General features: G+C 72.7%; 368 protein-coding genes, 2 tRNA genes, 2 pseudogenes and 4 riboswitches (1 of these 376 only partly in view). Of the genes and pseudogenes, 203 read left to right on the top strand and 169 right to left on the bottom strand.

Annotation, left to right across the window (positions count from 1 at the left end; genetic code table 11):
* Window positions 1-98: 98 nt before the first annotated feature.
* The gene (locus tag TAE01_RS02365; RefSeq protein ID WP_147062942.1) at window positions 99-1,292 is read right to left on the bottom strand and encodes an ROK family transcriptional regulator; all 1,194 of its coding nucleotides are present in this window, start codon (window positions 1,290-1,292) and stop codon (window positions 99-101) included.
* A 65-nt stretch (window positions 1,293-1,357) separates the two neighbouring features.
* Here TAE01_RS02365 and xylA point away from each other — a divergent pair, with 65 nt between their 5' ends.
* The 5 genes from xylA (at window position 1,358) to TAE01_RS02340 (ending at window position 5,205) form a co-directional block, all read left to right on the top strand.
* On the top strand, window positions 1,358-2,536 hold the full coding sequence (gene xylA / locus TAE01_RS02360; RefSeq protein WP_147062940.1) for a xylose isomerase: 1,179 nt from the start codon (window positions 1,358-1,360) through the stop codon (window positions 2,534-2,536).
* Window positions 2,537-2,696: 160 nt separating this feature from the next.
* Window positions 2,697-3,041 carry a DUF2200 domain-containing protein gene (locus TAE01_RS02355; protein WP_147062938.1) on the top strand — a complete coding sequence of 115 codons (345 nt, stop codon included), beginning with the start codon at window positions 2,697-2,699 and terminating at the stop codon, window positions 3,039-3,041.
* 127 nt (window positions 3,042-3,168) lie between these two features.
* Entirely contained in the window at window positions 3,169-3,414 is a 246-nt protein-coding gene (locus TAE01_RS02350) for a hypothetical protein (RefSeq protein ID WP_147062936.1), read from the top strand.
* Window positions 3,415-3,428: 14 nt separating this feature from the next.
* Window positions 3,429-4,682, top strand: a complete 1,254-nt coding sequence (locus TAE01_RS02345) for an MbnB/TglH/ChrH family RiPP precursor modification enzyme (protein ID WP_147062934.1) — start codon at window positions 3,429-3,431, stop codon at window positions 4,680-4,682.
* An 88-nt stretch (window positions 4,683-4,770) separates the two neighbouring features.
* Window positions 4,771-5,205: a VOC family protein gene (locus tag TAE01_RS02340; RefSeq protein ID WP_147062932.1), complete on the top strand. Its 435-nt coding sequence runs from the start codon at window positions 4,771-4,773 to the stop codon at window positions 5,203-5,205.
* A 41-nt stretch (window positions 5,206-5,246) separates the two neighbouring features.
* Here TAE01_RS02340 and TAE01_RS02335 read toward each other — a convergent pair whose 3' ends face one another.
* A complete protein-coding gene (locus TAE01_RS02335; protein ID WP_371860819.1) occupies window positions 5,247-5,624 on the bottom strand; it encodes an MmyB family transcriptional regulator in 378 nt (125 codons plus the stop codon).
* On the opposite strand from TAE01_RS02335, the gene TAE01_RS02330 reads away from it, so the two are divergent.
* From TAE01_RS02330 to TAE01_RS02320, 3 genes are all read left to right on the top strand, one after another.
* Complete coding sequence (locus tag TAE01_RS02330) at window positions 5,532-6,431, top strand: aldo/keto reductase (protein ID WP_344114013.1); 900 nt, start codon at window positions 5,532-5,534, stop codon at window positions 6,429-6,431. The genes TAE01_RS02335 and TAE01_RS02330 overlap by 93 nt on opposite strands.
* 93 nt (window positions 6,432-6,524) lie before the next feature.
* On the top strand, window positions 6,525-6,983 hold the full coding sequence (locus TAE01_RS02325) for an SRPBCC family protein (RefSeq protein WP_186815004.1): 459 nt from the start codon (window positions 6,525-6,527) through the stop codon (window positions 6,981-6,983).
* Between the two features lie 245 nt (window positions 6,984-7,228).
* Window positions 7,229-7,432, top strand: coding sequence for a cold-shock protein (locus tag TAE01_RS02320; RefSeq protein ID WP_147062924.1), 204 nt, complete (start codon window positions 7,229-7,231; stop codon window positions 7,430-7,432).
* Between the two features lie 172 nt (window positions 7,433-7,604).
* Here the strand turns inward: TAE01_RS02320 and TAE01_RS02315 are convergent, their stop codons facing one another.
* From TAE01_RS02315 to TAE01_RS02305, 3 genes are all read right to left on the bottom strand, one after another.
* On the bottom strand, window positions 7,605-8,168 hold the full coding sequence (locus TAE01_RS02315) for a GNAT family N-acetyltransferase (RefSeq protein ID WP_147062922.1): 564 nt from the start codon (window positions 8,166-8,168) through the stop codon (window positions 7,605-7,607).
* A 146-nt stretch (window positions 8,169-8,314) separates the two neighbouring features.
* Window positions 8,315-9,121, bottom strand: coding sequence for a P-loop NTPase family protein (locus TAE01_RS02310; protein ID WP_186815003.1), 807 nt, complete (start codon window positions 9,119-9,121; stop codon window positions 8,315-8,317).
* Between the two features lie 206 nt (window positions 9,122-9,327).
* Window positions 9,328-10,614, bottom strand: coding sequence for a threonine/serine exporter family protein (locus TAE01_RS02305; protein WP_147062919.1), 1,287 nt, complete (start codon window positions 10,612-10,614; stop codon window positions 9,328-9,330).
* A 96-nt stretch (window positions 10,615-10,710) separates the two neighbouring features.
* Between TAE01_RS02305 and TAE01_RS02300 the strand changes: the two genes are divergently transcribed.
* The 4 genes from TAE01_RS02300 to TAE01_RS02285 all read left to right on the top strand — a co-directional run bounded on the left by TAE01_RS02300 (window position 10,711) and on the right by TAE01_RS02285 (window position 14,041).
* The gene (locus TAE01_RS02300; protein WP_147062917.1) at window positions 10,711-11,610 is read left to right on the top strand and encodes an NAD-dependent epimerase/dehydratase family protein; all 900 of its coding nucleotides are present in this window, start codon (window positions 10,711-10,713) and stop codon (window positions 11,608-11,610) included.
* On the top strand, window positions 11,607-12,671 hold the full coding sequence (locus TAE01_RS02295; protein WP_147062915.1) for a zinc-dependent alcohol dehydrogenase family protein: 1,065 nt from the start codon (window positions 11,607-11,609) through the stop codon (window positions 12,669-12,671). The genes TAE01_RS02300 and TAE01_RS02295 overlap by 4 nt, the downstream gene beginning before the upstream one ends.
* A 4-nt stretch (window positions 12,672-12,675) precedes the next feature.
* Window positions 12,676-13,410 (top strand): DUF72 domain-containing protein, encoded by a 735-nt coding sequence (locus TAE01_RS02290; protein WP_246111081.1) that lies wholly within the window; start codon window positions 12,676-12,678, stop codon window positions 13,408-13,410.
* 70 nt (window positions 13,411-13,480) lie between these two features.
* Complete coding sequence (locus TAE01_RS02285) at window positions 13,481-14,041, top strand: NYN domain-containing protein (RefSeq protein ID WP_147062913.1); 561 nt, start codon at window positions 13,481-13,483, stop codon at window positions 14,039-14,041.
* Between the two features lie 12 nt (window positions 14,042-14,053).
* On the opposite strand, the gene TAE01_RS02280 is transcribed toward TAE01_RS02285, so the two are convergent.
* On the bottom strand, window positions 14,054-14,527 hold the full coding sequence (locus TAE01_RS02280) for a nucleoside deaminase (protein WP_147062911.1): 474 nt from the start codon (window positions 14,525-14,527) through the stop codon (window positions 14,054-14,056).
* Window positions 14,524-15,954 carry a purine-cytosine permease family protein gene (locus TAE01_RS02275; RefSeq protein WP_147062909.1) on the bottom strand — a complete coding sequence of 477 codons (1,431 nt, stop codon included), beginning with the start codon at window positions 15,952-15,954 and terminating at the stop codon, window positions 14,524-14,526. The genes TAE01_RS02280 and TAE01_RS02275 overlap by 4 nt, the downstream gene beginning before the upstream one ends.
* A gap of 400 nt (window positions 15,955-16,354) precedes the next feature.
* Between TAE01_RS02275 and TAE01_RS02270 the strand changes: the two genes are divergently transcribed.
* Genes TAE01_RS02270 through TAE01_RS02255 form a run of 4 tightly spaced genes read left to right on the top strand, consistent with a single transcriptional unit; the run spans window position 16,355 to window position 20,287 of the window.
* A complete protein-coding gene (locus tag TAE01_RS02270) occupies window positions 16,355-17,071 on the top strand; it encodes a nucleotidyltransferase family protein (protein WP_443098118.1) in 717 nt (238 codons plus the stop codon).
* A 30-nt stretch (window positions 17,072-17,101) separates the two neighbouring features.
* The gene (locus TAE01_RS02265; protein ID WP_425581110.1) at window positions 17,102-18,007 is read left to right on the top strand and encodes an AAA family ATPase; all 906 of its coding nucleotides are present in this window, start codon (window positions 17,102-17,104) and stop codon (window positions 18,005-18,007) included.
* Entirely contained in the window at window positions 18,004-19,113 is a 1,110-nt protein-coding gene (locus TAE01_RS02260; RefSeq protein WP_147062904.1) for a vWA domain-containing protein, read from the top strand. Before TAE01_RS02265 ends, TAE01_RS02260 begins: the two co-directional genes overlap by 4 nt.
* On the top strand, window positions 19,106-20,287 hold the full coding sequence (locus TAE01_RS02255; RefSeq protein ID WP_147062902.1) for an XdhC family protein: 1,182 nt from the start codon (window positions 19,106-19,108) through the stop codon (window positions 20,285-20,287). Before TAE01_RS02260 ends, TAE01_RS02255 begins: the two co-directional genes overlap by 8 nt.
* A gap of 114 nt (window positions 20,288-20,401) precedes the next feature.
* On the opposite strand, the gene TAE01_RS02250 is transcribed toward TAE01_RS02255, so the two are convergent.
* A complete protein-coding gene (locus tag TAE01_RS02250) occupies window positions 20,402-20,896 on the bottom strand; it encodes a PaaI family thioesterase (protein WP_147062900.1) in 495 nt (164 codons plus the stop codon).
* Window positions 20,897-20,979: 83 nt separating this feature from the next.
* Here TAE01_RS02250 and TAE01_RS02245 point away from each other — a divergent pair, with 83 nt between their 5' ends.
* The 3 genes from TAE01_RS02245 to TAE01_RS02235 all read left to right on the top strand — a co-directional run bounded on the left by TAE01_RS02245 (window position 20,980) and on the right by TAE01_RS02235 (window position 23,210).
* Window positions 20,980-21,729 carry a FadR/GntR family transcriptional regulator gene (locus tag TAE01_RS02245; protein WP_147062898.1) on the top strand — a complete coding sequence of 250 codons (750 nt, stop codon included), beginning with the start codon at window positions 20,980-20,982 and terminating at the stop codon, window positions 21,727-21,729.
* Window positions 21,729-22,556, top strand: a complete 828-nt coding sequence (locus TAE01_RS02240) for a sterol desaturase family protein (protein WP_147062897.1) — start codon at window positions 21,729-21,731, stop codon at window positions 22,554-22,556. The genes TAE01_RS02245 and TAE01_RS02240 overlap by 1 nt, the downstream gene beginning before the upstream one ends.
* 84 nt (window positions 22,557-22,640) lie before the next feature.
* The gene (locus TAE01_RS02235; protein ID WP_147062894.1) at window positions 22,641-23,210 is read left to right on the top strand and encodes an NADPH-dependent FMN reductase; all 570 of its coding nucleotides are present in this window, start codon (window positions 22,641-22,643) and stop codon (window positions 23,208-23,210) included.
* 171 nt (window positions 23,211-23,381) lie between these two features.
* Here TAE01_RS02235 and mgrA read toward each other — a convergent pair whose 3' ends face one another.
* The gene (gene mgrA, locus TAE01_RS02230; RefSeq protein ID WP_147062892.1) at window positions 23,382-24,425 is read right to left on the bottom strand and encodes an L-glyceraldehyde 3-phosphate reductase; all 1,044 of its coding nucleotides are present in this window, start codon (window positions 24,423-24,425) and stop codon (window positions 23,382-23,384) included.
* A 184-nt stretch (window positions 24,426-24,609) separates the two neighbouring features.
* On the opposite strand from mgrA, the gene TAE01_RS02225 reads away from it, so the two are divergent.
* The 5 genes from TAE01_RS02225 (at window position 24,610) to TAE01_RS02205 (ending at window position 30,028) form a co-directional block, all read left to right on the top strand.
* Window positions 24,610-25,110 carry a (2Fe-2S)-binding protein gene (locus TAE01_RS02225; RefSeq protein WP_147062890.1) on the top strand — a complete coding sequence of 167 codons (501 nt, stop codon included), beginning with the start codon at window positions 24,610-24,612 and terminating at the stop codon, window positions 25,108-25,110.
* Entirely contained in the window at window positions 25,107-27,593 is a 2,487-nt protein-coding gene (locus TAE01_RS02220) for a xanthine dehydrogenase family protein molybdopterin-binding subunit (protein WP_147062888.1), read from the top strand. Before TAE01_RS02225 ends, TAE01_RS02220 begins: the two co-directional genes overlap by 4 nt.
* Window positions 27,590-28,447, top strand: a complete 858-nt coding sequence (locus TAE01_RS02215) for an FAD binding domain-containing protein (RefSeq protein ID WP_147062886.1) — start codon at window positions 27,590-27,592, stop codon at window positions 28,445-28,447. The genes TAE01_RS02220 and TAE01_RS02215 overlap by 4 nt, the downstream gene beginning before the upstream one ends.
* Window positions 28,448-28,454: 7 nt before the next feature.
* Window positions 28,455-29,228, top strand: a complete 774-nt coding sequence (locus tag TAE01_RS02210; protein ID WP_147062884.1) for an SRPBCC family protein — start codon at window positions 28,455-28,457, stop codon at window positions 29,226-29,228.
* Window positions 29,229-29,368: 140 nt separating this feature from the next.
* A complete protein-coding gene (locus TAE01_RS02205; RefSeq protein ID WP_147062882.1) occupies window positions 29,369-30,028 on the top strand; it encodes an NAD(P)-dependent oxidoreductase in 660 nt (219 codons plus the stop codon).
* A gap of 11 nt (window positions 30,029-30,039) precedes the next feature.
* Here the strand turns inward: TAE01_RS02205 and TAE01_RS02200 are convergent, their stop codons facing one another.
* The gene (locus TAE01_RS02200) at window positions 30,040-30,987 is read right to left on the bottom strand and encodes an ornithine cyclodeaminase family protein (protein ID WP_147062880.1); all 948 of its coding nucleotides are present in this window, start codon (window positions 30,985-30,987) and stop codon (window positions 30,040-30,042) included.
* Between the two features lies 1 nt (window position 30,988).
* Entirely contained in the window at window positions 30,989-31,342 is a 354-nt protein-coding gene (locus TAE01_RS02195; protein ID WP_147062878.1) for a hypothetical protein, read from the bottom strand.
* Window positions 31,343-31,477: 135 nt separating this feature from the next.
* On the opposite strand from TAE01_RS02195, the gene TAE01_RS02190 reads away from it, so the two are divergent.
* Together TAE01_RS02190 and TAE01_RS02185 are read left to right on the top strand one after the other, a co-directional pair.
* Window positions 31,478-32,851 (top strand): L-serine ammonia-lyase, encoded by a 1,374-nt coding sequence (locus TAE01_RS02190; protein WP_147062876.1) that lies wholly within the window; start codon window positions 31,478-31,480, stop codon window positions 32,849-32,851.
* Between the two features lie 242 nt (window positions 32,852-33,093).
* The gene (locus TAE01_RS02185; protein WP_147062873.1) at window positions 33,094-33,591 is read left to right on the top strand and encodes a hypothetical protein; all 498 of its coding nucleotides are present in this window, start codon (window positions 33,094-33,096) and stop codon (window positions 33,589-33,591) included.
* Between the two features lie 65 nt (window positions 33,592-33,656).
* Here the strand turns inward: TAE01_RS02185 and TAE01_RS02180 are convergent, their stop codons facing one another.
* The gene (locus TAE01_RS02180; RefSeq protein ID WP_147062872.1) at window positions 33,657-34,976 is read right to left on the bottom strand and encodes a glycoside hydrolase family 1 protein; all 1,320 of its coding nucleotides are present in this window, start codon (window positions 34,974-34,976) and stop codon (window positions 33,657-33,659) included.
* A gap of 42 nt (window positions 34,977-35,018) precedes the next feature.
* Between TAE01_RS02180 and TAE01_RS02175 the strand changes: the two genes are divergently transcribed.
* Window positions 35,019-36,212 (top strand): molybdopterin molybdotransferase MoeA, encoded by a 1,194-nt coding sequence (locus TAE01_RS02175; RefSeq protein WP_147062870.1) that lies wholly within the window; start codon window positions 35,019-35,021, stop codon window positions 36,210-36,212.
* Between the two features lie 36 nt (window positions 36,213-36,248).
* The gene (locus TAE01_RS02170) at window positions 36,249-37,886 is read left to right on the top strand and encodes an ABC-F family ATP-binding cassette domain-containing protein (protein WP_147062868.1); all 1,638 of its coding nucleotides are present in this window, start codon (window positions 36,249-36,251) and stop codon (window positions 37,884-37,886) included.
* A gap of 141 nt (window positions 37,887-38,027) precedes the next feature.
* Here the strand turns inward: TAE01_RS02170 and TAE01_RS02165 are convergent, their stop codons facing one another.
* Window positions 38,028-38,366 (bottom strand): YciI family protein, encoded by a 339-nt coding sequence (locus TAE01_RS02165; RefSeq protein ID WP_147062866.1) that lies wholly within the window; start codon window positions 38,364-38,366, stop codon window positions 38,028-38,030.
* A gap of 27 nt (window positions 38,367-38,393) precedes the next feature.
* Entirely contained in the window at window positions 38,394-39,242 is an 849-nt protein-coding gene (fdhD, locus tag TAE01_RS02160) for a formate dehydrogenase accessory sulfurtransferase FdhD (RefSeq protein WP_147062864.1), read from the bottom strand.
* Window positions 39,243-39,345: 103 nt separating this feature from the next.
* On the opposite strand from fdhD, the gene mobA reads away from it, so the two are divergent.
* Entirely contained in the window at window positions 39,346-39,894 is a 549-nt protein-coding gene (gene mobA / locus TAE01_RS02155; RefSeq protein ID WP_186815002.1) for a molybdenum cofactor guanylyltransferase, read from the top strand.
* Between the two features lie 232 nt (window positions 39,895-40,126).
* Window positions 40,127-42,190: a M4 family metallopeptidase gene (locus TAE01_RS02150; protein WP_147062860.1), complete on the top strand. Its 2,064-nt coding sequence runs from the start codon at window positions 40,127-40,129 to the stop codon at window positions 42,188-42,190.
* Between the two features lie 203 nt (window positions 42,191-42,393).
* On the opposite strand, the gene TAE01_RS02145 is transcribed toward TAE01_RS02150, so the two are convergent.
* Window positions 42,394-42,975: a hypothetical protein gene (locus tag TAE01_RS02145; RefSeq protein ID WP_147062858.1), complete on the bottom strand. Its 582-nt coding sequence runs from the start codon at window positions 42,973-42,975 to the stop codon at window positions 42,394-42,396.
* Window positions 42,976-43,336: 361 nt separating this feature from the next.
* On the opposite strand from TAE01_RS02145, the gene TAE01_RS02140 reads away from it, so the two are divergent.
* Complete coding sequence (locus TAE01_RS02140) at window positions 43,337-45,307, top strand: N-acetylmuramoyl-L-alanine amidase (RefSeq protein ID WP_246111079.1); 1,971 nt, start codon at window positions 43,337-43,339, stop codon at window positions 45,305-45,307.
* A gap of 153 nt (window positions 45,308-45,460) precedes the next feature.
* On the opposite strand, the gene TAE01_RS02135 is transcribed toward TAE01_RS02140, so the two are convergent.
* The 3 genes from TAE01_RS02135 to TAE01_RS02125 all read right to left on the bottom strand — a co-directional run bounded on the left by TAE01_RS02135 (window position 45,461) and on the right by TAE01_RS02125 (window position 49,183).
* Entirely contained in the window at window positions 45,461-47,386 is a 1,926-nt protein-coding gene (locus TAE01_RS02135) for a penicillin-binding transpeptidase domain-containing protein (protein WP_246111078.1), read from the bottom strand.
* 35 nt (window positions 47,387-47,421) lie between these two features.
* Window positions 47,422-48,405 (bottom strand): hypothetical protein, encoded by a 984-nt coding sequence (locus TAE01_RS02130; protein WP_147062854.1) that lies wholly within the window; start codon window positions 48,403-48,405, stop codon window positions 47,422-47,424.
* 145 nt (window positions 48,406-48,550) lie between these two features.
* Window positions 48,551-49,183: an N-acetyltransferase gene (locus TAE01_RS02125; protein WP_222594035.1), complete on the bottom strand. Its 633-nt coding sequence runs from the start codon at window positions 49,181-49,183 to the stop codon at window positions 48,551-48,553.
* A gap of 103 nt (window positions 49,184-49,286) precedes the next feature.
* Here TAE01_RS02125 and TAE01_RS02120 point away from each other — a divergent pair, with 103 nt between their 5' ends.
* The gene (locus TAE01_RS02120; protein ID WP_147062850.1) at window positions 49,287-50,384 is read left to right on the top strand and encodes an App1 family protein phosphatidate phosphatase; all 1,098 of its coding nucleotides are present in this window, start codon (window positions 49,287-49,289) and stop codon (window positions 50,382-50,384) included.
* Between the two features lie 26 nt (window positions 50,385-50,410).
* A complete protein-coding gene (locus TAE01_RS02115; RefSeq protein WP_147062849.1) occupies window positions 50,411-51,271 on the top strand; it encodes an Fpg/Nei family DNA glycosylase in 861 nt (286 codons plus the stop codon).
* A gap of 80 nt (window positions 51,272-51,351) precedes the next feature.
* Here TAE01_RS02115 and TAE01_RS02110 read toward each other — a convergent pair whose 3' ends face one another.
* Window positions 51,352-53,031 (bottom strand): phospholipase C, encoded by a 1,680-nt coding sequence (locus TAE01_RS02110; RefSeq protein WP_147062847.1) that lies wholly within the window; start codon window positions 53,029-53,031, stop codon window positions 51,352-51,354.
* A gap of 260 nt (window positions 53,032-53,291) precedes the next feature.
* Between TAE01_RS02110 and TAE01_RS02105 the strand changes: the two genes are divergently transcribed.
* A complete protein-coding gene (locus TAE01_RS02105) occupies window positions 53,292-54,005 on the top strand; it encodes a hypothetical protein (protein ID WP_147062845.1) in 714 nt (237 codons plus the stop codon).
* Window positions 54,006-54,021: 16 nt separating this feature from the next.
* Here the strand turns inward: TAE01_RS02105 and TAE01_RS02100 are convergent, their stop codons facing one another.
* From TAE01_RS02100 to TAE01_RS02085, 4 genes are all read right to left on the bottom strand, one after another.
* On the bottom strand, window positions 54,022-54,543 hold the full coding sequence (locus tag TAE01_RS02100) for a CD225/dispanin family protein (protein ID WP_147062843.1): 522 nt from the start codon (window positions 54,541-54,543) through the stop codon (window positions 54,022-54,024).
* A gap of 26 nt (window positions 54,544-54,569) precedes the next feature.
* Window positions 54,570-54,893: a rhodanese-like domain-containing protein gene (locus TAE01_RS02095; RefSeq protein ID WP_222594034.1), complete on the bottom strand. Its 324-nt coding sequence runs from the start codon at window positions 54,891-54,893 to the stop codon at window positions 54,570-54,572.
* A 92-nt stretch (window positions 54,894-54,985) separates the two neighbouring features.
* A complete protein-coding gene (locus TAE01_RS02090) occupies window positions 54,986-55,942 on the bottom strand; it encodes a DUF1648 domain-containing protein (protein WP_147062839.1) in 957 nt (318 codons plus the stop codon).
* A complete protein-coding gene (locus tag TAE01_RS02085) occupies window positions 55,939-56,295 on the bottom strand; it encodes a GntR family transcriptional regulator (RefSeq protein WP_147062837.1) in 357 nt (118 codons plus the stop codon). Before TAE01_RS02085 ends, TAE01_RS02090 begins: the two co-directional genes overlap by 4 nt.
* Before the next feature lie 53 nt (window positions 56,296-56,348).
* Here TAE01_RS02085 and pdxY point away from each other — a divergent pair, with 53 nt between their 5' ends.
* The 3 genes from pdxY (at window position 56,349) to TAE01_RS02070 (ending at window position 59,190) form a co-directional block, all read left to right on the top strand.
* Window positions 56,349-57,197, top strand: coding sequence for a pyridoxal kinase PdxY (gene pdxY, locus TAE01_RS02080; RefSeq protein WP_147062835.1), 849 nt, complete (start codon window positions 56,349-56,351; stop codon window positions 57,195-57,197).
* 222 nt (window positions 57,198-57,419) lie between these two features.
* Window positions 57,420-58,688: an ATP-binding protein gene (locus TAE01_RS02075; RefSeq protein ID WP_147062833.1), complete on the top strand. Its 1,269-nt coding sequence runs from the start codon at window positions 57,420-57,422 to the stop codon at window positions 58,686-58,688.
* Window positions 58,689-58,710: 22 nt separating this feature from the next.
* Window positions 58,711-59,190 carry a GNAT family N-acetyltransferase gene (locus tag TAE01_RS02070; RefSeq protein WP_186815001.1) on the top strand — a complete coding sequence of 160 codons (480 nt, stop codon included), beginning with the start codon at window positions 58,711-58,713 and terminating at the stop codon, window positions 59,188-59,190.
* Window positions 59,191-59,226: 36 nt separating this feature from the next.
* On the opposite strand, the gene TAE01_RS21045 is transcribed toward TAE01_RS02070, so the two are convergent.
* Together TAE01_RS21045 and TAE01_RS02065 are read right to left on the bottom strand one after the other, a co-directional pair.
* On the bottom strand, window positions 59,227-59,355 hold the full coding sequence (locus TAE01_RS21045) for a hypothetical protein (RefSeq protein ID WP_281289249.1): 129 nt from the start codon (window positions 59,353-59,355) through the stop codon (window positions 59,227-59,229).
* A gap of 93 nt (window positions 59,356-59,448) precedes the next feature.
* Window positions 59,449-60,072, bottom strand: coding sequence for a TetR/AcrR family transcriptional regulator (locus TAE01_RS02065; RefSeq protein WP_147062829.1), 624 nt, complete (start codon window positions 60,070-60,072; stop codon window positions 59,449-59,451).
* Between the two features lie 83 nt (window positions 60,073-60,155).
* Between TAE01_RS02065 and TAE01_RS02060 the strand changes: the two genes are divergently transcribed.
* The 4 genes from TAE01_RS02060 to TAE01_RS02045 all read left to right on the top strand — a co-directional run bounded on the left by TAE01_RS02060 (window position 60,156) and on the right by TAE01_RS02045 (window position 61,764).
* Window positions 60,156-60,686: an SRPBCC family protein gene (locus TAE01_RS02060; protein ID WP_147062826.1), complete on the top strand. Its 531-nt coding sequence runs from the start codon at window positions 60,156-60,158 to the stop codon at window positions 60,684-60,686.
* A 15-nt stretch (window positions 60,687-60,701) separates the two neighbouring features.
* On the top strand, window positions 60,702-61,127 hold the full coding sequence (locus TAE01_RS02055; protein ID WP_147062824.1) for an ester cyclase: 426 nt from the start codon (window positions 60,702-60,704) through the stop codon (window positions 61,125-61,127).
* Window positions 61,128-61,212: 85 nt separating this feature from the next.
* A complete protein-coding gene (locus TAE01_RS02050; RefSeq protein ID WP_147062822.1) occupies window positions 61,213-61,530 on the top strand; it encodes an antibiotic biosynthesis monooxygenase in 318 nt (105 codons plus the stop codon).
* Window positions 61,531-61,599: 69 nt separating this feature from the next.
* The gene (locus tag TAE01_RS02045) at window positions 61,600-61,764 is read left to right on the top strand and encodes a hypothetical protein (protein ID WP_222594033.1); all 165 of its coding nucleotides are present in this window, start codon (window positions 61,600-61,602) and stop codon (window positions 61,762-61,764) included.
* A gap of 27 nt (window positions 61,765-61,791) precedes the next feature.
* Here TAE01_RS02045 and TAE01_RS02040 read toward each other — a convergent pair whose 3' ends face one another.
* Complete coding sequence (locus TAE01_RS02040; RefSeq protein WP_147062820.1) at window positions 61,792-62,529, bottom strand: metal-dependent hydrolase; 738 nt, start codon at window positions 62,527-62,529, stop codon at window positions 61,792-61,794.
* A gap of 121 nt (window positions 62,530-62,650) precedes the next feature.
* Between TAE01_RS02040 and TAE01_RS02035 the strand changes: the two genes are divergently transcribed.
* Both TAE01_RS02035 and TAE01_RS02030 read left to right on the top strand, forming a co-directional pair.
* Complete coding sequence (locus TAE01_RS02035) at window positions 62,651-63,484, top strand: HNH endonuclease family protein (protein WP_147062818.1); 834 nt, start codon at window positions 62,651-62,653, stop codon at window positions 63,482-63,484.
* A gap of 311 nt (window positions 63,485-63,795) precedes the next feature.
* A complete protein-coding gene (locus TAE01_RS02030) occupies window positions 63,796-64,794 on the top strand; it encodes a YdcF family protein (RefSeq protein WP_186815000.1) in 999 nt (332 codons plus the stop codon).
* A 15-nt stretch (window positions 64,795-64,809) separates the two neighbouring features.
* Here TAE01_RS02030 and TAE01_RS02025 read toward each other — a convergent pair whose 3' ends face one another.
* Window positions 64,810-66,396, bottom strand: a complete 1,587-nt coding sequence (locus TAE01_RS02025) for a fatty acyl-CoA synthetase (protein ID WP_246111077.1) — start codon at window positions 66,394-66,396, stop codon at window positions 64,810-64,812.
* Window positions 66,393-67,196, bottom strand: coding sequence for an enoyl-CoA hydratase/isomerase family protein (locus TAE01_RS02020; RefSeq protein WP_222594032.1), 804 nt, complete (start codon window positions 67,194-67,196; stop codon window positions 66,393-66,395). The genes TAE01_RS02025 and TAE01_RS02020 overlap by 4 nt, the downstream gene beginning before the upstream one ends.
* 104 nt (window positions 67,197-67,300) lie before the next feature.
* On the opposite strand from TAE01_RS02020, the gene TAE01_RS02015 reads away from it, so the two are divergent.
* The 3 genes from TAE01_RS02015 (at window position 67,301) to TAE01_RS02005 (ending at window position 68,942) form a co-directional block, all read left to right on the top strand.
* Window positions 67,301-67,900 (top strand): sulfite oxidase-like oxidoreductase, encoded by a 600-nt coding sequence (locus tag TAE01_RS02015; protein ID WP_147062814.1) that lies wholly within the window; start codon window positions 67,301-67,303, stop codon window positions 67,898-67,900.
* A gap of 62 nt (window positions 67,901-67,962) precedes the next feature.
* Window positions 67,963-68,646, top strand: a complete 684-nt coding sequence (locus TAE01_RS02010; protein ID WP_307723811.1) for a ferredoxin reductase — start codon at window positions 67,963-67,965, stop codon at window positions 68,644-68,646.
* Window positions 68,647-68,660: 14 nt separating this feature from the next.
* On the top strand, window positions 68,661-68,942 hold the full coding sequence (locus TAE01_RS02005; RefSeq protein WP_147062810.1) for a DUF6510 family protein: 282 nt from the start codon (window positions 68,661-68,663) through the stop codon (window positions 68,940-68,942).
* 4 nt (window positions 68,943-68,946) lie between these two features.
* On the opposite strand, the gene TAE01_RS02000 is transcribed toward TAE01_RS02005, so the two are convergent.
* The 3 genes from TAE01_RS02000 to TAE01_RS01990 all read right to left on the bottom strand — a co-directional run bounded on the left by TAE01_RS02000 (window position 68,947) and on the right by TAE01_RS01990 (window position 76,114).
* Complete coding sequence (locus TAE01_RS02000) at window positions 68,947-69,471, bottom strand: hypothetical protein (RefSeq protein WP_147062808.1); 525 nt, start codon at window positions 69,469-69,471, stop codon at window positions 68,947-68,949.
* A gap of 100 nt (window positions 69,472-69,571) precedes the next feature.
* Window positions 69,572-75,109 carry an ATP-binding protein gene (locus TAE01_RS01995; RefSeq protein ID WP_147062806.1) on the bottom strand — a complete coding sequence of 1,846 codons (5,538 nt, stop codon included), beginning with the start codon at window positions 75,107-75,109 and terminating at the stop codon, window positions 69,572-69,574.
* A gap of 102 nt (window positions 75,110-75,211) precedes the next feature.
* Window positions 75,212-76,114, bottom strand: a complete 903-nt coding sequence (locus TAE01_RS01990; protein WP_147062804.1) for an aminoglycoside phosphotransferase family protein — start codon at window positions 76,112-76,114, stop codon at window positions 75,212-75,214.
* Window positions 76,115-76,193: 79 nt separating this feature from the next.
* Between TAE01_RS01990 and TAE01_RS01985 the strand changes: the two genes are divergently transcribed.
* Window positions 76,194-76,802, top strand: coding sequence for a thymidine kinase (locus TAE01_RS01985; RefSeq protein WP_147062802.1), 609 nt, complete (start codon window positions 76,194-76,196; stop codon window positions 76,800-76,802).
* Window positions 76,803-76,855: 53 nt separating this feature from the next.
* Here TAE01_RS01985 and TAE01_RS01980 read toward each other — a convergent pair whose 3' ends face one another.
* From TAE01_RS01980 to TAE01_RS01950, 7 genes are all read right to left on the bottom strand, one after another.
* A complete protein-coding gene (locus TAE01_RS01980; protein ID WP_147062800.1) occupies window positions 76,856-77,533 on the bottom strand; it encodes a uridine kinase family protein in 678 nt (225 codons plus the stop codon).
* Between the two features lie 25 nt (window positions 77,534-77,558).
* Window positions 77,559-78,761, bottom strand: a complete 1,203-nt coding sequence (locus tag TAE01_RS01975; protein WP_147062798.1) for a VWA domain-containing protein — start codon at window positions 78,759-78,761, stop codon at window positions 77,559-77,561.
* On the bottom strand, window positions 78,758-80,983 hold the full coding sequence (locus TAE01_RS01970) for a DUF5682 family protein (RefSeq protein WP_147062797.1): 2,226 nt from the start codon (window positions 80,981-80,983) through the stop codon (window positions 78,758-78,760). The genes TAE01_RS01975 and TAE01_RS01970 overlap by 4 nt, the downstream gene beginning before the upstream one ends.
* Window position 80,984: 1 nt before the next feature.
* Entirely contained in the window at window positions 80,985-82,082 is a 1,098-nt protein-coding gene (locus TAE01_RS01965) for an ATP-binding protein (protein ID WP_147062795.1), read from the bottom strand.
* Window positions 82,079-83,599, bottom strand: a complete 1,521-nt coding sequence (locus TAE01_RS01960; RefSeq protein WP_147062793.1) for a DUF5691 domain-containing protein — start codon at window positions 83,597-83,599, stop codon at window positions 82,079-82,081. The genes TAE01_RS01965 and TAE01_RS01960 overlap by 4 nt, the downstream gene beginning before the upstream one ends.
* Entirely contained in the window at window positions 83,596-84,903 is a 1,308-nt protein-coding gene (locus tag TAE01_RS01955) for an SWIM zinc finger family protein (RefSeq protein WP_246111076.1), read from the bottom strand. Before TAE01_RS01955 ends, TAE01_RS01960 begins: the two co-directional genes overlap by 4 nt.
* Window positions 84,904-84,965: 62 nt before the next feature.
* The gene (locus tag TAE01_RS01950; RefSeq protein ID WP_246111075.1) at window positions 84,966-85,400 is read right to left on the bottom strand and encodes a MarR family winged helix-turn-helix transcriptional regulator; all 435 of its coding nucleotides are present in this window, start codon (window positions 85,398-85,400) and stop codon (window positions 84,966-84,968) included.
* 76 nt (window positions 85,401-85,476) lie between these two features.
* Between TAE01_RS01950 and TAE01_RS01945 the strand changes: the two genes are divergently transcribed.
* Both TAE01_RS01945 and TAE01_RS01940 read left to right on the top strand, forming a co-directional pair.
* The gene (locus TAE01_RS01945; protein WP_147062791.1) at window positions 85,477-86,103 is read left to right on the top strand and encodes a maleylpyruvate isomerase family mycothiol-dependent enzyme; all 627 of its coding nucleotides are present in this window, start codon (window positions 85,477-85,479) and stop codon (window positions 86,101-86,103) included.
* Entirely contained in the window at window positions 86,100-86,510 is a 411-nt protein-coding gene (locus tag TAE01_RS01940; protein WP_147062789.1) for a PPOX class F420-dependent oxidoreductase, read from the top strand. The genes TAE01_RS01945 and TAE01_RS01940 overlap by 4 nt, the downstream gene beginning before the upstream one ends.
* Before the next feature lie 7 nt (window positions 86,511-86,517).
* On the opposite strand, the gene TAE01_RS01935 is transcribed toward TAE01_RS01940, so the two are convergent.
* Window positions 86,518-86,760 (bottom strand): helix-turn-helix domain-containing protein, encoded by a 243-nt coding sequence (locus TAE01_RS01935; RefSeq protein WP_147062787.1) that lies wholly within the window; start codon window positions 86,758-86,760, stop codon window positions 86,518-86,520.
* A 138-nt stretch (window positions 86,761-86,898) separates the two neighbouring features.
* Here TAE01_RS01935 and TAE01_RS01930 point away from each other — a divergent pair, with 138 nt between their 5' ends.
* Window positions 86,899-87,591 (top strand): SDR family NAD(P)-dependent oxidoreductase, encoded by a 693-nt coding sequence (locus TAE01_RS01930; protein WP_147062784.1) that lies wholly within the window; start codon window positions 86,899-86,901, stop codon window positions 87,589-87,591.
* A gap of 163 nt (window positions 87,592-87,754) precedes the next feature.
* On the opposite strand, the gene TAE01_RS01925 is transcribed toward TAE01_RS01930, so the two are convergent.
* The gene (locus TAE01_RS01925; RefSeq protein ID WP_147062781.1) at window positions 87,755-89,029 is read right to left on the bottom strand and encodes an MFS transporter; all 1,275 of its coding nucleotides are present in this window, start codon (window positions 89,027-89,029) and stop codon (window positions 87,755-87,757) included.
* A gap of 71 nt (window positions 89,030-89,100) precedes the next feature.
* On the opposite strand from TAE01_RS01925, the gene TAE01_RS01920 reads away from it, so the two are divergent.
* Window positions 89,101-90,033, top strand: coding sequence for a LysR family transcriptional regulator (locus tag TAE01_RS01920; protein ID WP_147062779.1), 933 nt, complete (start codon window positions 89,101-89,103; stop codon window positions 90,031-90,033).
* On the opposite strand, the gene TAE01_RS01915 is transcribed toward TAE01_RS01920, so the two are convergent.
* Together TAE01_RS01915 and TAE01_RS01910 are read right to left on the bottom strand one after the other, a co-directional pair.
* On the bottom strand, window positions 90,014-90,262 hold the full coding sequence (locus TAE01_RS01915; RefSeq protein ID WP_147062777.1) for a hypothetical protein: 249 nt from the start codon (window positions 90,260-90,262) through the stop codon (window positions 90,014-90,016). The two genes, TAE01_RS01920 and TAE01_RS01915, sit on opposite strands and share 20 nt — an antisense overlap.
* 90 nt (window positions 90,263-90,352) lie before the next feature.
* Window positions 90,353-91,021 (bottom strand): cobalamin B12-binding domain-containing protein, encoded by a 669-nt coding sequence (locus TAE01_RS01910; protein WP_186814999.1) that lies wholly within the window; start codon window positions 91,019-91,021, stop codon window positions 90,353-90,355.
* Between the two features lie 158 nt (window positions 91,022-91,179).
* Here TAE01_RS01910 and TAE01_RS01905 point away from each other — a divergent pair, with 158 nt between their 5' ends.
* Complete coding sequence (locus TAE01_RS01905; RefSeq protein ID WP_147062773.1) at window positions 91,180-92,139, top strand: DUF3800 domain-containing protein; 960 nt, start codon at window positions 91,180-91,182, stop codon at window positions 92,137-92,139.
* A 40-nt stretch (window positions 92,140-92,179) separates the two neighbouring features.
* Here the strand turns inward: TAE01_RS01905 and TAE01_RS01900 are convergent, their stop codons facing one another.
* Together TAE01_RS01900 and TAE01_RS01895 are read right to left on the bottom strand one after the other, a co-directional pair.
* Window positions 92,180-92,731 (bottom strand): hypothetical protein, encoded by a 552-nt coding sequence (locus tag TAE01_RS01900; RefSeq protein ID WP_147062771.1) that lies wholly within the window; start codon window positions 92,729-92,731, stop codon window positions 92,180-92,182.
* Window positions 92,722-93,273, bottom strand: a complete 552-nt coding sequence (locus TAE01_RS01895) for an RNA polymerase sigma factor (RefSeq protein ID WP_147062769.1) — start codon at window positions 93,271-93,273, stop codon at window positions 92,722-92,724. The genes TAE01_RS01900 and TAE01_RS01895 overlap by 10 nt, the downstream gene beginning before the upstream one ends.
* A gap of 210 nt (window positions 93,274-93,483) precedes the next feature.
* Between TAE01_RS01895 and TAE01_RS01890 the strand changes: the two genes are divergently transcribed.
* The 7 genes from TAE01_RS01890 to TAE01_RS01860 all read left to right on the top strand — a co-directional run bounded on the left by TAE01_RS01890 (window position 93,484) and on the right by TAE01_RS01860 (window position 96,340).
* Window positions 93,484-93,930, top strand: coding sequence for an Asp23/Gls24 family envelope stress response protein (locus tag TAE01_RS01890; protein ID WP_147062767.1), 447 nt, complete (start codon window positions 93,484-93,486; stop codon window positions 93,928-93,930).
* 5 nt (window positions 93,931-93,935) lie between these two features.
* On the top strand, window positions 93,936-94,295 hold the full coding sequence (locus tag TAE01_RS01885) for a cation diffusion facilitator family transporter (protein ID WP_246111074.1): 360 nt from the start codon (window positions 93,936-93,938) through the stop codon (window positions 94,293-94,295).
* 73 nt (window positions 94,296-94,368) lie between these two features.
* Entirely contained in the window at window positions 94,369-94,548 is a 180-nt protein-coding gene (locus TAE01_RS01880; protein ID WP_147062765.1) for a hypothetical protein, read from the top strand.
* Window positions 94,541-94,921, top strand: coding sequence for an Asp23/Gls24 family envelope stress response protein (locus tag TAE01_RS01875; RefSeq protein WP_222594031.1), 381 nt, complete (start codon window positions 94,541-94,543; stop codon window positions 94,919-94,921). The genes TAE01_RS01880 and TAE01_RS01875 overlap by 8 nt, the downstream gene beginning before the upstream one ends.
* Window positions 94,918-95,547, top strand: a complete 630-nt coding sequence (locus TAE01_RS01870; protein WP_147062762.1) for a DUF6286 domain-containing protein — start codon at window positions 94,918-94,920, stop codon at window positions 95,545-95,547. Before TAE01_RS01875 ends, TAE01_RS01870 begins: the two co-directional genes overlap by 4 nt.
* Complete coding sequence (locus TAE01_RS01865) at window positions 95,544-96,113, top strand: hypothetical protein (protein WP_147062760.1); 570 nt, start codon at window positions 95,544-95,546, stop codon at window positions 96,111-96,113. The genes TAE01_RS01870 and TAE01_RS01865 overlap by 4 nt, the downstream gene beginning before the upstream one ends.
* A gap of 53 nt (window positions 96,114-96,166) precedes the next feature.
* Entirely contained in the window at window positions 96,167-96,340 is a 174-nt protein-coding gene (locus TAE01_RS01860) for a CsbD family protein (RefSeq protein ID WP_147062758.1), read from the top strand.
* An 84-nt stretch (window positions 96,341-96,424) separates the two neighbouring features.
* On the opposite strand, the gene TAE01_RS01855 is transcribed toward TAE01_RS01860, so the two are convergent.
* The 6 genes from TAE01_RS01855 to TAE01_RS01835 all read right to left on the bottom strand — a co-directional run bounded on the left by TAE01_RS01855 (window position 96,425) and on the right by TAE01_RS01835 (window position 103,794).
* Window positions 96,425-96,745 (bottom strand): DUF2853 family protein, encoded by a 321-nt coding sequence (locus TAE01_RS01855; RefSeq protein ID WP_147062756.1) that lies wholly within the window; start codon window positions 96,743-96,745, stop codon window positions 96,425-96,427.
* A 74-nt stretch (window positions 96,746-96,819) separates the two neighbouring features.
* A complete protein-coding gene (mgtA, locus tag TAE01_RS01850) occupies window positions 96,820-99,510 on the bottom strand; it encodes a magnesium-translocating P-type ATPase (RefSeq protein ID WP_222594030.1) in 2,691 nt (896 codons plus the stop codon).
* Between the two features lie 90 nt (window positions 99,511-99,600).
* Window positions 99,601-102,651, bottom strand: coding sequence for a helix-turn-helix transcriptional regulator (locus tag TAE01_RS21040; protein ID WP_281289248.1), 3,051 nt, complete (start codon window positions 102,649-102,651; stop codon window positions 99,601-99,603).
* Window positions 102,652-102,668: 17 nt separating this feature from the next.
* Window positions 102,669-102,827, bottom strand: coding sequence for a hypothetical protein (locus TAE01_RS20445; protein ID WP_186814998.1), 159 nt, complete (start codon window positions 102,825-102,827; stop codon window positions 102,669-102,671).
* 157 nt (window positions 102,828-102,984) lie between these two features.
* On the bottom strand, window positions 102,985-103,146 hold the full coding sequence (locus TAE01_RS01840) for a hypothetical protein (protein WP_186814997.1): 162 nt from the start codon (window positions 103,144-103,146) through the stop codon (window positions 102,985-102,987).
* Window positions 103,147-103,197: 51 nt separating this feature from the next.
* Window positions 103,198-103,794: a LysE/ArgO family amino acid transporter gene (locus tag TAE01_RS01835; protein WP_147062754.1), complete on the bottom strand. Its 597-nt coding sequence runs from the start codon at window positions 103,792-103,794 to the stop codon at window positions 103,198-103,200.
* A gap of 69 nt (window positions 103,795-103,863) precedes the next feature.
* Here TAE01_RS01835 and TAE01_RS01830 point away from each other — a divergent pair, with 69 nt between their 5' ends.
* Window positions 103,864-104,790 carry a LysR family transcriptional regulator ArgP gene (locus TAE01_RS01830; protein WP_147062752.1) on the top strand — a complete coding sequence of 309 codons (927 nt, stop codon included), beginning with the start codon at window positions 103,864-103,866 and terminating at the stop codon, window positions 104,788-104,790.
* Here the strand turns inward: TAE01_RS01830 and TAE01_RS01825 are convergent.
* Together TAE01_RS01825 and TAE01_RS01820 are read right to left on the bottom strand one after the other, a co-directional pair.
* Window positions 104,708-105,163, bottom strand: coding sequence for a rhodanese-like domain-containing protein (locus tag TAE01_RS01825; protein ID WP_222594029.1), 456 nt, complete (start codon window positions 105,161-105,163; stop codon window positions 104,708-104,710). The two genes, TAE01_RS01830 and TAE01_RS01825, sit on opposite strands and share 83 nt — an antisense overlap.
* Entirely contained in the window at window positions 105,160-105,657 is a 498-nt protein-coding gene (locus tag TAE01_RS01820; protein ID WP_147062750.1) for a cysteine dioxygenase, read from the bottom strand. The genes TAE01_RS01825 and TAE01_RS01820 overlap by 4 nt, the downstream gene beginning before the upstream one ends.
* 249 nt (window positions 105,658-105,906) lie before the next feature.
* Between TAE01_RS01820 and TAE01_RS01815 the strand changes: the two genes are divergently transcribed.
* Both TAE01_RS01815 and TAE01_RS01810 read left to right on the top strand, forming a co-directional pair.
* Window positions 105,907-106,839 (top strand): DMT family transporter, encoded by a 933-nt coding sequence (locus tag TAE01_RS01815; RefSeq protein WP_246111073.1) that lies wholly within the window; start codon window positions 105,907-105,909, stop codon window positions 106,837-106,839.
* A gap of 123 nt (window positions 106,840-106,962) precedes the next feature.
* Complete coding sequence (locus TAE01_RS01810) at window positions 106,963-108,507, top strand: HNH endonuclease signature motif containing protein (protein ID WP_186814996.1); 1,545 nt, start codon at window positions 106,963-106,965, stop codon at window positions 108,505-108,507.
* 104 nt (window positions 108,508-108,611) lie between these two features.
* On the opposite strand, the gene TAE01_RS01805 is transcribed toward TAE01_RS01810, so the two are convergent.
* Window positions 108,612-109,004, bottom strand: a complete 393-nt coding sequence (locus tag TAE01_RS01805) for a VOC family protein (RefSeq protein ID WP_147062747.1) — start codon at window positions 109,002-109,004, stop codon at window positions 108,612-108,614.
* A 52-nt stretch (window positions 109,005-109,056) separates the two neighbouring features.
* Window positions 109,057-109,236, bottom strand: coding sequence for a hypothetical protein (locus TAE01_RS01800; protein ID WP_147062746.1), 180 nt, complete (start codon window positions 109,234-109,236; stop codon window positions 109,057-109,059).
* A 91-nt stretch (window positions 109,237-109,327) separates the two neighbouring features.
* On the opposite strand from TAE01_RS01800, the gene TAE01_RS01795 reads away from it, so the two are divergent.
* The gene (locus tag TAE01_RS01795; RefSeq protein WP_147062744.1) at window positions 109,328-110,290 is read left to right on the top strand and encodes a GlxA family transcriptional regulator; all 963 of its coding nucleotides are present in this window, start codon (window positions 109,328-109,330) and stop codon (window positions 110,288-110,290) included.
* Between the two features lie 178 nt (window positions 110,291-110,468).
* On the opposite strand, the gene TAE01_RS01790 is transcribed toward TAE01_RS01795, so the two are convergent.
* Genes TAE01_RS01790 through TAE01_RS01765 form a run of 6 tightly spaced genes read right to left on the bottom strand, consistent with a single transcriptional unit; the run spans window position 110,469 to window position 117,309 of the window.
* The gene (locus TAE01_RS01790; protein WP_147062742.1) at window positions 110,469-111,866 is read right to left on the bottom strand and encodes a tryptophan-rich sensory protein; all 1,398 of its coding nucleotides are present in this window, start codon (window positions 111,864-111,866) and stop codon (window positions 110,469-110,471) included.
* A gap of 4 nt (window positions 111,867-111,870) precedes the next feature.
* On the bottom strand, window positions 111,871-112,590 hold the full coding sequence (locus TAE01_RS01785; protein WP_147062740.1) for a CPBP family intramembrane glutamic endopeptidase: 720 nt from the start codon (window positions 112,588-112,590) through the stop codon (window positions 111,871-111,873).
* A gap of 27 nt (window positions 112,591-112,617) precedes the next feature.
* Entirely contained in the window at window positions 112,618-113,979 is a 1,362-nt protein-coding gene (locus tag TAE01_RS01780) for a cryptochrome/photolyase family protein (RefSeq protein ID WP_147062738.1), read from the bottom strand.
* Window positions 113,979-115,280 carry an SAM-dependent methyltransferase gene (locus TAE01_RS01775; RefSeq protein ID WP_147062736.1) on the bottom strand — a complete coding sequence of 434 codons (1,302 nt, stop codon included), beginning with the start codon at window positions 115,278-115,280 and terminating at the stop codon, window positions 113,979-113,981. Before TAE01_RS01775 ends, TAE01_RS01780 begins: the two co-directional genes overlap by 1 nt.
* Entirely contained in the window at window positions 115,277-116,032 is a 756-nt protein-coding gene (locus TAE01_RS01770) for a DUF1365 domain-containing protein (protein ID WP_246111072.1), read from the bottom strand. Before TAE01_RS01770 ends, TAE01_RS01775 begins: the two co-directional genes overlap by 4 nt.
* Window positions 116,029-117,309 (bottom strand): NAD(P)/FAD-dependent oxidoreductase, encoded by a 1,281-nt coding sequence (locus tag TAE01_RS01765; RefSeq protein WP_147062734.1) that lies wholly within the window; start codon window positions 117,307-117,309, stop codon window positions 116,029-116,031. Before TAE01_RS01765 ends, TAE01_RS01770 begins: the two co-directional genes overlap by 4 nt.
* A gap of 147 nt (window positions 117,310-117,456) precedes the next feature.
* Here TAE01_RS01765 and TAE01_RS01760 point away from each other — a divergent pair, with 147 nt between their 5' ends.
* The 5 genes from TAE01_RS01760 to TAE01_RS01740 are packed head-to-tail and all read left to right on the top strand — an operon-like array spanning window position 117,457 to window position 121,895.
* Entirely contained in the window at window positions 117,457-117,912 is a 456-nt protein-coding gene (locus tag TAE01_RS01760; RefSeq protein WP_147062732.1) for an SRPBCC family protein, read from the top strand.
* Window positions 117,913-117,915: 3 nt separating this feature from the next.
* Window positions 117,916-118,851: a MerR family transcriptional regulator gene (locus tag TAE01_RS01755; RefSeq protein WP_147062730.1), complete on the top strand. Its 936-nt coding sequence runs from the start codon at window positions 117,916-117,918 to the stop codon at window positions 118,849-118,851.
* Window positions 118,852-118,853: 2 nt separating this feature from the next.
* On the top strand, window positions 118,854-119,594 hold the full coding sequence (locus TAE01_RS01750) for a cobalt-precorrin-6A reductase (RefSeq protein WP_147062728.1): 741 nt from the start codon (window positions 118,854-118,856) through the stop codon (window positions 119,592-119,594).
* Between the two features lie 29 nt (window positions 119,595-119,623).
* A complete protein-coding gene (locus tag TAE01_RS01745; RefSeq protein WP_246111071.1) occupies window positions 119,624-121,432 on the top strand; it encodes a SulP family inorganic anion transporter in 1,809 nt (602 codons plus the stop codon).
* Window positions 121,433-121,442: 10 nt separating this feature from the next.
* Window positions 121,443-121,895: an MOSC domain-containing protein gene (locus tag TAE01_RS01740; protein ID WP_147062726.1), complete on the top strand. Its 453-nt coding sequence runs from the start codon at window positions 121,443-121,445 to the stop codon at window positions 121,893-121,895.
* On the opposite strand, the gene TAE01_RS01735 is transcribed toward TAE01_RS01740, so the two are convergent.
* The 11 genes from TAE01_RS01735 to TAE01_RS01690 all read right to left on the bottom strand — a co-directional run bounded on the left by TAE01_RS01735 (window position 121,861) and on the right by TAE01_RS01690 (window position 132,967).
* Complete coding sequence (locus tag TAE01_RS01735) at window positions 121,861-122,817, bottom strand: cobalamin biosynthesis protein (RefSeq protein ID WP_246111070.1); 957 nt, start codon at window positions 122,815-122,817, stop codon at window positions 121,861-121,863. The two genes, TAE01_RS01740 and TAE01_RS01735, sit on opposite strands and share 35 nt — an antisense overlap.
* A complete protein-coding gene (gene cobA, locus TAE01_RS01730; RefSeq protein WP_147062724.1) occupies window positions 122,814-123,824 on the bottom strand; it encodes a uroporphyrinogen-III C-methyltransferase in 1,011 nt (336 codons plus the stop codon). Before cobA ends, TAE01_RS01735 begins: the two co-directional genes overlap by 4 nt.
* Entirely contained in the window at window positions 123,814-124,866 is a 1,053-nt protein-coding gene (gene cobC / locus TAE01_RS20790; RefSeq protein WP_246111069.1) for an Rv2231c family histidinol phosphate aminotransferase CobC, read from the bottom strand. The genes cobA and cobC overlap by 11 nt, the downstream gene beginning before the upstream one ends.
* Entirely contained in the window at window positions 124,863-126,320 is a 1,458-nt protein-coding gene (locus TAE01_RS20785) for a cobyrinic acid a,c-diamide synthase CobB (RefSeq protein ID WP_246111068.1), read from the bottom strand. The genes cobC and TAE01_RS20785 overlap by 4 nt, the downstream gene beginning before the upstream one ends.
* Window positions 126,317-126,928 carry a cob(I)yrinic acid a,c-diamide adenosyltransferase gene (gene cobO / locus TAE01_RS01720; RefSeq protein ID WP_222594028.1) on the bottom strand — a complete coding sequence of 204 codons (612 nt, stop codon included), beginning with the start codon at window positions 126,926-126,928 and terminating at the stop codon, window positions 126,317-126,319. Before cobO ends, TAE01_RS20785 begins: the two co-directional genes overlap by 4 nt.
* Window positions 126,928-129,060 (bottom strand): magnesium chelatase subunit D family protein, encoded by a 2,133-nt coding sequence (locus TAE01_RS01715; protein ID WP_147062720.1) that lies wholly within the window; start codon window positions 129,058-129,060, stop codon window positions 126,928-126,930. The genes cobO and TAE01_RS01715 overlap by 1 nt, the downstream gene beginning before the upstream one ends.
* Before the next feature lie 81 nt (window positions 129,061-129,141).
* A riboswitch (cobalamin riboswitch) is annotated at window positions 129,142-129,214 on the bottom strand.
* A gap of 56 nt (window positions 129,215-129,270) precedes the next feature.
* Window positions 129,271-130,113, bottom strand: coding sequence for a hypothetical protein (locus tag TAE01_RS01710; RefSeq protein WP_147062719.1), 843 nt, complete (start codon window positions 130,111-130,113; stop codon window positions 129,271-129,273).
* Window positions 130,110-130,601, bottom strand: a complete 492-nt coding sequence (locus tag TAE01_RS01705) for a hypothetical protein (RefSeq protein WP_147062717.1) — start codon at window positions 130,599-130,601, stop codon at window positions 130,110-130,112. Before TAE01_RS01705 ends, TAE01_RS01710 begins: the two co-directional genes overlap by 4 nt.
* Window positions 130,598-130,975: a hypothetical protein gene (locus TAE01_RS01700; protein WP_147062715.1), complete on the bottom strand. Its 378-nt coding sequence runs from the start codon at window positions 130,973-130,975 to the stop codon at window positions 130,598-130,600. Before TAE01_RS01700 ends, TAE01_RS01705 begins: the two co-directional genes overlap by 4 nt.
* A gap of 81 nt (window positions 130,976-131,056) precedes the next feature.
* Entirely contained in the window at window positions 131,057-132,103 is a 1,047-nt protein-coding gene (locus TAE01_RS01695; RefSeq protein WP_147062713.1) for a WXG100 family type VII secretion target, read from the bottom strand.
* Window positions 132,104-132,184: 81 nt separating this feature from the next.
* Window positions 132,185-132,967 carry a hypothetical protein gene (locus TAE01_RS01690; protein WP_147062712.1) on the bottom strand — a complete coding sequence of 261 codons (783 nt, stop codon included), beginning with the start codon at window positions 132,965-132,967 and terminating at the stop codon, window positions 132,185-132,187.
* Window positions 132,968-133,139: 172 nt separating this feature from the next.
* On the opposite strand from TAE01_RS01690, the gene cbiE reads away from it, so the two are divergent.
* From cbiE to TAE01_RS01665, 5 genes are all read left to right on the top strand, one after another.
* Window positions 133,140-134,429 (top strand): precorrin-6y C5,15-methyltransferase (decarboxylating) subunit CbiE, encoded by a 1,290-nt coding sequence (gene cbiE, locus TAE01_RS01685; RefSeq protein WP_147063015.1) that lies wholly within the window; start codon window positions 133,140-133,142, stop codon window positions 134,427-134,429.
* Entirely contained in the window at window positions 134,426-135,199 is a 774-nt protein-coding gene (cobM, locus tag TAE01_RS01680) for a precorrin-4 C(11)-methyltransferase (protein ID WP_147062710.1), read from the top strand. The genes cbiE and cobM overlap by 4 nt, the downstream gene beginning before the upstream one ends.
* Window positions 135,200-135,229: 30 nt before the next feature.
* Window positions 135,230-135,427: riboswitch (cobalamin riboswitch) on the top strand.
* Between the two features lie 31 nt (window positions 135,428-135,458).
* On the top strand, window positions 135,459-135,665 hold the full coding sequence (locus tag TAE01_RS01675) for a CbtB domain-containing protein (protein WP_147062708.1): 207 nt from the start codon (window positions 135,459-135,461) through the stop codon (window positions 135,663-135,665).
* A 1-nt stretch (window position 135,666) separates the two neighbouring features.
* Window positions 135,667-136,440 carry a CbtA family protein gene (locus TAE01_RS01670; RefSeq protein WP_147062706.1) on the top strand — a complete coding sequence of 258 codons (774 nt, stop codon included), beginning with the start codon at window positions 135,667-135,669 and terminating at the stop codon, window positions 136,438-136,440.
* Window positions 136,437-136,844 (top strand): hypothetical protein, encoded by a 408-nt coding sequence (locus tag TAE01_RS01665; RefSeq protein ID WP_246111067.1) that lies wholly within the window; start codon window positions 136,437-136,439, stop codon window positions 136,842-136,844. Before TAE01_RS01670 ends, TAE01_RS01665 begins: the two co-directional genes overlap by 4 nt.
* A 21-nt stretch (window positions 136,845-136,865) precedes the next feature.
* Here TAE01_RS01665 and TAE01_RS01660 read toward each other — a convergent pair whose 3' ends face one another.
* Genes TAE01_RS01660 through TAE01_RS01635 form a run of 6 tightly spaced genes read right to left on the bottom strand, consistent with a single transcriptional unit; the run spans window position 136,866 to window position 141,552 of the window.
* Window positions 136,866-137,312 carry a hypothetical protein gene (locus tag TAE01_RS01660; protein ID WP_147062704.1) on the bottom strand — a complete coding sequence of 149 codons (447 nt, stop codon included), beginning with the start codon at window positions 137,310-137,312 and terminating at the stop codon, window positions 136,866-136,868.
* A gap of 18 nt (window positions 137,313-137,330) precedes the next feature.
* A complete protein-coding gene (locus tag TAE01_RS01655; RefSeq protein WP_147062702.1) occupies window positions 137,331-137,621 on the bottom strand; it encodes a DUF1905 domain-containing protein in 291 nt (96 codons plus the stop codon).
* 12 nt (window positions 137,622-137,633) lie between these two features.
* Window positions 137,634-138,197, bottom strand: coding sequence for a DUF1990 domain-containing protein (locus tag TAE01_RS01650; protein WP_147062700.1), 564 nt, complete (start codon window positions 138,195-138,197; stop codon window positions 137,634-137,636).
* 36 nt (window positions 138,198-138,233) lie between these two features.
* Entirely contained in the window at window positions 138,234-139,763 is a 1,530-nt protein-coding gene (locus TAE01_RS01645) for a precorrin-2 C(20)-methyltransferase (RefSeq protein ID WP_147062698.1), read from the bottom strand.
* Window positions 139,760-140,428: a precorrin-8X methylmutase gene (locus TAE01_RS01640; protein ID WP_147062696.1), complete on the bottom strand. Its 669-nt coding sequence runs from the start codon at window positions 140,426-140,428 to the stop codon at window positions 139,760-139,762. Before TAE01_RS01640 ends, TAE01_RS01645 begins: the two co-directional genes overlap by 4 nt.
* Window positions 140,419-141,552, bottom strand: a complete 1,134-nt coding sequence (locus tag TAE01_RS01635; RefSeq protein ID WP_147062694.1) for a 4Fe-4S domain-containing protein — start codon at window positions 141,550-141,552, stop codon at window positions 140,419-140,421. The genes TAE01_RS01640 and TAE01_RS01635 overlap by 10 nt, the downstream gene beginning before the upstream one ends.
* 28 nt (window positions 141,553-141,580) lie before the next feature.
* A riboswitch (cobalamin riboswitch) is annotated at window positions 141,581-141,726 on the top strand.
* 39 nt (window positions 141,727-141,765) lie between these two features.
* Between TAE01_RS01635 and cobN the strand changes: the two genes are divergently transcribed.
* Window positions 141,766-145,416, top strand: a complete 3,651-nt coding sequence (gene cobN, locus TAE01_RS01630; protein ID WP_147062692.1) for a cobaltochelatase subunit CobN — start codon at window positions 141,766-141,768, stop codon at window positions 145,414-145,416.
* A gap of 40 nt (window positions 145,417-145,456) precedes the next feature.
* Here cobN and TAE01_RS20440 read toward each other — a convergent pair whose 3' ends face one another.
* Window positions 145,457-145,597 carry a hypothetical protein gene (locus tag TAE01_RS20440; RefSeq protein WP_186814995.1) on the bottom strand — a complete coding sequence of 47 codons (141 nt, stop codon included), beginning with the start codon at window positions 145,595-145,597 and terminating at the stop codon, window positions 145,457-145,459.
* A 239-nt stretch (window positions 145,598-145,836) separates the two neighbouring features.
* Between TAE01_RS20440 and TAE01_RS01625 the strand changes: the two genes are divergently transcribed.
* A complete protein-coding gene (locus TAE01_RS01625) occupies window positions 145,837-146,412 on the top strand; it encodes a dienelactone hydrolase family protein (RefSeq protein ID WP_147062690.1) in 576 nt (191 codons plus the stop codon).
* Here TAE01_RS01625 and TAE01_RS01620 read toward each other — a convergent pair.
* The 3 genes from TAE01_RS01620 to TAE01_RS01610 form a co-directional block, all read right to left on the bottom strand.
* Window positions 146,409-147,395, bottom strand: a complete 987-nt coding sequence (locus TAE01_RS01620; RefSeq protein WP_147062688.1) for an IS481 family transposase — start codon at window positions 147,393-147,395, stop codon at window positions 146,409-146,411. The two genes, TAE01_RS01625 and TAE01_RS01620, sit on opposite strands and share 4 nt — an antisense overlap.
* Window positions 147,396-147,962: 567 nt before the next feature.
* Window positions 147,963-149,339: a precorrin-6A synthase (deacetylating) gene (gene cobF, locus TAE01_RS20780; protein ID WP_186814994.1), complete on the bottom strand. Its 1,377-nt coding sequence runs from the start codon at window positions 149,337-149,339 to the stop codon at window positions 147,963-147,965.
* Window positions 149,336-150,868 (bottom strand): cobyric acid synthase, encoded by a 1,533-nt coding sequence (locus TAE01_RS01610; RefSeq protein WP_147062685.1) that lies wholly within the window; start codon window positions 150,866-150,868, stop codon window positions 149,336-149,338. Before TAE01_RS01610 ends, cobF begins: the two co-directional genes overlap by 4 nt.
* A 56-nt stretch (window positions 150,869-150,924) precedes the next feature.
* Here TAE01_RS01610 and TAE01_RS01605 point away from each other — a divergent pair, with 56 nt between their 5' ends.
* Window positions 150,925-151,431, top strand: a complete 507-nt coding sequence (locus tag TAE01_RS01605) for a nitroreductase family deazaflavin-dependent oxidoreductase (protein ID WP_147062683.1) — start codon at window positions 150,925-150,927, stop codon at window positions 151,429-151,431.
* A gap of 40 nt (window positions 151,432-151,471) precedes the next feature.
* On the opposite strand, the gene TAE01_RS01600 is transcribed toward TAE01_RS01605, so the two are convergent.
* Entirely contained in the window at window positions 151,472-152,194 is a 723-nt protein-coding gene (locus TAE01_RS01600; protein WP_147062681.1) for a PadR family transcriptional regulator, read from the bottom strand.
* 390 nt (window positions 152,195-152,584) lie between these two features.
* Here TAE01_RS01600 and TAE01_RS01595 point away from each other — a divergent pair, with 390 nt between their 5' ends.
* Genes TAE01_RS01595 through TAE01_RS01580 form a run of 4 tightly spaced genes read left to right on the top strand, consistent with a single transcriptional unit; the run spans window position 152,585 to window position 156,215 of the window.
* Window positions 152,585-153,019 (top strand): ATP-binding protein, encoded by a 435-nt coding sequence (locus TAE01_RS01595; protein ID WP_147062679.1) that lies wholly within the window; start codon window positions 152,585-152,587, stop codon window positions 153,017-153,019.
* A 21-nt stretch (window positions 153,020-153,040) separates the two neighbouring features.
* Window positions 153,041-154,552, top strand: coding sequence for an LLM class flavin-dependent oxidoreductase (locus TAE01_RS01590; protein ID WP_147062676.1), 1,512 nt, complete (start codon window positions 153,041-153,043; stop codon window positions 154,550-154,552).
* Window positions 154,553-154,581: 29 nt separating this feature from the next.
* Window positions 154,582-155,469, top strand: coding sequence for a DUF5926 family protein (locus TAE01_RS01585; RefSeq protein ID WP_186814993.1), 888 nt, complete (start codon window positions 154,582-154,584; stop codon window positions 155,467-155,469).
* 14 nt (window positions 155,470-155,483) lie between these two features.
* On the top strand, window positions 155,484-156,215 hold the full coding sequence (locus tag TAE01_RS01580; RefSeq protein WP_147062674.1) for a glycosyltransferase family 2 protein: 732 nt from the start codon (window positions 155,484-155,486) through the stop codon (window positions 156,213-156,215).
* A gap of 23 nt (window positions 156,216-156,238) precedes the next feature.
* Here TAE01_RS01580 and pyrE read toward each other — a convergent pair whose 3' ends face one another.
* The gene (gene pyrE, locus TAE01_RS01575) at window positions 156,239-156,823 is read right to left on the bottom strand and encodes an orotate phosphoribosyltransferase (protein WP_246111066.1); all 585 of its coding nucleotides are present in this window, start codon (window positions 156,821-156,823) and stop codon (window positions 156,239-156,241) included.
* A 10-nt stretch (window positions 156,824-156,833) separates the two neighbouring features.
* Complete coding sequence (locus TAE01_RS01570; protein ID WP_147062673.1) at window positions 156,834-159,026, bottom strand: hypothetical protein; 2,193 nt, start codon at window positions 159,024-159,026, stop codon at window positions 156,834-156,836.
* A gap of 97 nt (window positions 159,027-159,123) precedes the next feature.
* On the opposite strand from TAE01_RS01570, the gene TAE01_RS01565 reads away from it, so the two are divergent.
* Both TAE01_RS01565 and pheA read left to right on the top strand, forming a co-directional pair.
* On the top strand, window positions 159,124-159,624 hold the full coding sequence (locus TAE01_RS01565) for a DUF4446 family protein (RefSeq protein ID WP_147062671.1): 501 nt from the start codon (window positions 159,124-159,126) through the stop codon (window positions 159,622-159,624).
* Window positions 159,621-160,568: a prephenate dehydratase gene (gene pheA / locus TAE01_RS01560; RefSeq protein WP_281289245.1), complete on the top strand. Its 948-nt coding sequence runs from the start codon at window positions 159,621-159,623 to the stop codon at window positions 160,566-160,568. The genes TAE01_RS01565 and pheA overlap by 4 nt, the downstream gene beginning before the upstream one ends.
* A gap of 24 nt (window positions 160,569-160,592) precedes the next feature.
* On the opposite strand, the gene TAE01_RS01555 is transcribed toward pheA, so the two are convergent.
* Window positions 160,593-161,408, bottom strand: a complete 816-nt coding sequence (locus tag TAE01_RS01555) for a peptidoglycan-binding domain-containing protein (protein ID WP_147062669.1) — start codon at window positions 161,406-161,408, stop codon at window positions 160,593-160,595.
* A 460-nt stretch (window positions 161,409-161,868) separates the two neighbouring features.
* Here TAE01_RS01555 and TAE01_RS01550 point away from each other — a divergent pair, with 460 nt between their 5' ends.
* The 4 genes from TAE01_RS01550 (at window position 161,869) to TAE01_RS01535 (ending at window position 167,172) form a co-directional block, all read left to right on the top strand.
* Complete coding sequence (locus tag TAE01_RS01550; protein WP_147062667.1) at window positions 161,869-163,443, top strand: S8/S53 family peptidase; 1,575 nt, start codon at window positions 161,869-161,871, stop codon at window positions 163,441-163,443.
* Entirely contained in the window at window positions 163,440-164,021 is a 582-nt protein-coding gene (locus TAE01_RS01545) for an RNA polymerase sigma factor (protein ID WP_147062665.1), read from the top strand. The genes TAE01_RS01550 and TAE01_RS01545 overlap by 4 nt, the downstream gene beginning before the upstream one ends.
* A gap of 1 nt (window position 164,022) precedes the next feature.
* Window positions 164,023-164,520, top strand: a complete 498-nt coding sequence (locus TAE01_RS01540; protein WP_147062663.1) for a peptidase associated/transthyretin-like domain-containing protein — start codon at window positions 164,023-164,025, stop codon at window positions 164,518-164,520.
* A 246-nt stretch (window positions 164,521-164,766) separates the two neighbouring features.
* Window positions 164,767-167,172 (top strand): CHAT domain-containing protein, encoded by a 2,406-nt coding sequence (locus tag TAE01_RS01535; protein ID WP_147062662.1) that lies wholly within the window; start codon window positions 164,767-164,769, stop codon window positions 167,170-167,172.
* A 292-nt stretch (window positions 167,173-167,464) separates the two neighbouring features.
* Here TAE01_RS01535 and TAE01_RS01530 read toward each other — a convergent pair whose 3' ends face one another.
* Entirely contained in the window at window positions 167,465-168,652 is a 1,188-nt protein-coding gene (locus tag TAE01_RS01530; protein WP_147062659.1) for a flavin-containing monooxygenase, read from the bottom strand.
* Between the two features lie 79 nt (window positions 168,653-168,731).
* Between TAE01_RS01530 and TAE01_RS01525 the strand changes: the two genes are divergently transcribed.
* Complete coding sequence (locus TAE01_RS01525; protein WP_147062658.1) at window positions 168,732-169,595, top strand: methyltransferase domain-containing protein; 864 nt, start codon at window positions 168,732-168,734, stop codon at window positions 169,593-169,595.
* 15 nt (window positions 169,596-169,610) lie between these two features.
* On the opposite strand, the gene TAE01_RS01520 is transcribed toward TAE01_RS01525, so the two are convergent.
* Window positions 169,611-170,276, bottom strand: a complete 666-nt coding sequence (locus tag TAE01_RS01520; RefSeq protein WP_147062656.1) for a DUF2461 domain-containing protein — start codon at window positions 170,274-170,276, stop codon at window positions 169,611-169,613.
* Window positions 170,277-170,389: 113 nt separating this feature from the next.
* Here TAE01_RS01520 and efeU point away from each other — a divergent pair, with 113 nt between their 5' ends.
* From efeU to efeB, 3 genes are read left to right on the top strand one after another with little or no spacing between them, the layout of a single operon-like run.
* A complete protein-coding gene (efeU, locus tag TAE01_RS01515) occupies window positions 170,390-171,253 on the top strand; it encodes an iron uptake transporter permease EfeU (protein ID WP_147062654.1) in 864 nt (287 codons plus the stop codon).
* Between the two features lie 51 nt (window positions 171,254-171,304).
* Window positions 171,305-172,462 (top strand): iron uptake system protein EfeO, encoded by a 1,158-nt coding sequence (efeO, locus tag TAE01_RS01510; protein ID WP_147062652.1) that lies wholly within the window; start codon window positions 171,305-171,307, stop codon window positions 172,460-172,462.
* Complete coding sequence (gene efeB / locus TAE01_RS01505) at window positions 172,459-173,754, top strand: iron uptake transporter deferrochelatase/peroxidase subunit (protein ID WP_147062650.1); 1,296 nt, start codon at window positions 172,459-172,461, stop codon at window positions 173,752-173,754. Before efeO ends, efeB begins: the two co-directional genes overlap by 4 nt.
* A 15-nt stretch (window positions 173,755-173,769) precedes the next feature.
* On the opposite strand, the gene TAE01_RS01500 is transcribed toward efeB, so the two are convergent.
* On the bottom strand, window positions 173,770-174,870 hold the full coding sequence (locus TAE01_RS01500; RefSeq protein ID WP_147062648.1) for a diacylglycerol/lipid kinase family protein: 1,101 nt from the start codon (window positions 174,868-174,870) through the stop codon (window positions 173,770-173,772).
* An 80-nt stretch (window positions 174,871-174,950) separates the two neighbouring features.
* On the opposite strand from TAE01_RS01500, the gene TAE01_RS01495 reads away from it, so the two are divergent.
* From TAE01_RS01495 to TAE01_RS01485, 3 genes are all read left to right on the top strand, one after another.
* On the top strand, window positions 174,951-175,520 hold the full coding sequence (locus tag TAE01_RS01495) for a DinB family protein (protein WP_147062646.1): 570 nt from the start codon (window positions 174,951-174,953) through the stop codon (window positions 175,518-175,520).
* A gap of 39 nt (window positions 175,521-175,559) precedes the next feature.
* A complete protein-coding gene (locus TAE01_RS01490; RefSeq protein ID WP_147062644.1) occupies window positions 175,560-176,615 on the top strand; it encodes a Gfo/Idh/MocA family protein in 1,056 nt (351 codons plus the stop codon).
* A 97-nt stretch (window positions 176,616-176,712) separates the two neighbouring features.
* Window positions 176,713-177,216 (top strand): hypothetical protein, encoded by a 504-nt coding sequence (locus TAE01_RS01485; RefSeq protein WP_147062643.1) that lies wholly within the window; start codon window positions 176,713-176,715, stop codon window positions 177,214-177,216.
* A gap of 36 nt (window positions 177,217-177,252) precedes the next feature.
* Here the strand turns inward: TAE01_RS01485 and TAE01_RS01480 are convergent, their stop codons facing one another.
* Window positions 177,253-178,218 (bottom strand): ATP-grasp domain-containing protein, encoded by a 966-nt coding sequence (locus TAE01_RS01480; RefSeq protein WP_147062641.1) that lies wholly within the window; start codon window positions 178,216-178,218, stop codon window positions 177,253-177,255.
* A gap of 40 nt (window positions 178,219-178,258) precedes the next feature.
* Window positions 178,259-178,435, bottom strand: coding sequence for a hypothetical protein (locus TAE01_RS20430; RefSeq protein ID WP_186814992.1), 177 nt, complete (start codon window positions 178,433-178,435; stop codon window positions 178,259-178,261).
* A 218-nt stretch (window positions 178,436-178,653) separates the two neighbouring features.
* Here TAE01_RS20430 and TAE01_RS21035 point away from each other — a divergent pair, with 218 nt between their 5' ends.
* The 3 genes from TAE01_RS21035 to TAE01_RS01470 all read left to right on the top strand — a co-directional run bounded on the left by TAE01_RS21035 (window position 178,654) and on the right by TAE01_RS01470 (window position 179,483).
* A complete protein-coding gene (locus TAE01_RS21035; protein ID WP_281289244.1) occupies window positions 178,654-178,776 on the top strand; it encodes a hypothetical protein in 123 nt (40 codons plus the stop codon).
* Complete coding sequence (locus tag TAE01_RS01475) at window positions 178,773-179,162, top strand: hypothetical protein (protein WP_147062639.1); 390 nt, start codon at window positions 178,773-178,775, stop codon at window positions 179,160-179,162. Before TAE01_RS21035 ends, TAE01_RS01475 begins: the two co-directional genes overlap by 4 nt.
* Window positions 179,163-179,228: 66 nt before the next feature.
* Window positions 179,229-179,483 (top strand): Smr/MutS family protein, encoded by a 255-nt coding sequence (locus TAE01_RS01470; RefSeq protein ID WP_147062637.1) that lies wholly within the window; start codon window positions 179,229-179,231, stop codon window positions 179,481-179,483.
* A 127-nt stretch (window positions 179,484-179,610) separates the two neighbouring features.
* On the opposite strand, the gene zwf is transcribed toward TAE01_RS01470, so the two are convergent.
* Complete coding sequence (gene zwf, locus TAE01_RS01465) at window positions 179,611-181,044, bottom strand: glucose-6-phosphate dehydrogenase (protein WP_147062635.1); 1,434 nt, start codon at window positions 181,042-181,044, stop codon at window positions 179,611-179,613.
* A gap of 297 nt (window positions 181,045-181,341) precedes the next feature.
* Between zwf and TAE01_RS01460 the strand changes: the two genes are divergently transcribed.
* Window positions 181,342-182,151 carry a YhjD/YihY/BrkB family envelope integrity protein gene (locus TAE01_RS01460; RefSeq protein WP_186814991.1) on the top strand — a complete coding sequence of 270 codons (810 nt, stop codon included), beginning with the start codon at window positions 181,342-181,344 and terminating at the stop codon, window positions 182,149-182,151.
* A gap of 27 nt (window positions 182,152-182,178) precedes the next feature.
* Window positions 182,179-182,442 (top strand): GlsB/YeaQ/YmgE family stress response membrane protein, encoded by a 264-nt coding sequence (locus tag TAE01_RS01455; protein ID WP_147062632.1) that lies wholly within the window; start codon window positions 182,179-182,181, stop codon window positions 182,440-182,442.
* Here the strand turns inward: TAE01_RS01455 and TAE01_RS01450 are convergent.
* The 4 genes from TAE01_RS01450 to TAE01_RS01435 all read right to left on the bottom strand — a co-directional run bounded on the left by TAE01_RS01450 (window position 182,432) and on the right by TAE01_RS01435 (window position 186,966).
* The gene (locus TAE01_RS01450) at window positions 182,432-183,031 is read right to left on the bottom strand and encodes a hypothetical protein (protein WP_147062630.1); all 600 of its coding nucleotides are present in this window, start codon (window positions 183,029-183,031) and stop codon (window positions 182,432-182,434) included. The genes TAE01_RS01455 and TAE01_RS01450 overlap by 11 nt on opposite strands.
* Before the next feature lie 35 nt (window positions 183,032-183,066).
* Window positions 183,067-184,725, bottom strand: a complete 1,659-nt coding sequence (locus TAE01_RS01445) for an ABC-F family ATP-binding cassette domain-containing protein (protein ID WP_147062628.1) — start codon at window positions 184,723-184,725, stop codon at window positions 183,067-183,069.
* Between the two features lie 301 nt (window positions 184,726-185,026).
* The gene (locus TAE01_RS01440) at window positions 185,027-185,734 is read right to left on the bottom strand and encodes a response regulator (protein WP_147062626.1); all 708 of its coding nucleotides are present in this window, start codon (window positions 185,732-185,734) and stop codon (window positions 185,027-185,029) included.
* Window positions 185,731-186,966, bottom strand: a complete 1,236-nt coding sequence (locus tag TAE01_RS01435; RefSeq protein WP_147062625.1) for a sensor histidine kinase — start codon at window positions 186,964-186,966, stop codon at window positions 185,731-185,733. The genes TAE01_RS01440 and TAE01_RS01435 overlap by 4 nt, the downstream gene beginning before the upstream one ends.
* Window positions 186,967-187,164: 198 nt before the next feature.
* On the opposite strand from TAE01_RS01435, the gene TAE01_RS01430 reads away from it, so the two are divergent.
* Entirely contained in the window at window positions 187,165-188,064 is a 900-nt protein-coding gene (locus TAE01_RS01430) for an ABC transporter ATP-binding protein (RefSeq protein WP_147062622.1), read from the top strand.
* A complete protein-coding gene (locus TAE01_RS01425) occupies window positions 188,061-188,912 on the top strand; it encodes an ABC transporter permease subunit (RefSeq protein ID WP_147062620.1) in 852 nt (283 codons plus the stop codon). Before TAE01_RS01430 ends, TAE01_RS01425 begins: the two co-directional genes overlap by 4 nt.
* Window positions 188,913-188,995: 83 nt before the next feature.
* Here the strand turns inward: TAE01_RS01425 and TAE01_RS01420 are convergent, their stop codons facing one another.
* A complete protein-coding gene (locus tag TAE01_RS01420; RefSeq protein ID WP_246111065.1) occupies window positions 188,996-190,582 on the bottom strand; it encodes a catalase in 1,587 nt (528 codons plus the stop codon).
* Window positions 190,583-190,660: 78 nt separating this feature from the next.
* Between TAE01_RS01420 and TAE01_RS01415 the strand changes: the two genes are divergently transcribed.
* Together TAE01_RS01415 and serS are read left to right on the top strand one after the other, a co-directional pair.
* Window positions 190,661-191,188, top strand: coding sequence for a hypothetical protein (locus TAE01_RS01415; protein ID WP_147062618.1), 528 nt, complete (start codon window positions 190,661-190,663; stop codon window positions 191,186-191,188).
* An 84-nt stretch (window positions 191,189-191,272) separates the two neighbouring features.
* Window positions 191,273-192,598, top strand: a complete 1,326-nt coding sequence (serS, locus tag TAE01_RS01410; RefSeq protein WP_147062616.1) for a serine--tRNA ligase — start codon at window positions 191,273-191,275, stop codon at window positions 192,596-192,598.
* 87 nt (window positions 192,599-192,685) lie between these two features.
* Here serS and TAE01_RS01405 read toward each other — a convergent pair whose 3' ends face one another.
* The 6 genes from TAE01_RS01405 to TAE01_RS01380 all read right to left on the bottom strand — a co-directional run bounded on the left by TAE01_RS01405 (window position 192,686) and on the right by TAE01_RS01380 (window position 198,005).
* The gene (locus tag TAE01_RS01405) at window positions 192,686-193,777 is read right to left on the bottom strand and encodes a Gfo/Idh/MocA family protein (protein ID WP_246111064.1); all 1,092 of its coding nucleotides are present in this window, start codon (window positions 193,775-193,777) and stop codon (window positions 192,686-192,688) included.
* A gap of 26 nt (window positions 193,778-193,803) precedes the next feature.
* Window positions 193,804-194,544, bottom strand: coding sequence for a GntR family transcriptional regulator (locus tag TAE01_RS01400; protein WP_147062614.1), 741 nt, complete (start codon window positions 194,542-194,544; stop codon window positions 193,804-193,806).
* A 66-nt stretch (window positions 194,545-194,610) separates the two neighbouring features.
* Window positions 194,611-195,024: a universal stress protein gene (locus TAE01_RS01395; RefSeq protein WP_147062613.1), complete on the bottom strand. Its 414-nt coding sequence runs from the start codon at window positions 195,022-195,024 to the stop codon at window positions 194,611-194,613.
* Between the two features lie 13 nt (window positions 195,025-195,037).
* Window positions 195,038-195,853, bottom strand: a complete 816-nt coding sequence (locus TAE01_RS01390) for an ATP-binding cassette domain-containing protein (RefSeq protein ID WP_147062611.1) — start codon at window positions 195,851-195,853, stop codon at window positions 195,038-195,040.
* A 1-nt stretch (window position 195,854) separates the two neighbouring features.
* Complete coding sequence (locus TAE01_RS01385; RefSeq protein ID WP_147062609.1) at window positions 195,855-196,916, bottom strand: ABC transporter permease; 1,062 nt, start codon at window positions 196,914-196,916, stop codon at window positions 195,855-195,857.
* Between the two features lie 84 nt (window positions 196,917-197,000).
* Entirely contained in the window at window positions 197,001-198,005 is a 1,005-nt protein-coding gene (locus TAE01_RS01380) for a substrate-binding domain-containing protein (RefSeq protein WP_147062607.1), read from the bottom strand.
* 481 nt (window positions 198,006-198,486) lie between these two features.
* On the opposite strand from TAE01_RS01380, the gene TAE01_RS01375 reads away from it, so the two are divergent.
* The 10 genes from TAE01_RS01375 to TAE01_RS01330 all read left to right on the top strand — a co-directional run bounded on the left by TAE01_RS01375 (window position 198,487) and on the right by TAE01_RS01330 (window position 210,218).
* Window positions 198,487-199,491: a Gfo/Idh/MocA family protein gene (locus tag TAE01_RS01375; RefSeq protein WP_147062605.1), complete on the top strand. Its 1,005-nt coding sequence runs from the start codon at window positions 198,487-198,489 to the stop codon at window positions 199,489-199,491.
* 14 nt (window positions 199,492-199,505) lie between these two features.
* Window positions 199,506-200,531 (top strand): 5-dehydro-2-deoxygluconokinase, encoded by a 1,026-nt coding sequence (iolC, locus tag TAE01_RS01370; RefSeq protein ID WP_147062603.1) that lies wholly within the window; start codon window positions 199,506-199,508, stop codon window positions 200,529-200,531.
* Complete coding sequence (locus TAE01_RS01365; RefSeq protein WP_147062601.1) at window positions 200,528-201,460, top strand: Cgl0159 family (beta/alpha)8-fold protein; 933 nt, start codon at window positions 200,528-200,530, stop codon at window positions 201,458-201,460. Before iolC ends, TAE01_RS01365 begins: the two co-directional genes overlap by 4 nt.
* On the top strand, window positions 201,457-202,377 hold the full coding sequence (gene iolB, locus TAE01_RS01360) for a 5-deoxy-glucuronate isomerase (protein WP_147062599.1): 921 nt from the start codon (window positions 201,457-201,459) through the stop codon (window positions 202,375-202,377). The genes TAE01_RS01365 and iolB overlap by 4 nt, the downstream gene beginning before the upstream one ends.
* Window positions 202,374-204,344 (top strand): 3D-(3,5/4)-trihydroxycyclohexane-1,2-dione acylhydrolase (decyclizing), encoded by a 1,971-nt coding sequence (gene iolD / locus TAE01_RS01355; protein ID WP_147062597.1) that lies wholly within the window; start codon window positions 202,374-202,376, stop codon window positions 204,342-204,344. The genes iolB and iolD overlap by 4 nt, the downstream gene beginning before the upstream one ends.
* Window positions 204,341-205,231: a sugar phosphate isomerase/epimerase family protein gene (locus tag TAE01_RS01350; RefSeq protein WP_147062595.1), complete on the top strand. Its 891-nt coding sequence runs from the start codon at window positions 204,341-204,343 to the stop codon at window positions 205,229-205,231. The genes iolD and TAE01_RS01350 overlap by 4 nt, the downstream gene beginning before the upstream one ends.
* 65 nt (window positions 205,232-205,296) lie before the next feature.
* Window positions 205,297-206,796: a CoA-acylating methylmalonate-semialdehyde dehydrogenase gene (locus tag TAE01_RS01345; protein ID WP_147062593.1), complete on the top strand. Its 1,500-nt coding sequence runs from the start codon at window positions 205,297-205,299 to the stop codon at window positions 206,794-206,796.
* Between the two features lie 32 nt (window positions 206,797-206,828).
* The gene (locus tag TAE01_RS01340; protein ID WP_147062591.1) at window positions 206,829-207,761 is read left to right on the top strand and encodes a TIM barrel protein; all 933 of its coding nucleotides are present in this window, start codon (window positions 206,829-206,831) and stop codon (window positions 207,759-207,761) included.
* Between the two features lie 33 nt (window positions 207,762-207,794).
* On the top strand, window positions 207,795-208,799 hold the full coding sequence (locus TAE01_RS01335) for a Gfo/Idh/MocA family protein (protein WP_147062590.1): 1,005 nt from the start codon (window positions 207,795-207,797) through the stop codon (window positions 208,797-208,799).
* Between the two features lie 60 nt (window positions 208,800-208,859).
* Window positions 208,860-210,218 carry an MFS transporter gene (locus TAE01_RS01330; protein WP_147062588.1) on the top strand — a complete coding sequence of 453 codons (1,359 nt, stop codon included), beginning with the start codon at window positions 208,860-208,862 and terminating at the stop codon, window positions 210,216-210,218.
* A gap of 70 nt (window positions 210,219-210,288) precedes the next feature.
* On the opposite strand, the gene TAE01_RS01325 is transcribed toward TAE01_RS01330, so the two are convergent.
* From TAE01_RS01325 to TAE01_RS01315, 3 genes are read right to left on the bottom strand one after another with little or no spacing between them, the layout of a single operon-like run.
* Window positions 210,289-211,176, bottom strand: coding sequence for an ABC transporter permease (locus TAE01_RS01325; RefSeq protein ID WP_147062586.1), 888 nt, complete (start codon window positions 211,174-211,176; stop codon window positions 210,289-210,291).
* Window positions 211,163-212,134 (bottom strand): ABC transporter ATP-binding protein, encoded by a 972-nt coding sequence (locus tag TAE01_RS01320; protein WP_147062584.1) that lies wholly within the window; start codon window positions 212,132-212,134, stop codon window positions 211,163-211,165. Before TAE01_RS01320 ends, TAE01_RS01325 begins: the two co-directional genes overlap by 14 nt.
* A complete protein-coding gene (locus TAE01_RS01315; protein ID WP_147062582.1) occupies window positions 212,131-213,318 on the bottom strand; it encodes a LolA family protein in 1,188 nt (395 codons plus the stop codon). The genes TAE01_RS01320 and TAE01_RS01315 overlap by 4 nt, the downstream gene beginning before the upstream one ends.
* 93 nt (window positions 213,319-213,411) lie before the next feature.
* Here TAE01_RS01315 and TAE01_RS01310 point away from each other — a divergent pair.
* Together TAE01_RS01310 and TAE01_RS01305 are read left to right on the top strand one after the other, a co-directional pair.
* Window positions 213,412-214,061: pseudogene (locus tag TAE01_RS01310) on the top strand (response regulator transcription factor).
* Complete coding sequence (locus TAE01_RS01305) at window positions 214,058-215,446, top strand: sensor histidine kinase (RefSeq protein WP_222594027.1); 1,389 nt, start codon at window positions 214,058-214,060, stop codon at window positions 215,444-215,446. The pseudogene TAE01_RS01310 and the gene TAE01_RS01305 overlap by 4 nt, the downstream one beginning before the upstream one ends.
* A 113-nt stretch (window positions 215,447-215,559) precedes the next feature.
* Here the strand turns inward: TAE01_RS01305 and TAE01_RS01300 are convergent, their stop codons facing one another.
* The 3 genes and pseudogenes from TAE01_RS01300 to TAE01_RS21150 form a co-directional block, all read right to left on the bottom strand.
* Window positions 215,560-216,003: a ferritin-like domain-containing protein gene (locus TAE01_RS01300; protein ID WP_147062580.1), complete on the bottom strand. Its 444-nt coding sequence runs from the start codon at window positions 216,001-216,003 to the stop codon at window positions 215,560-215,562.
* A 116-nt stretch (window positions 216,004-216,119) separates the two neighbouring features.
* Window positions 216,120-216,572, bottom strand: coding sequence for an NAD(+)--rifampin ADP-ribosyltransferase (gene arr / locus TAE01_RS21155; RefSeq protein WP_246111089.1), 453 nt, complete (start codon window positions 216,570-216,572; stop codon window positions 216,120-216,122).
* A 114-nt stretch (window positions 216,573-216,686) separates the two neighbouring features.
* Window positions 216,687-217,073: pseudogene (locus tag TAE01_RS21150) on the bottom strand (putative immunity protein); the annotation flags it as partial.
* Between the two features lie 97 nt (window positions 217,074-217,170).
* Between TAE01_RS21150 and TAE01_RS20425 the strand changes: the two are divergent.
* On the top strand, window positions 217,171-218,478 hold the full coding sequence (locus tag TAE01_RS20425) for a hypothetical protein (protein ID WP_186814990.1): 1,308 nt from the start codon (window positions 217,171-217,173) through the stop codon (window positions 218,476-218,478).
* A gap of 224 nt (window positions 218,479-218,702) precedes the next feature.
* Here TAE01_RS20425 and TAE01_RS01285 read toward each other — a convergent pair whose 3' ends face one another.
* On the bottom strand, window positions 218,703-219,653 hold the full coding sequence (locus TAE01_RS01285) for a patatin-like phospholipase family protein (RefSeq protein ID WP_246111063.1): 951 nt from the start codon (window positions 219,651-219,653) through the stop codon (window positions 218,703-218,705).
* 241 nt (window positions 219,654-219,894) lie between these two features.
* Between TAE01_RS01285 and TAE01_RS01280 the strand changes: the two genes are divergently transcribed.
* A complete protein-coding gene (locus TAE01_RS01280; protein WP_147062576.1) occupies window positions 219,895-220,347 on the top strand; it encodes a PNPOx family protein in 453 nt (150 codons plus the stop codon).
* 21 nt (window positions 220,348-220,368) lie between these two features.
* On the opposite strand, the gene TAE01_RS01275 is transcribed toward TAE01_RS01280, so the two are convergent.
* From TAE01_RS01275 to TAE01_RS01255, 5 genes are all read right to left on the bottom strand, one after another.
* Window positions 220,369-221,238 carry an oxidoreductase gene (locus tag TAE01_RS01275; RefSeq protein ID WP_147062574.1) on the bottom strand — a complete coding sequence of 290 codons (870 nt, stop codon included), beginning with the start codon at window positions 221,236-221,238 and terminating at the stop codon, window positions 220,369-220,371.
* A gap of 112 nt (window positions 221,239-221,350) precedes the next feature.
* On the bottom strand, window positions 221,351-221,722 hold the full coding sequence (locus TAE01_RS01270; RefSeq protein WP_147062572.1) for a hypothetical protein: 372 nt from the start codon (window positions 221,720-221,722) through the stop codon (window positions 221,351-221,353).
* A gap of 129 nt (window positions 221,723-221,851) precedes the next feature.
* The gene (locus tag TAE01_RS01265; RefSeq protein WP_147062570.1) at window positions 221,852-223,219 is read right to left on the bottom strand and encodes a ferredoxin reductase family protein; all 1,368 of its coding nucleotides are present in this window, start codon (window positions 223,217-223,219) and stop codon (window positions 221,852-221,854) included.
* Between the two features lie 112 nt (window positions 223,220-223,331).
* Window positions 223,332-224,318, bottom strand: a complete 987-nt coding sequence (locus tag TAE01_RS01260; RefSeq protein ID WP_147062568.1) for a sugar phosphate isomerase/epimerase family protein — start codon at window positions 224,316-224,318, stop codon at window positions 223,332-223,334.
* 45 nt (window positions 224,319-224,363) lie between these two features.
* The gene (locus tag TAE01_RS01255; RefSeq protein WP_147062566.1) at window positions 224,364-225,545 is read right to left on the bottom strand and encodes a Gfo/Idh/MocA family protein; all 1,182 of its coding nucleotides are present in this window, start codon (window positions 225,543-225,545) and stop codon (window positions 224,364-224,366) included.
* A gap of 170 nt (window positions 225,546-225,715) precedes the next feature.
* Between TAE01_RS01255 and TAE01_RS01250 the strand changes: the two genes are divergently transcribed.
* The gene (locus tag TAE01_RS01250; RefSeq protein WP_147062565.1) at window positions 225,716-226,792 is read left to right on the top strand and encodes a LacI family DNA-binding transcriptional regulator; all 1,077 of its coding nucleotides are present in this window, start codon (window positions 225,716-225,718) and stop codon (window positions 226,790-226,792) included.
* A gap of 68 nt (window positions 226,793-226,860) precedes the next feature.
* The gene (locus TAE01_RS01245; protein WP_147062564.1) at window positions 226,861-227,520 is read left to right on the top strand and encodes a 4a-hydroxytetrahydrobiopterin dehydratase family protein; all 660 of its coding nucleotides are present in this window, start codon (window positions 226,861-226,863) and stop codon (window positions 227,518-227,520) included.
* Between the two features lie 12 nt (window positions 227,521-227,532).
* Here the strand turns inward: TAE01_RS01245 and TAE01_RS01240 are convergent, their stop codons facing one another.
* The gene (locus TAE01_RS01240) at window positions 227,533-228,330 is read right to left on the bottom strand and encodes an alpha/beta fold hydrolase (protein WP_246111088.1); all 798 of its coding nucleotides are present in this window, start codon (window positions 228,328-228,330) and stop codon (window positions 227,533-227,535) included.
* Window positions 228,330-229,385, bottom strand: coding sequence for a LacI family DNA-binding transcriptional regulator (locus TAE01_RS01235; RefSeq protein ID WP_147062562.1), 1,056 nt, complete (start codon window positions 229,383-229,385; stop codon window positions 228,330-228,332). The genes TAE01_RS01240 and TAE01_RS01235 overlap by 1 nt, the downstream gene beginning before the upstream one ends.
* Window positions 229,386-229,500: 115 nt before the next feature.
* Between TAE01_RS01235 and TAE01_RS01230 the strand changes: the two genes are divergently transcribed.
* Complete coding sequence (locus TAE01_RS01230) at window positions 229,501-230,541, top strand: Gfo/Idh/MocA family oxidoreductase (RefSeq protein ID WP_147062561.1); 1,041 nt, start codon at window positions 229,501-229,503, stop codon at window positions 230,539-230,541.
* Complete coding sequence (locus TAE01_RS01225) at window positions 230,541-231,332, top strand: TIM barrel protein (RefSeq protein ID WP_147062560.1); 792 nt, start codon at window positions 230,541-230,543, stop codon at window positions 231,330-231,332. The genes TAE01_RS01230 and TAE01_RS01225 overlap by 1 nt, the downstream gene beginning before the upstream one ends.
* Before the next feature lie 80 nt (window positions 231,333-231,412).
* Here TAE01_RS01225 and TAE01_RS01220 read toward each other — a convergent pair whose 3' ends face one another.
* From TAE01_RS01220 to TAE01_RS01210, 3 genes are all read right to left on the bottom strand, one after another.
* Entirely contained in the window at window positions 231,413-232,264 is an 852-nt protein-coding gene (locus TAE01_RS01220; protein WP_147062559.1) for an SCO6745 family protein, read from the bottom strand.
* A gap of 31 nt (window positions 232,265-232,295) precedes the next feature.
* Complete coding sequence (locus TAE01_RS01215) at window positions 232,296-233,030, bottom strand: sulfite exporter TauE/SafE family protein (protein WP_147062558.1); 735 nt, start codon at window positions 233,028-233,030, stop codon at window positions 232,296-232,298.
* 154 nt (window positions 233,031-233,184) lie between these two features.
* Window positions 233,185-234,861, bottom strand: coding sequence for an LCP family protein (locus TAE01_RS01210; RefSeq protein WP_246111062.1), 1,677 nt, complete (start codon window positions 234,859-234,861; stop codon window positions 233,185-233,187).
* A 175-nt stretch (window positions 234,862-235,036) separates the two neighbouring features.
* On the opposite strand from TAE01_RS01210, the gene TAE01_RS01205 reads away from it, so the two are divergent.
* The 8 genes from TAE01_RS01205 to TAE01_RS01170 all read left to right on the top strand — a co-directional run bounded on the left by TAE01_RS01205 (window position 235,037) and on the right by TAE01_RS01170 (window position 243,141).
* Window positions 235,037-236,404, top strand: a complete 1,368-nt coding sequence (locus TAE01_RS01205; RefSeq protein WP_147062556.1) for a dihydrolipoyl dehydrogenase family protein — start codon at window positions 235,037-235,039, stop codon at window positions 236,402-236,404.
* 203 nt (window positions 236,405-236,607) lie between these two features.
* On the top strand, window positions 236,608-237,465 hold the full coding sequence (locus TAE01_RS01200) for an HAD family hydrolase (protein ID WP_147062555.1): 858 nt from the start codon (window positions 236,608-236,610) through the stop codon (window positions 237,463-237,465).
* A gap of 103 nt (window positions 237,466-237,568) precedes the next feature.
* The gene (locus tag TAE01_RS01195) at window positions 237,569-238,009 is read left to right on the top strand and encodes a YciI family protein (RefSeq protein WP_147062553.1); all 441 of its coding nucleotides are present in this window, start codon (window positions 237,569-237,571) and stop codon (window positions 238,007-238,009) included.
* Between the two features lie 42 nt (window positions 238,010-238,051).
* Window positions 238,052-239,341, top strand: coding sequence for an RNA polymerase sigma factor (locus TAE01_RS01190; protein ID WP_147062996.1), 1,290 nt, complete (start codon window positions 238,052-238,054; stop codon window positions 239,339-239,341).
* A gap of 85 nt (window positions 239,342-239,426) precedes the next feature.
* Window positions 239,427-240,260 carry a uracil-DNA glycosylase family protein gene (locus TAE01_RS01185; RefSeq protein ID WP_147062551.1) on the top strand — a complete coding sequence of 278 codons (834 nt, stop codon included), beginning with the start codon at window positions 239,427-239,429 and terminating at the stop codon, window positions 240,258-240,260.
* Window positions 240,245-241,624 carry an amidohydrolase family protein gene (locus TAE01_RS01180; RefSeq protein WP_147062549.1) on the top strand — a complete coding sequence of 460 codons (1,380 nt, stop codon included), beginning with the start codon at window positions 240,245-240,247 and terminating at the stop codon, window positions 241,622-241,624. Before TAE01_RS01185 ends, TAE01_RS01180 begins: the two co-directional genes overlap by 16 nt.
* Before the next feature lie 60 nt (window positions 241,625-241,684).
* On the top strand, window positions 241,685-242,434 hold the full coding sequence (locus tag TAE01_RS01175; RefSeq protein ID WP_147062547.1) for a phosphotransferase family protein: 750 nt from the start codon (window positions 241,685-241,687) through the stop codon (window positions 242,432-242,434).
* Between the two features lie 77 nt (window positions 242,435-242,511).
* Window positions 242,512-243,141, top strand: a complete 630-nt coding sequence (locus TAE01_RS01170; RefSeq protein WP_147062545.1) for a hypothetical protein — start codon at window positions 242,512-242,514, stop codon at window positions 243,139-243,141.
* Window positions 243,142-243,279: 138 nt separating this feature from the next.
* On the opposite strand, the gene TAE01_RS01165 is transcribed toward TAE01_RS01170, so the two are convergent.
* The 4 genes from TAE01_RS01165 to TAE01_RS01150 form a co-directional block, all read right to left on the bottom strand.
* The gene (locus TAE01_RS01165; RefSeq protein ID WP_147062543.1) at window positions 243,280-244,350 is read right to left on the bottom strand and encodes a TerC family protein; all 1,071 of its coding nucleotides are present in this window, start codon (window positions 244,348-244,350) and stop codon (window positions 243,280-243,282) included.
* A 173-nt stretch (window positions 244,351-244,523) separates the two neighbouring features.
* Window positions 244,524-245,285 carry an NADPH-dependent F420 reductase gene (locus TAE01_RS01160; protein WP_147062541.1) on the bottom strand — a complete coding sequence of 254 codons (762 nt, stop codon included), beginning with the start codon at window positions 245,283-245,285 and terminating at the stop codon, window positions 244,524-244,526.
* A 120-nt stretch (window positions 245,286-245,405) separates the two neighbouring features.
* Window positions 245,406-246,782, bottom strand: a complete 1,377-nt coding sequence (locus TAE01_RS01155; protein ID WP_147062540.1) for a sensor histidine kinase — start codon at window positions 246,780-246,782, stop codon at window positions 245,406-245,408.
* On the bottom strand, window positions 246,779-247,555 hold the full coding sequence (locus tag TAE01_RS01150; protein WP_147062538.1) for a response regulator transcription factor: 777 nt from the start codon (window positions 247,553-247,555) through the stop codon (window positions 246,779-246,781). Before TAE01_RS01150 ends, TAE01_RS01155 begins: the two co-directional genes overlap by 4 nt.
* 284 nt (window positions 247,556-247,839) lie before the next feature.
* Here TAE01_RS01150 and TAE01_RS01140 point away from each other — a divergent pair, with 284 nt between their 5' ends.
* Together TAE01_RS01140 and TAE01_RS01135 are read left to right on the top strand one after the other, a co-directional pair.
* Window positions 247,840-248,697: an RNA methyltransferase gene (locus tag TAE01_RS01140; RefSeq protein WP_147062536.1), complete on the top strand. Its 858-nt coding sequence runs from the start codon at window positions 247,840-247,842 to the stop codon at window positions 248,695-248,697.
* A 150-nt stretch (window positions 248,698-248,847) separates the two neighbouring features.
* Window positions 248,848-249,483 carry a VOC family protein gene (locus TAE01_RS01135; protein ID WP_147062534.1) on the top strand — a complete coding sequence of 212 codons (636 nt, stop codon included), beginning with the start codon at window positions 248,848-248,850 and terminating at the stop codon, window positions 249,481-249,483.
* A gap of 153 nt (window positions 249,484-249,636) precedes the next feature.
* Here the strand turns inward: TAE01_RS01135 and TAE01_RS01130 are convergent, their stop codons facing one another.
* The 7 genes from TAE01_RS01130 to TAE01_RS01100 all read right to left on the bottom strand — a co-directional run bounded on the left by TAE01_RS01130 (window position 249,637) and on the right by TAE01_RS01100 (window position 256,222).
* Window positions 249,637-252,141 carry a heavy metal translocating P-type ATPase gene (locus tag TAE01_RS01130; protein ID WP_147062532.1) on the bottom strand — a complete coding sequence of 835 codons (2,505 nt, stop codon included), beginning with the start codon at window positions 252,139-252,141 and terminating at the stop codon, window positions 249,637-249,639.
* Window positions 252,138-252,359 (bottom strand): heavy-metal-associated domain-containing protein, encoded by a 222-nt coding sequence (locus tag TAE01_RS01125; RefSeq protein WP_147062531.1) that lies wholly within the window; start codon window positions 252,357-252,359, stop codon window positions 252,138-252,140. The genes TAE01_RS01130 and TAE01_RS01125 overlap by 4 nt, the downstream gene beginning before the upstream one ends.
* 43 nt (window positions 252,360-252,402) lie before the next feature.
* A complete protein-coding gene (locus TAE01_RS01120) occupies window positions 252,403-252,684 on the bottom strand; it encodes a metal-sensitive transcriptional regulator (protein WP_147062529.1) in 282 nt (93 codons plus the stop codon).
* A gap of 48 nt (window positions 252,685-252,732) precedes the next feature.
* Window positions 252,733-253,146: an MmcQ/YjbR family DNA-binding protein gene (locus TAE01_RS01115; RefSeq protein WP_147062526.1), complete on the bottom strand. Its 414-nt coding sequence runs from the start codon at window positions 253,144-253,146 to the stop codon at window positions 252,733-252,735.
* Window positions 253,147-253,316: 170 nt separating this feature from the next.
* Window positions 253,317-254,729 (bottom strand): adenylosuccinate lyase, encoded by a 1,413-nt coding sequence (purB, locus tag TAE01_RS01110; RefSeq protein WP_147062524.1) that lies wholly within the window; start codon window positions 254,727-254,729, stop codon window positions 253,317-253,319.
* A gap of 118 nt (window positions 254,730-254,847) precedes the next feature.
* Window positions 254,848-255,639: a VOC family protein gene (locus TAE01_RS01105; protein ID WP_186814989.1), complete on the bottom strand. Its 792-nt coding sequence runs from the start codon at window positions 255,637-255,639 to the stop codon at window positions 254,848-254,850.
* 4 nt (window positions 255,640-255,643) lie between these two features.
* Complete coding sequence (locus TAE01_RS01100) at window positions 255,644-256,222, bottom strand: low molecular weight protein-tyrosine-phosphatase (protein WP_147062523.1); 579 nt, start codon at window positions 256,220-256,222, stop codon at window positions 255,644-255,646.
* Window positions 256,223-256,434: 212 nt separating this feature from the next.
* Here TAE01_RS01100 and TAE01_RS01095 point away from each other — a divergent pair, with 212 nt between their 5' ends.
* Both TAE01_RS01095 and TAE01_RS01090 read left to right on the top strand, forming a co-directional pair.
* Entirely contained in the window at window positions 256,435-256,854 is a 420-nt protein-coding gene (locus TAE01_RS01095) for a YybH family protein (RefSeq protein ID WP_147062520.1), read from the top strand.
* 9 nt (window positions 256,855-256,863) lie between these two features.
* Window positions 256,864-258,213: an MFS transporter gene (locus tag TAE01_RS01090; RefSeq protein WP_186814988.1), complete on the top strand. Its 1,350-nt coding sequence runs from the start codon at window positions 256,864-256,866 to the stop codon at window positions 258,211-258,213.
* 78 nt (window positions 258,214-258,291) lie between these two features.
* Here TAE01_RS01090 and galE read toward each other — a convergent pair whose 3' ends face one another.
* From galE to TAE01_RS01055, 7 genes are all read right to left on the bottom strand, one after another.
* Window positions 258,292-259,308: a UDP-glucose 4-epimerase GalE gene (gene galE / locus TAE01_RS01085; protein ID WP_147062519.1), complete on the bottom strand. Its 1,017-nt coding sequence runs from the start codon at window positions 259,306-259,308 to the stop codon at window positions 258,292-258,294.
* 63 nt (window positions 259,309-259,371) lie between these two features.
* Window positions 259,372-260,268, bottom strand: coding sequence for a M56 family metallopeptidase (locus TAE01_RS01080; protein WP_147062517.1), 897 nt, complete (start codon window positions 260,266-260,268; stop codon window positions 259,372-259,374).
* Between the two features lie 29 nt (window positions 260,269-260,297).
* On the bottom strand, window positions 260,298-260,708 hold the full coding sequence (locus TAE01_RS01075) for a BlaI/MecI/CopY family transcriptional regulator (protein ID WP_147062515.1): 411 nt from the start codon (window positions 260,706-260,708) through the stop codon (window positions 260,298-260,300).
* A gap of 12 nt (window positions 260,709-260,720) precedes the next feature.
* Window positions 260,721-262,640, bottom strand: a complete 1,920-nt coding sequence (gene cydC / locus TAE01_RS01070) for a thiol reductant ABC exporter subunit CydC (RefSeq protein WP_147062513.1) — start codon at window positions 262,638-262,640, stop codon at window positions 260,721-260,723.
* A complete protein-coding gene (gene cydD, locus TAE01_RS01065) occupies window positions 262,637-264,334 on the bottom strand; it encodes a thiol reductant ABC exporter subunit CydD (protein ID WP_147062511.1) in 1,698 nt (565 codons plus the stop codon). Before cydD ends, cydC begins: the two co-directional genes overlap by 4 nt.
* A gap of 52 nt (window positions 264,335-264,386) precedes the next feature.
* A complete protein-coding gene (cydB, locus tag TAE01_RS01060) occupies window positions 264,387-265,436 on the bottom strand; it encodes a cytochrome d ubiquinol oxidase subunit II (protein WP_147062509.1) in 1,050 nt (349 codons plus the stop codon).
* 16 nt (window positions 265,437-265,452) lie between these two features.
* Entirely contained in the window at window positions 265,453-266,931 is a 1,479-nt protein-coding gene (locus TAE01_RS01055) for a cytochrome ubiquinol oxidase subunit I (RefSeq protein WP_147062507.1), read from the bottom strand.
* Window positions 266,932-267,086: 155 nt separating this feature from the next.
* Between TAE01_RS01055 and TAE01_RS01050 the strand changes: the two genes are divergently transcribed.
* Complete coding sequence (locus TAE01_RS01050; protein ID WP_147062505.1) at window positions 267,087-267,455, top strand: GntR family transcriptional regulator; 369 nt, start codon at window positions 267,087-267,089, stop codon at window positions 267,453-267,455.
* A gap of 25 nt (window positions 267,456-267,480) precedes the next feature.
* Here the strand turns inward: TAE01_RS01050 and TAE01_RS01045 are convergent, their stop codons facing one another.
* A complete protein-coding gene (locus TAE01_RS01045) occupies window positions 267,481-267,774 on the bottom strand; it encodes a hypothetical protein (RefSeq protein ID WP_147062503.1) in 294 nt (97 codons plus the stop codon).
* 181 nt (window positions 267,775-267,955) lie between these two features.
* On the opposite strand from TAE01_RS01045, the gene TAE01_RS01040 reads away from it, so the two are divergent.
* Entirely contained in the window at window positions 267,956-268,513 is a 558-nt protein-coding gene (locus TAE01_RS01040; RefSeq protein WP_147062501.1) for a hypothetical protein, read from the top strand.
* A 92-nt stretch (window positions 268,514-268,605) separates the two neighbouring features.
* Here the strand turns inward: TAE01_RS01040 and TAE01_RS01035 are convergent, their stop codons facing one another.
* The 6 genes from TAE01_RS01035 to TAE01_RS01010 form a co-directional block, all read right to left on the bottom strand.
* On the bottom strand, window positions 268,606-269,031 hold the full coding sequence (locus TAE01_RS01035; protein WP_186814987.1) for a nitroreductase/quinone reductase family protein: 426 nt from the start codon (window positions 269,029-269,031) through the stop codon (window positions 268,606-268,608).
* Window positions 269,032-269,159: 128 nt separating this feature from the next.
* A complete protein-coding gene (paaK, locus tag TAE01_RS01030) occupies window positions 269,160-270,527 on the bottom strand; it encodes a phenylacetate--CoA ligase PaaK (RefSeq protein ID WP_222594025.1) in 1,368 nt (455 codons plus the stop codon).
* Window positions 270,528-270,649: 122 nt separating this feature from the next.
* Complete coding sequence (locus tag TAE01_RS01025; protein WP_147062497.1) at window positions 270,650-271,498, bottom strand: amino acid ABC transporter ATP-binding protein; 849 nt, start codon at window positions 271,496-271,498, stop codon at window positions 270,650-270,652.
* Window positions 271,498-272,448 carry an amino acid ABC transporter permease gene (locus TAE01_RS01020; RefSeq protein WP_147062495.1) on the bottom strand — a complete coding sequence of 317 codons (951 nt, stop codon included), beginning with the start codon at window positions 272,446-272,448 and terminating at the stop codon, window positions 271,498-271,500. The genes TAE01_RS01025 and TAE01_RS01020 overlap by 1 nt, the downstream gene beginning before the upstream one ends.
* A gap of 11 nt (window positions 272,449-272,459) precedes the next feature.
* Window positions 272,460-273,362 carry an ABC transporter substrate-binding protein gene (locus tag TAE01_RS01015; RefSeq protein ID WP_147062493.1) on the bottom strand — a complete coding sequence of 301 codons (903 nt, stop codon included), beginning with the start codon at window positions 273,360-273,362 and terminating at the stop codon, window positions 272,460-272,462.
* A 170-nt stretch (window positions 273,363-273,532) separates the two neighbouring features.
* A complete protein-coding gene (locus TAE01_RS01010; RefSeq protein ID WP_147062491.1) occupies window positions 273,533-274,666 on the bottom strand; it encodes a ScyD/ScyE family protein in 1,134 nt (377 codons plus the stop codon).
* Window positions 274,667-275,036: 370 nt separating this feature from the next.
* Between TAE01_RS01010 and TAE01_RS01005 the strand changes: the two genes are divergently transcribed.
* Window positions 275,037-276,653 carry a DEAD/DEAH box helicase gene (locus TAE01_RS01005; RefSeq protein ID WP_147062489.1) on the top strand — a complete coding sequence of 539 codons (1,617 nt, stop codon included), beginning with the start codon at window positions 275,037-275,039 and terminating at the stop codon, window positions 276,651-276,653.
* A 75-nt stretch (window positions 276,654-276,728) separates the two neighbouring features.
* Here TAE01_RS01005 and paaI read toward each other — a convergent pair whose 3' ends face one another.
* Both paaI and TAE01_RS00995 read right to left on the bottom strand, forming a co-directional pair.
* The gene (paaI, locus tag TAE01_RS01000) at window positions 276,729-277,190 is read right to left on the bottom strand and encodes a hydroxyphenylacetyl-CoA thioesterase PaaI (protein WP_222594024.1); all 462 of its coding nucleotides are present in this window, start codon (window positions 277,188-277,190) and stop codon (window positions 276,729-276,731) included.
* The gene (locus TAE01_RS00995) at window positions 277,187-278,431 is read right to left on the bottom strand and encodes an FAD-dependent oxidoreductase (RefSeq protein WP_147062487.1); all 1,245 of its coding nucleotides are present in this window, start codon (window positions 278,429-278,431) and stop codon (window positions 277,187-277,189) included. Before TAE01_RS00995 ends, paaI begins: the two co-directional genes overlap by 4 nt.
* 105 nt (window positions 278,432-278,536) lie before the next feature.
* Between TAE01_RS00995 and paaN the strand changes: the two genes are divergently transcribed.
* Both paaN and TAE01_RS00985 read left to right on the top strand, forming a co-directional pair.
* The gene (gene paaN / locus TAE01_RS00990) at window positions 278,537-280,261 is read left to right on the top strand and encodes a phenylacetic acid degradation protein PaaN (protein ID WP_147062485.1); all 1,725 of its coding nucleotides are present in this window, start codon (window positions 278,537-278,539) and stop codon (window positions 280,259-280,261) included.
* Window positions 280,262-280,268: 7 nt separating this feature from the next.
* Window positions 280,269-281,621: an MFS transporter gene (locus TAE01_RS00985; RefSeq protein ID WP_147062483.1), complete on the top strand. Its 1,353-nt coding sequence runs from the start codon at window positions 280,269-280,271 to the stop codon at window positions 281,619-281,621.
* Here the strand turns inward: TAE01_RS00985 and TAE01_RS00980 are convergent.
* The 5 genes from TAE01_RS00980 to TAE01_RS00960 form a co-directional block, all read right to left on the bottom strand.
* On the bottom strand, window positions 281,614-281,994 hold the full coding sequence (locus tag TAE01_RS00980) for a DUF1304 domain-containing protein (RefSeq protein ID WP_147062481.1): 381 nt from the start codon (window positions 281,992-281,994) through the stop codon (window positions 281,614-281,616). The two genes, TAE01_RS00985 and TAE01_RS00980, sit on opposite strands and share 8 nt — an antisense overlap.
* A 26-nt stretch (window positions 281,995-282,020) precedes the next feature.
* Window positions 282,021-285,014 carry an AAA family ATPase gene (locus tag TAE01_RS00975; RefSeq protein WP_147062479.1) on the bottom strand — a complete coding sequence of 998 codons (2,994 nt, stop codon included), beginning with the start codon at window positions 285,012-285,014 and terminating at the stop codon, window positions 282,021-282,023.
* Between the two features lies 1 nt (window position 285,015).
* The gene (locus TAE01_RS00970) at window positions 285,016-286,212 is read right to left on the bottom strand and encodes an exonuclease SbcCD subunit D (RefSeq protein WP_147062477.1); all 1,197 of its coding nucleotides are present in this window, start codon (window positions 286,210-286,212) and stop codon (window positions 285,016-285,018) included.
* A 172-nt stretch (window positions 286,213-286,384) separates the two neighbouring features.
* Entirely contained in the window at window positions 286,385-286,762 is a 378-nt protein-coding gene (locus tag TAE01_RS00965; RefSeq protein ID WP_147062475.1) for a phage holin family protein, read from the bottom strand.
* Between the two features lie 4 nt (window positions 286,763-286,766).
* A complete protein-coding gene (locus tag TAE01_RS00960) occupies window positions 286,767-287,855 on the bottom strand; it encodes a 6-phosphofructokinase (RefSeq protein WP_147062473.1) in 1,089 nt (362 codons plus the stop codon).
* A gap of 145 nt (window positions 287,856-288,000) precedes the next feature.
* Here TAE01_RS00960 and hisC point away from each other — a divergent pair, with 145 nt between their 5' ends.
* The 8 genes from hisC (at window position 288,001) to TAE01_RS00920 (ending at window position 296,736) form a co-directional block, all read left to right on the top strand.
* Complete coding sequence (gene hisC / locus TAE01_RS00955) at window positions 288,001-289,170, top strand: histidinol-phosphate transaminase (RefSeq protein ID WP_147062471.1); 1,170 nt, start codon at window positions 288,001-288,003, stop codon at window positions 289,168-289,170.
* A gap of 42 nt (window positions 289,171-289,212) precedes the next feature.
* Window positions 289,213-289,947 (top strand): hypothetical protein, encoded by a 735-nt coding sequence (locus TAE01_RS00950; RefSeq protein ID WP_147062470.1) that lies wholly within the window; start codon window positions 289,213-289,215, stop codon window positions 289,945-289,947.
* Window positions 289,944-290,786: a hypothetical protein gene (locus tag TAE01_RS00945; RefSeq protein ID WP_147062467.1), complete on the top strand. Its 843-nt coding sequence runs from the start codon at window positions 289,944-289,946 to the stop codon at window positions 290,784-290,786. Before TAE01_RS00950 ends, TAE01_RS00945 begins: the two co-directional genes overlap by 4 nt.
* On the top strand, window positions 290,755-291,330 hold the full coding sequence (locus tag TAE01_RS00940) for a hypothetical protein (protein ID WP_147062465.1): 576 nt from the start codon (window positions 290,755-290,757) through the stop codon (window positions 291,328-291,330). Before TAE01_RS00945 ends, TAE01_RS00940 begins: the two co-directional genes overlap by 32 nt.
* A gap of 110 nt (window positions 291,331-291,440) precedes the next feature.
* The gene (locus TAE01_RS00935) at window positions 291,441-292,826 is read left to right on the top strand and encodes an AAA family ATPase (protein ID WP_246111060.1); all 1,386 of its coding nucleotides are present in this window, start codon (window positions 291,441-291,443) and stop codon (window positions 292,824-292,826) included.
* 299 nt (window positions 292,827-293,125) lie between these two features.
* On the top strand, window positions 293,126-294,280 hold the full coding sequence (gene pdhA / locus TAE01_RS00930) for a pyruvate dehydrogenase (acetyl-transferring) E1 component subunit alpha (protein WP_147062463.1): 1,155 nt from the start codon (window positions 293,126-293,128) through the stop codon (window positions 294,278-294,280).
* On the top strand, window positions 294,280-295,275 hold the full coding sequence (locus TAE01_RS00925) for an alpha-ketoacid dehydrogenase subunit beta (protein ID WP_147062461.1): 996 nt from the start codon (window positions 294,280-294,282) through the stop codon (window positions 295,273-295,275). Before pdhA ends, TAE01_RS00925 begins: the two co-directional genes overlap by 1 nt.
* 15 nt (window positions 295,276-295,290) lie before the next feature.
* Complete coding sequence (locus tag TAE01_RS00920) at window positions 295,291-296,736, top strand: dihydrolipoamide acetyltransferase family protein (RefSeq protein ID WP_147062459.1); 1,446 nt, start codon at window positions 295,291-295,293, stop codon at window positions 296,734-296,736.
* Window positions 296,737-296,873: 137 nt separating this feature from the next.
* On the opposite strand, the gene TAE01_RS00915 is transcribed toward TAE01_RS00920, so the two are convergent.
* Window positions 296,874-297,956: a YeiH family protein gene (locus tag TAE01_RS00915; protein ID WP_147062457.1), complete on the bottom strand. Its 1,083-nt coding sequence runs from the start codon at window positions 297,954-297,956 to the stop codon at window positions 296,874-296,876.
* Between the two features lie 102 nt (window positions 297,957-298,058).
* On the opposite strand from TAE01_RS00915, the gene TAE01_RS00910 reads away from it, so the two are divergent.
* The gene (locus TAE01_RS00910) at window positions 298,059-298,970 is read left to right on the top strand and encodes a LysR family transcriptional regulator (protein WP_147062456.1); all 912 of its coding nucleotides are present in this window, start codon (window positions 298,059-298,061) and stop codon (window positions 298,968-298,970) included.
* On the opposite strand, the gene TAE01_RS00905 is transcribed toward TAE01_RS00910, so the two are convergent.
* Together TAE01_RS00905 and TAE01_RS00900 are read right to left on the bottom strand one after the other, a co-directional pair.
* Window positions 298,960-299,781: an oxidoreductase gene (locus tag TAE01_RS00905; protein ID WP_147062453.1), complete on the bottom strand. Its 822-nt coding sequence runs from the start codon at window positions 299,779-299,781 to the stop codon at window positions 298,960-298,962. The two genes, TAE01_RS00910 and TAE01_RS00905, sit on opposite strands and share 11 nt — an antisense overlap.
* A 114-nt stretch (window positions 299,782-299,895) precedes the next feature.
* Window positions 299,896-302,031 carry an MDR family MFS transporter gene (locus TAE01_RS00900; RefSeq protein WP_246111059.1) on the bottom strand — a complete coding sequence of 712 codons (2,136 nt, stop codon included), beginning with the start codon at window positions 302,029-302,031 and terminating at the stop codon, window positions 299,896-299,898.
* 74 nt (window positions 302,032-302,105) lie between these two features.
* On the opposite strand from TAE01_RS00900, the gene TAE01_RS00895 reads away from it, so the two are divergent.
* A complete protein-coding gene (locus TAE01_RS00895; RefSeq protein WP_147062449.1) occupies window positions 302,106-302,714 on the top strand; it encodes a TetR family transcriptional regulator in 609 nt (202 codons plus the stop codon).
* Window positions 302,715-302,756: 42 nt separating this feature from the next.
* Here TAE01_RS00895 and TAE01_RS00890 read toward each other — a convergent pair whose 3' ends face one another.
* Window positions 302,757-303,119: a TraR/DksA family transcriptional regulator gene (locus TAE01_RS00890; RefSeq protein ID WP_147062447.1), complete on the bottom strand. Its 363-nt coding sequence runs from the start codon at window positions 303,117-303,119 to the stop codon at window positions 302,757-302,759.
* A 133-nt stretch (window positions 303,120-303,252) separates the two neighbouring features.
* Here TAE01_RS00890 and TAE01_RS00885 point away from each other — a divergent pair, with 133 nt between their 5' ends.
* The 6 genes from TAE01_RS00885 (at window position 303,253) to TAE01_RS00860 (ending at window position 310,561) form a co-directional block, all read left to right on the top strand.
* On the top strand, window positions 303,253-304,716 hold the full coding sequence (locus tag TAE01_RS00885) for a hypothetical protein (protein ID WP_147062445.1): 1,464 nt from the start codon (window positions 303,253-303,255) through the stop codon (window positions 304,714-304,716).
* Between the two features lie 101 nt (window positions 304,717-304,817).
* Window positions 304,818-306,077: an Nramp family divalent metal transporter gene (locus TAE01_RS00880; RefSeq protein WP_246111058.1), complete on the top strand. Its 1,260-nt coding sequence runs from the start codon at window positions 304,818-304,820 to the stop codon at window positions 306,075-306,077.
* A 144-nt stretch (window positions 306,078-306,221) separates the two neighbouring features.
* Window positions 306,222-307,370: an acyl-CoA dehydrogenase family protein gene (locus tag TAE01_RS00875; RefSeq protein WP_147062444.1), complete on the top strand. Its 1,149-nt coding sequence runs from the start codon at window positions 306,222-306,224 to the stop codon at window positions 307,368-307,370.
* Window positions 307,370-308,467, top strand: a complete 1,098-nt coding sequence (locus tag TAE01_RS00870; RefSeq protein ID WP_147062441.1) for an acyl-CoA dehydrogenase family protein — start codon at window positions 307,370-307,372, stop codon at window positions 308,465-308,467. The genes TAE01_RS00875 and TAE01_RS00870 overlap by 1 nt, the downstream gene beginning before the upstream one ends.
* 61 nt (window positions 308,468-308,528) lie before the next feature.
* Window positions 308,529-309,266 carry an enoyl-CoA hydratase-related protein gene (locus TAE01_RS00865; RefSeq protein ID WP_147062439.1) on the top strand — a complete coding sequence of 246 codons (738 nt, stop codon included), beginning with the start codon at window positions 308,529-308,531 and terminating at the stop codon, window positions 309,264-309,266.
* Between the two features lie 95 nt (window positions 309,267-309,361).
* Window positions 309,362-310,561 carry an MFS transporter gene (locus TAE01_RS00860; protein ID WP_147062437.1) on the top strand — a complete coding sequence of 400 codons (1,200 nt, stop codon included), beginning with the start codon at window positions 309,362-309,364 and terminating at the stop codon, window positions 310,559-310,561.
* Between the two features lie 320 nt (window positions 310,562-310,881).
* Here TAE01_RS00860 and TAE01_RS00855 read toward each other — a convergent pair whose 3' ends face one another.
* A complete protein-coding gene (locus TAE01_RS00855) occupies window positions 310,882-312,645 on the bottom strand; it encodes an MDR family MFS transporter (RefSeq protein ID WP_147062435.1) in 1,764 nt (587 codons plus the stop codon).
* Between the two features lies 1 nt (window position 312,646).
* A complete protein-coding gene (locus TAE01_RS00850) occupies window positions 312,647-313,156 on the bottom strand; it encodes a MarR family winged helix-turn-helix transcriptional regulator (RefSeq protein WP_147062433.1) in 510 nt (169 codons plus the stop codon).
* A 239-nt stretch (window positions 313,157-313,395) separates the two neighbouring features.
* On the opposite strand from TAE01_RS00850, the gene TAE01_RS00845 reads away from it, so the two are divergent.
* Complete coding sequence (locus tag TAE01_RS00845; RefSeq protein WP_246111057.1) at window positions 313,396-314,175, top strand: GAF and ANTAR domain-containing protein; 780 nt, start codon at window positions 313,396-313,398, stop codon at window positions 314,173-314,175.
* Between the two features lie 157 nt (window positions 314,176-314,332).
* On the opposite strand, the gene TAE01_RS00840 is transcribed toward TAE01_RS00845, so the two are convergent.
* Together TAE01_RS00840 and TAE01_RS00835 are read right to left on the bottom strand one after the other, a co-directional pair.
* On the bottom strand, window positions 314,333-315,121 hold the full coding sequence (locus tag TAE01_RS00840) for a sigma-70 family RNA polymerase sigma factor (RefSeq protein ID WP_186814986.1): 789 nt from the start codon (window positions 315,119-315,121) through the stop codon (window positions 314,333-314,335).
* 200 nt (window positions 315,122-315,321) lie between these two features.
* On the bottom strand, window positions 315,322-316,185 hold the full coding sequence (locus tag TAE01_RS00835) for a maleylpyruvate isomerase family mycothiol-dependent enzyme (protein ID WP_246111056.1): 864 nt from the start codon (window positions 316,183-316,185) through the stop codon (window positions 315,322-315,324).
* 26 nt (window positions 316,186-316,211) lie between these two features.
* Here TAE01_RS00835 and TAE01_RS00830 point away from each other — a divergent pair, with 26 nt between their 5' ends.
* From TAE01_RS00830 to TAE01_RS00795, 8 genes are all read left to right on the top strand, one after another.
* A complete protein-coding gene (locus TAE01_RS00830) occupies window positions 316,212-318,308 on the top strand; it encodes a bifunctional copper resistance protein CopD/cytochrome c oxidase assembly protein (protein WP_147062431.1) in 2,097 nt (698 codons plus the stop codon).
* A 47-nt stretch (window positions 318,309-318,355) separates the two neighbouring features.
* On the top strand, window positions 318,356-318,538 hold the full coding sequence (locus TAE01_RS00825; RefSeq protein ID WP_147062429.1) for a DUF6767 domain-containing protein: 183 nt from the start codon (window positions 318,356-318,358) through the stop codon (window positions 318,536-318,538).
* A 95-nt stretch (window positions 318,539-318,633) separates the two neighbouring features.
* Window positions 318,634-319,440, top strand: coding sequence for a carbon-nitrogen family hydrolase (locus TAE01_RS00820; protein WP_147062427.1), 807 nt, complete (start codon window positions 318,634-318,636; stop codon window positions 319,438-319,440).
* Window positions 319,437-321,335: an NHL domain-containing thioredoxin family protein gene (locus TAE01_RS00815; RefSeq protein ID WP_147062425.1), complete on the top strand. Its 1,899-nt coding sequence runs from the start codon at window positions 319,437-319,439 to the stop codon at window positions 321,333-321,335. The genes TAE01_RS00820 and TAE01_RS00815 overlap by 4 nt, the downstream gene beginning before the upstream one ends.
* A gap of 56 nt (window positions 321,336-321,391) precedes the next feature.
* A complete protein-coding gene (locus tag TAE01_RS00810; RefSeq protein WP_147062423.1) occupies window positions 321,392-322,270 on the top strand; it encodes a hypothetical protein in 879 nt (292 codons plus the stop codon).
* A 143-nt stretch (window positions 322,271-322,413) separates the two neighbouring features.
* A complete protein-coding gene (locus TAE01_RS00805) occupies window positions 322,414-322,707 on the top strand; it encodes a DUF6458 family protein (RefSeq protein WP_147062421.1) in 294 nt (97 codons plus the stop codon).
* 144 nt (window positions 322,708-322,851) lie between these two features.
* Complete coding sequence (locus tag TAE01_RS00800; RefSeq protein WP_147062420.1) at window positions 322,852-324,240, top strand: acyltransferase family protein; 1,389 nt, start codon at window positions 322,852-322,854, stop codon at window positions 324,238-324,240.
* Window positions 324,241-324,411: 171 nt separating this feature from the next.
* Complete coding sequence (locus TAE01_RS00795) at window positions 324,412-325,419, top strand: GNAT family N-acetyltransferase (RefSeq protein ID WP_147062418.1); 1,008 nt, start codon at window positions 324,412-324,414, stop codon at window positions 325,417-325,419.
* A gap of 80 nt (window positions 325,420-325,499) precedes the next feature.
* On the opposite strand, the gene TAE01_RS00790 is transcribed toward TAE01_RS00795, so the two are convergent.
* The 6 genes from TAE01_RS00790 to TAE01_RS00770 all read right to left on the bottom strand — a co-directional run bounded on the left by TAE01_RS00790 (window position 325,500) and on the right by TAE01_RS00770 (window position 330,999).
* Window positions 325,500-327,362, bottom strand: coding sequence for an acyl-CoA dehydrogenase (locus tag TAE01_RS00790; protein ID WP_147062416.1), 1,863 nt, complete (start codon window positions 327,360-327,362; stop codon window positions 325,500-325,502).
* A 272-nt stretch (window positions 327,363-327,634) separates the two neighbouring features.
* A tRNA-Gly gene (locus tag TAE01_RS20420) sits at window positions 327,635-327,708 on the bottom strand.
* 63 nt (window positions 327,709-327,771) lie between these two features.
* A complete protein-coding gene (locus tag TAE01_RS00785) occupies window positions 327,772-328,131 on the bottom strand; it encodes a flagellar assembly protein FliW (RefSeq protein ID WP_147062414.1) in 360 nt (119 codons plus the stop codon).
* A complete protein-coding gene (flgL, locus tag TAE01_RS00780) occupies window positions 328,128-329,009 on the bottom strand; it encodes a flagellar hook-associated protein FlgL (RefSeq protein ID WP_147062412.1) in 882 nt (293 codons plus the stop codon). The genes TAE01_RS00785 and flgL overlap by 4 nt, the downstream gene beginning before the upstream one ends.
* 3 nt (window positions 329,010-329,012) lie before the next feature.
* A complete protein-coding gene (gene flgK, locus TAE01_RS00775; protein WP_147062410.1) occupies window positions 329,013-330,434 on the bottom strand; it encodes a flagellar hook-associated protein FlgK in 1,422 nt (473 codons plus the stop codon).
* Between the two features lie 40 nt (window positions 330,435-330,474).
* Window positions 330,475-330,999 (bottom strand): flagellar protein FlgN, encoded by a 525-nt coding sequence (locus TAE01_RS00770; protein WP_246111055.1) that lies wholly within the window; start codon window positions 330,997-330,999, stop codon window positions 330,475-330,477.
* Between the two features lie 284 nt (window positions 331,000-331,283).
* Between TAE01_RS00770 and TAE01_RS00765 the strand changes: the two genes are divergently transcribed.
* From TAE01_RS00765 to TAE01_RS00620, 30 genes are all read left to right on the top strand, one after another.
* Window positions 331,284-332,129, top strand: coding sequence for a flagellin N-terminal helical domain-containing protein (locus tag TAE01_RS00765; RefSeq protein ID WP_186814985.1), 846 nt, complete (start codon window positions 331,284-331,286; stop codon window positions 332,127-332,129).
* Window positions 332,130-332,252: 123 nt separating this feature from the next.
* A complete protein-coding gene (gene fliD / locus TAE01_RS00760) occupies window positions 332,253-333,659 on the top strand; it encodes a flagellar filament capping protein FliD (protein ID WP_147062408.1) in 1,407 nt (468 codons plus the stop codon).
* Window positions 333,660-333,670: 11 nt separating this feature from the next.
* Window positions 333,671-334,090 carry a flagellar export chaperone FliS gene (gene fliS / locus TAE01_RS00755; RefSeq protein WP_147062405.1) on the top strand — a complete coding sequence of 140 codons (420 nt, stop codon included), beginning with the start codon at window positions 333,671-333,673 and terminating at the stop codon, window positions 334,088-334,090.
* A complete protein-coding gene (locus TAE01_RS00750; RefSeq protein ID WP_147062403.1) occupies window positions 334,083-334,400 on the top strand; it encodes a hypothetical protein in 318 nt (105 codons plus the stop codon). The genes fliS and TAE01_RS00750 overlap by 8 nt, the downstream gene beginning before the upstream one ends.
* Before the next feature lie 102 nt (window positions 334,401-334,502).
* Window positions 334,503-334,844, top strand: a complete 342-nt coding sequence (gene flgB, locus TAE01_RS00745; protein ID WP_147062401.1) for a flagellar basal body rod protein FlgB — start codon at window positions 334,503-334,505, stop codon at window positions 334,842-334,844.
* Window positions 334,844-335,239 carry a flagellar basal body rod protein FlgC gene (locus TAE01_RS00740; protein WP_147062399.1) on the top strand — a complete coding sequence of 132 codons (396 nt, stop codon included), beginning with the start codon at window positions 334,844-334,846 and terminating at the stop codon, window positions 335,237-335,239. The genes flgB and TAE01_RS00740 overlap by 1 nt, the downstream gene beginning before the upstream one ends.
* A complete protein-coding gene (fliE, locus tag TAE01_RS00735; protein ID WP_147062397.1) occupies window positions 335,236-335,610 on the top strand; it encodes a flagellar hook-basal body complex protein FliE in 375 nt (124 codons plus the stop codon). The genes TAE01_RS00740 and fliE overlap by 4 nt, the downstream gene beginning before the upstream one ends.
* A complete protein-coding gene (gene fliF / locus TAE01_RS00730; protein WP_147062395.1) occupies window positions 335,610-337,232 on the top strand; it encodes a flagellar basal-body MS-ring/collar protein FliF in 1,623 nt (540 codons plus the stop codon). Before fliE ends, fliF begins: the two co-directional genes overlap by 1 nt.
* Complete coding sequence (gene fliG, locus TAE01_RS00725; protein ID WP_147062393.1) at window positions 337,229-338,248, top strand: flagellar motor switch protein FliG; 1,020 nt, start codon at window positions 337,229-337,231, stop codon at window positions 338,246-338,248. The genes fliF and fliG overlap by 4 nt, the downstream gene beginning before the upstream one ends.
* Window positions 338,238-338,843 carry a FliH/SctL family protein gene (locus tag TAE01_RS00720; protein WP_186814984.1) on the top strand — a complete coding sequence of 202 codons (606 nt, stop codon included), beginning with the start codon at window positions 338,238-338,240 and terminating at the stop codon, window positions 338,841-338,843. Before fliG ends, TAE01_RS00720 begins: the two co-directional genes overlap by 11 nt.
* Window positions 338,840-340,159: a FliI/YscN family ATPase gene (locus TAE01_RS00715; RefSeq protein ID WP_147062389.1), complete on the top strand. Its 1,320-nt coding sequence runs from the start codon at window positions 338,840-338,842 to the stop codon at window positions 340,157-340,159. Before TAE01_RS00720 ends, TAE01_RS00715 begins: the two co-directional genes overlap by 4 nt.
* Window positions 340,156-340,590, top strand: coding sequence for a hypothetical protein (locus TAE01_RS00710; RefSeq protein WP_147062387.1), 435 nt, complete (start codon window positions 340,156-340,158; stop codon window positions 340,588-340,590). The genes TAE01_RS00715 and TAE01_RS00710 overlap by 4 nt, the downstream gene beginning before the upstream one ends.
* Complete coding sequence (locus TAE01_RS00705; protein ID WP_147062385.1) at window positions 340,587-341,792, top strand: C40 family peptidase; 1,206 nt, start codon at window positions 340,587-340,589, stop codon at window positions 341,790-341,792. The genes TAE01_RS00710 and TAE01_RS00705 overlap by 4 nt, the downstream gene beginning before the upstream one ends.
* Before the next feature lie 1,004 nt (window positions 341,793-342,796).
* Window positions 342,797-343,327: a flagellar hook-length control protein FliK gene (locus TAE01_RS20415; protein WP_186814983.1), complete on the top strand. Its 531-nt coding sequence runs from the start codon at window positions 342,797-342,799 to the stop codon at window positions 343,325-343,327.
* Window positions 343,328-343,340: 13 nt separating this feature from the next.
* A complete protein-coding gene (locus tag TAE01_RS00695; RefSeq protein ID WP_147062381.1) occupies window positions 343,341-343,802 on the top strand; it encodes a flagellar hook assembly protein FlgD in 462 nt (153 codons plus the stop codon).
* Window positions 343,803-343,879: 77 nt separating this feature from the next.
* Entirely contained in the window at window positions 343,880-345,055 is a 1,176-nt protein-coding gene (locus TAE01_RS00690; protein WP_147062379.1) for a flagellar hook protein FlgE, read from the top strand.
* A 74-nt stretch (window positions 345,056-345,129) separates the two neighbouring features.
* The gene (locus tag TAE01_RS00685; protein ID WP_147062376.1) at window positions 345,130-345,456 is read left to right on the top strand and encodes a flagellar FlbD family protein; all 327 of its coding nucleotides are present in this window, start codon (window positions 345,130-345,132) and stop codon (window positions 345,454-345,456) included.
* A gap of 9 nt (window positions 345,457-345,465) precedes the next feature.
* A complete protein-coding gene (locus TAE01_RS00680) occupies window positions 345,466-346,272 on the top strand; it encodes a motility protein A (RefSeq protein WP_147062374.1) in 807 nt (268 codons plus the stop codon).
* Window positions 346,269-347,066, top strand: coding sequence for an OmpA/MotB family protein (locus TAE01_RS00675; RefSeq protein ID WP_147062372.1), 798 nt, complete (start codon window positions 346,269-346,271; stop codon window positions 347,064-347,066). The genes TAE01_RS00680 and TAE01_RS00675 overlap by 4 nt, the downstream gene beginning before the upstream one ends.
* A gap of 135 nt (window positions 347,067-347,201) precedes the next feature.
* Complete coding sequence (locus tag TAE01_RS00670; protein ID WP_246111054.1) at window positions 347,202-348,155, top strand: flagellar motor switch protein FliM; 954 nt, start codon at window positions 347,202-347,204, stop codon at window positions 348,153-348,155.
* Window positions 348,152-348,865: a flagellar motor switch protein FliN gene (gene fliN / locus TAE01_RS00665; RefSeq protein WP_147062370.1), complete on the top strand. Its 714-nt coding sequence runs from the start codon at window positions 348,152-348,154 to the stop codon at window positions 348,863-348,865. Before TAE01_RS00670 ends, fliN begins: the two co-directional genes overlap by 4 nt.
* Window positions 348,866-349,426, top strand: coding sequence for a flagellar biosynthetic protein FliO (gene fliO, locus TAE01_RS00660; RefSeq protein ID WP_147062368.1), 561 nt, complete (start codon window positions 348,866-348,868; stop codon window positions 349,424-349,426). It abuts the gene before it with no gap.
* Window positions 349,423-350,397: a flagellar type III secretion system pore protein FliP gene (gene fliP, locus TAE01_RS00655; RefSeq protein ID WP_246111053.1), complete on the top strand. Its 975-nt coding sequence runs from the start codon at window positions 349,423-349,425 to the stop codon at window positions 350,395-350,397. Before fliO ends, fliP begins: the two co-directional genes overlap by 4 nt.
* The gene (fliQ, locus tag TAE01_RS00650; RefSeq protein WP_147062366.1) at window positions 350,394-350,669 is read left to right on the top strand and encodes a flagellar biosynthesis protein FliQ; all 276 of its coding nucleotides are present in this window, start codon (window positions 350,394-350,396) and stop codon (window positions 350,667-350,669) included. The genes fliP and fliQ overlap by 4 nt, the downstream gene beginning before the upstream one ends.
* 5 nt (window positions 350,670-350,674) lie before the next feature.
* A complete protein-coding gene (locus tag TAE01_RS00645; protein WP_147062364.1) occupies window positions 350,675-351,433 on the top strand; it encodes a flagellar biosynthetic protein FliR in 759 nt (252 codons plus the stop codon).
* A complete protein-coding gene (locus TAE01_RS00640; RefSeq protein WP_147062362.1) occupies window positions 351,433-352,593 on the top strand; it encodes an EscU/YscU/HrcU family type III secretion system export apparatus switch protein in 1,161 nt (386 codons plus the stop codon). Before TAE01_RS00645 ends, TAE01_RS00640 begins: the two co-directional genes overlap by 1 nt.
* Window positions 352,590-354,635 (top strand): flagellar biosynthesis protein FlhA, encoded by a 2,046-nt coding sequence (locus tag TAE01_RS00635; protein WP_147062360.1) that lies wholly within the window; start codon window positions 352,590-352,592, stop codon window positions 354,633-354,635. Before TAE01_RS00640 ends, TAE01_RS00635 begins: the two co-directional genes overlap by 4 nt.
* A complete protein-coding gene (locus TAE01_RS00630; RefSeq protein WP_147062358.1) occupies window positions 354,610-355,551 on the top strand; it encodes a hypothetical protein in 942 nt (313 codons plus the stop codon). The genes TAE01_RS00635 and TAE01_RS00630 overlap by 26 nt, the downstream gene beginning before the upstream one ends.
* Window positions 355,552-355,596: 45 nt before the next feature.
* Window positions 355,597-355,887: a carbon storage regulator gene (locus TAE01_RS00625; protein WP_246111052.1), complete on the top strand. Its 291-nt coding sequence runs from the start codon at window positions 355,597-355,599 to the stop codon at window positions 355,885-355,887.
* 178 nt (window positions 355,888-356,065) lie between these two features.
* Window positions 356,066-356,920 carry a sigma-70 family RNA polymerase sigma factor gene (locus tag TAE01_RS00620; protein WP_147062357.1) on the top strand — a complete coding sequence of 285 codons (855 nt, stop codon included), beginning with the start codon at window positions 356,066-356,068 and terminating at the stop codon, window positions 356,918-356,920.
* A 102-nt stretch (window positions 356,921-357,022) separates the two neighbouring features.
* On the opposite strand, the gene TAE01_RS00615 is transcribed toward TAE01_RS00620, so the two are convergent.
* Window positions 357,023-357,517 carry an FBP domain-containing protein gene (locus TAE01_RS00615; RefSeq protein ID WP_186814982.1) on the bottom strand — a complete coding sequence of 165 codons (495 nt, stop codon included), beginning with the start codon at window positions 357,515-357,517 and terminating at the stop codon, window positions 357,023-357,025.
* A 355-nt stretch (window positions 357,518-357,872) separates the two neighbouring features.
* Window positions 357,873-358,030, top strand: a riboswitch (cyclic di-AMP (ydaO/yuaA leader).
* A 183-nt stretch (window positions 358,031-358,213) separates the two neighbouring features.
* Between TAE01_RS00615 and TAE01_RS00610 the strand changes: the two genes are divergently transcribed.
* Window positions 358,214-358,615, top strand: a complete 402-nt coding sequence (locus tag TAE01_RS00610) for a C40 family peptidase (RefSeq protein WP_246111051.1) — start codon at window positions 358,214-358,216, stop codon at window positions 358,613-358,615.
* Between the two features lie 83 nt (window positions 358,616-358,698).
* Here the strand turns inward: TAE01_RS00610 and TAE01_RS00605 are convergent.
* A tRNA-Gly gene (locus TAE01_RS00605) sits at window positions 358,699-358,769 on the bottom strand.
* 107 nt (window positions 358,770-358,876) lie between these two features.
* Between TAE01_RS00605 and TAE01_RS00600 the strand changes: the two genes are divergently transcribed.
* Both TAE01_RS00600 and TAE01_RS00595 read left to right on the top strand, forming a co-directional pair.
* Window positions 358,877-359,308, top strand: coding sequence for a YfbO family protein (locus TAE01_RS00600; RefSeq protein WP_147062353.1), 432 nt, complete (start codon window positions 358,877-358,879; stop codon window positions 359,306-359,308).
* Window positions 359,308-360,183, top strand: coding sequence for an SMP-30/gluconolactonase/LRE family protein (locus TAE01_RS00595; protein WP_246111050.1), 876 nt, complete (start codon window positions 359,308-359,310; stop codon window positions 360,181-360,183). Before TAE01_RS00600 ends, TAE01_RS00595 begins: the two co-directional genes overlap by 1 nt.
* A gap of 53 nt (window positions 360,184-360,236) precedes the next feature.
* Here the strand turns inward: TAE01_RS00595 and TAE01_RS00590 are convergent, their stop codons facing one another.
* Window positions 360,237-361,775 carry an AAA family ATPase gene (locus tag TAE01_RS00590; RefSeq protein ID WP_147062351.1) on the bottom strand — a complete coding sequence of 513 codons (1,539 nt, stop codon included), beginning with the start codon at window positions 361,773-361,775 and terminating at the stop codon, window positions 360,237-360,239.
* A gap of 80 nt (window positions 361,776-361,855) precedes the next feature.
* On the opposite strand from TAE01_RS00590, the gene dcd reads away from it, so the two are divergent.
* From dcd to rpmG, 7 genes are all read left to right on the top strand, one after another.
* Complete coding sequence (gene dcd, locus TAE01_RS00585) at window positions 361,856-362,434, top strand: dCTP deaminase (RefSeq protein ID WP_147062349.1); 579 nt, start codon at window positions 361,856-361,858, stop codon at window positions 362,432-362,434.
* Window positions 362,431-363,183 (top strand): alpha/beta hydrolase, encoded by a 753-nt coding sequence (locus tag TAE01_RS00580; RefSeq protein WP_246111049.1) that lies wholly within the window; start codon window positions 362,431-362,433, stop codon window positions 363,181-363,183. The genes dcd and TAE01_RS00580 overlap by 4 nt, the downstream gene beginning before the upstream one ends.
* 52 nt (window positions 363,184-363,235) lie before the next feature.
* The gene (locus tag TAE01_RS00575) at window positions 363,236-364,372 is read left to right on the top strand and encodes an ABC transporter ATP-binding protein (protein WP_147062347.1); all 1,137 of its coding nucleotides are present in this window, start codon (window positions 363,236-363,238) and stop codon (window positions 364,370-364,372) included.
* Window positions 364,369-365,010, top strand: a complete 642-nt coding sequence (locus TAE01_RS00570) for an ABC transporter permease (protein WP_147062345.1) — start codon at window positions 364,369-364,371, stop codon at window positions 365,008-365,010. Before TAE01_RS00575 ends, TAE01_RS00570 begins: the two co-directional genes overlap by 4 nt.
* Window positions 365,007-365,858: an ABC transporter permease gene (locus TAE01_RS00565; protein WP_186814981.1), complete on the top strand. Its 852-nt coding sequence runs from the start codon at window positions 365,007-365,009 to the stop codon at window positions 365,856-365,858. The genes TAE01_RS00570 and TAE01_RS00565 overlap by 4 nt, the downstream gene beginning before the upstream one ends.
* Window positions 365,855-366,787, top strand: coding sequence for an ABC transporter substrate-binding protein (locus TAE01_RS00560; protein ID WP_147062341.1), 933 nt, complete (start codon window positions 365,855-365,857; stop codon window positions 366,785-366,787). The genes TAE01_RS00565 and TAE01_RS00560 overlap by 4 nt, the downstream gene beginning before the upstream one ends.
* A 200-nt stretch (window positions 366,788-366,987) precedes the next feature.
* Window positions 366,988-367,155 carry a 50S ribosomal protein L33 gene (gene rpmG, locus TAE01_RS00555; protein ID WP_147062339.1) on the top strand — a complete coding sequence of 56 codons (168 nt, stop codon included), beginning with the start codon at window positions 366,988-366,990 and terminating at the stop codon, window positions 367,153-367,155.
* 112 nt (window positions 367,156-367,267) lie between these two features.
* Here the strand turns inward: rpmG and TAE01_RS00550 are convergent, their stop codons facing one another.
* Window positions 367,268-367,993: a hypothetical protein gene (locus tag TAE01_RS00550; RefSeq protein WP_147062337.1), complete on the bottom strand. Its 726-nt coding sequence runs from the start codon at window positions 367,991-367,993 to the stop codon at window positions 367,268-367,270.
* A 233-nt stretch (window positions 367,994-368,226) separates the two neighbouring features.
* On the opposite strand from TAE01_RS00550, the gene TAE01_RS00545 reads away from it, so the two are divergent.
* Window positions 368,227-369,441: the 5' portion of a helix-turn-helix domain-containing protein gene (locus TAE01_RS00545; protein ID WP_147062335.1), read on the top strand. 24 nt of this gene lie beyond the right edge of the window; only the first 1,215 of its 1,239 coding nucleotides appear in the window; the start codon lies at window positions 368,227-368,229; the stop codon falls past the right edge of the window.

The raw sequence follows: 369,441 nt of genomic DNA, 5'->3' as shown, positions 1-369,441 counted from the left end.
TTTCACGACAACCCCGCCGGGCAACCGGCGGGGTTGTCGCATTTCCATGCCCATTTGCCTGTCCCAGAAGAAGGCGATCCTCAGCAGGGACGCCGCTCTCACGACGTTCCCAGCACCCCCGCGGGATCGCGGACGAGGTCGTCGAGGGCGAGGAGTGCGGCGCCTGTGGCGCCCGGGGCGGGATCGTCGGGCGCGACGACGACACGGGGCCTCACCCAGGCTGCCGACAGGACCCGTCGCCCGAGGATCTGCTCGATCTCCGGCGCGAGCAGCTCTCCGACCTGGGCAAGGTGACCACCGAGCACCATGGTCGGGATGTCGAGCACGTTGACGACTCCTGCCAGCGCGACCCCCAGGGCCCGCGCAGCCGCACGGATGGCCGCCTGCGCCTTCTCGTCGCCGTCACGGACCCGCGCCACCATCTCGGCGGGTGTCGTCGCCGCGTCGAGCCCCGCGGCCGCAAGGAGAGCGAGCCGGCCGGCATACTGCTCGAGGCACCCGGTGGAGCCGCAGGCGCAGGCGGGTCCGTCGGGGTCGACGCATACGTGGCCGATCTCGCCGGCCCAGCCGTGGCGCCCGGCCATGACCCCACCGTCGACGACGATCGCACCACCGATGCCGACCTCGCCGCTGAGGTAGACGAAGTCCTGCGGCTCGCTGTCGCGCCCGGGTGCCGGATGGGCGAACGCGTGGGCAGCGAGGTCCGCCTCGTTGCCGACCCGCAGGCCGAGCCCGCCGAGCACTGCGCTCAGCATCGGACCCGGCACCACGTCGGCCCAGCCGAGGTTCGGCGCCCTGAGCAGACGGCCCTCGTCGGCATCGACGATTCCGGGCAACGCGAGGCCGGCTCCCACGACGTGGCAGCCGGCGGGGACGGCGCCGAGGACGCCCGCGGCCAGGGTGCGCAACCGTCGCAGTGCAGGCCCGGGGCGCGACCCGGCGAGGTCTGCGACCACGTGTCGCTCGGCGAGCACCGTCCCGGAGAGGTCGACGAGCCGGGCGGCGAGGTGGCCGACGCCCACCTGGAGGCCGAGTGCGGCGAAGCGTCCCGTCGAGGCGACGAGCGGTGTGGCCGGGCGACCGGGGCGACCCGGACCCCCGACGACCGATCCGACCTCCGCGAGCACGCCGCCGGCGACGAGCTCGTCGACGAGCCGCGAGACGGTCGAGCGGGTCAGCGACGTCGTCGAGGCCACCTCGGCCCGGGACGGTGGCGACCCGGCGCCGAGCACGGTGCGGGCGACGAGGGCGAGGTTCGCGTGGCGCAGGCTCGCCTGGCGCAGGTTGGCCATGCCTTGACCCTAGTCGGTGCACGCCATAAGTTGCATGACAAGACTAATCCGATCGAGGAGTCGCAATGACGCGCCAGCCCACCCCCGACGACAAGTTCTCCTTCGGCCTGTGGACCGTCGGCTGGACCGGCACCGACCCCTTCGGCGGCCCGACGCGGCCCGTCCTCGACCCGTGGGAGTACTCCGACAAGCTCGCCGAGCTCGGTGCCTGGGGCATCACCTTCCACGACAACGACGTCTTTCCCTTCGACGCCGACGACGCCACCCGCGCCCGCATCACCGGCCAGCTCAAGGACGCGACCGACCGCGCCGGACTGACCATCGAGATGGTCACGACGAACACCTTCAGCCACCCCGTCTTCAAGGACGGCGGCCTGACGGCCAACGACCGCGGCGTGCGCCGCTTCGGCCTGCGCAAGGTGCTGCGCGCCGTCGACCTCGCCGCCGAGATGGGTGCGTCGACGTTCGTCATGTGGGGTGGCCGCGAGGGCAGCGAGTACGACGGCTCGAAGGACCTGCACGCCGCCTTCGACCGCTACAAGGAGGGCCTCGACACCGTCGCCGGCTACATCAAGGACAAGGGCTACGACCTGCGGATCGCCTTGGAGCCCAAGCCGAACGAGCCGCGCGGCGACATCCTGCTCCCGACGGTCGGGCACGCGCTCGCCCTCATCGCCGAGCTCGATCACGGCGACATCGTCGGCCTCAACCCCGAGACGGGGCACGAGCAGATGGCCGGCCTCAACTACACGCACGCCCTCGGCCAGGCGCTGTGGAGCGACAAGCTCTTCCACATCGACCTCAACGGCCAGCGCGGCATCAAGTACGACCAAGACCTCGTCTTCGGCCACGGCGACCTCGTCTCAGCCTTCTTCACCGTCGACCTCATCGAGAACGGCTTCCCGGGCGTGCCCGACGGGCCGCGCTACACCGGTCCCCGACACTTCGACTACAAGCCGTCGCGCACCGAGTTCATGGACGGCGTGTGGGAGTCGGCGAGGGCGTGCATGTCGATGTACCTCCTGCTCGCCGACAAGGCGGCCGCCTTCCGGGCCGACCCGCGCACCGCGGAGGCGTGGGCGTATGCCGGGGTGCTCGACCTCGCCGATCCGACCCTGTGTGCCGGCGAGTCGCTCGAGGACTTCCTCGCCTCCGACGACGGCTTCGACCCGGAGAAGGCGGCCGAGCGCGACTACGGCTTCGTGCGCCTCAACCAGCTCGCTCTCGAGCACCTCGTCGGCTGAGGTCGCACCCGTTCGAGGTGGACGCGCCGCAGCTTCTGCCGCGCGTTCACCTCAAACCGGTTGAGGGTGCCTCCCGGACGATCAGCGTCCGTATGCCGTGGGTCTCCTCGCGGGACCTCGTGACGGTCCCGCGGTCGGTGACCCTCGCTACCCTCGGAGCATGGGGCACCGCATCTTCACGACACCGCTCGCGTCGGTCTACCCGGCCTACGTCAACAAGGTCGAGCGCAAGGGCCGCACCAAGGCCGAGCTCGACGAGGTCATCGAGTGGCTGACGGGGTTCGACGAGGGGCAGCTCGACGGGCACCTGTCGGCGCAGACGACCTTCGAGGACTTCTTCGCCCAGGCGCACCTGCACCCGAACGTCTCGGCCATCACCGGCACGGTGTGCGGGGTGCGCGTCGAGGAGGTCGAGGACCCGCTCATGCAGAAGATCCGCTACCTCGACAAGCTCGTCGACGAGCTCGCCAAGGGCAAGGCGATGGACAAGGTCCTCCGGTCCTGACGCCAGCGGTCCGGTCGCGGTCCGGGCCCGGTACCAGTCCCGGTATCAGGGGCGGTGTCGGTCCGCTCTGAGGAACAGGTCGCTGCAGTCCGCCGCGACCGGTTCCAGATCGGAAAGGACCACCCTCATGGCCGACCTCAACCCGCAGCCGCTCCCGCCGCGTGACGTGACCGTCACCGTGCACGTGCCGGGCAACATCCTCGGCAACCTCGAGACCTTCCAGAAGGTCCAGGCCAGCGTCTTCGACCGGTTCGGTTGCGGCAACTGCAACTCCGGCATCCAGATCGACTGGCGCCGGTTCGAGGAGTTCGTCGTCACCCCCGACCTCGAGCTGCAGCCGGTGCTCGTCGGGCCCCAGCTCCGCGTGGGCTGAGGGAGCGACGTGTCATGAGCTGGACGCGGTTCGACCTCGGCGTCGGAGTCATAGCCCTCGGGTCCCTGGACCAGCTGTGGGACGGCATCGAGGACCTCGTCGACGTCGTCGAGGTCGAGCCGCAGACCCTCTGGGAGACCCGCTTCGGCGGCGGCAAGGTCATCTCGCCCGAGCCCCTCGCCTGGCTCCGCTCGTGCGGTCGGCCGCTGCTCGCCCACGGTGTCGGCTATCCCGTCGGGGGCCTGACGGCGCCCGACCCCGAGGGTGTCGCGGCCTCCGCCGCCTCGGCCCGCGACCTCGGTGCCGTCCACTGGAGCGAGCACCTCGCCTTCAACGTCGCGGGTGACGCGCACGCCGGCTTCCTCCTGCCGCCGGTGCAGACGCCGGAGGCGGTGGCAGCCGCCGTCGGCCACATCCGCGCCCACCAGGACGCCAATGACCGGCCCTTCCTCGTCGAGACGCCGACGAACTACCTGCAACCCGTGCCGGGAGATCTCACGGACGGCGACTACGTCGCGGCCATCGCCGAGGGCGCCGACTGCGGCATCCTGCTCGACCTGCACAACATCTGGACCAACGAGCGCAACGGCCGTCAGAGCGTCGACGAGTTCCTCTCGCGCATCCCGCTCGAACGGGTCTGGGAGGTGCACCTCGCCGGCGGTTTCGAGACCGACGGCTACTACCTCGACGCCCACGTGGGCCCCATCGACCCGGAGCTGCTCGCGCTCGCCGCGCGGGTCGTGCCGACGCTGCCCCGGGTCCGCGCGGTCATCTACGAGGCCGTTCCCGCGTCGTTGGCCGAGCAGGGTGTGGCCGGCCTGTGCGACGTCCTCGAGGGCATGCACCGCATCGTCGAGCTGCCGGTCGCCGTCGCGCCCGTCGCGCCCGTCGCGCCGGCCGGACCGGTGGCCGCAGCGGCCGTGCCGTCCCCGGACCGGCCCGGTCCGCGAGGCACCGCCGAACGTGAGGCCGAGCTCGTCGCCTACACGACGCGCGCCTCCGACGTGCTCAGCCCACCGGACCCCGGGGCGGTGCTCATGCGGGCGCTCACCGACGAGGCGCGCCTGTCGCTGCTCGTGCGCACCCACCCCGACGTGCTCGCGAGGCTCCTGACCGTCCTCGGCCGGGAGCGCACCTCGGCGGTGCTCACGGAGTTCCTCACCGCCTCGCCGGCGAGCCTGTGGACCGACGAGCAGGGCGACGCCTTCGCCGCGTGGCTGGCGGGGAGAGCCGACCTCACGACGGCCCTGACGGCATACGACCGCTGAAACAGCTTGTGCATGCGTGGTGCTCGTCGCGTGGCCGTCCGCTCGAATCACGTGGCGACGGGGAGGCCGCGCTCCTAGGGTGGGCGGCATGGGAACGGTGAAGCAGTTCCAGGTGACGTTCGACTGTGCCGAGCCCGAGCGCGTGGCCCGCTTCTGGTGCGAGGTGCTGGGCTACGTCGTGCCGCCGCCCCCGGAGGGCTTCGCGTCGTGGGCCGACTTCGAGCGGACGCTGCCGGAGGAGGAGCACGGCAAGGCGTTCGCGTGCGTCGACCCCACGGGCGTCGGGCCGCGGCTCTTCTTCCAGCGTGTCCCCGAGGGGAAGGTCGCCAAGAACCGCCTGCACCTCGACGTACGCGTGGGCACGGGGCTCGTCGGTGAGGAGCGCCTCGCCGTCCTCGAGTCGGAGTGCGCGAGGCTGCTCGAGCTCGGCGCCACCCGCGTGCGCCTGCTCGTCGCGGACGGCTACAACGAGTCGTGCCTCGTCATGCAGGACGTCGAGGGCAACGAGTTCTGCCTCGACTGAACGCCACCCGGAGCGCGGCCGGGAGTCAGTGCGTCCGTGTGTCAGTGCGCGTCGCCGGGCAGCGGCGCTGACGCCGCCGCGTCGTCCGGTCTGGCGTCCAGCGCCGGCTCGCGGGCCGACCAGCTGGCGAGCAGGTTCAGCGCCTCCTCGGAGGGCGAGCCGGGCTGCGCGGTGTAGACGTTGACGCGCTGGCCCGGGTCTCCGGGCAGCTCGAACGCCTCGTAGTCGAGCTCGACGTCGCCGACGAGCGGGTGGTGGAAACGCTTGCGGCCGGTGCGGTGGTAGCGCACGTCGTGCGCGGCCCAGCGTCCGCGGAAGTCCTCGCTCTGGGTCGACAGCTCGCCGATGAGGTTGGAGAGGGACTTGTCGTAGGGGGCGTGACCTTCTTCGACACCGCGGAGGTCTACGGGCCGTTCCACAACGAGGAGCTCGTCGGTGAGGCGCTCGCGCCGGTGCGCGACGACGTCGTCATCGCGACGAAGTTCGGTTTCGCCTTCGACGAGAACGGAGTTCAGGCCGGCGTCAGCAGCCGGCCGGACGGCATCCGTGCTGCCGTGGACGGTTCGCTGCGGCGGCTGCGCACCGACGCGATCGACCTGCTCTACCAGCACCGCGTCGACCCCGACGTGCCGATCGAGGAGGTCGCCGGCGCCGTCAAGGAGCTCGTCGACGCGGGCAAGGTGCGCCACTTCGGGATGTCCGAGGCCGGTGTCGACACCATCCGCCGGGCCCACGCGGTGCAGCCGGTGACGGCGCTCCAGAGCGAGTACTCGCTGTTCTGGCGTGAGCCGGAGGAGGCGATCCTGCCGACGCTCGCCGAGCTGGGGATCGGCTTCGTGCCGTTCAGCCCGCTGGGGCGCGGCTTCCTCACCGGGCAGGTCACGGCCACGAGCGAGTTCGGCGAGGGCGACATCCGCGCGTCCCTCCCACGCTTCGAGCGGGAGGCACTGGAGGCCAACCTCGCCCTCGTCGACCTCGTCAGGACGGTCGCCGAGCGCAAGGGCGCCACGGTCGGCCAGATCGCGCTGGCCTGGCTGCTCGCCCAGCAGCCGTGGATCGTCCCGATCCCCGGGACCCGGCGGCTCGAGCGCCTCGACGAGAACCTCGGGGCCGCGGACCTCGTCCTCACGCCCGAGGACCTGGCCGAGCTCGACCGCGCGTCGGCCGGCGTGCAGGTGCAGGGCGACCGCTACCCCGAGGCCATGCAGAAGATGATCGACCGCTGACCCGGCGGTCGTCCGTCCGTTCTCGTGCGCGCCGGTGACGGGATGCCTAGCGTTGGAGGAGGCAGCCCGGCGCCGGGCGGCGAGGAGGCGACGATGACGGCGAGCACGATCCGGTTCGAGTCGCAGACGGTGATCCAGCGACCCGCCCGCGAGGTCTTCGACCGCCTGGCCGACCTGACGGCATACGAGGGGTGGATGCACCATGACGGGCTGTTCCGGAGGTGCGCGTCCGTCTCGGAGCTGCCGGTCCGCGAGGGGACGACCTACCTCGACCTGACGTGGATGGGCCGGTTCGAGGGCCGGGTCGACGAGCTGGTGCCGCCGTCGAGGCTCGCCTTCTCCGAGACGCTGAGCTGGTTCGGGGTCGCGCTGACCCGGGCCCGGCCCGCCTACGTCCTCGAGCCGGACGGCGACGCGACGGTGGTCCACCACACCGCGGTCGGCGAGCTCTACGGCGTCATGAAGCCCTTCAGGCCGGTGGCCCGGTGGCTGGCCGACCGCGAGCGCACCCGCACCCTCGCGTCGCTCAAACGGTCGCTGGAGGGCAGGTAGCCGGTGACACGAGGGGCCCGCGCAGGCGTGAGCCAGGTCTCGGCTTTCAGGAAGCATGTGGGAGAGACCGAGGCTGAGGCCCTGCGACTGCTACCGTCGTGCCCAGCTGCCGTCCGAGTCCACGCATCACGGGCTCGGCACGACTGAGTCGCCGCGCGGAAACTGCGCGGTCGCGCTCGCCGTGACCCTCGGCAGGCCGGGGTCTCCACACGGGAGGCCCCGCAAGACAAGAAGAGGCAACACCAGTGGCAACAGGCACCGTGAAGTGGTTCAACAGCGAAAAGGGCTTCGGCTTCATTGAGCAGGACGGCGGCGGCGCCGATGTCTTCGTTCACTACTCGGCCATCGACAGCAGCGGCTACCGCGAGCTCCAGGAAGGCCAGAAGGTCGAGTTCGACGTCACGCAGGGCCCGAAGGGTCCTCAGGCGGAGAAGGTCAAGGGCATCTGACCCAAGGCAATCTTCGGGGACCTCGTCCCTTTGACAGTCCCCCGGCCACCACGTGTGGTCGGGGGACTGTGCTTTGCCCGGTAGCTCCCTTCTCAGCCGTCGGCTGAGTGGCTCGTGGTGTCACGCCGATGCGCGGTGAGCCCGTGGCGCAGGACCCGTGCAGCCGTCGGGCTCAGGGCACAGTGCGGCGCATGACGCAGTTGGTCGTGCCCTTGGGCCGGACGTAGTCGAAGCCGGCGCGCTCGAAGAGGGTGCGGGTGCCGCTGTACAGGACGGCCTCACGCTTGCCGCCCTTGTCGTGCGGGTAGCCCTCGACGGTCCCGCCGCCCGCGGCCGCGACGAGGTCGAGCACGCCCTGGAGGGCGACGTCCGACAGGTGCCGGCGGCGGTGGCGCTTGTCGACGAAGATGCACGTCACCCGGTAGTCGGGGAGGACGTCGGTCTCCTCCTCGTACTGCTTGCGGTGGCGGATGTTGGGCAGCTCGGCCGGCGAGCCGAACTGGGCCCACGCGACGGTCTCGTCACCGTCGAAGACGAGCGCGGCGTGCGCGCGGCCCTCCTCGACGAGGCGCTTCTTGAGGTCGCGGTTGGCGGCGTACTCGCGCTCCTTCTCCCAGCTCATGGTGTGGAACCACGTGCACCAGCAGCCGCCGAAGACACCGCCGTGCCGCTCGATCATCGCGGCGTACGCGTCCCAGGTGTCCGGCGTCAGCGCCCTGACCTCGTAGTCCGTCATCGTGCCCTCCTCCGGTGGCGGTTCGTCGCCGTCACCAGCATGCCGCGCGAGGCGGACGATCCGGGGTCGCAGACGACGCCCGATCGCGAGGGGGTGGCCGCGCGGTCGCGGCCACACGGCATACGCCAGGGGGTGGGGGACCCCCGTCAGGCGTGGCCGCTCAGCTGCCCGAGCCGGTCGGCGAGGGCGTCGACCATGGCTCCGGCGCGCTTGTCGGGGAAGGGTGACCTGCGGTCGCCGCCCTGGCTCGAGACGGGGAGCACGTCGATGGAGAGCTTGGCGCCGCCGGCGAGGGCGCGCAGCGCGTCGACCTTGTCGCCGAAGGGCGTGCCGCTGCCCGGCGAGTAGTAGCGGACGGCCTCGTCGACGGCGTCGGGGTAGAGGTCGGTCTTCGTCACGGCGATGATGAGCCAGATCGGCTTGTTGCGGCGCACGGCCAGCGACGCGATGCGGTGCGAGGTGATGGTCCAGTCCTCGAGCTCGGCAGCGAGCTGCTCCTCGCGGGTCGCGCTGGCGGCCCCGGTGGTGCCACCGGCGCGGCGCGGGGTCGCGTAGCCGTTGGCGACGACGTGGATGAGCCCGTCGACGGGCTCGTCGTGGAACACCTCGTCGAGGGCGCTGAGCCGCGTCGCGGCGTTGTCGCCGGGCACGACGAGGAAGCGGAAGCCGTGCAGCTTGGCGCCCTTGCGGGTGCGGCGCTCCATGACGGCCGAGCCCACCTCGGCCACGGCGTCGTCGGTGGAGCGGCGTGACAGCCGGTCGACGAGCTGGCTCTTGCCGACGCCCGTCATGCCGGTCACGGCGACCATGGGGTAGCGGTCGCGCAGGAGCCGCCCGAGGCGCTCGGGCGCGGAGGCGAGGGCGGTCAGCAGACCGGTGGCGACGGTGGCACCCAGAGCGGTGCGACTCGACGTCGGCAGGATCGTCCGGATCCGGGATGAAGTCTGAGACACGGTGCCTCCTCGGCAGGCTGGTCAGCGGCCCGTGGGCGGCCGGTTGGCCCCTAGAGCCTACGGTCCGTACCCATGCCGCCGCTGCCCGCACCGGCGGGCGACGAACAACACCCCGTCCTGGCGAGAGGACGGGGTGTTGCGTCTCCGACTCTAGCCGTCGGTCGCGGGGGTCGTATGCCGTGCGCTCGTATGCCGTGGGGCGCGGTTCACGCGGAGGGGTCGAGGGGTGCCACCGGGGTCGCGAGCCGGCCGCGGAGGGCGCGGCCGACGGAGGAGCCGACGAGCAGGCCGAGGGAGATGGCGATGGCGACGCCCATGAGGCCGAGGGCGACGTCGGTGGCCGACTCGCGCCCGGCGGCGAGCTCGGTGACGCCGACGAGGCCGAGGCTGCCGGGGACGAGCAGCCAGAAGGCCGGGAGGAAGAGCACGAGGCGCGGCAGGAGGGGGCGGCGCAGCTCGACGACGCTCGCGCCGAGGCTGGCCGCGATGGCGCCGAGGAAGCCCCCGAGGCCGATCGAGCCGATCTGCTGGCCGGCGACCTGGGCGGCGAAGGCGAGGCTGAGCACGAGCAGGACCCAGCCCTGCATGCGCAGCGGGACGCCCTCCATGAGGCAGATGCTCGCCCCGATGAGGACGAGGCCGACGACGGCGCCGGCCCAGCCGATCTCGTCGACGCGGACGTTGGCGAGGGTCGAGGTGGGCACGCGGAGCAGCGCCGTGGCCATGAGCAGGCCGAGGGCGAAGAGGCCGAGCTGCGCGAGACCGTAGGCGAGCCGGGCCGACCCGGCCTGCATGTGCCCGGCGGCGAGCTCGGACATGCCGTTGACGACGAGTGCCCCGGGGAGCAGGACGGCGAGCGGCGGCAGGACGGTGCGCAGCGGCCCCTCGAGCAGTCCGGCGTTGGCGGCGCCGAAGACGACGAGCGACACGGAGAAGGCGGCGAGGGTCGGCAGGAGCGCCTTGACGACCTCGTAGCGCTCGGCGAGCTGGACGAGGGCGAGGACGACGAGGGCGCAGAGCCCAGCGGCGGCGACGTTGGCCCACCCCGGCTGGAGGATGAGCGCGATGCCGACGGCGAGGACGGGCCACGCGAGGGCGACGAGCCACGCGGGCTGCTGGACGGGGCGCCGGGCCGTGGCGGCGAGCTCGTCGCGGGCGGCGGCCGGGCTGAGCTCGCCGTGGACGAGCTGGTGGCGGATGAGCCGGACGCTCGCCGACTGGTGCAGGCGAAGGCCGGCGGGCGCTCCGCGGTAGGTCGACGGGCCGCCCGGGGTGAGGGTGACCATGAGGCCGGTCGGTCCGACGGCGGTCTGGACGTCGGGGTAGCCGAGGCCGGCGCTCACCTCGGCGAGCTCCTCCTCGATCTCCTGCACCGGCTGGCCGGTCGCGATCATCGCCGTGCCGAGCTCGGCCAGCAGGGCGCGGGCCTCGGTCTCGCGGTCGGGTCGGGGCTGCGCCGCGTCGGGCCGGCGCGCGGCCGCAGGTCCCTCCATGCCGGTCATCATGTCAGGGGCGGGCGCGGCTGTCGGGGATCGCCGAGCGGTGGTCGCGCCCCTGGTGAGGCGCGGGATCGGTGGTTGGATCGGGGCATGCGCATCTTCTTCACCGGCGGCAGCGGCAAGGCCGGCAAGCACGTCTCGACGTTCCTCGCCGAGCAGGGCCATCAGGTCACGAACGCCGACCTCGTGCCGCTGCGGCATCCGGCCGTCGACGACCTTCGCGTCGACCTGACCGACGCCGGTGAGGTCTACTCGGCGCTCGCGGGACTCGCCCGCTTCGACGAGCTGGACCTGCCGGCCAAGCCGGTCTACGACGCCGTCGTGCACTTCGCCGCGGTGCCGGCGATCCTGCTGACGTCGGAGGCGAAGACGTACGCGACGAACGTGCTCAGCACGTACAACGTGCTCGAGGCTGCGACCCGGCTCGGCGTGCGCAAGGTGATCTTCGCGTCGTCGGAGACGACGTACGGCGTGTGCTTCGCGCAGGGCGAGCGGCGGCCGCTCTACGTGCCGGTCGACGAGGAGCACCCGACGGTGCCGGAGGACTCCTACGCGATGAGCAAGGTCGCCAACGAGGTGACGGCGCGCTCCTTCCAGGCCCGCACCGGCTTCGACATCTACGGCCTGCGCATCAACAACGTCATCGAGCCGCACGAGTACGCCGAGATGTTCCCGCCGTTCCTGACCGACCCGGCGCTGCGGCGGCGCAACATCTTCGCCTACATCGACACCCGCGACCTCGGCCAGATGGTGGCGCGCTGCCTCGAGGTCGACGGGCTCGGCTACGAGGTCTTCAACGTCGCCAACGCCGACATGTCCGTCGCCGCGACGACCGACGAGGTGCGATCGCGGTTCTACGACGGGGTGGAGCTGCGGCGGCCGATGGGGCGCAACGAGACCTTCTACTCCATCGACAAGGCGCGCGACCTGCTCGGCTACTCGCCGCAGCACTCGTGGCGCGACGTCCTGACGGACCCGCACGCGTCGTGAAGGCGGTCGTCTACGACGAGTACGGGCGTATGCCGTCACTCGCCGACGTGCCCCCGCCTGAGTGTCCGGATGGCGGGGTCGTCGTCGCGGTGCGCGCGACGGGCGTGTGCCGGTCGGACTGGCACGCGTGGATGGGGCACGACCCGGTGTCGTTGCCGCACACCCCCGGTCACGAGCTGGCCGGTGTGGTGGCGTCGGTGGGGTCTGGCGTGCGGGACTGGGCGGTCGGTGACCGGGTGACGGTGCCCTTCGTGTGCGGGTGCGGTGTGTGCTCGTGGTGTCTGGCCGGTGAGGCGCAGGTGTGTCCCGACCAGACGCAGCCGGGCTTCACGGGGCCGGGGTCGTTCGCCGAGCTCGTGGCGATCCACGGCGCCGACACGAACCTCGTGCGGCTGCTGGACTCGGTCGACTTCGTGACCGCGGCGTCGCTCGGGTGCCGGTTCGCGACGGCGTTCCGGGCTCTGACGACTCACGGGCGCCTTGCCGCTGGTGAGCTGTTGGCCGTGCACGGGTGCGGTGGGGTCGGACTGTCCGCGGTGATGATCGGGCTGGCACTCGGAGCGCGGGTCATCGCCGTGGACGTGAACCGGGCTGCGCTGGAACGCGCTGGTTCGCTGGGAGCCGGGACGGTGGCTCTCATCGACGCGTCGGTCGAGGCGGATGTCGCGGGGCTGATCCGGGAGGTCACCGACGGCGGGGTGCACGTCTCGATCGACGCGTTCGGGTCGCCGGAGTCGGCGGTGGCGTCGGTGGGGAGCCTGCGTCGGCGTGGTCGGCACGTCCAGGCCGGACTCCTGCTCGGCCCCAGCTCGACGCCTCCGATCCCGATGGACCGCGTCATCGCGCAGGAGCTCGAGATCTACGGGTCCCACGGCATGCCCGCCCGTGACTACCCCGCGATGCTCGCGATGATCGCGGACGGCACCCTCCGTCCCGCCGACCTCGTCGGCCAGGTCATCGGCCTGGAGGAGGCCGGTGCAGCCCTGGCCGCCATGGGTCAGGGATCGGTCGCGGGGATGACCGTCGTCAGCCTCGAGGCCGGCCACCCGGGAGAGGGGTAGGACCGTGGACGTCCGGGTCGGTCTGTGTGGCTGGACGGTCTCGCAGGCGTCCTACGTGCGGCGCTTCCCCGTCGTCGAGGTGCAGAACACCTTCTACGACCCGCCCGCAGACGCGGTGCTGACCAGGTGGCGCACCCAGGTGCCGGCCGACTTCGAGTTCACGATGAAGGCGTGGCAGGTCGTCACCCACGAGTCCAACAGCCCGACCTACCGCCGCCTGAAACAGCCCCTGCCGGAGAGCACCCACGGCCAGGTCGGAGGGTTCCGGACGACGCCCGAGGTCCTGGCGGGCTGGGAGCGGACGCTCGAGTGCGCCCGCCTCCTGCGGGCCACCGCCGTGCTGCTCCAGTGCCCGGCGAGCTTCCGCCCGACGAAGGACAACGTCGATCGGCTGCGGACCTTCGTGTCTCAGGTGGAGCGGCCGGCGGGCTGGCTGCTGTGGGAGCCCCGCGGCGAGTGGCCCACGGCGCTGCTCGAGGAGCTGTGCGCCGAGCTGGACCTCGTCCACGTCGTCGACCCGATGCAGACCGAGACGGTGACACCGGAGCAGACCTACTACCGGCTGCACGGCACCTCGGGCTTCCGGCACGTCCACACCGATGACGAGCTGCGCCGGCTGCGAGACCTCGTCGACGGCCGGCCGAGGCCCTACGTCATGTTCAACAACATCCCCCGCACCGGTGACGCCGAGCGGTTCCTCGCCCTGCTCGGCGGCGAAGGTCGAGAGGCAGGCGACTGAAGGGCACAGGCGTGGCACCGGGTCGCGGCTTCGCCGGGCGCGGAGCGACGTTCCCCGTAGGCTCCCTTCCATGGCCGACGCTTCTCGCATCACGTACGTCCTCATCGACGGCGAGAACATCGACGCCACCCTTGGCACCTCGATCCTGGGCAGGCGCCCGCGGCCGGAGGAGCGTCCGAGGTGGGAGCGGCTGCTGCAGTTCGCCCAGGAGCTGTGGGGCCAGCCGGTCGTCGGGCTCTTCTTCCTCGCCGCCAACAACGAGCTCCCGATGCCGTTCGTCCAGGCCCTGCTGGCGATCGGCTACCGCCCGGTCCCGCTCTCCGGCGCTGCCGGCGAGAAGGTCGTCGACATCGCCATCCAGCGGACCCTGGTCGAGATCCGTTCACGCCGGGCCGACGTGCTCCTCGTCAGCAACGACGGGGACTTCGTCGACCAGGTCGAAGACCTCCTGGACGGTCGTCGGGTGGGCGTCGTGGGATTCCAGGAGTTCCGCAGCGGCGCGTTCCTCGAGCTGACGGCCCACGGTCTTGCCACCTTCGACCTCGAGTACGACGTGCAGGCCTTCAGGGAGTCCCTGCCGCGCATCCGGATCATCGCCATCGACGACTTCGACCCGGCCGATTTCCTCTAGGCGGGAGCCGGGTCAGTCGACGCCGATGTCCTCGTTCCACAGGTCGGGGCGGGCTGCGATGAAGTCGGTCATCATGCGCACGCAGTCGGGGTCATCGAGCAGGACGACCTCGACGCCGGCGTCGTCCGCGAGCCAGTCGTGGCCGCCGGTGAAGGTCCTGGACTCGCCGATGACCAGTCGGCTGATGCCGAACTGCCGGATCAGCCCCGAGCAGTACCAGCACGGCGACAGCGTGGTCACCATCGTCGTCCCACGGTAGGACCGCTGCCGGCCGGCCTTCCGGAAGGCGTCTGTCTCCCCGTGGATGGACGGGTCGTCCTCCTGGACCCGGCGGTTGCGGCCGCGGCCGAGCAGCGTGCCGTCGGCGGCGAAGAGCGCCCCGCCGATCGGGATGCCGCCCTCGGCCAGCCCCGCGCGCGCCTCGTCCAGGGCGACGGCGAGCATGTCCCGGTCGGAGTCGGACCCGGCGGACGGCTTGACCGTCATGCCGTCACCCCCACGGAGGTGCGGGCGGGCAGCAGGCGGCGCAGGACGGCATACAACCCAGCGGCGAGGACGAACCCGACGAGGAAGGTGATGTCACCGATGCCCGGGCTGGCCTTGACGATGACGCCGGCGTACAACGTCTGGTTGGAGAACAGCCAGATCGAGACCACCATGGCCACGAACATCGCGATGGCCCCGGCCCAGTTGACGTAGCGACGGTCGGTCGCGATCGCGCTCACCTCGGCCCGCGGATCTCCGCGGCGCAGCAGGCGGTCGGTGAGGACGACGCCGAGCCACGGGCCGATCCAGTAGGCGATGACGAGCAGGAAGTTCTCGTAGTTGGTGCCGGCGTTCTGCAGGCCGAAGAGCGCCAGGACGAGACCGAGCAGGCCGAAGACGACCGCGACGATGGCGCGGGCGCGGTGCGGCGGCAGGCTGATGCCGAGCGCCAGGAACGACATGGCGCCGGAGTAGATGTTGAGCGCGTTGGCAGCGACCGCCCCCAAGGCGATGCACAGGAGGGTGAGGTCACCGAGCCACGTCGGCATGAGCCCGGTGTAGACGCCGGGATCGACCGCCGCGGCCTTCCCCGCGGCGGAGACCATCGCCGCGCCGGCCGCCTCGAGGACGATGCACGAGATGCTGATGCCGAGGGCGGCGAAGAGGCCGACGGTCCTGGCCTTCGACGTCTTCGGGAGGTAGCGGGTGTAGTCCGACGCGTACGGGTTCCAGCCGCAGGCGTAGCCGAAGGCCGCAGCGGTCTGGATGAGGAACGCGCCCGGGACCGGCTTGCCCGCCGCGCCCAGGTCCGCCTTGGAGAACACGAAGTACAGGCCGAGGGCGAAGACGACCGCGAGCAGCGGCAGCGCGTAGCGCTCGAAGGCGTGGACGAGGTTGTGCCCCAGGAACGCGATGAGCAGCTGCGCCGCCACCACGACGACCAGGCAGAGCCAGGTCGGCAGGCCCCCGACGAGCGCGTGCAGGGCGAGGGCACCGCTGATGCTGTTGACCGCGAACCACCCGATGCCGGCGACGAGCGCGTTGAGCCCGGCAGGCAGGATGTTGCCGAGGAAGCCGAAGCCGGTGCGGGAGAGCACCATCTGCGCCAGGCCGTGCTGGGGGCCCCAGCTCGACAGGACGCCGTGCGTCACCGAGCCGAGCACCGTGCCGAGGATGATCGCGGCCAGGGTCTGCCCGAAGGACAGACCGAAGAAGAGCGGGCCGATGATGCCCACGGCGACCGTCGCGAACTCGAGGTTCGGGCTCATCCACGTCCACAGGAGGTTGACCGGGCTGCCGTGCCGCTCGCTGTCGGGGATCTGCTCGATGCCACCCGGCTCGACGGCCAAGGTCTTGGAGCCGTAGTGCTCGGCGCCGATGGGATTGGAGTCCTCGACGGAGACGGCTTGCCGCTCAGCTGGTGTCATGGGCGTGATGATCCCGCACCTGCCGCCCCAGTGGGTTTCCGAGGTGTAACGGGAGGCTGGGTTGCCGCTGGGTGCGGTGACGCCGGTCCGCGCTGCGGTCGATGTGAGATCTTCCGGCGGGCATGCCGACGCCGACGATGCGTTGTGACTCTGACTCCCTTGGACAGCGGCGCAACATGGCGGCGGTGTCCTCGTTGACGCAACGGTCCGCACGTCAACCCGAGGCGGCCCGAGCAGAAGATGGGGTCAACCCCGTTGTCGTCCGATCCGCGCTCGCCAAGGCTCACTCGCGGCGGGGTGACGCGGGTTCGTCGGAGAACGCATGAGAGCGGTAGGAACCAGCTCCGCGGGTAGGTTCGCGCATGTGAGTGACCAGGAAGGTGTTTCCTACGCGGCGGCGGTGCATGGGCGAGCCGCACACGTGCGCGGGCTTGTCCTGGCAGCGGGTGCCGGCAGGCGCATGGGTGGGCCGAAGGCTCTGGTTCGACGCCACCCGGGCGAGCCGACGCTCGTCGAGCGCGCCGTCTCGCTGCTCCACGCCGGCGGGTGCTCCGGCATCACCGTCGTCGTCGGTGCCGCCGCCGAAGAGGTCACCGCCATCGTCACGGCGCTCGGGCGTGATGTCGACGTCGTGACCTGCCCCGGCTGGGACGAGGGAATGGGCGCCTCCCTCCGCGCCGGCCTCACGGCGCTGACCCGCTCGACCCACGAGGGCGAGGGCTGTGTCGACGCCGTGCTCGTCACGCTCGTCGACCTGCCGGACCTGACCCCCGAGGTCATCGCGCGGGTGCTCGATGCCCCGGGCCACGTCGACAACGACCACTCGCCGCACCCCGACCCCGACGGGCACGCCGTCGAGACGCCGGCCACCACCGCCACTTCAGCCCCCACGAGCCAGGAGCTCCGAGCGACCCTCCGCCGGGCGGCATACGACGGCGTGCCCGGACACCCGGCGCTCATCGGGCGCGACCACTGGGAGCAGGTCATCGCCTCGGCGACCGGCGACCACGGCGCCCGCCACTACTTCCGCACCACCCCGCACGAGCTCGTCGAGTGCGGCGACCTCGCGACGGGCCGCGACGTCGACACCCCCGAAGAGCTCGACACGTCTCGCTGACAGGGCCCTCCGCTTCCGCAACCTGAGTTCATGAGTGATGCTCAGGGGATGGATCACCTGTTCAACAGTGCCGACGACGTCACGACCGCCCTCGGCGGCACGGGCTACCTCGCCGACGACGCGCTCGCGACGATCACCTTCCTCGCGACCCGGCTGAACCGGCCGATCCTGCTCGAGGGCGAGCCCGGCACCGGCAAGACCGCCCTCGCCGAGGGCCTCGCCCAGGCGCTCGACCTCAAGCTGATCCGCCTCCAGTGCTACGAGGGCATCGACGCGACGCAGGCCCTCTACGACTGGGACTTCCCGCGGCAGATCCTGCACCTGCGCACCGTCGAGGCCCTGTCCCGCGACGAGCGCCATGACCCCAAGGCCCTCGAGGCCGAGCTCTTCGACGAGCGCTTCCTCCTCGCGCGCCCCGTGCTCCAGGCCCTGCGCGAAGCACCCTGCGTGCTGCTCATCGACGAGATCGACCGCGCCGACGACGAGTTCGAGGCCTTCCTCCTCGAGGTCCTCTCCACCTGGCAGGTGACGATCCCCGAGCTCGGCACCATCGCAGCCGCGACCCCGCCGATCGTCGTCCTCACCTCCAACCGCACCCGCGAGCTGCACGACGCGCTCAAGCGCCGCTGCCTGTACCACTGGATCGACCACCCCGGCCTGGCCCGCGAGCTCGAGATCGTGCGCACCCGCCTGCCCGAGGTGAGCGCCGCGCTCGCCGAGCAGGTCGTCACGCTCGTCCAGCGCCTCCGCACGAGCGGCGAGCTCATCAAGCCTCCGGGCGTCGCCGAGACCCTCGACTGGGCGCGCGCCCTCGAGACCGTCGGCGCCACGCGCCTCGACCCCGAGGTCGCCGCCGCCACCCTCGGCGCCGCCCTGAAGTACCGCGAGGACTCCGAGAGGATCCGCGCCTCGCTCGACAAGCTGCTCACCGCATGACCCAGCAGGCCGAGCCGGACGTCGACGAGCTGCTCCTCGGCTTCGCCCGCGCCCTGCGCGCCGCCGGCATCAACGTCACCGCCGACCGTGAGCGCACCTTCCTCGTCGCCGCGGCCACCGTCGGCATGGGCGAGCGCACCGGCGTCTACTGGGCCGGCCGCTCGACCCTGACGTCGACGCCCGCGGACTTCCCGGCCTACGACGAGCTCTTCGAGCGCTGGTTCGGCGGCGAGTCCATCCCCCAGGGCCGCCGCGTCGACATCCAACGCCCGCCCGTGACGCAGGCGCCGCTCGGCGACACCGAGGGGGAGGCCGGCGACGGCGACGCCGACACGATCCAGGCCCGGTCGAGCGCGCAGGAGGTGCTGCGCCACCGCGACGTCGCCAGCCTCAGCGCCGCCGACCGCGCCGCCGCCGCGCGCCTCTTCGCGAGCCTCGACCCTCGCTCGCCGCTGTGCCGCGCCCGCCGCCACGTCCGCGCGAGCAGCGGCACCGTCGACGGCCCCGCCACGCTCCGCGAGCAGCTGCGCCGCATGGGCGAGCCCGGCCGCATCCACCACCGCCGCCGCGGCACCCGCCCGCGCCGCATCGTCCTGCTCATCGACATCTCCGGCTCCATGAGCCCGTATGCCGACAGCCTCCTGCGCCTCGCCCACGTCTTCGTGCGCACGGTGCCCCACGTCGAGGTCTTCACCATGGGCACCCGCCTGACCCACGTGACCCGCGCCCTCACCGAGCGCGACCCCGACCGCGCGCTCGCCGCCGCCGGACGCGTCGTCCCCGACTGGTCGGGCGGCACCCGCCTCGGCGAGGCCATCGGCGCCTTCCTCGACCGCTGGGGCCGGCGCGGTATGGCCCGCGGCTCCGTCGTCGTTGTCTTCTCCGACGGCTGGGAACGCGAGGGACCGGAGGTGCTCGGTGAGCAGATGCGTCGCCTCAGTGCCCTCTCGCACCGGGTCGTGTGGGCCAACCCGCACCGCGGCAAGGACGGCTACCAGCCGGTGCAGCAGGGGATCGTCGCGGCCCTGCCGCACATCGACGACTTCGTCGCAGGGCACTCGCTCGCGGCGTTCGAGGAGCTGATCGAGGTGGTGGCCCGTGCGTGAGGTGATGGACGAGCTGATGCAGTGGTGGTCGGCCGGCGAGACCGTCGGCGTCGGCACCGTCGTCGGCACGTGGCGCTCGGCGCCGCGCCAGGCCGGCGCCTCGATGCTCGTCGGCCCCGGCGGCGAGGCCGTGGGCTCCGTCTCCGGCGGCTGCGTCGAGGGCGCCGTCTACGAGCTGGGCCAGGAGGTCGTCGAGACCGGCAGGCCCGTGCTCCAGCGCTACGGCGTCAGCGACGACGACGCGTATGCCGTGGGGCTGACCTGCGGGGGCATCCTCGACGTCTTCGTCGAGAAGGTGAACCGCGAGACCTTCCCCGAGCTCGGTGACGTCGCCGCCGACATCGCCGCCGGGCGCCCCGTCGCCGTCATCACCGTCATCGAGCACCCCGAGCCCACGTGGGTCGGCCGGCGCGTCGTCGTGCACCCCGAGGCCGACGGGCCGGACAAGGGCGACGACACGGCATCCGTGCTCGGCTCGCTCGGCAGCGGCCGCGCGGACGATGCCGTCCGCGACGACGCGAGAGGGCTTCTGGCACAGGGCCGCTCGGCGATCCTCACCTACGGCCCCGACGGGGAGCGTCGCGGCGAGGGCATGCGGGTCTTCGTCGCCGCGCACGCCCCGAAGCCGCGGATGCTCGTCTTCGGTGCCATCGACTTCGCCGCCGCCGTCGCGCGGGTCGGCGGCTTCCTCGGCTACTACGTCACGGTGTGCGACGCCCGGCCCGTCTTCGCGACGAAGACCCGCTTCCCCGGCGCCGACGAGGTCATCGTCAAGTGGCCGCACGACTACCTCCAGAACGAGGTCGACGAGGGCCGCATCGACAGCCGCACCGTCATCGCCGTGCTCACCCACGACCCGAAGTTCGACGTGCCGCTGCTCGAGGTCGCGCTGCGGCTGCCCGACGTCGCCTACATCGGCGCCATGGGCTCACGGCGCACCCACGAGGACCGGCTCGAGCGGCTGCGCGAGGCCGGCCTCACCGTCGGCGAGCTGGCCCGGATGAGCTCACCCATCGGGCTCGACCTCGGCGCCCGCACGCCCGAGGAGACCGCCGTCTCGATCGCCGCCGAGATCATCGCGCTGCGGTGGGGCGGCGCGGGCGAGCGGCTCGCCGCGACCGACGGACCCATCCACCACCACCATCCCGCGCACGACAACGCCGTCGGGGAGTGAGGGCCTGGTCGGGACGACCGACCGGGCTCGCACCCTGCTCCGCTTTCGGGAGCAGGTTCCGAGCGCGCCGAGCGCTCCGAGCGCACCCGACCCGTCGACGCCCGGCCCGCCTCGTCAGCTGCGCGGGCGCCAGCGCTTCCACACGGCCGTCGCCTCGGCCCGCACCTTGCCGTCGTGGAGCAGCTGCACCGCGACCGTGATCTGCGGCTCGTCGGACTCGGTGACGACGGCGCGCAGCTCGACCGCGTCGTGCAGCGGCGCGGGCCGCAGGTAGCGGACGTCGAGCCCGGCCGTCACGTAGGCGAGGTCCGCCCCCGGCAGCGGCGGCCAGCCCCGACGCTCGGCCTCGAGCATGACGGCGGCCGCGCTGTGGCAGTCGAGGACCGTGCCGATGATCCCGCCGTTGAGGTAGCCCAGGCCGTTGTCGTGCTCGGGCCACGGCGTGAAGGTCGCGACGACGCCACCCGACGCCTCGCTCGACGTCTCAGCCGACGTCTCGCCTGACGCGTCACCCAGCGGATAGCTCTGGAGCCGCAGCCCCTTGCCGTTGCCCGGCCCGCAGCCGAAGCACGGGAGGTCGGGGTAGAGCCTCTCCTGGATGCTCAGCATGGGCTCACGCTACCCGTGGCCCTCGTCTCACCACTGGTCCAACCTCTTGATGAGTTGGTCCGTCCGGTGTCATCCTGCACCCCATGCCCGAGAGTGCCCCCGACGGCGGATTCAGCCCCGTCCAGCGCCGGTCCGTGTCCGACGAGGTCTTCGCCGAGCTGCGCGACGCGATCCTCACCGGGCGCTTCCGGCCCGGCGATCCCCTGCCGTCCGAGCGCGAGCTCGCGGCCTCCTTCGCCGTCAACCGGCACGCCGTCCGCGAAGCCCTCAAGCGCCTCCAGGAGGCCGGCTTCGTCCAGATCGTCCACGGCGGCGCGACCACGGTGCTCGACGTCCGCAGCAGCGCCGGCCTCGACCTGCTCGCCCACCTGGCCCGCTCGGGCGAGGGCCTCGACCCGCTCATCCTGCGCGACGGGCTCGAGATGCGTCGCTGCATCGGCGTCGAGGCGGCACGCGTCGCCGCCACCCGGGCCACCGACGAGGCACGCGAGCGCGTCGTGGCGGCAGCGGCGGCCTACGACATCGACGACGACACGGACGCCGACCGCCACTTCTGGCTCGAGGTCGTCGAGGCCAGCGGCAACCTCACCTTCCGGCTCGCCCTCAACTCGCTCGTCCAGGCCATCGACAGCGGCCCCGACGTCATGGACGCCCTGCTCGCCGCCGACCGGGCCGACCTGCTGCCGCACGCGCCGCTCGCCGCGGCCATCGCCGACGGCGACGCCGTGCTGGCCGCGCGCCTCGCCGACGAGATCCTCAGCCAGGCCGTCGACGTGTGGGCCTCGCTCACCGACTCCGGACGCACCCTGGACCCGGTGACCCGAGGCGCCTGATGGTCGACATCATCCTGACCGCGATCCCGTTCTTCATCGCGTTCATCGTCGTCGAGGTCGTCTCGCTGTGGTTCGCACCCGACGACGACGAGGTCGGCTACGAGGTGCGCGACACCGTCACGAGCCTGACCATGGGCCTCGGGAGCGTCGGGATCGGCGTCGTCTACAGGGCCCTGCAGCTCGTCGTCTACGCCGCGTTGTATGCCGTGACGCCCCTTCGCCTCGACACCTCGCTGTGGTGGGTGTGGGTCGTCATCGTCCTCGCCGAGGACCTCGCGTACTACTGGTACCACCGCGCCCACCACGAGGTGCGGATCCTCTGGGCCAGCCACGTCGTGCACCACTCAAGCCAGCGCTACAACTTCTCGACCGCGCTTCGCCAGACGTGGACACCGTTCGGCGGCATCCCGTTCTGGGCCCCGCTCGCCCTCCTCGGCGTGCCGGTCTGGGCGATCTTCCTCCAGCAGTCGATCTCGCTCGTCTACCAGTTCTTCCTGCACACCGAGCGGGTCGGGAGGCTCTGGCGCCCGGTCGAGCTCGTCATGAACACGCCCTCGCACCACCGCGTGCACCACGGCATGAACAACGCCTACCTCGACCGCAACTACGGCGGCATCCTCATCGTCTGGGACCGGCTCTTCCGCTCCTTCGAGGCCGAGGGCGACCGCGTCGTCTACGGCCTGACCAAGCAGCTGCGCACCCACAACCCGCTCGTCGTCGCGACCCACGAGTACGCCTCGATCTGGGCCGACGTCCGGACCGCGCGCACGTGGCGCGAGCGCTGGGGCTTCATCGTGCGCGGCCCCGGCTGGCAGCCCGGGACCTGAGCCGGCGGGTCTGGCCGAGCCCCGGCCCGAGGGCCACGATGGGGTGATGGGGGCGGCCCCCGCTCCCGGACCAGGAGGACCATCGTGAGCACGTACCAGGTCGGCTACTTCGTGGGCAGCCTGTCATCGACCTCGATCAACCGGACGCTGAGCACGGCGCTCATCGCCGTCTCCCCACCCGACCTCGAGTTCACCGAGATCCCGATCGGCAACCTGCCGCTCTACAGCCCGGACTTCGACGCCGACTACCCGGCCGGGCCGAGGGCGCTCAAGGAGGCCATCGCCGCGTCGAGCGCCGTCCTCTTCGTGACGCCGGAGTACAACCGCTCGATCCCCGGCGCCCTGAAGAACGCCATCGACTGGGCGTCACGCCCCTGGGGCCAGAACTCCTTCAACCACCTGCCGGCCGCCGTCATCGGCGCCTCGCCCGGCCAGATCGGCACGGCGCTCGCCCAGCAGAGCCTGCGTGCCGTCCTCAGCTTCTGCAACGCCCGCCAGATGACCTCGCCCGAGGCCTACGTCCGGCTTGCGCCCGGCGCGATCACCGACGACGGCGACGTCACGGACGAGTCGATGAAGCAGTTCCTCACCGACTTCATGCAGGAGTTCCGCGACCACGTCGAGCGCGTCCTGACGGTGCTGCCCCGCGACTGAGGTCCGCGTCGGGCGCCGGCGCGGCTTCCGACAGGGGCCGATCGCCACGTCAGTGCTCCACGAGGTGGAGCACTGACGTAGTGGCCGGCGCCGGGACCGCGCGGGGGCTCGATCCCGGGCACCCGGCATACGACCGAGGGCCGGTGAGGCTCGGTGGGACTCGGTAGGGCGTCAGTGGGCGCTCGAGGTCTTCCAGAGGTTGATGCCGCCCTCGACCGCGTGCTGGTCGATCGTGTCGAGCTCCTCCTGGCTGAACTCGAGGTTGTCGAGCGAGCCGAGGCTGTTCTCGAGCTGGCCCACCGACGACGCCCCGATGAGCACCGAGGTGACGCGCTGGTCGCGCAGGATCCACGCGAGCGCCATCTGCGCGAGCGACTGGCCGCGCTGCTTCGCCATCTCGTTGAGCGCGCGGATGTGTGTGAGGTTCTGCTCGGTCAGCAGGTCGGTCGACAGGGACTTGTCCTGCGACGCGCGCGAGCCCTCCGGCACGCCATCGAGGTACTTGTCGGTGAGCATGCCCTGCGCGAGCGGGCTGAAGGCGATGCAGCCGACACCCTCGTCGCCGAGCACGTCGAGCAGGTCCTCCTCGACCCAGCGGTTGAGCATCGAGTAGCTCGGCTGGTGGATGAGCAGCGGCGTGCCGAGGTCGCGGAGGATCTGCACGGCCTCGCGGGTGCGCGGACCCGAGTAGCTCGAGATGCCGGCATACAACGCCTTGCCCTGGCGCACCGCGGTGTCGAGCGCGCCCATCGTCTCCTCGAGCGGCGTCGTCTCGTCGAAACGGTGGGAGTAGAAGATGTCGACGTAGTCGACGCCCATGCGGGCCAGCGACTGGTCGAGCGAGGACAGGACGTACTTGCGGCTGCCGCCGCCCTGGCCGTACGGGCCCGGCCACATGTCGTAGCCGGCCTTCGTCGAGAGGATCAGCTCGTCGCGGTAGCGCTTGAAGTCCTGCGCATAGATCGCGCCGAAGTTGCGCTCGGCGCTGCCGTAGGGCGGGCCGTAGTTGTTGGCGAGGTCGAAGTGCGTGACGCCGAGGTCGAAGGCGCGGCGCAGCGTCGCGCGCTGGCGGTCGAGGGGCACGTCGTCGCCGAAGTTGTGCCACAGGCCGAGCGAGACGGCCGGCAGGTCGAGGCCGGAGCGACCCGTCCGGCGGTAGGTCATCGAGTCGTAGCGGTTTCGCGCGGCCTGGTAGTCGTCGGCGTGAAGAGTCATGCGTCCCAGTCTCGTCTGCGGGAGGTGTGTCGCGGAAGGCGGGGTTGCGTCGGGCCGTGACGGGGCCCCGGCTGTGGATGTGGAGGGTTATTCCTGTTGCCCTTGTGAAGTAGTTGAACCCGAGTAAGACTGCGCGTGGGGAAGTCAACGATGTCAACTGCAGCGTGGCAGGAGGACCGACAGCATGACCCGAATCAAAGTGACCGTCGACGGGGTGAGCTACTCCGACGAGGTCGAGCCCAGGACTCTTCTGGTCCAGTACCTCCGTGAAGGGCTGGGCAAGACCGGAACCGTCGTCGGGTGCGACACGAGCAACTGCGGTGCCTGCACCGTGCACCTCGACGGCACGAGTGTGAAGTCGTGCAACGTCCTCGCCGTCCAAGCCGACGGCCACGAAGTGACGACGATCGAGGGGCTCGCCGAGAACGGCGAGCTCCACCCGGTCCAGCAGGCCTTCCACGAGTGCCATGCGCTCCAGTGCGGCTACTGCACGCCCGGCATGATCATGCAGGCGTGTGACGTGCTCAAGAACAACCCCGACCCCAGCGAGCAGGAGATCCGTGAGGGTCTCGAGGGCAACCTCTGCCGCTGCACCGGCTACCACAACATCGTCAAGGCCGTGCAGCAGGCGGCCGGCGCGATGAGCCCGGCAGGCTCGGCGAGCTCGCAGGCGGTGTCGTCATGACGATCACCGAGGACCGGGCCGCGGACGCCGCCACACCGGAGATCGGCAAGGCGCGCCGGCGCAAGGAGGACCAGCGCCTCATCACCGGCCGCACCCGCTGGACCGACAACATCCAGCTGCCCGGCATGCTGCACCTCGCCATGGTGCGCAGCCCGTTCGCGCACGCGACGATCAGCGCGATCGACGCGTCCGAGGCCAAGGGCAGCTCCGGCGTCGTCGCGATCTTCACCGGCGAGGACCTCAAGGACATCCAGGGCGTCAACATCACGGCGTGGCCGGTGTCCGCCGAGCAGAAGAGCCCCGACCACCTGCCCGTCGCGGTCTCGCACGTCGCGCACGCCGGAGAGATCGTCGCCGTCGTCGCGGCCCGGACCGCCGCCGAGGCGCGTGACGCCGCCGAGCTCGTCGACGTCGACTACGACGAGCTGCCCGCGGTGCTCGACCTCAAGAAGGCCGCCACCGACGAGGTGCTCGCCCACCCCGCCCTCGGCACCAACACGAGCGCCACGTGGCAGCTCGACTCCGCCGGCCAGGGCTCCGGCGGCGACGTCGAGGAGGCGATCGCGACCGCCCGCGAGGGCGGCATCCTCATCGAGCGCGAGTACCGCCAGCAGCGCCTCATCCCCGCCTTCATGGAGCCGCGCTCGACGGTCGTCGACCCGACCGGTGAGCAGGTGACGATGTGGTCGGCCACCCAGGTGCCGCACGTCCTGCGCTTCTGCATCGCCGCGACGACGGGCCTGCCCGAGTCGAAGATCCGCGTCGTCGCCCCCGACGTCGGCGGCGGTTTCGGCGGCAAGCTCCAGACGACCCCCGAGGAGTTCGCGACGCTCGCCGTCGCGCGCAAGCTCGGCAAGCCGGTCAAGTACACCGAGACCCGTTCCGAGACGATGGTCTCGGGCCACCACGGGCGCGACCAGTGGCAGAAGCTGACGCTCGCCGCCGAGAAGGACGGCCGCGTCACCGGCCTCAAGGTCGAGCTCATGGCCGACCTCGGGGCGTATGCCGCGCTCGTCGGAGGCGGCGTGCCGGTGCTCGGCGCGTGGATGTTCAACTCGATCTACAAGTTCGCGTCGTACCAGTTCAACGTGACGAACTACTACACGAACAAGACGTGGGTCGACGCCTACCGGGGGGCCGGTCGCCCCGAGGCGACGTATGCCATCGAGCGGCTCATGGACGAGCTCGCGGCCGAGGTCGGGGTCGACCCGCTCGAGATCCGCGAGAAGAACTGGATCACCCACGACGAGTTCCCGTTCACGACGGTCGCCGGCATGACGTACGACTCGGGCAACTACGAGGCGGCGACGGCCAAGGCCAAGGAGCTCTTCGGCTACGACGAGCTGCGGGCCGAGCAGAAGCGCCGGCGTGAGAGCAACGACCCGGTCCAGCTCGGCATCGGCGTCTCGACCTTCACCGAGATGTGCGGCCTCGCGCCCTCCCGCATCCTCGGCGCGCTCAACTACGGCGCCGGCGGCTGGGAGAGCGCGAGCATCCGGATGCTCGCCACCGGCACGGTCGAGGTCATCACCGGCGTCTCGCCCCACGGCCAGGGCCACGAGACGGCGTGGAGCCAGATCGTCGCCGACCGGCTCGGCGTCCCGTTCGAGAACGTCGAGGTGCTGCACGGCGACACCCAGATCTCGCCGAAGGGCATGGACACCTACGGCTCCCGGTCGCTCGTCGTGGGCGCCGAGGCCGTCGTCCGGGCCGCGGACAAGGTCATCGAGAAGGCCAAGGTCGTCGCCGCGCACCTGCTCGAGGCGAGCATCGACGACATCGAGTTCAACGCCGGCACGTTCGGCGTCAAGGGCACCGACAAGGGCATCTCGATGCCGGAGATCGCGCTCGCGGCGTGGACGGGGCACAACCTGCCCGACGGCATGGAGCCCTCGATCGACGCCGACGCGACGTTCGACCCCGACAACTTCTCCTTCCCGCACGGCACCCACCTGTGCGCGATGGAGGTCGACACCGAGACCGGGGCGACGTCGATGCGCAAGTACGTCTGCGTCGACGACATCGGCACCATCATCAACCCGCTCATCGTCGAGGGCCAGGTGCACGGCGGCCTCGTCCAGGGCATCGCGCAGGCCCTCTGGGAGGGTGCGGAGTACGACGAGCAGGGCACGCTCGTGACCGGCTCGTTCGTCGACTACACGCTGCCGACGTCGGCCGACACGATCAGCTTCATCACCGACCACACGACCTCGCCGTCGACCTACAACACCTTGGGCACCAAGGGAGTCGGTGAGGCGGGCGCCATCGCCTCGACCCCGGCGGTCGTCAACGCGATCGTCGACGCGGTGCGCCAGTTCGGCGTCAACGACATCCTCATGCCGTGCACGCCCGAGCGGGTCTGGAAGGCGATCGCGAAGGGCCGGTCGGTCCCCGGCGAGGGCGAGCGAGACGCCGCGCCGCACTTCGACGAGGGGGTCCCCAACCAGGATCCCGGCGCCGCGAACGATGGGAGCCAGGCATGATCCCCGCCCAGTTCGACTACCTCGCGCCCACGTCGGTGGCCGACGCCGTCGCGGCGCTCGCCGAACACGGTGACGAGGCCAAGGTGCTCGCCGGCGGTCAGTCGCTGCTGCCGATCCTGCGCATGCGGCTCAACGCGCCCGGGGTCGTCATCGACCTCGGTCGCATCCCCGAGCTCCAGGGCATCAGCGAGGACGGTGACCACCTCGTCATCGGAGCCATGACGACGTATGCCGCCGTGCTGGCCTCCGAGTCCGTCGGGGCCCATGCGGCCCTGCTGTCCAAGGCGGTCGCGACCGTCGCCGACCCGCAGATCCGCCACCGTGGCACCGTGGGCGGCGCGCTCGTGCACGCCGACCCGGCCGGTGACGTCGGCGCCCCGGCGCTCGCGCTCGGCGCCGAGCTCGTCATCGCCGGCGCCGACGGCTCGACCCGGACCGTCGCGGCCGAGGACTTCTTCGAGGACCTCTTCACCACCGCGGTCGGCGAGGGTGAGCTGCTGACGCAGATCCGCATCCCGAAGCACACCGGCTGGGGAGCGCACTACGAGAAGTTCGTCCGCGTCAGCCACCAGTGGTCGATCGTCGGGGTCGCGGCCACGGTGCGCAGCGAGGGCGGCTCGATCGCCGAGGCGCGGGTCGGCCTGACCAACATGGGCTCGACGCCCCTGCGGGCGCGCTCGGTCGAGGAGGCCCTCGTCGGGCAGCCCGCGACCGACGAGGCCGTGCGGGCTGCGGTCGCGTCCGTCGCCGAGGGCACCAACCCGCCCTCGGACCTCAACGGCGACGCCGACTACCGCAAGCACCTCGCCACGGTGCTGACGCGACGCGCGGTCCTCGCCGCGGCAGGAGCGTGAAGCCCGGATGGACCTGACGCACTCCTTCACCGTGCCGACCTCGGTCGACGACGCCTGGGCCCTGTTCATGGACCTCGAGCGCGTCGGCAGCTGCTTCCCCGGGGCGACCGTGACGGAGGTGACCGACGACGGCTTCTCCGGCACGGTCAAGGTCAAGCTGGGGCCGATCGCCCTCGTCTACTCGGGGTCGGGCTCGTTCGTCGAGCGTGACGACGCGACGCACCACGCCGTCATCGAGGCCAAGGGCAAGGACAAGCGGGGCAACGGCACCGCCGGCGCGACCGTGTCGATCACACTGAGCCCCGACGGTGCCGGCGCCCGCGCCGACGTCGTGACCGACCTCGCCGTCACGGGCAAGCCGGCGCAGTTCGGCCGGGGCGTCATGCAGGACGTGTCGGACAAGCTGCTCCAGGCGTTCGTCGCCTGCATCGAGAAGCAGCTGACCGGTCCGTCGGGCGAGGCGGAGGCGGCACCGGTCGCGGCGGCAGCGGAGGGTGCGGCGGCTGCCGTTCCCGCCCCGGTGGGCTCGAACGGCTACGTCGAGTCCGGATCGGACGCGCTCGCCGCCGACACCCGCTCGGCGGGCAGGCCCACGGCCGCGCCCGCGGCTCCGGCGGCACACCCGCCGCGCAGCGTCCCGGCCACTGTCGAGGAGGACGCCCCCCTCGACCTCGGCTCGGCGGTCATGCCCGTGCTCATCCAGCGGTATGCCGGCTACGCGGCGGCCGCCGCCATCGGGGTCGTCATCGGCTGGCTCCTCGGCCGCGGCAGCGGCAGCTGAACCAGCCCGACTGGTCGAGGGTCAGCCCGACACCCAGCCCCACCCCAGGCCCGGTCGCCGAACGCGACCGGGCCTGCGGCATACCTCGTCGGCCTGTCGCGTTGGAACAGGAGGACCACGTCCCCGACCCCAGGAGAGTCATGTCCCGCGTCACTGTCATCGGCGGCCACGGCAAGGTCGCCCTGCTCGCCGCTCCGCTCCTCGTCGCCGACGGGCACGAGGTCACCTCCGTCGTGCGCAACCCCGACCACGTCGCCGACGTCGAGGCCACCGGCGCGACGGCGGCCGTGCTCGACATCGAGCACTCCGGCGTCGACGAGATCGCCCGGCTGCTCACCGGCAGCGACGTCGTCGTGTGGTCCGCCGGTGCCGGTGGCGGCAGCCCCGAGCGCACCTACGCCGTCGACCGCGACGCCGCGATCCGCTCCATGGACGCCGCCGCGCAGGCCGGCGTCGCGCGCTACGTCATGGTGTCGTACTTCGGCGCCGGACCCGACCACGGCGTGCCCGAGGACAACGGGTTCTACGCCTACGCCGAGGCCAAGGCGGCCGCCGACGAGCACCTCCAGGGCACCGACCTCGCGTGGACGATCCTGCGGCCCAGCGGGCTGACCACCGACGCGGCCACGGGTCACATCGAGACCGGGGAGGGTGTCACGGCCGGCCACGTGTCGCGCGACAACGTCGCCCACGTCATCCGCTCCGTCGTCGAGCACCCCGAGACGACCGCGCGCCGCATCCTCCCGTTCAACGACGGCTTCCGCCCCATCGACGAGGTCGTCGCGACGCCCGCCGGCTGAGCTCCTCCGCGTCAGGCGCGGCCGACGTGCTGGGCGATGACGAGGTCCTGCCACGCCATGCCGACGCTCTTGAAGACGTTGGGCCGGTCGGTCGCCCGCTCGACCCGGCCGAGCACGACGTCCTGGAGCGTGCGCACGTCGGCCCAGTCGAGTGCGCCCTGGGCGGCCGCGAGGATGACGTCGCCCGCCTCGCGGTGGGCCGTGCCGACGTCCTCGACGACGACGAGCGAGCGCCCGAGCAGAGCCGAGCCAAGTTCGCGCCGGTGCGGCTCGTGCGACCCGATCGCGACGACGCAGGCACCGTCGGCGACCCAGTCGTCGTCGAGCACCGGGGTCGCCGCCGACGTCGCCGTCACGACCACCTGGGCCTCGCGCACCGCCGCCTCGACCTGCGGGTCGTCGACCGTGAGCCCGCGCGTCGTCAGCGGGTGGGTCGAGGCGAGACCCGAGATCCGCTGCGCCATGGCACGCGCCGCCTCGCCCCGCCGGCCGACGACCGTCACCGACGACGTGTGCCGGATCGCGAGCAGCGCCTCCGCGTGACCGAGCGCCTGCGGCCCGCTCCCGAAGACCACCGCAGAGGTCACCTCGGCGGGGGCCAGGGCGTCGACGGCGACCGCCGACACGGCTGGCGTGCGCAGCGCGGTCACCGCCGTGCCGTCGACGAGGACCGACGGGCTCAGGGTGTCGGCGTCGAGCAGGACGTAGACCGCCTGGATGCGGTCGAGCCCGCGAGCCGGGTTGCCCGGCGCCACCGAGAGCACCTTGACCCCGGCCGAGCGCCCGTTCGTCGACGGCATGACGAGCAGCTGCCCGTCGCCGACCGGGGCGACCAGGCGGTGCGGGTCCGAGGCCGGGTCGAAGCCGTCGGCCAGCTCGCGCCGGATGAGCCGGCGCGCCCGGTCCGGCGACACGCTCCGGCGGACCGCCGCGGCGTCGACCCAGCGGGGCTGCTCCACCTCAGGCCTGCTCGGCGTCGGACTCGGCGTCAGACTCGGCGTCGGACCGGGCACGCTCGACCCGGTCCGGGGCGGCGGCCGCCGCCCTGATGCCCGCCAGGTGCGCCCGCAGCTGCCTGGCCAGTGACCACTGGGTGACCTCGTGGGTGAACGTGCGCACCCAGCGGGGCGACACGGCATACGCCAGCGTCAGCACGACGAGGGTGCCCTCCTCCTCGGGGTCGAAGCGCCAGGTCAGCGGCTCGGGGCGCACGTGACGCGGCAGGCGCAGGGCCGGCTCACCGACCGTCGCGGCCAGCGCGCGTGCGACCGGCGGCGGGAGTGGCACGTGGACGTCAGCGCTGACCTGGGGCACGCGTCGACTCTAGGTGTCCGCGGGCGTCGGCGCCCGAGAGGGCATGTGCGCGGAGGGTGACCGTGGACGTACGCTCGTGCGGTCGTCCACCACCCCGGGCGGCAGCCGTCAACGACGACACGAAGTCAGGACACCATGGCGCTCAGCGTTTTCGATCTCTTCTCGGTCGGCATCGGGCCGTCGAGCTCGCACACCGTCGGTCCGATGCGGGCCGCGGCGCTCTTCGCGGAGCGGCTGCGCGACGAGGGTGTCATCGACCGGGTCGCGCGCGTGCGCTCGCAGCTCTTCGGATCGCTCGGCGCCACCGGGCACGGCCACGGCAGCGACAAGGCCGTCCTGCTCGGCCTCACGGGGGAGCGGCCCGAGCTGTGCGACCCGCGCGCGGTCGAGAGGCGCCTCGCCGAGATCCGCGCGACGAGGCGACTGGCCCTGCTCGGCACCCACGAGATCGACTTCGTCGAGGACGAGGACCTCACCCTGCACCGGCGCAAGACGCTGCCCCTGCACCCGAACGGGATGACCTTCACGGCGGTCGACGCCACCGGCGCCGTCGTCGCCGAGCACACGTACTACTCCGTCGGCGGCGGCTTCGTCGTCGGCGAGGACGCCGACGGCTCGACGAAGATCGTCGAGGACTCGACCCCCGTCGCGCACCCCTTCCGCACCGGCGACGAGCTCCTCGCCCACTGCAAGGAGACGGGCAAGTCGATCGCCCGGATCATGCTCGAGAACGAGCTGTCCTGGCGCACCGAGCAGGAGGTCCGCGACGGCCTGCTCGAGATCTGGCGCGTCATGAAGGAGTGCGTGCGCAACGGCATCGCCACCGAGGGCGTGCTCCCCGGCGGCCTGCGCGTGCGCCGGCGCGCGCCCGAGCTGGCCCGGCGCCTCTCGCTCGAGGCCAACAGCGACGACCCGCTGCGCGGCATGGACTGGATCACCCTCTACGCCCTCGCCGTCAACGAGGAGAACGCGTCGGGCGGCCGCGTCGTCACCGCCCCGACCAACGGCGCCGCCGGCATCATCCCGGCGGTGCTGCACTACTACGCCAACTTCGTCAACGGCGCCGATCGTGACGGCATCGTCCGCTTCCTGCTGACGGCCGGCGCCATCGGCGTCATCTACAAGGAGACCGCCTCGATCTCCGGCGCCGAGGTCGGCTGCCAGGGCGAGGTCGGCTCGGCCTGCTCGATGGCCGCCGCCGCGATGGCCGCCGTCATGGGCGGCACCCCCGAGCAGGTCGAGAACGCCGCCGAGATCGGCATGGAGCACAACCTCGGCCTCACCTGCGACCCCGTCGGCGGCCTCGTCCAGATCCCCTGCATCGAGCGCAACGCCATCGCCTCGGTCAAGGCCATCACCGCGGCTCGCACCGCCCTGCGCGGTGACGGCTCGCACGTCGTCAGCCTCGACAAGGTCGTCAAGACGATGCGCGAGACCGGCCGCGACATGAAGGTGAAGTACAAGGAGACCGCGCGCGGCGGACTCGCCGTCAACGTCATCGAGTGCTGACCCCGGCCGACGGGTGACCCCTCCTGTCGCTCGGGGGTGGCCGACGTGGCGACGGAATGTCCGGGTTTGCGTGCAGCAACGTCCCAGACGCGGCGCTATCCCTGCGAATTCGCTGTCAGTTGAGCCCTTTTCGTCTCTGACCACGTGAGTCGGAGCACCTTGGATGGTGGCGTCGATCGGCGCCACCCGCCGACCTCGGGGGCCTCGCGCCGGTTGGTCAACAAGGGGAAAAGGGGAGACACATGCGTTCACTGCGCAGCCGTGCCGTCATGGCCGGCATCACCGCACTGGGCACCATCGGACTGGCGACGGCAGCCGCAGGGCCTGCCGGCGCCGCACCCGCGAGCGGAGGGACCGACCACTCGTCGTTCCCCGCCGCCGGGGCCGTCTTCGCGTGCAGTGCGCCGACGGGGGACATCATGGCGGTCAGCGGCACGGTCGACATGGTCGACCACTGGACGGTCGACGGACAGGGCGTGTTCCACGAGACGGGAACGGTGAACACCCACGGCGTCACGCTCCTCGGGAGCAACGGCGACGTCTACACGGTGTCGGGGGCCTCGTGGTTCGGCGGCAAGGTCGACGGCACGGGTACGCCGCTCGTCCTCACCGACACCGAGCACTGGGTGCTGCACGACACCACCACCGGCGGCAACGTCAAGGTGCAGATCGTCAGCCACTGGTCGCCCGGTTCGAGCTTCACCTGGGACAAGGGCAGCTGCTCCGCTCCGGAGGGGTGAGCGGAGGGGCCGACCCGGTCGCCACCCCGTCCTGCTCAGGGCGGGGCGGTTCCGCGCGCTCACCCTCAGCGGTGGTGGACCTCGCCATCGCTCAACGGATAGATCTGTCCCGCAACGAATCTCGCGTGCATGTCCGCCGTCGCCCCACCCCCACGGATCACCTCCGCGAAGAACCGGCCGGACGCGCGCACCGTGCGCTCCTGCGTCTCGTAGTCGAGGGCGACCAGGCCGAAGCGCGGGCCCTCACCCTCGTTCCACTCCCAGTTGTCGACGAAGCACCAGTGGTAGTAGCGATCGACCGGAACCCCCTGCGCCCGAACGGCGCCCAGCACCGCAAGGTGTTCCCACAGGTAGCGCGACCGGAACGCATCCGCCGCGTCGCACGTGCCGTTCTCGGTGACCCAGACGGGGAGGCGGTAGGTCTCCCAGGCCCACTCGGCCATCTCGCCGAGGCCCGCGGCATACACCTCCCACCCGAGGTCGTTGACGGGGACGCCCGGCGGGGTGCCGTCGTCGAACCGCGTCACCGTCGTGCGGGAGTAGTAGTTGAGCCCGAAGAAGTCGGCGTAGCGTCCCGGCCGTATGCCGTCGGGCCGCCGCAGCGGCGCCGTGAACTCCCCGGTGGTCATGGCCCGCACGATCGCGTCCTGGAAGAGGCGACGCATCACGGCCGTCAGCGAGCGGTGCCACGGGTTGCGCGGGTTGCCCGGCCGGAAGGGGCGCAGGTGGTGGGCGACCCCGACCATCGTGTCCGGCCCCGGTCGCAGGGCGTGGATGAGCGCATACGCCCGGATGTGCGCGACGGCGAGCACCTCGAAGACGCGCAGGCCCTCGCGGAGGCTGTGGTGCCCGGGCGGGAAGTCGCCGAAGACGTGGGCGCCCGTGACGTAGACGTTGGGCTCGTTGATCGTGACCCACTCGGCGGCGAGGTCCCCGAGCCGCGTCACCACCTCGGCGACGAACCGCTCCCACACCCAGAGGGCGCCTGGGGACAGCCAGGCTCCGTCGCGCTCGAACCACAGCGGGTGGCTGAAGTGGTGGAGCGTCACGAGAGGGCGGATCCCCCTGTCGCGCAGCAGCTCCAGCTCATCTCGATAGCGAGCGAAGGCGGCGTCGTCCCACACGCCCGGCTGCGGCTCGAGGCGGGCCCAGTCGACGCTCATCCGGTGGACCTGGACGCCGAGCGAGGCCATGAGCTCGGTGTCCTCGCGCCAGCGTCGCCAGTGGTCGGTCGCGCGCCGCGGGGACGAGCCGTCGGCGATGGTGCCGGGACGGTCGGCCCAGTCGCTCCAGCTGCTCTCGACGTCGCCGCCCTCGACCTGCGTCGCGGCCGTCGCGACGCCGAGCAGCATCCCGTCGAGCCTGAAGCCGTCCGCGGTCCCCACGCGCCTCAACGTACCGGCCCGCCATGCGACAGACTGGCGCCCGTGGGTCACGTCTCCGTCGCAGAGCACCGTGCCGCCGTCGGGCGGCTCCTCGGTGACGGGTCGACCGAGCAGGTCACGCTCGACCGGCACGCGGCCGGTCGGCGCCTCGCCGCCGACCTCGTGGCCGCGGACGACCTCCCACGCTTCGACAACTCGGCCATGGACGGGTATGCCGTGTGCCCCGGTCCGCCGGACCCGCGCGGCTACCCCGTGGTCGGCGACGTGCCGGCCGGCTCGGCCCCGGACTTCGCGCTGTCGCCCGGTGAGGCCGCCCGCGTCATGACCGGTGCCCGGCTGCCGGAGGGCACGGTCGCCGTCGTCCCCGTCGAGCGCACGGACGCGAGCCCGACCGGTCCGGCGCCCTTACGCGTCACCCTCCGGGGCGAGCTGACCGCGGGTCAGCACGTGCGCCTGCGTGGCGAGGACATCACCGCCGGTGCGGTCGTCGCGACCGCCGGGTCGGCCATCACGCCGGCGCTCATCGCCCTCGGCCGCTCCGCCGGGTGCACCTCCGTCACGGTCCACGTGCCCACGCGCGTCGCCGTCGTCGCGACCGGAGCCGAGCTCGCCCCTCCGGAGGCGGACCCCGGCGCCGGCGGCATCCACGAGTCCAACTCCGACATGGTCGCCGCGCTCGCCGAGGCGGCCGGCTGCCGGGTGCACCGCGTCGAGGTGTGCTCTGACGAGCCCGACGACCTGCGGCGCCTGCTCGACGACCTCGACGCCGACCCCGAGGTGGGCCTCGTCGTCACGACCGGGGGAGTCAGCGCCGGCGCCTACGAGGTGGTGCGCCAGGTCTGCTCACCGCTGGCGACCTTCGACTTCGTCCACCTCGCCATGCAGCCCGGCGGCCCGCAGGGGCTGGGTCGCTACGGGTCCACCCCCGTCGTCTGCCTGCCCGGCACCCCGGTCGGGGCCTTCGTCGCCTTCCACGTCCTCGTCCGTCCCGCCCTCGACCGACGGCACGGGGCGCCGCCCGCGCGACCGGGCCACGCGGCATACGTCGGCAGAACCCGACGCGCGCGCACGGGACGCGTCCAGTTCGTCACGAGCGTGCTCCACGACGACGGCACGGTCAGCTTGCCCGACGCGCGCCACCTCACGGCGCTCGCCGCCGCGAACTGCCTCGTCGAGGTGCCCGAGGGCGTCGACCAGCTCATCGCCGGCGACGTCGTCGTCGTGCACCCGGTGTGAACGGGGCACCCGCCGGGCGCCCCTAGGCTGAGGGGCGTGAGCGCGACCCTCGTGGCCAAGGACCTCGCCGGGGGCCACGCCCACCGGACCCTCTTCGAGCACCTCGACCTCACGGTCGCGCCCGGTGACGTCGTCGGGGTCGTCGGCGCCAACGGTGCCGGCAAGTCGACGCTGCTCCGGCTGCTCGCCGGCGAGGACCAGCCGCTCGGCGGCACCGTGTCGACGGCGCCCTCCGACGCGTTCGTCGGGTGGCTGCCGCAGGAGCACGAGCGCGTGCCCGGCGAGACCGTCGCCGACCACATCGGCCGCCGCACCGGCGCCACCGCCGCCACCCTCGCCATGGAGGAGGCCGCGGCCGCACTCGGCGGCGACGACCCGTCCGCCGACGAGAGGTATGCCGTCGCGCTCGACCACTGGCTCGTCAGCGGGGCGCCCGACCTCGACGACCGCATCCCCCCGATGCTCGCCGAGCTCGGGCTCGACGTCGGCGCGGACGCCCTCATGACCTCGCTGTCGGGCGGTCAGGCGGCCCGGGCGGCGCTCGCTGCGCTGCTGCTGAGCCGCTTCGACCTCGTGCTCCTCGACGAGCCCACCAACGACCTCGACCTCGCCGGGCTCGACCGGCTCGAGGCCTTCGTCCACGGCCAGCGCGGCGGCGTCGTGCTCGTCTCGCACGACCGCGAGTTCCTCGCCCGCTGCGTCACGCGCATCGTCGAGCTCGACCTCGCCCAGAACGCCGTCGCCGTCCACGACGGCGGCTACGAGTCCTACCTCGAGGAGCGGGAGGTCGCGCGCCGGCACGCCCGCGAGGCCTACGACGCGTATGCCGGCACGAAGGCCGACCTTGAGGCGCGGGCCCGCACGCAGCGCGAGTGGTCGTCCAAGGGCGTGCGCAACGCGATGAAGAAGAGCCCCGACAACGACAAGATCCGGCGCGCGGCCCAGCAGGACTCGGCCGAGAAGCAGGCCCGCAAGGTGCGCCAGATGGAGTCGCGGATCGCCCGCCTCGACGAGGTCGCCGAGCCGCGCAAGGAGTGGGTGCTGCAGTTCTCGATCGCGGCAGCGCCCCGGTCGAGCTCGGTCGTCGCCACCCTCAACGAGGCCGTCGTGCGTCGGGGGGACTGGACGTTCGGGCCGGCGTCGCTCCAGGTCGAGGCGCGCCGTCGCATCGGCATCACCGGACCCAACGGCGCCGGCAAGACGACGCTGCTGTCGCTGCTGCTCGGGCGGGTCGAGCCGACCTCGGGGACGGCATCGCTCGGCGCGAGCGTCGCGGTGGGAGAGATCGACCAGGCCCGCACCGGCCTGCGCGAGGACCTGTCGCTCGGCGACGCGTTCGGCGAGGCCGTGCCCGACCTCGAGCCGGCCGACCGCCGCACCCTGCTCGCGAAGTTCGGGCTCAAGGCCGACCAGGTCGGCAGCGCCGTCGGTCGGCTGTCACCCGGGGAGCGCACCCGCGCCGCCATGGCGCTGCTCCAGGCGCGGGGGGTCAACCTGCTCGTGCTCGACGAGCCGACCAACCACCTCGACCTGCCCGCCATCGAGCAGCTCGAGGAGGCGCTCGACTCCTACGACGGGGCGCTCCTGCTCGTCTCCCACGACCGGCGCCTGCTCGAGAACGTGCGCCTCGACGAGCGCTGGCACGTCGAGGACGGCCAGGTCACCCGCCTCTGACCCACCCACCCCCCGAGCGGCCCCCTCGAAACATCGAGTGGGCACTTCGACGCCGGTTGTCCCCAGGTGGGGCGGCCCCGTCCTGTGGAAAAAGCGTGTCGAAGTGCCCACTCGACGGGGGATGGGGGAAGGGGGGTGGGTTCAGCCCGGGGACTGCGTGGGGTCCGCGACCCACGGTCCCAGCGGCGGGTCCCAGCGCCGGACGACGCGGCGCAGGACGTAGCCGCCGAGCCAGTAGGGGTCCTGGTCGAAGGTCTCCGTGACGGCCTCGACCGAGTCGGCGGAGTAGACGATGAGCGCGGCCTTGGCCGGCTCCTGCTCGGTCGGTTCTCCCTCGCTCACCTCGTCGATGCCGTCCTGGTACATCCCGGCGACGAGCAGTCCGGACAACCCGGCGAGGAAGTCCCGGTGCTCGGGCCGGATCGTCAGCATCTCGGTCACGTCGTCGGGGTAGGTGTAGTGGATCGCGAAGATCGCCACGGGTGGGCCCTCCAGTCGGTCGGGTGGTCAGGTGGTCGTGATCCGGTGAGCCCCGGCATACACGTTGAGACGGCTGCCGCGGACGAAGCCGAGCAGGCTCATCCCGGCATCCTCGGCGCACTCCACGGCAAGCGAAGACGGCGCGGAAACCGCTGCAAGGCAAGGGATCCCGGCCATGATCGCCTTCTGAGTCAGCTCGAACGACGCGCGCCCCGACACGACGAGCGCGCACCCGACACCCGGCACGCGTCCGCTCAGGAGGGCCCACCCGACGACCTTGTCGACGGCGTTGTGCCGGCCGACGTCCTCGCGCACGACGAGCAGCTCGCCGTCGGCGGTGAAGAGGCCGGCCGCGTGCAGGCCCCCGGTCTTGTCGAACGACTTCTGCTCGGTCCGCAGGGCGTCCGGCAGCTCGGCCAGCACCTTGGCGGCGAACTCCGTCGCGTCGGACCGCACGTCGAAGGCCGACTGCGCCCGCAGCTGCTCGATGCTCGCCTTGCCGCAGACGCCGCACGAGGAGTTGGTGAAGAAGGCCCGCGTCGCCGAGGCGGCCGGAGCCGCGACACCGGGCGCCAGGGTCACGTCGATGACGTTGTAGGTGTTCTCGTCGAAGCCGCTCTCGCCCGAGACGACGGCGCCCTCGCAGTAGCGGGCCAGCGCGATGTCGTCCGCCGAGCGGATCAGCCCCTCCGACATGAGGAAGCCGTGGACGAGCTCGATGTCGTGCCCCGGCGTGCGCATCGTCACCGTGAGCGGCGTCCCGTTGACGCGCAGCTCGAGCGGCTCCTCGACCGTGAGCGTGTCGGGGCGGGTCGTCGTCGAGGGCGTCGAGAGGTCGATCGTCGTGACCTTGCGCCGCACCGTGACCCGTCCCATGGACTCAGCCTGCCAGACGTCGTGCCAGACTCCGAGAGTGCCACCGGTCCCAGCCCCGCCGTCCACGGTCGTCGTGGTGCTCACGGGAGGTGCCTCTCGCCGCATGGGTGAGCACAAGCCGGTGATCGAGGTGGGTGGCCGACCGCTCGTGGCCCGGGTCCTGGATGCCGCCGGCAAGCGCCCGGCTCTCGTCGTCGGGCCGGGGCAGGGCGTGCCCGAGGGCGTCCGCGTCGTCATGGAGGCCGTGCCGGGGGGTGGGCCCGTCGCCGGACTCGCTGCCGCCGTCGACGCACTGACCGCAGACGCCGGGACGCCGCTCCCGTATGCCGTCACCGTCCTCGCCGCCGACCTCCCCTTCGTCACCTCCGCCCACCTCGAACGGCTGCTCGAGGCCCTCGACGAGGCGGACCTCGCGGTGACCGTCGACGCCGACGGCCGCCACAACTGGCTGTGCGCGGCCTGGCGCCTGCCCGTGCTGCGCCGGAGGCTCGACGAGCTCGGCGACGCCTACGGCAGCAGCATGCGAGAGCTCGCACGCGGCATACGCACGCAGTCGGTCGACGACCCCTCCGAGGTGGCGCTCGACGTCGACACGCCGGCCGACCTGGCGCGCGCACGGGACCGCGCCGACCGCAGTCCGACAGCCCGCTGAGAGCAACTCCGCACGACTCTGGGAGATCACCCAAGTCGCGCCCTGCAGCGAATCGCCCTGCGCCCAAGCGCTCCTCAGGAGTTGGGACGCAGTTGGCAAAGACTTGGCAACCCACGTTGACCGCGTTCACAGGGAACTGCCAACGTCGCGCTCGTTCCGGCCAGCTCCCACGTCGTGGGACGGCGGAACTCCCTCCAAGCGGCAGGCGCCGCATCTCGACAAGGAGCAACCAGTGAATCGACTGAAGTCTGGGCTGGCGACCGGAGGGCTGCTCGCCCTCGCCCTCGCCATCTCGCCGGCGATCCCGGCGGGCGCAGCGGCCGGAGCAGGGCGCGACAAGGCGCCGGCCCCCGAGTCGCAGAGCCTCAAGGCGACCGAGCAGTCCCGAGCCGCGTCGTCCGCGAGCGCCCTCGGCCTCGCCTCCGGCGAGAAGCTCACCGTCAAGTCCGTCATCGCGGACCCCGACGGTGCCACCCACGTCCGGTACGAGCGCACCCTCGACGGCCTCCGCGTCATCGGCGGTGACTTCGTCAGCCACAAGGACGCCTCCGGCGCCGTCAAGAGCGTCACGTGGAACGTCCGCAAGAACGTCACGCCGTCGACGATGACGCCGACGATCAGCAAGAGCCAGGCGCACCAGGCCGGCCTCGCCGCCTCCAAGGCCGACAGGGAGACCGCCACCCCCGGCGAGCTCGTCGTCTTCCAGTCGGCCACCGGCCCCAAGCTCGCCTACGAGGTCATCACCGAGGGCATCAAGGCCGACCAGACCCCGACCCGCCTGCACACCATCGTCGACGCCAACACCGGCAAGACGCTGACGAGCTGGGACGACATCAAGGAGGGCACCGGCAACGGCATCTTCGTCGGCAGCGTCTCCCTCGCGACCTCGGGCACGTCCGGCGCGTACACGATGAAGGACACGCACGGGAACTACACGACCGACCTCAACCAGGCCACGACGGGCAACGGCACGACGTTCACCGACGCCGACGACGTCTGGGGCACGGGCTCGCAGAGCAACCGCCAGTCGGCCGCCGTAGACGCGCACTACGGCGCCGGCAAGACGTACGACTACTACAACACCCAGCTCGGCCGCGCCGGCATCTGGAACAACGGCACCGGCGCGCGCAGCCGCGTCCACTACGGCCAGAACTACCAGAACGCCTTCTGGGACGGCACGCAGATGACCTACGGCGACGGCGCGGGCAACGCCGCCCCCCTCGTCGAGATCGACGTCGCCGGCCACGAGATGAGCCACGGCGTCACCGAGAACACCGCGGGCCTGGCCTACACCGGAGACGCCGGAGGTCTCAACGAGTCGACGTCCGACATCTTCGGCACCGCCGTCGAGTGGTACGCCAACAACCCCAACGACGTGCCCGACTACCTCATCGGCGAGAAGCTCAACCTCAACGGCAACGGCACCCCGCTGCGCTACATGGACAAGCCGAGCAAGGACGGCGCCTCGAAGGACTGCTGGAGCAGCAGCCTCGGCAGCCTCGACCCGCACTACTCGTCCGGCCCGCTGAACCACTGGTACTACCTCGCCTCCGAGGGCTCCGGCGCCAAGACGATCAACGGCGTCAGCTACAACAGCCCGACGTGCGACGCCTCCACGGTGACCGGCATCGGCCACCTCAAGGCCGAGAAGATCTGGTACCGCACGCTGTCGACCTACCTCACCTCGAGCAGCAACTACGCAGCGGCCCGCACCGGCGTCATCAAGGCGGCCAAGGATCTCTACGGCGTCGGCTCGGCCGAGTGCACCGCGGTCGACAAGGCGATGGGCGCCATCTCCGCCCCGGCCAGCACCGAGACCTGCGGCACCAGCGGCGGTGGCGGCGGCACGGGTGCGGCCCTGACCAACGGCGGCTTCGAGTCGGGCCAGACCGGCTGGACCGGCACCGCCGGTCCGATCACGAACGACGCGGGTCGCCCGGCCCGCACCGGTTCGTACAAGATGTGGCTCGGTGGCAACGGCACGGCCGGCTCCGAGAGCGAGTCGCAGACCTTCGCCGTCCCGTCCACCGCGACCTCCCCGACGCTGACCTACTACGTCCGCATCGACACGGCCGAGACGACGACCACGAGCGCCTACGACACGGCCACGGTCTCGATCAACGGCGTGACCAAGGCGAGCTTCTCCAACCTGTCGACGCCGAAGGCCTCCTACGCCCAGAAGACGATCGACCTCACCGCCTACAAGGGCACGAACGTCACGCTGAAGTTCGCCGACACCGAGGACTCCTCGCTGCAGACGAGCTTCGTCATCGACGACGTCTCGACGAACTTCTGACGGTTCCGACAGACCTGACGGACGGAGACCTTCGGGCTGCGTGAGCAGCCCGGCACGTCACGCACCAGGAGAGGCCGGTATGCCACGGGGTCACGCCCACGGCATACCGGCCTCGTGCGTGTGGTGGCCGTGGCGGGACGGTTTCGGCGGGCGGGTCCGGCGGGCGGGTCCGGCTGGGCGGCCCGGCGACTCAGCCCTCCGGCTCAGCCGGCGGCAGGGACCGCGGGGGCGGCCGGCGGCGCGGACGCGACGGGCGTCGTGCAGCGGGTCGTCGCGGGGGTCGTCAGGGTCACGTCACCGACGAGACCACCGACGAGGGCCGAGATCTCGCCCAGCGAGGGGTCGCTGAGGTCGATGGGGCGCGCCTGCTCGTCCGTGACGGAGATGGTGATGGGGTCGGTGACGGGGTCCGGGCCGACGGTGGCCAGGTCGCCGGACGGCACGTCGCTCGGGGAGGTGCCGTCCGCGGGCGAGTCGAGGCGGACGGTCGCGAGGAGGGCGACGAGCTGGCGCTGCTGCGGAGCGGGGAGCGTGCACACCCGCCCGTGCACCGAGCGGGTCTCGACGTGCATGCGGCCGTCGAGGTCGAGCACGATGCGGTCGTCGAACCCGGCGATGCCGCCGGTCCGCCGCAGGACGAGCGGGAAGGACGGCCCGTAGGACGGTGCCCCCGCATCGCTCCCGCCGCTGCCGACCCGCGTTCGAGGCGCGCTCGACGACGGCGCCGACGAGACCGCCCCGGCGGTGTCGGACGAGCCGGACCCGCTCCCACCGTCGTCGGACACGGCGGAGCCGCAGCCCCCGATCAAGACTGCTGCGATGGCCAACCCCACGCACAGGCCTGCGCGCCCCATGGGAACCATGGTGCGCCTTCTCGGCTCACGATGCACGTGTGACGCGGTGGACACGGGATGACGCTCGGGTGACGGTTTCAAGTGGCGGGCCTCTAGGTGCACGGGAATGCTCGGACTCAGAGGTGTGTCCGGCGTGGTGCCGAGCACACCCGACCGCGACGGGGCGCCGGCGCCGATGGACCCACATCGGCGGCTCGGTGTCCTGCGGTCCTAGGGATACGAAAGGGACGATCGAGTGATACCCAACTCCACACCTCACCGAACTCCAGCGGCTCGAAGGGTGCGACGGGCGGTGGCCGCGCTCGGTGCGCTCGCGGCCGTCACCGCCGGGGTGGCCCTGGCGAGCCCGGCGGCGCAAGCGGCCGACCCGACCTCGACCGGCTCGACCGGCTCGACCGGCTCGACCGGCTCGACCGGCTCGACCGGCTCGACCGGATCAGGCGTGGGCACCGACGCGGGGAGCCGGGAGCGGGCCTTCGCCGCAGCGGCCACCGAGTACGGCGTGCCGCGCCCGGTCCTCGAGGCAGTGTCCTACGCGCAGACGCGGTGGGACTTCAACCCGGGTCACAGCACGTCGGGCGGCTACGGTCCGATGCACCTCGTCGACGCGAACCTCGGCTCGGCGTCCGAGGGCAAGGGCCTCGGTGCGGCCCCGGCGGCTGCGCCGGCGCCCGTGGCCGACACGCTCGCACGGGCCGCCACGCTGACGGGGCTGTCCGAGGACGCCCTGCGCACCGACGAGCTCGCCAACATCCGTGGCGGCGCGGCACTGCTCGCCGCCACCCAGAAGCGCCTCGGGCTGCCGACGGGTGCGTCCAGCGACCCCGGCGCCTGGTTCGCGTCGGTGGCCGACGCGTCCGGCTCGGCCGAGGAGGACGTCGCGAACGCCTTCGCCGACGACGCCTACTCCGTCATCGCGTCGGGAGCCGCCCGCCGCACGGTCGACGGCAAGCAGGTCTCGCTCGCCCCCTCGAGCGTCAAGCCGCAGTCGGGGCAGGTCCAGCGACTCGGCCTGCTCAAGAAGCAGAACAGCGGCCCCGTCGACTGCCCGCCCGGTCTCGACTGCCAGTGGGTCCCCGCGCCGTACGAGAAGCTCGGCTCCGACCCCGGCGACTACGGCAACCACGACGTCGCGAGCCGCCCGACCGCGCCGAAGATCACCAACATCGTCATCCACAACACGGAGGCGACCTACGACACGACGCTCAAGCTCGTCACCGACCCGACGTACCTCGCGTGGAACTACACCCTGCGCAGCTCCGACGGCCAGATCGCCCAGCACCTCCAGCCGCAGGACGTCGGCTGGCACGCCGGCAACTGGTACATCAACGGGCACTCGATCGGCATCGAGCACGAGGGCTTCGCGGCGACCGGCGCCCAGTGGTTCTCCGAGCCGATGTACCGCTCGTCCGCGCGTCTCGTGCGCTACCTCGCCACGAAGTACGACATCCCGCTCGACATGCAGCACATCTTCGGGCACGACCAGATCCCGGGCGTCACACCGGCCAACGTCGCCGGCATGCACTGGGACCCGGGGCCCTACTGGAACTGGGAGCACTACTTCCAGCTGCTCGGCGCGCCGCTCCAGGCCCACACGTCCGGCTCGGCCAAGGACCTCGTGCGGATCCTGCCCGGCTTCGAGGACAACCGGCAGACCGTGACGTACTGCGACGGCACGGCCGCTGACAGCTGTGGCTCGCAGCCGACGAACTTCGTCTACCTGCACACGGCCCCGTCCGCGGACGCCCCGCTCGTCAACGACATCGGTCGCAAGCCCAACGGTGCCCCGTCCACGACCTCGGTCTCCGACATCGGTGCCCGGGCACAGGCCGGTCTGACCTTCGCCGTCGCCGAGCGTCAGGGCGACTGGACCGCCATCTGGTTCAACGGCGTCAAGGGCTGGTTCCTCAACCCGGCCTCCGCGCCGAAGGCGGTGCCGGTCGCCGGCTCCTACGTCGTGCCCAAGGCGGGCCGCGCGTCGGTGCCCGTCTACGGCCGCGCCTACCCGGAGGCCTCGGCCTACCCGGCCGGCATCCCGCCGCAGGCGATCGCCCCGCTGCAGTACTCCTTCACGCAGGGCCAGCGGTATGCCGTGGGCGACCTCACGGTGCCGACGGACTACTACCGTGCGACGACCTTCTCCACCGACACCCCGAACGACCACGTCGACGTCGTCGGGCAGGACCGCTACTACCAGATCTCGCTCGGCCACCGGTTCGCCTACGTCCGCGCCGCGGACGTCGACGTCGTCCCGGCCAGGTAGCCCGCCTCGACCCCGCCCGAAGCAAAGTGCCCACTCGATGGACGTTCACCGTCGAGTGGGCACTTCGCGCACGCTTGTCCCCAGGCACCCAGGTCTCGTCGGGGCCTTGCTGAAGCAACGTGCCCACTCGACGTGGGGGGAGGGGCGGGTGGGTCAGCGGAGGTTGTCGGCCTTGAGGAAGCTGATGATGAAGGGGGCGGCGCCGGTCACGCCGTTGTCGCCGACCTCGTTGTAGGCCGCGATGGCGATGTCGCCGCGGCCCGCGACCATCCAGACGTGGGTGTCGGGCGGGTTCTTCGTCCCGAACTCGGCCGTCCCGGTCTTGGCGTACTCGACCCCGAGCGGCTTGAGCACGGTGCCGGACCCCTCCGAGACCACCGTGCGCATCTCGGTTCGCAGCACGCCCGCCTCGGCCGGGTCGAGCGGGGTCGCCGGCTGGGGCAGCGCCGGCAGCCCGGCGACGAGCTGCGGCCGGACGGTCTGGCCCTTCATGACGGAGGCCACGACGAGGGCCATCGTCAGCGGCGAGGCCTCGACACGGCCCTGGCCGATGAACGACGCGGCGTGCTCGACGGCATCGTCCGTCGGCGGCACCGAGCCGAGGAAGCCGGTGAACGGCAGGTCGAGCTTCTCGCCCATCCCGAGCGACTGCGCGGCGGTGACGAGGTCCTGCTGGCTCACCTTGTCGTGCTGGCTGATGAAGGCCGTGTTGCACGAGTAGGCGAGCGCAATGCGCATGGGGATGTCACCGAGGTGCTTGGCCGGGTAGGTCGTGTAGTTGGCGAACTGGCGCCCGTTGACCGTCAGCGTCGGGGTGCACGGCAGCTTGGTGTCGGCGGTGAAGCCCTTGCGCACGTTGGCGAGCGAGCTGACGATCTTGAAGGTCGAGCCGGGAGCCTCCTTGCCGGCGAGGGCGAGCGTCGAGCCGTTCGCTGCGGGGCCCACGGCCGCCGCCAGCACCTCACCGGTGGACACGCGGACCACGACGAGAGCCGTGGGGTGCTGGGTCTGCTGGGCGAGGGCCGCCTCGGCCGCGGCCTGCGCCTTCTGGTCGAGGGTGATCGTCAGGGGCTTGCCGTCGGTGGACTGCTCGGCGAAGAGCTCGCGCTTGTCGAGGACGCTGCCGTCGGCGCCGCGCCGGACGGCCTGCACGGCGAGCCCGGGGGTGCCGCGCAGCTGCGCGTCGTAGCGGTACTGCAGGCCCGTCATGCCGACGGTGTCACCGGCCTCGAGGGTGCCCTTGGAGGCCTTGATCTGCTCGGCGGTGGCCTCGCCGACGGTGCCGAGGATCGGGGCGGCGAAGGTGCGGCTCGGGCCGAGCACCTGCATGGCCGGCACCGTCAGCGCCCCCTTGACCTTGGCGATGGCAGGGCCGTTGCGCTGCAGGAGCGGGTCGGTCGCGCGGAGGGTGACGCCCTCGACGAAGGCCTTGGGGCCGGCCGCGCCGACCTTGGCGGCGAAGCGCGCCGGGTCGATCTCGACGAGGGTCGCCAGCTTCTTCGCCGCGGCGGTGGCCTCGGCGCCGGACACCTTGGTCTTGTCGATGCCGACGGCGGCGACCTCGCGCTCGGTCATGATCTTGGCGCCGGAGGTGTCGACGATGTCGGCGCGCTGGGGCCACTTGCGCACGATGTCGAGGGTCTCGTCGGACGCCAGCTGCGGGGCCACGATGCCGGGCGTCCACGACACCTGCCACGTCGCGTCGACGAGGGAGAGGTTGACCTGGGTCTTGTAGGTCCAGTCCGTCGGGGACGTCGAGACGTCCCACCGGCTGAGCAGCGTCGCCGTCGCACGGTCGGAACCGTCGCTGTGGCTCAGCTCGCTGACCGACACCTGGGGCCGCAGGGTGCCGAGGTCCTTGTAGGCGGCTGTGACGAACGCCGTCGCCCTGGCCGGGGTCGTGCCCTTGAACGTGACGGCGCCGAGGTCGCCGGAGGCCAGGCCGGCAGCGAGGGCGCGTGCGGCGTCATCGGGGTCGGGCGGGGAGTCGAACATCGAGCACCCGGCTGCGAGCGTGCCGACGAGCACCCCCGAGAGTGAGACGGCGACGAGAGTCCTGGCACGAGATCCCCTGAGCATGGCCCAACGGTACGTGCCGCGTCGTGGGGTCCGTGTCATCGGACCGTGGCGTCGATGTGACGGTCGTCTGCAGGCGAGGGCGTAGGCCGGGTGCCCGGGTCGGGCGTGGACGGCGCCTCGCCGTCTGCTTCCTTCCCGGCCGGACGGGCCCCGGGGCGACGCCGCAGCGCGAGCGATCCGAGCACCCCGACGACGACCGCGACGGCGTGGATGCCCCAGGCCTGGTTCTCGGGCCGGACGGCGGCGACGAAGACGTCCCGGCTGGCGAGGACGTGCTCGCGCAGCCCGTCGGGCAGGCCGGTGCGGGGCCGCAGGTAGGTCGCGAGGTAGGAGAAGGCCGTCTGGCCGGCGGCCGCGACCGTGACGACGACGAGCACGGCGACCCAGGCGAGGAGGCGCCGCACGGGTCGCACGCCGAGTCCGGCGAGGGCCAGCCCGGCCGCGACCCCGACGACGACCGCGGTCCACCGCAGCACGCCCAGGGCCCGGTCGAGGCCGACGAGGGCCACGACGACGGCGTTGACCCAGCTGCCGAGGGCGACGGCGAGGGGAGCAGCGGCGAGGGCGCGCGACACCGGTCCACCGAGCACGACGAGCAGCCCGAGGGCGAGGCCGACGAGGGTGCCGACGACGGCGACGGCGAGCACGCCGAGCAGGACGCGGTCGTCGCGGTCGAAGTCACCACCGAGCTGGCGGGTGGCTCCGGCCGACTGGGCGATGCAGTACGCGGCGGCGAGGAGCGCCCCGAGCGAGGTGAGCGCCGAGGTGGCGAGCCGTCGGGCACCGCGCGGGCGCACCCACAGCACGGCCAGCGCCGCGAGCCCGCCGCCGACGAGGGTGATCGTCAGGAGCAGGCCGAGGCGGGCGGTCGTGAAGGGCAGCAGGGTGATGTAGCCGTCGGTGGCCGATCCGGTGGTGACGTCGTAGGGCCAGTCCCTCGGGGACCTCGACCCGAGTCCGTCGAGGACCCACGGCAGGGCGCCCCCGACCCACCAGGCCGCGGCGGCCAGGGGCAGCACCGGCCAGAGGCGACCGCGGGCACCCGGACGTCGGAGCCCACGACGGGCCCCACGGTGCGTCGCAGCTCGTTCGTCAACACCGGTGTCCACGCGCAGATCCGATCACGTCCGACCGACATCCGCCAGTTTCGCGGCCCGGTGTCGGTCAGCGCTCCGGTCGCCAGAGCTGGACCGACGCGACCGGCTCGAAGCCGGCGGACAGGAAGGCGCGCAGCGCCCGGGCGTTGCCGGGGGCGCAGGCGGCCACGGCGACCTCCCCCTCCGGGATGAGCGTCAGGGCGTCACGGACGACGTCGGCGCCGACGTGGTCCTTGGACGGGTCGGTCTCGAGGCCGACCTCGGGCAGCCCGCCGAGCCCCGTCGAGAGGGTGACGAGCGTGTGGTCGTCCGGCACGGCATACCCGAACGTCGTGACGTCGCTCCGCACGGACGTCGCGTGCTCGGCGCGCGGGTGGTTGCGCAGGTCGCTTCGCGGCACGAGGGTGGGCTCGCCGCCGGTCCCGCGCGCCACGAGGATGATGTCGAGCGCGTCGATCCAGCCGGTGCCGGCGAGGCGCGAGACGAGCCGCGGGTTGCTGGCGCCGCCGTAGCCGTCGGGGCTCAGCGAGACGAGCGTCCCGTCGGAGACGTCGTGGTCGACGGCGAGGTAGGCGTGCCCGGTGAACGCGACGACGCCCTCGACGCCGGGGCGCCACGGCTCGACGCGCTGCCAGCCACCGTCGACGGTGGGGAAGTCGCCACCGGCGGCCTTGCTGAGGACTTCGGCTATGGGGTGCACGCGGACCATCAAACCTGCCGCGTCGCACCAGCGCCCGTCGGGGTCCACCTGTTGGCAACCCGGCGTTCGCGCGGGTGACAGCCCTCACGGGTAGGTTGTGGCCATGTCACGACCGCACGCGGCCGCCATCGTCGAGGACACCGTCCACGAGCAGGTCGAACGCGTGCTGCGCAGCCGCGGGTGGGGCAACCGCGTCATCACCCACGTCGGCTACGGCTCGTCGTCGTTCGTGCGCGTCTACGCGCGGATCCTGCTGGGCCGCAAGGGCCGGGAGCACACCGAGGGGCCCGAGGCCCGTCAGGACGCGACCGGCGCCCTGACCCCGGCCCGCTACGACCGTGGCTGGCGCGCCTTCATCACGTCGCCGGCCACCGGCGTCCCGGTCAAGGTCACGGCGGGCGACCGTGAGGTCTACGGCCGCTCCGACCGCGGCGGCCACGTCGACATCGTCGCGCGCGACCACGGTCTCGCGCCGGGCTGGCAGCAGGTCGTCGTCGAGGTGCAGGGCACCGACCCGGTGGCGGCCGACGTCTTCATCGTCGCGGACGGCGTGACCGAGGGCATCGTCAGCGACATCGACGACACCGTCATCACCACGATGCTGCCGCGCCCGATGATCGCGGCCTTCAACACCTTCGTCCGCCGCGGCAAGGCCCGGCACGCGGTCTCGGGAATGGCCCCGATGTACCGCCGCATCCTCTCGGCGCACCCCGGCGCCCCCATCGTCTACGTCTCGACGGGAGCCTGGAACACCGCCGCCACCCTCAACCGCTTCCTCGTCGAGAACGGTTTCCCCCTCGGGCCGCTCATGCTCACCGACTGGGGGCCGACCAACACGGGCTGGTTCCGCAGCGGGCAGGCGCACAAGCGCAGCTGCCTCGACCGGCTCGCCCGCGACTTCCCCGAGATCCGGTGGCTGCTCGTCGGCGACGACGGCCAGCACGACCCGCAGATCTACGCCGACTTCGCCGAGGCGAGGCCCGACCGCGTCGAGGCCATCTGCATCCGCCACCTGTCGCCGACCGAGCAGGTGCTGTCCAACCCGATGAAGATCGAGGCGCCGATCCGGTCCTGGGCGGCCCGGTCGGTGCCGACCTTCTCGGCGCCGGACGGGCACGCCATGCTGCGGGTCCTCGAGAGCGCGGGCAAGGTGGGAGAGGTGCTCGCCGCCGACGAACAGCCCTCGCGTCCCGGCCGATAGTCCCCTCCGGATGACAGACTGGGGCCATGCCTGAGCTGCCGGAGGTGCAGGCGCTCGTCGACTTCCTCGCCGAGCGAACGGCCGGCCTTGCCATCACGGGGGTCGAGCTCGCGTCGTTCAGCGTGCTCAAGACCTTCAACCCGCCGCCGCAGGCGCTCGAGGGTGCCCCGGTCGACGGCGTGCACCGGCACGGCAAGTTCCTCGACATCGACGCCGACGGCACCCACCTCGTCTTCCACCTCGCCCGCGCCGGCTGGCTGCGCTGGTCCGACCAGCTGCCGGCGACCGTCGTGCGCCCCGGCAAGTCGCCGATCGCGCTGCGGGTGCGCCTGTCCGACGGGTCGGGCTTCGACCTGACCGAGGCGGGCACGAAGAAGTCGCTCGCGGCATACATCGTCAAGGACCCGGCCGAGGTGCCAGGGATCGCCCGGCTGGGACCCGACCCGATGGCCGACGACTTCTCCCTCGAGACGTTCCGGTCGATGCTCGACGGGCGCCGCACCCAGATCAAGGGGCTGCTGCGCGACCAGGAGTTCATCGCCGGGGTCGGCAACGCCTACTCCGACGAGATCCTCCACGTCGCGAAGATCAGTCCCTTCGCCATCGCCGGATCCCTCGCCCCCGAGGTCGTCGACCGGTTGTATGCCGCTCTGCGCGACACGCTCGCGAGCGCCGTCACGACGGCGTCGGGCAAGCCGGCCAAGGAGCTCAAGGACGCCAAGCGGGCCGGCATGCGCGTGCACGCGCGCACGGGCGAGGCGTGCCCCGTGTGCGGTGACGTCGTGCGCGAGGTGTCGTTCGCCGACACCTCGCTCCAGTACTGCGCGACCTGCCAGACCGGCGGCAAGCCGCTCGCGGACCGCCGCCTGTCCCGCCTGCTCAAGTAGCGGCCCGGACGACGAGGAGCGGGCCGGGTCTGGTGACCCGGCCCGCTCCGTCGTGCGTGTGGCGTGTGTCGCCGAGGGGGTCAGCCCTCGTGACGGGTGCGCTGCACCGAGGCGACCGTGCCCCGGTTCTCGTCGAGGATGACCTGCGGGGCCCGCGAGTCCTCGAACGAGAACAGGCCGCGCATCGAGCCGGCCCAGGCGTCGGCGGAGCCGTCACCGATGCGGCCGACGCCCCAGTTGTCCTCGATGAGGCGCAGGATCGAGGCCTGGTCGGTCTGGTGGTGGTCGACGTAGTTCGTCTTCGAGAAGGGCGAGATCACGACGAGCGGCTGGCGCGGGCCGGGGCCGCAGCGGTCCTGGTAGCCCTGCGCGATCGGCACGCCGGAGGCGGCTGCGTTGGTGCAGAAGGCCGCGTCGTCCGTCGTGTTGGAGGCGTTCTTCACCTGCGCGGCGACGTGGTCGTACCAGCCGTCGGAGTCGTCGTAGGCGAGGACGATCGCCGTGTCCTTCCAGTGCTTCGACTTCTGGATGGCGTTGACCTCCTTGACGACGAAGCGCTGCTCGTCGAGGGGGTCGGAGTAGCCCGCGTGCCCGTCCTGGTAGTTCGGGGCCTTGAGGAAGCTGACCGCCGGCAGGTTGTCGGTGCCGACGACCTGGTCGAAGGAGGACATGTCGTACTGGTGGTTCGCCTGGCCGTCGTGGCCGATCTCGGCGACGCTCGCCGGCGGCAGGTGGTGCGGGTTCGCCGTCGACGCGTAGTACTGGAAGGGCTCGTGGTGCGGGTTGTAGTCGGTCGAGGAGATCCCCGCGACGTTGGTGTGCGTGGTGAGGCAGGCCGCGGGTGCGCTGCCGGCGGCGGCCGTGGTCGGCGTGAAGCCGCCCTGGAACCAGCCCCACGAGACCTTCTTGGCGTTGAGCAGGTCGCCGATGTTGCGTCCCGTCATGGCGGCGAGGGTGTAGCTCTTCGCGTGGCTGTTGTTGGAGCAGTCGTCGTAGACGGGGTCCGGGTCGCCGGTCATGGTGCCGACGCCGTTGGCGTCGGGGAAGCGCACGGTGTAGTCGCCACCGGCCGGGGTCGTGGCCGGCGTGCCGTCGGCGTTGAACTCCTTGACGCCGTGGGTCTGCCCGGAGACGAGGTTGATGGCGCCGGGGGAGGACGGGCCGAAGGTCGTGCTGAAGGCGTGGTCGCTCATCGCGTAGTGCTGCGCGTAGTTCCACATCGCCGTGACCGTGTTGCCGTCGTAGTAGTCCATCGTCAGGCCGGTCCGGCCGAAGGTCGGGGCGGCGCACGCGTCCTTGCTCGTGAACTCCACGAACTTGTCCATGGCGCCGGCGTTGTAGGCCTTCTGCTCGTTCGTGTAGGTGTGGTCCTGGTCGCAGGTCACGGCCTGGCCGGGCGTGAGGCGCTGCGGCTGCACCGAGTTGGGGTTGTTCGGGGCGAGCAGGTGGTCGTGCGCGAGCGTCGCGATGCTGCGGGGGGTGCCCGGCGCGGCGGTGAAGCGCGGGGCCGGTGTGCCCGAGCCCTGGCTGAGCTCGCCCGGGGTGTTGGCGGCCTGCGGGTACGTCGCGAAGTAGTGGTCGAACGACACGTTCTCGCCGAAGATGACGACGACGTGCTTGATCGGCGTGGACGTCCTGACCGTCGCGGGGTGCGACGTCGGCCGCTGGTGGGCGCTGACGGCGCCGGCGGTGGCGACGACCGGGACGACGAGGGCGGCGGCGCCGACGCCTGCGAGCGCGAGGCGTGCGGAACGTTTCATGGGGTCTCCTCTGGCGATGGCGGATCGGCCGTTGGCGTGCCTGCGCATCGCTCGGGGCCGGGGCAAAAGTACGCCCGCCGGAGGGCGCCCCATACCCGCTGGAGAGGTCGTTTAAGGACTGTTTGCCCAAACTGCGCCGCGACTTGGCGCTACTGCCAGCGGGCTCGGGGGTGACGTTCAGGTGACGCTCAGGATCGGGTCGAAACGGTTCAGACTGCAACGATCCGACCGGCGTGGTTGTCTCTCCCACCATGAAGCCGTTGACGACGACCCTGAAGACCTCGACCGGTGCCGCGCTCGCTCTCGGCGCGGTGCTCGCCACGAGCGCCTGCGGGCAGGCCGAGCCCTCCCCGGGGGCGCCCACGTCGGCCGTCGGGTCCGTCGCCCCGGTGCAGACCGTGACGTCCGGCGGCGTGCGCCTCGAGGCGACGATGGCTCCGGCAGGAGGCGCGCACCACGGCCCGACCGGGTCGGGCATGGCCGTCCGGCCGGGGCTCGTCGTCGACTACACGGTGACCAACACGGGGTCGACCCCGCTCCTGGCCTACGACCTCGTGCCCCACGACCTCGGGAGCGCCGCGCTGCCCCGGGGCGTGGACCAGCAGCACGCGTGGGTCTACGAGCAGTCCGGGGTGCTGCGTCTGAGCAAGCAGGGTTTCGCGACGGCGCCGAACGTGCGCTTCGCCGCCGCGCCCGTCATGGGTGGCCACGTCATCGCTCCCGGGGCGAGCGTCACCGGGAGGGCGTATGCCGTGTCGCCGCCCGTGCTCGACGTCCCGGGCGACTCGTTCCAGGCGCCGCGGGGCGCGGTGGACCGCGGCCTGAAGCAGTGGCAGCTCTGCGTGCAGGTCGACGGCCGCGTCGCCCAGGCGCGTCCAGCGTCGGCAGGGGGTGGGGTGGTGCAGGCCCCCGTGGCGGCTCCGCAGGGCGACGAGCTCGTCTGCACCCGACCGGCGTCGATCCCCGTCGCCTGACAGGGCGGGAGCGGCGTCAGCGGAAGCCGAGGACGGCGGTGAACGCCGTCAGGAGGCCGAGCCCGGGCCAGACGAGGGCGGCGAGGAGGCACCAGCTCCGGACCGACTCCGAGGCCCGGCGCGCCTCGACGAGCCGGCCCTGCGCCCATCTGGCGTTGACGGAGCTCGCCTTGACGAGCGCGACGATGCCGAAGGGCATGAAGCAGAACACGGTGCAGAAGATCGCGAGCCCGAGCCGGTTCGGCGGGGGTGGGCTGTAGAGCGGCGCGCCCGCGGGAGCCGGCATGGGCGCGGGCCGCGACGACCCGGCATACCAGCTCGTCGGTGTGGCAGGGGGAGGCGGCAGGTGCGGCAGCGACGGCGGAGCGTGAGGGGCATCGGGCGCAGGCGACGGGGCCGGCGGGACTGCGGCGTCGGGCGGCGCGGAGGGCTGCGGGAGCGGGGTCGTCGGCGGGTCGAGGCGGGGCAGCCAGGCCGACCACTCGTCGGCCGTCGGGTCCGGCTGGCGCGCGTCGTCGTGCCTGTCGCGGTCGTTCACCGGGTCACCCTCCGTCGGGTCGCGGGTCAGATGATGTTCGGCTCGCCGTCGGCGGCGAGCTGCTTGCCGGCGCGCTGCCACTCGACCATGCCGCCCTCGACGTTGGTGACGTCGTAGCCCTGCTGGACGAGCCACTGCACGGCGCGCGCCGAGCGGCCGCCCATGCGGCACACGACGGCGACGGTGTCATCGGTCTCGGGCAGCTCGTCGATGCGGGAGGGCAGCTCGCCGAGGGGGATGTGGATGGCGTTCGGGGCGTGGCCCGCAGCCCACTCGTCGGCCTCGCGGACGTCGACGAGGACGGCGTCGTCGGGCAGCTCGGACACGGTCGTCGTGGGGATCGCGTTCATGCGATCCATCCTGACACGGCGATGTCGATCGACGGTCCTCGCCGTCTCAGACCGGTTCAGGACGGTCCTCGCCGTCTCAGGCCGGTCCAGGCCTAGGTGCGGGCGGCGAGCGTGTTGAGGACCGCGGCGGCCTCGTCGGCGTCGTCGACGGTCACGACGACGTCCGGCTCGCCGACCCGGTGCACGACGAGCGCCTCGCCCGCGCGGGTGATGTAGCCGCGACGCCCGTCCATCGCGAGGCGCCAGCCCCAGCCGCCGAACTCGCGCAGGGGCGACACCGTGCACGTCGTCGCCGACGTCACGCGCTCGAGCGGGACCCGGGACCACGTGAACCCGGCGCTCGAGACGCGCAGCCCGGCGCTGTCGACGACCACCCGGGCCGACAGCGTGACGGCGAGCAGGGCGCCGAGGGCGAGCGCCAGCAGCCACACCCACGGCAGGCCGGCGAGGGCCACCCACACGAGCGGCAGCGCGACGACGACGGCGAGCGCGAGTGCGGGCCCGGTCGGCAGGCTGGCCCGCCCGGTCCACGCGAGCCGCGTCGTCGGTGCGACGTCGAGGCGTGCGGCGTCGGCGGGGAGCGGCCCGCGCGGGCCCGTGACCTCCGGGGGCGTGATCCGGCCCCAGCGCCACAGACCGACGCCGACGAGCACGGCCAGCACGAGGGACGGCACCGCCCACTGCGGCGGGAAGGCCTGAGGCGGCTGGCCCGGACGCTGCGCGAGCAGACCGCCGAAGAGCAGCCCGCCCAGAGCGACGGAGAGACCTCCGGCGATGGCGGCGACCGGCCCGCGGGCCGAGCGGTGCATGAGTGCCCCGAGCCCGATGATCGCGAGCGGGACGGCGACCGTGAGGGCGGCTGCCGTCACGACCGCACCGGTGAAGGAGCTGTAGCGGTCGGGCGCCCCGTCCACGCCCCAGTGCACGGCCAGCCGGTCGGGCAGACGGTCGCGGACGGCATACGCCGTCGCCGTGCCGGTGACCGCGACGCCGAGGGGGACGACGGCGCTCGCGACGAGGGCGCGGGTGGGGCGACGGTCGGTGGTCATCGCTGGAACTCGCTCTCGATGAGTCGGGTGAGGTCGGTGGGGGTGGTGCCGGTGAGGCGGGCCTCGGCGACGAGCTCGGCGACGAGCGATCGCAGGCGGGCGTCCCCGGCAGGATCGGTGGCGGTGACGATGGCACCCCGGCCGCGGCGCAGGTCGATGAGGCCCTCGTCGCGCAGCGCCTGGTAGGCGCGCAGCACGGTGTGGAGGTTGACGTCGAGGACGCCGGCGACCTCCTTGGCCGACGGGAGGCGGTCCCCGCGGGCGAGGCGACCCGAGGCCATCTCGCGACGGACGCAGGCCGCGACCTGGGCGTGGAGCGGGGTGCTCGAGGTGGGGTCGACCTGCCACAGCATAGTTCTATTATGACTAGAACTATTTAGGGTATGCAAGCGGCTAGGGTGGGCGCGTGAAGATCCTGTCGATCCAGTCCCACGTCGCCTACGGTCACGCCGGCAACTCGGCCGCGGTCTTCCCGCTCCAGCGGCTCGGGCACGAGGTCTATCCCGTCCTCACGGTGACGTTCTCCAACCACACGGGCTACGGCTCGACCCGCGGCCCTCTCATCGCGCCCGCCGACGTGGCTGCCGTCATCGACGGTGTCGAGGAGCGCGGCGCCTTCCCGACGATCGATGCGGTGCTCTCGGGCTACCAGGGCGCCGAGGCCGTCGGAGAGGTCGTGCTCGACGCGGTCGCGCGCGTCAAGGCGGCCAACCCCGCCGCGGTCTACTGCTGCGACCCGGTGATGGGCGACGTCGGCCGCGGCTTCTTCGTGCGCGAGGGCATCCCGGAGTACCTCCGTGACCACGTCGTGCCGCGGGCCGACATCGTGACGCCGAACCAGTTCGAGCTCGAGTACCTCGTCGGGCGCGAGGTCGCCACGCAGGCCGACCTCGTGGCCGCTGCGCGCGAGCTCGTCGCGCGCGGGCCGAAGGTCGTGCTCGTGACGTCGGCACTGACGTCCGACACCCCGGCCGACTCGATCCAGATGGCCTGCATCACCGCCGACGACGCGTGGGTCGTCACGACCCCCATGCTGCCGATGACCGTCCGCGGGGGCGGCGACGTCACCGCCGCGGTCTTCCTCGCGCACTACCTGACCGACGGGGCCGAGGTGGCCCTGCGACGTACGGCGGCCACGATGTATGCCGTCCTCGAGCGCACGCACGCGAGCGGCTCCGACGAGATGCTCCTCGTGGCGGAGCAGGACGCCATCGCGCACCCGAACGAGATTTTTGAAATCTTGTCGGTCGCTTGACCGTTTCGCCCAAAACCGCGTTATAGTCGCAACGCGCCGTTCCGCATGACCACCCCTGACCGTGCGGAACGGCGCTTTTTCTTGCCCGAATTCAGTGGAATCCGAATCAAGTCACTTCGGATTCCGTCGAGTTGCTCCGTGTGACGGCAACCCCGCGACTCGCCGATGGCGCTGTCTGCGGATGTCTCAGGTTTGCCGTAGAGACGCGTATAGCCTCCGAGCGTGGACCCGATCACGAACCCGTACGCCCCGGGCGCGGGCCAGCGCCCGCCCGAGCTCGCCGGGCGCGACGAGCAGCTGCGCACCTTCGACGTCGTCCTCGAGCGGATCGCCCGCGGACGCGCCGAACGCTCGATCGTGCTGACCGGCCTGCGCGGCGTCGGAAAGACGGTGCTGCTCAACGCTCTTCGCTCGTCAGCCGTCCGGGCCGACTGGGGCACAGGCAAGTTCGAGGCGCGCCCCGACCAGCGCCTGCGCCGGCCGCTCGCCGCCGCCGCCCACCAGGCGGTGCGCGAGCTCGGCCACCCGCGTGGCGACGACGTCGACCAGGTGCTGGGGAGCATCAAGGCGTTCGCGCTGCGCGACGCCCCGACCGGGGCCAAGCTGCGTGAGAGGTGGCACCCCGGCATCGACGTGCCCGCAGTGACGGGCCGCGCCGACTCGGGCGACGTCGAGATCGACCTCGTCGAACTGCTCACCGACATCGGGGGCCTGGCGGCCGACGTCGGCAAGGGCGTCGCCTTCTTCATCGACGAGATGCAGGACCTCGACCCCGAGGACGTCTCCGCCCTGTGCGCGGCCTGCCACGAGATCTCGCAGTCGGGCCTGCCCGTCATCGTCGTCGGGGCCGGGCTGCCGCACCTGCCGGCCGTGCTGTCGGCCTCGAAGTCCTACTCCGAGAGGCTCTTTCGCTATTCCCGCATCGATCGGTTGCCGCGCGAGGCCGCCGACCGGGCGCTCGTCGGCCCGGCCGCCGAGGAGGCGTGCGAGTTCACCCCCGAGGCCCTCGACGAGATGTATGCCGTGACGGCCGGCTATCCCTACTTCATCCAGGCGTACGGCAAGGTCGTCTGGGACGTCGCGCCGAGCTCACCGGTGACGGCGGAGGACATCCGCGTGGCGGTGCCCGAGGCAGAGTCCGAGCTCGCCGTGGGCTTCTTCGGATCGCGGTTCGAGCGTGCGACCCCGGCGGAGCGCGAGTACCTCCGGGCGATGGCAGACGCAGCACTCGTGAACCCGTCTGTGGCACAGGCGGACTCGGGAGGCCTGGACGACGCTGAGGGCGACGTCGCGGCATACGTGCGCGATGGGGTGACCGAGCGGGAGGCCGTGCCGACCTCGGCCGTGGCGGACGTGCTCGGGCGCAAGCCGCAGTCGCTGTCGCCCGCCCGCGACGCCCTCATCAAGAAGGGCCTCATCTACTCCGGTGAGCGCGGCCTCATCGCCTTCACCGTGCCCCACTTCGGGCGCTACCTGCGCACCCAGTCCTGATCGGAGTGCTGCCGTGTCGACCGTGAGCAGCACTGAGCTCCGCGTCATCGGTGCTGACGACTGGGAGGACTTCCGGGCCGTTCGGCTCGAAGCACTGGCCGACGCGCCCGATGCGTTCGGGGCGACCCTGGCGGAGGCCTCCGCGCAGCCTCCCGAGGTGTGGCGCGAACGGGCCGCCGGCCCGGGTCCCGTGGTGCTGGCGTTCGCCGACCACGGACCGGTCGCCATGGGTGGCCTGTTCGTGCCGGACGCCTCGGACGACGCGTTCGTCTGGGGGATGTGGGTCCGTCCGACGTTCCGCGGTGACGGTGTGGCCGCGCGCATCCTCGAGAGACTGCTCGAGCATGCCGACCGGGTCGGCCGACCGGTCGTCCTGCACGTCAGCCAGGGCAACGACTCCGCCCGCCGGTTGTACGAGCGGCACGGGTTCGTGACGACGGGTGAGGTGCAGCCGCTGCGCGAGGGCTCGCCGGTCCTCATCGACACCATGCGGAGGCGGTGACGCTCCGGCAGACGGCTTCGGCCCACCAGCCGGCGTCTATCGAGCGGTGTCCAGCGCCTCGACGATCTGGGCAGCCGTCTGTGCCGGGGTCAGGTCGTCCGTGTCGATGACCGTCCCCGCACGCGACGTCGTGGTGACCGCGGCGTTGCCCAGCTGCTGAGTCAACCGAACCTGGGACGCGAGACGGCGCATATCGACAGGTCCGGGCCGCGCGGGGACGTTCGGTTCCCCGCCGGGCCGTGAGGCGCTGCCCGGCGGTCAGGGCCGGTAGTACGCGGCATACATCTCGAGTGCGGACTCCAGCAGCGGGCTGGGCTCCTCGGTGCCGGGGTCGTTGGCGGCGTGGAGACTGATGACCCCCGCCGTCAACGCCACGAGCAGCTGCACGCCCTCCGGCGTGGCAGCCTCCGCCCTCAGCTCGCCGGCCGCCACGGCATCCGCGACGGAGTCCGAGACCATCTGCCTCACGTCGACACTCGGGGCATAGGCCTCTGCGGAAGGCTCGAACCCCGGCACGGGCCGGGTGAACAGCAGTTGCCCGAGCACCGGGTTCGCAGCGGAGAACCGGGCGGTTGCCTCCGCGACGCCACGGACCGTCGCCCAGCCGCCGGCGCCCTCTGCCAGTGCCGCTGCCACTGCCGCTCGGTGCTCACGCATCCCGTGGGCGAACAGCGCGTCGTACAGGGCAAGCCGGGACGGGAAGTAGCGGAACAGCGAGGGTTGGCGCAGTCCGACCTCCCGTGCGACCTGGCTGAGGTTCAACGCGGCGACCCCCTCGCGGCCCATCTGGGCGAGCGCCGCGGCGAGGATCTCCGCCTCGGTCGCGGCTCGCTGCCGTGCCCGCGGTGTGGCGCGACCGACGTCCTGTTCCGCCTTCGTCACGATTACATATTACACATGCAATACCCTATTGCGGAGGTGGCTGCTGCGGTCGCATAATCAGGGGTAGCACCCCAGGAGAACCCATGAACCCTTTGACCGCGGACAGAGTCACCCGGCTCGTAGACACCGACCCGGCGACCGTGTACGGCATCGTCGCCGACGTCACCCGGACACCCGAGTGGAGCCCCGAGGTCGTGGCCGTCCGGTGGGAGACCCCGCCCGGCAGCGTCGGTGGTGCCGGTGTCGGAGCGCGTTTCGCGGCGACCAACCGCCGTCGGTGGATGAGGTGGACCAACCATCCCGTCGTCACGGCTGCCGAGCCCGGACGAGTCTTCTCGTTCTCGCGCACCGAGCGCGGGGGTGGAACCCTGCGATGGACGTACGAGATGGAGCGGGCCGGCGGGGAGCAGTGCAGGGTGAGCCTCGCCTACGAGGTGGTCGACCGGGTCCCCACCGCCTTGCAGGTGATCCTCAAGCTCCTCTTCGGCGTCGATGACCTGGAGGCTGACCTGCACCAGCACATGGAACTGAGCCTCGAACGCCTTGCCGTCCTCGCGGCCGAGGCGTCCACCGGCCACCTGCCGTCCACTGCGCACGGTGGCCAGAACGACTGAACAGGAGTGACTGCCATGCCCAGACCTGAAGGCGCGGCCGTACCGGTCCGTTTCGTCGAGGAGGTGCTCAACGGGCACAACCTCGACGTCATCCCCGACCTCGTCTCCGACGACTTCGTCGAGGAGAACCCTCCACCGGGTCAGGGCCCTGGTCGCGACGGCCTCCGCGACTTTCTCGGACAGCTCTTCACGGCCTTCCCGGATCTCGAGTGGACCGTCGAGCAGATGGTGGCGGACGGCGAGGCGGTCATGGCCTGGAGCACGTGGAAGGGCACCCACCGAGACGCCTTCCTCGGCATCCCGCCGACGGGAACCCGCGTCACCGTGGAGGCGTGGACGAGGGACGTCGTCCACGACGGGAGGATCGTCTCGAGCCGGATCCTCATGGACAACCTGGCCCTGCTCCAGCAGCTCGGAGCCATACCGGCGGTTGCCTCGTGACAGCCGCGGGCCCCGATGCCGTCCTGCCAGTCACCCGAACGGCGGCCGCTTCGTCGCACGAACGGAGAGTCGAAGGAGATGGGCCATGGCCGATACGTGGACGATGAGCGACTGGTCGATCGGCGACGCCGACCCAGAGGCCTTCCTCGCGGCCTTCCGCCGGTTCGCGGACGCGGCGACGGCCCGCGGCGGGGCTCGCGAGGGGATGATCCTGCAGGACGCGCACGACCCGGCGCACTTCGTGGTCGTGCGGCGCTGGGAGAGCGGCGAGGCCGTCGCAGCCTGGGCCGGGGAGCAGGCGCGGCACTCGGGTGAGCTGATGGAGCTGGTGCCGGCCGGCGGCAGCGCCACCGTCTTCCTCGAGGTGGCCGAGCTCGCACCCGAAGGCGCGGCAACGGTCTAGGCCGGCCGCCGTGGGGCAGCCCGGTCGCGGCGGCGGTAGTCGCGGCGGCTTCTCTGGTATCTCTGGCTCATGCCGAGCACCCTGATCGAGGTCCGCAGGTCCTACACGCCGGACGAGGAGGTCGCGATCATCGACGCCGTGCACGGCGCGCTCGTCGCCGCGTTCCGGATCCCCGTGGAGGACCGCTACGTCCGGCTCGCGGTCTTCGAGCCGGGCTTCGACGTCAACGTCTGATCCCTCGAGCGTGCGGTGGACGAGGAGTCAGCCCGGCACGAGCGACCGCACCGTCCGCCAGGTCGTGTGGAGCGCGGGGCCGATGACGTCGACGCCGCCGGCCAGCGTCACGACGAGCCACGCGGCCGCGAGCGTGAGGGCGGGCCCGACGACCCAGCGCTCGACGGCGTGGTCGGTGCTGAGCGCGAGGTAGTTGTAGCGGTGGCGGTGCACCGGCCAGAACAACGGGCAGCCCTGGACCGTGGCCATGTCGCCGAGCAGGTGCACCGTCACGCCGGTCGCGACGGCCCACGGCACGACCTCGACCGGGAACGAGTCGAGCACCGCACCACGCACGAGCATCGCGCCCATGACGAGGCACAGCAGCGTGTGTCCGACGGTGGCCCGGACCATGTTGACGCGCAGGGCTGCTGCCGCGATGGCGAAGAGGAACGACAGGAAGAGGCCGAGGGGCAGTCCGCCGACCTGCGTCAGCCAGAACGACAGGCCGGTGAAGGCGGCCAGACCGACGAACGAGTGCGTGCCGTTGCGGTGTCCGCCGCTGAGCTTGCCGACGCACCAGGCGAGTCCGGCCGAGACGGGGCCGAGTGAGCGCGCTGGAGTGGCATGGGCGTGGTCGACGTCAGGCAGGATCGCGGCCCCTGCCGCGGTGACCGCCGCCACCGGGACCGCCCAGGCGTCGACCGTGACGCCGTGAGCCCGCAGCACGGGGGTGAGGGCCAGCACGGCCACCGCACCGGACAGGGCATGCGTCCTACCGAGCACTTCCTGCCACCCTTCTCACGACGGCAGACTCTAGCCAGCCCTGCCGACACCGCCGCCGGCACCCCTACGTCCGACCCCGACTCCGGCGCGCCGCGGCAGACGTGAATTCGACTGTGTGGCAATGTCTCTCCTCGTGCCCACGACCCTCGCGCCCCGTCCCCGCCCTGCGCGACCGCTCGTCAGCAGGGGTCTGCCCGGTCTGACCGGACTGCTCGTCGCCGGCCTGCTCACCGCCTGCGGCCTGCCGCTCGCCTCCCCGGGTGCCGGAGCCGACGCGCACCACGCCTCGACGCGGGTCGAGCCGGCGGCCTCCGGCAGCAGCACGACCATCACCACCACGACGACCCCGGCGCGCACCTGGTCGCTCAGCCCTTCGCAGCTGCAGGATGCGGCGGCGGCGCTCGCCACCCTCCCGGTCAAGGGCCGGGCACCGAAGACCGGCTACTCCAGGGCCGCGTTCGGGATCGCCTGGTCCGACGACGTCGACGTCGCACTCGGCCACAACGGCTGCGACACCCGCAACGACATCCTCCGGCGCGACCTCACGGCCGTGCGCCTCAAGCCGGGGACGCACGGCTGTGTCGTGCTGGCCGGCGCGCTCGCCGACCCCTACACGGCCCGGACGATCACGTTCGCGCGCGGACGCGCGACGTCCTCGCGCGTGCAGATCGACCACGTCGTGGCGCTCGGTGACGCCTGGGTCAAGGGCGCCCAGCAGCTGACCGCCACCCAACGGGCCGCCCTCGCCAACGACCCGCTCAACCTGCTCGCCGTCGACGGCCCCACCAACAGCTCCAAGCGTGATGCGGACGCCGCCTCGTGGCTGCCGCCGAACCAGGCCTTCCGGTGCGCCTACGTCGCGCGGCAGGTCGCCGTGAAGCAGCGCTACCACCTCTGGGTCACGGCCGCGGAGCGCGCACAGATCGCGCGAGTGCTCGCCGGCTGCCGCCACTGACGCAGCCTGCCGGGCCGCGACGGCCGGACATGGCGGAAGGGCCGGACCCCACCTGACTGCCAAGCCGTGAGGGAGGGGTGGTGTGGCAGTCAATCCCGGCCCTTCCAGAAGGACAGGTTACGGGACCGGACGCTCGTGGTGGGCTGGAAAGCCCCGACGATTCGCAGCCGCCACACAGCTGTCACGCAGCCGTCATGCGGGGCGGCAGGTCGCCCCCGCGAGCGTGCCCGCCCAGCCGCCACGTGCTCGTCGAACTCGACGCGCCACGTGCCGGTTTCGTGACACCGGGTCGGGGAGGGCATGCTCGTCGCATGCCATCGCTCGTCGCCCTCGTCCTCGCGGCGGCGCTGCTCGTCCTCTTCGTGCTCACGGCGCGCGCCGCGCCCCGGCGATGGCTGACCGGCGTCCTGCTCACCGGCGCCCTGTGGGCCGCGACGACGGCAACCGCCGCACCGTCCGCCGGCGCCAGGTCCCTGCTCCTGCTGCCGCTCGTCGGCGCAGCCGTGCTGGGCCTGCTCTTCGTCGGCAACGGCCTGCGGCTGCTCGGTCCCGCGGGTCGCAGCCGCACCAACGCAGTCGCCCTCGTCCTGGGCCTCGCCATCCTCGCCGCGAGTGCCCTGGCCGTCGGTGTTCTCCCGGCCGGGACGAGCCGGTCGGCGGTGGTCGCCGTCGTCGTTCTCCTGCTGCCCGGCTACCCGGGCCTCGTGCTCGTCTCGTACGCGCTCTTCTGCCTCGCCTACCTGCGCCGGCGGGCCCGCGTGGCGCCGGCCGCGATCGTCGTCCTGGGCTCAGGACTCGTCAACGGCACCGTCCCGACCCTGCTGGCCAACCGTCTCGACGCGGCCGCCGACGCGTGGCGCGACGAGCAGGCGCTCGGTCACGACCCGATCGTCGTCCCGAGCGGCGGCCAGGGCGACGACGAGCCGATGCCCGAGGGAGTGGCCATGACGGCATACCTCGTCGCCCACGGCGTCCCCCCGGACGTGCTTGCGACAGAGGACCGCTCGACCACCACGGAGGAGAACCTCCTGCTCTCGCGCGAGATCCTGCGCGCCCGGGGACTCGACGGGGCCGGGCACCTCCGGGTCGTGACGAGCGGCTACCACGTGGGCCGGGCGGCGCTGCTGACGCGGCGCCTGCAGCTCGACGCCGACGTCACGGGTGCCCCGACGGCCTGGCACTTCCTGCCGAGCGCCTTCCTCCGCGAGTTCCTCGCCGCGCTGACGCTCCACCCCCGGGTCAACCTCGCCGGCCTCGGCGTGTGGGTCGCCGGCACCGCCTTCCTCGCGTATGCCGTGTCGCCGCGGTGACGGCTGCGGCCGCGGTCAGGACGTGGCGGGGCGTTCGGCGAGGTCGTCGCGCAGCACCCGCTTGAGCAGCTTGCCGCTCTGGTTGCGGGGGAGCTCGTCGACGAAGTGGATCGCCTTGGGCAGCTTGAACGGTGCGAGTGTCGACCGCGCGTGGTCGACGAGCTCGGTCTCGGTGACGGACTGCCCGGGACGCAGCACGACGACGGCCGTGACGGCCTCGACCCACCGCTCGTGCGGGGTCGCGATGACGGCGACCTCCGCCACCGCGGGGTGGGTGTAGAGCGCGTCCTCGACCTCGCGGGAGGCGACCATGACGCCGCCGGTGTTGATGACGTCCTTGATGCGGTCGACGACGGTGAGGTAGCCGCCCTCGTCGCGCGTCACGAGGTCGCCGGAGTGGAACCAGCCGTCGCGGAAGGCCTCGTCCGTCGCGTCGGGCTTGTTCCAGTAGCCGGCGCACAGCTGCGGGGAGCGGTAGAGCAGCTCTCCCGGCTCGCCGGCCGGGACGTCCTCACCCTCGGGGTCGACGACACGCGCCTCGACGAAGAGCACCGTCCGGCCGCACGCCTCCGGTCGCTCGGCGTGCTCCTCGGGACAAAGCACCGTGGCGAGCGGCCCGATCTCGGACTGGCCGAAGCAGTTCCAGAAGCCGAGCCCGGGCAGCCGCTGCTGGAGGCGGTCGCGCACCGGCAACGGCATGATCGAGGCGCCGTAGTAGGCCTTGCGCAACGCGCTGAGGTCGGCCGTGTCGAGGTCCGGGTGGTTCGACAGCGGCACCCACACGGTCGGGGCGAGGAAGAGCGAGCCGATGCCGTCGGCCTGCACGTGCTCGAGGATCGCGGCGACGTCGGGCCGGGTCAGCAGGTGGTTCGTCGCACCGACCGCGAGGTAGGGCAGCAGGAAGACGTGCATCTGTGCCGAGTGGTAGAGCGGCATCGAGTGCAACGGCGCGTCGTCCTCGCGCAGGTCGAGCCCGACGATGCTCGAGACGTACTCGTGCACGAGGGCGCGGTGCGTCATCATCGCGCCCTTCGGCTGTGACGTCGTGCCGGACGTGTAGAGCAGCTGCACGAGGTCGGTGTCGGCGGTCCTGACCTCGACCACGGGCACGTCGCCCTCGCTCCAGCCGGGCAGCACCGCGTCGTCGCCGCCGTGCAGGAGCAGCACCCGCTCGAGGGCGGTGTCGGCCCGGACCGACTCGACCGAGTCGCGCAGGGCGACGTCGACGAGCGCCACTCGTGCGCCGGAGTCGCCGAGCAGGTAGGTCAGCTCGGGCCCGGTCAGGGCGTAGTTGACGGGCACGTGGACGAGCCCGGCGCGCGCGCAGCCGAGGAACGCGAGCAGGTAGGCATCGGAGTTGACCCCGACCGTCGCGACCCGGTCGCCGGCGACGAGCCCGAGACCCAGTAGGTGCGCGGCCGCGCGGGACACGGCGTCGTCGAGGGCGGCATACGTCCACGTGCGGTCCTCGAAGACGAGCGCCACCCGGTCCGGGTGGCGCGTCGCGCTGCGACGGACGATGTCGTCGACCCTGCTCGACGTGATGCTCGACGTGATGCTCGACGTGATGCTCGAGGTGACGTTCGACGTGGTGGCGCTCATGGGGAGTCTCCGTTGCTCGGTCGGGCAGGGGCTGGGGTCGCGAAGGCGGTGAGGAGCGCCTCCGCCTCGGCGGTCGCCGACAGGCGCGCGATGGTCGCGGCCTCGTCGGCGAGCTGCGCGGCATACGCCCTCTCACCGGACCGGCGCAGCAGCCGGGCCGCCTCGCCCACGGCTCGTCGCGGCAGGGCGGCCATCGCGGCGACGACCTCACCCGCGCGGGCCTCGAGGGTCTCGGCGGGGCACACCTCGGAGACGAGGCCCCAGTCGAGCGCCGTGGCCGCGTCGACCGGGGCGCCGGTCAGCAGGAAGAGCGCGGCCCGTCTGGCACCGACCACGGCCGGTAGCAGCGCGCTGACCCCGCAGTCGGGCGAGAGACCCACCGACGGGTACGCCGCCACGAAGCTCGCGTGGTCGGCGGCCAGCACGACGTCGGCCGCGAGCACGAGGCCCACGCCCGCCCCCGCCGCCGCGCCCTGGACGACGGCGACGACGGGCACCGGCAGGGCGCGCAGCTCGGTCAGCGCTTCGTGGAGCACGCCCGCGAGCTCGGCGACGAACGCCGGGCGGTCCGCGGCCGCGGCCATGGCCCGCACGTCACCGCCCGCGCAGAAGAGCCGGCCCTCCGCCCGCAGCACGACGACGTGGACCCGGTCGACCGCCTCCGCGACCTCGCGGACGGTGTCGCGGAACGCGAGCGCGCCGGGCAGGTCGAGGGCGTTGCCGGCGTCGGGACGGGCGAGCCGGATCGTGGCCACACCGTCCGACGCCGACAGCGACACGGGCGGCATCGTCGTCGGCACGGGCTCATCCTGCCCCGCGGGCGCCCCGAGCGGGAGGTCCCCGCCGGGACCGCCCACGTCGTGGACGTTCCGCCGGGGCCCGGCCGCCCCTAGAGTCAGGGGGCATGGACTTCGTCACGCGAGGTTTCCAGGGTCGACCGCGCGGCCGCGACGACCGGCTGCCCCCGGGCCAGTACCTCACCGCCGACTTCCCGGTGCTGTCGGCGGGGCCGACCCCCGGCGTCGATCACGACGACTGGGAGCTGTGGGTCGCCACCGAGGACGGCACCAGGCACACGTGGTCGTGGGCGGAGCTCATGGAGCTGCCGAGCGACACGGTGACGGTCGACATCCACTGCGTCACGAGCTGGTCCAAGCTCGACACGGAGTGGCGGGGGGTCTCGCTCGACACGGTGCTCGCCGACGTCGAGACCGCCGCCGACTTCGCGCTCGTGCACAGCTACGGGGGCTACACGACCAACCTGCCGCTCGAGGACCTCCTCGACGGGCAGGCCTGGGTCGCGTTCGAGTTCGACGGCGACGACCTGAGGCCCGAGCACGGCGGCCCCGCCAGGCTGCTCGTGCCCCACCTCTACTTCTGGAAGTCCGCGAAGTGGGTCCGCGGCATCGAGCTGCTGCTCGAGGACTCGCCCGGATTCTGGGAGCAGCTCGGCTACCACGACTACGGCGACCCATGGCGCGAGCAGCGGTACCAGGGGGACTGAGTGCCCCCAGGGCCTGGCGCGAAGCCAGACTCCTCGAGCGCCGGCCCGAGACCGACAGCGCCGTGACCCTCGTGCTCGACGTCCCGGACTGGCCGGGGCACCTGCCGGGTCAGCACGTCGACGTCCGGCTCACCGCCCCCGACGGCTACACCGCGACGCGCAGCTACTCCGTCTCGGCGCCGGCGCGCGGGGACCACGTAGAGCTGACGGTGCAGCGCGTCCCCGACGGCGAGGTCTCGAGCTTCCTCGCCGACGGCCTCGCGGTGGGCGATGCCGTGCGGCTGCGAGGTCCCGTCGGGGGCTGGTTCGTCTGGCGCGCAGCCCAGCCCGAGCCGGTGCTCCTCGTCGCCGGAGGCTCCGGGGTGGTGCCGCTCATGTCGATGCTCAGGGCGCGCACCGAACAGGACCCGGACGCTTCGCCTCCCTTCCGCCTCGTCTACTCGGTGCGCGAGCCCGACGACGTCATCTACCGGGACGAGCTGGTGGCGCTCGCCGCACTCCCGTCCGGCGCCGGGGTGCGGCTCCACCTCGTGCACACCCGTCGGGCGCCCGACGGCGACGTGCGCCCGGCCGGACGGCTGCGCGAGGACGACCTCGTCGCGCCCGGGTGGGAGGCAGCCGACGCGCCCACCTGCTACGTCTGCGGACCGACGGGTTTCGTCGAGAGCGCCGCCGACCTGCTCGTCGGGCTCGGCCACGCCGCCGAGCACATCAGGACAGAGAGATTCGGGCCGAGCGGCCCGTGAGGAGGCGCATCACCATGACCACGCCCGACTGGGACGGCAACCTCATGGCCGGCCCCCTCTCCGAGCTCTTCGCCCTCGACGTCACCGCGGCCGTCGTCCGCTGCCGCGGCTGCGGCTCGGCCACCGAGGTCGCCACGCTTCGGGTCTACGGACCGGACCCCGGCCTCGTCGGGCGCTGCCCGGGGTGCGACGACGTGCTGCTGCGGGTCGTGCGCACCCCCGACGCCGTGTGGCTCGACCTCGGCGGCGTCACCTCGCTGCGGGTCCCGGCGGAGCTGCCGGGGCCGTCGGCCTGACGCGTCAGCGCAGCAGGGCGGCGATGCCGACGGCGGCGAAGACACCGACGGTGAGGACGATCGCGACGATGCCGACGATGAGTCCGCCCTTCTGCTCGCCGTTCATCGCCTCCTTCCAGCCCAGCTCGTCGGCGGCGCGCCGGACGATGCCCCGGCCCTCGCCGGCGCGGAACGTGTAGTCGACGACCTTGCCGACCTCCCCGGTGCGGGCGTCGACCCCGAGCTCGACCCGGCGCTGGTAGCCGTAGACCCGTCCGCGCCTGATCGAGCGGGCGGCCGTGAGCGACGCGCCGCCGGCGCCGTAGCTCACCGTGTGCTCGACGTCGGTGATGCCGTAGCGGCCGGGCCCCTTGACGTGGACCTCGTGCGTGAAGACCTTCGTCAGGCCGTGCGCCGCCGTGAGGTCGACCCACCGTGCGTCGGCGACGTCGATCGTGAGGTCGAAGCCGTACGGCCGCTCGACGACGGCGTAGGGCGTGCCCCGCGCCCCGTCACGGACGCGGTCCATCAGCTCGTGTGCATCCTGCATGAGTTCCCCTGTGGTGTGTCGTGGTCGGTCCCGGCTGGGTGGTCGGGCGTATGCCGTGAGCCGGCCACACGGCATACGCCCTCTTCGTCGTCGGCGGAGGTCAGCCCTGCAGGCCGGCCTCGATGGCGGCGATGATGCGCGGTCGCATGTCGTGCGCCTCGATGACGGCGTCGACCGAACCGACCGACACGGCGCGGTGGATGCTGTGCACCGCGTCGAACTCCGAGGCGACCTGGCCGAGCTTCTCGGCGCGCACCGAGGTGCGCAGCTCCGCGAGCTCGGTCGCGAGGCGGGCGCGCTCGACCCCGGAGGCCGAGGCGAGGCGACCCTCGAGCTCGGCGACGCGGGAGTCGGCCGCCGTGCGGGCGTCGACGTCGCGCGAGAAGACGACGGCGGCCGCCGGGGCGCCACCGAGCACCGACGCGAAGGAACCCTCGACCGCCAGCACCGTCATGCGCGGGTTGAGCGTCTTGGAGAAGACGACGAACGCGCCACCGTGGTAGCGGGAGACGACGGTGAAGACGATCGGGCCGTCGAAGTTGACGATGGCCCGGCCGATCTCGGCGCCGTACTCGAGCTGGAGGCTGCGCATCGACTCGGGCGACCCGTCGAAGCCCGACAGGTTGGCGAGCACGACGACGGGACGGTTGCCGCTGGCCGCGTTGATGGCGCGCGCCACCTTCTTGCTCGACCGCGGGAACAGCGTGCCGGCCGTGTAGGTGTCGGGACCGTCGGTGGGCGGGAAGCCGCGGCGCGGCACCGACTTGCTCTCGATGCCGATGAGGCACACGGGGACGCCCCCGAGGTGGGCGTCCTGCACGACGGCCGTCTCGGCGTCGGCCATGCCGGCCCATCGCTCGAGCGGCTCGTGGTCCTGGTCGCTGACGGCCCGCATGACGGTGCGGATGTCGAACGGCTTCTTGCGGTCGGGGTTGGTGAGCGAGCTGAAGATCTCGCCGACCGTCGCGAAGTCCGAGCCGGGCGCGTCGTGCGGGTAGAGCGTCACGTCGCGGTGCGACGGGTCGCTCGTCGTGACGCGGCGGGGGCCGGACTCGCCCGGGCTGACGTAGGCGTGCTCGTAGTGCGCCATGAGGATGTCGCGCGCGCCGGCGAGGTCCTTGGCCCAGTACTGCGCCTGCCCGTTGGGGCCCATGACGCGGTCGTAGCCGCCGATGCCGAAGTTGTCCTCGGCCGAGACACCGCCGGAGAAGTCGAGGCTCTGCTTGCCGGTGAGGACCATGGCGCTGTCGGGCGTCATGACGAGGATGCCCTTGGTGTGCATGAGCATCGTCGCCTCGGCGTTCCAGTAGGGCTGGGCGCCGACGTTGATGCCGGCGACGACGATGTTGATCTCGCCGCCCGCCTGGGTGAACTCGATGATGCGCTTGAGGGCGCGGGCGACCCAGTCCATGTTCTCGGTGCCGGAGTCCATCGAGATGCGCGCCCCGGCCGAGAGGGAGTACCACTCGAGCGGCACCTTCATCTGCTCCGCGAGGTCGATCGCCGCGATGACCCGGGCGCACTCGGCCTCGGCGACCGACCCGAGCGAGCGCAGCGGGTCGCCCGACAGCACGACGCGCGTGACCCCCTCGGGGTGGCGCACCGTCGGCGAGCTGACGACGGCGACGATGATGCCGGCCTTGTTGAGGCCCTGGGGCCGGTCGACCGGCACGAGCGCGCCGGTGTCGTCGAGGTCGTGCTCGACGACGGAGCCGCCGTCTCCGGCGATCATCGACTGGAGCTCGTAGGGGTAGACGAGGCCGCGGCGGCGGGCTCGGACCACCTTGGAGGCGTAGTCGTCGAGCGGCTTGAGCGGCTCGGTGGGAGGCGCCCCGAGCGACGCGGTGACGCCGGAACCGGGCTGGTAGAAGAACCGGCCGGCGATCGGCAGAGGCGCCTCGCCGGGAGCGCCCGCGACCTTGGCCTGCACGAGGACCTCCTCTATGCCGGCACCTGCGGTCACGGGGGCGATCTTGCTCTGGAGCGCGGTCAGCTGGCTGAGGTCGGCCTCGATGGTCGGCCAGATCTGCACCCACACGTGGTTCATGTCGAGCCGGGAACCCTTGGCACCACGGCTCGCCCGGAGCCGGCGGATCGCCTCGAGACAGTTGGCGATGGCCCGCTCGACGTGCGGCAGGCCCGACACCTGTCCGGCCTCGTCGCGCACGACGACGACCTGGCGCACCTGCGCCAGGGCGACGAGACGTCGGTCCTCGGGGTTGTCCTTGGCCACGCACTCGTAGAGCAGCACGTCCTCGGGAGCCGCGAGGCGGGTCACGTCGAACGCCGTGAGGCGCCACAGGTTGAGCCGGCGCCCCACCATGGGGTGCACGCCGCGGACGAGGCGGTCCTCGACGAGCGTGCCCTCGACCGGGCGGAAGGTGAAGTAGTCGACCGGGCGCCCCTGGCCGGCGCTGACGGCGACCGCCACGCGGCGGACGTCCTGCGCGAAGGGCAGCTGCTGCAGCAGCGTCGCGAGCTCGTCGCTCGCGGCGTCGGGGGACTCCGGCTCCTGCGGCCAGCGCAGGTAGAGGTCGACGACGGAGTGCAGGCCCGTCGCGCGCGACCACACGTCGTTGGACACGGCCGCGTCGAGCGGGCCGCCCGGGACGAGCTCGTCGACGCCGCCGATCGTCGACGTCAGGTGCGTCGGACGGTCGTCGAGCGTGTAGTCGGCGACGGCGAAGGGCCGGCCACCCTCGGAGAACGTGCGCAGGCCGTGGAGCTCGTGCTCGCGGTAGTGCCGCTTGATGAGCACCTCGAGCATCGGCTCGTGCTCGGGCAGGCGCTCCGGCGCCTCCTCGTGCAGTCGCTCGGTGAGGAACCGGACGATCTGCTCGGGGATGGCGGCCAGCTCGTCGATGCGGGCCGTGTGGTCGGGGGCGTCGGGCTCGGCCGCGAGCGACGCCAGCTCGTCGCGGACCCCGGCGAGGACGCTCTGGCGCTCCTCGTCGACGAGCGGCTGGTCGAACCAGCGGAACCGGACGCTGCGGGCGAGGTCGCCGATGACGGGGAAGCGCAGCTGGGTCGCGACGACGAGCCGGTCGAGCGCTTCGCGGGCGGCGGCGTCGAGCGGCGCTGCCGGGATGGGCTCGGCGAGCCAGCGCTGCAGGATCGAGGTCGCGACCTGCACCTCGGGGGCCGAGCGCTGCTGGGCCAGGAAGATGCGGAAGACCGCCTCCTCGAGGTCGGGCGTGCGCTCGAACTCGGTGACGCCGTAGTGGCGCAGCACGCGGGCGAGCTTGTCGCGGAAGTCCGCCGACAGTCCGGAGCGCTCGACGTCGAGGCTCTGGAGGTAGGAGTGGAAGTGCTCGCGCGGGCTGTGCACGAGCAGCTCGGTGTGGCGCTCCTCGGCGGCCGGGCGGTTGCGGCTCAGCTCGGCGAAGTCGGTGAGCAGCTCGAGGACGGCGATCTCCTCGCCGAGCGGGATCGTGCCGCTCGCGGCCAGCTCGTCGCGGGCCGTGAGGTAGCCCTCGAGCATCCGGCGGTCACCGCTCGGGTCGCCGTCGAAGCCGAGGACGCTCGCGGACAGGTCCTCGATGCCGCGGTCGACGCGCTCGCGCACGCTGGCGTGGCCGGCGCTCGAGTCGGGCAGGTCGAGGTCGACCGTCTCGGTGGCCGCCGCCTCGGCGACCTCCTCCTCGTCGCCGGTCGGCTCGAGCCGCACGAGCGGTGCGCCGGTCTCGACCTGGCTGCCGACGCTGACGAGCAGCTCGCGCACGCGCGCCGCGAAGGGGGCCGGGAGCACCGTCTCCATCTTCATCGACTCGAGGACGAGCACCGGTGCGCCGGCCGCGACCTCGTCGCCGACGGCGGCCGGGGTCGCGACGACGAGCGCGGGGGCGGGGGAGCGCACGACGCCGCCCTCGTCACGCGAGACGCGGTGGGTCACGCCGTCGACCTCGACGAGGTGGACGGGGCCGTGGGTGGCGGTGACGAGGCGGTGCGCGCGGCCCTCGACGACGATGCGGCCGGCATACTCGTCGATGCGGTCGAGCGTGGCGTCGACGACGTGCTCGTCGCCGCCGTTCGTGATGGAGACGCGGTAGCGGTGCGACGCGGTGCGCAGCACCATGACCTTGTATGCCGTGCCGCGCAGCTTGAGGTCGATGGCGCGGCCGACCGTGTGCTGGACCTGGGGACGACCGCCCCGGGCCGACTCGAGCAGGCGGGCCCGCTCGATGGCCTCGGCATCCTCGTAGGCCTCGATGCCGGCGGCGACGAGCGCGACGCCGGAGTGACGGTGCGACACGAGCCGGCCCTCGGCGCGGACGCGGTCGATCCAGCCGGTGTCGGCCGAGCCGTCGATGATCTCGGGCTGGTCGAGCAGGTCGAGGATGAAGCTCTTGTTCGTCGAGCCGCCGTCGATGACGACGGTCGTCTCGGCCATGGCGCGGCGGAGGCGGGCGAGCGCCTCGTCGCGGTCGCGGCCGTACGCGATGATCTTGGCGATCATCGAGTCGAAGTCGGCGGGGATCGAGTCGCCTTCTCCCACCCCGGTGTCGACGCGGATGCCGGGCCCGGCGGGGAACTGGAGCAGGCTGATGTGGCCGGGGCTCGGCGCGAAGTCGCGGTCGGGGTCCTCCGCGTTGAGGCGCGCCTCGACGGCGTGGCCGCGCTGGGTCGGGCGGCCGCCGGGAAGATCGTCGAGACGTCCGCCGTTCGCGACGTGGATCTGGAGCTTGACGAGGTCGGTGTCGGTGACGACCTCGGTGATCGGGTGCTCGACCTGCAGGCGCGTGTTGACCTCGAGGAACGCGAAGAACCTCTCACCCGGGTGGTAGAGGAACTCGACGGTGCCGGCACCGGCGTAGCCGACGGCGACGGCGAGCCGCTCGGCGCTCGTGCGGACCTCGTCCTCCTGCTCGCGGCTCAGCACCGGTGAGGCGGACTCCTCGATGACCTTCTGGTTGCGTCGCTGGACCGAGCAGTCGCGCACACCGACGGCCCACGCCGAGCCCTGGCCGTCGGCGATGACCTGCACCTCGATGTGGCGGGCCCCGGTGACGAGCTTCTCGAGGAAGACGACGCCGGAGCCGAACGCGCGCTCGGCCTCGTCGCGGGTGCGCTCGTAGGCGTCGGTGAGGTCGGCGTCGGAGTCGACGCGGCGGATGCCGCGGCCACCGCCGCCGGCGGTCGCCTTGAGCATGAGGGGGTAGCCGATGCGCGCTGCTGCGGCCTTGGCGTCCTCGAGGGTGTCGACGCCGCCACGGCTCCACGGCGCGACGGGCACGCCGACCTCCTCGGCGATGAGCTTGCTGCCGATCTTGTCGCCGAGCTTGACCATCGCCTCCGCGCTCGGGCCGATGAAGGTGACACCGATGCGGTCGCACAGCTCGGCGAAGGCCGGATGCTCGGCGACGAAGCCCCAGCCCACCCACGCGGCGTCGGCGCCCGTCTCGAGGAGGGCGCGCTCGAGGACGGCGTAGTCGAGGTAGGGGCGGGCCGAGGCCGGCCCGAGGTCGTAGGCGTGGTCGCTCTCGCGCACGAACATCGCTCGTCGCTCGCCCTCGGTGTGCAGCGCGATCGTCTCGATGCGGTGCCCGTCGCGTCCTGCTGCGGCGTTGAGGTCCCGCACCGCGTGGATGAGCCGCATGGCGGCCTCGCCGCGGTTCACGATGGCGATGCGCGAGATCATGCGTGCTCCTTCAGACGGGGGTGGTGTCGCACCCTGCAGCCTTCCACGCCATCGCGGTGACCGGCGAGTAGACAGGCACGCAGACAGGCGCGGAGTCGCCGCTCAGGTCAGCTCGGCGACGACGGCGCGGACCATCCGGCGCCCGTGCTCGGCCATCCGCGGGAACGTGTGCCGGTAGTAGTCGATCCCGGTCAGGGACGGCGCCAGGGCCCACCCGCACGCGCGCAGCCACGTCGCGTCGTCGGGGCAGACGGCCTCGCGGTAGACCTGCCGGGCCTCGCCGGTGAAGGTCCAGAGCGCGGCGGCGACGTCCGGAGCGGGGTCTCCGACGCCGAGGGCGCCCCAGTCGATGACGGCGGCGAGACGACCGCCGTCGACGACGAGGTTGCCGGGCTGGAGGTCGCCGTGGAGCCACACCGGGTCACCGTCCCAGTCGGCGGCGCGGACGCACCGCTCCCAGGCGTGCTCGGCGGCGTCGAGGTCGAGACCGTCGTCGTGGGCGCGCAGGCGCTCGAGACCTGCCCGAGCGGCGTCGTCGACGTGCACGAGCGGGGTCCCGCGCGAGCCCGGCGGCTTGGTGGGACCTCGCGCGGTGTCGATCTCTCGCAGCTGCAGGGCGAAGGCGGCGAGGTCTCGGGCGAGCCGCACGTCGTCGACCCCGAGCCGCGGCGGCGTCGAGCCCTCGACCCACGGCACGACGGACCACGCCCACGGGTAGCCGTGCGAGGGGCGGCCGAGGTGGACCGGGACGGGCACCCCCGCGGGCAGGTGCGGCGCCAGACGCGGCAGCCAGCGGGCGTCCGACTCGGCCTGGCCCTGGGCCCACTCGATCTTCGGCATGCGGACGACGAGCGCGTCGCCGAGGCGGAAGAGCACGTTGTCGGTGCCCTCGAGGTCGTCGGGCAGCGTGGTGACCGGCAGGTGCGCCCACTGCGGGCACTGCTCGGCGACGAGCCGTCCGACGAGCTCGGGTGTGGCGCGGACCTCGTCCTCGTGCATCGGCATCCCGGCCACGCTAGGGGGCGACGCGGTCCGGGGCGAGGGGTTTTCGGACTGACACCGGTGGCCGATAGCGTTCTCGCCCGTGACCACGATCGACGACGTCAGGCAGGCCGTCCGCACCGCGTCAGGGGTGTCGCTCGACGTCGTCCTCGGCCCGATGAAGTCGGGCAAGAGCCTGGCCCTCATCTCGACGCTGTCCCCGCTGCAGTTCACCCGGGTGCGCCACCGCGTCTATCAGTCCGAGCGGCACGTGCGCGACACCGGCGTCACCTCCCGCAGCGGCGGTGAGCTCGCGACGACGAAGGTCGCGTCCCTGAGCGCGGCGCTCGACGAGCAGCTCGACGTCGTGGGTGTCGACGAGGTGCACATGTTCGACCTCGCCGACGTGGCCGTCGTCGCCGAGCTGCTGCGTCGGGGCACGCGCGTCGTCGTGGCGGGCATCGACCTCGACCACCGCGGCGAGCTCTTCGCGCCCGTGCGGGCGCTGCTCGAGCTCGGCCCCGACACGGTCAGCTACCGACGCGCCGTGTGCGACCAGTGCCGCGACTTCAGCGCCACCCACACCCAGGTGCTCCGGTCGGGGGAGCCGTTCCTCGACCATCTCGGCGGGTCGGAGGCCCTGCCCGACGACGGCACCTTCACCTACGAGGCGCGCTGCCGCTCCTGCTTCGTCCGGCCCGCGAGGACCTGACGCGCTATCGCCCGGGTGGGACCGCTGACACACCTTTTGCACCTTTTGCGGACTCAGGGAACGGACGAGCGACCTACCGCACCCGTCGTCGTCCAACCGGTCGTCTCCCGAGACGTCCTTCCGGTCGCCCATCCCGCCCCGCTCAACCGGACCACGAGGTCGGCGCGCTCCCACGGGCGGTCGGCGGCGAGGAACGGCTCCTCGGCCGACATCCACTCGTCCCAGAAGCGCTCCGCCTCCTCGGGCGTGCGCCCGAGCTCCACGTCGCGGCGCAGTCCGCGCTCGCGTGCCTCGTCACGGTCGGCCTGCACCCAGGCGACCGCGTCGGCCTGGGCGGCCAGCGACGCGCGACCGGCACCGACCCCCTCGAGGACGAGCAGGCCGGCGTCCGCGGATGCCGTCACCGAGCCGTCGCGGCCCGTGGCGACCCAGCCCGGCGGGCGGTAGCCGACGTCCTCACCGCGCCGCCACGGCTCGATGACGTGCGCCAGCGCGAGGTCGTCCCACGCGGTCGCGTCGTGCTGCCACGCGAGGTCGTCGGTGTGCACGACGGCACCTCCGACGAGGGCGGCCGCATGCTCGGCGAAGGTCGTCTTGCCGCCGCCGGAGCGTCCGTCGACGAGCAGCACACCCCGACCTGCAGGCAGGAGTCCTGCCAGCAGCGTCGCGAGCTCGTCGTCGCCGACGGGGTGCCACGGGCCGGCCTCGGGCTCCTCGGGGTGCAGTCGCATGCGGTGAGTATGCCGTCCGGCCGGCTCAGGGTGACGGCTCCGGCTCGTGGGTGGTGACGATGTCGTTGGAGGCGGCCCAGGCGGTGATGTCGCGCTTCTCGATGGCCGTGGCCATGAGGTCGGGGAAGCGGTCGGGGGTGCACGCGAACGCCGGGACCCCGACAGCAGCCAGGGCGGCGGCGTGGTCGGCGTCGAAGCTCGGCCGGCCCGAGTCGCTGAGCGCGAGCAGGGCGACCATGGTGGCCCCGGACGCGACGACCGACGACGCGCGGCGCACCATCTCCTCGGCGATGCCGCCCTCGTACAGGTCGCTGATGAGCACGAGGATCGTCTCGCCCGGCTGCTCGATGAGGCTCTCGCAGTAGGCGAGGGCCTGGTTGATGTCGGTGCCTCCGCCGAGCTGGACGCCGAAGAGCACGTCGACGGGGTCGTCGAGCTCGTCCGTGAGGTCGACGACGGCGGTGTCGAAGACGACGAGCCGCGTCTCGACCGACCGCAGCGAGGCGAGGACGGCGCCGAAGACGCTCGAGTAGACGACGGACTCGGCCATCGACCCGGACTGGTCGATGCAGAGGATGATCCGTCGCTCGACCCGGTGCGCCCGGCGCGCGTGCCCGACGAGCCGCTCGGGCACCACGCTGCCGTGCTCGGGCTGGTAGTGCCTGAGGTTGGCGGCGATGGTGCGGTTCCAGTCGATGTCGGAGGCCCGGGGCCGGCGCGTGCGCGCGGCGCGGTTGAGCGCCCCCGTCACGGCTTGGACGGTCTCGGCCCGCAACCGCTCCTCGAGCTCGTCGGTGACGACGCGGACGACGGCGCGGGCGGTGGCGCGGGACCGCTCCGGGATGACGCGGTTCAGGCCGACGAGCGTCGCGACGAGGTTGACGTCCGGCTGGACCGCCTCCATCAGCTCGGGCTCGAGGAGCAGCTGGGTCAGGCCGAGACGGTCCATCGCGTCGTGCTGCATGACCTGCACGACCGACGACGGGAAGTAGCCGCGGATGTCGCCGAGCCAGCGGGCGACCCGCGGGGCGGAGGCGCCGAGGCCGCTGCGGCGCTCGCCGTCGTAGAGCTCATGCAGGGCCTCGTCGCGCTTGAGGTCGTCGGCGTCGAGGACCGCCGACTCGCCGATCCCGTCGGACTGCTCGCCGCCGAGGACGAGCCGCCACCGGGTCAGCCGGTCGCGCCTCCGCTCCTGCTCGGCGCTGCCGTGTGCCGTCTCGTCCGTCATGACGCCACCTCCAGTCCCAGCAGGCGGGCCACCGCGGCGATCGCGGGGGCGGCGCGCTCGAGGTCGAGCGAGTCCGTCGTGGGGGTCGGCGAACGCGTGCCGCTCGCGAGCTGGCGCAGGTGCGTCCCGATGAGCCGCCGCTCCGCCGACTGGTAGCGCGAGAAGGTCCTGCGCACGAGGGGCAGGAGGTCCTCGAAGCCCTCCTCGGTCGCGCCGACGAGCCACTCGTCGATGATCGAGAGCAGGTCGTCGCCGTGGATGAGCAGCAGCGCCTCGCCGGCGAGGAAGCCGTCGAGCCACGCCGCCGCGGCGGGTGCCGGTGTGCCGGGGGAGAGGCGGCGACCCAGGCGAGCGGCCGCCTCCGCGTGGGTGAGGTGTCCGCCGTCGAGCAGGAGCCGGTTGACCCGACCGGAGACGGCGCCGTGGATGGCCTCGTCGCGTCCGACGCCGACGAGCGCCTCGGCCCACGGCTCGCGCAGGTCGTCGCGATCGACGAGGGCGATGCCCCGGTGGGCCGCCTCGACGGCCGCGCGCATGGCGGTCGCGCCGTCGTCGTCGAGGCTCGAGCAGGCCGCTCGGAGCCCGACCGCCGAGCGCACGACGACCGTCTGGAGCACGTGGGCGACGTCCGCGACGTCGACACCGCGCACGTCGCCGTAGCGGCACGTGCGGGCGAGCGGCTCGACCGTCTCGAGCAGGGCCCGGGTGTCGTGCTGTCGTGCCGTGCGCTCGGCGAGGGCGGCGACGACGGCCCGCAGCCCCTCGGGCAGGTCGGCCAGGAGACACTCCTCGATGAGTCGTCCGAGCACCCCGAGGTCGGCCGCGTCGCGCGCCTGCTCGGTGATGCGCGCCTCGGCCGCGCTGCGCACGGTCGTGCCGTAGAGGCTCGCCTCGATGACGGCCACGGCCAGCTCGGGCGTCCACTCGAGTGCCCACGCCTCCTTGAAGGTGCCCGTCGTGCGGCCGGCCTCCACCGGCGTGCCCCACGGCACGTCGAGCACCGACAGGCGGTGCAGCAGGACCGACCGGGCGAGCTGGGACTCGCGGCGCAGGTCGAGCTGCACGACGGTCGAGGTGGCCGACGCCTTGAGCCGCAACGACTTCTGCTGCCTCGTCAGGTCACCGGCGAGCGGCACCATCGGCGTCGACTCGGGGACCCGGCCCAGCTCCTCGCCGATGACGAGGGTGCGGTCGACGAGGCGAAGCGGGAGGTCGGCCCCGTCGGTGAGCACGGCGCGCGCGGCGTCGGTGAGCTCGGCCAGCCCGACCGACGGGCGCCCGCGCACCGCCGCCAGGGCGCCGGCGAGGCGGGTCGCCTCGACGACGGACGCCGTCGAGGCGTCGAGGTTCTCGCCGCGCAGGGCGCGGGCCACCCGCACGAACCACGACGGCACGACCTCGTCGTCGGGGGTGACGAAGAGGTGGTGGTACCACCCCGGCGAGCGCACCCCGGCGCCGTAGCCACTGGCATACGACAGCCTCTCGGAGCTCCAGGGAGCCCACGTCGCGGCGACCTTGATCTTCGGCAGCCGGCTCGTCAGCGCGTTGTCGCGGCTGGCCGGCGAGAACGACTCCGGGTCGAGCACCGGCGCGTGGAAGGCGCCGCAGACCACGGCGACGCGCTCGCGGCCGTTGCGCATCTCGGCGCGGATCACCTTGCGCATGAAGGCCTCCCGCAGGCCGTCGTCGTCGACCTCGAGGTCGCCGCGCACTCCTCGCATGGCTTCCCGCAGGTGGGCGAAGTGCGTGAGCGACGACGTGCGCCGGTGCTCGACGGCGTCCTCCCACCAGCGCTCCGGGTCGTCGTAGCCCGCAGCCGAGGCCAGGGCGCAGATGGGGTCTATGCGCCGGACCTGACGTCGCGGGCCGGCCTCGGGGTCGCCCTCCGGGGTCTCCGCCGCGTCGGCGAGGTGGTGGGTGGCGGGCAGGTCGGCGAAGCGCGCGTCGACGCCGTGCCCGAGGGCCCAGCGCAGGGCCACCCACTCGGGCGAGAAGACGGCGAACGGGTAGAAGGCCGCCCGCCTCGGCTCGTCGACGGCATAGACGAGCCCGGCCACCGGGGGCACGAGGTCGGGGTCGGCGGCGAGCGGGATCAGGGCGTCGAGCTCCGGCGGGCCCTCTATGACGACGACGTCGGGCTGCAGCTCGTCGAGGGCGCGCGCGACGGACCGCGCCGACCCCGGACCGTGGTGCCGGACGCCCAGCACCTCCACCCGGGTCATCTCAGCCCAGCTCGCGGCAGGCGCGGTAGAGGTCGGTCCACTCGGTGCGGTCCTTGACGACGGTCTCGAGGTACTCCTGCCAGACGATCCGGTCCTGGACGGGGTCCTTGACGACCGCGCCGACGAGGCCGGCTGCGACGTCGTCGGCCCGCACGACGCCGTCGCCGAAGTGGGCGGCCAGCGACAGGCCGTTGGCCATGACCGAGATCGCCTCGGCCGTCGAGAGGGTGGCCGACGGCGACTTGACCGTGGTGCGCTGGTCGGCGGTGACGCCCGACCTGAGCTCGCGGAAGATCGTGACGACCCGCTCGATCTCGGCGAGCGACTCGAGCCCGGGCGGCAGCTCGAGCGAGCGGCCGAGGGAGTCGACACGGGTGCGGACGATCTCGACCTCCTGGGCGAGGGTGTCGGGCAGCGGCAGCACGAGGGTGTTGAAGCGGCGCCTGAGCGCCGACGACAGGTCGTTGACGCCCTTGTCGCGGTTGTTGGCGGTCGCGATGACGTTGAAGCCCTGCTGCGCCTGCACCTCGGAGTCGAGCTCGGGGATCGGCAGGTGCTTCTCGGACAGGATCGTGATGAGGGCGTCCTGCACGTCGGCGGGGATGCGGGTCAGCTCCTCGATGCGCACGAGCGAGCCCGCCTCCATGGCGCGCATGACGGGGCTCGGCACGAGGGCTGCGCGGGTGGGCCCCTCGGCGAGCAGCCGGGCGTAGTTCCAGCCGTAGCGCAGCGACTCCTCCGGCGTGCCGGCCGTCCCCTGGACGACGAGCGTCGACGAACCGCTGACTGCGGCCGCGAGGTGTTCGCTGACCCACGTCTTGGCCGTGCCCGGCACGCCGAGCAGCAGGAGCGCGCGGTCGGTGGCGAGCGAGGCCACCGCGACCTCCATGAGGCGGCGCGACCCGAGGTACTTGGGCGTGATCTCGGTGCCGTCGTCGAGCGTGCCGCCGAGGAGGTAGGTCGTGACGGCCCAGGGCGACAGCCTCCACCTCGGTGGGCGTGGACGGTCGTCGGCGGCGGCGAGAGCCGTGAGCTCGTCGGCGTACGCGTCTTCGGCGTGGGCCCGCAGGACCGTGGTGGCAGAGGGGGATTCGCTCATCTGAAGGCCTCGGTGATCGATCGCTTGACGGAGTGGAACTGGACCAGGTTGCGCAGGTTGGTCGTGAGGGTCTGGTCGCCGCCGCCGTGCTCGATCCACCGCTCGACGGGGTCGAGCGCGGCGGGGTGGAGGCCGACGAGCAGGTCGGGCATCGTCGCGAGCACCATCGCCGAGCCCACTCTGGACGCGCGGAGGCGGGACACGAGCGCCACGCTGAAGTCCGCGGACCACGGTGGGTCGACCGCGCCGACGACGGCGCCGATCTCGTGCACGCGGTCGGTCGTGGCGTCGATGCGCGTCAGCACGACCCGCTCACGGCGTTCGCGGGGCAGCGCGGCGACGAGCGTCGCGTCCCAGCCCCGCTCGAGCAGTGCGGCCGCCCACTCGGGGTCGCGGCGCGCCCGCACGGCCCTGCGGATGCCGGCCAGCGCGTCCGTCGCCTGCGCGTCGGCCAGGCGCTTGACCGTGGCGGACGGGTCGGCGCCGGTCAGCTCGGCCCAGACCTCGAGCGGCGCGCCCGCACAGATCTGTTCGAGCAACCACCCGCGGGCCGAGCGGCGCGGCGGGGGCGTGCCGAGTCCGTCGCGCACCCCGGCCGGGTCGGGCTCGTCGGGCAGGAGCACCTCGAGGCCGCGGCCGAGCATGCCGGTGCGGCGCACGAGGGGTCGGAGCCGGTCGGCCAGACGTGCGGCACGGGACGAGCCAGGCAGGGCGTCGAGCAGCTCGGTCGAGATCTCGCGGACGGTGCCGGCGCGGTCGTCGAGGGCGCTCTCGAGGAGGGCCTCGTCGTCGGGGCCCAGGCCGATGCGCAGCGCCTCGAGGTGCGCGCGGCGGTCCCGCGCCGAGTCGGTGGTCCACGTGGAGCGCACGAGTCCCCGGGCCGCCTCGGGGTCGTGGGCGCGCACGCCGGCCAGCACGACGACGCGGTCGGCGGAGGGGAGCCGCGCCCACTCGTCCGCGTCAGGGGCGGTGCCCTCGGTGCGCGAGGCCGTGCGCGCGCCGACGCCCGCGGCGGCATCGGTCGCCCACGACCACTCGTGGCGCAGGCCCGCGAGCCACCGCCCGCGCTCGTCGAGCACCGCCGCCGTGGGCCTGCGCAGCTCGCGCGATCCCGTGGCGAGCGCGAGCAGGGTCGGCAGCAGCACGTGGGGGACGCGACAGCCGGCGTCGTCGGCCGCGAGCAGCCAGTGGACGAGCAGGCCGCCGCGCTGTGCGGCTCCGGCGGGCGGCTGCGTCATGACGAGCTCGAGCAGCTGCACGGCCCGCCGCGGAGCCTCCGGCCGGCGGTCGTCGGGTGCCGCCGCTGGAGGCTCGGAGCGCTCCAGTCGACGGCCGGCGCGCAGGGCCGCCCCGCCGAGGGCCGCGGAGTCGAGAAGCGCCTCCTCGCGCCGTGCCTCGACCGCACGCGGGCGCACGCCCGCGGCGCCGAGGTCGGGCAGCGGTGGCACGGGTCGGCGGGCGGTGCCCACGAGGGCGACGTTGCCCACGTCGCGCCACCACGTGTCGAGGTCGCTCACAGGCCCACGACCTCGTCGTCGACCACGGCGGTGAGCGGCCGCAACCGTGCGTCCTCGAGCTCGCCGAAGACGCGTGCCGGACGCCCCCCGGTCAGGGCGAGCAGCGACCAGACGTCGGCGTCATCGGTGAGCGCCATGCTCGCGCCGTCGGCGTCGACGACCCGGTCGACGCCGACGCGGACGTCCGCCAGGACCACGGGCACCCTTCGCGCCCAGGGGTTGTGTCCCCATGCCTGCGCTGCCGCGGCGCGAGCGTCCTCGAGGGAGGCACCGGACGGCATACGCTCGCTGTCGCCTGCCACCGCGGGCTCGTCGACGAAGAGGGCGCGGCGCACGGCGGCGCCCGGGTAGCGCGCGAGGGTCGCGTCGAGGCTCGAGCCGACGACGCGCGCGACCGGCAGCACCTGGCCACCGGCGGCGAAGTCGAGCACCTGCACGGTCTCGCCGGTCGCGCTCCCGCGCAGCCACGTGCGCTGCTGCTGGAGGCGCCCGTCGTCGCTGCGGTGGGCGCCGAGGACGAGCCAGCGGTCGGTCACGGCGTCACCACGGCGCACCGACTCGGTGCTCGTCGACCAGCCGAGGTAGGCGCGCAGGTCGCCGAGCTGTGCGGGCTCGAGCGCGTCACGCGCCGCCCACGCGCGGGTCGCCGTCCACCAGCGGCCGATCGCGACGAGGAGCCGCTCGGGCCAGTCGGGGCGGCCGCTCACCGCCCCGCCGACCGACCGCACGTCGTCGGCGAGGCCGGGCAGCTGGGCGTCGACGAGTCGCGCTGCCGTGCCGTCCCACCACGCGTAGGACTGCTGCCGCGCGGACGCCGTGCCGCCGCGGGCGAGGTCGGTGAGCCATCGGGCGAAGTCGTCCATGCCGCCGTCCATGAGGGCGAGCCGCTCCTCGAGGCGCCTGGCCGCCGCCGCGGGATCGGGGGTCCGTGCCGGGCGGGCCGCGTCGCCGGCCGCCCTGGCCTCGGCACGGGCCGAGCGCTCGGCCGCCCACTCCTGCGCGAATCCGGCCGCCTCGTCGGTGTCGGCCACCGAGCCCGACCCGTCGACCCAGAGCAGGAGCAGCGCGAGGCCGTGCTTGCACGGGAACTTGCGGCTCGGGCACGTGCAGCGGAACGCCGGACCGACGAGGTCGATGCTCACCTGGTAGGGCGTCTTGCCCGAGCCCTGGCACTTGCCCCACAGCAGCGTCTCGGTGGATCCGGTGTCGGACCACGGCCCCGGCCGCGCCAGCTTGCGGGCAGCCGTGAGCGACGAGGCGTCGGGGGCCAGTCCGGCCACCTGCTGGGCAGTCCATCGCGTCATGACTCGCACATCATGACCGACACCTCCCACAACCGCGGGCGGACGGGCGTATGCCGCGTCGCTCAGTCCTCGACGTAGGGGTCCGTCAGGGGGCGGAGGGCGAGGAGCGCCTCGAGGAGGGCGCGCGACCGACGCTCACCCAGGTGCTCGCGCCACTCGTCCTCGACGGCGTCCTGCACCTGGCGGGCGAGGGCGATGACCTCGTGCCCCTTCGGTGTGAAGCGGATGAGTCGGGCGCGGGCGTCGCGGGGGTCGGCGACGCGTTCGACGTAACCGTCGCGCTCGAGCTGGTCGACGAGGTAGCCGGCGGTCGGTTTGGTGACCTGTGCGGACTCGGCGAGCCGTGTCAGCCGTGAGCCGTCGTCGTCGATGCGCTGTGCCATCCGGGCCTGGGCCAGGGTCAGGGGGTGGCCGGCCGCGTGCACGGCCGCGAGGACGCGCTGCTCGAGGTGGCGGTAGGGGATCAAGAGCAGGACGCCGAGGCTGGGATCTGTCACGCGAAACCCCCTTGCGACGTCCGTGGTGAGGGTGGGAATGTAGTAAGAACTTCTTACCATATTCGGGGAGACTCCCATGGACGAGACGTTGTGGTCCGCGCTCGAGCACGAGCGCCTGAGCCTGGCCGACATGCTCGACGAGCTGACGCCCGAGCAGTGGGGGGCGCCCTCGCTCTGTGACCGCTGGCGCGTGCGTGACGTCGCGGCACACGTGGCGATGACACCGACCGCGCCGTCCCTGCCCACCCTCGTCAACCGGCTCGTCCGGGCCCGGGGCGACCTCTGGGCGGCCGGCGCGCAGATCGCCGTCGACCACGCCCGCCGGCCCACCGCGCAGATCGTGGAGGAGCTTCGGCGTGACGCCGCCGCCCGCACCATGCCTCTCGTCACGAGCGCCGACAACCTCCTCATGGACGCGCTCGTCCACGGCCAGGACATCGCGGTCCCGCTCGGCCTGCCCCGCCCCATGCCGCGGGCCGCAGCCCTGGCGGCCTTCGCCCGGGTGTGGGGGATGGGTTGGCCCTTCCACGCGAAGCGGCGCCTCGCGGGGGTGCGCCTCGTCGCCACCGACGCCGATCTCGACGTCGGGCAGGGGCCGGTGCTCGAGGGCGAGCTGCGGATCCTGCTGCTGCTCGTCACCGGCCGCACGTCGGCTGCGGTGCCGCACCTCAGCGGCGCCGGGCTGGCGCGGGTGCCGCGATGACTCCCGCCGAGGAGGTCGCCCGGGCCCGCTTCGTGCTGCTCGCCACCTTCCGCGCCTCGGGCGAGGCGGTCTCCACGCCGGTGTGGATCGTCCGCGACGACGACCGGCTCGCGATCCTCACGGACCTCGACTCCGGGAAGGTGCGACGGCTCGCGCGCGACTCCACCGTCACGCTGGTGCCGTGCACCCCGGGTGGAGAGCCGACGGTGGCGACCCCGCCCGTGCGCGGACGTGCGCTGGTCGTGACCGACCCGGACGTCGTCCGGCACGTGTGGTCGCTGGTCCGGCGCAAGTACGTCGTCGAGCACGCCGTCATCCGCGTGCTCGGACGGTTCCGGCCGTCCTGGCGTCGCTGGACCGGGCCGCAGGCGGTGCTGCGGCTGGAGCTGGACGACGTGGACGCGTAGGTGCGCGTCAGTCGTCAGCGTGGGCGAGGCGCACGCGGTCGTCGTCGCCCTCGCGTGCCAAGCGCTCCAGGTGTGCGACGACGCAGCTGCGATCGAACCGGCGGTGGCCGCCCGGGGTGCAGGTGAAGGGCAGCAGCCCGACCCTGGCCCAGCGGGTGATGGTGCCGGGCGAGACCCGGAAGATCCGGGCCACCTCGTGCGGGGCCATCAGGTCGTCGTGCTGCCGCGTGGACGGATGCGTCTGTGTCATGGTGCTCTCCCCCGAGAATCCGCGCCCCCTTGACGCTGCTGCTCCAGTCTTACCCAACTCGACCCCCTGTGGGCCTCGGAGGACCCCACGGATTTTGCGAACCTTCCGACGCCGGCCGGACCGGGTGATGATGACCTCGTGACCGACCTCGCTGCAGCCCACGTCCTCGTCCTCGGCGCGACCGGTGGTCTGGGGTCGGCGATCGCTAGACGGCTCGTGGCGTCGGGCGCCCGGGTCGCCCTCTCGGGCAGGGACGAGGCCCGGTTGCAGGCTCTCGCCGACGAGCTCGGCGCCGCGGTCGTCACGACGGCGGTCGCCGACCTGACGATGCCGGGCGGACCGGCCTCCGTGGTCGCGGCAGCCAGTGCGGCAGCGCCGCTGACCGGGGTCGTCAACGCCGCGGGGGTCGTCGCCTTCGGCGCGGTGGAGGACCTCGACGACGACACCCTCGACGAGGTGCTGCTCCTCGACCTCGTCGCGCCGATCCGCCTGGCCCGGGCCGCTCTCGGCGTCATCCCGGAGGGCGGCTTCCTCGCGCAGGTCAGCGCCGTGGTCGCCGAGAAGGCGATGCCCGGGATGGCGGCCTACAGCGCCGCCAAAGCCGGCCTGACGGCCTTCGACGTGGCGCTCGCGACGGAGCTGCGCCGGCGCCGCATCCGCGTCCTCGACGTGCGCCCGCCGCACACCGAGACGGGCCTCGCCTCGCGGCCCGTCGCCGGAGAGGCGCCGCGCCTGCCCCGGGGACTCGATCCCGAGGCCGTGGCCGACCGGGTCGTGCGCGCGCTCGCCGACGACGAGCGCGACCTGCCTTCGACAGCGTTCACGAGCTGACGTCGGGCGTCCTGAGCGCATGGGCGGGGCTGGCGGGCTGGCGTCGTACGAGCAGTGCAGGGCGCGAACTCACCGCTGCGCACGGTCTCGGCATCTGCGTCCCGCGCACCTCGATCTCGCCCCGCTGGGACCTGTCACGACCCGCAGGCCCTGGATGTCCGCCCTACGTGGTCCCCCCACCGGACCGTCGCTCATGCGGGACAGCATGCACCGCGTCGGCGGTCGTCGGAGGCGTAACGCCGGCACGAGCGGGGGACCGTCCGGGCAGGACGACGACGGCGATGCCGGCGGCCAGCGCGGCCAGTGCCACGACCGCCCCGACGACGGCCCCCCAGCCGGGGCCGGACCAGGCGTAGCCGAGCAGCCAGCCGACGAGCGCGGACCCGCTGTAGTAGAGGACGTTGTAGAGCGCCGTCGCCTGCGCGCGGCCGGTCGTCGCGCGAGCCCCGACCCAGGCGGAGGCGGTCGCGTGGGCGGCGAAGAAGCCGGCCGTGAGCACGAGCAGCCCGACGACGACGACGGCCAGCGAGGACGACAGCGTGAGCAGCGCGCCCAGGGCCATGGTCAGGGTCCCGCCGACGAGCACGCGGCGCCTCCCGAGAAGCGGCACCCACCGACCGGTCAGGCGCGAGCTGACGGTGCCCGCGGCATACGCGGCGAAGATGAGCGACCCGACGGTCGCCGGGAGGCCGAACTCCGCCCCCTCCAGCCGGAAGGCGAGGTAGTTGTAGACCCCGACGAAGCCGCCCATGAGCAGGGCACCCTGCGCGTAGAGCGCGAGCAGGGCCGGGTCGCGCAGGCTCGTGCGGATGCCGTCGGTGACGGTGCGCACCGAGGCCCCGGTGGGCCGGTAGCCCCGCGGGCGCGGCATGAGGCGCAGGAACACGACGGAGGCGACCGCGCAGACGGCGGCCACGGTGAGCAGGGCGGGGCGCCAGCCGACGAGTCCGGCGAGCGGGCCGGCGATGAGTCGCCCGGCCGCGCCTCCGATCGTCGTCCCCGAGATGTAGGCGGCCGCCGCGGCGGCGGTGTGGCGCGCATGGACTTCGTCGTGGAGGTAGGTCACGGCGAGGGCGGGCAGGCCGCCGAGGGCCATGCCCTCGACGAGCCGGAGGGCGAGAAGGGCCTCGATGTCGGGGGCGAGGGCGACGAGGACCCCGAGCACCGTCGAGGCGACGATCGCGACCTGCATGGCGCGCAGCCGTCCCACCCGGTCGGCGACCCACGACCACGGCAGGACGGCGAGCGCGACGCCCAGGGTGGCGAGCGAGACCGACAGTGCGGCCTCGGCCGGGCTCACCTCGAGACCTCGCGCGAGGGTCGGCAGCAGGCCCTGCGGGGAGTAGAGCTGGGCGAAGGTGGCGACGCCGGCCGCCCCGAGACCCACGAGGATGCGGCGGTACTCGCGGCTCGCGGGGAGGTGTCCGGCCCAGGTCATGCGCTCGACGCTAGGCGGCGCAGATCCAGAGCACCAATGCATGTCAATCGAGTCACTCATACGATCGAGGCATGAGACCTGCCGAGTTCCGGGCCGTCGTGCGGCTGCTGCCCGTCTTCGTCGTCGTCGCCGAGGTCGGCCAGGTGACGACCGCCGCCGCCGTCCTCGGCATGCCGCAGCCCACGGTGAGTCGGGCCCTGGCCCGGCTCGGCGAGCTCCTGGGCACGCCGGTCGTCGAGCGGGACGGGCGCGGCATCGCCCTCACGGCGGCCGGCCGGGCGCTGCTGCCCTTCGCGCAGGAGGGTGTCGGCGCCCTCGAGCGCGGCGTCGACGTCGTGACGCGGTCGAGGGTCGTCGGCCACGGCACCGTCTCCCTGTCGTTCCAGACGCTGCTGGGAGAGACCGTCGTGCCGGCCCTCATCCGGCGCTTCCGCGACCGGTTCCCGGGGGTGCGGTTCGAGCTGGCGCAGGGCTCGCGGCAGAAGGCGCTCGACGACTTCGAGGCCGGCCGCTGCGCCGTGGCGCTCGTCGCGTCGCCGCCGTCACTGCCCGGTGCGTCGACGACCGTGCTCTACGACGAGCCCCTCGTCGTCGCCGTGCACCGCTCCCACCCCGTCGCCGGCGCGGGCTCGGTCTCGGTGGAGCGGCTTGCCGCCGTGGCGAGCGACGAGCTCATCGTGCTCAAGACCGGCTTCGGCCTGCGCGGCCGGGTCGAGGAGATCTACGCCGATGCCGGTGTGCCGTTGCGGGTCGGCTTCGAGGCCGAGGACGTCCACACCGCAAGGGGACTCGTCGGTGCCGGCCTCGGGGTGGCCATCCTCCCGGCCTTCACGCCCGAGGGCGACGTGGTGCCGGTCGGGCTCGACCATCCCCAGGCCCTGCGGACGATCGGTGCCCTCGTGCGCCACCCCGCGCACGACCCCACCGTCGCGGCGTTCGAGGAGTTCGTGACGCGCTCGGGTCGGTCGGTCGCGCTCGCCGCGCTCAGCCGGCCATCCCGATGACGAGGGCGATGAGGCCACCGACGAGCAGCGCGGCGCCGGCGATGCCCGCGATGACGAGGCCGAGGCGGGCGTCGCGACCCTTGTGCCCGGCGCCTCCCATGAGCCCCGTCCCGAGCGGCTCGACCGGCTCTGCGCCCTCGGCACTCCCCACCAGCTCCACCTGCTCCACCGGCTCCACCTGCTCGACGGGCTCGAGGGGATGCTGCTGTCCGGTCGGTCCTGCGGTCATGTGAGCTCCCTCGGTCGGTGCTGCGCGTCACGGTGCCTGGGCACGGCAAACGAGCCTATCGCCGTGGGGGTCACGGACGTCGCCCGCACCTCAGACGGCGGTGCTCTCGCTCGCGTCCGGCTCGGACCGGCCGAGGGCCTCGTGCAGGCCGCGGGCCGCCCACACCGGGTCGCCCTCGAGGAGGGTCGCGCCGCACAGGGTGGCCATCTCGTCGGTGGCTCCCCGAGCCGCGAGGTGCACGGTCGTCGACGCGGCGAGCCGGCGCAGCGCGGGGGCGTGGGCGGCGAAGGCGGTGGCCCGCTGCGCCGTGACGACGACGGCCACGGGCTGGAGGGACCGGCAGGCGTGGACGAGCTCGGCGGTCGGCGTGCTGGCGCCGAGGTAGGCGATGCGCCACCCGAGGCGCGAGAGCACGACGGCCGTGGCCATGAGCCCGAACTCGTGGCGCTCGCCCGGCATGCACGCGAGCACCGCGAGCGGGCCCTCCGTGCGCTCCGTGGCCCCCATGAGGAGCGAGAGCCGGGACCGCAGGACGTTGCTCGCGCAGTGCTCCTGGGCCACGCCGATCGACCCGGCGGACCAGCGCTCGCCGACGTCGTGGAGGTAGGGCAGCACGACCTGCGAGAGCGCGTCCTCGACGCCGAGCTCGTCGAAGACCTGGCTGAGGACCCGGTGGCCACCGGTCTCGTCGAAGGACTCGAGGGTCTGCTGGAGCGCGTCCCGCCAGTCGCTGGGCGTCGCGGGGTGCGGCGTGGTCATGGGCATGCTCCTCACGGCCGGGTGGGGACCGCGAGGGTCCCGGGTCGGAACTGACGCGTCGTACCCGTTCCCCGGGAGGAGGTCACGGCCGTGACCGAATCGTGCCCTCGGCGGCCGAACCGGGTTGGCGTCGCGGCGCCGCGCGCAGAGGATGAGGTATGCCGTCCGCCGCGCCCGCGCGCTCCGCCGTCCTCCTCGAGGTGGCGTGCGACGAGTCGGGCTCGGAGGGCGAGAAGCTCGTCCACGGGAGCACTGACACGTTCGCCCACGCGAGCGTCGACGTCACGACGGCCGCGGCGCTGGCGACGATCGAGCGGGTGCGCGTCGAGGCGCGCTCACCGGCGACCGAGGTCAAGGCCAGCGTCGTCCTGCGTCCGCAGAACCGGCGGCTGCTCGAGTGGCTCCTCGGTGAGGACGGGCCGCTCCTGGGCCATGCCCACGTGCACCTCACCGACAAGGCACTGCACCTCACCGGGCGTCTCGTCGCGCTGCTCGGGGACGGCGAGACGTCGGCCCACGACGTGGCCGGCCGCTCGGCGTCGGTGCACCGGACGGCGTCGCGACGCCTCGGTCGGGCCGGGTGGGAGGCGGTGCTCGCGGACTTCAACGACGTGGTGCGGGCCCGCTCCCTCGACGACGCCGTGACGGCCGCGGGATCGCTGCGCCGGGGGCTCGACCAGGTGGCGCACCTCGATCCGGGCCTGGTGCCGGACCTCGTGTCCGCGGTGCCCCGCGATCCGGAGGGGCTGCTCGCCCTCGTGGCGCGTGGCCGGGGCGCCCTGGACCCGATCGTTCCGGCACTCGCCGAGGTGCTCCACCACTGGGGTGCCACAGGTCGTCCGCTCTGGGTGGTCCACGACGTGCAGGCCGCCCTGACCGACGCCGCCATCCGCACCGCCGTGGGGGCCAGCGCCGACGGGTCCGCGGAGTGGCTCGAGGGGATCCGGTTCGTCGACTCGCAGGACGACGCTCGCGTGCAGCTGGCCGACTTCCTCGCCGGTGCGGCGCGCCGCATCGCCTCGAACGTCCTTGCCGGGCAGTCCGATCCGGGGCTCGTGGCGCTCGTCGCGCCCTACGTCAGTTCCCGCTCGACCTGGCTCGACGCCTGGCCCGGGTGACCCCGCGTGATCCCGGGCGCACCGGCGAGGCGGGTCGTCCTCAGCGGCGAGGGTCGTGCGGCGTGACGTCGACGATCTCCACGTCGACCACGGCCTCGCGCGACACGCCGTCGGGAGGCGGCCCCAGCACGTCGGAGAGGGTGTCGAGCGTGAGGCGCCGGGCCCGGTCGGCGGCGGCGTGGAGATCGACGTCGAAGGCGGCGACGAGGCCGACCCGCGCGCCCCGGCAGCGGACGGCGCCGGACGGCTCCTCCTCGACGACCAGGTCGACGGCGCTCGGCTGGCACTGTGGGACCGAGACGAGGGCGCGGCGCAGGGCGTCGACGACGACGAGGTCGCTGACACGGAGCCGGTCCCCGGTCGCGGATCCGTGGGTCGGCTCGGGCCAGGCGGCGTCGATCTCGATGCTGCGGCGGGCGGCGGAGCGGACCGCCCCGGTCACCCGCTGGGCGACGTCGAACCAGCCGGGGGCGGCCTCGGAGCGCATCGTCTCCGCCCCCTCCCGCAGGAGGCGCTCGGCCCGACGGAGCTCGTCCGGCGTCGGGGTCTCGGCAGCCTCACCGGTCTCGCGAGGTGTCCCGTTCACCGCCATCTCGCCATCCTCTCGGTCAGGTTGCGCCGCGCGCGGAAGATCGTGCCGCGAACCGCGTCGGGGCTCATCTCGAGCACCGACGCCACCTCGGCCTGGCTCAGTCCCTCGACCTCGATGAGGACCCAGCAGGCGCGCTGGTTGTAGGGCAGCTCGTCGAGGGCGGCCTCCAGAGCCTGGAGGAGCTCCCGCTCACGGGCGTGGTCGTCGGGCCCGGCGTCCCCCGACGCCACGGGTTCGAGCAGCTGGTCGTCGATGGGCACCGCGCGCCGCTTCCGGCTCGCGTCGGCGACCTTACGCGCCGCGATGGCGAAGAGCCACGTCTTGACGCTGGCGCGCCCGTCCCAGCGGTTCAGGCCGCGCCACGCGGCGACGAACGTCTCCTGCACGACGTCCTCCGCGTCCGCGGGCGTCGCGCAGGTGCGGAGCGCGTACCGGTGCAGCGCCGGACCGTGACGGTGGAGCAGCACCTCGAAGGCGAGCCGGTCCCCGAGGGCGGCGTCGCGGGCCAGGCTCGCGTCACTGCGGTCGACGACCTCGCTCACCTTCCGGCCCTCCCGTGGTGCCCCCGGCCCGGGCGCGTGTGCCAGGGCTCCTGCCCACAGGACGTACCCGGTTCGCCGAGAGGGCTTCGCCGGTGGCCGGGCCCGGTGCGCGTCGGTGTGACCCAGGTCACGTCGATCAGGGCGTGCGGTTTCGCGAGGTCGAAGCGACTACACCTCTGACAGACCGAACGACACGAAAGGCATCCAGCCATGGCTGACACGAACGCCACCAAGGTCCAGACCACCCAGACCGGCGACGCAGGCTCCTCGAACCAGCAGGGCCGCACGATCATCTCCGACACCGTCGTGTCCAAGATCGCGGGCATCGCCACCCGTGAGGTGTCCGGCGTGCACGACCTCGGCGGTGGCGCGGCGCGCGCCGTCGGTGCCCTCCGCGAGCGCATCCCCGGCGGCCGCGTCAACCAGAGCCAGGGCGTCGGCGTCGAGGTCGGCGAGACCCAGGCCGCCGTCGACATCGACATCGTCGCCGAGTACGGCGTCGCCATCGCCGACCTCGCGGCCGACATCCGCCGCAACGTCATCTCGTCCGTCGAGCGCATGACCGGTCTCGACGTCGTCGAGGTCAACGTCACCGTCCACGACGTCTACCTCGACGAGGGCGACGACGCACCCGCCGAGGCACCGCGGGTGCAGTGACCGACATGGATGGTGGACCTGCCGTCGACCCCACGGACCCCGGCCTGCAGCCCGAGTCGGTCGATTCGACCGACTCGACCGGGTCGACTGATTCGACCGGGTCGACCGAGCTCGTCGAGCGGCTGCAGGCGGCCGTGCTCGCCGTGCCCGGCGTGAGCGGGCTGCACGGCGGTCCGTACGGCGCGCTCGCCACCTACCTCCCCGGTCGTCGCGTCGTCGGCATCCGACGACGCGACGACCACACGGAGGTCCACGTCACCGTGGCGGCCGGGCGTCCCGTGCGGCAGGTCGCGGACGACGTCCGCCGGGTCGTGCGCGACATCGTCGACCAGCCCGTACGCGTCACCGTCGAGGACATCGCCTGAGAGCGCACGCCCACGTCGGTGCCCCGACCCGACATCCCTTCTGTTCGAACCGTATGACCTGGAGATGAGACACATGACCACTTCGACCGTCGGCCTCCTCGCCGGCCTCCTGCTCGGAGTCGCCGGCGCCGCAGGCGGATTCGCCGGATTCCTTCTCGCCCTCGTGCTCGGCGGCGTCGGCTTCGCCCTCGGCGGCCAGCGCGACGGCGAGTTCGACCTCGGCCGCGTGCTGCGCGGACGCGGACGTGAATGAGACCGTCGCCCCCGACACCGGTGTGACCGATCCGGGGGAGCGGGGGTCCCTGCACCTGCGAGACCGTGCCGTCGAGCGGATCGTCGAGGCCGCCGTGCTCGAGGTGGACGGCGTGCTGCGTCACGCCGACACCCTCGACCGGGTCACCGGCCGCCAGCTGCCTCGCGTCGAGGTCGTGGTCGCGGGCAGCCGCGTCCGGGCCTCCGTCGAGGTCGCGACCCGGTGGCCGACGCCGCTGGCAGACCTGGCCGCGCGGACGCGGGCGAGCGTCACCCGCGCCCTCGAGCGCCTGGCCGGTCTCACCGTCGACGCCGTCGACGTGCACGTCGCCCACCTCAGCACCGACGCTCCCGAGAGGAGGCGGGTCCAGTGACCCAGACGCAGCACGAACCACAGCCGACGCCGTCGGCTCCCACGTCCGCTCCTGGCCCATCGTCCACGTCAGCGCAGCCGCACGCGATCACGCCGTCGGGTGCACCGGCCCCGACCGGTGCCGCGCCGGCGTCCACGTGGGCCGTCGTCCTCGGGATCGTCGTCGCCGCAGCCGGGCTGCTCCTGCTCCGCGACGCCGCGGTCGCCGTCGGGCTGCTCGGCGGGACCCCCGTCACGACGCCGCTCGTCGACCGGCTCCGCAGCGTCGGACCGCAGGCCTGGTACGTCCCCGTCGGTGTCGTCGTGGCTCTCGTCGGCCTCTGGCTCGTCGCGGCCGCGCTGCGCCGCCGGCCGCGCCGAGACCTCGCCGTCGGCGACTCGTCGCTCGTCTGGCTCACGCCGTCGGCCGCTGCAGCCATCGCCCGCGCGAGCGCTGCCGGTGTCGACGGAGTCGTCGAGGCCCGAGCCACCGCCGGACGCCGGAGCGTCCGCGTCACGGCGCGCACGACCACCCGCGACCCCGAGGTGGGCTCGCGCATCACGAGTGCCGTCGAGCAGTCGCTCCGCGGACTCGCCCCGGTCCCGAAGGTCCGGGTCACCACCCGAGCGATGGGAGACGCCGCATGACCCGCCGCACCCTCGCCGTCGACCGCGTCCTCGTCCTCCTCGCGGGGCTCGTCCTCGTCGCCGTCGGAGCCGGCGCCGCGCTCTGGCAGCTGCGCTGGGTGTCCGGCACCCCCGGCCGGCTCGTCCTGGCCCCGGCGGTCGCGGACGCACCCCGCCAGGGCTGGTGGACGGCAGCGCTCGCGCTCGCCGGACTGCTCCTGCTCGGCCTCGCGCTCTGGTGGCTGCTCTCCCACCTGACCCGGTCGCGGCCGACCCGGCTGGGCCTGGCGGGCAGCTCCACCGACGGTCGGCTCGGCTACGACGTCTCGGCCGTGGCCGACGCCGCAGCCCGCTCGCTCGCCGCCCGGCCGGACGTGACGAGCGTGCGGTCGAGCACGGCATACGCCGGCGGGCAGCCGGTCGTCGAGCTCAGGGCCACGACGTCCTCACGGACCGACGTCACGAGCATCGAGCGGGCCGTCGCCGACGTCGCCCGCGAGCTCGCCACAGCCACCGACGACAGCGTGCGCCTCCGGGTCCGCGTCGTCGTCGGACGCCGCGCCCCGGCACCCCGCCGGGTCGCCTGACCACCACAGACCCCGGCTGCCACCGCGGCCGGCGCACCGAGAGAAGGAACATCATGGGTATCGCTGACAAGGCCAAGAACGCCGCTCAGGACCTCGCCGGCAAGGCGAAGGAAGCCATCGGCGACGCGACCGACAACGAGCGTCTCGAGGCCGAGGGCAAGAAGGACCAGACGGAGGCCGCCGCGCGCAAGGCCGGCGAGAACGTCAAGGACGCCTTCAAGAAGTGACCTGACGGTCACGCGAGACAGACGCAGGTATGCCGCCGGGCCGGGCCCGGCGGCATACCTGCGTTCGCGTCCTGCCCGACGAGGTCAGCGGAAGAGGTCGAGCTTCCCGTGCTTCTCGGCCAGCAGGTAGTAGACGGTGACGCGGTTCTTCGTGCGGTCGCCCTTGAGCGTCTGGCCCACCTCGGCCAACGATGCGTCGAGCTCGGCGTCGGAGCCGGTCAGGCCCAGCTTCTTCTTCATGAAACCGTCACGCACGCGGTCGGTCTCGCTCTTGTCGCTGAACGACACGAGTGACGAGTCCCGCTTCTGGAGTGCGATGCCGCAGTGTCGGACGATGCCCTTGATCGCGGCGTCGTCGGCGTCGGGGGAGTACTTCTTGACGTCTGCTGCCCAGTCTTCTGCCATGTGCCGTGCCCCTCTTCGTTGATTGGCTGGAACAGGAGCGACGCTAAACCCGTGAGCGGCCCATGAGAAGGGGCTCAGGGCGAATGTTCACCCCCGGCGACCGGGGCCTTCGTGCTCGACGCTCTGAGTGGGAGGGCCGCCGGGGCCGCGATGCTGAAGCGGGCCGCGCGACGTCGCACGAAGCGCTGGCCGAGGTCGGTGGGACCGACGGGGGGCTGTGCCCCGGCGGCGCGGTAGAACCACCGCTTGCCGACCTCGACGAGCACGAGGTAGGCGACGACCATGACGCCGAGGGCGGCGAAGAACCCGCCGGGCAGCGGCGCGAAACCGAGCGCGGCCGCCAGGGGCGTCGCGGGCAGGACGGCACCGACGAGGACGACGCCGAGGGCGGCGAGTGTCAGCGGCAGGCTCGGGTGGCTGCGGAAGAACGGCACGGTGCGGGTCCGGATCGCGAAGATGACGAGCGTCTGCGTCGCGAGCGACTCGACGAACCACCCGGACCGGAAGAGGTCGGGTCCGGCATGGAAGGCCCAGAGCATGACGCCGAAGGTGAGGAAGTCGAAGAGCGAGCTGAGCGGGCCGAAGAGGAGCATGAAGCGCCGGATGAAGGCGATGTCCCAGTGCGAGGGCCGGCGCAGCTGGTCCGCGTCGACGTTGTCGGTGGGGATCGCGAGCTGCCCCGTGTCGTAGAGCAGGTTGCCCAGCAGGATCTGCGACGGGAGCATCGGCAGGAACGGCAGGAAGAGCGAGGCCCCTGCGGCGGAGGCCATGTTGCCGAAGTTGCTCGACGTGCCCATGAGGACGTACTTCAACGTGTTGGCGAAGATGCGCCGGCCCTCGACGACGCCGTCGGCGAGCACGTCGAGACTCTTCTCGAGCAGGATGACGTCGGCGGCGTCCTTGGCCACGTCGGTGCCGGAGTCGACGGAGATGCCGACGTCGGCGGCGTGGAGGGCGAGGGCGTCGTTGACCCCGTCGCCGAGGAACGCGACGCCGCCCCCGCCGTGCCGGTGGGCCCGCACGAGGCGGGCCTTGTGCTCGGGGCTGACCCGGGCGAAGACCGTGGTGGCCGTGACGGCGTCGATGAGGTGCTCGTCGTCGAGGGCGTCGAGGTCGACCCCGGTGAGCACGGCATCGCCCGGTAGGCCGAGGTCGCTGCACACCTTGGCCGCCACGACGGCGTTGTCGCCCGTGACCACCTTGACGCGGATGCCGAGCCGGGCGAGCCGACCGAGGGCCACGGCCGCATCGGGCTTGGGCGGGTCGAGGAAGACGAGGAGACCGAGCAGCTGCAGGTCGTGCTCGTCCGCCGGCTCGGGAGCACGGGAGGCCGAGACGGGTCGGCTGGCGACGGCGACGACGCGGTTGCCGGCCGCGAACTCCGCGTCCAGGGCGGCGCGGGTCTCCGGCGCGACGTCGGTGCACCGCTCGAGGACCGTCTCGGGCGCGCCCTTGGTGACGAGGTGCACGGCGCCGTCCCCGTCGCGGACCGTGACCGACAGCATGCGTCGCTCGTGGTCGAAGGGCAGGACGCCGAGCACCGCGTGACCGGTCAGCGCCTCGCGCACGGCCGCGGTGGCCGGCGACTCCCACAGGGCCTGGTCGAGCGGGTTGGTCCCGACGGCCGCCGCGGCGCCGGGGACGTTCTCGGTGCACAACAGGCCCCAGCGCAGCACGTCGTCGGAGCGCTGCCCCTCGACGGGGACCGCTCTCGCGTAGTCGATGCGGCCGGCGGTCAGGGTGCCCGTCTTGTCGGTGAAGAGCAGGTCGATGTCCCCGAGGTCCTCGATGCAGACGAGCCGCTTGACGAGGACCTTGCGGCGGCTCATCTGGCGCGAGCCTGCGGCCAGGCTCGTCGAGACGACGGCCGGCAGCAGCTGGGGCGTGATGCCGACGGCGATGGCGAGCGAGAAGAGTAGGGCGTCGAGGAACGGCTTGTGCAGCAGCACGTTGACGACGAAGACCGAGCCCGTCAGCGCCCCGGCGACCTTGACGAGCAGCATCGAGAACCGGCGCAGCCCGAGCTGGAACTCCGTGTCGAGCTGGTGGGTGCTGAGGCCGGTGGCGATGGCCCCGAACTCGGTGCGCGAGCCGGTGGCGACGACGACGCCGCGCGCGCTGCCGGCGTGGACGACCGTCCCCATGAGCGCGCAGCCGTCGAGGTCGGCGAGCGTCGCCGTCCCCTCCACGGCATCCGTCGTCTTCTCGACCGGCTGCGACTCTCCCGTCAGCACCGACTCGTCGCACTCGAGCCGCACGACGGAGAGGAGGCGGATGTCTGCGGGCACGATCTCGCCCAGGGTGAGCTCGACGACGTCACCGGGCACGAGGGAGGTCACGTCGACCCGGCCCGAGACGCCGTCGCGCAGGACGACCGCCTCGTGGCTGACCTGCGAGTGCAGCGAGGCGGCGGCCTTCTCGGCGCGGTACTCGTTGACGAACCCGAGTCCCACGGAGACGACGACGATGAGCCCGATGATGACGGCGTCGCTCTTCTCCCCGACGAAGTAGGACGCCGTCGCGGCGACGAGGAGCAGGCCGAGCAGGGGTGAGTTCAGCTGGTGCCAGAGCACGGTGAGGACGCGCGCGTGGTGGGTCGCGATGGCGTTGGGGCCGAAGGTGACCCGGCGACACTCGACCTCGTCGTGCGCGAGTCCCGTGGCGGCATCCACCCCGAGCGACTGCAGCACCGCGGGTGCGGACCGGCCCGCGGCGGCGCGGATCGAGGCCGTCGCGCTGCTGGGTGCCAGCACCCCGGAGGTCACCTCTTCATGGTGCGCCTCGGACCCGTGTCGCGAGGCGCTTCCCGGCACACCGAGGTCGAGGTCACGTCGACGGCCGCACCGCGGGACTCGTCACTGGCGGACGAGACCTCGCCGACGTGCGACAGCGGCCGCCTCGGTGCGCCCGGAGGCCCCGAGCTTGGCGAGCAGGTTGGACACGTGGACGCTGACCGTCTTGGTGCTGATGTAGAGCTGCTTGCCGATCTGGCCGTTGGTCAGGCCCTCGGCGAGCAGCGCGAGCACCTCGAGCTCGCGCGGCGTCAGCTCGGGAGTGCCGCCGTGGTCCGCGCCGGACGGGCGGCTGCCGGTCGGGCGTGTGCCGGACGGGACCGGGCGGGCCTCGCCGAGCTCGGCGAGCAGCGGTTCGGCCCCGAGGCGCACGGCGACCGCCCGGGCCTGCTCGGCGACCTCGCGCGAGGCCACGGCGTCGCCGCCCGCCCGTAGCGCCGCGGCCAGACGGGCCTGCGACCGCGCGGTCTCGAAGACGTGGCCGTAGCGCTCGAAGGCCGCCACGCTCTCGCGCCAGGCCGCGACGAGCTCGTCCACGGGTGGCGGTTCGTCGGCGCCGGCGACCCGCTGCAGGCGCAGCGCCTCGGCCTCGAGCCGCGCCGTCCAGGCCCAGGTCTCGCGGCTCGTGTCCTCGAGCGGTTCGGCGGCCGCGCGCTCGAAGGTCGGCCGACTCGGCCTCTCGAGCGCGGGGCGGGGCTCGCCGATGCGACGGGCGCGGTCGGTGAGCTCGTCGACGAGGGCCACCGCCCGGGCCCGCAGGTCGGCGTCGGCGTGCGGCACGAGCGCCGCAGCCTGTCCCGCGACGAGCGCGCCGAGCCGAGCGACGGCGTGGTAGTCGCCCCAGGCCGCGTCGAGCACCCGCACGGCGGCCTCGGCCACCTCGAGCACCCCGGCGAGGTCACCGGACTGCCCGAGCACGTCGACCGCCGGCATGACCGTCAGCACGACGCAGAGTCCGTCGACGTGCCACCACTCGCGCAGCCCCGCGACGAGGTCGGGGTCGACCCGCTCCCCGCGACCGGCGTGCACCGACAGGGCCGCGGCCGTGAAGATCGCCCGTCCCGGCTGCGGAGAGGGCCGACCGGCCAGGTCGAGGCGACGGACCGCGCCGTCCCAGTCGCCGAGCTCGTAGGCCGTCAGGCCGCCGAGGAGTCGGCACTCCTGCCCCCAGGGCGCCCACTCGCGGTGCATCCGCCGGGCCACCTCGGCGCCGCGGTCGTAGAGGGCGAGCGAGCCGGGCAGGTCACCACGGCGGTGCGCGACCGAGGCGAGCTGGTGCACGGCGCGGAGCAGGAGCGGGTCCTCGGCCGGGATGTCGGCGACGACCGACCGCAGGTGGGCCTCGACCGACTCGAGGTTCTCCTGGGCCTCGAGCACCCGCGCCAGGATCGTGCGCACCTCGGCCAGCGCGACGCCCATCCCGAGGCGCTCGGCGAGCAGCGACACCTCGTTGCCGACGACGGCCGCCTCGACGAACGACCCCGTGTCGACGAGGGCCTGCACCCGCGCGACGAGCACGCGGACGCGCCGCTCGTCGGCCTCCTCGCCGATGAGCGAGAGCGCCTCGTCGGTCAGCGCGACCGAGTCCACGGGAAGGTCGAGCACGCGCGAGCGGATGACGAGCGTCGCGAGCAGGTCGGCCCGCGTGCCCGGCTCCTGCGCGCTGCCGGGGTGGTCGAGTCGGTCGCGCAGCAGGTCGACGGCCCGGATCGGCTCACCGGCGACCATCGCGGCGCGCGAGGCCCGGAGGGTCACCTCGTCGCGCTCGGGGTCGTCCTCGTCGAGCCACGACAGGGCTCGCTCGAGGTGCAGCAGCGCCTCCTGCGGGCCGCCCACGGCCATGGCCGACTCGGCCGCCGCGCGGCTGGCCCGCACCGCGGTCGGCAGGTCGCCCACGGCGGCGGCGTGGCGGGCGAGCTCGGACGCCGGAGCCAGCTCGGGGCGCTCGGCCAGCGCGGCGGCATACGCCCGGTGCAGCCGCAGCCGCTCGCCCGGCAGCAGGCCGTCGGCGACGGTCTCGCCGAGCAGGGCGTGGCGAAAGGTGTAGGCCGGCGGCCAGCGGGCCTCGAGCACATGGTGCTCGACGGCGGCCGCCAGCGCCGCCTCGAGCGTCTCGTCGGGGAGAGCGACGACGCGGGAGAGGAGCTCGTGACCGATGAACTGGCCGCCCTTGAGCGCGATCGCCCGCAGCACGCGCTGCGCCGTGTCGTCGAGCTGCTCGACCCGGGCGCGCAGCACGCGGCTCAGTCCACCGCTGAGGGACTGGCCGGCCGCGGCGCTCGCGACGAGCTCCTCGGCGAAGAACGGGTTGCCCTCGGCCCGACGGGCGATCTCGGCGTTGGTCCCGGCGTCGGTGGGCGCCCCCTCAACGCCGGAGACGAGCTCACGGACGGCGTCATCGGTGAGCGGGGCGAGATCGACGTGCTCGAGCCCCGCGATGCGCGCCCACACGGCCAGGGTGTCGTGGAGGGGGTGGCGGCGATGGAGGTCGTCGGAGCGGTACGTCACGACGAGGCCGACGGCCCTGGTGAAGCCGCGCGTCAGCAGCAGGGTGATGAGGTCGCGCGAGGAGTGGTCGGCCCAGTGGACGTCCTCGACGACGACGAGGGAGGGCTGCGCGTCGCCCAGCGCGGACAGCAGCGCGTGGACGGCCTCGGCGACCTGGCCGGGGTCGGTGGGGCTCCCGGCCCGTTCGACGGCCGTGCCGTCGTGAGCGGCGGCGCGTCCGGGCAGGAGGTGTCCGAGGCTGGGGTGCGTGTCGAGCACGCGCTCGACGACGTCGGGGTGGCCGGCGTCGACCGTGGCGACGAGCTCGACGAAGGGGAGGTAGGCGAGACTGGCGCCGGCCTGCCCGACGCAGTGGCCGAGCGCGGTGAACCACCCCGCAGCGGTGGCGTCGTCGACGAGCTGCCGGACGAGACGTGACTTGCCGATCCCGGCGTCACCCGACAGCACGACGACGCCACCGGGCTGCGCGCCCGGTGAGGGGCGCAGCCCGATGGCGTCGGCGAGACGGGACAGGTCGGTGTCCCGGCCGATGAGTGGGCCCGTGCGCAGCGGCATACGGGGCATCATCGCGTACTCCGCGGACAGCGGCGGGGCAGCGGGGGACACGGACCCCGTGGTCACCGTCACCGGCGGCGGTCCGCGCCGTTCTCCTCCCGGAAGGTGCGCGCCATCGTGCGCCGGATGACCTCCAGCGACGAGTCGCGACGCGCGCGACGACGCTGGGGGTAGCGGGCCCGGATCTCGGCCTGGACCGCTCGGAGGTCGCTGTAGTGCTCGATCATGGTCTTTCCTCTGCTGGTGCCGTTCTGGACTCCTCCAGACTCGGCGGCTGAGGTAGGGCCCCACATCGGGCGACCTCCCTATCCCGGCGTCCCGGCTACCTCAGATCGGATGGCGTATGCCGTCCCCCTCGCCCTGAGGTAGCCCCGCGGTGCCGCGTCAGGCGGGCGGGAAGGCCCGAGCGATCCGGGCGCGGACGGTAGCCACGTCGACGACTTGGGTCCCGGCTGGGAGGTCGGCGCCGCACTCACGGCAGCGGCCGGCATACCGAAGCCTCATGCGCTTGTCGTCAGCGATGTCGGCGGCGTCCCCTGTGCTCACGCAGCCGAGGGTAGGTGGGGTCGGGGGAGCGCGTCGGGCCAACGCGAGAACTCAGCCGAGCAGCAGGGTGATGGCGATGGTGAACATGACGAGGGCGATTGCGACGTCGAGCACGCGCCACGTGGCCGGGCGGGCGAAGAGGGGTGCGAGGAGCCGGGCGCCGTAGCCGAGTGCCGTGAACCAGGCGATGCTCGCGATCGCTGCCCCGCCCGCGAACCACCACCGCCCGTCGGGGCCGTGCTGGTTGGCGAGCGAGCCGACGAGCAGCACCGTGTCGAGGTAGACGTGCGGGTTGAGCCAGGTGAGGGCGACGACGGTGGCCAGCACGCCGGTGCGGCTCGGTGCGGTGCCGTCGGTCGCGAGGGCCTTGGGGTGGCGCGCGTTCCGCAGGCAGAGCACTCCGTAGCCGACGAGGTAGGCCGCCCCGACCCAGCGAACGACCGTGAGTAGTCCCGGGTGGGCCGTGACGAGCCCACCGACGCCGAGCACGCCTGCCGCGACGAGGACCGCGTCGCTGAGCGCGCACACCGCGACGACGAGCCCGACGTGCTGGCGCGCGAGGCCGGTGCGGAGCACGTAGGCGTTCTGCGCGCCGATGGCCACGATGAGGGAGGCCATGGTGAGGAAGCCGGGCAGCAGGGAGGTCACGCGTCGACGCTACGAGCCGGGGCTGCTTCAGTGAAGCGAAGGTTTCTTTAGCATCATTAGCATGGCTTCATGCGGCTCCAGCCGGAACACCTCGCGACCCTCCTCGCCATCGTCGACACGGGGACCTTCGACGCGGCAGCGCGGCGCCTGCACGTCACGCCGTCGGCGGTCAGCCAGAGGGTCAAGGCGCTCGAGGCGGAGGTCGGCCAGGTCGTCGTCGTGCGCACGGCGCCGTGTCGTGCCACGCGCGCCGGGGAGGCCCTGGTCCGGCTCGCACGTCAGCAGAGCCTGCTCGAGTCCGAGGCGCTCGCCGGCCTCGCCACCGGCGACCGCGCGCGGGTGGACCTGCCGATCGTCGTCAACGCCGACTCGATGTCGACGTGGTTCGGCAGGGTGCTCGCGGCCGCCTCGGCGTGGGACGACGTCGCGCTCCGGGTCCGGGTGGAGGACCAGGACCACTCCGCTCGCCTGCTGCGCTCGGGCGAGGTGCTCGGCGCGGTGACCTCCGACCCGACACCCGTCCAGGGCTGTTCGACGGAGCCGCTCGTGACGATGCGCTACCTGCCGTGTGCGACACCGCAGCTGCTCGACCGGCATCGCGCGGGTCGTGGGTTCGACTGGGCTGCAGCGCCGCTCGTGCGCTTCAACGTCAAGGACGACATCCAGCAGCGCATCCTCGACCGACACGGAGTGTCAGCCACGCCCCCGACCCACGAGGTGCCCGACGGTGGCGGATTCGTGACCGCGGTGCGATCCGGTCTCGGCTGGGGTGCTCTGCTGGCGACACATGTCGCCTCGCTGCTCGAGACCGGCGAGCTCGTCCGCCTCGGGTCGCGCGACCACGTCGACGTCCAGCTCTACTGGCAGCGTTGGCGGCTGCCCTCCGCGCACCTCGACCGGCTGAGCGCGGCCCTCAGGTCGTCGTCGGCGGCGGCGGTGGTTCCGCGCCTTCCGCGCCCGCCGCGCCCGCCGCGCGCGACGGTGCGTCGCCCCTGAGGGTGCGCCACGCGGCATACCCCCCGATGACGTCGGTGGCGCGGTGGATCCCCAGCTCCTGCAAGGCTGCCGCCGCGAGACTCGAGGTGTAGCCCTCCTGGCAGAGGACCACCACTTGGAGGTCGTGGCTCGCGATCGGCAGGGAAGCGTCGCTGGCTGGGTCGAGGCGCCACTCGAGCACGTTGCGCTCGATCGGCGTCGCGAACGACAGCTCGCCCTCGGCAGCACGCTGGGCCGCGGGACGGATGTCGACGACGAACGCGCCGTCCGCGCAGACCCGCTCGGCCTCTGCCGGGGTGAGGCGACGCAGTCGGCTGCGGGCGTCGGCGAGCACCTCGTCGATGGTGCGCGGGCGGCCGGTGGGTGTCGTCACCAGTCGACCCCGACCTCGGCCTGCTCCTCGACCTCGAGCAGGCCTTCGACAGCGCGGTAGTTCGTCATGGAGGTCAGTCTGGGGGCGTAGACGTGCAGGCTGACGGCGGGGTCCGGCCCCGCGTTCGTCACCCGGTGCAGGTGCCGGCTGCCGAAGGTGCGCTGGTCGCCCGGCGTGAGCAGGACGCCCGGACCGGTGACGCGCCGCACGCTGTCGAGGTCGACGGCGGTGCGGTATCCGGCCACCTCCTCGGTGAGGGCGCCCTGGAGCACGACGAACGAGCCGGCGCTGCCGCCGTGGTCGTGCCAGGGGGTGCCTTGGCCGGGCAGCCAGGTGAGCAGCCACGCCTCGTGGTCGTGGTCGGCGAGAAGGCGTGCGTAGTAGCGGGTGATGGGGTCGAAGTCGACGAGGCCCTGCCAGAGGGTGCGCTGGCGGGACAGGCGTCGGGCGGTGTCGGCGAGGTCGACGGAGGTGCGCTGGGCGCCGCGGGACATGGTCGTGCCTTTCGAGGTCGGTGTGCGGGGTGGGCGGGGCGCTCGGGAGGGGCCGCGCTCAGTGCGCTGCGTCCGTCCCGAGCGGCTGACACCTTCCGTCAACCCGGACATAACCATGCATTGCCATAATGCAAACGTTAACTTATACATGTCGGGTGTCACAAGCGTGATCGGCCGTGGCGGGATCTCGGGGGCATCTGACCGGATACCGGGCGGCGCGCTGTCGGTGTCGCCCCCTACGGTCTGTGGGTGACCGTCGACTCCCGCACTGCCTCCGAGACCCCGTCGGGCGCCCGGCGCGCCAACCTGCTCGTGCTCGCCGCCGTGGCGGTGACCCTCCTGCTGTGGGCGTCCGCCTTCGTCGCGATCCGCCACCTCGGCCGCGACGTGCCGCCCGGTGCCCTGTCTCTCGGTCGTCTGCTCGTCGCGTCCGTGGCTCTGGGCGTGCTCGTCTTCCGCCGCCCGCGCACGTGGCCGGCCAGGCGCGACTGGCCGTTGCTCCTGCTCTGCGGTGTCGGCTGGTTCGGCGTCTACAACCTCGCCCTCAACGAGGCCGAGCGACGCATCGACGCCGGCACGTCGGCTCTCATCGTGCAGATCGGGCCGATCATCGTGGCCCTGCTCGCCACCGTCTTCCTCGGGGAGCGGATGAACCGCTGGCTCCTCATCGGCATGGCCGTCGGGTTCGCCGGTGTCGTCGTCATCGCCCGCGGGTTCTCCTCCGGGGGCTCGGGCGACATGGTGGGCGTGTGGCTCGCCGTCCTCGCAGCGATCACGTATGCCGTGGGCGTCCTCGCACAGAAGCCGCTCCTCGGGCGCCTGCCCGGCCCCGAGGTGACGTGGCTCGCCTGCATCATCGGCGCCGTGGTCTGCCTGCCGTGGACCGGCGAGCTCGTCACCGTCGTGCGTGACAGCGACGCGAGCACGCTGTGGTGGATCGCCTACCTCGGCGTCTTCCCGACGGCCATCGCCTTCTCGACCTCGGCCTACGTGCTGGCTCGCACCGACGCCGGCAAGCTCACCCTGACGACGTTCCTCGTGCCCTTCATCGCGACCCTCATCGCCTGGGCGCTCCTCTCGGAGGTGCCGCCCGCGCTGACGTTCGTCGGTGGCGCCCTGTGCATCGCGGGAGTGCTGCTGACGCGCCGCCGCCCGCGGGACCGGGTGGAGCCCAAGGCCTGAGAGCGCCGGATCTCGCTGCGCCGCAGGCGGATCGATGAGATCTGGCTGGGGACAACCCTTCCCCTTCGTTCGAACATGTGTTCTACTTGAGGAGTCGGCGACCCGGGTGGGAGGAGTGAGTTCGTGCCATTCCTCGACACCGGGCGCCCGACGCCTGACGCGGACTCGCACGGGAGTGGGCTCAACGCTCGGATCGCCCACGTGCTCCGGGTCACCGAGGCGCCGCCCGGCCCGAAGGAGCGTCCCGGCCGGTCCCTCCTCGACGAGGCCGACGCGAGGCTGTCGCAGATCGAGCGTCTCGAGGTCCAGAAGTGTCGGCTCGAGGCGCGCATCGTCGACGCGTACGCCGCCCTGCACTCGGTCGAGGAGGAGCAGCTCGCGCGGATGGTGACCAGCTCACCGGTGCCGCTCACCGCAGACCAGGTCGCCGCGCAGGAGATCTCCTGCGCCACCGGTGTCGGTGTGGCCGAGGTCGCGCGCCGACTCGAGCTCGCCACGGCTCCGCGGCGTCACCGGGTGCTCCGCGCGCGGCTCCGGGCCGGTGGCGTGAGTCTGCACCGGGCGCTCCGGATCGTCGTCGAGACGCGCATGCTCGACGACGATGCCCTGCCCGACCTCGAGGCAGCGGTGCTCTCGCCGTCCCGGGACGGCGGGATCTCCTCCCACCGGCTCTTCGGGGAACGGCTTCGCCGCTGCGTGCGAGCGGCTGACCCTCGCGGTCAGGAGGAGCGGCGGCGTGCGGCGACTGCGCGGCGCACGGTGTTCGGTCGGCTGGTCGAGGACGGCATGGGGACCTTCACCGTCGTGGCCCCTGCCGAGCGCGTCGTCGGCGTCCTCGACCGGGTCGAGGCCATGGCTCGGTCGGCGCGTGCCTCCGGTGACGCGCGCTCCCTCGACCAGCTGCGCAGCGACCTGCTCTGTGACCTCGTGCTCTTCGGGGTGGTCCCCGACGCCTCCAGCTCGGCGCGAGCTGGAGGCCCCGCCGGCCCGGCCTGCCCTGGTGGGCCAGGCGGACCTGCCGGGGCGGGCGGACCTGCCGGGACGGGCGGACCGAGCTGGTCGGGCCTGTCGGATGCCCCTCCGGCCGCCGTGCGCATCGTCGTTCCCTTCGAGGTCGCGACTGGCCTGTCGGACGCCGCGTGCGAGCTGACCGGACACGGCTGGGTCACGGCCCCCCATGCCCGCCAGATCATCACCGCGCCGGGCTCCGTCTGGCAGCGCCTCGCCGCCGACGTCGACACCGGCCGGGCCCTCGAGCTCTCGACGGAGCGCTATGCGCCGACGCCCGAGATGGTGGCCCACGTCAAGGCGGTCGACGGTGTCTGCCGCGGCCCCGGGTGCCAGGTTCCAGCCGATCGCTGCGACGTCGACCACCTCGAACCATGGCCGACCGGCCGGACCCACGTCTCCAACCTCGACGCCCTGAGTCGCGGGTGCCACAACGGCAAGACCGCGCGGGTCTGGACGGTCCGTCGCGTCGACGACGACGGGATCTCGTGGACCTCGCTCGCCGGCCGGGAGTACGTCACCTATCCCAAGGACTGGCGCGAGTCCCTTCGCGACCCCGGATCGGGGCCACCCGCCACGCAGGCCCGACCATCCGTCGCGCAGGAGCGGCCACCCGGCCTGTCGGCCCGGTCCCGACCCCATGACCCGCCGCCGTTCTGAGTGACGTCGGTGAGTCGGCGGTGACCTTCGTCAGTGGCCGGTGACGTGTCGGTCGCCGGTGAGGTGTCGGTCGCCGGTGATGTGTCGGGCGCCGGGGAGCATCGTCAGTCGCCGGTGACGGTGGTCAGGCAGAAGGGGTGCCCGACCGGGTCGAGCAGCACTCGCCAGGCCGACGGAGCCGGCTGGTGGGCGGCCTCGGTGGCTCCGAGGGCGATCGACCGCGTCACCGCGTCGTCGAGGTCGGTGACGAGGATGTCGAGGTGCAGCTGCTGCTGCTGGCCCGGCTCCGGCCAGGTGGGTGGGACGTGGTCGGCCGCCCGCATCATCGTGACGGCCATGCCGCCGTCGGACAGTGACACGACACCCCCGTCCGGGCTCTCGTAGGCACGCGGCAGGCCGAGCAGCGCGCCGTAGAAGTCGGCGAGCGTGGAGGGGTCGGGACAGTCGAGGGACACGGAGGCGAGTCGGCCGACGGCCGGTGCGGGTGAAGTCGTCATGCGTCGAGCCTTCCATCCCGGTCCGACGTCCCGGTCGCGCCCCGGTCGAGACTCAGTGGGCGACGCGCGTGTCGTGGGCGAGCGGTGCGTCGTGGAGCACGCGGTCGATGTCGCGGTCGAGCTCGGCGTCGGCCCCGAACGGGGCTCGCGGCAGTGAGAAGGTGCGCCGGTGGTGGCGCCCCAGGGCTGCGACGAGAGCGGCGAACAGGGCCATGAAGAAGATGATGTCCATGGCAGAAAGCCTGCGCCCATCTCGATCCCGCCACGAGTGGCAGAACTGTCGCTCATCGACAAGATCCTGCCAGCGGTGTCATGCTGATCCGATGCTGCGCACCATCGCCGTCGTCGCCCAGGAGCCCGTCGCCATGTTCGAGCTCGGCGTGTTGTGCGAGGTCTTCGGCATCGACCGCACCGACGACGGCGTCCCGGCCTTCGACTTCCGGGTCTGCTCGGCGCGTCCGGGCGAGGCGCTGCGCACGACGAGTGGCCTGGGCATCGTCGCCCCCTTCCCGTTGGAGGCCGCCCGAAGCGTCGATCTCGTCGCCATCCCGGGTGGGGCGGTCGACGGACCGTACGACCCGGTCGTCCTCGACATCCTCCGTGACAACGCCGCGAACGGCGGCCGCGTGCTCTCCGTCTGCTCCGGCGCCTTCCAGCTCGCTGCCGCCGGCCTGCTCGACGGACGAGAGTGCACGACGCACTGGAGGTATGCCGCGCGGCTGGCCGACGAGCATCCGCGCGCCTGCGTCGACCTCGACGTCCTCTACGTCGAGGACGGCCCGGTGCTGACGAGCGCCGGCACGGCTGCCGGGATCGACGCCTGCCTCCATCTCGTGCGCACCGAGCTCGGCTCGGAGGTCGCGACCCGCATCGCGCGCCGGATGGTCGTCCCGCCGCACCGTTCCGGCGGCCAGCGCCAGTTCGTCGAGACGCCCGTCCCGACCGAGCCGTGCGAGGGTCTGCAGGACGTCATGGAGTGGGTCTCCGAGCATCTCGACGAGGAGCACTCGATCCCGTCACTGGCCAGGCGTGCCGCGATGTCCGAGCGCACCTTCGCGCGACGGTTCACGGCCGAGGTGGGCACCACCCCGCACCGGTGGCTCACGAGCCAGCGGGTCCTGCGCGCGCGCCACCTGCTCGAGTCGACCGACCTCGACGTCGAGCGCATCGCCCGGGAGAGCGGGTTCGCCACGGCGGCCGTCCTGCGTCACCACTTCCAGCGCGAGATCGGCATCCCGCCCGTGTCCTACCGCCGCGCCTTCTCGAAGCAGCTCGTCAGCACCTGAGCCCGCGCGGCGCGTTCCGCCGTGGCCAGCCCCCCTGAGCCGCCCGGCCCCCCCAGAGCCGCCCGGCCGCCGCGTGCCGTATGGCGCTGCCATCGACGTCTGCCGACGCTCGCGAGTGCTGTCTTTCGTCGTATCGGACGGACGCTAGATAACTCGATACACCCTGATCGGGAGGGGGTCAGCGGTTGCGGCGCGCGATCGCGGTCGAGAGGGCGGTCGCGAATCCGCACCACACGGCATACGGCGAGAGGGCGATGCCGGCCCCCTTGCTGACGGTGCCGGCGCGCCGGGCGAGGTCGGCCGAGCTCGCCGTCAGCAGCGCCGCCTCGGCGGCGGCCACCCACGGCTTGCGCGACCGCCAGAAGACGACGCTCCACGCCGTGTTGAGGGCGAGGTTGGTCCCGAACGCCTTGAGGTAGGCGTTGCGGCCCGCCGTGTCGCCCGCCTTGTCGTAGGCGTTGAGGACCGTGGCCGAGCTCGCGGCGATGTCGGCGTAGAGCGCGGTCCACACGACGGGGAAGGCGAGGGTCGGCGGCTGCCACTCGGGGAGGTCGAGCGACCGGTACCACCGCGAGTCGGGCTGGGTCGCGAGCGACCCCACGACGGCGCTCGCCACGGTCACTGCACTCGTCAGGGCGAGGTTGCGCATGGCGGTGTCGGGCTTGGCGGTGCGCATCGCGGACCGCACAGCCGTGTCGAAGTCGATGAAGCCGCCCGGCACGTCGACGTGGTCCAGCAGGTCGTTCTCCTTGGCGACGACCTCGTGGACGAGGCTGCCGACGAGCGGCTTGGCGAGGCCGGCCGAGATCGGCGTGACGAGCCCGACCCAGTGGCTCGCCAGGCGCGGTGTCAGCACGGGCACGGTGACGACCACCGGACGGCGCTTGCCCGTCGCGTCGGAGAAGCGCCCGATCATCTCGCGGTAGGTCAGGACCTCGGGGCCGCCGATGTCGAACGTGCGGTTGACCTCCGGCGGCAGGGTGCCGGCGCCGACGAGCAGCGTGACGACGTCGTCGATGGCGATGGGCTGGATCTTGTTGTCGAGCCACTTCGGGGCGACCATCGCCGGGAGGCGGGTCGTGAGGTAGCGCAGCATGTCGAACGACGCCGACCCGTCGCCGAGCACGACGGCCGCCTGCAGCACGGCGGTGGGCACGCCCGAGTCGAGTAGGATGCGGCCGACCTCCACGCGCGAGGCGAGGTGCGGCGAGAGCACCTCGTCGTCGGGGTGCAGGCCGCCGAGGTAGACGATGCGCGAGACACCGGACGCCTTGGCCGCCTCGGAGAAGATCGTCGCGGCCTCGCCGTCGCGCTCGGCGAAGTCCGGCTTGTCGTCCATCGAGTGCACGAGGTACCAGGCGGCGTCGACGCCCTCGAGCGCGCGGCGCATGTCGTCGGCCGAGCTGACGTCGCCCTCGGCCACCTCGACGCGGTCGACCCACGGCTTGCTGTCCAGCGAGCTGTGGTGGCGGGTCAGCACGCGCACGGTCCAGCCCTCGTCGAGCAGCCGCGGCACGACCTGGCCGCCGATGTAGCCGGAGGCGCCGGTCACGAGGGCGGTGCGGTTGGAGGTCATCGGATCACCTGGTCAGTTCGAGGGCGGGCGGAAGGAGGATGAGCATCCCGGTCGACCACACGACGTGCGTGATGATCGGCCCGAGGAAGCCACCGGTGACGCGGCGCTGCAGCGCCGTGACGAGCCCGATCACGGCGGCCGCCAGCACGAGCAGCGGGATGCCGCTGCCGACGGTGGTCAGCGCGTAGAGCAACGTCGTCAGGGTGACCTGGTGGCGAGGCAGTGCGGCGTAGAGGGCGCCCCGGAAGTAGAGCTCCTCGACGACGCCGTTGACGAACGTGATGGCGAGCACCGCCGCGAAGGCCCCGAACCGCGCGTGGTCGAGCAGCTGGTCCACCGGCTGGCGCAGCACCGGGATGCGGGCCACGACGAGCGCGCCGACGAGGAAGACGAGCAGGAGCAGCACCCCGAGCACGAGCGACTGCACGATGGGACGAGCCGGCTCGCCGCGGCGGGTGTGGCCCCAGCCGGCGTGCAGCGGCCCGGAGAGCAGGGCGCCGACGAGCCAGACGGCGGCCAGCGCCAGCGTCGCGACGTAGAAGCGCGGGTCCCCGGGCGTGATCCGCAGCGCCCAGGCCAGCACCGCCGAGCCCACGACGAAGGTGACCGCCACGACGACCTGGCGGCGCCGGAAGACGTCGTCGGGATCGTGGTGGTCACGGTCCACCTTCTCGATGAGCGCTGCGTTGACGAACGCACGCAGCTCGGCCACGGGGCCCCGCATCTCTCGTCTCCTCGGCTCGTCGGACGGCTAGCGTCGGGCGCGCTCGTAGCGGGCCAGGGTCTCCTTGCGCTCGTCGTCGTGGTCGACGACGCGCTGGGGATACTCCTGGTCGTACCCGTTGTCGTGCTTCCAGGGTTCGTGGGCCGCGCCACCTGCCAGGTGGCGCAGCTCGGGGACCCACCGCCGGACGTAGTCGCCGTCCGGGTCGAACTTCCGGCCCTGCGTGACCGGGTTGAAGACGCGGAAGTAGGGCGAGGCGTCGGTGCCGGTGCCGGCGACCCACTGCCAGCCGTGGTTGTTCGAGGCGATGTCGCCGTCGACGAGGTGGTCGAGGAAGTGCTGCGCCCCGACCGGCCACCACACGTGGAGGTCCTTGGTGAGGAAGCTGGCGGTGATCATCCGGACGCGGTTGTGCATCCAGCCCTCCTCGAGCAGCTGGCGCATCCCGGCGTCGACGATCGGGTAGCCGGTGCGCCCCTCGCGCCACGCGTCGACGAGCCGGTCGGTCTCGGTGCCGGAGTCGTAGGGCAGCTTGGCGAGCTCGCCGCGCAGGTCGTGCCAGGCCGAGCCGGGCTGGTGCCACAGCACGTCGGCGTAGAACTCGCGCCAGATCAGCTCGGTGACGTAGGTGGTCGCGGCCTGCGACCTCCCCGCCGAGTGGGCGGCGATGTCGGCGAGGATCGTGCGGGGGTGGATCTCGCCGTACTTCAGGGGCGCCGAGAGCCGGCTCGTCGTGTCGAGGTCGGGTCGGTCGCGCTCCTTGTCGTATGCCGTCAGCCCGTCGCGAAGGAAGCTCTCCCACCGCTTGAGCGCGGCCGCCTCGCCGGCCTCGAGTCCCGCAGGGGCGTCGGGCAGCGGGTCGCTGTGGACGTCGTCGCGCAGCCACGGGATGCGCTTCGGTCGGGCGGCGGGCGCCGGCCGTCCGTGCTGGTGCCAGGCCTTGGAGAACGGCGTGAAGACCTTGTAGGGCGAGCCGGACTGGTTGACGATGCGACCCGGCCCCACGGCATACGGCGTCCCCGTGGCGACGAGCTCACGCCCGTCGTCGGCGAGCGCCTTCTCGACGGCCTCGTCGCGGCGCCGGCCGTAAGGCGTCGTCTCGCGCGAGACGTGCACCTGCGTCGCACCGACCTGCTTCGCGAGTCGGGGGATGACGTCGACGGGGTCACCGCGGCGGACGACGAGCGCGCCGCGAGTGTCCTTGGACAGCGCCGCGACCGAGGCGAGCAGCCGCCGGGTGCGGGGCGTGTCGCTCTCGAGCAGCCTCGGGTCGAGGACGAAGACGGGCAGCACGTGGCTCGCGGCGTCGACCGCCGCGAGCAGCGCCGGGTGGTCGTTCAGCCGCAGGTCGCGGCGGAACCACAGGATCGACGTCGTCGAGGGAGCCATCACGAAGCCGCGACCGCGGCGCCCTCCCGTTCGAAGCGCACCTGGGCCACGTCGAGGTAGCCCGTGGCGAAACCGGCCTCGCAGTAGGCGAGGTAGAACTCCCACTTGCGGCGGAACGTCTCGTCGAAGCCGAGCGCGTTGACCTCGGGCCAGCGGGCCAGGAAGGTCTCGCGCCAGCGGCGCAGCGTCTCGGCGTAGTCGGCGCCGAAGGCCTCGACGGCCGACATGCGCAGGGTCGTCGCCGCGTCGGTCGTCTCGCTCATCGCCTGCAGGCTCGGGATGAGGCCGCCGGGGAAGATGTGCTTCTGGATCCAGCCGTACGAGTGCTTCGTGGCCACGAGCCGCTCGTGCGACATGAGGATCGCCTGGACGGCCGCGACGCCTCCGGGGGCGAGTCGCTCGTCGATGGTGCGGAAGTAGGTCTCCCAGTACTCCTCGCCGACGGCCTCGATCATCTCCACGCTGACGACGGCGTCGTAGACGCCCTCGACCTCGCGGTAGTCCTGGATGCGGATGTCGACGGTGTCGGTGAACCCGGCGTCGGCCACGCGCTGCCGGGCCAGGGCCGCCTGCTCCTTGGACAGCGTGACGCTCGTGACCGTGGCGCCGCGGCGGGCGGCCTCGAGCGCGAGCGTGCCCCAACCGGTGCCGATCTCGAGGACGCGGGTGTCCTGGCCGACCTTGGCCATGTCGAGGATCGCGTGCACCTTGCGCAGCTGCGCCTCCTCGAACGACTGCGTGCGCAGCGGCTGGTCCTCGTCGAAGAGCGCCGAGCTGTAGCTCATCGTCTCGTCGAGGAAGGTCGCGAAGAGGTCGTTGGACAGGTCGTAGTGCGCCTCGATGTTGCGGCGCGAGCCGAGGAGCGAGTTGTTCTGGATGCTCGGGATCCGGCGGTCGACGAAGCCGCGCATCCGCAGCCAGCCCGCGGGCACGGCCGTCGTCATGCGCTCGGCGAACGGCATGAGCAGCTCGGCCAGGTCGGTGCCGTCGGCGGCCTTCCAGTCGCCGGCCATGTAGGCCTCGCCGATCCCGATCTTCGGGTGGTGCGCGAGGCGCTCGAAGAGGGCGGTCGGGCGCACGACCTCCAGGCCCGGGCGGTCGGTGCGTCGGGTGCCGCCGCCGAGGAGCGACCCGTCGGGCATGACGACGTCGACGGGCACGCGCTTGGCCACCTGCGCCAGGATGCTGCGGGCCAGCCGGGCGCGCACGCACAGCACCCGCAGGCTGGGTCGGCGCAGGCAGATGGGCTGCGCCATCGACAGGGTCGGTGAGACGGGTGTCTGGGTGGACTGGGCGGTCATCGGACGGCCTCCTTCGGGTGGTGGGGGCGGGGCATCACAGGCAGGCGACGCAACCACAGTCGTATGCCGTGTACCCGGATCAGGGCCGTCACCCTCTGGGTCATGAGGCCGTGACGGCGGACGAGTCGGAGCAGGGTGCGGGTCGTGGCGGGTTCGGGGGTGCCGCGGGTCACGGCGGTCATGATGCGCTCGCCACCGCGGTCGAGACCCACCGTCACGGCGACGGTGTCGGGGGAGAGGACGAGGCGGACCGCGTACTCCCCGCTCGTGTCGTTGAACGGCGAGACGTAGAAGGCCTTGGCGACCGTCGCCGTGCCGTCGTCCTCGACGTCGAGCAGGTAGGCGTGGCGCTCGGCGTAGGTGTTGTGCACCTCGAAGACGACGGCGAGCAGGGACCCGTCGGGCCGCAGGCACCAGAAGACGCTCAGCGGGTCGAAGGTGTGCCCGAGCACGCGGGCGTTGGCGAGCATGAGCACCCGGTCGTCGCGGCCGAGCGTCACCCCACGCGCCGCCAGGAAACGCTCGACGTCACCGCGCAGGCCGCCGCCGAGCGATCCGCCGTCGAGGTGGTCGCGGGCGTCGAACCGCGCGAGCAGCCTTGTCGGCCAGCGAAGTCGGGGTAGATCGTCGATGTCGACGAGCCACTGGTAGTGGCCGTAGGTGAACGAGTGGTGCAGCGGCGTGCGGCGCGAGTGCGCCACCGTGCCGTCGACGAGGGCCGGCACGTGCGGAGGCCTCAGGACGACTGTCACCAGTGCACCCCGAAGGACTCGGCGGCTTCCACGCCGGAGCGGCACCCGTCCTCGTGGAAGCCCCAGCCGAGGTGGGCGCCGGCGAACGCGAGCCGGTCGCCACCCGCACCGCGCAGGCGCCCGGCCGCCTCGACGGCCTCCTGGGTGAAGATCGGGTGGTCGTAGGACATCCGCGCCGTCACGAGCGACTCGTCGACGGTGCCGGCGGGGTTGAGCGACACGACGTGGTCGTCGCCGTCGGTGATGCCGTGCAGCCGGTTCATCCAGTAGCTGACGGTGACGTCGGGAGCGGGGGCGTCGCACGCGTGCATGCGGTAGTTCCAGGAGGCCTTGGCCTCCCGCGGCTCCGGCAGGACGGAGGAGTCGCGGTGGAGCCACGTCTCGTTGCGCGAGTAGCGGATCGCGGACAGGTCGCGCTTCTCGTCGGGCGTCGCGTCGGCGAGCAGGTCGAGTGCCGAGTCGGCGTGCGTGGCGATGACGGCGCGGTCGAAGGTGGCGGTCTGGCCGTCGCGCACGAGCACGTCGACGCCGTCGTCGTGCCTCGTCACGGCGGTCACCGGGCTCTCCTTGCGCACGTCGGGCAGTCGCGCGACGAGCCGGTCGACGTACGTGGCCGACCCGCCGGTGACGGTGCGCCAGGTCGGCGAACCCGTCACGGTCAGCATGCCGTGGTGGTCGAGGAACCGGAAGAGATGGCGCGCCGGGTAGCTCGTCGCGTCGAGGTCGCCGCAGGACCACACGCAGGCGACGAGCGGGATGGCGAAGTGGCGCACGAAGTAGGTGGAGAAACCCTGTGCGGCAAGGAACTCGCCCCAGGTCGGGTTCTGCGACTCGTCGGCGAGCAGGGCCTGAGCGGCCTTGTGGAAGCGCGGGACGTCGCTGAGCATGCGGATGAAACGCGGGTCCGCGAGGCGCCGCTTCTGGGCGAACATGCCCTTGGCGCCCCGCCCGCCGGCATACGACAGGCCGCAACCCTCACACGTGATGCTCATGCTCATCTCGGTGGGCTGGGTCGGCACGTCGAGCTCGCGGAAGAGACGGAGCAGGTTCGGGTACGTCTTCTCGTTGTGGACGATGAAGCCGCTGTCGATGCGCAGGCTGCCGTCGCGGCCGGCGACGTCATGGGTGTGGGCGTGGCCGCCGAAGCGGCTGTCGCTCTCGAAGAGCGTCACGTCGTGGGTCGCGCTCAGCACGTGGGCTGCGGTCAGACCGGACACTCCGGCGCCGATGACGGCGGCGGTGGGTCGGATGCTGTCGTTGTGGTTCGGTCGAGTCACCGAGGCCTCCTGGCTGATGTGGTCCCGTGTGGTTCGGCGCGGTGCTCCGACCGGATTGCAGGAGGACAGTATGCGTGGTGCTCGTTGTCCATCCTTCGTCCACACCGTAGAGTGGCTGTTCAAGGTCTGTCAAAGGTTGGAGAAGGCATGGACATCGAGCGCAGCGTCACCGTGGCACAGCCCGTCGAGCGCGTCTTCGCCTACCTCAGCGACTTCACCACCACGACGGACTGGGATCCGGGCACGGTGCGCACCGAACGCGTCTCCGGGGACGGCGGCCTCGGCACGCGCTACCACAACGTGTCGAAGTTCCTCGGGCGCGAGACCGAGCTCGACTACCTCGTCGTCGAGCACGTGCCGGGCGAGCGCTTCGCGCTCCGCGGCGAGAACGCCACGGTCGTCGCGCAGGACACGATGACCTTCGTGCGCACCATGACGGGCACCGGTGACGGGTCGAGCGAGGGCACGACGGTCACCTACCGCGCCGACTTCGAGTTCAAGGGCGTCGTCAAGCTCGTCGCCCCGCTCCTCGCGCCGGCGTTCAAGAAGCTCGGCGACGAGGCCGAGCAGGGCATGCGAGACGCCTTGAGCAGGTTGGGGTAGCCGATGTACACCATCAAACGGGCCGCGGAGCTGACCGGCATCAGCGTCGCCACCCTCCGCGCCTGGGAGCGCCGCTACGGCGTCGTCAGCCCCCAGCGTTCCGACGGCGGCTACCGCCTCTACGGCCCCGAGGACGTCCGCGCCCTCGCCATCATGAACTCCCTCGTCAACGAGGGCTGGTCCGCGCGCGAGGCCGCCGCCGAGACGACGCGCCGGCTCTCGAGCCGCGACGCCGCCGGTCGCGACAACGGGTCCGGTCGCGCCGAGCGGGAGGGGCGCGGTGCCCGCGTCGCCCCGCTGCGCCCCGGCGGTCGCTACCAGTCCGAGGACGCCGAGGCCTTCGTGCGCGCCGCCGAGCGCCTCGACTCCGCGTCGGCGACCGCCGTCCTCGACGCCCGGTTCGCCCTCGGCACTTTCGAGCACGTCGTCGACGACTGGCTCATGCCGACCCTCAAGCTCGTCGGCGAGGAGTGGGCCCACGGACGACTGACGGTCGCCGGCGAGCACCTCGTGTCGTATGCCGTGCAGCGCCGTCTCGCGGCCGCCTACGAGGCCGCGTCGGTCCGCGTCGACGGCCCCACCCTGCTCATCGGCCTGCCCCCGGGGGCCCGTCACGAGCTCGGTCTGCTCGCCTTCGCCGTGGCGGCACGCCGCGCCGGCTTCGCCACCGTCTACGTCGGGGCCGACCTGCCCGCCGACGAGTGGGTGCGCGCCATCGAGGCACGGCACGCGGCCGGCATGGTCATGGCCGTCCCGCGCAACATCGACATCGCCGCGGCGCAGGAGATCGTCGACACCGTCGGTCGCACCCACCCCGAGGTCGTCGTGGGGCTCGGTGGCAGCCAGCAGAACGAGATCAGCGGTCCCTGCGTGCACCTCGGGCACTCGATCACCGTCGCCGTCGGCGAGATGACGCGCCGCCTGCGCATCCCCGCCTGAGCGTGCGGGTCCTCGTCCTCGGGGGCACGGGGGAGGCCCGTGACCTCGCGGCGCGCCTCGTCGGCCGCGGTGACGAGGTCGTGTCGAGCCTCGCGGGCCGCGTCAGCGCCCCGGCCCTGCCCGTGGGCGACGTCCGGACCGGTGGCTTCGGAGGGGTCGACGGCCTGGCCGCCTACCTCGCCGACGGCTCCTTCGACCACGTCGTCGACGCGACCCACCCCTTCGCCGCCCGCATCACCGACCATGCCGTGCAGGCCTGTCGGCACGTCGGGTTGCCGCTCGTACGGCTCCAGCGGCCCGGCTGGTCGCGCCATCCGCTCGCGTCCGGCTTCACGTGGGTCGACGACGTCGAGGGCGCCCGGACCGCCGCGGAGGATCTCGGTGTGCGGCCGTTCCTCACGACGGGGCGCCAGCAGCTCGAGACCTTCGCCACGTGGGAGGACCGCTTCGTCCTCGCCCGCGTCGTCGACCCACCCGACTGGGACGTGCCCGCCTCGTGGGAGGTGCTCCGCGCCCGCGGGCCCTACCCCTACGCCGCCGAGCGCGAGCTGATCGAGAGCCGCCGTGTCGACGTGCTCCTGACCAAGGACTCGGGCGGGGCGCTCACCGAGGCCAAGCTCGCGGCGGCGAACGACCTCGGCGTGCCCGTCGTCGTCGTCCGCCGGCCGCCGGTGCCCGACGGCGTGCCCGTCGTCGAGTCGGTGGACGACGTCCTGCGGGCGTTGACCTCGAAACGGGCCTGACGGCATACGTCCTCGCGTACGTTCGTCGCGTGACGGCGGGGCCGGCGGTGGGGCAGGAGCGGGCGCGGTGGGAGCGACTGCTCCCCGGCATCGCGGTGCTGCGTCGCTACGACCGGGTCTGGCTGCGCGGCGACGTGCTCGGCGGCATCACGGTGGCCGCGTACCTCGTGCCGCAGGTGCTCGCCTACGCCGAGGTGGCGGGTCTGCCGGCCGTCACCGGGCTCTGGGCCGTCGGGCCGGGACTGCTCGTCTACGCCGTCCTCGGGTCGTCGCGGCAGCTGTCGGTCGGGCCCGAGTCGACGACCGCCCTCATGACGGCGGCCGGGGTCGGGGCGCTCGCGACCGCCGCAGGTGGCCTGGCGATGCGGCAGGAGATGGCCGCGCTCCTCGCCATCGCCGTCGGGCTCCTCTGCGTCGTCGGCTTCGTCACGCGACTCGGCTTCCTGTCCGACCTGCTCTCCAAGCCGGTGCTCGTCGGCTACATGGCCGGCATCGCGGCCCTCATGGTCGTCAGCCAGATCGGCAAGGTGACCGGGATCGCCGTCGCGGGCGACTCGTTCGTCCAGGAGCTGAGGTATGCCGTCACGCACCTCGGCGACACCCACCTGCCGACGCTGTGGCTCTCCCTCGGCGTGCTCGTCGCGCTGTTCGCGTTCCAGCGGTTCGCGCCCCGCTGGCCGGGACCGCTCATCGCCATGCTCGGGGCGACCGTCGTCGTGGCGGTGACCGGCCTCGTCGACCGGGCCGGGGTGCACGTCGTCGGGCCGGTTCCGCAGGGCCTGCCCGCCGTGCGCCTGCCGAACGTCGCCGACGTCGACGTCTGGGCCCTGCTCCCGGCGGCCCTCGGGGTCGCGGTCGTCGCCTACTCCGACAACGTGCTCACCGGACGCGCGTTCGGGGCGCGGCACCGGGAGAGCATCGACAGCAACCAGGAGTTCCTCGCGCTCGGCGGGGCCAACGTCGCCAGTGGCCTGCTCCAGGGCTTTCCGATCAGCTCCAGCGGCAGCCGCACCGTCATCGCGGACGCCATGGGCTCGCGCACGCAGCTGCATTCCCTGGTCTCCCTCGTCATCGTCGTCGCGACCCTGCTCTGGCTGGGCCCCGTCATCGGCGCCTTCCCGACCGCGGCGCTCGGGGCGGTCGTCGTCTTCGCGGCCGTCCGGCTCGTCGACGTGGCCGAGATGCGCAGGATCGCGGCCTTCCGGCGCAGCGAGCTCGTGCTGGCGCTCGCGACGACGGCCGCGGTGCTCCTCTTCGGCGTGCTGCCGGGGATCGGGGCGGCCGTCGCCCTGTCGGTGCTCGACCTGCTGCGCCGCATCGTCCACCCCCACGACGGCGTGCTCGGCTACGTGCCCGACGTCGCCGGCATGCACGACATCGACGACCACCCGGATGCCGTCCAGGTGCCGGGGCTCGTCGTCTACCGCTACGACTCCCCGCTCTTCTTCGCCAACTCCGACGACTTCGTCAGGCGGGCGCTCGCGGTCGTCGAGGCGGCGTCCCGGCTCGGGCACGTCGAGTGGTTCCTGCTCAACGCCGAGGCCAACACCGAGGTCGACCTGACGGCCGTCGACGCGCTCGAGACACTGCGCTCGACGCTGGCGTCGCGCGGGATCCGCTTCGCGATGGCGCGGGTCAAGGAGGACATGCGGATCTCCCTCGAGGCCGGCGGGTTCGTCGACGAGGTGGGGGCCGACCTCATCTTCCCGACCCTGCCGACCGCCGTCGCCGCGTATGCCGCGTGGTACGAGCGCGAGCACGGCTCGGCGCCGCCGGGGCTGCGCATCCCACCGGTGCCCGCCCAGCCCGAGAGCACGCAGCCACGGCCGGACGCCTAGCCTTGCCCGCATGGACACCGACGACAGCGCGCCGACCGTGGTGGCGATCCACGTCGCCAAGGGCCGGCGGCTGCCGACCCGCTCGGTGCCGGCCGTCGAGGCGGAGGCGGGCGCCGGACTCGTCGGCGACCGCTACCACGGCAGTCGGCACCGGCACGTGACGATCCAGGCGCTGCCCGACCTCGAGGCGGCGGCTGCCGACCTCGGGCGTCCCGTCGACCCGGCGCTGACCCGGCGCAACCTCACGCTGTCGGGCGGCGCGATCCCGACCCGGCCGGGTGAGCGGATCCGGATCGGCGACGTCGAGCTCGAGGTCGTGCGCATCGCGGCGCCGTGCCGGCTGCTCGACGACAACCTCGGGCCCGGGGCGGCCCGGGCGCTGCACGCGCGGGCGGGGACGGTCTTCCGGCTGCTGACGTCCGGCACGATCAGCGTCGGCGACGAGGTCGACCTCGCCCCCTGAGCGCCCCTCCCCCAGCGACGAGGACGGCGACGCCGAGCGAGCCGACGGACACCTGATGTGCCAGGCGCGCGGCCGGGGCGATGTCGTGGGTTGTCGCCGCCGGGCCGGTGCCGAGCGTGCCGCGGTCCTCGCTCCGGCCCTCGTAGGTGTTGGACCCGCCGAGCCTGACACCGAGCACCCCTGCGAAGGCGGCCTCGACGACGCCGCCGTTCGGGCTCGGGTGGGCCGGGGCGTCGCGACGGATCGCCGACCACGCGTGCGCGACACCGGTGCGCGAGCCGCTGCTCGCGGCGGCCAGGGCGGCGGCGACCCGGGCCGGGCCCCAGTTGGCGACGTCGTCGAGCCGGGCTGCGGCCCAGCCGAACTCGAGATAACGGTCGCTGCGGTGGCCCACCATGGCGTCGAGCGTGTTGACGGCGCGGTAGCCGAGCAGGCCCGGGACGCCGAGCAGGCCACCCCAGAGCAGCGGGGCGACGACGGCGTCCGACGTGTTCTCGGCGAGAGATTCGATGCAGGCGCGCGCGATCTCGTCGGCGTCGAGGCCGGACGTCTCGCGCCCGACGAGGTTGCGCACCTGGGTGCGCGCCGCGTCGAGGTCGCCCCGGCGCAGCTGCCCGTCGATGGTCGAGGCCTCCCGCGACAGGGAGTGCCCGCCGAGGACGGTCCACGTCGCAGCAGCGGTCACGAGCATGTGGGCGACCCGATGGCGTCGGGTCGCGCGCTCGGCCACGACGCCGAGGCCGGCCGTGGCGCCCACGAGCAGCGCGACGTGGGCGACCCCGTGGGCGCGCCGGGCGGCATACGTCCGCTCCTCGACCGTTGCCGCGACGGAGCCGAACCCGGCCACCGGGTGCCAGCGGCGCGGGTCGCCGATTGCCCGGTCCAGCGCCCAGCCCAGGGCCAGGCCGAGGGGACGGCTCACCGGAGGACGTCGAGGGCGGCGACCTCGCCGATGACGACGACGGCCGGGGCGCCGAGCCCCTCCCGTCGCGCGACGACGTCGATGTCGGTGAGGGTCGCCCGTGCGGTCCGCATGCTCGGCAGGCCGGCGTCGGCGACGACCGCCGCCGGCGTCGTGCCGGGCAGGCCCTCGGCGACGAGCGTCTCGGCGATGGCTCCCAGCGTGGCGATGCCCATGAGGACGACGACCGTCGTGCGGCTGCGGGCGATGGCGCCCCAGTCGAGCGTGCTCCGGGGGTCGCCCGGCGGCACGTGACCGCTGACGACGGTGAAGCCCTGGACGAGGGCGCGGTGCGTGACCGGGATGCCGGCGAGAGCAGGTGCCGCGATGCTCGACGAGATGCCCGGGATGACGACGACCGGGATGGCGTGGGCCGCGCACGCCTCGGCCTCCTCCCCGCCACGACCGAAGACGAAGTTGTCACCGCCCTTGAGGCGCAGCACGTTCCGGCCGGCGAGCGCGTGCTCGACGAGCAGCTCGTTGATGCGCTCCTGCGGGGTGAAGTCGCCGCGCGGGATCTTGCCGACGTCGACGACGTGCACGTCGTCGCGGGCGTGCCGCAGCGCGCTCAGGGGCGCGAGCCGGTCGTGGACGATGACGTCGGCCACGCGGATCGCCTCGATGCCCGCCACGGTCAGCAGCCCGGGGTCACCGAGGCCGCCGCCGAGGAGGGTCACCGTCCCGGTCCTCGGGCGTTCCTCCGGCACCCCGGATCCGGGCTTCACCGCGGCCGCTGTCGTCGGGTCACCACGCAGGACGACGTCATGGGCGGCCGGGTCGGCGCCCGGGTCGAGGGACACGAGTCCCCGCTCCGCGAGGTCGCGCAGCGACGTCGGCAGGTCCTCGAGGGTCGCGGCCACGGTCACGCGGGCGCCGTCGCCGAGCAGCGCGTGCACCGTCGCGACCGTGTGTGGACGGACCCGCGCGACGAGGACGGACAGGCCGGCGAAGCTCAGCTCAGGCGACACGGCGCGGTCTCCTCAGGTCGGCGAGCGCCGTGGCGACGGCGCGGGAGGTCTCGGGGTCGCGCACGGCGAGACGGATCCACGACGGCCCGAGCCCGGGAAAGGTCTCGCCCCGGCGGACGGCGAAACCGAGGCGGGCGAGGTCCTCGCGGACCGACGCCGCACCGAGCGGGCTCGTGTCGACGAGCACGAAGGGTGCGGTCGAGGGAGCTGTGCCCAGACCGACGGCCGCGAGCTCGCCGACGAGGACCGCGCGGTCGGCGGCCCCGGACACGGCCGCCGCGTCGGCCTCCGCGAGGGCGCGGTGCGACAGGCACGCCACCGTCGCGGCCACGGCCGGGGTCGACACCGACCACGGCGGCTGGACGGCGCGCAGGGCGGCGACGAGGCGCGGGTCCCCGACGACGTAGCCGGCCCGGAGCCCGGCCAGGCCCCACGTCTTCGTCAGGGACCGGACGACGAGCAGCCCCTCGAGGTCCGGGCCGATGAGGGACTCCGGCTCGCCGGGCACGGCGTCCATGAAGGCCTCGTCGACGACGACGACGCGTCCGGGCCGCCGGAGCGCGAGCACGTCCTCGGCGGGGTGCAGGACCCCCGTCGGGTTGGTCGGGTTGCCGACGACGACGAGATCGGCGTCGGCATGCTCACCGTCCGGTCCGAAGGCCGACGGGTCGAGACGGAAGGCCTCCCCGTGCCGCAGCACGCAGCGGCCGACCGGGCGACCGGCCGCGACGAGCGCGGCCTCGGGCTCGGTGAACTGGGGGTGCACGACGACCGGTCGGCTGCCGGCGACGGCCCGGGCGACCAGGGTGAAGGCCTCCGCCCCTCCGGCGGTCGGCAGCACGCACTCCGCGTCGACCCCGTGCCGAGCGGCGACGGCTGCCGTCGCCGGCGACGGGTCGGGGTAGCGGCCGAGGTCGCGCAACGACTCCGCGACGACGTCGGCGAGCCAGGGCGGCGGTGCCGGCAGCCGCACGTTGACGGCCAGGTCGACGAGGCCGGGGGCGACGTCCCGGTCACCGTGGTGGTGCAGGTCGATGCTCACGACGCCCGCCTCTGCGAGCCGGCGGGGACGGAGGAGACGTGCGAGAGCGTCGAGCCGGCATACGCGTGGACGGCGTCGGCGAAGCGCCCGGCGAGGTGGGGGTGCCCGGCCCAGTGCGTGTGCAGGTACGACGCGTGCACGGTGGCGCGACCGGTGCCCGCGGGGTCGAGGGCGACGCCGTCGGGGGTGCCGTCGAGCAGCCACGCCGCCGGGCCCGGGTGCTGGGTGCCGCTCACCGTCGTGCGGTGGAACTCGTGCCCGGTGACGCGGGTGCCCGCGACGCCGAGCACCGAGCTCGCAGGGGCGATCGCGGTGCGGTAGCCCAGCGTCAGGCGAGGTCCCATCGTCCCGACCATTGGGACCGCTCCGACCATCTCGTGGCCGTCGACCGACTCGCAGAGGTAGAGCAGGCCCGCGCACTCGGCGACGGTCGGCAGGCCGGCGCGGACGGCCTCCCGGATGTCGTGACGCAGGCCGGCGTTCGCCGACAGGTCCTCGGCGTGCACCTCCGGGAAGCCGCCGCCGAGGTAGAGCCCGGCGGTGCCGGCGGGCAGCGACCTGGCGTGCAGCGGGTCGAAGACGACCGGTTCGAGCCCGGCCGCACGCAGCAGCTCGTCGGTCTCGGCGTAGCGGAAGGTGAAGGCGCGGCCGCCGGCCACGGCGACGACGGGTCGCGGCGCACCCGAGGTGAGGGGACGAGCCGCCTCGCCGAGAGCCGCGGTCGGGTCCCAGGCGGCGTCGGCCAGGTCCGGCGCCGACCGCGCGATCGACAGCACCGCGTCGAGGTCGACGTGCTCGGTGACGCGCTCGGCGAGCAGCCGCACCGACCGTGCGGCCTCCTCGCGTTCGGCGGCCGGCACGAGACCGAGGTGACGCGACGGCGCCTCGATGCCGGAGTCGCGCGGCAGCACGCCGAGCACCGGCACCCCGGTGGCCTCGAGGGCCGACCACACCTCTCGGGTGTGCCGGCCCGACGCGGCCTTGTTGAGCACGACGCCGGCGACCCGGACCCCCGGCTCGAAGGTCGCGAGGCCGTGGACGACCGCCGCGGCCGTACGGGTCATGTGGCTCACGTCGAGGGCGAGCACGACGGGGGTCCGCGTCAGCGTGGCGAGGTGCGCGGTCGACGCGTAGCCGTCCCCACCGATACGTCCGTCGAAGAGGCCCATGACGCCCTCGACGACGGCGACGTCGGTCACCCCGTTCGCGGCCGCCCCGTGAACGAGGAGCGGCGCCACCCGGTCCTCGCCGCAGAGGAAGGGGTCGAGGTTGCGCCCGGGGCGGCCGGTCGCGAGCGAGTGGTAGCCGGGGTCGATGAAGTCGGGGCCGGCCTTGAAGCCCGAGACCCCGAGCCCGCGGGCGCGCAGGGCCGCCATGAGCCCGGTCGCCACGGTCGTCTTGCCGTGGCCCGAGCCGGGGGCGGCGACGACGACGCGCGGCAGGTGGGTGGTCACCACTCGATCCCCCTCTGGCCCTTCTGCCCGGCGTCGAACGGGTGCTTGACCTTCGTCATCTCCGTCACGAGGTCGGCGAGGTCGAGCACGGCCTCGGGGCAGCGGCGCCCGGTGATGACGACGTGCTGGTGGCCGGGGCGGTCGCGCAGGGTCGCCACGACGTCGTCGACGTCGATCCAGCCCCACGCCATCGGGTAGGTGAACTCGTCGAGCACGTAGACCCCGTGCGTCTCGGCAGCGAGCCGGCGCTTGATCTCGGCCCAGCCCTCACGGGCCGCCTCGGCGTGGTCGTCCTCGGTGCCCTCCTTGCGCGTCCACGACCAGCCGGCACCCATCTTGTGCCACTCCATGGGGCCGCCCGCGCCGGTCTCGCGGTGCAGCTCGCCGAGGGTCTCGACGGCGGTCTGCTCGCCGATGCGCCACTTGGCGCTCTTGACGAACTGGAACACCCCGACCGACCAGCCCTGGTTCCACCCGCGCAGCGCGAGTCCGAAGGCGGCCGTCGACTTCCCCTTGCCGTCGCCCGTGTGCACGATGACGAGCGGCCGGTTGCGGCGCTGGCGGGTCGTGAGGCCGTCCTCGGGGACGGCTGTCGGCTGCCCACGCATCAGGCCGCCCGTCCCGTCGTGGCTCGGGCCGCGCGCGCCGCGCCGACGATGGCCGAGGCGGCGAGCTCGCCGACGGGCAGGTGCTCGGCGCCGAGGTGGTCGGCGAGCTGCGCGGCCAGCCCCATCCGGAAGCGCCCCGACTCGCAGTCGAGCACGACGCCCTCGACGCCCTCGTGCCGCAGCTGCGCCGCGACCCGGGCAGCGCGCTGGAGCGCGTCGGGCCCGCTGGTCGCGCGCCCGTCGGTGACGACGACGAGCAGCGCTCGCCGGTTCGGGTCGCGCAGTCGCTCGACGCGCAGGGTCTCGTATGCCGTCTCCAGTCCTTCGGCGAGCGGCGTCCGGCCGCCGTGGGGCAGGTCGCGCAGCCGGCGGGCCGCGATCTCGACCGAGCCGGTCGGCGGGAGGGTGAGCTCGGCGCCCGCGCCGCGGAAGGTCACGAGTGCCACCTTGTCGCGCCGCTGGTAGGCGTCGAGCAGCAGCGAGAGCACGGCGGACTTCACCGCCTCCATGCGCCTCCGGGCGGCCATCGACCCCGAGGCGTCGACGCAGAGCAGCACGAGGTTGGACTCGCGGCCCTGCAGCACCGAGCGGCGCACGTCGCCCGGCAGCACGCGGAGGCGTGGCGGTCGGTCACCGCGCGAGACGTCCCCCGTCGAACCGTGGGAGGCTGCTGCGCGGATCGTCGCGGGCACGTGGACCGGTCCGGTGCGGGCGCTCGTGGAGCCGACCCGGCGCCCGGTGCTCGTCACGGCGCTCGACCGGCGGCCGGGGTCTCCCGTGCCGAGACCGGTGGCGCGCAGCAGCCGGGCGCGGTACGGCTCGTCGGCCGTGCTGACGCCGGAGGCGGCGGGTGCACCGGCCGGTGCCTGCCCGGTCTCCGTCCCGCCGTCGTCCGGATCGTGCTCCGCCCGCTGCGGCTCGGGCCGGCGTTCGGCGGGCTCCGCGTCGAGCTCCCCGTCGCGCTCCGGACGCTGACCCATCGACGTGCTCGGCGGCGCCTCGCCGTCGCCGTCGCCGTGCAGGTCTTGGTCGTGGCGGGCGTCCGGCTCGGGCTCGCCGCCGTCCCCGGGGTCCGGCTCGTCGTCGCCGAGGAGTCGGTCGAGCAGGTCCTCGTCGAGGCCGGGGGAGTCGAACGGGTTGCGCCGCCGGCGGTGGGGCAGGGCGAGGCGCGCCGCGGCACGCACGTCGGCGACCGTGACCGTCGCGCGTCCCGACCAGGCCGCGTGGGCCACGGCGGCACGGGCCGTGACGATGTCGGCGCGCAGGCCGTCCACCTCGAACGCCGCGCAGACGGTCGCGATCTTCGTCAGCATCGCGTCGGTCAGCGAGACTGCGCCGAGGGCCGACCGCGCGTCCGCGATGCGCCGCCTCAGCGCCTCCTGGTCCGCCTCGAACCGCGCGACGAACGCGGCCGGGTCGGCGTCGAAGGCCAGCCGACGGCGTACGACCTCGGCGCGCAGCGTCGGCTCCCGGGGGGCCGCCACCTCGACGGTGAGGCCGAACCGGTCGAGCAGCTGCGGGCGCAGCTCGCCCTCCTCGGGGTTCATGGTGCCGACGAGGACGATGCGGGCCGCGTGCGAGACCGAGACACCGTCGCGCTCGACGGTGTTGCGGCCCATCGCGGCCGCGTCGAGGAGCAGGTCGACGAGGTGGTCGTGGAGCAGGTTCACCTCGTCGACGTAGAGGATGCCGCGGTTCGCGGCCGCGAGCAGGCCGGGCTGGTATGCCGTCTCGCCGCGTCCCAGCGCGCGCTCGAGGTCCAGCGACCCGACCACGCGGTCCTCGGTCGCGCCGATGGGCAGCTCGACGAGCCGCGCGGCGCGGGAGGCGGCCGGGGTCGCGGGGTCGTGCGGGCCGTCCGGGCACGTGGCCCGGTCGGTCGGTGCGCACCCGAACCGGCAGTCGACGACGACCTGCTGGTGTGGGAGGACGGCAGCGAGGCCGCGCACCATCGTCGACTTCGCGGTGCCCTTCTCGCCGCGCACGAGCACTCCGCCGACGTCGGGGGACACCGCGGTCAGGACCAGCGCGAGGGCCAGGTCGTCCGAACCGACGACCGCGGAGAACGGGAAGGTGTCAGGTGGGACCGCCTGCTGGACAGGGGTTTTCGAGTCGTTCGAGCCATCGCGCATAGGATTGCGAGCCTCCTGCGGGTGCCTCGCCCGCGTCGGTGGACCGGACGCGCCCGGACGGGCGCGACCAGCGACGGGAGATGCCCTGGCTTCCCCCGACCGGGTGGGTCGGGAGTTCACAGTGGCGGGACCGCTCCGGATTTGCACCGGATTCCTCTCCAGTCGCCACCGCGCAGTCTGCCAGAACCCGGACGGCTCGGCGCGGCGGTCTCAGCTCCCTCGGTGATCGGTGCTCTCGTGCGCCGAGTCGTCGGCCGCATCGGCACCGAGGTCGGCGTCCGACGGCAGGATGCTCGAGAGCAGGAACCACACGTCGGTCGGCGTGGTCGGCACGAGCGAGAGGCGGTCAGCCCCGGGCGGGCCCGAGGCCTCGAGCGCGAGCATGCCGGCCGTCGTGTCGAGCACGGAGACGCGGCGGCTGACGAGGTCGGCGTCGGAGCGCACCGACCGGCCGGGCGGTGCCCACGAGACGACGGCGGACCAGAAGCACCACGCGCCGTCGCGGACGAGCCCCGCGGCTTCGGCGAAGTCCGACGCGAGCGCGGTGCCGAGCGCGTCGGCAGCACGGGCACGTCGACCGTCGTCCGGGTCGAGGAGGCCGTCCAGCAGGTCCGGTGTCACGGTCACGCTCCCGGCGCCGAGCCGGGTCCGGGGACGCAACCTGACGAGGCGCGCGATCGTGGTCGGCACGAACTCCGTTGCCACGCCTGCGAAGTCATAGCTGCCGTCGCCGACGTCGGCGAGGACGGCCGACAGGAGCGACAGCCAACCCTGGTGCACGAGCAGCTGGTGGCGGGAGGCCACGACCGTCTCGAGCCGCGCCAGGGGTCGGGCCACCGCTGCGAGGGCCGGCGCCAGCACCTCAGTCGGGTGACCGTCGACGAGGACGCCCGTCGCGGTCAGGTCGTCCGTGGCGCGAGCGTCGGCGGGGGCCTGCGTCCGGGCGTCGGGGTGGGCGTCGGGGTGGGCGTCGGTGGCGAGGTCGACCAGGGTGTCGAAGGTGGCGGGGTCGAGCCGGACCCGGCCCACGGCGGCGTCGAACTGCACGGTCACGCGGACCCCCTCCCGGCGGCGGGGTCGACGACGAGGCTGCCGAAGACGTGAGCGAGCAGCTCGCCCTGCGCGGCCCAGGCGAGGGTGCTCGTCGTCGCGGTGAGGGTCACGCCCCTGCCGTCGACGACGGTGGCCCGCTGCTCCACGGTGACCGACCGGTTGTCGTCCGTGGCATACGTCGCGAGCCGTCTCAGTCCGGGCAGACCACCCACGGCGAGGCGCTCGGCGTCGAGGGGGACGTAGTCGGCGAGGTGTGCGGCGAGGTAGGACTCGGTGCCGACCTGCCAGTCGCGCAGCGACATCTCGACCGGCGTGACCGTGAGCACGAGGTTGGCCCGGAAGAGGCCCTCCTGCTCCGGTTCGACGACGACGAGCTCGACCCCGCCGTGCGGGTGGTGGACGGTCTCCCACGCGTCGGGCACGAGCAGCGTGACGGCTCCGTCGGCGACGACCTCGCGACGAGGGTCACCGGGGAGGGGGAGGCTCATCGCCGCTTCTTGCGGTCGGACCGACGGCGGTCGCCGATGATGCGGACCTGCAGGTGCGGCGCCCGCGCCTCCCGCGACCACCGCGGCACGTACCAGCGCGGCGCCGGGAGGAAGAGGCCTCCCCAGAGGCTGACGACGAGGCCGACGAGCAGGAGCGGGACGAAGGCCAGGGCTCCCTGGTGGGCGCCGTCGTCGTAGCCCCGGAGTCCTGCCGTCGCGCCCAGCACGAGGGCGATCCCCGGCAGCCAGAAGAGGATCGCCGACTCCTGGAAGCGGTCACCCACCCACCAGCGTGCGCCCTCGCTGCGGCCCAGGCGCGACCAGACGACGAAACCGAGCAGGGCGACGGCGACGACGACGAGGAGGACGGACACGGCCACGACTCTACCCACGCCGGCCGGTGCCGGCCCGTCGGCGGGAACGGCGCGATGCGCGGGGGAGAAAGGGGTGGCTCATCAGTCGAACAGCCCGCCGATGAAGCTGCCGGCGGCCTTGAAGCCGTCGCCGATCTTGTCGCCCGCCCACGCGGCGGCGTCCCCGACCGGACCGACCACCTGGTCGCTCACCCAGCCTCCGACGACGCCGCCGAGGCCGCCGCCGACGAAGCCACCGATGGCCCCGCCGATGACGGCGCCGACGGGACCGCCGACGGCCGCGCCGATGAGGGCGCCTCCCTGCGCTCCGGCCCAGGCCCCGGCCCACGAGCCGGCGGCCGTGACCGCACCCGCCGTGGCCGACCGGGTGACCCGCTCGGTCGTTCCCATCGTCGGGTCGGACGAGTCCTTGTTCCACTGGCCGAACGCCGACGTCGCGAACGATGTCACCGTGCCGGCCCGGCCGGCCCACTTCGACGCCGTGCCCCACCTCGCCACCGTGGTTGCGCGGTAGGGGTTGGCCTGCCAGTTGCGGGCCTGGTTCATCGACCACGCGGATGCCCAGCGGCCGGTGGGACGTGGGAGGTACCCGTAGCGTCCGTTGGCCAGGTAGCCCCGCGGCTGCCACCGCCCGAACTGGTTGCGTTGCAGGTAGGACGCGAGGGCGCTGGTGCCGAACATCGTGTTGGCCGTGATGAGGCCCGGCCAGGCGAGGAACGAGGCGGAGTCGTCGGGGGCGAGGTTGGACTGCTTGAGCAGCGAGTCCCAGAACGAGTCCCCGGCCTTGCCGCCGCCGCCCGGACCGCTCGTGGGCATCGACGCGGTCAGGAAGGCGGCCGAGGAGATCGCCCCGCCGTCGCCGCTGGCGCCTCGCTGGGCCTGCGCGTTGCGGGAGAGCCGGTCGCCGAGCCGCCCCAGCTCGGTGCCGAAGGTGTCGATCTGGGCCTCCAGGGCCGGCCACTGGGAGATCAGTGACTGGAGGTTCTCGCCGCCCCAGTTGCCCTTGAGGGAGCCGAGGACGCCGGTGACCGCCTGTCGCGACGCGGCCGCCTCACGCGCGTAGCCGGCGAGCAGCTCCGCGGACCGGTCGAGCGCGTCCGGGTCGGCGCCCTTGCGATAGATGGCCATCGCTCCCCCTGTCGTCTGGTCGGCGCTGCAGAGCCTACGGAGGCAGGCACGTCTCCGCGATGGGGAGCGCTCCCCGTCGCCTCAGGCGGAGGGTCGCACCGGGGGAGGGACCGGGTCGACGGGCAGGGCGTGCACGAGGCTCTGCCAGATGCTGCCCGTCGTGGTGCCGGTCAGGATCGCGCCGTCCGGCTCGTCGTCGACCCGGAGCACCCCGGCGGGAGTGTCGACCCAGACGACCTGGGCGGTCGCGGTGCTTCCCGTCCGGCTGTCCGCTACGTCGACGGCACTCAGGCGCCACGCGGCCGTCCGGAGACACTCGGCCACCTCCGGCCACGGGGCAGCAGCCGCCGCCAGGTCTGCCGCGGACGCGGCGCCGAACGGGGCGGCCGGGCTCAGGAGGGCACCCACGCCGACGAGGTCGACGACCCCGCCGCGTCCGTGCAGGCGCGGACGCGGCTGGAGCATCGTCAGGTGCGCGATCGTCGCCGGGAGGAACGCGATGTCGACCTCGACGAGGTCGGCCCCCTCGTCTCCCTGGTCGACGACGAGCGCGCTCGTGCGGTCGACCCAGCCGTGGTGCAACCTGGGCGAGCTCTGGTTTCCCGTCGAGATCTCCAGCCTGGCGTAGGGGTCGGCAACCGCCTCCAGGCCGGCGCGCAGTCCCAGATGAGGTCGTCCGTCGACGAGAATCCCTGCGTCAGAGAGAGATTCGCGCTGCGCGGCGTCGATCGTCGTCGCATCCCCGAGATGGAGGTCAGCCAGCGCCAGCACGGACGGCACGTCGGCGCGAAGTCGCGCCGTGGACGCGTCGAAGTGCGGTGCGCGCCGTGATCGCGCAGCCGTGGTCCACCAGTTCCTGTGCATGCTGCCTGGTCCCGTCCCCCCGGGAGATCTGTCATCGGGCCTGCCCCGTGCCCGGCCCGGAGCCCATCATGGGGCACGGCCGCAGGCTTGGGTGCGGAATGGGACGACCAGTTCCGTCGACCGTCCGGCGGGGGGTGCCAGCCGTCGCCCGGTTAGGGTCACCGTCGTGGTGATGACGGGACAGGCGGACGGCAGCGGCGCGACGGACGGGGCATCGCGCCCCGAGGGCGTCGACGTGGTCGGCGTGGGCGCGTGCGGGCTCCCCTCGCTCGGACCCGAGACCCTTCGGCTCGTGGAGGAGGCCGACGTGGTCATCGGCGGGGAACGTCATCTCGCGATGATCGAGCGCCGGCCGGGGCAGCTACTCGTGCCGTGGCCGTCCCCGTTGCTGCCCCGGCTCCGGACTCTTCTCGAGGAGGTCGGCGCCGGTCGGCTCGTGGTGCTGGCGAGCGGCGACCCCCTCGTGTCGGGCATCGGCACGACGCTGGTCCGCGAGCTCGGAGCCGACGCCGTGCGCGTGCACCCGGCCGTCTCCTCCGTCGCGCTGGCCCGAGCCCGCATGGGGTGGTCGGCCGAGGGGTCCGACGTCGTCACCCTCGTGGGGCGGGACGTCGACCGCCTGCGCCGCGACCTGGCGCCTCGCGCCCGGATCGTCGTGCTCACCTCTGGCGACGACGCCCCCACCCGCATCGCCTCCCTGCTCGTCGACGAGGGGTATGCCGCCAGCCGCCTCACCGTGCTCGGTGACCTCGGCACCCCGGTCGAGTCGCGCACCGACGGGTTGGCCGCATCGTGGGACGGGCGTCCCGCTCCCCGGCTGCACCTCGTCTGCATCGAGTGTGCGTCGCCCCCCGACCGCAGCGCGAGGTCGCTCGTGCCGGGACTGGGCGACACGGCATACGAAAACGACGGGCAGCTGACCAAGCGCATCGTGCGGGCGGCAGCCCTGGCTCATCTGGCGCCCCAGCCGGGTGACGTGATGTGGGACCTCGGCGCCGGGGCCGGGTCGGTCGGGATCGAGTTCGCTCGGCAGCACCCGCGCAACGAGGTGCACTCGGTCGAGCGCGACCCCGAGCGGGCCGCGAGGATCCACCGGAACGCCAGGGCCCTGGGGGTGCCGGGCCTCGAGGTCGTCGAGGCGTCGTCGCTCGACGCCGTGGGGTCACTGCCGCGGCCCGATGCCGTCTTCATCGGCGGAGGCGCCGGCGCCGAGCTCATCGACGCCTGCTGGTCGGCACTCCGTCCCGGCGGGCGGCTCGTCGTGCACGGCGTCACCGTCGAGACCGAGGTCCTGCTCCACGAGGCGCGTGGACGCCTCGGCGGTTCGATGAGCCGCCTCGCCGTCGAGGACCTCGACACCATCGGCTCGCTCCACGGCTGGAAGCCTGCCCGAGCCATCGTGCAATGGTCGGTGGAGAAGCCTGTGACACAGACGAGTTCGAGTTCGGAGACGCACGTATGACGGTCCACTTCATCGGTGCCGGCCCCGGCGCGGCAGACCTGCTGACGCTGCGCGCGGTGCGGCTCGTCGGCGAGGCGCAGGTCTGCCTCTATGCCGGCACGTACATCGGGGCCGAGGTGCTCTCCCACTGCCGTGAGGGGGCCGAGCTCGTCGACACCCAGCACCTCGACCTCGATGCCATCACCGAGCACTGCGTCCGCGCCCACGAGGCGGGCAACGACGTCGCGCGGCTGTGCTCCGGCGATCCCTCGCTCTACTCCGCCATCGCCGAGCAGACCCGACGGCTCGACCGGGCCGGAGTGCCGTGGGACGTCACACCGGGCGTGCCCGCCTACGCCGCGGCCGCCGCCCTCGTCGGCCGGGAGCTGACGGTGCCCGAGGTCGCGCAGTCGGTCGTCCTCACCCGGGCGCACCGCGACTCGACGCAGATGCCCGAGAGCGAGTCGCTCGACCACTTCGCGCGGTCCGGGGCCACGCTCGTGCTGCACCTCGCGATCCGCCGCACGCGTGAGCTGATGGCTTCGCTCGTCGTCCACTACGGCGATGACTGCCCCGTGGTCGTCGTCGCGAACGCCGAGCAGCCCGACCAGCTCGTCCTCCGCGGGACGCTCGCCGACATCGCCGACCAGGTCGAGGCTGCGGGACTGCGCCAGGCCGCGGTCATCCTCGTCGGCCACGCGCTGGCGGCCCGCGAGTCCGACGACTTCGTCGAGTCGCACCTCTACGGCACCCGGATCACTCGAAGCAGGCGGAACACGCCCGGCGCCTAGGGTCCCCGTGGCGTGTCCGGCAGGCCTGTGTCAGGATGCGAGTGCCGCAGTGCACGGGAAGTCGGTGTGATTCCGACGTGGTCCTCGCCACTGTGACCAGGGAGCAAGTCCCCATCGTTCGCCACTGGCAACCGCGGGTCGACACGTCGTCGACGCGAAGTCGCCGGGAAGGCTGGGGAGGCGTGACGATCTGGAAGCCAGGAGACCGGCTGCGGCGATGATCTGTCCACGAGGCATGGAAAGAAAGGGTCACTTCGCCATGACCACAGTTGCATCGGCTTCCGCCGTCCCGTCCGACACCGCCGTCAGCGTCCCCGTCTGGGCGTGGGCCCTGCTCGCGTTCGCGGTCTTCGCGCTCTACTTCGTATCGCAGGAGAACGGGGCGCTGCTGAGCGCCCCCGCCGCGCAGATGCTCCACGAGCTGACGCACGACGCGCGTCACGCCCTCGGCGTCCCCTGCCACTGAGGTGGGCCTGAGCTTCGGCTCCGTGCTGCGGCGCGGGGTCCTGGCCGGCATGCTCGCGGGCCTCGCGGCCGCGGTCATGATCTGGCTCGTCGTCGAGCCCGTCATCCGACGGGCGCTCGTCATCGAGGACCTCCGCTCGATGCACGGAGGTCAAGCAGCGCCACCGGGATTCGCCGCCCACGGGGGCGGTGAGCCACTCGTCTCGCGCACGGCCCAGGTCGTCGGGGGAGCCGTCACCTCGGTCGTCGTGGGGATCGCCGTCGGGGTCATCTTCGCGGTCGTCTTCGCCCGGGTGCGCGAGCGGCTGCCCGGCCGCGGCGACTTCGGTCGCTCCATGGTGCTCGCAGCGATCGGCTTCGCGGCCGTGAGTCTCCTTCCAGCGCTGAAGATCCCGTCGAACCCGCCTGCAGTCGGTGACCCGTCGACCGTCGGGAGGCGCACGATGCTGTATGCCGTCGTGCTCCTCCTCGGCGTGGCCGTCGCGGTCGTCGTGCCGACGATGGACCGCCGCCTCGCCCTTCGTGGCGTCGTGGCCTCGACGCGGTGGGCCCTCGACGTCGCGGCCGTCGTCGTGCTCCTCGCGCTCGTCCTCCTCCTCGTGCCGGGGAGCCCTGACCAGGTGCCTGCCGACGTGCCGGCCGACCTCGTCTGGGACTTCCGGCTCGCGTCGCTGGCGCAGCTCGCCACGATGTGGCTCGCGCTGGGTCTGGCCTTCGGGCTGCTGATGGAGCGGATCGCCGCACGCTCGCGGGCCCTCCGTCCCGTCGCGTCGTGACGGCGCACGGGAACGCCTCTGCTGACAGCGGTTCCGCGCGCACGTGCATCGTGCGGGCGTGCCGTGACTGCTGTTGTGGCACGGAGCGCAAGCACCCCGGGGTCGACCATGACGGCCTCCTGGACCGCCTGCAGGCCGGCACCCGGGGCAGCGCGCGCGTGCTGAGGAGCGCCTGCCTGCTCGCGTGCGAGGAGTCCAACGTCGTCGTCGTGACGCCGTCGACCGAGGGGAGGCAGGCCGGAGGGCGGCCCGTGTGGGTGCGTGGCGTGCTCGACGACGCGTCCGTCGACGCCGTCACCGGGTGGGTCACGGAGGGTGGTCCCGGCGTGGCGCCCCTCCCGTCGGAGCTCGACGACCGCGTCTTCGCCCCGAGTGGGCTCTCGCTCACGTGGACGCGGGTCTGAGACGACCCGCCGGAGCCGGCGTCAGACGAAGGCCTCGAGGTCGTCGCGCATCCGACTCAGCTCGGGCTGCTCGCCGTAGAAGGACTCGAGCGCTGCCAGCGCGCGCAGCACCATGGCGCGTCCCTCGTCGTCGATCTGCCCGGTGAGGCGCAGCAGCGTGAAGCCGGCCGCGACGACGATCGTGGCCGCGTCGACGCCGTCCTCGTCGTCGAGCCCGGCGAACATGCCGTCGACGTCGGACGGCTCGTCGAAACCGTCGGCGAGCAGGTCGCGGACGGTCGTCGTCGCCTCGAGCTCGTCGCGGCGTGCGGCCCACTCGGCGAGCAGGTCCGCGCCCTCGTCCGTGCCGAAGGGTGCGAACTCGCCCGCAGGGTCGTCGTAGACGGGGCTCGTGAAGTGGTCGGTGAAGGCGTCGTCCGCCGGCGCGTCGATGCCCGGTCGGGTCTCGTCGTGGGTGGTGTCATCCATGGCATCCAGCATGCCGCGTCACGGATCGGCGCGGACGTCCAGCCCCACCTCGACGGTGTCGCCCTCCTCGACGTCCTCGGCCCGGCGGACGGCCTGCTTGAGCGGCACGACGTAGCCGCCGTCCTTGGGCCACAGGGACGTCGTCCACTCCGTGCGGCCGATGCGAGCGGTGACGGGGATCATGCCCCAGCCGTAGCTGACGTGGGCCACGTCGTGCAGCGCCTGCGACTCGTCCTCGGGCACCGTGACGAAGTAGTACGGCGCCGGGCCACGCCACTGCCAGACGTCACCGTTGAACTCGAGCTCCATGGGCTCAGGATGTCAGTCCACCGGCGTCGGAGGCGTTGCCGTCACGGGCACGCGGTCGAGGGCCGCGAGGTAGCGCCTCGCCATCCTCTTCTGGACGAGCCGCGAGACGGGCCCGCCGAGCCGGGCCAGGAACGACGCGGGTCTCGAGACTGCCGTCACGGTGAACCGCAGGGCGCCGTCGGCAGCCCGGTCGAGGACGAAGCGCTCCTCGCCGGACTCGGGGTGGCCGGGCAGCGTGCCGTAGACGAAGCCGCGACGGTTCGGTTCGTCGATGACCTCGACCACGCGACACGGGATCCGCAGCGACCACCGACCCACACCCAGACGCAGGAGCACGACCGCGTCGAGGACGTCGGCCGCATCGGACGCCTGGGCGCGTAGCCCCGCCCCCTCGTGCACGCGCCAGCCGAACAGGTCGCGCGCCGCGGCATCGAGGTCGCGGCGCCGCAGGCGGGTGGAGACGTCGAGCCTCCGGTAGCCGGGTGGTGCGAGGCCCGGTTCGAGCACGCCCTGCGGGTAGGTGAGCTCGGCCGCACGCAAGGCGACCGCGTCCTCGTGACCCAGCGGCTGCGGCATACGACCATCATCGTCGATGTCGTGCTGGTGCCACCGTCACCTGACGAAACGCGGCGTCCAGACCTGGCCGTCCCGGGTGACGCGGGTGCCCGAGGTGCCGACGATGACGAGGCACAGCATGTCGATCGTGGCCGGGTCGAGGCGCTCGAGGGTGGTCACCGTCAACGACTCCTCCGTGCGACCCACGTCGCGCCCCACGACGACCACGGTGTCGGCGTCGCGTTCCTCGAGGAAGACCTCACGGGCCCGGGCGATCTGCTCGGTGCGCGAGCGTGAGGCCGGGTTGTAGAGCGCGACGACGAGATCGGCACGGGCCGCGGCCCGGAGCCGCCGCTCGATGACGGCCCACGGCTTGAGCCGGTCCGAGAGCGACAGGACCGCGAAGTCGCCACCGAGGGGCGCGCCCGCACGGGCCGCCACGGCCTGCGCTGCGGTGAGGCCCGGGAGCACCCGGACGGCCACGTCGGAGTAGCCGTGGGTGTCGGCGGCCTCGAAGACCGCGGACGCCATGCCGAAGACGCCGGCGTCACCACCGGAGACGACGGCGACCCGTTCACCCGTGCGGGCCAGCTCCAGGGCATCCCGGGCCCGGTCGACCTCGACGGTGTTGCCCGAGGCGTGACGGGTCAGGCCCTCGCGCTGCGGCACCCGGGCCACGTAGGGGGCGTAGCCGACGACGTGCCCGACCTCGGCGAGGGCGGCCGACGCCTCGGGGGTGAGCCAGCGGTCCGGACCGGGGCCCAGACCGATGACGACGACCTCGCCGGACGGCCCGGCCGGCGGCTGGGGCGACGGGGCCGGCGCCGTCGCAGGGTCGGAGGAGCGCGCACGGCCCGCGGCGTCGGCGCGGAGGTCCTTGCCGGGCACGACGACCATCGACATGTAGGGCACGCTCGCGGCGTCGACCTCGGCGACCGGCAGCACCCGCTCGTCGGCCGAGCTCGCCCGCTCGACGTAGCGCGCCTCGTCGAGGCGCCCGGCCTGACGCAGGGCCTCCCGGACGTTCTCGAAGGTGCGGCCGAGCTTCATGACGACGGCGGCCTCCGTGTCGGCGAGCCGGCGCGCGAGCTCGGGGACCGGCAGGGTCCCGGGCAGGATCGTCAGCACGTCCTCGTGCCGGCACAGACCGGTCGCGACCGCCGCGGCCGACCCGCTGACCGACGTCACGCCCGGCACGACCGCGGTGTCGTAGCGGTCGGCGAGGCGGTCGTGCAGGTACATGTACGTCCCGTAGAAGAGCGGGTCGCCCTCGGCCAGCACGACGACGTTGCGGCCCGAGTCCAGATGTGCGGCAAGCCGATTCGCGGACTCGTCGTAGAAGTCGGCCATGAGACCGTGGTAGCCGAGGTGATGGTCGGTGGCGCCCGTCGTCACGGGGTAGACGAGCAGCTCCTCGACGACCCCGTGGGGGAGGTAGGACGCGGCGATGCGACGGGCGATCGAGTCGCGCCGCGGCCCGCTGTGGAAGGCGACGACGTCCGCGTCGCCGATGAGGCGCGCCGCCTTGACCGTGACGAGCTCCGGGTCGCCCGGGCCGACCCCGACCCCACGCAGCCAGCCGGTCACAGCTCCTCCTCGCGGGCCAGGGCGTTGACGGCCGAGGCGGCCAGGGCCGAGCCGCCACGACGACCGTGGACGACGAGCCACGGGATGTCGAACGGGTTCTCGGCGAGGGCGACCTTGGACTCCGCCGAACCGATGAAGCCGACGGGGATGCCGACGATGGCGGCCGGCCGGGGGCCGCCGTCGGCGACGGTCTCGAGCAGGTGGAAGAGGGCGGTCGGGGCGTTGCCGATCGCGACGACCGCGCCCTCGACCCGGTCGCCCCACAGGGACACCGCAGCCGCGGATCGCGTGGTGCCCCAGGCCTTTGCGAGCGGCGGCACGCGTTCGTCGCGGAGGGTGCAGAGCACCTCGTTGTCGCGCGGCAGTCGCGCCCGTGTGATGCCCGAGGCGATCATGTGCGCGTCCGTGAGGATCGGTGCGCCGGCCTGCAGGGCGGTCCGTGCCGCCGTGACGAGCCCGGGGTGCACGGCGATGTGCTCGGTCAGGTCGACGTCGCCGCTCGCGTGCACCATGCGGACGGCCACGACGCGGGCGTCCTCGGGCAGGTGGGCGAGGCGAGCCTCCGCACGGATGGTCGCGAACGACCGGCGGTAGATCTCCGCACCGTCCGTCACGTAGTCGTAGCGGCGGGTCGGCGCGCGGCGTGTCTCGGTGGTCACGTCCATGGGGGCTCCTGCTCGGCGATGGTGGACAAGGCGTCCGCGGTGGACCGTGGGGCGAGCACGTCGACGTATGCCGTCGCGGGCGTCCCGCAGCGCCGCTCGCACCCGCTGACGTGCACGGGGAGGGTTCCGGCGGGGAGGGACGGGGCGAGGTCGCGGGCCAGGGCGCGGGTGTCGAGCGCGGACCTCGTGCACCCCGGCAGGCCGGTGCAGGCGTGCAGCCGGGTCCAGGGCGATCCGGCATGGGTCACGAGGCCCGCGGCCTCGAGCGGCGGGAGGGCGCGGGCGCCGTCCTCGACCACGAGCGAGCGCCACGGCGTCACGATGACCCGGTCCGTGACCTGCGTGAGCGCGGCGACGTGCTCGGGCCGCAGCAGGCCCAGCGGCACGGCCACGACGGCATGGTCGCCGACCCGTCCGAGGGGGCGCTCGGGCGCGCTGCGAAGCGTGATCGCCGTGGCCGGCTCGGGGCCGATGGGCGGAGCGAGCTCCTTGACGTGCCAGACGGATTCGTCACCGGCGGATCGGCTCACGAACTCTCGGGCCAGGGAGAGGATCAGGGGCACGGCATCGTCGAGTGGTGCCTCCCAACCGCGGGTCAGGCCACCTGCGAGGACGAGGCAGCGACCGGGCTCCGTCGCAAAGAGCCCGAGGTCGAACGACTCGCGGATGACGTCCCCGCGCCCGTCGTCGAGCACGAAGAGGAAGCGGCCGCCCAGCTGGGCGAGCCCGGGGTCGGCGCAGAGGGCGGCGTCGAGGTCACGGACGACGGGACGCAGGTCGCACTGCCCGGCGTCGTCGAGACCGGAGAGCGGCGAGGCGACGACGTTGCGCACGAGCTCGTGGGTCGCCGAGGGGACGAGCCCCGTCGCGCGGATCGCGTCACGGATCCACGGCGTCAGCGGGTCCGGGAGGCCACGCAGCTGCAGCGCGGCGCGCGACGTCAGCTGAATCGACGGATCCGGCTGTGCCGCAACGACATCCATGAGCCCCGACAGGGCGGCCACGTGCACCGGCCCGCCGGCAGGACGGAGGCGCACGATCGAGCCGTCGACCGCGACGAAGGGTCGGCTGACACCGGGGCAGGCATCGCCTGCCCGTCGCGCTCGGCTCGTCGGGGCGGTCACGCGGCACAGGATAGGCCCGGCCCTTGCGTCGTCAAGGCAGCCGTCTCGGGCTATGGTGGGCCCAGCGTCGTCGACCCAGGAACCCGGTGAGAATCCGGGACGGTCCCGCCACTGTGAGTCGCCACCCGTGAGGGAGGCGGCGAGTCAGGAACTGCCGACAGCGCTTCATTTCCTTACGACCGCGGGGCGTGGACACCCCGCCGAGGAGTTCCAGTGACGCGCATCGCGCTGCTCTCGACGTCTGACACCGACCTGCTGTGTGCCCGCGGGAGCGGTGCCGACTACCTGCTCGCCAACCCGTCGCGGCCCGGCCACACCTCGATGGCCGGGGCCATCGAGGCCGCCGACGTCGTCGTGGCGCGCATCCTCGGCGGGCCCCAGGACCTCTGCGAGGGCTTCCGCCGCATCCGGGGCATCGGCAAGCCGATGGTCGTCCTCGGCGGCGAGCAGACACCGCACGCCGCGCTCATGGACCTGTCGACGGTCGCGCCCGGCGTCGTCGCGGAGGCCCACCGCTACCTCGCCGAGGGCGGCGCCGCCAACCTCCGCGAGCTGCACGCCTTCCTCGGGGACACCCTTCTCATGACCGGCGAGGGCTTCGAGCCACCCGTGGCTCTACCGACGTGGGGCGTCCTCGACCGGCCCGAGCCGGAGCCGGCCGCCCACGGGGAGCACCGGCCCCGCGTCGGGATCCTCTTCTACCGGGCCCAGTTCGCCGCCGAGAACGTCGCCTACGTCCAGGCCCTCGCCGACGCGGTCGACGCGGCCGGCGGCGTCGGCGTGCCCGTGCACGTGTCGTCGCTGCGCGACGCCCCGGCCGACCTGCTCGAGCACCTCACGGCATACGACGTCCTCGTCACGACCGTGCTGGCGGCCGGCGGCACGAAACCCGGCACCGCGAGCGCGGGCGAGGACGACGAGGCCTGGGACGTGCAGGCCCTCGCCGCGCTCGACGTCCCGATCATCCAGGGGCTGTGCCTCACGTGGAGCCGCGACCAGTGGGACGCCAGCGACGACGGCATGAGTCCGCTCGACGTCGCGACGCAGGTCGCCGTGCCCGAGTTCGACGGCCGCATCATCGGAGGCGTCTTCTCCTTCAAGGAGACCGACGCCGACGGTCTGCCGCACTACGTGCCGGACCCGGAGCGGTGCGCCCGTCTCGCCACGCTCGCCGTCAACCACGCCCGCCTGCGCCACACTCCGCCGGCCGAGCGCCGCATCGCGATCGTCCTGTCGGCCTACCCGTCGAAGCACTCGCGCATCGGCAACGCCGTCGGTCTCGACACCCCGGTCTCGATCATCCGGCTGCTGCGCGCCATGCGCGACGCCGGCTACGACCTCGGAGCGCCCGGGGAGATCCCCGGCACCGGTCCGCTCGAGCCCGTCGACGGCGAGACGCCCGACACGACCGCGGGCAACGCCCTCATCCACGCGCTCATCGAGGCCGGCGGCCAGGACGAGGACTGGCTGACCCAGGAGCAGCTGACCGGGCAGCCGGTCCGCATTCCCGCCGCGCGCTACCGCGAGCACTTCGACACCCTGCCCGACGAGCTGCGCGACGCCGTGACGAAGCACTGGGGCGAGGCGCCCGGCGAGGTGTTCGTCGACCGCCACACCGACGCCGACGGCGAGCTCGTCGCCGCGAGCCTGCGCGCCGGCAACGTCGTCGTCCTCGTCCAGCCGCCTCGCGGCTTCGGCGAGAACCCCATCGCGATCTACCACGATCCCGACCTGCCGCCGACGCACCACTACCTCGCCGTCTACGACTGGCTCGCCAGGGACTTCGGTGCCCACGCGATCGTGCACATGGGCAAGCACGGCAACCTGGAGTGGCTGCCCGGCAAGACCCTGGCGCTCTCGGCCGCCTGCGGACCCGATGCGACGATCGGCTCGATCCCGCTCGTCTACCCCTTCCTCGTCAACGACCCCGGCGAGGGCAGCCAGGCCAAGCGGCGTGCCCACGCGACGATCGTCGACCACCTCGTGCCGCCGATGGCGCGTGCCGAGTCCTACGGCGACATCGCCCGCCTCGAGCAGCTGCTCGACGAGTACGGCAACGTCTCGGTCATGGACCCGGCCAAGGCACCGGCCCTGCGCGCCGAGATCTGGACCCTCATCCAGGCCGCGCAGCTGCACCACGACCTCGGCCTGACCGACCGTCCCGACGACGAGGCCTTCGACGAGTTCGTCATGCACGTCGACGGCTGGCTCTGCGAGGTCAAGGACGTCCAGATCCGCGACGGGCTGCACGTCCTCGGCGAGGCCCCCGCAGGGGAGGGCCTGGCCAACCTCGTGCTCGCGATCCTGCGAGCCAACCAGGTCTTCGCCGGTGCGGTCGGCGCCGTGCCGGGCCTGCGCACGGCGCTCGGCCTGAGCGAAGGGCGCTCGGAGCGGACGTCCGTCGACGACGCCGAAGTGCAGGCGAGCGCGCTCGTCGCCGCGCTCGCCGAGGCCGACTGGGACGAGTCGGCCGTGCCGGGGATCGTGCGCGAGCAGCTGGGCGACGTCGCCGTCGACACCGAGGGCGTATGCCGTTCGCTGGCCTTCGCGTGTCGCGAGGTCGTCCCGCGCCTGCGCGCCACGACGGGCGAGATCGACGCCGTGCTCCACGCGCTCGACGGCGGGTACGTCCCGGCCGGTCCGTCGGGCTCGCCGTTGCGCGGCCTCGTCAACGTGCTGCCGACGGGCCGCAACTTCTACTCGGTCGACCCCAAGGCGATCCCGAGCCGGCTCGCGTGGGAGACCGGACAGCGACTGGCCGACGGCCTGCTCGCCCGGCACCGCACCGACACCGGGGAGTGGCCCCGCTCGGTCGGCCTGTCGGTCTGGGGCACCTCCGCCATGCGCACCTCCGGCGACGACATCGCCGAGGTCCTCTCGCTCATCGGCGTCCGGCCCCGCTGGGACGAGATGTCCCGCCGTGTCGTCGGTCTCGACGTGGTGCCGCTCGCCGAGCTGGGCCACCCCCGCATCGACGTCACGGTCCGGATCTCCGGCTTCTTCCGCGACGCCTTCCCGCACGTCATCGCGATGCTCGACGACGCCGTCCGTCTCGTCGCCGATCTCGACGAGGGCCCCGACGAGAACTACGTCCGGGCCCACGTCACCGACGACCTGGCCGACCACGGCGACGCCCGCCGTGCGACGACCCGCATCTTCGGCAGCAAGCCCGGCTCCTACGGCGCCGGCATCCTCCCGCTCGTCGAGTCGGGCAACTGGCGGACCGATGCCGACCTCGCGGAGGTCTACGCCACGTGGGGCGGCTTCGCCTACGGGCGCGAGCTGGACGGCATGCCTGCTCGGGCCGACATGGAGCGCACCTATGCGCGGATGGACGTGGCGGCGAAGAACATCGACACGCGCGAGCACGACATCGCCGACAGCGACGACTACTTCCAGTACCACGGTGGCATGGTCGCGACGGTCCGCGCCCTGACCGGGCGCGAGCCCAAGGCGTACGTCGGCGACTCGACGACCCCCGACGCGGTGCGCACCCGCACGCTCACCGAGGAGACGGCCCGCGTCTTCCGCGCCCGCGTCGTCAACCCGCGCTGGATCGCGGCGATGCGCCGGCACGGCTACAAGGGCGCCTTCGAGCTCGCCGCGACCGTCGACTACCTCTTCGGGTTCGACGCGACGGCCGGCGTCGTGACCGACTGGATGTACGAGCAGCTCGCCCAGACGTACGTCCTCGACAAGGAGAACCGCGACTTCATCCAGCACGCGAACCCCTGGGCGTTGCACGGGATGATCGAGCGGCTCCACGAGGCCGTCGACCGCGGCCTGTGGGAGGAGCCCGACCCGCAGCTGCTCGCCGACCTCCAGCAGGTCTACCTCGACGTCGAGGGCGACCTCGAGGACTGAGGCCGCCCGTCGTCGCCCGGTCACGCTCTCGAGCATCGGGTCAGAACTGCAGCCCGCGCATGTCGTGATCCACGACGTCGACGTCGCCGCACCGCTTGCAGGTCAGGATCGTGCGTCCCCTCAGCTTCTGCCGCCTGTAGCGGTGGCCGAGGACCAGGCACCAGAGGTTTCGTCGCGCCATCGTCCGAGTCTCCTCCGGTGGCGCCGTCACGGCAGCGAATCGCGCCAGCTGAGGATGCCGATGCGCTTGCCCACGCCCCCGTTGATCATGCTGCCGACTCCCGGCAGGAAGAACGACTCGAGCACGGAGAGGTCGGCGCTCTTCGGTGCGACCCGGCATCCCAGCAGGGCCGTGGACTCACGAGCCAGGCCTAGATTGTTCGATGATCAGCATGGTGTCCATCGAGCACAGGAGCAAGCATGGCCGACGTCCTCCTCCTCCACCACGCCCAGGGCCAGACCCCGGGCTTCCTCGCCTTCGCCGATGCCCTCCGAGCCGCGGGGCACACCGTGCACACCCCGGACCTCTACGGAGGCGAGAGCTTCGCGACCCTCGACGAGGGGATGGCCAAGGCCCGCTCGATCGGCTTCGGCACCCTTCTCGAGCAGGGCGTCGCGGCGGCCGACGGCCTGCCGGCCGAGACGGTGTATGCCGGCTTCTCCCTCGGCGTCATGGCGGCCCAGCGCCTCGCCCAGACCCGACCGGGCGCTCGCGGCGCCGTCCTGATCGACTCCGCGATCCCGCTCGGCGAGTTCGCCGACGAGTGGCCGGCCGGTGTCCCCGTGCAGGTCCACGGTGGGGAGGGCGACGAGTTCTTCATGGACGAGGGCGACGTCGACGCGGCCCGCGCCGTCGTCACGGCTGCCGCCGACGGCGAGCTCTTCACGTATGCCGGGTGCGGCCACCTCTTCGCCGACGCCAGCACGACGGCATACGACCCGGAGGCCGCCGCGCTCGTGCAGCGGCGCGTGCTCGCCTTCCTCGACCGGGTCTAGGTGTACTGACCTGACAGGTTGGTCAAGCGGGTGATGGGTGGCTTGTTCCCGCAGGCGGTGTGGGGTCGGTGGTGGTTGTACTCGTGCAGCCATGCTGGCAGAGCTGCTCGGCGCTCGTCTTCTGAGGCGTAGCAGCGGGCGTAGCCCCACCCGTCGGCGAGGGTGCGGTGGAAGCGTTCGATCTTGCCGTTGGTCTGCGGCCGGTAGGGCCTGGTGCGGGTGTGCTTGATCGCGAGTTCGGCGCACAGATCACGCCACACGTGCGAGCGGTAGGCCGGGCCGTTGTCGGACAGGACCCTCTGGGTGGGGATTCCACGGGCGGCGAACCAGGCCACGGCCCGTCTTAGGACTGCGGTCGCGGTGGCGGCGGTCTCGTCGTCGTGGACCTCGGCGTAGGCGACGCGGGAGTGGTCATCGATGACGGTGTGCACGAACGCGTGACCCATCTTCGGGTTGTAGTGCACGTTCTTGGGCTTTCCCGGTGTCGACTGCCGGTTGTGCCGTCCTTGGCGGCGTCCGACGTAGCGCCAGCCGCCGCCATCGGGGATGTTGCCCAGCTTCTTGACGTCCACGTGCAGCATTGCCCCGGGGTGCGGGTGCTCGTAGCGGCGCACCGGCTCGCCGGTGGCCCGGTCCACGTGGGACAGCCGGTTCAGGCGGCACCGCACCAGCACCCGGTGCGCGGTCGAGGGCGCGACCCCGGTCAGGGCGGCGAGCTGGACCGGGCCCAGGCGCTTGCGTAGCCGCAGCGCCACGATCCGCTTCGTCGTCGCCGGGCAGGTCTTGGCCGGCATCGAGTGTGGCCGGCTGGACCGGTCGGTCATCGCCTGGCCGGCGGCGTACCGGGCGGCCCAGCGTTTGACCGTGGGCCACGAGCATTGGAACCGGGCTGCGACCTCGACGATCGGGACGTGTTGGTCGACGACGAGCTGGGCCACCCGGAGCCGGGCGCGTGGGGTCAGGGCGGCGTTAGCGTGGGACATGAGGGCCTCCTGTTTGGCGAAGTGAACCTTGAGCAGTTCCACTCCACCGCGGGAGGCCCTCCCATGTCAGCAGCTCACAGCGATGAGTCGCATTCCCTCAACCAACGTGCCCGGTCAGTACATCTAGGCGTCCACGCCGGACTCGTGGGCCACGACTTCCGCACCTCGGGTCATTCTCAGCACCGTCACGAACCACAGGGCGAACGTGACCACAGCGGTGGCCGCGAGCAGCCAGGCCGCGCGGCCCGTGGGGGTGTCGACGTCAGAGCTGGGCGCCCACAGTCGCGGCATGGTCAGGGGAACGAAGAGTGCGGCCCAGGCGTAGACGACCCAGGACCCCCGTGCCGAAGGTCGCCCGCTCCAGCCGCGAGATCCGCACGGCCGGTAGGACCCAGGAGACGAAGGGAAGGGCCCACATGACCCACAGGCCTGCGTCCGGTACGACCTTCGTGAGCCTGCCGCTGCGCGCCAGCAGCCACTGGAGGCGCACGAGCCAGACACAGGCGGGAATCCCGCCCCCGACTAGTCCCCTGTCGTCCACGGCGGCACCCTGGCCGCCTCGAGGACTCAGTCTCGGGTCTCCGGCGAGAACGTCCCGCGCGTCAGGGCGTAGTAGACCTCGTCGGACCGGCTGCCGTCGGGGTTGGGCAGACGCTCGCGCAGCAGTCCCTCCGCCGTGAAGCCCGCCCTGGCGGCGGCCTTGCCCGAGGCGACGTTCTCCGCCTTGTGACCGAGCTCGAGCCGGTCGAGACCGGCCACGTCGAAGGCCCACCGCGAGACGAGACGCAGGGCGCGCGTGGTGAAGCCGCGCCCGCGGAACTCGGGCACGACGCCGTAGCCGACGAGCCCGAGGCCGGGCGGCCCCAACCTCCTGACGCTGATGACGCCTGCGCCGAGCCCCGTGGCTGCGTCGACCATGACGAATCGAGCAGCCCGGCCGAGGCGCCATTCCCGCCGGGCCCGCGCGGCGCTCGTCCTGGCCTCGTCGTCGGTGTGGGGCCGTCCGAAGAAGTCCCAGCGCAGCGACTCCTCGTTGTTGTGCTCGTCGCGCACGACCTGCCAGTCGCCCGCCTCGAGCGGTCGCACGGTGACGACACCGTCGGTCAGGGGCTCGGTGTCCGGGAACCCGCTCGGGCCGGTGTCGCCGAGGGTCCCGGGCGACGGCCGCAGCAGGTAGGTGTCCATGACCCAGCCGTGGCGCTCGCGGGCCTCGGCGCGCACCCGGCGCACCTCGTCGAGGACCTGGGCGAGGGGCCCTCGCACGAGCAGCTCGTCGGGCGTGCCGAGGTAGGCGCCCCAGTAGAGCTCGACCTCCGGGAAGGCGTCTGCGAGCTCTGCGCAGGCGAGGTGCCCGTCGAGCATGACGACGACGTCGCCGAGCGTCGGGTCGTACTCGTCGACGAGCCGCCGTCCGGTGGTGATGTGGATCGGGGCGCCGATGCGGTTGAGCGGGATGCGGTGCCGCGCGGCAAGCAGCTGCGGCGCGCTGATCCCGGCGATGACGTCGTGCTCGACGGTGAGTCCCCTTGCGCCCCAACGCTCGACGAGCGCATCGACGACCCGGATGGTCGAGTCGTAGAACGCCGGGTCACCCCACACGAGGAAGCCGACCGTCCGCTCGCCGTCGTCGAGCCCGCCGATGACGTCGGCGTAGGCGTCCACGCGCGCCGCGTGCCAGTCGCGCACCCCTCGGTCGTATGCCGTGTCGTCGCGTTCGCCGTCCGGACCGCGTCTCGGGTCGGGGACCTCGAGGACCCGGTAGGCGTGCTCCGCCGGGATGAGCGCGTCGCAGACCGCCTGGCGAGCAGCGACGAGGTCCGATGCCGCCTCACCCTTGTCGGCGACGAGGAAGACGTCGACCGTGGCGAGGGCGCGGGCGGCCTCGCCGGTGACCTGGAGGGGGTCTCCCATCCCGATGCCGATGACGCGGATCCGCTCGATCATGCGTGGTCTCCGATCCGGGTCAGGGCGAGGAGGGCGTCGATGTCGACGTGCTCCTCGAGGGCGTCGGCGAGCGTGTCGAGCATCCGCTCGCGGCGTTCGGCGAAGCCTGCGGCGTCCGGGTGCGGCTGCCACTCGGACCCGGCCTTGGCCGCGACCTGGGACAGCCAGGCCCGGCGGAAGCCGTCGCTCTCGAACGCGCCGTGCCACATCGTCCCCCAGACGGCGCCCACGCTAAGGCCGTCCAGGAAGCGTTGCGCCTCAGCGGGATCCGCGTCCTGACCGGTGTCGACCTCGAGGGGTCGGGCGATCCCGTGGTGGATCTCGTAGGCCGTGTCGACGGCGTGGTCCGCCCACGACCCGACCGGACGCGCGAGCACCTTGGCCGCACCGAACTCGGTGCGCACGGGCAGGTGGCCGAGGCCCGGCACGACCCCGACCCGTCCCTCGACGTCGTCCTCGATCTCGTGCCCGAGCATCTGGTAGCCACCGCACACGCCGAGCACCGGTCGTCCGGCGGCGACCCGTCGGGCGACGACCTCGGCCAGGCCGCGCTCGCGCAGCCACTCGAGATCGCTTGCGGTCGAACGTGACCCGGGCAGCACGAGCAGGTCGGCAGACTCCGCCACGGCAGCGTCGACCGTCACGAGGACGTCGACCCCGGGCTCGGCCGCGAGGGCGTCGACGTCGGTCGCGTTCGAGATCCGGGGCAGCCGGACGACGGCCACCTTGAGCCGGTCGCGCGAGGTCGCGGACAGCGCCGTGGAGGCCCGCCAGTGGCCGACCTCGAGGGTGTCCTCGCTGTCGAGCCAGACGTCGAGCAGCCACGGGATGACGCCGTGGAACGGCACGCCGGTCCGGTCGGTGATCGTGTCCAGACCCGGTTCGAGCACCGACACGTCCCCGCGGAACTTGTTGATGACGAAGGACTTCAGCAGGGCCCGGTCGTCCCCCTCGAGCAGGGCCCACGTGCCGTAGAGGGAGGCGAGGATGCCGCCCCGGTCGATGTCGCCGACCACGACGACCGGCAGCCCGAACTGCCGCGCCAGACCCATGTTGACGTAGTCGCCCGAGCGCAGGTTGATCTCGGCGGGGGAGCCGGCCCCTTCGCAGACGACGAGCTCGTAGGCGTCGGCGAGCTCCCGGTAGGCGGCGAAGGCGGCATCGGCCAGATGCGCCCGCCCGGCCGCATACTCGCCGGCCTCGAGGGTGCCCGCGGGCTCGCCGCGCACGACGACGAACGAGCGTCGGTCGGTGCCGGGCTTGAGCAGCACCGGGTTCATCGCCGTCGTCGGCTCGAGCCGGGCCGCCTGCGCCTGGAGGTACTGAGCCCGGCCGATCTCGCCGCCGTCGAGGCAGACCATCGAGTTGTTCGACATGTTCTGCGCCTTGAACGGCGCCACCCGGATCCCGCGGCGCGCGAGGGCGCGGCACAGCCCCGCGACGACGACGGACTTGCCGGCGTCGGACGACGTGCCGGCGACGAGGAGGCCCGACGGGCCCGGTGGCTGACGGGGCGCGGACGTGGACACCGGGCCATCCTGCCCGACACCTCGTGCGACGTGGTCGCCGGTTCTACGCTGCAGACATGCGACTGCGCCGCATCGACGAGGCGAACCCTGTCCAGCGCGCCCTGCGGGGGCTCGTGGCCTCACGGCCGGGGGCCTGGGTCTCCAGACGGCTCCTGCACCGGCTCGACGGGCTCGGCCACCGACTGGCCCCGCGCCGGACCCTCCCCAGCCAGTGGCTCGCCGCCGTCCCGGTCGGGATGCTGACGACGACCGGAGCCCGCTCGGGGCAGCCTCGCACGGTGCCGCTCATGCTCGCCCCGCTCGACGAGGGCTGGGGTGTCATCGCCTCGAGCTACGGTTCCGAGCGCCCGCCGGCGTGGTACTTCAACCTCCGCGCCCACCCGCAGGCCGTGCTCGAGGTCGACGGCGTGACGCACCGCGTGCGCGCCGTCCAGGTCCAGGGGACCGAGAGGGAGCGCGTTCGCGAGGCGGCGCTCGCCTACTACCGCGGCTACACGGCATACGAGGAGCGCGCCGGCGGGCGTGACCTCGGCTTCTTCGTGCTGCACCCCGAGCGCGACTGAACGCGCTCGGGGTGCAGGGGGTGCGGAGGGCCGGCTCGTCCTACTCCGGGTCACCGTCGGCGAGCAAGCGGTAGAGCTTGCGCCGGGTCTCCGTGAGGATCTCCGCCGCCTCGGCGCGCTGCTGCGACGTGCCGGTCGTGACGACCTGCCACATGCCGCCCATGACCTGGCCGACGAGGGGCATGAGGTCGTTGGCTCCGCCCGAGGGGCGGGGGGCCTCCTCCTCGGTCGCCTCCTCGAAGGGCCGCCACGTGGCAGCCATCTCCTCGGCGTTCTCCTCGACGTAGGCGCGACCCGCGTCGGTGAGGCGCAGCAGGCGCCGGCCCTCGACGTCGCGACCCTCGACGAGTCCCTCGTCCTCGAGCTGCTGGACGGTCGGGTAGACCGAGCCGGGGCTCGGCTTCCACGCGCCGCCGGTGCGCTCGGAGATCTGCTGGATGAGCTGGTAGCCGTTCATCTCGTCGCCCGCGAGGACGTCGAGGATGGCGGCGCGGACGTCGCCGCGGCGGGCCCTCGGCCCGCGGCGACCGCCGAACTCGGGACCGAAGCCGGGGCCGCCGAAGTGGCGGACGAGGTCGGCGACCCACGGGGGAGGGCCGGGGCGACCGCGGCCGCCGGGGCCGCCGGGACCGCCCCAGGGGCCGCGACCGGGTCCGAAGCCGGGGCCGTTGCCCGGGCCGTTGCCCTGGCCGCCCCAGCCGCCGCCCCAGCTGCCGTCCCAGCCGGACTCGTGCCGGGTGTGGTGATGGTGGTGTCCGTGCATGGTGTTCTCCTTCTACGAACGCGACTCACGAACAGTCGCGATAGGTCGACGATATATCGCGACTGTTCTGAAGGCAAGGCTCTGCGTGGATCGGCCGTCAGTGGGTACGCCCGACCCGACAGGGACGGTGTCGCCGTTCCCCGTCGATCAGGACGTCTCAGGCTCTCTAGTCGTTGGGATAGAGAGCCGAATAGTGAGAGATCCGCAGGTCAGCGCCTCGGGAAAAACTCACAGTTCATTGAGGTCCGGCGCAGGTTTGGTTAGCGTTCGTCGACAGGGGAAAGCGATTCGCCCGTGAGAGGACGTGACGTGGCGAGCACACAGGGGAGCGGCTCGAGGTCCAGCGCAGGGGTTGGACCTCACCGAGCCGACGCGATCGCAAGGAGATCCATGAGCACCGTCCCGACCGCGCCCCTGGGCGACAAGCGCACGGTGCGCATCCAGTGGGCTCCGTCGGCGGCTCCACGCATCCGCAAGGCGCTCGTCGAGGACCTCGTGTCCCGTGAGGTGCTGCCGCAGGTGATCGACGAGGCCGAGATCGTCGTCAGCGAGCTCGTCGCCAACGCCATCCGCCACGCCAAGCCGCTCTCCGACGGGGCCATCCGCATCCACTGGAAGGTCAAGAACGACGTCGTCGAGGTCGAGGTCTCCGACGGCGGCGGCCCGACCGTCCCGCGCCCCGCGCCGCCGACGACGTGGGCCCCCGGGGGTCGCGGCCTGCGCATCGTGCGGTCCCTCGCCCACGAGTGGGGCGTCATCGAGGACCCGAACGGCCGCACGGTCTGGGCCTCCCTGGGCGGCCCGTCGCGCCGCCGCTCGCACTGAGCCGCGCGGTCCGAGACCGCGGTGCCCCTCCCCGACCCGGCCCTCGTCGTCCTCGTCGGCGCCTCCGGATCGGGCAAGTCGACGTGGGCGTCCCGTCACTACCGCGCAGCCGAGATCGTCTCCTCCGACCAGCTGCGTGGTGTCGTCGGCAGCGGTGAGCACGACCTCGACGCCTCCACCGATGCCTTCGCGCTGCTCGAGCAGGTCGTCGCCGCCCGCCTCGGCCGCCGCCTGACGACCGTCGTAGACACGCTCGGCACCGACGCGCCGCGCCGCCGCCGCTGGCTCGCCGCGGCCCGGGGAGCGGGCCTTCCCGGGGTCGCCGTCGTGCTCGACACCCCCGCCGGCGTATGCCGTTCGCGCAACGCCGCCCGCGACAGACCCGTCCCGGCCCGCGCGCTCGAGCGCCAGCTCGCGTCCGTCGCCGCGACCACCGACCTGCTCGCCGGCGAGGGCTGGGACGCCGTCCTCGTCCTCACTCCCGACGACCTCCCCACCTACCTCCCCACCGCCGGCCCCCGCAACACACCGAGCAGGCGTCGGTCGGGCACGGTTGCAACCGACGGGACCTCACCACCACCCGGTGTGTTGCGGGAGGGTGGGGGCGGGCTGCGTGGTGTCGTGCTCCACCTGTCGCGGTTCCCCGCCGAGGTCGACCTCCTCGAGTGGCTGCGCGACATGGCGGCCGCCGCCGAAGCGGCCGGGCTCGCCGGGATCGCGCTCATGGACCACCTCATCCAGATCCCCCAGGTCGGCCGCGCCTGGGACCCCGTTCCGGAGCCCTGGGTGGCCCTGGGTGCGCTCGCCGCATCGACGACACGGCTCCGGCTCGGCACGCTCGTGACGCCGGTGACCTTCCGCGCACCGGGCATCACGGCCAAGGCCGGGGCGACGCTCTCGGCCCTGACGGGCGGCAGGGCCTTCGTCGGTGTCGGCGCGGGCTGGTGGGAACGCGAGCACGCGGCATACGGCCTCGGGTTCCCCACTCCGAGAGAGCGGCTCGACGCCCTCGAGCAGGGCATCGAGACGATGAAGGCGCTCTGGTCGCCGGGGACCAAGCCGTATGCCGGACAGCGGGTCTCGCTGCCCGAGACGACCTCCTACCCGCGGCCGGTCGGCGAGCTGCCCGTCATCGTCGGGGGCGGCGGCGACCGCACCCTCCGCGTCGCCGCCCGTCTCGGCGACGGGTGCAACGTCCCGTCCGACGAGGTGGGCCTCGCCAAGGTGGCCCGCTACCTCGCCCTCGTGGCAGAGGCCGGCCGCGACCCGTCGACGGTCCACGCGACGGTGCTCGACCTGCCGCTCGTCGGCAGGGACCGCGACGACGTCTGGTCGCGGGTCGAGCGGCACCGTGGGCGCACCGCCGCGGCGAGCTTCGCCGCGCGGCACCACGCCGGCACCCCCGACGAGCACACCCGACGCCTCGCCGGGCTCGCCGGGCGCGGGGTCACGACCGCCTTCGTCGCACCCGTCGGGCTCGACGGACCGGACGACGTGCTGGCCCTCGCGCCGCTCGCGACCGCGTTCGGCTGACCCCCTGCCCGGCCACTAGGGTGGCGCGCATGGGTAAGGCATCACGTCGACCGCGCAGCGAGCGCGCAGACCGTTCCGCACGTCCGCTTCCGGCCCCGTTCGTGGCGCGCCCCTTCGAGGGACTGCCGAACGAGACCGACTGGGTCGCCATGCGCGAGATCGTCCCGGCCGCGACCGCGACGGTCCGCTTCGCCGCAGGCAAGGCGCCTGAGGGCGCCCCCGACGAGGTGACGATCGCGACGGTGCTCCCGCTCGCCTGGCCGGGCCTGCACCGCGAGGGCGGCGAGGTCGTCGTCGGCATCCAGTCCGGCACCGGCAGCGGCGACACGAGCCGCGACATCGCGCAGGCCATCGCCCTCGCCGCCGTGGCCGAGGCCGGCTCGCCCGTCGCGACACTGCCGGTGTCGATGGCCGACACCCCGCGCCTGCAGGACATCCTCGACACCGACGCACCCTTCGAGATGCAGCTGCACGAGGGCTTCGACTTCTGGGTCGCCGACGCCGACCTCGACGCCGACGGCAAGGAGTCCCTCGAGCGTGCCAACGAGTCGGCCATCCCGACCGTCAAGCTCGACGCCGCCCCGTCGGCCTTCTGGTGCCGCATCGGCGAGCGCACCTACGTCCGTTGGGTGCTGCCGTTCGCCGAGGACGACGCCACCAACGCCCTCGCCCGACTGCACGCGGCCGGCGACAGCCACCTCGGCGAGAACGGCCGCCTGCTCGGCTGCTTCCGCTCGAGTGGCCTGCTCATCCCGGTGTGGGAGGTCGACCCCGCCTCGGCTGCCGCCGACTTCGAGGACGCCGTCGCGACCATGAAGACGAAGATCGACGCCGCGGCCGCCTCGACCGAGCCGCTCACCGCGGCCGAGCGTGGCGCCAGGGCCGGCCTGACCAACCGCCAGGTCACCCTCCGCTGAGCCGGCGGCCGACGATGACGACCTCGCCGATGCCCGTCGCCGTCGTCATCCCGGCCAAGGACGAGGCGGCCCGGATCGCCGAGACGATCCGCGGCGTCCGGGCCATCCCGGGCGTCCGGGCGGTCGTCGTCGTCGACGACGGCTCGACCGACGGCACCGCCACCATCGCGGCGCGCGAGGGCGCCGAGGTGGTGCGCCACCCGCGCAACCACGGCAAGGCCGACGCCATGATGAGCGGCCTCGGCCGGGTCAGCGGGCTGCGCCGCGTCGGGCGCCTCGACGAGAGGGCCGCCGTGCTCTTCGTCGACGCCGACCTCGAGGCCTCGGCCCAGGCGGTCGGTGCGCTCGTCGGCCCGGTGGCCCGGGGGGAGGCCGACCTCACCATCGCGACGCTGCCGCAGCAGAAGGGCAGCGCCGGCGGCCACGGCCTCGTCGTCGGCCTGGCCCGGCGCGGCATCGAGGAGCTGACCGGCTGGTCACCCGAGCAGCCGCTCTCGGGCATGCGCTGCCTGTCGCCGGCCGCCATCACCGCAGCGACCCCGTTCGCCCGGGGCTGGGGCGTCGAGGTCGGCATGACCGTGGACGTGCTCGACGCCGGCCTCACCATCCTCGAGGTGCCCTGCGACCTGCAGCACCGGGTCACCGGCACCGACTGGCGCTCCCAGGTGCACCGGGCCGCGCAGTACCGCGACGTCGCCGTCGCCCTCGGAGTGCGTCGGCTGCGACGCCGCCTCGGCCCCGGCTGACGCCCCCGGCTGACGCCCCCGGCTCAGGCCGTCCTGGCGCGGTCGAGGTCGGCCCGGGTCAGCACCGACCGGGTCTGCAGGCCGAGCTCGTGCAGCCGGTTGGCCCCCGGCTCGCTGCGGTCGATCGTGCACACGACCACCTCGACGGTGGCGCCCTGCTCGCGGAGCACGGCCGTCGCGTCCCGCACCGCCCCGCCCGTCGTGACGATGTCCTCGACGAGCGTGATCCGGCGCCCGTCCACGTCGGCGCCCTCGGCGAGCCGGCGGGTGCCGTACGCCTTGGGGGCCTTGCGGACGAAGAGCGCGGGCAGTCCGGTCAGGCTGCTCATCATCGTCGCGATGGGCACCCCACCGAGCTCGAGGCCGCCGAGCAGGTCGGTGTCGTCGGGCACGAGCCGCACCATGGCCTCGGCCACGCGGCGCAGCAGGACCGGGTCGGACTCGAAGAGGTACTTGTCGAAGTACTCCGGGACGACGGCGCCGGACCGGACGACGAACTCGCCCTCGAGGCGGCAGACCCGGTCGATGTCACGGGCCAGCTCGGCCAGCACGGCCGGCTCGGTCAGCACGGCCGGCTCGTCGGGGACGTCGGGCTGCTGGTCCGTCACGGGTCGCTCCTCAGATGTGGTGGCGGTCGCGGCGGCGGCGGACCGGGGCGTTGCGGGCCTCGATGGACAGGAAGTGCATGACGGCCGACGCGACGAGCGGCACCGTGAAGATGGCCGCGACCGGCGGGATGGCGGCCCCCGAGTCGTTGGTGAGGAAGCCGATGACGGCCATGACGATGACCGAGAGCAGCCCTCGACGCATGATCGGGGCCTCCTCGAGGAGGCGCCGCAGCGGCTCGGTGCCGAGGATCCCCGGCCGCAGCACGATCATGACGGCGACGACCATGAGCACCGTCACGACGACGAGCAGCACCGGCATCTGGATCGCGAGCTCGACGTTGGCCCAGAGCTTGCGGGACAGCACGTCCCACGCCCCACCGTCGATGACCGTCTGGAAGAACCGGCCCGGGTGCGAGCGCTCGGCCTCGGGCCGTCGCCAGTCGAGGTAGGAGACGAGCCCGACGACGAGGGCAGCGACGACGAGCACGACCCCGACGTTGCGCACCGACGTGCGCCAGCCCAGGACCCCGAGGAGGAGGTAGCCCAGCGCCGGCACGAGCGCGATCGGACCGCCGAAGTCGGCGCCCCAGGCGGGGAGCACGTCGACGGCGAGAGCCACGCCACCGACGACGACGACGGCGAAGACGGCCAGGCGCGGTGCTCCGCGCCGGACCAGCGCGTGCGCGAGGGCGGCGCAGAGCATGAGGACGGCGGCGGCATACAACGCGAAGGCGACGTTGCCCATGCCGTAGAACCGACCACCGACGAGGGGCTGGAGGCCGAAGATCGAGGAGATCTGCAGGCGCGACCCGGTGAGCAGGTCGACGCCGATGACGCCGGCGGTGATGGCCGACATCGCCGCCAGCGGCCCGAGCGCCGAGCTGCTCCACGGGCCCCGGAGGCAGACGAGGGTGAGCAGCGCGCTGATGACGAGCACGAGGACGAGCAGCACCGGGACGAGCACGAGGGAGCTGGTCGACCACCGCCACCACGGGACGAGGTTGGCGAGGAAGGTCGCGGCCGGCATCGCGGCCGAGGCGAGGCCGACGAGCCTGACGAGGCGCAGCACGCGGGCGCGGGTGAAGCGACGGTTCCACGGGCGCGCCCTGCGGATGACGAGCCACAGCACGAGCATGGGCAGGGCCGTGCCGACGAGCCAGATGGTGAGGAAGGGCGCGACGATGCGGTGCATCGCGTCGGCCTTGGTGTCGATGTCGGTCAGGACGACGAGCTTGCTCGCCGCCGTGGACTCGCTGTTGTTGGCCGACGGCACGACGCTGAGGGCCCGGCCCCCGATGGCCTCCTTGGGCTCGACCCCGCCACGCTGGAGGATCGTCGCGGTGATGTCGGACAGCTGGGCGACGCCCGTCAGCCGCGTCGACGCCGACGCCAGGAGTCCGGGGCCGTAGTGCGGGCCGCTCGCCGTCAGCAGCCGGAGCCGCTCCTGCTGGTCGCGGTCGGCGAGGCCGGCCACGACGAGGTCGGCCCCGTTGGGCATCGCGTCCATGACGAGCCCGATGCGCCGCTCGATGCCGTTGATGAGCTCGAGGTGCCGGGTCGGGTTCGGGTCGGTCCGGTCGATCCCGCCGACGTCGACGATGGTCACCGGGCACTGGGCGAGGTCCGAGACGAGGGTGGTCGCCTGGAAGGGGGAGTACTTCGCGACCTTGCCGTCGGACGTGGCGGCGGCGAGCCCCGCGCCCGGCCCGATGGCCTGGATGCACGTCTTGTCGGCCGCGAAGCTGTCACCGAGCAGGCCGAGCTGCGCCCGGAACTCCGCCTCGCGCGACGCGGTCGCGAGCGCGTCGAAGCCGATGACGCGGAAGCCCGAGGTCGCGCTGCCGGCGATCGAGGGCAGCGGCGAGCACTGCGGCCGGGCCTCGGGGGTGTCGGGGCCGGCCGCCTCGCCGGCCGAGACGGTGGCCCAGCCATCGGTGGGGCACGTCGTCAGGCGCAGGGTCTTGACCGACACCGAGGCGGCCGAGCCGTCGCGGAGCAGCCCCCAGAGCGTCGGGGTGTCCTCGGCGGAGACGTCGTCCCACGACAGACCGCCGAGCCCGATGACGACGAGCGACTCGCCGGGCTTGGGCTGCGTGGTGGGCGGGACGGGGACGGTGGTGCGCCCCACGTAGGCGAGCGTGAGCGCAGCCACCATCACCAGGAGCAGGACGACGAGCGTCTTGACGGGGTGGCGGCGGATCACGGGGGACAGACTACAAACCGGGCCTGTACCCCGGTGGTGAGGTCACGGGCTGGAATCGTCGGGACGGCCCCGGCGGCCCCGGCTACCCTTGCCGATCGTGGACGCCTCGACGCTGACGACCCTGGCCATCGCGGCCGTCGTCGTCGCGCTGCTCGCCCTGGCCCTCGCCGTCGGCGCCCAGCTCCGGCTCGCCGGCGTGCGCCGCGACTTCGCCGCCCTCGGCGGCGACGGCCAGACCGACATCGCCCGCGTGGCCGCCACCCAGAACCACCGCATCGAGCGGCTCACGGCCGAGCTGACCCGCCTGCGCGAGCACGTCGCGAGCGCCGAGGAGGACGTGCGCCAGAGCCTGCGCAACGTCGCCGTCGTGCGCTACGACGCCTTCGGCGACATGGGCGGTCGCCTGTCCTTCTCGGCCGCCATCGTCGACGACCTCGGCGACGGCATCGTGCTCAGCTCGATCCACGCCCGCGGCGAGTCCCGCACCTATGCCAAGGGCATCGTCGGTGGCCGCTCGAGCATCACCCTGACGCCCGAGGAGCAGCAGGCGCTGGCCTCGGCGACCCGCCTCCCCGACCGCACGGAGGACGCGTCGTGACGCCACCCCGCACGCCCGACCAGCTGCACCGCTTCGGCTACCTCGGTCCCCGTGGCACGTTCACTCAGATGGCGCTCGACGCGTGGGACGCCGCCGAGGGTCGCGAGCACCTGCCGTTCGGGTCGGTCGACGCCGCGCTGTCGGCCCTGCGCGCCGGCGACATCGACGCCGCCATGGTGCCCATCGAGAACTCCGTCGAGGGGGGTGTCTCCGCGACCCTCGACTCGCTGGCGACGGGCGAGCCGCTCGTCGTCATCGGGGAGGTGCTCGTCCCCATCACCTTCGTGCTCTGCGCCCGACCCGGTATGCCGCTCGCGGAGGTGCGCACGGTCGGCACCCACTCGCACGCCTGGGCCCAGGTGCGCGGCTGGATGGGGCGCCACCTCCCGGACGCGGCCTACGTCCCCACGCTGTCGACGGCCGCGAGCGCGGCCGCCCTCGCCCAGCCGGGCGAGGTGATGTTCGACGCCGGCGTGTGCGCACCCGTCGCGGCGAGCAACGAGGGGCTCGAGGTCCTCGCCGAGGACATCGGCGACAACGCGTCGGCGGTGACGCGCTTCGTCCTCGTCGCGCGCCCGGGCACGCTGCCCGAGCCGACCGGCGCCGACAAGACGACCATCGTGCTCTTCCAGCGCGAGGACCACGCGGGTGGCCTGCTCGAGCTGCTCGAGCAGTTCGCGGTGCGCGGCGTCAACATGACCAGGCTCGAGTCGCGACCCACCGGGGCGGCCATGGGCTCGTACTGCTTCTCCATCGACTTCGAGGGCCACGTCCTCGACGCCCGGGTCGGTGAGACCCTCATGGGCCTCCGGCGGGTCTGCGCCGAGGTGCGCTTCCTCGGGTCCTATCCGCGCGCCGACAGGGGCCGGCCGGACACCAGGCCCGGCACGACCGACGCGGACTTCGACCACGCGCGGGCCTGGCTCGAGGACCTGCGGGCCTGAGGCCGACCCGGGGTCGGTCGACGGTCAGCCGATCGTCGCGCCCATCTTGAGCAGGAAGAGCGTGTCCTGGCCGACGACGCCGTCGGCACCGACGCGGTTGGCCTGCTGGAAGCGCTGCACGACCTTCTTCGTCTGCTCGCCGAAGGTGCCGTCGACGGTGAGGGTGCCACCGGCCGCGCGCAGGGCGCGCTGGAGCGTCACGACCTCGGCGCCCTTCGACCCGGACTTGAGAGTCTGGTCGCCGAGCGTGCGCGAGATGAGCAGCACCCACGTGCCGGCGTCGATGCGGCCGGGCTTGGGTGGCGGCCCCTCGAAGCCGGCCTCGACCTTCCGGACGGCAGCGCGGGTCTGGGCGCCGTAGACGCCGTCGACGGCGACCGGCCCGTAGTCCGCGTCGTTGAGGAAGCACTGCAGGGCCCGCACGGCCGGCCCGGTCGCCCCCGGCTGGAGCACGGGGTAGGCGGGCAGCGTCCGCCCGCACGAGCCCGCCACGCTCCCCGGGTCGGTCGGCGCCACCGTCGTCGTGGGCGCGCTGCTCGGGGTGCTCGGGGTGCTCGGCGCGCTGCTGGGCGTGCTCGCGCTCGGGGTCGGCTTCGTCGGGGTCAGCGGGTCGGCGGTCACCGTCGGGAGCGGGCCGGTGGGTTCGGTCGAGCCCACGTCGACCGCACCGTCCGCGGTCGTGGTCGTCGTGCCGACGGTGGGGGACTCGACGGCGGAGGTCGTCCCGGGCGAGGTGGCGGTGCACGCCGAGAGCGTGAGGGCCAGGACGGCGGCCGTTGCCGCAGAGGCGAACCCGGCCCCCCGCCTGCCACCGTTGCGAACGACTGCGCTGACCTGCATCTGTCTCCCCTGAGCTCACGTGGCAGGCCCTGACGTCCGCCACGTCCGTGAAGTATGCGCCGACCCGGGCGAGCGCGCGAGCGCGACGCGCGGCACGGCATACGCCCCGCTTGTACCGCTATGTCACGATCCGCCCTCATGGGCAGGGGGAGGGGGCGCCGGTGCTGCCAGGCCCGACGCCCCACGGACGGGACTGCCCCCTGGAAGTCCCGATCCCCTGCGAGGTCACCGGGCCTGCTGCCCCTCCGCAGCGCCCCGAAGCAGCCCGGTGACCGTTCCCCCTGACCACCCAGAGTGCGGGGGCGAGCGCCTGATACCTGCCCGGGCGAACATTTTCGGAGGAACTTTCCGAAGGCCCCGATGAGGGCCGATGTATCAGGAAACCGAGCACGCGCACTCAGTCGGGTGTAAGGGTCTTTCCAAGACCATCCGCCCTCGGACCAACCAGCAGGAGTCGTCGATGTCAGAGTCGGGTCCCGACGCCCCCCGGGGCGCGAACGGCGACGGTGCGAGCGACGGCTCCCGTCGGCCGGAGCGTCCTCCCGTCCGCGCCCTCGACCCCGCCACGGCGATGCGCCTCACCGACGGCCGCGCACCGCTGCCGGCCCTCTACCTCTCGGACCGTCTCCTCGTGCGCGCCGCCCCGGGAGGCGGGGCCACCCGCGGTCTCGGCGACCTGCGCGCGGCGCTCGCCAAGCTCGAGCTCGACTTCCGGGTGACGCCACGTCCCGACGGCGAGGCGCGCGACCTCCAGGGGGACTCGTGGGGCACGAGCATCACGCTGACGCCGGCTCGGGCGATCGACTCCGTCGACGCGTGGAGGGTGCTCCAGCAGCTGCGCCAGTCCGCCGAGCCGGTGGCCGAGCTGCTGAGCCTCGAGCACGTGCTCCGGCCGGCCGACGGCTACTGGGGCGGGGTCGGCGGCTACTGGGGTGGCGTCGGGGGTTACTGGGGCGGGGTCGGCGGCTACTGGGGTGGGGTCGGAGGATCCGCGCTCGAGGAGTACTCCGTGCCCGGTCGCGGGGGTCGTATGCCGGTGGCCCTGGCCCTGCCCGACCCGCGGCTGCGCGCGAGGCCGGTCGACCGCAGCCCGGTCGTCGTCGTCCCCGACACCGCGATCGCGGGTCACCCGTGGTTCAAGCGCGACTCGGGCGTGCTCCGGATGGTGCTCGAGAACGGCCGTCTCGTGCCGCTGCTGACCGGGCCGGGCGACCCGTCCGCCACCCCGTCCGCCACCCCGCCCATCACGGTGCCAGCGCCGTCCGAGCCCGTCGGGCTGCTCCAGGGGCACGCCACCTTCATCGCCGGTCTGGTCCGCCAGGGCTGCCCGGAGGCGACGATCCTGTCGATCCCGGTCATGGGCGACGACGGCATCGTCGACGAGAGCGTCATGCTCGACGTCCTGCAGGCCCTGCTCGACCGGCACGTGCACGGGCAGGACAACGACGACCCGTCCGAGGTCGTCGACGTGCTGTCCCTCTCGCTCGGCTACTACGCCGAGGACAGCAGCTACACCTCCGGCCCGGTCGCCGACCTGCTCGACCGGTTCGCCGAGCACGGCATCCTCGTCGTGGCGGGCGTCGGCAACGACGGCACCTCCAGCCCGTTCGTGCCGGCCGCGCTCGCCGCGGCACCGCCGCAGCGCGTCACGAAGAAGTCGGTGCCGCCGCTCGCCAGCGTCGGCGCGACCAACCCCGACGGCACGACCGTCGCGCTCTTCTCCAACACCCTGACGGTGGTCAGCGCCGTGCGCTCCGGAGTCTCCGTCGTCAGCACCCTGCCGCTCACCAACGGCATGGGCCAGCCCTCCTCGCAGGTCTCCGCCGACGGCACGGTGCGCTGCACGGTGGACCCCGACGACTACACCGGGGGGTTCGGGGTGTGGAGCGGCACGTCGTTCGCGACCCCGGTCTTCGCCGCCGAGCTCGCGGCCGCCCTCATCGACGAGGGCGGCCTGACCGACGTCTCGGCGCCCGCCATGCGCAAGCGGGGCATCCGCGCGCTGCGCACCTGCATCGGAAGGACGCGGTCATGACCCCGACCCCCACCGCCCCCGACGGACTCGGGACCCTCGCGGGCAAGGCGTTCGCCGCCTACCGGGCGGGGGAGCGCGAGCGGCTCTCGGAGCTCGTCGACCTCGTGACGCCGGTGCTGTGGAGCGCGGCACGGTCCCAGGGCGGGGTGCCCGCCGCGTGCGAGGACGCCATCCAGACGGCCTTCCTCCAGCTCGTCGACCGGGCCGACTCGATCAACGAGCCGGCCGCGGTGCTCGGCTGGCTCGTCGTCGTCGTCAAGCGCGAGGTCTGGCGCCTGGCGCGGGGGGCCCGGCGCGAGTTCGGGGTCGAGGAGGTGCCGGAGGCTCCGGCGCAGCAGCTCGACCCCGAGGCGCAGTCGATCCTCTCCGAGCGCCAGCGCGTGCTGTGGAAGCACGTCTCGACCCTCTCCCCGCGATGCCAGGAGCTCCTCCGGGTCATCGCGTTCGCCGACCGCCCCGACTACGCGGCCATCGCGGAGTCCCTGGGCATGCCCGTCGGCAGCATCGGCCCGACCCGCGGCCGCTGCCTCCAGAAGCTGAGGACCACCCTCGGCAGCGACCCCGGATGGGCGGTCTGACATGACATCGCACACGGACGCCATCGATGCCCGCGACATCGCCAACCTCGCCCACGTGCGCGACCTGTTCGCCCACGCCGACCCCGTGCCGAGCGACCTCGCCGAGCGGATCAAGTTCGCCATCACGGTGCACGCCCTCCACGCCGAGGTCGCCGAGCTCATCGACTCGGCCCTGCTGACGACCCGGGGCGCCGAGGCGGCGGTCGAGCCGACGCCGACCGAGTCCGTGACCTTCACGGCCGCCTCGATGAGCCTCATGGTCTCGTCGGGTCCCATGGACTCCGACGACTCGGAGGACCGCGTGCGCGTCGACGGCTGGGTCACCACGCCCGGCGCCAAGGTCGAGGCGGTGACGAGCGAAGGGAGCAGCTCGGCGATTTCGGATGCGAACGGGCGGTTCGTTCTGGATGATCTACCCCATGGGCCGGTGCACTTCGTCGTGACCGACCCGGGCAACGACGACACGCGGCCGGTCATCACACCGACGATCCAGATCTGACGATCCCGACATTTTGGTGACCGGCCCTCAGCGAGAGGCCGGGCGGGAGCCATCGATCTGCTCGAGAGTGCACGGATCCTGCGCGAGCGCGGCGCCGCCGACAACGTCGCCGGACGCCCGGTCGACGCGGCACGCTCGCTGACGGCCGCACTCGACGAGATCGACCGCGCCGCCGGTGCGGCGCCCTCACGGGACCGTCTCGAGCTGCGCTGCAAGACGCTCATCACGCTCGCCCTCACGGAGTTCATGCTGTCCGGCGTCGAGTCGGCGTCGGCGCGGCTCGCCGAGGCCGAGGACGTCGTCGACGAGCTCGGTGACGACGCGCTCCGGGCCCGTCTGGACTACCAGCGGGCCAACATCCACGGCCGCGTCGGTGACCTCGCCTCGGCCTGGGACGGCATCGAGGGTGCCGTGCGCCGCCTCGACGCCTTCACCGAGCAGGAGCAGTGCTCCGTGCACCTGAGCCGGGGCATGCTCGCCTTCGAGCTGCTGCGTCCGCAGGAGGCGCTCGAGTCGTTCGCCGAGGCCGCGAGGCTCGCGCACGACCTCGGTGGCGCCGAGCAGGAGTTCATGGCCCGTCACAACGAGGGGTATGCCGCCTACCTCCTCGGCGACATCCCGCGCTCGCTCGCCGGCATGGCCCGGGCCGAGGAGCTCGAGTCCGACGTCTTCACCGGCCCTGCGCGTCTCGACCGGGCGCAGGTGCTCCTCGAGGCCGGCCTCGTCAAGGAGGCCGTCGAGGCACTGCACGCGGGGCTCGAGTCCCTCGACGGCGACGGGCACGACCAGATGAGGGCCGAGTTCGAGCTGGCCCTGGCGCGGGCACACCGGCTGCTCGGGCACCTCGACCCCGCCGCGGCGGCCGCGGAGTCGGCCCGGGAGACGTACGGCCGCATCGGTGCCACGGCGTGGGCCGCCAAGGCCAGGCTCGTCGGGCTGCTCGTGGACCTCGACCGGCAGCGACGGACGCGGCGCGGGCGCGACGACCTGCCGGTCTCGGACGTCGTCGGGAGGCTCGTGGGCGTGGGTGACGCGGCGGTGGCGCTCGCGGCCGCCGCGACGGCCGACGAGCTCACCGAGACGGCGACGGAGCTCGGGGACCCGGAACTGGCCGACAGCGCTCGCGTCGTGGCGGCACAGGCGCTGCTGCTCGCCGGTGACGCGGCAGCCGCGAACACGCGCCTGCTCAGCCTCGAGCGGGTGTCGTCGGGTTCGTTGTCCGACGAGCTCGACGCCGCCGTCGTCACGGCGACGACGCTCGTCGCCACGGGTGACGTGGCGCCGGCCAGACGCATCCTCGTCCGGGCCTCGCGCCGGTTGGCGGCAGGGCAGCAGGGCAGCGCCAGCCTCGACCTGCGCACCGCCCGCGCGGTCCACGGTGCCCGCCTCGCCGAGCTCGACCTGGAACTGGCGGTGCCGCGGGGCAGCGCCTCGGTGCTCGAGGCCCTCGAGCGGTGGCGGAGCGCGACGGACCGGCTGCCGTCGCTGGGACGACCCGACGACGAGCAGCTCGCCTCGCTCACCGAGCAGCTGCGCGCGGTGCGCGGTCACCTGCGGGGTGAGAGCGATCCCGCTCAGATCCGTGACCTGCACGACCACGCCTCGCGCCTCGAGCGGCAGATCCGTGACCGCGACTGGGCCCTGAGCCGTGACGGCGGGTCCGGGCGGACCGCCCCCGTCCGGGTGCGCGAGGCGCGGGAGCACCTCGGGCGCGTCGACCGCGACCTCGTCTGGTTCTTCCGACACCGCGGCCGCATCGGAGCGGTCGGCGTCGTCGGCGGTCGGGCTGTCCTGCGTGACCTCATGCCGGCCGACCGCGCGACCGAGCTCGCCCAGCGGGTCCGTGTCGACCTGCGGGCCGCGGCCACCCACCACCTCGGGCCGCTGGCGGGGGCGGTCTGGTCGTCGCTGCGGTCGAGCGCGGCCGAGCTCGACGACGGGCTGCTGCGGCCGTGGCGCTCCGACCGGGGTCTCGTCGTCGTGACCTGCCCGGAGCTCTCGGCGCTGCCGTGGGCGCTGCTGCCGTCGATGGCGGGGCGTCCGTTCACCGTCGCGCTGTCGTTGACGTCGTTCGCACGGCGGGCCGCGTCGAGCGACGAGGGGGCCGGTGTCCCGGACGTGCACGTCAGTGTCGGGCCGTCGGTCCCGCGTGCGTCCAGGGAGGGTCGCACGATCGTCGACACGTGGGGCGCGGGAGCCCGCCTCGCCGAGCCCTCCCGGCGGGAGGAGCTCGTCGGTGCCCTGGCCCGCCCCGGCGTCGTGCACGTCGCGGCCCACGGCACGCACCAGCACGAGTCGCCGCTCTTCTCCTCCCTCGTGCTCCACGACGGCCCGGTCTTCGCGCACGAGCTGCAGCCGACGGGCGTGCGCGCCGACCACGTCGTGCTCTCGGCGTGCGAGGTCGGCCTGGCCTCGGCCCGTCCCGGCCACGAGTCCCTCGGGCTCGCCCTCTCGCTGCTCTCGCTCGGTGCCCGGTCGGTCGTCGCCGCCGTGTCACCGGTGCCCGACGACGTCGCCGCGACGACGATGACGCGCCACCACGAGCTGCTCGTCTCGGGCCTGCCGAGCGACGAGGCACTCGCGCGGGCCGTCGCCGAGACCGACGACGTCGCGGCAGCGTTCCTCAACCTCGGCGGCCAGCACCACCCCTGACCGGGCTTCCGGCACCGGACCCTCCGTCGCCCATCGGAACCTGCTCCCGAAAGCGGAGCAGGTTCCGATAGGGGTGCACCGGGACCGACCTCGCCGCGACTCGGAACCTGCTCCCGAAAGGGGAGCAGCTCCCGATAGGGCCGCACCGGGACCGACCTTGCCGCGACTCGCGAGCTGCTCCCGAAAGGGGAGCAGGTTCCGATTGGGGTGTACCGGGACCGACCTCGCGGCGACTCGGGAGCTGCTCCCGAAAGGGGAGCAGGTCCCGAGCGCCGGGGTGTGGCGCGGGGGCTCAGGCAGCCGTGCGGCGGCGGAGGGCCTTGATCTCGCGGCGCTTGGTCATCGCCATGGAGAGGGCGATCTTGCGGGCATCGATCGACAGCTCGCGGAGCATGCCGGAGATCGGGTTCGTGTAGCCGGTGAACCACAGCCCCTTGGCGCCGCGGGCGGTGCGGCCGCCACGCTCGACGGGCCGACCCTTCTCGTCGAGCACGCCCAGGTGACCGATGAGGGGCTCGAGCCCCTGGCTGTAGCCGGTGGCGAGCACGACGAGGTCGGGTTGCAGGCGGGTGCCGTCCGCGAGGACGACGGTGTCACCGTCGAACTCGCGCAGCGCCACCACCGGCTCGACCGCGCCGGAGCGGATCGCGTCGATGATGCCGACGTCCTGTACCGGGATGGCGTTGTCGCGCTCGACGCGGGTCAGCAGGCCGGTGGACGGTCGGGGGAGGCCCCGCGCCGACAGGTCCGGCGTCTGGATGCGCTCGACGACCGGGGCCACGCGATCGACGAGAGAGGTCGGCAGGTGCCGCACGGCGATGCCGGTGTACTGCGCGGCATACGGGCCCGTGTTGCGGCGCAGGATGTGCGGGACGGTGCGCACCGCGAGGCGAACGCGCGCAGCGCCGTGCTCGACGAGGTCGACCGCGAGCTCCGTCCCGGTGTTGCCCGTGCCGACGACGAGGACGTCCTTGCCGGCGTGGGTCGAGCCGTTGCGGTAGTCGCGCGCCAGGATCACGTCGCCCGAATAGTTCTGCAGGCCGGGCACATCCGGCTCGCGAGGCGTGTGGTTGAAGCCCGTGGCGACCACGGCGTACGGCGCGGTGAGCGTCGTCCCGTCGCTGAGGGTCAGGGTCCACGCGTCGCCGGTGGCGGAGCGGTCGACACGAGCCACCTCGGTGCCGAGGCGCACGTCGAGCCGGTGGTGGGCGGCATACAGCTCGAGGTAGCGCACGACGTCGTCGCGCGAGACCCACCGCCCCATCTCCTTGGGGATCGCGAAGCCGGGCAGTCCGGACAGCTCCCGCGGCGTGTGCAGGTGCAGCCGGTCGTAGTGTCCGCGCCACGACGTGCCGACCCCGGTGCTGCGCTCGAGGACGACGCCGTGCAGGCCGCGGGCCTTGAGGGCGGCTGCGGTGGCCAGCCCGCCGGGGCCGGCACCGATGATGTACGCGTCGACCGGGACGCTGCGCTGGGTCACCGGGACAACGTAGCCGCCCACCCCGGACAGTTCTCGCCAAACCGTGCGGTGACGGGACGCCGGACCGCATGCTGGAGGCGTGACCCCCCAGTCGGTCGCGACGCCCTCCGGGGAGTCGGGAGCCGCTCCCGACATGTTCACCCGGGAGCGGATCGGTGAGGGCGGCGCGGCGCGCGTCGCCACCCTCGTCGCGCTCCTCGACGCGCAGGAGCAGCAACCGGCCGTGCGGCGGCTCCGGACGTGGGCGTTCGAGGCCGTCGCGCCCCAGCCGGGGGAGTCGGTCGTGGACGTCGGGGCGGGGACGGGCACGGAGCTGCGTCGTCTCGCCGACGCCGTCGCCCCCAACGGCCGTGCGGTCGGCATCGAGCCGAACCCGGGCCTGCGCGAGGTGGCCGCGCAGCGCGCAGCCCTGATGGGCTCGACCGGGACCTTCATCGACGGCGACGCGGCCGACCTGCCCTTCGCGGACGGCGCCGTCCACGTGCTGCGCTGCGAGCGCGTCTTCCAGCACCTGCGCGACCCGCAGGCCGCGGCCCACGAGTTCGCGCGCGTCCTCGCGCCGGGCGGTCGGGTCGCGGTCCTCGACAGCGACTGGGGCACCGTCATCAGCCACCCCGGCGACCCGGACGTCGTGCGCCGCTACACCGAAGCCGCCAGGGCCCGCATGCCCAACCCGTTCGCCGCCCGCCACCTGCCGCACCAGCTGAGGACCGCTGGCCTGCTCGTGGACCACGACATCGGCTCGGCCGCGCTGGTCATGCCACCGCGCGCCCTGCTCGGCAGCGGCGTGGTCCACCGGAACGCCGACGCCGCGGTCGAGGACGGTGCGCTGACCCGGGAGGAGGCGGACCGACTGCTCGCCGACGCGATGGCCGCCGCGAGATCAGGAACGGCCTTCTACTCCGTCACGATGTTCGGCGTCGTCGGCCGCAAGCCCGGGTGACCGGACGACCGGGGCTCACCGTCGAGGAGCGACGGTCTCCGCCCCGACGTGCTCCTCGAGCCAGTCGGTGAGTGGCCGAACGGCCCGCCACGTGTCGCGCACGACGGTGAGGGCGCGGCGCGTCGACAGCCACGCCGGAGCGCCGAGGTCGCGGGAGACCATGAGCTCCTTGTGACGCAGCACGGCGATGCGGGGGTGGTCGACGGCATACCCCCGCGGTGCCGTCCTGACCTGCTCGCCCATGAGCTCGAAGTCCTTGCCGCGCAACGTCTCGAGGACGGCCTCGAGCTCCAGGCCGCTCGAGGGCGCGTCTACCGCCGCCCGGAAGCGGGCGGTCTGCGCCGGGCTCACCGCGCGGAAGCCGCCGCCGGCACGCAGCCCGTCCGCGCTGAGCTGGACGTAGTAGCCCAGGACCGTTCCCGATCCGACGAGGGCGCCCTGGTGGGTCTTGTAGGGCGACTTGTCGGCGCTGAACCGGACGTCACGGTTGGGTCGGAAGAGCTTCGCCTCGCCGAACTCGTCCTCGAGGCCGTCGAGCAGGGCGAGCATCGGCTCGCGGACGTCCCGGTCGTAGACGTCCTTGTGGGCGAGCCACCAGTCGCGCGAGTTCTGGTCCTCGAGCTCGGCGTAGAAGGCCAGGGCCGCGGGTGGGAAGCCGGAGAAGGCGGCTGGTGCGCTCATGTGTCGACTCTGACACCCCGACGGACTTGTTAGGCAAGCCTTGCCTGTGCTTTCCTGAATTCAGTCACGAGGGTGTGGCGTAATTCCTGTAGTCGACGTGAGAGAAGGCACCCGTGCTCGCGAGCAATGCGCTCATCGGACTCCGAGAGGGGCTCGAGGCCGCCCTCGTCGTCGTCATCCTCGTCGCCTTCCTCGTCAAGACCGACCGCCGGTGGGCGCTGCGGTACGTGTGGGCCGGTGTGGGCGTCGCCGTCGTCCTGTCCGTGGGCCTCGGGGCCCTGCTCACCTACGGCACCCGCCAGCTGACGTTCGAGGCGCAGGAGACCATCGGCGGCACCGCCTCGATCATCGCCGTCGTCTTCGTGACCTTCATGGTCTTCTGGATGAAGTCCGCCTCGCGCACCATCTCCGGCGAGCTCAAGGGCAAGCTCGACCGGGCCCTCGACATGGGGCCCCTCGCCATCGCCCTCGTCGCCTTCCTCGGCATCGGCCGCGAGGGACTCGAGACCGCGATCTTCTTCTACGCCACCACCCAGGCCGCGGGCCAGGGCAACAGCCAACCCCTCATCGGCTGGGTCATCGGCCTCGGCGCGGCGGTCCTGCTCGGCTGGCTCATCTACCGCGGCGCCGTGAAGATCAACCTCGCGAGGTTCTTCCGCTGGACCGGCATCCTGCTCGTGCTCGTCGCGGGCGGCATCCTCGCCTACGGCCTCCACGACCTCCAGGAGGCCGGTGTCCTCCCCGGACTCACGACGCTGGCCTTCGACGTCAGCGCCACGGTCGACCCCGGCAGCTGGTACGCCACGCTGCTCAAGGGCATCTTCAACTTCACGCCGTCCACGACCCTGCTCCAGGCCGTCGCGTGGGTGCTCTACGTCGGTGTCGTCCTCACGCTCTTCCTGCGCCCTGCCCGGCCCGCGCCGCAGTCCCCGGCCGTGACGTCGGCGACCGACACGCGTCCCACCGTCGCCGCCTGACCCGCTCGCCGCCCGACCCTCCTCAGTCGCCGAACCTCCCCAGGAGAACCCGTGCCCCGCCCTGCCCTCCGTGCCGTCGTGCCCGTCGCCCTGTCGCTCGCCGCGGCCCTCGCCCTCGCCGGCTGTGCCGAGGCGCCCGGCGCCTCCGGGGGCTCGACCGGGGCCGGGGCCTCCGGCGCGATCACCGTCGATGCGAACGACACCGCGTGCACGCTGAGCGCCACGACCGCCAAGGCCGGCACGTTGACCTTCCAGGTCACGAACTCGGGCAGCAAGGTCAACGAGTTCTACCTCTACGCCGAGGGCGACCGCATCGTCTCCGAGATCGAGAACATCACGCCCGGCCTCAGCCGTGAGCTCAAGGTCGAGATCTCCGAGCCCGGCACCTTCACGACCTCGTGCAAGCCCGGCATGGTCGGCGACGGCATCCGCGGCACGTTCACCGTGACCGGCACCGCCGCCAAGGGCAGCGCTGACTCCAAGGTCGCCTCGGCGATCGCCGACTACCGGAAGTTCGTCGCCTCCGAGGCAGACGAGTTCGTCGGCGCCACCAAGGAGTTCGTCGCTGCGGTCAAGTCCGGCGACGTCGCCAGGGCGAAGTCGCTCTACGCCCAGGCCCGTCACCCGTGGGAGGCGATCGAGCCGGTCGCCGAGAGCTTCGGCGACCTCGACCCCAGGATCGACGGCCGTGAGGACGTCATCGCCGACGGCATGGCCTTCACCGGCTACCACCGCCTCGAGAAGGACCTCTGGAAGGACGGCCTCCAGAAGGACTCCGGCGCCATCGCCGACCGGCTGCTCGCCGACGTCACCGAGATCGCGGCCAGGAGCAAGACCGTCGAGCCGACCGCCCTGTCCATCGCCAACGGCGCCAAGGCGCTGCTCGACGAGGTCGCGACCGGCAAGATCACCGGCGAGGAGGAGCGCTACTCGCACACCGACCTCTGGGACTTCGACGGCAACCTCGAGGGCTCGCGCCAGGCGCTCGCCGCGCTGCGGCCGGTCATCGCCGAGCGCGACCCGGCCCTGCAGAAGGCCCTCGACGCCCGCTTCACCGAGCTGTCCGCGCTGCTCGCCAAGCACAAGACCGGCGCCGACTACGTGCCCTACACCGCCCTGACCGCCGCCGACATCAAGGAGCTGACCGTCTCGCTCGACGCGCTCTCCGAGCAGGTGTCGAAGGTCCCCGGAGTCGTGGCGGCGAGGTGAGCGACGAGGGCCTCAGCCGGCGACGCCTCCTCGGCGCCTCCGGAACGGCGGCCGTCGCCGGCGTCGTGGCCGGCGCGGTCGGGGGGTATGCCGTGTCGCGCGGTGACGACGACGCCGCGGCAGGTGCCCCGTCGTCCACGGCGGCGGCCGCCCTCGCGCTCGACGCGGCGATCCCGTTCCGCGGCGAGCACCAGGCCGGCATCATCACGCCGGCCCAGGACCGTCTGCACTTCGTCGCGCTCGACGTCGTGACGACGGACCGCGAGCAGCTGCGACAGCTCCTCGAGGACTGGACCCGGGCGGCCGAGCGCATGACGGCCGGGGCCGAGGCTGCTCCGGGCGGCCTGGTCGGCGGGGGCCCGAACCGGGCACCCGAGGACACCGGCGAGGCCTACGGCCTGCCGGCATCGGGCCTGACGATCACGATCGGCTACGGCCCCTCCCTCTTCGACGACCGGTTCGGGCTCGCGTCGAGGCGCCCGGCCGCGCTGCAGGACCTCCCCGCCTTCACCGGTGACCAGCTCGACCCGCGCCGGACCGGCGGCGACCTCTGCATCCAGGCCTGCGCCAACGACCCGCAGGTCGCGGTCCACGCCGTGCGCAACCTCGTGCGGCTCGGCTTCGGCGTCGTCGCGGTCCGTTGGTCGCAGCTCGGCTTCGGCCGCACGTCCTCGACGTCGACGGCGCAGGCCACGCCGCGCAACCTGTTCGGCTTCAAGGACGGCACGGCCAACGTCAAGGCCGAGGAGGCTGCGGGTCTCGCCGAGCACGTGTGGGTGGCACCCGACGACGAGAGCGGCGGTGGGGCCTGGATGGCCGGCGGCTCCTACCTCGTCGCGCGCCGGATCCGCATGCACATCGAGATCTGGGACCGGACGAGCCTGCAGGAGCAGGAGGACGTCATCGGCCGCGACAAGAAGGAGGGCGCGCCCCTGGGGCGGTCCAAGGAGTTCGACCCGCTCGACTTCGCTCGCAAGGGCCCGGACGGGAGGCCCGCGATCCCCGTCGACGCCCACGTGCGGCTCGCCCACGAGAGCAACCTCGGCGGCATCCGCATCCTGCGCCGGGGCTACAACTTCACCGACGGCTCCGACGGGGTCGGCCACCTCGACGCAGGACTCTTCTTCCTCGCCTACATGCGCCACCCCGGTCGGCAGTTCGTCCCGATGCAGCGGGCGCTCGCCAAGGCCGACGGGCTCAACGAGTACATCGAGCACAACGGGTCGGCCGTCTTCGCCTGCCCACCCGGCCTCAAGGACGGGGAGCACTGGGGACAGGCGCTGTTCGCCTGACCATGCAGAGCGCGGCTACTGGCTGACGCGCACCGTGAGGCAGCCGGGGCGCACGGTCGCGCTGACCTCGCTGGCCTCCCCGATGACGTCGCCGTCGATCTGAACGGGCACCGGTCGGTCGGTGCGCACCCGGATCTCCTTGCACACCTTGTGGTCCAGGGTGGGGTGGCCCTTGCGCCGGCGGGTGGCGACCCGGGTCGCCACCGGAACCCAGCCGACGACACCGCGCGGTGACGCGATGACCGTGTCGAGCTGCCCGTCGTCGACGCGGGCGTTCGGCATGAGCACGAGACCACCGAGCAGGCGGCCGCAGTTGCCGATGACGACCATCCTGGCGCGGCGGCGGAACTCGAGCTCGTCGTCGACCTTGACGGCGATGCGGAACTCGGGCGAGACGAGGTGCTTGAGGCCCGAGACCATGTAGGCCGGCCAGCCCACCTTCGCCTTGAGGTTCTCGTTGGTGCCGGCCATGATCTGCGCGTCCATGCCGACGCCGCTCATGACGAGGAAGTAGTGCGTCTCGGAGGCGCCCGACTCGTCGGGGAGCTCGTCCGTCGGGGCGGCGCCGACGACGAGCTCCCCGACGTCGATACGCCGGTTGCGTCCGGTCAGCGCGACCGCGACGGCGGCCTCGAGCGCGACGGGCAGGTCGAGGTTGCGGGCCAGCAGGTTGCCGGTTCCGGCGGGGAGGATCCCGAGGGCGGTCTCGGTGCCCACGAGCGCGCCGGCGACGTTGCGCACCGTGCCGTCGCCGCCCAGGGTGCAGACGATGTCGACGCCGTCGCGGACGGCCTGGGCGGCCTGGCCCTGGCCGGGGTCCTCGACGGTGGTCTCGTAGAAGAGCGGCTCGCCCCAGCCGTTGGCGAGACAGGCGGCCGTGATGCGCTCGCGCGCGGTCGGCAGGTCGGTGAGCTTCGTCGGGTTGATGACGATGCCGGCGCGACGCAGCGGCGCGGGCACCTCGTCACCGGTCCGGAAGTGGTCCCGGGGAGGGCGCGGGCGGCGACGTCGCGTCGCCGCCACCTCCGGCACGACGCGGGTCAGGACCAGGCCACCGATCACCAGCGCCAGCACGACGAGGCCGGCGATGATCCACGGCAAATAGTCCTTGAGCACGAAGACATACGGTATCCCGCGCTCGCCGCAGCCCCGAATTGCCGTCACCGCACGGGTGGTCCCGCCCTAGGCTGGGCCGCATGAGCGAGCCCGTCACCGATCCCCCGACCGATCCCGGGCCGTCGACGCCGGACGGGGCCGACTGGACGTGGGTCCTGCGCCGCCCGTGTCCCGACTGCGGCTTCGACGCCGCCGCCATCGAGCCGTCCGAGGTCCCCACGTTCCTGCGTGACGCCGCGAGGTCGTATGCCGTGTCGCTCGGTCGCGACGACGTGCGCGCCCGCCCGGCCGAGGGGGTCTGGTCGCCGCTGGAGTACGCCTGCCACGTCCGCGACGTCTGCGACGTCATGCGGGGACGCCTCGAGCAGATCCTCGCCGGCAGAGGCTCCGTCGTGCAGTTCGCCAACTGGGACCAGGACGAGACCGCCCGCGAGGCGCAGTACTGGCGCGCGGACCCGGACGTCGTGGCGCGCGAGGTCACGGCGGCGTTCGAGAGAGCGGCGACGGCATACGCCCTCCCTTCGGGTACGCAGTGGGAGTGGCCCGCCCTGCGCAGCAACGGCTCGCAGTTCACGGCCCGCACCCTCGCGCTCTACTTCGTCCACGACGTCCGCCACCACCTGTGGGACCTCGGCGCCGTGACCGCTTGACGCCAGCGACATCCACCTCTACCTCCGGGACGTGACTGCATGACCCTGCCCATCGACGTGCCCCTCCAGCTGCCCGAGCCGCGCACGCCCGACCCCCACGACGCCCCGGCCATCCGGTGGGGCATCCTCGCGCCCGGCGGCATCGCCCACGCGTTCGCCGAGGCCGTGGCCGTCGGCACGTCCTCGTCGGTCGTGGCCGTCGGCTCGCGCAGCCGCGACCGCGCCCAGGACTTCGCCGACGAGTTCGCGATCCCGCGGGCGCACGGCTCCTACGAGGACCTCGTGGCCGACCCCGACGTCGACGCGATCTACGTCGCGTCGCCGCACTCGGAGCACCGCGACCACGCCCTGCTCGCCCTGCGGGCCGGCAAGCCGGTGCTCGTGGAGAAGGCCTTCACCCGCAGCGCCGCCGAGGCGCGTGAGGTCCTCGCGGCTGCCGACGAGCAGGGCCTGCTCGTCGTCGAGGCGATGTGGAGCCGTTTCCTGCCGCACTACGACGTCGTGCGGCACGTCGTCGAGACGGGGCTCATCGGTGAGCTCGTCGCCGTCTTCGCCGACCACGGCCAGCGCCTCTACCCCGGCGGGCCGGCCCGGCTGTCCCAGCCCGAGCTCGCCGGAGGTGCGCTCCTCGACCTCGGCGTCTACCCCGTCTCGTTCGCCGACATGGTGCTCGGCGAGCCGACCTCCGTCTCGGCCCACGGCACGCTGACCGACCTCGGCGTGGACGCGACGACGACCATCACCGTGACCGGCGCCGGGGGCGCGCACGGCGTGCTGTCGTGCACCATGGCCGGCGTCACGCCGTGCAGCGCCGTCGTCGCCGGCACCGAGGCGCGACTCGAGCTGTCCGGCACCTTCTACGCCGGTGGCTCGACGATCCGGCTCATCGACCGCAACAACGAGGTCATCGACGAGCGCGCCGGGGGACTCACCGACGACGTGCGCGGCTTCTCCTACGAGGCGGCCGAGTTCGCCCGGTGCCTCGTCGCCGGCGAGACCGAGTCGCCCCTGCTGCCGCACGCGACGACGCTGCGCGTCATGGAGACCATGGATGCCGTGCGCCGGCAGATCGGGGTCGTCTACCCGGGCGAGTGACCGGTGGCGCCGGGTGTCTTCGGCGGGCATCACCCGGTGGGGCATCACCCCGGCGAGGTGATGCCCCGGCCGCCGCTGAGGGCGAGGATCGAGTGCCATGACGACGACATCGCTGACCGCGCCGCAGGCCGACCTCGTCCGTGAGACCGAGCCCGCCCGGCTCGCGGAGCTGACCGAGGACGAGCTCATCGAGCTGCACCAGAGGGTGCGTCGAGCCCGCAACAAGCACGTCGGCCTCTACCGCCGCCAGGCCAGCGCCCGCGTGCCGGCCAAGGGGGCGCGCGGCGCCGCGCGCCCCGCCAACCGGCTCAACGCCGACCGCGCCGAGGTCTTCGAGCTGGCCCTCGCCCGCGTCAGCGCGCGCCTCGGCGTCGTCGCGCGGGCGGCGGCCACCGAGCTCAAGGCCGAGCGGCTCGCGGCCGCCCGAGAGGTCAAGGCCGGCACGGGCCCCGGGTCCGTCGCATCCTTCGTTGGGTCGGCGTCGGTGCCGTCGGTGCCGTCGGCCCGGCGGCGTGCGACGAAGACCACCGGCGGACTCAAGCGTGACGCGTCGTCGCAGTCGCAGGGCGCGCGGCGCCAGGCCCGGGCCGACGCCCGCTGACGCGAGGACACCCGGGGCGTATGCCGTCGGGCGCGGTCAGGCGGGTACGCGACGGTGCACGCGGGCGAGCTCGTCGACGACGAACTGCGCGAAGGCCTCGCCGAGCGGCATGTCCGACATGCCCTCGACGAAGAGGAACTGCCCCTGGGGGTTGACCTCGAGGAAGACGGGCTCGCCGTCGGGCCGCAGCTTGACGTCGAAGACGCCCATCCGCAGCCCGAGGCGGACGGTCACCCGGCGCAGCCGGTCGGCGAGGCGCTCGTCGATGGCGACGGGCTCGACCTCCATGTCGCCCGCGAGGCGCCAGTCCAGCTCGCCGCTGCGGATGCGGGCCGCGTGGACGGCATCGCCGAAGACCATGACGCGCAGGTGGTCGGTGCCAGGGACCTCCTCCTGGTAGACCGTGGCCGACACCGTGATCTCGTCGTCGTCGCGCAACGACTCCAGCGTCACCCGCCCGGCCTCGAGCGACGTGCCGAGCAGGCCGGTCATCGTCTTGGCGATGACCGTGCCGCCGTGGGCGCGGGCGAAGTCCCGCACCGCGGCCGGATCGGTGCTGACGAGCGTGCGCGGCACGGTCAGGCCGAGGCGTCGGGCCACGCTGAGCTGCAGGATCTTGTTCTGGGCGCGCTCGGTCGCGTACGGGTCGCTGATCCACGTGCCGGTGAAGCCGGCCAGGAGCAGGCCACGCAGACCGGCTCGGTTGTCCTTGACGACGAGCTTGCGCATCTGGGGGTCGGTGACGGCGTCGGGCACCGTCGGTCGTCCGTGGCAGCGACGCCACCAGACGAGGTCGAGGTCGGCGACGTCGAGCACACCGCCGTCCTCGGTGGGCAGGGTCGGTGCCGGCCCTGCGACGTTGGACCAGGTGAGACCCCCGGCGGCCGAGAGGGTGTCGGAGGCCACGACAGCCACCTCGACGCCGTGCACCTCCTGCAGCTGCCTGCGGATGACGCGTGCGTGCAGGTCGCCTGCGAGGGTGATGATCGCGACGGTGCTCATGGTGTTCTCCTGTCTCTGGTGGTCGCCGGGGGTCTCGGGGTCACTCGTCGCAGTCGTCCCAGCCGTCGTCCGAGCCGGAGATCGAGCCACCGGGCCAGCGCATTGCCTCGGCCTCCGGGCCCATGACGGCCTTCTCCCAGGCGTCGAGCTTGGCGGGGTGCTGGTAGCCCTGGTGGCTGCGCGTGAACCGTGCCGCCATGGGTGCGAGGTGCTTCATGGTGCTTCCCTTCGATCGACGGGCCGGACGCGTGTCACCCGGCCCGCACGGTCAGGGGCGCACCGTCACCGGCTGATACCGCGGTCGCGCCCATTTGGTGTCGCGTACTCAGACCGGGCGCCCGACCGGGTGCTGTCGGTGAGGAGCGGGTACGTCACAGGTCCGAGCACCTCCGAGCGTCCGCACGGGCGCCACCGCACCTGCAGCAGGGACCCGGCATGACGGCATACAGCACCATCGTTCGCGCCATCCACCTCACGACGAACGCAGCGTGGTTCGGCGGCTCGCTGGCGGGCGCGGTGGCGCTCGACCCGCCCTCGAGCCCGAGGCGTCGGTCGTGACGCGCGAGTTCGAGTTCGACTTCGAGGACCGCTACCGCCTGCCTGCCCGCCTGTTCGGGATCACACCGGGCACGGCGCGGGTCGCCGTCACCGACGACGAGCTCCTCGTGCGGTTCGGGCCCTGGCGGCTGCGCACGCCGCTCTCCAACGTCGCGGGCACGCAGGAGAGCGGGGACTACGCCTTCCACCGCACGGCCGGCCCGGCCCACCTCTCGCTCGTCGACCGCGGCGTCACGTTCGCGACGAGCTCCCGGCGGGGACTGTGCGTGTCGTTCGTCCAGCCGGTCCGGGCCATCGAGCCGACCGGCCTCCTGCGTCACCCCGGGATGACGGTGACCGTCACCGACCCGGAGGCGCTGGCGCAGGCCATCGCTCCGACGGTCTAGGCGTGGTGGTCGGCGACCTCCTTCTCGGCAGGACCGTGACCGCCCACCCGGTGCGATGATCCAGTCGTGAAGCTCAAGCTGGACCTGCACGACATCTACAACCGGGGCGACGAGATCGAGCGGGCGCTCCGGGCGATCATCGACGAGGCGGTGCAGAAGAAGGCGCCGCTCGTGGAGATCATCCCCGGCAAGGGCTCCGGTCAGCTCAAGAAGCGGGTCCTGCGCTTCCTCGACCGCAAGGACGTCAAGGCCCTCTACCACCGGGTCGAGAAGGACTCCGACAACTTCGGCCGGGTCTTCGTCCACTTCCGGTGGAAGTAGCCGCGACGGGCGCCTCGCGACCGGGGGCACCTCATGCACCAGGGCACCCGCTACAAGGGCTTCACCCGCCAGCGGTCGGTGGACGGGCCGCGCTGACCCGCCTCACGGCATACGCCCCCGGTGACGTTCAGGCACCCATGGCGTTGGGGTCGCGCCAGCGGCGCTCGAACGGCAGTCGCCACGTGAACGGCGCGACGAGCTGGTGGATCTGGTTGGGACCCCACGTGCCGACGTCGTAGGGGCGCACGATCGGCGGGTTGTCGAGGAGCGGCTGGCTGATCTCCCACAGCCGCTCGATGCCCTCGGCCGAGGTGAAGAGGGTGCGGTCGCCGCGGGCCGCGTCGTAGATGAGCCGTTCGTAGGCCTCGAGCACGGCACCGGCCCAGTGCGTCTCCTGCATCGAGAACTGCATGGAGAGCTTGTCGAGCTTCATGCCGGGACCAGGCCGCTTCCCGTAGAACGACAACGACATCCGCGCCTTGTCGGCGAGGTCGAAGGTCAGGTGGTCGGGACCGTTGTCGCCGACGCCGGACCCCGCGGGGAACATCGAGCGCGGCGGCTCCTTGAAGGCGATGGAGATGATGCGGGCGCCCTCGGCGAGCCGCTTGCCGGTGCGCAGGTAGAAGGGGACGCCGGCCCACCGCCAGTTGTCGACGAAGCACTTGAGCGCCACGAACGTCTCGGTCTGGCTCTCGGCCCTGACGCCCGGTTCGTCGCGGTAGCCGACGTACTGGCCGCGCACGACGTCGTGCGGCTCGATGGGCGACATCGACCGGAAGACCTTGTTCTTCTCCTCGCTGATGGCTGCGGGCTCGAGCGCGGTCGGCGGCTCCATCGCGGTGAACGCGAGCACCTGGAAGAGGTGCGTCACGACCATGTCGCGGTAGGCGCCGGTGCTCTCGTAGAAGTCGGCCCGCTGCGCGAGACCGAGGGTCTCGGGCACGTCGATCTGGATGTGGTCGATGTGGTTTCGGTGCCAGATCGGCTCGAACAGCCCGTTGGCGAAGCGGAACGCGAGGATGTTCTGCGCCGCCTCCTTGCCGAGGAAGTGGTCGATGCGGAAGATCTGCTCCTCGTCGAAGACGCCGTGCAGCTCGGCGTTGAGCGCGCGGGCGCTCGCGAGGTCGGTGCCGAAGGGCTTCTCCATGATGATCCGGCTGCGCTCGACGAGCCCGGCCTCGGCGAGCTGGTGCACGACGGCGAGCGCGGCCTTGGGTGGCACCGAGAGGTAGTGCAGCCGCCACGCGTCCGGTCCGAGGATCGCCTCGGACTCGTCGACAGCGGCCCGGATCCCTGGTGGCCCAGCGCTGCCCGGGACCCAGTGGATGCGGTCCGCGAACTCGCGCAGGTCGTCGTCGGTGACGTCGTGGCTCGAGTGCTCGCGGATCGAGGCGAAGACGAGGTCGAGGAACTCGTCGCGGCTCAGCTCGTCGAGCGACGTCGCGACGACCCGCAGGCCCTCGAGCAGCTGCGACTCGTGCAGGTGCAGCATGCCCGGGAGGAGCTTGCGCTTCGCGAGGTCTCCGGTGGCGCCGAAGAGGACGACCGTGGTGGCTGGCATGGCTCCAGCGTGGCGCAGATCGGGCGCCAGCGGGAGGTGTGGTGCCGGTGACGTCGGATCGGCCACCGGCCCGGGCGGCCGTGTGGGAACCTCGGTCATGGCACCCGAGGACCCCACCTCCGGCCGGCTGGCCCGGTTGCGGTCGCGGGGCGAGGAGCGAGCCAACCGGTATGCTGCCCGCTACGCCGAGCTCGCCCGCCGGGTCCCGCTGCTGCGCGTCCCCCTAGAGATGGCGACGCTCTACGTGGCGCGCCAGGGGATGCTGCTGGCCAGCGCGGTCGCCTTCCGTGCCTTCCTGTGGTGGCGCCCCTGGCGCTGCTCACGGCCGGGGTGCTGGCGGGCGTCGGAGCCGCATCGCCGGCAGCGACCCCCGACGTCCTCGCCGCGACCGGCGTGACGGGCACCCTGCGCGACCAGGTCACGGCCGCCCTCGTCGAGTCGCGCGGCTCGTGGTGGGTCGCCGTCCTCGTCGGCCTCGCCCTGACGCTCTGGACGACCCGGACCCTGCTGCGCAACCTCGTCATCCTCAACGCCCACGTGTGGGACGCGCCCGTCCCGCGGCGGTCGCAGCGGCAGGTGCTGCGCGGCACGCTCGTCTTCGGGGCGGCCTGGGTCGCCATCTTCGCCGGCGCGGCCATCGTCTCGGGCCTCGACCGGTTGTTCCCCGGCGCCATCGTGCTGTCCTTCGTCTGCCAGGCGGCGATCTCCGCCGCGGGATGGCTGCTCATCACGGCCCACCTTCCCGACCGGCGCACCACGTGGACCGACCTCGCTCCCGGCGCGACCCTGTTCGGCGTGGGGCTGGCCACGCTGCACGTCGTGAGTCGCGTCTACCTCCCGGCGCGCATCGAGCACTCGCTGGCGCTCTACGGCTCGCTCGGGGTCGCCGGCGCGGTCCTCGTCTGGCTCCTCGTCGCCGGCCAGCTCATCGTCGGCTGCGCGGTGCTCAACCGGGTGATGCTGCGCCACCGCGACCCGACCTTCGACGCCGGGGTCGAGACCGGCCTCGACTCCCGCCTCGACTCCCGCCTCGACTCCCGCCTCGACTCCCGCCTCGACTCCCGGTCCGCGGACGACCCTGGCGATTCCGCCGACACCCGGGACTGAGGTCCCGCAGCGTCCTATGCTCGGCCCATGCTCATCATCGGCATGATCCTCTTCGGCATGCTCGTCGGCGCCGCCGCCCAGCTCATCCTGGGCCGCGAGGGCAAGAGCATCGACTGGACGATGGCGATCGTCGCGGGCCTCGTCGGGTCGTTCGTGGGCGGTCTGCTCGCGAGCCTCCTCGCGGGCGACGGCATCGCGCTGCGCCCCAGCGGCATCGTCGGCTCCATCGTCGGGGCCGTGATCGTCACCGCGGTGTGGCGTTGGAGCCGCACCCGCAGCGTCAGCCGCTGACGCCGACCACGTCGAGGCGGATGGCCTCGAGCGCCTGGCTGAGGGGCTCCGCGCCCACGGCGAGGTTGTAGGGCAGGCAGATTCCCTCGTCCCCGACGACCCCAGGGGCGTAGAGGCGCGAGCGGCGGCCACCCGCGCTCCGGCGCTGCGCGGCCCACGCGTCGACGGTCGACGGGTCGACGAGGATCGTCGCCACGAGGTGGCTCTTGTCCAAGGCGTTGCCCTGGAGGGTGGTGCCGAAGCCCGAGATGACCGACCACGGGACGCACTTGCCCTGAACGTGCACGCCCTCGGCGTCAGCGACCACAGGCGTGTCGGTCGGACGTGCCTGGCCGATGCCGAGGCCGAGGATGAAGAGGCCGACGAGGGCGAAGATCGCGCCCGGTACGGCGCTGCCGTCTGCCGTGCCGGTGCCGGGTGAGACGACGCCCACCGCCATCCCGATGAGCGCGAGGCCGCAGACCAGCAGCATCACCCCCAGTGCGAGGTAGACGCCGACCATGCCCCGGCTGAACTTCACCTCCGTGCGGCCCTCGCGCCGGAAGGTCTCCACGAGACGACGGACCTGGGCTCCCCTGTGTGCACTCACCGGCGTGATTGTGCCGTACGGCGGCTCGCCCCGAGTCAGAGGGCTTCGACCCGGATGCGTCCACGCGCGACCGCCCACCGATGGGTCAGGCGTATGCCGTCGAGCAGGCTCTCGTCGTGGCTGACGACGAGCACCGTCCCCCCGAAGGCCGCCACGGCGGCCTCGAGCTGCTCGATCGCGTCGACATCGAGGTGGTTGGTCGGCTCGTCGAGCACGAGGACGTTGACCTCGCGGCCCTGGAAGAGCGCCATGAGCGTCCGGGTGCGCTCGCCCATCGACAGGCTCCGGGCCGGTCGTGACACGTGCTCCGAGCCGAGGCCGAACTTGGCGAGGAGGGTGCGCACCTCGGCGACCGGCCACTCGCTGCCCGACCCCGGACGGGTGCCGAGCTCGCGCCGCACGACGTCGAGGACCGTCGCGTCGTCGTCGAGCAACTGCCGCCGCTGGTCGATGACACCGACGGCCACCCGCGTGCCCAGGCTCTGGCGACCTGACGCGAGCGGAAGGTCCCCGAGCAGGGCGCCGAGCAGCGTCGTCTTGCCCGAGCCGTTCTCGCCGACGAGGGCGATGCGGTCGCCGCGACCGACGGCGAGGCTGACCGGTCCGAGCCGGAAGCCGTGCCGTTCCACCACGGCGTCGGACAGGGTGGCCACGACGTCGGCGGACGGTCGCCCCTCGGTGATGGCGTAGCGCAGCTGCCACTCCTTGCGTGGCTGCTCCACCGCGTCGAGCCGATCGGCCGCGCGCTCGAGCCGCCCGCCCTTGGCGGCCTGGCGGTCGGCGCGGGCCTTGTACTTCTCCCGGATGTGCTTGTCGGGCTCCTTCCCCAGGGCGACGCTGCGCCGACCCTTCTCGGCCCAGTCGTGGCGCTGCCGGGACTGGGCGAGCAGCGCGTCCCGCGTCGCGGCATACCCCTCGTAGGCCTCCCACGCGTGGGCGCGCGCGAGCTCCCGCTGCGCGACGAAGCTGCTCCAGCCACCGGTGTAGTGGCCGATGCGCTGCTGCTTGACGTCGAGCTCGACGACGCTCGTCGCGACGGCGTCGAGGAAGGCCCGGTCGTGGCTCGCGATGAGGATCGGTCCCTCGTGGGCGGCGACGAAGTCGGCCATGAGGGTGAGACCACGGGCGTCGAGGTCGTTGGTCGGCTCGTCGAGGAGCAGCACGTCGTACTGGCTCAGCAGGACGGCGACGAGGCAGGCCCGGGCGGCCTGCCCGCCCGACAGGGTGCCGAGCGGACGCTCCGGCGCGACGGTCAGGCCCACCCGGGCGGCCACCTCGGGCAGGCGCTCGTCGAGGTCGGCGGCTCCGAGCGCGAGCCAGCGCTCGAGCGCTGCGGCGTAGCGCTCCTCGCTGCCATCGTCACCGGCGGCGATGGCAGCCGATGCCGCCTCGAGCTCGGTGTCGGCGGCCTCGACGCCCGTGCGTCGTCGCGCATACGTCAGCAGGGTCTCCGACGGGTCGGGGACGACCTGCGGGAGCCAGCCGATGGTCGCCTCGCGCGGTGCCAGGCGGATCGAGCCGCCCTCGACGGGCAGCTCGCCCACGACGGTGCGCATCAGCGTCGACTTGCCCGACCCGTTGGGGCCGACGACCGCGGTCACGTCGCCGTCGGTGAGCGTCAGGTCGAGGCCGGAGAAGAGGGTGCGTGCCCCGAAGGCGACGTCGAGTCCGGTGATGGTGAGGGTGGAAGACATGAGAGGTCCTGGATGGTCGGCAGGGCCCCGCTGCTGACGTCGGACGGTCGTCGACAGGTCAGCGCGGGCGGGCTCGAGGCATCAGGAGATCCACACGAGAGAGAAGGTAGGCGGCGCGAACGGCCGGCGTCCACCGCTTTTCCCGGCCGGTATCGGGCCACTCCTCGACCCCGCCCGGGCGGGGTTGTGGTGGCCGCCTGGGTGTCCGGGGCGCCTCAGGTCCGCCGGGGCGGGGTTGTGGTGGCCGCGTGGGTGTCCGGGGCGCGTCTGGTCCGCCCGGGCGGGGTTGTGGTGGCGTGGCTCAGGGGAGGGCGGCATCGTGGACGACGATGGCGATCTGGACCCGGTTGTCGGCGCCGAGCTTGTCGAGCACGCGCGAGACGTGCGCCTTGACGGTCGGCACCGACAGGTACAGCTCGCGCGAGATGTCGGCGTTGGACAGGCCCCGCCCGATGGCGAGGGCCACCTCGCGCTCGCGGTCGGTCAGCATCGCGAGCCGGCTCTCGGCGTCGGTCCGGCGCCGGTCTGCGGGGTCGACGCCCCCACCCGTGGCGACGTGCGCCATGAGCGTGGCGGTGACGCTGGGGGAGAGGATCGGCTCGCCCGCGGCGACGAGCCGCACGGCCTCGACGAGCCGGTGCGGCTCGGTGTCCTTGAGCAGGAAGCCGTGCGCCCCGGCCCGGAGCGCCTGCACGACCATGTCGTCGGCGTCGAACGTCGTCAGGACGATGACCTTGAGGTCACCGCCGCGAGCGCCGCGGTCGGCCCGCGCCCCTTGGGACAGCAGCGATCTCGTCGTCTCGAGGCCGTCGCGGCGGGGCATGCGGATGTCCATGAGCACGACGTCGGGACGGTGCTCCTCGACGGCCCGCTCGGCCTCGACCCCGTCACCGGCCTCGGCCACGACCTCGAGGTCGCTCGCGCCGCCGAGGATCATCCTCAGCCCGGCGCGCACCAGGGCGTCGTCGTCGACGATGGCCACCCGCGTGCGCCCCTGCTCCCCGGTCACCGGGACCACGGTAGCCGAGCCGTCAGCACGAAGTCGCCGGCCCGGTCGGGCCCGTAGGTCAGCTCACCCCCGGCGAGGACGGCGCGCTCCGTGAGCCCGAGCAGTCCCAGCCCGGATCCGACCGTGACGTCGGGGCGTATGCCGTCCGCTGCGTCGGTGCGCGGGCGGGGGACGGTGTTGCGCAGCGTGATCCGGACCGCCTCGTCGTCGAGGCCGCCGTCGGCCGATGTCGCCACGGTGACGTGGACGGACGCTCCGGGGGCGTGCTTGCGAGCGTTGGTCAGGCCCTCCTGGACGATGCGGTAGGCGCTGCGCGACACCTGCTCGGGCACGGCCTCGAGGACGCCGGAGCGGTCGAGCGAGACGGTCGTGTCTGCCGACCGTGCCTCGTCCACGAGAGCGTCGAGGTCGCCCAGCGTCGGCTGCGGCGGCTCGGGCGAGCCGTCCGCGGGGGCGTCGACGCCGGGCACGTCGCGGAGCACCCCGAGCACGGCCCGCAGCTCGGTGAGGGCGTGGTTGGCGCTCTCGCGGACGACCTCGGCCGTCTCGGAGACCTGCTCCGGGGTGAGGTCGGTGCGATAGGCGAGAGCGCCGGAGTGCATGGCCACCAAGGAGATCCGGTGGGCCAGCACGTCGTGCATCTCGCGGGCGATGCGGGCCCGCTCGGCCACCTGCGCCTGCACGACGCGCATGGCCTGCTCGCGCTCGGCCGTGAGGGCCCGCTCGTGGAGCGAGGCGACGAAGGCGCGGCGTTCGCCGATGGCCCAGCCGACGGCGACGCTGACGGCGAGGCTGAGCAGGCCGATGATGACGTTGGGCAGCGTGATCGCCTGGTCCTCGGTGGGATAGACGAGCGCGTGTCCCCAGCCGGCGAGCATCCACGGCACGGCGACGACGGCGATCTCTCTCCACCGCCGCCTCGTCGAGAGGGACACCAGGGCGAGCACGGACGCGCCGACGGCGACCGACGACAGGCCCGAGAGCAGCGCCGTCGCGAGAGCCACGGCGAGCGGCCAGCGGCGCCGCCACAGCAGCAGCACGGCCCCGCCGACACCGACGGCGAGGTCGACGAGCAGCCAGTCCTTGCCGAACGTCGGGTCCAGGTGTCGCTGGTCGAGCTGTGCCTGCACGGCGCCCCAGATCGCGAGCCCGAACAGGAAGGACAGCCCGAGCCGCCAGCTCTCGCCCCACACGTGGCCGCTCCGGGTGCGGGCGACACGCGGCAGGGGCACCCGGTCAGCCTAGGCGCGGACGGGGCGGGACGGCATACGACCAAGGTCTGCTCCCGCACCGTCCTCGGGGCCGACCCTGAGCACGGACCCTGAGCACGGACCCTGACTGCGGTCAGGGTCGTCTACGACCTAGGTAGGGGTCGGAATCAGGCTTGTGACGGATGTGCGGCCCCACCTGGCTCCGGGAGGGTGGAGCCCATGATCACAGTGGAACGACTCACCAAGCGCTACGGCCCGTTCACGGCCGTCGACGACGTCTCGTTCGAGGTCAAGCCCGGCCTCGTCACCGGCTTCCTCGGGCCGAACGGTGCCGGCAAGACGACCGCGATGCGCGTCATGGCCGGCCTGACCCCCGCCACGTCGGGGCGCGCCACGGTGCTCGGCAAGCCGTATGCCGCCCTGCCGAACCCGGGTCGCCACGTCGGCCTGCTCCTCGACGCCTCCGCGCAGCACGCCGGCCGCACCGGCCGCGAGGTGCTGACCCTCGGCGCCATCCTCATGGGCGTCGGCAAGCACCGCGTCGACGAGATGGTCGAGCTCGTGGGCCTCACCGAGAAGGAGGCGAACCGGCGGGTGCGCAACTACTCCCTCGGCATGCGCCAGCGCCTCGGCATCGCCCACGCGCTGCTCGGTGACCCCGAGGTGCTCATCCTCGACGAGCCGGCCAACGGACTCGACCCCGCGGGCATCCGCTGGATGCGCGACCTGTTGCGCGGCTACGCCAACGAGGGCGGCACGGTGCTGCTCAGCTCGCACCTGCTGGGCGAGATCGAGCGCGTCGCCGACGAGATCATCGTCATCGGCCACGGCACGATCGTCGCCCAGGGCACGAAGGACGAGCTCCTCGCCGGGGCCGGCACCTACGCGCGCTCCACCGACGACGACGCCCTCCTGGCGGCGCTCGCCGAGGCCTCGATCGTCGCGCAGCGCACCCCGACCGGCGGCCTGCAGGTCGAGGCCGAGCCGATCGTCGTCGGCCGCGTCGCCGTCGCCCACCAGATCGTCCTGACCGAGCTGCGCGGCGCCGACAGCCGGGGCCTCGAGGAGATGTTCCTCGACCTCACGGCCGACGCCGCACGAGAGGAGGTGGCGGCATGACCGCCACGACCACGACACCGCTTCCCGCCGGGGCGCCCGTCTCCAAGAACGCCGAGTCGGCCCTGCCGACCCATGCCAAGGTGCCGAGCCGGATCGACGGACCGCGCCCCACGACGGGCGTGCCCTTCGGGAGGCTCGTCCACGTCGAGCTGCGCAAGATGCTCGACACCCGTGCCGGTCGCTGGCTCCTCATCGGCATCGGCGCCATCATCGCGATCGCGCTGACGATCATGTTCTTCAACCGGGGCGGCCAGCACGCGTTCGGCGAGTACCTCCAGGCGACGACCATGCCGATGGCGCTCATCCTCCCGGTCGTCGGCATCCTCGCCGTGACCTCCGAGTGGAGCCAGCGCACCGGACTCGTCACCTTCGGGCTCGAGCCGCGCCGCATGCGCATCGCCTGGGCCAAGCTGCTCTCGGCGCTCGTCGTCGGCGTCTGCGCCTTCGCGCTGTCCCTCGTGCTCGCCGCCCTGGCCCACCAGGCCGCGATCACCTTCCGCGGCATCGACGGTGACTGGTCGACGGAGGCCCTCGTGCTCCTCGGCGCCGGCGGCTACGTGCTGCTCGGCATCGCCCAGGGCGTCGGCTTCGGCATGCTCTTCAAGAACACCCCGGCCGCGGTCGTCGTCTTCTTCGTCCTGCCGACCGCGTGGTCGATCCTCTCCTCGATGGTCTCGTGGCTGGGCGACGCCGCGACGTGGCTCGACATGAACCAGACGATGCAGCCGCTCTTCTCCGGCTCGCTGACCGGTGAGCAGTGGGCGCACCTCGGCACCTCGGTCGCGGTCTGGGTCGTCGCGCCTCTCGCCGTCGGCATCTGGCGGCTCACCCGCGCCGAGGTGAAGTAGCCGCACCACGAACGAGAGGTATGCCGTGTGCCTGACGGGGGCACACGGCATACCTCTTCGTGGTGCTGGGGCGAAGAGCCCGCTCAGCTGGCGGCGTTCGTCCTCGACTCGACGATCGGCTCCGTGACGACCTTGGCGTCGTCGGCGTCGCCGCCGGGGTTCGCGCCGCCGAGGCCGGCGCGGACGAGCTCCTCGATCTGCTTGCCCGTCTCGGCGTCGACGCTCTTCCAGTAGTCGAAGGCGCGCTCGAGCACCGGCGACCTCACGCCGCCGAGCAGGTGGCCTGCGACGGTCTCGGTGAACGCCTCTCGCTGCGCGTCGTCCCAGACCTCCCGAACGAGCAGGCCCGCCTGGCTGAAGTCGTCGTCGTCCTCGCGCAGCGTGTAGGCCTGGCGCACCATGGCGCCGTCGGTCTCCCAGCCCTCCTCGACCTCACCGACGGTGTCGGCGTAGCCGCGGCCCTCGCTGTTCGGTGCGTAGACGGGCTGGTCGCCGTGGTGGTCGTAGGCCATCGGGCCGTCCTGCGTGTAGGTGTTGAGGCCCTCGACGCGGGGACGGTTGACCGGCAGCTGGAGGTAGTTCGGGCCGATGCGGTAGCGGTGCGTGTCGCTGTAGGCGAAGACACGGCCGAGCAGCATCTTGTCCGGTGAGAAGCCGATGCCCGGCACCGTGGCCGACGGCTCGAAGGCCGCCTGCTCGATCTGGGCGAAGAAGTTGTCGGGGTTGCGGTTCAAGGTCATCGTGCCGACCGGGATGAGGGGGTAGTCGCTGTGCGGCCACACCTTCGTCAGGTCGAACGGGTTGAGGTGGTAGGTCTTCGCGTCCTCGTAGGGCATCGCCTGGATCGACAGCGTCCAGCTCGGGAAGTCGCCCGCCTCGATGGCGTCGTGGAGGTCACGGCGGTGGTGGTCGGCGTCCTGCCCGGCGATGCGCTCGGCCTCGGCGCCGGTCAGGCCCTCGACGCCCTGGTTGCTGTGGAAGTGGTACTTCACCCAGTGCTTCTCGCCGGCCTCGTTGATCCAGAGGAAGGTGTGGCTGCCGTAGCCGTTCATGTGGCGGAAGGTCTTCGGGATGCCGCGGTCACCCATGAGGTAGGTGACCTGGTGCGCCGACTCGGGGTTGAGGCTCCAGAAGTCCCACTGCATGTGGTTGTCCCGCAGGCCCGAGCCGCCACGACGCTTCTGGCTGCGGATGAAGTGCGGGAACTTCATCGTGTCGCGGATGAAGAAGACGGGCGTGTTGTTGCCGACGAGGTCGTAGTTGCCCTCGGTCGTGTAGAACTTCAGCGCGAAGCCGCGGGGGTCGCGCCACGTGTCGGGGCTGCCCTGCTCGCCGGCGACGGTCGAGAAGCGCGCGAGCATCTCGGTGCTGACGCCCTTCTGGAAGAGCGCGGCCTTGGTGTAGGCCGACACGTCCTCGGTCGTCTCGAACGTGCCGAAGGCGCCCGAGCCCTTGGCGTGGACGTTGCGCTCCGGGATGCGCTCCCGGTTGAAGTGCGCCATCTGGTTGAGGAAGTGGTGGTCGTGCAGCAGGATCGGGCCGTCCGGGCCGACCGTCAGCGAGTTGCGGTCGCTCGGTGCCGGGGCCCCGGTCTCGGTGTGGGAGCCGAGCTCGGCCTCCGGGCTCGGTGCGGTCTCGATCGACTGGCGGGACTGCGTGCTGTCGCTCATCTGGTGCTCCTTCGACGTCTGTACCGGGGCCATACCCACTCGACCGCCATCGGCTGGGAACACGCCTAGAGTCGGCATGTGCGAAGCATCCGTGGCGTGGTCGTGGCGCTGCTCGTGCTCGTCCCGGGGTCGGTCGTGGCCGGGTGCACGAGCGGCGGCGCCGAGCCCGTCGCGCCCACGGGCGCCGGGTCGGCCCTGAGCGCCACCCCCGACGTCTCCCTCACCCCTGTCGACCCCGGGCCGCCGCCCGTCGTCCGGGTGCCGGCGCCGATCGCCGGCGAGGTGGCCCGGGTCGTCGTCACGAGGCAGGGTGCGGGCAAGGCGTTCCGCAACGTGGCGGGCGTGCCGGTGGTCGAGGGCCGCACCTACACCGTCGAGGTGGCGTGCGCGGCCGGTCGCCCGACGGACGGCACGAGCTATGCCGTCTACGACGCGGCGCCGGGCACGTGGGGTCACGGCGAGCCGCTCTACTCCCGGCCGTTCCCCTGCGACGGGGCGGTCCAGCGCACCGTCCACCTCGGCCTGCCGGCCGGGCGGGTCCAGATCGACGTCCGTGGCCTCCCCGAGGACGCCGTGACGGCATACGCCCTCATCCGCCCCGAGTGAACCGGGCGGGCCGGACCCCGTGGCCCGGCCGTCACGGCGGATCTCGGTCGTGGGGCGCAGGGCCGCGCGGATAGGCTGGCCCGCGTGATCGACATCAAGCTCGTGCGCGACGAACCCGACCGGGTCCGCGCCTCGCAACAGGCCCGTGGTGAGGACCCGGGGATCGTGGACGCGATCCTCGCTGCCGACGAGCGCCGTCGATCGTCCCTCGGCGAGTTCGAGAAGCTGCGCGCCGAGCAGAAGACCATCAGCAAGTCGGTCGGTGCCGCCATGGGCGCCTTCCAGAAGGCGAAGAAGTCGGGCGCGCCCGATGCCGACCACCTCGAGAAGGTGGCGCACGAGGCTCGGGTGCACGCCGGCACGCTGAGCGAGCAGGTCAAGGCACTCGAGAGCGACGCCGACGAGGCGGGGGCCGAGCTCGGCCGGCTGCTGCGCCGGGTCGGCAACGTCATCATCAACGGCGTCCCGGTCGGTGGTGAGGACGACTACGTCGTGCTCGAGACCGTCGGCACGCCGCGCGACTTCGCGGCCGAGGGCTTCGAGCCGCTCGACCACCTCGCGCTCGGCGAGAAGCTCGGCGCGATCGACATGGAGCGTGGCGCCAAGGTCGGCGGTGCACGCTTCTACTACCTCACCGGCGTGGGCGCGATGCTCGAGCTGGCGCTGCTCAACATGGCGATGGCCCAGGCCACCGCAGCCGGCTTCACGCCGATGATCACCCCGACGCTCGCGCGCCCGGAGATCATGGTCGGCGCCGGCTTCATGGACGCGCACGCCGACGAGGTCTACCGCCTCGAGGCCGACGACCTCTACCTCACCGGCACCTCGGAGGTCGCCCTCGCCGGCTACCACTCGGACGAGATCATCGACCTCACGGCCGGACCGAAGAGGTATGCCGGGTGGTCGGCCTGCTACCGCCGTGAGGCCGGGTCGCACGGCAAGGACACCCGCGGCATCATCCGCGTGCACCAGTTCCACAAGGTCGAGATGTTCAGCTACTGCCGTCCCGAGGACGCCGAGGCCGAGCACCAGCGGCTGCTGGCGTGGGAGCGCGAGATGCTCGCCAAGATCGAGGTGCCCTACCGCATCATCGACACGGCGGCCGGTGACCTCGGTGGTCCCGCGGCCCGAAAGTTCGACTGCGAGGCGTGGGTGCCGACGCAGGGCAAGTTCCGCGAGCTGACCTCGACGTCGAACTGCACGACGTACCAGGCCCGCCGGCTGAACACGCGTGAGCGCGACCCGAACGGCTCGGGCACCCGCGCCGTCGCCACGCTCAACGGCACGCTCGGCACGACGCGTTGGCTCGTCGCGATCCTCGAGAACCACCAGCAGGCGGACGGCTCGGTCCGTGTGCCCGAGGCGCTGCGCCCCTTCCTCGGCAAGGACGTCCTGACCCCCGTCGCCTGACCGTCGGGTGCGCCCGTCGCCACCCCCGCTCCCTCACCTCCACCACGTCGAGTGGGCACTTCGTCGCAGTCTGTGCACAGCCGGCGGTCAACAACCCGCAGCACCGTGCCCACTCGACGTGTTGGGGGTGGGGGCCGGGGTCGGGGCGTAGGTGACGCCGAGCTGGCGGGTGACCTCGTCGAGGGCGGCGAGGTTGGTCCGGGCCGCCGCGGCGGGGTGCAGCGGGGACTCGAGCAGGCCCTCGCCGACGCAGTGGGCGACCTCGAGCGCGGAGTGGAAGAGGGCGCCGTGGCCGATGGGCTCGGGGTCGGTCCACGTCACCGAGCGTGATCCGTCGGCCGAGGTGACGACGACGTCGCCGGGCACGAAGAACGGACCGGGCAGGGTCAGCGTGGCCGCCGTGCCCGCGATCGTGGCAGCCGTGGGCGTACGCGTGAGCAGCGTCGAGTGGAGCACGCTCGTCGCGTCGCCGGCGTGGGTCAGCACCATCGCGGCCTGGCCGTTGACGCCGGTGCCGGTCATCTCGCCCGTCGCCTGCACCGTGGTCGCCGGTCCGAGGGCCCAGGTCGCGAGCGTCGTGACGTAGGTGCCGAGGTCGAGGAGCGAGCCCCCGGCCAGGGCCGGGTCGAGGATCCGGTGCGGCCACTCGAAGTGCTCACCGTGGTCGGCCAGGACGGTGCGCACGTCGCCGAGCAGCCCGGCGTCGAGCACCTGCCGCACGACGTCGAAGCGCGGCAGGAGGAGCGTCCACATCGCCTCCATGCAGAAGACGCCTGCGCGTGCGGCCGCGTCCGAGATCGCCTGCGCCTCAGCGGCGTTCAGGCCCAGCGGCTTCTCGACGAGCACGTGCTTGCCGGCTCCCACCGCGAGCAGCGCCCCCGCCAGATGGAGGTGGTGGGGCGTCGCGACGTAGACGACGTCGACCTCCGCGTCCGCCACGAGCGCCTCGGCGGAGGCATGGGCGCGCGCGATGCCGAGCGACGCCGCGAACGCGTCGGCCGAGGCCTGGGTCCGAGACCCGACGGCCACGACCTGCTGCGTCGTCGAGGCCTGCAACGACGCGACGAAGCGAGAGGCGATCCAGCCGGTGCCGAGCACGCCCCAGCGCAGGCTCGGCACGGACGAGGGCCGTGGACGGCGCGGCCCGGGAAGGGCGTCGGGCAGCGAAGGGATCGACACGGCATACCTTCTCGGGTCGGGAGGGGTCAGCGCTCGTCGAGCATGACCTCGATGGAGTAGTCCTGGGCGCGGTAGCAGTGGTCGCCGTACTCGACGGGCCCACCGACGGAGTCGAACGCGGTGCGCGACATCGTCAGGACCGGCTGCGACGGGGTGAGGTTCAGGTGCTTGCGCTCGGCCGCCGACGGAGGACGGGCCCCGATGCGCTGGTGCGCGACGACCGGCTTGCCGCCCCGCGCTCGCAGCAGCGCGTAGAGGCCGTCGCGCTCGAGGTCCTCGCGGCTGATGTCGGAGTAGGCGGGCGGCAGCCAGTTGCGCAGGATCGCGAGCGGCCGGTCGCCGTCGAGGCGGAGGCGGACGAGCTTGAGCAGGGGGGTGTCGGCCGGCAGCCCCAGGGCCGCCGCCGCCACCTCGTCACACGTCACCTCGTGCGTCAGCACCTGGGTGCGGGGATCTCCCGACCCCTCGCGCCTCAGGTCGTCGTAGAGGCTCGTCAGCTCGGCGCGCCGGTGGATCTGGCGCCCCGCGACGGTCGTGCCGAGACCGCGCCGCCGCAGCAGCAGCCCCTGGCCGACGAGCTCCTGGATGGCCCGCCGCACCGTCGGCCGGGACAGCCCGAGCCGGTCGGCCATGGCGACCTCGTTCTCGAAGGCGTCACCCGGCTGGAGCTGCCCGCTCGCGATCGCCGCGCTCAGCTGCTGCGCGAGCTGGTGGTAGAGCGGGACCGGCGTCTCGCGGTCGATGCGGACGTCAACGGGGTTGGGCATGACGGCACACTATCGAGACGAGTTGGTCATGACCGAATGTGTTCATGTCAGCACACCATGGCGTCGTCACCGGGGGCTCTTGACCACCAGGATCGGCACGTCGGCGTCGAGGATGATGTTCTGCGCCACGCTCCCGAGGAAGGCCTTCCCCACGGGAGACCGGCGCCGGGCCCCGATGACGAGCACGTCCGGACCGAGGTCGCGCACCGTCGACAGGATGGCCTCCGAGACGTCCGCGATGTCCCGGCCCCCGGGGACGAGGCGCACGTCCCACTGGAGGTCGGGCAGGCACACCGCGTCGAGGGCGTTCTCGACGGCGTCGGAGATCCCTGCCTTGTTGGCCTCGGCGATGTCGTTGTCGAGCGACTCGACGACGTGGATGACGACGAGGTGGGTCCCGCGGTATGCCGCCTGGCGGGCTCCCTCCTGCAGGGCCAGCGCGCTCGAGCTGCGGGTGTGGTGGGCGACGGCGACGCTCATGACGCCACCCCGTTCACTTCTGCAGCTCGTGCGAGAGCTCGGTGAGCTCGTCACCGCCGGCCATCTGGCGGGTGAGCTCGTCGAGACCGACGTCGGCACGCTTCTTGTCGAGCACGGCCTGGCCGAGCTTGAGGATGACGAAGTGGTTGCCGACGAGGTAGGCGTGGTGCGGGTTGTGGGTGATGAAGACGACGCCGAGACCGGCGTCGCGGGCGGCGGCCGTGTACTTGAGCACGACGCCGGACTGCTTGACGCCGAGGGCCGCGGTCGGCTCGTCGAGGATGAGCACGCGCGCGCCGAAGTAGACGGCCCGGGCGATCGCGACGCACTGTCGCTGGCCGCCCGAGAGCGTGCCGATGGGCTGGTTGATGTCCTTGACGACGACGCCCATCTTGCGCAGCTCCTCGTCGGCGATGCGCTTCATGTCGGCGATCCGGAGGGTGGCGAACGGACCCTTGCCGCTCGTCAGCTCGGACCCGAGGAAGAAGTTGCGCCACACCTCCATGAGCGAGACGACGGCGAGGTCCTGGTAGACCGTGGCGATGCCGTGGTCGAGCGACTCGCGCGGAGACCCGAACGAGACCTCCTTGCCGTCGACCTTCATGGTCCCCTCGTTGTGCGGGTGCAGGCCGGCCATGATCTTGATGAGGGTCGACTTGCCGGCGCCGTTGTCGCCGAGCACGCACGTCACCTCTCCGGCACGCACCGTGAGGTTGATGCCCTTGAGGGCGCGGATGGCACCGTAGGTCTTGCCGACGTCCTTCATCTCGATGAGCGGCTCGCCCGAGTGGAGACCCGGGTCCGCGTGCTCGGACAGGGTGTCAGTCATGTCAGCCCACCTTTCGGGCGGTCGAGAGTCGCTTGACGTAGAGGTTGACCATCACGGCGAGCAGGAGCATGACGCCGAGGAAGGCCCGGAACCAGTTGGGGTCCCAACCGGCATACACGATGCAGAGGCTCGTCATGCCGAAGATGAAGGCGCCGATGGCGACACCGATGGCGTTGCCGAAGCCCCCCGTGAGCAGCGTGCCGCCCACGACCGCGGCGATGATGTAGAGGAACTCGTTGCCGATGCCGTTGCCGGCCTGGAGCGTGTCGAACTTGTAGAGCGTGTGCATGCCGATGAACCAGCCGAGGAACGAGACGGTCATGAAGAGGCCGATCTTGACGGCCTTGACCGGGACGCCGACGGCGCGGGCGGAGTCGGCGTTGCCGCCGACCGCGTAGATCCAGTTGCCGATGCGGGTGCGCTGGAGGATGAACGCGGACAGCGCGACGAAGAGGAACCACCAGATGACGGTGATCTCGACGGTGACGCTGCCGATCTTGAAGCTCGAGGCGAAGATCGCGTCGAGCGTCCCGTAGCCGGCCATCTGGTTGATGTTCGGGGTCGAGACCGAGCCCGTGACGAGCTTGGTCACGCCGAGGTTGGCGCCCTGCAGCACGAAGAACGTGCCCAGGGTGATGAGGAAGCTCGGGATGCCGGTCCTCACCACCAGGTAGCCGTTGAGGAAGCCGATGAGCAGGCTGAAGACGAGCGAGAGCACGGCGCCGACGATGAGGTTGATGCCGAGCTGGTAGCAGAACATCGCGTTGACGAGTCCGGCCGTGGTGACGATGACGCCGGCGGAGAGGTCGAACTCGCCGCCGATCATGAGCATCCCCACGGCCACCGCGACGATGCCGATGGTGGAGGACTGGTAGAGCACCGTGAAGAACGACGCGGGCGACCGGAAGGCCGGCGCGACGACGAGGAAGAAGATGAAGATGACGATCGCTGCGACGAGGGCCCCGACCTCGGGCCGGGCCAGCAGGCGGTTCGACCAGCCGAGCGTGACCCGGTTCGACGCCTCTGCCGGCGCCGAGGGGGGCGTCGTGGTGGTTTGACTCATGGACCTCTCCGATCCGTTGACGAGCGTGCAGTGGAGTGCGGGAAGGGCGACCGGCCCGGGGTCCGGGCCGGTCGCCCCGGTGGGTCAGCGCGTGTTGTTCTTGGCGAACGGGAGGATCTGGTCGATGTTGCTCGAGTCGACGAACGACGGGCCGGTCAGGACGGCCTTGCCGCCACCGATGTCGTTGCCGTTCTTCTTGTTGAGGTAGAGCGCCTGGATGGCGAGGTAGCCCTGGACGTAGGGCTGCTGGTCGATCGAGAACTCGATCTTCTTGTCCTTGATGGCCTGCGCGGCGTCGACGTTGAGGTCGAAGGTGACGAGCTTGGCCTTGCTGCTGGCCGCGTCCATCGCCTTGAGGGCGTCGAGGGCGATCGGTGCGCCGAGGGTCACGATGTAGTCGATCGAGCTGTCCTGGGCGAGCTTGGCCTGCAGGGCCGAGACCACGGAGGGGTCGTCGGCGCCGTTGACCTGGATGTTCTCGGTGGCCGGGAGACCGGCCTTGACGCCGGCACAGCGCGCCTCGAGGGCGACCGAGCCGGACGCCTGGATGACGCAGAGCGCCTTCTTGCCGCCGGCGGCGGCGATCCGCTTGCCGGCCGTCGTGCCGGCGAGGGTCTCGTCGGAGCCGAAGTACATCTTGGCGCCGACCTTCTGGTACTGGTCGATGCCGGAGTTGAAGGCGACGACGGGGATGCCCGCGTCGTTGGCCGACTTGACCGCGCCCGCGAGGGCGTCTGGCGTGGCCAGCGTCGTGGCGATCCCGTCGACCTTGGAGTCGACCGCGTTCTGGATGAGGGTGGCCTGCTTGGCGGGGTCGGGGTCGTTGGAGTACTTGAGGGTGATCCCGTTGTTCTTCGCCGCCTGCTGAGCGCCGGCCTTGATCTTGTCCCAGAAGGTGTCGCCGGGGGTCTCGTGCGTGACCATGGCGAAGGTGTAGCCGGAGTTGTCTCCGGCGCCGCCGCCTCCGCCACCACCGGTGGAGCTGGTGGCAGGCGCTCCGCCGCCGCTGCACGCGGCGAGGGCGAGGGCCGCGGCCGTGGCCAGGCCGGCTACGACAGTCAGGCTCCTGCGAGTCCGAGTCGGAGTCATCGTCGATTCCTTTCGTTGCGTCGCGGTGGCCCGGTCGCCGGTGTGGCGCGACGTTCTGCGACGGTCGTTCCGTCGCTCAAGGTGGTGCCCGTCTGCCGTGTGCCGCCTGGCACGTGGGGTGCGGGCTGAAGGGGTGTGCCGGGTCGAGGTGGTCGCCCGAGAAGTGCGCGGTGATCTCAGCGGGCCCCGGCGACGTCGTGGGTCACCGTGCTCGCACTGGCTCCTGCGTCGGGGCGGACATCGGAGTCGATGTCTGCCGGTCCCGGCGTCGGTGCCAGCGATTGGAGGATGCGCCACTCCCGACCGTCATGTCAAGAGGTTGATCAAACATCAGAATGTCCTAACATTTGCTTGACACGACGAGGTCCCCGGCACGACGATCGTCATCGGAAGGCCGACGTCGCCCTGGCGCTCGTCGACCGAACCCCGCGGCGACCACCCCCCGGACCGCCGCCCACCGCGATCACCCAACGGAGTGCACATGCGTATCGGACTGGCCGGAGTCGGCCGCATCGGGGCGTTCCACGCCGAGACCCTCCGCGACCTGTCCGACGTCGACGAGGTCGTCGTCGCGGACCTCGACGCGGACGCGGCCCGCGCCGTCGCCGACAAGCTCGAGGTCGGGTATGCCGCGTCGCCGGCCGAGCTGCTCGCCTCCGGTGTCGACGGCTTCGTCATCGCGACGGCGACGCCGGGGCACGCGCCCCTCATCCGCCTCGGTCTCGAGGCCGGCGTCCCGACCTTCTGCGAGAAGCCCGTCGCTGCGACGCTCGACGAGACCCTCGCCCTCGCCCAGCTCGTCCGCACGACGAGCACTCCGGTCCACATCGGCTTCCAGCGCCGCTTCGACCGCGGCTACCAGCGGGCCCAGCAGGCCGTGTCCGGCGGCGAGCTCGGCTTCCTCCACAGCATCCGCGCCCAGACGCACGACCAGGCCCCGCCGCACGCGGCCTACATCCCGACGAGCGGTGGCCTCTTCCGCGACTGCTCGATCCACGACTTCGACATCATCCGCTTCGTCACCGGTCGCGAGTTCGCGTCGGTCTACGCCACCGGCGCCAACAAGGGTGCCGCCTTCTTCTCCGAGGCCGGCGACGTGGACACCGCCGCGGCCGTCCTCACCCTCGACGACGGCACGCTCGTCAACCTCTCCGCGACCCGCTACAACGGTGGCGGCCACGACGTGCGCATGGAGGTCCTCGGCAGCGACGGCACCCTCGGGGTCGGCTACGACGACTCCCTCGCCGTCACCTCCGCCGAGCCCGGCGCGACCTACCCCTCGGGACCCCGGCACTGGTCGTTCATGGAGCGCTTCCTGCCGGCCTACCGCGCCGAGCTGACGGCCTTCGCCGCCGTCGCCCGCGGCGCCCTCGCCTCGCCGTGCACCGTGGACGACGCCCTCCAGGCCTTCCGGGTCGCCGAGGCCTGCGAGCTCTCCCGCCGCGAGAACCGCCCGGTCGAGCTCACCGAGATCCCCGGTCTGTGAAGGACGTGCCGACGATGACCACCCCCACCACGGCGACCGGCGACCCGGCACACGACGGCTCGTACGACGTCGTCGCCATCGGGCGCACGGGTGTCGACATCTACCCGCTCCAGCACGGTGTCGGCCTCGAGAAGGTGGAGACCTTCCAGAAGTTCCTCGGCGGCAGCGCGACCAACGTCAGCGTCGCGGCCGCCCGCCACGGGCACCGGGTCGCCCTCGTCACGCGAACCGGACAGGACGCCTTCGGCCGCTACGTCCACGAGGCGCTGCGCGGCTTCGGCGTCGACGACTCCTTCGTCTCGGCCGTGCCCGGCCCGCCGACGCCCGTCACCTTCTGCGAGGTCTTCCCGCCCGACGACTTCCCGCTCTGGTTCTACCGCTACCCGACCGCCCCGGACCTCATGATCGAGCCGGACGAGCTGCCCCTCGAGGCGATCCGTGACGCCGGCGTCTACTGGGCGACCGTCACGGGGCTGTCGCAGGAGCCGAGCCGGGCGGCGCACTTCCGCGCCTGGGAGACCCGCGGCCGGCGCGCGCACACCGTGCTCGACCTCGACTACCGGCCGATGTTCTGGGCCGACCCGGCGGGGGCGAGCGAGCAGGTCGGGCGTGCGCTCGCCCACGTCACGGTCGCCGTCGGCAACCGCGAGGAGTGCGAGGTCGCGGTCGGCGAGACCGACCCGCAGCGGGCGGCCGACGCGCTGCTCGAGCGCGGCGTCGAGCTCGCCGTCGTCAAGCAGGGCCCCAAGGGGGTGCTCGCCGCCACCCGTGGCCAGCGCGTCGAGGTGCCCCCCTTCCCCGTCGAGGTCGTCAACGGCCTCGGTGCGGGGGACGCGTTCGGCGGAGCCCTCTGCCACGGGCTGCTCGAGGGCTGGGACCTGCGGCGCATCCTCGAGTTCGCCAACGTCGCCGGTGCCATCGTCGCGAGCAAGCTCGAGTGCTCGACCGCGATGCCCACCTCCGCCGAGGTCGAGGAGCGACTGGCCACCCGTGACCGGCCCGCTGCCCCGTTCGCCACCATCGCCGAGGAGGCACGATGACCACCACCCAGGACACTCCCGCCACGCAGCCCGAGAGCGCTCGCGTGACCGTCGCCGACCTGACCGAGATCCGCGTGCGCGAGCCCGGGCGCATCGCCGCGGCGTGGGCCGCGCGCCGGCGCCGCCCGCTCGTCCGCGAGGACGGCCGCATGCTCCTCGTCGCCGCCGACCACCCGGCCCGCGGAGCCCTCGGGGTGCGCGGCGCGGGGAGCGCGATGGCGAGCCGCAGCGACCTGCTCGACCGCCTCGTCACCGCCCTCCAGCGCCCGGGCGTCGACGGCGTGCTCGGGACCCCGGACATCCTCGACGACCTGCTCCTGCTCGGCGCGCTCGACGACAAGGTGGCCATCGGCTCGATGAACCGCGGGGGCCTGCAGGGCGCGAGCTTCGAGCTGGACGACCGCTTCACCGCCTACACCGCGTCCGAGATCGCGGTGCGCGGCATCGATGGCGGCAAGATGCTGACGCGGATCTGCCTCGACGACCCGGGCACCGTGGCGACGCTCGAGGCGAGCGCCCGCGCCGTCACCGAGCTCGCCGAGCACCAGGTCATGGCCATGGTCGAGCCGTTCCTGTCGACCCGCGAGGGCGGCCGGGTCGTCAACCAGCTCGACCCCGACTCCACGATCAAGTCGGTCCACATCGCCGCCGGCCTCGGTGCGTCGAGCGCCTACACGTGGCTCAAGCTCCCCGTCGTCGACGAGCTCGACCGGGTCATGGACGCGACGACCCTGCCCACCCTGCTCCTCGGCGGGGACCCGCAGGGCGACCCGCACGACACGTACGCCTCGTGGGGACACGCGCTGGACCTGCCGGCCGTGCGCGGTCTCGTCGTCGGCCGCGCGCTGCTCTTCCCGCCCGACGGGGACGTCGCCGCGGCGGTCGACATCGCGGCCGGCCTCGTCCACGGGAGCGGGGCCACGGCGTGAGCGACAACGAGCGCTGGGTGCGCCCGCTGGGCAGCGCCAGCACGACGGAGTGGTCCGTCGCCGTCGACGACGGCGTCGACGGCTGGTCGCACACCCGGTTGTATGCCGTGGGGCTGGCTGCCGGTGAGACCCGCACCATCGCGCCGGGCGAGTGGGAGCATGTCGTCGTGCCGCTCTCGGGGTCGGTGTCCGTCACCGCCGTCGACGCCGACGGGGGCGCGCACGAGGCGCGCCTGGCCGGCCGTGCCTCGGTCTTCTCCGGACCCACCGACGTCGCCTACGCCGGTCGCGACTGCGCCCTCACGGTGACCGCAGAGGGCGGGCCGGCCTCGGTCGCGGTGTGCGGCGCCCGCGCGGCGGAGCGGCACACGCCGCCGTTCCGCCACGTGGACGTCGCCGACGTGCCCGTCGAGCTGCGCGGGGCCGGCGTGGCCTCACGGGAGGTGCGCAACTTCGGCACTCCGGGAGTGCTCGACGCCGACTCGATCATCGCCTGCGAGGTCGTCACCCCCGGTGGCAACTGGAGCTCCTACCCACCGCACAAGCACGACGAGGATCGGCCGGGCGTCGAGACCGAGCTCGAGGAGATCTATTACTTCGAGGTCGCGCCGTCGGCCGGTGCGCCCGAGGCAGCGGGCGCGAGCCCGGTCGGCTACCAGCGGGTCTACGGCACCGACGAGCGGCCGATCGACGTGCTCGCCGAGGTGCGCACGGGCGACGTCGTCCTCGTGCCGCACGGCTGGCACGGCCCGGCGATGGCCGCCCCCGGCTACGACCTCTACTACCTCAACGTCATGGCCGGACCCGGCACCGAGCGGGCCTGGCTCATCTGTGACGACCCGGCCCACGGCTGGGTCCGCGACACGTGGTCGGACCAGCCGGTCGACCCCCGACTTCCCCTTGGAGGTGCTCGATGACGAGCGACACCCGCGCGGCCGGGACGGTGCGCCTGACCGTGGCCCAGGCCGTGGTGCGCTTTCTCGCCAACCAGTGGAGCGAGCGGGACGGGGAGCGGCAGAAGCTCTTCGCCGGCTGCTTCGGGATCTTCGGCCACGGCAACGTCGCCGGGATCGGCCAGGCGCTGCTGCAGAACGAGCTGGCCGACGGTCAGGAGCACCTGCCCTACGTCCTGGCCCGCAACGAGCAGGCGATGGTTCACACGTCCGTCGCCTACGCGCGCCAGAAGGACCGCCTCCAGACGTGGGCGTGCACGGCCTCCGTCGGGCCCGGTTCGACGAACATGCTGACCGGGGCGGCGCTGGCGACGATCAACCGGATCCCCGTGCTGCTGCTGCCGTCCGGCACCTTCGCGACCCGGGTCAGCTCACCCGTGCTCCAGGAGCTCGAGCTGCCGTACGCCGCCGACGTGACGGTCAACGACGCCTTCCGCCCGCTGTCGAGGTTCTTCGACCGGGTCAGCCGTCCGGAGCAGCTTCCGTCGGCGCTGCTCGGCGCGATGCGGGTGCTCACCGACCCCGTCGAGACGGGCGCCGTGACGATCTCGCTGCCGCAGGACGTGCAGGCGGAGGCCCACGACTGGCCCGTCGAGCTCTTCGCGCCGCGCACCTGGCGCGTCGCGCGTCCGCTGCCCGAGGCCGTCGACGTCGCCGACGCCGCAGCGGTCATCCGCTCGGCGAGGCGGCCGCTCGTCGTCGCCGGTGGCGGCGTGCACTACTCGGGCGCCGAGGAGGCGCTGCGCGCGTTCTGCGAGGCGACCGGCATCCCCGTCGGCGAGTCGCAGGCCGGCAAGGGCTCGCTCCCGCACGGACACCCGCAGGAGATGGGCGCCGTCGGCTCGACCGGCACGACGGCCGCCAACGCGCTCGCCGCCGAGGCCGACGTCGTCATCGGCATCGGCACGCGGTGGAGCGACTTCACCACGGCCTCGCGGACGGCGTTCCAGGACAGCGGGGTCCGCTTCGTCAACGTCAACGTGGCGCGCTTCGACGCGGGCAAGCACTCGGGCCTGTCGGTCGTCGCCGACGCCCGCGAGGCGCTGACCGCGCTCACGGCGGCCCTGCAGGGGTATGCCGTCGACGACGCCTACCGGGCCCGCCAGGCCGCGCTGTGGGCCGCGTGGGACACCTCCGTCGAGGCCGCCTTCCACCCGTCCCCGGAGGTCACCGACCGCCTGGCCGCCGGCCTGCTGACCCAGGGCCAGGTGCTCGGCGCCGTCAACGAGCTGAGCGACCCCCGCGACGTCGTGCTCTGCGCGGCGGGGTCGATGCCCGGCGACCTCCACAAGCTGTGGCGGGTGCGCGACCGCAAGGCGTACCACGTGGAGTACGGCTACTCCTGCATGGGCTACGAGGTCCCGGCCTCGATCGGCATCCGGCTCGCCGACGAGTCCCGCGACGTGTTCGCCATGGTCGGCGACGGCGGCTACCTCATGATGCCGACCGAGCTCGTCACCGCGGTGCAGGAGCGGGTCAAGGTGATCGTCGTCCTCGTGCAGAACCACGGCTTCCACTCCATCGGCTCGCTGTCGGAGTCGCTCGGCTCGCAGCGGTTCGGCACGAGCTACCGCTTCCGCGGGGAGGACTCGGGTCGACTCGACGGGGACGTGCTGCCCGTCGACCTCGCCGCCAACGCGCGGTCCCTCGGTGCCCACGTCATCGAGGTGCACTCCCTCGATGAGCTGCACCAGGCGATCAAGGAGGCCAAGGCCGCCCCCGCCGACGGTGGACCCGTCGTCATCCACGTCGAGACCGACCCGCTCGTCCACGCGCCCGAGAGTGCGTCGTGGTGGGACGTGCCGGTCTCGGAGGTCAGCGACCTCGACACGACGCGGACGGCATACGCGGAGTACGTCGACCACAAGGCCACCCAGCGTCCGCTCATCGCTCCCGTCGGCACCAACCCCCACCCGGAGTCCCTGACATGAAGCTCGCCCTCGACCCCTACATGTTCCGTGAGACGCCACTGCTCGAGCTCCCCTCTCTCGTGGCCGAGCTCGGCTACGAGTGGATCGAGCTGTCGCCGCGCGACGACTTCATCCCCTTCTTCAACCACCCGCGTGTCGACGACGCCGGCGTTGCGGCCTTCCGCACGGCCCTGCGATCGGCCGGGGTCGGGGTGTCGTCGGTGCTGCCCCTCTTCCGGTGGAGCGGTCCCGACGAGGAGGACCGTCGGGCCGCCGTGCGCTACTGGACGCGCGCCATCCAGATCGCCTCGCTGCTCGGGGTCGACACGATGAACTCCGAGTTCAACGGCAACCCGCGCGAGGCGGCGACGTGCGAGCGGATGTTCTGGCGCTCGATGGAGGAGCTGCTGCCCGTCTTCGAGCAGGAGGGGATCCGGCTCGTGCTCGAGCCGCACCCCGACGACTGGGAGGAGGACGGCAAGCGCGCCGTCGACATCATCAGGGGGATCAACAGCCCGAACGTCAGCTTCCTCTACTGCGCGCCGCACACCTTCCACCAGGGCAACGACCCCGACGGGATCATGGACAAGGCCGGCGACCTGCTGACGATGGTCCACGTGGCCGACGCCTACGACCACACCGCGTCGTCGGGGCTGCGCTACATCGTCAACCCGCCGGGCTCGCAGGTCACGGTGCACCAGCACCTCGACATCGGCCAGGGCGAGGTCGACTTCGGCCAGTTCTTCGCCGGCCTCGAGCGCATCGGGTTCGACGGGATCGTCACCGCCTGCGTCTTCGCCTGGGAGGACCGGGCCCGCGAGTCGAGCACCTACATGCGGGACACCATCCGCTCCTACCTCGACACGTGGTCGACCCCGCCGACAGCCGTCTCCCCGTACCGCCGCTGAGCGGGCGCACCTCTCCCCGCCATCCGGCATACCCCTGAACCAGTTTGCAAGAGAAGGAAACTCCCATGAGCACGCCCACCCGCATCACCCACCTCATCGACGGACAGCCCTGGACCGGCACGGCCGAGCGCACGTCGCCCGTCTTCAACCCCGCGACCGGGGAGCAGACCGGCGTGCTCGACCTCGCCTCGGCCTCCCTCGTCGACGAGGTCGTCAGGTCCGCCGTCTCCGCCTGGGAGGAGTGGGGCGACGCGTCGCTCGCCAAGCGCTCGGGCGTGCTCTTCGCCTTCCGCGAGCTTCTCAACGACCGCAAGGAGGACATCGCCGCGCTCATCACGGCCGAGCACGGCAAGGTGCTCTCCGACGCGCTCGGCGAGGTGACCCGGGGCCTCGAGGTCGCCGAGTTCGCTTGCGGCATCCCGACGCTCATGCGCGGCGGCTTCTCGGAGAACGCCTCGACGAACGTCGACGTCTACTCGATCCGGCAGCCGCTCGGTGTCGTCGCCGTCATCTCGCCGTTCAACTTCCCGGCCATGGTGCCGATGTGGTTCATCCCCGTCGCCATCGCCTGCGGCAACGCCGTCGTGCTCAAGCCGTCGGAGAAGGACCCCTCGGCGGCTCTCGCGGTCGCGGCGCTCTGGAAGGAGGCGGGGCTGCCCGACGGCGTCATGCAGGTCGTCAACGGTGACAAGGAGGCCGTGGACGCGCTCCTGACCCACCCCGACATCAAGTCGGTCTCTTTCGTCGGCTCCACCCCGATCGCGAAGTACGTCTACGAGACGGGCACCGCCGCGGGCAAGCGGGTGCAGGCCCTCGGCGGTGCGAAGAACCACATGCTCGTCCTGCCCGACGCCGACCTCGACCTCGCTGCCGACGCCGCCGTCAACGCGGGCTTCGGCTCGGCGGGAGAGCGGTGCATGGCGATCTCGGCCCTCGTCGCCGTGGAGCCCATCGCCGACGAGCTGATCTCCAAGATCAAGGACCGGATGGGCAAGCTCGTCACCGGTGACGGGACGCGCGGCTGCGACATGGGCCCGCTCGTCACCTCGCAGCACCGCGACAAGGTGACCTCCTACCTCGACGCCGGGGTGTCGGAGGGTGCGACCCTCGTCGTCGACGGGCGCCAGGACTCCTACGACTCCGACGGCGAGGGCTACTTCCTCGCGCCGACCCTCTTCGACCACGTCGAGCCGGGCATGTCGCTCTACGACGACGAGATCTTCGGGCCGGTGCTGTCGGTCGTGCGGGTCGGCTCCTACGACGAGGGGCTGAAGCTCATCAACAGCAACCCCTACGGCAACGGCACGGCGATCTTCACCAACGACGGCGGCGCCGCCCGGAAGTTCCAGCGCAACGTCGAGGTCGGCATGGTCGGCGTCAACGTGCCGATCCCCGTGCCGGTCTCGTACTACTCCTTCGGCGGCTGGAAGAACTCACTCTTCGGCGACACGCACGCCCACGGCATGGAGGGCGTGCACTTCTTCACCCGCGGCAAGGTCGTCACCTCGCGCTGGCTCGACCCGAGCCACGGCGGCCTCAACCTCGGCTTCCCCCAGAACGACTGACCCGCACCACTTCTCGAGAGGAACGATCGACCATGGCCGAGTCCAAGGCCCGCAACACCGACGACCGCTACAGCAAGCTGACCATCGGTGTCTGTCCCGACCAGTGGGGTGTCTGGTTCCCCGAGGACGAGAAGCAGATCCACTGGGAGACCGCGCTCGACGAGATGGCCGAGGCCGGCTTCTCCGTCATGGAGACGGGGCCGTTCGGCTACTTCCCGAAGGATCCGAAGCGGCTGCAGGAGGAGATGGACAAGCGCGGCTTCCAGGTCGTCGCCGGCACCGGCTGGGGCATCCTGCACAAGCCCGAGGCCTGGGCCGACACGGAGAAGACCTTCCGCGAGATCGCCGAGACGCACGCTGCCGTCGGGGCCGAGTACATCGTGCACCTGCCCCCGATGTTCCGCGACGAGAAGACGTGGGCCTACACCGACGACCGCGTGCTGTCGACGGAGGCGTGGAACGCCTACATCTCGAATGCCGACAGGCTCGGTCGCATCATGAAGGAGGACTACGGCCTCCAGATGGTGCTCCACCCGCACGGCGACAGCCACATCGAGACGCCCGAGGACATCGACCGCGTCTTTCAGGCGACCGACCCCGACTACGTCGGCTTCTGCCTCGACACCGGGCACATCGTCTACGGCGGCGGCGACCCGATGGAGCTCTGCCGCAGGTACCCCGAGCGCATCTCCTACGTCCACATCAAGGCGATGGACGAGGGGCTCGTCAAGCAGGCCCACGACGAGGACTGGCCGTTCGGCCTCGCCGTCGCCAAGGGCTGCTCGGTCGCTCCGCCCGCCGGGGCGCCCGACATGCCGGCCTTCGTCGAGGCCCTCGCCGACCTCGACAAGGAGCTCTACGTCGTGTGCGAGCAGGACATGTACCCGTGCGACCCGTCCGTGCCGCTGCCCAACGCCATCCAGACCCGCGAGTACCTCGCCTCCATCGGCCTCGGCCTCCGCTGAGCCGCTGCACCCCATGACGAAGGAGTCACACCAATGACCGTACGCATCGGCATGATCGGCCCCGGCGGCATGGGCCAGGCGCACATCGACCGCATCCACACCGTCATCGCCGGCGGTCGGGTCGTCGCCGTGAGCGACGTCGACCCGACCCGAGCGGCCGAGGTGGCCGCGCGGATCGAGGGGACGGCATACGCCACCTCCGCCGAGCTCATCGCGGCCGACGAGGTCGAGGCCGTCATGATCTGCAGCTACGGCCCGGCCCACGAGGTCGACGTCCTGGCGGCGATCGCGGCCGGCAAGCCCGTCTTCTGCGAGAAGCCGCTGACGCCGACGGCCGAGGCCGCGCTGCGGATCATGGAGGCCGAGCAGGCGGCCGGACGGCGCCTGGTGACCGTCGGGTTCATGCGGCGCTTCGACCGGAGCTACCGCGAGATGAAGGCACTGCTCGACTCGGGCGACCTCGGCGAGACGCTCATGGTCCACTGCGCGCACCGCAACCCGACGGTGCCCGAGCACTACACGTGGGACATGGCGATCAACGACACGGCGATCCACGAGGTCGACACGATGCGCTGGCTGCTCGGCGAGGAGTTCGTCTCGGCGCGCGTCGACAAGCCGAAGAAGACGTCGCTGCGCTTCGAGCACCTCCAGGACCCGCTCGTGCTCATCCTCGAGACCGAGTCGGGCGTGCGGGTCGACGACGAGATCTTCGTCAACTGCCAGTTCGGCTACGACATCCGCTGCGAGGCCGTCGCCGAGAAGGGGACCGTGAGCCTCGGGGACCAGAACGCCATCGTCGTACGCGACGGCGTCGGGGTGCGCAACGCGATCGCCCGCGACCACAACGACCGCTTCTGGGGGGCGTTCGTCACCGAGGTCCAGGAGTGGATCTCGGCCGTGGCCCACGGCGAGCACACGGGGTCGACGTCGTGGGACGGGTATGCCGCGGCCTGCGTCTGCGATGCCGGCGTGCGTGCGCTCACCGACGAGGGCGTCGTCAAGATCGAGATGATCGCCAAGCCCGACTTCTACGCCTGACCGTCTCCGAATCCGGCTAAATCGGACGACAGGCAGCGTCCGGACGCGGAGAATCCTCGGGTGACCCTCGACGCCGCGCTCCGCCACGCCCGCCCGCCGTCGCCCCTGGCGGGGCGGCTCTCCGCGCAGTCGCTGCTCTTCGCCCTGGGCGAGGGCACGTTCATGACGGGCTCGGCGGTCTTCTTCACCCAGATCGTCGGGCTGTCGGCCGCGCAGGTCGGCCTCGGACTGACGATCGCCGGTGTCGCGGCCTTCCTCGCGGCGCTGCCGATGGGCCGGCTCGTCGACCGCTTCGGGCCGCGGAAGATGTGGGCGGTCAGCGCGGCCGGCCAGGCTGCGATGTTCGCGTTCTGGCCGTTCATCACCGGTTTCCAGGGCTACGTCTCGATGGCGGTCGGCATGGAGGTCATCGGGGCGCTCGGCGGTGCCGCCTACGGGGCGTACACCATCGACGTCCTTCCCCCGGAGGAGCGCGTGCGGTCGCGGGCCTACATGTACTCCGCGCTCAACCTCGGCTTCACGCTGGGCTCGGTCGTCGGTGGCATCGCGCTGGCGTTCCACTCCAACGACGTCCTGCACGCGCTGCCGTGGTTCACGGCGCTCGCCTTCCTCGTCAACGCCGCCGCCATCCTGCGCCTGCCCAACGCCTCGCACGACGAGCGGACGCCCGAGGAGCGGGAGGTCCGCGTCCCCGGGCCGGGCCCGTTGCGCAACCTCGGCTGGCTGCTGACGACGTTCTTCACCGGCGTCTTCTGGACCAACCAGGTGCTGCTCAACGTCGTCATCCCGTTGTGGCTCGTGCAGAAGACCGATGCCCCTCGGGTACTGCTCGCGTTCCTCTTCGGCACCAACACGGTGATGTGCATCTTCCTGCCGATGATCACCTCGCGCGGCGTCAAGGACGTCCCCACCGCGCTGCGCGCCATCCGGATCTCGGCGGCCCTCTTCGTCGTGTCGTGCCTCATCACCCTGGCCACGCACGACACCCTCGGCTGGCTGACGATCGCGCTCGTCTGGCTCGGGCACGTCACGGTGACCGGCGCCGAGCTGTACGTGTCGGCTGCCAGCTGGTCCTTCGAGGCGGAGCTGATGGACCCGCGCCAGCGCGGCTCCTACCAGGGTGCGGCCCAGCTGAGCATGACCCTCGGGAAGGTCTGGGCGCCGGCCGTGTTCACGTTCCTCGCCCTGGACTGGGGGCCGGTCGGCTGGCTCGTCATCGCCGCGATCATCGTCGCGGCCACCATCGGCATCCACCCCTCGACGCGTCTGGCGCGACGGTTCCTCGAGCGGCACGTGCCGGCCGACGTGCTCGCCGACGCCAGGGCGTCCGCGCCCACCGCGGAGGATGAGCTGGTCGTCGGGCCGCCGTCACTCATCGACGCGGACGAGCCCGTCCCCGATCCCGACCCGATCCGCTGACGCCCTCATGACGTATGCCGGGTCGTCAGCCTCGCGTGGAGGGTGGCCACCCGGCGTGCCGTCGGCGAGGTCAGCTCGTGATGTCCTTGCCCGCGAAACGGGCCCACGCGAGCAGGCCGAAGACCACGGCATACGCGAGGTCGACCCGCAGGCCCTGGGCGATGTTGTCCCAGAAGGGTGGGTCGCGGAGCAGGTCGCCGAAGGCCATCCACTGGTCGACGAGCAGCCACGGGTGCAGCCACGAGATCTGCGGCACCGAGTCGGCGATCCACGACAGGATCGTGAAGATCATGAGGGCGACCGTCGCGGCAAGCGGCTGCTCGGTGAGCGTCGAGATGAACAGCCCCACGGCGGCCAGTGCGGCAAGCCCTACGGCGACGTAGAGGCCGACCAGCACCACGCGCCAGACGGCTGAGCCGAACGAGATCTCGGTGCCCGAGAGCGTCAGCATCGGCCCGGTGCCGAACAGGGCGACCCCCGCTGCGGCGCCGGCGAGCACGACGACGGCGACCCCCCAGAGGGCACCGATCACGAGCGAGGCGTACTTCGTGACGAGCAGCCGCGTGCGTCCGACCGGCACGGTGAGCAGGTAGCGCAGCGTGCCGAGGTTGGCCTCCCCGGCCACGGCGTCGCCCGCGAGCATCGCGATGGCGAGGGGGAGGAAGAGCCCCAGCTCGACGCTGAGGGCCGCGAGCGGCACGAAGAGGCCGTTGGAGGTGATCGAGGACACGAAGTCCGGTCCCCGACCCTGGCGCGGCGACGAGATCCGGACCGCGACCGCGATGAGCACCGGCACGGCGGCGAGCACGAGCAGGCCCATCTGGTTGCGCCGGCGACCGGCGATGAGGCGCAGCTCCGACCGCAGCAGCCGTGAGGACGGGCGCCGCGAGATCGGTGCCGAGTCACGGCGTGCGGCTGTCCCGCGGTCGTCGGCCAGAGTCGGTTCAGCCGCTGACATCGAAGCCCTCCCCGGTGAGCGAGACGAACAGGTCCTCGAGGCTGGGGCTCGACACGGTGAACTCCTTGACGCCGACGCCGGACTCGACGAGCGCCGCGACGATCTTCTCCGGGGCGATGCCGTCCGGTGTGCCGCGGACGCCGCCGGGCACGGCCTCGACGCCGACGAGCCCGAGCTCGGTCAGGATCCTCGCAGCGACGGTGGGCTGCTCCGTGAGGATCCTCGCCACCGGAGCCGCACCACCACGGACCTCCGTGCTCGACCCCTGGGCGACGAGCCTCCCGTCGCTCATGACGCCGAGGTGGGTGCACATCTGCTCCACCTCCGAGAGCAGGTGGCTCGAGACGAAGACCGTCGTCCCGTCCGACGCGAGCGAGGCGACGAGGTGGCGCACCTCGCGAGTCCCCTGCGGGTCGAGGCCGTTGGTCGGCTCGTCGAGCACGAGCAGCTCCCTCGGGACGAGCAGCGCGGCGGCGATGGCGAGACGTTGGCGCATCCCGAGGGAGTAGGCGCGGTACCTCTTCCCCGCTGTCGCGAGGAGGCCGACCCGGTCGAGTGCCGCGTCGATGCGCTGTCTCGAGTCACGCGCGTCCGCGGTGAGGTCGGCAGCGTCGAGCCGCTGCAGGTTGGCCCGACCCGACAGGTACGGGTGGAACGCCGGACCCTCGACGAGGCTCCCCACGCGGGGCAGCACGAGCTGGGCGCCCTGCGGAACCGGTTGCCCCAGGAGCGTGCTCGTGCCGGCGGAGGGTCGGACGAGGCCGAGCAGCATCCGGATCGTCGTCGTCTTGCCCGAGCCGTTCGGACCGAGGAAGCCGTAGACCGACCCGCGAGGCACGAGCAGGTCGAGTCCGTCGACCGCGGCCCGTGCGCCGAAGCGCTTCGTCAGCCCCCGGGTCGCGATCGCGAGGTCGCTCCCGGGGGCCGGCGACGGCTGTGGCTCGACTGGTCGGGTCACTTCGTCGCCAGGGCGGCGTAGAGCAGGTCCGCCGGGACGGCTCCGACCGCGACGCGACCATCGTCGGTCAGCACGACGGAGAAGAGCGTGCCCTGCAGGACGTGCCCGCTGCCCCACGTCCCCGAGGCGGTCGGAAGGGCCTTGAGGAGGCCGGTCAGCTGGGCCGCGCTGCCAGCCGCCGTGCCGCTGCCGGACGTCGGCTTGGGGAGGGTGAACGGCGCGACGACGACCGTGCTCCATCCCGACCCGGTCACCTTCGGCGCTCCGGGCATCGTCGGCAGGGAGGGTGCCGAGGGCTCGCCGGGGGCCGGGTTGGTGCCGGCGCCGCCCTTGGGCGCGGTCGGCCGGTCGGACTCGGTGACCGTCGTGCCGGCCGGCGGGGTGAAGGCGAACTGCCGCACATCCGGCGTGGCGAAGTCGACGGCCGTGAACCCGACCTCGAACGCGGGGTTCGTAAGCTTCGTGGAGTAGACCTGCACGCGCAGCGGCACGTGCTCCTGGCTGTCGATGGCGATCCGCACCGCCCCGACGAGAGTGCTGCGGTCCTTCGGGGTCAGGACCAGCTCGTACGCCGAGCGGCCCGCGATCGAGGCCGTGCCCGAGGTCGTGACCGAGGTGTCCTTGCCCATCAGGGCCAGGGCTGCGGCCGCTGCCTCGTCCGGCGTCCGGGGCGCCCCGGACGGCAGCGCGCCCGGCACTCCGGACGGCAGCTTCGTGCCCGTCGACCCCGCGCGAGCGCCGGTGGTGTCCTGTCGGTGGTGGACCGCGGTCTTGTCGGCGCTGGACCACAGCCAGATGTCCGAGCCGTTGTGGATGACGTCGGACTCGCCGTTGGCGCCGATGAGGGCGAGGCGCTGACGGGTGGGACCGTCGAGCCAGATCCGCCAGGTGTGGGTCCCGGAGACGAGGGAGGTCAGCGAGCTGCTGGCCGAGCCCAGCGCGCCGCTGCCGCCGATTCCCGGCAGGTCGGGCAGCCCGAGGTCCGAGGTCTGCACGACCGTCCCGGAGAGGCTGGAGACGTTCGCCGAACGCACGTCGGCGAGCAGCTGGGCGGCGGTGCGGGCCGGGAGGCCGCTGTCCGCGCTGGCCGCCTGGTTGACGGTGAGGGCGGTGGCCCCGATGACACCGACCGCCGCCACGGGCAGGACCCAGCGGGACCTGGGGTGGTCGCTGAAGAAGCTCATGCGACCATGGTGCGCCGCGGGTGCTGAGAGGCGCCTGAGACCGCTCCGTCGCACAGCGCGGCGCCGGGCCCGGTGCCGTGACATCGTGGCGGTGTGCGGGTGCTGCTGGTGGAGGACGAGGCCCGGATGGCAGCCGCCGTCGTGCGCGGGCTGACCGCCGAGGGCTTCGTCGTCGACCACGTCGGGGACGGTGAGGCAGGTCTGGAGGCCGCTCGTTTCGGGGCCTACGACGTCGTCGTCCTCGACATCATGCTGCCCCGCACGTCCGGCTACACCGTCGTGAAGACCCTTCGGGCCGAGGAGAACTGGGTGCCCGTGCTCCTCCTCACGGCCAAGGACGGGGAGTACGACGAGGCCGACGGGCTCGACTACGGCGCGGACGACTACCTGACGAAGCCGTTCTCCTTCGTCGTGCTCGTGGCCCGGCTGCGCGCCCTGCTGCGCAGGGATCCTGTTCCGCGTCCAGCCGTGCTCGAGGCCGCCGGGGTGACGCTCGAGCCAGCCGCCCACCATGTCGAGGTCGAGGGCTCGCCCGTCTCCCTCGCCCCCGCGAGTTCCTCCTGCTCGAGCACCTCCTGCGCGCGCACCCCGCCGCCGTCCACAAGGAGGTCCTCCTCGAGAAGGTGTGGGGCGACCTCGACGACGCCAACGTCGTCGAGGTCTACGTCGGCTACCTTCGTCGCAAGCTGGGCCGGGCGCGGATCGAGACGGTGCGAGGCGTCGGCTACCGGATGTCGTCGTGACCGACCACGCGCGCAGCCGCACGGTGCGACACCGGCTCGCGAGGCTCAGCATCCGCGCCCGCTTGATGCTCGTCGGACTCGCGGGTGTCGCCGGGGCGCTCGTCATCGGCGGCGTGCTGCTCTATGCCGTCCTCACCGCCTCGCTGGGCCGTTCCCTCGAGGGCACCGCTCGCGCCAGCGCCCAGCAGGTGGCCCTGCTCGTCGACTCGGGCCGGATGCCGGACCCGGTCCCGGTGTCGGGCTCGCAGGTGGTCCAGGTCATCGATGCCGCGGGACGGGTGGTGACCGGGTCCGTGACGGCCGACCGGCTGACCGCCCTCGTCACGCCCGACGAGCTGCGCCGTGCCCTGGCCGGGCTCCAGGTGATCGTCCCCGGAAGCCGGTCGGGACTGTCGGGCCGCCTCCAGGTCGTGGCCGTCCCGGCCGGCCCGGCGGCCCGCGCGTACTCCGTCGTGGCCGCGGCACCCACGGCCGACGTCGAGCAGAGCACGAGGACGCTGCGCACCCTGCTGCTGTGGATCTTCCCGCTGCTCCTGGCGGTGCTGGCGCTCATCGCCTGGCGGGTCATCGGCGCGGCGCTCGCCCCGGTCGAGGCACTCCGTCGGGGCGCCGCGCGCATCGACGAGTCGTCCTCGGAGAGCGAGCGGCTGCCCGTGCCGCCGACGAGTGACGAGGTCAGCGCCCTGGCGACGACTCTCAACGCCATGCTCGACCGCATCACGGTCGCCCGGCGCAAGCAGCGCGCCTTCGTCGCCGACGCGGCCCACGAGCTGCGCAGCCCGCTCGCCAGCATGCGCACCCAGCTCGAGGTGGCACAACGGCTCGGCGAGGGAGGCGACCTGCCGGCGGACCTGCTCGGCGACGTCGACCGCCTGACGACCCTCGTGGACGACCTGCTCCTGCTCGCGCGTGCCGACGACGCCGCGACGAACCGCCAGTCGTCCGCGGTCGACGTGGCCGAGCTGCTCTCGGAGGTCGAGGGTCGCTATCGGGGCGCCCGGGTGCCGGTACGCGTCGCGCCCGGCATCGTGGGACGCGACATGCAGACCTGGGCGCGCCGGGGCGAGCTGGTCCGGGCCCTGACCAACCTCGTCGACAACGCCGTCCGGCACGCGCGCACCGGTGTCGTCCTCGACGCCGTCGCGGTGGGCCACCAGGTCGAGGTCATGGTCAGCGACGACGGCCATGGCATCAGAGCGGAGGACCGTGAACGGGTCTTCGACCGGTTCACCAGGCTCGACGAGGCTCGCGACCGGGACACTGGCGGCAGCGGCCTCGGACTCCCGATCACGCGAGCGCTCCTGCGGCGCAACGGGGGTGACGTGCGCCTCGAGGACGCCGCTCCGGGGCTGCGCGCCGTCGTGCGCCTGCTGACGGAGGGTTGAGCGGCGACCGTCCGGCGCACCGCGCCCGAAGGTGACGAGCCGGCCGGCGCCCGTGTGGCGCCGACCGGCTCGTCGTTCCGCAGCGTGCCTCCGAGGAGCCACGCCGCGTCTCGTCAGTCCGCGACGTGCAGGGCCTTGACCTCGTCGCGCGCGGCGACGACGGCGGCGTGCTGGCGGGCGACGACCTCACGGAAGCCCGCGCTGAGGTCGGCCTTCTCGGCCTTCTCGTACTCGGAGACCGCGTGGTCCTCGCCCTTGACGGCGGCACCGAGGACCCCGCCGGCGTCGTCACCGGTGAGAGCGTCCTTGAGCGAGATCCAGCCGCGGTGCAGGGCGGCTGCCGCCGAACCGCTCTCGTCGACGTCGTCGCCGTACTCGTGGCCCATCTCGACGATCTCGCGGCGGAAACCCGCGCGCTGCTCGGCGAGGCGCTGGAGGGTGGTGGCCCACTCGGCGCGGTCACTGTCACGCAGCTTCTCGGCGGCGGAGGTGAAGCCCTTCTCGCCGTCCTTCAGGGTCTCCACGAGGTCCTTGGCGACCTTGGCGTCGTCCGACATGTGCGCTCCTTCGTTCGGGGTGCTGTACCCCCGGGACCTACCCGCCCCACCGACCGCCCAACCGTCGCCGGGGCAGATGCGCAGGCAGCTCACAGCCTCGGGCGACCGACCGCACGTCAGTCGTCCATGGCCTCGATGCCGAGCTCGGCCAGCTCGACCATCCGCTCGCGCATCCGCGCGATCATCTCGGCCGGCGGCCGTTCCCAGCCCGTGACCTCCTCCACGACCCGGAGCGGCTCGGTCGTGCGGTACGAGCGGGTCGGGTTGCCCGGGAAGCGCTTGTCGGTGACGTTGGGGTCGTCCTCGATCGTGCCGAGAGGCTCGACCCGGTAGACGCGGCCCGGTCCGTCGCCGAGCGCGAGCTCGGCCGCCAGGGGTGCGCCCTCGCGGCTCGCCGTGAGGTAGATGTGGTTGGACCGGCGCCCCGACCCGTAGTTCGTCCGCCACCCGGGAGTCAGCAGGTCGCCGGGACGCACGTCGGCCCTCGTGCCGTGGAAGAACGGCCCGGCGTCGTCGACGACCCGTGGAGTCGGGGGAGGGTCTCGCAGCAGACCGTCGAGGCGCGTCATGAGTGCCGCGATCCGGCTGCGCCCCTGGGGTGCCCGCGGGTACCGGCTCAGCACCTCGAGGACCACCGGGTCTGCCCGCCTGGCGGCGGCCGTGACGACGTACTCCGCGACCACCGGGTCGTCGCCGCGCGCGAGCTCGGCCGCTCGCGCGGCATGCGTCGCCGCCCCGAGGATGTGGCGCACCTGCGTCGCCTTCGCGAGGGGGTGGAGGTATGCCGCAGCCGCCGCGTCGCCCGCAGCGGCGGCCGCGTGGCGGGCGGGCTCGGTGGACGCGTCGCGGGCCGCGCGGTGGGCGTCGACCGCGGCGGTCCTCTGGAGACGGGAACGTGGTGCGCCCTCGTCGAAGACCCGAGCGGCGTCGAGAGCGGCGGCGGGCCGAGGGTCGTCGGGGTGCGCCCGCCGGAAGATCACGAGGGCGGGCTCGGCGCACGCGACGGCATACGCCACGACTGCTCGTAGCTCGTCGGTCGTCAGCGCGAAGTCCCCCGAGCGTGTCTGCATCGCATCGAGTTTCGCACAACGGCAGGTCGTGCAGGTGACTTCGCGGGCCGGCGGTGGCCGGGCGTATCAGCGGGGAGCCCGTGCACCTCTGCCCAGCATGACTCTCTCCACAGTCGGTACCACCACGCACTACCGGATCAGCTACGACACCTCGCTGTCGAATGCAGACGGTCTCCAGCGGGCCCAAGCCCTGATGAACGTGTGCGAGGCGGACTACCAGATCATGTCCGATTGGTTCGGCGGCATCGCGCTGCCCTACTCACTGCCCATCGAGGTCGACATCGTGCCCGGAGGCTACGCCGGCGCCTCGTGGGGACCACCCATCTCGCTCCGGCCCGGCAACGGCTCCGGGCTCGACGTCGTGCGCTACCTCCTGGTCGCCGAGGTCGTCGAGATGCTCATGCTCGCCCAGAACCGCGGCTGGTTCGCCAGCGACGGCAGCAACGAGGGGTCCGCGGGGGAGGGGCTCTCGCGCGTGCTCTCGGCCGAGTTCCTCAGACGAACAGGCTTGGGGTTCAACGAGCCCGGCTTCGACACGGCCCGCTTCTGGATCAACAGCGACCGGATCGACTACGTGAACACCATCGACGAGCACGACCACGCCCCGGACGAGAAGAGCGGGTGCGCGACCCTCTTCATCAACTACCTGAGCTACCAGCTCGGCTACGACATCAAACGGGTCATCGCCGCCGCGGCACCGACGCTCGCCGGCGTCTACCGCAACCTCACCGGCCGGACCGACGACCCGTTCCCCGCCTTCAAGGCACTGCTCGACGCGCACTTCCCGCGCACGAACCCCGATGGCTCCGTGCACGACTGGACCCTGCCGGGTCCCAACCCCGACAACCCCTTCCCGCTCGACTTCTACGAAGGAGCAGTACCGATGACCATCCGCATCTACTGGAGGATGAACCCGGGCCGCAACGTGGTGAACCTCAACTGGGGCGCCCTCAGCGCGGACTCCGTCGTCGCCGTCTCGGCGAGCGAGTACGTCACCGGCGGCCAGAAGCTCGCCGACAACAGCGCGCAGCGCTTCGTCGGGGCCGCGTCGATCACCGTCGACAACGTGACGCCGCACGGCCCGCCCTTCGACCCGAACCACGGAGTGACGTTCGTCGTCACCGTCGGCTGGGGCTCACCGCTCAACATCTGCACCGACATCTCGCTCATCCAGAACCAGCCCCAGCAGGTCATCTACGTCGGCTCCCAGACGCAGTCCGGTTCGGAGGCGACCCCGGGCCGGGCGCTCGACGGGGTGTCGTCGGACGCCACCAGCGGCGACCCACGCACGTCGTCGTCGGAGCCGATCACATGGCACAGCGCCACGGTGTCGAGCGACGGCGAGCTGAGCCGGCAGTCGTCGACGAGCGAGCGCGTCGTGCGTACCGAGGTCGAGGCCAGCTGACCCGCCCCGCCCCGGGCGCCTTCCGTCCGGGATCGGTGCGACCACGCCGGCATGACGACCTCGACCACGACCTCGACCGAGGCGACGGTCACGTGGCCGCAGGCGCTGGCCTGGCGGATGGAGCGACACCTGCTCGATCCGACCGGGCCGGCGTCGGCGGCCGACGGCGCGTGGACCCTCATGAAGCCGCTCCCGTGGCCGGGTGACCAGAGCCTCGGCCCACCTCACCCCCAGAAGCCGGCGAGCGACGCAGCCAGGGCGCGTCCCTGGGCGTGGCCTCCGCGCGCGGCGGGCAGCCGCGTAGACGGGTCCAGCGCGTTGGCACCGAAGACGTCGCCCGCCCCGGCGTCGGGGAAGACGGTCTCGACCGTGCTGCCACCGGACCGCAGCTCGGCGACCTGCGTGGCCAGGTCCATGCCCCACGCGAGAGGCATGCGCGTCCGGCCGCCGAAGGGGGAGAGCACGAGCACGCGTCCGAATCCCGCTGCCAGGTCGGCGTTCTCGCTGCGCCGGTAGCCACCGTTGAGGAAGAGGCGGTCCCCGATGGGATAGGGCGTCACCGCCGACGTGCTGGCCGCGACGGCGTCGACGAGATCGACCCCGCTGTGGCGGTCGAAGACCACGGGCTCTCCGGTCCGGGCATCGACGGCCGGGATGAGCACCGCACGGCTCGGCCAGTGCCTGCTCGGGAGGCGGGACGCGACGACGTCGCGCCAGCGTGCCTGCGGAGAGGCCTCCGAGGCGGCTCGCTCGAGCGCCGCCGTGCCCATCCGGCGACGCATGTCGGCCGGGTCGGCCGCCGCCGCGATGACGGCGTCCGACCACTCGAGGTAGCTCTGGCCAGAAGCCCCTGGAGCCTGCCCACCCGTCGCCGTGGGGCGGCCGGCAGCAGGTGGGGGCACCTCGGCGAGGATGGCGGCATACAGCTCGGACGGCGCTGTGCCACTGGTGATCTGGGCGGCCACCGTGGACCCGGCCGACGTGCCGATGACCAGGTCGGCCTCGGTGAGGTCGACCCCGTCCTCGAGGAGGCCGGCGACGAGGCCGAGCTCCCAGGCGTTGCCCGCCGCGCCGGCGCCGGCGAGCACCAGGGCGCGCCGGCCCGCGTCACCCGAGGGGTGAGGCACGCCCGAGACGGTCGTCGGGGGGTGGAGCTGGAAGGGTGTGGTGTTCATGGGAGTCACCTCTCGGACGGTGTGGTTCGAGGCTCCCGGTGGCGACTAGGCCAGACGCGCGATCGTGGACGGCGGGGGAGCACCCGGTGCGGACGCTGCAGACACGGGTCTCACCTCCTGCCGATGGTCACGATCAGTCGAAGGCTACCAACCCGGCCGCATCCAGCGCCCGGCTCTAGTGCGCCTACCATCACGAGTCAGGACGGGCAGGTCCACGGCCCGCGGGACGCTGGAGGCGGCCATGAGGTTGAGCCGGGCCGAGGCTCGCGCACGGTTGGACGCCCAGGTGCACGGGGTCCTGTGCACCCTGCACGCCGAACGCGGTCCCGACCCGGTACCCGTGGTGTATGCCGTGAGCGGCGACGGTCACGTCGGCGTGCCGATCGACACGGTCAAGCCCAAGACGTCCTCGCGCCTGGGCCGGGAGGCCAACCTCGAGGACGACCCCCGGGGGTCACTCCTCGTCGAGCACTGGGAGACGGAGGACTGGTCGAGGCTGTGGTGGGTGCGCGTCGAGCTGGAGCACGTACCCGACCCCGGGACGGCCCTCACCGACGAGCTGGGCGGCCGTCTGGCCCGCGCCGTCCCGCAGTACGCCGACCGGCCCTTCCACCACGTGCTCGTGTGCCGCATCGTCGGGATCACGGGGTGGGCGGCCACCGAGGACGAGACGACCGGGGGCCGGCCGGGCTGACGCCGTCCGACCCCTCGCCGTTCAGGCCGCGACGGTGGAGATCTCCGCGAGGTCCTCGTCGGTCAGCTCGAGGTCGGCGACGGCCATGTTCTCCTCCAGGTGCGCGACCGACGACGTGCCGGGGATGAGGAGCACGTTGTCGGCGCGGGCGAGCAGCCAGGTCAGGCCGACCCGGGCCGCGGGGACGCCGCGGCGAGCGGCGACGGCCTGCACGGCGGGCTGGTCGACGACCTTGGGCAGGTGGGGGAACGCCGAGCCCAGCGGGAAGTAGGGCACGTAGGCGATGCCCGCCGCGGCGCACACGTCGAGGACGTCGGCGTCCTTCTGGTCGACGAGGCTGAACGGGTTCTGCACGCAGACGATGTCCGTGATCGCCCGCGCGGCAGCAAGATCCGCGGCGGACACCGTCGAGAGGCCGACGCCCGCGATCTTGCCCTCGTCGCGCAGCGCAGCCATCTCCGCCACCTGGTCCTCGAGCGGCACGTCCCCGGCGCCCGGGGCGCCCTCGTCCATCCGCCGCAGGTTGACCGCCGTCAGGTGGTCGACCCCGAGCGAGCGGAGGTTCGCCTCCACGTCGGCGCGCAGGTCCTCGGGTCGCTGCGCCGGCAGCCACGCACCGGCGGCGTCGCGTCGTGCGCCCACCTTGGAGACGAGGGCGAGGTCGTCGGCATACGGGTGAAGGGCCTCGCGGATGAGCTCGTTGCTCACGTCGGGTCCGTAGAACTGGGCCGTGTCGATGTGGTCGACGCCGAGCTCGACGGCGCGGCGCAGCACGCGCAGGGCCTCGTCCCGGTCGCGCGGCGGACCCATGACTCCGGGTCCGGGGAGCTGCATGGCGCCGAAGCCCACGCGTCGGACGGTGCGGTCTGCCAGGGGGAAGGTGTCGGTCATCCCACCGACGCTAGGTGTTGGAGTGCGCTCCAACGCAAGTGTCGTCGGATCGGGTCGAGGTGGGTGTGCCGCAGAACCTGCGGTGGGGGAACACCTCACACCGGGGAGCGGCTCACTGCAGCGCGACGAGGACAATGCCGCCGACGGCCACGATCGCCCCGAGCACCATCGGGACGAAGCCCGAGCGGGCCCCCTCGCGCACCGCACGACGGCCGTAGACGACGGCGCCCGCGCAGGGCAGGAAGAGGATGAGCAGGGCCGGCACTCCGGCGACGAGGTCGGCCCACAGCGGCGGTGTGGCACCGGCGCTCGGGTCGTAGCCCGTCAGGGCGTAGATGCCCTGCGCTGCCGCGAAGGCGACGAGGAAGAAGACGGGGACGAGTGCCACGGAGATCCAGGCGCGGGTCAGCGGCCTCGGCTCGCGAGGGGCCTCACCGGCTGACGGGACGCCGGGTGGGGTGGCGGGGCCTGACGTGTCGACCATGGAGCGCCTCCTGTCTCCAGCATCCCGCGAGGCGGCACCGACGGAGAGGGCCGAAGGTCCCGGTCGAGGTATGCCGGCGGCGAGTCCCACGGCGCGGTCACCTCAACCGGGTGGAGCCGCCGCCCCCGCTCAGCGCAGGTTGTAGTACTCGCGGTGCACGTTGGCCGGTTTCACACCGGCTCGCACGAGGTCGCGCTGGAGCGCGCTGACCATCCGTTCGGGTCCGCAGAGGAACGCCGAGAGCCGGCGGGGCTCGGTCCCGACGGCCTCGAGGACCCGCTCGGTCGTCAGTCGCGGGTCGCTCTCGGTGTCGACGAGGTGCAGGTGCATCTCGTCGTGGTGGTCCGCGAGGTGCGCGACCTCGTCGGCGAGGGGCGCCGGCCCTCGGGCGGTGTAGAAGAAGTCGACGCGTGACGGCAGCTCGCCCGGCCCGGCGGACCGCAGCCAGCTCAGCATCGGCGCGACACCGATGCCGCCGGCGATCCACACCTGGTGCTCCGTGCCCCGCGCGAAGTCGAAGTGCCCCTGCGGGCTGCTGATCACGGCCGGCATACCGGGCTCGACGAGGTCGCCGATGCTCGAGGTGAAGTCGCCGAGCGCCCGCACGGTGATGCGGACCTGCTGCTCCTGCGGCGCGCTCGCGATGGTGAAGGGGTGGCGGTGCCAGCCGTCGCGGGCCTCGAGGTTGACGAGGGCGAACTGGCCCGGCCGGAAGGCGAAACGGTCCCCGAGCGGCCGGAGCCAGATCTCGTACGACGCGTCGTCGATCGGCGCCACCGACGACACCTCGTAGTCGTGGGTCCGGGCGACGTGCCGGGCCAGCAGCTCGCGGTAGACGTAGAAGGCGAGACCGATGCCGCCGATCGCGACGTAGGACCAGCGCAGCAGCGGGGACCCGAAGAGCGTGGCGTCCATGAGGCCGTGCGCGAAGCCGAAGGCGAGAAAGACCCCGGTCAGGCGGTGGAACCCGCGCCACAGGCCGTAGCCACCGACCCACCGCCCGACGAGCCGGACAGGCCCCGTCTCCATGACCCGCTCGACCGACGGACGCAGCGGGTGCGGCGTGATGGAGCGCCAGCGCGGGGCGACGGCCCACACGGTGAGGGCCGCCAGGCCGACGATGCCGATGGTGCCGAGGGTCGGTCCCAGCCGGCTGGGGTGACGGTTGCCGGTCGTGGCGATGTGCACGCCGACGAGGATCGTGCCGGCCAGGGCGACCCGGCGGTGCCAGACGGCGGCCTTGTCGACCCCGTCGAAGAACCGGTCGACCCAGCGCAGCGTGCTGATGAGCACGAGCCCGACGGACAGGAGCAGCACGCCCTCGGCGCCGATGAGCTGGCCGACGAGCTGGCCGGGGTCGCCCAGGGGTCGCGCGAGCAGCCACAGCAGGGCGAAGGCGACGACGAGGGCCCCGATCGTGAGGGGACCGACGAGCCGGGTGATGAGGTGCGACCCGCGGTAGGGCCGTCGGTGTCGCACCGCCGTGTCGATCGCCATGGCGGACACGTACCCTCCCGGCTCGGTCCACGGTGAGGCCCACCCGGTCGAGGTACCCCTGTCGCCGACGCTGCGGCGCGCCCACCACGACCGGGTGGCGGCGGGCGTGGCGTCAGATGCCCTTCTCCGCCTCGATGAGCGTGGTGGCCGCGAAGCGCAGTCCCTCGAGCTGGTCGAGCTCCTGGTCCTCGTGCTCGATGTTGACCGGCATGTCGGGGTCGACCTGGTGCAGGGCGCGCAGGAACTCGGTCCAGTAGGCCGTATCGTGCCCGCGACCCACCGCGACGAAGTCCCACGACGGCGTCGCCGGCCAGCCGCTCAGCGTCGTGCCGCCGCCGAGCGGCAGGTAGCCGGGCTCGCCGTCGGCCACCCGGCGGAAGCTGTCGTCGATGACGCCGTTGACCTTGGCGGCGTCGTTGATGCGGGTGTCCTTGGCCGCGGCGACGTAGACGAGCTCGCCGAGGTCGGCGACCGCGAGGACCGGGTCGATGCCCTGCCAGAAGAGGTGGCTCGGGTCCATCTCGGCGCCGATGTGCGTCGCGCCCGTCTCCTCGACGAGGCGGTGGAGGGTGCGCGGGTTGAAGACGATGTTGCCAGGGTGCATCTCGATGGCGATGCGGACGTCCGCCGCGGCGGCCCGGGCCTGGACGTCCTTCCAGTAGGGCACGGCGACGCTCCACTGGTGGTCCTGCACGTCGAGGAACGGACTCCACCAGGGGAGCGGGTTCCACACGGGGACAGACGTTCCCGGCTCGCTGCCCGGGGTGCCCGACATGGTGATCACGCGCTTGACGCCGAGCAGTGCGGCGAGCTCGATCGAGTCGATGAGGTCATGCGAGTGCGGGAAGCCGGCTGCGGGGTGCAGGGGGTTGCCGTTGCAGTTGAGGGCCGTCAGGGTGAGCCCGCGCGAGCTGAACTCGCCGAGGTAGTCCTGCCGAGCCTGCTCGCTCGCGCGGAGGTCGTCGACGGGCAGGTGGATGGGCGGCAGGAAGCCGCCGGAGTTGACCTCGACACTCGTCAGGCCGAGGCCCTTGACGAGGTCGAGGGCCTCGGGGAGTGTCTTGTCCGCGAGGCAGGCGTTGTAGGCACCGAGCTGCATGGGTCGTTCCTTCTTCTTCCGGAAGTGCTTGGGGTGGTGGGGGACTCAGCCGACGGAGATCGTGGCGCCGCCGGCAGCGGCCGACCGCGTGACGGCGTCGAGGACGGTGAGGTCGCGCACGCCGTCGTCGAAGGCGGCGACCTCCGGCAGGCCTCCCTCGATGCCGGCGACCTGCTCGAGGAAGGCCCGCGCCTGGTAGCCGAAGAGGTCGCCGACGCCGTAGGAGCAGCCGGGGAAGTCCATCGGCAGCCCGCCCTTGACGTAGGGGTGCGCCGGGCCGGCGAGCACCTGGTTGTAGCCGTCCAGGCCGTCACCGCGCAGCTGCCGGATGACGGAGAGCTCGGCGGGGCGGTCCATGTCCCACTTGGCGGCGCCGTGCTCGGCCATGAGGTCGAAGGCGAGCGAGTTCGCGTGGCCGGGTGCGATGCGCGAGATCGAGAAGGTGCCGACGGCCCCGGACTCGAAGTGCGCCGTGAAGGTGGCGACGTCGTCGTTCTCGACGGGCTCCCGCACGTCGGACAGCTCGGCCTTGGCGTGGCCGTACGTCGTGCCCAGGGGCACGGCCCGCTCGGTGACCTTCGTCGTGAAGGCGCCGCCGCTCACGGAGGTCATCGGGCCACAGACGAACTCGGCGAGGTCGATGAGGTGGCTGCCGATGTCGGCCAGGGCCCCCGTCCCGGGACCGCCCTTGTAGCGCCAGGCCATCGGGGTCTCGGCGCTCCGGGCGTAGTCGCACCAGTAGCGGCCGTTGAAGTGGGAGACCTCGCCGAGCTCGCCGACGACGAGGTCCCGGATGGCCGCCACGGCGGGCTGTCGCCGGTAGACGAAGCCGACGCCGCTCACGAGGTCGGGGTGCGCCGCGGCGGCGGCCACCATCGCCCGGGCGTCCTCGAGGCTAGCGGCGAGGGGTTTCTCGCAGAGCACGTGCTTGCCGGCGTCGAGGAGGGCCTCGACGATCTCGCGGTGCAGGTGGTTGGCGACGACGACGCTGACGACCTGGACGTCGTCGGCGTCGAGCAGCTCGCGCCAGTCGGTGCCGTGCCGCGCGTAGCCGTAGCGGCCCGCCGCGTCCTTGGCCACGGCCTCGTTCGCGTCGACGACGGCGGCATACCGGATCGGTGGCAGCGGTGGGTCGAAGAGCGTGGGGGCGGTGCGATAGCCGGCGCAGTGCGCCCGGCCCGCCATACCGGCGCCGATGACGGCGACGCCGATGGGTGAGTGCGTCATGGGATGTGCCTCTCTGGACATCTCGGTGGATTCGTCAATGTGTTTAAAGCGCTTTAAGACTACGATGGCTCCAGTGTGCGGAGCGTGTGCCGCGCGTGTCAACACTTTGTTCTGACAAAGTGGCCCGAGCTCGACCCCGGCCTTGCCGGCCACAGCCACCAAGGAGTCGTATGCCGTCGCGTCCCCCCCGTCCCCGCCTCGAGGACGTCGCTGCGCGGGCTCAGGTCAGCACGGCCTCGGTGTCCCTCGTCCTGCGTGGACGCCCCGGCCCGAGCGCGGCGACGCGGGAGGCGGTGCTCGAGGCGGCACGCGACCTCGGCTACCGGGCCGACCGCACCGCGAGCCTGCTCGCCCGGAGGCGCACCCAGCTGCTCGGCGTGACGATGGACGTCCGGAGCACCTTCCACGCCGAGCTCCTCGAGGACCTCCAGGCCGCCGCCGACGAGCGGGGCTACGACATCGTCGTCAGCCCGCTGACGCGCACCCGCGACGAGCGCCGGGCCGTCGAGTCGCTCCTCGACTTCCGCTGCGAGGCCCTCCTGCTGCTCGGCCCACGGCTGCCCGACGCCGAGCTCGCGGCGCTCGCCGAGGAGCACCACGTCGTGGCCATCGGCCGACGAGCACGCGCGGCCGGGGTCGACGTCGTGCGAGCGGCCGACGACGTCGGTGTCGGGCTCGCCGTCGAGCACCTCGCCGGTCTGGGGCACCGCGACATCACCTTCGTCGACGGCCCGCGCGGCCCCATCGCCACGGTACGTCGGCAGGGCTACCGCCGGGCCATGAAGCGCCTCGGGCTCGCGGACTCGTCGCTCGTCGTCGACGGCGGCGGGGACGAGGAGTCGGGCGCCCGCGCGGCGACAGCCCTCGTTGCCCGCGCCCCCCGTCCGTCGACCGGCCGCGTCCTGCCCCCTCCGCCCGGTCGAGAGGCCACGCGCGGCCGCCCACGTATGCCGTCCGCCGTCGTCGCGTTCAACGACCGGGCCGCGCTCGGCCTCCTCGACCGGCTCCGGCGCGACGGCGTGGACGTCCCGGGTGAGATCTCCGTCGTCGGCTACGACGACAGTCCGATCGCCCGGCTGGCGACGGTCGACCTCACGAGCGTCAGCCAGATCCCCGAGGCCATGGCGACCGCCGCGGTCGAGGCGGCCACCCAGCGTCTCGACGACGGGCGCACCGAGCCGGTCGAGCTCGTCCTCGAGCCGCAGCTCGTGGTCCGCGGCACGACGGCCCGGCGGGAGTCCCCGTGACCCGGCCTGACGGCATACGCCCGCACTGACCGGCCTGCTCGGTCGGTGCGGCGGGCTACGGTCGGTCCATGGCCGACAAGCTCTCCCGCCAGGCGGCGTCCGACGCCCTGCCCGAGTGGCGGTTCCTGCTCCAGCGCATGCACCTGACCGTGCGGGCCCCCGACGCGGCGGCAGCCTTCGCCCTCGTCGCGCGGATCGGCGAGGTGGCGGCGGCGCACGGCCGCGCCCCCGACGTCGACGTGCGCGGCGACGTCGTCCACCTCGCGGTGTCCACCGAGCCCGCTGGTGGCGTCACCGCGGAGGACGTCACGCTGGGCCGTGCGGTCGACGCGGTCGTGGCCGAGCTGGGGCTGCCGTCCGAGCCCACGACGCTCACCGTCGTCGAGGTCGCCATCGACGCGATGGACATCGACGCGGTGCGGCCGTTCTGGGACGCGGTGCTCGGCTGGGACGTCATCGCCCGCAACGACGTGCAGGACCCGCTGCGCCTCGGACCGGCCGTCTGGTTCCAGCAGATGGACGAGCCGCGGCCGCAACGCAACCGGATCCACCTCGACGTCACGGTCGCCCACGACGAGGCGGCCGGTCGCATCGAACGCGCTCTCGCAGCCGGTGGGCGCCTCGTGTCCGACGCCGAGGCCCCCGCCTTCTGGATCCTCGCCGACCCCGAGGGCAACGAGGCGTGCATCTGCACGTGGCAGGGACGCGACCCCGTGCCGGCCGGTTGAGGCGGTCGGACGTCAGCCGCTCACGTCGGCGGCGGCCAGCGCGACGAGGCCGGCGATCTCGTCGGGGTGCGTGAAGAGGTTGTTGTGCGACCCGCCGAGCAGCGACGTGCGCACGCTCGGAGCGCGGCGGGCCGACCCCGCGAGCCGGTCGAGCCACGAGACCGGGGCGAAGGCGTCGTGCACCCCGGCGGTGACCGTGACGGGCACGGGCAGGTGGGCGATGCGCTCCTCGGGAGCGTCGTGGAGGCCCGACTGGAGCATGGCCACGATGCCGGTACGACCCCGCCAGACCTCCATCGGGTCGATCTGGTCGAGACGGTCGTCGCGGTAGGCGAAGGGGGTCGCCCGGGCCAGGCGGTGCAGTCGGCGCTGCTCGGGCGCAAAGGTCGTCCCGGCGAGCACGAGCGAGAAGTCGCGGCGGCGGGCACTGAGGGCCAGTGCCGCGGTCAGGGCGGCCTGGCCTCCCGTCGAGTGCCCGAGCACGACGACCGGGTGCCCGGCGGCCTGTGCGTCGATCCAGCGCGCTGCCAGGAGGCCCGCGGCGTGGATGGACGGGCTCGTCGGACGCGGCAGGTTGGAGCCGAACCCCGGTAGGTCGAGCACGGTGCAGGCCAGCCCCCGTGCGACGAGGGACCTCGCGGTCGGGATCGTGTAGAAGGGCAGGCCGAGACCGGGCAGGACGACGACGAGCGGGGTGGTCCGGGGTCGGTCGCCGCCGAGCGCGAGCGACCGCACGACCTTCCCGCCCAGACTGGTGAACTGCACCTGCACGTCGGGCCCGACGTCTCGGCCGAGCACGTCGCCCGGCATCACGAGGACGCACCACGGGATGCCGGCGGCGCCGTGCTGGCCCGCACCACGAGTGAGGGCTCGACGACGACGGGCTCGACGACGACGGGCGGGGGCGACGCCGGTCCCGCCGGCCCGCGGTCGAGTCGGTCGGCGAGGGTGCGCACCGTCTCCGAGCCGAGACGCTCGGCGTCCTGGTGCACCGTCGTCAGAGACACGTGGGGGTAGCCGGCCTCGGTGATGTCGTCGAAGCCGACGACCGACACGTCGCGGGGAACGCGGAGCCCCGCCTGCCGCACGACGTCGACGAAGCCGATCGCGCAGCGGTCGTTGAAGGCAGCGACGGCGGTCGGCCGGCCGCGTGCGCCGAGCGCGAGGAAGCTGCGCGCCGCGTCGGCGCCCTCGAGCTCGCTGACGCCACCGGGCAGGACCATCTCGGTCAGGGCCGGCGAGCGGCGCATCGCCGTGCGGTAGCCGCGTCGCCGCTCGGCCGCACCGGCGGTGCGGCCGCCGTCGAGGAGGGCGATGCGCCGGTGGCCCAGGCCGCGCAGGTGCTCGACCGAGAGCCTCAGCCCTGCGGCGTCGTCGGTGCGCACGACGCCGACCCCACCGCCCGGCACGGGCCGCAGCACGCTCACGACGGGAACGCGCGCGGCGAGGCTCTCGATCCGGCCCGCGCCCTGGCTGCTGCCGAGCAGGACGATGCCCTCGCACCGCTCGGCGAGCAGGGTCTCCACCGCAGCCTCCTCGGAGCGCGACGGGGTGACGCCGCTCAGCACGAGCTCGTAGCCCGCCCCGTCGGCATGCGTGTAGAGGCTCTCGAGGAGGTCGCCGTGGAAGGCGTGCCCGACGCTGAAGGCCACACCGAGCGTGCGCGTACGGCTGCTGCCGAGACGGCTCGCGCGGGTGTCGGGCCGGTAGTCGAGCTCGCGTGCGGCGGCGAGGACGCGCTCACGGGTGGCCTCGGAGGCGCCGGCGACGCCGCGGAAGACGATCGACACGAGGGCGCGGGAGACACCGGCACGCGCGGCGACGTGCTCCATCGTGACCCTCTCGCCGGGCCTCGTGCTGACCATGCCCCGACTCTAGAGCGCTCCATCGACGTGGACCAGCCCTTGACCGGCGCGGCGGTGTCGCGCTTCACTGTTCTCACTACTAGAGCGCTCTAGTCACATCTGCGAAGGAGCAGCAATGACGCGCATCGACCCGGTCCGCTTCGGTCTCATCGGGGCCGGCCGCATCGGCACCCACCACGCCACCACGTTGGCCCGGCGGCTCGGCGAGGCCGAGCTCGTCGCCGTCGCCGACCCCCGGGTTGCCGCAGCCGAGCGCCTCGGGGAGGAGCTCGGCGCCGAGTGGCTCGCCGACCCCCAGGACCTCATCGACGACCCACGCATCGAGGCCGTCGCCATCACCTGCGCCAGTACGGCGCACGCGGACCTCGTCGTCGCAGCAGCCGCGGCCGGCAAGGCCGTCTTCGTCGAGAAGCCGATGGCGATGACCCTCTCCGACGCGGACCGCGCCATCGACGCGGCCCGAGGTGCCGGCATACCCCTGCAGGTCGGCTTCAACCGGCGCTTCGCCCGCGACTTCGTCGCCGCCCGCGACACGGTGGCCGCAGGTGGCATCGGGACGCCCCAGCTGCTGCGCTCCGTGACGCGTGATCCGGGACTCGCCGACCCGGCGGCCGTGCCGCCGTGGACGATCTTCACCCAGACGCTCATCCACGACTTCGACGCGCTCAACTGGTTCAACGCCGGCGCGACGGCCGTCGAGGTCTCGGTCATGGCCGACGCGCTCGTCGCGCCCGACTTCAAGGCCGCCGGGCTGCTCGACACCGCCGTCGTCACGATCCGCTACGACAACGGCGCGATCGCGGTCGCCGAGGCGAGCTTCTCGGCCGCCTACGGCTACGACGTGCGCGCCGAGGTCTTCGGCTCGGCCGGCATGGTGACGGCGGGCGGCCCGGCCCACCTCATCACGAGCCACTGGAGCGCGGCCGGGGTCACCAGTCCCACGGCCCGCACCGACACCGACCTCTTCGCCGACGCGTATGCCGCCGAGCTCGCGGCCTTCTGCCGGGCTGTTCGTGAGGGCACCCCGACGCAGGTCGGCGGTGAGGACGCCCGTGCGGCGCTGCGGATCGCGCTCGCCTGCATCGAGGCCGTCGAGACGGGAGGCACCGTGACGATCCGCGACGCCGACCGCGTGGCGGCCGGGGCGGGTGCCTGATGGCGGGCCCGTTCTCGCTCGCGGTGAGCGCCGAGATGGTCTTCGTCGACCTGCCCTTCGCCGAGCGGGTGCGCCGCATCCATGCGCTCGGCTTCCAGGTGGAGATCTGGGACTGGACGCGCCACGACGTCGACGAGCTCGTCGCCCTGCGTGACGAGGGCGTCGTCTACTCGTCGATGACGGGCTACGTCCGCGGCCGGCTGGGCGACGAGGAGGGCGCCGACGAGCTGCTCGCGACAGCGGCGGAGTCGGTGCCGGTGGCCCACCGCCTCGGCATCCCGCGGCTCAACCTCCACGGGACCGGGCTCGACGACCGGGGCCTGCCGGTGCGGCCCGAGCCGGTCGCGACCGGGCCGATGTGGCTCACGGCGCAGCGCACGCTCGGCCGCATCGCCGAGCTCGGCGAGCGCGCAGGGGTCACGTTCGTCCTCGAGAACCTCAACACGGCGGTCGACCACCCGGGCGTCCCGTTCGCGACCGCCGCCGACTGCCTGGCCCTCGTCGAAGCCGTCGACAGCCCGCACCTGCGGCTGATGCTCGACCTCTACCACGCCCAGATCGGCGAGGGGAACCTCATCGAGCTCTGCCGCCGGGCCCTGCCGCACCTCGGCGAGATCCAGGTCGCCGACGTGCCCGGGCGCTGCGAGCCCGGCACCGGCGAGATCGCCTACCCGGCGGTCGCGCAGGCGCTCGCCGACATGGGGTATGCCGGGCCGGTCGGGCTGGAGGGATGGGCGTCGGGCGACGACGAGCTGGCTCTCGAGCGCTTCCGCGCGGCCTTCACGCTCTGACACCGGTCCGAGGTGATCCCGACACCGTCCCAGGTGCCGACACCACCTCGAACCGGCGAGGGACGACGGCGATCGGCCGGCTACCCGCGCGAGCTGATCCAGCCGGGCAGGATGCCGCTGCCGAGCGCCGCGGTGCGCAACGGCGCCGCCAGCTCGGCGACCCGGCGCGTGCCCTCGAGGCCGAGGTGCGCCCAGCCCTCGAGGGCCATCCGGTCGGTCTCGCGCTCGAGGTCCTTGCGGAAGGCGAGCCCCTCCTCGGTCAGCGAGTCGCCGTCGACGAGGCCACGCTCGGTGAGCCGGGACGTCGCGGCGGCCCACTCCTCGTCGGACCAGCCGCGGCTCGACCGCATGAAGTCGGTGTTGCGCGAGAAGATCCCGCCGACGACGATCGACTCGACCGGGTCGAGGCCCGCCCGCAGCAGCGCCGCCACGTGCCCGTCCCCGCGGTGCTCGCGGACGAGGGTGGTCGCGTGCCAGAGGGCGAGGCGCGGCTCGTCGGGCCACGCGAGGCCGGCGTGGGCGGCATACAACGGACGACCGTGCGACGTCAGACCCGCGCACACGGTGCGGACGAGGTCGAGCAGCTCGGAGACGTCGGTGTCGCCGACGACGCGGTCGAGCACGACCGACATGGCGTCACGTCGCGCCTGCTGCACCCGGTCGGGGGTCGCGACCGCCCAGGAGGCGGGCAGCGCCTTGGCGTGCAGCCACGGCGCGAAGACGTAGAAGGTGGCGGTCGGCACCTCCGGCCCGACGGCCCCGAAGGCGGCCGAGCGGGCGGCGAAGTAGCTGAGGCGCGGGTGCAGCCCGAGGGCGACGTAGGCCTCACGCACCTCGTCGGCGAAGTAGCCGAGCACGTGCACCGTCTCGAGCGCGCCCCAGGCCTGGCGGGAGGCACGGATCAGCTCGAGGTCGTCGGCGGGAAGCGTCATGCCAAGCACCCTAGGCGCTCCCGGCCGGGTGTCAGCGGACGACGAGGGCCAGCGCGGAGACGACGGTGGCGACGAGCACGGCCTGGTCGAAGCGGGTCTGGCTGAGGCGGCGTGCGGTGTGCAGCCCGATCCACGTCCCGACGAGCACGAGCGGTGCGAGCAGGGCCGTGCGCCACAGGGTCTGGGCCCCGAAGAGCCCCAGGCCGACGCTGAAGGGCACCTTGCACAGGTTGACGCCGAAGAAGAAGAGGGCGCTCGTGCCGAGGAAGCGGCGCTTCTCGACCCCCTGCGCGACGAGGTAGAGCGTCATGACGGGACCGGCCGCGTTCGCCGTCATCGTCGCGAAGCCCGCCGCGGCGCCCGTCCCGACCGCCGCGACCCTGGACGAGCCGACGCGCGTCGTGTCGGGCGAGCGCCACGTGAGGACGAGCTGGAGCGCCGCGAGCACGAGCAGCAGGCCGCCGATGGACCGGCGCAGCGTCGTGTCGTCGACCCAGGCGAGGAAGAGTGCGCCGAGCGCGAGACCGGGCAGGACGGCGGGGATGAGACGCCTCAGCAGCCCGAGGTCGGCGTCCCGGCGGTAGTGCCACACCGCGACGACGTCACCGATGAGCAGCAGGAGCAGGATCGCGGCCGTCGACTCCTTCGTCGGCAGGACGAGGGCGAAGATCGCGACGGCGACGCTGCCCATGCCGCCGATGGCCGTCTTGGCGAAGCCGACGAGCAGCGCTGCCACGCCGAGCAGCACCAGCGTCGTCACGGTCATGGGATCGCAGCGTAGGCCCTGCGCCCCGTCGGCCTCCCGGGCCGCTCACGCCACGTTCACGCCCACGTTCACGCCCAGTTCACGGCCACGCTCGCGCCCCGGCCGGCGGCCCGGCGCCCCCGGCGCGAGCGGGAGCGCCGCTACGGCCGTCGACTCACTTGACGCAGGGGATCCCGCCTCCGGACAGGTCGGTCAGCGCGGTGGGCGGCGGCCCGGCGCGTCCACCGCCCACGGCCGAGACCGCGGTGGCGGGAGGGGGCGTCGGAGCCGCGGTGGGAGAGCCCGTCCGTGCTGCCGCCGCCGCTGCGGCGGGCAGGGTGAAGCCGTTGCCGACGCGCACGATGAGCGAGCCCGACGGCGTCGAGGCCCGCTCGCGGATCTGGATGCCGCCGAGGAAGTCCGCGAGGGACTGCGCCGCGGCGGAGTCCCCGGGGGCGTAGTCGACGACGGACGTCACGCGGCGCACCCCGGTGGAGGTGAGTCCCGGGCGGTAGCCCGTGCCGACGGCCGCGTCGAGCACGAGCCGCGCCTGGCCGGCCACGCCCGACTCGTTGATGACGTCGACCTTGCGGTCGGGAGTCGTGCTGGCGCTCGTCGTGGTCGAGGGGTGCGGCGTCGCGGAGGCCGTCGGCGCGTTGCCGGTGGTCAGGATCGCGTGCACGGTGCTGCGGATGACGGGGACGTCGACGAAGTTGACCGACTGTCCGAGCGGGTCGAAGCCGAAGCGCTGGACGGGCAGCGTGAAGAAGTGCAGGTTGCCGCCCGAGATCGCCGAGGCGTCACGCGCGAGACCGATCGGGTCGAGCCCGGCGTCGATCGCCGTGTTCTGCTTTGCGACGTTGATCAGGCTCGAGATGGTCGCCGGGTTGATGAAGGTGTTCGCCTGCTTCAGCTGGTGGAAGAGGGAGGCGATGAACGCCTGCTGCCGACGGGACCGGTCGAGGTCGGTGAACTGGAGGTCCGGGTGCACGGTGTCGCGCCGCTGTCGCACGAAGGCCACCGCCTGCGAGGCGTTGATCTCCTGCAGGCCGGCGTGGAACTTGGCCCCCGAGAAGCTGTCCTGGGTGTTCTCCTTGACGCAGACCTGGATCGGCTGGACGTTCTGGGCGATCTGGTAGAAGGCCGCCATCGTCACCTCGACGAAGTGGTCGATCGGCACGCCGCCGAGGAACTGGCGCACCGTGGCGATCTCGGTCCTGCGCCCCGCCTCGCGCGCCTGCTGGTTCGCGGCGTGGCCCTTGACGCCCTGCTTGGCCAGACGACGCTGCTCCTGGTCGTAGGCGAGTCCGTAGGCCTCCTTGATCTTCCCCTTGCACTCGCCGTCGGGGCAGCCGACGAAGTCGACGTAGTCGTCGCGGGGGATCGAGATGGCGGTCGCCCGGCTCCCGTCCCCGGGGATGTGCACGAGCATGAGCACATTGGCGTTGAGGCCGCCGTGGCTCGCGTCCCCGGTGTGGAGGGCCGCGTACATCGCCTGGGGCAGCGGGTCGCCGTTCTCGTCGAGCCGGCTGTCGAGGCCCATGACGAGCAGGTTCGTGTCGCCGTGCGTCGACTGCGCGGCGCCGGCCAACGCGGACGAGCGTCGGATCCCGGCATCGAGCGAGTAGTACTGGAACACCCCGTAGCCTGCGAGGGCGACGACGAGCGCCGCCACGATGCCGAGGATCCACCACCGCTTGCGGCGGCGCGGGCGTGCCGAGCCCTCGGTGGGCTCGGTCCCGCGGGTGGGCTGGCCGGGCTGGCCGGGCTGCCCGGACGCGTCGGGGTGCTCAGTGCCCTCGGGGGCGTCGAGTCCTTCGGGGCCCGGTCGGCCGTCGGGGCTGCTGGTCACTGCTCGTCCTCCACTGTCGTTCGCGTTCGGGGCCTGCATTCCTCGGTCGTCCCCACGCGACCACATACAAAAGCACGAGGTTCGCAGCCCATCCTGAGGGTTTGCTCGGAGTTCGCTGGCCGCCGTCACGGGGGCGCCCCTTTCCACCGGGGCGCCGACCAGACAGGCTGTCGACATGGCAACCGACTCCGACCACACGTTCGACGTCATCGTCATCGGGCTCGGCCCAGGCGGTGAGCACGTCGCCGGCAGCCTCGCCGAGCGCGGCCTGCGCGTCCTCGGGGTCGACCGCGGGCTCGTCGGCGGCGAGTGCCCGTACTGGGGCTGCATCCCGTCGAAGATGATGATCCGCGCGGCCGACGCGCTCGCCGAGGCGCGACGCGTCGACGGGCTGGCCGGCACCGTCGGCGAGGTCACCCCCGACTGGTCGGTCGTGGCCAGGCGCATCCGTGAGGAGGCCACCGACAACTGGGACGACAAGGTCGCCGTCGACCGGCTCGTCGGCACGGGCGCGACCTTCGTGCGCGGATCCGGTCGCATCTCGGGGCCCGGACGCGTCGACGTCGACGGCACCGCCTACACGGCGACGAAGGGCATCGTCGTCAACACCGGCACGACGGCCGCCATCCCTCCGGTCGAGGGCCTGCGCGACACGCCCTACTGGACCAACCACGAGATCGTCGAGGCCACGGAGCTGCCCGCCTCCATCGTCGTGCTGGGCGGCGGCGCCATCGGCTGCGAGCTGAGCCAGGTCATGGCGCGCTTCGGCGTCGCCGTGACGATCGTCGAGGCGGCAGACCGCATCCTCTCCCTCGAGGAGCCGGAGGCGTCCGAGAAGCTCAGGGCCGCCCTGGAGGCCGACGGGGTGACCGTGCACCAGGGAGTCGGTGCCGAGAAGGTGACCCACGACGGGTCCACCTTCACGGTCACCCTCGCCGACGGCACCTCGCTGACGGCCGAGAAGCTCCTCGTCGCAGCGGGCCGTCGCGCCGACCCGGCCGCCGTCGGGCTGGACGCCGTCGGCGTCGCGAAGGACTCGCGCACCGCACCCGTCGACGACCGCTGCCGCGTCACGGACGGCGTGTGGGCGGTCGGCGACATCACCGGCAAGGGCGCCTTCACGCACGTCTCGATGTACCAGGCCGGGGTCGTCATCCGCGACGTCCTCGGCGACGACGGCCCGCCGGCGGAGTATGCCGCCCTCCCGCGCGTCACGTTCACCGATCCCGAGGTCGGTGCGGTCGGGATGACCGAGGCCCAGGCGCGGGAGAAGCTCGCCCACGTGCAGGTGGGACTGACGCCGCTCGGCGAGACGACCCGCGGCTGGATCGCGAAGTCCGACGGCCTGATCAAGGTCGTCGTCGACGCGGACCGGGGGGTGGTCGTCGGGGCCACGACGATGGGCCCCGCCGGGGGAGAGGTGCTCGGGGCGCTCGCCGTCGCCGTCCACGGCGAGGTTCCCGTCGACCGGCTTCGGTCGATGATCTACGCCTACCCGACCCTGCACCGCGGCATCGAGGACGCCCTGGGTCGCCTCGCCTGAGACCGGGTGTCGCCCGCCGACGACCGTTGGTCACCGACAACCGGCAGCGGCGGCGCGTCGTGCGGCGTGTCGGCACGCTCCGTGGAGCAAGGGTCGTCCGCCGGACGGCGCTCAGGTGACCCCCGGGTGGAGGTGCAGCGAAGCGACGGTGACGAGTCTCCGGTGGTGTGAGGGCTCGGCGGGGCGGGAGATACGGTGAGCGCATGGCTCAGCGACTGCTCGCCCTCGACCTCGACGGCACGACCCTCAACCACATGGGCGAGCTCTCCGACCGCGTCCGCGACGCCGTGCAGGCCCTGCCGGACGACGTCGCCGTCGTCATCGCGACCGGCCGATCGATCATCGCGACGACACCGATCCTCGAGGCCCTCGGGCTGCGGGAGGGCTACGCCATCTGCTCCAACGGCGCCCTGACGCTCCGCCTCGACCCGGCCGCGGCAGAGGGCTACTCCATCATCGACATGGTGACCTTCGACCCCCGCGCGGTGCTCGAGAAGATGCGCGTCGCCCTGCCCGACGCCCTCATCGCCGTCGAGGAGCCGGGCGTCGGCTTCAAGGTGAGCAGGCACTTCCCCGACGGCGAGCTCATGGGCCAGTCCCGCGAGGTCGAGTGGGAGGAGCTCATCGCCCACCCCGTCACCCGCGTCACCCTCCGCCAGCCCGAGGCCACGGCCGAGGAGTTCATGGAGCTCGTCGAGCGCGCCGGCCTGCACGGGGTGTCGTATGCCGTCGGCTGGTCCGCGTGGCTCGACATCAACCCTGAGGGCGTGTCCAAGGCGAGCGCCCTGGAGCTCGTGCGCCGCCAGCTGCGCGTCGAGCCGATCCACACCGTGGCCTGCGGCGACCAGCGCAACGACCTCGAGATGCTGCACTGGGCCGCGTGGGGCGTCGCCATGGGCAACGCACCCGACCAGGTCAAGGCCGTCGCCGACGAGGTCGCGGGTCACGTCGACGACGACGGGCTGGCGCCGGTCCTCGAGGCCGTGGCCCGGGCTGCGCGCGACGGCGTTCCGTTCCGTGAGGGTGTCGAGTCGGCGGCGACGGTGCGGCTCGAGCTCTGAGCCTCCCGAAAGGCCGGGCGTCCGTGTCGAGAAGGTCTCCTACCGTTCGACGTGTGGATGAAGCGGGGCGTCCGGCCTCGCGCTGACACACGAGGAGACCGTCATGCGCTTCATGATCATCGTCCCGGCCAGCCCCGGGACCGAGCAGGGCCAGACCGGGACGCAGCAGCAGTTCGCCGACATGCAGGCCTACAACGAGCAGATGCTCAAGGCCGGGGTCTTCGTCGACGGGCAGGGGCTGCACCCGAGCGCCAGGGGCGCCCGCCTGACGTGGGAGGACGGTGACTGGGTCGTCACCGACGGTCCCTTCGCCGAGGCCAAGGAGCTCGTCGCCGGCTTCACCATCATCGACGTCAGCTCTCGCGCGGAGGCGATCGAGTGGCTGCGGAGGTGGCCGACGTCGTGCGCGCCGGAGCCCGGTCTGGCGCTCGAGCTGCGGCAGGTCTTCGCACCCGAGGACTTCGGCGACGGGCTCACGCCCGAGCTGCGCGAGCGCGAGGAGCAGATGCGCGCGGAGGCCGCCCGCAACGCCGCCCGCGGGTGAGGGCGTCCTGACACCGGTTCGTGCCAGAGTGTCGGGGTGTCGATGACCGCGCACCCCGGCCGCACCACCGATGACGTCCGGCGCACCCTCGAGGCCGTCTGGCGCATGGAGGCTGCCAAGGTGACGGCCGTCGTCGCCCGTGTCGTGGGCGACGTCGGCCTCGCGGAGGACCTCGCCCAGGACGCCTTCGTCCAGGCCCTCGAGCAGTGGCCCCGCGACGGCATCCCGGACAAGCCCGGTGCCTGGCTCACGTCGACCGCGCGGCGCCGCGCCATCGACCGCATCCGTCGCGACGTCAACCTCGCGAGCAAGCTGCAGCAGGTCGGACACCAGGAGGAGCTGAGAGTGGCCGAGCTGGCCGAGGGCGACTTCGACGCGGCGCTGGAGGACATCGACGACGACGTCCTCGGCCTCGTCTTCGCCGCGTGCCATCCCGCCCTGACGGCGCAGGCCCGGATCTCCTTGACGCTGAGGATGATCGGTGGCCTCACCACGCGCGAGATCGCCCGGGCCTTCCTCACGACGGAGTCGACGGTCGCCCAACGGATCTCGCGCGCCAAGCGGACCCTGAGCCAGGACGGCATCACCATCGAGATCCCGTCCGGCGCCGAGCTGGCGCCGCGCCTCGCCTCGGTCCTCGAGGTCGTCTACCTCATCTTCAACGAGGGGTATGCCGCGACGTCCGGTCGCGACTGGGTCCGGGGCGACCTCATGGAGGAGGCCATCAGGCTCGGCCGCGTCCTGTCCGCGCTCGCGCCGGCCGAGCCCGAGGTGCACGGGCTGCTCGCGCTCATGGAGGTCCAGGCCTCCCGCACCCGGGCCCGCATCGGTCGCGACGGCGAGCCGGTGCTCCTCCTCGAGCAGGACCGCACACGCTGGGACTGGGCGCTCATCCGGCACGCGCTCGGGGCCCTCGACCGGGCCCTCACCCTCGTCGAGCACGGGCAGGGACCCGCCGGTCCGTACGTGCTGCAGGCGGCGATCGCCGCCTGCCACGCCCGCGCGCACACCGCCGAGGCGACCGACTGGGGGCGCATCGTCGCGCTCTACTCCCAGCTCGGGGCGATCCGGCCGTCCCCGGTCATCGACCTCAACCGGGCCGTCGCGCTGTCCTACGCCGAGGGTCCGGCCGCTGCGCTCGCGGTCGTCGACGCCCTCGTCGACGCGGGCGCCCTGGCCGGGTACCACCTGCTGCCGAGCGTGCGCGGTGACCTGCTCGCGCGGCTCGGCCGCGACGACGAGGCGCGTGCCGAGTTCGCCCGTGCCGCCGGCATGACCGAGAACGACGCCGAGAAGGCGCTGCTGCTGCGGCGGGCCGCCGGCGAGGACTGACGTTCCGCCGATGCTTCGGATGTATCAGGACTACCGTCGAGACGCCCTGCACTGACAACGGCGCTCGATCGGGTGGAGGTCTGCCATGGCCGTGGTGCACCAGAGCTGCGCGGGCTACGCCGCAGAGCCCTTCGCGTCCCTCGTCGCGGCCTATCCCGGCGACGACGTCTACCCGTCGGCGGACTTCCGCACCGAGTGGGGTCCGATCTTCCACCGCGGCCGACTCGACGGCAGCGCCCGGCTGCTCGTGCTCGGGCAGGATCCCGCGACGCACGAGGCGATCTCACGTCGCATCCTCGTCGGCGAGGCGGGCCAGCGCGTCCAGGGGCTGCTCGCCAAGGTCGGTGTCGACACGGCATACGTCATGGTCAACGTCTACCTCTACAGCGTGTTCGGGCAGTCGGCCGGCAACCGCCACGTCAAGGACGACGCCATCGCCGCGTACCGCAACCGGTGGCTCGACGCGTTGCTCGTGGGCACCGGGGTCACGGCGGTCCTGACGCTCGGCGACCTCGCGGCGACGGCCTACGGCCTGTGGGTCCGGACGCTCCCGGCAGGGGCGCCGTCTCCGCACCTCGTCGCGGTCCGGCACCCCACCTACCCGGAGGGATCCGCGCGCGCGACCGGCAAGCCGCTCTCCGAGACGACCGCGGCCCTGCTGGCCGACTGGAACGAGCACCTCCCCGACCTCGCCGCGCACGTGGCTCCCGAGGGACCGACCGACCTGACGCCGTATGCCGCCACGTGGGGTCCCACGGACCTGGCGCCGATCCCGGAGGGCGACCTTCCCGCCGGCGCACCGGCCTGGTGGCGAGGGGTCGACGCCTGGGCCGTGCGCGACGGCGCCGACGCGCAGACGAAGCGCGCGACGATCGACGTCGTCGTCCCGGAGGGAGCGCGGACGTGGCCGGCACTGTGACGCACCCTGACCCCGGTCTCTTCGAGAGGGCCTACGCCCGAGGGATCACCGAGGAGCTGCCGGAGCCGACGCGTCGGCCGCGGGCCCTGCCCCCGGCGCCCTTCGCGCTGCACGGCGCCGTCATCACCCCGGACGGGGCGTGGTCGAGCGGCTACGTCACCGTGGCGGGCGGCCTCATCGACCGCATCTCGCAGCAGTCGCCGACGGACGTCGAGGTGCTCGAGACCGACGGCGTCATCCTGCCCGGACTGCTCGACCTGCACGGGCACCCGGAGTTCAACGTCTTCGCCGCATGGGAGCCGCCGAAGCTCTACGACAACCGCTACGCGTGGAGACGGTCCAAGCCCTACCAGGCACTCGTGCGCGACCCGCAGAACCTCCTGCTCACCGAGGTCCCGCCCCAGACGCAGACCCGCTACGCCGAGGTGCGGGCCCTCGTCGGCGGCGTCACCGGCATCCAGGGCGCGTCCGGCGCGAGCAGCGCGTCGTCCGAGCCCCTGGTGCGCAACCTCGACCAGTGGGCCTTCGGCGCCCACCGCGCCCGCTCGATGATCGACCTGCCCTCGGGCTCGTTCGGGCTGCCGAGCTTCCAGGCCGTCATGGCGCGCATCGCGGCCGGTGACGTCAACGCGTTCTACCTCCACCTGAGCGAGGGTCGCAGCGGAGATGCCCTGAGCGCCAAGGAGTTCCAGCACTTCCTCGACCTCGGAGGCGCCACTGCGGCCACGAACGTCATCCACGGGACCGCACTCACCGCCGACGACCTGCACACCGTGGCCGAGCTCGGGTGCCGCCTCGTCTGGTCTCCCCAGTCCAACCTTCGGCTCTACGGCGAGACGACGGCGGCCGGCGAGGCGATGGCAGCGGGGATGCCGGTCGCCCTCGGCGCCGACTGGCTGCCGTCCGGGTCGACGAGCCTGCTGGCGGAGATGAAGGTGGCCCGCCGCGAGCTCGCCCAGCAGGGCCACCCCGTCGCCGCCGCCGACCTCGTCGCCATGGTCACCTCGGTCGCGGCGCGGATCGCCGGTCTCGACGACCACCTCGGATCCCTCGCCGAGGGGCGGCCGGCGGATCTCGTCGTGCTCGAACGCCACCACGTCGACCCCTACGAGAACGTCTGCCTCGCCGACCCGTCGTGGGTCGACCTCGTGTGCATCGGCGGCGACGTCACGTACGGCCGTGCCGACTGGTTCGGGCAGCTCTCCGCGGCCGCGACGGGTCCGACGATCGAGGACCTCATCGCCTGGGGCAAGCCGATGCGGCTCGACACCGGCTTCCAGGGCGGCACCGAGGTGCCCTCCCTGTCGGCCGTGCGCTCAGCGCTCACCACCGCCTACCCCGCCGTGGGCCCGATCTTCGCCTGACGGCATATGACCCGGAAAAGCAAGGGGGTTCGGTCAGGGCCGTGCACCACACTGGCCGGTGTGACCCAGGTCGAGGCGGTGGTGGCGCACCGGGAGCGCGCGACGCTCCGGGTCGGCGACGTCTTCCTCAAGGTCGACGGCGACGAGGAGCGGCTCGCACGCGAGGTCGAGGCGATGGCGGCAGCCCCGGTCCCGACCGCCGAGCGGCTGTGGCACCGGCCGCCGGTCCTCGCCCTCGCCGCCCTGCCGGGGACCTCGCTCGGACGTCTCGGCAGCCCCTCGACCGCATCCGCCCAGGCCTGGGTCGCGGCCGGCTCCGTCGTGCGCCGGCTCCACGAGGCACTGGTCCCGACGTGGCCCGGTGCGAGCCTCGAGGACACCGTGGCCGAGCTCGATGCGGAGTGCGCCTGGCTGCTGGCCGAACGCGTGATCCCGACCGAGCTCGTCACCCGCAACCGAGAGGTGGCGCAGGCCGCGCTCCGGCCGTGGACCCCGGTCTTCGTGCACGGTGACCTGCAGGTCGCGCACGTCTTCGTCGACGGCGAGACCGTGACCGGAGTTCTCGACTGGTCCGAGGCGGGCGCGGGCGACGCGATGTACGACCTCGCCACCCTGACGCTCGGTCACCCCGAACACCTCGACCACGTGGTCTCGGGCTACGGCGACGGCGTCGACCTCGACGTCATCCGCGGGTGGTGGTCGCTGCGCAGCCTGACGGCCGTTCGCTGGCTCGTCGAGCACGGGTTCGACCCCGCCGCGCCCGGCTGCGAGATCGACGTGCTCAAGGCACAGCTGCGGCACCCGACCTGACCGCAGCGGCCACGCCCGAACATGATCCGAACACGACCCGGACCCGGGCTTCACCTGCGTACGCGAGCGTAGGGGTCATGAACACCGACACCCGCCGGACGACCGGCCTCAAGCGCACCTCGACCGCCCTCGGCGGCGCCGTCCTGCTCCTCGGGACCTTCGCTCTCGGCGCCTGCTCCAAGACCGACTCCACCGGCGTCGCGTCCAGCGCCATCGGCGCACAGTCCCAGCAGGCCGCCGCCGACACCGACACCGTCGACCTCGTCGACGCCGCCCTGACGACGCCGGCCGCGGCCACCTCACCGGGCACGACGGCAGGTACCGCCGCCGGCCAAGGCACGAAGGACGACCGCAAGGGCCTGCGCGCCCGGATGCTCCGGGCCCTGCACGGCACGTGGGTCACCGAGGGCAAGAGCGGCCCGGTCACCCACCAGGCGATCCGCGGCGAGGTCACGGCCGTCACCGCCACCTCGATCACGGTCAAGGCCAAGGACGGCTTCTCGCTCACCTACACCGTCGGTGCCGACACGAAGGTGCGCGAGCGGTCCCAGGGCAAGGGCACCGACTCGAGCATCGGCGCCGTCAAGGTCGGCGCCAAGGCCCTCGTCACGGGCGTCGGCGCGACGAACCCGACGGCCCGGCTCGTCGTCGTCAAGGTCATGGCGTCCCAGCCCGCCGCGTCCCCCTCCCCGAGCGCGACGAGCTGAGGCACCGCCCGACCGGAGACGGGCCGGGAGGGCGGCACGCGAGGGAGGCGCCCCGCGCGCAGCGGAGCGCCTCCCTCCCGACGTGGGCACCCGGCATACGACGAGGTATGCCGCGAGGTATGCCGTGTGGCCGGCTCGTCAGCCCCGCGGCACCGACGACTGCTCGTCCTCCGGCTCGCCGGCAGGCCGGGAGCCGGCCGCGCGCTCGGCGCGACGGTTGCTGAGGACGCTCGTCACGGTGACGACGGCCAGGACGCCGAGGATGACGCCCAGCGAGAGCAGCGTCGGGATCTCCGGGACGGCCGGCCAGACGCCGTGGGCCCAGTGCAGCACGAGCTTGACGCCGATGAACGCGAGGATCAGCGACAGGCCGTGACCGAGGTGGACGAGCTTGGCCAGGGCGCCCTCGAGCACGAAGTACAGCGCCCGCAGGCCGAGCAGGGCGAACGCGTTCGTCGCGAAGACGAGGTAGGGGTCACCGGTGATGCCGTAGACCGCGGGCACCGAGTCGATGGCGAAGACGATGTCGGTGCCGAGGATCGCGACGGCGACGAGGGCGAGCGGCGTCAGGGCCCGACGACCGTCACGTCGCACGGTGAGGTTGGTGCCGGCATACGCGTCGGTGACGGGGTAGAACCGGCGGATCAGCTTCACGCTGCGCAGCTCGTCGACGTCGATGCTGTGGTCGGCGTCCGAGAGGGCGTCCCGCCCGACCTTGACCGCGGTCGCGAGCAGGATGGCGCCGAACAGCAGGAAGGTCCAGGCGAAACTCGCGATCATCTGGGCACCGAGCGCGATGAAGATGCCGCGCAGGACCATGGCGCCGCCGACGCCGATGAGCAGCACCCGCTGGCGCAGCTCGCGCGGCACGGCGAAGGCCGACAGCAGGATGATGAAGACGAAGAGGTTGTCGACCGAGAGCGACTTCTCGACGAGGTAGCCCGTGTAGTACTCGATGCCCTGCTGCGAGCCGTACTGCCACCACAGCCAGCCGCCGAAGACGACGGGGATCGCGATGTAGAAGGCCGACCAGCCGATGGCCTCGCGCATGCTCGGGTCGTGCGGCCGGCGGGTGATGAGGAAGTCGATGACGAAGAGGGCGGCGATGCCGGCGATCGTCGCGACCCAGAGCGTCGGCGAGCCGACCGACTCGGTGGCCGACGGGGCCAACGGGGGCGCCGGGGTGGCGGCGGACAGGGCAGTGAGCATGGGTCTCCTCAGAACGCGATGTCTGAGGTCTCCTTCACCGACTGCCGTCGGCCGCGGACCGGGGCGGTCGTGGGACCGCCGTACTGACCGGAGCGCGCGAGGAAGTACTCCCCTCGCTGCCTAGTGTAGGTGCGCTCCGGCCAGTGCCCAAATGCCCGGTGGAGAGCAGGCGGTCAGACCTCGCGGGTGGCCTGCGCCGCGAGGCCGGCGAGCTCGTCGCTGCCCACCCGCCGTGCGCCGGCCGTCCAGTCGCTCGTGTCCTTGGCGTAGGGCGTGCCGTAGGCCGGCTGGCCCGGCTGGGTGCGCCAGCCCTCGGCGAGCCGGCCGAGGTCGAGCGTGTCGTAGCCGAGGGCGTCGAGCGCCTGGCGCACGGTCTGCTTGGCGTCCGCGTCGTCCCCGGCGATCGCGAGGACGCTGCGCTCCTCCGAGCCGGACGGGGCTGCGGGGTGGGCGAGGTCGCGCAGGTGCTGGAAGAAGATGTTGTTGAAGCCCTTGACGACGTGCGACTGCGGCAGGTGGGCCTGCAGCAGCTCCGAGCTCGTCGTGGAGCCGTCGTCGAGGCCCTCGAACCGGCCGTCTCGCTCCGGGTAGTAGTTCATGGTGTCGACGACGACCTTGCCGGCCAGTGCGTCGACGGGGACGTCCCGGTAGGCCTTGAGCGGGATCGTCACGACGACGACGTCGCCGGCGCTCGCCGCCTCCGGCGCCGTCGCGGCCCGGGCGTGCGGCCCGAGCTCGCCGACGAGGTCTGCGAGGGTCTCGGGACCCCTGCTGTTGCTGAGCACGACGTCGTGTCCGGCCGCGATCGCGAGCCGGGCGACGGTGCTGCCGATGTTGCCGCTTCCGATGAATCCCCAGGTGGTCATGGCGTGGTCAACCGCTCGCGTGCCCGACCCATTCCGCGGGGACGGATGAACCTGCACATGGTGCTGCATCCGCTGGGGCCCTGACCCCACCGGATGCAGCACCACGTGCCGTTCGATGCGCCGCGCGCTCCGGGGCGGCAGCCACCGAGGGCGTATGCCGTCCGGCGGGGTCGTGGCCGGGACGGACCGTCAGGGCGGGGTGACGTGGGGGAGGCGCAGGGTGAAACGGGCCCCGCCCTCCGGTGCGTGACCGGCCTCGACCGTCCCGCCGAGCACGTGCGCCAGGCGCCCCACGATGGCCAGGCCCAGACCGGTGCCGACGGGGCGGATGCCGCGGTAGCGCTCGTGCAGGACCGAGGGCTCGAAGGCGACGCCGAGGTCGTCGTCGGTGAGGCCCGGGCCGCCGTCGCGCACCTCGACGACGTCGGCGCCGGGCTCGCGACGCACCTCGACGACGATCGGGCGACCCGACGGCGTGACGCGCAGGGCGTTCTCGAGCAGCCCGTCGACGAGCTGGCGCACCCGCGCAGGGTCGGTCACCGTCCAGACGTCGGCGGCGGCCGGGGCGTACGTGAACGGGACTCCGACTGCTGCGCACCGCCTCGACCAGACGGACTCGACGCCCCGGCCGAGGGCGACGAGGTCGGTGCGCTCCGGGGCGACGCTCGGTCGGTCGGCGCCGAGCCGGGCGAGGTCGAGCAGGTCGCCGACGAGGCGCTCGAGACGCTTGGCCTCGGTGAGGACGACCCCGCCCACCCGAGCGGTCTCCGCGGGCGGCACGACACCGCTCGCGAGCGACTCGGCGTAGCCGCTGATGCCGGTGAGGGGAGTGCGCAGGTCGTGCGACACCGACAGGAGGAAGTCGCGCTGGCGTCCCTCGGACCGGGTCAGGGACCCCGACAGGGAGTTGAGGGCGCTCGCGACCTCCGCGACCTCGTCCGGGCCCTCGACGGGCACGTGGACGTCGCGCCGACCGGCGGCGAGCGCGTGCGCGGCGTCGGCGGTGCGGCGGAGCGGCCGCGCCAGGCGTCGGGCCACGGCGACGCTGACGACGACGGCCACGACTGCAGCGAGGAGCAGCGCGAGGAGCACCCGGCGCACGAGCCGGTCCGAGTCCGCCGTCGCGTCCGACCGGCGCTGGACGAGGACGATGCCGCCGGCGTCGGTCGGGCGTCCTTCGATGAGCACGAGCGTGCCGTCGACGTCGTCGCGGGCCGAGACGACGCCCCCGGTGAGCAGGGTGCGTTGGCGCGCCGGGGTCAGCGCGTCCCGGGCCAGGGGGCTCGTGGACGTGACGGCGCCGCCCCGGCCGACGCTCGCGGACTCGATGCCGAGGGCGCCCAGCGTGCGCACGGCACGGTTCTGCGCGACACGGGCGGCGACACCGGTGTCGGCCCGCTCGGCTGCGGCGTCGGCGATCCGCGCGAGGGTGGTGCGCGCGGCGTCGTCGACGGAGGTCCGCGTCAGGCCGACGGCGAGCAGCCCGGCGAGGAGAGCGGTCAGCACCGCGATGCCGACGGCCAGCAGCACGATCCGGCGCGAGAGCGACCCGCGGGAGGCCGTCACGACGGTCGTCCGGGGTCGCCCGCGGGACGGTCACGCGGACCGCGCTCGGCGGCATACCCGACCGACCGCACGGTGCGGATCGGGCTCGCGTCGCCGAGCTTGGCGCGGACCTGGGCGACGTGGACGTCGACGGTGCGCCCGCCGGCGGTCGCGGCATACCCCCAGACGTCGCTGAGCAGCTGCTCGCGCGTGAAGACGACTCCCGGTCGCCGCAGCAGGTGACTGAGCAGGTCGAACTCGGTTGCGGTCAGGGCGATCTCGCGGCCGGCGATCCGCACCTCGTGGCTCGTCAGGTCCAGGGTGAGCTCGCCGTAGTGCAGCACCTCGGGGGCGTGCGTCTCCCCGCGCGTGCGCCGCAGCACGCCCCCGAGACGTGCCACGAGCTCGCGCGGGGAGAAGGGCTTGGTGACGTAGTCGTCCGCGCCGAGCTCGAGGCCGACGATGCGGTCGACCTCGTCGTCGCGGGCCGTCACGAAGAGGACGGGTGTCCAGTCGCCGCGACCGCGCAGGCGGCGGCAGACCTCGATGCCGTCGAGGACCGGCAGGCCGATGTCGAGCACGATGGCACTGGGCCGCAGGTCGCGGGCCGCGTCGAGCGCGCTCGCCCCGTCGCCGACGACTTCGACGCCGTAGCCCGCGGCACGCAGGTTGAGCCGCAGCACGTCGGCGATGGCCGGCTCGTCCTCGACGACGAGCACGAGGCCGCGACCGTGCTCTGGGGGCTCGGCGACACCCGGGGGTCGGTCGGCGCTGGTGCCGGGCTGGGAGGACACGTTCGAAGCGTAGTGAGCGCCGGCCGCGTCCGCGTCACGCTCGTGTTCGGGTCGTGTCAGGGGCCCGGGTGCTCACGCGACGAGGAGACAGAACGGGTGGCCGGCCGGGTCGGCGAGGACGACGAGCGGCTCGTCACCGGACCGGCAGCGCAGCCGCCGCCCCACCGCACCGCCCCCACCCGCAACACACCGAGCACCTGCCAACTCCGCCGGTTGCAACCGCAGGAGTCGGCAGGTGCTCGGTGTGTTGCGGGGTCTGGGGCGGATGGGATGCTGGGCGGGCCATGACGAACGCGCCCCAGCACTCCCGCGAGCTGACCATCACGTCCGCCGCCAACCCTCGCCTCAAGGCGCTGCTCGGCCTGCGCCGCCGCCGCACCCGCGAGGAGACGGGCCAGACGCTCGTCGAGGGCTACGAGGAGATCGGCCTCGCCCTGTCCGCCGGCGTGCGGCCCGGCACGGTCTACGTCTGCGAGGAGCTCTTCAGCCCGGCCGGTCGCGCCGGCAGCCAGGACATCGGCCACCAGGACGACCTGCTCGCCCGCCTGCGCGACGACCGGGTCGAGGTGGTCCACCTGAGCCGCAGCGCCTTCGAGAAGGTCAGCTACCGCGAGGGACCTGACGGCCTCATCGCCGTCGTCGACCGCATCGGCGTCTCCCTCGCCGACCTGCGCGTCGACGGTCCCGACCACCTGACCCTGCTCAGCCAGGGCGTCGAGAAGCCGGGCAACCTCGGCGCCATGCTCCGCACCGCCGACGCCGCCGGGGTCGACGCGGTCGTGGCGGCCGACCCCGTCACCGACTGGGGCAACCCCAACGTCGTGCGCGCGAGCAAGGGCACCGTCTTCGCCGTGCCCGCCGCGAGCGCGACGACCGCCGAGGCCCTCGAGTGGATCCGGGCCAACGACATCCGCCTCGTCGTCACGACCCCCGAGACCGACCTGCTCCACACCGACGTCGACTACACCGGCCGCGTCGCCATCGCCGTCGGCAGCGAGAAGCACGGGGCGGACCGCACTCTCCTCGACGCCGCGACGCACCGGGTGCGCATTCCCATGCGCGGCAAGGCGAACAGCCTCAACGTCGCCGCCTCCGCCGCCATCGTGCTCTACGAGGCGGTTCGCCAACGGGACGACCGCTGACCCGGCGCTGACCCGGCGGGCCGCTGGGACGGTCGTGACGGCATACGACATGACGTTCAGGTTTCATCCATGTGACGCGTGTGGCGAGCCCCGCAAGAGGTGGGGAGGGGTGGTCAAGAGCACCCCTTCGCGTGTGTCACGATGTTCTGTATGCGAGTTGACCACGTCTCCTATGCAGCAGAGGCCGGTGGCCTCAAGGCCACGGCCGCCCGGCTGTCCGACCTCATCGGCGTCGCGCCGGTCGACGGCGGGGTGCATCCCCGGTTCGGCACGCGCAACGTGATCTTCCCCCTGGCCAAGGACCACTACCTCGAGGTCGTCGAGGTGCTGGACCACCCGGCCTCCGACAAGGCTCCCTTCGGCCAGGCCGTCCGCGCCGCCTCCGAGGCCGGCGGCGGCTGGCTCGGCTGGGTCGTCGCCGTCGACGACATCGCCAAGGTCGAGCAGCGCCTCGGCCGCGAGTCGGTCCCGGGCAACCGGCACCGTCCCGACGGCACCGAGCTCAAGTGGCGCCAGCTCGGCATCAAGGGCCTCATGGCCGACCCGCAGGTCCCCTACTTCATCCAGTGGGACGACATGACGGTGCACCCCTCCGCGGGCGCCGACACGTCGGTCTCCATCGACAACCTCCAGATCGCCGGTGACCCCAAGCGCGTGCGCGAGTGGCTCGGCCCGGAGGACACGTTCGACAAGGGCGGCATCGACTTCACCTTCGTCGCCCCGCACGGCACCCCGGGTCTGCTGTCGGTCACCTTCGACACCCCGGCCGGCAAGGTCACCATCTGACCGAGTCACCAACTCGCACGCGAACGGCGGTCACCCTCGGCGTGGCCGCCGTTTCGTCGTCCCGATGACGTATGCCGTGTCGCGGGCCGGCCACCGGTCGGGGTGTTCGCGCCGTACGAGGCGCGGCGTGCACACCTCGGACCGCGGCGGTGATCAGCGGCCCCAGCGCTTGAGGCGCAGGGAGTTGCTGACGACGAGCACCGACGACAGGGCCATCGTCGCGCCGGCGATCATCGGGTTGAGCAGGCCGAAGGCGGCGAGCGGGATGGCCGCGGTGTTGTAGCCGAACGCCCAGGCGAGGTTCTGCTTGATGATCCGCAGCGTCTCGCGGGACAGGCCGATCGCGTCGCCGACGGCGTCGAGATCGGGCCGCACGAGGACGATGTCGGCGGAGTCCATCGCGACGTCGGTGCCCGAGCCCATGGCCAGACCGAGGTCGGCCTGGGCGAGGGCGGCGGCGTCGTTGACCCCGTCGCCGACCATGGCGACGACGCGGCCGGACTCCTGGAGCTCGGTGACGACGGCGTGCTTCTGGGCGGGCAGCACGTCTGACCGGACGTGGGACGGGTCGATACCGACCTGCTCCGCGACGCTGCGGGCGTTGGACGCGCTGTCGCCGGTGAGCAGGTAGGGCGTCAGGCCCAGTGCCCGCAGTCGCTCGATGGCCGCCTTGGACGACTCGCGCACCGTGTCCTCGACGGTGAGGGCGGCCTGGGCGATGCCGTCCCAGCCGACGAAGACCGTGGTGCCGGCGCTGACGCGTGCGTGCGCGAGCAGCTCGGGGTCGACGCGCTCGAAGAGCACGGCCTTGCCGACCGTGACCTCGGTGTCCCTGATGCGTGCGGTCGCGCCCTCGCCGGGGTTGGCCTCGAAGTCGTGGATGCGGGGCAGCTCCAGCCGGGCCAGGCGGGCGCCGGCGACGACGGCCTGGGCGATGGGGTGCTCGCTGCCGAGCTCGACGGCGGCGGCGGCGGTCAGAGCGGCCTTCTTCGACAGCCTGCCGCGCACGGCGATGCTCCGCAGGCGCAGCTCGCCCGTGGTGACGGTGCCCGTCTTGTCGAGCACGACGGTGTCGACGCGGCGGGTGTCCTCGAGCACCTGCGGGCCCTTGATGAGCGTGCCGAGCTGGGCGCCGCGACCGGTGCCGACGAGCAGCGCGGTCGGCGTCGCGAGCCCGAGCGCACAGGGGCAGGCGATGATGAGGACCGTGACCGCGACGGCCAACGCGGTGCCGAGGTCGTGGCCGCTGACGAGCCAGCCGACGAAGGTCACGAGCGCGATGACGAGGACGACCGGCACGAAGATCGCCGAGACGCGGTCGGCGAGGCGCTGCACGTCGGCCTTGCCGGTCTGGGCGGTCTCGACGAGCCGCTGGATGCCGGCGAGCATCGTGTCGGCGCCGACCTTGCGGGCCTCGACGACGAGGCGCCCGGTCGTGTTGATCGAGCCGCCGGTGACGCCGTCGCCGGCGGAGACGTCGACCGGGGTGGACTCTCCGGTGACGAGGCTCGCGTCGACCGCGCTGGACCCGTCGAGCACGACGCCGTCGGTCGCGACCTTCTCACCCGGACGCACGACGAACTGGTCGCCGACGACGAGCTGGCCCACCGGGATGCGCTGCTCGCTCGTGATCCGGGACTGAGGGTCGATGCGCAGCACCGACACGTCCTTGGCCCCGAGGTCGAGCAGCGAACGGAGGGCGTCCTTGCCGGAGTCCTTGGCGCGTGCCTCGAGGAAGCGGCCGACGAGCAGGAACGTCGTGACGACCGACGCGACCTCGAAGTACAGGTGCCTGCCGTCGGCCGGGGAGGCGAGGAGCTCGACGACGGAGTAGCCCCACGCCGCCAGCACGCCGAGCGAGACGAGAGTGTCCATCGTCGAGGCGAGGTGACGGGCGTTGACGGCCGCGGCGCGGTGGAAGGGCCACGCGCACCAGAAGACGACGGGCGTCGCGAGGACCAGCTCGAGCCACGGGCCCGCCGCGAAGGTCGGCAGCACCATGGCGAGCAGCAGCACGGGGATCGTCAGACCGATCGCGACGAGGAGCCGCGGCTTGAGCACGTCCTGCGCCGGGGTGTGGTCGAGGTGGTTCTCGCCCGAGGCGTCGTGAGCCCCCTGACCCGCGTGACCGGCATGACCGGCGTGACCGGCGTGACCGGCGTGACCGGCGTGACCGGCGTGACTCGGGTCGCCGTGGGCTGCGGGGTGAGCGGGCGCGGGACGGGCCACGGCCCCCGGCGCCGAGTCCCGGACCTTCTGCCGGGCCAGCTCCTGGGCCCGGAGCTTGTCGAGCAGGGCCCCGGCGGCGGGCTTGGCCGCCTCGCCCTCCGCGGAGCCGGCGGGGGCGCGGTCGGGCGACACGGCATCCGTGCTCGGGGTGGTCGACGGGTGCGTCGGGCGCGCGCCGTCGATGACGGTGGCGCCGTAGCCGGTCTTCTTGACCTCGGCGAGGATCTGCTCGACCGTGACGGGGGCGGTGAACGCGACCCGCGCCTTCTCCGTCGCGAGGTTGACGGTCGCGGACTCGACGCCGGGCACCTTGGAGAGCTTGCGCTCGATGCGGGCCGAGCACGAGGCGCAGGTCATGCCGGTGATGGCGAGGCGCACCTCGTCGGGAGTCCGCTCGGTCGTCGTCACCGGTGCCTGGCCCTCGCTCATCGGAGGCTGTAACCGGCCTCGGCGACGGCGTCGGCGACGACGGCCGGGTCGAGGGGGGCCTCGCTCGTGATGGTGACGGGGGAGTCCTCGCCGGGGTGCAGGTCGACCGCGACCGCGACGACGCCGGGCAGGGCCGAGAGCTCGCTGCTCACGGCGGCGGTGCAGTGGCCGCACGTCATGCCCGCGACGGTGATCTCGGTCTGGGTGGTGGTGCTCATCGGGTGCCTCCTCGGGCAGTGGGTCGGTGGGGTCGGTGCGCGCTCAGCTGCGCACGAGCCGGGCGATGGCCTCGGCGGCCTCGCGCACCTTCTCGGCGGCGGCCTCGTCGGACTCGCGGGCGGCGTCGACGACGCAGTGCGCCACGTGGTCCTCGAGCAGGCCGAGGCTCACGGCCTGCAGGGCCTTGGTGATGGCGCTGACCTGGGTCAGGATGTCGATGCAGTAGGTGTCGGCGTCGACCATCTTCTGCACGCCGCGCACCTGGCCCTCGATGCGGCGCAGCCGCTTCAGGTAGTCGTCCTTGCTGCCGGTGTAGACAGCCATGGCACCTCCTCGCTCTCCTCAACACCATACCCCTGTGGGGTATTCCGACTACGGATCGAGACCGTCGAGGTAGTCCTTCGCCAGCCGCCCGGGTGCCCGGACGAGCCACGCGTCGGTCACGACCTCCCGGACCTCCTCGGGGCTGAGCCGGCCGAGGTCGCGCTCGAGCAGGAGCACGGCGTTGTAGCCGTTCCAGTGCGGCGTCGTGAACCACGGCGAGCCGGGGTCGCCGACCAGCGCCTCCTTGTCCTCGGCCGTGCACCGGAAGACGAGCACGACCTCGTAGGGCGCGCCCGTCCGCGGGTCGACGGCGTCCTTGCGAGGTCCGCGGGAGAAGACGAACGTCGCGCCCCGCACGAGGTAGCCCGGGCGGCCGCCGCTCTCGGGATCGCGCGTCACCTCGGGCAGCGCGAGGGCGGCCTCGTCGACGTCGCGGAGCGTGGCGGCGCGCGGTCGGGACATGCCTCCAGACGCTAGCCCGCGACCCGGCATACCTGAAGGGGACGCGACGGGGGCGGGCCGACGGACGGCCGTCGGCCGCCGGAGAAGTCCGACGTGGGTGGGTTCGTGCCGCCCCCTCGTCGCCGTCGGCCCCTGGCGGCCGCCCCGTCGCGAGCCGAGGGCGTATGCCGTCAGGCGAGGTAGTCGTCGACCAGCCGGCTCGCGAGGGCGGTGTAGGTCTGCGGCGTCAGCGCGACGAAGCGGGCCTCGACGTCGGCGGGCAGCCCCAGCCCGCGGACGAACTCGCGCAGGTCGTCGCCGTCGATGCGGCGGCCACGGGTCAGCTCCTTGAGCCGCTCGTAGGGCTCCTCCATGCCGGCGACGCCCTGGGCGCCCAGGGCCCGCATCGCGGACTGGATCGGCTCTCCGAGCACCTCCCAGTTGGCCTCGAGGTCGGCGGCCATGCGCTCGGGCACGGCGTCGAGACCGGCGAGGCCGCGGGCGACGTTGTCGAGCGCGAGCACCGAGTGGCCGAAGGCCGTGCCGATGTTGCGCTGCATGCTCGAGTCGGTGAGGTCGCGCTGGAGCCGGCTCTGCACGAGCGTCCCGCCGAGCACGTCGAGCAGGGCGTTGCTCACCTCGAGGTTGGCCTCGGCGTTCTCGAAGCGGATCGGGTTGACCTTGTGCGGCATCGTCGACGAACCGACCGTGCCCTGGCCGCGCACCTGGGCGAAGTACCCCATCGAGATGTAGGTCCACACGTCGGTGCAGAGGTTGTGCAGGATGCGGTTGAAGCGCGCGACGTCGGCGTAGAGCTCCGCCTGCCAGTCATGGCTCTCGATCTGCGTCGTCAACGGGTTCCACGTCAGGCCGAGCCCCTCGACGAACGCGCGCGACACGGCGGGCCAGTCGACGTCCGGCAGCGCGAGGGCGTGGGCGCCGAACGTGCCGGTGGCGCCGTTGAACTTGCCGAGGTACTCCTGCCGCTCGATGCGGCGCAGCTGCCGGCCGAGGCGGTGCGCGAGGACGGCGAGCTCCTTGCCCATCGTCGTCGGCGTCGCGGGCTGCCCGTGCGTGTGCGCGAGCAGCGGCACGTCCTTGAGCTCGCGCGCCAGGTCGGCGACCTGCGCGACGAGGGCCTGTGCCCTGGGCAGCCAGACCTGCTCGACCGCGCCCTGGACCATGAGGGCGTAGGAGAGGTTGTTGATGTCCTCGCTCGTGCAGCCGAAGTGGATGAGCTCGGCCAGGCCCCCGTCCTCGTCGGCCGGCGCGATCGCCGTGAGGCGCTTCTTGAGGAAGTACTCGACGGCCTTGACGTCGTGGACGGTGACCCGCTCGATCTCGCCGAGCTCGGCGACCTCGGCGGTGCCGAAGTCGTCGACGACCGCTCGCAGCGCGGCGACCTCGTCGTCCGTGAGCTGCCGCACGCCGGGCACGACGCCGTGGCTCGTCTGGTGGATGAGCCACTCGATCTCGACGTGCACCCGCTGCCGGTTGAGCGCCGCCTCGGAGAGGTGGTCGACGAGCGGCGCGACGGCGCCGCGGTAGCGGCCGTCGAGCGCCCCGAGCGCGATGGGCGGGGTTGCGTCAGCAAGCGAAACCATGCGCCCATCCTCCCAGAGCGCGGGGAGTGGTTCGTATGCCGTCCGCCGCGCTCGGGAGCCCGTGCGCGGTCTTGGGCACACGGCATACGCCGTGGGTGTGCCGAGCCGGCGGGAACGGTCAGTCGAGGTCGGGCACGAGGAGGGAGAAGACCTCTCCCTCGGGACCGCTCAGCACCGCGCCGACGCCGTAGGGGCCGTCGAACGGGCCCTGCAGCAGGCGGGCGCCGAGGTCGAGCGCGCGCGCCACGCCCGCCACGACGTTGCGCGTCGCGAACGAGGCGACCCAGTGCGGCGGGATCTCCTGCGGCCACTCGTCGTCGATCTCGGCGAGCCCGAAGGCGGGGTTGCCGTCGCCGGTGTGGGCGGTGGCCCAGCGCGGGCCGCCCGGCTCCGTCTCGTCGGTGAACTCGTGGCCGAAGACGGCCAGCGCGAAGCCCTGCACCCGGTCGTAGTCGCGGGTCAGCAGCTCGTTCCAGGTGAGCGACCCCGGCTCGTCGAGGACGCCGCTGCCCGGCAGGTCGCCCGGCTCCCACACGCCGAAGTACGTGCCGCCCGGGTCGACGGCGATGAGGGTGCGCGACAGGGCGCCGATGGCGACGGGCCGGCCGAGCGTGCGACCGCCGTAGGCGTTGATGGCGAGCGCTGCGACCTCGAGGTCACCGACGCGCAGGTAGGTCGTCCACTGGCTCGGGACCGGGGCACTGTCCGGCTTGCGGCTGATGCCGGCGACGGGATGGCCGTCGAGCAGCGCCATCGTGTAGCCGCCGGTCGACGGGTCTCCGCTCAGCCACTGCCAGCCGAAGAGGTCGCCGTAGAAGGCCTTGGCGCGCGGGACGTCGGCGACGAGGAGGTCGACCCAGCACGGGGAGCCATAGGGGTAGTCGGGCACGGTCAGGTTCAGGTCTCGCATCGGGTCAGGGCTGCCCCGGGTCCGTGTGCCGGTCGCGGTCGGCCCCGCGGCTGCCCACGGGAGTCTCCACCTGGTCGACGAACCGACCGTCGACCTGGGCCCGGACGTGGTGCAGGATGCCCCGGCAGGCGGCCTCGACCTCGGCGAAGCACCGCGCGAAGTGCTCCCGGTCGCCGTACCAGGGGTCGCCCGTCTCGAGGGTGCCGGCCGCGACGGCCTCGGGGTCGAACTCGCGCACGAGCCGGATCTTGCCGCGGTTGCCGGGGGTGCGCGCGAGCCGCGTCAGGGTGCGCACGTGTCCCTCGTCGGAGGCGAGGACGAGGTCGATGTCGTCGAACTCGTCGGGGTCGAACTCCCGGGCCCGGTGCCGCGAGCCGTCGTAGCCGTGCCGCGCCAGCACCTCGACGGTGCGCGGGTCGGCGTGCTCGCCGACGTGCCAGTCACCCGTGCCGCTCGAGCTGACGCGGACGTGGTCGGTGAGCCCGGCGTCGTCGACCATGTGCTGGAGGATCACGTGACCCATGGGAGACCTGCAGATGTTGCCGCTGCACACGAAGGTGACGTGGAGTGGGCGAGACGACATGGTGCCCATTGAACACCGCGAAACCGGCACGGAGGCCCGAAGCGAGGGGACTCCTCGTGTCCGATCTCGCCCGATACCCGGGACGGGCGCCGGTGGGGTTGCCGGTGGGGTACGTGGGGTGACGGGTGGGGTTGCCGGGGCCGGGTAGCAGGGCGGGACCGGCCGGGTGGTGTCGACCGGGTGGTGTCGGTGGCGGGTGACACGGTGTGCCCATGACGACGACCGCGCACCCGACCGGTCCGGGAGCCGACGCCCCCGAGGCTCTCGAGCCCGCCCTCGCCGCGTGCGTGGCCGCGGGTGACCTCGACGCCCTGGTGGGGCTGTATGCCGCCGACGCCGTCGTGAGCCTGCCCCGCGGTCGCGAGGCGGCCGGGTCCGACGCCATCCGCGCGGCCTTCGCGGCGGCGCTCGCGGCAGGAGCGCTCGGCGACGAGGACACCGCCGTGGGCTCGCGCGCGGTCGTCAGCGGTGACCTGGCCATGACGACCTCGACCACCGCGGACGGCAGGGTGCGCACGCAGGTGGCCCGCCGCTCCGCGGACGGCCGGTGGGTGTGGGTGCGCGACGGTTCGCGGCTGCGTGAGGTCGAGGCGTGCCTGCCCGCGCTGCGGGGCGCGCTGGCCGTGGCGTAGTTTCACTCCGTGACAGACGCACCTCCCGGCCCCGAGGCGGCCGCGCCGACCGAGAGCCCGCGTCGTTCGCACTTCGTCGACCTGACGCCGCTGCGGGTCAGCCCGCCCTTCGCCCGGCTCTGGTTCGGCAACACCCTCGCCGGTATCGGCACCTTCGTCACCAACACGGCCGTCGGGCTGCACATCTACGACCTGACGCGGTCGACCTTCATGGTCTCGCTCGTCGCGTGGTTCTCGCTGCTGCCGATGATCGTCGCCGGTCTCTACGGCGGGGCGATCGCCGACCGCTTCGACCGGCGCACGGTGGCCCTGTCGGCCTCGACCGTCGCCTGGGCCTCGACGGTGGTCCTCGCGACCATCGCGTGGCTCGGCGCCACCCACGTCTGGATGTTCTACGTCATCACCACCGTCAACGCGGTCGCGGCCACCATCGCCTCGGCGACCCGGCAGGCGATCACGCCGCGACTGCTGACCCGCGACATGCTGCCCAAGGCCGCGGCCCTGCTCGGCATCTCGGCCGGGGTCATGGTGACGGTCGGTCCCGGCATCGCCGGGGTGCTCGTGGCCAGGGCCGGGTACGCCTGGACCTACACCGTCGACGTCGAGCTCTTCTTCGCCGGCTTCTTCGGGCTCTGGACCCTGCCCCGGATCCGGCCCGAGAGCGAGCACGCGGCCGTCGGCGGGTTCCGTTCCGTCGTCGACGGCCTGGCCCACCTGCGCCGCGCCCCCAACGTCCGGATGAGCTTCATCGTCGACATCATCGCGATGACCTTCGGCCAGCCCATGGTGCTCTTCCCGGCGGTCGGGGCCATCGTCATCGGCGGGGGATCGGTGACGGCCGGCATCCTGCTCGCGTCGTTCGCCGTCGGTGGCATCGTGTCCAGCCTCGGCTCGGGGCGCGTGACCGGGCTGCGCTGGCAGGGCCGGGCGATCCGCGACTCGATCGTCGCGTACGGCCTCGGCGTCCTCGGCTTCGGCGTCGTGCTGGCGGTGACGACCCTCGGCGGCTTCGCCGTCACCTCGATGGACTTCGGCGACGTCAACCGCTGGGCGCTGGCGGGCGCGGCGCTGTGCCTCGCGGTCTCCGGAGGTGCCGACAACATCAGCGCGATCTTCCGCCAGTCGATCCTCCAGTCGGCGGTGCCGGACCACCTGCGCGGTCGCACCCAGGGGGTCTTCACCGTCGTCGTCACCGGTGGACCGCGACTCGGCCAGATGTTCGCCGGCACGCTGGCGACCCTGACCGCCACGTGGGTGCCGTCGGTGGTCGGCGGCGCGCTCGTCGTGGTCCTCGTCGTCGTCACGGTCGCGCGGGTGACATCGTTCCGCGACTACGACGCCCTCCACCCCCAGCCCTGAGCCCCCGCCCCGCGAGCCCGCCCCCAACTCGACGGGGGGCGTAGGGGGCCGTAGGGGTGCGGGTGCGGGCGGGACGGGTCAGGCGTCGGGGTAGCCCTGCGGGTTGGCCTGCTGCCAGCGCCACGTGTCGACGCACATGTCGTCGATGGTGCGGGTCGCGCGCCAGCCGAGCTCGGCGTTGGCCTTGGCGGGGTCGGCGTAGGACACCGCGACGTCACCCGCCCGCCGGCCGACGACGCGGTAGGGCAGCTCCCGGCCGACGGCCCGCTCGAAGGCGTGCAGCATCTCGAGCACGGTCGTGCCGTGGCCGGTGCCGAGGTTCCACACCCCGACCGGCTCGTCCATGGAGCCGAGCCTCGTCAGCGCGGCGAGGTGCCCAGCGGCGAGGTCCTCGACGTGGATGTAGTCGCGGGCGCCGGTGCCGTCGGCGGTCGGGTAGTCGTCGCCGTAGACCTGGAGGTACTCGCGGCGGCCGACGGCGACCTGGGAGATGTAGGGCACGAGGTTGTTCGGGATGCCCTGGGGGTCCTCACCCATGGTGCCGCTGACGTGCGCACCGACCGGGTTGAAGTAGCGCAGCAGGGCGAAGCGCATGTCCGGGTGGGCCACGGCGACGTCGCGCAGGATCTGCTCCTGCATGACCTTGGTCCAGCCGTAGGGGTTGGTCGCGAAGGTCGTGCGGTCCTCGGTGGCAGCCTCCTGGTCGGTGCCGTAGACCGTGGCGGAGGAGCTGAAGACGAGCTTGTCGACCCCGTGGCGGCGCATGGCCCGCACGAGGGAGAAGGTCGACCCGAGGTTGTTCTCGTAGTACTCGAGGGGCAGCTCGACGCTCTCGCCGACGGCCTTGAGGCCCGCGAAGTGGATGACGGCGTCGATCTTCTCGCTGGCGAAGAGGTGCTCGGTCTTGTCGTGGTCGGTCAGGTCGAAGGAGTGCACCGGCAGGTGCGTCCCGGTCAGCGCCTCGAGGCGGTTGACCACCGTCGGCTTGCTGTTGGCGAAGTTGTCGACGATCAGGACGTCGTGCCCTGCCGCGACGAGCTGGACCACGGTGTGCGAGCCGATGTAGCCGGCGCCGCCGCTGACGAGTACGCGCATGGCGCCACCCTACCGAGCCACGTGCCCGCCCCGAGGGCGGTCAGGGTCGCTCGTGACGGCGACTCAGACGAGCGTCAGCTCGGCCATCGCGGCGGAGTAGAGCGCGAGGGGCGCGGCCACGAGGAGGACCGACACGGCATACATCCCCGCGGCCACGACGGGCAGCGGCAGCCCGCCGATCCGCTCGGCGTCGAGCAGGCCGATCCGCGCGGTGGCGACGCGGGTGCTGTCGGCCATCGCCATGGCGCCCGCGGGCTTGGGGCCGCCGGCCATGGCGACGATGGCGCGCCCCGTGCTGACCGGCCCGGCGTGGCGCACCGCGGCGCGGTCGGCGAGCACCTCGATGAGCAGGTGCACCTCGCGGAGCGCCGCGTCGCAGCGCAGGAAGCCGGGCATCGCCTCGTGGACGACGGTGAAGAACTCCATGACGAGGTCGTGCCGCGCGCTGAGGTGGGCCCGCTCGTGCGCCAGGACCGCCGACAGCTCGCGGGGGCCCAGACGGTCGAGGGTGCCCTGCGTCAGCACGACGCGGCGGCGCACGCCGGGCACGCAGTAGGCCGTCGGTGTCGTGTGCTCGAGCACGCGCATGTGCCGGTCGGCACCCTCGCCCGGGACCCCGAGCAGGTCGACGAGGTCACGGTGGCGGCGACGCGCGGCCCTGAGGTTGCGCCCGACCCGGTCTCCCGACAGCAGCAGCCGTACGGCGACGACCCCGCTCGTCGCCGCGGCGACGACGAGCACGACCCAGTGCTCCGAGAGCCGCACCTGCCGCCCGACGAGGAGCGGGATCGCGGCCGGGGCGGCGAGCAGGGCGGCCAGCACGGCCGCGACGGCCGTCGACTGCCAGAGCACGAGGGCGGCTCGGGGAGCGCGTCGCAGCGCCGTCGCCCGGGCGAGGGCTCGCGGGACCGGCCACGCGAGCAGGATCGCGAGGACGACGAGGGCCGCGACGAGGAGCACGGGTCCGGTGCGGAGGCTCGTGGCCCGGGTCAGCCGGCCAGGTCGGGGCGCCGGGCCTCGAGCTCGGCGAGAGCGGCCTTGAGCTCGTCGATCTCCTCGGGCGTCGACTCGTCGAGGAAGTGCAGCAGCGCGGTGCGGCGCTTGTCGCCGGCGAGCTCGCCGAGGGTGTGGTGGAGCGACTCGGACGTCAGCTCGGCGCGGGTCGAGGCGGCGGTGTAGCGCCAGGCGCGGCCGTCGCGCTCACGGCGGACGAGATCCTTCTTGGCCATCCGGTCGAGGACGGTCATGAGGGTCGTGTAGGCGAGTCCGCGGTCGACCCCGATGACGTCGTGGACCTCACGCACGGTGCGCCCCTCGGGGTGGGCGTCGGCGGTGGTCCAGAGCTCCTCCATGACGACGCGCTCGAGGTCACCGAGGCGGTTGCGGGGAGTGGTGGGCATGGTGCGTCCAATCTACCGACGTGGCTGGTCGGGTTCGTGCTGGTGGTCGTCCGGGTGGGGGCCCGGGGCTGTCTGGTGTGGTGCGGTGCCGGGGGACATCGTCCCCGACGGGGGGCGGCGCACCTCGACGACACGGTCGAACAGGTCGGCGCCGTCGTCGCGGTGGGTCACCATGATGATCGTCTGACCGGGCAGGTCGGTGCCCGTCACACGGTTCGTACCCGGTGCGGCCGTGCGTCGTGTCAGGTCCTCGACGACCGCCCTCGCCGTCGGCGGGTCGAGGTGGGCGACGGGCTCGTCGAGCAGCACGACGGGGCGCCCGCTGACGTGGGCGCGCGCGATGCCGAGCCGGGCCCGCTCGCCACCGGACAGGCCGCGGCCGGACGGCCCCAGCGGGGTGTCGAGACCGTCGGGGAGCTCGCCGAGGAGCGCGCTGAGGCCCGCGGCGCGGAGGGCGTCCTCGACGGCGTCGTCGTCGGCGTCGGGCCGCGCGAGCACGAGGTTGCCCCTCAACGTGGTCGCGAAGACGTGCGTCTCGTCGTCGACGACGGCGATCCGGGCCCGCGTCCGCTCGAGTGGCTGGTCGAGGGCGTCGCTGCCACCGAGCCGGTAGGTGCCGCCGCTCGGGTCGAGGTGACGGGCGAGGACGGCGAGGAGCGTCGACTTGCCGCTGCCGTTGGGCCCGGTGACCGCGATCCGGCTGCCGGCGGGCACGTCGAGGTCGGTGGCGGTCAGGTCGGTGTGCGTCCCCGTCCACGAGGCGGTGAGCCCTCGCGTCTCGAGGTCACAGCCGGCGTATGCCGGGTGCCCGGGTCGGGCGCCCGACGTCTCGTCGTCGACATGGCCGGCGGGGTCGGCCATGGCGGTGCGGCCGGCAGGGTCGGCACGCGGGACGGTGACGGCCGGGGCCAGGTCGAGGAGGGCCTCGATGCGGCGCTCGCTGCCGCGGGCCCTGGCGAGCGCCCGCATGGCGTCGACGAGGGGCGTGATCGCCTCGGAGACCGCGACGGGTGTCAGCACGAGCAGTGCCTTGACGGGGGTCGAGACGGGCAGGCCCTGCGCGATGACCGCGGTGACGGCGACGGCGGCGCCCACCGCCACGAGGAAGAGCGAGGCCGCGGTCGCCCGGCCGGTGCTGATGCGTCGGGTGACCCGGTCGAGCGAGGCGTGGGCGTGCTCGAGCCAGCCGAGCGCGGTCGCCCAGCCGCCGACGGCGCGCAGCTCGCCGGCCTGGCTCGCCATGAGCTCGCTGATGCGGGTCACCTCGGCTCGGGCGGCGAGCAGCTCCGGGAGGGAGCGGGACTCGAGGTGGACGGCCAGGCCGCTGACGAGGCACACGACGACCCCGAGAGCGAGCAGCACGAGACCGACCGGCAGCGCGAGCACCAGGGTCAGGGCGATGACGATGCCGCCGGCGACCGCCGTCGAGATGACGGGGACGGTGACCCGCACCTGGGCGTCGACGACGTCGGTGAGGTCGTCGACGACCCCCGTCAGCACGTCGGCGCGGCGCCGTCGGCCGAGCCGGGCCGGCGTCAACGGGATGAGCGCCTCGTAGGCGGTCGTGCGCCGCTCCGCGAGCAGTCGCAGGGCCGCGTCGTGGCTCGTGAGCCGCTCCCAGTAGCGGAAGGCCGGTCGTGCCATGCCGAAGGCCCGGACCGCGACGATGGCGGTGAGGAGGGTGAGGATGACGGGCCGCTCGGAGGCGCGGACGATGAGCCAGCCGGAGGTGGCGGTCAGGGCCATGCCCGAGGCCGTGGCGATGCCGCCGAGCAGGCCGCCGCGGAGGGTGCCGGCCGAGGGCCACCAGACGCGCCGGTTCGGCGCGGCGGTCCGACGTGACGTCGGCGGCGTCGGCTCCGGGACCACGGCGACCGGGGTGCGGCCAGGGGTGTCGGCTGGGGATCCGGAAGGGGTGGCTGCGGTGCTCATCGGTCGAGCTCCTCTCCGGCGGCGTCCCGTGCCGCGGTTCGAGGTGATGCCGGCGGGGTCCCGGGCACCGGCACCACCTCGGACCGGGCGTCGCCGAGGACGAGGTGGTGGTCGGCGTGGGCGAGCAGCTCGTCGCGGTGGGTCACGGCGACGACGACCCGACGCTCGGCGAGCTCGGCGACGACGGCCGCCACGTGCTCGGCGCCCTCGGGGTCGAGGTGGGCGGTGGGCTCGTCGAGCAGGAGCAGCGTCTCGGGCGCCAGCCAGGCGCGGGCCAGGGCCAGGCGCTGTCGCTGGCCGGCGGACAGTCCGAAGCCGTCGTCGCCCAGGTCGGCGGACAGGCCGCCCGGCAGGGCGGCGACGACGCCGTCGACCTCGACCGCCCGGAGCGCCTCCCACAGCTGGTCGTCGGTGGCGGGGTGGCCGATCGTCAGGGCCGAGCGCACGGAGCCGGTCGCGAGGAAGGGGCGCTGCGTCACGTAGTGCGAAGCGGGGGCCTCGATGGTGCCGGTCACCGGCCGCCGCAGACCGGCGACGAGGTCGAGGAGCGTCGACTTGCCGACCCCCGAGGGGCCGGTCACGACGGTGAGCCCGGGCCCGGCCACGAGGTCGAGGTCACGGATGACCGGGACGGGCGACCCGGCATACGCGTACGTCACGCCGCTGAGCCGAACGCGCCCGACCTCGCCCCGTTCCGCCGCACGTCCTCCTCGCGAGGCGGCGTCCCCTGCGGGGGAGGAGCTCGGGGCTCGGGTCGGGGTCGGCTCCAGCTGGGCGAGGATCGCGTCGAGGGCCACGGCGCCGTCGGCGGCCGCGTGGTACTCCGCGCCCACCCGGCGGACGGGCCAGTAGGCCTCGGGCGCGAGCAGGATGGCGACGAGCGCGGGCCCGAGGGCCATCGAGCCGGTCGAGAGGCGCAGGCCCACCGTGACGGCGACGATCGCCACGGAGATCGTGGCGAGCAGCTCGAGCGCCGCGGACGACAGGAACGCGATGCGCAGCGTCTCCATCGTCGCGCGCCGGTGCCGGTCGCTGACCTCGCGCACGGTGGTCACCTGACGGCGTGCCCGGCCGTAGGTGACGAGGGTCGGCAGACCGCGGACGACGTCGAGGAAGTGGCCCGACAGCGCCGCGAGCGCCACCCACCGGCGCTCGGTCGACTCGGCCGTCGCCGTGCCGATGAGAGCGGCGAAGACGGGCAGGAGCGGCAGCGTCAGCACGACGACGAGCGCACTCGGCCAGTCGACGACGACGAGCGTCGCGATGGCGAGCACCGGCACGACGGCGGCGGTGACGAGCGTCGGGAGGAAGCGGGCGGCATACGGCTCGACGGCTGCCGTGCCGGCGGTGGCGAGCGACACGGCAGCGCCCGGCTCGAGGCGCGCGTCGGCGTCGACCGAGCCCCACCGCCGCAGGAGCGTCGCCCGCAGGGCCGACGACACCGAGACGCCGGCCCACGCGGCCACCCACTCCGTCACGGCCGCGAGCACGGCCCGCACCGCGAAGAGGGCGAGCAGCCGGACGAGGGGAGCGGTGAGGTCGTGCCCCTCGACGACCGCCACGACGACGGCCGACAGGGCGAACGCCGTCGCGATCGTCGTCAGGCCGGCGGCGATGCCGGTGCCGGCGAGGACGGCGACGGGCCTCCTGGCGGCGGGGACCGCCCGGAGGAGTCGCGGGTCGAAGGGCTTCACGAGGGTCGGTGCTCCCTGCTGGGTCGGCGGTGTCCGGGCCTGGGACGTGACGTCAGTGCGGCACCTTCTCGAGGGGCACGTCCTCGGGAATGTGCTTGACGGTGAGGCGCTTCCGGAAGACCCAGTACGTCCAGCCCTGGTAGAGCAGCACGATCGGCGTGAAGACCAGGGCCACGATCGTCATGACCTTGAGCGTGTAGTCGGTGCTCGAGGCGTTGGCGATCGTGAGGCTCCAGGCCGGGTTCGTCGAGCTCGGCATGACGTCGGGGAAGAGCACGAGGAAGTACGTCGCCACGGCCATGGCGATGGTGACGGCCGTTCCGATGAACGCCCAGCCCTCGCGACCGGCTCGGTTGGCCGCGAGGCCTCCGAGGAGGGCGACGGCGGCCACGACGGTCGTGATCCACGAGGCGACCTTGCCGTCGGTGAAGCCGATCCAGAGCAGCAGCGCCACGGCGAGCACCGCCGCGACCACCCCGACGCGCTCGGCGATCTGGCGCGCCTCGTGGCGGATCGTCCCGTCGGTCTTGAGCGCCACGAAGATGGCGCCGTGCGTGAGGAAGAGCGTCACGAAGACGAGGCCACCGAGCAGGCCCGCCGGGTTGAGCAGGGTGAAGAGGTTGCCCGTGAACTCCTTGTCGGCGTCGATCGGCACACCGCGCACGATGTTCGTCAGGGCCACGCCCCAGAGCAGCGCGGGCACGAGCGAGCCCCAGAAGATCGCTTGGTCCCAGCGCGCCTTCCACCGGGCTTCGGCGCGCTTGTGCCGGTACTCGAAGCCGAGGTTGCGCACGATGAGCGCCACGAGGATGAGCAGGAGCGGCAGGTAGAAACCGCTGAACAGCGTTGCGTACCAGTGCGGGAAGGCCGCGAAGGTGGCACCGCCGGCGGTGAGCACCCATACCTCGTTGCCGTCCCAGACCGGGCCGATGGTGTTGAGCAGGACGCGGCGGCGCTTCTCCGCGTCGGCGTCGTGGGAGGCGTAGCGCCTGCCGCCGAGGACCGGCAGCAGCATGCCGACGCCGAAGTCGAAGCCCTCGAGGACGAGGTATCCCGTCCAGAGGACGCCGAGGACGATGAACCAGAAGGTGGCGAGATCCATGGCAGCTCAGCCCTTCTCAGTAGGCGAAGACGAGAGGTGCGTCCTCGTCCCGGTCGGCGGGGTCCTGTGGCTCCTCGAAGGGCTCGGCCCCCTTGCGGACGTAGTGCAGGAAGAGCTTGACCTCGACGACGGCCAGCGCCCCGTAGAGGAGCGTGAAGACGACCATCGAGGTGATGACCTCGCCCATCGAGACGCTCGGCGAGACACCGTGGGCCGTCGTCATGAGGCCGAAGACGAGCCAGGGCTGCCGGCCCACCTCGGTGAAGATCCAGCCGAAGCTGTTGGCGAAGACGGGAAGGAGCGGAGCGGCCACGGCGGCATACGCCAGCCACCTCGACGTCGGGGTGCGCCCCCTGCGGGTCAGCCACAGGACGGCGAGCGCGATGCCCACCGTCGCCATGCCGAGCCCGATCATGAGACGGAACGACCAGTAGGTGGTCGGGATGTTGGGGACGAAGGCCGTGGCCACGTCGGCGACGCGCGGGTTGCCGCTGGCGCCGTAGGTCTGGGCGTACTCGGCCTTGAGGTCGTTGATGCCCTTGACGGCGCCCTTGAAGTCACCCGTCGCGAGGAAGCTGAGCAGGCCGGGGACCTCGATGAGGGCGTTGGCGTGCGACCCGTCGAGCGAGCCGATCGTCAGCACGGAGAAGGGTGCTCCCTGCCCGGCGGGGACCGAGTCGTAGAGCGCCTCGGCCGCGGCCATCTTCATCGGCTGCACCTCGGTCATGATCTTGCCCTGCATGTCGCCGGAGACGATGACGCCGACGGCCGCGACGAGGGCGAAGACCGCGCCGATGCGCGTGGCCCGGCGGTACATCGGGGCGTCGGTGCGGCCGACGTCCTGCGCGTCGTCGAGGGCGCGCCTGGCCTCGCGGCGCATGAGCCAGAGGCCGACGCCCATGACGACACCGGCGCCGGCCATGTAGGCCGAGAGCACGACGTGGGGGAACGTGACGAGCTGGACCTTGTTGGTCAGCACCGCGAAGAAGTCGGTCAGCTCGGCGCGGCCGCTCACCGGGTTGAACCGGTAGCCGACGGGGTGCTGCATGAAGGAGTTGGCGGTGAGGATGAAGTAGGCCGAGAGCACGGTGCCGATGTGCACGAGCCACATCGTCGTCGCGTGCAGCTTCTCGGGGAGCCGACCCCAGCCGAAGATCCACAGGCCGAGGAAGGTCGACTCGAGGAAGAAGGCGAGCAGCGCCTCGATGGCGAGCGGGGCGCCGAAGATGTCACCGACGAAGCGCGAGTAGTCGCTCCAGTTCATCCCGAACTGGAACTCCTGCACGATGCCGGTGACGAGTCCCAGCGCGAAGTTGATGAGGAAGAGCTTGCCGAAGAACTTGGCCAGCCTCATCCACTCCGGGTTGTGCGTGCGCACCCAGGCGGTGTGGAAGACGGCGACGATGAGGGACATGCCGATCGTGATCGGCACGAAGAGGAAGTGGTACACGGTGGTGATGGCGAACTGCCACCGTGCCAGGTCCGTTGCATCCATGGGGGCTCCGCGAGGGTCGCACCAAAACTACATGACGTAGTAGATGCTAGCGGGTGGTCCCGGAGTCGACGACCGAGCTGTCGAGGGATGGGCGTGATGCCGCTCACGCGACGGGCGACGTTGACACGGGGACGTCCCGCTGCCTTACTCACCGGGTGACCCAACTGGACGTCGCCGTCGACCCCGCCTCCCACGAGCCGCCCTTCGAGCAGGTGCGCGCGCAGGTCGAGGCGCTTGTCCGCTCGGGACGCCTCGTCCCCGGCGACCGGCTGCCCACCGTCCGGGGGCTCGCCACCGGGCTCGGCCTGGCGGCCAACACCGTCGCGCGCGCGTACAAGGAGCTCGAGGCCGCAGGGCTCGTCGAGACCCGTGGCCGAGCCGGCACCGTCGTGGCCTCGGGTGCCCATGCCGCCGAGGCGGCGCTCGCGGCGCTGGCGTCGCGCTTCGTCGTGGCCGCCCGTGAGGCGGGTGTCGCCGACGCGGCGGCGGTCGAGATCGTGCGCCGCGCCCAGAGCGACCGCTGACGCGGGCGTATGCCGTGTGCCCCGGTCAGGCGTGCCGGGCGGGCGAGCCGGCGAGCGGGCTCTGGGCGTCCTCGCGCACGGGTGTGACGGCCCGGTGCAGCGGGTGCAGGAGCCGGGCGGGAGCCAGTCGCGGCGACCGGTCGCGCCGACGCGGACGGGTCCCGGTCACGGCCGGCTGCGGCGAGGGCTCCGTGGTCGGCCCTGCGGTCGGCCGTGTGGCCGACTGCGGGACCGGCTGCGGGGCCGGCTGCGCGTCGATCTGTGCGGTCCTCGTGGCCCAGGCTCCGGCGAGGCGTGCGGCGTGCGGAGGGATGCCCATGACGTGCTCCTCAGGTCGGGCGGGGCGGTGGTGAGGGCGGGCTGCTCTCACGTCTCAGAGCCCCGACCGCTGTCGCTGATACCGCTCTGACGGCTCGCCGTCCCGGCCGCGGGCGGCCCCGCGGCGGTACCGTGCTGCCACCGGGCGCCGGGGCCCGGGATCGGGACGAGGGGCGATGCACATGACGTTGACGAGCTGGGGGATCGAACCGCGACGGATCGTCGCGCTGGTCGCAGCGATGGTCATCGCCGGCGTGGCGGGAGCCTGCACGAGCGACACGGGCGAGGCCCCACGCCCGACGGCCGAGCAGCCGAGCATGACCCCGGTCCCCGACGGAGGCGGCACCTCCGAGGTCTTGAGGCCGCCGGAGGTCACGAAGGACGAGCTGTCGCGCATCGTGGTCCGCAACGCGGAGGGCCTGTTCTGGGACGGGTCGAAGGACACGCGCTCCGTCACGCGCGCGGGGCAGCGTCACCGGTTGACCGGACGCTGCCTGTCGCTGACGGCCGGAGGCGCCCTCGTCGTCGAGGTCCTCGGTCCCGGGACCGCTGGAGCCGTCGAGGGCGCGCCGTCGCAGCCGGCACCCGGTGAGCCCGTCGCCAGCTTCACCGTGCCCTGCGACGGCACGGAGGCCTCGCTCGACCTGCCCGCCCTGACGCCCTCCTCGGGGGAGCTCACCGTCGCCGAGGCGACCAGCCAGGTGGCGCAGGGCTGGGTCGTGCTCTCGCGCGTCGCCTGACGACGCCGCGCCGCACGCGCTCGACGCGGCGCCGCGCCGCTCGCCGTTCGACACGGCACCGCGCGCCGCTCGGCGCTCGGCGCTCGGTGGAGTCAGGTCGTCGGCGTGAGGCGCGCGACGGCGATCGTGCGGTGAGCCTTCGTCTCGTAGTCGGCGAAGAACGGGTGCCGCGCGACGACGACCTCGTTCCAGGCCGTGTCCCGGTCGGCGCCCCGAAGCACCTCGACCGCGACCGACCGGCGCTCCCGCCCGACCTCGATCGTCGCCCCCGTCGCAGCGCGGAGGTTGCGGATCCACTGGGGCTCCTTGGGCCGGCCCCCGGCGGACGCGGCGAGGTAGTAGCTGCCGTCGTGCATCACGTAGCCGACGGGCACGGTGTGCGGGCGTCCGGACGAGCGGCCCGGCACGGTGAGGAGGAGCACCGGGCAGCCCTTGGCCGTGCCGCCGACCTTCCCGCCCGTGCGCCGATAGACCCAGACCGCAACCGTGTTCGCCGTCTTCCAGAGACGGCTCGCCATCGATGCCATCGTCGTGCCCCACTCGTTCGGAGGATCCTGTGATCCCGAGTCAAGCACCGGGTGAGCGCACCGGGGCGCGAAACGGCGCGAGACGGCATACGCGAGTTCACCGGGGGCGGGCGCGGCGATCAGCCCCGCGGGCGCTCGTCGACGATGCGGCGCGCCTTGCCGATGGACCGCTCGATCGAGCCGGGTGCCCGGACCTCGACGCGGCAGGTCGTCCCGATGTGCGTCTTGATCGCGTGCTGGAGGGTGCGGGCGATCTCGCCGGCGGCGTCGTCGTCGAGCCGGGACAGCGGTTCGACGAGCACGGTCAGCTCGACCATCCGGCCCGGCTGGGTCAGCACGCACTGGAAGTAGGGCGACAACCGCGGCTCGGCGAGCACGTGCTCCTCGATCTGCGTCGGGAAGACGTTGACGCCCCGGATGATCATCATGTCGTCGGTGCGGCCGGTGATCTTCTCCATCCGCCGCATCGTCGGGACGGCCGTGCCGGGCAGCAGTCGCGTGAGATCCCTCGTGCGATAACGGATCACGGGCATCGCCTGCTTCGTCAGCGACGTGAAGACGAGCTCTCCGACCTCGCCGTCGGGGAGGACCTCCTCGGTGACCGGGTCGATGACCTCAGGGTAGAAGTGGTCCTCCCAGATGTGCAGCCCGTCCTTGGTCGACGCCGCCTCCTGCGCGACGCCCGGTCCCATGACCTCCGACAGGCCGTAGATGTCGACGGCGTCCATGCCGGTGCGGCGCTCGATCTCCTGGCGCATCGACTCGGTCCACGGCTCCGCGCCGAAGATCCCGACCTGCAGGCTCGTCGCGGCCGGGTCGATGCCCTCGCTCTCCATCTGGTCGAGCAGGCTGAGGAAGTAGCTCGGCGTCACCATGATGACGCGGGGCTCGAAGTCCCGGATGAGCTGCACCTGCCGCTCGGTCATGCCGCCGCTGACCGGCACCACGGTGGCGCCGAGGCGTTCGACGCCGTAGTGCGCTCCGAGACCGCCGGTGAAGAGGCCGTAGCCGTAGGCGACGTGGACGATGTCGCCCGGGCGGCCGCCGGCCAGCCGGATCGAGCGCGCCATGAGGTCGGCCCACGTGTCGATGTCGGCCTTGGTGTAGCCCACCACCGTGGGACGTCCGGTCGTCCCGGAGCTCGCGTGCACGCGTACGACCTGCTCCCGCGGGACGGCGAACATCCCGAAGGGGTAGTTGGCGCGCAGGTCCGCCTTGGTCGTGAACGGCATACGGCTCACGTCGTCGAGCGACGTCAGGTCATCGGGGTGGAATCCCTTGGCGTCGAACGCTTCCCGGTAGTGCGGGACGTTGTCGTATGCCGTTCGCACCGTCCGCCGGAGACGCTCGAGCTGGGTGCCCCGCAGCTCCTCGACCGTCATGGTCGGGATCCCGTGGTCCGGCAGGTCCGGCAGGTCCGGCAGGCCCGGCAGACCCGATTCGGTGGGCTGGTCGGCTGGGCGGGTGGCGGCTGACTCCGTCGTCATGGCCCCCATTGTGCCCGCGCCCCTCCCCGCAACACACCGAGCAGACGCCAACGCCTGCGGTTGTAGCCGCAGGCGTTGGCAGTTGCCCGGTGTGTTGCCGAAGAGGGGCGGGTGGGAGTCGGTCAGGTCCCGGCGGCGTCGGCGCGCGCCTCGTCGTGCTCGGACCGCATGCGGCGCAGGAAGCTGCGCGTACGGTCCTGCTGCGGGTTGCCGATGACGTCCTTCGGAGCGCCCTGCTCGCAGACGACGCCCGCATCCATGAAGACGACGTGGTCGGCGACCTCTCGCGCAAACCCCATCTCGTGCGTCACGACGATCATCGTCATGCCCGCGGAGGCGAGGTCCCGCATGACGCGAAGCACCTCGCCGACGAGCTCCGGGTCGAGCGCGGACGTCGGCTCGTCGAAGAGCATGAGCTTCGGGTCCATCGCCAGCGCCCGGGCGATGGCCACGCGCTGCTGCTGGCCACCGGAGAGGGCGCCGGGGTAGGCGGCGGCCTTGTCCGCGAGCCCGACCTGGGCGAGCAGCTCCTCGGCGTGCTGGCGCGCAGCCTTCTTGTCGACGCCCTTGACCTGGACCGGCGCCTCCATGACGTTCTCGATGGCCGTCTTGTGCGGGAAGAGGTTGAACCGCTGGAAGACCATCCCGATGTTGCGGCGCTGGGCCGCGACCTGCTTGTCGGTCAGGTGGTGCAGGTGCTCGCCCTCGGCGCGGTAGCCGACGAGGTCGCCGTCGACCCAGATGCGTCCGCCGTCGATCGACTCGAGCTGGTTGATGCAGCGCAGGAAGGTGGTCTTGCCCGACCCGGACGGGCCGAGCAGGCAGACGACCTCGCCGCGGTGCACCTCGAGGTCGATGCCCTTGAGCACCTCGTTGCCGTGGAAGCTCTTCATGACGTTGAGCGCGCGGACGAGCGGCTGCTCGCTGCCGGCGCGCGGTCGTGCCGACGTCGACGGTGTGGTCTCGGTCATCAGGCTCCTCCCGCCCCGGCAGGGCGCGCGAAGCGCCTGGTCTTGGGGCGCTGCTGTCCGAACCCTCGACCGAAGTAGCGCTCCAGGTAGAACTGCCCGACCATGAGGATCGAGCAGATGATGAGGTACCACGCGGTCGAGGCGACGAGGCCGGGCATGATCTTGAAGATCCGGTTGGCGATCGCGCCGGTCTGGTAGTTGAGCTCGGCGATGACGGGAATCGCGATGAGCAGCGAGGTGTCCTTGACCATGGCGATCGTCTCGTTGCCGGTGGGCGGCACGATGACGCGCATGGCCTGGGGCAGCACGATGCGCCGCATCAGCTTGCCGTTGCTCATGCCGAGCGCCTGCGCGGCCTCGCGCTGTCCGGGATCGACCGAGAGGATCCCGGACCGGGCGATCTCGGCCATGTAGGCGGCCTCGGACAGGCCCAGACCGATGATGCCGCCGACGATCGAGCCGGTGATGCCGTTGACGTTGAGCGACCCGATGGTGAGGTCGCTGCTCAGCCCGAGCAGGCTGGCGATCTGCTGGCCGAAGGGAACCCCGATGTCGAGCGTGTTGTAGAGGTAGCCGATGCCGCTGCCGATGATCACGAGCAGCACGTAGCGGGGGATCGCCCGGAAGAACCACGTGTAGACGAAGGACACCCCGCGCAGCACCGGGTTGCTCGAGATGCGCATCACCGCGATGACGATGCCCAGCACGACGCCGATGACCATCGATCCCACGGTGCCCAGGATGGTGCCCTTGAGCAGGCCGTCGATGACCGGCTGCTGGATCATGATCTGGCCCGCGAGGCTGAAGTCCCACCGGTCGTTCGTCAGGAACGAGCTGATGATCATCGCGATCATGACGAGGATGACGGCAACCGCCACCCACCGCCACGGGTGCCGGACCGGCCGGGCGTCGATGAGCCCCGGCCGCTCCGTCGTCGACTGGTCGGTCACGTGGGTCACCGTCACGGGTTGACGGCGAAGTCGTGGATGGCGCCGTCCTGGACGTTCCACTTGGTGAGGATCTTCGTGTAGTCGCCCGAGGTGTCGAGGGCCTTGAGCGCGTCGACCATGGCCGCGGCGAAGTCACTCTCGCTCTTGGGCACGACGTAGCCGTAGGGCGCGGTGTCGTAGGGCTTGCCGACCGTCTCGACGGCGCCGTTGGTCTGCTTCACGGCGTAGGCCGTGACCGGGGAGTCCGCTGCCATGGCGTCGACCTTGCCGCTGGCGAGGTCGGCGTTGACCTTCACCTGGAGGTCCTCGACGATCTGGTTGATCGCGGGCTTGCCCGCGGCGGTGCACTTCTTGCTCCGGGCGGTGAGGTCGTCGACCTGGGTCGTGCCCTTCTGCACGCCGACGTTGAGGCCGCAGGCGTTGTCGGGGTCGACCTTCTTGGGGTTGCCCTTGGGCACGCCCCACAGCGTGCCGGCCGAGTAGTAGCTGACCATGTCGACCTGCTTCTTGCGGTCGGGGTTGATCGTGAAGCTCGAGACGCCGACGTCGTACTTGCCGCTGCTGACGCCGAGGATGATCGAGTCGAAGGACGCGGTCTGGAACTCCGCCTGCACGCCGAACTTGCGCGCCACTGCCTGGAAGAGGTCGATGTCCATGCCCTCGGCGGTCTTGCCGTCGGTGCCGAGGAACTCGTTGGGCGGGTAGCTCGTGTCGACGCCGACGATGATCTTGCCCGCGGACTTGATCTTGGCGGGGAGCTTGCCCATGAGAGCTGCGTCGGAGGTCTGGTTGGTCGGAGCGGCGGCGGTGCCGGCCGGGGAGCCGCCACCCGACAGGGAGTTGGAGCCGCAGGCCGAGAGGGCCAGACCGGCGGCGACGAGGCCGGTGACGGTGAAGAGGGACGTGCGACGCATCAAAAGGGTCCTTCCGGGGCAAGCAGGTCGTCCATGGAACAGGCGCGGCGGTGCGGCTCCTGATGCGCAGATCCTGCCACCTTTCCCTGCGAGTTCCCACGGATGCGACCGAACCGTTAGCGGGCACACAGCGACGCCCCGGGCGGCCTCGCCCGGGGCGTCCGCCGTCCTCAGAGTCGGTAGCGGGTGATGCTGCCGGGTGCGTTGACGACCGGCCCGCTCGGGCCGAACGACACGTCGGCCAGGGTGCCGACGTAGAGCGACCGGCCCTTGACCTCCACCGAGAGCGGCCGTTCGGTCGTGACGACGGTCGAGGTCCGGCCGTGCTTCAGCCGGGTGACCTTGCCGGCGAACAGCTCTGCGACGTAGACCGAGCCGTCGTCACCCACGGCGAGGTCGGTCGCGCCGAGGAAGCCGGTCGCCACGCGGTTGACCGAGTGCTTCCAGGGGTTGACGGTGTAGACCGAGCCTCGCGCGCCGAGGCTCGGGTCCTCGGGGCCGCCGGGGAGCGTCGAGACCCACAGCCGGCCGTCCTCGCCTCGCTCGACGTCGGTGGGCACCGCCTCGAAGTTGTAGGTGGCGCCGGCCAGGCAGGACGGTGCGCCCAGTCCGGCGACCTGTGCCGCCGAGAGGGTGACGGGCTGCGGGGGCAGCACGGCGATCGTCGACACGTGGCCGTGACGGTCGACGCGCAGGACGTCGTTGCCTCCGGCGTCAGCGACGGCCCACGACCCGTCACCGAGGTAGGCGACGGCATACGGGTGCGAGTCGACGTGGCCGCGGTAGGTCGCGGGCAGCTGGAAGGCGTTCTGGAAGAAGGCATCGAGCTCACCGGGCGCGCAGGACGTCCCACCCGAGACGACGCCATAGGTGGCGCCGCCGTCGGGGTTCGCCCGGCTCTCGTAGCCGCTGAGGTCGGCGACGACGTCCGGACGGCCCTGGGTGCGGATCGTCAGCGTCGTGGCGCTGTGGTCGTCGTTCGACGACGTGAAGGCGAAGGTCCTCCCTCCCTGGATGACGTCGATGCCGGCGACCTCGGACTGCGGTCCGGTGGTGACGACGGTGTCCTTCCCCTTCGAGATCTTGTTGACGGTTCCGACGAATCCGTCGGTGTACCAGACGTCCTGGCCCGAGACGGACATGCCGAAAGGCGCAATGACCTTGCTGTTCAAGACTTTCGGCGAGTGACCCGGGGCGGACCCGAGAGGGTGGGCGGAGGCGTCGGCCGCTGTGACGGCGGCCAGCGCGGTGGCTGTCGTGCACGCGGCGACGGCAGCAGTGATGGCACGGATGGTGATCGTCATGGTGTTGTCCCCTTGTCATCCTCGAGAGCGGGAGATCCCTGCGCTCTCGCGGCGTCCCAACGACGTCGTGCCATCGACGGTAGGGAACGGCTGTGGCGTGCGTCATAGGTTTTTGAGGATCGGCGCAGGGCTTTGCGCCGGTCTGTCCCAAAGGTGCCGAAGATCCATCGACCTCGCCCCCGTGCAGGGCATCGGGAGCTCTCGGGTACCATGGGATGCAGCGGCCCGCCCAGTTCTGCCTCGGGCCGTTTCTTCTTGGCCTGGCGGAGTGTCGCCGGCCCCGTCGATTCGCTCTTGCGCCGCGACACCTCACAGACGAGGACGTCGCGCCGGGCAGAACGACCGCTTCCACTTTTTGGAGTACCCACCTGTGTCCACTGACACGAACTTCGCCGTCCTCGGCGTGCCCGCCGACCTCGTCACGATCCTCGACGGTCTCGGCATCACGACACCGACCCCCATCCAGGCCGCGACGCTGCCCGACTCCCTCGCCGGGCGCGACGTCCTCGGCCGTGGCCGCACCGGCTCCGGCAAGACGTACGCGTTCCTGCTGCCGCTGCTGACCCGGCTGTCGCAGTCGCGTCGGAGCCGGCTGGCCCGCCGACCGCGCGCCCTCATCCTCGCTCCGACGCGTGAGCTCGTCACGCAGATCGACACCGCGATGGCCCCGCTCGCCAAGGCGCTCGGCCTCAACTCGCAGACGATCTTCGGCGGCGTCGGCCAGAACCCGCAGGTCCAGGGCCTGCGGGGCGGCGTCGACGTCATCGTCGCCTGCCCGGGTCGCCTCGAGGACCTCATGCAGCAGGGCCACGTCATCCTCGACAGCGTCGAGGTCACGATCCTCGACGAGGCCGACCACATGGCCGACCTCGGCTTCCTCCCCGGCGTGCGCCGGATCATGGAGAAGACGCCCCGCGACGGCCAGCGACTCCTCTTCTCGGCGACGCTCGACGGTGCGATCAACGTCATCGTCAACAAGTTCCTCCACCAGCCGGTGACGCACGAGGCCGACTCGGCGCAGTCGCCCGTCTCGACGATGAGCCACCACGTGCTCCACGTCGACAACGGCTCGCACCTGCCCGTCATCCTCGACCTCACCGCGGCGCCGGGCCGCAAGGTCGTCTTCACCCGCACCAAGCACCGGGCCAAGAAGCTCGCCAAGCAGCTCAACGCCTCGGGAGTTCCGGCCGTCGAGCTGCACGGCAACCTCAGCCAGGGTGCCCGCACGCGCAACATGGACGACTTCCACTCGGGCCGCGCGCAGACGCTCGTCGCGACCGACATCGCCGCCCGCGGCATCCACGTCGACGACGTCTCGCTCGTCATCCACGCCGACCCGCCCGTCGAGCACAAGGCCTACCTGCACCGTTCGGGTCGCACGGCCCGCGCCGGCAACGACGGCATCGTCGTCACGATGATGCTCGACGAGCAGGTGCGCGACGTCCGTGACCTGACCCGCAAGGCCGGCATCAAGCCGACGACGACGCGCGTCCAGCTCGGCCACCCGCTCCTGACCGAGCTCGCCCCTGGCGAGCGGTCGTATGCCGGCGGCCTCGTCCGCGAGGACGCCCCGGCCCGCTCGGGCTCGAGCTCGAACTCGGCGTCCGGGGGCTCCGGTCGTGCCCGCGGTCGTGGCCGTGGCACCGGCGGTGCCCCGGCCGCTGGTCGTGGGGCCGGCTCCGGTCGCCCGGCGGCCGAGCGTCCGAGCGAGGGTGGGCGCGGCCGAGGCCGTGGCGACCAGGGCTCGGACGCGCAGGGCGGCGGCGCCCGCGGCGCCGGTCGCACCGGCGGTCGGGGTGCCGGCGCAGGCCGTGGCCGCGGAGGTCAGGGTGAGGGCCAGACCGGTGGTCGCCGTCAGGGCGGCGCCGGCAACGGTGGCGGCTCGGGCCGTCGCGGTGGCTCCCCGACGGTCTACTCGACGAGCAGCAGCGGCAGCGCCGCGTCGTTCTCCGCCGGCACCCGTGCCGGCAGCCGCCGCGCCCGCTGACCCACCTCGACACACGCTCCTCAACCGTCGAGAGGCCACCGTTCGTGACGAACGGTGGCCTCTCGACGATGAGGGTCAGGGGCGCTTGAGGCTGCGGCTGCGGCCGCGGAACTCGGCGATGATCTGCCCGTCGGACTCCCGCCTGACCGTCACGTCGGTGATCCCGCTGCGCCCGAACGCCGAGCGCACGTGGCCCTCGGCGACGAGCACGTCCCCGAGCCGTCCCGGCGCGGTGAAGGAGATGTCGGCCCCGGCCGCCACCGTGAGGCGCCCCCGCGAGTTGCAGGCGAGCGCGAAGCACGAGTCGGCCAGGGTGAAGATGTAGCCGCCATGGCAGATGGCGTGACCGTTGACCATGTCGTCGCGGATCCCCATCCGCACGACGGCGTGGTCCTGCTCGACGACGACCGCCTCCATCCCGAGCCGGCGCGAGGCCTCGTCGTCGGCCCACATCTGCCGGGCGAAGGCCACGCCCGCCTCCGGGTCGGACCCGTCGACGCCGTCTCCGCCGCCGGGGGGCAGCTGGGTCTCGCTCACGAGAGGCTCCCGTCGGTCAGGGCCGGGCTCGGCCGGTAGCGCCCGCCCGGATGGACCTCGTCGAGCTCGGCGACCTGTCGGGCGACGACGTCGAAGCCGATCTCCCGGCCCCACTGGATCGGTCCCTTCGGGTAGCGGGTGCCGAGCCGCATGGCCGTGTCGACGTCGGCGGCGTCAGCCTCGCCGCGGGCGACGAGGTCGACGGCCTCGTTGACGAGCATCGCGAGGGTGCGGGCGAGCGGGTCCGTGGCGACCGGTCCGCCGACGAGGCGTTCGGCGAGCTCGACGTCGGGCTCGCCGCCCTCCACCGAACGGTCGATCGAGCCGTCGGCGGCATACGGGTACACCCCTCGACCCGACTTGCGTCCGAGCCGGCCGGCCTCGACGAGCCCCTGCTGGAGCGCCGTCGGCGCGTAGCGCTCGTCCCGGCCGGTCTGCTCCCAGACCGACGTCCCGACGGCGAGGTTGACGTCCTGCCCGATGAAGTCGGTGAGCTCGAAGGGACCCATCGGGAAGCCGCCCTTCTCGCGCAGCACCCAGTCGACGGTCGCGGCATCGGCGATGCCCTCCTCGACGATGCGCTGGGCCTCGCCGTAGAAGGGACGTGCGACGCGGTTGACGATGAAGCCCGGGGTCGAGCTGCACCGCACCGGCGTCTTGCCCCAGGCCGTCATGAGCGCCGTCGCGTGCTCGACGAAGGCCTGGGCGGTCCGGTCCCCGTGCACGACCTCGACGAGCTGCATGACGGGCGGCGGGTTGAAGAAGTGCAGCCCGAGCACGCGCTCGGGGTCGACGACCTCGGCGGCGATGTCGTCGATGTCGATGCTCGAGGTGTTGGTGGCGAGCAGCGTCGTCGAGGGCTGGCGGTCGGCGAGCTCGGCGAAGATGCGCCGCTTGAGCTCGAGGTCCTCGGGCACGGCCTCGATGACGAGCCCGCAGTTGGGCAGCTCGTCGAGGCCCTCGGCCGGGGTGATCCGCTCCAGCACCGCTCTCGCGTCGTCGGTCGAGAGGCGTCCCTTGTCGACGAGGCGGGACAGGGCCGCGCTGATCTTCTCGACGGCGCCCGCCGCGGCACCCGGCGCGGCGTCGACGAGCGTGACGGCGTGGCCGGCGGTCGCGGCGACCTGGGCGATGCCCGCTCCCATGGCGCCGGCGCCGATGACCCCGACCGGGCCGAACGGCGACGCGTCGTCGGCGGTCTCGGGGCGTGGGTGGTCGGGCTCGGTGACGTCCGTGTCCATGCCCGCCATCCTGCCCGCTACCGGGCCGCGCGTGCGCGTCGGGAGGCGTCGCGGCGCGGCCTGACGGCATACGACCCCGAGGAACGCCGGGGCTAGCATCGACCCGTGACTGCACCGGCAACGACGCCCACCCACCCCCTGCTCGACGCGCACGCGGGAGTCCTCGACGAGATCCGTCAGGCCCTCGCGAGCCGCGGCTGGTACTCCCGCTACCCCGAGTCGCCGAGCCCGCGCGTGTACGGCGAGTCCGCCGCCGCCGACGGGCTGGCCGCGCACGAGGCGCACCTGAACACCGCGTATGCCGTCCTGTCGACCCAGCCGACCGACGGCTCGGTCGTCGGCAGCGAGGTCTCGCCCTACGGGCCGACGCTCGGGGTCACCTACCCGGCCCTCGACGTCGATGCCGGTCTCGCGGCCGCGCGCGCGGCGATGCCGGCCTGGCGTGACGCGGGGCCCCAGGTGCGGGCGGCGGTGTGCGTCGAGATCGTCGACCGCATCAACCGGCGCAGCTTCGAGATCGCCAACGCCGTCATGCACACGTCGGGACAGCCGTTCGTCATGTCGTTCCAGGCGGGCGGCCCGCACGCGCAGGACCGCGCGATCGAGGCCATCGCGGCGGGGCTCGTCGAGCAGGAGCGCGTGCCCACGTCGGTCGTCTGGGAGAAGCCGGGGCGCGACCGCGAGGGCAACCCCGCGCCGACGAGGATGCAGAAGGACTACCGCCTCGTCCCGCGCGGCGTCGCGCTCGTCATCGGCTGCAACACCTTCCCGACGTGGAACGCCTACCCCGGCATCTTCGCCTCGCTCGTCACGGGCAACGCGGTCGTCGTCAAGCCGCACCCGCGCGCGGTGCTGCCGCTCGCGATCTCCGTCGAGGTCGCGCGCGAGGTGCTCGTCGAGGCCGGCTTCGACGCGGCCCTCGTGCAGCTCGCGCCCGAGGCCGACGGGCAGGGCCTGGCCAGGACGCTCGCCGAGCGCGACGAGGTCGCCATCATCGACTACACCGGCGGCCCGACCTTCGGTGCGTGGCTGGAGGAGTCGGCGGCCGCCCACGGCACGCTCGTCTACACCGAGAAGGCCGGCCTCAACTCGATCGTCGTCGACTCGACCGACGACCTGCGGGGGATGCTCGGCAACCTCGCCTTCAGCCTCACCCTCTACTCGGGCCAGATGTGCACGGCGCCGCAGAACGTCTACGTCCCCGAGGGCGGCATCGACACCGACGAGGGGCACCTGGGCTTCGACGAGCTCGGCGACCGTCTCGCCGCGGCCGTCGGCCGGCTCACGGGCGACGACGCCAAGGCGGTCGAGCTGCTCGGCGCCACCGTCAACGACCAGGTGCGCTCCAACGCCGACTCCCTCGCCTCGATCGCCGAGGATGCTGGTGGTCGCGTCGTCCTCGACTCGCGCCGCGTCCCGCACCCGGCGTGGCCCGACGCCGTCGTGCGCGCGCCCGGCCTCGTCGCCGTCGACGTCGCCCGCGAGGACGTCTACACCCAGGAGTGCTTCGGCCCGGTCGGCTTCCTCATCCGCACCGCCTCGACGGAGCAGTCGCTCGCCCAGCTCGCCGACACGGTGCGCGAGCACGGCGCGATGACGGCCGCGGTCTACTCGACGAGCGAGGCGGTCCTCGACGCGGCTCGCGATGCCGCTGCAGAGGGCGGTGTCGCCCTGTCCGAGAACCTCACCGGCCAGATCTTCGTCAACCAGACGGCGGCCTTCTCCGACTTCCACGGCACCGGGGCCAACCCGGCGGCGAACGCCGCCTACACCGACGCGGCCTTCGTCGCGAACCGCTTCCGCGTCATCACCTCACGTCGCCACGTCTGAGCGACCGGTGGTCCTCGCTCCAGCTCAGCTCGACCGGGCGGCCCTGCAGCGCAGGGTCGTCCGGACGCTCGTCGGTTCGCAGATCCTCAGCGGCGTCGGCATGGCGTGCGGCATCGCCGTCGGCGCCCTCCTCGCCGAGGACCTCAGCGGCACCGAGGCCCTAGCCGGAGTCGGCACGACGGCACAGGTGCTCGGCACCGCGCTGCTGACGATCCCCGTCGCGCGCGCGACGGCGGCCCGGGGGCGGCGGGTGGGGCTGCGCTGGGGGCTGGCCGTGGCGTTCCTCGGCGCCTCGCTCGTGCTCGTCGCCGCGGTCGTGCGGTCGTTCCCGCTCTTCGTCGCCGGCATGTTCCTCTTCGGTGGCGGCACGACCGCCAACAACCAGACGAGGTATGCCGCCGCCGACCTCGCCGCCCCCGCGCGCCGTGGGCGTGACCTGTCGATCGTCGTGTGGGCCACGACCATCGGCTCCGTCGCCGGTCCGAACCTCGTCGGCCCGGGCAAGGCGCTGGCGCACACCCTGGGGCTTCCGGAGCTGTCGGGGACGTTCGTCTTCTCGCTCGTCGGCTTCGTGCTCGCGTGGCTCGTCGTCGACCGGCTGCTGCGACCCGACCCGTTGCTCACCGCGCGAGCCCTCGACGCCGCCGACCGTGACGAGCGGAGCGCGGTGTCGGCCGACGTCGTCGCCGACCCGACGTCCGGAGGGGTCGCCGCCGTCCCGAACCACGACGTCCCGGACCACGACGTGCCGAACCACGACGGGTCGATGCGGCGGGGCCTGGCCGTCGTGCGCCGCAACCCGCGGGCCCTCCAGGCGATGCTCGTCATGGCCCTGGGCCACCTCGTCATGGTCAGCGTCATGGTCATGACGCCGATCCACATGCAGCACGGGCATGCCGAGCTCGAGGTCATCGGCTTCGTCATCTCGGTGCACATCCTCGGCATGTTCGCCCTGTCCCCGCTCGTCGGGGCCGCGGTCGACCGGTGGGGAGCCCCTCCCGTCGCGATGGCCGGCGGGGTCGTCCTCACCCTCGCCTCGCTGCTCGCGTCCCGCTCCCAGGCCGGCTGGTCGGGGCTGCTGCTCGTCGCCCTCTTTCTGCTCGGGGTGGGCTGGTCGTGCACGCTCGTGTCGGGTTCGACGCTGCTGACGTCGGTCGTCGCGACGGACGAGCGCCCCGCGACGCAGGGTCTCGCGGACGTGCTCATGGGACTGGCCGGCGCCGGGGGAGGCGTCGCCGCCGGGGTCGTCGTCGGGTCGCTCGGCTACTCGGCGCTCGCGTCGGGGTCGGCGGCGGTGGGGGTCGTCATCCTCGTCGTCGGCGCGGCCCGGGTGCGGCAGGCCGGGGCCGACGTCAGCTGAGCAGCGTCAGCACGAAGCCGACGAGCGGCAGCGTTCCCTGCGTCAGCGCCGCGCGCAGGTAGCTGCGGCCGGTCGTGACGAGCACGGCCGCCGCGGCGACCATCGAACCGGTGCAGAAGAGGGCGAGCGTGCGTCCGGCAGTGTCGTGACCGGCCCACCAGAGCACGAGGCCGAGGGCGGCGCCGAGACCCAGGAAGAGGTTGTAGAAGCCCTGGTTGTAGGCCATCGACCGGGTCACGTCGGCCGCGCTCTGGTCGGCGACACCGAAGCGCTTCCACACCTCGGGCCGGGTCCAGCCGACGCTCTCCATCCAGAAGATGTAGGCGTGCAGCAGTGCGGCCATCCCGATGAACACGCTCGCGGCGATCCTCATGCTCGGATCGTAGGCGCTGGGTGGGGTCAGGCGGTGATGCGCAGGGTGCTCGTGCGGTCGGGCTTGACGAGCACCTCGATGCGGTCGGCGACCCGGGACTTCAGCTCGGTGACGTGGCTGACGATGCCGACGGTGCGGCCGCCCTCGCGCAGCCCCTCGAGCGTGTGCATGACGTCGTCGAGCACGTCGGGGTCGAGGGTGCCGAAGCCCTCGTCGACGAAGAGCGTCCCGAGGTCGACGCCGCCGGACTCGGCGCGCACGACCTCGGCCAGGGCGAGCGCGAGCGACAGCGAGACGTAGAAGGTCTCTCCGCCGGACAGCGTGCCGACCTCGCGCACCTGGTTGGTGTGCATGTCGTGCACCCGCACGCCGAGACCCGACTTGGCGTTGCCCTTCTTCGCGTCGGTGTGCTCGAGGGTGTAGCGGCCGCCGGAGAAGCGTCCGAGCTCGGTGTTGGCCGCCGAGAGCACCTCGGTGAAGCGGCGGATGAGGACGTACTTGGCGAGGTCGAGGTTGAGCTGGTTGTCGCCGTTGCCGGCGACGAGCTGGCCGACGCGCACGGCATCGGCGGTCCGGGCGATGACGGCGGCGTTGCCGGTCATCGCCTCCCGGACGTCGGCGACGCGGCGCTTCGTGCGCTTGACCTGGTCCCGGAGGCTGCCGTGCTCGTTGGTCGCAGCCTCCAGCTCCTTCTTGGCGGCGGCCGCGAGGGCCTCGAGCTGCTCGATGTCGTCGAAGAGGGCGTCGAGCTGCACGTCGGCGAGCTCGGGTCCGGTGAGCCCGGCGCGGACCTGCGTGCAGGCGCGTTCGAACTCGGCGATCTCACGGGTGCGCGCGTTGATCCACTCGGCCCCGCGGTTGGCGCTCATCCACTCCGCGACGTCGGCGAAGCCGAACTGGGCGAGGTCGGCGTCGCGCGCCGCGGTGTCCTCGGCCACCGCGGCCGCGGCGACGTCCCGCTGGCCGAGCGCATCGATGAGGGCGTCGATGCGGGCCGCTCCGGCGACGAGGTCGTCGCGGCGGGCGGTGACGCTGGGGTGGCCGTCCCGGGCGGCGCTGACGACCGAGGTCTCCTCGGTGGTGCGGGCCTCGAGGTCGGCGACGGACTGCTCGGTGCGGGCGAGGTCGGCGCCGAGCCGGCTCGCCTGCGCGGAGAGGGTGTCGACACGGTCGCGCAGCTCGGCGACCCGGGCTGAGCCGGCCTCGACGTCGGAGGCGGCGCGGACGGACGCCGCGAGGTCGTCGGCTGCAGCGACGGCGCGTGCTCGGGCCGTCACGACGTCGAGACCCTCGCAGCGGACCGCGAGCTCGCGCACCTCGGACCGGAGGGCCCCGAGCGCCTCGGTGGCCCGGGTGGCCTGCTCGCGCAGCCGCACGACGCGAGCCTCCTCGGCCTCGATCTGCTCGGGTGTCACGGCGTCGAGGGTGGGGTGCGCAGGTGAGGGGTGCTCGACGGAACCACAGACCGGGCACGGGTCGCCGTCGACGAGCGAGAGCCCGAGCTCACCGGCGATGCCCTCGATGCGGGCCAGGCGCAGGGCGGCGAGCGCGGTCTCGGCCGCCGCGACGACCGACAGCGCCTCGGTGGCCGCCGACTCGGACCGCGGCACCCGCGCCGTCGCCGCCTCGTGGGCCGTCGCGGCCTCGAGGCGCTCCTTGGCGCGCTCGCCCTCGACCGTGCGGCCGTCGAGGAGCGCGGCGACCCGGCGCGCCTCGGTCAGGGCCTGCTCGTGCGTGGCGATCGTCGCGGGAAGCGCCTCGAGCTCGGTCGTCACCGTGGTCACCGACCGGCGTATGCCGTCCAGCCGCTCACGCAGCTGCGCCAGCTCCCGGACGCGGCCAGGGAGGGCGTCCTCGAGCGCGATCGCGCCGGTGAGCGACCCGACGACCTCGCGGGCGTGGGCGGCAGCCTCGCGCAGGCCCGCCGGCTCGCGGTCGCGCAGTGTCGGGTCGACGACGTCACGGGCGCGTCGCAGCCGGGCCTCTGCGGCGCGGAGGTGGCCCTCCGACAGGGCGAGCGTGCGCACGGCGCCGGCGACGGGCTGCGCCTCCTGGGCGCGGTCGACCTCGGTGCGCAGCTCGGCGAAGCGCACCGCCTGCTTGCCGAGGTCGTGCTCCTGCCGCTGGAGCTCGAGGAGCCGCTCGCGACGCTGCATGCGCAGCCGGGCGTCGCCCACCATGTCGGCCATCTGCTTGTGGGTCTCGATCGCCTCGCGGCTCGCCTTGCCGGCATGGCGCTCCCGCGTGGTCAGCTCGTCGACGACCTGGGCGAGCTCGGACTCGAGCGCCTCGGGGTCGGTGCGGCTCAGGGCCTCGAGGACGTCGCGCCGTTCGGTCTCGAGGCCCGCCGAGACGGCCAGCGCGTGCACCGCGAGGCGGATCTCGTCGACGGCGGACTGGCGCAGGGCCTGCGCAGCGCGGCCGGCCTCGACGATCTCGTCCTGGACCCGCCGGAAGAACGCGGTGCCGAAGACCTTCTCGAGGAGCTTGCCCTTGTCCTCGGACCGGGCTCGCAGGAACGTCGCGAACTCGCCCTGGGGCAGGATCACGGTCTGCACGAACTGGTCCCGCGTCAGCCCGACGGCGCGGGTGATCTCGTCGTCGCAGTCACCGATGTTGGTGGAGAGCAGCTCGCCGCCGTCGAGGTCGTCCGGCGTCTGCAGCCGCCACAGCTTGATCGTCGGCTGCTGCACCGTGCTGCCCTCGCCGCGCGACTTGGGCCGTTCGAAGCGGGGGGTGCGCTGCACGCGGTAGAGCCCCGACTGGGTCTCGAAGACGAGGACGACGACCGGCACCGTGCGCGGGTCGGCGTGGTGGGAGTGGATGCGCTCGACGTCCGCGGACGCCTGGGCGACCTTGCCGTAGAGGGCGAAGGTGATGGCGTCGATGATCGTCGACTTGCCCGAACCGGTCGGGCCCTCGAGCAGGAAGAGGCCGGCGCGCCCGACGGTGGTGAAGTCGATGACCTCGGTGCCGGCATACGGACCGATGGCCGTCATGGACAGGTGGTGCAGCTGCACGTCAGCCCACCTCCTGCGCCTCGGCCCGGTGCTGGGCCCTGACCGCGGCCTCGAAGCCGGCCTCGAAGACGTCGACCTCGCTGCTGCTCGCCTCGGTCTTGGTGACGTAGGCGATGAAGTCGGAGCCGAGCTCGCGCGGGTCGCGCTCGCTGACGACGGTCGTGCCCGACCGGCCGCGGTCGATGGCGCCCTCGGGCTCGTGGAAGACCTGGAGCGCGTGCGGGAAGCGGGACTTGAGGCGGTCCATGAGCGAGTCGGGGCGCACCCGGTCGGTGACGGTGACCCGCACCCACGCGTCCTCGACCCCGGTGAACGCGGGGGAGTCGAGCAGGTCGTCGAGTCGCCCCCGCAGGGTGGCCATGGCGCGCGGCTGCGCGACCTCGACCGGGGTCACGCGCGCCGGCCCCGCGGCGTCGAGGTCGACGAGCAGGACGACCTTCTGCTGGTCCTGCTCGGAGAAGGAGTAGCGCAGCGGCGAGCCGGAGTAGCGCACGACCGAGTCCCCGGCGCTCTCGGGCGCCTGCGGACCGTGCAGGTGACCCAGGGCGGCGTAGTCGACGCCGTGGAAGGCCGTGCCGGCCACCCGGTCGACGCCACCGACCATGATCGACCGCTCGGAGTCGCTCGGTTCGGCGCCGGCGACGAACGCGTGCGCGAGCACGACCGAGCGCACCCCGGGGCGGTCGGCGAGGTCGGCGCGGATGCGGTCGCACGCCGCCCCGACGACGGCCTGGTGGGAGCGCGGCAGCGGCGCCCCGCCACCGGCCAGCGCAACTCGCGCGTGGTCGGGGTCGAGGTAGGGGATGCCGTAGACCGCGGCCCGCACGCCGTCGCCGCCCTCGAGGAGCAGGGGCAGGTCGAGCTGCCCGAGGTCGGTGACCATGCGGATGCTGTCGCGGAAGAGGCCGGCGCCGTAGCCGAGCCGGATCGCCGAGTCGTGGTTGCCCGAGGTGACGACGACGGTCGTGACCGCCGACAGGCGCGAGAGCGTCCACTCGAAGAGCTGGACCGACTCGACGGGGGGCACGCCACGGTCGTAGACGTCACCCGGGACGAGGACCGCGTCGACGGGGATGCCGTCGGGCGGGTCCTCGACGAGCTCGCAGATGCGCTCGAGCACGGCCGTCTGCGCCTCGTGGAGGTTCACGCCGTGGAGCGTGCGCCCGAGGTGCCAGTCGGAGGTGTGGAGCAACCGCATGCCACGACGGTAGGACCCCCCGCCGACACCCTCCCAGCCGACACCCCGGTGCCGCGCTCGGCCCTCGGCGAACGGTCGCTCCGGCGCAGGGCCGACGCCGCTCGGAGCCGGTGTGCCGTGAGCCCGCCTCCCCGAGGGGAAGCGGGCTCACGGACGAGCGACCGACCGGACCTCAGTCGGTCTTGAGGAAGCTGAGGATCATCGACACGAAGGTGACGATGAGCGCCCCGAAGACGGCGTCCCAGAAGAAGTGGTCGACGTGGAAGGCGAGGTTGAGCTTGCCCGCCAGCCACGACGTCAGCTCGAGCATCAGCGCGTTGACGATGAAGACGAACAGTCCCAGCGTCAGGATGATGAACGGCAGCGAGATCAGCTTGAGGATCGGCTTGATGAAGGCGTTCACGATGCCGAAGATCAGGGCCACGATGACGACCGTCTTGACGACCTGTCCCGTGGAGTCGCCACCGAAGGTGATGCCCGGGATCGCCCAGGCTGCCACCCAGAGGGCGACGGCGTTGATGACCGTCTGCAGCGCGAAGTTGAGGAGCATGCGCTCAGTGTTCCACGGGGGTGGGCGCGTCGGCGGGAAGTCCGGGGTGCTCGTCTCCGGGGATGCGCGGCTGGAACATCGCGTTGAGGCGCAGCAGGTCGGCGTCGACCATCTTGAGCGAGCCGATGGCCTCGGCGACCGGCACGCGCTCGATCCGGCCCTTCTGCAGCGCCACCATCTGGCCCCACGCGCCGTCGAGCGCGGCCTCGACCGCGGCCACCCCGAAGCGGGTGCCGAGCACCCGGTCGAACGCCACGGGCGAGCCGCCGCGCTGGATGTGGCCGAGCGCCGTCATCCGGCTCTCGATGCCGGTGCGACCCTGGATCTCGCGGGCGAGGATCGAGCCGATGCCGCCGAGGATCTTGTGGCCGTACTTGTCGACCTCGGGGGCGGGGATCTCCATCGTGCCCGTCTTGGGCAGGGCCCCCTCGGCGACGACGACGATGGTGGCGAAGCGGCCCTTCTTGTGGCGGTGGACGATCCGCTCGCAGACCTCGTCGATGTCGAAGGGCTCCTCCGGCACGATGGTGATCGCGGCGCCGCCGGCGAGCCCGGACCAGATCGCGATGTGCCCGACGTGGCGGCCCATCACCTCGACGACGAGGACGCGGTGGTGGCTCTCGGCCGTCGTGTGGAGGCGGTCGATGGCGTCGGTGCAGATCTGGACCGCCGTCTGGAAGCCGAACGTCATCTCCGTCAGCGAGATGTCGTTGTCGATCGTCTTGGGCACGCCGATGACGGGGAAACCGTTCTCGTGCAGGCGGTTGACGACCCCCATGGAGCCCTCGCCGCCGATGCCGATGATGGCGTCGAGGCCGTGTCGGTCGTAGGCCTTGCGCACGCGCTTGAGGCCGTCCTCGTGGGCGAAGGGCTGGTCACGGCTCGTGCCGAGGATCGTGCCGCCGAGGGGCAGGATGCCGCGGCAGCGGTCGACGTCGAGGATCTCGTAGTCGTTGTCCATGACTCCGCGCCACGCGTTGCGGAAGCCGATGACGGTGCTGTCGTACGTGACCTCGGCGGCGCGGGTCGCGCCCCGGATGACGGCGTTGAGGCCGGGACAGTCCCCGCCCCCGGTGAGGATGCCGATGCGCATGGGATGACTTTCGGAGAGAGGGCATGAAGAAGGTGTCGAGGCGGCGGTGACGCGACGGTGTGAGCCTAGCCACACACCGGGGCCGACGTCAGGGGAGCGTCCATGGGCCGGTCGCTCCCGTGGACACTGCCTCTACAGTTCGGGTATGAGCGAGAGCACCGAGCACGCCGGCGTGTCCGTCGGCGAGAGCGTGACCGAGGACGCCACCCCGCAGGAGGCGTATGCCGGGTCGCCGGACTCGGCGACCCCCGTCCGCCTGCGCGGGGTGCTCGCACAGATGCCCGACTACAAGCCCGGGAAGCCCGCTGCGGCACCTGCGGGCGTCACGGCATACAAGCTCTCCTCGAACGAGAACCCGTACGGACCGCTCCCGTCGGTGCTCGCCGCGATCGACGACGCGGCGGCCACGGTGAACCGCTATCCCGACATGGCCGTCACGGCGCTGACCGCCCGGCTCGCCAGGGCGCTCGACGTGCCGGCCGAGTGCATCGCCACCGGCACGGGCTCGGTCGCCGTCCTCACGCAGATCGTCAATGCCGCCTGCGACGCCGGTGACGAGGTCGTCTTCGCGTGGCGCTCCTTCGAGGCCTACCCCATCGTCACCCAGCTCGCCGGCGCGAAGCCGGTCATGGTCGGGCTCGACGAGCAGGCCCGCCACCGCCTCGACGCGATGTTCGCGGCGATCACCGACCGCACCCGCGTCGTCCTCGTGTGCACGCCCAACAACCCGACCGGCCCGTGCGTCCACCAGGCCGAGCTCGAGGCGTTCCTCGACAAGGTGCCGAGCGACGTCGTCGTCGTCGTCGACGAGGCCTACGTCGAGTTCGTCCGCGACCCCGACGCGGTGCGCGGGCTCGATGTGTGGCGCCACCGTCCCAACGTCGTCGTGCTGCGCACCTTCTCCAAGGCGTACGGACTCGCCGGGCTTCGCGTGGGGTATGCCGTCGCGCACCCTCCCGTCGCCGCCGCCCTGCGCAAGACGGCCACGCCGTTCGGCGTCAACTCGGTCGCCCAGGTGGCCGCGATCGCCTCGCTCGACGCCTTCGACGAGCTGAACGCGCGCGTCGAGTCGCTCGTCGCCGAGCGCGACCGGGTCGTGCAGGCTCTGGCCGACCAGGGCTGGACGCTGCCGCGGTCCGACGCGAACTTCGTCTGGTTCCCGCTCGGCGCCGAGTCGTCGGCCTTCTCGGCGGCCTGCGCCGACGCCGGTCTGACGGTGCGGCAGTACGGCGACGACGGGGTGCGCGTCACGATCGGTGAGACCGAGGCCAACTCGCGGCTCGTCGAGGTGGCGGCGCGCTTCGGCGCGCGCTGACAATGGGGGTGCCGCGCGACGTCGCGCGGCACGGGAGGACTCATGGGGCTGCAGCGTGAGCGGGTGCCGGCCGGCGCGGCCGTCATCCTCGGCGTCCTCCTGGCGCTGCCCACCGTCGTGTCGCCCACGTGGCGGCTCACGACGCTCGACAGCCAGAGCGGGGTCGTCCTCTTCGACCAGCAGGACTGGAGCTGGGGCCGGACCCGGCTCCTCGGTGCCGGCGGCGCCGTCACGCAGGACGTGTGGAACCCGCTCGGTCTCGCTGTCCTCGTCGTCCTCCTCGCGCTCGCAGCGGTGGGTGCCGCCGCGTGGTTGGTCTCGAGCGCCCCGTGGGTCAGGGTCGCCGCGCCCCTGGCGACGGCCGCCCTGCTGGGACAGCTGCTCGCATTCGCCGCGGCGCGTCTGGGACGGCCCGTCCGGGACGACGTGCACGGGCTGGCCGCCTCCGGTGCCTCGACGTCCGTGGGGATGCTGGAGACCGGGGCGGTCGTGGTGCTCCTCGTCGCCGTCGCGCTCCTGGCGCTGTCCTCGGCGGGCGGGCGTATGCCGTCGGCCTGGGTGGCGCGGGCCCGCGCCCTGGGCGGTCCGGTCGACGACGACGGTGCGCGCCCCTCGGGAGCCAGAGCGGGCGGCAGGCCGGTCCGGGTCGTCTCACGACCGGCCGGTGAGCATCTCGCCGGTCCACCGGTCGGGCTCCGGGACTCGGGCTCGGACTCGGGCACGGGCACGGGCTCGGACTCGGGCTCGGACGGTGACCGGCGCCGGTCGCGACCATGAGGTGGGGCTGGGCCGGCTATCGCGGCGCGACGTCCGGGCAGGCGGACGACCGCCCACGGCGTGTGCTCGGGGCGGTGCTCGGCGGGGTCGGCGTGCTGCTGGCGGCGTCCACCACCGTGTGGCCGACGAGCGTGCTCGCCGTGCGGGTGCCCGAGGTCGGGGACTTCACCAAGGGCTACGAGCAGCGCATCTGGTCGTGGGGCCGCCAGGTCGTCTACTCCTCCGACGGGGTCGTGCTCGACGCCTTCGCCGGGCCGGACCCGGTGGCCCGGCTCGTCCTGCTCGTCGTCGTGCTGCTGCTGGCCGCGGCCGGCACCGTCGGGTGGCTCGTCGTGCCGGGCCGGAGCGGCGAGCTCGGTGCCGCCGTGGGGCTGTCGCTCGCGCTCGCCTGCGTGACGGCGTCGGTCGTGGAGCGGGTCTCGTTCGACGACCGGTCCATCGGCCTGCAGCCGGGGCTCGTCGAGGTGACGACGGTCGCCGGGTGGCTCGAGGTCGCGGCGGTCGCCGTGCTGGGCCTGGCGCTCGTCGTCGTGGCCGTGCCGGTGCTGCTCCCGAGGCCGACGGCGGCTCTCGAGGTGCGGGCCGTCGCCCTGCTGTCGCGCGTCTCGCCTGCTTCCGGTGCTTCCGGTGCTCCGCAGCAGCCTTCGGGGCGTGCCTCGGCCGCGCACGTCGCGAGCCTGCGCGACGCCGCCGCCCCGGGCAACACGCACACGCCCCCCGGTCGGCTTCAGCGACGACGAACCGCGCGACGGCCGTCCCGGCTGACGGGCCGCGGTGCTCTGGCCTACCGTCGGGGCATGGACACGAGTGCCGCCGACCACCTCGATCCGGGGCGCTGAGGTGCGGCGCCCGGTCTGCCTGCTGCTGACCACCGGAGCCCTCCTGCTCGTCGCGGGTCTCGTCTGGCCCACCGACCGCCTCGTCGTCGAGTCTCCCGGCGGTGCCGTGGAGCCCCTGGTCGACATCTGGGTGTGGGGTCGGGTCCGCCCACGGTCGGAGTCGATGTCGGTGAGTGCCGACGGGTCGTACGTCGCGCCGACGCTCCTCGTGGTGTCGACGCTGGTGGCCGTGGCCGCGGCCGCTCTCTGGTTCGGGTGGCGTCGCGGCGGCGACACCGGACGGCGCCGTCCCGGCGTCCTGGCGGCGCTCGGGGTGGGGGTCGCGCTCGCGACCGCCGTCGTCGGGCTCGGCAGCGGCGACGCCGCCTTCGGCTGGGTCTCCATGGGCGGTGAGCCGGTCCCCGTCCGGACCGTCGCCGTCTTCCCGCTGGCGGCGCTCGCGCTCTGGGCCGTGGCCCTGGTGGTCATGGTGGTGGCGATGCTCCGCCGAGGCGGTCGTCCCACCGGCGACGAGGCCGTCCCGGTCGGCCCCGCTCCGGCCTGACCGACCGGGCCCGCTCCGGTCTGACCGACCGGCTCCGTGCCGTCCCCGGCGCGTCGACCCGGCTCTGTCACGGACGGGGCTCTGTCGGACCCCCGGCCTACCGTCGCGACATGCTCACCGCCGTCGCCGTGTCCGGCTACCGCTCGCTGCGCGACGTCGTCGTGCCGCTCCACGGGCTCGACGTCGTCACCGGCGCCAACGGCAGCGGCAAGTCCAGCCTCTACCGGTCGCTGCGCCTGCTGGCGGGGTGCGGCCGCGGCGACGTCGTCGGCACCCTGGCGCGCGAGGGCGGCCTGCAGTCGGCGCTGTGGGCCGGCCCCGCGACGCTCGGGGGAGCACGCGACCGGGGGCACGCCGTGCAGGGCACCCGGCGCAGGGGTCCCATCAGCCTGCAGCTCGGCTTCGCCTCCGACGACTTCGGCTACCTCGTCGACCTCGGCCTGCCGCAGCAGTCGACCGGCAGCGAGGCCGGCACCCCGTCGGCCTTCCTGCGTGACCCCGAGATCAAGCGCGAGGTCGTCTGGTCCGGGCCGGTCATGAGACCGGGATCGGTGCTCGTGCGCCGCTGGTGGGGCGTCGTCGAGACGCGGACCTCCGGCGGGGGCGACGACGGCTGGGACTCGCGGTGGGGCGGTGACGACGAGGCCGACGGGTCGGAGTGGGAGTCCGACCCCGTCGAGCAACCCGGCTCGCGGACGGGCTCGAGGGTCGCCGCCTACAAGACGTCCGGCCCGTCAGGTGCCCGGGCCGGTGGCCGATCGGCCCGTCCCGGGTGGACCGAGCTGACCCGGTCGCTGCGGCCGTGGGAGAGCATGCTGACCGAGCTCGCCGACCCGGAGCGGGCGCCCGAGCTGCTCCGGGTGCGCCGGATGATCCGCGGCTGGCGCTTCTACGACGGCTTCCGGGCCGACGCCGGGGCCCCGGCCCGCACGCCCCAGGTGGGCACCCGCACCCCGGTGCTCGCCGACGACGGACGCGACCTCGCCGCGGCGCTCCAGACGATCCGCGAGAACGGCCGGACCGAGCTCGAGCGCTCCGTGGCCGACGCCTTCGACGGAGCCATCCTCGACGTCACGGTCGATGGAGGGCGCTTCGACGTGGCGCTCCACCAGCCCGGCATGCTGCGCCCCCTCGCCGGCGCTGAGCTGTCCGACGGGACCCTGCGCTACCTGCTCCTCGTCGCCGCCCTGCTGACGCCCGACCCGCCGCCGCTCATGGTGCTCAACGAGCCCGAGACCTCGCTGCACCCGAGCTTGGTGGCGCCTCTGGCGCGGCTCATCCGGTCCGCGGCCGAGCGCAGCCAGGTCATGGTCGTCTCCCACTCTGACGCGCTCATCCGCGAGCTCGGTGTCGTCGAGCCCGATGACGACGAGGCGCCTGTGGGGCTCGGCTCACCCGCCCGCGGCATCACGCTCGTCAAGGACCTCGGCGAGACCCTGGTGCAGGGCCAGGGCCTGCTGACGACGCCGCCCTGGACGTGGGGCACCCGCCGCTGACCTCCGCGAGCCGGATGCCGAAGGGCGGCACGCCGCCGACCGCGCGGGCGGCGGGAGCGGGGGCACACGGCATACGCCCTCGTCGGCCTGCGACGTCTGCGCAGGTCAGCGACCTCGAAGCGATGCGCGGCCGTCCCGCATTGTGAGATTCGCAGGCCTCTCCGGTAAGTTCCGGTTCGAGGACCAAGCACGTGTCCGTCGTCACGAACGGCGGCCCTGCGCCCCCAGAAGCCGACGAGCGGGTGACCCCCGTTTGCGGGCCGAACGAGTAGGCCGGTCTCACCGGCGAAGGAGCCCCAGTGAGCGACAAGGTTGTCGCCGAGCTGCAGGAGCCGACCCCCGCGGTCGGCGACGGTGGCCCGGACATGATCCAGCTGCTGACCCCCGAGGGTCAGCGTGTGTCCCACCCCGACTACGACAAGTACGTCGCGGACCTGACACCCGAGGACCTGCGGAGCTTCTACCGCGACCTCGTCCTCATCCGCCGACTCGACGCCGAGGGCTACGCCCTGCAGCGTCAGGGCGAGCTCGGCCTGTGGCCCAGCCTGCTCGGCCAGGAGGCCGCCCAGGTCGGCTCCGGTCGTGCCCTGCGGCCCCACGACTTCGTCTTCCCGACCTACCGCGAGCACGGCGTCGGCTTCGTGCGCGGCATGGACCCGCAGAGCTCGCTGCAGCTCTTCCGCGGCGTCAGCCAGGGCGGCTGGGACCCGCAGGAGAACAACTTCCACCTCTACACGATCGTCATCGGGGCCCAGGCGCTGCACGCCACCGGCTACGCGATGGGCGTGCGCATGGACGGCAACGTCGGCACCGGCGACCCCGACCGCGACACCGCGGTCATCTGCTACTTCGGTGACGGCGCCTCCTCGCAGGGCGACGTCAACGAGGCCTTTGTCTACGCGGCGAGCTTCGACGCGCCCGTCGTCTTCTTCTGCCAGAACAACCAGTGGGCCATCTCCGAGCCCGTCGAGAAGCAGACCCGCATCCCGCTCTTCCAGCGTGCCCGCGGCTTCGGCTTCCCGGGTGTCCGCGTCGACGGCAACGACATCCTTGCGACGTATGCCGTGACGCAGCACTGCCTGGACGAGGCGCGCAACGGCAACGGCCCGCTGCTCATCGAGGCCTACACCTACCGCATGGGTGCGCACACGACCGCTGACGACCCGACGAAGTACCGCGTCTCGGCCGAGGTCGAGGAGTGGAAGTTCCGCGACCCGATCCTGCGCCTCAAGACGCTCCTCGCCCATGAGGGGATGGCCGACGAGGCCTTCTTCACGCAGATCGACGAGGAGGCCGACCAGTTCGCGGCCGAGCTGCGCGAGGGCTGCGTCACGATGGCGACGATGCCCGGCGAGACGATGTGGGACCACGTCTACGCCGAGGACCACCCCGTCATGGAGGCGGAGCGTGCCGCCTACCTCGCCTACAAGGCGAGCTTCGAGGAGGCGAACTGATGGCCGGTCAGCAGCTCGAGAAGGTCACCCTCGGCAAGAGCATCACCAACGGCCTGCGCAAGGCCATGGAGGCCGACCCGAAGGTCGTGCTCATCGGTGAGGACATCGGCAAGCTCGGTGGCGTCTTCCGCATCACCGAGGGCCTCCAGAAGGACTTCGGCGAGGACCGCGTCATCGACAGCCCGCTCGCCGAGTCCGGCATCGTCGGTACGGCGGTCGGCATGGCGCTGCGCGGCTACCGCCCCGTCTGCGAGATCCAGTTCGACGGGTTCGTCTATCCGGCCTTCGACCAGATCGTCAGCCAGGTCGCCAAGATGCACGCTCGTGCTCTCGGCGCCGTCAAGATCCCGATGGTCATCCGCATCCCGTTCGGCGGTGGCATCGGCAGCCCGGAGCACCACTCCGAGAGCCCCGAGGCCTACTTCGCCCACACCGCGGGCCTGCGCGTCGTCGCGTGCAGCAACCCCGAGGACGCTCACTGGATGATCCAGCAGGCCGTCGCGTGCGACGACCCGGTGATCTTCTTCGAGCCCAAGCGTCGCTACCACGACCGCGCCGAGTACGACACGGCCGCGTCGTCGTCGCCGCGGGGGCTCTTCGAGGCCAACGTGATCCGTCAGGGCACCGACGTCACGCTCGTCGGCTACGGGCCCGTCGTCAAGACGATGCTCGAGTCGGCCGCCGCCGCCGAGGCGGAGGGCACGAGCATCGAGGTCATCGACCTCCGCTCGCTCTCGCCGCTGCCCATCGACACCATCGTCGCGTCGGTGCGCAAGACCGGCCGGCTCGTCGTCGTCCACGAGGCGAGCAGCTTCCTCGGCATGGCGTCGGAGATCTCCGCGCAGGTCACCGAGCAGTGCTTCTACGAGCTCGAGGCGCCGGTCATCCGCGTGGGCGGCGCCAACATCCCGTATCCGCCGAGTCGGATGGAGGAGGAGTTCCTCCCCGACCTCGACCGCATCCTCGACGGCGTCGACCGCGCGCTCGCGTACTGAGAAGGGCTGCGACACATGGCAATCAAGACGTTCAACCTGCCCGACCCCGGTGAGGGTCTCGTCGAGGCCGAGATCGTGGAGTGGAAGGTCTCGCCCGGCGACACCGTCAAGGTCAACGACATGGTCCTCGAGATCGAGACCGCCAAGTCGCTCGTCGAGCTGCCCATCCCGTGGGCCGGCACCGTCAAGGAGCTGCTCGTCGAGGTCGGCCAGACCATCGACGTCGGCACGCCGATCATCTCGATCGACGACGGCCTCGGCGGCGACGACGCACCTGCGGCCGCCCCGTCGATCCCGGGCGAGAAGGCCGCTCCGTCCGAGGGTGCCTCCGAGGCGATCCTCGTCGGCTACGGCGCCAAGGCCGGCGCCACCGCGCGTCGGGCCCGCAAGGGCATGGCCTCCGCTCCCGTGGCTGCCGCCCCGACCGAGACCGAGCAGGTCGCTGCTGCCGCTCCGGTCGTCGAGCCGTCGGCTCCGGCCGCCCGCGTCGAGTCCCCGACAGCCGTCGCGCCCTCCACCGGAGCGGTCGGCGGGCGACCCAAGGCGAAGCCTCCCGTGCGCAAGCTGGCCAAGGATCTCGGCATCGACCTCGCCGCGGTCACCGCGTCCGGCGCCGACGGCATCATCACCCGCGACGACGTCACCAACCACGCCACCGGGTCGGCCGTGAACGGCGCTGCAGTGCAAGGCGACTCGGCCGGCATCACGACGCCCACGGCATACCGCACGCCGTTCGGGGCGGGGGAGCGCGAAGAGCGCATCCCGATCAAGGGCGTCCGCAAGATGACGGCGCAGGCGATGGTCGGCTCGGCCTTCACGGCGCCGCACGTCACCGAGTGGATCACCATCGACGTCACGAAGACCATGGAGCTCGTCGACCGCCTCAAGGGCAGCCGCGAGTTCACGGACGTCAAGGTCACGCCGCTGCTCGTGCTCGCCAAGGCGCTCGTCCTCGCGGTCCGGCGCAACCCGGGCATGAACGCGACGTGGGACGAGGCCAACCAGGAGATCGTCCAGAAGAACTACGTCAACCTCGGCATCGCCGCGGCGACCCCGCGTGGCCTGATCGTCCCGAACATCAAGGACGCCCACGCCATGACGATGCTCGAGCTGGCGCAGGCCATCGGAGCGCTGACGGCGACGGCTCGTGAGGGCCGCACCCAGCCCGCCGAGATGTCGGGCGGCACGATGACGATCACCAACGTCGGCGTCTTCGGCGTCGACAGCGGCACCCCGATCATCAACCCGGGTGAGTCGGCGATCGTCTGCTTCGGTGCGATCCGCAAGCAGCCGTGGGTCGTCACCGACGCCGACGGCAACGACGAGATCGCGATCCGCCACGTCACGCAGCTCGCGGTCAGCTTCGACCACCGGCTCATCGACGGCGAGCTCGGCAGCCGCTTCCTGTCCGACCTGGCCGCGATCCTGGCCGACCCGGCCCAGGCCCTCGTCTGGGGCTGACCCCGCCCCCACACCGTCGAGAGGCCACGTTCGGCCTCGTGACCACCCGTCGAAAGGCCGGCCCTCGTCCGGAGGGCTGGCCTTTCGACGGTCGAGGCACGGCCAGACGTGGCCTCTCGACGGTGCAGGTCGGTGGGTCAGGTGACGAGGAGGATGCCGCCGAGCGAGACCGCCGCCACCCAGACGGTCGTCAGGGCGGCGAGCGCGAAGGGCCGACCGCCCACCCGTCGGAGCGCTCCGACCCGGACGCCGGTGCCGAGGGCGAACATGGCGACGGTCAGCAGCGCGGTCTCGGCGACCTTGGCCAGCGAGAGGGCTGCGCTCGGCACCAGCCCGGAGCTGCGCACGAGCATGAGCGCGACGAAGCCGAGCACGAAGAGCGGCACGAGCGGCGGACGCCCTCCGCGGCGCTCCACGTGTGCACCGTCACGATCGGTGCCGTCGTCCGAGCGGGTCGCACGGGTCGCGCCGGTCGTGCGGCGTCGCTCAGCGAGGCTGACGAGGGCCAGCACGGGGGCGAGCATCAGGACCCGGCCGAGCTTGACGACGACGGCCACCGCGAGGGCGCCGCTGCCGATGACGCCCGAGGCCGCCACGACCTGGGCCACCTCGTGGATCGACGCGCCGGCCCACATCCCGGCCTGTGCCGGCGCGAGCCCGATCCAGCCGGCGAGCAGCGGCAGGAGCGGGATCATGGCCGTCCCGAAGAGCACGACGAGGGCGACCGACGTCACGAGCTCGTCGTCGTCCGACTCGATGACGCCGTCGACCGCCGCAGCGGCGGCCGCGCCGCAGATCGAGAAGCCGCCGGCGATGAGCAGGCTCTGCGACCGGCTCAGGCCGAGCCGGCGCCCCATGAACAGGCCGCCGGCGATCCCGAACGCGACGACCGCCACGACCACGCAGATGACGCCCCATCCGAGCCGGAGCACGTCGCTCAGCGCCAGCTGGAGCCCGAGCAGCGCGACGCCGATGCGGAGCAGCCGTCTCGACGCGACGGCGAGGCCCGGCTCGAGGCGCGGGCTCAGCCGACCGGTGTTGGCGACCGCGGCGCCGGCGACGATGGCGACGAGCAGCGGGCTGGCCGTCGGGATCCACGCGTTGAGGCCGAGCGCTGCTGCGGCGACCACCGCGCCGACCGCGAGGCCGGGCACGGCGCGCGCCGCCACGGCCCGCCGAGTCGGGGTGTCGGACAGCAGGGGGCTGACGGAGTTCGACATGGTGACCAGCCTCGCGTTGCCACCACTCTCCCGGTAGCCGCTGATCCTGCATGATTCCATATCTCGCTGATATGGGTATGCCATCGCTCATATGCTCAGGGCATGTCTCGTTCGTGGCCGGACCTCGCCGTGCTGGCCCTCCTCGTCGGTGTCGACGACCTCGGCAGTCTCGGTGCGGCCGCGCGTCGCGAGTGCATGGCCCAGCCCAACGCGAGCCGCGCCGTGCGCCGGCTCGAGGGTGAGCTCGGGGTGACGTTGCTGCGGCGGGGAGCACGCGGCTCGGTGCTCACGCCCCAGGGCACCGTGCTCGTCCACTGGGCGCGGGAGGTGCTCGCCGACGCCGGACGCCTGCTCGATGCCGCGGAGGCCCTCAGGGGCGCGCGCCGGGACGAGCTGGCGGTCAGTGCGAGCATGACGGTGGCCGAGCACCTCGTGCCGGCCTGGCTCGGTGAGCTGCGGCGCCACCGCCCGGGCCTGCGCATCCACCTGCTCGTGCACAACTCCACGACCGTCTTCGAGCAGGTGGAGACCGGAGCGTGCGACGTCGGCTTCGTCGAGTCGCCCTCGGTGCCGCGGGGCCTGCACAGCTGCACCGTGGGTCAGGACCGCCTCGTCGTCGTCGTGACCCCCGCCCATCCCTGGGCCCGGCGCCGCCGCCCCCTGCGTCCGGACGAGCTGGCCGCGACGCCGCTCGTCGTCCGTGAGAGCGGGTCCGGCACCCGCACGACGCTCGACGACGCGCTCCGTGACCTCCCGCGGGCCGAGCCCCTGCTCGAGCTGGCGAGCGGCGCGGCGGTGCGTGCGAGCGTGCTCGCAGGCGTCGGTCCCGCCGTCGTCAGCGTCCTCGCGGTGCGCGAGCAGGTCGCGGCCGGCACCCTCCGGGTCGTCGAGGTGGAGGGGCTCGCCCTGACGCGACGCCTGAGAGCGGTGTGGCGCGAACCGCGTCGCCTCACCGGCCCGGCCGCCGAGCTCGTCGCGACGGCTCGACGCCTCGATACCTCGGTCAGCCCTTGAAGGCCTGGTGGATGAGCAGGTCCATGGCTCGGTCCGGCAGGATCTTGCGGGCCGTGACGATGGCCCGGGCTCCCTTGCCAGCGGGGTAGCGGGCCGCCGGGTTGGCGGACTCGAGGGCCTTGAGGACCTTCTCGGCGACGGCCTCCGGCCCTGAGCTCATCCGGGGCGTGTCCACGCGCTCGAACATCACGGCCATTCGGCGGGCCAGGTGCTCGTAGGCGGTCCCGACCGACCGCTCGACCATGCTCTCGCGGGCGATGGTGTTCCACTCGGAGATGATCGGACCGGGCTCGACGATGACGACCTCGATGCCGAACGGCGCCAGCTCGATGCGCAGGCTGTCGCTCAGGCCCTCGACCGCGAACTTCGTGGCGTGGTACCACGCGCCCAGCGGTTCGTAGATCTTGCCGCCGATGCTGGAGATGTTGACGATCCGTCCGCGGCGTCGGGTGCGCATGTGCGGCGTGACGAGCTGGGTGAGCCGCGCCAGGCCGAACACGTTGACCTCGAACTGCCGGCGCGCCTCGTCGATCGGCACGTGCTCCACGGGTCCGTAGGAGCCGTAGCCGGCGTTGTTGACGAGGGCGTCGATCTGGCCCTGCTCGGTGATGATGCGGTCGATGCCGGCGACCATCGACGCGTCGTCGGTGACGTCCATGGCGAACGGGATGACGCCCCGGGCCTCGAGCGCGGCCATGCGCTCGACCCGGCGGGCCACGGCATACACCGTCCACCCGGACTCGACGAGGTGGGCGGCGATGGACTCGCCGATGCCGGAGGACGCGCCGGTGACGAGGGCTACTTTGGTCATCCCACCACCGTATGCCGGGTGGCTGGGATCCCCCGCACCGACCGTCCCGGCGGGGCCCCGGCTGGGCCGGGGCCGGGGAGCGCGGGACGGGGTCGGTCGAACGGCGGGATGCGGTCAGCGCACGGCGGCCTCGGCCTGCTCGGCGACCCGGGCGTTCTGCCGGTCGACGATGTAGGCGGCGGTGAGGTCGTCCCCGACCGTGGAGAGCAGGCGGACGTCGACCGCCTCGTGGCGCTCGGCGACCGTGGGCTCGCGCGTCGTCATGACGGTGGCCGCGTCGCGCTCGGCCACAGCCGTGGCGAGCTCGCGCTTGAGGGTCTCGTCGAGGATGCCGCCGGGCACCGTGGCCCGCGCCGCGACCTCGACGGCGAACCGCTCGGTCTCGGCCACGAGCGCCGGGTCCTCGGAGGTGAGCATCCGGGAGGTGCGGTGCAGCAGCGCCGCGCCGGCGTCGAGGTCGCCCTCGCCGAGCCGGGTCACGGCCCGGGTCAGCAGCGGTCGGTCGCCGCGCAGGGCCGAGTCGGCGAGCAGGCCGAGACGCAGGCCGAGCAGGCGCTCGTGCGTCCGGGTGTTGCCGGCCTCGCGGCCGAGCGGCACCTTGAGCTCGTCGTCGGGAGCCGACTGCGACATCGTGTCGAGCAGCTCGATGCCGGCCTCGTCGGGCGTGTGCACGGTGTCGCGCAGTGGCACCTCCTTGATGAAGAGGGCTGCGAGGAGGGCGAGTGCGAAGGGCAGCAGGCCCCAGACGAAGACGTTGTGGAGCGAGTCGGCCAGACCCTGCTGCACGCCGGTGGCGACCTGCGGCGGCAGCGTGGCGAGGGCGGACGGGTCGAGCACCGAGCCGGCGCTGATCTCCTGGCCGGAGGCCTGCATCTGCTTGACGACCGAGGCCGGCAGGTGCGAGGCGATGTTGCCGGCCAGGCCGCTCGTCATGATCGTGCCGAAGACGGCGGTGCCGACGGTCGAGCCGACGTTGCGGAAGAACTGCGTCGACGCCGTGGCGACCCCGAGGTCCTTGCGCTGCGAGGAGTTCTGGATGATGAGGGTGAAGACCTGCAGCGCCATGCCGAGACCGACGCCGAAGACGATCATCGAGAGCGTCAGGTCGAGCTGGCTCGAGCCGTAGTGCAGCTGGGTGAGCAGCCAGAAGCCGACGCCCATGATGAGGATGCCCGCGATGGTCTGGAGCTTGTAGCGGCCGGTCTTGGTGATGACGAGGCCGGAGATGATCGACAGGCCGATCATGGCGACCGACATCGGCATGAGGATGAGGCCGGAGTTGGTGGCCGAGGCCCCGAGAACGCCCTGGGCGTAGACCGGGAGGTAGATCATCGCGCCGAACATCATGACCGACACCATGAAGGCCGCGATGTTCGAGAGCGTGAACAGGGGGCTGCGGAAGAGCCGCAGGGGCAGCACCGGCTCGACGGCCCGGCGCTCGATCGCGACGAAGACGCCGAGCATGACGACGCCCGCGGCATACATCCCGATGATGGCGGGTGAGCCCCAGTCGAGCGTCGTGCCGCCGAGCGAGGTGGGCACGAGGAGCAGGACGAGGGTCATCGAGAGCGCGGCGATGCCGGCCTTGTCGACGACCGTCTCGCGGGGCGTGTGGTCGAGGTGCAGGAAGCGGCTGATGCCGAAGAAGGCGAAGACGCCGACGGGCAGCGTGATGAAGAAGAGGTAGCGCCAGCCCCAGTTGTCGGTGACGAAGCCGCCGACGAGCGGACCGAGGATCGAGGCGAGGCCGAAGACGCCACCCATGAGGCCCTGGTACTTGCCGCGCTGACGCGGCGGGATGATGTCGCCGATGATCGTCTGCGACAGCGGCATCAGCGTGCCCATGCCGGCGCCCTGGACGGCGCGGGCGGCGATGAGCCACCAGAAGTTCTGGGCGAAGCCGGAGAGGATCGAGCCGGCCATGAAGACGACGAGCCCACCGAGGTAGAAGCCGCGCCGACCGTAGAGGTCGCTCATCTTGCCGACGATCGGCACGGTGATCGCGCTGACGAGCATCGCGGCGGTGGCGAGCCACGAGTAGTGGTCGATGCCGCCGAGCTCGGCGACGATGCGCGGCATGGCCGGTCCGACGATCGTCTGGCTGATCGAGGCCACGAGCATGCCGAGCATGAGCGCGATGAAGATGTTGCGGGTCGAGCGGTCGAGTCCGGGTGCCTTGACGGTGGTCGTCGTCGAGCTGGCTGTGCCGGTCGCGGCGTCCGTGGCTACCCCCTGGGTCTGGTCTGGCATGTCCTCCACGGTACGCCGATTGTGCAGTGACTGCAAAATTGCAGTTCATGCATCGAAAGTGCGACCATGGGGGCATGAGCACGGACCAGCTGACCGACGAGGCGTGCGGCCTGCGTGAGCGCAAGAAGCGGGAGACCCGGCGCGCCCTCAACCTCGCCGCCCTCGACCTCGTCGAGGAGAAGAGCTACGCCGCCGTGACGACCGAGGAGATCGCCGCCCGGGCCGGCGTCAGCGCCCGCACCTTCTTCAACTACTTCCCCTCGAAGGAGGCCGCCGTCATCGGCACGACGGCCGAGGAGCTCGAGGCGTATGCCGCGTCGCTGGAGGCGCCCGTCGAGGGCGAGTCGCCGCTCGCGTCCCTCCGGCGGATCCTCGCCGGCATGCTCGCGCCCACCTCGGTCGACCGCGACCTGCGCGCCAAGCGCCGGCGCATCCTGCTCGGCGAGCCCTCGCTCGCGCCCGCCCTCGTCGGCAACAACATCCGCATCGAGAACGCCCTGACGGCGGCCCTCGAGCGCCGTCTCGGCGTGCTGCCCGGGGCCTCGCTGGAGCCGCGCCTCACGGTGGCCCTCGCCATCGCGGCCGTGCGCGCGTGCATCGAGCACCAGCAGAACGGCGGCGCCGGTCGCCTCGAGCGCAACATCGACCAGGCCTTCGACCGGATCGCAGCCGGACTGAGCTGAGCGCTCAGGGGCGAGCCGCCGGCCGGCCGGCCGCGCGCCTCCTCAGCGGCGCAGGGCCGCCCCCGCGTGGTCGATGCAGGTCCGAGCCGTCGGTCGGGCCCGCAGCCGGTCCTCGGGGATGTCCTCGCCGCACACCTCGCACCGGCCGTAGACCCCTTCCGCGATGCGCTGGAGGGCGGCGTCGATCTCGGCGAGGTGTCGCTCGGCCTGCTCGATGAGCGCGCCGATCTGGGTGCGTTCGTAGGCGATCGTCGAACCCTCGGGGTCGTGCTCGTCGTCGGCGATGTTGGCCTCCGAGGCCTCGACGACGTCGGCGAACTCCCGACGCAGACCAGCGATCCGCTCCACCTCGTTGGCGCGGTCCGATGCCAGCTCTGCCGCCTGGGCGGCCGTCTTGGTTCTCATGTCCCCATCGTCCTCCGGTTCGATCCGGACGGCGTGGTGCAGTGGCGCACCACACCCGGGTCGGGCTCGAGGGCGCCACCGTCGACGTCCCGCGGTGACCCGCAGAGCCGCCACGACCCGGCAGGATGGGCGCATGAGCGACCCCCGCGGAGTGGTCTTCCCACTCGACCCGACGTCCGGACGCCGCAGCACGACCGCCACGGGGCGGGCCGTCGTCGCCGACGCGCTGCGTGCGGTCGACCCGGTCGGCGCGGCCTCGGCGGGGCGGGAGACGAACTGGCGCCAGGGCTACCTGCCGCACTTCCGCCGGCTCGTCGAGGCCGGCCTCACTTCGCCCGGGGCGTCGCTCGCGATCGCCCGCAACGGGCTGGAGTCCCTGCACGGGCGCATGGCCTGGGCCGACGCGGACGGCGACCATCCCCTCGACGCCGCCTTCGCGGGCCACGAGGGTGGCTCGCCGCTCGGCTCCGAGACCGTCCGCGGCGACGGCACCCCCGACCGGGTCCTCTCGGTGCCGTATGCCGGGGAGCGCCTCTCAGGGGACGCGCTGCGCCGTCGTCTCGACCTCTGGGTCGAGGCCGGCACCGTCGAGCCGACGTGCGCCGAGGCCGTGGGCCGGGTCATCGACAACCCCGACTGGCTCGACCTGTCCGACCGCACGGTCGTCGTGCTCGGCGCAGCCGCCGAGATGGGGCCGCTCCGGTCCCTGCTCAGGTGGGGCGCCGACGTCGCTGCCGTGGACCTCCCGCGAAAAGACCTGTGGGACAGGTTGATCGGCGACACGCGGCGACTCGCGGGATCCGTCACCGTACCGGTTCGTGCCGGTGACGAGCCTCTCGCCGCGCGAGCCGGCGGCGACCTCCTCCACGACCTCGGCGCCGTGACGCTCTGGGTGACCGACCTCGACGGGCCGATCGCGATCGGCAACTACGTCTACGCCGACGGGGAGACGAACGTCCGGGTCTCGATGGCCGTCGACGCCCTGACCCGGCAGGTCACCGCGTCCCGGGGCCACGAGGACGTGGCCCTCGCCTTCCTCGCCACGCCGACCGACGTCTTCGCCGTGCCGGGCGCAGCCGTCGAGCGGTCCGTCGACAGCTATGCCCACCGGCGCACCTCGAAGGTCCTCCGCGTCCCGCTGCGCACCGTCAGCGGCGGCCGTCTCCTGCGCCGCAACTACGTCCCCGGCCAGGACCCCGGCATCAACGACAGCGTCGTGCTCCAGCAGGGACCCAACTACCTGCTCGCCAAGCGGCTCCAGCGGTGGCGGGCGACGGCCTACCGCGCCGACGGCGGCCTCGTGTCGTTCAAGGTCGCCCCGCCCACGCGCACCCGCTCCGTCGTCAAGAACCGCGCGCTCGCCGCCGCCTACGCCGGCGCGCACCGCTTCGGCATCGAGGTCTTCGAGCCCGGCACGGCCAACACGCTCATGGCGGCCCTCCTCGTCCACGACCTGCGCACCGGCGCGCCCGCGCAGCCCAGTGCCTGGCAGGACGAGGCGTACGCCGCCGTGCACGGCGGGCTGTGGACCTCCGCCTACGACCCGCGCAGCGCGCTGGGCATCGCCGCCCTGCTCGGGATCGCCGGAGCCCGCTGAGCCGGGCGCGACCACCCCGACCGGGGGAGGATCAGGCGGAGACGGAGGGAGATCCGGACGGGAGTTGGCGCGCGCGCCCGGGAGGCTCGATGCTGTCCCCCATGGGTGAGCGAGTGGCGCAGCCGCCGCGCGTGGACGACCGGTCGCCGGACCGAGGTCTCGGCGGGACCCTGGGCGCGCCCCGCACCCTCGTGCCGGCGCTGCTCGCGGCGATCGCCTACGTCGACCCCGGCAACTTCGGCGTCAACATCACGTCCGGCGCCCAGCACGGCTACGCGCTCGTCTGGGTCGTCGTCTTCGCGAGCTGCTCGGCCATGGTGATCCAGTACCTCGCGGCCAAGCTCGGCATGGCGACGGGCAAGAGCCTCGCCGAGCACAGCTCGCAGCGCTTCCCCGGCGCCGGCCGCCTGCTCCTGTGGGCGCAGGCCGAGCTCGTCGTCGTCATGACCGACCTCGCCGAGATCGTCGGCGGCGCGATCGCCCTCAAGCTGCTCTTCGGGATGCCCCTCATGGCGGGCGCCGTGTGCGTGACCCTCTTCAGCCTCGTCGTGCTCGCGCTCAAGGTGCGCGGCCGCAGCCACTTCGACTCCGTCGTCCTCGTGCTGCTCGTCGTCATCATCGCCTCGCTCGTCTGGCAGGTGCTCGTCGCCGACGTCGACCGGGTCGCCCTGCTGCGGTCGGTGCTGCCCAGACCGCTCGACTCGTCGGCGGCGCTGCTCGCAGTGGGCATCGTCGGGGCCACCGTCATGCCGCACGCGCTGCACTTCCACTCGGCGGCGTCGCGGGGCCACGACGACGGCTCGCCCGCGGTCGGGCAGGCCGAGCGCCTGCGGGCGGGACGGCGGACGGTGCGCAGCGTCGTCATCGCGATGAGCGTGGCCGGGGTCGCCAACGTCAGCCTCGTCGTCTTCTCGGCCGCCCTTCCCGCCGCGGCCGGGACCAGCATCGAGACGGCGTATGCCGCGCTGTCGGCCAGTGCGGGCCAGGTGGTCGCGACCATGCTGGCCGTCGCGCTGCTCGCCTCCGGGCTCGCCTCGACGCTCGTCGGGGTCCAGACCGGTGACGTCGTCATGCAGGGCTTCGGGCGCCGGCCCATCCCGCCGCTGCCGCGCCGCCTGCTCTCCGTCGTGCCGGCGCTCGTCATCCTCGGGCTGGGCATCGAGGCCACCGACGCCCTCGTGTGGAGCCAGGTCGTGCTGTCCTTCGCGCTGCCGGGCACGCTCGTGCCGCTCCTGCTCTTCACGCGCGACCGCGACCTCATGGGCGTCCTCGTCAACCACCGCGCCACGACGGCCGTGGCGGCCCTCATCACGACGGTCGTCGTCGGCCTCTGCGGCTATCTCGTCGCGACCGGCCTCTGAGCCACGCAGCCCGCCCACCGCGCCATGCGGACGGGGGCGCGGCTCGGGTGGGGCGACCACACGGCATACGGCCTCGGTCGGCGCGAAGGACCGTGTGGGAGAGTGGCGCACGAACCGCTGCGACGTCGCATGAGGAAGGTGAGGATGTCGGCCCGTCTCGTCCCTCCGGGTGCCCGGGAGCTGCCCGCGCTGACCGACCTGCGCCTCGAGGTGCGCGCGTTCCTCGCCGACCAGGTCGCGGCCGGCGCGTTCGTGCCGCACGTCGACACGTGGCTGACCCGCTGGGACCGCGACTTCACCCGTGAGCTCGGCCGCCGCGGCTGGCTGGGCATGGTCATCCCGACCGAGTACGGCGGCCAGGGCCGCACCTACCTCGAGCGGTTCGTCGTCACCGAGGAGCTGCTCGTCGTCGGGGCCCCGGTCGCGGCGCACTGGATCGCCGAGCGGCAGATCGGGCCGTCGCTGCTGCGCTACGGCACCGAGGAGCAGAAGCAGGCCTTCCTGCCCGGGATCAGCCGGGGCGAGGTCGTCTTCGGCATCGGCATGAGCGAGCCCGACTCCGGTTCCGACCTCGCGAGCGTCCGCACCCGCGCCGAACGCGTCGACGGCGGCTGGCGCCTGACCGGCACGAAGGTCTGGACGTCCGGCGCGCACGAGGCCGACGCGTTCTTCGCCCTGGCCCGCTCGGCGCCGCTCGACCCGGCGCACCGGCACGAGGGGCTCAGCCAGTTCATCGTCGACCTGCGTGCCCCCGGCGTCACGATCCGCCCGATCATCTCCATGGGCGGCGACCACCACTTCAACGAGGTGCACCTCGACGGCGTGCTCATCCCCGACGAGCGGGTGCTGGGCGAGGTGGGGCAGGGCTGGTCGCAGGTGAGCTCCGAGCTCGCCTACGAGCGCAGCGGGCCCGAGCGCGTCCTGTCCACCTTCCAGCTCCTCGCGGCGGCCGCGCAGGCCATGGACGACGGCCGCCTGCCCACCGACCCCGGTCTGGGACGCCACGTCGCGCGCGTCGCGGCCCTGCACCACATGTCGTTCGCCGTCTCCACCGCGCTCGAGCACCACGAGGACGCCGACACCGCGGCCGCCGTCGTCAAGGTGCTCGGCACGACGGGGGAGGGCGACATCGCCGACTACGTCGACACGCTGACGGCGTCCGGCTGGGCCCTCGACGAGGAGCTCGACACGCTGCTGCACGCGGCGATCCTGCAGCGCCCCGGCTTCACGCTGCGTGGCGGCACCAACGAGATCCTGCGCGGCGTCATCGCTCGCGGGCTGGGGATGCGCTGATGACCGACCTCCGCGACCTCGCCGAGCCGACGACGCCCGATCCGGACCTCGTGGGCGTCCTCACCGACCTCTTCGCCGACTACCGCGCCACGCGCGCCACCCCGACCGCGGTCGTCGACCTCGACCGTGACCTGTGGCAGCGCCTCGAGCAGCTCGGGATGACGCGCCTGACGGGCCGCGAGTCGTCGGGCGGCAGCGGCGGCGGATGGGTCGATGCCGCAGCGCTGCTCGGGCTCGCCGCCGCGGCGGCCGCGCCCGTGCCGCTCGCCGAGCACGACCTCCTCGGCGGCTGGCTCCTCGAGGCGGCCGGGCTTCCCAACGACGGGGGACTGCGGACCGTGTGCCGTCCCGACCCGTCCGGGGTCGCCCTCAACGTCACGTGGGCCCGCGACGCCAGCCGGATCGTGGCCCTCTGGGAGGACCGGGACCAGTGGCGCGTCGCCGACGTCCCCATCGACCGTGTCGCCATCGAGGAACGCCGCAACCTCGCCGGGGAGCCCAGTGACACGGTCGAGTTCGACCTCGACGACCTCGAGAACGGCACGGTCGTCGCCCACGAGATCGGCGAGCAGTTCCACCTGCGCGGCGCGCTGGCCCGCTCGGCGCAGGTCGTCGGGGCCATGGAGCGGGTCGTCGAGGTCGTCCTCGCCCACGTGCGCGAACGCGAGCAGTTCGGGCGCCCCATCGGCCGCTTCCAGGCCGTGCAGCACCTCGTCGCCGACATCGCCTCCGAGACGGCGCTCGCCCGAGCCGCCACCGACGCGGCCGTGGCGCGCGCGGCGGCGTCGGAGTGGCGCGACCCCGGCATGCTCTTCGCCGTCGGCGTCGCCAAGTCGTGCGTCGGGCACGCGGCGTCGGTCGTCGTCCGCGGCGCGCACCAGGCGCTCGGGGCCATCGGCACGACGCTCGAGCACGAGCTGCACACGCTGACCCGTCCGATCCTCGCGCGGCGCAGCGAGTACGGCTCGCTCCAGGACTGGGACGAGACCCTCACGGCGCTCGCCTCGTCGGCGGGTCACGACCGGCTCTGGACCCTCATCACGACCGGCCGCGCCAAACCGTCGAGCGGACAGCGTCCCCCGCACGACAACGCCTGACCGGGGCCACCGGAGCGACGACGTGGCACGAGGTGCCCACTCGACCAAGGAGATCCGCTGCATGACCGAGATCCGCTACGACGTGACCGACGGCGTCGCCCTCATCACCCTCGACGCCCCCGAGCGTCGCAACGCGCTGTCGGTCGAGATGTCGCGCGAGCTCATCGACGCCGCGCGCACCGCGGAGTCCGACGACGCGGTCGGCGCCGTCGTCGTCACGGGTGGGGCGCACTTCTGCGCCGGTGCGGTCCGCAGCGTCCTCGCCGACACCGGGCGGGACCCCGTCGAGGACGAGGCCTACCGCAACCTCGAGACGGTCTACGCCGCCTTCACGACCATCGGCTCGATCGCCGTGCCGACCGTCGCCGCCGTCCGCGGGGCCGCCGTGGGCGCCGGCCTCAACCTGGCGCTCGCCACCGACCTGCGCATCGTCTCGCGCACGGCCCGGTTGCTCCCGGGCTTCGCGCAGATCGGGATCCACCCCGGGGGTGGGCACTTCACGCTCATCAACCGGGTCGCCGGCCGCGAGGCCGCCGCCGCCCTCGGCCTCTTCGGTGACGAGGTCGACGGCGACCGCGCCGTGGCTCTGGGACTGGCCTGGGCGGCCCACGACGACGACGCCGTGCAGGACGAGGCGCTGGCGATCGCCGCCCGCGTCGCCAGGGACCCCGCCCTCGCCCGCCGGATGGTCGCGAGCTTCCGCCGCGAGACCGCCCCGGGAGGCCTCCCGTGGGACGTCTCCGTCGAGCTCGAGCGCTCGCCGCAGATGTGGTCGCTGCGCCGCAAGCACGGGGCGTGAGGCGCGCCTCACCACGAATCCGGCATTTCGGCCTCCCCGGGGTCGTGATGCGAGGATGGGGAGGTTGACCGTCCCCGACCCCTGAAGGAGCACCTGTGCTGGCGTCCTACCGACCTCTCTTCGAGGTGCCGGGGGCACGCGTCTTCATCGCCGGGGGGATGATCGCCCGCTCGGCAGGCTCGATGTTCGCCGTGTCCGTCGTCGCGATGGTCTCGGCACGCACCGGCTCCTACGCGCTCGCCGGCGCGGTAGTCGCCGTCGGCATGGTCTCGCTGGCGCTCTTCGCCCCGTTCCTCGGGAGGCTCGTCGACCGCCACGGACAGCGCCGGATCGCGATCCCGTTCTTCCTGTGGTCCGGCTTCTGGGTCGTCATGACCCTGCTCGTGTCGATGCGTGGCTGGCCGTCGTGGCTGCTCTTCATCACCTTCCCGCTGTGCGGCGCCATCCCCAACCTCGGCACGATGGCCCGCGCCCGGTGGTCGCACATCTTCGCCCACGACCCGAAGAACCTGCACGCGGCGATGTCGTTCGAGCAGGTCATGGAGGAGCTGACCTTCGTCATCGGCCCGGTCCTCGCGATCTGGCTGTCGACGACGCTCTTCCCCGAGGCCGGCTTCCTCTTCGCCGCCCTGGCCTACACCGTCGGGGTGCTCGTCTTCGTCTCGGCGCGGTCCACCGAGCCGCCCGTCGTGCCGCACCACGAGCGGCCGACGGAGCACGCCCACACGGTGCCCGGGCTCATCCCGCTCGCCTTCATCATGGTCATGACGGGAGCGATCTTCGGGGTCAACGAGGTCGTCACGCTCGCCGTCTCCAAGGACCTCGGCGCCCCGAGCGCTGCCGGCGCGATCCTCGCGTTGTATGCCGTGGGGTCGGCCATCGCAGGACTCGTCTTCGGCCACCTGTCCCACGGGCGCAGCCTCGTCAAGCTCCTCATCGCGGGCACGCTCGGCATGGCGGTGCTCGAGATCCCGGTGCTCTTCGCCGGCAACCTGTGGATCCTCGCCGGGCTCATGCTCGTGGCCGGCATGGCGACCGCGCCGACCCTCATCACGACGATGAACCTCATCGAGCGGATCGTGCCCAAGGCGCAGCTCAACGAGGGCATGACGATCGTGCTGACCGGCATCATCATCGGGGTCGCGGCCGGGTCGGCCGTCTCGGGCGTCGTCGTCGACCACGTCGGCTCGCAGCACGGCTACTGGGTGGCGATCCTCGCCGGTGGCTTCGCCTTCGTCATGGCCCTCGGCACGCGCGCCTTCCTCACCCGGCGCGAGCTGCACACCCTGCGCTGACGACCCGCGCTACTGACACCCGGCGCCGGCCCAGCACTGGCCCGGCGTGCGCGTGATCGTGCGCTCGATGGTCCTGCATCCGGTGGTGCCAGGACCCCACCGGACGCCCGACGATCGCGCACACGACGGCCGGCCACCCGGCATACGCCCCCTCGCGTGCACCGTCGGGAGGCCACGTTCGGCCCCGTCGTCCACGTCGTCCACGTCGAGAGGCCACTTCCTGCAGGTGCCGCTACGACGAAAGGCCACCTCTCGTGACGAGAAGTGGCCTTTCGACCGGAGGTCACCGCACAGGGTGGCCTCTCGACGGTGCAGCCGGGTCAGTGACCGGCGGGGATGGCGACGGCTTCCTCGTCGTCCTTGGCGGCCGCGGCGCCCGGCTTGGGGCCGAGGTCGACGTGCGGCAGGAAGAGCGTGGCGATGAAGGCGAAGACGAGCACGCCCGCGGCCACGAGGAAGACGACCGACATCGCGTCGGAGAAGCCGATGAGGAACGGCTTGGCCAGACGCGGGTCCAGCTGGTTGATGAAGGAGCTGTCGGACAGGGCCGAACCGCCCACGCCCCCACCGGCGTTGCCGGACTGCTGGGCGGCCTGGAGCTGCTGGACGAAGGCCTTGTTCGTGGCCGGGTCGCCGCCGCTCGGGTTGCGCACCGCAGCCTGGAAGGCGGGCGTCGGCGCGATGCTCGCGAAGGCGTCCGAGATCTTCGTGCCGGCCTGCGAGAAGAGGATCGACAGGAAGACGGCGGTGCCGAGCGTGCCACCGATCTGGCGGGTGAACGTCGCGGAGGAGGTGGCCACCCCCATGTCGCGGCGGTCGACGGCGTTCTGCACGGCGAGGGTCAGCGGCTGGAAGTTGAAGCCGAGGCCGATGCCGAAGAAGAACATCCCGATCATCGTCTTCCAGAGCGGGGTGTCCGCGCCGACGAAGTGGAAGCCGTAGAGCGAGAGCACGAGGATCGCGGCACCCATGATCGGGAAGTGCCGGTAGCGACCGGTGCGCGAGATGAGCTGACCCGAGATGATCGAGCCGGACATGATCCCGAGCGTCATCGGCAGCAGCTGGAGGCCGGCCTCGGTCGGCGTCGAGCCCTTGACGATCTGCAGGTAGAGCGGGATCGCGGCGAGACCGCCGAACATGCCCATGCCGATGAAGACCGAGGCGATCGACGACGAGGCGACCGTGCGGTTGGTGAAGAGACGCAGCGGGATGAGCGCCTCCTCTCCCATGGCGCGCTCGAAGAGGAAGAAGGCGACGAGGCCCGCCGCACCGATGGCGTAGCAGGTGATCGCGGTCGCGGAGCTCCAGCCCCACTCGCGGCCCTGCTCGGCGACGATGAGCAGCGGCACGAGGGCGACGGCGAGGCTGAGGGCGCCCCAGTAGTCGATGCGGTGGTCGAGGCGACGGTGCTTGAGGTGCAGGGTGCGCGTGACGACGATGAGGGCCGCGACGGCGATCGGCACGTTGACGAGGAACACCCAGCGCCAGCCGGTGACGCCGAAGATGGCGGTCTGGCCGGCGAAGAAGCCGCCGATGACCGGGCCGAGGACGCTCGAGGTGCCGAAGACGGCGAGGAAGTAGCCCTGGTACTTCGCGCGCTCACGCGGCGGCACGATGTCGCCGATGATCGCGAGGGCCAGCGAGAAGAGGCCGCCGGCGCCGATGCCCTGGACGGCACGGAAGGCCGCGAGGGACGGGATCGACCAGGCGAGCGTGCACAGCATCGAGCCGATCGTGAAGATCGAGATGGCGAAGATGAAGAGCTTCTTGCGCCCGTAGATGTCACCGAGCTTGCCGTAGAGCGGCGTCGCGATGGTGCTCGTGATGAGGTATGCCGTCGTGACCCAGGCCTGGCCGGCGAGGTCGTTGAGGTCGTCGGCGATGACACGCATCGCGCTCGCGACGATGGTCTGGTCGAGCGCGGCGAGGAACATCCCCATCATGAGCCCGACGAGGATCGTGAGGATCTCCTTGTGGGAGAGCACGGGTCGTCCGTCGACCTCGGGGACGGACACGCCCGCCGCGGTGGCCGGTGCGCCCGGGCGGGCGTCTGCCCGCGACGGTTCGGCGGTGGTGTCGGACATGTCAGTCCTCTTTCTGCTGCTGGATTCTGGAGTCGAAGGGCATGGGGGGCGTCGTTGCACCCCGGTCCCGGAGGTTGGTGTCGAGCGCGTCACCGAGCTCGCGCAGCCGCGTGACGAACTCGGTGGTGTCCGGGCCGTCCCAGTCGGTGAGGAGGCTCTGGAACCACGCGGCGCGGCTGGCCTGGATGCGGACGACGGCGTCGTGGCCGCGGTCGGTGAGGGAGACGACCCAGGCGCGTCCGTCGCTGGGGTCGGCGCTCTTCTCGAGCAGACCGCTCGTGACGAGCGAGCTGACCTGGCGGCTCACCGTCGACACGTCGTTGTGCACGGTCGTGGCGAGCTCGGAGATGCGCACGGTGCCCGCGCCCGCGACGACGAAGAGCACGGGGTATGCCGTGACGTCGATGCCGTCCTCGAGGCGAGGAGCGCTGTGCTTGGCCGCGACGAGGAGCTTCTGGACGCGCAGCATCCCGAGGAACACGGCGTTCGCCTCGTCCTCCGTCACTGCCATGGGGTGCTCCTCGATCGCGGATAGTTGCTTGCAGCACGCAAGTATCTGCCTCGATGGCCTCGGCGTCAATTCATATGTCCAGCCTTTGTACAACCATGAGACGATCTCGCCACGGGGGCGGCTCGTGTGGTTGTCTGTGGTCTCGCGCCTCGGGGGAGGTGCGAGGATGACTGATGCGTCCAGACCGTCCAGCAACGTGCGGGGCCGGGGCGCCGGGATGCAGGAGTGCAGGGAGTGCCATGACGAGCGACGTTCCGATCGACCCGACGGTCAACGACGCCTTCCGACAGATGTCCGCGCTGATCTATGCCGGTGCGGACTCGGGCTCGATCCACCAGTCCCTGGTCGACGCCGCCCTGCGGCTCGTCGAGGGCTGCGACCGTGCGTCTCTCCTTGTGCGCACCCGGGACCGCTACGTCACGGCCGCCAGCACCGACGACATCGCCCGCCGGATCGACCAGATCGAGCTCGAGGTCGGCGAGGGGCCCTGTGTCGACGCCATCATCTCCGAGGCCTACCAGCACGACGCCGACCTCACCGACGCGAAGACGCCCTGGCCGCGGTTCACCGAGCGCATCGTGGCCGAGACGCCCGTGCGCTCGGCCATCGGCTACCGGCTGCTCCTCGACGGCGACAAGGTCGGGGCCCTCAACCTCTTCTCCGACACCCCGGGCGGCCTGACGTCCAAGTCGGCCGACGTCGGCGCCGTCATCGCCTCGTTCGCCTCGGTCGCCCTCATGGCGATCCGGGCCCGTGAGGAGGCCGCGACGCTGCGCCAGGGGCTCCAGAGCAACCGCGAGATCGGCAAGGCGGTGGGCCTGCTCATGGCCGCGCACCACATCAGCGGCCAGCAGGCCTTCGAGCTGCTGCGGAGCACGTCGCAGGAGCTCAACATGAAGCTCGCCCAGGTCGCCTCGCAGGTCATCGAGGGCCAGGAGTCGCAGTACGCCCCGGGCGTCGACACGCGTCAGGACTCGGGCACCGGCGCGGGCAGCAACGCGGCGAGCTCCACCGTCTGACCCCGTTCTCGGGTTCTCGGCCTCGCGTCCGCCGCTTACGTCTGCGGCTGCTCCACCACGGCGGGCCGACGGGCCGACGGGCCGACATCCCGGGAGACGACGAGTGGCCCCGACCCGCCTTGCGGGCGTCGGGACCACTCGGATCAACGATGGTGGGTCAGGCCGAGGCCATGCCCTCCGCGGACAGCTGCCGTCGCAGCTCGTCGAGGGTGCGTCGCAGCAGGCGACTCACCTGCATCGCGCTGAGGCCCATGGACTCGGCGATCTCCGCCTGGGTCATGTCGCCGCCGAAGCGCAGCTGCACGAGCCGCTGGTCCCGAGCGGGGAGCCGCTCGAGGGCCGTGCGCACGACGATGCCCTCGTCCAGTGCCGGGTCCGAGCCCGGGTCGCCACGCGCGTCGAGCAGGTCGAGCACGGGTCGGCTGCCGTCGGCCGTCGTCGAGTCGAGCGAGGCAGGGCGGAGGTTGGTCGAGGCCACCTGCGCCTCCCGGACCGACTCGAGGGAGATGTCGAGCTCGGTGGCGAGCTCGCCGGCGTCCGGATCGTGGCCGAGCCGCTGCTCGAGCCGTGACCGGGTGTCGGTGACGAGCTGCCGGCGCTCCTGCAGCTCCCGCGGGGGCCGCACGAGCCAGCCGTGGTCACGGAAGTGACGACGCAGCTCTCCGGTGATGGTGGGTGTGGCGTAGGCGCCGAACTCGGTCGGCTTGGACAGGTCGAACCGCTTGACGGCCTTGAGCAGGGCCAGGAAGGCCACCTGCTCGAGGTCCTCGCGGTCGAGGCCCTTGCCCGAGTAGCGATGCGCAAGAGAACGGGCGAGCGGCATGTGCAGCACCGTCACGGTCTCGAGAGCGGTGGCGCGGTCGGACTCGGAGTCCGACGTGCGAAGGGTATGGATGAGCTCTCTGGTTCGCGCGTCCTTGCGCGGACCCACGGATGGGTCGGTCATTTCAACTCCGATGGATCGGATCCCCGATGCGGCGCTGGCTTGACCGACTACTCATGACGCTAGGCCGTTGGGCACATATACACAAGGTGGCGGCGCGCCCCGTCAGAGGCCGTTCGGGTGTATACGCGGGCGCGTCTCCGCCCCTGCGCAGGACTGCCGGGATTCGGGGATCCCGGCGCGCGGCCGACTCAGTTACTGACTCAGTGACTGACGACGACGAGCGCTTCGAGGAGTCGACGGGCGATGTCGTCGTCGCCGGTCACGGTGAAGTGGATCTCGTCGACCGGACGACGTCCGGCGGCCCTGCGGGTCAGGGCGTCGGTGGTGAGGTGGATCGACGTGACGTCGAGCTGCTCCTCACCGTCAGGACGGTCGTTGCCGCTGAAAAGTGCTTCCCCGTAAGGGCGCCCGTCCTCGCCGGTGACGATGCGGACGCCGCCACGGGCGACCACCGGGCCGCTGACGTCGAGGACGACGGCGTGCCCCGCACCGATGCCGGCGACCCGGGAGGCGATGCGGGGGAGCGCGTCGAGGATGTCGGCGGTGAAGACCGCGGCGCTCGCGGAGTCGAGGTTGCCGGGGCGGTCGAGGGCGGCGCGGAGGTCCTGCTCGTGCACCCAGGCGTCGACGATCCGACGGTGCAGGTGCTCGCCGAACGTCGTCTCCGGTCCGAAGAAACCACCGATGACCGTGTCGATGTCGGTGTCGGACTCGCGCAGCTCGGCCACCCGCAGCGGGTGGAACTCGGCCAGCTCGGCCACGACGTCGCGTCCGCTGAGGCCCCGGCGGGCCTCGACGTCGACCTCGACGAACCGCGCGAAGTCGCTGTGGACGTGGGGGTAGTCGGGCACCTCGACCTGCGGTCGCGGGAGACCGGCGAAGGACTTCTCCGCGCCGACGACGTGGGCGATCTGGTCCTTGACGGTCCACCCCGGGCACTCGGTCTGGAGCTCGAAGTCCTCGTCCCGGCAGGAGTACCCGAGGTCGATGATCGACTGCACGGAGTGGTCGAACGCGTCGATCAGTCCGGTGCGGTCGTCAGGGGCGGCCGGGTGCATGGGCATGTCATCAGAGTACTTACCCTTGAGGCATGCCAAGCCTCGAGCGAGACGGTCTGACGGGTGCGCGGACCGGTGCGGACCCCTCGCGCGGGTTCGGCGCCTCGGCGGTGGTGGCCGGTGTCGTCGCCGTCGGCCTCGTGTCGAGCGTGCTCGCTGCCCGCTTCAGCGGGGCGGCCGAGGCGCTCCCGGGCGGCCTCACCGACGCGGGGCCGGTCGTGCGGTGGTCGCTCCCGCTCGTCCGGGTCGTCCACGACGTCGCGGCCTCGCTGACCATCGGGTCGCTGCTGCTCGCCGCGACGATGATCCCGGGCCGGACCCGTGCCGAGAGCTCGGCCCTCGACGAGCCCCGCCGCGCTGCCGCCTACCGGGTCGCCACCGCGTCGGCCTTCGTGTGGGCGGTCGCAGGCGCCGTCGGAGTCGTGTTCACCTTCGCCGACGCGGCAGGGCTGTCGGTCGCGAACCCCGACTTCGGCAACCAGCTGATGGGCTCGGTCTGGTCGATCGAGACCCTGCGGGTGGGCCTCCTCAGCACCGTCGCGGCCTTCGTCGTCGCCTCGGTGGCCGCGGTGTCCCGCTCCCGGGCCGTGGCGGTGGCGCTCACCGCCCTGGCGACGCTCGGCCTGCTCGTCCTGGGTCTCGCCGGTCACGCCGGCGGGTCGGCCGACCACGAGACGGCCGTCAACGCCATCGCCGCGCACCTGTTGAGCGCCGCGATCTGGGTCGGGGGGCTCATCGCGCTCATCGTGCTGCGCCGTCCCCTCGGGGACGCGCTCGGCGTCGTGGCCCGGCGCTACTCGACCGTCGCGCTCTGGTGCTTCGTCACCCTCGGCGTCTCGGGCGTGATGTCGGCGACGACCCGTCTCGGCTCGTGGTCCGACCTCGGCACGCCCTACGGGGTGCTCGTCCTCGTCAAGGTCCTGGCCTTCACCGCCCTCGGCGTCGCGGGGGTCTGGCACCGACGCGTCACGCTCGACCGCATCGACGGTGTCGTCGAATCGCGGTCGACGTCCGCTCTCGCGCGGGGCGCCGAGTCCGCCCGCGGTCGGCTCTTCGTGCGCCTCGCCGTCGTCGAGACGCTCGTCATGGCGCTCGCCTTCGGGGTCGCGACCGCCCTGGCTCGCAGCGAGCCGCCGGTGCCCGAGACGGTCTCCGACCCGAGCGCTGCGCTGTCACTGACCGGCTACCCCGCGCCGTCGGCCCCGACGGCCCTGTCCTGGCTCACGGCGTGGCGGGTCGAGTGGCTCTTCCTCGCGACAGGACTGCTCGCCATCGGTCTCTACGTCGCCGGGGTCCTGCGCCTGCGGCGGCGCGGCGACTCCTGGTCGGTGCTGCGGCTGCTCAGCTGGGTCGTCGGCTGGCTGCTCTTCCTCTACGCCACCAACGGCGTGCTCGGCATCTACGGCCGGGTGGCCTTCTCCTGGCACATGACGCTGCACATGGTCGAGGCCATGGTCGTCCCGATCTTCCTCGTCCTCGGCGCGCCGGTGACGCTTGCGCTGCGGTCGGTGCGGGCCCGCACCGACGGCACGCTCGGGCCGCGCGAGATGCTGCTCGCGCTGGTCCACTCCCGCTTCCTCGCCGTCGTCGGCAACCCGATCTTCGCCGGCGCGTTCTTCTTCATGAGCCTCGTCGTCTTCTACTGGACGGGCCTGTTCCAGCTGGCCCTGCAGACGCACACCGGGCACCTGCTCATGACGGCCCACTTCGTCCTCGCCGGCTACCTCTTCGCCTGGGTGCTCGTGGGTGTCGACCCCGGCCCCAAGCGGTGGAGTCCGGCGCTCCGGCTCGTCGTGCTGTTCGCGACGATCTCCTTCCACGCGTTCTTCGGTGTCGCGATGATCAGTGGCACGACCCTGCTCGGCGGCGACTTCTTCCCGACCGTCGCCATGCCGTGGGTCACCGACCCCCTCGCCGACCAGCGCTTCGGCGGCGGGGTCGCGTGGGCGATCGGCGAGCTGCCCAGCCTCGTGCTCGCGCTCACGGTCGCCATGCAGTGGTTCCGCACCGACAGTGCGGAGTCGGTGCGCAAGGACCGCCGTGCCGACCGCGACGGTGACGCCGAGCTCACGGCATACAACGAGCAGCTCGCGGCCCTGGCGAAGCGTGAGGCCCGCCCCCGGCGGTGACCGACCCAAATACTACTCGTTGTAGTATTGGTGGCGGAGGAGGGGACATGCCCGAGCGAACGTCGAACCCCCGGTGCCCGATCCGGATCGGTGAGCCGTGCACGCTGTGCTTCCCCGGGGCGCGCGGTCCGCAGGACTGCGGCCTCGTCTACCTCGTCCAGAGCGACCCGGAGCTGCGGGAGGAGCTCGCGGCCCGGCGTCGCGAGCGTCACCGCACCCGGGTTCGCTGACCCGGGCGCGGACCCACGACCTTTCCCCTGGGGTCGCGGGTCCCGCCCGTGGTCGGCACTCGCCCGGCGAGCACCGTGCGTGTGAGAGTTGGCCCATGAAGGTTGCCCTCATCCAGCTCGCCTACGGCGACGACGAGTCGGTTCTCGACCGCACCGCGCGTGTCGCCCACCTCGTGCGCGCCCAGGCGGGCCACGACCTCGTCGTCCTCCCGGAGCTGTGGCCCGCGGGCGGCTTCGACTACACCGCGTGGGACGAGCGGGCCGAGGCCGTCGACGGACCCGTCGCGCAGGCCCTCGCCGCTGCCGCCCGGGACGCCCGCGTGACCCTCCACGGTGGGTCGATCGTCGAGCGGGCCGAGCCCGTCGAGGCCGACGGCCGGGGCCTGTGGAACACCAGCCTCGTCTTCTCGCCCGACGGCGAGCTCGTCGCGACCTACCGCAAGATCCACCGCTTCGGCTTCGGTGAGGGCGAGCCCAGCCTCATGGACGCCGGTGCGGACCTCGTCGTCCTCGACGTGCCCGTCGCGACCGGCGGCACGGTGTCGGTCGGCCTCTCCACCTGCTACGACCTGCGCTTCCCCGAGCTCTACCGCCGTCTGCTCGACCGTGGCGCCGAGGTCTTCGTCATCCCCGCAGCCTGGCCCCGCAGGCGCGTGGCCCACTGGACGCTGCTCGGCCAGGCCCGCGCCGTCGAGGACCAGTGCGTGGTGATCCAGTGCAACACGGCCGGCACGCACGCCCGCCACGAGATGGGTGGGCACTCGCAGGTCGTCGACGCCACCGGGAAGGTTCTGGCCGCCGCAGGCCTTGACGAAGAGGTGCTGAGTATCGACATCGACACCACGGTGACCCCCGAGTGGCGCCGGACCTTCCCCGTCCTGGCCGACCGGAGGCTCTCGTGAGCACCGACACCGACACTGGCACTGGCACCGACGCCGCCACGCTGCGCTCGCGGGTCAGGGTGCGTGCACCCGAGCTCGTCGGGCGGGGCTGGCTCAACACCGGCGGCCGCTCCCTCTCCCTCGCCGACCTGCGGGGGCGCGTCGTCGTGCTCGACTTCTGGACCTTCTGCTGCGTCAACTGCCTGCACGTCCTCGACGAGCTGCGACCCGTCGAGGCGCAGTTCCCCGACGCTCTGACGATCGTCGGCGTCCACTCGCCGAAGTTCGAGCACGAGGCCGACGCCGACGCCCTGGCCGCCGCCGTCGAGCGGTATGCCGTCCACCACCCCGTGCTCGACGACCCGGAGCTCGTGACGTGGAAGGCGTATGCCGCCCGCGCCTGGCCCACGCTCGTCGTGCTCGACCCGGAGGGCTATGTCGTCGCCTCGATGTCCGGAGAGGGCCACGGCCCCGGACTCGCCGCGCTCGTCACGGAGATCGTCGAGGAGCACCGGGCCAAGGGCACGCTCCAGCCGGGCGACGACCCCTACGTCCCCCCGCCGGCTCCCGACACGGCGTTGCGCTTCCCGGGCAAGGCGCTCGCGCTGCCCGACGCCTCGTTCGTCGTCAGCGACACCGCGAACCACGAGGTCGTGCACCTCGAGGAGGACCTCGTGACCGAGCGTGCGCGCTGGGGCGGGGACGGGGTGCTCAACGAGCCGCAGGGCGTCCTCCTCGCCACGCCGGACGTCGCCCGGAGGCTCGGCGTCGACCTGCTCGTCGCGGACTCGGTCAACCACCAGGTCAAGGGAATCCGCTTGTCCGACGGGTCGGTCCACGTCCTGGCCGGCACGGGCTCGCAGCTGCGCGAGCGCACCGGCGGTGGTCCCGCGCTCGAGCAGGCCCTGTCGACGCCGTGGGACCTCGCCTGGCTCGGCGACCGGCTCATCGTCGCGATGGCCGGCACCCACCAGCTCTGGGCCTGGACGCCCGGAGAGACCCTCGAGGACGGCGTCGTCGAGGTCGTCGCGGGCACCTCCAACGAGGGACTCGTCGACGGTCCGGCGCCCGAGTCGTGGTTCGCCCAGCCCTCCGGTCTCGCGACGTCGGCTGCGGGCGACCGCGTCTGGGTGGCCGACTCCGAGACGTCCGCCCTCCGGTCCGTGACGACCGACGCCGACGGTCACCTCGTCGTCGAGACCCACGTCGGGACCGGCCTGTTCGACTTCGGCCACCGCGACGGCGATGCCGGCGAGGCCCTGTTGCAGCACCCTCTCGGCGTCACCGAGCTGCCGGACGGCTCGGTCGCCGTCAGCGACACCTACAACGGGGCCGTGCGCCGCTACGACCCCGCGACGGGGCAGGTCTCGACCCTGGCCCAGGGCCTCGCCGAGCCGAGCGACGCCGTCGTCGAGCACGATGGCCGGTCGGGGGAGGTGCGCCTCGTCGTCGTCGAGTCGGCGGCCCACCGCCTGACGCGCATCGCGCTGCCCGAAGCCGCCCAGCGCGTCGACGGACCCGCCCACCGCACCCAGCGGCCGCCGACGCCCCTGCCCGCCGGGGAGGTCGCCCTCGAGGTGACCTTCGTCCCCCCGAAGGGGCAGAAGCTCGACCACCGCTGGGGCGACCCCACCCGGCTCGACGTGTCGGCGACCCCCGACGCGCTCCTCGTCTCCGGCGCCGGGCGCGCCGAGGGGCTGACCCGGACGCTCGTGCTGCGCGAGGGTATCGGCTCGGGCACGCTGCACATCTCCGTCCAGGCCGCCGCGTGCGACGGGGACCCCGAGACCGGCGAGGTGCCGGAGCATGCCGCCTGCCACCTCTTCCAGCAGGACTGGGGCATCCCGGTCACCCTCGACCCGAGCGCCGGTGCCACACTGTCTCTCGACCTCAGGGGGGTCAGGGCCGGCGACTAGCCGGACGAACCGGCACGTACCGGCACGAACCAGACGGAACGGACGAGGTGGCTCCCTTGGCACGACAGGCATCCGGTGGCGGCGGACGCTCGGTCCTCTCCGCGATCTGCGGGCTGCTGGCCATCGTCCTGCTGCCGGTCTCCCTCGTCGGCTTCTGGGCCTCGGTGCTGCTGACGCGCACGGACGTCTTCGTCCAGGAGCTCCAGCCCGTCGTCTCGAAGCCGCAGGTGCAGGAGGCCCTCGCCGACGGCATCGTCAAGGGCGTCCTGTCGGCGGTCCGGCTGCAGCCCGCCATCGAGAAGGCGCTCGAGGCACCGATCCGCGCCGAGGCGACCAAGCTCGTCGCGAGCCCGCAGGTGGCCACGGCGTGGACCTCGGCCATCCGGAGCGTCCACACGCAGTTCATCGCGGTCATGCAGGGCCGGGGCAGCACGGAGCTCGACGACCAGGGCCGTGTCGCGATGCGCGTCACGATCCCCATCCCGGCCCTGACGTCCGTGCTCCAGCAGGCCGGTGTCCCCGACGCCGGGTCGATCGCCCCGGTCGTGGCGATCCCTCTCGTCAAGGCCACGGACCTGCAGAAGGCGCAGACGGCATACCGCATCGCCGACGCGTGGGGCCCCTGGGGGCCACTCGTCGTGGCCGCGCTCGCCCTGCTGTCCATCGCGCTCGCCCGGCGCTGGCGCGCAGCGGCGACGCTCGTGGCGCTCGGCTGGATCGTGACGGCGCTCGCGCTCGCCCTCGTCCTCATGGTGTCGCGCGAGCCGCTCATGCGACGCGTGGACCCGGCGGTGGCGCGCACGATCGCCGACGCGGCCTACGGTCTCGCGGCCCGCAACCTCTACTACGAGGTCGCGATCGCCGTGGGCGTCGGGCTCCTCATGCTCGTCGTGTCGGCCGTCAGCCTCGCGTTCGGTCGGCGCCGCAGAAGCTGAGGCTGCCCAGGCGTTCCCGCGGCCAGGGCGGTGACCAGGCGGCGGTCAGGCCGCGGTCCGGCGGCGCTGTGCGCGTTCGGCGCCCCGCGGGTATGTGGTCCGCAGGTGCGCATCCAGGGCGTACCCCCAGCCAAGGAGACCTCATGGGTATCGGACTCGGGATCTTCCTGCTCGTCGTCGGAGCGATCTTCTACTTCACCAACATCGACTCCAGCGTCCTCAACATGAGCAGCAGCACGGGCAACACGATCGGCATCATCTTCATGGTGGCCGGCGCACTCGCGATCATCCTCGCGCTCGTCCTCAACGCTCAGCGCGCCCGCACCCAGCACACCGTCGTGACCGAGCGCCGTGGTGCACCCGACGTCGTCGAGCGCCGCGTCGACGGTGACGAGATCGTCGAGCGCCGCGTCGAGCGTCGCGACGAGACCCTCTAGCTGTACTGACCGGGGACGGGCCCTCGGCCCAGCACCTCGAAAGGCCACGAACCGCAGCCCGGTTCGTGGCCTTTCGGCGGTCGTGCGCACCGGCTGAGCAGCAGAACTCATCTGCGCGGACTGCCGGCCGTGCTTCGATGAGATGTGAGCAGCACGCGTCCTGAAGCGACGCCGCGCACCGCGGCGGAGGTCGCCGCAGCGACGCCGGCCGACCGGGACCGCTGGGTCGACGCCCTGCGTGTCGGCTCGCTCCTCGTCGTCGTCCTGGGCCACTGGCTCATGGTCGCCCTGACGCCTGACGGGCGGATCACCAACGCGCTCGCGGTCGTGCCCTCGCTGCAGCCGCTCACCTGGCTGCTCCAGGTCATGCCGCTCTTCTTCCTCGTCGGGGGCGTCGCGCACGCGCACACCCTCGAGTCGCTCGAGCGCCGCCGGCCGAACCCGCGGGGGAGGTATGCCGCGTTCTTCCGCGCGCGCGCCGCCCGCCTCCTGCGCCCCACCCTCGCCTTCCTCGCCGTGTGGGTGCTGCTCGGGGTCGCGGCGGACCTGTCCGGCCTGACGTCCACCCCCGGCGACACCGGACGGCTGGCCCGCGACGCGCTCGTCATGGTGCCCCAGCTGCTGTGGTTCGTCGGGATCTACCTCGGCGCCTGCGCCTTCGCACCGCTCATGCGTCGGCTGCACCGACGGTGGGGCCTCGGCGTCGTCCTCGTGCTCGTCGCGCTCGCGTGTCTCGTCGACGCGGTGCGCTTCGGCGGCGGCCCCGAGATCGTGGGCAACCTCAACTTCGCACTCGTGTGGCTGGCACTGCACCAGCTTGGATTCGCCTGGCGCGATGGACTGCTCACGACCGCCCGCGGCTGGGTCATGGCGGTCGTGGGATTCGGCGCGATGGGCCTGGCCATCACCGTCGGCCCCTACCCGACGTCGATGGTCGGGCTGCCCGGTGAGGCCGTGTCGAACATGGCGCCACCGACGGCGGCCCTGCTCTCCCAGGGCATCGGCATCTGCGGTCTCGCCGTGGTGCTGCGACCCGCCATGGCACGGGTGCTGGCCGAGCCGCGGGCGTGGCGGGCGGTCGTCGTGGCAGGCCCCTTCGCGATGACGGCCTTCCTCTGGCACCTCACCGCCCTCATGACCGTGCTGCTCGCGCTGCGCGGCTTCGGCGTCGGTCAGCCGCCCGTCGCCTCGTGGGCCTGGTGGCTGACCCGGCCGGTGCTCTTCGCGGTCCTCGCCGTCGTGACCGGCCTGCTCGTCGCGGTGTTCGTCCGGTTCGACCGCGGGCCGCGCGCCGCGACGACGACGGCGGAGGAGCCCCGCCGGTGGGTCGACCCCCTCGCGGCGGTGGCGGCCGGCGTGCTCTTCTTCGGGATCCTCGTCGTCTCGATCGTGGGGGTCGACGTGCTGGGCAACCGACCGGTCTTCTTCCTCGTCGGCGACGTGACGCCCGTCGTCGGCTTCGCCGTCCTGGCGGTGGGCCTGCTCCTGCTCCGCGCGACCAGCCCGCGCCCCACCCGAACCACCCGCCCCTGACCACCCGCCCGCGCCTCACCCGAACCACCCGCCCCTGACCCCTGCCCCGCAACACACCGAGCAGCTGCCAAACCCCGGCGGCTACAACCGGCACGGATGCCCACTGCTCGGTGTGTTGCGGTGGGGGAAAGTCGGTGGCACGGCGGCGGCGCCGGGCCCTACCGTCGAGTGATGGAGACGAGCCTCATCGACGTGCACGACGACCGCACCTGCGCTCGCGCCTACGACGTCATCATCGCCAGCAAGGGCCACGAGCGGCCGTGGAACGAGCCGCCCTCACTGGCAGAGACCCTCGTCGAGTGGCGGCACGTCGACAAGGCCGAGCCGATGGAGATGTGGGGCGTGCACGACGGCGCCGAGCTCGTCGGCGTCGCCACCCTGTGGCTGCCGATGGAGGACAACACCTCGATGGCGTGGTTCGAGGTCCAGGTCGACCCGGCCCACCGCGGCCGCGGCGCCGGCACGGCGCTCCTCGAGCAGCTGCTCGACCGGGTCCGGGAGGCCGGGCGCACCACGATGGTCGTCGACGTCACGGTCCCACCCGACTCCGACGGCCACGCCTACCGCCGGTTCGCCGAGCGCCACGGCTTCCACCTCAGCAACACCGAGATCATCCGTCACCTCGAGCTGCCCGTGGCCGACGACCTGCTCGACCGGCACGCCGAGCACGCCCGTCGGAGGCGGGAGGAGGACTACCGCCTCGAGACCCACGTCGGCGGCGTCCCCCCGCACCTGCAGGACTCGCTCTGCGCCGTCATGAACCAGCTCGCCGTCGACGCCCCCACCGGCGACATCGAGTTCGAGGAGGAGTCCCTGACGCCGGCGCGCTACGAGGACTACCTCGAGCTCTTCCGGCAGCAGGGGCGCGTGCGTCTGACGACGGTCGCGGTGCACCGTTCGACGGGCGAGGTCGTCGCCTACTCCGACCTCATGCTGCCCGAGGGTGCGCCCGGCGTCGCCTGGCAGTGGGGCACGCTCGTGCACCGCGACCACCGCGGTCGTCGTCTCGGCATGGCGGTCAAGGTCGAGAACCTGCGACGCCTGCAGGCCGACCACCCCGAGCGCCGACGGGTCGTCACGGGCAACGACGACACGAACTCGTGGATGGTCTCGATCAACGAGGACCTCGGCTTCCGCGTCGTCGAGCTCTGCCCGGCCTACCAGCGCTCGCTGGCCTGACGGCATACGCCAGCACGGTCCCGGACGACGAGGAGGCGCCCGTCCCCGCGAGGGGAGGGCGCCTCGTCGTGAGGGGTGGCTCAGAAAGCCGACTCGGGCACGTCCATGAGGTCGTTGTCGGTGGCCTCGGCGATGGCGCGCTCGGCCGCGATCTTGGGCAGGACGGTCTTGGCGTAGAACGAGGCCGCCGCGACCTTGCCGCGGTAGAAGTCGGCGTCCTTGCCGGCCGCGCCGGCGTCGAGGGCCCGCTGGGCGACCTCGGCCTGGCGCAGCAGCAGCCAGCCGACGACGAGGTCACCGGCCGACAGGAGCAGACGGGTCGTGTTCTGGCCGACCTTGTAGAGGTTGGCCGCGTCGCCGCCCGTGCGCGGGTCGCTCTTCATGAGGTCGCCGATCATGTGGCCGACGATGCCCTGGATGTCCTCGAGCGCCTTGCCGAGCAGCTCGCGCTCGGTGTCGAGCGAGCCGCCGAGGTCCTTGGCGAACTCCTGGATCTGGCCGGCGACGTGCTGCAGGGCCTGGCCCTTGTCGCGGACGATCTTGCGGAAGAAGAAGTCGAGGCCCTGGATGGCGGTGGTGCCCTCGTAGAGCGTGTCGATCTTGGCGTCGCGGACGTACTGCTCGATCGGGTAGTCCTGCAGGAAGCCCGAACCGCCGAAGGTCTGGAGCGACTCCGTGCCGAGCAGCACCCAGGCGCGTTCCGAGCCGAGGCCCTTGACGAGGGGGAGCATGAGGTCGCTGACCTTGTTGGCCAGGGCCGCGTCGGAGCCCTTCTCGAGCGGCGCCGCCGGGTTGCCGGCCTGCGCCTGGTTGACGACGTCCTGCTGGCTCGCGGTGTAGAGCACGAGCGCGCGCAGGCCCTCGGCGTAGGCCTTCTGGAGCATGAGCGAGCGGCGCACGTCGGGGTGGTGGGTGATGGTGACGCGCGGCGCCGCCTTGTCGGTCATCTGCGTCAGGTCGGCGCCCTGGACGCGCTCCTTGGCGTACTCGAGCGCGTTGAGGTAGCCGGTGGACAGCGTGGCAATGGCCTTGGTGCCGACGAACATCCGCGCGTTCTCGATGACCTTGAACATCTGCGCGATGCCGTCGTGGACGTCGCCGAGGAGAGTGCCGACGGCGGGCTCGTGCTCGCCGAAGGTGACCTCGCACGTCGTGGAGACCTTGAGGCCCATCTTGTGCTCGACGTTGGTGACGTGGGCGCCGTTGCGCTCGCCCAGCTCGCCGGTCTCGAGGTCGACGTGGAACTTCGGGACGATGAAGAGGCTGAGGCCCTTGGTGCCGGGGCCGGCGCCCTCGGGGCGGGCGAGGACGAAGTGGACGACGTTGTCGACCATGTCGGACTCGGCGGAGGTGATGAAGCGCTTGACGCCGGTGATGTGCCACGTGCCGTCGGGCTGCTGGACGGCCTTGGTGCGGCCCGCGCCGACGTCGGAGCCGGCGTCGGGCTCGGTCAGCACCATCGTCGTGTGCCACGCCCGGTCGACGATGTGCTTGGCCAGCTTCTTCTGGTCGTCGTTGCCGAGGTGCCAGAGCAGGTTGGCGAAGGAGTAGCTGGCGGTGAACATGTGCACGGCCGGGTTGGCGCCGCAGACCATCTCGGCGACGGACCAGCGCAGCGACGCCGGGACGACCATCCCGCCCAGCTCGGCCGGGACGTCGAGGTTGCCCCAGTCGCCGTCGACGTAGGCCTTGAACGAGCGCTTGAACGAGTCGGGCATCGTCACGGTCTGGGTCGCCGGGTCGTAGACGGGCGGGGTGCGGTCGCTGTCGAGCAGGCTGTCGGCCAGCTCGTTCTCGGCGAGGCGCGAGACCTCGCGGAGGATGTCCTTGGCCGCGTCGACGTCGACGTCGGCGTAGATGCCCTGCCCGAGGACGTCCTGGCGGCCGAGCACCTCGAAGAGGTTGAACTCGAGGTCACGCACATTGCTCTTGTAGTGGCCCATCCGGGACCCTCCGCGTTCTGTCGCTCGTCGTGCGTCCGCGTCGTCGTCGGCGGGCGCGCCAAGTTACTGGCCGGTCACTTCCATGATGCTACCGACGGGTAACGATGGCAAGAGGGGGAGGTCACAGTTGCGGCACGGCAGGACGGGGTGGCCGTATGCCGGGTGGCGCGGACCGCGCCGACGTGCCGTTCCCGGCCACCCGGCATACGACCGCACGCGTGCGTGGGAACAGCGGAAGGGCCCGGTCACGATGACCGGGCCCTTCCGACTACTGGAGCAGGCGGCACGAATTGCACGTACGTCGTCCTTCTGGAAGAAGGCTGTTCTGCTACTGAACTACGCCTGCGAGGCGACGCCAACCGTAGCAACACCGGGGCGCCGGAGTCCAAACGGACGCGCCGACCGGACCTCAGGGCAGCGGCGCGCGCAGGTCCCAGCCCTCGAGGATCGCCTGGACCGCGCGGCCCTCGCTCTCGTTGACGACGACCGGCGCGGCGAGGTTGACCGAGGTGCCGCTCTCACCGGGGGTGGCGACGACGAGCAGACGCGGCGAGTCACCCGGACCGAGGCCGACCTCGGCGCTCGCGCGCTCCACCTCGGGGGCGTACTCCGGCGCGTAGACCGCCGCCTCGAGGACGAAGAGGCGCACGTCGGGTGCGTCGGACGGGCGCAGGCTGAAGACGCCGTCGGCGCCGTCGACCGCGTCGAGCTCGTAGACCGTGTGCGGGTCGAGACCGGGCATCGGCTGCTCGAAGACGAGGGTGCTCATCGCAGGAACTCCGTGAGGCTGGGCTGGATGACCTTCGCCGTGACGGCGAGGGCCGCTTGGTAGGCGGTCTGCTGCAGCTGCAGGTCGAGCACGGCCTGACCGAGGTCGACGTCCTCGATGGCGCTGCGCCGCGCCGTCAGGGACGTCGTGGTCGTCGTGGCGGACTGGCCGGCGCGGGTGAGCTCGGCGAGCCGCGACCCGACGTCGGAGCGGGTCGCGACGACGCCGGACATCGCGCTGTCGAGGGCGGCGAGGCGGGCGGTTGGGTCGGTGCCGGCGCGCAGGTCGGCGGCGATGCCGTCGAGGAGGGCGAACACCGAGGTCGACCCGTTGCCGAAGGCCGCAGTGCCGTCGACGTCGACCCGCACCGTCTGGTCCGGAGCGACCCGACGGTCGACCGCGCCGGCGGCGCCGTTGAAGGTCGGCGGCGTGCCGTCGGTGAAGGCCGCCTCGGCGTCGGACGTGCCGGCGAAGACGTTGCGTCCGAGCAGGCGTGTGTTGGCCGTGGCGAGGAGGTCCTTGCGCAGGCCGTCGACGACGGAAGCGAGCCCGTCGCGGGCCGACTGGTTGAGGGAGCCGTTGCCGCCCTGCACCACGGCGTCACGCACCTGGCGCAGCAGGCCGGTGGCCCCGTCGAGCGCCGAGTCGAGGGTGCTGAGCCACGTGGTCCCGTCCGCGATGTTGCGCTGGTACTGGCCCTGCGCCGCGAGGTCGGCCCGCACGCGGAGGGCCTCGCCCGTGCCGACGGGGTCGTCGGAGGGGCGGGCGATGCGGGTTCCCGAGGTCGCGGTCTCCTGGGCGGAGGCCAGGCGTGACTGCCGCCCCGCGAGCGCGCGCTGCGCCGCGAGGGACATCGTCTGGTCGGTCACACGGAGCATGGGTCAGCGTCCTACCATTCCGGTCCGGTTGATGAGCGTGTCGAGGGCTTCGTCGACGGCGGTGAGCACCCGGGCCGCGGCCTGGTAGGCGTGCTGGGCCGCCACGAGGTTGACGCTCTCCTCGTCGAGGCTGACCGACGCGCCGGAGAGCTGGGCCTGCCGCGCGCCGGCCGCGGCGGCGTCGGCGATCCCGGACTGCTGGGTCACGGCGCGCGCCGCGCTGCCGGTCGAGGTCACGAAGCCGGCCCAGCGGGCGTCCGCCGACCCCGGGCCCGTGGCGAGGCGGGCGATGGCGTCGGCGGTGGACCCGTCGAGGGCGCCCGCGCCGACCGCTCCTGTGGCGATGCCGGCGGCGCCGGTGGGCACGACGGACAGGCCGCGTGCGGCGGGCTGCGACGGGTCGAGGCGGAAGAAGTCGAGGCCCGTGGCCCCCGAGGTCGTGCTGCCCGCCCGGTGCACGGCGTTCACCGTGGCGGCGAGGGTCTGGGCCACGGCGTCGTAGGAGGCGGCGGCCTCGGCGATCGCGCCGCCGGCGCCGCCGGCGGCGGGGGCGAGGACCGACAGGGCTCCGGCGACGGAGCCGCCCTCGAGTCCGACCTCGTGGCCGGGCTGGTCGGCCCACTCGAGGCGGACCGGTGACGCTGCGGCCCCGGCCATCGTCGCGGCGCCGGTCAGGGTGACCTGCCTGGCGGTTTCGCCGCGCACGAGGGCGTTGCCGCCGAGGTAGACGGTCACGGTCCCGTCCGCCTCGTCGCGGACCGTGGCACCGGAGGCGGCCGAGATGGACTGCGTGAGCCGGGCTCGGGTGTCGATGAGCTCGTTGGCCGAGGAGCCCCGGGCGAGCGCGCCGCGGATCTGGGTGTTGAGGGCGGCCACCTGGGCGGCGGTGTCGTTGAGGGAGGCGACCATGCCGCGGGCGTCGGCGGCGGTGTCGTCCCACTGCGTCTCGAGCGCCGCCCGACCGCTCGACAAGGTCGACACCACGGTCCCGGCTGCGCTCAGCAGCGCGCCGGCCGCGCCCGTGTCGCCGGGCCGGTTGGCCACGTCGTGCCACGCCGACCAGAACGCCTGCAGGCGCGCCGACAGCCCGTCGCTCCCGGGCTCGCGGAGGGTGGCCTCGATGCCGTCGTAGGCCGCCGCGCGCTTCGCGTTGTAGCCCGCGGAGGACGCCGTGCCACGGACCGTCGCGTCGAGGAGGGCGTCACCGAGCCGGGCGATGCGGTCGACCGAGACCCCCTGCCCGACCTGCGGGCCGGTGACGCCGAGACCCATGGGAGCCGGCGCGCCGACCGACGACTGCTCGATGCGCTGCCGGGTGTAGCCGTCGGTCCCGGCGTTGGCGACGTTGTGGCCGGCGAGGTCCATCGCCTGCTGGGCGGCGGAGAGGCCGCGCCACGCGGTGCCGAGGGCGCCGAAGGTGCTCATCGTGACCCTTCCGGTCAGGGGTGGGGGAGGAGGTGGTGACTCAGACGCTGCGGTCGAAGAGGTGGGCGTCGCCCGAGGCGGCCGGCCGGCCGTGCGCGTCGTACGTCGCCGCAGGCGGCTCGGTGCTGGCCAGCGTCTCCTGGGTCGAGCGCGCCGCGGCCCGGAGGAACTGGGAGTTCGCGTCGCGCAGGGCGCGGATGGTGGCCGTCTGGTCGGTCATCGCCGCCAGGTGCGCCGTGAGGATCTCGGCCCAGGCCGCATCGGTGGCCCCGTCGGCGAGGTCGCGCAGGCTCGCGTCGTCCGGCAGGCCCCACTCGTGGGCCACCGTGGCGGCGGCCGCCGCCCGCTCGAGGCCCGCCGCCCGCAGCCGCTCCAGCACCTGCTCGACCTCACGCGTGGCGTGGGAGAGCCAGCGGGTGCGGCCCGCGGTGAGGACGAGCTGCTCCTCCTCGAGCTTGAAGGTCAGCAGGTCGAGCAGCTCGCGCTCGTACCAGAGCCGGGCCGACAGGTCCTGGACCGTCGTGGTGGGCCCGCCCCCGCCGGCCCATCGGTCACCGCCATCCACCTGTGCTTCCCCCATCACGAAGAGCTCGCCACGCGGCGCCAACCGCACCGTCAGTCTCCACTATCGGCAGCCCGAGGTGGCCGATAAGGCGCCCTGCGGTCGCCGGCCGGTGGCCGGGAGCCCGCGACGGGGCGGCCGAGACTGCGTGCAGACCCCGTGCAGACCCCGTGCAGAAGTCGTGTCCGAATTGTCCTAACGCCCCCGCGCGGCCTGCCGACAGTGCGTGCTGAGGGCCCACGGACGGGCCCCCGCACCACCCCACTCATTTCATGGAGGAACTTCCGATGGCTCTGACCGTCAACACCAACCTCTCGGCCATGCAGGCCTACCAGAACCTCAGCCGCACCTCGGCGAGCATGGCCAGCTCGATGGGCAAGCTCTCCAGCGGCCTGCGCATCAACACGGCCGCCGACGACGCCGCCGGTCTCACCGTCTCCGAGGGCCTGCGCTCGCAGGTCAACGGCTACGGCGTCGCCGCTCGCAACGCGCAGGACGGCATCAACATGGTCCAGACCGCCGACGGCGCTCTCGGCGAGGTCCACTCGATCCTGCAGCGCATGCGCGACCTCGCGGTGCAGGGTGCCAACGACACGAACAACACCGACTCGCGCAACGCGATCGCCAAGGAGGCCGGCGACCTCTCGCGCGAGCTCTACCGCATCACCAACGGCACGAACTTCAACAGCATCGACCTGCTCAAGGGTGGCTCGAAGTCGTTCCAGGTCGGTGCCGGTGGCACGTCCAACGACGTCATCGCGGTGACGCTCGCCGACGTCGGCACCTCGACCGGCACGCTCATGTCGGCCGACGGCACCGCCGCCGGTGCGGGCTTCGACGTCAGCACCAACGCGGCGTCGCAGACGACGATCACCTCGATCGACACCGCCATCAAGGCCGTCTCGGGCAACCGTGCCGACCTCGGTGCCGTGCAGAACCGCCTCAACCACGCGATGAACATCGCGAACGTCTCGGCGCAGAACCTCGCGGCGTCGCAGTCGCACATCACCGACACCGACATGGCGGAGGAGATGGTCAACTACACGAAGGCCAACATCCTGTCGCAGGCCGGCACGGCGATGCTCGCCCAGGCGAACCAGTCCGGCCAGGGCATCCTCAAGCTGCTCGGCTGATCGGAACCGGGGGGTCGCTGACGGCGGCCGGGGGGACCCACCCCGGCCGCCGTCGGCCCTTCGCGGTCGACATCCCTCGCACCCGCGTCATCCGCGGCATCCGCGGCATCCAAGGAGGACCTCGTGGCCGTCTCGGTCAACGGGCTCGGCAGCGGGCTCGACATCACCTCGATCGTCAACTCGATCATGGCGGTCGAGGCACTGCCCCAGCAGCAGCTCAAGCAGGCGCAGTCCCAGCAGGAGAGCCTGATGACCGTGCTCCGCGGGCTCAACACCAAGGCGGCGGCCCTCGCCACGCTCGCGGGCAAGGCGGCGGCACCGAACGCGCTCAACCTGCTCACCGCGACCTCGAGCACCCCCGGCGTCACCGCCACGGCCGGCACCTCGGCGACGGCCGGCACGTTCGACGTGACCGTGACCCAGCTGGCCCGGACCCAGGTCGACGTCTCCGCACCGCTCGCCACCTGGCCCACGGCCGGCGGCTCGCCCGCGAGCCTGACCCTCGTCGACGCCTCGGGCGCGAGCAGCGAGGTGACGCCCGCGAGCACGTCGATCGACGACGTCGTCGCCGCCGTCAACGCCTCGGGCGGACCGGCGCGGGCCCTCAAGGTGGCCGCCGGCACCGACGCGACCGGCACCCCTCTCTACCGCCTCCAGCTCACCTCGACCCGGTCCGGCGCGGCCGGCGCCTTCAGCGCCTACCAGGGCAGCGCCGCCGAGGTGGCCGCCGGCACGGCCGCCGACCTCATGGGCACCCCGGGTGCCGCCGTCGTCGCACCCGCCCAGGACGCCAAGGCGCTGCTGTATGCCGGCACGGCCGCCGAGCAGGTCGTCACCTCCGCGACGAGCACCTTCACCGACATCGTGCCGGGCGTCTCCGTCACCGCGACGGCAGCCGGGCTCGGCACCGCGACGTCGATCAGCGTCACCGGCGACAGCGCCGGCATCACCAAGCAGGCGAACGACCTCGTCGCCTCGGTCAACGACCTCCTCGGCGCGATCGGCGCCGGCACGAAGGTGACCACGACGTCGGGCTCCTCGGGTGTGTCGGGCGCGACCGGCGGCCCGCTCACGGGCGACGTGACGGTCCGCGGCATCTCGGCGGCGATCACGGACGCGGCATACCGCCCCACGAGCAACGGACGCTCGCCGTCGCAGATCGGCATCGTCATCCAGCGTGACGGCACCTTCACCTTCGACCAGGACGCGTTCAACGCCGCGCTGACGGCCGACCCCGCCGGCACCCGGGCCGCCCTGGCCGAGATCGCCGGACGGGTCACCACGGCGGCGACGAACGCCTCGGCGCCGGCCAGCGGGACGATCACCCAGCTCATCGCCGGCCGCCAGTCGATGTCGGACGACCTCGGCACGCGCATCGCGACGTGGGACCAGCGCCTCGCCGACCGCCGCACCGCCGTGCTCGCGATGTACAACGCGATGGACACCGCCCTCGGGTCGCTCAAGACGCAGCAGTCGTGGCTCACCAGCCAGATCGCCGGGCTCCCGACCTTCTCGCAGAACACCAAGTAAGGACACGACGCGTGACCAGTGCAGCCGACGCGCGCCAGCAGTACGCCCGGGACGCGATCCTCTCCGCCAGCCCCGCCCGCCTGCTGACGATGCTCTACGACCGACTCCTGCTCGACCTGCGCCGCGGCGAGGCCGCCCAGGAGGCCGCGGACTGGCAGCAGGCCAACGCGCAGCTGCTCCATGCCCAGGAGATCATCGCCGAGCTGTCGGCGACCTTGCGTCCTGACCTCTGGGACGGCGCCGACGGGCTCCTGAGCCTGTACGAGTACGTGCGCATGGCCCTCGTCGCGGCCAACGTCCACCGAGACGTGGCGCGCACCCGCGAGGCCATCACCCTGCTCACCCCTCTGCAGGAGGCGTGGCACGAGGCCGCTTCCCTGCAGGACGCTCCGCTCGCCGGCGCCGCACGGACGGGCTACGCCGTTGGCTGACATGTGGGACACGGTGCTCGACCGTCTCGAGGCCGACCTCGCGGCCGTCGAACGCGGCCTGGGGGAGCACCACCCGCCCTCCGAATCGGCTGTCATGGCGGCCCAGCTCGGCACCTGGGTGCCACCCCGCGGGCTCGGCCCCCTCCCGGCGCACCTGCTCGGACGGGCGCGCGCGCTCGCGGCCGCGCAGGCCCGGGTCGCCGAGCGCGTCGACGCCGTGCGGATCACGACGGGACAGCACCTGGCGGCGCTGCGTGCGGTGCCGCCCCTGCCCGGACAGCCCGCGATCTTCGTCGACGTCGAGGGCTAACGCGACACGGGCACCTGCCGATAGTCCCGGTCGAGCACGGATTGCTCGCCGCGTCAGGCCAGGGATCGGCCGTCTCCCCTTGCGAGTTCCTGCAGGAGAACTGTGCTCGATTCCGTGACGTCCGCTGCGCTCACCAGTGCCCTCGACGGGCTCTCCCGTCGCCAGCGCGCCATCGCCGACAACATCGCCAACGTCAACACGCCGGGCTACCACGCGCAGCGTGTGCAGTTCGAGGAGGCGCTCGCCGCCTCCGTGCAGGAGGGCGACGGGCACGTCGCCGCGACGACGTCGCTGTCCGCCGAACCCACCCGGACCAACGGCAACAACGTCAACCTCGACACCGAGACGCTGTCGAACATCGACACCGTGCTGCGCTTCCAGTTCGCGACGCAGGCGCTCAACACGCAGTTCACCGGGCTGCGCGCCGCACTGAGGACGAGCTGATGACCTTCGACGCGATCGGCATCGCCGGCTCCTCCCTGACGGTGCACCGCAAGTGGCTCGACGCCATCGCGGACAACCTCGCCAACGCCAACACCGCCGCGCCGACGAGCGGACCGGCCTTCCGGGCGCGCTACATCGAGGCGCAGGCCGGGCCCGGCACGTCCGGGGTCTACGTCGCCGGCGTGCGGGAGGGCGACGCCGCCGGGCGCCTCGTCTTCGAGCCGAGCAACCCGCTCGCGGACGCCCAGGGCTACGTGCGCTACCCCGACATCGACATGAGTGAGCAGATGGGGTCGCTCATCATGGCCCAGCGCGGCTACCAGGCCAACGCCCAGGTCGTCGACCGGGCCCGCACCATGTACGAGGCCGCGCTCCAGATCGGCAGGTCGTCATGAGCATCGGTCCCGTCGGTGCCGTCGGACCCGTCGGGCCGCTGCTCGGCGCGGCCACCTCGGCGATCACGTCGGCCGCGTCGGCCGCGTCGGCTGCATCGGCCGTGTCCGGCGCGTCGTCGGCCACGGCGACCTCGGGGGTCACCCGCTCGGGCGGCGACTTCGCGGCCAGCCTCACCGGCGCCGTCGACAACCTCCAGCAGCTGCAGTCGACCTCCAACCAGCTCGCCGTCCAGGCCGTCACCGGCAGCCTCGACGACATCCACGCGGCGACCATCGCGGCCACGCGGGCCCAGGTGACCCTCGAGGTCGCGTCGGCCCTGCGCAACAAGGGGATCGACGCCTTCAACGAGATCATGAGGATGCAGGCCTGATGCCCCCGTTCCTGTCCTCCTCGCTCCAGCGCCTCGTCGCCACGGTCAAGGCCTTCACCGTCGGTCAGCGCACCGTCGCGGTCATCGGTCTCGCCGTGCTCGCCCTCGGCGCCGTCGCCCTCACGACGTGGATCACGAAGCCGAGCTACAGCCCCCTCTTCACGGGGCTCGCCAGCGCCGACGCGAGCGCGGTCGTGCAGCAGCTCGGCAAGGACGGCGTGCCGTACCAGCTCGCCGACGGCGGCGCGACGATCCTCGTCCCCCAGGACAACGTCTACGACGAGCGGCTCAAGGCAGCGGCCGCGGGACTGCCGGCCGCGCCGGCCTCCGGCTACTCGCTCCTCGACAAGATGGGCGTCACGTCGTCGGACTTCCAGCAGAACGTCACCTACAAGCGCGCCATCGAGGGCGAGCTCGCGACGACGATCTCCCACCTCGAGGGCGTCCAGACGGCGTCGGTGCAGCTCGCGATCCCGGAGAAGACGGTCTTCACCGCACAGCAGGGGCAGCCGACGGCATCCGTCTTCGTCCAGGCGCTGCCGGGACAGACGCTGTCGGCCGACAAGGTCGAGGCGATCGTGCACCTGACGTCGGCCGCCGTGCCCAACCTGACGCCGGCCAACGTCTCGGTCGTCGACGCCCAGGGCACCGTGCTCTCGTCCGTCGGCGTCGGGACGGGCGGCTCGGGCGCGAAGCAGACGAGCGAGTACCAGCAGCGCACCGAGGCCTCGGTGCAGGCGGTGCTCGACAAGGTGCTCGGACCCGGCAACGCCACCGTCGCCGTCACCCCCGAGGTCGACACGAACTCCGCGCAGCAGACGTCGGAGACCTACGCGGGCGTCAAGGGCGTGCCGCCGCTCAGCGAGTCGACGAGCACGGAGAAGTACCGCGGCACCGGGACGGGCAACGGCTCGGGCGTCCTCGGCCCCGACAACATCGCGGTGCCCGGCGGCACCGGCGGCAACGGGTCCTACGACTCGACCAAGGACACCCGTGACAACGCGGTCAACAAGGTCACCGAGGAGCGCACCGTCCCGGCGGGCTCCCTGAAGCGCCAGTCGGTCTCGGTCGCGATCAGCGCAGCCGCGGCGCGCAACCTCAACCTCCAGGACCTGCAGAACCTCGTGTCGGCCGCGGCCGGCATCGACGCGCGGCGCGGGGACGTGCTCTCGATGCAGGTCCTGCCGTTCAGCACCGCGGCCGCCGACCAGGCCAAGGCCGCGCTCGCCGCCCAGCAGGCGGCCGACGAGGCCCGCGCGAGCGAGCAGCTGACGACCACGCTCGTCTGGGCCGGCGTCGCGCTCCTCATCGCCATCGCCGTGCTCGTGCTCTGGCTGCGTGCCCGCCGCCGGGCCGTGCGCGAGCCGGTCGAGCTGATCAGGGACCTCGTCGTCGTCGAGGAGGACGACCTCGCCCTGCCGGCCGTGACCGCGGGCGCCGACACCGTCCGACTGCCCGCGGCGCCGGCCGGCCTCGTCCCGGTGCCCGAGCTGCCCGGACCCAGCGAGGACGCCGCATACGCCGAGCTGCGCCGCGCCCAGGTCAGCCGGCTCGGTGCGACCGAGCCGCTCAAGACGGCCGAGCTGCTGCGGGGCCTCATGGACGAGCGGCAGCCGGTATGAGCACGGCGACCCACCTGACCGGCACCCAGAAGGTCGCCATCGTCCTCATGCAGATGGGGCCGGAGAGCGCGGCCGCGGTCATGGGCCACTTCAGCGACTCCGAGGCGGAGGACGTCGCCGCGGAGATCGTGCGCCTCAGCCGCGTCGACCCCGCCGTCTCCGAGGACGTCATCGCCGAGTTCCACGAGATGGCCGTCTCGGGGCGCCGGACCACCCTCGGCGGCCGGGACTTCGCAGCCGGCCTGCTCGAGTCGTCGTTCGGCAGCGACCGTGCCGCCGGCGTCATGGACCGCCTCACCTCGACGATGGCGGGCAAGTCCTACGACTTCCTCGAGAGCGTCGACCCGGCCCAGCTGGTCACGCTCCTCGACGGCGAGCTCCCCGAGACGATCGCGCTCGTGCTCGCCCACCTCCATCCCGAGCAGGCGGCCCAGGTCGTCGCCGGGCTCGGCCCGGCTCGTGCGGCGGACGTCGCGCACGCCTTCGCCACGATGGGGCCTGCGACGCCCGAGGCCGTGCGCATCGTGGCCGACAACCTCAGGGCCCGCACGGGAGCAGCCCTGACCCCGGGCGTGCGCCGGCAGCGGGCCCTCGGCGGCGTGCAGGCGCTCGTCGACATCATCAACCGGTCCGACGTGGCCACCGAGCGGGCGGTCCTCGACGGCCTGGCCGGCACCGACCCGACCCTCGCGGAGGAGGTCCGCAGCAAGATGCTGACCTTCGGCGACATCGTCAAGCTCGAGCGCAAGGACGTGCAGCTCGTCCTGCGCGGGCTCGACGCAGCGGTGCTGGCGCGGGCCATGAAGGGTGCGCCGCCGGCGGTGCACGAGACGATCGTCGGCAACATCTCCGACCGCATCCGCGAGATCCTCGAGTCCGAGCTGGCCTCCCTCGGGCCGGTGCGTGCCTCCGAGGTCGAGGAGGCCAGGGCCGACATCGTGCGTTCGATCCGTGGTCTCGAGGAGGCCGGCACCATCACCCTGCGCCGGGGCGAGGAGGACGACCTTGTCTACTGACACCGCACGGGTCGCCGTCCCCGTCGTCTTCCCCACGATCGACCCGGTCGGTGAGGCCGAGGGCTTCACGCGCGGCCACGCGGCAGGGTATGCCGCCGGGCTGCGTCTCGCCGCCGCCGAGACCGCGGCGGCGGAGGCCGACCGACAGGACCGACTCGCGGCCGCCGTGGCCGCCGACCGGGCGCGCACCGACCGCGCCCTCGTCGCGCTCGACGCGGCCGCACGCGCCCTCGCAGCGCGAACGGCGCCCGTCCTGTCGGCCGTCGACGCCGGGCTCGTCGAGGCCGCGCTCACACTGGCCGAGGCCGTCATCGGCAGGGAGCTCGCCGACGGGCCGTACGGCGCGCGGGCCGCGCTGTCGCGGGCGTTGTCGGGCCCCGACGCCGCTGCCGTCGTGGCCGTGCGCCTGCACCCCGACGACCTCGAGGTCCTCACCGCCGACGACCGCACCGACGCCGAGACCGTGCTCCTCGTGCCGGACGCCGGGCTCGAGCGTGGCGACGCCGTCGCCGACTACCCCGACGGTGAGCTCGACGCCCGGGTGCGCACCGCTCTCCAACGGGCGCGCGCCGCCGTCGGGGAGGCGAACCCATGAGCGCCCTGGCGCAGCTGGTCGACGCCGCTGCCTCGGCGGCCGCGCCGGAGCGGGTCGGGGCGGTGTCGGCCGTCCGAGGTCTGGCCCTCGAGATCGCCGGTCTGCCGTGCGCCGTCGGTGACCACGTCGAGATCGCTGCTGAGACAGGCGTGCCCACGCGTGCCGAGGTCGTCGCGAGCGCCCGGGGCGTACTGACTTGCATGCCGCTCGGCCCGGTGGCGGGCCTCCGGGTCGGACAGCCGGCCCGCGCCGTCCGCGGTGGCCCGCGCGTGCCCACCGGCCGGGCCCTGCTCGGGCGGGTGCTCGACGGCCTCGGGCAGCCGATCGACGGGCGAGGTCCCCTGCTCACGCCGACGGTGCGTCCTGCCGACCGCGCGCCCTCGCCGATGGAGCGGACCCGCATCGACACCCCGCTCGCCACCGGCGTCCGTGCCCTCGACACCCTCGTGACCCTCGGACGTGGCCAGCGTCTCGGGCTCTTCGCCGGATCCGGCGTCGGCAAGTCGTCGCTGCTGTCGATGGTCGCGCGGGGCAGTGATGCAGAGGTGTGCGTCATCGCCCTCGTCGGTGAGCGCGGCCGTGAGGTCCGGGAGTTCCTCGAGGACGACCTCGGTCCCGAGGGACTGGCCCGGTCCGTCGTGGTCGTCGCGACGTCGGACGAGCCGGCCCTCGTGCGCCTCCGGGCCGCCGACACCGCGACGAGCATCGCCGAGTCGTTCCGCGCGACGGGCTCCCACGTGCTGCTCATGATGGACTCGCTGACGCGAGTCGCCATGGCGCAACGCGAGATCGGTCTCTCGGCGGGCGAGTCGCCCGCGACCCGCGGCTACCCGCCGTCCGCCTTCGCCGTGCTCGCGCGGCTGCTCGAACGGGCCGGGACCGACCGCAGCGGCTCGGTCACGGGCATCTACACGGTGCTCGTCGACGGCGACGACCACAACGAGCCCGTCGCCGACACCGCCCGGTCGATCCTCGACGGGCACGTCGTGCTCGACCGCAAGCTCGCCGTCATGCGCCACTACCCGCCGATCGACGTCCTCGGCTCGATCTCTCGCGTCGCGACGAAGGTCAACCCGCCCGAGCGCACCGCTGCCGCCACCTCTTTGCGCCGCGTCCTCGCAGCACGCCGCTCGGCCCAGGACCTCATCGACGTCGGGGCCTACTCGCGCGGGGCCAACCCCCTCGTCGACGCGGCCCTGGACCACGCCGCGCCGATCGAGGCCTTCCTCACCCAGCGCCTCGACGAGCGGACCGCTGCCGTCGACGCGTGGGACCTCCTCGCCCGACTCACGACGACCCTCGGGGGGCCGCGATGACCGTACCGTTCTCCCTCGCAGGCCTGCTGCGCCTCCGCCGGCTCGAGGAGGTGCAGGCAGGAGCCGTCTACGGGGCCGCCACCGCCCGCCACGCCGCGCTGGTCGCCCGCACCGACCGGGCCATCGCCGACGCCGAGGCGATCCGTGCCGAGGTCGACACGATCCACGAGCTCCAGGCCGTGGCGGCCGCGCGCGCGGCGTCGATGGCGATGCTGGCCGAGCTGCACGCACTGACCGCAGGTGCCGCCGACGAGCGGACGAACGCCCAACGCGGCTACTCCGTGGCGCGCGGCCGGACGCTCGGGCTCGAGAAGCTCGAGGACCGCCACGCCGAGGGCGTCCACGCAGCCGAGCTGGCGGCCGAGCAGGTCGTGCTCGACGAGCTCGGGTCGTCGGCGCGCACGCGTTCGGCCCGGCGGGACGCACGGTGAGCTTCACGGAGTCCCTCGGCCGGATCCAGGAGATCCAGGGGACGCTGACGCAGTTCGACCCTGCCGTGGCCGCTCGCACGGCGTCGGCCGCCGCGACCCGGCGCACCTCTGCGGCATCGGCACTCGCCGGGTCCCTGTCGGGTTCTGCTGCCGGGACGGACTTCGCCGGCTCGCTCGCTGCAGCCCTGGGTGCCGGCGGGACCGACGGGGCGACGGACCCCTCGGCGCTCGGCGCGCCGACGGGCCTGTCGGGTCTGTCAGCGCTCTCGGGTCTGTCGGGCCTCTCCGGTCCGGCCGGGGTCTCGGGCGTTTCTGGGGCGTCCGGCTCGACCGTGGTCAGCGGTGACGACGTGGCCGCCGCGGCCAAGCGCTACGTCGGGGTCCCCTACGTCTGGGGCGGCACCGACCCCGCCAAGGGCATGGACTGCTCCGGCTTCGTCCAACGCGTCTTCAAGGACGTCGGCATCGCGCTGCCGCGGGTCGTGTCCCAGCAGATGAGGCTCGGCACTCCCGTGGCCTCCATGGCGCAGGCTCGCGTCGGCGACCTGCTCATCAGTCACGAGAGCGGGCACATCTCGATCTACCTCGGCAACGGTCGGGCCATCGACGCCCCCATGCCGGGCAGGACGATCCAGGTGCGCGACGCCTGGGAGATGCGCGGCAACCTCACCGCGATCCGGCGCATCGTGCCCGAGCCGACGGCGACCGGGATCTCCGTGCCCGCCTCGGTCGCGGCAGCCGGTCCCGCGACCTCGCGCCTGGACCCCTCCCAACGGCGCTACGCCCAGATCATCGTCGACGAGGTGCGCGCTCGCGGCCTGCCGGCCCAGGCCGCGGTCAACGCGGTGTCCACGGCGCTGCAGGAGTCCTCGCTGCGGATGTACTGGAACCCCAAGGTGCCCGGCTCGCGCGAGCTGGCCCCCGCCGGCGCCCCGAGCGGCACCGACGGCTACTCCGTCGGCCTCTTCCAGCAGCAGGTGAACGGCAACCGGTTCTCCTGGGGCACGGTCGCCGACGCGATGGACCCGCGCACGTCGACGCGCATGTTCCTCGACCGACTCACGGCCGTCCCGGGGTGGCAGACGATGCCCGTCTCCGCGGCGGACCAGGCCGTGCAGCGCTCGGCCTACCCGGGCGCCTACGCCAAGTGGGAGAGCACGGCGCGGAGCATCGTCGCCGAGCTCTACGGGACGGGCGCCTGATGCCCATGACCGTGCGAGGGGGAGCGGCACCCCCACCCGTGCCCGCAACCGGCACCGCGCCCGTCGCCCCAGGCACGTCACCGGCAGGCGCGGCCACCTTCATGATCCTGCTCTCGTCGGCACGAGGGCCGGCCGCGGAGCGACCCGCACCACGGGCCGCAGAGGACAGGCCCCCGTCCGCCTCACCCGCCCCGTCGCAGGCCGCCCTGGCCTCGGGCAGCCCAGGACCGTCGAGCAGGACGGCGGTCGACGACACGGCGAGCGGCCCGGACGACGGCACGAGTGCGGTCTCCGCCGACGTCGCAGCCCTCGGTCCGTGGCTCGAGCTCGCCCTCCCTCCCATGGCCCCCGCAGGAGCGTCGTCCGGGGGACCGACGACCGGGCCCAGGGCCGTCGGCACGGCAGCGTCCGGCGCGCCCGGCGTCATCGCCGCGGCGGCGGCGTCCCCGGAGACGGCGCCGGCCGGCCCGGTCCCCTCGGGGCCGGCGGTCGAGCGTGCCGCAGTGTCAGGGGTGGGTGTCGCGGCGGCGGTCTCCGTGGCCTCGGCGGCCTCCGTGGCTGGGGTGGTCTTCCCGGTCGCGGTGGCATCGCCGGGCGCGGTCGTCCCGCAGCCCGGCGGCGTCTCGACCGGCCCTGCAGCGGCCGTGCCGTCCTCGTCCGTCGGGCCGGTGCCCGCGGGACCGCGCCCGACGGCCGGCGACGGCCCCGGCCCCGGCGCGGCAGGGTCCCCGGTGGACGCGCCTGGGTCGGGCGTCCTCACCGCGTCGACGGCACTGCTCGGGACAGGGCGGACGGCCTCGACCGCGACGCCGGCACCTGCGCCCGCGGACCCGACCGCAGCCACCACTGCGGCCACCACTGCTGCCACGTCCGTGACCGACTCCGGGCCGTCGACCCCCGCCACGGCGCCGCCCTCGTCGACCTCGTCGCCGGTGCCGCCGCCGTCGTTCGTGCCCGGTGGTCTCCATGCCTCGCTGCCGACTCCCGTCGTCTCCGGTGCAGGCGTGGCACCGCAGCCGGCCCATGCGCCCGCGGCGCCGTTCGCCGCGCAGCTGTCTCGGCCCCTCGTCGAGCTCACGACGGGCGCACCGGGAGAGCACGTCCTGACCATCCGGGTGTCACCCGAGCACCTCGGCCCGGTCACGGTGAGAGCGCACCTCGGCGCCGACGGCATACGCATCCAGCTGTTCAGCCCCGACGAGGTGAGTCGCGCCGCGGTGCACGCCGTCCTGCCGGACCTGCGCCGGGACCTCGCCGGGACCGGTCTCGGCGCGAGCCTCGACCTGTCCGATCGTCCTGCGCCGCAAGCCAATCCGTCAGCACAGCATGGGAGCTCGCACCAAGCCGGGCAGTCGGGTCACCCCGGCGACGGCGGTCCGGGCACCCGCCGGGACGTTCCGCAACCCGCTGGGCGCCACCCATCCGGCTCGACCTCCCCCGACCCGTCCCCCGGCGCGAACGGCTCGGGTGCCCGCCCGGACCCCGTCGACGCCCCACGCCTCCCGTCGTCCGTCCGGCTCGACGTCATCGCCTGACAGAAGGAGTCCCATGACCACGACCCCGATCGGCCCCGTCGGCTCGACGAGCCTGACGTCCACGACCCCGACCAGGGTCCCGAAGCAGACCATGGACGCCGACGTCTTCATGAACCTGCTCGTGACGCAGCTGAAGAACCAGGACCCGAGCTCGCCGATGGACACCAACGCCATGATCGGGCAGTCGACCCAGCTGGCGATGATGGAGAAGCTGACCCAGCTGGCGACGGACGGCTCCAAGGGCCTGCAGGCCGAGCAGCGCGCGTCGGCGGCCGCCCTGCTCGGGCGCACCGTCAGCTACCTCGGCGCCGACGGCGTCGCGGGCACCGGCCAGGTCTCCTCCGTCGCCTACACCGGGACGACGCCCACCGTGACCATCGGCTCGGCCGTCGTCCCGCTCGACTCGATCACCGGAGTCACCGGAGTCACCGGAGTCTCCGGAGTCACCGGAGTCACCGGCACCCCCAGCACCTGAGCCGGGGCCACCCGTCCTGCCGACGGGTCCCGGTCCCGCCCTCCAGTCCTTCCCACCCCGCCCGAAAGGCAGACACCATGCTCCGCTCGCTCTACTCCGGGATCTCGGGCCTGCGCGCCCACCAGACCATGCTCGACGTCACCGGCAACAACATCGCCAACGTCAACACCACCGGCTTCAAGGGGTCCTCGACGCAGTTCCAGGACACCCTCTCGCAGCTGACGCAGGGCGCCTCCGGACCGCAGGCCCTCACCGGCGGCACCAACCCGGCCCAGATCGGGCTCGGCGTCCGCGTCGCCGCGGTGACGACGAACTTCACCCAGGGCTCGGCCCAGACCACGGGCAAGGCCACCGACATGATGATCTCCGGCGACGGCTTCTTCGTCACGAGCAAGGGCGGCCAGCAGTACTACGCCCGTGCCGGTGCCTTCGACCTCGACGCCTCGGGCCACCTCGTCACGCCCGACGGCGGCATCCTGCAGGGCTGGACCGCGGACGCGTCCGGCCGCATCAACACCGGGGGCCCCACCACCGACCTGCTCCTCACACCGACGACGATGCTGCCCGCTCGCGCCACGACCGGCGTCGACGTCAGCGGCAACCTCCCGTCCGACGCGGCCGTCGGTACGGCGCTGCAGCGCGACATCCAGGTGTTCGACTCGAGCGGCGTCGCCCGCAGCCTGTCCCTCACGTTCACGCGCAGCGCGAGCGGCTGGAACGTCGCCGCTGCCGACGCGTCGGGCGCCGGCGGAAGCGGCTCCCTGTCGTTCACGAACGGCAAGCAGACGACGGCCGGCTCGGTCTCCGTGGGCGGGATCACCGTCAACCTCGGCACGGTCACCGGCTACGCCGGCAGCACGACGGTCGCCGCGACCGGCCAGGACGGCTACAAGGCCGGCAACCTCGAGGCCTTCAGCGTCGGCGCCGACGGCTCTCTCATCGGGTCCTTCAGCAACGGCGTGCGCCAGGCCGTCGGTCGGGTCGCGCTGGCCCGCTTCACCAACCCCTCGGGCCTCGAGAAGGCCGGCGACTCGTCCTACTCGAGCACCGCCAACTCCGGCGTCGCGCAGATCGGGCAGGCCGGCGATGCCGGCTTCGGCTCGCTCGTCGGGGGCGCCCTCGAGATGAGCAACGTCGACCTCTCGCAGGAGTTCACCAACCTCATCGTGGCCCAGCGTGGCTTCCAGGCGAACGCCCGGATCATCACCACCTCGGACCAGGTGCTCCAGGAGCTCGTCGACCTGAAGCGGTGACCTTAACGACGAGGGCGACCTGCCGATAGAGGGGGGCGGAGGTGGGGATGAGCCCCGCCCCCCGAAAGGGCCCCATGATCGCAGTCACCCGTCTCAACGGGTCACGCTTCGCGGTGAACCCCGACCTCATCGAGCGCGTCCAGGAGAACCCGGACACGACGCTCGTCATGGTCGGGGGAGCCACGTACGTCGTGCGCGAGAGCCTGCCCGACGTCATCGCCCTCATCGCGGACTTCCGCGCCCTCGTCATCGCCGCGGCCCAGTCGATGTCGGTGGGCGGCGTGCCGCAGCTCAGCGTCCTCCGCGGCGAGAGCGACGCCCGCGAGAGCGGCTCCCGGTCCGCCACGGGGACCGGCACCGCCGTGACGACCCCGACACCCCTGCGGCCCACCGAGCACTGAGGACACCCCATGGACCCGTCACTCATCATCGGCCTGGTGCTCGCCTTCGGCTCCGTCGTCGCGATCGTGACGCTCGAGGGCTCCCACATCACCTCGCTCCTGCTGCCGCCGCCGATGATCCTCGTCTTCGGTGCGACGATCGCCGTCGGCCTGGCCGGCAACACCGTCAAGGACACCCTGAGGGCCTTCAAGGCCGTACCCCGAGCCTTCCTCGGCAAGCCGCCGAAGCCGCAGGACAGCATCGACGGCCTCATCGCGCTCGCCGAGAAGGCCCGCGCCGAGGGCCTGCTCGCCCTCGAGGCCGAGGCAACCGACGCCGACGACCCGTTCCTGGCGGGCGCCCTCCAGAACATCGCCGACGGCACGGACGCCGAGGAGCTGCGAATCCTCATGGAGGACCAGATCGCGACGAAGGCCCGGGTCGACCACGCCGACTCGAAGTTCTTCGCGGCGCTCGGCGGCTACGCGCCGACCATCGGCATCATCGGCACCGTCGTGTCCCTGACCCACGTCCTCGAGAACCTCTCGTCACCCGAGGCCCTCGGCCCGATGATCGCCAGCGCGTTCGTCGCGACCCTGTGGGGGCTGCTCTCGGCCAACTTCATCTGGCTGCCGATCTCGGCGCGCATCGCGCGGCTCAGCGAGCTCGAGGTCGAGCGGATGAACCTCGTCATGGAGGGGGTGCTCGCGATGCAGGGCGGCGCCCAGCCCCTGCTGCTCGCAGAACGGCTGCGCGCCATGGTGGCCGACACCGGCTCGTCCGACAAGGGCGACAAGGGCAAGGGATCTGCCGACGCGGACCGGGCAGCCGCATGAGCCGCCGTCGCCGGTCGCGCAAGGTCCCCGAGGAGTTCCACGTCGACGAGCGCTGGGCCGTGTCCTACATGGACATGATCACCGTGCTCTTCTGCCTCTTCGTCGTGCTCTACGCGATGTCGACCGTCGACAAGAACCGCTTCGAGAAGTTGCGCAACTCGCTCGCGACCGGCTTCGGCACGACGATCAGCCAGAAGGTCGACACGGCCTCGGGGACCGTCGTCCCGCCCTCGATGGCGAGCAAGGACAAGGAGGGCTTCGCCGACCTCGACCTCGCCGTCAAGGACGTCAAGAAGTTCAGCGCCCTGGCCGAGCAGATGAACAAGCGGCTCGCGGTCGAGGGCCTCCAGAAGGACGTGCAGTTCCACATCGACCAACGGGGACTCACCGTCCGTCTCGTCGGGTCCCAGACCTTCTTCAGCCCGGACAGCACGGTGCTGACCCCACGTGCCTACCGGATCATGCACGCCATCACCCCGGTCATCGTGGGGACCCAGCTGCAGGTCTCGGTCGAGGGCCACGCGGCGAACCTCATCACCTCCTACCCGTCCGTGTGGGAGCTGTCGGCAGAGCGCGCCACCAAGGTCGCGCGGTACATGGTCGAGCAGGGCGGCCTGCCCGGGGCCCGGGTCGGAGCCACGGGCTACGGCTCGTCCCGGCCGGCGAGCAGGGGCACGACCGCCGCCGACTACCGGCAGAACCGTCGCGTCGACATCGTCGTCCTCTCGGACCAGCCCGAACGGGTGCGGGCGCTGATCCCCGACGCGCTCAAGGCGCGTGCGGGACAGACCTGACCCGACGCCGCTGCACCCCGGCGCGCCCCTCCGAGCGCACCTCGTCGAGCACCTCGTCAAGCACCTCCGCGAGCACCTCGGCGCGGGCGTCCGGACACCCTTACGTGACCGGCCGCCCTGCCGATAGTGCCGTTCGTGACTGTGCACGACGTCGGGGCGACCGCGGAGCTCGCCGTGGAGGCGTACGACTTCCGGCGTCCCACGACGCTCGCCCGCGAGCACAGCCGCATCCTCGAGGCCGCCTTCGACTCGTTCGCCCGCCAGTGGGGCACCCAGCTGACCGCGAAGGTGCGCACCAAGTCGACCGCCACGACCGAGTCGGTCATCGTCCAGACCTACGACGAGTACGTCGCGTCGCTGCCGACCGTGACCTGCATGGTGCGCTGCGTCCTCGGTGACACGCCCGCGAAGATGGTCGTCCAGTTCCCGACGCCGGCGGCCCTCGGCTGGGTGGCGCGCATGCTCGGCGGCAGCTCCGACAAGGTGGGGCTCGAGCGCAAGCTGACGCCGATCGAGCACGCCCTCGTCAAGGCCCTCGTCGAGGAGGCCCTCGACGTGCTCGCCTACTCCCTGGGGCCGCTCCTGCCGGCGGAGCCGAGCGTCGAGTCGATCCAGCACAACTCGCAGTTCGCGCAGGCCGCTGCCACCTCAGACCTCATGGTCGTCGTGACGTGCGCCCTCCAGGTCGGGGAGACAGCCTCGTCGGTGACCTTCGCCATCCCCGCCGACACGCTCCTGCCGCAGCTCGGCGCCGTCAACCCGGTCGCCAGCAGCGACAACGCCGCCCAGCTGACCCGCGAGCAGGTGGCGCAGGTGCCCATGGAGGTGGCCGTTCGCCTGGCGCCCGTCGCGGTGACCCCCGATCAGGTGCTGTCGCTCGCCGTCGGCGACACGCTGACCCTGCCGCACCACGCCCACGACCCGTTCGTCGTCACGGTCGGCGGCGAGGACCTCGCCCGGGCGATGGTCGTGCGCACCGGCACGCGTGCCGCGGCCCGCATCGTCTCGCTCGTCCCGCCGGCGCGGGGCGCGGACCCGGCTCCGGTCACCCCCGACGCCCCCGCACCGACCCAGGAGAACCGTCCGTGAGCACCGCAAACCTCAGCTCCGTCGCCGAGCGCCTCGTCGCGTCGCTGCCCGTCCCCGGTCTGGCCGTCGCCGGTCAGGTCGCCCAGGTCGGGCCGGAGGCCCTCGCGGACGCAGGTGGTCCCGCCGCACCTGCCGTCGTGTCGGCCTCGCTCGTCGGGCCGCGTCCGGCCGAGCTCGTGCTCGTCGTCCTCGACACCACGTTCGTCGCGGTCGCCGGTGGCGGACCGGCGGCGTCCGTCCCCGCCGTGCTGCGCCCCGCGTTCGAGGCTGCGGCCGTCGCTCTGGGCGAGGGGGTCCTGTCCGAGCTCGTGTCGGGCGACCCGGGCGGCCTGCTCGCCGACCCCGAGGTGAGCGCGGTCTTCGAGATCTCCGGCGGTGGGGCTCCGTTCGGCTGGCTCGCGATCCGTCACGGCGCGCCGGCCACGTCCGCGGCGCCGGCCGGTGGCGAGACCGCCTTCGACGGACGCCTTCGCCGGATCCAGGACGTCGAGATGGCCCTGACCGTCGAGATCGGCCGGACGCGGATGAGCGTGCGCGACGCGCTGTCGATGGAGCCGGGCACCGTCGTCGAGCTCGACCGGTCGGCCGGTGCTCCGGTCGACATCCTGCTCAACGGACGCCGGATCGCGCTCGGCGAGGTCGTCGTCGTCGACCAGGACTACGCCGTCCGGATCTCACGGATCCTCGACACCGCCGAGGCCCGGCCCTGAATGGACTCGCTCGTCCTGGGCCTGCGGGTCATCGTCTCGCTCGGCGCGGTGTTCGGCCTCATGTGGCTGCTCCAGCGCCGGCTGCGGGCCGGCAACCCCGGCCTGCGGGCGCGGGTGCTGAGTGTCGTCGCCCGGCAGAACGTCGGGCCCAAGGCGTCCGTCGTGGTCGTCGACACCGACGGCCGGCGCTTCCTGCTCGGGGTGACCGAGCACGGCATCAGCGTGCTGCACACGTCCGAGGCCCCGACGCCCGAGGTGCCGGCCGCCCCGTCGGTGACGCCCGCGCGGACGAGTGCCGCTGACCTCGTTGGGCTGGCTGTCCCCGAGCCGGACCCGACCCACGACGCCGTCGCGGACGACACGGAGCCCACCCTCGCGCCCAGCGGTGCGGGGGAGGAGGGTGCTCCCGCGACCCGGGCGGCCGCCCGTCAGGCGTCGTTCGAGGCGGAGCTGCGCCGGGAGACCGCGCAGCAGGCGACGGCCCAGCCGGCCGGGTCCGTCCTCGAGCCCGCCACGTGGCGCCTCGCGGCCCAGGCCCTGAGGTCCGGTCGACGGTCGTGACCTCCCCGCTCATCGCGTCCCCCGAGGGCACCGTCGTGGGGCACGCCCCCTTCCGTATGCGTCGAGTGCTGTGCCTCGCCGCCCTGGCCTGGGTCGTGGCCTGCGTCCTGCTCACGGTCGTGGCGTCGCCGGGCCACGCAGCAGAACCGGCCGGCTCGATGCGGGCAGCCGTGTCGGTGGGCTCGGTGGGCTCGGTGGGCTCGGTGGGCTCGGTGGGCTCGGTTCGCCCGATGCTGCCGGCCGAGCCGACGCCGAGCCCGAACCCCTCGACCGGCGTGAAGAAGCCGGGCGCGTCGAGCTCCGGGATCGACCTGCAGATCAACACCCCCGACAAGGCGCCGTCGTCGGCGGTCGTGACGCTCATCGGCATCGGGCTGCTGTCCGTGGCGCCGGCCCTGCTGCTCATGATGACGTCGTTCACGAAGATCTTCGTCGTCCTCGCCATGACGCGGAACGCCCTGGGGCTCGGGTCCGTCCCGCCGAACCAGGTGCTCGCCGGCCTGACCCTCTTCCTGACGCTCTTCATCATGTGGCCGGTGCTGACCCAGGTGAACGTGCACGCGGTGCAGCCCTACCTCGCCGGGCACCTCGACTTCGGCGCGGCTGTCACCGCGGGCGCCAAGCCGCTGTCGACCTTCATGCTCGCGCACACGCGCCAGGAGGACATCGCCCTGATGACGCGGGCCGCCGGCATCGCCAACCCGGCGACGCCGGCGTCGACGCCCCTGCAGACGCTCGTGCCGGCCTTCATGATCTCCGAGCTGCGGGCGGCCTTCATCATCGGCTTCGTCATCTTCATCCCGTTCCTCGTCATCGACATCGTCGTGTCGTCGGCGCTGATGTCGATGGGCATGATGATGCTGCCGCCGGTCATGGTGTCGCTGCCGTTCAAGGTGCTGCTCTTCATCCTCGTCGACGGCTGGGGCCTCATCATCACGGCGCTCGTCCAGAGCTACGGCGGGGTGACGTGAACGCCTCCGCCGTGCTCGACATCTGCGTCCAGGCCCTGGCAGCCGCCGCGAAGCTGTCGGCGCCCGTCCTCATCACGGCTCTCGTCGTCGGCCTCGCCGTCTCGCTCGTGCAGTCCATCACCCAGCTGCAGGAGGTGACCCTCTCGTTCGTGCCCAAGGCCGTCGCGGTCGCCATCGCGCTGGCCGTCTCGGGCCACTGGATGATCGCCGAGATGGTGTCGTTCACGCAGGACCTCTTCGCCCGGATCCCGAGCCTGCTCGGCGTGGCCTGACCCCGATGACGATCCCCATCGACCAGGCCTGGGCCGAGGCCACGCTGCTCGCGATCGTGCGGATGACGGCATTCCTCTTCGTCGCACCGCCCTTCTCGCACAACGCGTTCCCGGCCCGCATCAAGGCGATGCTCGGGGTCGGTCTCGGCGTCGCGGTCTCGAGCCGGGCGGGCGCGTCGTGGACGGGCCACGGCGACGCCGCCTTCGTGACGGGTCTCGTCCTCGAGCTGCTGACCGGTCTGGCGCTCGGCTTCCTCGTCTACCTCGTCTTCGCGGCGGTGCAGTCGGCGGGCTCGCTCATCGACCTCTCCGGGGGCTTCCAGCTCGCCCAGGCCTACGACCCGCAGAGCATGGTCAACGGGGCGCAGTTCACGCGCCTGACCCAGATGGCGGCCCTCGCCCTGCTCTTCAGCACGGACGGCTACCAGCTCGTCATCAGCGGCCTCACCGGGACGGTGGGACCGCTCCCGCTCGGCGGCGGGATCGACCTGTCGCGCCCGGTGGAGGTGATGGTCTCCGGCGTCAGCGGCATGTTCGTCGCAGCGGTCCAGATCGCCGGGCCGCTCATGGCGGTCCTCTTCCTCGCGGACGTCGGCCTCGGGCTGCTGACGCGGGTCGCCCCGGCCCTCAACGCCTTCCAGCTCGGTTTCCCGCTCAAGATCCTCATCACCCTCGGTCTGTCCGGCTTCATGTTCCTCGCCCTGCCCCGCGTCGTGTCGGCCCTGGCCCACGACGCGGCCCGGCTGCTGCTGGGGGTGGCCTGATGTCAGATGCCGGCGAGCGCACCGAGCAGGCCACCGACAAGCGGATGAAGGAGGTCCGCTCCAAGGGCCAGCTGTCGAAGTCGCAGGACCTCACCGCGTGGCTCGCGGTCGGTCTGGGGGCGGTCATGATCCCGGTGACGATCTCGCGGGGGGCCGACGCGAGCGCGAGCCAGCTCATGACGCTGCGGTCGGTGACCGCGGACCCGGACCCGGGCCGTGCCGTCGCCGCCCTCGGGGAGGGGCTGGGGTCGATCGGGTGGACGCTGCTGCCGCTCGTGTCGGCCGTCTTCGTCGGTGTCGTCGGTGGGTCGGTGCTGCAGGGCGGCCTGCACGTGAAGCGCTTCGCCCCGTCCTTCGAGCACTTCGACCTCGTCAAGGGCGTCGGGCGGGTGTTCGGCAAGCAGGCGCTCTGGGGCGGCGTCAAGGCGCTGGTCAAGACGGCGGTGGTCGGGGTCGTGCTGTGGATGGTCGTCCAGGACCTCGTGCCGGTGCTCCTGTCGGCGGGTGGGCTGCCGGTGTCGGGTCTCATCGCCGAGACCGGAGACGGCGCCGCCTCGCTGCTGCGCTTCGCCGTCGCCGCGGGCGTCGTCCTCGCCGTGGCCGACGTCGCGGTCGTCATGCGCCGCAACCGTGGTCGCACCCGCATGACCAAGCGCGAGGTCAAGGACGAGCACAAGACGAGCGAGGGCGACCCGCTGCTGCGCCAGCACCGCCGCTCGCGCCAGCTGTCGATGTCGCGCAACCGGATGATCTCGGCCGTAGCCGGTGCGGACGTCGTCCTCGTCAACCCGACCCACGTCGCAGTCGCGCTGACGTACGAGCCCGGCAAGGCCGCCCCGCGGGTCGTGGCCAAGGGCGCCGGCACCATCGCCACCCGCATCCGCGCCGAGGCCGAGGACAAGGGGGTCCCGATGGTCCGCGACGTGCCGCTGGCCCGGGCGCTGCACGCGGGCTGCGAGATCGGCCAGGAGATCCCGGTCGACCTCTACACGCCCGTGGCGGGCGTGCTCGCCTTCGTCATGGCGCTGCGGGCCCGGGGGTCTGCGGCCGGTGTGCACACCGTCCCCCAGCGGCCGGCCCGGGGCGCCGCCTCCTCGTCCCCGTCACCCGTGTCATCACCCACGTCGTCATCCACGTCCCACCCAGGAGGGTCCTCGTGAACCGTGACCTCGCCCGTCTGGCCGTGCCGCACGGCATCGTCGGCATCGTCCTGCTGCTCGTCGTCCCGGTGCCGGCGGCGCTGCTCGACGTGCTCATCGTCTGCAACATCGCGCTGGCCCTCGTCATCCTGCTGACGGCGATGTTCGTGACGAGACCGCTCGACTTCTCGGTCTTCCCGTCGTTGCTGCTCGTCGCGACGCTCTTCCGACTCGGCCTCAACGTCGCCTCGACGCGCCTGGTCCTCGGCCAGGGCTTCGCCGGCCACGTCATCGAGGCCTTCGGCACGGTGACGGTCGGTGGCTCGCTCATCATCGGCGCCGTCGTCTTCGTGATCCTCGTCGTCATCCAGTTCGTCGTCGTCACCAAGGGCGCCGAGCGGGTCGCCGAGGTGGGAGCGCGGTTCACGCTCGACGCCATGCCGGGCAAGCAGATGGCCATCGACGCCGACCTCAACGCCGGGCTCATCACCGACGTCGTCGCGCGCGAGCGCCGTGCCGACGTGGCGGCCGAGGCGGACTTCTACGGCGCCATGGACGGCGCGTCGAAGTTCGTCAAGGGCGACGCGATCGCTGGCATCGTCATCATCCTCGTCAACGTCGTCGGCGGCATCGCGGTCGGGATGGTGCAGCGCGGCCTGTCGCTGACCGACGCCGTCAACACGTACACGCTCCTCACCGTGGGTGACGGTCTCGTGACGCAGATCCCGGCGCTGCTCATGGCGGTCTCGACGGGCATGATCGTCACCCGCTCCAACGCCGAGGCCGACCTCGGTCGCACCGCGTCGGTCCAGCTCTCCCAGTCGAGGACGGCCCTGCTCGTGGCCGGGTGCGCGTCCATCGTCATGGCTCTGCTGCCCGGTATGCCGGCGCTGCCCTTCCTCGGGGTCGGTGGCCTCCTCGTGCTCGCCTCCCGACGGGTCCGGCCGGCGGCCGCGGCGGGCGCGTCCGCCGGTGGCGAGGGCGTCGACGCCGAGGGCGCTCCCGTCGACCCGAACGAGGCGATCATCGAGAAGATGCGCGTCCAGCCGCTCGAGATCCTGCTCGCCGCAGACCTCGTCGACCTCGTCGGGGGGTCGCCGGACGACCTCCTCGGCCGCGTCAAGGCGCTGCGCCACACCGTGGCCATGGACCTCGGCATCGTCATCCCGCCGGTCCGCACCCGGGACAGCGTCGACCTCCCACCGTCGACGTATGCCGTCCGCGTCGCGGGCGTGGAGGCCGGCCGCGGCATGGCGCCGCCCGGGCGCCTCCTCGCGCTCGGGGAGTCGCTCGACGCGCTGCCGGGTGCTGCCGTCATCGAGCCCGTCTTCGGGCTCGCGGGCAAGTGGATCCCGGCGGAGCTGCGCCACAGCGCCGAGCTGACGGGCGCGACCCTCATCGACCGGGTGAGCGTGCTCGTCACGCACCTGTCGTCGGTGGTGAGCGCCAACGCGTCCCGGCTCCTGTCCCGCGAGGACGTGCGGGTGCTGACCGAGGGGGTCCGCGCCGTCAGCCCCGCGACGGTCGACGAGCTGACGCCGTCGCTGCTCTCGCTCGCCGAGGTGCACCGGGTGCTCCAGGGCCTGCTCGCCGAGCAGGTCCCCATCAACGACCTGACCCGGATCTACGAGGCGCTGACGTTGCGGGCCAAGGCCGGGGCGGACGCCGAGTCGCTCGTCGAGGCGGCGCGCGCCGGGCTGGGGCCGGCGCTCGTGGCGAGGTTCGCCGACCACGGCCACCTCGCCGTCATCACGATCGAGCCGACCCTGGAGCAGGGGCTCGTCCAGGACCTGCGCCCCGCCGAGGGCGGCACCCAGCTCGTCGTGGACCCGACGCGTCTGGACGCCGTCATGACCTCGCTCAGCTCGGCCGTCGCGGCGGCCGAGGCCTCGGGCCGGTCGGCGGTCCTCGTGTGCGCCCCGGTGCTCCGGCCGGCCCTGCGCAAGCTCGTGCCGGCGCCGCCGCGCGGGGTCCCGGTCCTGTCGTACTCCGAGGTGACGTCGGCCGAGGTCACCATCGAGACCGTCGGGGTGGTGCGTGTCGGTGCAGCAGTACCTGCTTGAGGGGCGCAGCCTCGACGAGCTGGCCCGGGAGGCGACCGCCCTCTACGGGGCCGGTGCACGCATCGTGCGCGCCGAGCGGGTCCTCGACCCCGGTGTCGCGGGCTTCCTCGGTCGTCGCCACCTCGAGGTCATGGTGGAGGTGCCCGACACGTACGTGCCCGTCACGACGCGCCGACCGGGCGTGCACGTGCTCGGTGACCGGACGGGGCTGCTCGCGCTGCTGGACAGTGCCGACCGTGCCGAGGACGACGTCAACGCCACCTCGGCCGAGCCGGGTGCGATCCCGTCCGCCCCCATCGGCGCCGTCGCCACGGTCTCCACCGAGTCGGACAGCCTGTCCGAGCTGCTGTCCCGGCTCGGTGTCGACCGTGGGGACCACGACGACCCCGCACGCACGGCCCACGCGTCCGGTGCCGCGGTCCCGGCGCTGCTCGACGCACCGGGAGACCTCGTGCTCGTCCTCGGCCTCGGCGACTCGGCGTGGCCGGTCACCGACTCGATGGCCGCCGCGCTCGAGCGCAGCGGTCGCAGCATCGCCCGCCACGGAGGGGGAGCGGCCGCGCGACCCGGTGGCCCGCGGCTCGCGAGCCGGTGGGACGCCGCCGAGGCCCGAGCCCTGGCGGTGGAGGCCCACGCGACGGTCGTGACGGCATACGGCCTCGGTTCCCCGACGACGGGACTGCCCCACCTCGACGAGGTGGGCGTGCTCGGCCCCGACCAGGTGTGGCTCGTCGTCGACGCCCGGCACAAGGCGGACGAGACCTTCGACTGGGTGGCGACGGTGCGGGAGGTCCTGCACGTCGACGCGCTCGCGGTCGTCGGAGCCGGCGACTCGCGGACGGCGCACACGGTGAACGGGCTCGGCCTTCCCCTAGGCTGGCTGGACGGGATGCCCGCGCCACGGACGGTGCTCTGAGCCTCGTCGACCACCGACGACCCGCAACCCACGGAAGGGGCCCCCATGCTCGTGCTGACCCGCAAGCCGGGCGAGAAGATCATGATCGGTGACGACATCGTCATCACCTTCCTCGAGAGCCGCGGCGGCGACGGCATCCGCATCGGCATCGACGCACCGCGCCACCTCGAGATCAAGCGCGAGGAGATCGCGGTCGCCGTGGCCGACGCGAACCGCGAGGCCACCCGCGCCAACGCCGACGAGGTGCTGCGGGGGCTCGTTCCGCCGACCCCGGCGCCGCCGCCGGCCGTCGGTGAGCCCTCGGCCGGACCCGAGGGCGGCAGGCCAGCGCCCTAGCGTCGACCCACGTCCCAGCCGTGGAAGCAACCCCGTCACACCGGTGCCGGGGCAATTTCGCGATTTCGCGTACAAACCATTCTTTATCCACCCAAAATGGACATGTCTGAACGGGTCCGCAGACGTCTGCTGCGCGACCCATCTCGCGCATGGTCGGTGCGCTCGTCCAAGGGGTCCAGTGCAAGCAGCGGAACGCAACCGTCTCGTCGTCGACAACCTCCCGCTCGTCGGCTACCTGGTCTCCGAGCTGTGCGCGCGAGCCACCCATCTCTCGCGCGAGGACCTCGCCTCGGTGGGTGCCGTCGGCCTCGTTCTCGCCGCCGACGCCTTCGACCCCTCGGCCGGGGTGCCCTTCGGGGCGTATGCCCGCCGCCGCGTCAGCGGGGCCCTGCTCGACGAGCTGCGCTCGCTCGACTGGGCCGGGCGCGGGACCCGCCAGCGGATCAAGTCGATGCAGGCCATGTCCGAGACGCTGGCCGCCCGGCTCGGTCGCGCCCCGTCGCACGAGGAGATGGCGTCGGCGCTCGGTGTGACGTCCGAGCAGGTGCGGGACGGTCTCGCCGACGCCGCGCGGGTGGTCGGGCCGCTCGATGCAGCCGCCGAGGCGCTCGCCGCCGAGACCGTCGCCCCGGAGGACGCAGCTCTCGAGCGGGAGCGGGTCCAGCACCTCGGGGCAGCCGTCGCGGCCCTGCCCGACCGGCTCCGCTTCATCGTCACGGAGATCTACCTCGAGGGTCGCGCGGTCAAGGACGTGGCGGCCGAGCTCGGCCTCACGTCGTCGGCCGTGTCGCAGCAGCGCGGGGAGGCCTTGCGGCTCATGCGGGCCGGACTCGAGACCCACTTCGCCGACGAGCCCGACCCGCTGCGGTGCGTGCCGGCCGAGGCCGGCCACGCCCTGCCCGTCACGCCGCGTCGCGCGGCCTACCTCGAGAGCGTCGGCGAGGCCGTCCAGGGCTTCCGGCAGCAGCGGGCACTGGCCGGTGGGGGAGTCCGCCGCACCCACGGGTCCCCGTCTCTCGAGGCCGCGGGCTGAGCCCGACCCGCAACAGCGTCACGGGCCGGGCCGGCGCCGACTGACGCGTCACCGACGCACCGTCAGGTGGGGCGGCTCGGCCCGGACCTGCCGGCGAACGGGTCAGGACCCGTCGCGCACGCGCCGGGCGAACGCGGATGACCGGGCGCGCAGCTCCTCGACCCGGCGCTCGACGAGAGCGAGCGGGTCGAGCCCGCCCTCCATGCCGTTGGGCAGGCGCCGGACGTGGGCCGAGCAGCTGAAATCGGCGTGCACGAGCGTGCCGAGGCTGTTGCCCTCGCGGCCTGCGGCGCCGGCGCGCTTGGCGACGAAGAGCGACACCTCGGTCGTGGCGAAGACGTCCTCGCACCACGCGCACATCGTGCTGGCCTTGCGCGTGCGCTCCGAGGTGCGCAGCAGCAGGCCGACGGGCTCGTCGTCGACGGGCACCACGGCATACGCACGCTGGGCGTTGCTGCGGTCGACCCAGCCGAGGAAGTCGAGCGTCTCCCAGCGGTCGCCGATGCGGTCGAGGTCCGGGAGGTTCGCCTGCTTGGCCTCACGTCGGGAGGTGTTGACGAACGAAGCGCGAATCTCGTTCTCTGTCAGTGGTTTCACGGTCTTTCCTGTCGGTCGGGCATGACCGGACGGCCCGGTCAGCCGGGGTGGGGGAGATGGCGCGGGACCGTGACCGCCGAGCAGGCCATCCGGGCCACCCACCTCTCCGCGGGCCTCCCCGCCGACGACCGACATGCTCCGAACGGAGCCGCGTCCATGATGCACGGGTCGGCCCGTGGGATCCATCGATTAAAGCGCCGTCAGAGGGCGTCAGGGCGATGTGCGCGTCCGTTTCGTGCCGTATTGGGGTGGCAGATCTTGCCAGAATCTGTCCTACCGGGATGCTTTCGTGACCTTCTCTGTCACATTCGATGAATGTTCATCGGCCGGGGTCCTCCCCGGTCGGCCCGCCGGACGCCGAGTCCTGTCCGCCGGTGGGGCAGTCATGGAAAAACGGACAGGAGTGGGGGACCCACCTTCGGACCGGTCAGCCGGTCCTCGGGGTGAAGCCGCATCAGCGGCCGGGCAACTTCCGCCCGAACCCGACAGCTCACCTCACAGGCGTGGGAAGGACCTGCCATGTCCGCTTCTACCTCCGCACGCCGAATTTCCTTGCAATCACTGGCGATCGCGCCTCTGGTCACCGCAGCTCTCCTGGTCGGGACGGTCGGCACGTCGCCGGCGCCGACCGCCTCTGCACCAGGTGCGTCGGCAGCGCCGGCCGTCTCGGGGTCCTCGACCCGAGCGCCCGTCGACGTGACGACCAAGCCCGTCGCCTACGTCACCCCGGCATCGATCGCCATCCCCCGCGGCCTCAAGGCCGTCAGGATCGCGGCCGCCCAGAAGGGCAAGCCGTACCGGTGGGGCGGGGCGGGGCCGTCGTCCTTCGACTGCTCCGGACTCGTCTACTACGTCTACCGCACGCAGCTGCACGTGTCGCTGGCCCGCACCGCCAACGCCCAGCGCCTGCAGACCATCCGGATCGCCAAGGCCAGCCTCCGGCCCGGCGATCTCGTCTTCTTCATGTCCGGAGGGCGCGCCTACCACGTCGGCATCTACGCCGGCAGCGGCAAGATCTGGCACTCACCGAGGCCGGGCCAGCGCGTCCAGCTCTCGAAGCTCTGGACCAGCCAGTGGGTGGCCGGCCGCATCCGCTGACGAGGGAGCGGCCCTCAGGGACTGACGACCCCGAGGGCCGCACGTCCACCAGGAGAGCAGGTGGGCCTCACGGATCTGCGCGGAGCGAGCGACGGGAATCGAACCCGCGTATCCAGCTTGGGAAGCTGGCGCTCTACCATTGAGCTACGCTCGCACGGGCCGCCGGCGGTGCCCCGTGAGGGACACGTGAGCGGCACGCGGCGCCAGTGTAGCCGACGCCGCGCCAGTGCCCAGACCACGACCCCAGGGGCCCCTTTCGTCATGGATCTCGTCAAGCAGAACGCCTTCGTGGAGCACGTGCGCCAGCGCGGCGGAGCGAGCGCCCAGGTGGCCGTGACCCTCGAGCAGTTCTTCGACGGCAACGACTGCGAGTGGTCGATCGCGCCGAACCGCCCCGAGGACATGCCCCTCGAGTCCGTGCAGCGCGTGCTGCTCGACCTGCGCGAGCACCCGGACGTCCACGACGTGCGCGTCGAGCTCGACGTCCTGGAGTTCCAGGACTTCCCCGACGACGAATGGCCTTTCGCGAGTGGGGTGGCCGTCATCACGACGCTGCAGCCGGACGAGGTCGACGCCATGACCGTCGACGCCGACACCGAGTCGAGCGGCGGTCCCGCCGCCCACGCCGACTGGCTCGTCGACGCCCCGACGGTGCCCGAGGGGCACCACTACGTCGGCGTGTGGTGGGACTGATGGGCGAGTCCGCTCCCGGCGCCGGCATGGTCACCGGTGAGCTCGAGCAGGTCACCGACGCCGTCTGCTACCACGGGGAGGGCCCCGTCTGGTCGTCGACGTGGGACGGCCTGCGGTGGGTCGACATGCTCGCGGGCGACGTGCTGACCCTGCGACGCGACGGGTCCGTCGACCGGGTGCACGTCGGCGACGTCGCGGCGTTCCTGCGCCCGCGCACCGACGGCGGCTGGGTGGTCGCGACCGAGCGAGGTCTCGCCCGAGCGGACGAACCACACGGCATACCCGCTCCGTGGTTCGACCTCTGGGACGACCCGTCCGTCCGGATGAACGAGGGCGGCGTCGACGGCGAGGGCCGCCTGTGGGCGGGGTCGATGGGCTACGACCGCGTCCCCGGCAGCGCGCGCCTCTACCGCGTCGACGGCGCGGGGTGCGTCACCGTGGTCCTGCCCGACGTGACGATCTCCAACGGCATCGACCTCTCGCCCGACGGGCGCCTCGCCTACTACGACGACACCCCGACCGGCCGCACCGACGTGTTCGACGTCGTCGACGGGGAGCTGACGGGCCGTCGACCCTTCGTCACCCACGACGTCGGCCACCCCGACGGCCTCACCGTCGACAGCGCCGGCAACGTCTGGGTCGCCCTCAACGGCGCGGGGCGAGTGCGCTGCTTCGCACCCTCGGGCGAGGTGCTCGCGGAGGTGACGCTGCCCGTGCGCCTCGTGACCGCCTGCACGTTCGGCGGCGACGACCTGCGCGACCTCTACGTCACGACGTCCCGCGAGAACCTCGAGGACCCCGAGCCGCAGGCCGGCGCCCTCTTCCGCGTCCGCGTCGCCGTGCCGGGTCGGCCGGTGCGCGCCTTCGCCGGGTGACCTCCTGACCGGCGACCCCGAGCGGGCGTATGCCGGGTGGCCGGCACCCGCCGTCAGCCCGGGTCGCTGATCCCACCGTCGGACGACGTGCCGAACGACGCGACAGACCGGGCGGGACGCGAGAACCGGCCGGGCGGCATCCCGGCGGCGCCGTCGAGCCCCGCGTCGTCGCCGGACCCGACCCCCAGGAGGCTGCGGGTGAGCTGCTGGGTGTCCGACATCAGCTCGTCGAGGGCGAGGCCGAGGTGCTCGTCCGACGGCGGCTCGTCGGCGATCGCCGCCGCGAGGACGGCACGCCGAACGAGCTCCTTGGTGAACGACGCGGTCGTGCCCTCGGCCCGGGCTGCGGCGGCGGAGATCGCCTCGGCACCGAAGAGGTGGCCGCCGTAGAGCCGGAGCAGCTCGCGCCGACCCTCGGCGTCGGGCAGGGGGATCTCGGCCGCGAGGTCGACCCGGCCGGGACGCTGCGACAGGGCGACCTCGAGGTCCTCGACGCGGTTCGTCGTCAGGACGAAGGCCACGTCGGCGTCGGCGTCGAGGCCGTCGAGGGCGTCGAGCACCTCGAAGAGCAGCGGTGAGGCCCCCATCGGCGCGAACGAACGGTCCTCCGCCACGAGGTCGCAGTCCTCGAGCACGACGATCGCCGGCTGGTGCGCCCGGGCGACCTTCGCGGCGTCGTGGATGAAACGCAACGAGCCCCCGCTCAGCAGCACGGCCGTCGTCCCCGGTGTGGCCGACAGCAGGTGACGCACCGTGTGGGTCTTGCCGGTGCCGGGCGGGCCGTAGAGCAGGACGCCGCGCTTGAGGTGCTGGCCGTGCGCGACGAGGCGCTCGCGGTGCTCGCCCATCCCGATGACGTGGCGGGCCACCCGTTCGAGCACGCCGTCGGGCAGCACGACGGCGGCCGCATCGACGGAGGGGCGCTCGATGAAGGTCACGCCGGCCAGGCCCTGGCCGTAGGGGTCGGAGCCGAACGTGAGCACCTGGCCCCGGATGACGCTCCGCTCGTCCATGAGCGCCTGCACCCGGGCCATCAGGGCGTCCGAGAGGTCGCGGTCCTCGGCGACGACCTCGATGGTCCCGGACTCGCGGCCGAACTGCCGGTTCATGCCCTGCTGGCGCACGGCGACCGGTCGGCCCTCGAAGGTGAAGAGCCGGATGCCGGAGGTGACGACCTGGCGCTGGTCGTCCGTGCCGGGACCGGTCGGCATCCGGTCGTAGTCGACCTGTCCGACCGACATGCCGGGGCCGTGGAAGCCCTGCACGAGGTCGCCGAGCGACATGTGGTGCCGTGCGTCGCCGGCGATCCCGATGATGCTGGCGTCGGGGTCGGCGGCCATGACCTCGGACAGCGCGATGTCGGCGTCGACGAGGCGATGGGCCGGCACGGGCGCCGAGACGACGGCGAGCAGGTGCGGTGCCGTCCCGAGGTGCTCGTGCAGGGCGTCGGCCAGCCGGCGTCCGGCGTCGGAGCCCGGCAGCCTGTCGAGGAGGCGCCGCAGGACGGTGTGGAAGTCGGCGAGCAGCGCGTCGTCGTCGGCGTCCGGCGCGGTCGGGGGCGTCGAGGAGGTCGATGGCGTCGAGGGGTCCATGACGTGACGATAGGACGCGGGGGAGTCCACGGGGCCGGGAGTCACCGGGCGAATCCGGCCGGGCGTTATAGCCTCGTCCCGTGCTGCTCTCCGACAAGGACATCCGGGCCGAGGTCGCTGCCGGTCGCGTCGAGCTCGACCCGTGGGACCCGCAGATGGTCCAACCCTCGAGCGTCGACGTCCGGCTCGACAAGTACTTCCGGCTCTTCGACAACCACAAGTACCCCTACATCGACCCCGCGGCCGAGCAGCCCGACCTGACCAGGCTCGTCGAGGTCACGCCGGAGGAGGACGGCTTCGTCCTGCACCCGGGGGAGTTCGTCCTCGGGTCGACGCTCGAGACGGTCTCGCTGCCCGACGACCTGGCCGCCCGCGTCGAGGGCAAGAGCTCGCTCGGTCGCCTCGGCCTGCTGACGCACGCGACGGCCGGCTTCGTCGACCCGGGCTTCTCGGGCCACGTGACGCTCGAGCTGTCCAACGTCGCGACGCTTCCGATCATGCTCTACCCGGGGATGAAGATCGGTCAGCTCTGCTTCTTCCGGCTCAGCTCGCCGGCCGAGAACCCTTACGGGTCAGCCGCCTACGGCTCGCACTACCAGGGCCAGCGCGGTCCGACCGCGAGCCGGTCGTTCGCCAACTTCCACCGCACCCAGGTGTGAGCAGCACGGACGACACCGTGGTCGGGAGCGTCGACACCGACGACTCGGGTATGCCGTTGGCCTCCCTCCTCTGGGACGCGCAGCCCGCGGGCGCGACCGTCGTCGCCCTCGTCCTGCACGGAGGGGCCGTCGACGGACTCGAGCCCAACCGCCCGTGGTCGCACAACGTCGCACGGCTCGTGCCCTTCGCGCGCGCCCTCAGGAAGGTGCCCGGTCCCATGGCCGTCGCACGCCTGCGGTTCCGCGTCCGGGGATGGAACGGCGACGCGATGCCCGTCGAGGACGCCAGGTGGGCGCTGGCACAGGTGCGGGCGGCATACCCCGGCGTCCCGATCGCGCTCGTCGGCCACTCGATGGGCGGTCGCGTCGCGATGTTCGTCGGCGACGAGCCCGACGTGCGGCTCGTCGTCGGTCTGGCGCCGTGGGTCGAGCCCGGGGACCCGCAGCCGGGGGCGGGCACCCGCACCGTCCTGCTGCACGGCGACCGCGACGTGATCTGCTCCCTGGCGCGCACCCGCGCGGCGGTCGAGCAGATGCAGGCGCAGGGGCTCGACGCCTCGCTCGTGAGAGTCGCCCGCGCCGACCACGCGATGCTCGTGCGGGCCCGGCTCTGGACGGCGCTCGTCACTGAGATCGTCCGGGCCAGCTTCGCCGACGAGCTCGGGGGCGCACGCGAGCCGCGGTCCGGACCGATCGGGGCGGTCGTCGCCCGCGTCGTGCACTCCGGCGGGGTCATCATCGACATCTGACCGTGATTCGGGGTCCGCTGCCCAGTCGGCGCAGGCGGGTACGTTGAGAGGCATGATCCGCTTCGAGGGCGTGACCAAGCGATACGCCGATGCGTCCGGCGCCGACGACGGGGCAGGGTCCCTCGCCGTCGACGACCTGACCCTCGAGGCCCCGACCGGCAAGATCACCGTCCTCGTCGGGCCCTCCGGCTGTGGCAAGACGACGACCCTGCGCATGGTCAACCGGATGATCACCCCGACGTCCGGCACGATCTCGATCGACGGCAAGGACACCGCGTCGCTCGACGTCGCCGAGCTGCGCCGCGGCATCGGCTACGTCATCCAGCACGCCGGCCTCTTCCCGCACCGCACGGTGCTCGACAACGTCACGACCGTGCCGCGACTGCTCGGCACCGACAAGAGGACGGCGCGAGCGCGAGCCATGGAGCTCATCGAGCGGGTCGGGCTCGACCCCGCGATGGCGAGGCGCTATCCGGCCCAGCTCTCGGGCGGCCAGCAGCAGCGCGTGGGCGTCGCCCGGGCGCTCGCCGCCGACCCGCCCGTCATGCTCATGGACGAGCCCTTCTCGGCCGTCGATCCCGTCGTGCGCGAGCAGCTCCAGAACGAGTTCCTGCGCCTGCAGTCCGAGCTCGGCAAGACGATCCTCTTCGTCACCCATGACATCGACGAGGCCGTCAAGCTCGGTGACCAGGTGGCGGTCCTGAGGGTGGGCGGCGTTCTCGCACAGCTGGACTCGCCGGCCAAGCTCCTCGCCGACCCCGTCGACGACTTCGTCGCGGGCTTCGTCGGACGCGACCGCGGCTACCGCGCGCTGTCCTTCGCGGCGGCTCCCGAGCTGTCCCTCACCGACGAGCCGACGGTGCGCCTCGGCGCCCGCGCCGACGACGTCCGCGCGGTGGGCACCCCCTGGGTGCTCTGCGTCGACGACGACCGCGAGCCCCTCGGCTGGGTCCGGGCCGCTGCGGTCGAGACCGAGGTGACCCGCACCCTGCTGCACCGCGGCGGCACGGTCGCGTCCGTGTCCGGCTCGCTGCGGGCCCTGCTCGACGCCGCCCTCTCGTCCCCGAGCGGTCGCGGCGTCGTGGCCGGCGACGACGGCCGGCTCGTCGGCACCATCCGGGCCGCCGAGGTGATCCCCGCGATCGAGGCTCGCCGTGACTCGACGACCGAGGAGGCGACCGCCCGGTGACCTGGGCCCTCGACCACCTCGGCGACATCCTCGCTCGCGCCGCCCAGCACGCCTGGCTGGCCGGCCTGCCGCTCGTGCTCGGTCTCGTCATCGCCGTGCCGCTCGGCTGGCTCGCCGCGCGGCAACCGCGGCTGCGAGCGGTCCTGCTCACGACGACCGGGCTGCTCTACACGATCCCGTCGCTCGCGCTGTTCATCCTGCTGCCGCCGCTGCTGGGCACCAAGATCCTCGACTCGATCAACGTCATCATCGCGATGACCGTCTACACCGTGGCACTGCTGACTCGCACCGTCGCGGACGGTCTGTCGTCGGTCGACGGGTCCACCCGGCAAGCCGCCGTCGCCATGGGCTACGGCGCCTTCGCCCGCTTCCGTGCGGTCGACCTGCCCCTCGCCGTGCCGGTCATCGCGGCCGGCCTGCGCGTCGCCGCCGTCAGCAACGTCAGCATCGTCAGCGTGGCCTCGCTCATCGGCATCTCGCAGCTCGGCTACTTCCTCACCGACGGCTACGCCCGCTCGTACCCGACCGAGGTCTGGGTCGGGATCGTCGCCTGCCTGCTGCTCGCGCTCGTCTTCGACCTCGTCATCCAGGTCGCCTCACGGGTCCTCACGCCGTGGACGAGGGCGGTGGCGGCATGACGTTCGCCCAGATCGTGTCCTGGTTCACCGATCCCGCCAACTGGCAGGGCACCGACGGCGTGCCCAACCGGGTGACCGAGCACCTGCTCTACACCGCCCTGACGCTGCTCATCGCCCTCGTCATCGCGGTGCCGCTCGGCGCGTGGGTGGGTCACTCCGGACGCATGCGCTGGCTCGTCACGGGCGCCAACGCCGCCCGGGCCGTCCCGACCCTCGGCCTGCTCTTCGCGGTGTCGATGTTCGTCGGTCCGCTCATCAAGAGCGACCTCGCCTTCGTCATCCCGAGCATCGCGGTCCTCGTGCTGCTCGCCATCCCGCCACTGCTGTCGGGCACGTATGCCGGCATCGACAGTGTCGAGCCCGCCGCGCGCGACGCGGCACGCGGGATGGGCATGACGGGCTGGCAGGTGCTGACCAAGGTCGAGGTGCCGTGCGCGCTGCCGCTCTTCCTCAGCGGACTGCGCAGCGCGACGCTCCAGGTCATCGCCACCGCCACCATCGCGGCCTCCGTCAGCCTCGGCGGGCTGGGCCGCTACCTCATCGACGGACTCGCCTCGCGCGACTACGTCCAGATGGTGTGCGGGTCCATCCTCGTCGCCGTCCTCGCGCTCGTCGCCGACGGCATCCTCGCCCTGCTCGAGAACCGGGCCGTCTCGCCGGGAATCAGCGGACGGTCCGCGCGTGTTGCCCGTTCACGCGCCCGACACCCCGATCACCACTCCGACCCCATCGGTGCAGACCGCCCGGACCCCGACTCGCGGCAGGCCGCGCTCGTCGGCTCCGGCAGCACCGGCCCCGTGGAGGCGACCGCCACCACGGGCACCCCATCCGAAAGGGACCGAACATGACACGCACGCGCTTCCTCGCCGCGGGCCTGCTGCTCGCCGCCGTCGTGCCACTGGCCGCCTGCGGTGGCGGCGGTGACCCGCTCGCCCCCGCCTCCAGCCCCGCCGCGGGCGGGGCCGGAGGCTCGACCGCGGCCGCCGGTTCGGTCAAGGTCGGGTCCGCCGACTTCCCCGAGGCCGCCCTGCTCGGCGAGATCTACGCCCAGGCCCTCGAGGCCAAGGGCATGACCGTCACCCGCCAGTTCAACATCGGCAGCCGCGAGACCTACCTCAAGGCCATCACCGGCGGCGAGGTCGACGTGCTGCCGGAGTACACCGGCTCGCTGCTCAACTTCTACGACAAGAACGCCAAGGTCGTGCAGCCGGACGAGGTCTACGCGGCCCTGCAGAAGGCCGTGCCGCAGGGCCTGACGGTCCTCGACAAGTCGGCGGCGGAGGACAAGAACTCCCTCGCCGTGACCAAGGACACCGCCAACCAGTGGTCGCTCAAGGCGATTCCCGACCTCGCGGCGCACCAGGCCGACCTCACCATCGGGGCTCCGCCGGAGTTCAAGACCCGTCAGCAGGGTCTCGTCGGGCTGAAGTCGGTCTACAACATCACACCCAAGGAGTTCCGCCCGCTGCAGAGCCAGGCGACGGTCGAGGCGCTGAAGAACGGTCAGGTCAAGGCCGCCAACATCTTCAGCACCGACCCGTCGATCGCCGCCAACGGCTTCGTCGTGCTCGAGGACCCGCAGAGCCTCTTCGGCTCGGACAACGTCGTGCCGCTCGTGCGCTCGGACAAGGCCGACGGCGTCAAGAGCATCCTCAACGCGGTCTCCGCCAAGCTCGACACCACCTCGCTCGCCGACATGGTCAAGCAGGTCGTCGTCGACAAGAAGGATGCGAGCGCGGTCGCCAAGACGTGGCTCGCCAGCGCCGGTCTCGCCTGAGCCCGCGCACCTACTGACCGGCCGACGGCTTCGGCCGGCCACCGTCACCACTGACTGAGGCCCCCGCGACGCCTGCGGGGGCCTCGGTCGTGTCGTGACAGGACCGGGCTGGGCGGACGAGGGGCCGGGGAATGCAGCGCCGACGAAAATGGTTCTCATTACTGTCGCGACCATCGCGACCCCGAGACCGAAGGAGTCCCATGGCCAAGCACACCGACCTGCGACCTGTCGTCACCCTGCGTTCGACCGCCGGCACCGGCTACAGCTACGTGACGCGCAAGAACCGTCGCACCAGCCCCGACCGGATGGTGCTGCGCAAGTTCGACCCCGTCGTCCGTGAGCACGTCGACTTCCGCGAGACCCGCTGACGGCTGAGACCGGGTCGACTCCGGGGCAGATCGTCGATGCCGACCGCGTCGACCCGCGTGGCCACGTCCCGATCCGTCGGGACGTGGCCACGGTCGTGTGACTCGGGGGAGCTCAGCGCGCGAGCGTCCTGGACGGGCTCGTCGGCGCGGTCGACTCGGACGACGAGGAGGGCGTCGCCCACGAGACGGTGATCGGGGCCGGAGCCAGGGGTGCGAAGGCGGCCACGACGTCGATGCCGTCGCGCAGGAGCTTCACGAGACGCTCCTCCGGGTCGTCGACGCAGGCGCGGGCGATGCCGTCGACGGCCAGGGCCACCACCTTGGCCGCATTGGCAGGCCGGACGGCTGCCGTGTTGAAACCCATGCGGGCCAGATGGATCCGCGCCCAGCGCTCTGCAGCCGGCGCCGTCGTGAGAGCGGCCCTCGAGGCCTGGGACAGCTGTCCGGAGGAGCGGCCGTCCTGCTCGGCCAGGACGCCCTCGGCGTTGAGGATCGCGAGGGCCATGACGTTCTGGCGCTCCTCCGCCGAGATCGGTAGGGCGGCGCGGGCCGTCGTCAGCACGAGTGCCGTTGCGACGCGAGGGTCGTCCGGGTTGAGTCCGACGACCTCGGGGATCATCGTCACGAGCCTCTGACGGTGCGTCTCGTCGAGCAGGTCGTTGACGCAGCGGGCCAGCGTCGCGAGAACGGGGTGCGTGCACTCCGGGTGGTCGCTCCACCGCTCGCCGGCCAGGAACGACGCCATCTCCATGAAGCAGGCGCCCCGGCGGGGGTTGCGGTGGCGCCCGCGTGACAGCACCGGCACGCCGTCGGGCACGAAGGGGGCTCGTCGTGACATCGTCGCTCCTCGGACTTCCCTGAAGGATTCTGCGCGGGTTCCTTCATGGTGCGCCTCAATCCGCCGCTTGACCACCCCCGCGGACGAAGCTGTCCAACCCCGTCGGCCCCCTCGTCCGCCCGAGCGAGCACCTGAACGAGCGCCCGACTGAGTGGCCGACCGAGTGGCCGTCGAACGTGTGGGATCCGACGCACTCCGGTCGCGCGGCCCTCGAGTGCGTGCACAATCGGCGCATGCCCGTCGACGCGCGACCCGAGTCCGAGGGCAGCGGGGTCCGCGCCCACGTCGCGGACTCGTGGCTGCGCTCGGCTGCCGCAGGGGTGCACGTCGACACGGTCGACGCCCCGATCACGCTGCCCGCCGACGCCCTGCGCGACCACCGTGAGGCACACCCGCTGGCGCGGGTCTTCCCGCTGCTCGACGACGTGCTCGGCCAGGCCGCCCGCGACTGCGACGCCGTCATGGCCGTCTCGGACGCGTCGGGCCAGCTGCTCTGGGTGTGCGGCACGCCGGGCGTGCTCCGCCGGGCCGAGTCGATCGGTTTCGTCGAGGGCAGCAACTGGGACGAGCGCCTCGCCGGCACCAACGCCCCCGGCATGGCGCTGCGGCTCGACCAGTCGGTCAACGTCATCGGAGCGGAGCACTTCCGGCGCTCGGTGCAGCGGTGGAGCTGCGCCGCGACGACGATCCACGACCCCTCCGACCAGACCGTGCTCGGGGTGCTCGACATCACCGGTGGTGACGACATCGTCGTGCCGCAGACGATGGCGATGGTCCGGGCAGCCGCGCGGATGGCCGAGTCCGAGCTCGCCCGCGAGCTGCTCGTCAGCGGTCGAGCGGCCCAGTCGCAGGCAGCGTCGACGCGCGGCCTCTCGGTGCTCATGGAGTCCCTCGGCCGCAACGACACGCTGCTGACCGTCGACGACGGGCGCGGTCGGCGCCAGACGGTGCGTCTCAGCCCCCGGCACAGCGAGATCCTGCTCCTGCTCGCCTCGGCGCCGCGCGGCTTGTCGGGTGACGAGCTCGCGGTGCTGCTCTACGAGGAGGACAGCAGCGCCTCGACGCTCCGGGTCGAGATGGGGCGCCTGCGCAGCCTGCTCGGTGAGGACCTGCTCGCCTCGCGGCCCTACCGGCTCGTGGCCGAGCTCGCCGGCGACTGGCTCGGTGTCGAGGCGCACCTCGCGGCCGGCGACGTCGCGAGCGCCATGCGCGCCTACCGCGGTCCCCTGCTGCCGCGGTCCACGGCGCCGGGGGTCGTCCGACTGCGCGAGAGCGTCGAGGGCGACCTGCGCCGGGCCGTGCTCGGCAGCGGTCGCGCCGATCTCATGTCGGCCTGGACGAGGTCGGCCTCGGGTGCCGACGACTACGAGATGTGGCAGGCGCAGGCCCGGGTGCTCGGACCGGGCTCGCCGCTCATGCCGCTCGTCCAGAACCAGCTGCACCGCCTC

It is taken from the genome of Terrabacter aerolatus, from assembly GCF_007991735.1.
In the GTDB taxonomy this organism is placed as follows: domain Bacteria; phylum Actinomycetota; class Actinomycetes; order Actinomycetales; family Dermatophilaceae; genus Terrabacter; species Terrabacter aerolatus.
This window is presented reverse-complemented; position numbering and strand designations above follow the sequence as displayed.

Bases quoted from the DNA above. Each gene is read 5' to 3' on its own strand.
- TAE01_RS02365 (WP_147062942.1), bottom strand. From the start codon at position 1,292: ATGGCCAACCTGCGCCAGGCGAGCCTGCGCCACGCGAACCTCGCCCTC.
- xylA (WP_147062940.1), top strand. From the start codon at position 1,358: ATGACGCGCCAGCCCACCCCCGACGACAAGTTCTCCTTCGGCCTGTGG.
- TAE01_RS02355 (WP_147062938.1), top strand. From the start codon at position 2,697: ATGGGGCACCGCATCTTCACGACACCGCTCGCGTCGGTCTACCCGGCC.
- TAE01_RS02350 (WP_147062936.1), top strand. From the start codon at position 3,169: ATGGCCGACCTCAACCCGCAGCCGCTCCCGCCGCGTGACGTGACCGTC.
- TAE01_RS02345 (WP_147062934.1), top strand. From the start codon at position 3,429: ATGAGCTGGACGCGGTTCGACCTCGGCGTCGGAGTCATAGCCCTCGGG.
- TAE01_RS02340 (WP_147062932.1), top strand. From the start codon at position 4,771: ATGGGAACGGTGAAGCAGTTCCAGGTGACGTTCGACTGTGCCGAGCCC.
- TAE01_RS02325 (WP_186815004.1), top strand. From the start codon at position 6,525: ATGACGGCGAGCACGATCCGGTTCGAGTCGCAGACGGTGATCCAGCGA.
- TAE01_RS02315 (WP_147062922.1), bottom strand. From the start codon at position 8,168: ATGACGGACTACGAGGTCAGGGCGCTGACGCCGGACACCTGGGACGCG.
- TAE01_RS02305 (WP_147062919.1), bottom strand. From the start codon at position 10,614: ATGGAGGGACCTGCGGCCGCGCGCCGGCCCGACGCGGCGCAGCCCCGA.
- TAE01_RS02300 (WP_147062917.1), top strand. From the start codon at position 10,711: ATGCGCATCTTCTTCACCGGCGGCAGCGGCAAGGCCGGCAAGCACGTC.
- TAE01_RS02285 (WP_147062913.1), top strand. From the start codon at position 13,481: ATGGCCGACGCTTCTCGCATCACGTACGTCCTCATCGACGGCGAGAAC.
- TAE01_RS02280 (WP_147062911.1), bottom strand. From the start codon at position 14,527: ATGACGGTCAAGCCGTCCGCCGGGTCCGACTCCGACCGGGACATGCTC.
- TAE01_RS02275 (WP_147062909.1), bottom strand. From the start codon at position 15,954: ATGACACCAGCTGAGCGGCAAGCCGTCTCCGTCGAGGACTCCAATCCC.
- TAE01_RS02265 (WP_425581110.1), top strand. From the start codon at position 17,102: ATGAGTGATGCTCAGGGGATGGATCACCTGTTCAACAGTGCCGACGAC.
- TAE01_RS02260 (WP_147062904.1), top strand. From the start codon at position 18,004: ATGACCCAGCAGGCCGAGCCGGACGTCGACGAGCTGCTCCTCGGCTTC.
- TAE01_RS02250 (WP_147062900.1), bottom strand. From the start codon at position 20,896: ATGCTGAGCATCCAGGAGAGGCTCTACCCCGACCTCCCGTGCTTCGGC.
- TAE01_RS02245 (WP_147062898.1), top strand. From the start codon at position 20,980: ATGCCCGAGAGTGCCCCCGACGGCGGATTCAGCCCCGTCCAGCGCCGG.
- TAE01_RS02240 (WP_147062897.1), top strand. From the start codon at position 21,729: ATGGTCGACATCATCCTGACCGCGATCCCGTTCTTCATCGCGTTCATC.
- mgrA (WP_147062892.1), bottom strand. From the start codon at position 24,425: ATGACTCTTCACGCCGACGACTACCAGGCCGCGCGAAACCGCTACGAC.
- TAE01_RS02225 (WP_147062890.1), top strand. From the start codon at position 24,610: ATGACCCGAATCAAAGTGACCGTCGACGGGGTGAGCTACTCCGACGAG.
- TAE01_RS02220 (WP_147062888.1), top strand. From the start codon at position 25,107: ATGACGATCACCGAGGACCGGGCCGCGGACGCCGCCACACCGGAGATC.
- TAE01_RS02215 (WP_147062886.1), top strand. From the start codon at position 27,590: ATGATCCCCGCCCAGTTCGACTACCTCGCGCCCACGTCGGTGGCCGAC.
- TAE01_RS02210 (WP_147062884.1), top strand. From the start codon at position 28,455: ATGGACCTGACGCACTCCTTCACCGTGCCGACCTCGGTCGACGACGCC.
- TAE01_RS02205 (WP_147062882.1), top strand. From the start codon at position 29,369: ATGTCCCGCGTCACTGTCATCGGCGGCCACGGCAAGGTCGCCCTGCTC.
- TAE01_RS02190 (WP_147062876.1), top strand. From the start codon at position 31,478: ATGGCGCTCAGCGTTTTCGATCTCTTCTCGGTCGGCATCGGGCCGTCG.
- TAE01_RS02185 (WP_147062873.1), top strand. From the start codon at position 33,094: ATGCGTTCACTGCGCAGCCGTGCCGTCATGGCCGGCATCACCGCACTG.
- fdhD (WP_147062864.1), bottom strand. From the start codon at position 39,242: ATGGGACGGGTCACGGTGCGGCGCAAGGTCACGACGATCGACCTCTCG.
- mobA (WP_186815002.1), top strand. From the start codon at position 39,346: ATGGGTGAGCACAAGCCGGTGATCGAGGTGGGTGGCCGACCGCTCGTG.
- TAE01_RS02135 (WP_246111078.1), bottom strand. From the start codon at position 47,386: ATGCTCAGGGGATCTCGTGCCAGGACTCTCGTCGCCGTCTCACTCTCG.
- TAE01_RS02120 (WP_147062850.1), top strand. From the start codon at position 49,287: ATGTCACGACCGCACGCGGCCGCCATCGTCGAGGACACCGTCCACGAG.
- TAE01_RS02115 (WP_147062849.1), top strand. From the start codon at position 50,411: ATGCCTGAGCTGCCGGAGGTGCAGGCGCTCGTCGACTTCCTCGCCGAG.
- TAE01_RS02110 (WP_147062847.1), bottom strand. From the start codon at position 53,031: ATGAAACGTTCCGCACGCCTCGCGCTCGCAGGCGTCGGCGCCGCCGCC.
- TAE01_RS02095 (WP_222594034.1), bottom strand. From the start codon at position 54,893: ATGAACGCGATCCCCACGACGACCGTGTCCGAGCTGCCCGACGACGCC.
- TAE01_RS02090 (WP_147062839.1), bottom strand. From the start codon at position 55,942: ATGACCACCGACCGTCGCCCCACCCGCGCCCTCGTCGCGAGCGCCGTC.
- TAE01_RS02085 (WP_147062837.1), bottom strand. From the start codon at position 56,295: ATGCTGTGGCAGGTCGACCCCACCTCGAGCACCCCGCTCCACGCCCAG.
- TAE01_RS02060 (WP_147062826.1), top strand. From the start codon at position 60,156: ATGAACCCTTTGACCGCGGACAGAGTCACCCGGCTCGTAGACACCGAC.
- TAE01_RS02055 (WP_147062824.1), top strand. From the start codon at position 60,702: ATGCCCAGACCTGAAGGCGCGGCCGTACCGGTCCGTTTCGTCGAGGAG.
- TAE01_RS02050 (WP_147062822.1), top strand. From the start codon at position 61,213: ATGGCCGATACGTGGACGATGAGCGACTGGTCGATCGGCGACGCCGAC.
- TAE01_RS02045 (WP_222594033.1), top strand. From the start codon at position 61,600: ATGCCGAGCACCCTGATCGAGGTCCGCAGGTCCTACACGCCGGACGAG.
- TAE01_RS02035 (WP_147062818.1), top strand. From the start codon at position 62,651: ATGTCTCTCCTCGTGCCCACGACCCTCGCGCCCCGTCCCCGCCCTGCG.
- TAE01_RS02030 (WP_186815000.1), top strand. From the start codon at position 63,796: ATGCCATCGCTCGTCGCCCTCGTCCTCGCGGCGGCGCTGCTCGTCCTC.
- TAE01_RS02025 (WP_246111077.1), bottom strand. From the start codon at position 66,396: ATGAGCGCCACCACGTCGAACGTCACCTCGAGCATCACGTCGAGCATC.
- TAE01_RS02015 (WP_147062814.1), top strand. From the start codon at position 67,301: ATGGACTTCGTCACGCGAGGTTTCCAGGGTCGACCGCGCGGCCGCGAC.
- TAE01_RS02005 (WP_147062810.1), top strand. From the start codon at position 68,661: ATGACCACGCCCGACTGGGACGGCAACCTCATGGCCGGCCCCCTCTCC.
- TAE01_RS02000 (WP_147062808.1), bottom strand. From the start codon at position 69,471: ATGCAGGATGCACACGAGCTGATGGACCGCGTCCGTGACGGGGCGCGG.
- TAE01_RS01995 (WP_147062806.1), bottom strand. From the start codon at position 75,109: ATGATCTCGCGCATCGCCATCGTGAACCGCGGCGAGGCCGCCATGCGG.
- TAE01_RS01990 (WP_147062804.1), bottom strand. From the start codon at position 76,114: ATGCCGATGCACGAGGACGAGGTCCGCGCCACACCCGAGCTCGTCGGA.
- TAE01_RS01980 (WP_147062800.1), bottom strand. From the start codon at position 77,533: ATGCGACTGCACCCCGAGGAGCCCGAGGCCGGCCCGTGGCACCCCGTC.
- TAE01_RS01975 (WP_147062798.1), bottom strand. From the start codon at position 78,761: ATGACGGACGAGACGGCACACGGCAGCGCCGAGCAGGAGCGGAGGCGC.
- TAE01_RS01970 (WP_147062797.1), bottom strand. From the start codon at position 80,983: ATGACCCGGGTGGAGGTGCTGGGCGTCCGGCACCACGGTCCGGGGTCG.
- TAE01_RS01965 (WP_147062795.1), bottom strand. From the start codon at position 82,082: ATGAGCGAATCCCCCTCTGCCACCACGGTCCTGCGGGCCCACGCCGAA.
- TAE01_RS01955 (WP_246111076.1), bottom strand. From the start codon at position 84,903: ATGACGCGATGGACTGCCCAGCAGGTGGCCGGACTGGCCCCCGACGCC.
- TAE01_RS01945 (WP_147062791.1), top strand. From the start codon at position 85,477: ATGGACGAGACGTTGTGGTCCGCGCTCGAGCACGAGCGCCTGAGCCTG.
- TAE01_RS01940 (WP_147062789.1), top strand. From the start codon at position 86,100: ATGACTCCCGCCGAGGAGGTCGCCCGGGCCCGCTTCGTGCTGCTCGCC.
- TAE01_RS01935 (WP_147062787.1), bottom strand. From the start codon at position 86,760: ATGACACAGACGCATCCGTCCACGCGGCAGCACGACGACCTGATGGCC.
- TAE01_RS01925 (WP_147062781.1), bottom strand. From the start codon at position 89,029: ATGACCTGGGCCGGACACCTCCCCGCGAGCCGCGAGTACCGCCGCATC.
- TAE01_RS01920 (WP_147062779.1), top strand. From the start codon at position 89,101: ATGAGACCTGCCGAGTTCCGGGCCGTCGTGCGGCTGCTGCCCGTCTTC.
- TAE01_RS01915 (WP_147062777.1), bottom strand. From the start codon at position 90,262: ATGACCGCAGGACCGACCGGACAGCAGCATCCCCTCGAGCCCGTCGAG.
- TAE01_RS01910 (WP_186814999.1), bottom strand. From the start codon at position 91,021: ATGACCACGCCGCACCCCGCGACGCCCAGCGACTGGCGGGACGCGCTC.
- TAE01_RS01905 (WP_147062773.1), top strand. From the start codon at position 91,180: ATGCCGTCCGCCGCGCCCGCGCGCTCCGCCGTCCTCCTCGAGGTGGCG.
- TAE01_RS01900 (WP_147062771.1), bottom strand. From the start codon at position 92,731: ATGGCGGTGAACGGGACACCTCGCGAGACCGGTGAGGCTGCCGAGACC.
- TAE01_RS01890 (WP_147062767.1), top strand. From the start codon at position 93,484: ATGGCTGACACGAACGCCACCAAGGTCCAGACCACCCAGACCGGCGAC.
- TAE01_RS01885 (WP_246111074.1), top strand. From the start codon at position 93,936: ATGGATGGTGGACCTGCCGTCGACCCCACGGACCCCGGCCTGCAGCCC.
- TAE01_RS01880 (WP_147062765.1), top strand. From the start codon at position 94,369: ATGACCACTTCGACCGTCGGCCTCCTCGCCGGCCTCCTGCTCGGAGTC.
- TAE01_RS01865 (WP_147062760.1), top strand. From the start codon at position 95,544: ATGACCCGCCGCACCCTCGCCGTCGACCGCGTCCTCGTCCTCCTCGCG.
- TAE01_RS01860 (WP_147062758.1), top strand. From the start codon at position 96,167: ATGGGTATCGCTGACAAGGCCAAGAACGCCGCTCAGGACCTCGCCGGC.
- TAE01_RS01855 (WP_147062756.1), bottom strand. From the start codon at position 96,745: ATGGCAGAAGACTGGGCAGCAGACGTCAAGAAGTACTCCCCCGACGCC.
- TAE01_RS20445 (WP_186814998.1), bottom strand. From the start codon at position 102,827: ATGATCGAGCACTACAGCGACCTCCGAGCGGTCCAGGCCGAGATCCGG.
- TAE01_RS01830 (WP_147062752.1), top strand. From the start codon at position 103,864: ATGCGGCTCCAGCCGGAACACCTCGCGACCCTCCTCGCCATCGTCGAC.
- TAE01_RS01820 (WP_147062750.1), bottom strand. From the start codon at position 105,657: ATGTCCCGCGGCGCCCAGCGCACCTCCGTCGACCTCGCCGACACCGCC.
- TAE01_RS01805 (WP_147062747.1), bottom strand. From the start codon at position 109,004: ATGACGACTTCACCCGCACCGGCCGTCGGCCGACTCGCCTCCGTGTCC.
- TAE01_RS01800 (WP_147062746.1), bottom strand. From the start codon at position 109,236: ATGGACATCATCTTCTTCATGGCCCTGTTCGCCGCTCTCGTCGCAGCC.
- TAE01_RS01795 (WP_147062744.1), top strand. From the start codon at position 109,328: ATGCTGCGCACCATCGCCGTCGTCGCCCAGGAGCCCGTCGCCATGTTC.
- TAE01_RS01790 (WP_147062742.1), bottom strand. From the start codon at position 111,866: ATGACCTCCAACCGCACCGCCCTCGTGACCGGCGCCTCCGGCTACATC.
- TAE01_RS01785 (WP_147062740.1), bottom strand. From the start codon at position 112,590: ATGCGGGGCCCCGTGGCCGAGCTGCGTGCGTTCGTCAACGCAGCGCTC.
- TAE01_RS01780 (WP_147062738.1), bottom strand. From the start codon at position 113,979: ATGGCTCCCTCGACGACGTCGATCCTGTGGTTCCGCCGCGACCTGCGG.
- TAE01_RS01775 (WP_147062736.1), bottom strand. From the start codon at position 115,280: ATGACCGCCCAGTCCACCCAGACACCCGTCTCACCGACCCTGTCGATG.
- TAE01_RS01760 (WP_147062732.1), top strand. From the start codon at position 117,457: ATGGACATCGAGCGCAGCGTCACCGTGGCACAGCCCGTCGAGCGCGTC.
- TAE01_RS01755 (WP_147062730.1), top strand. From the start codon at position 117,916: ATGTACACCATCAAACGGGCCGCGGAGCTGACCGGCATCAGCGTCGCC.
- TAE01_RS01740 (WP_147062726.1), top strand. From the start codon at position 121,443: ATGGACACCGACGACAGCGCGCCGACCGTGGTGGCGATCCACGTCGCC.
- cobO (WP_222594028.1), bottom strand. From the start codon at position 126,928: ATGCGTGGGCAGCCGACAGCCGTCCCCGAGGACGGCCTCACGACCCGC.
- TAE01_RS01715 (WP_147062720.1), bottom strand. From the start codon at position 129,060: ATGCGCGATGGCTCGAACGACTCGAAAACCCCTGTCCAGCAGGCGGTC.
- TAE01_RS01705 (WP_147062717.1), bottom strand. From the start codon at position 130,601: ATGAGCCTCCCCCTCCCCGGTGACCCTCGTCGCGAGGTCGTCGCCGAC.
- TAE01_RS01695 (WP_147062713.1), bottom strand. From the start codon at position 132,103: ATGGCCATCTATCGCAAGGGCGCCGACCCGGACGCGCTCGACCGGTCC.
- TAE01_RS01690 (WP_147062712.1), bottom strand. From the start codon at position 132,967: ATGCACAGGAACTGGTGGACCACGGCTGCGCGATCACGGCGCGCACCG.
- cbiE (WP_147063015.1), top strand. From the start codon at position 133,140: ATGACGGGACAGGCGGACGGCAGCGGCGCGACGGACGGGGCATCGCGC.
- cobM (WP_147062710.1), top strand. From the start codon at position 134,426: ATGACGGTCCACTTCATCGGTGCCGGCCCCGGCGCGGCAGACCTGCTG.
- TAE01_RS01675 (WP_147062708.1), top strand. From the start codon at position 135,459: ATGACCACAGTTGCATCGGCTTCCGCCGTCCCGTCCGACACCGCCGTC.
- TAE01_RS01660 (WP_147062704.1), bottom strand. From the start codon at position 137,312: ATGGATGACACCACCCACGACGAGACCCGACCGGGCATCGACGCGCCG.
- TAE01_RS01655 (WP_147062702.1), bottom strand. From the start codon at position 137,621: ATGGAGCTCGAGTTCAACGGTGACGTCTGGCAGTGGCGTGGCCCGGCG.
- TAE01_RS01650 (WP_147062700.1), bottom strand. From the start codon at position 138,197: ATGCCGCAGCCGCTGGGTCACGAGGACGCGGTCGCCTTGCGTGCGGCC.
- TAE01_RS01640 (WP_147062696.1), bottom strand. From the start codon at position 140,428: ATGGACGTGACCACCGAGACACGCCGCGCGCCGACCCGCCGCTACGAC.
- TAE01_RS20440 (WP_186814995.1), bottom strand. From the start codon at position 145,597: ATGGCGCGACGAAACCTCTGGTGCCTGGTCCTCGGCCACCGCTACAGG.
- TAE01_RS01625 (WP_147062690.1), top strand. From the start codon at position 145,837: ATGGCCGACGTCCTCCTCCTCCACCACGCCCAGGGCCAGACCCCGGGC.
- TAE01_RS01620 (WP_147062688.1), bottom strand. From the start codon at position 147,395: ATGTCCCACGCTAACGCCGCCCTGACCCCACGCGCCCGGCTCCGGGTG.
- cobF (WP_186814994.1), bottom strand. From the start codon at position 149,339: ATGATCGAGCGGATCCGCGTCATCGGCATCGGGATGGGAGACCCCCTC.
- TAE01_RS01605 (WP_147062683.1), top strand. From the start codon at position 150,925: ATGCGACTGCGCCGCATCGACGAGGCGAACCCTGTCCAGCGCGCCCTG.
- TAE01_RS01600 (WP_147062681.1), bottom strand. From the start codon at position 152,194: ATGCACGGACACCACCATCACCACACCCGGCACGAGTCCGGCTGGGAC.
- TAE01_RS01595 (WP_147062679.1), top strand. From the start codon at position 152,585: ATGAGCACCGTCCCGACCGCGCCCCTGGGCGACAAGCGCACGGTGCGC.
- TAE01_RS01585 (WP_186814993.1), top strand. From the start codon at position 154,582: ATGGGTAAGGCATCACGTCGACCGCGCAGCGAGCGCGCAGACCGTTCC.
- TAE01_RS01580 (WP_147062674.1), top strand. From the start codon at position 155,484: ATGACGACCTCGCCGATGCCCGTCGCCGTCGTCATCCCGGCCAAGGAC.
- TAE01_RS01555 (WP_147062669.1), bottom strand. From the start codon at position 161,408: ATGCAGGTCAGCGCAGTCGTTCGCAACGGTGGCAGGCGGGGGGCCGGG.
- TAE01_RS01550 (WP_147062667.1), top strand. From the start codon at position 161,869: ATGTCAGAGTCGGGTCCCGACGCCCCCCGGGGCGCGAACGGCGACGGT.
- TAE01_RS01545 (WP_147062665.1), top strand. From the start codon at position 163,440: ATGACCCCGACCCCCACCGCCCCCGACGGACTCGGGACCCTCGCGGGC.
- TAE01_RS01540 (WP_147062663.1), top strand. From the start codon at position 164,023: ATGACATCGCACACGGACGCCATCGATGCCCGCGACATCGCCAACCTC.
- TAE01_RS01535 (WP_147062662.1), top strand. From the start codon at position 164,767: ATGCTGTCCGGCGTCGAGTCGGCGTCGGCGCGGCTCGCCGAGGCCGAG.
- TAE01_RS01520 (WP_147062656.1), bottom strand. From the start codon at position 170,276: ATGAGCGCACCAGCCGCCTTCTCCGGCTTCCCACCCGCGGCCCTGGCC.
- TAE01_RS01495 (WP_147062646.1), top strand. From the start codon at position 174,951: ATGAGCGAGCCCGTCACCGATCCCCCGACCGATCCCGGGCCGTCGACG.
- TAE01_RS01490 (WP_147062644.1), top strand. From the start codon at position 175,560: ATGACCCTGCCCATCGACGTGCCCCTCCAGCTGCCCGAGCCGCGCACG.
- TAE01_RS01485 (WP_147062643.1), top strand. From the start codon at position 176,713: ATGACGACGACATCGCTGACCGCGCCGCAGGCCGACCTCGTCCGTGAG.
- TAE01_RS01480 (WP_147062641.1), bottom strand. From the start codon at position 178,218: ATGAGCACCGTCGCGATCATCACCCTCGCAGGCGACCTGCACGCACGC.
- TAE01_RS20430 (WP_186814992.1), bottom strand. From the start codon at position 178,435: ATGAAGCACCTCGCACCCATGGCGGCACGGTTCACGCGCAGCCACCAG.
- TAE01_RS21035 (WP_281289244.1), top strand. From the start codon at position 178,654: ATGACGGCATACAGCACCATCGTTCGCGCCATCCACCTCACGACGAAC.
- zwf (WP_147062635.1), bottom strand. From the start codon at position 181,044: ATGCCAGCCACCACGGTCGTCCTCTTCGGCGCCACCGGAGACCTCGCG.
- TAE01_RS01455 (WP_147062632.1), top strand. From the start codon at position 182,179: ATGCTCATCATCGGCATGATCCTCTTCGGCATGCTCGTCGGCGCCGCC.
- TAE01_RS01445 (WP_147062628.1), bottom strand. From the start codon at position 184,725: ATGTCTTCCACCCTCACCATCACCGGACTCGACGTCGCCTTCGGGGCA.
- TAE01_RS01430 (WP_147062622.1), top strand. From the start codon at position 187,165: ATGATCACAGTGGAACGACTCACCAAGCGCTACGGCCCGTTCACGGCC.
- TAE01_RS01425 (WP_147062620.1), top strand. From the start codon at position 188,061: ATGACCGCCACGACCACGACACCGCTTCCCGCCGGGGCGCCCGTCTCC.
- TAE01_RS01420 (WP_246111065.1), bottom strand. From the start codon at position 190,582: ATGAGCGACAGCACGCAGTCCCGCCAGTCGATCGAGACCGCACCGAGC.
- TAE01_RS01400 (WP_147062614.1), bottom strand. From the start codon at position 194,544: ATGCCCAACCCCGTTGACGTCCGCATCGACCGCGAGACGCCGGTCCCG.
- TAE01_RS01395 (WP_147062613.1), bottom strand. From the start codon at position 195,024: ATGAGCGTCGCCGTCGCCCACCACACCCGCAGCTCGAGCGCGCTGGCC.
- TAE01_RS01390 (WP_147062611.1), bottom strand. From the start codon at position 195,853: ATGACTGACACCCTGTCCGAGCACGCGGACCCGGGTCTCCACTCGGGC.
- TAE01_RS01385 (WP_147062609.1), bottom strand. From the start codon at position 196,916: ATGAGTCAAACCACCACGACGCCCCCCTCGGCGCCGGCAGAGGCGTCG.
- TAE01_RS01380 (WP_147062607.1), bottom strand. From the start codon at position 198,005: ATGACTCCGACTCGGACTCGCAGGAGCCTGACTGTCGTAGCCGGCCTG.
- TAE01_RS01375 (WP_147062605.1), top strand. From the start codon at position 198,487: ATGCGTATCGGACTGGCCGGAGTCGGCCGCATCGGGGCGTTCCACGCC.
- iolC (WP_147062603.1), top strand. From the start codon at position 199,506: ATGACCACCCCCACCACGGCGACCGGCGACCCGGCACACGACGGCTCG.
- TAE01_RS01365 (WP_147062601.1), top strand. From the start codon at position 200,528: ATGACCACCACCCAGGACACTCCCGCCACGCAGCCCGAGAGCGCTCGC.
- iolD (WP_147062597.1), top strand. From the start codon at position 202,374: ATGACGAGCGACACCCGCGCGGCCGGGACGGTGCGCCTGACCGTGGCC.
- TAE01_RS01350 (WP_147062595.1), top strand. From the start codon at position 204,341: ATGAAGCTCGCCCTCGACCCCTACATGTTCCGTGAGACGCCACTGCTC.
- TAE01_RS01345 (WP_147062593.1), top strand. From the start codon at position 205,297: ATGAGCACGCCCACCCGCATCACCCACCTCATCGACGGACAGCCCTGG.
- TAE01_RS01340 (WP_147062591.1), top strand. From the start codon at position 206,829: ATGGCCGAGTCCAAGGCCCGCAACACCGACGACCGCTACAGCAAGCTG.
- TAE01_RS01335 (WP_147062590.1), top strand. From the start codon at position 207,795: ATGACCGTACGCATCGGCATGATCGGCCCCGGCGGCATGGGCCAGGCG.
- TAE01_RS01325 (WP_147062586.1), bottom strand. From the start codon at position 211,176: ATGTCAGCGGCTGAACCGACTCTGGCCGACGACCGCGGGACAGCCGCA.
- TAE01_RS01315 (WP_147062582.1), bottom strand. From the start codon at position 213,318: ATGAGCTTCTTCAGCGACCACCCCAGGTCCCGCTGGGTCCTGCCCGTG.
- TAE01_RS01300 (WP_147062580.1), bottom strand. From the start codon at position 216,003: ATGTCGGACGACGCCAAGGTCGCCAAGGACCTCGTGGAGACCCTGAAG.
- arr (WP_246111089.1), bottom strand. From the start codon at position 216,572: ATGACGCGCCTCGACGGTCTGCTGCGAGACCCTCCCCCGACTCCACGG.
- TAE01_RS20425 (WP_186814990.1), top strand. From the start codon at position 217,171: ATGACTCTCTCCACAGTCGGTACCACCACGCACTACCGGATCAGCTAC.
- TAE01_RS01285 (WP_246111063.1), bottom strand. From the start codon at position 219,653: ATGAACACCACACCCTTCCAGCTCCACCCCCCGACGACCGTCTCGGGC.
- TAE01_RS01280 (WP_147062576.1), top strand. From the start codon at position 219,895: ATGAGGTTGAGCCGGGCCGAGGCTCGCGCACGGTTGGACGCCCAGGTG.
- TAE01_RS01275 (WP_147062574.1), bottom strand. From the start codon at position 221,238: ATGACCGACACCTTCCCCCTGGCAGACCGCACCGTCCGACGCGTGGGC.
- TAE01_RS01270 (WP_147062572.1), bottom strand. From the start codon at position 221,722: ATGGTCGACACGTCAGGCCCCGCCACCCCACCCGGCGTCCCGTCAGCC.
- TAE01_RS01265 (WP_147062570.1), bottom strand. From the start codon at position 223,219: ATGGCGATCGACACGGCGGTGCGACACCGACGGCCCTACCGCGGGTCG.
- TAE01_RS01260 (WP_147062568.1), bottom strand. From the start codon at position 224,318: ATGCAGCTCGGTGCCTACAACGCCTGCCTCGCGGACAAGACACTCCCC.
- TAE01_RS01255 (WP_147062566.1), bottom strand. From the start codon at position 225,545: ATGACGCACTCACCCATCGGCGTCGCCGTCATCGGCGCCGGTATGGCG.
- TAE01_RS01250 (WP_147062565.1), top strand. From the start codon at position 225,716: ATGCCGTCGCGTCCCCCCCGTCCCCGCCTCGAGGACGTCGCTGCGCGG.
- TAE01_RS01245 (WP_147062564.1), top strand. From the start codon at position 226,861: ATGGCCGACAAGCTCTCCCGCCAGGCGGCGTCCGACGCCCTGCCCGAG.
- TAE01_RS01240 (WP_246111088.1), bottom strand. From the start codon at position 228,330: ATGCCGGGCGACGTGCTCGGCCGAGACGTCGGGCCCGACGTGCAGGTG.
- TAE01_RS01235 (WP_147062562.1), bottom strand. From the start codon at position 229,385: ATGGTCAGCACGAGGCCCGGCGAGAGGGTCACGATGGAGCACGTCGCC.
- TAE01_RS01230 (WP_147062561.1), top strand. From the start codon at position 229,501: ATGACGCGCATCGACCCGGTCCGCTTCGGTCTCATCGGGGCCGGCCGC.
- TAE01_RS01225 (WP_147062560.1), top strand. From the start codon at position 230,541: ATGGCGGGCCCGTTCTCGCTCGCGGTGAGCGCCGAGATGGTCTTCGTC.
- TAE01_RS01220 (WP_147062559.1), bottom strand. From the start codon at position 232,264: ATGACGCTTCCCGCCGACGACCTCGAGCTGATCCGTGCCTCCCGCCAG.
- TAE01_RS01215 (WP_147062558.1), bottom strand. From the start codon at position 233,030: ATGACCGTGACGACGCTGGTGCTGCTCGGCGTGGCAGCGCTGCTCGTC.
- TAE01_RS01205 (WP_147062556.1), top strand. From the start codon at position 235,037: ATGGCAACCGACTCCGACCACACGTTCGACGTCATCGTCATCGGGCTC.
- TAE01_RS01200 (WP_147062555.1), top strand. From the start codon at position 236,608: ATGGCTCAGCGACTGCTCGCCCTCGACCTCGACGGCACGACCCTCAAC.
- TAE01_RS01195 (WP_147062553.1), top strand. From the start codon at position 237,569: ATGCGCTTCATGATCATCGTCCCGGCCAGCCCCGGGACCGAGCAGGGC.
- TAE01_RS01190 (WP_147062996.1), top strand. From the start codon at position 238,052: ATGACCGCGCACCCCGGCCGCACCACCGATGACGTCCGGCGCACCCTC.
- TAE01_RS01185 (WP_147062551.1), top strand. From the start codon at position 239,427: ATGGCCGTGGTGCACCAGAGCTGCGCGGGCTACGCCGCAGAGCCCTTC.
- TAE01_RS01170 (WP_147062545.1), top strand. From the start codon at position 242,512: ATGAACACCGACACCCGCCGGACGACCGGCCTCAAGCGCACCTCGACC.
- TAE01_RS01165 (WP_147062543.1), bottom strand. From the start codon at position 244,350: ATGCTCACTGCCCTGTCCGCCGCCACCCCGGCGCCCCCGTTGGCCCCG.
- TAE01_RS01160 (WP_147062541.1), bottom strand. From the start codon at position 245,285: ATGCAGCACCATGTGCAGGTTCATCCGTCCCCGCGGAATGGGTCGGGC.
- TAE01_RS01140 (WP_147062536.1), top strand. From the start codon at position 247,840: ATGACGAACGCGCCCCAGCACTCCCGCGAGCTGACCATCACGTCCGCC.
- TAE01_RS01135 (WP_147062534.1), top strand. From the start codon at position 248,848: ATGCGAGTTGACCACGTCTCCTATGCAGCAGAGGCCGGTGGCCTCAAG.
- TAE01_RS01130 (WP_147062532.1), bottom strand. From the start codon at position 252,141: ATGAGCGAGGGCCAGGCACCGGTGACGACGACCGAGCGGACTCCCGAC.
- TAE01_RS01125 (WP_147062531.1), bottom strand. From the start codon at position 252,359: ATGAGCACCACCACCCAGACCGAGATCACCGTCGCGGGCATGACGTGC.
- TAE01_RS01120 (WP_147062529.1), bottom strand. From the start codon at position 252,684: ATGGCTGTCTACACCGGCAGCAAGGACGACTACCTGAAGCGGCTGCGC.
- TAE01_RS01115 (WP_147062526.1), bottom strand. From the start codon at position 253,146: ATGTCCCGACCGCGCGCCGCCACGCTCCGCGACGTCGACGAGGCCGCC.
- purB (WP_147062524.1), bottom strand. From the start codon at position 254,729: ATGGTTTCGCTTGCTGACGCAACCCCGCCCATCGCGCTCGGGGCGCTC.
- TAE01_RS01105 (WP_186814989.1), bottom strand. From the start codon at position 255,639: ATGCGAGACCTGAACCTGACCGTGCCCGACTACCCCTATGGCTCCCCG.
- TAE01_RS01100 (WP_147062523.1), bottom strand. From the start codon at position 256,222: ATGTCGTCTCGCCCACTCCACGTCACCTTCGTGTGCAGCGGCAACATC.
- TAE01_RS01095 (WP_147062520.1), top strand. From the start codon at position 256,435: ATGACGACGACCGCGCACCCGACCGGTCCGGGAGCCGACGCCCCCGAG.
- galE (WP_147062519.1), bottom strand. From the start codon at position 259,308: ATGCGCGTACTCGTCAGCGGCGGCGCCGGCTACATCGGCTCGCACACC.
- TAE01_RS01075 (WP_147062515.1), bottom strand. From the start codon at position 260,708: ATGCCCACCACTCCCCGCAACCGCCTCGGTGACCTCGAGCGCGTCGTC.
- cydC (WP_147062513.1), bottom strand. From the start codon at position 262,640: ATGAGCACCGCAGCCACCCCTTCCGGATCCCCAGCCGACACCCCTGGC.
- cydB (WP_147062509.1), bottom strand. From the start codon at position 265,436: ATGGATCTCGCCACCTTCTGGTTCATCGTCCTCGGCGTCCTCTGGACG.
- TAE01_RS01055 (WP_147062507.1), bottom strand. From the start codon at position 266,931: ATGGATGCAACGGACCTGGCACGGTGGCAGTTCGCCATCACCACCGTG.
- TAE01_RS01045 (WP_147062503.1), bottom strand. From the start codon at position 267,774: ATGGGCATCCCTCCGCACGCCGCACGCCTCGCCGGAGCCTGGGCCACG.
- TAE01_RS01040 (WP_147062501.1), top strand. From the start codon at position 267,956: ATGACGTTGACGAGCTGGGGGATCGAACCGCGACGGATCGTCGCGCTG.
- TAE01_RS01035 (WP_186814987.1), bottom strand. From the start codon at position 269,031: ATGGCGAGCCGTCTCTGGAAGACGGCGAACACGGTTGCGGTCTGGGTC.
- paaK (WP_222594025.1), bottom strand. From the start codon at position 270,527: ATGACGACGGAGTCAGCCGCCACCCGCCCAGCCGACCAGCCCACCGAA.
- TAE01_RS01025 (WP_147062497.1), bottom strand. From the start codon at position 271,498: ATGACCGAGACCACACCGTCGACGTCGGCACGACCGCGCGCCGGCAGC.
- TAE01_RS01015 (WP_147062493.1), bottom strand. From the start codon at position 273,362: ATGCGTCGCACGTCCCTCTTCACCGTCACCGGCCTCGTCGCCGCCGGT.
- TAE01_RS01010 (WP_147062491.1), bottom strand. From the start codon at position 274,666: ATGACGATCACCATCCGTGCCATCACTGCTGCCGTCGCCGCGTGCACG.
- TAE01_RS00995 (WP_147062487.1), bottom strand. From the start codon at position 278,431: ATGGACACGGACGTCACCGAGCCCGACCACCCACGCCCCGAGACCGCC.
- TAE01_RS00980 (WP_147062481.1), bottom strand. From the start codon at position 281,994: ATGAGGATCGCCGCGAGCGTGTTCATCGGGATGGCCGCACTGCTGCAC.
- TAE01_RS00970 (WP_147062477.1), bottom strand. From the start codon at position 286,212: ATGCGGTTGCTCCACACCTCCGACTGGCACCTCGGGCGCACGCTCCAC.
- TAE01_RS00965 (WP_147062475.1), bottom strand. From the start codon at position 286,762: ATGCTCCTCAACTTCGCGCTGCAGACGGTCATCAACGCCGTCGCCCTC.
- TAE01_RS00960 (WP_147062473.1), bottom strand. From the start codon at position 287,855: ATGCGCATCGGCATCCTCACCGGGGGCGGGGACTGTCCCGGCCTCAAC.
- hisC (WP_147062471.1), top strand. From the start codon at position 288,001: ATGAGCGAGAGCACCGAGCACGCCGGCGTGTCCGTCGGCGAGAGCGTG.
- TAE01_RS00950 (WP_147062470.1), top strand. From the start codon at position 289,213: ATGGGGCTGCAGCGTGAGCGGGTGCCGGCCGGCGCGGCCGTCATCCTC.
- TAE01_RS00945 (WP_147062467.1), top strand. From the start codon at position 289,944: ATGAGGTGGGGCTGGGCCGGCTATCGCGGCGCGACGTCCGGGCAGGCG.
- TAE01_RS00935 (WP_246111060.1), top strand. From the start codon at position 291,441: ATGCTCACCGCCGTCGCCGTGTCCGGCTACCGCTCGCTGCGCGACGTC.
- TAE01_RS00925 (WP_147062461.1), top strand. From the start codon at position 294,280: ATGGCCGGTCAGCAGCTCGAGAAGGTCACCCTCGGCAAGAGCATCACC.
- TAE01_RS00920 (WP_147062459.1), top strand. From the start codon at position 295,291: ATGGCAATCAAGACGTTCAACCTGCCCGACCCCGGTGAGGGTCTCGTC.
- TAE01_RS00915 (WP_147062457.1), bottom strand. From the start codon at position 297,956: ATGTCGAACTCCGTCAGCCCCCTGCTGTCCGACACCCCGACTCGGCGG.
- TAE01_RS00910 (WP_147062456.1), top strand. From the start codon at position 298,059: ATGTCTCGTTCGTGGCCGGACCTCGCCGTGCTGGCCCTCCTCGTCGGT.
- TAE01_RS00905 (WP_147062453.1), bottom strand. From the start codon at position 299,781: ATGACCAAAGTAGCCCTCGTCACCGGCGCGTCCTCCGGCATCGGCGAG.
- TAE01_RS00900 (WP_246111059.1), bottom strand. From the start codon at position 302,031: ATGCCAGACCAGACCCAGGGGGTAGCCACGGACGCCGCGACCGGCACA.
- TAE01_RS00895 (WP_147062449.1), top strand. From the start codon at position 302,106: ATGAGCACGGACCAGCTGACCGACGAGGCGTGCGGCCTGCGTGAGCGC.
- TAE01_RS00890 (WP_147062447.1), bottom strand. From the start codon at position 303,119: ATGAGAACCAAGACGGCCGCCCAGGCGGCAGAGCTGGCATCGGACCGC.
- TAE01_RS00885 (WP_147062445.1), top strand. From the start codon at position 303,253: ATGAGCGACCCCCGCGGAGTGGTCTTCCCACTCGACCCGACGTCCGGA.
- TAE01_RS00880 (WP_246111058.1), top strand. From the start codon at position 304,818: ATGGGTGAGCGAGTGGCGCAGCCGCCGCGCGTGGACGACCGGTCGCCG.
- TAE01_RS00875 (WP_147062444.1), top strand. From the start codon at position 306,222: ATGTCGGCCCGTCTCGTCCCTCCGGGTGCCCGGGAGCTGCCCGCGCTG.
- TAE01_RS00870 (WP_147062441.1), top strand. From the start codon at position 307,370: ATGACCGACCTCCGCGACCTCGCCGAGCCGACGACGCCCGATCCGGAC.
- TAE01_RS00865 (WP_147062439.1), top strand. From the start codon at position 308,529: ATGACCGAGATCCGCTACGACGTGACCGACGGCGTCGCCCTCATCACC.
- TAE01_RS00855 (WP_147062435.1), bottom strand. From the start codon at position 312,645: ATGTCCGACACCACCGCCGAACCGTCGCGGGCAGACGCCCGCCCGGGC.
- TAE01_RS00850 (WP_147062433.1), bottom strand. From the start codon at position 313,156: ATGGCAGTGACGGAGGACGAGGCGAACGCCGTGTTCCTCGGGATGCTG.
- TAE01_RS00845 (WP_246111057.1), top strand. From the start codon at position 313,396: ATGACGAGCGACGTTCCGATCGACCCGACGGTCAACGACGCCTTCCGA.
- TAE01_RS00840 (WP_186814986.1), bottom strand. From the start codon at position 315,121: ATGACCGACCCATCCGTGGGTCCGCGCAAGGACGCGCGAACCAGAGAG.
- TAE01_RS00835 (WP_246111056.1), bottom strand. From the start codon at position 316,185: ATGCCCATGCACCCGGCCGCCCCTGACGACCGCACCGGACTGATCGAC.
- TAE01_RS00830 (WP_147062431.1), top strand. From the start codon at position 316,212: ATGCCAAGCCTCGAGCGAGACGGTCTGACGGGTGCGCGGACCGGTGCG.
- TAE01_RS00825 (WP_147062429.1), top strand. From the start codon at position 318,356: ATGCCCGAGCGAACGTCGAACCCCCGGTGCCCGATCCGGATCGGTGAG.
- TAE01_RS00820 (WP_147062427.1), top strand. From the start codon at position 318,634: ATGAAGGTTGCCCTCATCCAGCTCGCCTACGGCGACGACGAGTCGGTT.
- TAE01_RS00805 (WP_147062421.1), top strand. From the start codon at position 322,414: ATGGGTATCGGACTCGGGATCTTCCTGCTCGTCGTCGGAGCGATCTTC.
- TAE01_RS00795 (WP_147062418.1), top strand. From the start codon at position 324,412: ATGGAGACGAGCCTCATCGACGTGCACGACGACCGCACCTGCGCTCGC.
- TAE01_RS00790 (WP_147062416.1), bottom strand. From the start codon at position 327,362: ATGGGCCACTACAAGAGCAATGTGCGTGACCTCGAGTTCAACCTCTTC.
- TAE01_RS00785 (WP_147062414.1), bottom strand. From the start codon at position 328,131: ATGAGCACCCTCGTCTTCGAGCAGCCGATGCCCGGTCTCGACCCGCAC.
- flgL (WP_147062412.1), bottom strand. From the start codon at position 329,009: ATGCTCCGTGTGACCGACCAGACGATGTCCCTCGCGGCGCAGCGCGCG.
- flgK (WP_147062410.1), bottom strand. From the start codon at position 330,434: ATGAGCACCTTCGGCGCCCTCGGCACCGCGTGGCGCGGCCTCTCCGCC.
- TAE01_RS00765 (WP_186814985.1), top strand. From the start codon at position 331,284: ATGGCTCTGACCGTCAACACCAACCTCTCGGCCATGCAGGCCTACCAG.
- TAE01_RS00740 (WP_147062399.1), top strand. From the start codon at position 334,844: ATGACCTTCGACGCGATCGGCATCGCCGGCTCCTCCCTGACGGTGCAC.
- fliE (WP_147062397.1), top strand. From the start codon at position 335,236: ATGAGCATCGGTCCCGTCGGTGCCGTCGGACCCGTCGGGCCGCTGCTC.
- fliF (WP_147062395.1), top strand. From the start codon at position 335,610: ATGCCCCCGTTCCTGTCCTCCTCGCTCCAGCGCCTCGTCGCCACGGTC.
- fliG (WP_147062393.1), top strand. From the start codon at position 337,229: ATGAGCACGGCGACCCACCTGACCGGCACCCAGAAGGTCGCCATCGTC.
- TAE01_RS00715 (WP_147062389.1), top strand. From the start codon at position 338,840: ATGAGCGCCCTGGCGCAGCTGGTCGACGCCGCTGCCTCGGCGGCCGCG.
- TAE01_RS00710 (WP_147062387.1), top strand. From the start codon at position 340,156: ATGACCGTACCGTTCTCCCTCGCAGGCCTGCTGCGCCTCCGCCGGCTC.
- TAE01_RS00695 (WP_147062381.1), top strand. From the start codon at position 343,341: ATGACCACGACCCCGATCGGCCCCGTCGGCTCGACGAGCCTGACGTCC.
- TAE01_RS00690 (WP_147062379.1), top strand. From the start codon at position 343,880: ATGCTCCGCTCGCTCTACTCCGGGATCTCGGGCCTGCGCGCCCACCAG.
- TAE01_RS00685 (WP_147062376.1), top strand. From the start codon at position 345,130: ATGATCGCAGTCACCCGTCTCAACGGGTCACGCTTCGCGGTGAACCCC.
- TAE01_RS00680 (WP_147062374.1), top strand. From the start codon at position 345,466: ATGGACCCGTCACTCATCATCGGCCTGGTGCTCGCCTTCGGCTCCGTC.
- TAE01_RS00675 (WP_147062372.1), top strand. From the start codon at position 346,269: ATGAGCCGCCGTCGCCGGTCGCGCAAGGTCCCCGAGGAGTTCCACGTC.
- fliO (WP_147062368.1), top strand. From the start codon at position 348,866: ATGGACTCGCTCGTCCTGGGCCTGCGGGTCATCGTCTCGCTCGGCGCG.
- TAE01_RS00645 (WP_147062364.1), top strand. From the start codon at position 350,675: ATGACGATCCCCATCGACCAGGCCTGGGCCGAGGCCACGCTGCTCGCG.
- TAE01_RS00640 (WP_147062362.1), top strand. From the start codon at position 351,433: ATGTCAGATGCCGGCGAGCGCACCGAGCAGGCCACCGACAAGCGGATG.
- TAE01_RS00625 (WP_246111052.1), top strand. From the start codon at position 355,597: ATGCTCGTGCTGACCCGCAAGCCGGGCGAGAAGATCATGATCGGTGAC.
- TAE01_RS00600 (WP_147062353.1), top strand. From the start codon at position 358,877: ATGGATCTCGTCAAGCAGAACGCCTTCGTGGAGCACGTGCGCCAGCGC.
- TAE01_RS00595 (WP_246111050.1), top strand. From the start codon at position 359,308: ATGGGCGAGTCCGCTCCCGGCGCCGGCATGGTCACCGGTGAGCTCGAG.
- TAE01_RS00590 (WP_147062351.1), bottom strand. From the start codon at position 361,775: ATGGACCCCTCGACGCCATCGACCTCCTCGACGCCCCCGACCGCGCCG.
- TAE01_RS00575 (WP_147062347.1), top strand. From the start codon at position 363,236: ATGATCCGCTTCGAGGGCGTGACCAAGCGATACGCCGATGCGTCCGGC.
- TAE01_RS00565 (WP_186814981.1), top strand. From the start codon at position 365,007: ATGACGTTCGCCCAGATCGTGTCCTGGTTCACCGATCCCGCCAACTGG.
- TAE01_RS00560 (WP_147062341.1), top strand. From the start codon at position 365,855: ATGACACGCACGCGCTTCCTCGCCGCGGGCCTGCTGCTCGCCGCCGTC.
- rpmG (WP_147062339.1), top strand. From the start codon at position 366,988: ATGGCCAAGCACACCGACCTGCGACCTGTCGTCACCCTGCGTTCGACC.
- TAE01_RS00550 (WP_147062337.1), bottom strand. From the start codon at position 367,993: ATGTCACGACGAGCCCCCTTCGTGCCCGACGGCGTGCCGGTGCTGTCA.